Source organism: Rhodococcus sovatensis, from assembly GCF_037327425.1.
Taxonomy (GTDB): domain Bacteria; phylum Actinomycetota; class Actinomycetes; order Mycobacteriales; family Mycobacteriaceae; genus Rhodococcoides; species Rhodococcoides sovatense.
Genome location: NZ_CP147846.1, coordinates 2529884 through 2991256, shown reverse-complemented (window position 1 = coordinate 2991256; position 461373 = coordinate 2529884). Strand labels below are relative to the sequence as shown.

Genomic DNA, 461373 nt, shown 5'->3' with positions numbered 1-461373 from the left:
TTTGACCGAGAGTGTCTCGACAACGAGGGCGTCCTCGCCGAACAGCGACAGGTCCGTCGACAACGCGACGAACTCGGGAACGGCCAATACGACGACCTGCGCTTCCTTGACTGTGTGGGCAAGGTCTTCGTCCAGTGCGCGGATGTCACCCGATACGCGATCGGCAGTATCGCTCTCCGAGGATGGATCGACGGTGAGCACCGAAAGTCCGTCATCGGCGAGGAGGCCGACGAGCAGCGACCCGACCGCGCCGCAGCCGCCGATCACGATGACGTCGTACGGTGTTTTCTTGTTCTGGGCCTTCGGCCCAGTGGCACGGTTGAGTGCACTGGAATGCGCATTTCCGTGCCACTGCCGCGGAGCCGCCTCGGGTGGCTGCGGCGGAGCCGGCTCGGGTGCCTGCTCGGTCATGATTGTTCGCTGTCGTATCGCGCGCGTGCGGCCTCGACGCTGTCCATGTGCTGCTCGGCCCAGATCTTGACCTCGCGGATCACCGGCAGAAGCGATCGTCCGAGTGGGGTGAGTGAGTAGTCGACGCGAACCGGCACTGCGGCGGTGACCGTGCGATCGACGAGTCCGTCGCGTTCGAGGGTTCGGAGTGTCTGGGTCAGCATCTTCTGACTGACGCCGGCCAATCGTCGAGCCAGTTCGGAGTACCGATGCGGACCGTCACCCAGTGCGACGAGGACGAGCGATACCCACTTGTCGCTGACACGGTCCAGCAGTCGACGACTGGGACAGGCAGCCAGATAGGCATCGTATTCGGTTTTCGCGGCGGCTCGGGCCGCGGCGGCGGTCATGGTCGGCATCGGTCCGCTTTCTCCATGGGTTCCTACGCACTTCAAGGTGCCTACTTCCCGATAGAGAGTGACATCGACACAGTGGAAAGGCAACTACCGAGTACGTCGAAAGGCAAGGACATGCAGGCAATCGTCACCACCGGAGACAACGACCTCACGCTCGCGGAACTGGGCGTGCCGGTGCCCGGACCTCAGGAGGTGAGAATTGCAGTGGATGCGGCGGCAGTGAATCCCGTCGATGTCCAGACACGACGGGGTATCTATCACCAACTCGGATGGATCGATCGTTCCCGGGTCGTCGGTCTCGGGTGGGACGTCGCGGGCCGAATCGATGCCGTCGGCGACGGGGTAGGAACGTGGTCGCCCGGGACCTATGTGGTGGCCCTCCACGACGGTCTCGACAGCCCGACTGCTGCCTATGCCGGCTATGTCGTGGTGCCGGAAAGTGCGATTGCCGCTGCGCCGACCTCGACCGATGCCGTCGGCGCTGCCACGTTGCCGCTCAATGCGCTCACCGCGATGCAAGCTCTCGACATGTTGGGCGAGCCGGACGGGCGAACGCTGCTGGTGACCGGTGCGGCTGGGGGAGTGGGAGGGTTCGCACTTCCTCTTGCCGCTCGTCGTGGGTGGGCCGTGTCCGGGTTGGCGCGTGGTGAGGACGAGGAGTTCGTCCGCGCGAGCGGCGCGCTGTTTGTGTCGACCACCCCGCCCGCACGGACGTTCGATGCGGTCTTCGACACTGCAGCGCTCGGAGCACAGGCTCTGGACGCGATTCGTGACGGTGGGCGCTACGTCGGCGTCATCCCTTCCTCCGGGCCGCCAGCGGTTCGAGGCGTCGAGGTGACGGCAGTCGTCGTTCACCACGACGGCGAAGGGCTGGCTGAACTGGTGAGACTTGTCGACGAGGGAATGCTGGCCGTTCGAACAGCTGGAACGTTCCCGCTGGAAAAGGCGCTCGACGCGCACGCGGCGTTCGAGCGGGGCGGCACGCGTGGTCGGTGGGTGCTGACCGTCAGCGAGAACGCGAGATCCATACCGTGATGTCGGCGTGGACTACCTCTGCTCCGTCTCGGTCGGTGATCGAGACCGGAACGACCAGATCGGCTCCGTCGGTGATCGCGTCGAAGTCCGGAAGGTCCGTCAACTGCGCCACTGCGGTGAGGGAGGTGGTCGCCTTGGCGAGGTAGCGAACCGTCATCTCCTTGGGAATCCACCGGTGGGTAGTTGGAACGGTGGCCTCGGCCAGCATTCCCATGGCGACTTCGGCCAGATTGCACGCGGCGATAGCGTGAAACGTGCCGAGGTGGTTGCGGATGCCCCACCATTTCGGGGCAGTAACTTCGCATCGACCCGGCTCGAGCGACCGTACGTACGGCAGCACCGAACCGAAGTACGGGACGCGTAGGCACATTCCGAAGGAGAAGACAGCGGAGCCGACTGCGTTGTCCGGCAGGCGGCGCCAGATCCCGTAGGTCGGGCCGTAGGACTTGACGGTGGTAGACATCGCTCTATCTTACCGCTCGGTAAGATAGAGCGATGTGAGAAGCCCTTCGGCTGGGATTTGTGCTCGGCGGCCGTCTACGGCATACTGGTCGGGTTGCCTGGACACGGGACGCGCTTTCGTGCGGCCTGCGACAGGTAAGAGCAGAACAGAACCAGCACTCCACGTGAGTGCGTTCGGTTCACCAGCTCTGAGATGCATCGAAGCCTCGCGCTCACGGTCATCGAAGAGCAAGCGGTCGAAGTATGAGCAGAAATGCGACACGCCCGACCGCGTGGACCGGAGAACCATGACAGATGAACAGCGGCAACGGATCGGGTCACGCCTGATCGCCAACGTTCGTTTCGTCGTGTGTGCACGAGGGCAGTTCGAGTCCTTTCGGCCTTTGGCCGAGCGGCTCGGGGACTGTGCAGACGAGGTGGAGCAGGCCGAACGGCAGGCTTCACGACAAGCGGCAAGAAAAGGACACTAAGCGTGGCGGGACAAAAGATCCGCATCAGGCTCAAGGCCTACGACCATGAGGCGATCGATGCGTCAGCGCGCAAGATCGTCGAAACGGTCACCCGTACGGGTGCCCGCGTCGTCGGACCGGTGCCGTTGCCGACCGAAAAGAACGTGTACTGCGTCATCCGTTCGCCCCATAAGTACAAGGATTCGCGCGAACACTTCGAGATGCGTACTCACAAGCGGCTCATTGACATCCTCGACCCGACGCCGAAGACGGTCGACGCGCTCATGCGCATCGACCTGCCTGCCAGTGTCGACGTCAACATCCAGTGAGCGCGGAGACAACGATGACTGATAACAAGAATCGGCCTGCTACAGGTAACAAGAATCGGCCTGCTACAGGCATTCTGGGCACGAAGCTCGGAATGACTCAGGTCTTCGACGAGAACAACCGCGTCGTTCCCGTGACCGTGATCAAGGCTGGACCCAACGTGGTCACCCAGATCCGCACGCAGGAGCGCGACGGCTACAGCGCCGTCCAGGTCGCCTTCGGTGCGATCGATCCTCGCAAGGTGAACAAGCCGGCCACCGGTCAGTTCGAGAAGGCAGGCGTCACGCCTCGCCGCCACGTTGTGGAGATCCGCGTCGCCGACGCCTCGCAGTTCGAGGTCGGCCAGGAGCTCACCGCAGCTGTGTTCGAGGACGGCGCCTACGTCGACGTCACCGGAACCAGCAAGGGTAAGGGCTTCGCCGGAACGATGAAGCGTCACGGCTTCAAGGGCCAGGGCGCGAGCCACGGTGCCCAGGCTGTGCACCGTCGTCCGGGATCCATCGGTGGCTGCGCCACTCCGGGCCGCGTCTTCAAGGGAATGCGCATGTCCGGCCGTATGGGTGGCGATCGCGTCACCACGCAGAACCTCTCGGTCCACAAGGTGGACAGCGAGAACGGTCTGCTCTTGATCAAGGGAGCAATCCCGGGCCGTCGCGGCAACGTCGTGATCGTCAAGTCTGCATTGAAGGGTGGTGCACGGGCATGACCAGCCTCGAGAAGAAGACTGATACCAAGTTGACGCTTGACGTCAAGGTTGCCGGTGGCAAGACCAACGGCACCGTCGATCTCCCCGCCGAGATCTTCGACGCGCCGGCCAACATCGCACTCCTGCACCAGGTCGTCGTGGCACAGCTCGCCGCTGCGCGACAGGGAACCCACTCCACGAAGACTCGTGGCGAGGTTCGCGGTGGCGGCAAGAAGCCGTACCGCCAGAAGGGCACCGGCCGCGCTCGTCAGGGCTCGACTCGTGCGCCGCAGTTCGTCGGCGGTGGCACCGTTCACGGACCGCAGCCGCGTGACTACAGCCAGCGGACCCCGAAGAAGATGAAGGCCGCCGCTCTGCGCGGAGCCCTCTCCGACCGGACCCGTAGCGAGCGTCTGCACGTGATCACCGAACTGGTTGCGGGACAGACCCCGTCGACGAAGGTCGCGAAGTCCTTCCTCGCCGAGATCTCCGATCGCAAAAAGGTCCTTCTGGTCGTCGGCCGCGAAGACGTTGCAGCGTGGAAGAGCGTTCAGAACCTGGAAGGCGTGCATCCCATCGCACCCGACCAGCTCAACACGTACGACGTGCTCGAAGCCGATGACGTCATCTTCAGCGTGGAAGCGCTGAACACGTTCATCGCAGGGCCTGCGAAGAACGAGGAGGCAAGCAAGTGACCACCATCGCCGATCCCCGCGACATCCTGCTGGCACCGGTCATCTCCGAGAAGTCCTACGGACTGATCGAAGAAGGCACGTACACCTTCCTGGTGCGCCCGGATTCGAACAAGACGCAGATCAAGATCGCCGTCGAGAAAATCTTCGACGTCACCGTGACCAGCGTCAACACGCAGAACCGTCAGGGCAAGCGTAAGCGGACCCGTGCCGGTTACGGCAAGCGCAAGGACACCAAGCGCGCGCTCGTAACGCTCTCCGCCGACAGCAAGCCCATCGAGATCTTCGGAGGTCCGGTCGCGTAAGCGACTGGGACTCTTCGGATATAGAGGACGAGAAGACTCATGGCAATCCGTAAGTACAAGCCGACCACTCCGGGCCGCCGCGGCTCCAGTGTCTCCGATTTCGCGGAGATCACCCGCAGCACGCCCGAGAAGTCGCTGGTTCGCCCCCTGCACGGTCGCGGTGGACGTAACGCACACGGTCGTATCACCACCCGGCACAAGGGTGGCGGACACAAGCGCGCGTACCGTCTGATCGATTTCCGTCGCAACGACAAGGACGGCGTGCCGGCCAAGGTCGCTCACATCGAGTACGACCCCAACCGCACCGCCAACATCGCCCTGCTGCATTACGCAGACGGTGAGAAGCGCTACATCGTGGCACCCAAGGGCATTGCCCAGGGATCGCCGATCGAACAAGGTGCCAGCGCCGACATCAAGCCGGGCAACAACCTTCCCCTGCGCAACATCCCGACGGGTACGACCATTCACGCGGTCGAGCTTCGTCCGGGCGGCGGCGCCAAGATGGCACGCTCTGCCGGTGCGAGCATCCAGCTCCTCGGCAAGGAAGGCCCCTACGCCACGCTGCGTATGCCCTCCGGTGAAATCCGTCGCGTCGACGTGCGCTGCCGCGCAACCGTCGGCGAGGTCGGTAACGCTGAGCAGTCGAACATCAACTGGGGCAAGGCCGGCCGTATGCGTTGGAAGGGCAAGCGCCCGACCGTTCGTGGTGTCGTGATGAACCCGGTCGACCACCCGCACGGTGGCGGCGAGGGCAAGACCTCGGGTGGACGCCACCCGGTCAGCCCGTGGGGACAGGCCGAGGGCCGTACCCGCAGTAAGAAGAAGGCGAGCGACAAGCTCATTGTCCGTCGTCGTCGTACCGGCAAGAACAAGCGCTAGGAGGGAGTTCAGAATGCCACGCAGCCTGAAGAAAGGCCCGTTCGTAGACGATCACCTCCTCGCGAAGGTTGACGTCCAGAACGACAAGGGAACCAAGCAGGTCATCAAGACTTGGTCCCGTCGATCGACAATTCTCCCCGACTTCATCGGTCACACTTTCGCCGTCCACGACGGTCGCAAGCACGTGCCGGTGTTCGTGTCCGACTCGATGGTCGGCCACAAGCTCGGAGAGTTCGCACCGACCCGTACGTTCAAGGGTCACATCAAGGACGACCGGAAGGCGAAGAGGCGATGAGCAAGACCGAAACCGCCAACCCGACTGCCAAGGCCGTCGCCAAGCACGTCAGCGTCACGCCGATGAAGGCACGTCGCGTCGTCGATCTGGTTCGTGGGCGCTCCGTCGAGGACGCGCTCAACATCCTGAAGTTCGCGCCGCAGGCAGCGAGCGAGCCGGTCGCCAAGGTGATCGCCTCCGCAGCAGCCAACGCCGAGAACAACCTGGATCTCGATCCCAGCACGCTGATCGTGGCGACTGCGTTCGTCGACGAGGGCAAGACCGGCAAGCGTTTTCAGCCGCGAGCTCAGGGTCGTGCATTCCGGATTCGCAAGCGCACCAGCCACATCACGGTGATCGTCGAAAGCCTGCCCAAGACCGGCGGAACGTCTCGTAACCGTCGTAAGGGCCAGGCGTCCAAGGAAGGGGCTCAGTAGTGGGTCAGAAAATCAACCCGCACGGCTTCCGCTTGGGTATCACCACTGACTGGAAGTCGCGCTGGTACGCAGACAAGCAGTACTCGGAGTACGTCAAGGAAGACGTCGCGATCCGTAAGCTCCTCGCCACCGGCATGGAGCGCGCGGGAATCGCGAAGGTCGAGATCGAGCGCACTCGTGACCGTGTTCGCGTGGACATCCACACGGCACGTCCGGGCATCGTCATCGGTCGTCGTGGCGCCGAGGCCGACCGCATTCGCGGAGCTCTCGAGAAGCTGACCGGCAAGCAGGTCCAGCTCAACATCCTCGAGGTCAAGAACGCCGAGTCCGAGGCTCAGCTCGTGGCCCAGGGTGTTGCCGAGCAGCTCAGCAACCGCGTCGCATTCCGTCGCGCAATGCGTAAGGCCATCCAGTCGGCCATGCGTCAGCCGAACGTCAAGGGCATCCGTGTCCAGTGCTCCGGTCGACTCGGCGGCGCCGAGATGTCCCGCTCGGAGTTCTACCGCGAAGGCCGTGTGCCGCTGCACACGCTTCGTGCGGACATCGACTACGGGCTGTACGAGGCCAAGACCACCTTCGGTCGTATCGGCGTGAAGGTCTGGATCTACAAGGGCGACATCGTCGGTGGCAAGCGTGAGCTCGCCGCTGCTGCACCTGCTGCAGGCAACGACCGCCCGCGCCGTGAGCGTCCCTCGCGTCCGCGTCGTTCCGGTGCCTCTGGCACCACCGCGACGAGCACCGAGGCCGGCCGCGCGGCATCCGCAGAGGCTCCGGCCTCGACCGAGCCGAATCAGGAGGGCTGACGATGTTGATCCCACGCCGGGTCAAGCACCGCAAGCAGCACCACCCGAAGCGATCGGGCGCTGCCAAGGGCGGAACCGCTGTGACATTCGGTGACTACGGCATCCAGGCTCTAGAGCCTGCCTACATCACCAACCGTCAGATCGAGGCCGCTCGTATCGCGATCACCCGCCACATCAAGCGTGGCGGCAAGGTCTGGATCAACATCTTCCCAGACCGCCCGCTCACCAAGAAGCCTGCCGAGACCCGCATGGGTTCCGGTAAGGGTTCGCCCGAGTGGTGGATCGCGAACGTCAAGCCGGGACGCGTGCTCTTCGAGCTTTCGTTCCCCGACGAGAACGTCGCGCGTCAGGCACTGACACGCGCTATCCACAAGCTGCCGATGAAGGCACGCATCATCACCAGGGAGGAGCAGTTCTGATGGCTACCGGAACCCCAGCCGCAGAGCTCCGCGAGCTCACCGGTGAAGAGCTGGTCACCAAGCTGCGTGAGTCGAAGGAAGAGCTGTTCAACCTTCGTTTCCAGATGGCTACCGGCCAGTTGGACAACAACCGTCGACTGCGCACCGTTCGTCACGAGATCGCGCGCATCTACACCGTCCTGCGTGAGCGTGAGCTCGGTTTGGCCACCGGTCCTGCCGACGACACTGCAGGTGACGCGGCATGAGCGAGGAAAAGACTGTGACTGAAGAGCGCAACAACCGCAAGGTTCGGATCGGCTACGTCGTATCCGACAAAATGGAGAAGACGATCGTGGTCGAGCTGGAAGACAGGGTCAAGCACCCTCTCTACAGCAAGGTCATCCGTCGGACCACCAAGGTCAAGGCACATGACGAGAAGGGCGACGCCGGCGTAGGCGATCGCGTTCAGCTCATGGAGACCCGTCCGCTGTCCGCCACGAAGCACTGGCGACTGGTCGAGGTTCTCGAAAAGGCCAAGTAAGCACCGAGTGCTCGAATCAGCCCACTCCCGGCAACGGGGGTGGGCTTTTTCGTGTGCTTTGGGTTGTTCGCGGTTCCCGCGAGTACATTGTGTTCCCGCGAGCGGAATCGGGGACGCGGGAACGCAATTCGATCGCGGGAAGGTTCACAGTCCCGCGATTCGCAAGCCGTCGAGCAGGATTCGGTGCAACCGCTCGGGCTGGAGGAGATCAGCCCATGTCCACCGAGCCACGTGCGTCCCTTGTCGACGTATCGCGTCCTCGCGGAGTTTCTCCTTGGTTACAATCTCCGGTGCGTTCGACGTGTATTTCGTCATCCCGTCGAACTCACCGGCGAACTTGGCTTGCCAATCGAAGTCGGTTCGCGCAATGAAAAGGCCTGAACTGTCTCGGAACTCGTATTGCAATCGAGGCTCTGGGATGTCCTTCCAACGGTGCATCAGCACTCGGCTCCACGATTCGCCGATGCTCTCGGTCAGCGGGCTGGCGTAGGAAATCGCTTCGCGGACCTGTGCGATGCCTCGACGTCGCCCCAGTCGATCCAACACATCCTGTGGTTGTGTCGAGGAGATGCGCATCGCGGACTCGATCCCGCACACAGCCTGAGCGAACGTGCCTGCACACCCGACATCGAGGGCGGTACGCATCGGGGAGGTGACTGCCACTCCGCCGATCTCGATTACATCGTCTGCGCTCAGGGGAGCCCGATGAAGAACTCTCGACGACGACTTGTGCCCGCCACCACGTCCGTCGGAAGTGGAATGCAGCATTGCACGGCCGGGGTGCAGGATGGGCATGCCGAGCAGCGCGGCTGCCGAGTCGTGGCTGATCACCCCGTCACCGGTCGCGGCGTAGGCGAGTACCCGCAACCGATACTGCTCGCCTCGGGACATCTCGGCCCATGCCTTGCCGTCGATATCGGCCCCGGGGCGGAGCCGGGTGAGCGTGCCTCGGCGGTGTGCAGTGCGGAGCATTTCATCGGTGAGGCCCTGGTCGTGGGCCTGGCGTCGGTTCATGAACGGTTCCATGGGCAGCATGATGAAGCACGGCGCCGACAGTGCTCGCGTCGTTGAATTGGCTGCCGCCCGCTCCCGCGATAGAAATCCGTTTGCGCGACGGCAATCGGAGTCGCTGGAACGGATTGGGGTCGCGGGAACCGAATCCTGGCCTCGAGCTGGGACGATTTGGATTCCACACACCACGTCCCCTACACTTGACCGGTTGCCTGTGGCAGCGGTGTGCCTTCGTGCGCCCGCGCCGCGACAGCCGACCGCGCGTGTCGGGACGGAAATCCGGCATGTATGCACATCCAGGTCTAGGAGAAGTTTGTGATTCAGCAGGAGTCGCGAGTGCGCGTCGCTGACAACACGGGCGCGAAGGAAATCCTTTGCATCCGCGTTCTCGGTGGCTCGTCACGTCGCTACGCCGGGATCGGCGACGTCATCGTAGCTACGGTGAAGGACGCCATCCCCGGTGGAAACATCAAGAAGGGCGAGGTCGTCAAGGCGGTCATCGTCCGTACCGTCAAGGAGCGTCGTCGTCCCGACGGTTCCTACATCCGTTTCGACGAGAACGCTGCCGTGCTGATCAAGCCGGACAACGATCCCCGCGGAACCCGCATCTTCGGCCCGGTCGGCCGCGAGCTGCGTGAGAAGAAGTTCATGAAGATCGTCTCGCTCGCCCCGGAGGTGCTGTAAATGAAGGTGCACAAGGGCGACACCGTTCTCGTGATCGCCGGCAAGGACAAGGGTGCCAAGGGCAAGGTCATTCAGGCCTACCCCGCTGACTCCAAGATCCTCGTCGAGGGCGTGAACCGCATCAAGAAGCACACCGCTGTTTCCGCGAACCAGCGCGGCGCGTCTTCGGGCGGAATCGTCACGCAGGAAGCCCCGATCCACGTATCGAACGTCGCGGTCATCGACTCGGACGGAAACCCCACTCGCGTGGGCTACCGCACCGACGAAGAGTCCGGCAAGCGCGTTCGTGTTTCCCGGAAGAACGGGAAGGACATCTGAGATGACTACCACTGAGAACACGGCAGGCACGCAGCCTCGCCTCAAGGCGCGCTACCGCGCCGAGATCAAGGACGCCCTCAACACCGAGTTTGCATACGACAACGTCATGCAGATCCCCGGCGTCGTCAAGGTCGTCGTCAACATGGGCGTCGGCGACGCCGCCCGTGACGCGAAGCTGATCAACGGTGCAGTTGCCGACCTCGCCGCGATCACCGGTCAGAAGCCGGAGATCCGCAAGGCTCGCAAGTCCATCGCGCAGTTCAAGCTCCGTGAAGGAATGCCCATCGGCGCACGCGTCACGCTTCGTGGCGACCGCATGTGGGAGTTCCTGGACCGGCTGACCTCCATTGCCCTTCCCCGAATCAGGGACTTCCGTGGCCTCTCGGGCACGCAGTTCGACGGCAACGGCAACTACACGTTCGGCCTCAACGAGCAGTCGATGTTCCACGAGATCGACGTGGACAAGATCGATCGTCCGCGCGGCATGGACATCACTGTGGTGACCACCGCAACCAACAACGAAGAAGGCCGCGCGCTGCTCAAGCACCTCGGCTTCCCGTTCAAGGAGAACTGAGTCCATGGCGAAGAAGGCATTGGTCAACAAGGCCAACAAGAAGCCGAAGTTCGCAGTGCGTGGCTACACGCGTTGCAACCGCTGCGGCCGTCCCCACTCAGTGTTCCGCAAGTTCGGCCTGTGCCGTATTTGCGTTCGCGAGATGGCGCACGCCGGAGAGCTTCCCGGAGTTCGCAAGAGCTCCTGGTGATCTGAGGCCTCCGGGCTTCACCGCACCACGCTGACGGGCGTGGGTTCCTTCACGGAACCCACGCCCGTATTTGTCGTCGGTGGCGCCAGGAGTCCCACGATCTCTCGGGCACGCTCTGTCATCCATCCGTTCGTACCCGCGCCGAATACGAAGCACCGGTTTACGCTTCTCGAACAGTGACGTTTCGGCATGGACGTACGACCGCGGAGGTCCACGGATGGCAGACGTAGCGCACGACCGAAAAGACGCTCAGCCGGACTCGCACGAGCTCAAACGAGTGCTCGGTCCAGGTCTTCTGCTGTTGTTCATCGTCGGCGACATCCTGGGCGCCGGCGTGTACGCGGTCACCGGGGACATGATCGAGAACGTCGGTGGTATCGCGTGGGTGCCGTTCGTTCTCGCGTTCGTCGTGGCGACGCTTACTGCGTTCTCGTACCTAGAGCTCGTGACGAAGTATCCGCAAGCGGCAGGGGCGGCGCTGTACACCCACAAGGCGTTCGGCATCCACTTCGCGACGTTCATCGTGGCGTTCGCCGTGATCTGTTCCGGTATCACCAGCGCCGCGACGTCCTCCAACGTCGTCGCCGGGAATCTGCTAGCTGGACTTCACGAAACCTTCAGTGACGCAGACGGTCTCGGATGGTTCGACGTCCCGACTGGCTCCACTTCCCAACTCGTCGTCGCCGTGCTCTTCATGGGTTTCCTCGCCGCGGTCAACTTGCGAGGTGTCGGAGAGTCGGTGAAGTTCAACGTCGTGCTGACCGCCGTCGAGATGGCGGCCCTGGCGATTGTCATCGTCATCGGGTTCGTTGCGGTCGGGCAGGGGAGCGCAGAGGGGGACATCGCGAATCTTGTCGTTTTCGAGGACCAGAACGACAAGGGACTGTTCATCGCCGTCACGGTCGCGACCACAATCGCGTTCTTTGCCATGGTCGGTTTCGAGGACTCCGTCAACATGGTCGAAGAGACCAAGGAGCCACAGAAGATCTTCCCGAAAATGATGTTGTCCGGTCTCGGCATCGCATGCCTCATCTATGTGTTGGTGGTCGTCGCGGTGATTGCAGTGCTGCCGCTGAACTACGACTCGGGCAGCGAAGGAATTCTGCTGCACGTAGTCCGCACCGGGGCGCCGGGTCTTCCAATCGACGAAATTTTCCCGTATTTGACAGTCTTCGCGGTGGCGAACACCGCGCTCATAAACATGCTCATGGCGAGCAGGTGCATCTACGGGTTAGCCCGACAGAAGGTGCTCCCGATGTCGCTCGGCGCCGTTCTCCCTGGTCGACGGTCGCCGTGGGCTGCGATCATCTTCACCACTGCGATGGCAATCGGGCTCATAGTCGTCGTCAACCGCCTGTCCGGTAACTCGGTGGTCAGCGCACTGTCGGGGACCACTGGTCTTCTACTTCTCGGAGTATTTTCGGTCGTGAACGTCGCGTGTTTGGTCCTCGAGCAACGCCCGGACAAGACCTTCTTCCGTGCGCCGGTGTGGGTTCCGGTCGCAGGCGCAGCACTGTGTTTGTTCCTCGTCGGACCCTGGGCCCGAACCGAGTCACAGATGATCCAATACAAGATTGCCGGCGCGATGCTCTTGATCGGAGTCGTGCTGTGGGCGGTCACCTACATCGTCAACAAATCCAGCGGTCGAGGTTTTCCGCGCACTGATACGGAACGCCTCGAGGCAGAGTGAAGGAACCGGGTGCTCCGTTCGTCGGGGATCAGGCGTCCCGTTAGCACGGACGATTTGGAGTTTGACCACCGGTTGCCTACACTTGTGCGGTTGCCCGGGCTTCGTCGTGCCTGCACGCGAGTCCTTGCAATATCTACGCAATCTCGAGTTCTCCGCACGTCAGCATTGAACATGCGGGAGCTCGAAACACCTGGCAGTGCAGCGATGCACTGCTTGGAGCGCAACCCCTGACCGGCAACAGTCGGTCAGGACATGTTTACTTCGTTGTAGGCCCACGATGTGACGAACCAGGCCTCCCGGGTCTTGAACCACCCAGGGGCACCAGTTCGCGCGTGTTGCATGGGAACCGCTGCGAGAAAGGTGCACAGGTCACACCATGACGATGACCGATCCAATTGCAGACTTCTTGACCCGTCTGCGCAACGCCAACTCGGCGTACCACGACGAGGTGAAGCTTCCCCACTCGAAGCTGAAGGCGAACATCGCCGAGATCCTCAAGCGTGAGGGCTACATCTCCGATTTCCGTACCGAGGACGCCGAGGTGGGCAAGACCCTCATCGTCGATCTCAAGTACGGACCCAGCCGCGAGCGCAGCCTCGCAGGCGTGCGCCGCATTTCGAAGCCTGGCCTTCGCGTGTACGCAAAATCCACCAATCTGCCCAAGGTTCTCGGCGGCCTGGGCGTGGCGATCATCTCCACGTCCACCGGTTTGCTCACAGAGCGTCAGGCGGCCAAGCAGGGTGTGGGCGGAGAAGTCCTCGCCTACGTCTGGTAGGGGAGGCCACCACCATGTCACGTATTGGAAAATTGCCGGTCACGGTCCCCGCGGGCGTCGACATCACGATCGACGGCCAGAATGTTGCAGTCAAGGGACCCAAGGGTGCCTTGAACCTGACAATCGCCGAGCCCATCCAGATCGCACGCGCGGACGACGGCACCATCGCTGTCACCCGTCCGGACGACGAGCGTCGTAGTCGCTCGCTGCATGGACTTTCGCGCACCCTCGTTGCCAATCTCATCACCGGTGTCACCAACGGTTACACCACCAAGATGGAGATCCACGGCGTCGGTTACCGCGTTGTGCTCAAGGGCAAGGACCTCGAGTTCGCCCTCGGGTACAGCCACCCTGTGCTGATCGAAGCACCGGAGGGCATCACGTTCACGGTCGAGTCGCCCACGCGATTCACCATCATCGGTATCGACAAGCAGAAGGTCGGCCAAATCGCGGCCAACATTCGTCGTCTGCGGCGCCCCGACCCGTACAAGGGCAAGGGCATCCGCTACGAGGGTGAAGTTATCCGCCGCAAGGTCGGAAAGACGGGTAAGTGATATGAGCCAGCAAACAGCAGACAAGGCGAAGGTCGACCGCACACCTCGCGGAACCGATGTGTCGACGAAGCGTCGCTTGTCGAAGGCGCGTCGTCACTTCCGCCTTCGCAAGAAGATCTCCGGAACGCCCGAGCGTCCGCGCTTGGTCGTCAACCGCTCCGCACGGCACATCCACGTCCAGTTGGTCGACGATCTCGCGGGCCACACGCTGGCCAGCGCGTCGACGATCGAGGCCGACGTGCGTGCGCTCGACGGAGACAAGAAGGCCCAGAGCGCGAAGGTCGGCGAGCTCATTGCCAGCCGCGCGAAGGCTGCCGGAATCGACGCGGTCGTCTTCGACCGTGGCGGCAACAACTACAGCGGCCGCATCGCGGCACTGGCAGATGCTGCCCGCGAGAGTGGGTTGGCATTCTGATGACTCTTACTGACAACGGAAGGACAGCCTGATGCCGGGACGTCAACGGCGTGACGGTGGAAGCGGCCCCGCCGGACAGAACAGTGGACCGAACAGTGGTGGCGACAACCGCGGTGACAACCGTGGTGGACGCGACCGTCGCGACAACTCGCGTGGCGGAAACGCTGCCGAGAAGTCGAACTTCATCGAGCGCGTAGTCGCGATCAACCGCGTCTCCAAGGTGGTCAAGGGTGGTCGACGCTTCAGCTTCACCGCCCTCGTCATCGTCGGAGACGGCAACGGCTTGGTCGGCGTCGGCTACGGCAAGGCCAAGGAAGTTCCCGCGGCGATCCAGAAGGGCGTCGAGGAAGCTCGCAAGAGCTTCTTCCGTGTCCCGATGATCGGCGGAACCATCACGCACCCCATCCAGGGTGAAGCAGCAGCAGGCATCGTCATGCTCCGTCCGGCCAGTGCCGGTACCGGAGTCATCGCCGGTGGTGCTGTTCGCGCCGTGCTGGAGTGCGCCGGCATCCACGACGTGCTCTCGAAGTCGCTCGGTAGCGACAACGCGATCAACGTCGTGCATGCCACCGTGGCAGCGCTCAAGGGCTTGCAGCGTCCCGAGGAGGTCGCGGCTCGTCGCGGTCTGACCCTCGAAGAGGTTGCACCCGCCGGAATGCTTCGTGCGCGTGCACAGGCAGGAGCGGTGAAGTAATGGCACAGCTGAAGGTCACTCAGATCAAGAGCACCATCGGCCAGAAGTCGAACCAGCGGGACAGCCTGCGGACCCTCGGACTCAAAGGCATTCGCCAGTCCGTCGTCCGTGACGACACCCCGCAGACCCGAGGTCTGGTCAATGTTGTCCGCCACCTCGTAACTGTTGAGGAGGTCTAGCCATGACCATCAAACTGCATCACCTCCGCCCTGCTCCCGGATCCAAGTCGACGAAGATTCGCGTCGGCCGCGGTGAAGGCGGCAAGCGCGGCAAGACCGCAGGTCGCGGTACCAAGGGAACCGGCGCACGCAAGAACGTGCCGGCACGCTTCGAAGGTGGCCAGATGCCCCTTCACATGCGTCTCCCGAAGCTCAAGGGCTTCACCAACCCGAACCGTGTCGAGTTCCAGGTCGTGAACCTTCGCGACATCGAGCGGCTGTTCCCCGAGGGTGGCCAGGTCGGCATCGCCGAGCTGATCGCCAAGGGTGCGGTTCGCAAGAACGAGCCCGTCAAGGTACTCGGCGACGGAAAGCTGACCGTCAAGGTCGACATCTCCGTCAACAAGTTCACCGGCTCTGCCAAGGAAAAGATCGCTGCTGCAGGCGGTAGCGCAACCGAGGTATAGCCACGTCGACTGTTCGTCGAAGTGAGCAATAGTGTGTCGATGGCCGCAGCGGCAAGCCTCGAAAGAGGCTCACGCTGCGGCCATCGTTGCCACTGCAGGACAGTATCGGTGCGGGTAGGTAAGTACCGAGCCCATCGGGCCGGGTGCAGACTGACCGACGGGCGGTCCGCCGCGCACTGTTAGAGTTCTAGAGTTCAGTGACAATGCCTTTCATGCGGACGATCCATGTCGTTCGCAGTCCAAGGTCGAACGCTCCGAGTACCCATCCGGGTTCGAGGGATGTTTCGACACCATCGCAGTCGTGCCAGGAGGATCTTTGCTTTCCGCCTTCGTGTCGGCCCTCAGGACCCCTGACCTGAGACGGAAGATCCTTTTCACACTCGGTCTGGTGGCCCTGTATCGCTTCGGCGCTACTCTTCCGTCTCCCGGTGTGGATTACGCCAACGTCCGAGCCTGCATCGACCAGGTCTCCGGTGGCGACCAAGCGGGTATCTACTCGCTCATCAACTTGTTCTCCGGTGGTGCGCTGCTGCAGCTGTCGGTCTTCGCGATCGGCATCATGCCGTACATCACCGCGAGCATCATCGTCCAGCTTCTGACGGTGGTAATCCCGAAGTTCGAGGAACTGCGCAAGGAAGGTCAGTCCGGCCAAGCCAAGATGACGCAGTACACGCGTTATCTCTCGATCGCCCTCGCGATCCTGCAGGCAACCGGTCTCGTCGCTCTCGCCTCGCGTGGACAGCTCCTTCAGGGATGCCAGCAGGACATCATTGCCGACCAGAGCATCTTCGGCCTGGTGATCATCGTTCTCGTCATGACGGCGGGTGCAGCGGTGGTCATGTGGCTCGGTGAGGTCATCACCGAGCGCGGCGTGGGCAACGGGATGTCGCTTCTCATTTTCGCCGGTATCGCCTCGCGCATTCCGTCGGAAGGCAAGTCCATCCTCGACAGCCGCGGAGGCCTTGTCTTCGCGATGGTCTGCGTCGCCGCGTTCCTGATCATCGCCGGCGTTGTGTTCGTCGAGCAGGGCCAGCGTCGTATTCCGGTCCAATACGCCAAGCGCATGGTCGGACGCAAGATGTACGGCGGATCGTCTACGTACCTACCGCTCAAGGTCAACCAGGCCGGTGTTATCCCGGTGATCTTCGCGTCCTCGCTGTTGTACCTGCCGAACCTGATCGCTCAGCTCACATCTGCGAGCACTGCGACGGACCCGTCCTGGTGGCAGCGAATCATCAACGAGTATCTGGTGAACCCGGCGAACCCGGTGTACATCTCCATCTACTTCGGACTCATCGTCTTCTTCACCTACTTCTACGTCGCCATCACCTTCAATCCGGAGGAACGGGCCGACGAGATGAAGAAGTTCGGTGGGTTCATCCCCGGAATTCGTCCGGGCAGGCCGACCGCCGACTACCTGAACTACGTCCTCAGCCGCATCACCCTGCCGGGCGCGATCTACCTGGGCACCATTGCCGTATTGCCCAACCTGTTCCTCGATATCGGAAGCTCCGGTGGCGGGCAGAACCTGCCGTTCGGTGGCACCGCGGTGCTGATCATGGTCAGTGTCGGTCTCGATACCGTGAAGCAGATCGAAAGTCAGTTGATGCAGCGTAACTACGAAGGGTTCCTCAAGTGAGACTCGTTCTACTTGGTCCTCCCGGTGCAGGCAAAGGCACCCAGGCGGAAGTTCTGTCGCAGAAGTTGGGTGTACCCCACATTTCGACCGGTGACCTGTTCCGCGCGAACATCGGTGAGCAGACACCACTCGGAATCGAAGCGAAGAAGTACCTCGACGCGGGAGACCTCGTACCGAGTGAACTGACCGTGGACATGGTTCGTAGCCGCCTCGCCGAACCTGATGCCGTCAACGGATTCCTTCTCGACGGCTTTCCCCGGTCCGTCGGTCAGGCCGAGTCGCTCGTCGACATTCTCGCGGATCTGGGAGCGAAGCTCGACGCTGTCCTGTCGTTCGTCGTCGACGAGGACATCGTCGTCAAACGCATGCTCTCGCGCGGTCGCGCAGACGACACGGAAGACGTCATCCGGAACCGGCTCAAGGTGTACCGCGACGAGACGGCGCCACTTCTCGACCACTACCGTGACCAGATCCTCGCGGTCGACGCGATGGGCGACGTCGAGGAAGTCAGCGCTCGGGCACTGAAGGCGATCGAGGGTCTCGACAAGTAATGGCGTTCGGTCGTAAGCGCAAGGTAGTGCCCTTTCGCAGCCCCGGTGAGCTCGATGCCATGGCTGCCGCGGGAGCCGTCGTCGGCGCCGCTCTGGTTGCCGTGCGTGACGCGGCCAAGCCCGGCGTATCGACTCTCGATCTCGATCGAGTGGCCGAATCGGTGATCCGAGAAGCAGGGGCCGTTCCCTCGTTTCTCGGATACCACGGCTTCACCGGCAGCATCTGCTCGTCGGTGAACGACCGTGTCGTGCATGGCATTCCGTCGGCCGACGACATCCTCGTCGAAGGCGATTTGATCTCGATCGATTGCGGCGCAATTCTCGACGGCTGGCACGGGGACTCCGCGTGGACATTCGGCGTAGGGCAGATCATCGAGGCCGACGCGCTTCTCAGCGAAGCGACGCGGCTGTCGATGGAAGCAGGCATCGCCGCGATGCTGCCCGGCAACCGACTCACCGACGTCTCGCATGCCATCGAGAACGGAACGTACGCAGCCGAGAAGCTGCACGGCCGCAAGTACGGCATCGTCGACGGTTACGGCGGCCACGGCATCGGTCGTGAGATGCACATGGAACCGTTCCTCGCGAACGAAGGCGCACCCGGTAAGGGACCCGAACTCGTAGTGGGATCGACGCTCGCTATCGAACCGATGCTCACCCTCGGCACGTACGAGACCGAAATTCTGGATGACGACTGGACTGTCGTCACCACCGACGGATCTCGTTCTGCACACTGGGAACACACCGTTGCGGTCACCGAAGACGGTCCTCGAATCCTGACTCTCCGCCCGGAGTAGCAATCAGGTCTGGACCCGGCTGGTAGCGCTGGTTCGAGCGCATTTGGCCTGGTGGTCGTTTACCGGTAACATAGGTCGACGGTGCGCTCTGCGCGCCGGTTGTTCGCATGCCTGCGCAAGCCTGGCCCTCGTTCATCCGGTGAAACCTTCGGCTTCGTGTCGACGGCCAGTGTGCATCACGTTAACGGAAAACAGATGCAATCAACCAGGTATAACGCCAGGGACGCGGAGGATATGGCTAAGAAAGACGGTGCCATCGAGGTCGAGGGCCGGGTAGTCGAACCGTTGCCCAATGCGATGTTTCGCATTGAGCTCGAGAACGGCCACAAGGTACTCGCACACATCAGCGGAAAGATGCGCCAGCACTACATTCGTATCCTCCCAGAGGATCGTGTCGTAGTGGAGCTTTCTCCGTACGACCTCACGCGTGGACGCATCGTTTACCGCTACAAGTAAGAGCTTCTCCGGCCATGTCCGGTCGGAGAGAACCATGCTCGCGGCTTCGGGTCACCGATGCGCGAGCTACACACAGGAGATCAAACGACGTGAAGGTTCAGCCGAGCGTCAAGAAGATCTGCGAGAAGTGCAAGGTGATTCGTCGTAACGGGCGAGTCATGGTGATCTGCGACAACCTGCGTCACAAGCAGCGTCAGGGATAACCACCGAGCATTCGCATTTCGGCTTGGCACATAGCTAGAAGATGACCTCCCAGCACCAACCGCGACATACGCGTTGCGGCATACCCCCGGCACGGAGGCCGGGGCCCCACTGAGTTGGTTGAAAGACGCTTCACACCCCAGCGGTGAGAAGAACACAGGGGACGGACTGGGAGCAGACCTCCGGACAAGAAAAGGATTGCCACATGGCACGTCTCGCAGGTGTGGATCTGCCGCGCGAAAAGCGCATGGAGATCGCACTGACTTACATCTACGGCGTAGGCCGTACCCGCTCCAAGGAAATCCTCGACGCAACCGGGGTCAACCCTGATCTGCGCAGCAAGGATCTGGCCGACGAAGATCTGACGAAGCTCCGCGAGTACATCGAGGAGTCCCTCAAGGTCGAGGGCGACCTGCGCCGCGAGGTTCAGGCCGACATCCGTCGCAAGATCGAAATCGGCTGCTACCAGGGCCTTCGCCACCGTCGTGGTCTGCCCGTCCGTGGACAGCGCACCAAGACCAATGCGCGCACCCGTAAGGGCCCCAAGCGCACCATTGCCGGCAAGAAGAAGGCGAAGTAATGCCCCCTAAAGCACGCGGTACCGGTCCGAAGAAGGCGCAGAAGACGCGTCGCAGGGACAAGAAGAACGTCCCGCACGGATCTGCGCACATCAAGAGCACGTTCAACAACACGATCGTGTCGATCACCGACCCGGCCGGCAACGTCATCTCGTGGGCGTCGTCGGGCCACGTGGGCTTCAAGGGCTCGCGCAAGTCGACGCCGTTCGCCGCCCAGCTCGCAGCCGAAAGTGCTGCACGCAAGGCGCAAGAGCACGGCGTCAAGAAGGTCGACGTTTTCGTCAAGGGTCCCGGCTCCGGCCGTGAGACCGCGATCCGCTCGCTTCAGGCCGCTGGCCTCGAGGTCGGCACCATCTCCGATGTCACCCCTCAGCCCCACAACGGCTGCCGTCCGCCCAAGCGGCGTCGGGTCTAGCGGGAAGGAAAGGTTTAGAAAATGGCACGTTATACCGGTCCTATCACCCGCAAGTCGCGTCGTCTGCGCGTCGACCTCGTCGGAGGCGACCAGGCGTTCGAGCGCCGTCCTTACCCGCCCGGCCAGCATGGCCGCGCGCGGATCAAGGAGAGCGAGTACCTGCTCCAGCTGCAGGAGAAGCAGAAGGCTCGCTTCACCTACGGCGTCATGGAGAAGCAGTTCCGTCTGTACTACAAGGAAGCCAACAGGCGCCCCGGCAAGACCGGTGAGAACCTGCTGACGATCCTCGAGACTCGTCTCGACAACGTGGTTTACCGTGCCGGACTGGCACGCACCCGTCGTCAGGCGCGCCAGCTGGTCACGCACGGCCACTTCCTCGTCAACAACAAGCGAGTGGACATCCCCAGCTACCGCGTCTCGCAGTACGACATCATCGATGTCCGCGAGAAGTCGGCACAGACTCTGCCGATCCAGATTGCACGCGAGAGCTACGGCGATCGTCCCGTGGCTCCGTGGCTGCAGGTCGTTCCGAACCGTCTTCGTATCCTGGTTCACCGGGTACCGGAGCGCGCACAGATCGATGTGCCGCTCCAGGAGCAGCTCATCGTCGAGTACTACTCGAAGTAAGGCGTAGCGCGCCTGCGAGTGCCACACCTGACACTCGCAGGCGTTCTCGCCTCCACACGTGGACGTCAAATAGCGGACGTCCGTACAGGAGGAACACACAATGCTCATTTCACAGCGCCCGACGTTGACCGAAGAGGTCATCGCCGACAACCGCTCGAAATTCGTCATCGAGCCGCTCGAGCCTGGCTTCGGTTACACCCTCGGCAACTCGCTCCGCCGTACCCTTCTGTCGTCGATCCCCGGCGCTGCTGTCACCAGCATCCGTATCGACGGCGTTCTTCACGAATTCACCACGGTCCCCGGAGTCAAGGAAGACGTCACCGACATCATCCTGAACCTCAAGGGTCTCGTCGTAAGTTCCGAAGAGGACGAGCCGGTCACCATGTACGTCCGCAAGCAGGGCCCAGGCGCTGTCACTGCAGGCGACATCGTGCCCCCGGCAGGCGTCACGGTGAACAATCCGGATCTGCACATCGCGACCCTGAACGACAAGGGCAAGTTGGAGGTCGAGCTCGTAGTCGAGCGCGGCCGCGGCTACGTCCCTGCCGTTCAGAACAAGGCCTCCGGCGCAGAGATCGGCCGTATCCCGGTCGACTCGATCTACTCGCCGGTGCTCAAGGTCACCTACAAGGTGGAGGCCACTCGCGTCGAACAGCGCACCGACTTCGATCGGCTCGTTCTCGACGTGGAGACCAAGAACTCCATCACCGCGCGGGACGCGCTCGCTTCGGCGGGCAAGACCCTGGTTGAGCTCTTCGGTCTCGCCCGTGAGCTGAACGTCGAAGCAGAAGGAATCGAGATCGGACCCTCGCCCGCCGAGGCCGATCACATCGCTTCCTTCGGACTCCCCATCGAGGACCTGGACCTGACGGTTCGTTCCTACAACTGCCTCAAGCGCGAGGGTGTTCACACCGTCGGTGAGCTGGTTGGTCGTACCGAGTCCGATCTGCTGGACATTCGTAACTTCGGACAGAAGTCCATCGACGAGGTGAAGGTCAAGCTGCACTCGCTCGGCCTTTCGCTCAAGGACAGCCCCGCGTCCTTCGATCCGACCACCGTCCCCGGATACGACGCCACCACGGGAACGTGGAGCGACACAGACGCTAGTTCCTTCGCAGACAGCGAAGGCGCCGAGCAGGACTACGCCGAGACAGAACAGCTGTAATCAGCTCGCTGGAGCTCTTACTAGGAGATTCATCATGCCCAAGCCCACCAAGGGCCGCCGTCTCGGCGGGTCGGCGTCGCACCAGAAGGCCATCCTGGCCAACCTGGCGACGGCACTCTTCGAGCACGGCCGCATCACCACGACCGAGTCGAAGGCCAAGCGCCTTCGTCCCCACGCCGAAAAGCTTGTCACCCATGCCAAGAAGGGTGACCTGGCTCATCGACGTGAGGTACTCAAGACGATTAACAACAAAGATGTCGTGCACAAGCTCTTCGCCGAGATCGGGCCTTTCTTCGCCGATCGCGACGGTGGCTACACACGCATCATCAAGACCGTCCCCCGCAAGGGTGACAACTCGCCGATGGCCATCATCGAGCTCGTCAACGAGCAGACGGTGTCCAACGAAGCAGATCGCGCGCGTCGCGTGAAGGCTTCGCAGGCGCCTGCCGCTGCACCGGCTGCCGAGGAATCGGAAGAGCTGAACGTCGTCGAGGCTGTCGAAGCCGACGCGACCGATGCCGAGGTCGAGAACGCCGAAGCAGTCGTCGACGGCATCGAAGACAAGGACGCACACGCGTCGGACTCGTCCGACGCAGAAGAAGCCAAGAAGGACTAGTCCTCTTGGTTTCGGAGTACGACCGAAGCGGACCCGCCATTCCTACCGGGAATGGCGGGTCCGCTTTTTCGGTCCCCACCAGATTTCGATTGGACATCGCCTACGACGGCACCGATTTCTCCGGTTGGGCGCGCCAACCAGGAATCCGGACCGTGTGCGGGGTGCTGGAAGACGCGCTCTCGACGGTGTTGCGCCGGTCGATCGAACTGACCGTGGCAGGACGTACCGACGCCGGTGTCCACGCAAGCGGACAAGTCGCCCACTTCGATGCCGTCGGGGGAATCGACGAACCCCAAAGGCTGGTGCGCAGACTGGCTCGGTTTCTGCCGACCGACGTGCGGGTGAAAGCTATCTCAGAAGTCACCGCGGACTTCGACGCGCGATTCTCGGCGTTGCGACGCCACTATGAATACCGTTTCAGTACAGCGCGGTACGGCGTCGACCCACTGGAGGTTCGCAGTGTCGTCTCGTGGCCGCGTGAGATCGAACTCGACGCAGTCCGTGACGCGTCCGCGCGGCTGATCGGACTGCACGACTTCGCGGCATTCTGCAAACGACGAGACGGTGCGACGACGGTACGTGAGTTGCAACGCTTCGATTGGGAGCAGCGGGGCGACCGCATCACCGCGTACGTCAGCGCCGACGCCTTTTGCTGGTCGATGGTTCGGAGCCTCGTCGGGGCGATGCAGGCGGTAGGGGAGGGAAGGCGAACCCCGGAGTGGACCGCAGCGCTACTCGACACCCGTACACGTTCGAGTTCGGTGACCGTCGCTCCGGCACACGGATTGTCGCTTGTTGCGGTGGACTACCCGGCGGCGCACGATCTCGCAGCGCGCAACAGTGCGACGCGTGAGGTGCGGTCGGCCGTCCCGGCGTCCGAGGAATGTTGCTGAAGTTCCACCGATTAGGCTAGCGCTGTGACCACCTCGCCGATCGAACTCGCTGTCGTCGTCGGAAGCGTCAGGCCAGGAAGGCTCGGGCCGACGGTTGCGGAGTGGTTCTTGCGTATCGTCGCCGAACGGCCCGAGTTCGTGGCGAACACGATCGATCTGATCGACCTGAACCTGCCCGCCGATCTGTCGCCCTCGCCCGGTGCGGACACGTTGGCGGCCGGGATCTCCTCCGCTGACGCAGTCGTGCTTGTGACGCCGGAGTACAACCACGGCTACCCAGGTTCGTTGAAGAACGCACTCGACATCGTGAAGTACGAGTGGCGTGGGAAGCCGGTCGGATTCGTCTCGTACGGTGGTCTTTACGGGGGTGCGCGAGCGGTCGAACAGCTGCGACAGGTCGCTGCGGAGTTGCACATGGTCTCGGTTCGCGACAGCGTCGGATTCCCTCGCGCGCGAAAGACGTTCGGGCCGGACCCCGTGGTGGTCGACGGGCCTGCCGCGGATTCGGCTGCTCGAATGCTCGACCAATTGCACTGGTGGGCAACTGCAGCAACGACGCAGCGGGCATTGCGGTCGTACCCGGGTCAGTAGGAACCGATGGCCTGCCGAAGGCTTCGGGGCCGTCCGATGAACGCTGTTTCCTGAGGGATCGTGACGAGCACCAATTCCGTCTCGGAACGCTGGGTGCGGAGACGAATTCGGTCTCCCACAGCGCCTGGCTGAACAATGGACACGTCGGGATCCGACATCGGCGTACGAGGGCTGAGTTCGGTCAACGTGAGCACGGTGACGCGGTCGTGTCGAAACGGAGCCGGCGTGTCGACTTCACTGGAGAAGTCGTGAACGATCAGGTCGGTTCTCGTCCCCGTGCGGTGTCCGCCTCCTTCGATCCGAAGTCGGTCAGGCGTCGCCACCGAGTCGACGAGAGGCCCCCAGGCATGGGGTCGGTCGGTGCGAACGAGTATCCGGGCGCCTGTGGCGATGGCTCTGAACACCAGCTGCTGGGCGAGGTACAGCTCGCCTGCGACATGAACCGACGAGAGATCCGGGCCGTGGATTCGTACGGCGACACCGTGACCTGAGGAGTCTGAACCGAGAAGCTGCCCACATCCGGACGTGGGAATCCGTACCGCGGCGACTTGGGCAGTGGGGATGTCGCGAACCGGATCGCCACGGTTCGGCGCAGTGATCGCCAGTGGCAACGATGTCAGCAGAGCTTCGCGCTGCCTACCCCTCATCGAGACCGAGTCGGCAAGTGCAGGTGACGGCGCGATTGTTCGGGTGACAAAGCCGCACGATCCACTCAGTGCGACGTGATCGGTTGTGGCAGTGGGCGACAGACGCATCACTACGGATGAGGCCAATGCCGGCACCGCCCAGATATCGGCGAGCGCACGGTCGTCCAACGCGCGGCAATCGAATCCGAAGCCGGTACGGATGGCTCCGGGAAGGGGCGCCGAGCGCCAGTTCTCCGTGAGTGCATCGAGCGAGACACCTCGGCACATGTCCGATGCGGCAGATCGGATCTCGTGGCGGGTGAGTATCCGTGACTCGACGCCGTGTGCCTGCAGCGCTCGTGCAACGCGTTGCGTGGCTATCGATACAGTTCGGTGCACTCCGAGGTGCCCGCCGCCGCGTGCCTCCACGGCGTGATGATTGGTGCGAACGTCGAGGGTCACGGTCACCCACACGGTCCTCGACGCCACCGCAGGCAACGGGCCGATCAGATGCTCGTATACATCGGTCGCGGGCGACCCGGATGCCGTACGCGCACCGTACGAGACGACCGTGATGCCGCTCAGTGAGATGTCATGTTGGACAAGGGAGTGCGACAACATCGACAGGTCGAGCGAGCAATCCGAGGTGGCCCCGGAGCGTCCGAGCCGGGTGGTCGCTCCTGGGGAGGGTCGGAGTTCGAGGACGCTCGAGACATGACTGTCGAGTCGGTGCACACCCAGCGTCGTGCCGTCGGGATCGGTGTAATCGGAGGTGACCCCGGTTGGGGGAACAGATCCGGTGGCGTACTCGAATGCGGTGATAGCCCAGTCCAGCAACGTGCGGCCCGAGAATACGACGAACGGGAGTACTGCGAGTGGAATGCCGACCATCAGGGCGGTCTGCACAGGTATGTGTGTCGCAAGCGCGAGGGCGCAGATCAGGACGGCGACGACCTCGACACCGAGCGCACGCCTCAGCGTCGGCAGGCGAAGCCCGAAGTTGTGACGGCTGTGACGGCCGAGCAGCACAGCCATAGCGCGATTCCTCCCCCCGAGAAGTTCGATCGACGAGCCGGGTCCCCACGCGACTCGTCGGGAGGACTCTATCGCAAACCGACCCGGGAGTAGGTACTGTGACGGCCGAGGCCGGCGAAGGGGGAAACGTCGGTCGATTATCGGTAGGGGGGGGACACGTGGCGGCGACGCCGACAACCAAGTGGCAGGTCGGCGGGTACCGATTTCTTGTCCGACGGATGGAACATGCACTGGTCCGTCGTGATGTGCGGATGTTGCACGACCCCATGCGCTCGCAGCTCCGGGCGCTGGCTGTGGGTTTGGTGGTTGCGTGCCTGGGACTCGCAGGTTGTGCGGCCCTGGCGCTACTTCGCCCACAGGACAAGATCGGCGACGCGTCGATCATCGTCGGTAAGGATTCGGGTGCGATGTTCGTCCGGTTGGACGACGTCGTACATCCGGTTCTCAATCTGGCATCAGCGCGGTTGATCGTCGGTCAGGCGGAGAATCCGACCATAGTGAAGGAGTCGGAACTGGCAGGCAAGCGACGTGGGTCGCTGGTCGGAATACCCGGTGCGCCTTCGTCTCTGCCCTACGATGCCGACGGAGCGGCGGTCGGCTGGAGTGTGTGCGACACACTCGGGAGCACAGGGGCGGTGGCAGGCACGTCGGTGATGGCCGGTGAGCCGTACTACGACGACGGCAATGCGCCACTCGGCGACACCGACGCGTTTCTGTGGCGAACGCCCGACGGGGTCTTCTTGGTCTACGGGGGCGTTCGCGCGCGGATCGATCTGACCGATCGTTCGGTGGTTCGTGCTCTGGGGTTGGAGGGGCACACGCCAACAGATGTGAGCTCGGCGCTGGTGAATGCGGTCCCGATGGTTCCGGCGATCGTCCCGCCCGTTGTTCCACTGGCGGGGCAGCTACCTGCCTACGAGATCGCGGGCAAGACGATCGGGTCCGTGGTGAAAGTGTCTGGGGTCGACGTCCGGTACTACGTGGTGTTGGCAGAGGGCATCCAGTCGATCACCGAGGCTACCGCGCAACTGATCAAGTTCGCCGATTCGCAGGGGAGCCCGGAGATCGATTCCCTCAATCCGGATGTTCTGCGTCGGGCACCGACCGTCGACGAGCTTGCCGTCGGTACCTTTCCGGCGACTCGACCGACGATCGTCGACAGTGGCGCCGAGCCGGTTGCATGTGTGTCCTGGCTTCCGCAGGCAGCCCCCGATGGTGGACCCACCGCGCGTGTCGTCACATCGACAGGTCGCACCTTGCCGTTGGAGGAGTCGGCGCATCCGGTCGGACTTGCGCAGGCCGACGGGAGCGGTCCCGCGGCGGACGAGGTCTACCTCGCTCCCGGTAGTGGCGGTTTCGTTCAGACGACGGGAATGTCACCGACGAGTCTGCGGCGCGACGCCTACTTCTATGTGGCGGACACCGGTGTTCGGTTCGGTGTCGCGGACGGTGACGCGGCACAGGCATTGGGCTTCGGAGCTGCGGCTCCGGCTCCATGGCAGATCGTCGAATTACTCGGTGTCGGACCGACGTTGAGTCGCGCAGCAGCGTTGACTGCTCATGATGGCGTCGGACCCGACCCGGATGCGACGACACTTCCCGCGGAGTGAGGTTGCAGCCTGTTTCGAAGGGGAATCGATATGCCGAGACCGAGTACGAGAACCACACCGACGGCGGCGGCACCGACAAGGGCGACGGAGCGCGGTCTCGTGTCCGGTGGGACCGGTTCGGTCGGCATGGGGATGTCGATTGCCTCTGCCGGGGCTGCGCCTCGTATGCCGTCGACTTGACCGGTAACAGCGGCCAATGGATCGACGACTCCGTGACCGACGAACGGGTTCCATCCCTCAGCCGGTGCGTGTGCCGTCGCTTCGATTCGTTCGATGACCTGGGCTGCATCGAGTTCGGGCCGGTGGGCGCGGACGAGCGCTGCAATTGCCGCAACAAGCGGCGCCGAAAAGCTGGTGCCCTGAATGGGGGCGATGTTTCCCTGGTTGTCCATGGTGCCGTTTACGAGTCCTGTGCCGGTCGGTGACAGCGACGTCATCGAAGTGCCGGGAGCCGCAACGTCGACCCATGGTCCGGCCAGCGTGAAAGCTGCTGGGGCGCCGCTGGAATCGACCGACCCGACGGTGAGTACCTGGTCGTCGAACCAGGCCGGAGTGGCGACGGTCGCGATGCGATTCCACTGGTCGGCAAAGGGGTCGGCGGGGTCCGGTGAAGGGTTCTGGCTAGAGCAAGCAGATCCGCCTGCGCCGCCGGTGTTCCCGGCTGCGGCGACGACCACGATATCCTTCACTCGGGCTGCGTAGTCGATCGCAGCGCCGAGCGGTCCGTCCGCGACACCGGTGCCGCCGGGGACACACGCCACCTCGGAAATGTTGATCACCGTAGCGCCGAGGTCGGCCGCAGTTCGAACGGCCATGGCCATCGTCATCACATTGCCGTACCCGGATGCATTCTCGACCGACGAATCGTCTTCCTCCTCGCCTGCTCGTCGCTCACGCTGAAAGGCATTGCTGGACTGTCTTATCGAGACTATCTGGGCTTCGGGGGCGCCGCCGGAGAAGCCGCTGCCCGGCTCACGGGTCGCTGCGATGAGTCCTGCCACCAGGGTGCCGTGCGCGTCGCAGTCCGACAGGCCATCTCCGGTGTGGACGTAGTCGCCGCCCGGGCGCAGTCCGGGCAATCGGGGGTGCGGGGACACACCGGTGTCGATCACGGCGACAAGCTGGCCGGCGCCTCGGGTGATAGGCCATACCGCGCCGAAATCCAAGGTTCCGATCTCGTCGGGGACAGTCGTGCCGTCGGGCACCGCCGACACCGGCACGCAGGCGTTTCGTTGCTCGGTGGGTTCCGGCGGAGCGGCCGGGGCGGGACCGGGCAGCAAAGCTGGGTCGATGACGGGCCGATCCGCGGCGGCGAATCCCGCACCGAGCGTCGACGTTCCGAGAAGTCCTGCGGTACCGACGACGAACAGTGCGCGATACAGGAACCCGAGTAGCGTTCGGCCGATCACAGGGCCCGCATCGCCGAGTACAGGCCGCACACCCAGCAGGCCACCGGGATCACGACCGCAATCGCCGCGTACTCGACGAGCTCTGCTGCCCGTCGCAACACTGGCGAGTACTCCCTGACTGGGATGAACGATCCGAAGAACAGTGCGGCCAGGGCGAGAAAGACGCATGCCGTGAATATTGCGAGCGATTGGTCACGTACGGCGAACACCACAGAGGAGGTCAGGACGAGAACGATCGTCGAACCTCCGGCGACGAGGGGGACGGCGTGGTGAACTTCGGCGAACGTTCGTCCGCGGAGTACGAGTATCAGTGCGGTCGCGAGCGCCAGTGAAACTCCTGGCCAATAGATTCGATCTACAGAACCTGATCCCAGTGCGGCGAGAAGGGCGCCCGTGGCCGCGGCGGCGCACGCTGCGCACACGAGGCCGGTGAGGTAGCTCCGGGCGCGGCGCGCGAGATGCGCCAGATCGGCGGCAGACGGTTGGTCCTCCTCGTCGTTCTCGTCGAGCGGGGCGCCCGCGGTCGGTACAGGAGGCAGCGGGAGCCTCGCCTGCATCATCGAGATACGTGGTGCGATCGCGAGACCTGCCAACGCGATCACCGCTGTTCCTGCGCCCACGGTGGCGAGTGGCAATTCGACGAACAGCGTGAGCGCGGATGCGCCGCAGACCAGTCCAGCGGCGGACGCCGATGCAGTGAACAACGCCGTGCCGTGGTTTCCCAAGCGTAGCGCGAGGATGGCCGACGCACCGACGAGAGCGCCGCCCAGAAGAAGATGGGGTGCGCCGAATTCACCCGGTACGAAACGAATCCCGGAGGTGAACATCAGTGGGAGGGCGCACCCCGACAGGACGACACCGGTGCGGTCGTCCCGGTAGAACCGTCCGACTATCGCACCGGCGACGACGAAGAGCACAGCTGCCACCGCGGCGCCGATGCCCGCTTCGACATCAGCGGGCGATGATGCGTTGCCGGAGCCAGTGTCACCGACGTCCAGAACTGGTCGGAGCAGCGAAAGGCACGCGAGCACGATCGCAATTGCGCCCACTGCGAAGCCGACTCGCTGGGCAGTTCGTGCCGTCCACAATCCCGCAGCCTCGCTGCCGGTGGCAGCAACCGCATACATCAGGTCGTCGAACAACGGCGGTGGCGCCGGTGCGTCGGCCGCACCGAGAACGAGCAGTTCACCATCGCGGATGGACGCCTCGTTCAACGTCAGCGTGCCGGCGATCGGCGGCATACCCACCTTCGACAGCACCCAGGATCGGCCCTGCCGGTCGGTGGCCGCAGACGGGCCACGCGAATCGAGCACGTCCACGATGCCGGGCAACAGCAAGGAAATCGGGACATCGGTGGGCAATGCCATATCGACCTGCACGGACTCGCCGAGAACCGTGAGCCTGCACAGGTCCAGTGGGGCTGTGCCTCGGTGTCCGGCGTCACTACGACTCGGTGCGTCGTCGCCACGAACTGCCGCGCCGTCGTTGCGCGAATGCAGCCCGCGTCGATCCACAGCCTGCGAAAGGTCCCCCGTCATGCATTCCCCCCGGAATCTTTGATCGCCGAAGCATCCCCCTGGCTGCAGGCGACTCTACGATACCCAGCTTCGTGGCGACGACGGGTCGAGACCGGAAATGACTGTCAGGCTGTGGTGCGTGCTCCTTCCAAGCCGGCCAATTCGCTCACATCGGCGAGCAATTCGTAGGACCGCAGCCAGGATTCGCGATCCACGGACCCCGATGCGACGATGAGTTCGTCGGCGTCTGCATGGCCGGTGAACCGGTCCAGGTAGTCCTTGACCATCGAGGGTGTGCCGACAGCCGAGTACTTCGTCATCTGCCGTATCTGATGGCCTTGGGGTGCATCGAGCAGCATGTCGGCCTCGTCGTCGGTGAATGTGCGACCGCGACCGAGCAGGAGACTCACGCGGCTTCGCTTGGTCGCAAGGAACTGCCGTTGTGCCTCGGCTTCGGTATCGGCTGCGATCACGTTGACTCCGGCGATCACATAGGGCGCGTCCAGCTGGGCGGACGGGCGGAAATCGGCGCGGTAGATCGCCACCGCCTGCTCCAGCGCATCAGGCGCGAAGTGCGACGCGAACGCGAACGGTAGTCCGAGCGCGGCCGCCAACTGGGCACCGAACAGCGATGATCCGAGAATGTACAGGGGGACATGGGTGCCGGATCCAGGCGTCGCCACTACGCCCTGCACCAGCGACTCGTCCGAAAGATAGCCCTGTAGCTCCTGAACGTCCTGCGGGAATCGATCGGCCGAGGCCGGGTCACGGCGCATCGCACGCATCGTTTGCTGGTCGCTTCCCGGCGCTCGTCCGAGCCCGAGATCGATGCGCCCCGGGTGGAGGGTCGCAAGAGTTCCGAACTGTTCCGCAATGGTCAACGGGGCGTGGTTGGGCAGCATGACCCCACCGGATCCGAGAGTGATCGTGCTGGTGTTCGCCGCTACGTGGCCGATGAGAACGCTGGTCGCCGACGACGCGATGGTGCGCATGTTGTGATGCTCGGCGTACCAAATGCGCCGGTAGCCCCACTTCTCGGCCCGCTGGGCGAGCGTCACGCTGGCATCGAAGCTGTCCCGAACGCTCTCGCCTTCGCCGATGTGCGCTAGATCGAGAATGGAGAGGGGTACGGACACGGTGGATGCCAGCCTTTCGGTTCGAGAATCGAGCGTAATTTTCGGTTCGACGAGCACAGTGCGCTCGTCTTTTTCCAACCGATGTGGATCCCGGGCTATTCCGTCGCGGGTCGAAGTCGAGGCTGGCCGAGCTCGCCTCGATGCGTTAGCCTTCGCGGCGAAGACACACTCGCCTGGGAATGGGTGTGTCAGCGGTAATGGGGGATACCGATTGGCGGGGGCTGAAGATCGCGTGATTGCAGAAGCAGTGTGAGTACCGTTCGGTTCGTCCGCGGTGCACGTCGAGGAGTCCCTCGAACACCGGGTGGCGAGGTGGCGCTCCAAGCTCCACCGGAAATTCCGCGGATCGTTCCCGGCAACTTGATGATGAAGCTGATGCCGGTCGTCATGGTTGCGGCGATGGTCGGCATGGTTGCGTTGATGTTCACCTCGGGCATGGCTGCGAACCCGATGATGCTGATGTTCCCGGCGATGATGCTGGTGTCGATGCTGGGAATGGTGGCGGGCGGCGGCAAAGGCGGCGGAGCCCGGACAGCGGAGGCCAACGAGGACCGCAAGGACTACCTGCGATACCTGGATCAGTTGCGCAAGGACGTCGGTGTCACCTCGGCGAGCCAGCGAGCAGCCTCGGAATGGTCACACCCGGAACCCGGCGTTCTGTGGTCCTACGCCGGCAGCTACCGAATGTGGGAGCGCCGGGGAGCAGATCCCGACTTCTGCCACGTTCGAATCGCTCGCGGAGCGCAACGCCTCGCGACGCGACTGGTCCCACCCGAGACCGGCCCGGTCGAAGAACTGGAACCGGTATCGGCTGTGTCGCTGAGGCGGTTCGTGCGTGCGCATTCGGTAGTGGGTGATCTGCCGACCGCCGTGTCGTTGCGTGGATTCGCTGCAATTTCGATCGCGGGGGACCGTGATGCGGCCCGCGCGACGGTGCGCGCGATGTTGGCGTCACTGTGCACTTTTCACGACCCGGACCAGGTCAGGCTCGCCGTGGTGTGCGGGCCGGACACGGTGATGCACTGGGACTGGACGAAGTGGCTACCGCACACCCAGCACGATCTGCTCACCGACGGAGTCGGCAGCGCTCGAATGATCTACGGTTCGTTTCTGGAGCTGGAAAGCGCTCTCGGCGAACACCTCTCGCTACGAAACAGATTCACTCGAGGCGCTCCGCCCACCCCCGGAGTGCCGCACCTGGTCATCGTCGTGGACGGAGGCCTGCTCGACAACAGCGGCACCGACGTGATTCGCACCGGGCTCGAATCGGTCACCGTCGTGGACCTGTCCGACTTCGCGACCTCGCTCGCGTCGACTCGCGGTCTACGACTGTTCACCGACAACGGGACGATAGGCGCGCTCAGCGGCCCCAATGTCGAGGTCTTCGGCAACGCCGACTCGATGAGCGTCGCGAACGCCGAGACCGTGGCACGTCGCCTGTCTCCGTTCCGAACTACCTTGCACTCAGGCGTCGACTCGTCGGTGAGCGATGCAGAGTCGATCTCCAGCTGGAACCATCTCCTCGCCATCGCCGATGTCGGAGCGTTCGATCCGATGCAGGTGTGGACGCCGAGGCGCGGACGAGATCGTTTGCGGGTCCCGATCGGAGTCGCGCCGGACGGGAGTGCGGTGGAGATCGATCTCAAGGAATCGGCGGAAAACGGCATGGGGCCCCATGGCCTCTGTATCGGCGCGACCGGATCCGGAAAGTCCGAATTCCTTCGAACGCTCGTGCTCGGGTTGGTGGCGACGCACGGGCCGGACCAGCTCAATCTGGTTCTCGTCGACTTCAAGGGTGGTGCGACGTTCGCTGGCCTGGAAGACGCTCCGCACGTCGCCGCCGTCATCACGAACCTGTCCGACGATCTCGCCCTGGTCGACAGGATGAAGGATGCACTCGCCGGTGAGATGAATCGTCGTCAGGAGGTGCTTCGCGACGCGGGCAACTTTGCGAATGTGACCGACTACGAGAAGGCGCGGGCGGCTGGGGCTGCGCTGGCGCCGATGCCTGCGTTGTTCATCGTCGTCGACGAGTTCTCCGAATTGCTGAGTCAACAACCGGATTTCGCCGACCTGTTCGTAGCGATCGGGCGTCTGGGGCGCTCGCTGCACATGCATCTTCTATTGGCGAGCCAACGACTCGAAGAGGGCAAGCTCCGCGGTCTGGACAGTCATCTGTCCTACCGAATCGGCCTGAAGACATTCTCGGCCAACGAGTCTCGAACAGTCCTCGGAGTTCCAGACGCATACCACCTCCCTGCGCAACCCGGTGCTGGATACCTCAAGTGTGATTCGGCCGAGATCATGAGATTCGCGGCCTCGTACGTGTCGGGTCCATACGTTCGGCCGCGTACGAGGGTGGCCGGCACTCGGCACTCAGTGGTGGACATCCGGCCGCGGGTGTTCGCCGCCTTCCCCGTGCCGACGGTCCCGGACATCCCCGTCCGCGAAGGGAGTGCTCCGGATGAATCGTCCGGTGCGCAACCGCCCGCCGAACGTGACCGGGAGGATCGACAGGACGGCCGCACCGTTCTCGATGTCGTCGTCGAGCGCGTCCGTGGTCACGGAACACCTGCGCACGACGTATGGCTGCCACCACTCGATCGGTCTCCGACACTCGATCGTCTTCTGTCCGACGGCACCGCTTCACCAGGCGAGCCGCGAGCTTCGACGTTACGAGTCCCGATCGGCATCGTCGACCGCCCCTTCGATCAACGACGTGAACTCCTGCAGATCGATTTGTCCGCGGCGCAGGGGCACCTGGCGATCGTGGGGGGACCGCAATCCGGAAAGTCCACGGCGCTGCGGACTTTGATCATGTCGCTGGCCTCGACGCATACGCCGGAGCAGGTTCAGTTCTACTGCCTCGACTTCGGTGGAGGCACTCTGAACGGGCTCACCGACCTGCCGCACGTGGGGTCTGTAGCAAGCCGACTGGACGTCGACACGGTCCGTCGGACAGTCGCGGAAGTGACCGCCGTGATCGGACGGCGGGAGCGACTGTTCCGTCAGCGCGGTATCGACTCGATGGCGGATTTTCGTCGACGGAAAGCCGAGTCTCGGACCGACGACGAGGACAACTTCGGCGACGTCTTTCTCGTCGTGGACGGATGGGGCAGCATCCGAAGCGATTTCGAGTCACTCGAGCCTCAACTTGCAGCGCTGGCTGCACAAGGGCTGTCGTACGGCGTTCATCTACTGGTCACGGCATCCAGATGGGCCGAAATACGCCCCGCCACCAAAGATCTCATCGGCACTCGGGTCGAACTGAAGCTCGGGGACGCGTCGGACTCGGAATTCGGGCGTGCGAAAGCCGCACGGGTGCCCGAGAACCGGCCCGGTCGAGGAATCACCAAGGACGGCCTACACCTGTTGATAGGGCTCCCCAGACTCGACGATGCGCCGTCTACCCCTGATCTCGGAGCTGGTATTCAGGCGGCTGTGTCGCTGATAGTGGCGCGCTATGCCGGCCGATCCGCACCGAAGGTACGGATGCTCCCGGACAGCTTGCCATTGGAAGAACTGTCGCTTGCCAGGTTGATGGGACCACCTGATTGCCAGAGGGTAGGGACCACCGTGGCGCGTTATTGAGGATGCGTGTTGTCGGTGTTTTCGTCAACTGTTCCGGGGCGGGTGCGTTGGCGGTAGGACGGTCCTTCGATGATGAGGGTGTGCGCAGCGGAGGTCAGTCGGTCGATGGCTGACTGGGCGAGGAGGGTGTCGGCGGTCATGGTCAGCCACTCTGATGGCTCGCGGTTCGAGGTGACGATCGTGGTTTTCTTCCGGTGGCGCTCGACGATCAGTTCGTAGAAGTCGCTGGTCTCGGTGGCGTCGAGTGGTCGCAGCGCGAAGTCGTCGATGATCAGGACTTCGATTGCGGTCAGTCGCCGGATTTCGGCGTCGACGGTGTTGTCGAGTCGCGCTGCTCGTAGCCTGGTGAACAGTTTGTCCGATCGAGCGAACAGCACACTGTGTCGTCTTCGGATTGCCATGTGTCCCAATGCTGTTGCCAGATGAGTTTTGCCGACCCCGACCGGCCCGAGGATGATCGCGGACTGGTGGGCATCGAGAAAGCGCAGTGACGTCAGATCGCCGAGCAGTGTCCGGTCGTACCGGAGATCGTCGAGTGCGTTCCAGGAATCGAAGGCCATCGCCGGATCGAGCCCCGCCTTGGTCGCCCGTAGCATCGCCGAACGGGAGTCGCGGCGATTCACTTCGTCGGCAAGGAGTACTTCGAGGAATCCGATGTGACTGAGCTTGTGTTGGCGGGCCAGAGCAGCGCGTTCGGGCAAGGTGTCGGCGAGCGCGCCGAGTTTGAGGGCTTTGAGTAGTCGGACGAGGTCGGTGCCGACCGGTTCGGTCGTGCCTGCGGTGCGAGTGGTGGTCATGGGCGTCCCTCCGAAGGTGCGGTGCTGCCGTCTACGACGGACAGTGAAGTGGTTGCAGTAGAACGAAATTCGGTTGGATCGCGGGAGAACCGCGTTGATGATTGTCCGACTGCTTTCGGTAGATCCGGCGTGGTGGATTCGGTGGCGCGCTCGAGCATCGAGGCGATCTTGGTGACGGAGACGACATCGAGATCGAGCGAAAGCGCGCAGGCCTGTTCCACCCGTTCGGCTCCGTAGCGGCGGACCAGTCCTTGAAGTCGGTAGACACTGCGGATCCTCGTCCACGGCAGTGGGTCATCGAGTATTCGTTCGGCGTAGATGCCGATGTTCGGCCCGTGTGAGGTGCATTTCGCGATGAGTGAGGCGACATCGCGCAAGGCGTAGTCGGTTTTGTGTTCGGGGAGATCGTCGCGGTCGGTACTGCGGCCACCTGGAGGCTGACGGGGGTGAATCTTGACCAGGGTGCCGCGGTGATAGAACTTCACCAGTTCGGTGTCCGCGCGCACCGACAAGGTCGATCCGATCCACTGCTGCGGCAGCGAATACAACGCGCGTGCGACTTCGGCGTGGAAATCGCGGTGGACCTTGACGTCCTTGAAGATCGGCACGTCGTAGACCGCCGGAACCGGCAGCAATACCGGCAGTTCAAAGTCCTCGAACACTTCCAGCGGCCGTGCACAGGTCGTGCCGTGAATGCGCATGCCCGCGGTGCTGGCGCACCAGCGGACCACCGCCTCCTGCGCTTGCGCGAGGCTGGTGAATCGTTCACCGGCCCAGAAGTTACCGCGCACGTATTGCACGGTGCGTTCGACCCTCGGTTTGTCCTTCGGCGACCGGACCCGCGCTGGATCGGTAATGAACCCGACATGATTGCTGTAGTCGAGCCAGCCATCGGTGAATCGCGGAGTGATCGGGTCCGCCTCGTTGACAACGGGTTTGAGGTTGTCCGGGATCAGGACCGCGAAGACTCCGCCGAAGAACTTCCACGCTGCTTCGCAGCCGGCGATCACCGCCACCAACGTCTGCGAGTACGTCAACCACACGAACATGTGCCGGCTGTAGACCGCGGTGAAAATCAGGGCGTGGACCTTGCGAGCGCGACCGTCCTCGGGGTCTGTGAGCATCCCCAGGTAGCCGAAGTCGACCTGGCATTCGATCCCCGGGTCACCGTCGACGACGCGGACCGTCAGGTTCTTGCGGCCGAAACCGCACCGCTCGGTGGCGAAGCGGTGCAACGTCCGATACGGCACCACGCAGCCCTTACGGGCAAGCAGCACTTCGATTTTGGTGATAGTGAGCGGCTTCTGTTCACCATCGCCTGCCACCCACTTGGTGATCTGCTCTTCATGGGGCACGAGCTGCTCCCATGCCGCGCCGTGACCGTGCGGTCGGTCGGGACGGACAGCATCGACGACCGCGGCGATGAGATCATCGTTCACCGCAGCGGCAGTGTCGGTTCTCTTGAGGCCACCTCCTTGGGCTGCCTCGACGTACCGACGGACGGTCTTACGGTCCACCCCGGCATGCTCGGCGATCTTGCGTGAACCGGGAGCCGGCAATGCTGGCGTCCCGAGCCACAACCGCAGTACTTCTCTGATTTCGTTCACACTGATCTCCCGAAAAGCCATGCTCACCGACCTCCGTGACGTGCTTGGTGCTGTCACAGACGATCGAACGAGCAAACGACGAGACCACCGGCAAGGCGCGCCGGTGGTCCCATAACTGGCAATCCAGGTGGTCCCATCACCCTGGCAAAATCAGGTCAAGCTGGTCCCATGCTCATGGCAGACGACAGAAGAACTGCGTCGTACGTTGACCGGGCGTTGGCCACGGCAGCGGGGGACCACGCCAGAACTGTGGGTGCCCGTCGGTATCGACGAAGCGGAATTGAAGCCGATTGCACTCGATTTCGCGGAGCAGGCGCACTTCATCGTGTTCGGGGATACCGAATGTGGAAAGACCGCATTGCTCACGTCGATCTGCTCGTCGTTGACAGCAGCCAACACACCGACTCAGGTGAAGCTGATCCTCGCCGACTATCGGCGGACGATGCTCGGTGTGGTCGAATCGGATCACCTTGCCGGCTACGCCGCGTCGCAACCGGTTCTGTCGACGATGATGAACGAACTGGCGTCGAAGCTTGCAGAACGCATGCCTGGCCCAGACGTCACCGCCCGACAACTTCGCGAACGGTCGTGGTGGAGCGGTCCCGAGATCTTCGTGATCGTCGATGACTACGACCTGGTCGCGACCGCGTCGGGAAATCCCTTGGCCGTCTTGGCCGACTACCTGCCCCACGCCCGAGACATCGGACTGCATCTCGTTCTCGCGCGCCGTTCAGGCGGTGCGTCGCGAACCATGTACGACCAGATCATCTCGCGCATGCGAGATCTGGTGTCTCCAGGGCTGGTGATGAGCGGCAGCCGTGACGAGGGAAATCTGATCGGTACCGTCAAGCCGTCGCCGATGCCACCTGGACGAGGTGTGCTCGTCGACAGGAGAGGGCAGTCCTTGGTTCAGCTCGCCTGGTCGCCCACGTGAGTTCGGCCGCTACATACGCCGCGGTCCACCTCGGCGACGATTCGGTGTCGGTTCTGGTCGAATCGGCTTCGGGTCGGTCGCTTCGATGTTTCGAGACGGCGTTGTCGATGAAGGCCGGAAGCCTGGTCTTTCTCGGGCGCGAGCTCGATCCGAACGATTCGAATTCAGACAGCGAGTCGCACCGGGACGAAGCGGAAGTCGAACGATTTCCGTGGTCGTTCATCGACGACGAGGAAGTGCTGGTCGGTTCCATTCCGGTTCCGGCCGAGCACGTGTTCTGCGGAACGGTCGCCGATTCTCTTGGACGGTCCGGCGTACACGGGCCCGTTGACATGCTGGAGATCGTCTGCCCGTCGTTCTGGGGAGACCGTCGCCAGAGCGTGATGCGCCGAGCGGTGTCCGCCCTTGCACGTGAAGTGGCGGTGGTCGACGCTGCGACTGCAGCGGTCAGGTCAGCTGGCGAACGTGCGCCGTCGTGCGCCGTCGTCGTCGAGCTGAACGAGATGAGTTCGACCGTCAGCGCTCTGACGTCGAGAGCAGCGGCCAACGCGTCGTCCGGGTCCGGGGAACCCTACGAGCGCTCCGGCCGGTGGGTTGCGCTGGGCAGCCGGGACCTTGCGGGCGCTGATTCGTACGCCGACACCGTCGCTTCCATCGACGAGCGGGTTACGACGTGCGCGGCGGCTTTCCTCGGGAACGGTCCGATCGAGGTGTTCGTCGTCGAATCGACCGGACACACAACTGTTCCCGATCTGCTGCGTGACCGGTCCCATCGATTGCATCGTCTGCGAGGGCCCGACCTGGTCCGCTCGATGGGTGGCGGGGTCGAAGAGGTCGGCCGGGACGATCTTTCAGCTGTTCACGACGCTGCGGTGCCGGATGGAACGCCCAGACCTGCTCGTGCCGCTGCCTGGCTCGCCGAAGTCCCGCCCACACCGGACCCGTCCGCCGATCGCCGTGTTCCGATACTCCTGGCAGGAGTGGTGGCGGCCGTCGCGGTGGTGGCGGCCGGAGGATTCGTGGTCTTCGATTCCGTCACGAATTCCTCGACGCCCGTCGCGATGCCCGCACGGTCGACCGATGCCGCATCGGCGATCACATCGGATCCTCCAGCGCCGTCTTCCGATTGGCCGAGTCATCTCGAGACGACGAATGTCGATGAGCCTTACCCGTCCGTGCCGATCGAGTCAGAAACCGACGTAGGCCCGCCTCCGATGGCGCGTTCGTCGTTCGGTAGGGCGAGCGTGGAGATTCCGGCGTCGTGGTCCGAACGTTCCGAAGTCGGACGACTTCTGCTGGTGCCACCCGACTACCCCGACCGCAGAATCGTGCTTGCCACTGTGGATCTCCAGCCGGCGGTCACGTTCGACGACGTCGCCGACGACCTCGAGGAGCAATTGGTGGCTCGGGGCGAAAGGTCCACGATCGGAAATTTCACGCGCGCCACCGATTTCGGCGCGCGTATCGGCATCTCCTACGTCGAGTCACCTGGCGATTCTTCGGTAGTTCAGTGGCGTGTCTTCGTCGACGACGGTCTACAGATCAGTATCGGCTGTCAGAGCTCGATGGGATCGGAACATGTACTCGACGATGATTGTGCGCACGCCGTCGAGAGTCTTTCGGTGGCCGGTTCGTAGGTGCCCGGTGCAGGCATTTCGAGAATGTTTGCTTTGGATGGAACCGAACCGCTACGCGGATGCGTCCAATCAGATGTAGGGGGAGTTCCGCAGGTGCGCCGCGGTGAACCGGCCTCGACCGAGCATTCACCCGAGTGCTCGAAACCGAAGAACATGAAGGAGTCGACATGGCAGAAACAGATATTCAGACCATGCTCGCAGTGTCTGCAAAGGTCGACGGCTTGCGCGAGCAGATCGGCGGCTTGTTGCGGGCGCTGCGCGCGGACGTCGATCTCGCGGCCTCGGGGATCTGGAAGGGAACCGCGTCGACGACGTTCGCCCAGGTCATGACCAGCTGGGATTCGAGTGCTTTCAAGTTGGAGAACGCGCTCGCCGGTATCGGTGAGTCGATCAAAACGAGCGGTGTGCAGTACGACCAGTCCGAGCAGGACAACGTCGCGCAGCTGAACACCGTCGGCAGCAGCCTGAACCTCTGATCGCGTCATCAGAGCACAGAACGTCCCTGAGTCGACACAGGTCGGCCGAACAAACGTGAGGAATCGATGATGAACGGCGAAATCAAGTACAACTTCGGGGCTATCGGCGATCTGGCCGGTGGCATGACGACCAAGTGGTCGTCACTGAACGAAAAGCTCGACGAGGTCAAGACCACTATCCAGCCCCTGGTCGCAACCTGGCAGGGCGCTGACTCCGATGCGTATCAGATCAAGCAGGCCGAGTGGAATGCGGCGCAGGCCGAGCTCAACGGCGTCCTGCAGAGCCTGATAGGCTCCGTCACCTCCGGCAACCAGCGGATGCAGGAGCAGGAAGCGCTCAACAGGTCTCGTTTCTCGTAGAAGGCTCGTCCCACGACGTGCATCACGGCCCCGGTGTCCATCGACATTGGGGCCGAATGCTGCCGCCATCAGACATTCGTTGTTCACTGGAGTCCATGAACCGTGACAACGCGCGAATCGCCGAGTCGAGGGCTCTCGTTGCCGCGCGGCTCGAGTCGCTGCGAGCTCAGTTCCGGGCGATCGTCGAGGGCTCCCGATGGTCGACCGACGACGACGAACACGACCCCGAGGGATCGACCATCGCGTTCGAGAGGGCAGCGGTGCTCTCGCTCGCGCGAGATGCGGAAGACGAGATCAGGGAGCTCGACGCCGCCGCAGCGCGGGTGGCGTCGGGGACATACGGCACGTGCGAGCGGTGTGGTTCACCGATAGCCGACGCTCGACTGGAAGCCCTACCGGCCGCGCGTCGCTGTATAGCGTGTGTGCGGATGCGGTGACCGCCTCGGTTGGCGTTTTGACCTGGGGGACCGGTTCCCGGTATCGTCCCTCTTTGGCGTGTATGGGCTCGCCGCGCACAATGCTGCGCGACGAACTCTTGATCTCGGGTCTCAACTGGCCGCCGAGGTCATTCACTCGTCTTGGCCAGCAGCGACATCATGAAGACAGGAAACCTGTGTCTACATACAGCCCGAAGGCCGGGGATACCACCCGGACTTGGCATGTGATCGACGCCACGGACGTCGTGCTCGGACGCCTCGCCGTCCAAGCCGCGACGCTTCTGCGCGGAAAGCACAAGCCGACCTACGCACCCAACGTCGACGGTGGCGACTTCGTCGTCATCATCAACGCCGAGAAGGTTGCCATCAGTGGCAACAAGCTCGACGGTAAGTTCCACCACCACCACTCCGGCCACCCGGGCGGTCTGAAGTCGCGCTCGACCCGACAGGTGTTGGAGAACAACCCCGATCGTCTCGTGGAGAAGGCCGTCAAGGGCATGATCCCCAAGAACAAGCTCGGCAATGCCATCGCGGGCAAGCTGAAGGTCTACGCGGGACCCAATCACCCGCACGCAGCTCAGCAGCCCGTTCCGTTCGAGATCAAGCAGGTGTCCCAGTGACGGCGCCGGAGGGAAATGACGTGACGTCGCAGGAAAACCTGGAAGATGGCGTGGAGATCGCCGCGGACGAGTTCGTGGCAGTCGAAGACCCCGAGGTCGTAGAAGAGATCGAAGCAGCCGCTGCGGCGCCCGCTCCGATCCTGTTCGATCGCCCGGTCCAGACCGTCGGTCGTCGTAAGGAAGCTGTTGCGCGTGTTCGGTTCACACCGGGCACCGGCGGCTTCAAGCTCAACGGCCGTAGCCTCGAGGACTACTTCCCGAACAAGGTGCATCAGCAGCTGATCAAGGCTCCGATGGTGCTCGTCGATCGGGCAGAATCCTTCGACATCGTCGCGCTGCTGCACGGTGGCGGACCTTCCGGTCAGGCCGGCGCGCTGCGTCTCGCCATCTCGCGCGCCCTCATCGAGGTCACCCCCGAGGATCGCCCGCCGCTCAAGGCTGCCGGCTTCCTCACTCGTGACGCGCGTGCGGTCGAGCGTAAGAAGTACGGCCTGAAGAAGGCCCGCAAGGCGTCGCAGTACTCCAAGCGCTGACGCTTTTCACAGATCTACCCGCGAGGGCAGGCGTCCAGATGTACCGGATGCCTGCCCTCGCGGCGTTTGTCTCAGCTGCTCCACTATTTTTTCCGGCGAAGGGGGACGGGTTCGCATGACTCGACTGTTCGGTACCGACGGCGTACGGGGACTGGCCAATGGTCTGTTGACTCCGGAATTGGCACTGAAGGTGGCCAAGGCTTCCGCTGCGGTACTGGCGCCTGGTTCTGCGGGCGATCGGCCAATGGCAGTCGTGGGCCGGGATCCGCGGGCCAGTGGGGAGATGCTGGCCGCCGCAGTCACTGCAGGGCTCACCGCGTCCGGTGTAGATGTCGTCGACGTCGGCGTGTTACCTACGCCCGCAGTCGCATTCCTCACCGCCGAGTACGGTGCTGCCCTCGGGGTCATGATCTCGGCTTCGCACAACCCCATGCCGGACAACGGAATCAAGATCTTTGCTGCCGGGGGTCACAAGCTCGATGACGATGTCGAGGAACGAATCGAATCGTTCATCGCCGACGGCACGACGGGTGACGCACCGGTCGGTGCCGAGATCGGCAGAGTTCGTACGGCCGTCGACGCAGTCGAACGGTACGTCGCACATGTAGGCGGCGCGCTGTCCACTCGTCTGGATGGACTGACCGTTGTCGTCGACTGTGCGCACGGGGCGGCTTCAGCGGTTGCCCCCGACATCTACACCGCGGCCGGTGCGACGGTTGTCGCGATCAACAGCCAGCCCGACGGCCTCAATATCAACGACGGCTGTGGATCGACCCATATGGGAGACCTGCAGAAAGCTGTGGTCGAGCACGGCGCGGATCTCGGTATCGCACACGACGGCGATGCCGACCGATGCCTTGCGGTCGACGCCGCGGGCGCAATCGTCGACGGCGACGCCATCATGGCTGTTCTCGCCGTCGGGATGAAGGAATCCGGTTCGCTGACCGACAACACGCTGGTAGCAACCGTCATGAGCAATCTCGGCTTGCACATTGCGATGCGCGCCGAGGGTATCGCTATCCGCACAGCAGCGGTCGGGGACAGGTACGTTCTCGAAGAGCTGCGCAGCGGTGGCTACGCTCTCGGCGGCGAGCAGAGTGGCCACGTGGTGGTGCCGAAATACGGAACGACGGGCGACGGTGTGTTGACGGCGCTTCTCGTCATGGGTCGGATGGCGTCGACGGGTCGGTCGCTCGCGGAGCTCGCGTCGGTGATGACGACATTGCCGCAGGTCTTGATCAACGTCAAGGTCTCGGACAAGGGCGCGGTCGCCGCCGCGCCGTCGGTGCTGGACGGTGTTGCCGAGGTCGAACGGGTGCTGGGCGATACCGGCCGAGTGTTGTTGCGTCCCAGCGGTACCGAGCAGCTCGTTCGGGTGATGGTCGAGGCGGCCGAGCCGGACCTGGCCCGCCGGCTCGCCGAGGATCTGGCGAGCCGGGTCGGGCAGGTCTGACGTCTCAGGCGGTCAGGTTGCGTAGCGCGGTCAACTGCGCCACGCGACCTGCGGTGTTCTCGGCCAGTGGTGCGACGTTCAACGTCGTGACACCGGCCTCGGCGAACGCTGCGACACGTTCCTTGACGTAGCTTTCCGGACCGATCAGGTTGACTGCACGCACCAGCTCGTCGGGGACGGCTGCGGCAGCCTCCTCCTTCTTTCCGGCCAGGTACAGGTCCTGGATCTTCTCGGCCTCCGCTTCGTAGCCGTAGCGCTGCGCGAGATCGTTGTAGAAGTTCTTGCCCTTGGCGCCCATGCCGCCGATGTACAGCGCGAGATGCGGCTTGACCCACGGCAGGTACTTTTCGGCGTCGTCTCCGATGGCGAGCGTCGGGCTCGCGAACACCTGCAGGTCGCCGAGCGATGGATCACGCTTGGCCTTGCCCGCCGCGAGGGCGTCACCCCACACCTTGTCGGCCTTCTCGGGGAAGTAGAAGATCGGCTGCCACCCCTCGGCAATTTCCGCGGTGAGCTCGACGTTCTTGGGGCCGAGCGCGGCAATGACGACCGGGATCCGGTCGCGTACAGGGTGGTTGATGAGCTTGAGTGGCTTTCCGAGGCCAGTGCCCTTTTCGGCAGGCAGCGGAATCTGGTAGTACTTGCCCTGGTGTTCGACCTTCTCCCGACGCCACACCTGGCGGCAGATCTCGATCACTTCGCGGGTGCGGGCAATCGGAGCGTCGTACTTGACGCCGTGGAACCCCTCGACGACCTGCGGTCCGGAAGCGCCGAGGCCGAGAACGAATCGGCCGTCGGACACGTAGTCCAAACCGGCCGCGGTCATTGCCGTCAGCGACGGAGTGCGGGTGTAGATCTGGAAGATTCCCGACGCGATCTTGATCGTCGACGTCTTGGCCGCGAGAAATCCGAGTTGGCTCACAGCGTCGAACGAGTACGCCTCGGGGACGAAGATGATGTCGAGGCCTGCCTGTTCGAGCTGCGCGACTTCTGCAACCGTCTCGTTGAATCCGCCTGAATAGTTGAGCATGGTTCCGATGTGCATGGGACTCCTTGCAGGTGAGATCACATTTTCGTGGTCGTTCCGCAGGCGTCGATCCCGCGACCCGAGTTCTTGATCTCGGACGTTACCTGCAGTACCAGGAACCGTTTCCCGCCGGGCTGCGTCGAACATGACAGGAGCGACTTTCGTTCCGCTGGTTCGAGGTAGTTGGGGGAATGGCGGAGATGGAGATCGATGTCGCGGCGGTCGCACAGGTGGCTACTGGGTTCGAGCAGTCGGCCGAGGCGATCGGCAACATTGCCGCACAGGTCGCGACGCTGGCGTTCGGCGCCCAGAAGGCGGGACGGAACTACGGCGACGTCGGCGCTCGAATCGCTGCAGGGTATGACGGGGTCGAGTCGAGTTTTCGTCAGTGGGACGTGGCGAGCAAGGACAACACGGTCCGATTGCGGGCAAGTCTTGCCTCGTATCAGGACACGGACAGGGCTGCGGCCCAGTCGATCGAGTATCAAGGGGGAGCGCGATGAGCCCCACCGACCGCAGCATCGACGCCATCCTCGACTCTGGTGCGGTGGGACTTGTGTACTTCGAGAATTACCTTCCCATTCTGCATCGAATAACCTCCGATTCGTCCTGGACGTACCCAGGTCTGTGTGCGCGCTACGACCAGCAACGTGGTCTCGATCTCGGTATTCTCGAAGAGGACGCGCGGCTGCTCACCGCCAGCGTCGTGGCCGCACGAGCCGAGGTGGACCACCAGGATGGGCTGGCGCGCACGCTTGCGGCGTCGTGGGTAGGCGCCACAGGTGAAGCGGTCCTCGCCGACGTTCGGTCCGACCGTACGATCGGCAGTCAACGCGCCGAAGGAGCCAACCAACTCTCGCTGGCCATGGCTGCGGCAGTGGACGGGATTCGCGGGGCAGTCGAGCGCAAGGCCATCGAGATCGGCCAATTCGCCCCGGCGGGGAAGGGGGTGTCCGGGTGGGGGCTGGTGGACGGAAAGCCCCTCGATGTCGTCGTGACCATCGATCTCCTGGCCACTCTCGATCCGGGCGAGTCCATGGCCTGGGGCTCGGCATCGGCTTGGATCGCACACGTGTCGCCGTTCCTCCCTGCCGTCGTTGCACCGATCCCAGCCGACGTACCGAATGCTCTACCTGCCTCCTTGGCGCCCAACCCCGTCTCACTGTCACCCGAAGCCACGCTGATCCACGCCAAAGGTGTATGCGACGAGTGGCTTCGAACCATATTTGCTCCACTCGTGACGGCGGCCTGTAAGCACCTGGTCGACATATGCGAGTCGATCGACGGGGCCGTACGCGACTACCTGTCCACGGTGGCCGAGGTTGCCGAATCGATCGACACCCGGGCATTCCCGACGGTTGATGGAGGCGGTGGAGCGGGCGGTATGGGTGGCAGTGATGGCGCGCGGGTTCCACCGTTGGTGCCCGACACCCTCGCGGTCGCACCACAATCGACCGCCTCGGGCGAAGGGGTATCGAGCGCGGGGCAGCCCCAACTCGGTAGCTCACTGCCTGCATCAGGCGCACCGATGCCTGCATCGACCGATCTCCCACCGGCTGTGGAGTCGCTGCTACCGGCCATGAAATCGATGTTCGGCGAACTACCCAGCGGTGTGGAGGTCATTGCTGCGATCGAACGGGTCGGACACGACATGACCGAGCAGTTGAAAGCAGTACTCGGGGATGTGATCGGACGTCTGGGCGAGTCCGCCGAACCGCGCATCCAGCAGGAGGGATTACCCGCCGAATCGCAGTCCGGTCCGCACACGTCGGCGCCCCCGCAGGCGACTCCTGCGGATCCACCACCGGCATCCCCACCCGCAGCGCCAGCTTCGCCCGTAGCGCCATCTCCGACGGGTGTACCTGCACCGATCATCGACGGCGATGCCGAACGCGGGCACCTCGAAGCTGCGTTCGATGGACACAGTGCACGACTCTCCTTGGCTCACAACGGGATCGTCGCCCTGGATCTCGGAAGCCCGGACGGCGCCAACCGTCGCTTCGAACTGAGACCAGGACCGTTCGGGCTACCGGTCGTCGAGCAGGTCGACGGGCCGACGCACACCGTGCCCGCCGCCGACGTCGCACAGGTGGCCGAGACACCCGAAGTACCAACTGGGCCCGCTGAGGTCACGTTGCCACCTCCGGATGCCGTGCCCACCGAAGGAGTGGTCCCAGATGACGCTGTGCCTGCTGAGGACGCTGTGCCTGCTGAGGATGCCGGGAACGCTCAACCCGAACCACCACCTGAGCACGAGGCTGTCCTCTCGGGTGCTCAGCTCACCGAGGCGGGCCCGCTGTGAGGGTCGGTGCGGAGGGACCCGATCGGTGGTGGGCCGGCCGTATGGACCGGATCGGCGCTGACTATCGAGACTCGATTGCAGCAGCCGGAAGGCGCTACGAGGAGGCGGTTCGGTCCACGCTCGCTCCGAAACAGGACTCGTCCGCACCCGACGTGCCCACAGACGAGGCCGAGCGTGAACCTCTTTCGTACCTGATTCCGGCCAACCTGGACACGAGAGCGCGTCGAGGATCGGCGGCGGAAGCCCCGCACGACCCCGCGCCGACGACTTGGCTGGTGTGACGCTCGGCCCCGGGTCAGCGACCGATCACGGCGCGGACAGCGGAAATCGGACTCGGCTTCGGCTGATCCTCGATCGGAGCGTGCGGATCGACGACCCGTGTGTTCTTCAACTCCGCCGAGCCGGCCAGACCCTCGTAGTCCTTGTCGCCGGTGAGGTGGAACAGTAGAAAGGCGGTGAGGAGGATCCGGGTCGTGCGGACCGTCGCCCTCTCGGTGCCGCCGACACCCAATGGGCTCAGCAGTCGCCGCCCTTCGACGATCCCGTCGGACGTACCTTTCGCCAGCCGACGGAAGGTCGAGGGTCCCCCCAATGCTCCGGCGAGCGAGAGAGTGTTGTCGTTGAGTGAGTCGGTCAACGCGGGGTCGCCGAGAACGAGGCCGGGTATCGACAGGGTCTGCGCGGCCTCTTCTGCGCTCGGCGACGAGGGCGCTGGATACAGTGCGGCGACTGCCTTCACGTCGGTACGGGCTGCGGCGGCCAACACTGCGACGCTCGCCCCCATCCCGTGCCCAGCTATCGCAAGCTTGTCGGGGTGAACACTGATATCGCCCGTTCCGAGGCGAACGCCGGTGACGATATCGAGCGTTGTGGCCAAATCGGCCGCGAGACCGCGGTGTGAGCTGAGTAGCCCGCGTTCGGTGTCGGGCGCTGCGGCGACTATGCCCCACGACGCCAGATGCTTCAGCGTGTTCTCGTACCGCTCGGCGCCGAGCAGCCAACCGTGGCCGAATGCGACGGCGGGCAGGTTGTAGCCGTTAGCAGGCGTGAACACGATGCCGGGCTGGCCGGCGAGCGCAAGGTTGCCGCGTAGCACCTTGTGCGGTCCACGTTTGCCGAGAAGAGCTGCGAGCTTCTTTGGTGTCGCCACAGTCGCAACGCTATCGGATCGAGTGGGCGCGAGGCAGGTATGGGGGCGCCCGAGGGGCGGGTACCCTCAGTCACCATGTGCGGAATCGTGGGATACGTCGGTCACCGCCCGGCTCTGGGCGTAGTGATCGAGGCGCTTCGGCGAATGGAATACAGGGGCTATGACTCCGCGGGCATCGCGATTCTCGACGGATCCGGTCGTACCGCCGTCGAGCGCAAAGCGGGTCGTCTGGCCAATCTCGAAGCCGAACTCGACGAGGTCGGCGCCGACAAGTTCGTGGGTACCGCGGGCATGGGGCACACCCGCTGGGCGACGCACGGCCGACCGACGGATCGCAATGCCCACCCGCACCGCGACGCGTCGGGTTCGGTGGCGGTGGTCCACAACGGCATCATCGAGAACTTCGGTCCACTGCGGGCAGAACTCGAAGCCGAGGGCATCGAATTCTCCAGCGACACCGACACCGAGGTCGCCGTGCACCTGGTGTCACGCGCCTACGACACCGGCGAGACCAAGGGTGACTTCGTCGCAAGCGCGAAAGCAGTTCTGCGGCGGCTCGAAGGCGCCTTCACCCTGGTGTTCACTCACTCCGATCACGCCGACACCATCGTTGCGGCACGTCGATCCACGCCACTCGTGGTCGGCGTCGGCGACGGCGAGATGTTCCTCGGTTCGGACGTCGCGGCGTTCATCGAGCACACCCGTGAGGCTGTCGAGCTCGGCCAGGATCAGGTGGTCGTCATTACCTCGAGCGGCTACGAGATCACCGACTTCGACGGCAACGAGGCGTCGGGCCGCCCGTTCCACATCGACTGGGACCTCGCGGCCGCCGAAAAGGGCGGTTACGACTACTTCATGCTCAAGGAGATCCAGGAGCAGCCGACGGCCATCGCCGACACGCTCCTCGGGCACTTCGAGAACCGTCGGATCGTGTTGGACGAACAGCGACTCTCGGATCAGGAACTGCGGGACGTCGACAAGATCTTCGTCGTAGCCTGCGGCAGTTCGTACCACTCCGGTCTGCTCGCGAAGTATGCGATCGAGCACTGGACGCGTCTTCCTGTCGAGGTCGAACTGGCCAGCGAATTTCGGTACCGCGATCCGGTTCTCGATCGGTCGACCCTCGTCGTGGCAATCTCGCAATCCGGTGAAACTGCGGACACGCTGGAGGCAGTGCGACACGCAAAAGAGCAGAACGCGAAGGTACTCGCGGTCTGCAACACCAATGGTTCGCAGATTCCTCGCGAGGCCGACGCGGTGTTGTACACGCGGACCGGCCCGGAGATCGGCGTCGCGTCGACCAAGGCTTTTCTTGCGCAGGTGACTGCCAACTACCTGGTCGGTCTGGCGCTGGCGCAGGCCCGTGGCACCAAGTACCCCGACGAGGTCGCACGGGAATTCGCGGATCTGGAAGCGATGCCGAAACTGGTTCAGCGCGTTCTGGATTCGGTCGAGCCGGTGCGCGAACTCGCACGCGAACTCGCGACGTCACCGACGATTCTCTTCCTCGGTCGCCACGTCGGCTATCCCGTAGCTCTCGAAGGTGCGCTCAAGCTCAAGGAACTCGCCTACATGCATGCCGAGGGCTTCGCCGCCGGCGAGCTCAAGCATGGTCCGATCGCGTTGATCGAGGACGGCCTGCCGGTCATCGTTGTGATGCCGTCGCCGAAGGGTCGTGCGGTGCTGCATTCGAAACTGCTCAGCAACATTCGAGAGATCCAGGCGCGCGGGGCACGGACCGTCGTCATCGCTGAAGAAGGCGACGAGACGGTGCGGCCGTTCGCCGACCATCTGATCGAGATCCCGGCGGCCCCGACCCTGCTGCAGCCGCTGCTCTCCACGGTTCCGCTCCAGGTCTTCGCCGCCGAGGTTGCGCAGACCCGGGGCTACGACGTCGACAAGCCGCGAAACCTGGCAAAGTCGGTCACGGTTGAGTAGCGGCTCCGCTGCAGTAACTCTGGGCGGCTCCGCCGCAGTGGCCTTGGTGGCGGCTCCGCCGCAGTGGCACGGTTAAGTGCACTGCAGGACACTCAACCATGCCACTGGAGCGGAGCGACCCGGGTCGGCTGGAGCGGAGCGACCCGGGTCGGCTGGAGCGGAGCGACCCGGTCGGCTGGGCCATAGCGGAGGAGGACAGCGTTGAGGAGTTACTACACCCCCGATCAGGTCCGCGAGGCCGAGCGGCCACTGCTCGAGTCGTTGCCCGCCGGAGTGCTGATGCGCAGGGCTGCACACGGATTGGCCACTGTGGTGGCTGCCGAGTTGCACCATCGAACAGGCGGCGTGTTCGGCCGTGAGGTGTGCGTCCTCGTCGGTTCTGGTGACAACGGCGGCGACGGCCTGTGGGCGGGAGCATTGCTGCGGCGTCGGGGTGCGGCCGTCACCGCCGTGCTCCTGAATCCGGAACGAGCTCATCCTGATGGCCTCGCTGCGTTCCGACGCGCGGGCGGGCGGGTGGTGGCGTCACCGGGAGCCCCGGACGTAGTGATCGATGCGATCGTCGGGATCTCCGGGCAGGGTGCGCTTCGCCCCGACGCAGCGGCCCTCGTCGCGGCGATCAGAGCTCCGATCGTTGCGGCCGACATCCCCAGCGGCGTCGACCCGGTCACCGGCGCGGTGGTCGGGGCGGCTGTGCGTGCACAGGTCACGGTTGCGTTCGGCGCCCGCAAGCCAGCACACGTTTTGGCTGTACCTTACTGCGGCAGAGTCGAACTCGTCGACATCGGCCTGTCGATCGAGGCGCCGTTCTTCGAGTCGCTGTCACCGTTCGACGTCGGCTCGGTGTGGCCGATGCCCACAGCGGAGGACGACAAGTACTCACAGGGTGTGGTGGGTGTGCTCGCAGGCAGCGACCGGTATCCCGGAGCTGCGTTGCTGTGCACCGGTGCGGCGGTAGCGGCGACGTCCGGCATGGTCCGCTACGTCGGTAGCGCCGCCACCGAAGTCGTTCGGCGCTACCCGGAGGTCGTGGCTGCGAGGGATCTCGACGCAGCGGGGCGGGTGCAGGCCTGGGTCATCGGTCCCGGATTCGGTACGGGGGAGGAGTCCAGGGCGCGGCTGATGGACGTACTCGGCTCCGACCTTCCTGTCGTCGTCGACGCCGACGCGCTGACGATCCTCGCTTCCTCGCCGGACTCGGTTCGCGAGCGAACTGCTCCCACGTTGCTGACACCGCACGCGGGCGAGTTCGAACGACTGACCGGCTCTGCTCCGGGTCCGGATCGCGTGCAATCGGTCCGCACTCTCGCGTCGGAGTGGGGTGTGGCCGTGTTGCTCAAGGGACGCGCAACGGTGATCGCGGACCGGGACGGCCGAGTGCTGGTGAGCGACGCCGGTGGCTCGGCTGCGTCTACGGCTGGTTCCGGTGACGTGCTGTCCGGGTTGCTCGGGGCACTCGTCGCCTCGGGGTTGGACCTGCTGACTGCCACTGCGTGCGGAACGCGTGTTCATTCGCTCGCGGCCGCAACGGCCGCCTATGGATCCGGTGGCGAGCTGGCTGCTCCTATCTCCGCAGGCCCTTTGCTTGCGGCGGTCCCGGAGGCGATCAGAATTGTGCGTTCGGGTGCGGTCTGAGCGTTTCCCGCGGTCGTGATGCGTTCCCAAGAATGATGCGTTCCCGAGAGTGTAGTTGGCATCGCGGGGACAACAAACGCGCGAGCAGTGGTCAGGGCAGTTTTTCCAGTGCCGAATGCGCTTTATTCGGCACCGGGTGGCACTATCGATTGTTGTGAAGAACGTAAGGGCTGCTGAGATGAGTGGCCCCGATACCGGTGCCGGCTCGACGGCAACGATCGACCTCGGAGCAATCGCCCACAATGTGCGTGTGCTCCGGGAACATGCTGGAGATGCCGCGACCATGGTCGTGGTGAAAGCGGACGCCTACAACCACGGTGCCCTCGCAGTCGCGCGCACTGCTCTCGCAGCGGGCGCGACCGAGCTGGGAGTGACGACGGTGGGTGAGGCCATTGCGCTTCGACAGGCCGGGATCACGGCTCCGATCCTGTCGTGGCTACATCGATCGGACACCGACTTCGCACCGGCCATCACCGAGGGAATCGAAATCGGTGTGTCTTCGAAGGCGCAGTTGGCTGCGGTGGCAGCAGCCGCCGTGCGTACGCACCGTACTGCCGTCGTCACGCTGAAGATCGATACCGGTCTGAACCGTAACGGTGTCGCGTCCGATGAGTTCGGCGACGTCCTGGCACTTCTCGGTCGCACGATCGCCGACGAGTCGGTGCGGTTGCGCGCAGTGTTCTCGCACTTGGCGTGTGCCGATGTCCCTGACCATCCTGCGAACGACCGTCAAGCCAAGGTTCTGCAGGACAGCGTCGCGTCGGCCGCGTCGGCCGGGGTGCGTCCGGAGATCGTGCACCTCGCGAATTCGGCCGCCGCTCTGACCAGGCATGATCTTCGTTTCGACATGATTCGACCTGGAATCGCCGCATACGGCCTGTCGCCGATCCCCGAACTTGGGCAGTTCGGTCTGAAGCCCGCGATGACAGTGTCTGCGTACGTAGCCCTCGTGAAACGCGTGTCGGCAGGACAGAGCGTGTCGTACGGGCATACGTGGACGACGCCCCGCGACACTGTCCTCGGGTTGATTCCGATGGGGTACGCCGACGGTGTGACTCGGAGCTTGAGCGGTCGCTTCGACGTCGCTATCGGCGGACGCCGATTCCCGTCCGTCGGACGGGTTTGCATGGATCAGTTCGTGGTCGACCTCGGTCCCGACGGCGGCGGTGTCCAGGAAGGTGATACTGCGGTGCTGTTCGGATCGGGTGTGGACGGCGAGCCGCTCGCCCAGGAATGGGCGGATTCACTCGACACGATTCACTACGAGGTCGTCACCGGAATCGGTGGGCGCACGCGCCGCGCATACATTCCTGCTGTCGAGCACCCGGCCGGCACGGTACTGCAGACACCAGAGGAGGCCTCGACGTGAATCTGCTGGGCAGCCTGGGAATCCTGAACAGCGTCGGGATTGCATTGCGCGAGACCGTCCTTCGTTCGAACAAGGATCCGATGGCAACGGAGAATCTGGAGCTCATGGACGCCGATCGCGGGTCCATTGTGGTCGCGGACGACGGGGTGCCGCTCGCGGTTCGGGAAGTTGGGCCGTCGGACGCCCCGGTCACGGCGATCTTCGTCCACGGGTACTGCCTCCGTATGTCCTCCTGGCACTTTCAGCGCCAAGCGCTGGAGCAGGAGTGGGGATCGAAGGTCCGAATGGTGTTCTACGACCAACGTGGACACGGCCGGTCTGGAACGCCTTCTCCAGAGAGTTGCACGATCGAGCAACTCGGCCTTGATCTCGATGCCGTCATCCGAAGCGTCACTCCGCGAGGTCACTTGATCCTGATCGGGCATTCGATGGGCGGGATGACGATTTTGTCGATGACGCGGCAGAAGCCGGACGTTGTGCGTGAGCGGGTTATCGGTGTCGCACTCATTTCCACGACGGCCGCGGGACTCGCAGAAACCGGGCTCGGGCGCAGCCTCGACAACCCAGTCGTCGACGCGTTCAGGTTGGCGGTGCGGACGTCGCCCGGAGTGGTGCAGTTCGGCCGGGGCGCCGCCAAGAAGTTGATCGCTCCGGTGTTGCGGGCAGCGTCGTACGGTACCCGGGTGAGCCCGAGGCTAGTGGACTTCTCACAGCAGATGATCGATGACACCTCGGTCATCACCATCGTGAACTTCCTGAAGACGCTCGAACTGCACGACGAGAGCGACGCATTGGTCGAACTGGCTCGAATTCCGGCCACGGTGGTCTGCGGCGACGACGACTGGATCATTCCCTTCGACAGTTCGGTCGCCCTTGCCGACGCTCTTCCAGCGGCCGAGATGGTCCGCATCCGCCAAGCGGGGCATCTGGTGCAGCTCGAATTCCCGGACAAGGTCAATGCCGCACTCACCCGGCTGGGAACGCGAGCACTCCAGTTGAAGGCGAAGAAGCGATCGGGCCGGAGGGGCGTTGTCTGACGAGTCGGACGTATTCGTCGACGGACGAGAAGTTCTGTTGTCGACGGTGGAGGACACCGAGGACTTCGGTTTCCGGCTGGCGCACACCTTGCAGGCCGGTGATCTGGTAATTCTCGACGGCCCGCTCGGTGCGGGCAAGACGGCGATGACCAGGGGGATTGCTGCAGGTCTGGGTGTTGTCGGGAGGGTGAGCTCGCCGACATTCGTCATCGCTCGCGAACACCGGCCCGGTGTGCGTCCGGGCGGAAAACCTGCGGTGACCCTCGTCCACGTCGACGCATACCGGTTGGGCATGACCGGTCAGTCCGCGCTGGACGAGCTCGATGCCCTCGACCTGGACTCCGATCTCGTCGACGCGGTCGTGGTGGTCGAGTGGGGTGAAGGACTGGTCGAGAAGCTGGTGGACAGTCACGTGTCGGTGCGCATTCGTCGTGACGTGGAGAGTGACGAACGGCGTGTGCTCGTCCGTCGCGTCTCGGGGGCGGCCCGCTGAGCAGGACGTGCCGTGTGGAATGGACACCTCACGCGCGGGTACTCTGAGCTACCGTGCTCGTTCTCGCCGTCGATACCTCCACACCCTCCGTGACCGCAGGAGTGGTTCGTTACGACGATGGTGCGGTGGAGACTCTCGCGGCACGCATCGTCGTCGACGCCCGGTTGCATGCCGAGGTTCTCACTCCCAACATCCTCGAGTGTTTGGCCGAGGTCGAGCTGGCACCGGCCGATCTCGACGCAGTCGTCGTCGGTGTCGGGCCCGGACCCTTCACCGGTTTGCGCGTCGGAATGGCCACCGCGGCTGCCTTCGGTGATGCACTGGGTCTCCCGGTGCATGGGGTGTGCAGCCTCGACGCGATTGCTGCACAGCTGCCATCGGAGTCCGAATTGCTCGTCGTCACCGACGCACGCCGTCGTGAGGTGTACTCGGCGCGATATCGAGACAGCACCCGAATCTCTGGTCCGGATGTGGGTGCAGCGGATCTCGTCGACATCGGTTCGGCGACGGTAGTAGCAGGATCCCCTGCACACACTGCCCTGTTCGAACTCGAAGTCCGAGAGGTGAACTCACCGTCACCGGAGGGCCTCGTCCTGGCGGTCGGAGACGCGCTCACGTCCGGCGCAAAGCCGGAGCCGTTGATCCCACTGTATCTGCGTCGGCCCGACGCCAAGACCATTGCCGAACGCGAAGCCGCGAAGCAGGTCGCGAAGTGACGCTGCAGATCACGTCGATGGTCACCGCGGATGCCGCGAGGTGCGCCGAGTTGGAAAGCGTGTTGTTTCCCGGTGACGGTCCGTGGACCGAGCGCGCATTTCTGTCCGAACTCGCTGCGCCGCACAATCATTACTTCGCCGCAAGGGAAGGCGGCACGCTTCTCGGCTATGCCGGAATTGCATTGCTCGGGCGAGGCGACTCCGCCGAATCCGAGGTGCACACCATCGGTGTCGATCCGGCCGCGCATCGGCGTGGAATCGGTGGCAAGCTGCTCGACGCGCTTCTGCGCGAAGCCGATTGTCACGGTGGATCGGTGTTTCTAGAAGTTCGCACCGACAACACCCCGGCAATCGAGTTGTACGCGCGTGAGGGCTTCGTCGTTGTCGGTACCCGCCGAAACTACTACCAGCCAAGTGGCGCAGACGCTTTCACGATGCAACGACCGAACAGAAGGGCGAGTGCACCGGCATGATCGTCATGGGTATCGAGAGTTCGTGCGACGAGACCGGTGTAGGCATCGTCCGCTGGCGAGATTCGGGTGTGTGCGAGCTGCTCGCCGACGAGGTCGCTTCGAGCGTCGACGAGCATGCCAGATACGGCGGTGTGGTTCCGGAGGTCGCATCTCGTGCACACCTCGAAGCAATGGTTCCGACGATGAGGCGGGCGCTTGCCGCTGCCGACATCGACCGTCCCGACGCGGTCGCCGTCACCATCGGGCCAGGCCTTGCAGGTGCTTTGCTGGTGGGGGTCGCTGCCGCGAAAGCGTACGCAGCGGCTTGGGGAGTGCCGTTCTACGCGGTCAATCATCTCGGTGGGCATGTCGCTGTCGACACCCTCGAGCACGGGCCGATGCCGCCGTGTGTGGCGCTGCTCGTGTCCGGTGGCCATACCCACCTTCTGCATGTGGACGATCTGGGGGCCCCGATCGTCGAACTGGGTACCACCGTCGACGACGCTGCGGGGGAAGCGTTCGACAAGGTAGCCCGGTTGCTCGGCCTCGGCTACCCAGGTGGACCGGCGCTCGATGATGCTGCGCGCGAAGGAGATCCGAATGCGATAGCCTTCCCCCGCGGTATGACGGGCCCTCGTGACGCGCGCTACGATTTTTCGTTCTCGGGCGTCAAGACGGCCGTGGCGCGTTTCGTCGAGGCGCGGAGGCGTGCCGGCGACGCCATTCCGATCGCCGACATCGCCGCGTCGTTCCAGGAGTCGGTGGCCGATGTTCTGACGATGAAGGCCCTTCGGGCTGCCGAGGATATGCAGGTGGACACTGTCGTTCTAGGCGGCGGAGCGACCGCGAATTCCAGAATCCGTTCGATGATCGAATCGCGATGCACCACAGCGGGTGTGACGCTTCGCATTCCGAAGCCAAGGCTGTGTACCGACAATGGAGTCATGATTGCGACTCTCGGGGCGCACTTGATCTCGGCCGGGGCGAGCGCGTCCGATCTACGAGTCGCGACGGACCCGGGATTGCCGGTCTCCACCAGCATTCTCGCGGGGCGCTCGTAGGTTCAGCCCTCGGGCGGCGCTGCGGTATCCGTCGAGTCTGCCCGGGGCGTCTCCTCGGGTTCATCGATGGCCGTCGGTGCGGGCGTCCACACCGTCTCCGGTGGCGACAGGGGCGGTGACGACGGTGTGGCGCCTACCTGGGTTGTGCGCACGCCCTCCGGTGACGTCGGCCGCGCCGATGTTTCCGCCGCTCGGTCCGGGGTCGAATTCGGTGTCTCCGGCGTCGGCTCCGGCGATGTTGCCGATTCAGCTGGGCTACCGGTCGGCGACAGCTCGGTCGACCCGTCCGGGGGAGGGGACACGGGGTTGGTCGTGGATGGAATCGTGGTCGTCGGGATCGGTGTGGTCGTCCCGGCCGCAGGGGACGTCTCTCGCGGCTGGGCAGGCCACGGAATGACCGGCAGGTCGGGTGCTGGGTGCAGCGACGGTGTCACAGAGGGCCTTTCCGTAGTCGACGTGGGTTCTGTCGACCTCGTCGAACTGGCGGTCTGCCCGGACGTTGTGCTGGTGCCGGGAGTCACGTCGGGATCCGGCGCTATACCGTCCGAGTCAGGCTGATCGAGGACCAGCTCGGCTGTCGGGGCGGCGGAACCGGCCGGCGACACCGACGGTCCGTCACTCGGGACCAGTGTTTGCACCGCGTATGCGACAACGATTCCACCGACCACCAACGCGCCGACGAGCGCTCCGGTGAAGCGGCCGATCGATCGAGCACTGCTTCCTGCACCGTGGCCGACTTTGGGGTATCGGCCTGGATGTGTGGTCAGTGCGAGTAGTGCAGCTCCCTTGGCCAGAACTGTGTCGGGTTCGGTCGGAACGACGACGGGCAGGGCAAGTGCGGATCCGAATGCGGTGCGGACGATAGGGATATTGGCGCCGCCGCCGATGAGTACGACTGCCTCCGGCGGCGACGAGCTCAGTTCTGCATTGCGTTCGGTGAAGCGCACTGTATTCATCACATACGGGCGAACCGCCGATTCGAATGCGGCACGGTCCAGGGTCGCCCCATGGCCGGCATCACCGACTTCGGCGGCGTCGTGCGTGGACAGGTGTTCCTTGATCGATCGATAGCGCGCGGACCCGATGCCGCGGTCGTCGCGCAGATCGTCGCGCACCGTGGTGTCGGCTGCTGCGTTGCCGTGGACCAGAGCTTTCACCAGCCGGTTGACGACGTCACCACTGAAGTGCTTGGTGCGCTCCTCGGCGAGGAGCTCGCCTGATCGGGTGTCGACGACAGAGGCGGTCGTTCCTGTTGCCCCGACGTCGACGATCGTGACGGTCCGATAGCGGCCGATCAGCCCGGAATCGTCGAGAAATGCAAACGCTGCCGCAGGCTCGGGAACGAGAATCGCTGTCCACCGGGTATGCGAGAGGGCCGAACGTATCGATGAGGCTTGTGCCTGCGTGCGGTACGACACCGCGATCGCATCGGGCACGAGACGATCGTCTGCGTGCGCCCCTACGCCTGCGGGGGTAGGGGCCAGCGAGGCCATCAGTTCGACAGCAGATGCGACCAGGTCACCTGTGTCGGTGTTCACTTCGCTGTCCGCGGACACCGTCCGATATTCGACCGTCCGCGAACCGTCGGCTTCCTCGACGACGAGGGCAGCGCACACGACCTCGGTTCCGGTGGACACACCGATTGCGATCCTCATGCCACCCTCCCCCCTTGCTGTGCGTCGAGCCCCGTTGTTCGTCGAGCCCCGTTGTGCGTTGTCTTCGCAACGACTCGCCTGTCGCAGCTGACACCGTCCGGGGACGTGTTGCCGCTGACGATCTCGAATTGCCGGCGCTGGTCTCGACCGGCGTGACTGGGCTTTACCCATCACTATTGCTTCTCGTTATCTTAACGTTACAGAACGGATTGCCCGAATGTGAAACGCCGCACTCGATCAGGGCCTATGACTTAGGACGCATCGAGCTCGAACTGCTTTGAGCGAAAGTGGACGAATGGCGACTGATGGGTCCTACGCGAAGCTGGACGACAAGGCCCGGCGCGCACTTCTGATTCGAGCATTGGTTCGGCCTATTGCCACGACCGTAGTGCTGACCGCGTTGTATTTCGTTGCGCCGATGACCGGTGTGGAAGACCTCGGGTCTGTTGTCTTCCTGGTGTCGGTCCTGTCCGTGGTCGTGGTCGTGTGTGCCTGGCAGCTGGTCAAGGTGGTTCGCGCCGACTACCCGGCAGTTCAAGCCGTCGAAGCGCTCGCTGCCGTCCTACCGGTCTATCTGATCGGGTTCTCCAGTGCTTACTACCTGATAGCTGCGTCGTCCGCGCAGAACTTCAACGAGCCGATTTCACGAATGGGAAGTTTGTATTTCACGCTGTCGGTGTTTTCCACCGTCGGATTCGGCGATATCACTGCATCCTCGGATTTCGCGCGAGCCGTCGTGTCGGTGCAAATGGTCGGAAATCTGGTGATCATCGCATTCGGTGGGCGTCTACTTCTCGCAGCCGTGCGGCGGGGGCAGGCGAGGAAGCAGACAGGCGGGGCCCATTAGGAAGAGTTAGCCGAGAAGGTCGTCACGCTGGTCCGGGGCGCAACGGCGTGGTTTTCGCTGCGGGCGTAACGAGTCGACCGGCATCTGGCGCACCCAGCCCTTGAGTGCTGGCACTCGCGTGTATAGAGTGCTAGTCAGCGCTGAGTGAGGTCCCGGAACCCGCGACGACGGGAACGAGCACAGGGCACTGAACATGAAGTATCAACACAGCAGTCCGGGGATCCGACCCCGGACGCGTACCCCATAACAATGGAGGGCTCAACGTGGCGAGCGTGAAAATCAAGCCGCTCGAGGACAAGATCCTCGTCCAGGCCAACGAGGCCGAGACGACGACCGCCTCCGGTCTGGTCATCCCCGACACAGCCAAGGAGAAGCCTCAGGAGGGCACCGTCGTCGCTGTTGGCGAAGGCCGTGTCACCGAAAAGGGCAACCGGATCCCGGTCGACGTCAAAGAAGGCGACACCGTCATCTACAGCAAGTACGGCGGCACCGAGATCAAGTACGCCGGCGAGGAGTACCTGATCCTCTCGGCACGCGACGTGCTGGCAGTCATCGCCAAGTAATCAGTACGCAGGTCCGCCCCGGAGCCCGACACACTCGGTCCCGGGGCGGACTGCGTTTCGATCGAGTCCCGAACTCGAAGGAGTAGCCCCAGAAGATGTCCAAGCAAATCGAATTCAACGAGAACGCACGCCGCGCTCTCGAGCGTGGCGTCGACAAGCTCGCCGACGCCGTCAAGGTGACGCTCGGGCCACGCGGCAGGCACGTCGTGCTGGCCAAGGCATTCGGCGGCCCGACGGTCACCAATGACGGTGTTTCCATCGCGCGTGAGATCGACCTGGAAGACCCGTTCGAGAACCTCGGTGCTCAGCTCGTCAAGAGCGTGGCCACCAAGACGAACGATGTAGCCGGAGACGGCACGACCACCGCGACCGTTCTTGCGCAGGCACTCGTGCGCGGCGGCCTGAAGAACATCGCTGCAGGCGCCAACCCGATCGCACTCGGTTCGGGAATCGCCAAGGCTGCCGACAAGGTCGCCGAAGAGCTTCTGGCTGCGGCAACACCGGTCGAGGGCAAGGACGCAATCGCACAGGTCGCGACGGTGTCCTCGCGCGATCCGGAGATCGGTCAACTGGTCGGCGAGGCACTTACTCGTGTCGGTGCCGACGGAGTCGTCACGGTCGAGGAGTCCTCTGGCCTCAGCACCGAGCTGACGGTCACCGAGGGCGTGCAGTTCGACAAGGGATACTTGTCGCCGTACTTCGTGACCGATCTCGATGCGCAGCAGGCTGTGCTCGAAGACGCGTACATCCTGCTCCATCGCGACAAGATCACCTCGCTGCCCGACTTCTTGCCGTTGCTCGAGAAGGTCGCAGAGAGCGGCAAGCCGCTTCTCATCATCGCCGAGGACACCGAGGGCGAAGTTCTGTCCACTCTCGTCGTGAACTCGATCCGCAAGACCATCAAGGCAGTCGCTGTGAAGGCTCCGTTCTTCGGTGACCGTCGCAAGGCGTTCCTCGACGATCTGGCGGTAGTGACGAACGGTCAGGTCATCACCGCCGACGTCGGTCTGAGCCTCAAGGAGGCTGGGCTCGACCTCCTCGGGCAGGCGCGTCGCGTAGTCGTCACCAAGGACGAGACGACCATCGTCGACGGTGCGGGCACCCAGGTCGACATCGATGCCCGCGTCGGCCAGCTACGCCGCGAGATCGAGAACACCGATTCGGAATGGGATCGCGAGAAGCTCGAAGAGCGTCTGGCGAAGCTGTCCGGCGGAGTTGCGGTCATCAAGGTCGGTGCTGCCACCGAGACCGAGTTGAAGGAACGCAAGTTCCGCGTCGACGATGCGGTCAACGCGGCCAAGGCTGCCGTGGAAGAGGGCATCGTCCCCGGTGGCGGTTCCGCGCTGACGCAGGCAGGGCTGTCACTCGCGGACAACCTGGGCCTGACGGGCGACGAGGCGACCGGTGTCGCCGTTGTACGCGCCGCCCTGAACGCTCCGTTGTTCTGGATTGCCACGAATGCCGGTCTCGACGGATCGGTCGTCGTCAGCAAGGTCGCCGAGCTGGCCAAGGGGCACGGCTTCAACGCCGCAACCCTCACCTACGGTGATCTGCTCGCCGACGGTGTCGTCGATCCGGTCAAGGTCACGCGTTCGGCCGTCGTCAACGCCGCATCTGTTGCGCGCATGATCCTGACGACCGAAAGTGCGATCGTCGAGAAGCCGGTGGAAGCCGAAGAGCCTACGGGCGGACACGGCCACAGCCACTGAGCTTCACGCTCCAACAGAGAAAGACGGGCCCCTTCCGAATTATCGAAGGGGCCCGTCTTTCGTTCGGTCGAGGCTGCGGCCGACGTCAGACCGCGATGCGTCGTCGATTGTGACGCGCGTGCATCTCTCGCTCGGTCTCGGACATGCCACCCCAGATTCCGTACGGCTCAGAGACGCTGAGGGCATGTGTCCTGCACTGTGCCAGCACCGGGCAACTGCGGCACATCTCCTTTGCGCGCATCTCACGCTGGGCACGCGCACGGCCTCGTTCGCCGTCAGGGTGAAAGAACATCGACGAGTCGACGCCACGGCACAGGCCGTGCATCTGCCAGTCCCAGATATCGGCATTGGGCCCAGGGAGGTGGTTCGGCTGTGGCATGAGGACTCCTAGGGTGTGTGCTCGCCGTGAACGGTGCGGCGACGCGTGAAGAAGACGCCTGACAATGTGAAATGTGCTTCGCTCGGCGGTGAGGTCGAACTTGTGGTGAACTCGTTCCGTGAGGACCGGTCAGAACTTCATCCGGCCTTCGGGTACGACGCCAACGTTATTCGTGGCGATGAAATCGCGTCAATAGTTCGCCGCCGTGGGCATTTACATAGGTAGAACTCGAGAAGTTAACGCGGCCGACATTTACAACAGCACATTCTCGTGCAACGCATTCATGGTGAAGAAATTGCCCACCCGTGCCACTATTGCCGCCTCGGGTCCTACGAGCCGAAGCGCGATCGGTCCTTCGCGCATGAACCCGACGCTTGGTGTCATGGCGGTGTGCGCAGCACTGTGGGCGGGGTAGCTACCTTGTTTCTGCTGTTCAGGGAAGTGATGGTAATAGTGTCGGCGTTGCGTACGCTGAAATTGGGAGCGGCAACTTGCTGCCCCGTGCGCCGATTAGGCGGGTGCCTTCGGGTACTAGGTGACGGCCGTGATTCATGTCGTACGTTCACGTCGTACGGTGCCTGCCGAGCTACTCCGATAGGTGGCGCAGTGTTTCCGATTAACCTGTCGGCTACAGAATCGTCAGAAACTACTCACCGAGCGTCCATGAAAACCAATGTTAATTCCATGAAACAAATCGTACGAACGCATGGCACGGAATGGCGAACCAAGACAATCTCCGATTCTTTGCCGGTAGAAAGGGCGAGAATTCAGCGGCCGCCGACCCTGCGAGTGCGGCGCGACCGTACTCACCGGAAGGGCTCGGACCTCTCCGTCGTACCGTTGCTGAGTGCTACTGGATGAGGACAGCGTGATGCCTGCAGGCGACGACGGTTTTCATGCGGCCGCGTGGGGTGACGACCCTGGCCGCTGGCCGCTGCCAGCGGCGTCCGATCCGCTCGACAAGTGGCGTCGTGCGGTCGCGCTCGGGGGACAGGGGAGGTACAGCGCCGCGTGCGCCGAACTCGACGAGGCCGAGCGCACTGTCGCCGTGGCAGCAGGGTTACGGTCGCTCATGGCCTCGACGCGGGCGTCATGGTCGAGGCAGATGGGTGCGCACGTTCGTGCGGCGAGATACGACGGAGCCGCGATCGCCCTCGTCGGACTCGACATGACGCGGGTAGGGCCGTTCATCGCCCAAGCCAGGTGTGACGCGTTGACCGGGCTGGCAGCGGATGCCCTCGGCGTCGGACGTTTCTTCGCCGCGGATGCGCTGTTGACCCGTTGCCAGGAGCTCATGGTGCGCGAGGGAAATTGCGAGTCGCTGTGGCGACAGCGACTGCGGCTGCGGTGGGTGCGAGCGGAACTTGCCATGGTCTCAGGTGATGGCGAGGGGGCGGTACGACACGCTTTCGACGCGCGCGAGCTCGCCACCGAGACCGATTCGTTACGTCACATCACGAAGACCGAGTTGATTGTCGCCGCGGCTGTCAGTTCGCTGGGAGATATCGAACGCAGTCGTCGCATTGCACACAGCGTGCTCGACGCCTGCTCGGAGCACGGGCTCGTGCCGTTGCGCTGGGCTGCGGCCATGCTGACAGCGGGTTTGGGAGACGCCCCGGCGTCGGCGTCGATCATCGCCGAGTGCGTCGCTCTCCTCAGTCGGCGGGGCGGTGAATTCGCTGATGGATAAGACCACGAACCGAGTGGTTCGATTCCGCGGATCCGAGGTGGCTATCCTTACTAGGTTCCACCTGCTGGTGGAAACGCTTGTCGAACTGGGCGGCGTCACTGTAACGCGGGGATCTCTTGAGCGATGAACAACACGGGTGAGGAGTTGGACTCCTTCGTCGTTGCCGCAGCGCAAGGCGAGCGAGCCGCACTTTCCCGAGTATTGGAAATAATCCGTCCACTCGTCGTGCGGTACTGCCGCGCTCGAGTGGGGTCCGCCGAGCGTGGTCAGCTCTCTGCGGACGACGTAGCGCAGGAGGTCTGCTTGGCAGTCATGACCGCCTTGCCGCGCTACCAGGACCAAGGCAGACCATTCATGGCCTTCGTGTACGGCATCGCGGCACACAAGGTCGCAGATGCCCACCGAAGCGCATCACGTAACAAATCGGATCCGGCCGCCGAAGTACCAGATGTCGTGTCGACGGAACACGGACCGGAGCAGAAAGCTCTGGAGTCCGAGTCGAGTAGACAGATGACCGCCCTGCTGGACACCTTGCCGGCGAAGCATCGAGAGATTCTCGTGCTCCGCCTAGTCGTCGGACTATCGGCAGAGGAAACAGCGGCGGCAGTCGGTAGTACTGCAGGCGCCATCCGCGTTGCTCAACACCGAGCCATCGCGAAACTGAAGAACGAAGTTGTGAAAGCGGGTGAAATGTATGGCTAAGAACAACGGCCGCGATGGCATTCCCCGTATCGGTCGACCGGATCGGTCGCCGATCACTCCATCCGGCGGCTCCCTCGGTGATCTATCCGACACGGGCATGGTGGACATCGCGGCGGTACGTCGAGACGACGAGTTCATCGAAGCCATCCGCGGTGACGGTCCCGTCGCAACTGACAACGCCAACGACTACCAGCTGGCTCTGTTGCTCACGAATTGGCGTGCGGAGATATGCACACCCGCACTGCCCGCTGGTCCTGATCTGAACGAGGTAGCCGCTGCGGTCGATCAGGAAATCGCGGCAGCCGGATTGCGGCGCAAGGCATCCGGCCGGACGAGGCGCGGTCTGCTCCGTCCGGTTGCTGGTGCTGCCGCAGCCATCGCGTTGGTGATGGGCGGGCTCGTGGTCTTCTCGTACAATTCGGCCCCTGGCGACCCGCTCTGGAGCGTCAAGTCCGTCGTGTTCTCCGAGCAGGCTGATTCGACTGTCGCACAGATGGATACGACATCGAAGCTCGAAGAGGCAGAGCAGTTGATCGCCTCTGGCGACATTGCAGGAGCCCAGGCGTTGCTCGATGGAGCATCGGCGACGTCGGGTGAAGTCATCGACCAAGCTCAGCGGACCGATCTCGAGATCTGGTTGCAGCGGCTGATGGAGCAACTGCAGACGATCCTCCCGACGATTCCGCCTGTTCTGCTGCCACAGCAACAAGCGATCGTTCCGGATCCGGTGTTGCCCGAGGTTCCCTCTTTCCCTGTGACGTCGGTGCCAGTCATACCCCCGGTCCAAAGCAGCACGGACTTGACGCTGCCTCCGGTGACCAGCGATCCGGTGTCGCCACCGCCGACGGAGGCCCCGGTCACGACGACCTCCGAACCGGCAGCTTCGATCATGCGTGAGCCGAACCCGACGACAGCCACTGCCAGTGGGTCGACCGACGGAGGTACATCGCAGTCCCGGATAGACACACTCGACAACGGCGGCTGACACGCTTGCAAACGAAAAAGTGCCCTACACGGCTCGTGTAGGGCACTTTTTCGTTGTCGTCGTCTCCGAACCCGCGAGTTCTCGAACCCGCTAGTTTTCGAACCCGTCGCCGTGGAGTGCGTCGTTCATCGACGCGTCGGCATAGCCTCGGCAGTAGTCCCAGGTGACGTATGCGTCCGGAACCGGGTCGTATGCGGGCTCATGAGGCCGCACGGTGCCGTCGACCAATAGCTGGAGAAGATTTGCCCTGAGCATGTCCCAGTCGTGGTAGTGGTCCTGTTGGCAGTCCTCGCAGCAGACGACTAGACCACGGATCCCTCGGTGTCCGAGAAGTGCTTCGTACACCGCGAGGTCGGCGAGGTCTTCCTCGACTGCGAGCCGCTCCTGCGGGTCGAGCGGTTGTCCGGGCTCGATCGCGTCGAGAGCGGCCGAAGGGTCGGCGGGGTCACCGGCGAATGGATCCGGCGGTAGACCTGGAGGCAATTGATCGCGCACACCTCCACGGTACGCAGGACTGGTGGGTCTGCGCCAGCCGTTCATAGTCCGACACACCGACCCATCCGTTTTTTCGGGTGGTTCGCGTGGGTTCGTCGACCCTTCGTGGTGCGCGTTCACGCTGGTTGATCTCCAGGCGATACCATGGACAGAAGGCGTGCGGCCGAGCGAGCGCACGCGTCTTTGTTCTCCATCCGTTCTCGAACACACGCCTTTCTTCCGCATCCGTTCGTGCGTCGAAGAGATGCACCCAGGCTCTAGGGAGGGCCAGATCCGCATGAGTAGTTCCGGGGCACATGTCCGTACCGGTGGCGACGACCCGAACAAGGTCGCCATGCTCGGTCTGACCTTCGACGATGTTCTGCTGCTGCCTGCAGCCTCGGATCTCATTCCGAGTGCAGTGGATACATCGAGCCAGATAACACGCGAGATTCGGTTGCGAGTTCCACTCGTCAGCTCCGCGATGGACACCGTGACCGAAGCACGGATGGCGATCGCCATGGCCCGTGCAGGTGGCATGGGTGTTCTACACCGCAATCTGTCGCTGCAGGATCAAGCGTCACAGGTCGAGACGGTGAAGCGATCCGAAGCAGGCATGGTCACCGACCCGGTCACCTGCAAGCCGACGGACACACTCGCCGAGGTGGACGCCATGTGCGCCCGCTTCCGTATCTCCGGCCTTCCGGTCACCGACGAGACCGGCGCGCTGGTCGGCATCATCACCAATCGCGACATGCGTTTCGAGGTCGACCAGAACCGCCGCGTCGCCGACGTGATGACCAAAGCCCCCCTCATCACCGCTCGCGAGGGCGTCACGGCAGAGGCTGCCCTCGGACTGCTGCGTCGCCACAAGATCGAGAAGCTGCCCATCGTCGACGGGCAGGGCGCACTCACCGGACTCATCACCGTCAAAGACTTCGTCAAGACCGAACAACACCCCGACGCCACCAAGGACCGGGACGGTCGTCTGCTGGTCGGTGCTGCTGTCGGTGTCGGTCAGGACGCGTGGTCTCGCTCGATGGCGCTCACCGATGCAGGCGTCGACGTCCTCATCGTCGACACCGCGCACGGACACAACTCGCAGGTCCTCGAGATGGTCAGCAAGCTCAAAGCCGAGGTGGGAGAACGAGTTCAGGTTGTCGGTGGCAACGTGGCAACTCGTGCCGGTGCGCTCGCACTCGTCGAGGCAGGTGCCGACGCCGTCAAGGTCGGCGTCGGGCCCGGCTCTATTTGCACCACTCGCGTCGTTGCCGGCGTCGGAGCACCGCAGATCACCGCGATCCTCGAAGCCGTCGCCGCGTGCAAGCCGCACGGTGTCCCGGTCATCGCCGACGGCGGCCTCCAGTTCTCCGGCGATATCGCCAAGGCACTCGCAGCCGGAGCATCGACCGCGATGCTCGGTTCGCTGCTCGCAGGCACCGCCGAATCTCCCGGCGAATTGATCTTGGTGGGCGGTAAGCAGTTCAAGAGCTACCGAGGAATGGGTTCGCTCGGAGCGATGCAGGGACGCGGCGCAGCCAAGTCGTTCTCCAAGGACCGCTACTTCCAGGACGATGTACTGGCTGAGGACAAGCTCGTGCCCGAAGGAATCGAAGGACGCGTTCCCTACCGCGGACCATTGACACAGGTGATCCATCAACTGACCGGCGGTCTGCGGGCGGCGATGGGCTACACCGGATCCAACTCCATCGAGGAACTCCAGAATGCACAATTCGTGCAGATCACCGCTGCCGGCCTGAAGGAAAGCCATCCGCACGACATCACGATGACGGCTGAGGCGCCCAATTACTCCACGCGCTGACCGCCTTTCGGCCTCGCACTTGAAGATCCACGACACTTCTCGAGAAAGGGGCGCGCGTGCGCGACCTCGTTGAAATCGGCATGGGCAGAGAAGCCCGGCGAACCTACCAGCTCGACGACATCGACATCGTGCCGTCGCGCCGTACTCGTTCGTCGAAGGAAGTCTCCACCGCCTGGCAGCTCGACGCCTACCGATTCGACATCCCGGTTCTTGCCCACCCGACCGACGCACTCGTATCGCCTGAGTTCGCGATCGAACTGGGCAAGCACGGCGGGCTCGGTGTCATCAACGGTGAAGGTCTGTGGGCCCGGCATCCCGACGTCCAAGCGAAGCTCGACGAGCTGGTCGCGATCGCCGAGAACGACTTCGAGGCCGACGCGCCCGTCGCGTTCCTGCAGAAGTTGCACGCTGCACCGTTGCAGCCCGATCTGTTGGCAGCAGCGGTCGCCCAGGTACGGGCATCGGGCGTGACCGTCGCCGTGCGAGTCAGCCCGCAGTCCGCGAAGAGCCTGACTCCGGCTCTCGTTGCCGCCGGAATCGACCTGCTTGTCATCGCGGGCACCATCATCTCCGCCGAGCATGTTGCGCACGGTGACGAAGAGCCGCTGAACCTCAAGACGTTCATCGCCGAACTCGACGTACCTGTCATCGCAGGCGGGGTGAGCGATCACCGCACAGCGCTTCACCTGATGCGGACCGGTGCCGCAGGTGTCATCGTCGGGTACGGGTCGGTCGAGGGCAGCACCACGACCGGTGAGGTCCTCGGCATCGGCGTTCCGATGGCTACCGCCATCGCCGATGCCGCCGCAGCGCGTCGGGACTACCTGGACGAGACCGGTGGACGCTATGTCCACGTCATCGCCGACGGTGACATCACCACTTCCGGCGACCTGGCGAAGGCCATCGCCTGTGGTGCCGATGCCGCGGTACTCGGCGCACCGCTCGCTGCTGCCGCTGAGGCTCCCGGACGCGGTTGGTACTGGCCATCGGCAGCCGCGCACCCGTCCATGCCGCGAGGCGCGCTACTTCCCGTCGCAACCGAAGACCGTCCGAGCCTGGACCAGGTGTTGCACGGACCGTCCAGTGAGCCGTACGGTTCGATCAACTTCGTGGGCGGTCTGCGCCGCTCGATGGCAAAGTCCGGCTACTCGGACCTCAAGGAATTCCAGAAGGTGGGCTTGAACGTCAGGGCCTGATCTCTGCTGAGTTGTCGAAGGCGCGTACCCCGATCGGTCGGGGTACGCGCCTTTTTCGTGTGCTTTCCGGGTGACCGGCCGTCCGGCCGCGCAGGTTGCAGCGAGGGCGCGGGTTGCAACGTGTGCGTGGGCTGGAAGGTGCGCGTGCGGCTCGCGGAGTGACCGAATGGGTCATTCGGTCACTGTGGGGGTTCGAACGGACGGACTGAGCCTTGCCTCAGTTGGTGATACTCCAGGTTACAGCTACACTCGTTGTGTCAGCTGTCACAAGGTTGTAGTCAGTTAACGGTCTGCTGTCATCTATGGTGTGGTTCGAGTCATATCGGATTGGGAGTGTGTACCGAGCTGTCGAAGCCGGCTGCAGTACGTACGAGGCGGAGGTCACCATGAGTTCACAGACCCGGAGTTCACAGACTCGCACAACGGACTACGACGTCCTGATCGTCGGATCTGGATTCGGTGGAAGCGTGACGGCGCTGCGCCTCGTCGAGAAGGGGTACAAGGTTGGAATCCTCGAAGCCGGACGGCGGTACGAGGACAAGGACTTTGCGAAGACCAGCTGGGATCTGAAGCGATTCCTCTGGGCGCCCAAGCTCGGCTGTTTCGGTATTCAGCGCGTTCATCTTCTGCACGACTGCCTCATTCTTGCTGGTGCAGGCGTCGGTGGTGGTTCACTGAATTACGCGAACACCCTCTACCAGCCGCCTGAGCCGTTCTTCAAAGACAAGCAGTGGGCCCACATCACCGACTGGAACAGCGAGCTCACGCCGTTCTACGACCAGGCAACCCGCATGCTCGGTGTTGTACGAAACCCACATATGACGCCTTCCGATGTCGTCATGAAGTCCGTCGCCGAAGATATGGGCGTCGGTGACACCTTCATTCAGACTCCCGTCGGCGTGTTCTTCGGAGACGAACCGGGCAAGAAGGTCAGCGACCCGTACTTCGGCGGTGCCGGACCGGAGCGAACCGGCTGCATCGAGTGCGGCGAGTGCATGACCGGCTGCCGTCACGGCGCAAAGAACACGCTTCTCAAGAACTATCTGGCGCTCGCCGAACGAGCAGGTGCGGACATCATCCCGATGACTACCGTGAGTGGACTCCGCGCATTGCCGGACGGTTCGTGGGACGTCGCGACGGAGCGGACCGGTACATGGGTTCGCAAGCATCCGAAGACGTACTCGGCGGCCAACGTCGTGCTCGCCGCAGGCACCTGGGGCACGCAGAACCTGCTGCACAAGATGAAGGACGAGGGCGCGTTGCCGCGGTTGTCCGACAAGCTCGGCGAGCTCACCCGCACCAACTCCGAGTCGATCGTCGGTGCCGCGAAACTGAAGGTCGATCCAACGATGGATCTGACCCGCGGTGTTGCAATCACCTCGTCGTTCCACCCGTCGCCCACCACTCACATCGAACCGGTTCGCTACGGCAAGGGTTCCAACGCGATGGGCCTGCTGCAGACGCTCATGACCGACGGCGGCGGACGGATTCCACGCTGGCTCAAATTCCTCATCGCCCTCGTCTCCCACCCGCTCGATTTCGTGCGGGTGGTCAACACGAAGAACTGGAGCGAGCGCACGATCATCGCTCTCGTGATGCAGAACCTCGACAATTCGATCACCACCTTCACCAAGCGTGGGTTGTTCGGTCGCAAGGTCTCGAGCAAACAGGGCCACGGCGAACCGAACCCGACGTGGATTCCCGAGGGCAACGACGCCACCCGTCGCATCGCGAAGAAGATCGGCGGCGTCGCGGGCGGTACGTGGGGCGAGCTGTTCAACATTCCGCTGACCGCGCACTTCCTCGGAGGTTGTGCCATCGCGTCCGACGCCGAGCATGGCGTCATCGATCCGTATCACCGCGTCTACGGCTACCCGACGATGTTCGTCGTCGACGGCTCCGCGGTGTCGGCCAACCTCGGTGTCAATCCATCGCTGACCATCAGTGCGCAGGCGGAGCGTTCGGCGGCACTGTGGCCGAACAAGGGTGAGCAGGACCTGCGTCCGAGGCAGGGTTCGACGTACGAGCGGATCGATCCGATCCCACCGAACAATCCCGTCGTGCCGGTCTCTGCGCCTGCTGCGCTGCGACTGCCGATCGTCGAGATCCGCAGCCCCAAGCCCGCGACCACCGGTGCTGCGTGATCGATGTGTGCTGCGTCTTCAGCAGGCATTCGGCCCCACTAGACTGACCCGGTGACCGAATCGCTTCAGCCCGACCCCACCCTGCCCAGGCCAGTTCTCGTCGTCGATTTCGGCGCTCAGTACGCACAGTTGATTGCACGTCGTGTGCGTGAAGCCAACGTGTACTCCGAAGTGATCTCGCATACCGCGACGGTCGAGGAGATTGCTGCGAAGAACCCGATCGCACTGGTGCTTTCCGGCGGGCCGTCGAGCGTGTACGCCGAGGGCGCTCCCGAGCTCGACGCGAGAGTGTTCGACCTCGACCTCCCGGTGTTCGGCATCTGCTACGGGTTCCAAGCGATGGCGCAGGCGCTCGGCGGAACGGTCGCGCACACTGGTACGCGGGAGTACGGCCGCACTCAGCTGTCGGTGGACGGCGGCGTTCTGCACGACGGTCTGCCTGCGACGCAGCCGGTTTGGATGAGCCACGGAGACGCGGTCACCGATGCCCCGGAGGGATTCACCGTTACTGCGACGAGCGCGGGTGCGCCGGTCGCAGCGTTCGAGAACGCGGAGCGTCGACTCGCCGGCGTGCAGTATCACCCCGAGGTGATGCACTCCCCGCATGGGCAGCAGGTGCTGAGCCGGTTCCTACACGAGACTGCAGGCATCAAGGCGGAATGGACCGCGGCGAACATTGCGGATGCCCTGGTCGAGAAGATCCAGGAACAGGTCGGTCCGACCGGACAGGCGATCTGTGGGCTGTCGGGTGGGGTGGATTCCGCGGTCGCGGCAGCACTCGTGCAGCGTGCAATCGGTGATCGCCTGACATGTGTGTTCGTCGATCACGGACTCCTCCGTGAAGGTGAACGCGAGCAGGTCCAGCAGGATTTCGTCGCTGCGACGGGAGCCAAGCTGGTCACCGTCGACGCCGTCGATACGTTTCTCGGTGCTCTCGACGGAGTGTCGGATCCCGAGGAGAAGCGCAAGATCATCGGCCGCGAGTTCATTCGAAGCTTCGAAGGTGCTGTCGCAGAAGTGTTGGGGGAGAACGCTACCCACGGCGCCGACGTCGAATTCCTCGTACAGGGAACGCTCTACCCGGATGTGGTCGAATCCGGCGGCGGCTCCGGCACCGCAAACATCAAGAGCCACCACAACGTCGGCGGGTTGCCCGACGACCTGCAGTTCAAGCTCGTCGAACCGCTGCGGACTCTGTTCAAGGACGAGGTTCGCGCGGTCGGACGTGAACTCGGTCTGCCCGAGGACATCGTCGGCCGGCAACCGTTCCCCGGTCCCGGTCTGGCGATTCGCATCGTCGGCGAGATCACCCGCGACCGTCTCGCGACGCTGCGGCAGGCTGATTCGATCGTGCGTGAGGAGCTCACCGCAGCCGGACTGGACCAGCAGATCTGGCAGTGTCCGGTGGTCCTGCTTGCCGACGTCCGCAGCGTCGGTGTGCAGGGCGACGGTCGTACGTACGGCCATCCCATCGTCCTCCGGCCGGTATCGAGCGAGGACGCGATGACCGCGGACTGGACGCGATTGCCCTACGACGTCCTGGAAACCATTTCGACTCGGGTGACCAACGAGGTGTCGGAGGTCAACCGAGTCGTTCTCGACGTGACGAGCAAGCCGCCGGGCACCATCGAGTGGGAGTGAGCGAGAGCTCTACTTGCCCTTGCGGTTAGGGGCAATCAGTAGTGCCAGTCCGACGACGATTGCCGCGACGACGAACACCCAGCGGAACTGGACGTCGCTGAGAGCCTCGAGCGCGGTCGGCCCTATCAGGGCGCTGACGCTGACGATCAGTGCTGCCAACCCGACCAGGAACAACAGCGCCGATGGGCGGGTCCGCGCGCTGTTCTGCTCGGCCGTGTCCTCGTCACTGTCTCCGTACTGCCATGTTTCAGCCACGAACAACCTCCAGGTTTCCGGCCCGGGCAGATCCATCGATCGTCAGGATCGGTGAATCTTCGGACGAATTTCCTTGTTGGACAATACCGCTGGGTCCGCACGACGCTTCGGCGGCGACGGCCTCGCACTCGGTGATGATGTTCATCGATTCGGGTACCCGGATGGTGGCGTTGCCTGCGGCGACAGATACGGCGATCGTCTTGGCTTCGGTCAGCTCCAGTCCTCGAAGGTCGAGCTGTAGGTCTCCCCACTGCACGGTGTAGCTCGATTGCAGTTCGGCGACGGTGGTCGGCGCATGGACCTTCTGGCCCGCGTATTGACCGTTGAACGAGATCGGGCCGACGATGGATGCGAGGACGACGAAGCCCAGCAGCGGTCCGGTCACGACCAGCAAGCCGTATCCCTTGCGCAGGAACGCACCGAGCAGTAGTCCGATGGCGACGACGGTGAGTCCCACCGCGGCGATGCGTGCCGGCGTCAACCATTCCGAGCCCGTCGCGGCAGCGACGCCGCCGGTGATGGCGGTAGCGAGGATGGCGAGTCCGATGAAGCTCGACGTCCACCGAGATCGCTTCTTCTTCTCTGCCACGTCGGGTACGTGTACCGCGGTCGGCTCGGGGAGGTCCCAGGCAAAGGGCGCGACGCCGAGTGGGTCCCACGACGGTGGTGTCGGTTCTGCGGCAGGTGCCGATTCCGTGTTCGACTTGCTCAGATCCACTTTGGTCGGCTCGGCCTGCGAGTCGGGCACCGTCGGGACGTAGCTCTTGGGCAGCGTCGTGTATGGGGTGTACATGGGCGGGCTGTAGTTCGAACTCCCTGCCTGGTAGTTCTGTTGCTGGTAGTTCGGCGGTCGATAGTTCGCTCCGGCCCACGGATTCGGGGTGTACGGGGTGTTGAACGAGATGGGGAATCCCTGCTGGGCGTACACCTGAGCACCACCTGGGAGGAACTCGGGAGGTTCGGGTTGTCGCTGATGCAGCAGCCACAGACCGGCCAGTAAGGCCAACATGCTGATCACACCCGATCCGCCGAGGCCGACCCCGACTGGGCCGATCGTCGACACGGCGATGATCAGCGCCACCACCAGAACGACCACTTTGGTGTTGGACTCGGAGCTGTGGCCCCTTCCCATCAGGGACTCCGCAGGCGATGCCGAGTCGCCGGCCTTGCTGAACAACAGCCACGCCGCAAGGTAGAGGACTATCCCGGCGCCACCGAAGATGGTTCCGACGACAAGGGCGACCCGGATAAGGACCGGATCGACACCGTAGCGGTATCCGATACCGGCTGCGACTCCCGCGACGTGGCCTCGCTGAGGCAACCGATACGGGCGAGTGCGCCACATCTGCTGTAGTTGTTCGGAGACGGTTGCGTTGCTCATGGATACCATCGTGGCGCTCGGCGCTCGCGAAAACATCAGGGATCGCCCTGATCTTGTTCCTGAGTCGGGACGATTTTCTGTGTGCAGGTCCGAGCCGAGAAGATCAGGGGAGACCCTGATGCACGAGGAGTCCGATTCGTGCCAGGATCGGAGACGTGCACCCTGTCAATCCACTGCCCTCGTCCGCGGGCCCCGAATCGGTCGTGTTCCACCGGCGCGGCGGCGGACGCATCGTGGGCGGTGTGGCCGGTGGGCTGTCCGATCACCTCGGTGTCGACGTGTTCAAGGTGCGAGTTGCGTTCGTGTTGCTCGCTGTCATGGCAGGCGCCGGTATTTTCGCCTACGGACTGTTGTGGATGTTCACGCCCACGGGTTCCGACGTGGACAGACCGAGTGCAACCGAGCGGCAGCGGGCCCTCGGTCTGGCAGCGCTCGGCCTGGGTCTTGCAGCAGGTCTGGCATGGCTCTTGGACGGGACGGCAGCGTCGGCTCTCGTGCCGATCGTCGTCGTCGTGGTCGGTGCGGCGCTGGTATGGCGAGAGTTCGATTCCGACGGTCCGCGTTCGATCCTCGGGATGCCGAAGAAACCGACTGTGCTGAGTTGGGCTCGAGTCGTCGGCGGCGCGACTCTCATCGTGCTCGGCCTCGGCGTCGTGGTGCTGGCGCGTGTCGATATAGCCTCTGTCCGTTCGTCGTTGCTGGCCGTCATCGTCACCCTCGTCGGTGCTGCTCTACTCACTGTTCCGCTATGGTTGCGGATGTGGCGCACCTTGAATTCCGAGCGTTCGGCTCGAATTCGCAACGAAGAGCGAGAAGAGATCGCCTCGCATCTCCACGACTCGGTGTTGCAGACGCTGGCGTTGATACAGAAGCAATCCGATCAACCACAGGAAGTGATGCGACTGGCACGCGGTCAGGAACGCGAACTCCGTAAGTGGTTGTTCGAAGGTGGAGATCCCGACCACTCCTCACTTGCCGAAGCGCTCAAGACCATCGCGGGCGAGGTCGAGGATCAGCACGGAGTCACGGTCAGACCCATCACGGTCGGTGACGTACAGCTGTCGGGAGACGACTCCACTTCGGGGTTGCAGCGTGAGCATTTCACCGCGTTGCTCGGCGCGACCCGTGAAGCGCTCGTCAACGCCGCGAAACATTCCGGTGAGACCAATATCGATTTGTTCGCCGAGACCGAACCGGACAAGGTGACGGTCTTCGTCCGAGACAGAGGAACAGGCTTCGACGAGAACCTCGTTCCGCTGGACAGACAGGGCCTTACCCGTTCGATTCGGGGAAGAATCGAACGCCGCGGAGGGGAGGTGTCGGTACGCTCGCAGGTAGGCAAAGGGACGGAGGTTCGAATTCTGATGCCCCGCACTGTCGTAGAAGATACTCATGCAGCACGCGTGAAGACCACTGAGCAACCGATACCGCAGGAGCAGCCAAGGTGACCGACACCTTCCGTGTCTTTCTCGTCGACGATCATGCAGTGTTCCGTTCCGGTGTACGAGCCGAACTCGGACGTGAGAGCGACATCGAAGTGGTGGGGGAAGCAGGAGGTGTCGCCGATGCCGTAGCCGGAATCGCTGCGACGAAACCTGATGTCGTACTGCTCGACGTGCATATGCCCGACGGAGGTGGCGTCGCAGTGCTCGGTCGGATCGGGGCCGGTCCGGTATGCCTTGCCCTGTCGGTGTCCGACGCCGCCGAGGACGTCATCGCCGTCATCCGCGCAGGCGCGCGTGGGTATGTCACCAAGACCATCTCCGGATCCGAACTGGCCGACGGTGTTCGACGCGTCGCCGGGGGAGACGCGGTGTTCTCGCCGCGCCTGGCAGGGTTCGTACTCGACTCGTTCACCGGGAAGTCGGCAGCACCGGAACCCCCGCTCGATCCGGAACTCGATTCGCTGACTCCTCGTGAGCTCGAGGTCTTGCGGCTGTTGGCACGTGGGTATACCTATCGTGAGATCGCCGAGGACCTGTTCATCTCGGTCAAGACCGTCGAAACCCACGCGTCGAACGTGCTCAGGAAGACACAGCAATCGAACCGGAATGCGCTGACCCGATGGGCTCACAATCGGCGTATCGATTGACAGCAGCGAGCTCCGTAGACTTTCGGAGACTGTTGGGTTGTTGTTCAGCTGGCTAGCGTTGTGAGCATGGCGAACAAGAATGAGTCGGTTCTGTGGCTCTCGACCGGTGACCGTGTGTTTCTCGGCGTAGTTGCACCCCTGGTCGGTGGTACGCTCGGGTTCTTTCTCCCGTCCCTCGCATCATGGGTGACGACGCTGGCATGGATACCGTTTCAGGGCCCGTTCGAACTCGTGGCCACGTGGTCGAGTTGGTGGGCGCAGTACGTTCTTGCGGCTGTCGGCGTGGTTCTCGGTGCTGCGTTCGTGGCATTCGCGTTGTACGAGAGCCTCCGGGTGGTCGTCGCGGAGTCGGGGTTTCGTGTGACTCGAGACGGTGAGACCGCAGAGTTCCACCGGTCCGAGGCCGCGACGGTGTTCGTGGACGGTAAGGAACTCGTGGTGCTCGATTCATCGTCACGACAGGTCGTCCGTGCTCCGATCGAGGAGAAAGCCCAGGCGGTGGAACGGGTGTTCACCTCGCACGGTTACTCGTTCACCGACGGCGACCCGTACGAGAATCTGTATCAGCGCTGGGTGTCGGGGACACCGTTGCTCCCCGCGGAGATCAACGCTGTGATGCGTGCGCGCGAGAAAGCGTTGGAGAAGAAGTCCCGTTCGGATGCGTCGGAACTACGTGTCGAACTGGACAGGCTCGGAATTGTGGTGCGAGACAGAAAGAACAAACAGTACTGGCGACCGTTGGTGCGCGCGTGAGACCGTCGATCAGCCGGCGAGACCGCTTCTTCGACATCGGCGGAATCGTGCTGGCCCTCGCGATCTCAGGGCTGGTCGTTGCGGAGCTACCCGAGTCGCTGTCGGGCCCGAGAATCGCTCTGGTAGTTACACTTTCTATGGCAGCGGCAGCGTCGCTGTGGTGGAGGCGACGTTGGCCGGTGGCAATTGCGTTGGTCATCGCTGTGCCGATGTTGGTCACCGACGCAGTCGGTGGTGCCGGGCTCGTCGCCGTGTACACGGTCGCCTCACGTCGATCGTGGAGGATGGCGGTCGGTGTCGCGGCCGTCCATTTGGTCGTGTCCGCATTCTGGCTGAAGGTCTTCGAGTCCGGACAATCCTTCTACGCGACACTGATTCTGAGTGTTGCCCTGTCGAGTATTCCGATTGCGTGGGGCATGGTCGTCAAAGCGCGTCGAGAGGTGATCGACTCGTTGCGAGATCGTGCGGACAAGGCAGAAGCGGCGGCGCTCGAACGTGCTGATCGAGTGCGAGGACAGGAGCGCGAGCGGATCGCGCGCGAAATGCACGATGCGCTCGCTCATCGCATTTCGATGGTCAGTTTGCACGCGGGGGCGTTGGAGGTCTGCGCAGACGCGGACAGAGCAGAGATCGAGGCCATTGCGGCGACGATCAGAGCCAGCGCTCACGGCGCGCTCGACGACTTGCGTGAAATACTCGGAGTCCTCAGATCGGACGAGGATTCACCGCCGACGAGGCCAGGATCTTCCGTCGCAGACATACCCGGTTTGATCGACGAGATACGAGCAGCGGGGGTTCGGGTGGAATTCGAAGACACCTTGTCCTCCGATCGGATGGTTCCGGCTACATCGAGCCGAAACGTCTTTCGAGTCGTGCAGGAGGGACTCACCAACGCGAGTAAACATGCCCCGGGATCCGATGTCTCGGTACGGATGTGGATCGAGGGCGGTGATGCGAGGGTGTCGGTGACCAACGCGTTCGGGAACCGTCCATCCGACGTGCCTGGTTCTCATTCTGGATTGATAGGCCTGACCGAGCGACTGACGTTGTCGGGTGGTCGACTCGAGCACGGGGTCAGAGTCGGAGAGGATTCGACTGTATATGTTCTGGAGGCATGGTTGCCGTGGCCCGCATGATCGACTTGCTTATCGTCGACGACGATGCACTCGTTCGATCCGGTTTGTCGCTGATTCTGCAGTCGGACAGCGGAATCAGGGTCGTGGGTGAGGCAGCAGATGGCGACGAGGGCCTTCGGGTGGCTCGTTGTCCGTGGCCATGAAAAAGTACCCACTGGTGGCCAGGTCGAGGTCCCCACTGGTGGCCAACTAAAAGTCCCCACCCCGTGTTCGTCGTGTCGATCAGGAACTTTTGGCCCGAGCGGTGACGGTGAAGGTGCCAACCACACACCGCACCACCCGGGGAGTTCCATTGAAGTCTGCGAGGGACCGTATGGACATCATTTCCACCTACAACCAAGTCGGGTCGTACCGCGCAACCGCCGAACTGTGCGGCACCACCCACAAGACCGTCAGACGCACCGTCGAACGATTCGAAGCCGAACACGCAGGCCAGACTCCTGCCGCCCGCGTCGAACGTGAACACAACTACGACGCCGTGACCGAGTTGGTCACCGAACGCGTCGAAAAATCCCAAGGCAGGATCTCCGCGAAACGGATTCTGCCGATCGCCCGCACTGCCGGCTACGACGGCTCGGACCGCAACTTCCGCCGCCTGGTCGCCGAGGAGAAAGCGAAATGGAAGGCCGCGCATCACCGCGGCCGCCGCCCCGCGGTGTGGGCGCCGGGCGATTACCTGGTCATCGACTGGGCCACCATCGGCGGTCTGCACCTGTTCTGCGCTGTCATGGCCTACTCCCGCTGGCGGTTCGTAGCGTTCGCGACCGACGAGAGATTAACCACGACAATGGCATTGATCGCAGAAGCGCTCGCCGCGGTCGGCGGTGTCCCGGCGAAAGTCCTCGCCGACCGCATGGCATGCCTCAAGGGCGGTGTCGTCGCGAACGTCGTCATTCCAACCCCGGACTACGTCCGGTTCGCCACCCATTATGGGTTCGCGCCGGACTTCTGCCACGCCAACGATCCACAATCGAAAGGTGTGGTGGAGAACCTCGTCGGCTACGCCCAACGAGATCTCGCCGTCCCGTTGCTCACCGAAGCGGCCGTTGCCGGCACCACCGTCGATGTCCACGCCGCGAACGCGGCCGCGAAGATCTGGTGCGCAGAAGTCAACGCACGGGTACTTGGCCACCAGTGGGGACTTCATCTTGGCCATTGACACTCGTGCCCTGCAGCCAGATGTGGTGCTGATGGATATTCGCATGCCGGTGATGGACGGGTTGTCTGCGACCGAAATCTTGAAATCGGATGTCGCCTCCCCGGCCGTCCTCGTGCTGACCACGTTCGACACGGACGAGTATCTTCTACGTGCCCTCAGGTTGGGGGCCAACGGGTTTCTGCTCAAGGACACACCACCTCGGGACATCATCGATGCAGTCAAGAAGGTGAGCGACGGAGAGTCGATGCTGTCACCGTCTGCCGTCGGAAGGTTGGTCTCTGCGTGGCGTGAACACGATTCGCGCTCGAATCCGCGCGAGAACTCGCTGGACGTTCTGACTACGCGGGAGCTGGAAGTGGCAATCGCCGTCTCCCAGGGGTTGTCGAACGCAGAGATCAGCGCACATCTCTACATGAGCATCGCCACGGTCAAGACTTACGTCTCTCGAATTCTGTCCAAGCTCGACTGCGCCAATCGAGTCCAGATCGCCATCGCTGTCTTCGAGTCCAGGCCGCTCCGCGGCATGTGAACGAAAATGCAGGACGGGCTATGTATTTTCGTTCACGTACACGAAGCAACTAGATGACAACGATCAGCGCGACGAGGAGCAGAAGCACAAGACCGACGAGCACCGCGAGGACGATCGCGGGCGAGACGTCGACCTTGTCGCCCACGACGTCGTCGATCAGGTCCAGCACCGTGTCGAGTGGGTTCTTCTTCTTCGGCGCATCGAATGGCGGTGGAGAGTAGGCCTTGGGGGTGTGATCCTCGCCCAGCCCACTGGAGCGGACGGCTGGAAGTCCGGCGATTGTGCTGCCGAATTCTCGTGAAGGCCTGCGTTTTTCGGCCACCGGAGTCGACCTGTGAGCCCAGGTCGGCACGCCGCCGTCGGATGCGGTGAGGGGTACCCCACGGAGCTGAGCAATGGTTCCGTGGGGGCTGATTGCCCCTCTGATGATCTCGTCGCGAGCTTGCGACATCGTCGGTCGGCGGGCCGGATCAGGCTCCAGCATGTGCAGCAACGCAGGGGTGAGATCGCCGGATCTGGTGGGGGTGATGATCTGGCCTCGCGCCACCCGGTGAAGCAGTGCGATGGAGTCCTGGTCGATGTCGAACGGAGGCCTACCTTCGATCGCGGTGTACAGCGTCGCGCCGAGCGAGAACACGTCGCTCGCTTCGGTGGGATCCTGGCCGCGCGCGACCTCGGGTGCGAAGTACGCCGGTGTCCCTGTGATGACCGAGGAGTCCGATTCCTCGACATCACCTTTCGCGCGGGAGATGCCGAAGTCACTTATCTTGACGATGCCGAGCGTGCGTCCGCGGTCGGCGATGAGGATATTGCCGGGCTTGATGTCGCGGTGCACTATTCCCGCTTCGTGCGCTTCGGTGAGAGCGTCGGCGACCTGCGCACCGACCTGAGCTACTTCGTAGGGTGGTAGCGAATCGGTGGTGTTGAGCGCTTGCGCAAGGGAGCGCGAGGGCATGTACTCCATGACGAGCCACGGTTCGCCGCCCTCGATGGCGACATCGTGCATTGCGATGGCGTGCGGACTCGACAACCTGGCGGCTATCCGTCCTTCGCGCATGGCCCGATTGCGAACCTCTCGAGCGGCCTTGTCGCTCAGATTCGCCGTCGACGTGACCTGCTTGACTGCCACTTTGCGGCCCATGAGTGTGTCCTGCGCAAGCCAGACCGCGCCCATTCCGCCACCCCCGAGCTTGTAGGCGAGACGGTACCTGCCGGCGAGTAGGTAGTCGGGTCCGACGACCCGTGCGGTGCGCTGCTGCTCTGTCACGACCACAGGTTAGTGGACAGTGAGCGTCACTGCCCACGACGGTGACCCGGCGGTGACTCCGAGGTCTCCACCTGGGGCTTCAGCGCCATCTTGACGATGGCCGGTAGAGCGGCTTTACTGGAGCATGTTCGAAAGTCTGTTCGAAGACGAAACTTCCCGGTCGTCTTGCGAGCGGGCTCGTGTACCGATTTCGTCGATTCACCGGGGAGGAAAAGTATGTCTGTTCCTGCCGATGCTCCACATGTTCCGAACGTCTCTCTCGACGATATGTCACTACCGGAGAGAGTCGCCTATCTTCGGCGACGTATGGCGGGGGTTCCCTCGCGGGGTGAGGTGCGTTCCCTCTCCTGTCCGGCGCCGTCGGCCGAAGAGGAAGAAAGCAGCGAGAGGGAAGAGGACAACGAACGACAAGATCAGTCACCTGCCAAGGCAGTGTTGGCTGTTCCCGACGCACTCGCGACTCTGCTCCCACACCGAGGTCTTGCCAGAGGGTCGGTGACTGGGATCTCGGGTGCAGGGTCACTGATGCTCGGTCTGGTCGCATCGGTCACGGCGTCCGGCGGCTATGTGGCGGTAGTCGGGCAACCGCGGTTCGGGTTGCTGGCTGCAGCCGAGATGGGTGCCGAATTGAATCGGCTGGCCGTCGTACCCGATCCCGGTGAGGATCCGGTAGAGGTGGCGGCCATCCTTCTCGACGGTTTGGATCTCGTCGTATTGGGTCTCGGCGGCCGTTCCGTGCCTCCGTCACGGGCGCGTGCCGTAGTCGCGCGCGCTCGAAGCAAAGGTGCGTCGTTGCTGGTCGCGGATGGACACTGGGACGGTGTCGACCTGCGACTCGACGCCGCTGTGCGCAGTGTCGGTGGAGTAGGGACCGGAGAGCAGGCCGGTCGGGGCAGGTTGCGCACTCTGCGATTGGAAGTGCGCGCGCAGGGTAAAGCGATGCGTCCTCGCCGTACGTGTTTCGATCTTCGATCCGAGCACGGTCGGATCGAATGGTTCGAAGTTCCGCTGGGTGTCGCTGCAGGCATTCGTCCTACCGACAGGATTGCGGTACTGGCATGAGCCGGGTTGTTGCACTCTGGTGCCCGGACTGGCCGGCCGTGGCGGCAGCCGCCGTCGCAGATCTTCCGGCGACGAGTCCGGTGGCGGTCGTATCGGCCAATCGTGTGATCGCCTGTTCCGCTCCGGCGCGTGCGGAGGGTGTGCGACGCGGACTTCGTAAACGTGAGGCCCAAGCGCGCTGCCCCGAAGTTCATGTGGCAACCGCGGATTCAGATCGAGACGGGCGATTGTTCGAACCGGTTGCCGCAGCTGTCGACGCAATTGCACCGGGAGTCGAGGTGCTGCGGCCGGGCTTGTTGATTCTCGGTGCCCGAGGGGTGAGCAGGTATTTCGGATCCGAGCACAAAGCCGCGGAGCGTTTGATAGATCAGGCCGCGAGCGCAGGGGTCGAATGCCAGATCGGAATCGCCGACGAGTTGTCGACAGCAGTCATCGCAGCCAGACATGCGGCGATCGTTCCGAGAGGAGGAGGTGCACACTATCTCGCGCCACTACCGGTCTCGGAACTTGCAGCCGAGCCGAGCCTTGCAGCGGCAGATCGCGAGAACCTGATCGATCTGCTCCGACGACTGGGTCTGCGCACCATCGGGGATTTCGCTGCACTCACTCCAGGTGATGTGGCATCCAGATTCGGAACGGACGCGGTGCTGGCCCATCGGAGTGCGAGGGGTGAGGCTGAACGACCGCCGTCGGCGAGGAATCTGCCACCGGATCTGAACGTGGAGTACGCGTGTGACCCGCCGATCGATCGTGTCGACGCAGCGGCGTTCGCCGGCCGAGGGATGGCGGAAAGGCTACATACCAAGCTTGCGGCGGCGGCGGTGGCCTGCACTCGTCTTCTCGTCCATGCGTCGACAGGAAACGGGGAGAACCTCTCACGCATATGGCGGTGCGCAGAACCGCTGACTCCGGAAGGGACTGCTGATCGGGTTCGGTGGCAGCTCGACGGGTGGCTGACCGGTCGCAGCGAGAGACGTCCGACAGCAGGCATCACGACGCTTCGATTGGAACCGGTGGAAGTCGTTGCTGCGGGGGAGCTTCAGCTGGGCCTGTGGGGAAGCGTCGGGGACGAAGAGGAACGGGCAAAGCGAGCGCTGGTACGGGTGCAGGGTCTTCTCGGTGGTGATGCGGTGAAGATCGGTGTGCTGAGTGGAGGCAGGGGACCGGTCGAACGTGTGACTCTGCGCAGCCTGGGTGACGAGTTGGTCCCGCTGTCCGACCCGTCTGCTCCGTGGCCGGGAAGGCTGCCGCAACCAGCACCTGCCGCTGTGCTCGACGCATCTCCTCGGGTGATGCTGGAAAACAGCAGCGGCAACGGAGTACGAATCGATGAGCGTGGCGGCTTCGACAGCCGACCCACAGTGCTTCGCTGGGGCAGCAAGAACTGGATGCTCAGCGGTTGGGCAGGGCCGTGGCCGCTCGACGAGCGCTGGTGGGACCCGACGATAGGCACACAGGGTGCACGTGTGCAGGTGTTGATCGAGGAAAGCCGCGCACTGCTGTTGATCTACGACGACGACGGTTGGCGGGTCGAAGGTATCTACGAGTGACCCCGGGCGCAGGTCGATCCCCAGGCTTCGCTCTAACCTGGACCCATGACCGTGGAAGTGGCCGAACTCGACGTCGACGGCGTCCGTATTGCATTCCGGGACACCGCCGGCGTCGACAGCCGGCGCGATTCCTGCCCGGTCGTTCTGGTGCACGGCATGGGCGGCGACAGTGGGACGTGGGATCGGTTCGCGGCCGCATTGACGGCGGCTGGTCGTCGTGTCGTCTCCATCGACCTTCGTGGTCATGGCCGAAGCGCGCATACGACCGACTACGCGTTCGACGCCTTCGGACGAGACGTGGCGGCGGTGCTCGACCATCTGAAGCTGACGGCGGTGGATCTCGTCGGGCATTCGCTCGGCGGCTACGCAGTGACAGTAGTTGCACAGGACAGGCCGTCGATAGTTCGCTCTCTCGTGATCGAGGAGATGCCGATACCCATCAAGGATGGTGACGAGACACCGACATTCACAAGGCGGTTGCCGAGTCCCGGTGCATTGTGGCATGCAGCTACGAGCATCATCAGACACCCACGCGCTGTCTTCGCCTACGACCGTTCCATGACGTCACCCGCGATCGCCCAGTTTCGACGGCCGAATGCGGTGTGGTGGGGCAGGCTTTCGGAAATTCGAGCATCGACTCTCGTACTTCGTGGCGGACCTGGTGGGATGGTGGATCCGGTGCGACTCGATTCGATGGTCGCGGCGATCGACGAATGCTCGGTTGTGTCGTTCGAAACCGGTCACAGTATTCATCGTGACAAGTATTCGGACTTCGAAGCCGTGGTGCTGCCGTTCCTGATGCGCGACAGCTGAATCTGTCGATGTCTTACTATCGACGTATGGGACTGACTACTCGGGACATTCCGCTCATTGCCTGGTCGACGGCTTTCGTTGTCTCGCAGGCGACTATCGTCCGACTGCTCGGACCGGCCGCACCTCGTGTTCTCGAAGTGCAGACGGCATGGTCGGCCGACCGCTACAGGCAGATCATCGGCAGTATGGACGAGGTCGACACAGCTCGATTCCGCAGTCACTACTACCCGGACTTCATCCATCCGGCAATCTATGCCGCAGCGCTACGAGCCGGGGCCTCCCGCTTGGGGAAGTCGACCGACCTGTCGCCCGCGGTGACTTGTGCGCTCGAGGTCGCCCCGGTCGTCTCTGCGGCAGGAGATTACGTGGAGAACATCGTCGGCCTACACCTTCTCGATCATCCCGGGCACATCACCGATCGCGTGGTGCGCGCAACAACGGCAGTCAGCATCGCCAAGTGGATACTGGCACTCGGCACGTTCGGCTACCTCGGAATCGGATTCGGTCGAGTCTGGGCGAGGGCGTTGTCGCGCACCATCACCAGTTCGTACCGGGAACCAACCGGCCCAGTCGGCGCGCCAGCTTGGCTGCCCGTGCAGATGGTGTCGAGGAATCGTACTTTCTGGTCGGCATGAAGTCGGTCTCGACCGGCTCGGTGGGTTGTTCGCCCTTGGCTGCCGCGGAATCAGGGAACCGACGGTAGAACTGGTGCATCGTGCGATCCTTGCCCTTGGGCGTGAAGATGCTGCTGAATTGCCCCAGTGTGCCGAGCGGTGTATCGATTCTCTTCGGTCTGTCGATCAGCGCACGCACTACCATCGCCGCAGCTTTTTCTGCTGATACGACCGGGCCGACATTCTTGTCGCCGGACGGCGTGATCATCGGCGTCGCGACGAGCGGCATGTGGATGGTGGTGAAGGTGATTCCATCGGACAGTGTTTCGGCTGCTGCCACGTCGGCAAACGCATCGAGTGCCGCCTTGCTGGCCACGTACGCAGAGAATCGCGGTGTATGTCCCTGTACCGCAGCGCTGCTGACGTTGACGATGTGCCCGAAACGGCGCGCGCGCATGTGTGGAAGCAGTGCGAGAACCAACCGCACGGCACCGAAGTAGTTGACTGCCATGGTGCGTTCGTAATCGTGAAGGCGATCGGTGGACCTGTACAAGGATCGACGTATCGACCGGCCGGCGTTGTTGACGAGCATGTCCACGTGACCATGTTCGCTCACAATGGCTTTCACTGTCTGTTCGACCGATTCGTTGTCGGTCACATCGCACGGATATCCGTGTGCGTCACCACCGTCGGAACGAATTTCCGCCACGACGGTCTCGAGCTGTTCAGCGCCACGAGCGAGCAGGATGACAGTGGCGCCCTTGCGGGCCGCTGACTCGGCGCTGGCCTTGCCGATACCCGACGACCCGCCGGTGATGACGATGTGGCGCCCCACCAGAGGCCCGCGAGGATCACGACGGCGTGCTCGGTTCGGGTCGAGATGCTTCTGCCAATGTCGCCACAGGGTGTCTGCGTACGTTGCGAGTGGGGGTGGAGTTATGCCGCTGCCGCTCAACGCATTCTGGGTTGTAACCGAGTCGAAAGTGGTCGGCAGAGTCAGATGATCGAGCATGACCGGCGGCACCCCGAACCGCGACAGCAGCGCGTTGCGGCCATTGCGAAGAGCTCCCCGACGCGGGGCGACGACCGGTGCAGCGATCGCGCCGGGAATTCCGACAACCTTTGCTTTCGACCCCGCAGCAGCACTGAATGCGCTGTAGACCTCGCGCATCGATTGCGGCTCAGGGTTGACCAGATGAAAAACACGCTGTCCCAGCGGGTTCCGGTGGATCAACTCGACAATGGCGGCCGCGACGTAGTCGACTGGAACCAGGTTGGTGGATCCGATGTCGGGAACTGTGATGGGAAGCGTAGACGGAAGTTTGGCCAGTTCGGCGAAGAACGGGAAGAAGAAATACGGGCCGTCGATCTTGTCGATCGCCCCGGTTTCCGAGTGGCCCAGTATTGCCGACGGCCGGTAGACCCGCCAGTCGGTCGCCGACTCGCGAACGATCTCTTCGGACTCGAACTTGGTCCGGTGATATGCCGTCGGGAAACCTTGCCCATTGTCGAAATCGTTCTCGGTGAACGTTCCGGAGTAGTCCCCGGCGACGGCGATCGAGGAGATGTGGTGGAGCCTCGCGCCAGTGCGAACCGCGAGCTCGACGACGGCTCGGGTGCCATCGACATTGGTTGTCGCTTGTTCGTCTCCGGCGGTCATGTCGTAGATGGCGCCGAGGTGGACGATGTGATCGACAGCGCGAGGTGTTTCCCTCAGCCCGAGGCCGGGTTCGGTGAGATCTCCGACGAGCGGGTGGATCCGATCCTTGCCGGCGAGTGCTGCGGCCTGCTGTTCGAGCTTGGCGATCGACTGTTGCCGAACCAGGACGTGGACCTCTGCATCCGGATCGCGCTCCAGTAGAAGAGGGATCACGTTCTGGCCGAGGAAGCCCGTACCGCCGGTAACGATGTAGTTCGCCATATCCGCCAACTTACTCCAAAGTAAGTTGTGAGGCTAGGCCTCGTGAGGTGACCGAAAGAGACATTCGCTGCGATTCGTGGTGTGGTCGGCCTGAACGCGCAGGTTTCTGCGGGTGCGCAGGTTGCAGCGGCATGCAAGGTGCGCGTTCGCTGGAAGGTGCGCGTTGGGCCCCGGTGTGACCGAAACAGACATTCGCTCACTCCGCGATCGGCTCCCGGGGTGACCGAAACAGACTGTCGGTCACCCCGGGGGCCCAACTAATGCCCGATCCCGACCTTCGCGTGCACCTTTTTCATCCAGGCGGGAGCCCACCAATTCGCCTCGCCCATGAGTTTCACCAGCGACGGAACCAGCAGCATTCTGATGATGGTGGCGTCGATGATCAGTGCGAGGATCATGCCGACACCGAGGAACCGCATGATCGACAGGTTGGAGATAGTGAACGCGCCGGTGACGATGATGAGGATCAGGGCAGCGGCTGTCACGATGCGTCCAGTGCGTTGAGCGCCGATGATCACCGCTTCCTCGGTCGTCGCTCCTGCAGTTCGTGCTTCGACCATTCGCGACATCAGGAAGACTTCGTAGTCGGTGGACAGTCCGAAGACGACCGCAAGGATGAGGACGACGAACGTCGCTTCTAGTGGTGCGGGTGTGACTCCGAGTAGGTCGGCACCGTGACCCTCCTGGAATATCCAGGTCAGGATGCCGAAGGTGGCGCCGAGGCTCAAACCGGCCATGAGTACGGCCTTGATCGGAAGCACGATCGAGCCGAATGCCAGAAACAGCAGGATCAGTGTCGAGATCACCATGATCGCGACCATCGCGGGCAACCACTTGGCGATTGCGGCGTTTCCGTCGTCGACGAGCGCACGGTTTCCGCCGACGAGAATCTCGGTGTCGTCGGGAGGCATCATCTGGCGTAGGCCCGCGACTGCTGCGCTGGTCGACTGCTCTTCGGTTTCGCCTTCACCCGGTTCGCCGTAGGTCGCCTGGAGGACCACGAAATCCTCTGTCGATCCGGAGAATTCGACGCGTGCGATGCCGTCGACCTCTTCGGCCTGCCGGGTGACGTCGGCGATGGGAGAGCCCTGCGGCTTCTGGCCGTTTAGGCCGCGCAGAACGACGGTGGCCCCTTCGCCGGTGGACGGAAATTCGGTGTTCAACGTCTCGACTGCTACGCGAGCAGGATCGTCCTTGGGGAGTGCGGTGTAGTCGACCTGACCCAGAGTCACCGTGAGGATCGGCGACGAGAGAACGAGCAGTGCAGCGACGATGACGGCGACGACTCCCGGTTTGCGCATGACCCCGGTGACGACGCCTCCCCAGAACTTCTGTGCACGTGCTTCGCCGCGGTGGGAGGCAGTCTTGCTCCAGGTCAGGGAGTTGATGCGAGGGCCGAGGATAGCGAGAAGTGCTGGAACGGCCGTCAGTGACAGAATTGCGGCCCCCATGACCGCGGCCATCGCGCCGAATCCGAGTGATTTGACGACCGGTTGCGGGAACACGAGCATGCCTGCGAATGCGCAGATCAGCAGCAGCCCAGAGAAGATGATCGTCCGGCCCGCGGTGAGGACCGTGCGGATCGCTGCATCAGCCGGTTCGGCTCCTCCGCGCATTTCCTCACGGAACCGGCTGACGATGAACAGGCCGTAGTCGATCGCCAAACCGAGTCCGAGGAGCGATGCGACGTTGAGGGAGAACGAATTCACTTCTGTGAACGACGTCAGCACACGCAAGATGGCAAGTGCGCTGAGGATGCTGAGGATTCCGACGAACACCGGTACCGCTGCTGCGACAATGCCACCGAAGATGATGATCAGCAACACGAGAGTGATCGGGATGGCGATGGCTTCGGAACGCACCAGGTCGTTCTGAAGAGTGGTGCTGAACGAGATGCCTACGACCGATCCGCCGGCGAATTGCGATGTGACGTTCGGGACTTCCAATTGCGGTAGAAGCTGGTCGAACGTGGCGAAGGTGACCCCGGAGCCGGCGCCGAGAGTGACGGTCGCGAGCGCCTTGGTGCGGTCTTCGGAGACGAGGTACTGCTGCGCGGCTGCGTTTGCCGTCCAGTAGGACGTCACGTTCTCGACGGTGTAGTTGCGCTGGAATTCGTCGAGCACCGCGGTGACGTCGGGGGCGATGTCGTCGATCGTCTTGCCTTCGGGTGCTGTGTAGATGGCCACGATGTCCGAAGTCTGTTGTCCGAGGTTCGCAACGAGCGTGGATACCTCGGCTGCTTCGCTGCTGGGGTCGATGTAGCCGCCGTCGCTGAGTCTGTCGAACACCCCGAGGCCCCATATGCCGCCGAGCGCAACGACCACGACGACGACGGTGAGTACCCATCGTTTGCGAGAAACGACGAACGAAGCCCAACGTGTCACGTACTTCTCCGGCTCTCTCGATTGCCACTGCCTTGATTGTCACTGCGATCCTGAGCGAGCCTATCGGCTTCGGCGTCGATTGATTTGTGTCGGTGCCGTGCGCTCTAATGGGAACACACGTTCGAATGATGCCTTCCCCGCCATTCGCTCGAGCACACGTTCGCGCATCACACGTTCGCGCACAGCACAGCGCCCTCGTGCGTATCCGCACACTGGCAACGAAGGGGTTCGACAATGGGTTGGAACGACGGTCCGCCGACCTGGTCGGAGATGGAACGGGTCCTGTCGGGGCGTCCCAAGCGGTCCACACCCGACATCGTCGGCGACGGAGGAGACAGTCCGGCGTGGTCGCGTAAACGCGAGGTGTACGAAGGGAACGTGACGCGGTCGGCGGCTGCAACCACGCCGTACGCGGAACTGCACGCACACTCGGCCTTCAGCTTTCTCGACGGTGCCAGCCAACCCGAGGCGATGGTCGAGGAGGCGGTGCGCCTGGGGCTCGAGTCGATAGCGATCACCGATCACGACGGCTTCTACGGTGTCGTGAGATTCGCAGAAGCGGCCAAGGCTCTCGGTATCGGCACTGTCTTCGGTTCCGAATTGTCGTTGGGGACGGCGAAGTCGAGAGCGGGCGAAGTGGATCCGGACGGAGTGCATCTGTTGGTTCTTGCGCGCGGGCAGGAGGGATACCGCAGACTGTCACGCGAAATTGCGACTGCACACCTGGCGGGTGGGGTCAAAGGCAAGCCCCAGTACGACATCGATGCTCTTTCGGCAGCAGCGGGTGGGCATTGGCAGATTCTCACCGGCTGTCGAAAAGGTCATGTTCGACGCGCCTTACAGGACGGTGGACCTGACGCTGTGGATGCTGCTTTGCGAGACCTGGTCGACAGGTTCGGCGCAGGTCGAGTAACCGTCGAACTCACGCGTCATGGTGTGCCGGAGGACGATGAGCGCAACGACGCGCTGTTCGAGGCGGCAGCGCGGTGCTCTCTTCCTGTCGTCGCCACTACCGCGGCGCATTACGCGACGCCGGACAGTCGACGTCTGGCGATGGCGATGGCAGCAGTGCGTGCACGTAGCAGCCTGGATGATGCCTCCGGATGGTTGCCCCCCACCGGGGGGACGCATCTGCGTTCGGGCGAGGAGATGGCCGGATTGTTTCGGCACTACCCCGGTGTCGTGCGTACTGCGGCAGAACTCGGACGGGAGTGCGCGTTCGATCTTCGGTTGATCGCCCCGCAGCTTCCGCCGTTCGATGTGCCTGTCGGTCATACCGAGATCAGCTATCTCCGTATGCTCACGCTCGATGGTGCCTCACGCAGATACGGCACAGCCACCGAGCATCCGTCGGCCTATGCGCAGATCGACTACGAGCTCGACATCATCGAGCGGTTGAACTTTCCTGGGTACTTCCTTGTCGTCCATGACATTGTCGCGTTCTGTAAGAACAGTGACATCCTGTGTCAGGGAAGAGGATCGGCTGCGAACTCGGCGGTGTGCTATGCCATCGGAATTACCAATGTAGATCCCGTGGCGAACAAACTCCTCTTCGAGCGGTTTCTGGCACCCGAGCGCGATGGGCCTCCGGACATCGATGTCGACATCGAATCGGACAGGCGCGAAGAGGCGATTCAGCACGTGTACGAGAAGTATGGCCGTTCGCACGCTGCGCAGGTCGCGAACGTGATCACGTATCGGGGTAAGTCCTCGGTACGTGACATGGCGCGCGCGCTCGGCTTCTCGCAGGGCCAGCAGGATGCCTGGAGTAAACAGGTCACCCGCTGGTCCAACATCGGCGACCAGGAGGGGAGCGACATACCGAAACCCGTTCTCGATCTGGCGCGGCAGATCGAGGGCTTCCCGCGGCACCTCGGGATCCACTCGGGTGGAATGGTGATCTGCGATCGTCCTATTGCCGACGTGTGCCCGGTCGAATGGGCGACGATGGCGGATCGCAGCGTAGTGCAGTGGGACAAGGACGACTGTGCTGCAGTGGGTTTGGTCAAGTTCGACATGCTCGGTCTCGGTATGCTGTCGGCTCTGCATTACATGATCGATCTGGTTGGCGAGCACAAAGGGGTTCGGATCGATTTGGCGGACATAGACCTGGGAGAGAAGGCCGTCTACGACATGTTGCAGCGCGCCGATTCGATCGGCGTGTTCCAAGTCGAGTCGCGTGCACAAATGGCGACATTGCCGCGCCTCAAGCCGACCGAGTTCTACGACTTGGTCGTCGAGGTTGCTCTGATCAGACCGGGACCCATCCAAGGCGGTTCGGTTCATCCGTACATCAAACGCCGCAACGGACTCGAGCCCGTCACGTTCGATCATCCGTCGCTGAAGAAGGCCCTCGATCGCACGCTCGGAGTACCGCTCTTTCAAGAACAACTCATGCAGATGGCGATCGATGTCGCGGGTTTCAGCGCTGCCGATGCGGATCAATTGCGTCGCGCCATGGGGTCGAAGCGTTCCCCGGAGAAGATGAACGAGCTGCGAGGCAGGTTCTACGATGGTATGCGGGAGTTGCACGGAATCATCGGTGCTGCTGCAGATCGCATCTACGAAAAGTTGTCGGCATTCGCGAATTTCGGTTTCCCCGAGAGCCATTCGCAGAGCTTTGCATCTCTCGTGTTCTACTCGTCCTGGTTCAAACTGCATCATCCCGCAGCGTTCTGCGCCGGGCTCCTGCGAGCTCAGCCGATGGGGTTCTATTCTCCGCAGTCCTTGGTGGCCGACGCGCGGCGCCACGGAGTCCAGATCCACGGACCCGATGTCAACGCCAGTTCCTGGTATGCAGACCTCACCGGGGGAGGGCTCGAGATTCGGATGGGGTTGGCAGATGTGCGGAATATCGGCCAGGAGCTCGCCGAACGTATCGTCGAGTCACGTATCCTCGACGGGCCGTACCAGTCGTTCGTGGACCTCACCGGCAGGGTCGAGCTGTCCACGGCGCAGGCCGAATCTCTGGCAACTGCAGGCGCTCTCGGTTGCTTCGGGATCACTCGTCGGGAAGCACTGTGGGCGGCCGGTGCCGCCGCAGGGGAACGTCCACATCTGCTTCCTGGCCTCGGGGCATCGACGCGGGCGCCGGTGTTACCCGGCATGAGTGATCTGGATCTGGCATCGGCCGATGTCTGGGCAACGGGGGTGTCGCCCACGTCGTATCCGACTCAGTTCTTTCGCGAACAACTCGACCGGTTGGGAGTTCTTCCTGCGAATCGTCTGCTGCAGGTTCGAGACGGCGACCGGGTTCTCGTCGGTGGAGCAGTGACTCATCGTCAACGACCTGCGACAGCAGGCGGCGTCACCTTCATCAACCTGGAGGACGAGACGGGAATGGTCAACGTCGTGTGCTCGGTGGGATTGTGGGCGAAGTATCGAAAGTTGGCGCTCACAGCTCCAGCCCTGCTCATTCGCGGCAAGGTGCAGAACGCAGAGGGTGCAGCAACCGTCGTCGCGGACCATCTGCAGCTCATGGATCTGAGGGTGCATTCGAAGTCTCGCGACTTCAGGTGAACACGCACCAGGCACACTGGAGACGTGAACCTTCTCCTGCTCGCCGACACACACGTGCCGAAGCGAGCGCGTGCCCTATCCGAACAGGTCTGGGCCGCTGTCGACGCCGCCGACGTCGTGATTCACGCACGCGACTGGGTGGATGTTGCATTGTTCGAGGAGTTGCAGACCCGCGCGACGCGATTGATCGCATGCTGGGGCAACAACGACGGCGACGAGCTCCGAGCACGTATGCCCGAACGCGCCGACGTCACCCTCGATGGTGTGAAGATTGCCGTTGTCCACGAGACAGGTGCCGCCGTGGGCCGCGAGAAGCGGATGGCTGCACAGTATCCGGACGTCGACGTGCTGGTGTTCGGGCACAGTCATATTCCGTGGGACAGCGTTACCGACAACGGACTGCGACTCCTCAACCCCGGTTCTCCGACGGATCGCCGCAGACAGCCATTTTGCACGTACATGACAGCGGTGATCGAGCGCGGGGAATTGCACGGCGTCGAGATCCACCGGCTTCCGGCGCGGTAAGTCTCGAAGCCCACCCGTGTTCACTGGTCACGTGCGTGCGGTAGGGGAGTTGTCTCGGGCCTGGTCGACGAGATCGTGGACGAGTCGGATGATGACGTCCATGTCCGTCATGACACCGGTCCGCACCGCATCCTGTTCGGCGGGGCTCAGGGGCGGCGGGGAATCGGAGTCGAAGGACATGACCATGTCGATCTTCGCTCGCAATCTCTGCAACGGTTCCATCAGTTCTTCACCAGCATCGGTGATCAACTTGTTCTGACGCGCACCCGACACCGCAAGTGCCGCGAGCATCTCGTTGAAGCTGTTGGCCAGCGAGGCGAGTTCGTCGTCTCCGGTCACGACGATAGGTTCGAGCTGGCCCGTTCGTGCCACTCGCTCGGTGGCATTGCGCAACCTCTTCACAGGTCTCAGGCCGGTACGGGCAACCGCGGATCCGGCGATGCCCGCGAGTGCAACGAGAAAAGCGCCGATCGAGACCAGCGCGAGTGTGAGCTTGGTGAGCAAAGGCTCGTTCGAATGGAGTGACTCGGCAACCATGAGAGTTTCGCCGGAAGCCGTGCGCTTCGCAGTCAACACGTATCCGCGCACTTCACGAAGCGACTCACTGGTAGTTCCGTTCACGACGCTCTGTTCGGGCTCGTCGAGCACACCTGCCGAGTTGGTGAACGGCGTGGAGTCGGTGGTGAACGTGACGAACTCACCATCGGACGTCACGAGCGCCGCCTTTATCGCAGGCCCATCGGGATTGCCTGCACCGAAACCGAACGCGGTGGAGGGCACTCCGGTCGTTGCACCGCTGATCAGAGCATCGGCGTTTCGTGACACCCGGTCACCGAGTTGGTCTCGCAGGGCCTGCTCCGCGACGACATAGATCGCGAGCGCGCTGACGGCTACGGCAAGTGCAGCGAGACTTATCGTCAGGATTCGAATCCGACTGTGCAGTGAAAAACTGTGGTGATACGAAAACAGCGCGGACCGTAACGATCGAAGTGTCCTGGCCGCCCTCGTTCCGGAGTAGGGCGGCGTCGGCATCGCTCCAGTATCCATCGGTGGTACTGAGAGTGGTGTGAGAAGGCCTGCTTGTCAGTCGCCGGAGTGTTCGTGGTCGCTGGTGGACAGTGGTGCGCGGCGTGCCTGTTCGAGGACTTCGGTGGTCTGTCCTCCGTGACTGCCCGGCCCGACGTGTGCTTCGGCGCGGAGCCGTTCGACCATGTGCGGATAGTGCAGTTCGAACGCCGGCCGTTCGGACCGGATCCGCGGCAACTCCGTGAAATTGTGCCGCGGCGGCGGGCACGAGGTCGCCCACTCCAACGAGTTGCCGTAACCCCACGGATCATCGACAGTGACCACTTCCCCGTACCGGTAGGACTTGAACACATTCCACACGAACGGCAACGTCGAGGCACCGAGCACGAACGCACCGATCGTGGAAATGATGTTGAGCGTCGTGAACCCATCCGAAGCCAGATAATCCGCATACCGACGCGGCATACCTTCGTTCCCGAGCCAATGCTGCACCAAGAACGTGCCGTGGAACCCGAAGAACGTCAACCAGAAATGCCACTTACCGAGCGTCTCGTCCATCATCCGGCCCGTCATCTTCGGGAACCAGAAGTAGATACCGGCATACGTCGCGAACACCACCGTCCCGAACACCACATAATGGAAATGCGCGATCACGAAGTACGTATCGGTGACATGAAAATCGATCGGCGGGCTAGCGAGCAACACACCCGACAACCCACCGAAGAGGAACGTGATCAAAAACCCGATCGAGAACAACATCGGCGTCTCGAGCGTCACCTGACCACGCCACATCGTGCCGATCCAGTTGAAGATCTTCACCCCCGTCGGCACCGCGATCAAGAACGTCATGAACGAGAAGAACGGCAACAACACCGCACCAGTGGCATACATATGATGCGCCCACACCGCAATCGACAGCGCCGCGATCGCGATCGTCGCATAGATCAACGTGGTGTACCCGAACATCGGCTTACGCGAGAACACCGGGAAAATCTCCGACACGATCCCGAAGAACGGCAACGCGATGATGTACACCTCGGGATGACCGAAGAACCAGAACAAGTGCTGCCACAACAACACCCCACCAGTGGCCGGATCGAACAAATGCGCACCCAGATGACGATCGGCCGCCAACCCCAACAACGCCGCCGTCAACAACGGAAACGCCAACAAAATCAAAATCGACGTCACCAAAATGTTCCACGTGAAAATCGGCATCCGGAACATCGTCATACCCGGCGCCCGCAAACAAATCACCGTCGTGATCATGTTGACACCACCCAAAATGGTGCCCAAACCAGCCACAGCGAGGCCCATGATCCACAGATCAGCACCCACACCAGGAGAATGCAGAGCCGACGTGAGCGGGGTGTACGCCGTCCACCCGAAATCAGCAGCACCACCAGGAGTGATGAACCCAGCCGTGGTGATCAACGCACCGAACAGATACAACCAATACGAAAACGCATTCAACCGCGGAAACGCCACATCCGGAGCACCGATCTGCAACGGCAAAATGTAGTTCGCGAACCCGAACACGATCGGCGTCGCATACAACAGCAACATGATCGTGCCGTGCATCGTGAACAGCTGGTTGTACTGCTCATTGGACAGAAACTGCATCCCCGGCACAGCCAACTCGGCACGCATCAACAACGCCATCAAGCCACCGACGAGGAAAAACGCAATAGACGTCGCGATGTACATGATCCCCAACACCTTGGGATCAGTCGTCGTCACCGCCTTGTGAAGAAAAGAACCCTTCGGTCCCATCCGCGGCGGAAAAGGCCTCACCGCCGAAACAGCGGGAGTTGGCCTAGGCGCTAGGGCAGTCACTGATCCTCCTGGAGATGCGAGTGGGGACATCGTAAACCGGAGACGGCTCGGGTACTACCTTTGGTCGTAGATTGCGGCGTTTCACCGACTCGACGCCGTTCAGCCCTGCCGCTCGAGAACCGAGGGGCAGGGCTGAAGAGAGTGTGAGGGGGTCAGTTGCCGAATGCGCAGAACTGGCCGGACGAGAGATTCAAAGCGAGCGACCACTGGCCGACGCAGTCGACACCGGCGGCTTCGGCGGTTGCTCCCGATCCCCAGCCCGCGATAGCGATGGTGGTGTCGGTGTTGTCGGCCCACGAGTGTGCAATGCCTCCGCCCAATGCACCGGCGTACGCGGTTCCTCCCGCACGCGATGCGCCGAGCGCAGTTCCGTAACCCGTCGCGAGAGTGAAGGTGTTGCCCGCGTCTTCTGCGACGCTGACGGCGGTGCCGCTGTCGGTGGCGGTGGCACTCGCGCGCGACGCGTCGGCTGCCGTGGCGCCGCAGCTCGCCGTCCCGTCGACCTGGATGTCGTTTGCCGACGGAGGGGACACGCAGGTTACCGGCGCGGCCGAGGCGACGCCTGTACCAAGGGCGCCGGCAGTTGCGATACCGCCGCCGATGACGAAAAGCGCTGCAGTGCGGGTGATTCGACTACTGATGCGGTGGAAGGAGCCATCCTGGGTGGAGCGGAAGAGAGTCGACAACGAAGGCGAAGCGGAGAACAAAAGAGGGGCTCCTTCACGGGAACGAATTGGGTCGGTGCGGCACACCGTACCCCGGTTCCGGCCCGAGGTCATCAGTGAATGTTCCCTATAGATGTAACAATTCGACGTTCGCACGTCACGGCCCCTCCTCGGGCGGCCCAGTTGCTCTAGCATCTCCGAAGATGAAGCGCTCTCTGATTGCCGCACTGGTTGGGATCTTCTTTCTTCTCGCGGGTTGTAGTGGTTCGAACGGTGTCGCCGACGCGCCGGCCGTCGACCCGTCGATGCCGGCCTCGGGTATGGAATTCTCGCCGGAGGCCGGGAGTGTCGTCCGTGATCAGGCGCCGCAGCCTGCGGACCGCAAAGAGGTTGTGACAGGCCAGATCTATGTGACCGCAGCCGATCCAGTTCAGGCCGCACGCGATGCAGTCGACGTCGTGGAGGCGGCAGGCGGGCGCATCGACAATCGCACCGAGAATCCGGAGACCGACAATTCGCCCGCGAGTAGTTCTCTCACCGCCCGCATTCCCGCGTCCGAACTCACTGGAACCGTCGATCGCATCGAAGCGCTCGGTAAGGTCACCAGTGTCAGCATCAGCCGTGACGACGTCACGATGCAATACCAGGACCTCGATGCCCGTATCGCAGCGCTGCAGTCCTCGGTCGACCGGTTGCGTGCGCTCATCGCAGGCGCCACCAACACCGCGGACCTGATCGAGGCGGAGTCAGCTCTGGCCAGCAGGCAGGGAGAGCTCGACAGCCTCACGTCTCAGAAGAACTACTTGGCTGACCAGGTGGATTTGTCCACGATCACAGTGCAATTCAGTACCGACGACGTGACGCCGTCTCCTGGCCCCGACAATTTCCTGGACGGCATCGTGGCGGGGTGGAACTCGTTGCTGGATGCACTCCAAGGTAGCGTCGTCGCACTGGGGCGCGCCATCCCGTGGCTCGGTGCGCTCGCTGTCGGCGCCGGGCTGGTGTACGGCGTTGTTCGCCTCGTACGGGCGAGGACACACGCGGCGACCAGCGAACCGACTCGCGGGCTGGACGACGCTGATGTAGCAGGGAAGCCAAGCGAGACAGGGGACGGATCGTCCTAGAGCGTGTCTCCCAAATTTGAGAGGTGCTGTCAGCGATGATATTTCGATGACGCGCGTGGGAGTGATCAGTGACGAGTTCTGGGAGATCGTCGAGCCAGTGATACCCACCGACGTGGGAAAACGTGGGCGGCGGTTCGCCGAGCACCGGCGAATTCTGGAGGGCATCGCATACCGATTCCGTACCGGGTGTCCGTGGCGAGATCTGCCGGAGGACTTCGGTCCGTGGCAGACGGTGTGGAAACGCCACCACCGATGGTCCTTCGATGGCACCTACGACGAGATGCTTGCCGCGGTGGCCGAGGTGTTCGGTCTCGACCCGGAAGAACTCGACGGCGATATCGGGGCGGTGCTCTCGATCGACTCGACCAGCGTCCGGGCGCATCAGCATGCGGCCGGTGCGCGAGCCGACACTCTCACAGGGGGCCTTGTCGAATTACAAGAAATCCGTCGACGAACCCGCTGACCACGCGTTGGGTCGATCTCGCGGAGGATTCACCACGAAGATCCATGCACTGACCGACCTGACGTGCTCGCCGGTGACGATGCTGCTGACCGGTGGGCAAGCCGGGGACAATCCACAGTTGGTGCCGTTGCTCGATGCCCACCGAGCTGCCGGTGGGGACCAGGACTACCGATTGCTCGCCGACAAGGCGTACACCCATCCCAGTACCCGCACCGAACTGCGTCGCCGCAAGATCAAACACACCATTCCCGAGCGCAGCGACCAGAAGCAGCGACGGGCCGACAAGGGGTCCGCCGGTGGTCGTCCACCGGGTTTCGATCCGACGATGTACAAGCACCGCAACACCGTCGAGCGTGGCTTCGGGCGGCTCAAACAGTGGCGTGGTGTGGCCACTCGATATGACAAGTACGCCATGACATTCCTCGGGGGCGTTGTCCTGTGCGCGGCAGTTCTGCACTCCCGCAACCACAACCACCGCCCGGCGATGAAAACGAAAACGGACCCAATTTAAGAGACACGCTCTAGACGCTGCCCTCGAATCCGTGTTGCCGCCACGCCTCGTACATCACGACGGCTGCTGAGTTGGCGAGGTTGAGGGAACGTCGGCCCGGGATCATCGGGATACGCAATTTGTCGGTGACGCGTGGATCGTCCAATACGCTCTCGGGCAACCCGGTGGGTTCGGGCCCGAAAAGCAGAATGTCGCCGGGGAGGTAGTCCACGTCAGTGTGGAACCGCGTCGAATGGGCCGTGTACGCGAACACTCGATCCGGTTCGAGCGCGTCCCACGCCGCCGACAGATTCTCGTGCACCGTCACCGACGCCAGGTCGTGGTAGTCCAGCCCTGCACGCTTGAGCTTAGGTTCGGACATGTCGAAACCGAGCGGGCCGACCAGGTGGAGCTCGCACCCGGTGCCTGCGACGAGGCGTATGGCGTTGCCGGTGTTCTGCGGAATCCGGGGCTCGAAGAACATGAGTCGAAACACCCGGCTCACTCTGCCATCACCGTCGAAGGAAGGATGGTGCAGGTGGATGACGAACAGATTGTCGGTGAGGATTTTTCCGACGCCCGGCTCGACCAGCAGCAGTGGAACAACCGTAACTACGTGGCGTGCAATTTCCGTGACGCCGACCTCAGTGGGGTGAAGACGACGTCCGTGGTGTTCACCGAGTGCGACTTCACCGGGACGGATCTCACCGAGTCGATCCACGTCGACGCGGCATTCAGGTCGTGCACGTTCACTCGAAGCAATCTCCAGCACAGCGTGTTTCGACGGTCTACGTTTATCGGGTCCACCTTCGTCGACTGCCGTATGAGGCCTGCGACCTACGACGAAGTCGATTTCACGCTCGTCGGAATTGGGGGAGCGGACCTGCGTGGGGTGGATCTGACCGGCGGTCGGTTGGTCGAGGCGAACCTGGTGAACACAGACCTCTCCAAGACCACGTTGGCGTCGGTCGACCTGTCCGGGGCCCGCGCTATCGGGGCGAAACTGGACGGCGCAGATCTGCGAGGCGCGCGGGTCGACGCGAACCTGTGGGTGGCGGCCTCACTCGTCGGAACGAGGATCGAGCTGACTCAGGCCGTTGCCTACGCACAGGCGCACGGACTGTCCGTCGAGGGTTGACGAGACCGTCGCATAGCCGCCTGGAAGAATGGTCGTCGTGACTGCAACGATTCTGGACGGCAAGGCCACCCGTGACGAGATCTTCGTCGACCTGACTCGGCGGGTGGACGCACTGCGCGCCGGCGGAATCGTTCCCGGACTGGGGACCGTTCTGGTCGGCGACGACCCAGGTTCGGCTGCGTACGTACGCGGCAAACACAACGACTGCGCCAAGGTCGGGATCACCTCGATCCGACGCGACCTTCCAGCCGATATCACCCAGGCCGATCTGGAGGCCGTCATCGACGACCTCAACGCGGATCCAGCGTGCACCGGCTACATCGTGCAGCTGCCGTTGCCGAATCACCTCGACGAGAACGCTGCGCTCGAACGCATCGACCCCGACAAAGACGCCGACGGTTTGCACCCCATCAACCTCGGCCGGTTGGTATTGGGCAAAGAGGCTGCGCTCCCGTGCACGCCGCGTGGGATCGTCCACTTGTTGCGGCGGTACGACGTCGCGATCGCAGGCGCCCATGCCGTGGTGATCGGCCGCGGTGTGACCGTGGGGCGTCCGATCGGTCTTCTGCTGACTCGCAAGTCCGAGAATGCGACCGTCACCCTGTGCCACACCGGCACCTCGGACCTGGCTGCCGAGGTGAGACGCGCGGACATCGTCATCGCAGCGGCAGGAGTGCCAGGCATCGTCACCGCCGACATGGTCAAGCCGGGCGCGGCAGTCCTCGACGTCGGAGTCACGAGGACGGACGACGGCTTGCGTGGGGACGTTGCAGCGGATGTCGCCGAAGTCGCAGGGTTCCTCTCACCCAATCCGGGCGGCGTCGGACCATTGACCCGCGCCTTTCTCCTCGCGAACGTCGTGGAGCGAGCGGAACGGGATCTGCTGGCGCGGACTGCGGTCTGATCCGGTGCGAAATCAGATCCGCAAGAACCTGCCGCTGCTGGCAGTACTCGTCGTCATCGTAGGGGCGTTGGTTCTTGTTGTTGCGGATCGGTGGCGCCGTGGATCGTTCGTTCTCGGTATCGCGACGATCCTGGCCGCGGGGTTTCGGTTGTGTCTGCCCGAGAACCGCGTAGGACTGCTTGCGGTGCGTAGTCGCGCTTTCGACGTGTCGGCGCTGGCGCTGGTGGGCGGCGCCATCGTCTTCCTGTCGTCGTCCATCGACCCGCTCGGGACGGACTGAGCGAAGTGTCAGACGGTTCGCTCGACGCGAGCGGACCGGGCATGCGCCATGGTCTCGCCGAGAAGTGCGGCCACCGCACCGGCCTCGGTGAGAAAACCGTCGTGACCATCTCTGGACTGAATGACTTCGAGACCGCGGCATTCAGGTAGGCCCCGAGCAATCTCTTTCTGTTGCCTCAGCGGATACAGCCGATCGGAGTCGACTCCGCCTACGATGGTGGGAACGGTTGCCAGCGCAAGTGCTGCGTCGATACCGCCTCGCCCGCGTCCGATGTCGTGTCTGTTCATCGCCTCGCTCAGCAGGACGTAAGTGCTGGCGTCGAATCGGTCGGCCAGTTTGGTCGCCTGGTGTTGCAGATAGCTTTCGATTGCGTATCTGCCGCCGTCCCAGGGGTTTTCGTCAGCCTGAGCAGAGTTCGAGAACCTCAGATCCAGCTCGCTCTCGGTGCGATACGTCAGGTGTGCGATGCGTCGAGCGATCTTCAATCCCGTCCGGGGAGTTCGGCCGGTTCCGTGGTAATTGCCGCCCTGCCAGTCAGGATCGGAGACGATGGCGTCGATCTGCGTCGTCTGAGTACCGATCTGATCTGCTGTCGCGCGGGCACCGACGGCAAGGACGAGCGCCGCTCCCACTCGGTCGGGATGGCCGACGATCCACTCCAGGGTTCGCATTCCGCCCATCGATCCACCGACCACCGCGGCGAAGCGCTCGATCCCGAGGACGTCGGCGAGCGCAACTTCGGCCGCGACCTGGTCGCGGATGGAGATCTCCGGGAATCTACTCCCGTAGTGCTTGCCGTCGGGAGCAAGTGAGCTGGGGCCAGTTGTGCCGCCGCACCCGCCGAGGACGTTCGACGCGATGACGCACCACTCGTCCGTATCGATCGGTGCGCCGGGGCCGACCATCCCATTCCACCAACCGGGCAGAGCATGGTCGGCATCTGCCGGCCCGCTGACGTGGGAGTCTCCGGTTAGAGCATGCTCGACCAACACCACATTGTCGCGATTCGGCGCAAGCTCGCCCCACCGCTGTACAGCGACAGTCACCTGAGGAAGCGTGGCGCCACTTTCCAAAGCGAGTGGGCCGATGTCGATGTTGCCGAGCCGTCCGTCCGGCGGCGGGAATCCCGCGGCCGGACGGACGTCGTGCACAGAGCCGATGGTCAAGATGCCGCCGCTGCGAATCCGCGTTCGAGATCGGCGAGAATGTCGTCGATCCCCTCGATACCCACAGCGAGCCTGACCAGGCCGGGGGTGACTCCCGAGGCGAGTTGCTCCTCGGGCGTCAGCTGCGAGTGAGTCGTCGATGCGGGGTGGATTACCAGTGAACGCACATCACCGATGTTAGCCACATGACTGTGCAGGCTCAGTGCGTCGACGAACTTCTTGCCTGCGTCGACCCCGCCCGTCAATTCGAAGGCGATGATCGCGCCCTGTCCCTTCGGCGCGAGTTCCTGCCCGCGCTGATACCACGGCGACGACTTCAGACCGGCGTAGTTGATGGATTCGACGTCGGCACGGGCTTCGAGGAACGCGGCGACCTTCTGCGCATTCTCGACGTGTCGTTCCATCCGCAGGCTGAGTGTTTCCAGGCCCTGGCTGATCAGGAACGCGTTGAACGGAGACACTGCTGCGCCGATGTCGCGCAGCAACTGGACCCGTGCCTTGAGTGCGAAAGCCGGCGCGCCCAGGTCGGCGAACACTACACCGTGGTAACTCGGGTCCGGGCTTGTGAAGTTCGAGTGGCGCCCCTGGGTCCAATCGAAGGTGCCCCCGTCGACGATGACGCCGGCAATGGCCGTGCCGTGTCCACCGAGGTACTTCGTCGCCGAGTGAACCACGATGTCGGCGCCGTGAGCGAGCGGCTGGATCAGGTACGGGGTCGCGACCGTGTTGTCGACGATAAGCGGAATTCCCTGCTCGTGCGCGACCGCCGAGATGCCGGGGATATCGAGGACGTCGTTCTTCGGATTCGAGATCGTCTCGCCGTAGAACGCCTTCGTATTCGGCTCGATCGCGGCGCGCCACTGATCGAGATCATCGGGATCCTCGACAAACGTGACCTTGATGCCCAGCTTGGGAAGGGTGTAATGGAAGAGGTTGTAGGTTCCTCCGTACAACCGCGGGCTCGAGACGATGTGATCGCCCGCTTCGGCGAGGTTGAGGATCGCAAAGGTCTCGGCGGCTTGTCCCGAAGCCAACAGAAGTGCCGCGACGCCGCCTTCGAGTGCTGCGATGCGCTGCTCGACGACGTCCTGCGTCGGGTTGATGATTCGGGTGTAGATGTTGCCGGGCTCGGCCAACCCGAACAGAGCTGCTGCGTGATCGGTGTTGTCGAACGTGTACGACGTGGTCTGGTAGATCGGAAGCGCGCGGGCATTGGTTGCGCCGTCTGGAGTCTGCCCGGTGTGAATCTGTTTGGTCTCGAAGCTCCACGATGCGGTGGGATCTTCGATCGGGGTGCCTGCTGCGTCTACGACGTCAGGGGTGCTGTCGGTCATGGTGCTGATAACTCCGTCTTCGAAGGATGTGTCAGGGTTCGAATCGGCTCTCTGCTGGAAAGCCGGGGCGGGGCGTATCGAGACAACAACACATGGTGGACCTCCTCCTCGGGCACGCCGCTTTTCCAGCGTGCTCGGTCAGTGGGTCCGTCGACGAAAAACCAACGAGCGGACCCGCGCTTGTTCTCCGGCCACACGTTCTCGTGTAGCCGACTAACCCGGTCGTTCACCCGGGGCACCCCACCGCGGTTGGAGGGTTGCCGGCCAGCAAGCCGGGGCTCGATGCTGGCACTCATGACCTGGCGTGAATCCTAGCGGGGACGCGTAGATCAGGAAACAACGACACCACCGGTAGTTGCCCCGGCGCTGTGACCTGCGGGGGAGCGGTCGTTCTTCAGCCGCAACGAGTTGGGTGAGGACTATCACCGTCGATCTGTCCGAAATCGACGTGGATCCGGGATGACAATTGATCCGAGGGACGTTCCCTACTGGGTTCGTCCCTTTTCCATGCCCGACATAAGAGCATGCCCGACACAAGACAAGGTTGTTCTGCTGTGACTGTCACCGATTCGGCTTTCGCCAAGAATGTCAGCGCTGTGCGCGACAGGGTGTCGAACGGGCCGAGTGCCAGTCGTAGACCGCTCTCGACCCGCAGGCGGCTAGCCATGTTGGCGCTGTCGATCGGCGGCTTCGGGATCGGCACCACCGAGTTCGCATCGATGGGCCTACTTCCGGACGTCGCGCAGACGATGGGCATATCGGAGCCGTCTGCCGGGCACATGATCTCGGCGTATGCGCTCGGGGTGGTCGTCGGTGCGCCTGCGATCGCCACGCTCGCCGCGCGAGTTCCGCGTCGAGCATTGCTCATCGTGCTGATGATGGCGTTCACGCTCGGCAACCTCGGCACCGTGTTCGCACCGAGCTTCGGCGAGCTGGTGGCATCGCGATTCGTCGCAGGACTTCCGCACGGCGCGTACTTCGGGATCGCAGCTCTCGTAGCGGCGCATCTGGCCGAGCCCGGGAAGCGCGCCAAAGCCGTTGCCCTGGTCATGATGGGTCTGTCGGTCGCCAACGTCGTCGGGGTGCCCATTGCAACGTGGCTCGGTCAGGCGCTCGGATGGCGAAGTGCCTTCGCCGTCGTAGCCGTGATCGGTGCGCTCACCGTGGCTGCACTGATCGTGTGGATGCCTCGTCTCGACGGAATGCCCACGACCAATCCCATCACCGAGCTCGGGGCTCTGCGTCGCGGTCAGGTCTGGATGACGTTGTTCGTCGGCATGGTGGGCTTCGGTGGCATGTTCGCGGTGTACACCTACATCGCCTCGACCCTCACCGACGTGGCAGGTCTAGCTCGTGCGCTCGTACCCGTCGCGTTGATGATCTATGGCCTCGGCATGGTCGCGGGCAACTACTTCGGCGGGTGGCTGGCTGATCGCTATCAGTTGCGGGGAACATTCGTCGGGCTGGCCTCGATGGCCGTGTTCCTCGCGATCTTCGTCGTCGCAGCGCACAATCCGGTCAGCGCGTTGATCCTGGTGTTCCTGATCGGCGCTTCCGGCTCGTCGGTCATACCCGGATTGCAGACCAGATTGATGGACGTCGCCGAAGACGCCCAGACGCTGGCGGCGTCGCTCAACCACGCGGCGTTCAACCTCGCCAACGCCATCGGCGCAGCGCTCGGCGGCGCAGTCATCGCTGCAGGATTCGGCTACACAGCCCCGGCCGCGGTCGGGGCGGTCCTGGCGGTCGCCGGCCTCGCTGTTCTCTCCACCGCGATGTGGATGCAGCGCCGGGCCGAGGTGAACGCGGCCTGACGCTGCTCGATACCCACGGTCGTCCGCCGAGATCGAAGTTGCGACTCGAATGTCGTCCGATTCGATGCACAACCTCGATGTCGGCGGATGTGGCTAACCTGCGGTCGTGGTTGCTGCGCCGTCACCGGCAAGGGTGCTCGCGAAAGCGGGCGTCATCTTGTCGATCACGTAGGGAAGGCTGAGCACGCTGGTGAAATAGATCGCGCCCGCGGTCACCCCATCGGTGAAGACGAGCTTGTTGTTCTTGACCGCGTCCAGGTTCTGGTAGACCGCTTCCTGCTCGAGAGCCGTGCGATCCTCCGGCGATTCCGTGCCCCACAGCAGCACGTCTGCAGAGTTGAGAACCGACAGGTTCTCACGCGGGATGTTCGCCTGCCCGCCGCCCTCGGGCGGTGCGAAAGCGTCGATCTCCGACGGTACGACGAAGCCGAGATCGGTAAGGAAGTCGGTGCTGAGCCCATTTTGATAGGCGATCGCTGCGCCATCGTAGAAGGCGTTCTGCAGGAAGATCGCCTTGGTCCCGACGAACTCGGGATGCTCGGCCTTGGCTGCGGTGAACTTCTCGTCGATGCTCGCGATGAGATCGTCGACCTCGTCCTTCTTACCGAGCGCGGTACCGATGTTCCTGGCTTGGACATCCCACGGCTCGAAGTATCCGGTGTAGTCGCCGGAATGGGCGATGGTCGGCGCGATGTCGCTCAGGGTGGTGTAGCTCGCCTCGTCCATACCTGCGTTGGTTCCGATGATCAGATCGGGGTCGAGGGCCGCGATCCGCTCGTACTGGAATCCGTCGTCGGCGCTGAGTACTTCGGGGGTCGCATCTCCCAGTGCCTCCTGCGCCCACGGCCACGTTGCATACGGCTGTTCGCCGTACCACTCGGTGACTCCGACAGGCTTCACACCGAGCGCGAGCACGGTGTCCTGCTCGGTGTACCCGACCACGACGACACGCGTCGGTTCGGCGTCGATGGTGGTCTCGCCGAACGCGTGCTCGACGGTGGCGGGGAAGGCGCCGCCCGAACCGGTGTCGTTGCCGGAGTCGGCAGCGTCGTCGGACGAGCTGGAGCAGGCAGAGAGAAGCAAAGCCGTCGCAACGGCTGCGGCTGCCAACCGAGACGATCGCGTGGTTCCGACCATGAAGGGCCCTTTCGAGGAGAGTGTGGCGGAGTCTGCAATGAACCTGCAGACCCCCGTCCGTCCGGATTAGGGTAGCCGACCCTCAATTCGGCCCTTTCTCGCTTCCGTTCATTCGGTCGTCGCTCCACTCTCCGATGGACTCTGCTCGGGCTGGGATGTCGCTGTGAGCCGCCCCGAGGATCTTCACCGAACCTCCACAATTCCTGTCCGACTCCTCCATCGGCTGCCTCTAGGGTCAGATACATGAACCGCACCGTTCTTGTCGTCGACGACGAACCGACGATCTCCGACGCCGTCTCCGCGCGCTTACGCGGCGAGGGTTTCGACGTGGTCACCGCATCCGACGGACCCTCGGCCGTCGAGATGTGCCTGCGCGTTCGGCCTGACGTCGTGGTGCTCGACGTCATGCTGCCCGGTTTCGACGGTTTGGAGGTCTGCCGCCGGATTCAAGCCGACCGTGCCGTCCCGGTGCTGATGCTGACGGCCAAGTCCGACGAGACCGACATGCTGGTCGGCCTCGGAGTCGGGGCCGACGACTATCTGTCCAAGCCGTTCAGTATGCGAGAACTCGTTGCACGCGTACACGCTCTGGTGCGGCGATCGGATCGCACTGCCCTGGTCGAATCGTCCTCGACCAATCTCGGCGTCATCACGATCGATCACCACGCCCGGCGAGTATCCGGCATCGATGGTGAAATACATTTGACTCGAACCGAATTCGATATCCTGCTCTACTTGTCGGGTCGTCCTGGGGCGGCCGTCGCCCGCGAGACACTTCTGGCCGAGCTCTGGGGTTGGCAGGATTCGGCAAGCAGTCGAACGGTCGACAGTCACGTGAAAGCGTTGCGACGCAAAATCGGTGGCGACTTGATCCGTACGGTTCATGGGGTCGGCTACGCTCTGGATGTGCCGAGATGAGGCTGTCCGACGCGGTGCGCAGGCTTCCTCGTCCCCTCGATCCGCTCGGGTCGTTCAAGCTCAAGGTGTCGCTGATCGTAGGCATCGTGCTAGTGGTCGCCAGTGTCGTCTTCTGGATCGGCGCAGGCTGGCAGTTTCGCTACTCCCTGCTCGCTGCCCTGGTCATGTCGTTGGCCGCGACGCAGGTGCTCGCTCACGGCATGACCTCACCGCTACGGGAAATGACGTCGGCCGCGAAAGCGATGGCGCGAGGCGACTATTCGACGCGAGTCCGCGCCACCTCCCGTGACGAAGTGGGCCAACTCGCCGAGGCGTTCAATACCATGGCCACCGATCTGGAGGCGGCCGACACATACCGGCGCGAACTGATCGGCAATGTCTCACACGAACTCAAAACTCCTATCGCCGCACTGCGCGCCGTTCTGGAGAACATGGTCGACGGCGTCACCGACCCCGAACCGGACACTCTGGCAGTCGCGCTGAAGCAGACCGAAAAGCTCGGAGATCTGGTGACCGAACTGCTGGACCTGTCACGACTGGAAGGGGGAGTCCTCCCGCTGCGTCCCGAGCGCTTCGGTGTTCGTGGATTCCTCGATGTGGTGACCTCGGAGCACAACTGCGTCCGAATCGACGTGCAGCCACCGCATCTGGAGGTGTCGGCAGACCGATCCAGGCTCACTCAGGTCGTCACCAACCTCATCGACAACGCAGTCCGGCACGCCCCGCGAGGAACCGAGGTAACGATGTCGGCATATTCCGCCGCGGACGGAATACGGCTCGAGGTTGTCGACGAAGGGCCAGGAATTGCTCGTACAGAACACTTCTCGGTGTTCGATCGGTTCACTCGCGGCGGCGCAGTGGACGGGGGTACCGGTCTCGGGCTTGCCATCGCCAGGTGGGCAACCGAGCTCCACGGCGGCACGATAGAAGTGCTGGACCGGACTCCTGGTTGCCATATCAGGGTGCAGATCCCGCACTCCTGAATCTCGACCCATTCTTTCGACGCACGCCTGCGTGCCGTCGGTCCTTGTCCTGTCCGAAAAACGGCCCTGCCCGAAAAACGGCCTTGTCCGAAACACGTTCCTGCCCAAACACGGTCCTGTCCGAACCGCATGTCGGTCCGAGTCCGGCCGAGAGATACCGAAGAAAGGTCCATCGATGAGCGCCACTGAACACTCTGTCACCGACAGTCCCGCACCGCCCGAAGGTCCCACACCGACAGAGAGCCGGAAAGCGCCTGTGCGGCAGCATCGCTGTTCACCCTGGCCGGTCAGAGTCTGGCCCGTCGTGCGTCATGCAGCGGCGCCCCGGCACGTATTGGTCGGAGCGCTGTTGGCGGGGGTTGTCGGCTCGGTCGTGCTGTCCGGCACAGGCATCGGCTATCCGATCACTGCGGTGGCGATCCTGGTGGCGGTAGCGTGCGCTCGACCGGAACGAACGACGACGTGGCACGCTGCCGGGGCACTGACAGTCCTGGCCCTCAGCTCGGTTGCCGTGTTCCGATCGGCCGGGTGGTTGGTAACGATGTCGATGTGGTTGGCGGTGTTCGTCGCCGGCGCGGTGCTGTCGGGGTCGTGGACCTTCAGGGGCACAGCGCTCGGGGCAATGACTCCGGTGTTGGTCATGACCAGGACGGTGCGCTGGACCTCCCGCGGGATGCGACGCCTGGACACAGGGCGAATACATTTCGGTCGAGTCGCAGCCGTGGCGGTCGTCACCATCGTGGTGGTCGGAGTCTTCGCTGCACTGTTCGCCGGCGCAGACCCCGCATTCGAAAGGCTCGTCGACGACGTCGCGCCGGAATGGGATCCAGGTGTGGCTGCGGCACGAGTCATGGTCTTCCTTCTGGTGGCCGGTGGAGTGCTCGCCGCGTCGTACCTGGTGGTCAATCGTCCGCGGTTCGACCGGTTGGCTCGGCCGTCGTCGAGGACGATCCGGCTGTGGGAGTGGATCGTTCCGCTCGCAGCCCTCGTTGCTGTGTTCGCTGGATTCGTCGGCGTGCAGATCGGGTCGTTGTTCGGCGGCCAGAGCCACGTGTTGGTCACCGACGGGCTCACCAACGCCGAGTATGCGCGCCAGGGGTTCTGGCAACTGCTCGCGGTGACGGCCTTGACGTTGCTCGTCATTGCGATCGTCATCAGGAAGGCACCGAGAACCTCGGTGGTCGATCGCGCGGCCCTACGGATCTTGCTGGGCCTGCTGTGCACCTTGTCGCTCGTCGTGGTCGCGTCTGCGCTTCATCGGATGTCCCTGTACGAACAGCAGTACGGATACACGACCCTGCGGTTGTTCGTGACCGCCGTCGAACTGTGGCTCGGTTCGGTGTTCCTGCTCGTGATGGCGACAGGACTGAAAATGTCGGGGCGATGGCTTCCGCGAGCCGTCGGCGCGGGTGCGGTGCTGACAGTTCTGGGTCTGGCGGTCCTCAACCCCGACGCATACATCGCGCGGCACAATGTGGAGCGATTCGAGACCACCGGCAAGATCGACACTCGGTATCTGTCACGATTGTCGAGCGACGCGGCACCCGAACTCGATCGGCTTCCCGAGCCGTACCGTAGCTGCGCACTCGGTGCAGGCGAGCCGTCGGGCAGTTGGCGGGACTGGAACGTTCCCGACGCGCGGGCATCCGAGCTGCTCGACCAGCGTCCGACCGTTACCTGTGCATCGATGCCCTGAGCGGGTGCCTGCACTTCGGATATGGTGAACCGGGAACGTCATCCAGCGTGAGGAGGAATGCCATGAGATATATCCATCTCGTCGCGGCATACCTCCTTGTTCTGACACTGCTCGCCACGCTCCCTGATTCTGCCGCCACTGCAGCCCTGTTCGGCTTCGTTGTCACCGCGCTGGTCGTGACGGTCGTGGCCGTGGGAAGCCGCAAAGACCTGCTGCGTGCGGTATTCGGCGTCGCATACGGTCCCGACGGCGCGCAGCGGCGGCTACGCGGCGCGTTCCGCAGGCAGGAACGTCCAGACGAGGCAGGCCGTCCCATGCCTCGCGCTCCCGGTGCGCCGGTGGGGGCGCTCTGATCAGGTAACCCGAGTTCGCCCCCGGACCGTTCGTTTTCGTCAGTCCGCACCCCGGGAGTTCTCGTGTACCACCCACGTTCGTTCGTAGGAAGCAGTCGCGCCCTGACCGCGTTCGCGGCCCTGTTCGTCGCAACGCTGTTGCTCTTGGTCGTCGTCGACGACCAGCCGACTGTCCAATTGGCTCTGATGGGGCTCGCAGTCTCTGCCCTCGTCGTGCTCGGCGTCCTCGGTTCGTCGGCGATCATCGCCGCGAGCACGCCGAGTACGCACCCACCCGCCGAGGAACGACGCCTCCGCGGGGGATTTCGTCGCCAACACCGTCCCGACGCACCGGGGCGGCCTATGCCGAGAGCACCTGGATCGGTCACCTGACCGGTCCAGCGACCCGTACTCCGGGCGCCGTCGCCGGTCGAGCAGATCCATTTTGGCCGACTACTTCGATGAGGTGCTTTCCATGCTCGATTTCGTCTATTACCCCGTGTCCGGAATTCTGTGGATCTGGCACACGATATTCGGCTCCGTCCTCGGACCGGACAACGGAATCACTTGGGCGCTGGCCGTCGTGTTTCTGGTGTTCACGCTCCGGTTGGCGCTCTACAGACCCTTTGTCCGACAAATTCGTACACAACTCACGATGAAGAAGCTGCAACCCGAGATCAAGGCGTTGCAGAAGAAGTATCAGGGTGACCGGGCCAAGCAGGCCAGCGAGATGCAGAAGCTACAGAAGGAACACGGGTTCAATCCGTTGCTCGGATGCCTTCCACTGCTTGCACAAGCGCCGGTGTTCATCGGTTTGTTGCACGTGTTGAGATCGTTCAACCGTACGGCCACCGGGTTCGGCCAGCTCGGTATGTCCGCGCAGGACAACGCGAACACCCCGAATTACTTCTTCGGTGTGGACGACGTGCAGTCGTTCCTCGACGCTCGTCTGTTCGGCGCGCCCATTTCGGCTGCCATCAGCAGTTCACGGGACACGTTGGATTCGTTTGCTCCGTTCGGCGGAGTACCGACGATAGTGACCATCGCACTTGTTGCGATTCCCTTGATGGTGATGGCAAGTGTCGCGACGCATTTCAATGCACGCGCGTCCATTGCACGTCAGGACGACGTCGCACGAAGCAATCCGCAGACAGCGATGATGAACAGGCTGCTGCTGTGGGTCTTTCCCGTCGGTGTTCTCGTCGGCGGACCGGTCCTGCCGATCGCGGTGCTGCTGTATTGGGTGAGCAACAACATATGGACATACGCTCAACAGCACCTGGTGTACCGACGTATCGATGAAGAAGACGCGCGCGCAGCCGAGGAGGCACGCGCGTCGAAACCTGAAGTGCGGGTGACCGCTCCCAAACCGGGAGCCAAACCGAAGCGCCGCCGGTGAACCCACCTGCGGCGTGCTGTCGGTGCCGTCGACTACCGTGCTGTGCGTGCCTATCACCGTGTCCACAGTCAACGTCAACGGAGTTCGCGCGGCCGCCAGGAAAGGAATGCTGCCGTGGTTGGAGACAACCGACGCAGATGTCGTCTGCCTGCAGGAGACGCGTGCAAACGACGGAGAGCTGACCAAGGCTCTCGCGCCGGCACTCGACTCGGGCTGGCATCTGGCGTCGGCGGAACCTTCGGCCAAGGGGCGAAACGGTGTTGCCATTCTCTCCCGCACGGCGCCCGACGCCGTGCGGGTGGGGATCGGCGCCGCAGAATTCGAGGAGTCTGGCCGCTACATCGAGGCGGACTTCGGTGACGTCACCGCGGCCAGCCTCTACCTGCCGTCGGGTGAGGTAGGCACCGAGCGCCAGGACGAGAAAGAGCGATTCATGGCAGCGTTCGCCACGTACCTCGCCACAATCGCGAAGGCCGCGAAGGCAGCCGATCGAGACGTCGTCGTCAGTGGTGACTGGAACATCGCCCACACCGAGAACGACCTCAAGACACGGAAGACCAACCGCAAGAACTCGGGGTTCCTTCCCGAGGAACGCGCGTGGGTGTCGGCTCTTCTGACAGAGAAGAGCCCATGGACGGATGTAGTTCGTCAACTGCATCCCGATGTCGAAGGTCCGTACAGCTGGTGGTCGTACCGCGGCAAGGCCTTCGACAACGACGCGGGGTGGAGGATCGACTACCAGCTCGCGACGCAATCGCTCGCCGATCGCGCGAAGGACGCCGTCACCGAGCGCGCCGAGGCTTACGACCAACGCTGGTCCGATCACGCGCCGGTGACGGTTCGCTACCGCTAGAGCCTGGAAGAAAAGACCTTGCCGCGTCGTGAAAAGATCATGAGCATGTCTTCTCCTTCACCTACCGACGCACAACAGGGACCGCGCCAGCGCGTCCTGTCCGGCATCCAGCCGACGGCGGACTCGTTCCACCTCGGTAACTACCTGGGTGCCGTGCGTCAGTGGGTGGCATTGCAGGACGACTACGACGCGTTCTACTTCATTCCGGACCTACACGCCATCACGGTGCCGCAGGACCCCAAAGCGTTGCGGCATCGCACCAGAATCGCGGCAGCCCAGCTCCTGGCCGTCGGCATCGACCCGAAGCGCTCGACGCTGTTCGTACAAAGTCAGGTCCCGGAGCACGCTCAGCTCGCGTGGGTTCTCAACTGCATCACCGGTTTCGGCGAAGCCGGACGAATGACCCAGTTCAAGGACAAATCTGCCAAGCAGGGGCGCGATCAGACGTCGGTCGGTCTGTTCACCTATCCGGTTCTGCAGGCCGCCGACATCCTGCTCTATCGGCCCAACCTGGTGCCGGTCGGTGAGGATCAACGCCAGCACCTCGAGCTGACCCGCGATCTTGCGCAGCGATTCAACACCAGGTTCAAGAAGACGTTCGTCGTTCCAGACGCGCACATCATCAAGGGCACCGCCAAGATCTACGACCTACAGGAACCGGCGTCGAAGATGAGCAAGTCCGGCTCAAACCCGGCCGGCATCGTGAACTTGCTCGACGACCCCAAGGTGACGGCGAAAAAACTCCGGTCGGCCGTGACCGACAACGAACGTGACATCGTGTTCGACCCGGCCAACAAGCCGGGCGTCAGCAACCTTCTTGTCATCCAATCTGCACTGTCGGACCGGTCCATCGAGGACCTCGTCGCGGGATACCAAGGCAAGGGCTACGGGGACCTCAAGTCCGACACGGCAGATGTCTTGACGGAGTTCGTGACCCCACTCAAAGCCAGCGTCGACGGGTACATGTCCGATATTCCCGAACTCGACCGCGTTCTCGCCGACGGTGCGGATCGGGCACGGGAGGTGGCGTCACGAACGTTGGCGCAGGTGTACGACCGGGTGGGGTTCTTGGCCCCGCTTCCCTGAGAACAGCTCATACTGATACCCGGGGACCGACAGCAAGGGCCTATCTCGAGGAGTGATTGAAGTTCCTGACTTCGGCGCAATACTGCAGGACCGTCGGCAGAAGTGGCCGTGGTTCGATCACACGGTCCGTGCCGCATCGCGATACCAGGCACAGAAGGGTGACTACTACGCCGCGGGCATGACCTATTTCAGCGTCCTTGCGTTGTTCCCGCTGTTGATGGTTGCTTTCGCGGCCGCTGGGTTCGTGCTGGTAGGTCAGCCTGAATGGCTCGATCAGATCAGAGACCAGATTGCACAGAACGTTCCGGGGAGTCTCGGCGAGACGATCAATTCGCTGATAGACACCGCGGTGGAGTCGAGGACAAGCGTCGGCGTCCTCGGTTTGCTCGGCGCTTTGTATGCAGGTCTCGGATGGATCGCGAATCTTCGCGAGGCGCTCACCGCGATGTGGGAGTCCGTCCACGAGCCTGGCAGCTTCGTAGCGACGAAGCTCAAGGATTTGGCCGCGCTCTTCGGTCTCGGTCTGGCGATGGCGCTGTCCCTCGGACTCTCCGCGTTGAACGGCGGATCCGTCATGCAGTCTCTTCTCCGGCTTCTCAACCTGGACGAAGCGCCCGGTGTCGGTGTGCTGTTGCGTATCGTCTCGGTGTTGCTGGCGCTCGTCGCGACGTGGGCTGTGTTCACCTGGGTCATCTCTCGACTTCCCCGTGAGCCGGTCCCGTTCCGAAGTGCAGTCAAAGGTGGGTTGATAGCAGCTGTCGGCTTCGAGATCTTCAAGCAGATCGCGGCGATCTACCTGAGCTCGGTGACCAACGGCCCGGCCGGTGTCGTGTTCGGTCCGATCATCGGTTTGCTGGTGTTCGTCTTCACGACGTCACGGTTCGTGTTGTTCGCCACCGCTTTCGCCGCGACGACCCGCGAGAGCATGGCATTGGCGTTCGTGCCGCCACCGGAGCCGGCAGTCATCACCACACGCCTCGAAGTCAATGACGGCCCGAGTATCGGCGGAGGAATCGCGCTCGTCGGGGCGGGTGCACTGGCTGCTATCGGGTTGGGCTTCCTGGGACGCAGACGCTGATCGATCAGCGCTTGCGGCTCAGCTGACGCGCCCACAGCAGCAAGCCGAGCACCACGAGCGCGCCGAAGATTCCGATTCCCACGCGGATTGCGGTGTCACCGCCGGATTCGAGTGCGGATTCGCGCTCGCTGGACCCGGACGTCGCACTAGGGGGAGAGGCGAGGGTGGGTGCTGCGGTACGTGTGCTCGTCACCTCGCCCACGGACTCGGGCTGCACCAGAGTGCCCACGCTCGTGCCGGGTGGGAGCTCGAAACCGTAGTCGAGAAGCCGAGCCGCCTGCTCCCACGGTCGGATAGGTAGGACGTCGCCCAGCATGATCGTGACGGCAAGGCGTCGACCATCCTTGGCGGCTCCGCCGACGAACGTCTGCCTGGCGTCGTCGGTGTAGCCGGTCTTACCGCCGAGTGCACCGTCGTAGTTGTAGAGAAGCTGGTTGTCGTTCGACAGAGTGAAGCCAGGACGATCCACATCGTCGGGAATCGTGGGGTCCTTCGGGAATCCGGGGAACTGCACGGTCTCGGTCGAGATGAGCTCCGCAAATGTCGGATTCTGCATGGCTGTGCGGAAGAGCAACGCGAGATCGTAGGCAGAACTGGACATTCCGGGACCGTCCAGTCCGGACGGTGTCGCGGTCCGAGTGTCCAGAGCTCCGAGTGCCTTCGCTTCGGCGTTCATCGTCGCCACTGTCGCGGCGTCGCCGCCGAGCTGAGCTGCCAACGCATGGGCGGCGTCGTTTCCGGACGCCATCACCAGGCCCTGCATCAGCTGAAAGTTGGTGTACACGCCGCCCTTCCCGATCCCGACCGCGCTGCCTTCGGCGTTCGCATCTTCGGCGGTAGCGACGACGGTCGTGTTCAGGTCCAGTTCCTCGAGTGCGACGAGCGCCAGCAGAATCTTGATCGTGCTCGCCGGACGGTACCGACCGTGCGGGTCCTTGGCGGCAATTACGTCTCCGGAGTCGAGGTCCGAGAGAACCCAACCGGTGGCCGAGATGTCTGCCGGTAGCGGCGGTGCACCGTCAGGGGTAACCGTCCCGCATTGACCGAGGCTCTCGCCGCCGACAGCGTCCGCGGGGACCGGCAGCGGAGGGGGCACCGTGTCACCGGGCGCAGGGACCTCGGACAGATCGATCGCAGGAGGCGGCGACGTCGCGAATGGACAGTCGTTGGTGTTCGGCGTCGCAAAGGGTGTCGTCGTGGTTTCGGTGGGTGGATCGATCGGTTGCGCGAACGCGGGACCGGCCGTCGTGAGTAGGACGGCGGTCGTGGCGAGGGCCGCGGTCACCCGGGAAATCGTTCTCATCGCGAATCACCCTAGGTGCTGATCCGCTCGCCGACTGTCCGACCCACCGGTCGTTCCTGCACACTATCGACCCTGAGCGGCGGATTTCGGACACAAACCGGTCATATCGAGCATTCGAGGTCCGGCGCACAGACCTGAAGCGGCGCATCGCTACTAGCGAGTGGAATACTTCGCGATGTAGTCGTTCATCGTCTGCAGTTGGTACCGCGAGACCTCGTGCGCGTTCTCGTTCTCGGCGAACACGCTCGACACCATGACGGTGTCTTTCCTGTCGTAGAATCCGAGTTCACCCAGGCCGCCGAAGAACTCGTCCCAGTTCACGTCGCCGTCGCCGATCTTGAGGTGCTGGTGAACGCGGGCAGCGTTGCCGGGAGGATTGGTGATGTAGCGAAGTCCGTTCGAACGATGATGATCCATCGTGTCGGCGACATGCACGAGCCGGACGAGATCGCCCGCGGTGCGCATGATTCCGGGGAGATCGGCGCCCATGTGGAACTGGTGGCACGCGACGATCACCATGCCGACGTTCTTCGAATTGATTCCGCGGATCACACGGATGGCCGCCTGTCCGTCCTCGACGAAATCGTCCGGGTGGGGGTCGATGCGAACATCGATTCCCTCGCGCTCGATGATCGGTACGAGCTCCTCCATCGAACGGTAGAACGCGCGCTCGGACTCCTCGGCCTTCTCGGGGCGGCCGTTGAACTCGGTGTTCATGACGTTCACACCGAGATCGACCGTGATCTGGATGGCGCGCTTCCAGTACCGCACCGCGGCTTCACGCGCGTCCTCGTCGGGACCGGACCACCGCAGTACCGGAAGCACCGAGGCGATTCCGACACCAGCGTCGGTGCATGCCTTCTTGAACTTGGTGACGAGATCGTCGTCGGCCTTGGGATGATTGAAGAACGGAATCATGTCGACGTGCGGTGTGAGCTGGAGGTACTCGTAGCCGAGTTCGGCAACCGCGCGAGGGAGTTCCAACAACGAGAAGTCATGGTGCAGCGGCGTCGGATCGAGTGCGATCTTCATGGAATCGGTGAGTCCTCTGGTGCTAGTCGCTGGACGGGCGGAGGAATGGGCGCTGGATCTTCTTCCACTTCTCATACGTGGCGTACGCATCTCGAGTGGATTCGAGTGTCGAGGTAGCGCTGACCGGCACATCCCACCAGGACTCGGAATCCGGTGCAGCGACGAGAGGATCGGTCTCGACGTGAATGACCGTTGTGCTCTCGCTTGCTTTGGCGGCCTTGACTGCGTCGGTGAACTCGGAACCGTTGTTCACGCGCACGACGTCGACTCCGAGGCTCGCCGCGTTCGCAGCCAGATCGACGGGCAGAAGGTCGCCATCGAGACGGCCCTTCCGCAGCCCCGTCGCTTCGCTCGCCCCGCCGTCCCCTCGGTAGCGGTAGGCGGTACCGAAGCGTTGGGAGCCAAGGGATTCCGACAGCGATCCGATGGAGGCGAAACCGTGGTTCTGCACCAGGATCATGATGATCTTGACGCCCTCCTGCACGGCGGTGACCAACTCGGTCGCCATCATGAGGTAGGAGCCGTCGCCGACCATGACGAACACGTCACGATCAGGTTCGGCCATCTTGGCGCCGATGCCGCCGGCCACCTCGTAGCCCATGCACGAGAACCCGTATTCGACGTGATAGCCCTTGGGATCGCGTATACGCCAGAGCTTGTGCAGGTCTCCTGGCATCGAACCTGCAGCACAGACCACGACATCGCGAGGCTCGGAGAGCGTGTTGGCAAGCCCGATGACCTGGCTCTGATTCAACAATGCGGTGGGGTCCTCGATCGCGTAGACCGAGGACACTATCTGCTCCCACTCGGAGGCGAGGTCCGCTGTGCGACTGCGGTAGTCAGGATCGACCTCGTAGTCGGCCAGTTCGAGAGCCAGAGCGTCGAGAGCTTCCCTGGCGTCGGCGACCACCGAGATGCCGCCCTGCTTGACCGAGTCGATCGACGCGACGTTGATGTTCACGAAGCGGACGTTCGGGTTGTTGAATGCTGTGCGTGACGCCGACGTGAAATCGCTGTAGCGCGTTCCGATTCCGATGACAAGATCGGCCTCGGTCGCGAGAGCGTTGGCTGCGGTGGTGCCGGTGGAACCGATGGCGCCGACCGATTGCGGGTGGTCGTACCGAAGTGATCCCTTCCCGGCCTGGCTCTGCCCGACCGGAATGCCCGTCTTCTCGCACAGCGACGCGAGCGCCTCGGTGGCGCCGGAGTAGATGACGCCACCGCCTGCGACGATCATCGGTTTCGTGGCGCTTCGGATGACCTCGGCGGCCCGCGTGATCACCGACTTCTCCGGGAGCGGGCGAGCGACGTGCCAGGTGCGCGGCGCGAACAGTGACTCCGGCCAATCGAAGGCCTCGGCCTGAACGTCCTGCGGGATGGCGATGGTTGCAGCTCCGGTCTCGACCGGATCGGTCAACACACGCAGTGCGCCCAGTAGAGCGCTCGGCAGCTGTTCCGGACGCCACACTCGGTCGAAATAACGTGAGAGAGGCTTGAACGCATCGTTGACGGTGACGTCACCGCTCGACGGGAGTTCGAGCTCTTGCAGCACGGGAGCGCTTGCGCGGGTCGCGAATGTATCTGCGGGAAGCAGCAATACGGGCAGACGGTTGATGGTGGCGAGCGCCGCGCCGGTCAACATGTTCGTTGCGCCCGGCCCGACACTTGCCGTGACGGCCCATGCCTGCAGTCGGTCCTTCTGCCGAGCGTAGGCGACGGCGCTGTGCACCATGGCTTGCTCGTTACGTCCGAGGACGTAGGGGAGTTCGGGTTCGGTACCAGCTTCGGCGGCGTCGATCTCGGCCTGCAGCAACGCCTGACCGAGGCCTGCGACGTTGCCGTGTCCGAAGATGCCGAACGCGCCTGCGAAGAACTTGGTGCGCGTGCCGTCGCGCTCGACGTACTGATTGGCCAGGAACTTCACGACCGCCTGAGCGACGGTCAGGTGCACTGTGGGTTCGGTGTTCTCGGTCTTGTTCGCCGAGATCGGCGCGGTGGACACCACGGTCATGCTCCTTCGGGATCGGAGTCGAGGGTTGGGCCGTTCAAGGGAAGACGGGGATCGACTGCCTGGTCCGACCAGGTGCCGCGGATCCATGTGTGCTCGGGATCGTCGACGATGTTCCAGGCGCGTTCGGGGCCCGGTCCGGCCATGACGTTGAGGTAGTACATGTGATAGCCGGGAGCTGCGACGGACGGGCCGTGGTAACCGTGCGGAACGAGGACGACGTCACCGGTGCGGACCTCTTCGAGTACCTCGATCGGGCGCTGCGGGGTGCCGTAGACGCGGTGGTAGCCGAAGCCGTTGCTACCGTCCGGACCTTCGGCAATCTCGAAGTAGTAGATCTCCTCGAGCGCCGATTCGTTCTCGGTGTTCTCGTCGTGCTTGTGACCGGGATAGGACGACCAGTTCCCACCCGGGGTGATGACCTCGCACGCGATGAGCGAGTCGGCCTCGAACGTGTCAGCGGTGCCGAAGTTGTGTACCTGGCGGCTGCAGTTTCCGGCGCCTCGGAGTTCGACCGAGATGTCGGCTGCAGGCACGTAGCGAAACGGGAGCTTCGCCTCGGCGCGTGCGCCGCACAAGGCGAACCGCCCACCTGCGCGGCTTCCGAGGGTGTACGCGGATTCTGCTCCGACATAGACGAAATCGGACGGTCCGTCGAAGACCGAGGCGCGTCCGAGGAGGGTGAACTCGGTGCCGTCGCTGGTGACCGTCGCCGAACCTGACAGTGGGACGACCATGATCTCGTCGCGTCCCGTGTTCAGATCCACGGATTCTCCAGGGGCGAGCGTGATCGTCAACAGGCTGGATTCGCTCCACCCTGCGCTCTCGGGTGTGACGACGATGTCGAAACCGCCACTGCCACCCGAACCTGCCGCAATGTAATACTCGGAGTTCATCTCTCACCTCACCATGTCGACGGCGGTACCGACGGCTGCTTCGACGTTGCCGTCCGGCGGGTAGAGCAGAGTCCGCCCGACGATCAGGCCGCGGACCGCCGGGATTTCGAGGGCCTGGGCCCAGCTTGCGTACGTTTCCTCGGGCGCGGTCTGCGGATCTCCGCCGAGTAGAAGCGTCGGAAGTGTCGTGGCGTCCATGACGCGTTCCATCTCGGCGACGACGGGCAGCTTCATCCAGGTGTAGGCCGAGGTGGACCCGAGACCCTGGGCGATGTGGATGGACTTGATGACGGCGTCGGCACTGAGGTCGTTCGTCACCTTGCCGTCGATTCGGCTGGAGAGAAACGGCTCGACCATGGCGATGAGCTGGTGGGCGGCGAGTTCGTCGATTGCCTGAGCGCAGGCCGTCATGGTCGCCAGCGTGCCGGGATCGTCGAGAGCGATGCGCGTGAGCATCTTCGCGCCGTTCATCCGTGCTTTGGCCGTGGAAGCGGCAGTGGCGCCGGTCATTCTGTCGTCGAACTCGAACGACGCGCCGGCCAACCCACCGCGGTTCATCGAGGAGAAGACGACTTTGTCCTCGAGCGCGCCGAGCAGCACCAGGTCGTCCAAGATCTCGGACGAGGCGAGAACACCGTCGACACCGGGGTTGGCGAGTGCCGTGCGCAGACGATCGAGGAGTTCGGTCCGGCTGTTCATGGCGGTTGCGTTGCCGCCGACCGACAATGCGCCGCGCGCCGGGTGATCGGCTGCGACGATCATGAGCCTGCCGTTACCCCGAATGGTGTCGCGGGTGACTCTCGTGGCCCACGCTCGGTCGATGGCCTGCGGATCGCTGGCGCGCAGTGCGGTCACGTCGGAGTACGTGGCTGCGGCCGCAGAAGTCATGGTGATCTCAGACATTGACGGCCTCGTTGTTGGAATCTTCGGGGGTGGATGCTTCTGCGAGAGTGGCGACCTCGGTCGCGGTGGGCATTGCAGTCGAGCATTCGAGACGAGACGCGACGATAGCGCCCGCAGCATTCCCGTAGCGAAGAATCTTCTCCAGCGGCCAGCCTTCGAGGAGGCCGTGGCAGAGCGATCCACCGAAACTGTCACCTGCGCCGAGACCGTTGACGACGTCGACGAGATTCGGCGGGACGGTGACCGTCTGGGTCCGTGTCTTGCCCATCACTCCTCTGGGGCCCATCTTGACGATCGCGAGTTCGACACCCAGATCCAGGAGCGCGTCCGCGGCCTTGTGCGGTTCGGTCTCGCCGACGGCGATCTCGCACTCTTCCTTGTTGCCGACGGCGACGGTGACGTGCTGGAGGGCTCTGCGGACCTGCTCGGTGGCGGCGGCCGTCGTCTCCCAGAACATCGGGCGGTAGTCGAGATCGAGAACGGTCAGCGGTGCGCGCCCCCGCGCTTCCCACGCGGCGAAGTGTGCACTGCGGCTGGGCTCCTCGGACAGTCCGGTGACGGTCGACCAGTACAGGCGTGCACTATGCACTGCGTCCACGTCGATGTTCTCGGGCCGAATCTGCAGATCAGGTGCGGATGGCTTCCGGTAGAAGTACAGCGGGAAGTCGTCCGGCGGGAAGATCTCGCAGAAAGTGACGGGCGTGGCGAACTGGGCGTCGGTCACGACGAAGCGATTGTCGACGCCGAGGCGGGCCAATTCGGCGGAGACGTAGCGTCCGAACGGGTCGTTTCCGACTCCAGAGATCAGTGCGGACCTGCAGCCCAGCCGAGCTGCGGCCACCGATACGTTCGCTGCGCTCCCACCGAGGAACTTGCCGAAGGACTCGACGTGCTCCAGGCCCACACCGGTCTGCAGTGGGTAGATGTCGACGCCGCTGCGTCCGATGGCAAGGACGTCGAAGGCCTTTGTGTTCGCGTCGGCTGTGGTGGTCAAGATCGACTCCATTGGGTGTTGGGAACGGGGGAGGAGTTGTTCGCACGGGTCGTGGGCCTGTCGGCATCTACTGTGCGCCAGTTCACACATTGATGTCAATAGTTTGTCCTGACATTCTTACTTCAAGTCAAGGTGATGTTAGTGTTCGCCTACACTTCCGATCAAGCTGGGCGTAGACGGACGGCCCCGGATGAGAAACGGAGCAAGCACTGTGACTGCATCGAATGTGTCCACAGGTGAACCGCGGACGCCCAGTGCGGTAGCGACTCCGCTGTCTGTCGAGCTCGACCGAGGCAGCCCTGTTCCGTTGTACTTCCAGCTCGCCCAGGCGATCGAAGCCGCGATACTCAGTGGACACCTCGCGCCGGGCGACCGCTTCGAGAACGAACTCGCGCTCGCGAAGAGACTGAACCTGTCGAGGCCGACCACCCGTCGGGCCATCCAGGAGCTCGTGGACAAGGGCCTGCTCGTGCGCAAACGGGGCGTCGGTACCCAGGTCGTGCAGAGCCCGGTCCACCGTCCGGTCGAACTCACCAGCTTGTTCGACGACCTGGCGCGTGCCGGTCAGAGTCCGTCGACCAAGTTGCTCGACTACCACGTCGGGATCGCGACGGACGAGGTCGCGCGCGAGTTGAACATCCTCGACGACACCGAAGTGGTGACCATCCGCAGGCTTCGCAGTACCAACGGTGAGCCTCTCGCTGTGATGACGAACCACTTGCCATCGGCAATTGCTCCCGATCCGGAGGAGCTCGAGTCTCAGGGCCTGTACCAATCGCTGCGAACGAGGGGCGTTCATATTCGCTTGGCGCGCCAGCGAATCGGCGCAAAGGCGGCCGACCGCGAGGAAGCTCTGTTGTTGGACGAGAAGTACAAGGCTCCGCTGCTCACGATGCACCGGACGGCTTTCGACGATTCGGGCAGTGTTGTGGAGTTCGGTGCCCACGCCTACCGGGCGTCGCGATACTACTTCGACACCACCGTCGTCGATCGCTGATTCGACCGTCTAGCTGTTGCGGGTGGGGGATGTAGTCGACGCTCGGACATGCAGCGCAGGCGGCACCAGTTCGAGAGACCCGGGGGCGGTCGGGTCTGCGATCCGCTGGATCAGCGCGCTCGCTGCACGCCGTCCGACCTCGATCGTCGCGTTGTCCACGCTGGTCAGCTGCACGTGACGTAGTCGGGCGAGGTAGGTGTTGTCGTAGCCGATGATCGAGATGTCGAGTGGAACCGCGAGCCCGCGCTCCTGGCATGCCGTCATCGCTCCGATCGCCACCATATCGTTGACGGCATACACAGCAGAGGGCCTGGAGGGTCCGTCGAGAAGGGTGTCCGCGGCGCGGTGCCCGTCGTCCTCGGTCATTCCGCTCGGTACCACCCGAATGAACCTCGCGAACCCATGGCGGGTCATTGCGTCGCGGTAGCTGTCCGCGCGGATGTCGGCGACGGCTCCGACTCCTGCCAGGTGCGCGATTCGGCGATGGCCGAGGTCGGCGAGGTGGTCGACGGCGAGCCTCGTCCCGAGTTCGTCGTCGTTGGCGACGACATCCACGCCAGCACACTCCAGATCTCTACTTGCTACCACGACGGTGGGCATCGTCGCGGCGGCCTGGATGAGGGCGGGTGTGGGCGCTCGAGTGCCGACGAGGGCGAGTCCGTCCAGTCGTAAGTCCATGAAGCTCTCGAGGTACGACGCGTCGGAACTGCGGTCGAGTCTGCCGTCGGCTAGAAACATTTTCAGATCATGCTGCTGCAGAATCGAATTCATTCCTTCTAGGCAATCCACGAACCATGGATTGCGGAGGTCGTTCAGGAGTACGCCGACGATATGCGTGCGCTTCTGCGTCAGGCTGCGCGCACTCAGGTTGGGGCGATAGCCCAGCTCGCGGATGGCGTTCTCGACGGCGGTCCGCTTCTCCTCGCTCACCGAACTGGAGCCGCGAAGCACAAGGGAGACAAGAGACTTCGATACCCCGGCGTGTGCGGCGACAGTTCGAATGGTCGGCTGGGCCATGGAGTGTCCTCTCGGGTGCGGTGTTCGGTGCCGGTGTTGACACGCCAGCGGTGCATGTCGCACACTCTACTAGGCATTGGACCGGTCCAATTTGACCGGTTCGCGACTGCGCGGAGTAGATCGAGGTGAGTTCGACGAAGAACATACGTGTGGGTGTGGCCGGTTTCGGCTGGATGGGTCGGGTGCATACGCAGGCATACGCTCGACTGCGGCACCACTATCCCGATCTCGCGCTCGCCCCGACCTTGGCGTCGGTGGCAGACGAGGTTCCCGGCCGCGCCGAACAGGCCGCAGCGCAGTTCGGCTTCGAGAACGCCACGACCGACTGGCGGGATATCGAGTCCGATTCGTCGATCGGCGCCGTGTCGATCACGGCCCCGAATTTCCTGCACCGCAGCATCGGAACAGCCATGATCGAGGCCGGAAAGCACATCTGGATCGAGAAGCCGGTCGGACTTTCGGCCGAAGATGCACGCGCCGTTGCACTGGCCGCGGACAAGGCGGGAGTCCAGACTGCCGTCGGCTTCAATTACCGCAACGCCCCGGCCGTCGAACAAGCGAAGGTGATCATCGAGTCCGGCGACATCGGCGCCGTCACGCATGCACGGTTCCGGTTCTTCAGCGACTACGCCGCGCATCCCGACGGCGCACTCAGCTGGCGCTTCGAACGAGCCCGTGGTGGCAACGGAGTACTCGGCGATCTGGCGTCACACGGCGCCGACCTGCTGTGGTATTTGCTGGGCGACATCGACTCGCTCGTCGCCGATACCGCAGTCTTCGTTCCCGAGCGTGCGAAGCCCACCGGCGCCACCAGCGGGCACGCCCTCGCAACCGGTGGCGAGCTCGGGCCGGTGGAAAACGAGGATTTCGTCAGTAGTCAGATTCGTCTCGCGTCCGGCGCACGCGCGACGTTGGAGGCCAGTCGTGTGGCAGTCGGTGAGCAGAACGCGTACGGCTTCGAGATTCACGGCACCAAGGGCGCGGTCTTCTGGGACTTCCGTCGCCTCGGCGAGCTGGTGCTCAGCGTCGGTGATCGCTATCAGGACCAGCCCGTCTCCACCGTCTTCGTCGGACCACAGCAGGGTGAGTACGGGGCATTCCAGCCTGGTTCCGCATCGGCGATGGGCTACGACGACCTCAAGGTCATCGAGGCGAAGCGGTTCCTTCAGTCCATCACCGACGGCAAGCCCGTCGGGGCAACGGTGTGGGACGCCGTCCGTAGTGCCGAGGTGCTCGACGCGATGACCGAGTCGGTGTCCTCGGGTCGCTGGGTCACGCCGGGGGCGTAGCGATTTCGGCATTCGGGCGTCCCGCCCAGTGGCGCGGTTAAGTGCATTGGGGTGCACTCTTTCGTGCCACTGGGCGGAACGCCCGCAGCAGTCACTTCGCCGCCGACTTCTCCACGATCAGCCGCTCGAGCTCCCTCGGGTTCCGGGTCTGGGTCAGAACTCTGCCTGGGCCGGTGAAGTCGAAGACCCAGCCTTCGCCGGACTTGAGCGTCTGCATCGTCTTGCCCCGCACCGCTCGACGAAGTTCGAACGCCATGGCCAAGTGATAGGCGATCACATGCCCCGAGTCGATCGTGATCGATTCTCCCGGTGCGAGATCGACGGTATCGATGGCGCCGTAGACCCCGATCAAGACGTGCCCGTCGCCGCTTGCCTTGAAGCCGAATCCGCCTTGTCCACCGAAGACGTTCTTCATTCCACCCCACTGGGAGTCGACCGATACTCCCCGCGAGTTGGCCAGCCACGACCCCTGACTGAGGTAGAAGTCCTGGCCGGGCGTGATGGGCAATGCGATGGTGTCGCCGGGGAGTCTGCCTGCGACGTCCACCCAGCCGCCCTGGGGAGGTGCCGTATAGGTGGTGACGAAGTAGGAACCCTCGCTGAGCGCGGCTCGCTTGAGGCCGCCGAGGAAGCCCCCTGGAGTGCTCGCCTCGACGTGTATCTGCGCCGAGCACGCGAGCATCGACCCGCCCTCGACGTTGATGGCCTCACCTGGCGCGAGCACGCAACGGGCCACGGTCGACGACGGTGCATGACGTAATTTAATATCCATGCGACAGCAGCGTAGGGCAGCAGACCGAAGTCGCGTTGCAGTCTCGGGACGAACCTGAGGGTGATTTCTCTACCGCGGCGACACGCCCGCTTTTCGGTAGGCATCGTCGATCATCGCCATGTTGGCGACGGCGTCGGCGGCATCGAGCGGAAGGGGCGATCCGTTCGACACGTGGTCGGCGAACGACTCCAGCTGATACGTGTACGACGTACGCGTCCCGAGATGCTCGACGGTCGTCGTCGAACCGACCGTGACAGAGACCCGATCGTCCTCGTTGGGTTTGATGAAGTTGTGCGCGAACGCCTCACCTTTCGATCCGAACACGGCAAGGGTGAACAGGTAGTCCGGATCGATCATGGAGTTCGACGAGGTTGCCGTTGCCCCGCTGGGGTATTGGAGCGCAACGTCGAACGACTCGTCGACGCCGGGGTGACGCTCTACGGCAGTAGCCAGCGCGATCTCAGGAATGCCACCCGCATACTTCCCGAACAGACGTGCAGCATGCAGCCCGTAGCAACCGAGGTCCATCATGACTCCACCTGCAAGATCGAGCGACCATCGAAGATCGTCCGGCTCGGGCGCAGGCATACGCATGACGATCTCGACGTGCCGGAGTTCGCCGAGCGAGCCATCCTCGAGCAGTTGTTGCAACCGCCTGGTCACGGGATGGAACAGGTAGTGAAAGCCTTCCATCACCGTCACTCCCGCGGCAGCCGCGGCGTCGGCGACCTGCGCGGCCTCCGCTCGGTCTCGAGCGAACGGCTTCTCCGTCAGCACAGGTTTCCCCGCTCGAATCGCCGCCAGGTTCCACGGCGCGTGCAGCGAGTTCGCCAGCGGGTTGTAGATCACATCGACTTCAGAATCGGCGACGACGGCATCGTAGGAGTCGAGAATCCGCTCCACACCGCACTTTTCGGCAAAGATCTCGGCCCTGCCTCGATCGCGCGCAGCACATGCGACGAGGCGATGGCCGAGAATGTGTGCTGGTTCGACGAGTGCTACCTCGGCAATTCGGGAGGCGCCGAGCACGCCGATCCGAAGGCCACTCATGCCTTCGACGCTACGCGTGCATCCACGACGCTACGGAGGTACGCGACGCTGGTGATGACATCGGTGACCGGTCCCGCGTCGGACGGCTCGGCGTCGAGGATCGTGTCCTGTTCGAGCACGAACCAGCCGTCGAAGCCAGCGTCGAGCAGCTCGTTCACGACCGTGCCGATCTGTGCGTCACCGGTGCCGAGAGGGGTGTACATGCCCTGGGCAACGGCATCGGTGTAGGTGAGCGCACCGGACCGGACGCGCGCGGCGAGTGCCGCGTCGACGTCCTTGAGATGCGCGTGCGCAATGCGCGAGGGGTGTGCCTGTACCAGTTCGAGCGGGTCGGTGCCGCCGATGAGAAGGTGCCCGGTGTCGAGGCACAGTGGAATGGTCGAGCCGTTCAGAACGCGATAGACCTCGTCGCGCTTCTCGATCATGGTGCCGATGTGCGGGTGCAGCACGGCACGGATACCGCGCTCGGCTGCCGCGGTGCGGAGGCGATCGAGGTTGCGAAGCAGTGTGTCCCACTGAGCATCGTCGAGGTCGGGACGCGAGTCGTAGCCCTCGCTGCCGGTGGCAGCTGCGAGCACGAGCACCTCGGCCCGGGAGGCGATGAAAGCGTCGAGCAAGGGCGCGATGCCGGGGACCGGATCGTGGTCTTCTTCGTGCAGCAGCACCGGTGCGTATCCGCCGACGGATGTCAGGCCGAACGTGTCGAGTGTCGCCGCCAACTCGTTCGGGTCGGAAGGAAGGAAGCCCTCGGGGCCGACTTCGGTTGCGGTCAGTCCTGCGTCGCGCATCTCGGTCAGGACGCGGTCGGGCGCGATCTGGTAGCCCCAGCCTGGGACCTCGCAGACGCCCCAGGAGATGGGAGCTCCCGCAATGCGGATATCGGTGCTCGTTCTAGTGCTGTTCATAGTCGTACCTCATCGATTCGCACCGGGCGGTGCTGGTGGCTGGACAGTGTTGCGGCCTCGGCGATGTAGGCCACCTCGAGGGCGTCGCGCGGCGTGCAGGGCGATGGAATTCGGCCGGCGATCACGTCGACGAACGCGCCCAACTCCACCTGATAGGCGGAGGAGAATCGATCCATGAAGAATGCGTGCGGGGTGCCGTTCGGGAATGTGCTTCCGGCTTCCAGGTTTCGGACCGGTACCTGCTCGTCCCATCCTGCGACGACGGCATCGTGCGAGCCGTGCACCTCGAGGCGGCAGTCGTAGCCACGGGCGTTGTAGCGCGTGTTGGAGACGACTCCGATAGTGCCGTTCTCGAAAGTCAGCGTGGTGGTGGCGGTATCGACGTCGCCGTACTCGGTGAATCTCGGGTCGCCCTGGTTGGATCCTGCGGCGTACACCTCGGTGACCTCGTGCCCGACGATCCAGCGGACGATGTCGAAATCGTGAACGCTGCAATCGCGAAAGATGCCGCCGGACACCGCAACGTACTCCAATGGTGGGGGAGCGGGATCGAGCGTCGTGGAGCGAACGGTGTGCAGCCACCCGAGATCGCCCGATGCGGCGGCGTTCTTGGCAGCAGCGAACGCGGGTGCGAATCGGCGGTTGTACCCGATCTGAACCTCGACGCCACTGGACTCTATGCCCGCGACGACGGCGAGGCTCTCGGCCGGTGTCGCAGCGATCGGCTTCTCACAGAAGACCGGAATCCCGGCGTCGACGCAGGCGAGAACCAATCCGGCGTGCGCAGGGGTCGCAGCTGCGACGACCACGCCGTCCACCCCGGAGGCGAGCATTGCGGCAGCGCTCTCCACTGCTTTTGCTCCGAGCTTCGTTGCGACGGACTCGGTCACCGTCGGCCGTTCGTCCGTCACGACGAGGCCGTCGACGCCGGGGAGCGTACTCAACGTTTCGGAATGGAATGCGCCGATTCGGCCGAGGCCGATGACGCCGACGGTTACGCCCATCAGTGGTGGTCCTTGATTCGGAGTGAGGAAATCTCGAACCTCGAGTCTGACCCGTACCTGCCGTAGTATCAACCGGCAAATGCCATCAAAAACACCTCAGGGGTGACGGTGACTCATCGGTACAAGGTCCGCGAGATAGCTCAGCAGGCAGGCCTGAGCGAGGCGACGGTCGACAGGGTGCTCCACGAGCGCGCTGGTGTGCGCGCAGACACGAGAGCGGAAGTGCAGCAAGCAATTTCCGACCTCGACAAGCAGCGATCCCAGCTGCGGCTCAATGGTCGGAAGTTCCTGTTCGACGTCGTCATGCAGTCGCCCGCCAGATTCTCCGCCGAGTTCAGGACTGCAGTGGAAGCGGAATTGCCGATGCTGTCACCCGCCGTCGTTCGGTGCAGGTTTCACTTCAGAGAAACCGAGTCCGTTGCGGCGATGGTAGAGACGCTCGGAAAGTTCACCAGCCGCGGATCCCAGGGAGTGATAGTCAAAGCGCCGGATGATCCGGACGTGATCGTCGCCCTCGACCGCCTGGTCGACAAAGGAATTCCGGTTGTGACCTACGTGACCGATGTTCCTGCCAGCAGGAGACTGGACTACGTGGGAATCGACAATCGTGCGGCGGGAGCAACCGCGGCATATCTGGTGGACAGCTGGCTCGGCGACGCCGACTCGTCCGTTCTGGTGATCTCGACCAGCAATATCTTCCGCAACGAAGGGGAACGTGAGATCGGATTCCGCACCACGCTGCGCGCGTTGGGTGCCGAGCGCGGTGCCGCGGCGGGCAGGCGCGTCGTGGAGATCACCCACAGTGAGGGACGTGACGAGACCGTGGAACGACTGGTTCACCAGGCGCTCGCCGAGCATCGGGGAATCGAGGCCGTCTACTCCATCGGTGGCGGAAACGCCGGGGCGGTCCGAGCATTCGCACGCGCAGGGCGACGGTGCCGCGTGTTCATCGGTCACGACCTCGACAGCGACAACCGCACGTTGTTGAGATCCGGCGCGTTGTCTGCGGTTCTCCATCACGACCTCCGTGCCGACGCACGGCTGGCCTGTCGGTTGCTCATGCAGGCGGGCGGCGGATTCACAGGCGGCGGCTTCACGGGCGTAGTCAGTGAGCCGTCCCGAATTCAGGTGCTGACGAGGTTCAACACACCGCACCCTCCGGCGCGCGAGAAATGACCGAGGCCCGGGCGGCAGGTATCTCGGCAATATCAATTTTGTCTGGACAATCGGATGTCATACTCAATGCATGACAGTGCGCGTCGGAATCATCGGTGTCGGCATCATGGGAGCCGACCACGCTCGTAAGATCAACGGTTCGATTTCGGGTGCGGAGGTCTCCGCCGTCGCCGACTTCGATGCTGGACGCGCATCGTCGATCGCCGCCGAATTGCGTGGCGCATCAGTTGCCGCAGACGGATTCGCGTTGATCGCCGACGAGGGCGTCGACGCCGTCATCGTCGCCTCGCACGACTCGACGCACGCTGAACTGGTTCATGCCGCACTTGCTGCGAACAAGCCGGTGCTGTGCGAGAAACCCCTCGCGCCTACCGCAGTGGAGTGTCGCGGCATCATTGCTGCCCAGGGTGATCGAGATCTGATCACCGTCGGATTCATGCGGAGATTCGATCCGGCGTACGCCGAGCTCGAGCGCGCGGCAGCCGTGGAGCGAATCGGCGAAAGGCTCGTTGCGCATTGCGTCAGCAGAAACGTGCAGGCCGGCCCCGGTGACTCGTCGGCAACCATCACCAACTCCGCGATACACGAACTCGACATCATGCCGTGGCTTCTGGGATCGCCGATCACCGAGGTCAGCTGGCATGCGGGACGTACCTCGAAGCACTCGGGGATCCGCCAGGATCCACAGATCATGTTGCTGCGCACCGAATCCGACGTCCTGATCACACTCGAACTCTTCGTCAATGCGCGCTACGGTTACGACACCCGGTGCGAGATCGTCGGCGAGGACGGTGTTGCATCATTCGCAGTTCCGGCGCACGTCATCGTCGACAGTGGGCTTCGTCGTTCCATCGACTACCCGCTCGACTGGATACCGCGATACGCCGAGGCGTATCGACTCGAACTGCAGGAGTGGGTCGACTCGATCGAGCAGGGACGGCCGTCGACCCTCGCCGACGCGGAGGCCGGGCTTCGCGCTGGGCTCGTCGCGGACGCTCTGGTGGAATCGATGAACGACGGTGGCCGCAAGGTTACCGTCGAATACTGACACACTTTCTGGAGGAACACATGACACCGACTGTCACTCTGAACGACGGAACCGCTCTTCCCGTCATCGGTCTTGGGACTGTGCAGTCCGAAGGCGAAGACATGGCGGCGACGGTGACGGCAGCGTTGAGCTCGGGCTATCGACTCATCGACACCGCTCTTCGGTACGAAACCGAACCAGGTGTGGGGCGGGCAGTCGCTGCGTCGAGCGTTCCGCGCGAGGACATCCTGATCACGACGAAGATCCCCGGGCGACTTCACGGTTACGACGAGGCCAAGGAATCCGCGCGGACATCGCTCGACAATCTCGGAGTCGACTACATCGATCTTCTGCTGATCCACTGGCCGTTGCCCAAGGTGGACAACTACATCGACACGTGGCGCGCAATGATCGACCTCCAGAAAGAGGGTGTGGTCAGGTCCATCGGCGTATCGAATTTCACTGCCGCGCATCTCGATCGGCTCGTTTCGGAGACATCGGTGGTTCCGTCTGTCAACCAGATCGAACTTCATCCTTATTTTCCGCAGGCAGATCTGCGGGCATACCACGCCGAGCACGGCATCGTCACCGAAAGTTGGAGCCCGCTCGGACGCGGATCTGAACTGCTGACAGCGCCACCGGTGGCCGAGGCGGCGGCAGCGCACGGTGTCTCCGAAGGCCAGGTGGTCCTGCGGTGGCACATCCAGCTGGGTGCGGTACCGCTGCCCAAATCCTCGAATCCGGATCGACAGAAGCAGAACTTGGACATCTTCGGCTTCGAACTGACCGACGACGAGATGGTAGCCATCTCCGGTTTGGAGCGCGGGCGGATCTGGGGTCAGGACCCGGACGTGTACGAGGAGTTCTGACACCTCGGATGCATCAGGGCGAGCGCAATATCAACTCCGCGGCACTGATGTCGTCGATGACAAGATCGGTGATCAAGCCGCCTTTCAGGGCCGCGTTCAGCGCATCGAGTTTGGACTCACCGGCAATGATGCACAGCCGTCGGGGGACCGCCTTGAGTCGATCGAGGCTGGGTCCGCTGGATCGGTCGTTGAGGGCGATTCGGTCGTAGCTGCCATCGGATCGCAGAAACACTGTTGCGATGTCACCGACGACGCCGTCACGTTCGAGTGCGGCGTGATCACGCCGTTCGAGATATCCCGCGCTGTAGACGTGGCTGGGTACCGCGCCGCTGACTACGCCGATGGAGAAGACCGCCAGATGCATTCGGTCCTGTAACTCGAGGACACGCTTGATGCTTCGCTCGCGCCACAGATGAGCTCGCGTTTCGGGGTAGTCGAAGAACGCCGGGACCGGAAAGCCCTGCGCCACAGCGCCGTACGCATCGGCGAAGTTCTTGATGATGTCGCTCGCGTAGGACACTCCTGTTGTGCGGGTATTGGCTGCCCCGTTGAGTTGTACGACGTGCGAATTGTGGGTGCGTTTGGGAGCGAGCTTGCGGCTGACCGCGCTGACGGTGGTTCCCCACGCGACTCCCATCACCATGTCCGACTCGAAATACGACGTCAGCAACCGACCCGCGAACGTGGCGACGCGATCGAGACGCTGCAAGTCGTCGACGATTTCCGATACGGGGACCACGTGTGCACGAATGTCGTAGCGATCGGCGAATGCTTGCTCGATACGGGGTGCCTGACCGAGCGGCGTCGAAACTTTGATTTCCACGAGTCCTGACGCCCGTGCGAACGTGATAAGCCGCGAGACTGTCGAACGAGATACGCCCAGCTCACGACCGATGGCCGCCATCGTCAAGTCCTGGAAGTAGTACAACCGGGCGGCCTGCGTGGCTTGGCCGATTCGTAGATCGGATTCTGGGAGAGGTCGTCCGTCGGGCACACAGTGCAGTGTAGGGCGCGACATTGCACATATGTGCACGGGCTTTGAAACGTAGTGCAAGGCACCTACCGTGGGGATCGCACGCAATGTGGCGTGCATCACTAACGTTTTGGAGGCTCGGAGATGACGCGTAAGGATGCGGAGTGGGGTTTACCGGCGCAGATGGCTGCCGAGTTCGCCGGCACGATGGTCTTGATCCTTTTCGGCACAGGTGTCGTGGCACAGGTTGTCTCGGGCGGCGCCGACGGCAGCCTCGGTGGCCACGATTCCATTGCCTGGGCGTGGGGCCTGGGAGTGATGTTCGGCATCTACGTCGCAGGCCGAATCACCGGCGCGCATCTGAATCCCGCTGTGACATTTGCGTTCGCACTTTTTCGTGGGTTCGAGTGGCGGAGGGTGGCGCCCTACGTTCTGGCGCAGACTGCAGGCGCATTCGTCGGCGCCCTACTCGTGCGGTGGAACTACGACGACATGATCAACGCGATCGATCCCGGCCACACCACCGCCACGCAAACGATCTTCTCGACGTTGCCGGGCAACGGAACGCTGCCGGTCAGTGTGAGCTCAGCGCTGATCGACCAGATCATCGGCACCGCAATTCTGCTGTTCTTGATTGTGGCGGTGACGGATTCGCTCGGTACCGCTCCGATGGCCAACTTGGCGCCGTTCATCGTCGGCCTCATCGTCGTCGGAATCGGTTTCGCGTGGGCGACCAATGCGGGCTACGCGATCAATCCCGCCCGAGATTTCGGACCTCGCCTGGCGTCGTTCTTCACCGGATACGGTGGAGCGTGGCGTGATCAGTACGGAGGCCTGTACTTCTGGGTCCCGATCGTCGGGCCTCTGGTAGGCGGACCTCTAGGAGTGTTCTTGTACGACCTGCTCATCGGCAAGAGCCTGCGCAAGCAAGAAGGTTCGGTGCCCGAGGCGCCATCACGGCTGCCGGAACTATCGACAAACCAGACATCAGGAGAGAAGTCATGACCGACTCGACAGGTCAGTACATCGCTGCGATCGACCAAGGAACGACGTCCTCACGATGCATGATCTTCGATCACGCGGGCACCGTCATCGCTTCCGATCAGAAAGAGCATCGACAGATCTTTCCGCAGGCAGGATGGGTCGAGCACGACGCATCGGAGATCTGGGACAACGTTCGGGCCGTAGCGGCAGGTGCCATGGCCGCAGCCGACCTGACGGGCAAGGATATTGCCGCAGTAGGTATCACGAACCAGCGCGAGACGACGTTGGTATGGGATCGCTCCAGCGGCAAGCCGATCTACAACGCCATCGTCTGGCAGGACACCCGCACCGACCGCATCGTGACGGCGCTCGGGGACGGTGACGCAAACAAATACACCGCTACGACCGGACTGCCGCTGGCAACCTACTTTTCCGGACCGAAGGTGAAGTGGATCCTCGACAACGTCGACGGTGCACGTGCGAAAGCCGACGCGGGCGAGCTGTGCTTCGGCAACATGGACACCTGGGTCCTCTGGAACATGACGGGCGGCACGGACGGGGGTCTGCACTACACCGACCCGACCAATGCCTCCCGTACGCTTCTGATGGATCTGGACACCTTGCAGTGGGACGAAGGCATCTGCGCCGACATGGGTATCCCGGTCTCGATGCTGCCCGAAATCAAGTCCAGCTCCGAGGTATACGGCACCGGTCGTGAACGCGGACCGTTCCGTGGCGTGCCCATCGCAGGCATCCTGGGAGATCAGCAAGCAGCGACCTTCGGTCAGGCGTGCCTGTCTCCGGGTGAAGCCAAGAACACGTACGGCACTGGAAATTTTGTGTTGCTCAACACCGGAACCGAAAAGGTGATGAGTAAGAACGGACTACTGACGACGGTCTGCTACAAGATCGGTGACCAACCGACGATCTACGCCCTCGAAGGGTCCATCGCCGTCACCGGCTCGTTGGTGCAATGGCTTCGCGACAACCTGGGCATGATCTCCGATGCGGCCGACATCGAGACCGATGCACGCTCGGTGGAGGACAACGGCGGCGCGTACTTCGTTCCCGCGTTCTCCGGGCTGTTCGCACCGCATTGGCGGGCCGACGCGCGCGGTGCGATCGTGGGGTTGACGCGGTTCGTCAACAAGGGTCATCTCGCACGGGCGGTCCTCGAGGCCACCGCATATCAGACGCGCGAGGTCATCGAGGCCATGAATGCCGACTCCGGTGTCGATCTGGAGGTGCTCAAGGTCGACGGAGGCATGGTCGTCAACGAGCTGTTGATGCAGTTCCAGGCGGACATTCTGGGCGTCGACGTGGTGCGGCCTGTCGTTGCCGAAACCACCGCTCTGGGAGCGGCATACGCCGCCGGCCTCGCTGTCGGTTACTGGGCGAGCGAAGAGGACATTCGCGAGAACTGGGCCGAGGACAAGACCTGGACACCGTCGATGGACGAGGACCAACGGGCGAAGCTCTACGCCGGATGGAAGAAAGCAGTAACGCGAACTTTGGATTGGGTTGATGAAGAATGAGTTCCACCACGACGGTACTGTCGCCGGCGGCACGTACCGAGTCCCTCGCCCGAATGGAATCCGAGGAGCTCGACATTCTGGTCATCGGCGGCGGGGTCGTCGGCGCGGGCACAGCATTGGATGCTGTGACACGTGGGCTGAAGGTCGGGTTGCTCGAGGCTCGTGACTACGCAGCCGGCACCTCCAGCCGCTCGAGCAAGCTATTCCACGGCGGGTTGCGGTACCTGGAACAGTTCAACTTCTCTCTGGTGTTCGAGGCCTTGAGGGAGCGTTCGCTGGTGTTGAACACCTTGTGTCCGCACCTTGCTCGTCCGGTTCCCTTCATCTACCCGCTCGAGAAGGTCATCGATCGCGGCTACGTCGGACTCGGCATCGGCGTGTACGACGTCATGGGAGCCGGGCGTGGCGTTCCAGGACACCACAAGCATCTCGGCAAGAAGAAGACCCTCGAATCGTTCCCGTCCGGCAAGCGTTCGGCTATCCGTGGAGCAGTGAAGTTCTACGAAGGCCAGGTCGACGACGCCCGTCACACGATGATGCTCGCACGCACAGCCGCTGCCTACGGTGCACTGTGCGCCAACAGTGCTCGCGTCACCGGCTTCATACGGGAAGACGACAAGGTCGTCGGTGTTCTCGCATGTGATCTCGAGACTGGTCGTGCCTTCGAAGTGAGGGCGAAGCAGGTGATCAATGCCGCGGGGGTGTGGACCGACGAGGTTCAGCAGATGGTCGGAGGTCGAGGACAATTCCAGGTGCGAGCGTCGAAGGGCGTGCATCTTGTGGTGCCGCGCAATCGAATCAACAGTGCCACCGGCATCATCACCCGGACCGAGAAGTCTCTGCTGTTCGTCATTCCCTGGGGAAGTCACTGGATCATCGGCACCACCGACACGGACTGGAAGCTCGACCTTGCGCACCCGGCTGCGAGCCGCAGCGACATCGACTACATCCTCGGGCACGTCAACAAACTGTTGGCCGATCCTCTCGATCGCGACGACGTCGTCGGCGTGTACGCGGGATTGCGGCCTTTGCTGTTCGGTGAATCCGACTCCACCAGTACGCTTTCGCGGGAACACGCTGTCTCCAGCCCGGTACGTGGCCTGACTGTCATCGCGGGCGGCAAGTACACCACCTACCGCGTGATGGCCAAGGACGCGGTCGACTCGGCGGTGCACGGCCTGGAGCGGAACGTGCCCAAGTGCGTCACCGAGAGCATTCCGCTCGTCGGAGCCGACGGATACCTCGGTGCCTACAATTCTCGCTCTCTGACGGCCGAACGTACCGGCATGCGAGTCTCACGCATCGAGCATCTGCTGGGCAGGTACGGCACGCTGACCACCGAACTGCTGGACATGATCGAGAGGGATCCGGAGCTCGGCACACCGTTGGAGAGTGCTCCGGAGTACCTGCGTGCCGAGGTGGTCTACGCGGCGAGCCACGAGGGCGCGCAGCATCTGGACGACATCCTCACTCGTCGTACCCGCATTTCGATCGAGGTTCCGGACCGCGGTGACGCCGCAGCGGTCGAAGTCGCGCGCCTCGTGGCACCGGTTCTGGGATGGGACGATCAGCACGTGTCCGAGGAGATCGAACACTATCGGCTACGAGTGCAGGCAGAACGCGATTCGCAGCAGGAACTCGACGACGACACGGCCGATGCTGCGCGGCTTGGAGCCCCGGACGTTCGGTTGGGCGTGAGCTGGCCTTCCCGCGCCTGACCGGGCGTCGGGCGCGGGGAGACACCGAACGCACGAATGGGCCACTGCGGTTGCAGTGGCCCATTCGTGTGGACGAGCAGTGAGGTCTAGCGAGCGAACAACAGCGCGCGCTTGACCTCCTGAATCGCTTTGGTCACCTGGATGCCACGGGGGCATGCGTCGGTGCAGTTGAATGTCGTACGGCAGCGCCACACACCCTCGACATCGTTGAGGATGTCGAGACGCTCGGATGCACCTTCGTCGCGGCTGTCGAAGATGAACCGGTGTGCATTGACGATGGCAGCCGGACCGAAGTAGCTGCCGTCACTCCAGTAGACGGGGCACGAGGTTGTGCAGCATGCGCACAGGATGCACTTGGTCGTGTCGTCGAAGCGAGCGCGGTCGGCTGCGGACTGGATCCGCTCGCGGGTCGGCTCGTTGCCGGTCGTCATCAGGAACGGCTTGACCGCACGGAACGCGTCGAAGAACGGCTCCATGTCGACGATGAGATCCTTCTCGACCGGCAGGCCCCTGATGGGTTCGATCGTGATGGTCAGCGTCTTCGAGGAATCCTTCGGCAGCATGTCGCGCATCAGCACCTTGCAGGCGAGACGGTTGACACCGTTGATGCGCATCGCATCGCTTCCGCAGACGCCGTGCGCGCACGAGCGGCGGAAGGTCAGCGTTCCGTCGAGATACCCCTTGACGTAGTGCAGCAGGTTCAGCAGGCGGTCCGTCGGCAGCGTCGGAACCTGAAAGCTGTCCCAGCGCTGACCGTCACCGCTCTCGGGGTTGAAGCGAGCGATCTTGAGGGTCACCATCACCGAACCGTTGGGCACGGGCAGATCGGGCGACTGGTCGGCTTTGTCGAGAGTGGGGGCGCTCATATCAGTACTTCCGCTCCATCGGCTCGTAGCGGGTCTGGATTACCGGCTTGTACTCCAGACGGATGTCGGTGAGCAGACCAACGCCTTCTTTGTAGGCCATGGTGTGCTTCATGTACTCGGCGTCGTTGCGGTCCGGGTAGTCCTCGCGAGCGTGTCCGCCGCGCGACTCCTTGCGGTTGAGTGCACCGACGACGGTGACTTCCGCCATCTCGAGCAGGAATCCCAGTTCGACGGCTTCGAGGAGATCACTGTTGTAGCGAGCACCCTTGTCCTGCACGGTTATGTGGTTGTACCGCTCCTTGAGAGCGCGGACGTCCTTGAGTGCGGTCTCGAGGCGCTCTTCGGTGCGGAAGACCGACGCGTTGTTGTCCATCGACTGCTGGAGTTCGCTGCGGATGTCGGCGACGCGCTCGTGGCCGTGGTCCGACAATACGAGCTCGAGCCAATCCTGGACCATCTTCGCGGGCTCGTCGGGCAACGGAGTGAAGTCGACCGAGTTGGCGTACTTCGCAGCCGCGATTCCGGCGCGACGTCCGAAGACGTTGATGTCGAGTAGCGAGTTGGTCCCGAGACGGTTGGCTCCGTGCACCGACACGCACGCGCACTCGCCTGCTGCGTACAGGCCGGGAACGTGGTCGTCGTTGGTGCGGAGAACTTCACCGTTGATCTTGGTCGGAATGCCGCCCATGACGTAGTGGCACGTCGGGTAGACCGGCACGGGCTCCTTGACCGGGTCCACGCCGAGGTAGGTGCGTGAGAACTCCATGATGTCGGGGAGCTTCTCGTCGAGAACTTCCTCGGGAATGTGCGTGACGTCGATGTAGACGTAGTCCTTGTTCGGTCCGCCGCCGCGGCCTTCGAGAACCTCGAGAACCATCGATCGCGCGACGATGTCGCGCGGTGCCAGGTCCTTGATGGTGGGGGCGTAGCGCTCCATGAAGCGTTCGCCCGACTCGTTGCGAAGGATTCCACCCTCGCCTCGAACCGCCTCGGAGATCAGGATGCCGAGGCCGGCGAGACCTGTCGGGTGGAACTGGTGGAACTCCATGTCTTCGAGGGGAAGCCCCTTGCGGAAGACGATGCCCATGCCGTCACCGGTCAGGGTGTGCGCGTTGGACGTGGTCTTGTACATGCGACCTGAACCGCCGGTAGCGAACACGATCGACTTGGCGTGGAAGATGTGCAGTTCGCCGGTCGAGAGCTCGTAGGCGATGATGCCGGTCGCAACAGGACCGTTGTCGGTCTCGGTGAGACACAGATCGAGAGCGTAGAACTCGTTGTAGAACTCGACGTCGTGCTTGACGCAGTTCTGGTAGAGCGTCTGGAGGATCATGTGGCCGGTGCGGTCGGCCGCGTAGCACGCACGGCGAACGGGCGCCTTGCCGTGGTCACGCGTGTGGCCGCCGAAGCGACGCTGATCGATCTTGCCCTCGGGTGTCCGGTTGAAGGGAAGACCCATCTTCTCGAGATCGAGAACGGCGTCGATCGCCTCCTTGGCCATGATCTCGACCGCGTCCTGATCGGCGAGGTAGTCGCCGCCCTTGACGGTGTCGAAGGTGTGCCACTCCCAGTTGTCTTCCTCGACGTTGGCCAGGGCGGCGCACATTCCGCCCTGGGCCGCTCCGGTGTGCGAGCGCGTCGGGTAGAGCTTGGTCAGTACCGCGGTGCGGGCCTGCGGGCCGGCTTCGATGGCTGCTCGCATACCTGCGCCGCCGGCGCCGACGATGAGCACGTCATAACGATGTTCCTGCATGAATACTTCAGTTCCCTTAGCTCGCCGAGATGTTCGGATCGAAGGTGAAGATGACGTAGGTGCCCAGTCCCATGATGAGAACCATCGACAGGACGAGCAATGTCGTCAGCCAGAATCGCGTCGAGTCCTTGCGGGAGTAGTCCGCGATGATCGTCCGTAGTCCGTTGCCGCCATGCAGTTGAGCCAGCCACAGCATGGTCAGGTCCCAGAACTGCCAGAACGGGCTGGACCAGCGTCCGGCGACGAACGCGAAGTTGATCCGGTGTACGCCCTCGTCGAGCATCAACATGATGAACATGTGGCCCAGGACGAGCACGACGAGTGCAAGACCCGAGAAGCGCATGAACAGCCATGCGTACATCTCGAAGTTGCCCCGTGACTTCCGCCTCGGCGAACGCGGGTTGTCCAGGCTTGCCGGACGGTCGTAGGTCTTGCCGAGGGACTTGGCCTCGGGTCCGTGTGTCGTTGCCATCAGTGCCCGCTCGCTGTGAACATGTTGTAGAAGATTCGGCCCGCTCCGGGAATCATGACCACGATCCAGATCGCGGCGATGATCCACAGCATCAGCTTCTGGTACTTCGGTCCCTGTGACCAGAAGTCGACCAGCATCACACGGACGCCGTTGAGTGCGTGATAAAGCACAGCTGCGACGAGACCGATCTCCATGAGGCCGACGAGCGGCGTCTTGTAGGTGTCGATGATCGCGTCGTAGGTCTCGGGATTGACACGCACCATGGCGGTGTCCAAGACGTGGACGAACAAGAAGAAGAACGTCAACACGCCAGTGATGCGATGCAGAACCCAGGACCACATGCCCGGATCCCCGCGGTACAGAGACCGCTTGCGCTCCTTCGCCGGAGCGACTTCCGTGGTGCTACTCATCGAGTGCAAAGCCTCCAACGTCATTGGTGGACGCGTCGAGCCTGGTGGCCGGGCAACGGACCTGGCTCGATTTGTCTTACTCCGGCTCCGAACGGTTATCGAAGAGCCGCCGTCTTTGAACTCTAAACCCATTGGAAACGCGGAACTAATTCGACTCGAGATTCGTACTGACCAGGTTTTTCTTGTTAGGTTTGCCTTTCCATCTTTTCGTGATCGGTTCAGTGAACTGGGCTGCGCCCTGGGTGTGCGCGTGATTGTATGTGACGCATGACCGAAATCGACTGGAAATCGTTGCGAGACAATGCCCATGAGGCAATGAGGCAAGCCTATGCGCCCTACTCCGACTATCCGGTGGGTGCCGCCGCACTAGTGGACGACGAACGAATTGTGACCGGATGCAATGTGGAAAATGTCTCATATGGTTTGGGGCTCTGCGCCGAGTGCGGACTCGTGTCGAGCCTCCATTCGACTGGTGGCGGACGGCTGGTTGCATTTTCGTGCTGCGACAGTCGAGGTGCGATTCTGATGCCGTGTGGGCGGTGTAGGCAGCTGCTGTTCGAGTTCGGCGGGCCGGATCTGCTCGTGGACACAGCGGAAGGCCCCACGCCTCTGGGGCAGTTGCTTCCTTCCGCATTCGGTCCCGACGATCTCGCGTCGGGTAAGCAGGAACTCGTCTGACACAGTGACAACCATGTCTGACGCAGTTTCGATCATTGCCGCCAAGCGGGACGGCCACGAACTCACCCCGATGCAGATCGACTGGGTGATCGACGCCTTCACCAAGGGAATCGTCGCGGACGAACAGATGTCGGCGCTCGCGATGGCCATTCTCTGGCGTGGAATGACCAGAGCCGAGCTCGCCCGGTGGACCGCCGCGATGATCGCGTCCGGTAACCGAATGGATTTCACGTCGCTGCCGAGGCCGACCGTCGACAAGCATTCGACCGGCGGTGTGGGAGACAAGATCACGCTCCCGCTCGCTCCGCTCGTCGCTGCATGCGGCGCTGCAGTTCCACAGCTTTCCGGCCGGGGGCTAGGTCATACCGGCGGCACTTTGGACAAACTCGAATCGATTCCGGGGTGGCGAGCGGATCTGTCGAGTGAGGAGATCCACGCGATACTCGCCGACCCTGCGGTCGGTGCGGTGGTGTGCGCGGCAGGCGCCGACCTCGCCCCTGCCGACAAGCGGCTCTACGCACTACGGGACGTGACCGGCACTGTCGAATCGATTCCCCTCATCGCAAGTTCGATCATGAGCAAGAAGATCGCTGAAGGAACGGGCGCCCTCGTCTTGGATGTCAAGGTCGGCGCAGGCGCGTTCATGAAGAACATCGATGACGCGCAGGCACTCGCCGAAGCCATGGTCGGTCTCGGGACCGACGCGGGGGTTCGGACGGTAGCCGTGCTCACTGCCATGGATTGCCCACTCGGACTCACTGCGGGCAACGCTCTCGAGGTCGAGGAGTCGCTCGATGTGCTCGCCGGCGGAGGACCGGCGGACATCGTCGAACTGACGCTGACGCTCGCGCGGACGATGCTGGCGGCTGCCGGAATCGAGGGCGTCGACCCCGCCGACAAGCTTGCCGACGGGACCGCCATGGATCAGTGGCGAGCGATGATCGCTGCGCAGGGCGGAGATCCCGCAGCGCCACTGCCGGTGGCGAAGGAATCCTTGCTCATCACCGCAGAGTCCGACGGTGTGGTCACCGCACTCGACGCGATGGGAGTCGGCGTCGCTGCGTGGAGGCTCGGTGCCGGACGTGAGCGCCAGGGTGAGGCCGTCCAAGCAGCGGCAGGTGTGCGGCTGCACGCGAAACCGGGTGACCGCGTCACCGCCGGTGCTCCGCTCGCGACCCTGTACACCGACACCCCGGAAAAGTTCGAGTACGCGGCCGAGGCGATTGCGGGCGCATGGACGATCGGCGACACTGCGGTGGACGCATCGCCGATCGTCCTCGGGAGGATCGGCGGCTAGAGCAAATTCCCGGCTTCGGTGAGCACGCTGCGGAGTATCTGTTCCATGTCGTCGAACTCCTTCTGACCGCAGATCAGCGGAGGAGCGAGTTGGACGACGGGGTCGCCTCGGTCGTCGGCACGGCAGTACAGACCGGCGTCGAACAGCGCGGTGGAGAGGAAGCCGCGCAGGATGCGTTCGGCCTCGGCGTCGGTGAAGGTTTCCTTCGTAGCCTTGTCCTTGACCAGCTCGATTCCGTAGAAGAACCCCTCACCACGAACATCGCCGACGATGGGAAGATCGTTCAGCTTTTCCAACGTGGCGCGAAACGCCGGTGCTGTCTGGGCAACGTGGGCGTTGATGCCCTCGCGTTCGAAGATGTCGAGGTTTGCCAGTGCGACTGCGGCCGAAACCGGGTGCCCGCCGAACGTGTAGCCGTGCGCGAAGCTGGACGTGCCGTCGTCGAACGGTTCGAAGAGCTTGTCGGAGGCGATCATCGCGCCGATCGGGGAGTATCCGGACGTCATTCCCTTCGCGCACGTGATGATGTCGGGAACGTATCCGAAATCGTTGCACGCGAACATCGACCCGATTCGCCCGAATGCGCAGATGACTTCGTCGGACACCAGAAGTACGTCGTAGCGATCGCAGATCTCGCGGACACGCTCGAAGTAGCCGGGCGGGGGCGGGAAGCATCCGCCTGCGTTCTGGACAGGCTCGAGAAATACTGCGGCGACGGTGTCCGGGCCCTCGAATTCGATAGCCTCGGCTATGCGGTCCGCGGCCCATATGCCGAAGGCCTTCGGGTCTGAGTCCAGAGGAGCGGGCGCACGGTAGATGTTGGTGTTCGGCACCCTGAACGCGCCAGGGGTCAGCGGTTCGAACGGTTCCTTCAGTGCCGGAATGCCGGTGATCGCGAGCGCGCCCTGAGGAGTCCCGTGGTACGCGATCGAGCGTGAGATCACTTTGTGCTTACCGGGTTTGCCGACCTTCTTGAAGTACTGCTTGGCAAGTTTCCATGCACTTTCGACGGCTTCTCCGCCGCCGGTGGTGAAGAAGACGCGGTTGAGATCGCCTGGTGCGTACCCCGCGAGTCGCTCGGCGAGTTCGATGGCAGGAGGGGTGACATACGACCACAGCGGAAAGAACGCGAGGTCTTTGGCTTGCTTCGCCGCAGCCTCGGCGAGTTCTTCGCGTCCGTGTCCGACCTGGACGACGAACAGACCGGACAGCCCGTCGATGTAGCTCTTGCCGTTGGAATCGTAGATGGTCGATCCCTCACCCCGTGTGATGATCGGAGGGGTGATGCCTGCTCCATGACGCGAGAAGTGCCCCCAGAGGTGCCTGGCTGCGGAGGCGTCGAGCTCGGTTGTCGACTTGGTCATCGGGTACCCCAATTGTATTGTTGTTTGACGAGTTTGAGATAGACGAGCGTTTCGGTGCTGGTGACGCCGGGCAACGTTCGGATCTGCTTGTTCAGGATCTGGAGCAGGTGCTCGTCGTCCTCGCAGACGACCTCTACGACGATGTCGAACGAACCTGCGGTGAGAACGACGTAGTCGACGGCGTCCTGCGTTGCGAGTTTGTCGGCGAGTGCATAGCTGTCGCCGGTGCATTTGATTCCGATCATCGCTTGCCGGTTGAAGCCGACCTGAATCGGATCGGTGACAGCGACGATCTGCATGACACCCGTCTCGGTCAGCTTTTGAACACGTTGCCGCACAGCTGCTTCGGAAAGGCCGACGGCCTTTCCGATAGCAGAGTACGAACGTCTGCCGTCCTCCTGTAGTTGCTCGATAATGGCTTTGGAGACGTCGTCGAGTGGAACCGGCGGCTGATCGGGCATATATCGATACTGGACTGTTTCGAGTGATTGTTCAACCCCGAAAGTATGGATTTCGTCTTGAAAATGTCAGTTTTCAGCAGAATCAGTCGAAAATGCCGATCAAAGCTAGAGAATCAGTAGCACGGTCGGTAAGGTTTTCGAAATGGACAACGTATCGATGATCCCCGGCTGTTGGATCGACGGCCGTCCCGTCGGCGGTGCGGGTGATATCCATGCGGTGGTGAACCCGGCGACGGGAGAAACTCTTGCGACGTTCGCCCTGGCCACCGCAGAGGACGTCGACTCGGCCGTCGCTGCGGCGCGCTCGGCGTTCCCGGACTGGTCGGGGGCCACGCCGTCGCATCGCGCATCTGTTCTGCGTGAACTCGCCCGTCTGGTCAGCGCCGAGGCCGACACGTTCGCGCGTGAGGAGGTCGCACAGACCGGCAAGACAATTCGACTCGCGACGGAATTCGACGTGCCGGGAAGTATCGACAATATCGAGTTCTTCGCCGGCGCCGCGCGCACCTTGGACGGCAAGGCCTCCGCCGAGTACTCGGGCGAGCACACGTCGTCGATTCGCCGGGACGCGGTCGGTGTCGTCGGTTCCATCACGCCGTGGAACTATCCGCTGCAGATGGCCGTCTGGAAAGCGATTCCGGCGCTTGCGGCCGGATGCTGCGTCGTCCTCAAGCCGAGCGAACTGACTCCGCTGACCACTCTGCGGTTGGCGAGACTCGCGTCGCAGGCAGGTGTGCCCGACGGCGCCTTCAACGTCGTCACCGGCAATGGGATCGACGCAGGTGCGGCGCTGGCCGGGCATCCGGGAATCGATGTCATGACCTTCACCGGTTCGACGCCGGTCGGTAGGACGGTGATGGCCCAGGCTGCAGCGAACGGCACGCGGGTGCAGTTGGAACTCGGAGGCAAGGCACCGTTCGTCGTGTTCGACGACGCCGACCTCGATGCCGCCGTGCACGGAGCGGTCGCAGGCGCTTTGATCAACTCAGGTCAGGATTGTACGGCTGCGACGAGAGCCATTGTCGCAGAACCGTTGTACGCCTCGTTCGTCGATGGCGTCGCGGAGCTGATGAACGCCGTAGTCGTCGGCGATCCGTCGGATCCCGCCACGGACATGGGGTCGCTCGTCTCGTTCGCACATCGAGATCGTGTCGCGGCGATGGTGAACAGGACGGGCGCCAGAGTCGTGTGCGGGGGTCGGACTCCCGATCTGGCCGGAGCGTTCTATCTCCCGACGCTCGTCGCCGATGTCGGGGAGCAGGACGAGGTGTATCGAGACGAGATCTTCGGTCCGGTGCTGACGGTCTCGAAGCACTTCGGTGACGACGATGCAGTGCGTCGCGCCAATGACACGGCGTTCGGGCTGGCCGCCTCGGCATGGACTCGTGACCTGTACCGGGCAGGACGGGCGTCGCGTGAGATCGATGCCGGGTGCGTGTGGATCAACGACCACATCCCCATCATCAGTGAGATGCCGCATGGGGGAGTGGGGGCCTCGGGATTCGGCAAGGACATGTCCAGTTATTCGTTCGAGGAGTATCTGGCGATCAAGCATGTGATGACCGATATCACCGGGGTTGCTCAGAAGCCCTGGCATCGAACGGTTTTCGCTCGAAAGGATGGCACTCGATGACGTGGGCAGAGAAGCCGACACGCCGAGGATTCGACATGGTGGTCGATGCAGTGCCGGAGTCGTTCTGGCTCGACCGCCCCGAGCGCCCGACGCCTCGGCCGCGGTACCGCCATGATTCGGCGGCGGATCTCGTCGTTGTCGGGGCTGGATTCACCGGTCTGTGGGCTGCGATTCACGCGGCGGAGGAGAATCCCGACCGTTCGATCGTGCTACTCGAAGGCGACCGCATCGCCGAAGGGGCGACGGGACGCAACGGCGGCTTCTGCGCTGCCAGCTTGACGCACGGCCTTGGCAACGGCATCGATCGCTACTCGGACGAGCTTCCCACGCTTCTCCGAATGGGATCACAGACGCTCGACGCTATCGAGAAGTCCGCGAGACAGTACGGCATCGACGCAGACATCGAACGGACCGGTGAGCTCGATATCGCCAACTTCGACTGGCAGACGGGTGATTTGCGCGTACTCGCGGAGGATGCGGCGAGACTCGGCCAACCGATGGAGTATCTGGATCACGACGCTCTCGCGGAGAGAGTCAGTTCTCCGATGGCGCGGGGTGCAGTGTTCGACCCCGATGTGATGATGATCGATCCGGCGAAGCTGGCGTGGGGGTTGGCCGCTGCAGCGGAATCGCTTGGCGTGACGATTCACGAGAACAGCCGTGTCGAGTCGCTGCGCGCGTCGGGTGACGGCGTGCGGGTGGAGACCAGATACGGAACCATCGAGGCCGCGAAGGTTCTGCTTGCGACGGCGGCGACGAAACCGCTGAGGTGGGCACTGCGTCAGCGGATCGTGCCGGTGTGGGATTACGTCATCGTGTCCGAACCGCTGACCTCCGAGCAGCTGGGTAGCATCGGTTGGACGGGTCGAGAAGGATTGGCCGACAGCGGAAATCGATTCCACTACTTCCGTCTCACTGCTGACGATCGAATTCTGTTCGGCGGCTGGGACGCCATCTATCGTTTCGGGGGCGACACCGATCCGCGGCACCGCCAGCATCCCGAGACGTTCGGTCTGCTCGCCGAGCACCTACTGCAGATGTTCCCCACACTCGAGGGTATTCGTGCAACACACACGTGGGGCGGCGCTATCGACACATGCTCACGCTTCAGCGCGTTCTGGGATGTCGGTATGGGTGGGCGGGTCGCGAGTGTGCTCGGCTTCACCGGCCTCGGGGTCGGCGCATCACACTTCGGGGCTCGCACCGCTCTCGATTTGCTCGACGGCCGGGACACCGAGCGCACGCGGCTGAACATGGTGTGCGGGAAGCCGCTGCCGTTCCCGCCTGAGCCGTTCAAGTCATTGGGCATCAACATCACGCGCAACGAATTCGCCAAGGCCGATCGTAACCGCGGCAAGCGTGGGCTGTGGCTCGCAGGGATGGACAAGATCGGGCTCGGCTTCGACTCGTGAGGCTCCGCCTCCAGTGGCCCCGAGGCTCCGCCTCCAGTGGCCCCGAGGCTCCGCCTCCAGTGGCATGGTTAAGTGCACTGGCGTGCGCTCAACCGTGCCACTAGCGCGGAGCGCCTAGAGCGTGTCTCCCAAATTTGAGAGGTGCTGTCAGCGATGATATTTCGATGACGCGCGTGGGAGTGATCAGTGACGAGTTCTGGGAGATCGTCGAGCCAGTGATACCCACCGACGTGGGAAAACGTGGGCGGCGGTTCGCCGAGCACCGGCGAATTCTGGAGGGCATCGCATACCGATTCCGTACCGGGTGTCCGTGGCGAGATCTGCCGGAGGACTTCGGTCCGTGGCAGACGGTGTGGAAACGCCACCACCGATGGTCCTTCGATGGCACCTACGACGAGATGCTTGCCGCGGTGGCCGAGGTGTTCGGTCTCGACCCGGAAGAACTCGACGGCGATATCGGGGCGGTGCTCTCGATCGACTCGACCAGCGTCCGGGCGCATCAGCATGCGGCCGGTGCGCGAGCCGACACTCTCACAGGGGGCCTTGTCGAATTACAAGAAATCCGTCGACGAACCCGCTGACCACGCGTTGGGTCGATCTCGCGGAGGATTCACCACGAAGATCCATGCACTGACCGACCTGACGTGCTCGCCGGTGACGATGCTGCTGACCGGTGGGCAAGCCGGGGACAATCCACAGTTGGTGCCGTTGCTCGATGCCCACCGAGCTGCCGGTGGGGACCAGGACTACCGATTGCTCGCCGACAAGGCGTACACCCATCCCAGTACCCGCACCGAACTGCGTCGCCGCAAGATCAAACACACCATTCCCGAGCGCAGCGACCAGAAGCAGCGACGGGCCGACAAGGGGTCCGCCGGTGGTCGTCCACCGGGTTTCGATCCGACGATGTACAAGCACCGCAACACCGTCGAGCGTGGCTTCGGGCGGCTCAAACAGTGGCGTGGTGTGGCCACTCGATATGACAAGTACGCCATGACATTCCTCGGGGGCGTTGTCCTGTGCGCGGCAGTTCTGCACTCCCGCAACCACAACCACCGCCCGGCGATGAAAACGAAAACGGACCCAATTTAAGAGACACGCTCTAGGCAGTAAACACGAGTCCTACTCGTGCGGAACCACGATGACCGGAGCCGGGGTCGACCGTATGATCTTCGATGCACTGGATCCGAGGAACACACGCTTGGGCGCCGCGAGCCGGCTCGAGCCGAGGAACAGGACGTCGCCATCGGACCACTGCAGGGACGCGACAGCCTCGTCGAGACTGGATCCGTCCGCGACCACGGACTCGAGACCATCCACGTCGGGCAGCTTGCGAGCCGCGTTTTCCAGGTTGGCTTGCGCTGCAGCGACATGGCGTCGTCGAGTTTCGAGACCATCGGCATCGGCTCCGTCGTCCTCCAGCGAGACGAGTGAGACCAACCTCAGAGGAAGATGTGCGGCACTGGCAATCGTGATGGCGAGAGCCGAAGGATCAGCGGTCCCGGCGCGGGTCGGGACTGCCGCAGTCAGACCGGTGAGCGTGCGCTGGGCGCCGTTCCGGTACCCACGCGGGGCGAGCGCGATCGGAACCGGCGAGGCATGGAGGAGTTGACCGGCGACGGAACCGACGGTGTGGCGGTTCAGCAGTCCGTCACCGGCGCCGCCGACGACGATCATGTCGGAGTCGTGTTCGGCGGCGAACTCCATCAGGCCCTGCGCGAAGGACGCGTGCCGAGCAATGTGTGTCGCAACTTCGATGCCGTCGGGGACCTGCGCTCGCGCACCCGACAACCATTGTTCGGCTTTGGCGTCGAGCACTTTTCGGTACGGGCCGCTGCCTTCCATGAGCGGCTCGTCCGAGCGGATGACGATGACGATGTCGATGGACGCGTCGAGAGCGGACGCCAGCACGGTGGCCAACGCGACGCCGTCGTCGCCACTCGGCGTGGCGAGATAGCCGACGGTGAGTTTCATCTCGTGATCCTGTTCTAGTAAGAGTCCGGAACCTTGACTTCGGTGGTCGCGGTCAAGGTCTTGCCCTGGAAAAACTCTCGGTTGCCGACGAAGCACAGAAGCATCAGCGGAATTCCGAGCACGAGCATTCCGATGCCGAGGACGAATACGCCGCCGATCGGACCGTAGGCGGTGAAACCGTAGTCGGGCTTGATCATGTCCACCGCACTCTGCACGAATGCCCAGGTCATCGACAGCCCGCCGAGGAGCGGGAAAATCGCGCGCATGAACAGGTTTCGGACCGAACCGAACAAAGTCCGGCGGAAGTACCACACACACGCGTACGCGGTGATTCCGTAGTAGAAGGCCACCGCGAGACCGAGTGAAGCCACCGAATCCTGCAGTGCGTTCGCGCTGACGAAGGTGAGTACGAGATAGAACGCCAATGCCGAGGCCCCCATGACGAGCGTGCCGAACCCCGGCGTCATGTATTTGGGATGCACGCTTGCGAATCGCTTCGGGATCGCCTTGTAGACAGCCATCGACAGGGTGCCGCGAGCAGTGGGGAGAATGGTGGTCTGGGTCGAGGACAGTGCCGAGATCGACACGGTGAGCAGCAGCAACGACGCGACGACCGAGCCGGCAACGGGGCCGCCGAGGATCGTCAAGACGTCATCGAGGTTGTCCGGGTTGTTCAGGCCGATTCCAGTGTCGCCGAATCCAGCGAACGACTGCACCGCATATCCGACGAGCACGTACGTGGCGACGAGGATCAACGTGGTGATCACGGCTGCGCGGCCCGGTGTCTTCTCCGAGTCTTTCGTCTCCTCGCCGACCGCGAGACATGCATCCCAGCCCCAGTAGATGAAAATGCAGAGGATGATCGCCTGCGCGGCGTCGGACATCGTGACCCCGGTCGGGATGATCCAGCTGAGCTGCGGAGTGATGGCCTGCGGGCCCGCCGTCCCTGCCCCGACCTTCACCAGAGCCGTGATCGAGACGCCGATCAGCACACCGAATTGGACGACCAGCAGCACGTTCTGCATGCGCTCGCTGATGAGGATGCCGCGGAAGCTGACATAGGTCATCGACACGATGAAGAACGAGCCGAGCGCCACTTTGGCTGCCGTGGACTCGGCGGCCCCTTCCAATCCCAGGAACTCGAAGAGGTAGATCGCCGCGACCTCTGCGACGTTGGCGAGCACGATGATGGCAGACACTGCCAATCCCCACCCGGCCATCCACCCCACCCACGGGCCGAAGGCCTTGGTTCCCCAGGTGAACGACGTGCCGCAGTCGGGGGTGTCCCGTCCTAGCTCACGGTAGGCGAATGCTGTGAGCAGCATGGGAACGAAGGCGACAAGGAACATTGCAGGCGCCTTGTCTCCGACGGCGAGGACGACGTATCCCAGGGTCGCCGCCAGGCTGTAGGCGGGAGCAACCGCGGACAGCCCGATGACGATGTTTCCGACGAGACCGAGCGCACCCGTGTTCAGGCCTTTGCCCGCGGGAACGTCCGGAGGTGGAGAAGTCGCAGGCGTATCCGCAACAGACATGATCACTCCAAGCTCGAGACCGGATCGATTGCTGAGAACAATACGATTTCGGTTGCAGTTCCGCTCAGTTTCGACTGATCTGTTTTCAAAAGGGTAACAATGCAACGAAATGGGTTGCTCGGTTCAATTCGCTCCGACGCGCGGGTGCGTCGGCGAACGCACGCGAGTCCGTTCCGATCGCGCTACCGTCGAGTCATGAGTACCGCGAACCCGAACAGCGGCGCGACGCCGCTCGACCTCCCCTCCATCAAGACGGCCCCCAAAGCTCTACTGCACGACCATCTCGACGGCGGACTTCGGCCACAGACTGTGCTGGAACTGGCCGATGAGTGCGGATACGACGGCTTGCCTGCGCAGGACGGTCCTGCTTTGGGCGAATGGTTTCGGAACGCTGCCGACAGTGGTTCGCTCGAGCGGTATCTGGAGACCTTCGCTCACACCGTCGCGGTCATGCAGACGCCGGAGGGACTCTCGCGTGTCGCCCGTGAGTGCGCGGAAGACCTGGCCGAGGACGGCGTTGTGTATGCGGAGGTGCGGTTCGCCCCTGAACAGCACCTGGATCGAGGGCTGACCCTGGACGAGGTCGTCGAGCATGTGCTCGAAGGTTTCCGCGCAGGCGAATCGGCGGCCCGGGTGAACGGCAAACGAATTCGTGTCGGATGTCTGCTGACGGCGATGCGTCACGCTGCACGGTCACGTGAGATTGCAGAGCTTGCCGTGCGCTTCAGGGATCGCGGTGTCGTCGGGTTCGACATCGCCGGAGCGGAAGCAGGATTCCCTCCCAGTCGTCATCTCGATGCTTTCGAGTACATGCGAGAAGCCAACGCGCACTTCACTATTCATGCGGGGGAGGCCTTCGGTCTGCCGTCCATTCAGGAAGCGGTCGCGTTCTGCGGCACGGACCGCCTTGGCCACGGCGTCCGCATCATCGACGACATTGCAATCGCGTCGGACGGGACTCCGTCGCTCGGACTGCTCGCGGCGTACGTCCGCGACACACGCATGCCGCTGGAACTCTGCCCGAGTTCGAACGTGCAGACCGGCGCCGTCGACAGCATCGAAAAGCACCCATTCGATCTTCTTGCGCGACTGCGGTTCCGCGTCACCGTCAACACCGACAACCGATTGATGAGTGGTACGTCGATGTCTCGCGAGATGCACACCCTCGCCCAGACGTTCGGCTACGGCTGGACCGACCTCGAGCGCTTCACGATCAACGCGATGAAATCCGCGTTCATCCCGTTCGACGAACGACTGGAGCTGATCGACAACGTCGTCAAACCTGGATACGCGGTTCTCATCGGCTAGGGCTCACTCCTTGCGGAGGCGGGCCTCGAAATCACGCTCGAGCGCCCGCCACGCTTCGGCCTCCAGCTCGAACGGCGCGCTCGGTGCGAGCCTGTTCGGATCGGGCTCGAGTGTGTAGGAGACGTACCAGCCGAGTGGTGTCGATTGTGCGAGCGCGGTTTCCACGGAGTCGTCTTCGGCGAAGTCCGCTGCGTCGGTGAACAGTTCGACGGCCAGGTCCAGCTGGTCGATGTCGACTGCTTCCGGCCCCTCGGCGAGGTCGTCCGCCAAGCCCGGCAGGACGTAGACGTTGTCATCGGTGATGTCGATGCGCAGTGAACCGTCGATCGCTGCTGTTTGCACTTCGGCGTAGGTACTGACCTTCGCCAGGTCGTGATCGTGATCGTCGGCCAAGTACCGGGCGAGAGCCCGTTCGGAACCGAACACCGTGATGCTTCCGGTGCGCCCCAGAAAGATCGGCTCGTCGTCGATGTAGCACCGCAGTGTGTAGTAGGTGTCCTCGGAGGTGATTATCTGGACGGGGTCGATGCCGACCGATGCCCAGAACCCTTCTTCGGCGGCCGCGTCGGCGATGGGATCCGCGGTGACTTCCTCGTCCGCAGTGTTCCCATCGGCACTGTCTTCGTCGGAGGCATCATCGTCGAGGGTGTCGTCGTCCTCATCGGACACGTCGTCGACGTCGACCTCGTTCTCGGTGGCAGCCAGCAGCTCGGCTTCGGCGACCTCCACGGCGGCGGCGTCGACATCGGGTGAGGTGACCACGGAATCGATTGCGTCGATGACTGCGTCCCAGCTCTTGGAGATGGACGCTCCGATTCGGTTCCAGAGGTTCTGACCGTCTTTGCCGACGTAGGCGTCGACGCCGATTCCTACCGATCCGAGGTGTGGGTTGCCGGCGAAGAACGAAGTGACAGTGGAGAGTTCGCAGACCTCTCCGATGGTCTGAACCATCTCGAACGTTGCGGCGAGTTCGGCGAGAATATCGGAGTCGGGATCCTCCGCGACGAGTTCCGGAACGCCGACAAGGTCGAAGCGGTGAAGGTCGTCGGGCTCGAGCTCGTTGGCAGCGAGAGCCGACACGATCTTCCACGACGGATGATCGACGAGGTCGTTGTCGTCGTTGCTACGGATGAAAGCGGCTAGATGAGCAACCGCCTCGAAACCGTAGAGATCTTCCTCGTGTCCGAGGAAGGCCTCCCATTCGTCGTCGCCTTCGTGCCATTCGGGAGCCCACAGGGTCACGAAGTCGCCGCGGGTGAGACCGAGTTCGATCGGGATGATGTCGCCAGCCATGGCGGGAAGCCTATCTCAGGTGTCTGAGAGCGAACTTTGCATCTGCTCCAAGACGGAAGCTCGACGCCGAAGTGCCTCGCCGGCGGCCTCGGCAGCGGTGGCGACGATGGAGTTTTCGAGTTGGGTCGCCGACTCGCGCGACAGGTCGGACTGCAGGTACAGGTCGACCATTGCCCCCGAACCGTCGACTGTGACGGTGGCCAGACCATCGGGAGATCGGCGAACTATCCGCAGGGTAGACAGCATCTCCGTTGCGTCGTGCATGACGGACAACGCGCGGTCGGCGCGATCGATCAGGTCATCGAGTGGATCGTTCACAGAGATTTCATCCAGCTGACAGGTGCGGGTTCGGTACCCAACAGTTCGTTCTCGGCATCGGCGACGGTCGACTCACGAGGTAGGCCGAGTCGGTCGAGAACGTCGGCTGGCATTCCGTCGCGTTCGAGCCTGGTGCGGTGCCGAGCCATGGCGGACTGGGTTGCCCGGGCATGCACTTCCAGGATCGTTTTCGCCAATTCGGTTCCACCGAAGCGAAGTTCACGCGAGTCGATGTGCACGGACGTCGGAACTCCGCCCGAGGTTGCCTGGACTCGGACGGAATCGGTGCGCGTGGCGGCCCACGCTGTCGACTCGATCATGCGGTCGGCCTGTAGAAGCCCTTGAAGGCCATACCCGAGTTGGTGGTTCGGACGTCACCGACTTGCACGGGATCGCCTGCCTCCACGATCTGACCGTTTCCTATGACCATGGCGACGTGACCGTCCCACACTGCAAGGTCGCCCGGCATGAGCTCGTCCTGGCCGATCTGGGTGCCGACGTTCTGCTCCTGCGCCAGCCTCGGCAACTCCACGCCCTGCTCGCCGTACGCCCACTGGGTCAGGCCGCTGCAGTCGAGGCCGCGTCCCGGCTCGGTTCCACCCCAGACATACGGCGTGCCCTGCTGTGTCAGCGCACTGCGCACCGCGCCTGCTGCTTCCTCGTTGGGCGCCACTGCGACGCTGCCGTCGGGAAGCGCGACCTGGACGCCACCTCCGACGCCGCCCATGTCCGCCGACGTCCGCTGGGGGTTGCCGGTGAACATGGACGCATCGGATGTCTGGGCTGCGGGGACCGTAGCGGTAGCCGGTGAGGTCATCAGGTTCGACGGTGTGTCGGGAAGAATCGAGGACGCGGACGACGACAGCGTCCTGGCGAAGTTCTGCCCGAATTGGCTGCCCGGGTCCGATCCGACTGGTATAGGAGCGGATGCCGGTGCAGTCGTGGGCGCTGCGCCTGCGGGCTGGGGGACCGGCGGAGGCGCTGTGTAGGCGCTGATCTCGGCGGTGTGGACGGCGAGCTCGCCGCGCACGCGGGACACGACCGCCAGGGCGCGCTGCAAGTGTTCGATGGCCGTCGTGATCAGCATCGACTGGCCTGCCGGGGTGAACAGCATCGGCGCGGCGGCGCCCGCGACCGAGATGAAGGACTGCGCAATGCCCTGCAGTTCGACGAGTCCGGCCTGGACCTTCTCGCAGGCGCGGTCGACTACTGCCGCGATCTCGACGCCATGATCGGACAGCCCGAGAGCGCTCGTATGGGCTTGGCCGGCGAGTTCGATAGCGGCGGTGGCAGCAGGCCCACTCCATGCGGTCGCAAGTTCACCGACGGCCGATTGTCCGATGCTCTGTACCGACTCGAGCGCCCGAGACGAGGACCGCAGTACGTCTGTCGGTCCACCGCTGGGAACGATGCCGGACCCGAACGCGCCGAGGAGATCGGTGATGGGCTTGGCGAGCAGTTCGATCACATCAGGCTCGCAGCGGTCTGAGCGTCGGCTAGGTCATAGGCGCCGCTGGATGCCGACGCCGCGACACCGAGACTGGCCACAGTCTCGGCGAGTTTGCCGACTGCGGCCCCGTGCGCGCCGTGAACTCCGGTGAATGCAGCGAGAAACTCGGTGCCGATCAGCCCGAACACCGGCGCGAGAACGGCAGGCCCGCACGCAGTCGTCGCGGCAGCCGCCGTGGCGACCTGAGCGGCGGCTGCTCCCATCGTCGTCGCGTACGCGTGCACTCCCGCAGATACTGCCGATATCTCTGTCACCGATTCCCCCATGGATTCCTCGACGGCGCACGAAAAACTCCTACACATATCTTCGACGCACGTGACGGCCGATCGGTTCCCGCATTTATCCTGTCGGAATGGAAACTCACGTGGTCGACCATCCACTGGCCGCTGCACTGCTGACGACGATGCGCGACGAGCGCAGCGACAACGCAACATTTAGGTCCGCACTCCGCCAGCTCACCCACATGCTGGTGTACGAGGCCACCCGCGACGCCGACATCGACACGTTCGACGTGAAGACTCCGGTGGCTACCACGAAGGGCACGAGGCTGGCGCGTCCGCCGCTGCTCGTGCCGGTTCTCAGGGCGGGCTTGGGAATGGTGGAGAAGGCAAGTGGCCTGATCCCGCAGTCACGCGTCGGCTTCGTCGGGATGGCGCGCGACGAGGAGACACACCAGCCGGTTCCGTACATGGAGTCGCTGCCCGACGATCTGTCGCAGACTCCGGTCTATGTACTGGACCCGATGTTGGCGACGGGAGGTTCCATGGTTCACACCATCGAACTCCTCGTCGAGCGGGGAGCAGCGGACGTCACCGCTATCTGCGTCGTCGCCGCCCCTGAAGGCGTCGCGGCACTCGAGGCGTCGGGACTGCCGGTGCGACTCGTCGCCGCGAGTATCGACGACGGACTCAACGACGACGCCTTCATCGTGCCGGGTCTCGGCGACGCGGGCGATCGTCAGTTCGGTCCGCGCTGAGCATCTCACTCGTTCTCGGCGTCACCTGGCCGGCGCGCGAGGGCGACCCTCGTCTTCGAGTCGTCGACATCGAGACGAAGGAGGTCGGGTACGTAGATCTGCGCGGCGGACGGCTCGGCTTCGCTTCTCTGGGCGCGCAGCGCTGGTGCACCGGCCGAGTCGCGTTCCGCACGGGCGCAGGTTCGGAGTACGTTCCGTGCCCGCGACAGAACCCGGTGGACGTGGGCTCTCAGTGCTCGGCATGCGAATCCAAGGACGGATTTCGGTTCGTGCACACCATCCATCGAGGCGGGTTCGTCTCCCGAGAGCTCGAAGCGCATGTGATGCAACCGCATTGGCTCTACATTGCGACGTTCGCCAACGGAGTGCACAAGGTGGGGACAGCAGCCGACACCAGGAAATGGGGTCGCCTCGCCGAACAAGGTGCGATCTGCGCGCACTACGTGGCACGAGCCGAGGACGGCAAGGTGATCCGGGTACTGGAAGACAGCGTGACCGAGCAGCTCCAGGTTCGCCAAGCTGTTCGGTCCTCCGCCAAAGCCGCAGCGTTGGCCCTGCCGATCGACACCGTCCGGATCGACGCCGCGACGACGGCACTCGCCACCTGCGTCCGCACGATGATCGAACCTGCCGTCGACGAGGCGACCTACCGCGTCGTGGAGGAGCCGTGGCGCACAGCCGGATTTCGTGATCTGGCGTCGGGAAACAGGCTCGCGTATCCCCTCGACATCACCACCGGGACGCACGGTTTCACGGTCGACGCCTGCATCGGCCAGGCGGCGGTGGTGAGGCTGAACGATCGGGGCGCAATGCCGGACCGCACCCACGACGACGCGTCGTTCGTCGTCGACCTGCACGAACTGAAGGGGCGCCGGGTGACGTTCGGGGACTACACCTCCGAGTTGCCTGCCGTGCAATCGGCTCTGTTCTAGAGAGTCCGCGCGAACTTCCGGAGTTCGTCCAACGTAGCGCCGGCCGTGGCTCGTGCCCTCACCAAGTCCTCGCGCGAGCTGGCCGGCTCGACGACCTCCAGATATGCCTTCACCTTGGGCTCGGTTCCCGATGGCCGCACGATGACGCGGATTCCGTTCCCCGCGAGCTCGACGGCATCGGTTCTCAGTGGTCCACGTGCGGTGAGCATGTCGGTCATAGTGACTGCGCGAGAAGCCAATTCGGCTGGAGGGTCTGAGCGCAGCCGAGCCATCATCGAGTCGATGCGGCCGAGATCGTCGACCCGCTTGGACACCTGGGCGCCTGCATGGACTCCGAATTCCATCGCGAGGTCGTCGAGAACGTCGAGAAGTGTCCGGCTGTCGGACTTCAGTTGCGCAACCAGGTCGGCGAGCATCACTGCGGCCGAGATGCCGTCCTTGTCGTTCACCGACGTCGGATCCACGCAGTGACCGATCGCCTCCTCGTAGGCGTAGACGAGGCCGGCCCCTGCGCGTACCAGCCACTTGAATCCGGTCAGTGTCCGCGCGTACCTGGCACCGCGCGCGGGTGCCAACGCCGCGAGGAGTTGAGAGGACACGATGGTGTTGGCGACCAACGAGTTCGGTGGCGCCGATTTCAGGATGTGGTCGGCAAGTAGAGCCCCGGTTTCATCACCGCTGAGCATTCGCCAGCCTCCCGGGCCGGGCACGCCGATCGCGCACCGGTCGGCGTCGGGATCCAGCGCGATCGCGAGGTCGGCATCGACCTCCGCAGCGAGGGCGAGTAGAGCGTCTGCTGCTCCCGGCTCCTCCGGATTGGGAAATGTGACGGTGGGAAACTCGGGGTCCGGGTCGAACTGACTTGTCACGACGTGGACGTCGAGGAAGCCGAGTCCGCGCAGCGCGGTGAGTGCAACCTCGCCGCCGACGCCGTGCAGGGGTGTCAGCGCGATTCGGATGTTCCGACGAGACGCGTGAACGAGCGCGGGCAGAGTATCGAGGTAGCGAGCGGTCACGTCGCCGCCGCCTGGGGCGACGAGACTGCGGGGTACGTCGACGGCGCGGCCCACTGCAGCGATCTCGGCTTCGATCTCCTTGTCGGCAGGCGGAACCAACTGCGCACCGCCGCGGAGATAGACCTTGTAGCCGTTGTCTGCGGCGGGGTTGTGCGAGGCGGTGATCTGAACACCCAGATCGGCGTCCAGAGCGCGAACGGCGAAGGCCAGCACAGGCGTCGGGAGCGGGCGGGGGAGCAGTACGACCGAGAAGCCGGCAGCTGCAAGCGTTTCGGCAGCTGCAGTCGCGAACGCATCGGATCCGTGGCGCGCGTCCCTGCCGACGACTACCGTCGACCCGCCGAGGCATTTCTTCTGCAACCACGCGCAGATTCCGGCCGTGGTCCGAACAACGACGGCGACGTTCATGCCGTTCGGTCCTGCCCGTACCACGCCGCGCAGGCCAGCGGTGCCGAAACTCAGTGGCGCCCGAAAGCGCTCGGCCAGTTCGGATTCGGAGAGCTCTGCCAGTTCGTCGCGGGTGGTCGGATCTGGATCTCCGGCAATCCACTCGGAAAGCTGTTCGGAGAGATGGGATGTCACAGCGTCGAGACCAGTCGATGCAGTAATTCGCCCATGCGCGATGCCGACGCCTTGCCTGCTTGGAGAACTTCCTTGTGGTTGAGGTGTTCGCCCGTCATGCCGGCAGCGAGGTTGGTCACGAGGGAGACTCCGAGAACTCGGGCACCGAGTGCGCGCGCGGCGATGGTCTCGTGCACCGTCGACATGCCGACGAGGTCGGCCCCGATGGTTCGGAGCATGCGGATCTCGGCGGGAGTCTCGTAGTGCGGACCCGGGAGGCCGGCGTAGACACCTTCCTCGAGAGTGGGATCGATGCTGCGCGCGAGGTCGCGAAGTTCGGGGGAGTAGGCGTCGACGAGATCGACGAACTCGGCGCCGATCAACGGTGACCGGGCAGTGAGATTGAGGTGGTCCGAGATCAAGACCGGTTGTCCGACGCTCATGCCCTCGCGAATTCCGCCCGCCGCATTGGTCAGCACGACGGTGCCGGAACCGGCAGCGATGGCGGTGCGCACCGGGTGCACGACGCGTCGAAGCTCGTGCCCTTCGTAGGCGTGGGTACGGCCTTGGAGCAGGAGGGTGTGCGTCCCGCCGACATTCACCGAAGTGATGGTTCCGGAGTGTCCCGACGCCGACGGCGGCGCGAACCCGGGGAGATCGGCCATGCGAAGGGTGGCAGTCGGTTCGCCGAACCTATCGGCGGCGGCTTGCCAGCCCGAACCGAGCACGATCGCTACCGAGTGCGCGGCCACACCGGTTGCTTCGGCGATGGCGGCGGCGGCGGTTGCGGCGGCACCTGCCGGGTCGATGGTCGGGTCGGCACTGTGTGCGTCAGAAGTTCCCACGAGGGACCACCCTAGGAGATAGGTGGGCGATGCGGCGACAGATAGTTGTTGTCATCGACATTCGGCGGCCGCCGCAAGACCCTCGACCACCCAGGATTCGTACTTCTCCGTCGTCCATCCGCGATCGTCGACGAGCACAGTGAAGTTCTCCGGACTCAACAGCGCCAGTCCGACATCTACGCAGGTCTCGACATCCATGCCGGCGACCTTCTGAGCCAGCGATGTCATGAGATGCCGAAGCACAGTGACGCGCTGCTCGACGTTGGTTCGCCACAGTGCTGCCACGTCCGGATCGGCGTGTGCACCCGCGCGGACCGCAAGCAGGATTCCTGCGACGCGTTCGGAGACGAGGCGGGCGGCGTGCACGTGAATCCGCAGATGTTCGATGGGGTCCGAGGCGGCAATGGCGTCGGCGACCCATTGCCTTTCGAGGGTGGCTATGGGGAGTTCGTCGCCCGCGATCGCGCGGTCGAGGAGCGCTTCGAGGATCGCGCGCTTGTTGCCGAACACGAAGTACACGGTCTGCACTGCGACCCCCGCGTCGGTTGCGATCTGCTTGACGGTCGTCGACGCGTACCCATTCCTGACGAACAGCGGGTGGGCCGCGGTGAGGATCTTCGAGCGGGCACTGGTGTCGGAGGAGTTGACCACGGAGGCGAGTTTAGATCTAGAGTAGTGCTCTAGTGCTTCACTCTAGAAAGGTTCCGTGATGACAGTTCTCGTTCTCGGCGGATACGGCGCCGTCGGCCGTCGCATCGTCGACATGCTCCGAGCGGATGGTGTCGCTGCTGTCTCGGTGGGACGTGATCCAGCACGAGCGGACCGCGCTGTGGATCTCCACGACCACAGCGCGTACGAGGAGGCGTTGAACGGCGTCGGCGTGGTAGTCAACGCATCGGGCAGCGAGGACGCCGAGCTCGCGCGGATTTCCGCAGGCCGCGACATCCCCTTCGTCGACATCTCGGCGACCAGTTCGTACACGCAGGCACTGAACGCCGTTCGAGGGCCTGTCCTCCTCGGGGTCGGAATCGCACCGGGGTTGTCGGGGATTCTCGTCCGTGAAGCCATTTCGGAAAATTCGACAGGGGTCGACGTTGCCATCGGGCTCGGTGCAGGGGAACAGCACGGAGCAGCGGCCACGGAGTGGACCTACGGATTGCTCGGTGCGAGATTCGACGACCCGGACGGATCGTCCGTCAAGAACTTCACCGCAGGCAAGAAGTTCGATTTCCCAGCTGAATCGGGATATCGGCGATTCGCCTCGTTGCGAGCGGATTTCGCAGACCAGCACCGATTGACCGAAGAGCTGGCGATACCGGTCAGAACGTATCTACGGCTCGATTCCCGGCTGATGACGGTGGGGCTCGCCGCCCTGACGCGCATGCCCTGGCTCTCCCGCTTCACGCCGTCGGTCATGCCGGGTGGCGATCGCTGGGCCATCCTCGCGCGCGACCACGCCGGAAGACAGGCGTGGGCGACGGGGCGCGAGCAGTCGGTGGCAACAGCTGTGATCGGCGCTTGGTCGGCCCGGGCATTGCTGGAAGGACGGATCGCAATCAGCGCCCCCACCTGGCTGCACAGCGCGGTGTCACTTCGTGACCTGAGCGAAGAACTGCAGGCTGCCGGTATCACGACGTCCCCGGGAGCGTCGGGCATCTGACAGCTGGAGATCGATATTCGTCGCGCCGGTACGCCGTAGAGTCGCTGCCTCGTTGCCGGAAGTTACCGCCGGGTAGTATCCGCCTATGCCTTATCTCGAACGCAGCGGTGACGTGCACATCCTCTTCCTCGGTGACGAGGCAGGCCCCGAGAACAACGAGAACCGATTCCATCCCGACTGGATCGATCGGGTCCACGTCCTCCTCGACGAAGTGGAGGCCACCGAGGGCCCTGCCGCGTTGGTCACCACGGCGACCGGGAAGTTCTTCACCAACGGGCTCGACACCGATTGGCTGTTCGCCAACCTGGACAAAGTCACCTGGTACCTCGACCGCGTCCACACTCTGTACTCGCGGCTCCTCACCTTCCCGATGACAACGGTGGCGGCAGTGCAAGGCCACGCGTTCGGCGCCGGTGCGATGCTTGCGACGGCACACGACTTCCGAACGGTCCGCGTCGATCGTGGCTTCTACTGCCTGCCCGAGGTCAACCTGAACATGCCGTTCACCGCGGGCATGTCCGCATTGGTCACATCCCGACTGCCGATGCAGACCGCGATCGAGGCCATGACGACCGGTCGTCGCTTCGGCGGTGCCGATGCCGTCACTGCAGGCATCGCCGATGTAGCCGTGACCGAGGACGAGGTCCTGTCATCGGCCGTCGAGCGGGCGTCCGCACTGACGAGTACGCGCGGAAAGAACCTCGCGGGTATCAAAGCGGGCATCCACGCCGACGCTCTCGCTGCTCTGAACATCCCGACAGGTGAGAGCAACTTCAGCTTCGGAAACCAGTAGTGACAGACTGGTGCGGTGATCGATGAGACCGATGCAGGTGTGCAGAGCGCCGCACCAGAGCTGATCGAACTGTCGCATTCGATACATTCCGAGCCCGAGTTGGCGTTCGAGGAATATCGCAGCGCCGCAAAAGTGCGCGAGTTGCTCGGTTCCCGTGGCTTCGAGGTGGAGTCCGGCGTCGCAGACATGCCGACTGCGTTCACCGCCACGTTCGGTTCCGGCGACCTGAACATCGGCATCTGCGCGGAATACGACGCCCTGCCGGAAATCGGTCACGCCTGCGGGCACAACATCATCGCCGCATCCGCAGCCGGGGCGGCGATTGCTCTTGCGCCATTCGCCGACGAACTCGGAATCACCGTGACCGTCCTCGGAACTCCAGCCGAGGAGAGCGGCGGCGGCAAAGTGCTGATGCTGGAGCGGGGCGCGTTCGACGGGGTCGCAGCGGCGCTGATGGTTCATCCGGGTCCGTTCGACATCGTGGGCGCCACTTCACTTGCCTTGTCCGACATCGGTATCAAGTTCACCGGGCGTGCAGCCCACGCATCGGCGGCACCCGAATGGGGCATCAATGCGGGCGATGCGGTCACCATCAGCCAGGTCGCGATCGGTCTGCTCCGTCAACACCTGGCCCCCGGCCAGCAACTGCACGGCATCGTCAGTGATGGTGGTCTCGCACCCAACATCGTTCCCGGGCACGCCGAATTGCTGTACTACCTCCGCGCACACACCTCGGAATCGTTGGCTGCCTTGACTGCCAAGACGTACCGCTGCTTCGAGGCCGGGGCGCTGGCGACCGGATGTACTCACGAAATTCGAACGATCTCACCGACATACACGGAACTGACTCCCGATCCCTGGCTCGTGACGCAGTTCCGCCGCGAGGCCGAGGCGATCGGGCGCAGGCCGCTTGCACCAGAACTGGAAGGATTCCGCCCTCTGGGCAGTACCGACATGGGAAATGTGACGAATGTTCTACCGGGAATCCATCCGGTCATCGGGCTGGATTCGGCGGGCGCGGTGACCCATCAACCGGAGTTCGCGGCGGCCTGCATCACAGCGTCCGCAGACACCGCAGTCCTCGATGGTGCTCGGTTGCTGGCCAGGACTGCAGTGCGTGCTGCACAGGACTCCGACGTTCGAGCCCGACTGCTCAGCGGCGTGGAAGCGCGGGCAGCACGATGATCGACAGACATGCACTCGTCGACACGTGGATCTTGAAGCACACGGACGACCTGTCGACGTGGCGTCGACATATTCATGCCAACCCGGAACTGGCGCGTCAGGAATTCGCGACCACGGCGTTCGTAGCCGAGGAGCTCGAGGCCGCAGGGTTGTCGCCGAAATTGTTGCCCGGTGGAACCGGCTTGATCTGCGACATCGGTCCTAGCGGCCCTCGTGTTGCCCTCCGCGCCGACATGGATGCGCTACCGCTGCAGGAGTTCACCGGCGCGACGTACAGCTCCACGGTCCCCGGTGTGTCGCATGCGTGTGGACACGACGCGCACACCACCGTTCTGCTCGGCACCGCGCTGGCGCTGGCATCGCTGCCGGACCTGCCTTTCGGGATTCGGCTCATCTTTCAGCCGGCCGAAGAGGTCATGCCCGGTGGCGCCCTCGACGTCGTCGCTGCGGGAGGGCTGGAGGGTGTGACGAAGATCTTCGCGCTTCACTGCGATCCACGACTCGAAGTCGGCAAGGTCGGCGTCCGCGTCGGCGCGATCACCTCGGCAGCGGACACCGTCGAACTGCGCCTGGACTCACCGGGCGGCCACACCTCGCGCCCCCATCTGACAACAGATCTCGTCTACGCGTTGGGCACCGTGATCACCGGCCTCCCCGGCATGCTCAGTCGACGAATCGATCCCAGGACCAGCACCGTCATGGTGTGGGGTGCAGTCGTTGCAGGCCAGGCGCCCAATGCCATTCCGCAGACCGGGATGCTGACGGGAACAGTCCGAACCGGCGACCACGAAACCTGGGCATTGCTCGAGCCGATGGTCTCCGAGATCGTGACAGGTCTGCTCGCGCCGACCGGGGTCCGCTTCGAACTGCATTACAAGCGAGGCGTCCCGCCGGTGGTCAACGACGCGGCGGTGACGAGAACCTTCGAGAATGCGATCCGGAGGGTGGGACCGGCTGCGCTGGCAGACACTGCGCAGTCAGGCGGCGGGGAAGACTTCTCCTGGTACCTCGAAGACATTCCTGGCGCGATGGCACGGCTCGGTGTCTGGTCCGGTACCGGACCTCAACTCGACATCCACCAGCCGACCTTCGACCTCGACGAACGGGCCCTCGCAGTGGGCGTCAAGGTCATGACGGGTATCGCGCTCGAACCGAACTAGCTGGTGCCGGGACCGACATTGCGGCTGTTACGGGTACGAAGGTCCCGAACGTAATCGGCCGGAGCGCCGGCGATCTCTGCGGCTTCGGCCATGACGCCCAGGTAGCGGGCAGACGGAAGGCCGCCCTCGTAGGCGTCGAGCACGTACAACCAGGCAAGGACCGGTCCGTCTGCGGTCTCGATTCGGAGCCTGACCTTGCGGTGAATGCCCAGTTCCGAGCCCTCCCACCGATCCAAGCTCTGTTCGTCCTCTTCGGATACGTCGTAGAGGACGACGAACACCTTCTCGTCCTGGTCGGGCACCACCGTTGCCAGCGCGCCCTCCCAGCCGATGTCGCCGCCGCCGAACGTCAGACGCCACCCGTGCAACCATCCGGTTCCGGACAGGGGAGAGTGCGGACAACGCTGCAACATCTGCTCCGGATGCATGTTCGATCCGTAGGCGGCATAAATTGGCACGTCGGCCAGCCTAATCCGTCGGCACGTCGGTGGTCGCGGGGCGACCCCCGATTACCGCATCAGCGCTGGTCGAGCCCGGTGTAGCGAACCCTACCGGTGCATGACGGTCGTCACTGCAATAGCCTCGACGGCGGATACGAAGGAATTTCCCCCAATTCGAAAGAGGATCAATGAGCCGGATCGTGATCATCGGTGGCGGCCCCGCTGGGTACGAGGCAGCGCTGGTGGCGGCACAGCACGGGGGAAAGGTGACTCTCGTCGACTCCGAGGGCATCGGTGGTGCGTGCGTCCTGTGGGACTGCGTCCCGTCGAAAACCTTCATCGCGTCGACAGGCATCAGGACCGAGATGCGTCGCGCCAGCGATCTCGGGATTGCCCTCGACCCGTCTCAGGCAGCGGTAGCGCTCCCGCAGATCCACGAGCGGGTCAAGTCGCTCGCCCAAGCACAGTCCGCCGATATCGCTGCGCGAGTACGTTCGGTGGGCGTCGAGCTGATCTCGGGTCGCGCGGAGATGATCGACACGCAAGTGGGTATGGCTGCGCATCAGATTCGCGCGACGCTTGTCGACGGATCCGAACGAATTCTCGACGCCGATGTCGTTCTTGTCGCTACCGGAGCGAGTCCGCGCGTGCTGAAGGGCGCCGAGCCCGACGGCGAACGCATCCTCAACTGGCGTCAGCTCTACGACCTCGATGCACTGCCCGAGCACCTCGTGGTGGTCGGTTCCGGTGTCACGGGTGCGGAGTTCGTCTCCGCGTACACCGAGATGGGCGTCAAGGTGACTGCAGTCTCGAGCCGTGACCGCGTGCTGCCGCACGAGGACGAGGATGCGGCGCTCGTGCTCGAGGATGCGTTCAACGAGCGCGGGGTCACGTTGGTCAAGCATGCGCGCGCCGATTCCGTCGAGCGCACCGAGACCGGGGTGATCGTCAGGCTCGCCGACGGCCGGACCGTCGAGGGAAGCCACGCTCTGATGACCGTCGGCTCGGTACCGAACACGTCGGGCCTCGGCCTGGAAAATGTAGGGATCGAACTCGATCGGGGCGGATACCTGCGGGTGGACCGTGTCTCACGCACCTCGGTCGCCGGCATCTACGCGGCCGGCGACTGCACCGGACTGCTGCCACTGGCTTCGGTCGCCGCGATGCAGGGACGTATCGCGATGTACCACGCACTCGGTGAAGGCGTCACGCCGATCAAGCTCAAGACGGTTGCGTCCGCGGTGTTCACGCGTCCGGAGATCGCGTCGGTAGGCGTCAGCCAGTCCTCCATCGACAACGGTGACGTCCCTGCGCGCACCGTGATGTTGCCGCTCTCCACCAATCCGCGAGCCAAGATGTCCGGGCTCAAGCGCGGTTTCGTCAAGATCTTCTGCCGACCGGCTACCGGTGTGGTCATCGGTGGCGTCGTCGTCGCACCGACTGCATCGGAGTTGATCCTGCCTATTGCGATGGCGGTGCAGAACAACCTGTCGGTGAACGACCTCGCGGCGACATTCTCGGTATACCCGTCGTTGACGGGTTCGATCACCGAGGCCGCGCGTCAGCTGATGCGTCACGACGACCTGGACTGATTCGTTCGGCCTGGAGCCTCCGGCTCCAGTGGCACGGTTGAGTGCATTGGGGTGCACTTATCCGTGCCACTGAGGCGGAGCCTCAAGATCTCATCATGTGAGATTTCGGTTTCATATCGTGATCTCCCGTGCCATAGTGAACGAAGCCGACCACCACCCGGCAAATTCACACCCCAGTCGATCCTCGGGTAGCCAGATCATCCGTGCTTCGACCTCGGGAGAATTCCATGTCCATAGCCTTGCCTCCGATGTCCAGCCGTCTCGGCTCGGTGCAGAGTTCAGCCATTCGCGACCTTCTCGCTCTGACAGCGCGTGAAGATGTCATCAGCCTCGCAGGCGGTTTACCTGCGCTGGAACTCATTCCGTCACACCGGATCAGGGATGCCGCACAGTCGGTTCTCGCCGAGTCGACCTCCGTTCAATACGGCGAAACCTCGGGCTGGCGCGGGCTGCGCGAGATCGTTGCGCATCGTGAATCGGTGATCACCGGACGGTCGGTGCAGTACGCGGAAGTGGTCATCACTCACGGATCTCAACAGGCATTGACGTTGATCGCGCAGGCCTTGCTCGATCCAGGCGCAGCCGTCGTGGTCGACGAACCTGCCTATACCGGTGCACTGCAAGTGTTTTCGATCGCCGGCGCGGACATTCATGCGATTCCGATCGGCGAGGACGGGCTGGATACCGACGAGCTCGAGCGTCGCCTCCGAGGCGGTCTTCGGCCCACGCTCGTTCATACGGTGAGCAATTTCCACAACCCGCGTGGGGTGACAATGTCCCAGTTTCGGCGACGCCACCTCGCGGAGCTGGCGGACCGATACGGCTTCTGGATTCTCGAGGACGACCCGTACGGCGAAATCTGGTTCGGCGCTCCGCCGCCCGCCCCGATCTTTTCCGATCGTGTCGTGCGCCTCTCCAGCGCGTCGAAGATCCTCGCCCCCGCTCTGCGAGTGGGCTGGATGGTCGCACCGAAGCAGGTGTGCGATGCCGTCGAATTGCTCAAGCAGGGCGCCGACCTGTGCGGTTCCTCGATGACCCAGCAGATGGCGGCGCACATGTTGGCGGATACGCCGTGGCTCGACCTCCACCTGGAAACTCTGCGTGGTGAGTACGGCCGACGAGCCGCCGCGCTGCACCGAGCTCTGGGTGCAGCGTTCGGCGACGCTGCATCGGTGAAACCGGCCGATGGCGGAATGTTCCTGTGGCTGACGTTCCACGACGGTACCGACACGACAGCTCTGCTGCCGACGGCTCTCGACCACGGTGTCGCTTTCGTTCCAGGAAAGGCGTTCGCGGACAATGCGACTTACTCGACCTCGGCTCGGTTATGCTTCGCGAGCTCACCTGCACCGGTACTGGACGAGGCGGTCCGACGACTGACACGGGCTCACGTGTAGTCGTAGGTGGTTCGCGCAGGTAGTGCGTCTGCAGAGCTACCGCGAGCGGCAGGTATTCGCCTCGAACGGTAGCCTTGTCCAGGCGCCGACAACTTTCTGTTCGAACCGTCCACGTGGGGAGCGAGCTCTTGAGCAACCGATCGAACACCACATTTCTTGGCCCCGAGGCGCGCGAGCAGGCGTGGGAGCGGCTCGGATCCGAGCAGTTCGACGTGATCGTGGTCGGCGGAGGTGTCGTTGGGGCAGGAGCAGCACTCGACGCGGCGACCCGCGGGCTCAAGGTGGCACTCGTCGAAGCCCGTGACTTCGCCTCGGGCACATCGAGCCGTTCGTCGAAGATGTTTCACGGGGGTCTTCGGTACCTGGAGCAGCTCGAATTCGGCCTGGTTCGGGAGGCGCTGCACGAGCGTGAACTGTCCCTGTCGACGCTGGCCCCGCACCTGGTGAAGCCGCTGAAATTCCTCTTTCCGCTGACCCATCGCGTGTGGGAGCGGCCGTACATCGCTGCGGGGATCTTTCTGTACGACACGATGGGCGGGGCCAAGTCCGTTCCCGCGCAGAAGCACTTGACCCGCTCGGGTGCTCTTCGAATGTCGCCCGGGATCAAACGAAAGTCACTGATCGGCGGGATCCGCTACTACGACACCGTCGTCGACGACGCCCGGCACACGATGAGCGTTGCTCGGACAGCTGCGCATTACGGCGCTGTCGTGCGGACGTCGTCTCAGGTGGTCGGCTTCCTGCGGGAAGCGGATCGGGTGTCCGGTGTGCGCGTGCGTGATTCGGAGAACGGCGCGACGACGGAGGTGCGCGGCCACGTCGTCATCAATGCAACCGGCGTGTGGACCGACGAGATTCAAGCGCTGTCCAGCCAGCGTGGTCGCTTCCGGGTTCGCGCGTCGAAAGGCGTGCACATCGTCGTGCCGCGTGACCGCATCGTGAGCGAGGCAGCGATCATCCTGCGCACTGAGAAGTCGGTGTTGTTCATAATTCCGTGGGGAGCGCACTGGATCATCGGCACCACCGACACCGACTGGAAGCTCGATCTCGCACATCCGGCCGCGACCAAAGCCGACATCGACTACATCCTGGGCGAGGTAAACACTGTCCTCGTGACACCGCTCACTCATCAGGACATCGACGGTGTATACGCGGGATTGCGACCGCTGCTGGCGGGGGAGAGCGACGAGACTTCGAAGCTCTCTCGCGAGCATGCCGTTGCACGCGTCGCGCCCGGGTTGGTGGCGATCGCAGGCGGCAAGTACACCACCTACCGCGTCATGGCCGAGGATGCGGTCGATCTGGCGGCGGAGGACATCCCGGCCAGGGTCGCGTCTTCGATCACCGAGAAAGTGCCACTGGTCGGTGCCGACGGCTACTTCGCCCTCGTCAACCAGACGCACCACCTCGCTGAGATGTACGGGCTGCACCCGTACCGGGTGACACACCTGCTCGACCGGTACGGTTCGCTCATCGACGAGGTCCTCGCGATGGCGAAGGACAAGCCGGAGTTGCTGCAGCCTCTCACCGACGCACCCAGCTACCTGCAGGTCGAGGTCGTGTACGCGGCTGCGGCCGAGGGTGCGTTGCACCTCGAGGACATCCTGTCGCGTCGAACTCGTATCTCCATCGAGTACTCCCATCGCGGCGTGAACTGTGCAGGTCAGGTCGCGGCGCTCGTCGCGCCTGTCCTCGGGTGGGATCCGGAAATGGTCGACCGCGAGGTCGACACCTACAACGCCCGCGTCGAGGCGGAGATCAAATCGCAGATGCAGCCCGACGATGAATCGGCGGATGCTCTACGGGTGGTCGCGCCGGAGGCCCGTCAGGAAATCCTCGAGCCGGTGAGTGTGTCGACGCCGCCCATGCGCGAGCAGTGATCGAGGGGGTCGACAGCGCGCTCACCGGACCGCACGGCGATCGGACCCTGGCTGCCTATCAAGCCGCGGCTCACCTGTATGTCGCGCGGACGGAACGATCCCGCGCAGAGCTACAGGTGTTCATGGAGAAGTTCGCTGCTCATGTAAGAGGTGGCCGTGTCCTGGAACTTGGTAGTGGGCCAGGTTGGGATGCCCAGCATCTGGATGGAATGGGAGTTCACGTCGAACGCACCGACGGGACACCCGGTTTGGTAGACCTCATGCGTGCCGACGGGTTCGATGCACGGTTGTTGAATATCGTGACCGACGACCTCGGGGGTCCGTATGACGGGATCTTCGCCAACGCTGTCCTGCTGCATCTGACGAGGGAAGAGTTCCTTTCCGTGCTCCGTCGAGCAAGGCGGTCATCACGCGTGTTCGCCTTCACTCTCAAGGAAGGCGACGGATCGGGCTGGAGCACAGCGAAGCTCGAACTGCCGCGCTACTTCACCTACTGGCGCGAACCGGCTATTCGCGCAGCATTGAATAGTGCAGGTTGGTCGGTGTCTTCTATCGAGCAGGTCGGCGACTCGAAGACGCAATCTTGGCTCTTCGTGCTGGCGACATGAACTCAGTGCGTCAGAACGATCTTGACAGCAACGATGACCGTGGCCGCGGCAGCGAGCGCTAGGGATCCGAAAAATGTTCCGCGGGTGGGTTTCTCTCCGCGAAGACGACCGATCACATAGTTCGTCGACGCGATTCTGGCGATCACGGTGATCTCGGCGAGGATCTGACCGAGCTCCGGCTCGAAGAGCCCCCACCAGCCGATCCCCAACAAAGCAGCGGGCAGCACTGCCGCGCTGAGGACCGGAACCGAATTGCGTAGCTCGCTCAACCGTTCGGAACGCGAGAGATTTACGCCCGTCCGCACCGTCTGTCCGACTCCTTCTGCGAAGGCGTGCGCGATGAAAGTCGAGATCGCGGTCCCGAGCACGATTGCAACGCCCTGGAACGTGTGCTCCTCGTGGAACGTCAACGGGATCAACGCGGCCAGGACCAGGATGTTTCCGTAGACATATGCGCTGATGCGGCTCGCGGCGTTGTCTGGTTCGAGTGGATGGCTACGCGACAGCAGAGGACGATGCAGTAACTGCCGAATATTCGGTGCCATGCGAAGAAAGCATAGATTGCCCGGCCTCCAGTTTTACCGAACATCTCGACAGAGATCCCGCCTCGCGTCGGGCTGGTGTAGTTCTTCGATGCAGCGCGTCCTGTTGTTCTCGGGTTCGCACCAGAGTCCGAGGCGCTGTGGCGGCCACCGACCCCGACACTGCCATCACTGCCAGAGTGAGTATTGCCAAGAAGATCATGCACTCGATAATCGGCGCCGACCCTGTGAATCAGCTGGGTCGCGGCTGGCAAAACGGGCAGTAATAGATCTGCCGTTCCTCGAGGGGATTGTCGCCCAGCATCCCGAATTCGATTCTTGTCCCGCAGCGCCTGCATGGCTTGTTCTCGCGCCCGTACACCCAGAAGTGTCGGCCCGCTCGTCTGTCGCCAGTGGTGACCCGTTGATTTCGGTCCTTGTTGGCGACGATCGTCCGCGACGACAGGTCGACGATCTTGTCGATGTTGCCGGCGTCTTTCACTGGCGTCCTGGGATCGATGCCGCGAAGGAAGCAGATCTCGTTGCGGTAGACGTTGCCGAGCCCTGCGAGGTTGCGTTGATCGAGCAAGGCAAGGCCGATCGACCGGTCGGGATCGGAGCGAAGATTGGCCGCTGCGGCACTCGCATTCCAGTCCGGACCGAGCAGGTCGGGTCCGAGGTAGCCGACCACGTCCTCTTCGTTCTCGACGATGTCCAGTACGCCCAATTCGAATCCGACGGCGGTCGATCGATCGGTCGAGAGGATCGCCCGTGCCTGGAAGGCCGGCCTTCTCCATTTCCCGCCGCGCGGGTAGACCTGCCAGGTGCCTTCCATTTTCAGGTGGCTGTGGATCGAGTATCCGCCCACCCGAATCAGCAGGTGTTTGCCGCAGGAGCGCACCGCGTCGACTGTGTGCCCGGTGAAGTCGACGGTGGCATACCTCGGGACCCGGATGTCGCAGCCGGTCAGGACATGACCCCCGAGTGCTGCGCGCAGTGCGTTGGCAGCGCGGTACACAGTGTCGCCCTCGGGCATGTCAGCTCCTCAGCCTGAGTCCGCGCGGCGTCACGGAGAACCCGGCCTCGGTCAGCACCTTTGCGAACCGGGTGCCATGAATGTCATTGCCGTCCACCCGTTCCACCAGGAGCTTGTCGACGCCTCCCCGTTTGACTGTCGCAGCGAGCGCGCGTGCAGCCGTTGCCGTTACGGCGTCGTCATCGGAAAATGTGAGGACGGTTTTGCCTCCTCGTTCCACGTACATCGCGAGTTCGCCCTCGTGCAGTACGACCAGTGCGCCCGCCTTTCGGCCGGGCCTGTGTTTGATCTCTTCGTCCGACACTCGTTTGGGCCACGTCAACGCCGCGCCGTAGGGGTTCGCGGGGTCGCAGGCCGCGAGCACGACGGCACCCGTCTTCTCCCGTTCCTCGTAGGTTCGAAGGCGGTCGACCACCTCGGATGTCGAGAACTGTGCGCCGCCGAGCGAGTCGACGAAGTACCCGCGCCTGCTACGACCGGAATCCTCGAACGTGGTGAGCACCTTGTACATCGTTGCGAATCCACCTGGCACACCCTCGTTCATGACAGACCCACGAGTCACCACGCCGTAGCGTTCGAGAAGAACATCGGCGGTGGCGTGGGCACGAACGGTGGCGTCGGGTTCGAGCTCGGGCAAACGAGACCACCGTCCGCCTGCCGTCGGCGGCCCGGTGCGGGTGGGCAGAGTTGGACGCTCGAGCCTGCGGTACGACCTCAACCGAGGCGTTCTACGGGGTGCGCGATGGCTCGGCGCCGATCTCGTCGTCGCGTTGAGCAGAGCGCGCAACGGTGCGAATGTATCGTTGCTGAGTCGGCCTGCCCAGACGAGCTCCCACAGTGCGGCGTGCAAGCTTTCGTCGTCGGTGCTGCCGACGGTATCGGCCAGCTGGCGAAAGAAGTAGGCACCGCCTGTAGAGACAGCGTCGAGCACCCGCAGCTGCAGCTCCGACAGATCGGACTCGGCGGGGGGAGCAAGTGTCAGCGGGGCCGTGTCCGCCATGTGCAGGCACACCCACCCGTCCTTCGAGGTGATAGATCCGTGGCCGGACCACATCACCTCGCCGGTGGACGTGAGCTCGTCGAGCATTGCGGGGGAGTAGTCGCGAACCCTCGACGCGAGCACGAGCGGTTCCCACGCGGAGGCTGGAATCGGCACTCCGGACAGCTGTTCGACGATCGTCGCCACTCCGTCTATTCCGCTGAGCTGTCGACTGTCGACGTGCTGCCACGCGGGCAGAAAACGTCCGAGGGTGGAGGTGGCGACGGGTTCGATTTCCTGCCTGGCCGCAGCAAGTGACCTACGACGAATTCGACGCAAGACTTCCGCGTCGCACCACTCGCTTCCGGTCTTCTCCGGTCGGAACTCGCCCTCGACGACGCGTTTGTCGGCCCCGAGCGCGGCCAACGCACTCTTGGCTACCGCCGTCCCCAACCCGAATCGGGTGGCAAGATCGGTCACCGCGAACGGTCCGTGAGTGCGAGCGAAGCGACTGACCAGATCGGTCAGGGGATCGTCGACCGGTTCGATGAACGCCGCCGGGGTGCCGATCGGCAGCGGGACGCCGAGCGCATCCCGGAGTCGGCTGGCATCCTCGATTGCAGCCCACCAGGTGTGACCGGCGAAACTGACCTCCAAAGCTCTACGAGCAGAAGCCAATTCGGTCAACCACAGCTGAGACTCGTCACCGTTGGTGCGCGCTGCCACTTCGTCCACCGTCAACGGCCCGAGCATGCGGAGCAGATCGGCGACGCCTTCGATGTCTTTCGCGCGTCGGTCGGGCGCAAGCCGTTGTAGCTCCGACTCGGTGATCTCGATGACGGACTGGTCCAGGAGTTCGCGCAGCTCTACTCGTCCGAGCAGCTCGGCCAGCAATGTCGAATCGAGTGAGAGCGCTTGTACGCGGCGTTCGGCGAGAGGGCTGTCGCCCTCGTACATGAATGCTCCGACGTAGCTGAAAACCAACGAGTTGGCGAACGGTGACGGAGATGCGGTCTCGACCTCGACGATTCGAATCTGCCGTCGACCGATCTGCGCCAGGATTTCTTCCAGGGCGGGCAGGTCGTACACGTCCTGCAGGCACTCACGGACGGTCTCGAGGAGGATAGGGAAGGTGGGGTACTTGCGCGCCACGTCGAGCAGTTGGGCAGCCCGTTGCCGTTGCTGCCACAGCGGGGCTCGTTTTCCCGGATTGCGGCGGGGGAGAAGCAGTGCGCGGGCAGCGCACTCGCGGAAGCGCGATGCAAACAAGGCGGATCCGCCGACCTGCTCGGTGACGATGTCGGCTATCTCGTCTTTGTCGAAGACGAACAGATCGGCGCCGGGTGGGTGGTCCTCGGTGTCCGGAAGGCGCACGATGATTCCGTCGTCGGATGCGGTAGGAGCGGCATCGATGCCGTATCTCTCGATCAACCGCGCGCCGATGGCAAGCGCCCACGGAGCATGCACCTGTTGGCCGTAGGTCGAGTGGAGCACCAGACGCCAGTCACCGAGCTCGTCCCGAAACCGTTCGACGATCATGGTGCGATCGGTGGGAAGTTGTCCGGTGGCCGTGTTCTGTTCGTCGAGGAGCGCGATCAGGTTGGCGACGGCATTCGGGTCGAGTCCGTCGCCGGACAACCGCTGCGCCAGCGGTTCGCGCTCGCTTGTGCTGCGCAGAAACTCGCCGAGCGCGCGCCCTAGCTCAGCGGGTCTACCGAGTCCGTCACCGTGCCAGAACGGCAGCCGACCAGGTTGACCGTAGGCCGGGCTCACGAGAACCCGATCGTGGGTGATCTCCTCGATCCGCCAGCTGGTGGCGCCGAGCGCGAACACATCGCCAACTCGGGACTCGTAGACCATCTCCTCGTCCAGTTCGCCTACACGAGAAGCCTTTTCGCCGACCATGTACACGGTGAACAGGCCGCGGTCGGGGATGGAGCCACCGGACGTGACGGCGAGGCGCTGTGCTCCTGGGCGGCCGGTCAGGGTGTTGGCGTCGCGGTCCCAGACCAACCTCGGCCTCAGCTCGGCGAACTCGTCGGATGGATACCTGCCGGCCAAGAGGTCCAGGGTCGACTCGTAGGCCGACCGGGGCAGAGTGGCGAAGCTGCCGGTGCGGCGTACCGCATCGAACCAATCGTGCACATCGATCGGTTCGAGAGCACAGGCGGCGACGGTCTGTTGGGCCAAGATATCGAGCGGGTTCGCCGGCACGAACAGTGATTCGATCTTGCCCGCCGTCATGCGTTCGACGGTGACGGCGCAGTGGATCAGGTCGGTCCGGTGCTTCGGAAACAGCACGCCCTTGGAGATCTCACCGACCTGGTGTCCGGCGCGCCCGACGCGCTGCAATCCACTCGCGACCGAGGGCGGTGCTTCGACCTGGACCACGAGATCGACTGCTCCCATGTCGATTCCGAGTTCCAAGCTACTTGTCGCGACCACGCACCGAAGGCGACCGGTTTTGAGGTCGTCTTCGATGAGTGCGCGTTGGTCCTTGCTGACACTTCCGTGGTGGGCGCGGGCGAGCAACGGATCGGCACCGTGACCGACCTCACTCGAACCGCCGAGTTGGGACGGCGGGCCGTGGACAGTCTCGACTCCCTCGCCGAGTCGCTCGGAGTGCACCTCGTTGAGGCGTGCGGTCAGCCGCTCGGCGAGCCGCCTGGAATTGGCGAACACGATGCACGACTTGTGCTCGAGAATCAGGTCGACCATCTTCTCCTCGACGTGAGGCCAGATGGAACCCTGCTGCGGCGCGGCCGTGGCGTCACCGTCGGGCAATTCCTTGACGCCGAGTTCGGTCATGTCCTCGACCGGTACCTGTACGGACAGGTCGAAAGTCTTGGGCGCCGGGGGCGCCACGATCTCGATGGGAGCCACCCCCGTCAGGAAGCGCCCCACTTCTTCATGGGGGCGAACCGTCGCGGACAGCCCTATCCGTTGCGCGGGCTTCGGCAGCATCAGATCGAGACGTTCCAGCGACAATGCCAGGTGCGAGCCACGCTTGGTTCCGGCGACGGCGTGTACCTCGTCGACGATGACGGTGTCGACAAGGGTGAGTGACTCACGCGCCGCCGAAGTGAGCATCAAGAACAGAGACTCAGGCGTGGTGATCAGAATGTCCGGCGGCGTCTTGATCATCGAGCGGCGGTCGGCGGGACTCGTGTCTCCCGACCGGACGCCTACCGAGATGTCGGGTGGCGCGAGCCCAAGCCGTTTGGCGGTCTGCGTGATGCCGACCAACGGTGCGCGTAGATTTCGCTCGACGTCCACAGCAAGCGCCTTGAGTGGCGAGATGTACAGAACTTTCGTCTTGCGCTCGCGGTCCTCTTGGTCCCGGCTTGCCAACTGATCGATCGACCACAGAAAGGCGGACAGTGTCTTGCCTGAACCAGTCGGTGCGACGACCAGCGTGTGGCGGCCGCTGGAGATCGCATCCCATGCGCCTACCTGGGCGGACGTGGGGCTGTGGAACGCGCCGCCGAACCATTCCTGAGTAGCCGGAGAAAACTTGGACAGGCCAGTACCGTTCTGCTGCTCGGTCACGCGTTTCCTGGCCACCCGACCACTATGCCCCGAGCCACCGACAAAGAACCACGAGCATCTATCACGTGTGAAATCCGTGGCGATCGGGTAGGGGACAGAGATGACCGAAGACCAAGACATCATGCAGAAGATCTCCGCACAGCTCGATGCTCGGCTCGGCAGGGAGACCAACGGTCTCCAGAACGAGGTCCCACCTGGAGCCAGTATCCAAAACGACGATGGCGAACGCGGGCCGATAGGTCGGGACTACCACCTGGCGAGCAAGTACGCGCAGGCCCTGGCCATCGGTGAGCCTCAGCTTGTCGATCGCGCCGAGTTCGATCGTCTCGTTGCCGAGTACGGCGAGTCCGAAAGCTGATCCGAAACGAGGGCCAGTAAATAGTCTGCTGAGCTACCTAGCACCCTTTTTACCGACTAGAGCGTGTCTCTTAAATTGGGTCCGTTTTCGTTTTCATCGCCGGGCGGTGGTTGTGGTTGCGGGAGTGCAGAACTGCCGCGCACAGGACAACGCCCCCGAGGAATGTCATGGCGTACTTGTCATATCGAGTGGCCACACCACGCCACTGTTTGAGCCGCCCGAAGCCACGCTCGACGGTGTTGCGGTGCTTGTACATCGTCGGATCGAAACCCGGTGGACGACCACCGGCGGACCCCTTGTCGGCCCGTCGCTGCTTCTGGTCGCTGCGCTCGGGAATGGTGTGTTTGATCTTGCGGCGACGCAGTTCGGTGCGGGTACTGGGATGGGTGTACGCCTTGTCGGCGAGCAATCGGTAGTCCTGGTCCCCACCGGCAGCTCGGTGGGCATCGAGCAACGGCACCAACTGTGGATTGTCCCCGGCTTGCCCACCGGTCAGCAGCATCGTCACCGGCGAGCACGTCAGGTCGGTCAGTGCATGGATCTTCGTGGTGAATCCTCCGCGAGATCGACCCAGCGCGTGGTCAGCGGGTTCGTCGACGGATTTCTTGTAATTCGACAAGGCCCCCTGTGAGAGTGTCGGCTCGCGCACCGGCCGCATGCTGATGCGCCCGGACGCTGGTCGAGTCGATCGAGAGCACCGCCCCGATATCGCCGTCGAGTTCTTCCGGGTCGAGACCGAACACCTCGGCCACCGCGGCAAGCATCTCGTCGTAGGTGCCATCGAAGGACCATCGGTGGTGGCGTTTCCACACCGTCTGCCACGGACCGAAGTCCTCCGGCAGATCTCGCCACGGACACCCGGTACGGAATCGGTATGCGATGCCCTCCAGAATTCGCCGGTGCTCGGCGAACCGCCGCCCACGTTTTCCCACGTCGGTGGGTATCACTGGCTCGACGATCTCCCAGAACTCGTCACTGATCACTCCCACGCGCGTCATCGAAATATCATCGCTGACAGCACCTCTCAAATTTGGGAGACACGCTCTAGGCACATGCGTTCACGTGGTGATCAGGAGTGCTAGGTCGGCAAAAGTGGCACTAGCTCCCGAGCTTGGTTGCAGGCCTTGGTGTTTCACCCACTCAGGGGACGCGTTCGTAAAGTAGGCGAGCGTCAGTCCTGGATTTCTTCGTCGTCCAGTTTTTCCTGGCCCCGGTTGCGGAAGAATTTGAAGCCCGGGATCCCGATGACCGCTCGTCGGACATCTTTTGTGACGCCGAGCAATTCGTGGATCTCGGGGGCGACAGTATCCAAAGTGGCGAGGATGGGGATAACGGCTTCCAGGTGTGCGACCAGCCCAGGCAACTCATCGACCATCGCGATCGCCGCGTCGACTTCCTTCTCGTCCAGGCTTTCGACGAACTTCTTCGCCATCGGCGCGGATCGTTGCGCAATGGGATCGAACAGTTCGACCAGACCGAGCGCTGTGACCGAAGCTTTGGAGGCCGAATCCACGACGTCCTCCGCGGACCTCGTCGTCGCGGCGGCCTCCGCGACGACCATGTCGGCGGCGTCGACGACAGCGTTGACGCGCGCCAGCAGCGCGGACACATCGTCGAGCAGCGCTTCGAGTCGACCGGGAAGTTCGAGCGCGAAAACAGCAGTGTCGATGGACCAGCGGGCACTCGATCGGACCACGTCCAGTCCCATCCTCGCCACGGTGAAACCGCTGTGAAGATCGGGAAGTCGCACGCCCGCACGCTCGAGAGCCATGACACGAACAATGCCACAGGGACCCCTCGTCGTCGGCGGCACTACGCGGATGCGGTTAGCCTCGAGGCATGAGAGTTCTCGTCACCGGCGCCAGTGGGTACATCGGGTCGCGATTGGTCGCAGCACTGCTCGATGACGGTGACACGGTTGTCGCGGCGTCGAGGAATCCCGCAAGCCTGAGCGTATTCGACTGGTGGGACGACGTGCAGCCGTGCGAACTCGATGCGAGTGACGCCGGTTCGCTGAAAGCCGGGTTCGCCGCCGCTGGGCAGATCGATGTCGCGTACTACTTGGTGCACGCGATCGGGCAGTCGGACTATCGAGCTCAGGACCAAAGTTCGGCGGAGCAGTTCGCTGCCGCTGCAGCCGCAGCGGGTGTGAAGAGAATCGTCTATCTGGGAGGCTTCGTTCCCGACGACGAGCAGCTATCCGAGCATCTTGCGAGCCGAGCGGACGTCGGAACGGCGCTGAGCGTGGACGGCGTCGAGCTCGTCTGGCTGAAGGCGGCGATAGTGCTGGGGGCGGGCTCCACGTCGTACGAAATGCTCCGCTACCTCGCGGACAGGCTTCTCGTGCTGCCGCTACCGGCGTGGCTGAGCCATCCCGTTCAACCCATTGCGGTCGACGATGTCCTGTTCTATCTGCTGGCGTCGCGATCGACTGTGCCTGCGGGTGCGTACGACATCGGCGGACCTGACGTCGTGCCCTACCGGGACCTGCTGTTCGCCTACGTCGAAGCTGCCGGTCTGAGGCGGGTCGGCGTTTCGACTCCGGGGGTCCCCACCTCGCTCGCGGGTCGGGTGATCGGCAAGATCATCCCGCTTCCCGACGCGTTGGCGGAGGACTTGGTCGATTCGCTGCACAACACGATGACCACCGGAGAGGACCGTATCGTCGAGCTGGCGGGCGAACCCGTAGGTGGCCGGACCACCGTCGAGGGCGCGATGAACCGAAGCGTGCAGGGCACTGTGGGCACACCACCCGGGGTGCGTGCGCTCAAGGATCCGTTGCGATTGGCGGTGACCGATGCTGCGTGGAGCGGCGGTGACGAGCTCGGCATCCGCAGGTACGGGGTGGCGGCCTCGTCGGGACAGACTTGGAAGCTGTTGGAATCGCTCGGCGCGACCAAGCTTCTCTATTCCTGGCCGGTGGCTGCCGTGGTCCGCACCAACCTGGACGTCGTCGACGGGGTTTCGGATCGCGCCCGATCGGTGATACGACGGGTGCTGCACGATGACAGAGGCGAGGAACTGTCACCGCGAGATGACACGACAACGGAGGTGTGATGGCGTCCTGGCAGACGAGCGTCAGGGACGTCGTCAGATCCGCTCTCGTGGAGAAGGTGGATCGGAACCACGACGAAAGCGACAGAGCGTTTCTCCGTCGACGCATCGTGGTGGTCGTCACCCTGGTTGTCGGCGCGACGCTGTTGGGGGTATCGCTGTCCGTCAGCCCTGGTGACAGCGCGTTCTACCCCTTGACCATCGGTCTGGCGGCGGCATGGATCATCGGCGGCTTCGCCTCCGGCCCTCTGCACCTGGGCCGAATCACCTTCAACGGATCGATGCGACGGCCGATCGTCACGCCGATCCTGATCGGACTCGCCGCGGGAGCGGTCTTCGTAGCAGGCGCGCTCGTCGTGCGCCAGATTCCGCCGCTCGCCGACTTCACCGAAAACGTCCTGGCACACGCCCGGTTCGGCTCACTCGCCCTGATCGTGTTCATCACACTCCTCAATGGTGTTGCAGAAGAGATCTTCTTCCGAGGAGCGTTGTTCGCGGCCATCGGTCGGAAGAAGCCGGTGCTCATTTCGACGATCATCTACACCGTCGTCACGCTGGCGAGTGGCAATCCGATGCTGGCGTTCGCAGCCATCACCCTCGGATTCGTCCTGGCATTGCAGAGGCGCGCGTCGGGCGGCATCCTGGCGCCGATCTTGACGCACGTCGCCTGGTCGACAGTGATGGTCCTCGTTCTGCCTCCATTGTTCGTGTCATGATCGAAAACAGACTATCCCTCCTGAAAAATGAATTGTCTGCGGTCCGATAGGCCGAAAGTTACCTGTCTGAGCTACATTGCGCAGGTGAGCGAAAACCTCGACCGGATCGACCGGTTGATCATCGACGAACTCGTCGCGGACGGGCGTGCGACCCTGGCGACCCTCGCCGAGAAGGCAAGTCTGTCCGTGTCGGCCGTGCAATCGCGAGTGCGGCGACTCGAGTCCAGACGAGTCATCCGTGGGTACACCGCGCAAGTCGATTCAGAAGCGTTGGGTCGACCGTTGTCGGCGTTCGTCGCCATCACCCCGATCGATCCGGCGCAACCCGATGACGCACCTGCCCGGCTCAGGCACATAAGTGCCATCGAATCGTGCCACTCCGTAGCCGGCGAAGAGAGCTATGTTCTACTCGTTCGGGTGGAATCCCCACGCGGCCTCGAACATCTACTGCAGGAGATCCGCGCCACCGCGAACGTGCGCACTCGTAGCACCATCATTCTGCAGACCTTCTACGACCGATGACCCGGTCAGGAGTCCGGAAGGTACTGTCCGCCGTTCTGTCCTACGGCGTGGTCGGTCTTGTCATGTGGCTCCTCTACCGCACTGTGGGAAGCTCCGACGAGGTGTCGAGTGCTATCGACTCCATCTCGCTCGCTCAGGTACTGATCGTGTCGGGTCTCGGACTCGTGTATCTCGCGTCGATGTTCCGGCCGATGGTCTATACCCTTCCCGGATTGTCCATGCGACAAGCCGGCGTGGCCCGCACGGCATCTCTTGCACTTGCCAATACCGTCCCCGAAGGCGGGACCGTGGCAACAGGTTTGACCTTTGCGATGTACCGGTCCTGGGGATTCGGGTTGTCCGACAGCACGACGTCGATCATCGCGATCGGTATCTGGACCAACCTGTCGCGGTACGTGCTCATGTCCGTCGCGCTGGTACTGCTGGTGACGTTCGGTTCCGTTACCGGCTCCACGGTCCTGATCGCGGTGGGGGCGTGCGTCGTCGTGACGGCCGTATGTCTGATGATCGCATTGATCATCACCAACGACGGATTCGCGCGCGGAATCGGCCGGGTGCTCACGCGGTTCCGCAACGCACTGGCGAGGCGGTTCACCAGGATCGAATCTCGAGACATGGAACAGGTCATCGCCGACTTTCGCGTCGACCTACTCGGTCGAGTACGCACATGTTGGCGTGCGCTGACGGCGACCATGTTGCTCTCTCAGCTGCTCGGAGCGTTGGTGCTCGGCGTTGCAGTTCGGATGTCGGGACTGAGCCACGACGAGATCGGCTGGGATCGTATCGTCATCGCATTCGGTGCGATGTGGCTCGCCGCATTCGTGGCGCCGACTCCGGGTGGACTCGGCGTGGCGGAGGCCGCGCTCATCGCGGTGTTGGGTGCCGGACTGGCGGCGAGCGCGCAGGCGGAACTCGTTGCTGCCGTTCTGCTGTTCCGGTTCGCTACCTGGTTCCTACCGATTCCGCTCGGATTGATTGCGTACCTCTACTGGAGGCTGACGACGAACTGGCGGGTCCCCACCGAACGGGCTCTCACCGAACAGACTCCCGAGACTCAGCCGTCCAACGATCTCCATACCCGTTCCGACGACAAGGGCAGCTCGTAAAGGCGTGAGCCGACCGCGTCCTTGATCGCATTCGCCAGCGCAGGGGCGACCGGGTTGTACGGTGACTCACTCATCGATTTCGCGCCGTATGGACCGAGCTGGTCGTACGTATCGGCGAAATAGACCTCGGTGCGCGGGATGTCTGCGAACTGCGGAACGTGATAGCTCCGTATGGAATCGGTGACGACCGTGCCGGCTCCGTCCGTCTTGATTTCCTCGTACAGCGCAGATCCGATACCTTGGGCGACCCCACCTTCGATCTGCCCGCGGCACTGCTGCGGGTTCATGACAATTCCGGCGTCGGCACTCTGAACGGACTGCAGGATACGCACTGTGCCGGTCGACTCTTCGACGGCGACGCGGAAGGCCTGGACGTTGAAGGCCAGTGACCTCGGAACGCCGCCGTTGTCGCCCGTGGTGACGAGGGTCCCGCCTGAAGCGGCCAAAATCTCCGGCAAGGAAACGAACCGCTCCCCGCACTGGACGCCCTCGGGCCCGAGTTCGCAGGACTGCGCCGCACACCCGGAGACGGCGGCGGCGATGTCTCGAATGTGCCTCGACATCGATTGCGCTGCTGCGTACAACGCCTTGCCCGCCACGACGGTCCCTGCAGACCCGAATGCGCCGGTGTCGTACGTCGTTGCGTCCGTGTCCGATTGACGGACGACTATGCGCTCCGGAGAGGTGTGCAGTTCCGTGGCCGCGATCTGCGTGTGCACCGTCGTCGTCCCGTTCCCGAACTCTGCGGTGCCGACGCGAATCTCGTAGCGGCCGTCGCTCAGCATCGCGATCGACGCCTCCGCGACGTGGCCACGCGGGGGAATCGTCGCGATCATCGCCACCGCCATTCCTTCGCCGACCTTCCATCCGTCGGGTGCGCCGGCACCGTCACCCGATCGCAGAGCACGCTCCGCGAGGTCCAGGCACTGGTCGAGGCCGTAGCTACCGAAGATCAGATCGTCCCCCTCGACGTGCACGGCAACAATCGGGTCGCCCGGTACCACGACGTTGCGTCTGCGGAACTCGAAGGGGTCGATGTCCAGGTCGCGGGCGAGATCGTCCAGGGCGGACTCGACGGCGAATATGACCTGCCCGAGCCCGTACCCGCGGAAGGCCCCGGAGGGAATGTTGTTGGTGTACACGGACTTGGCATCGACCCGCTTGTTCGCGCAGCGGTAGAGCGCGACCGACTCGCTGCACCCGTGGAACATCACCCCGGGACTGTGATTGCCATACGCGCCGGCGTCGGTGACGACGTCGATGGCGAGGGCGGTCAACGTACCGTCGGCGGTCGCTGCGGCAGTCACGTCGATTTGAAACGGGTGCCTGCACGGTGAGACGGTGAATTCGTCCGTGCGGGTGAACTCGAACTGGACCGGGGCTCCTGTCTTCAATACTGCAAGCGCAACGACGTCCTCGGTCAGCAGTTCTTGCTTGCCGCCGAATCCGCCGCCGACGCGAGCGGTGAACACACGGACCTTGTCCAGGCCGAGCCCGAATATTTCGCAGATTTCGTCGCGTACGAGGAATGGAACCTGGGTGCTGGTGCGCAACGTCAATCGACCATCGTCGTCGATCCAACCGATGGTGCCGTGCGTTTCGAGGTGCACGTGCTGTATCCGTTGTGTTCGGTAGCGACCGGTCACCACTGCGTCGGCGGACGCGAGCGCGACGTCGACATCCCCGGTACCTCCGTGCAATTCGGCGACGAGGTTGCGTGACGGGTCGCAGATCCTCGACTCGGCCCCCTTGTCGCCGTGCACCAGCGGCGCCCCGGGTTGCGACGCCTCGGCGGGGTCGAACACGGCGGGCAAGGGTTCGTACTCCACGACGAGCGCGCGGCAACCCGCGTCGGCTGCGGCCAGGGTCTCGCCGACGACGACGGCCACTCGCTGGCCTTTGAAGCGCATCACGGTGTCGATGAGGCAAGTGTCGTCCGGATCGTCTGTGCGTTGATTGTGCCGAGCCGTCGAATACACGCGATCGGGGCTGTCGGCCGAGGTGAGGACACATCTGACGCCGGGCAGGGCCTCGGCGGCAGATGTGTCGACTCGCAGGACACGTGCGTGCGCGTGCGGACTCTTCAGGACGCTTGCGTGGAGTAGCCCGGTGGGGGTGTAGTCCAACGTGTACGGTTCGGTGCCGGTGACGATTCTCGTGGCTGCCGGTGCCGACAGCGACCGGCCCGAGGACGGACCCTCGGTGGGCTTCTCGGTGTTCACCACGCCGCGCAGAGCGTCCTCGATCGACCGGTATCCCGTGCAGCGACACAGGTTTCCCTTCAAACGCTCCGGCAGCTCGTTCATATCGCCTGCGTCCAGTGTCGACGCAGTCACCACCATGCCGGCTGTACAGAATCCACATTGGAATCCGCCGGCCTCGACGAACCGCCGCTGAAGAGGGTGCAGATCCTCGGGCGTGCCGAGGCCCGCTACGGTGACAACCTCTCGACCCGCAGCACGGAACGCCGGAAAGATGCACGAGTGCACCGGTTGTCCATCGACGAGCACCGAGCATGCTCCGCAGTCACCGGCGTCGCACCCCTTTTTGACCTCGAAGTGGGCATGGTCACGCAGCATCGTGCGTAGACACTGTCCCGGTCGTGGGGAGCACTCGGTGGGTGTTCCATTGATGTCGACCTTCACGTCAACTCCTCGAGTATCTCCTGGGCCGACCGCAGAGTGATGTGCCTGCGCCAATCCGGTGCGCCGTGTGGATCGTCGTACCAGGCTGCGTCTGGAATGCCCTCTGCCAGAGTAGAAACCAGCTCGTCCTGCGCGGGAGGCGTCGGGAATCGGAAAACGTGGGGGCGAGTTGTCGATGCCGTGATCGAGAGTACGAATCGACCGTCGAGATCCACGCGCCCGATGACGACCGCCGCCGACCGACCGAGCGGCGACAGGGCAGTCTTTCGAAACGCGGTGCGCGCGGACAGTGCTCGCCCGGGCAACTCGATACTGCGCACGACGTCACCGATGCGCAGAGCGTTCTCGTGCGGGCCGGTCACCAGATCCACGACGGGAATGCGGTAGTCGGCGCCGTCGGAAGACCAGACGAACGCAACGCCATCGAGCGCAGTCGCCAGCGAGATCATCGCGCCCGCAGGCAGTGACAAACAGATGTTGCCGCCGACCGTCGCAACCTTCCAGATCTTGAACGACGCGAGCAGAGCCGTTGCGCATTGCTCGAAGAGAACGGTTGCAGGCCACTCGCGGTCGAAGTGAGCTCGGGACAGTTCTTCGATTGTGCACGTCGCGGCGATTTCGAGCCCCTCGCCCGCGGTGATCGGATCCCATCCGAGAGCAGTGATATCGACCAGGCGTCGTAGATGGTCTTGCTTCTCCGACATCAACCAGGTCCCGCCCGCCATGACGGCTGTATCGACGTGACCGGGAGGGAGCCCGGACCTACCGTCGGGAATTACGACATCCTCGATAGTCCCCAGGTCCACGCGTCACCACCTTCACATCCAAGTCATCTTGAACTCTAGTGAACAACTGTTACGTGGGAGGCGTACTGATGCGATACGACGGAAACGCGCGTGAAACACGTGCTCGTTATTGTCCGTTCGTACAAACAAGGGCAGTCGGAGGGGGATGCGTGCAGGTCAAGGACTTGCTCGACGTGCCGGAGTTCGGCATCAGACTGCTCACGACCGACCGGGACGCGCTCGACCGGACAGTACGGTGGACGTTCACCACGGACCTTCCTGATCCGTCTCGCTACATCGCCGGCGGTGAACTCGTCATCACGGGACTGGTCTGGAGGCGTGAGCCCGGCGATTCGGAGACCTTCGTCGCCGCGGTGTTCGGCTCGGGCGCTGCGGCATTGGCTGCCGGGGAGGGCTTGCTCGGCCACATACCGGACGATCTCGTCGACGCGTGCGAGCGTCATGGACTTCCGCTCCTGGCGGTACCCGAATCGGTGTCCTTCGGTGATCTCACGGAGTTCTTGGTCGGACGTGTCACGGGCGACCGAATCGCCGCACTCAATTCCTCGTTGATGCGTCAGCGGCAGCTGTTGACGGCAGTGGCCGAGGGGCGAGCCCTCGACGAACTGGCACTGCACACCGCCCGCGAAACCGGTATGCAGTGCTTGATCTTCACGGCGACCGGCCGTCGTCTGGTCCTCGAGGCCACACCGTTCTCCGACGCCGATGTCGATGCGCTCACTCATCGGGCACTGTCGGCCGATCGTCTGCCCGCCACCGTCAGCCTCGACGGCGGGCGTGAATACAGCATCTTCGCCGTCGGGGCGTCGCTGTCGTCGCGTGCGATGCGCTGGTTCATTGCAGCCGCGGGCAATTTCGAGGAATTCAGTCCGCCCATCGCCGATGCGTTCGGCCAGCTCGCCTCGATCGCGGCACTCGACCGGGCCCGACGCGAAGAAGGTCGTCTTGTGCGTCGTGAAATCGCTGATCAGGCCGTGCAGTTGCTCGAAGAGGATTGGTCCAAGGCCGAAACTCTCGTCCGCCTTCGCCAAGCCGGGGTGGATCCCGATCGTCCGCTGGTGGTGATCAGCGCGGCGTTCGTCGGTCGAGGCGACATGAACGAACTGCTCAGAACCGTGCTGTCGGACACTCTCACGTCCTTCGGTGGCCGGTGTGTCGGAGGCGGAACCAGGGGAGACGTCGTCGGAATCGTCGCGACGAAGGACCTCGACATCGTGCCTGTTCTGCGCACGCGTTTGCGAAGACTGGCTCCTGGTATCGGCCGCGCCAGATTGGCCGTCGGAGTCAGCTCCGAGGTGACCGGGGCCGCACTCGAAGGAGCGATCCATGCTGCGCGGCACGCGGCTGACGTCGCCCGAGCCAGTGATCGACAAGTGGCGGTCGTCGCTGCAGGTGACTTGGACTCGGCATTGTCGTTGGTGTCGACACTTCCCGACCGGGTCCGACGTGAATACGCGGTGCGAGTGCTGGGTCCGGTGTTGGAGTACGACGGAGATTCCGGGCTGCTCGAGACCCTGCGAGAATTCCTCGCGCAGGGCGGGTCGTGGAACCGGACAGCCGAAGTGTTGCACGTGCACCTGAACACCGTCCGGTACCGGATCAAACGAGTCGAGGAATTGCTCGGGCGCGATCTCGGGTCGACGACCGACCGGCTCGATGTGTTTCTGGCACTGGAGTCTGTGGGTACGCCCGCCACCTAGAATTGCCCGTATGGCTTTCACCGGAATCCCGTTCGCTGCGCTCGACTTCTACGAGGACCTCGAAGCTGACAACAGCAAAGTCTGGTGGAACGCCCACAAGGATGTCTACGACCGATCCGTAAAGGCCCCGATGGCGGCGCTTGCGGCCGTGTTGGAGCCGGAATTCGGCCAGGCCAAGCTGTTTCGGCCGTACCGCGATGTCCGGTTCTCCAAGGACAAGACCCCGTACAAGGCGCATCAGGGTGCCTTCGTCGCGAGGGGGCCGAGCTTGGGGTACTACGTGCAGATCGACCCGGCGGGGCTGTTCGTCGCAGGCGGTTTCTACGGCGCGACCACCGAGGGGATCGCCAGATTCCGCGAAGCAGTCGACACGGAGGTCCGCGGAACCGAGCTCGAAGGCATCGTGGCCGCCATGCAGGAGGCAGGGTTCGACATCGGCGGCGACCAGCTGAAGACGAAACCGCGGGGCTACGAGGCGGACCATCCGCGAATAGATCTGCTGCGCCACAAGACGCTCACGGTCAGCAGGCACTTCGGTTCACCCCCGTGGCTCGAGACTCCCGACGCTGCGGTGCAGGTTCGAGATGCGTGGCGGAACATGGCGCCGCTGGTCGAGTGGGCGGAGCAGGTTCTGCAGTAGGGCCCCGGACCAGTGGCACGGTTGAGTACGTTGGGCTGCACATAACCGTGCCACTAGCGCGGAGCGCCTTCGGGCTACTGGCGCGGAGCGCCTACCCGACTATCGAGTACGTGCGCCAGGCAGATCCGCTCTCGGGTGCGTCCTCGCGTTCCACGGTTGCCTGGATGAGGCCGTACGGACGGTCGTCGGCATTGAAGACTTCGTTGTTGTTCTCGACGCCGAAACGGCCGATGTCGTAGAGGAAGTGGTGCTTGTTCGGCGCGGACATGCGGATCTCGGCGATGAACGGGTACTTTTCGAGCACGGCTTCGCCCATTGCGTACAGCGTCTGCTGCAGGGCGAGCGATTGCAGGTTGGCGAATCGTTCGATCATCGCTGCTTTGACCCCGGCGTACACCCCGTCCCAGTCGACATCGGTATGCGTGTATCGCCATTGCGCGGTCAGCGACGTGGCCATCACTCGGTCGTGGGTCGGTTCGAGAACTGTCAGTTCGTCTTCGAGGAATCCCGCGAATTCGGAGCCAGTGGACTTGAGGATGATCATCTCCTTGAAGCCGCTGATCACCCAGGTGCGCTGGTACTCACCCTTGCCCTCGACAGTCACGGCAGAGGTCCTGATCTCCTCACCCTTCCGCGTCCAGGTGTGGTCGTGCTCGGCACCGTCGATCACGACTCGTTGCCACGCATACTCTTCCAGTTCGATACGCGCACCCTCGACGGGTTCGACGTCGTCGACGTAGTGCCGGGCGAGGTCGAGACCGTAGCTCTCTATGTGCAGCAAGCCCTTGGACTTGGCGTAGGTGTATGCGGTCTGCTTCTGGGTGTCGGTCGGAAGGACGTTCGACTGATCGCCGAGAAGGTGAGCGGGGGAAAAGTCACCTCGCAGAGCGCTGGAGACGTTGATGTCGTGGATCTCGTGTCGAGGTGTATCGCGGTAGATGCGCACGACGCGATTTTCGGCCTTGCCGTACTGGTTGGCCCCGAGGACGATCTTGCCGTTCAGGTCGGTCATGTCAACTCCCGCGATAGGTCGAATAGGCGAACGGGGACAACAGCAATGGGACGTGGTAGTGCGCGAGCGGGTCGGCGACGGTGAACGAGATGGACACCTCCGGATAGAACGTCGGTGTGCCGAGTGACTCGAAGTACTGGCCGGTGTCGAACACGAGTCGGTACGTCCCGGAGTCGATCGGTCCCGGTAGCAATTCGGCAATCCGCCCGTCTGCATCGGTTGCCGCGGTCGAGATCTCACCGTCGCCCTCGCGACAGAGCGCAACTCGTATGCCGACGGCAGGCGCGCCGCTGACCGCGTCGAGAACGTGGGTGCTCAGCCCACTCATTCTTCGGGCCCCAGCATGCGGTTCAGCCGGATTCTGTTGATCTTTGCCAATTCCACTCGCAATACCCGTCGCTCGGTCTCGGGGTCGTTCCCCAGTCTCTCGTCGAGGATAGCGAGCAACTCCGGAGCCGACCGACCTGTAGCGCACACCAGGTACACGTGGCCGAATTGGGCCTCGTACTTGCGGTTTGCTTCGGCCAGCGCGGTCAGCACATCGGCGCCCGCGCTCTGTACCGCTGCCTGTTCGCGCTTGGACGATGCGTTGTCGGCTTTGTCTCCGATCCTCGGATGCCCGTCGAGCGCATTGTCGACTTCCGCCTCCGAGAGCTCCGCGAGAACCCGATCTGCTCTGTCCAGAAGCTGATCTCGGGTGGAGTAGGGACGGGAACAGGCGACGCGACGCGCCCAGATCGACGACGAGCAGCACTCGAACAATGCATGCATCGCCTGTCGATCCGAGAGCCTGTTGAAACCATCCAGGCCTATCCATTCGTGTAACAACGCATCTCGCTATCTGTACTCGGTGAGGCGACCGAATCGGGCGGCGGCGATGGGGTTGGCATCGGCGACGAGGTCATCGAAGCGGTAGTTCGCTATCTTGGCGATCTCGATCATCGCGAACGACCGTTCCGCGGCGGTAGCGTTCTCGATTCTGGACCACCCATTGGCGAGTACTCGATCGTATCGTTCGGTCTCGCGCGCGCAGATCACGAGGGGAAAGCCGAAGTGCTGCCGATACTCGGCCGCGAGTTGAACGATGTTCTCGTGCTCGTCCTCTTCGAGGTTGGACAACCCGATGTGATCGGATGCGTTCAGCGTCCCGGTTGCATCTTCACTGCCCAGGTCGGGGTAGTTGTTGATGAGTTCGAGCTGCTCCTCCGTCGTCCCCGCCAGCAGGGATTCCTGGAATGCCTCACGCAGGCTGTGCGCGTCGGCGAACGGTGCCTGTTGGTACGCACGCTCGACCACCCACGGGGTGCCCTGGACGAGACCGCCGAAGGTGGCTGCGAACTCGTCCGGCGTCATTGCATTCACCTTGTCGAGGGTGATGCCCTTGCCTGGGCCTCCCGCCACTGCCTGACCACGGCTTCCGATGTGGAAGAACAGGACGTTCAGCACGATCGCGGTAACGGCGCCTAGTACGATTCCGCTTCCGAACAGCATTTCCAACCAGGCTGGGACACCTTGGGAGACGCTCGGTTGAATTGTCACCAGCATGGCCAGACCGAGGCTGGTCGCGACGATGATGAGGTTCCGGTGGTCGGTGAAGTCGACCTTCGAGAGCGTCTGGATGCCGACGACGGCAACCGTCGCGAACAGCGCGAGCGCCGCACCACCCAGGACTGGAGGTGGGATCGACGCGACGACCGCCGCGGTTTTCGGTAGGAGCCCGAGCAAGATCATGATGCCGCCTGCTGCCGCGACGACCCACCGGCTCCGAACACCGGTGAGTCGAACCAGACCGACGTTCTCCGAGAAGGCCGTGTACGGGAACGAGTTGAAGGTGCCACCGATGACCGTTGCGACACCGTCCGCGCGGAGAGTCGCCGCGATATCGTCCTTCTTGATGCGTTTGCCGACGATCTCTCCGGTGGCGTAGACACTGCCGGTGGTCTCGACAGCAATGATGAGCATGACCACGATCATCGAGATGATGGCGATGAGGCTGAACTTGGGGGCGCCGAACAGGAACGGCTGGGTGAAACCGACCCACGACGCCTCGCCGGTACCGTCGAAGCTCATGTCTCCCAGTACGAATGCGACGGCGCTGCCGATCACCAAACCGAGGAGAACAGCGATCGTCGCCATGAACCCCTTGAAGAATCGCTGGATCAGCACGATGATCAGCAGAGTGCCGATGGCGTAGGCCATCCATCGACCGTTGGTCGGATCCTGCTCGTGTGTTGCAGGATTGGTGACTGCATCGTTCACCGCGACGGGCAGCAGAGCAACACCGATGATGGTGATGACAGTGCCGGTCACCACGGGCGGGAAGAACCGAAGAAGCTTGCTGAAGTACGGAGCCATGAAGAACGTGACGAGGCCGGCGACTATCACCGCCCCGTAGACGTACAGCAGGCCGTCGGTGCCTCCACCGTTGGCCATTGCGATCGCGATGACCGGCGACACGCCTGCGAACGTGACGCCCTGCAGCAGGGGCAGCCGCACGCCGATCTTCCAGAAGCCGACCGACTGGATGATCGATGCGATTCCGCATGTGAACAGATCTGCGTTGATCAGATGGATGAGCTGTTCGTTGGTCAGACCGATGGCGCTACCGATGATGATCGGCACCAGGACTGCACCTGCATAGAACGCGACGACGTGCTGAAAGCCGTACGCCGCAAGCTTCGGAACGGGTAAGACTTCGTCGACGGGATGAACGCGGCGACGTGTGGTGGGTTGCACGGACATGTGGGCACCTCGCGGTAGCAAGCAGGGCATGAGTTCCTGCGGCGCTGCAGGAGAAGTGCTATCAGAATCCGGCATCTCGTCGGTTGTCGCGAGTCGAGCGGGCACAATAATGACCGTCCACCGGGCCGCTGGCTTTGTGTGAACATCCAAACGGAGGGTGACAGGTGTCGGTAGACGCAGTCGGAGTGTTGCTGGCCGCTGGTGCCGGTAGTCGGTACGGTTCCCCGAAAGTCCTCGCGCAGGGCGGGGACTGGCTCGCCGGCGCCGTGCGCGCGTTGCTGGACGGTGGCTGCGACGAGGTGCTGGTAGTGCTCGGCGCAGCGGATTCGCCGATGCCCGATGGTGCTCGCGCTATTTTTGCGCCGGAATGGGCGTCGGGAATGAGTGCGTCGCTGAAGGCAGGGCTATCGGCAGCGGGTGATGCGGCGTTTGCGGTCGTGCATGTCGTCGACACCCCCGACGTCGGATCCGAGGTGGTGCGGGCAGTGTTGTCTGCGGCCCGTGCCTGCAATTCGGGCATCGCGCGAGCAGTGTTCGACGGTGCCCCTGGGCATCCTGTGGTCTTTGGGCGCCGGCATTGGCGCGACGTTATCGAGGGCTCGACGGGTGACGCAGGCGCGCGGGGGTTTCTCCGAGGTCGCAACGACGTGGTTGTGGTCGAGTGTTCCCAGTGGGCGACGGGTGTGGACCACGACTACCGTTCGTGACTGATGTGCAGGCCGTAGGCGCTCGGCGGGACGCCGATGAGTTCGGTGAACTCGCGAGAGAAGTGTGCCTGGTCGAACCAGCCGTATCGCGCGGCCAGGTCTGCGAGCGATCCGTCATACCCGTCGTCCAGTTCGGTCACAACGTCGTGGATGCGGTACCGCGCGAGGACCCACTTGGGCGGCGCTCCGATGTATTTCGCAAATAGTCGTTGCAATCGACGTGCGGGGATGTTGCAGTGTTCCTCTACCTGTGTGACTCGAATCAGCGTGCGATCGTCCAACATGGCCGCGACGATGCCGAGTAGTTCATCGTATTCGGGATCGGTTGTGCAATTGAGGTTCTCCAACGCCGAGTCTGCACTCTCGCGACAGGCGTCGGCGCTCAGGTGTGGTCCGAGTTGGGCCAACGCGTCGACCGTCGCTGTGGGAATCGAGGATGGCGGAGACACCGGTGTATCACGGAGAGATCTGGCATCGGCACCGGTCAGGCTGGTGAAGCCACCAGGGCGAAATTTGATACCGAGGACCCAACCGGTCGCGGCGAGTGTCACGTCGAAGCGGCGGGTGAGAACACCGGTCACGACGACGGGTCCGCCGAGTGCGGCGACTCCGTCACGCACCCAGCCTTTCTCGACACTGAGCGTGTGAGCGGGATGCGGAAGAGTCGAACTGCAGTACGACGTCCCGGCCGGAAGATCCCAGTGCAGCATCCAGTAGTTCTCCACCCAGGGCGTGAGCGACTGCGCGCACGGCAGCCTGACGAGGTCGACATGCCGGGCCAACTGATGGGGTCGCAAAACACCTGCGCCCGTCGATGTGGAGCCTGTCGGATTTTTCCTAGCCGTCATGGGCCGACTCTAGAAGGCTGGACCGACACGCAACGACTTCTCGAGGAGACCGAACATGACCGATACTTCCGTCGCCAAGCTCGAAATGGTCACGCTGGACTGTGCGGACCCCGAAGTGAGCGCATCGTTCTGGTCGTCCCTGCTTGGGTGGAGCATCGTGCACGCCGAAAGGGACTACGCGATGCTCGCCGGACCTTCTCACGCGCTCGGCTTCGGCCGCGTCGAGGACTACCACGCTCCGGCGTGGCCTAACCCGAACGGCAGCAAACAGTTTCATTTCGATCTGTCGGTGGAAGACCTGGACTCCGCGGCACGCAAGGCCGTCGAACTGGGCGCGACACTGCCCACCGATCAGCCGGGGGAGACCTGGCGTGTACTCCTCGACCCGTCCGGGCATCCGTTCTGCCTGACCAAGGCGGAGAACTGGGGCTGAGGGACACTGGTTCCCGAGGACCGGACCACCGTCATCGCCGGCGCGACGGGGGACAGAGCAGCCCAAGATTCACTCCGCAGTCCCGACGGCGTCCATGGGCGGATGTGGATCACGACTTGTTCGCCCTGCCGGAAGCGGACACTTCATCGAGATGCTGACCCGCTCGTATCTGGACAGGAGTGTTGTCGACCAGTCCAGAACCGCTCAACACCCGAGCAGGTCTGCGAGATCGGTGATCGAATCGACGCAGTAGGTCCAATCCGATTCTGCGGCAAGGTCGGTGGCCTGGGCGTTCCCGTGTTCGAGCGGGCGACGGACGAACACGGTCTCGAAGCCGCAGTCCCTGGCCGCGGCCAGGTCGCTGTTGTGGGCAGCGACCATCGTGCAGTCATGCGGAGCAAGCCCGAGGATGTCGGCGGTACGGAGGTATGCCTCGGGTGTCGGCTTGTACGCGCGAGCGGCTTCGGCGCCGAGGATCGCATCCCACGGCAGCCCAGCGTTCTTTGCCATGTCGAGGAGTAGCGAGATGTTGCCGTTGGACAGGGGTGCGACGATGAACCTGGACTTCAAGCGCCCGATACCGTCGACGGAGTCGGGCCACGGTTCGAGTCGATGCCACGCGAAATTCAAGGCACTTACTTCTTCGTCTGGAAGGGTGATCTCGAACTCCGACAGTACTGTTCGCAGGCTCTCCCTGTGCAGGTCGTCGAGGCGAGTGAAGTCGCGGGCGCCTGAGCGCACCTGCTCCATCGCGGGCTGATACAGACTGCGCCAGCGATCGGCGAAGGCGTAGGAATCGACGTGAGGGGGGAGTGCTACCGCGCACTGGGCAGCGACGCTCGTGCGCCAATCGACGACTGTACCGAAGACGTCGAACAGTAGAGCCTTCGACGCCCCTGATCCTGCGGTCACCGTCAGCGGTCGCGTTTCTTCGAGCGGTCTCCGCCGAAAAGAAGGGCGCCCGCCAACGGGATGAGAAGGAAGAACAGCCAGCTGTTGGACACCGGTACGACGAAGAACAGAATCAACGCGATGATGGGAGCTGCGCCCATCACGGCCTTACGCCAATCCCAGCCGTCGTCGGCGTCAGGCTGGGTCGGGGGCACTGCTGGCTCGTTCGATCTCGAGATATCGAGCGGACGCGAGGCGGTGGGTGCAAGCGAGGGCGTCGGAAGGTCTGTGAACACCGAATCGAGTTGTCCGCGAGTCGTCGCTGCGGCGACGACAGCACTACGTTCGTCGAATTCAGGGAGAGTGAGGCGTCCGTCGCTGAGATGCTGACTCAGGTTCGAAAGCGCCTGTTCACGCTCGGCCGTACCTATGCGAACGTCCGGGTTGTCTGCCATGACAAACAGACTAGCCCGGACGTCGCGTGGTTTCGTACTACTTGATTTCGGCGAGGACGGTGCCCTGGGTGATGGCGGATCCTGGTTGCACGGTCAGGCCGGTGACTGTGCCTGCTTTGTGGGCGTTGACGGGGTTTTCCATCTTCATCGCTTCGAGGACGGCGATCAGATCGCCTTCGGCGACGTCCTGGCCTTCTTCGACAGCAACTTTGACGACGGTGCCCTGCATCGGTGCGGTGACCGCGTCACCGGAAGCAGCTCCCGCGCCAGCGCCGCCGCGCTTGCGGGCCTTGGGCTTACGACGAATCGCACCGCCTGATGCTGCTGCCCCGCCGCCGAAGGAGAACTGACCGGGCAGCGAGACCTCGACGCGGCGGCCACCGACCTCGACGACCACAGCCTGACGCGGCAGTACCTCGTCCTCGTCGAGTGGTTCGCCTGCGGTGAACGGGGGAACCTGGTTGTCCCATTCGGTTTCGATCCACCGAGTGTGCACATCGAAGGACTCACCGTCGCCGATGAACGCGGGGTCGGAGACCACAGCAGCGTGGAACGGGATGACCGTCGCCAGGCCTTCGACGGTGAACTCGGCCAGTGCGCGACGCGAACGGGCGAGGGCTTCCTCGCGGGTGGCGCCGGTGACGATCAGCTTGGCGAGCATGGAGTCGAACTGGCCACCGATCACCGAACCCGATTCGACACCGGAGTCCACGCGGACACCGGGACCGGAGGGGGCGATGAAGGTGGTGACCGGTCCGGGGGCGGGCAGGAATCCGCGGCCGGCGTCTTCACCGTTGATGCGGAACTCGAAGGAATGCCCGCGCGGTTCGGGGTCTTCGGTGATGGTCAGTTCTTCGCCGCCCGCGATGCGGAACTGCTGCAGCACGAGGTCGATGCCGGAGGTCTCTTCGGTGACGGGGTGCTCGACCTGCAGGCGAGTGTTGACCTCGAGGAAGGACACGAGTCCGTCTTGGCCGACGAGGTATTCCACGGTGCCGGCGCCGTAGTAGCCGGCTTCGCGGCAGATGGCTTTGGCGGAGGAGTGGATCTCGGCGCGCTGGGCGTCGGTGAGGAACGGGGCGGGTGCTTCTTCGACGAGTTTCTGGAAGCGGCGCTGCAGCGAGCAGTCGCGGGTACCGGCGACGACGACGTTGCCGTGCTGGTCGGCGATGACCTGAGCTTCGACGTGGCGGGGCTTGTCGAGGTAACGCTCGACGAAGCATTCACCGCGGCCGAACGCGGAGACCGCTTCGCGGGTGGCCGAGTCGAACAGTTCGGGGATTTCTTCGCGGGTGCGGGCGACTTTCATGCCGCGTCCGCCGCCGCCGAAGGCAGCTTTGATGGCGATAGGGAGGCCAAATTCGTCGGCGAAGGCGAGGATCTCGTCGGCATCTTTGACGGGCTCGGAGGTGCCGGGGACCGAGGGTGCTTTGGCGCGGGCGGCGATGTGTCGGGCGGTGACTTTGTCGCCGAGGTCGCGGATGGACTGTGGGGACGGTCCGATCCAGATCAGGTTGGCGTCGATGACGGCCTGGGCGAAGTCGGCGTTTTCGGAGAGGAAGCCGTAGCCGGGGTGGATGGCATCTGCCCCGGACTTGGCGGCGGCGTCCAAGATTTTGTCGATCACCAGGTACGACTCGGCCGAGGTCTGACCGCCGAGGGCGAATGCTTCGTCGGCCAGGCGTACGAACGGTGCATCGGCGTCAGGTTCGGCGTAGACGGCGACACTGGTCAGTCCTGCGTCTGCTGCTGCCCTGATCACCCGGACTGCGATCTCGCCGCGGTTCGCGACAAGAACCTTGGTGATACGCGCACTGGCATGGCTGGGCACTGAGCCTCCTGGGGTGTCGTGTGCTCCGTGCAGGCCGTGTGTGCCGCACTGTTACGAGCGTCTCTTCGGAGTTTAAGCACAGGCGAGATCGCAATCGAAACTGGAGGGTGATTATGGTGGCCCTCTCCCGACCGGCGAGCCAACCCTACTGGTCGGTAGCTAAAGGTCCTGTGGATGCTACATCCGTGGTCCGCGCCCAACCTGTCCAGTTGGGCAGGATGGCAGACCCGGTGTCGGCTACCTCGTCGATAATCCGACGAACTGCTCCGATGTACTGGTGCACGTTCGACGTCGCGGTTTCGGTATTGGGGTACCTAGCCGAGATATTGACTCCGCGGGGCGTGCGGTTGATCCAGATGTACACGTCGTGGTCGTACTGCTTGCTCCGAAGAGCGCGGGCGTTCCAGTCGGCCCAATGATCGGCCATCGGAGCGAATCTCACATCCATGAAGGACACGACGAATCGGGGCTTCGCCGTAGTTCCCAGCGCGCGAAAGACGCGATCGAGCGGAACGCGCGCGACCGGCTTGGTTGCCGTCACCTGCTCGGTAGCCTGCGCTAGGACGGCGCCGAACGACTCAGCGTGCGCGATATCGAACGACAACGGGCACAGTCCGACGAACCAGCCAAGCGAGGAAACCCACTGTGGTTGGTCCCGGGTGTGTACGGGGGTGATCGTCCTGAACTGGGTGTTGCCGGACAATTCCGCACCGGCGATCGCAAGTGCGGCCAACAGTCCCGAGAACAGGCTGTTGCCGGTCTTGCGACATGCTACGGAGAAGGAATCTGCGCGCTCGGTGTCCAGAATCCACGCCGACAGACCGCTCTGAGCCGTGTGTGAACCGCTCGGCTCGCCGATGTCCAGAGGAAACGAGGGGAGCAGTCCCTGGCCCTCGTCCAGAAAGCGCTGCCAAGTGACCACAGCCTCGTGGGTGTGCTCCAGCTCTGCATGAATACGGCGTTCGGAGACACCGAAGTCCAGATAGCTGCCGGCTTCGAACAGCTGCGCCGGTATGCAGTCCTTCGCCTCTGCGTAGAGAGCCGAGATTTCGTGGGCGACGAGCACCGTCGAAAGGCCGTCGATGATGGAATGGTCCGCGGCGAAGAAAACCGTGATTCGGCCCTCGTCCTGATCGGCCACGGCCCTGGGCAACGGCTCCAGAGTGACGAAAGCATAGGCGGGCCAGGCGAGGGGAGAGGTGTACTCGTCGAACAGGTACTGCAGATGCTCGAACACCTCGCTGGACTGCTCGCATTGTTCCTGCTCGACCTGCCAGAGGTCGATCGCACCAGGTGTCGTCGTCACGCGGGACAGCTCACCCGACTCTTCGTCGATCGAGGCATGGGAACGCATCGGCTCGTGGCGGTCGATCCAGGCGAGAACGGCCCGGCGGAATGCAGGCTTGTCCAGTGGCCCGTCGATTTCGAAGGCTGCTCCGAGCCAGCTTTCGCGGCCACGCCTGGGGCTGGCGAGACTGGACCGCAGATGGGCCTCGTGCACGTAGGACGTGGGACGCTCGTCAGGGTGCCACCCTGCCAGCGCCGGAGTGCTGGCGTGTGGGCCAACGCTGGGGATCCACTCGGTCATGGTTCCCGCAGGTAGTGCGTAGTCCGCAAGTTCGGTGAATTCCATGCGGACCCGGACCACCTCTCGCGAACGACTTGAACCAGCAACAACCTGACCGAGTGTACCGAGTGGTAGGTGTATCGATCAAGACGAGCAGTTTCCGCTGGTCGAAGCGTTCGCGGAGGCGGCTACCGCAGATGTCGCTTGATGCGCGCCAGCATCGCCGACATGCCTCGGAGCCGGAGAGGGCTGACTACATCGCCGAGACCGAGGTCCAGGTAGAAGTCGTCCGGGACTGCGAGGATGTCCTGAGCGCTGTGCCCGTCGAGTCCCTGGTGGAGGATCGACGCGAATCCCCGGGTCGTCGGTGCTTCCGGCGGAGCGCTGAAGTACAGCTGCACGCCATCTCTGTCGCCGGAATCGACCGACAGGAACAGTGGAGACTGGCATTCGGGTACCGGCTCCATCGCGGCCTGCTCCAGGTGCGACGGTAATTCAGGCAGTTCGCGGCTGAACTCGAGCAGAAGCTGGAGCTTGTCCTGCCCAGTGACCGCGGCGAAGTCCTCGACGATTTCGGCGAGGGACTCCGGCAACTGCGCCGTGCTCCCAGTGTCCGTCATGGTTCTACTGCGTTTTCGGAGCGTCGCCGGGCTCCTCGCCTCGGACGATCGGAACTCGGACCGCGTTGCCCCACTCGGTCCACGACCCGTCGTAGTTTCGCACCGAGTCGTGGCCGAGGAGGTGTGTCAGCACGAACCAGGTGTGGCTCGAGCGCTCGCCGATACGGCAGTAGGCAATAACCTTCTCGTTCGCGACGACGTCGCCGTAGATGTCGTCGAGTTCGGCGCGAGAGCGGAAACGCCCGTCCGGAGCGGCAGCTTTTGCCCACGGGATGCTCGTGGCGGTTGGGATGTGGCCACCGCGAAGCGCGCCTTCTTCGGGGTAATCGGGCATGTGCGTGCGCTCGCCGGTGTACTCCGCAGGCGATCGCACGTCTACGAGGGGAATTGTGCCGAGGCTGGACAGAACGTCCGCGGCAAATGCACGAATCGGTGCGTCGTCACGTTCGACGACCGGGTAATCGGTGGCCGGGTACTCGGGGACATCGAGCGTCGTGTCTCGGTTCTCGGCGAGCCACGCGTCGCGGCCGCCGTCGAGCAGCCGGACGTCTTCGTGTCCGAAGAGAGTGAACACCCAGAGCGCATATGCTGCCCACCAGTTGCTCTTGTCTCCGTAGATGACAACGGTGTCCGTGCGCGAAATGCCCTTGCGGCTCAGGAGCGCTGCAAACTGCTCGCCGTCGATGTAGTCGCGTGTGACGGGATCATTGAGGTCGAGATGCCAATCGATCTTGACTGCCCCGGGGACGTGACCGACGTCGTACAGGAGCACGTCCTCATCCGACTCGACGACCTTGAGGCCGGGAGTTCCCAGGTGTGCGGACAGCCACTGCGTGGACACCAGGCGATCCGGATGTGCGAAATCGCCGAACGAGGGGGTGGGGTCTGCTGCTATGGGCACTTCTTCTTCGCTCCTACATGGGATCGATTCGAGCTGACTGTAACGATCCTATGCGTTCGGTCCGACGAGCGAAGCCTCACTCGAATACGCCGTAGCTCCGACTTCCTGCCGGATCACCGCGGCAAGCGCCAGCGCGAAGCTCTCGATGATCGCGTGGCCCTGGGGTGTGTCGGGGAAGCGTGAGCGCAGTGCCAAGCCGTCGCATGTTCGCGAGACCCAGAATTGGGCATCGTCGGCGGTGGTGACGTTGCTGATGTGGTGGGCGTTGCGGTCGTCGGCGTCTGCCCCCGGCAAGGTGCGGTAATCGATGTAGGAAATCATGAACACGTCCTGCCGAGGCCGTGAGAACTGCTCGCCCAGTGCTCGAAGTACGTGCGGAATCGGCACAGCAGCCAGGGGCAGTGCCGCTCGAAAGGACGTGTGCGCGGAGGTGAGTGTGTCGGCGAACGTGTCACCGACTACGACGCTCATCGGCGCGTTGGTCGTGAACCATCCCAGTGCGTGCGCATACTCGGCGGCCCGGCGAGTATGCAGTGGAAACAACAGGGAAAAGACCTGAGGGCCGCCCATTTCCGCTGCGGCGGTTGCAGCCGCCGCAACGATCGCCGAGAACACTCCTGCTCCGAGGCCACGACACAGTCGTTCGAACAGGGCGGCGTCCTCCGCCGTCGCGAGCGCGTGAATCGTCGTTGCCTGAGGTGCCTGATCGCCTAGGGCCACACCGAGATCGAATGGAAACGCAGGAGTGCGTCCGCCGCACCCGTCCACGAAGTCGGACCAGGCGAGAATTCGAGGATCGGACGACGCAACTTCGGGCGCCTGCGCTTCGGCTGCGCAGTACTCCACGAAACTCCCGACGCTGTCCAGTTCAGGGACAGTGCCCGCTCGGCGAGCCTGGTAGAGGGTCGTGATCTCCTCGGCAGCGACCGTCATCGACAGTGCGTCGACGTGGGCGTGATCGAAGCCGCACACGACGGTTGCACGATCCGGGCGATCCACCGCGGCAAAGGAATACGACGGTCGTTGCGCGGGATGGCAGAGCTCGTTCAGCCGCGAGCGGAGGTGGGCGCTGACACGGGTGGAGTCGGTGATCGTCGTGGCGCTCGGTCGACCGATCCGCAGCTCGTGCGGCCCGTGGACTCGCCGGTGGATCTCGCCGCCGGAGGCATGGAATGTCGTACGCAACGCGGCGTGGCGCTCGATGAATGTAGTGAAAGACCAGGTGAGCGCATCGACGTCGAGGGGGCCCTCGACGTCGAACGCGGTGGCGATCCACACCGCTCCGGTTGGGACTGCTTCGTTCGACGCGTCGAGTGTGGAGGACAGATGGAAGGTTTGATTGAACGACGGAGGAATCGTCGACGGTTCGCCGGCCCCCAGGTGTACCGGCCACTCGAGGTATGTACCCGGCGCGGTACGGAACTCGGTGATCGAAGTTACGCGCATCTAGTGATGCTCGATCGTCTCGGGCACTCTAATTGCGTAGTCGCCCTCGCGGGCAACTGTTTCCAAAACTGTCTGAAGGTGCGAGTGGTACCGAGCCACCGATTCGTCTGCGACATCGTTGTCGGGCACCTGCGCAACGAGATACAGATGATCGGCATCGCGGTTGATCCACATCGACGCGTTCGACGTCCGTCCTTCGCCGGTGAAGTGCTCACCGCGCGCGTCGGCCGGCCGCCCAACCCCGGGGAACCAACGAAAATCGATGTAGGACAACATGTTGGGACTCACCGCGAGTTCGCTTCCCAGTGTCCCGTCCGCAGCGAGTGCTCCGAGGACGGCGTGCACGGGCGCAGCCGCGATGTGTTTGGCGTCTTCGAAACCGTCGTGTGCCTTGGCTGCGACGGTCGAGAACGAGTCGGTGCCGCCGACCTCGAATGCCACCGGTGCGAAGTTGACGAACCAGCCCTGCGACTGACCGTAGTCACCGAGGTGTCGGGTGCTGAGCACGGTGATTCCGAAGTAGTCCGCTCGTCCGGCCAGTTCGTAGTCGGTGATTCCTACCGCAGCGAACACGCCGCTGCTGATCCGTGCGCCCGCGGCTTTGCACGCCCGATCGAGCGCGGCGGTGGCGTCCGCGTCCAGGAGATGCCGTTCGACAATTCGTACTGGGCCGCGCTCGCCCTCCGCGAGGCCGAGATCGAGCGGGAAGCGTGGCATCTTGCCGTCGTTCTTGTCGAAAATCCGCTTCCACGCCCTGATTTCAGGCGAGTCCGGGCCGTAGGTAGCCGCCCTCGCACGTTCCTCGACGGCGTAGTCGAGGTGGCTTCCAGCGTGCGCCGGTGTCGGCGCGTCCTCACCGATTTCGAGGGCGTACAGGTCCGCCAGTTCACTGATGACCAACGCCTGCGATCCGCCGTCCGTGAACGCATGGTCGGCACCGTAGTACAGGGTGAAGCTCTCGGCGCGTTCGATCGCGCCCACGACGAATCCCGGCCAGTCGAACGCTGTCGCCTCGGCCGAGAAGCGTCCGCGCACATAGGTCTGGAACTCCGCGTCGAGGCTGAACGTGCCCACCTCGCTCGGAGCGAACGATGCTGCCTCTATCGGCACGAGGCGACGAGTCACAAGACCGTCCTCGACCTCGAACCAGCACCGCAGCCCCTCGTGCCGTAGCACGTATGCAGCGATCGCCCGGGACAGCGCGTCACGATCGAGCGACCCGTCTATCTCGGTGGCGACACCGGTGTAGGCATGGTGTTCGTCGCCGCGGGCCGCCGCTGCGGCGGCGGCCACGAGATGGTCCTCCTGCAGAAACGACGGTGGAGCCGGATGCACCGGTGCTTTGAGCGCGGCGTCGAGTGCCGGCTGAACTGGGTGCCACTCCAGCAGTCGGCCCGGCTTCGGCGTCCAGTTGCCGAGTGCAGTAATGATCATCGTTGAACCTCCGGCTCTAGTGTCGACTCGCTCCGGCGGCCGCGACCAACGAATCTACCGATTCGGCGGGCTCGGAGATGACGGTCGTCATCACTGAGACGAACTCGGTGATGAAGCGGTGCACGTTGGTTGTCGAGACATCGGTACTGGGAAAGCGGGCCGAGATGTTGAGCCCTTGCAGCGTGCGGTTGATCCAGAAGTAGACCTCGTTCTCGGCATGGCACTCGCTGCGCAGCGCTCGCCCCTTGCGGGCCTGCCACTCCTCGCCGTCGGGCAGGAACCGTAGATCTATGTAGGAGACGACGAAGCGTGGGATTTCGGTCGAGGACAACAACGATGCGACCCGCGAGTACGGGACGGCTGCGAGGCCTTTGTAGCGATTCGATCCGACCGCGGCGCAGTCGATCGCCTCGGCGAACGTTCGGGCGTTCTCCAGCCGAATCTCCATCGGGAGGATCCCGACGTACCAACCGACGCTCGCGGCCCACTTCTCGGCGTAGCGGGTGTGCATGGGCATGATGGTCCGGAAAGTCCCCTCGCCGGTCAGCCGAGCATTGACGAGTGCAAGTGCGGCAAGTATTCCCGACTGCATGTTCTGGCCGGCGTCGCGGCAGACAGCGTTGAATCGCGTGACCTGCTCGGTGGTGAGCAACCACGACGACACGCTGCTCTGACGCGTTGCGAGATCGGTGGCAGCCGACGAATCCGTCGCGCTGATCGGGAGTGGGAACGCGGGAAAGCGGCCGTCCTCCTCGGCGAGGAAATCCCTCCACGCAACAACTGCCTCGTGGTCGGTGGTCAGGGACTCGCCGAGAGCGCGCTCGGTAGCCGAGAAATCGACGTAGCTACCCACCTCGGGAAGCGCGTGTTCGGTGCCGTCCAGCGCATATGCGTACAGCCGATCGAGCTCGTTGATCGCGTAGATCTGGCTGTAGGCGTCCATTACGGAGTGGTCGGCCGCGAAGATCACCAGGAACTTGTCCTGTTGCGGCGCGCTCGCCGCGATGTGTGGTTCGGGGACCACTGTGGCCATCACGAAGTGGGGCCACAGGGTGGGCGATACGACATCGGCGAACCAGGACTCGAGGTGCTCGAATACCTGAGATTCGCTTCGGGTCTTCTGCTCATGCCGGGTGTCGACGCGCACAGCGTCCGCAGGGACCGTGAACCGTCGCCAGGTCCCTGACGTGGGGTCGGGTTCGACGCGGGTGCGGAACGCTTCATGGCGTTCCACGTAACTGAGAATGGTTCGACGCATGGCCTCTGCGTCGTAGCGGCGGTGAATCTCGAACACGGTGCCGATCCAGGATCCGTCGTTGCCGCGACTGCAATGATCTTCATGCGTGAACGAGACGCCGCGAGGGTCCTCGGCCCAGGCCGAGTCGGCCACGGCAGGTACCCACTCGGTGAGCTTTCCTGCAGGTAGCGGGTAGTCGGCCAGTTCGGTGTATTCCATTGAATGTATCCAATTCCGAGCTCGGCCAGCGGCGACTGGCAACATGGTGGACGATTCGTGCTGCAGCTCTCGATCAGCGACGTGCAGGCGCCGTCTCGAGAGCGTGACTGCGCACTGGTTGACACTGCACTGTGTACCTGTAACGCACAAACGGCTACCGGCGCAGCCATTGCCCCCGGTATTGGTTTCGATAATTACAGTAGGTCGAATCGGCAGGTAATTCGCTATGCAAAAAAGTGTTGTTGATCACCAGGCACCGTCTTGACGGGGGTCGTTGATCATGATTGTCGGAGTCGTCCGGATCGAGGTGTCAATGAATAGCGTTGCAGTGCAATTAGTATCGAGATTTCTGAGTCGAGTTGCGAAACGGGGACCAGGGTGCATCGTCGGCCGACGGGGGGCGGTCGACCTTGCCCCTAGTCGTCATTCTTATGGCCTGTCACACACTTCGTAAACGGACCAATCCGTACGGACTGCAGCTTCGAATAAGACCAATTCGCATGTGACTACTCGAAACCTGGATTTAATCTCCGTGTTAACAAAACCGCGCTATATAGGCTTTTGTAGTACATTTTTCGCATGACCCGAATTGGATTTGCGGATCACTTATTCCTGCGAATGCACCACGGAATCGGCAAGCCCGTCTTCAATCAGTTTCTGTGGCTGCTCGATACTGCCGTTTCGGGCGATGAGCTGGAAGAACTACGAACGAACCTATCGGAAGGGTTGTTGGCGCGCAGGGTCGAATCCCCGACCTTGCCGACCGCCCGGCATCGGTGGGTCACGTCTGCAGTGTCCCTTCCGCTCGAGCTGGCCTCATCGCCGATTCCCTCGGACGCCGTGCTGTGCTGGGCGGAACAGCGGGTCGTCGAGGACCTCGACCCAGAGGCCGGCGTCGGCTGGCAGCTTGCTGCCGCACCGATGTCTGGAGGGGGGATGGTGGTGTCTCTCGCATGCTCGCACATGGTCGCCGACGGTGCCGCCATGGTCGAGGCCATTCGGCGAGCGAATTCCGGCAACAGGGGGGTCGACTCGCGCGATCTGGGCGAGGGCCCATCGCTCTTCGGCGGAATCATCGAAGATCTCGCCGACACCGTGGGTGAGGTGAAGCCGATCATGAAGTGGGTCGCCGACAGGGTGGTCGCTACCGCGACGTCCGCCTTCTCCTCGAGCAAAGACCCCGCGCCCGGATCGGGACGGATCGATCCGCCCAGGCGTCAGGATGCAGATCCGGTCGTGGGCCCGTGGAGGCCGCCGTACGTGGTGGTCGAGTGTTCCGCTACCGAATGGAAGGCTGCGGCGGCAGAGTGGGGTGGAACGTCCAACTCCTTGTTCATAGCCGTGATGACGGCAATATCAGAGGCGCTCGGCCGTGCGATGCCGGGGGACGTGCTGCGGTGGTCGCTCCCATACAGCGACCGCGACCCGCTCGACATCGATTCCAACTCGACCAAGATCATTCCGGTTCGGGTGCCGGTGGCCGAGCGTCAGGACCAAGATCTCACGCGTATCAGGAAAGCGAGCAAAGCCGCATTCACGGACTTCGCTGCACGTCAAAAGGCTGGCGTCTCATCGCAGGCAATACCGCTGTCGCTCGTCCAGATGCTGCCCGACGCGGTGGTCGCGAGGCTTCCGATGCCGTCCGACGGAGCCGAGGGGCTGTGCTCGAACCTCGGAGAGCTACCCGAGGACTTCATCACGATCGGTGGAGTTCGGGCTCGTAGCGTCGCGGCGCGCGCAACATACGCGGGAGCGGACGCGGAGTTCGCGCGAACGCTCGGTGGCGGTTCGACCGCGTGGGCAACTGAAACCGACGAAGCGATCACGATCACAGTGCACGGCATGGATCCCGATCGCATGGTCACGGACAACGCCGTGCGCGATGTCGTCGCGGACGTTCTGCTGCGATGGGAGATCACTCACCGCTTCTGGTGAGTGACCCCCTCGATCAGGTCTGCGGCAGCCTGTAGCGAATCGCTGGCCGGGGTCATCGAATCGGCAAGTTCTGCCGCCCTCGAAGCGGTGTCGGTTCGAAGCAGTGTGGCGATTCCCGAGGCCAGGGTGTCTGTGGTGAGTGTCGTGAACTTGGCGGACGTTCCCGCACCCGTTCTGGTCAGCGCGGCCCCCCAGAAGGGCTGGTCGGCACTGAACCAGCACGTCATCGTCGGCAGTCCGGCTCGAATGCTCGCTGCAGTCGTTCCCGCGCCGCCGTGATGAATTGCCGCTCGGCACAACGGGAACAGAGTGGCGTGGTCCACCGGGCCCACCGTGGCGACGGCGGCGGTCGGGTCCATGAATTCATCGAGAGCGCTCCAGCCGGAACTGACAACGGCCCGGTGCCCGCCGCTGCGGCAGACGTCCTCGATCATGTCCATCAACGCGGGTGGATCCTGCACCGGCATACTGCCGAATCCGAAGTACAGCGGTGGCGGGCCCTCGTCGATCCACCGACGCAGCGGTGAATCGCAGGTTGATTCGGGGGCCGAAGTTGTTGTCGCCGCAGATAGTTCGAGGAATCCAACGAACGGTCTTCGCTTGCCCCACTCCTGGGACAGGCCGGGGAAGAACGAGCTGTCGTAGGCTTGGATTTCGATCCCGCCGTACCGGGCGATCCTCGTCGACAGCGGCTGCGATGCAGCGGGAAGCCCAAGTGCGGTGCGCTGGCTGTTCTCTCGATTCTTCATCGATCGCCAACGCAACGACTCCAGGATGCGCCACGTGCCACGATTGACGATCCCAGGCAACTCCCTGCCCGGGAGGACCGACACAGAGCCGTTCGACCTGAGTGGGCAGTAGTGCAGTGCGAAAAACGGAATCGACAGGGCTTCAGCGCAATTGAAGGTCATTTCTTGGCCGAGGGTGCCAGCAACGGCCGCGTCGGCACCGACCGACATCTGTGACAGCTGCTCGGTCATGTCATCCCAACCGAAGTTGGCGAGCTCGGCGAGGGCGGCCGTCCGAACGCGCGGATTTCGTGACTTGATTCGGGTCCTCACCAGATCCGATTCGAGAAGGGCCTGTGTGTCCGGCCCGAACGAGACGATGGAGATACCGGAGGCGGATGCCGTCGCAGCTGTGGCGAACGTCACCAGGTTCGGGGGTGCTCCGAATACGACTTCGTGTCCGCGCCCGGCGAGTTCGATTCCGAGTGCCAATCCGGGCGCTATGTCCCCCCGGCTACCGGTGAACGGCAGTACAAACTTCATTGGTGAACTCCTCAGCCCGCACTCCGTCGCCCGAATGCAACCTACATCATGACCGGCTGGTGCGCGTAACACGAACGGACACAGTGATGTTTGTCGGAAGACGCCTGCGTAGCAGGCGATATCGAGTAGATCTCCGTTACGCTCGTCCGCGTGAGTAGATTGACGTACGACGACGACCTGTTTCTACGAATGGAGTGCGTCCTCGACGTTCCCGTCGTCAATCAGATCGTGTGGCGGTTCGATGAACCGATCACGCGTGAATCCCTGCGTGCGATGTGGGAGAACCTCCGCGACGGTCCGATCAACCGAACCGTGGAACGGGTGCGCTTCCCCGGTGCTCGTGACACATGGACCAGGGCCGGGGCGTCGCTACCGCTCGAGCTCGACGACAGGGTGCTCGGCGCGAGCGAGCTCGCCGATTGGATGGAGAATCGTGCCGCCGTTCGGCTCGATCCGGAGAACGGGCCGGTGTGGCAGCTCGCCTACGCCGATACCGACGGTGGTGGCTCGGTGGTCTCGCTCGTCGCCTCACATGTCGTAGGCGATGGAGGGGCGCTGACCTCTTCGGCAATTGCCGCCGTGCGTGGACCAGGAGACCCCGAGGACTTTCGGTCGGCGTGGGACGCCCCGAGACCAGGAGACATCTCCGACGCAGCCGGACAGATCGGCGCCGCAGCGCTCGGGACGGTGCGCGCACTCGGAAGGGGCGCCCGCGATGCGCTGAGACGGCCCACGAAGGACAAGACAACAGCGAGCATTCCGGTCGCGCCAGTTCACCCGACTCGGTTCGGAGAATTCGCCCCTAGCACCGTGGTGGTCGACTGCCCCACCGAGCAGTGGACGGCCGCTGCGGCGTCGGCGGGAGGCAGCGCCAACAGCCTGCTGGTAGCAGTGGCGATGGGGGTCCTTACGGCAAGCGGCCGGGTGCACGAATCCGACGCTGTCAAAGTCTCGCTGCCGGTGAGTACCCGCGTCACCGGAGATCTGCGAGCAAACGCGACTTCGGGAGTGTCCATTCAAGTCGAGGGAGGCGGCGGCTATCGACGCGACCTCGGGGACATCAGGCGCGCGAGCAAGGATGCGTTCACGACTCTTGCCGATTCCAGCCTCTCGACGACGTTCGAACTGACAAAGCCGCTCATGCAGATGCTGCCCGACGCAATCGTCGCCAGGGCGGCCAAGTCGGCAACGGCTCCGTTGTGCTTGTGCTCGAACCTCGGCAATCGGGGAAGTGCCCTGCGTTCGTTGGGTGGCGTCGACGCACGCTCGGTCGCCATGCGGTCGATCACTCAGCAGACCACAGCCGAACTGCTGCGTCGCACGAAGGGTGGGGTGAGCGTCTGGTGGAACACCTCGGGCGCCACGGCGACTCTGTGCGTTACCGGACTCGATCCCGATCTATTTCCGAGCAGGGAACACCTGTGCACGCTGATCGCCGACGAATACGACAGGTGGGAGCTGACTCCAACGTTCTGGTGAGGCTATGCTCATTCACCGATTCAGCACCGAGGGTGCGGCACCAAGCGAAAAGGGGAAGTGGACATGGCAGTAGTCGTGTTGTTCGGTTCGGAGACCGGTACCGCCGAGGAAGTTGCGGACAAGATCGCCGACGTGCTGGCGGACCATGACGCCGAGGTTCGCGACATGCTCGAGTACGAGGTTTCCGAGATCGACACCGACGACTTTCACGTCATCATCTGCTCGACCTACGGGGATGGCGAACTCCCCACGGGAGCGGCACCGTTCTACGACGCGCTCGTGGAAGATGCGCCCGATCTGACCGGGCTCAAGTTCGCACTGTTCGGGCTCGGCGACCGCGTGTACGAGGATACGTTCAACCGCGGGGGCGAGATCATTGCCGAGAAGCTGGTGGAACTCGGCGCCGAGCAGATTCACGAGCACGCCCGGCACGACAGCTCGTCGAACATCAAGCCCAAAGCGCAAGCCGAGGAGTGGGCCCGCGAGCTGACCGGATTACTGGTCGGCTGACCACACATCCGACATCGAGATACCGACGTCGGCCAGCAATCGGCGGACGAGGGGGAGACCGATTCCGATGACGCTGGACGGATCGCCCTCGATCCGATCGACGAACCATCCTCCGAGCCCGTCCAGCGTGAACGCGCCCGCGACTTCGAGCGGCTCTCCCGACGCCAGATAGGCCTCGATGTCGGGCTGGGACGGTTCGGCGAAGTGAACGGTGGTGGTGCTGCACTCCGCCGCCGTCGCGACAGTTCGCCCGCCGCTGACTCGGAGCACGGCGTGGCCGGTCAGCAAGTCACCGGAACGGCCTGCCATCGACGCCCAGCGTCGCCGTGCCACGTCGACGCTGTGCGGCTTGCCCTGCAATTCGCCGCCGATCGACAGCATCGAATCGCAGCCTACGACGACGGCGTCGTCGAACTCGTGGGCAACGGCTTCTGCCTTCGCTCGGGCCAGAGACCGGACGACGTCCTCGGGCGACGGCGAGGCCCCGAGAGCCGCTGTCAGAGCATCTTCGTCCACACCGGACACTCGCACCGCGGGTTCGACTCCTGCGGCCCGCAGCACCCCAAGGCGGGCCGGTGACGCAGATGCGAGAACGAAGAGGGGCACGCGTGCGATCAGAAGCGGTTGGTCGCTGCGTACGAGTACGGCGAGAACGGCGTGAACGTGCGGTGCATCGACACAGGCGTTCCCCACAGTTCGGAAGGCCGCGTATCCGTGACTGGACTCGCAGCCGACGCAGCAGCTGTCAGTACGGCTACGAGTGCCGCAATCTCCTCGTCGGAGGGATTGCCCTTCACGACGCGGATCGCATCGCGCAACTGCGCCTGTACGGCCTCGTCTGTCGATGCCGACTCGTCGAATGCATCGAAGTCGGTGTCGGCGAGTTCTGCCGCGATGTCTGTATCCCTCGAAATCGCTTCGGCGCTCATAGTGGGATGTTTCCGTGCTTCTTGGGTGGCAGGGTGACTTGTTTGCGTTCGAGCAGGCGTAGTGCGGAGACGATTTGTCCGCGGGTGTGGGACGGGGGGATGACGGCGTCGAGGTAGCCGCGTTCGGCTGCGACGTAGGGGCCCACGAGGGTGTCTTCGTATTCCTGCTGGAGTTTCAACCGCAGTGCGTCGACGTCTTCACCGTTCTTGGCGGCTTCGAGGAGTTGTTTGCGGTAGACGAACCCGACAGCGCCGGAGGCGCCCATGACGGCGATCTGCGCGGTCGGCCAGGCCAGGTTCACATCGGCGCCCATGTGTTTGGATCCCATGACGTCGTAGGCGCCGCCGTAGGCCTTGCGGGTGATGACGGTGATCTTGCCGACGGTGGCTTCGCCGTAGGCGTAGAGCAGTTTCGCGCCGCGGCGGATGATGCCGCCAAATTCTTGGCCGGTGCCGGGGAGGAATCCGGGGACGTCGACGAGGGTGATGATGGGGACGTTGAAGGCATCGCAGGTGCGGACGAATCGTGCGGCTTTTTCGGAGGCGTCGATGTCGAGGGTGCCGGCGAATTGGGTCGGCTGGTTGGCCACGATCCCGACGGAGCGGCCGTCGATGCGGCCGAAGCCGACGATGATGTTGCGGGCGCGGCCTTCTTGGACTTCGAGGAATTCGTCGTCGTCGAGGATGCGGCGGATGACCTCGTGCATGTCGTAGGGGGTGTTCGGGGAGTCCGGGATCAGGGTGTCGAGTTCGAGGTCCTCGTCGGTGAGGTTGTCGGCGATGGCGCCGTCGATCGGATCCGACGGGATGGTGCGCGGGGCGGCTGCGCGGTTGTTCGAGGGTAGGTAGCTCAGCAGGTCGCGGACGTAGTCGAGGGCGTCTTGTTCGCCGGAGGCGACGTAGTGCGCGACGCCGGATTTCTCCATGTGGGTGTGGGCGCCGCCGAGTTCTTCCATGGTGACGTTTTCGCCGGTGACGGTTTTGATGACGTCGGGGCCGGTGACGAACATCTGGGAGGTGCCATCGACCATGACGACGAAGTCGGTCAAGGCGGGTGAGTAGACGTGTCCACCTGCCGCGGGTCCCATGATCAGGGAGATCTGTGGGATGACGCCGGAGGCTTGGACGTTGCGGTGGAAGATTTCGCCGTACAGCCCGAGGGAGACGACGCCTTCCTGGATGCGGGCGCCGGCGCCTTCGTTGATGCCGACGAGGGGGCGGCCGGTTTTGATGGCCAGGTCCATGACCTTGACGATTTTTTCGCCGTAGATTTCGCCGAGGGAGCCGCCGAAGACGGTGGCGTCCTGGGAGAAGATGCATACATCTCGGCCGTCGATGGTGCCGTAGCCGGTGACGACACCGTCCCCGAAGGGGCGGTTGTCGGCCATCCCGAAGTTCTGGCTGCGGTGGCGGGCCAGGGCGTCCATTTCCACGAAGGACCCGTCGTCGAGCAGTGCCGTGATGCGTTCGCGAGCGGTGAGCTTGCCCTTGGCGTGCACTTTGTCGATCGCGGCTTCGCCGGACGGTGCCATTGCCGCCTCGCGGCGATTACGCAGATCGGCAAGCTTGCCCGCCGTGGTGTGAATATCGGGCTTCTCTGCCGAATTCTGCGCAGTCGGATCCTGAACACTGGTCATGGGCAAACACTTTAACCACGGGTGTGATGCGCGTCCCGACCCAGGGGCGCGTAGGACCAGCCGTTGTCGGCTTCACCAGCCGGTACTGCGCACCTACTAGCCGGTACCGTTCGGCGTCGACTCGGAGCTCCACGCGAGCAGCCCATATGCTCGTTGTTCATGTGGACCAATCTTGATCGTCCCCCGCTCGACCTCGCTGCACTTCGGCGCGCACTCGTCGACGGGCCCCAGGCATCCTGGTCCAGGTTCGACGTCGTCGAGTCGACGGGGTCCACGAACGCAGACCTGATCGCGCAGGCCGACGGGTTGGCCGACCGCACCGCGCTCGTCGCCGAGCATCAGGACAGCGGACGTGGCAGGCACGCCAGACCGTTCTCGGGACCACCGAGGTCACAACTGCTGCTGTCGGTCCTGGTCCGCTTCCCGGGCATCGACCCGGCCGTACTCGGATGGCTGCCCTTGTTGGCGGGGGTGGCCGTCGTCGATGCCCTGCGCACCGTCGCTGCGGTCGACGCGGCATTGAAGTGGCCCAACGACGTCTTGATCGAGGGTCGAAAGGTTGCGGGCATCCTCGCCGAGGTCGCGCAACACGGTTCCGCGCCGACTGTCGTCGTCGGTATCGGGTTGAACGTGTCCTTGTCAGAGTCGGAGCTGCCAGTCCCGACTGCCACGTCGCTGGTGCTCGAGAAGGCTGCGGTCGTCGATCGAGACACGCTTCTACGGGCGATACTGCGTGGAATCGGTGCGGAGATCGACTCGTGGCGAAACTCGAACTGGAACACCGAGCAACTCGCGAATCGATACCGTGAGCGCTGCGACACGATCGGCCGCGGCGTGCGCGTCGAACTGCCGGGCGAGAAGCAGATCCTCGGTGATGCAACCGACGTCGACAATCAGGGGCGCATCGTAGTGCGCGACGGCAACACCGGGGAACTGATCGCGGTCGCGGCCGGCGACGTGACGCACCTTCGTGCGATCGATCCCGGCCATCACTGAGCCCGTGTCGGCTCCCACGTGGCGACCGCCCAGATGACGATGAGATCGATGGCGATGATCAAGATCGACCACAGCGGGTAGTACGGCAGCCACAGAAAATTGGCGACGATCGACAAGGATGCGACGACGATCGCCACGAGACGTGCCCACGTGGCCCCTGACATCAGTCCGATACCCGCCAACAGCAGCAGGACGCCGACGACGAGATGAACCCATCCCCAGGTCTCGACGCTGAACTCGTAGGTGTAGTTGTAGCCGACGACCAGAAGGTCGTCCTTGGCGATCGCAGCGATGCCTTGAAAGATGGACAGAATCCCTGCGGTCAGCAGGATGATCGACGCTGCGATTGCGCCACCGAATGCGAACCCTTGGTGCCCCGAACCGGTCGTACCCGTACGTGTAGTCATCTCTCGTGCCCCTTTCCGAGACGTCCAGTGTCGAACCCGCGCAGTACGCGCACATCATCCGTAGCGGATGATGTGCGCGCCCTCCGCGCGGTGCGAGCGTTGTAGGTCCTAGCAGACTGTGTGAGGGGGCCGCGCGCCGTGCACGAGTCGAACGAAGTGCCCGGAGCTGATCCGGCCCAGATCGAACGACACGACGCCCACACTGTCGCCGAACCGGTTGAGGCAGTGCCTTCCTCGTGGTCGCTTCCGCGTGGAGTGATCGTGTTGATCGGCCTGGCCTGCCTGGTGGTTGCAGTCGCAGGAACTCGGGCATTCGCGTCCGTAATCGGCCCGACATTCCTGGCGCTGATGCTCACTGTCGCTGTGCATCCGCTTCCGGAATGGTTGCGGCGCAAAGGAGTTCCCGCGTGGATCGCGACGCTGATCGCTATTGCCGCGGTGTACGCAATCCTGTTGTCGTTGGTGTTCGCTCTCGTGTTGTCCACGGCGCGACTGGCGACGCTGCTACCGACCTATTCGGACGATTTCGATCGGTTGCTCGCCAGTGTGCAGAGTTTTTTGGCAGACAACGGTGTAGGGCCCGATCAGATCCAGGGGCTGTTGTCCGACCTCGACGCAGGAACGGTGTTCGGTCTGGTCGACGGACTCCTCGTAGGCGTGCTCGGAGTGTTCTCGAATCTGTTGTTCGTGCTTGTGCTGGCTCTGTTCATGGCGGTCGACGGCAGTTCCTACTCTGCGCGATTGACCACTCTCGTCCGGACTCGGAGCGACATCGCGAACGCGTTCACCTCGTTCTCCGCGGGAACGAGGAAGTACCTCGTCGTCTCGACGATCTTCGGTCTCATTGTCGCTGTGATCGACACAGGAGCGTTGTGGGCGTTGGGGATTCCGCTGCCGGTGCTGTGGGGGTTGCTTGCGTTCATCACCAACTACATACCGAACGTCGGCTTCGTACTCGGCCTTGTTCCACCTGCACTACTCGCATTGCTCCAAGGTGGGCCGACACTGATGATCACGGTGATCGTCGTGTACAGCGTCGTCAACGTGGTGATCCAATCGATCATCCAACCCAAGTTCGTCGGCGACGCCGTCGGTCTGTCCGTCACGCTCACGTTCTTGTCCTTGGTCTTCTGGGCCTGGGTGCTCGGACCGCTCGGCGCGGTGCTTGCGATTCCGCTCACTCTGATGGCGAAGGCTCTTCTGGTCGACATCGATCCGGCGACGCGTTGGGCGGACGTCCTGCTCTCCGATGGGTCGCCGTCGAAATTGTCGCCACCACCACCGCAATCATCGCAACCGTCGCCCCAGCCGCCTCCGGGCGACGCCGAGAACCGTGCGGAGGGTGACGGTGACGAAGTCGTGGCAGGATCGCCTGACAAGATGTGAGGTTCCGGTCGAGGAGTGAGACGTATGGGCTATCCGCAGGATGCGCTGGCGGACGAGGAAGAGCTGTTACTGCATCATCACCCACACTGGAAGATGCTGGTGTTGCCCGCGCTGACATTCATCCTCACCACCGCGGTGGCGGGGTTCCTCGTCGGCCTGATCTCGGCCCGGCTCGACGGTTCCAGTGCGACGATCACCACGATCGTCGTTGCTCTTGTGTGGGCAATCGTCGTCGGGTGGCGATGCGTTGCGCCGCTGATCAGTTGGAAATGCACGCACTTCATCGTCACCGATCGCCGGGTGCTCATCCGGCAGGGTGTCATCACCCATTCGGGTATCGACATCCCGATGGGCCGCATCAGCAACGTTCAGTTCCGCCACGGTTTGGTGGACCGCATGCTGCGCACCGGCACCTTGATCATCGCGTCGGCGTCCGACGATCCACTCGAGTTCGACGACATACCGCGTGTCCAACGAGTTCACTCACTGCTCTACCAGCAGGTGTTCGACTCGATGGAGGTCAGGCGCGCAGGTCCCGATGCTTTCGGCAGCACCGAGGTCTCTGATTCCGACGGCGCTCGACCCGGCTGGCGGGCCGGCCGGCGGAGGTAATCTATGTTCCTTCACAGATTCGGACCGTAGGCTCCTCTTCGTGACCGACGTGCTGCTTGCCGAAGACGACGAAGCCATTGCCGCTCCACTCTCTCGTGCCCTGGGCCGTGAGGGCTACACCGTGACGGTCGAGCAGACCGGGCCGGCCGCGCTGCAACGTGCGTTGGACGGCAATTACGACTTGCTGATTCTCGATCTCGGGCTTCCGGGGATGGATGGTCTCGAGGTCTGTCGGCAGGTGCGTGCCAACAGTTCCGAGCTGGCTGTCCTGATGCTCACCGCCCGCACCGATGAAGTCGACTTCGTGGTCGGCCTGGATGCCGGTGCCGACGATTACGTCGGAAAGCCGTTCCGGCTGGCCGAGTTGATGGCGCGTGTTCGCGCGTTGCTTCGGCGGCGCGGGCCAGGGGAGGACGGTCCGATCGAGGTCGGTGGAATCCGCATGGAACCCGCAGCCCGACGCGTGCTCGTCAACGGCAACGAGATCTCGCTGGCCAACAAGGAATACGAGCTCCTGAAAGTGCTGCTCGATCATGCCGGGCAGGTCGTGTCCCGCGACACCATCCTCCGCGAGGTGTGGGGTGACGCAGAGCTGCGAGGATCCAAGACACTCGACATGCACATGTCGTGGCTTCGCCGAAAGATCGGCGACGAAGGGTCGGTGGCCGAGCGTCGGATCGCCACGGTCCGGGGAGTCGGGTTCCGGATCAACAGCGACTGAGGCGACAAGAAAGTGCGCCGACGCATTCTCCAGTCGATTCTTGCCGTGGTGATCCTGACCGCGCTCCTCCTCGGTCTTCCACTGATGTACACCGCGTGGCTGTGGGTCGAGGACTTCACTCGGGACGATCTACAGCGCCGACTCGATCGCATGGCGTCGGAAATCCTCTCTCAAGAGGGCGATATGGGGATGGTCATCGGTGATCTCGATATCGGTTCGCTGAGGCTGGCCATTCCTCAATCGGGCCGGCTCGTCGTCGTTTTTCCGACCCCGCAGGACGCGGCGTCGCGCGTCGATATCGGCGAACCGTTCGTTCCACAACCACTGGTGGAGTCGTTGTCGATGGGGACGTCGGGCTCGCTGCGTCTCGAAGTGCCGTCCGACGACATGCGCTCGCTACAGCGCCAGGCCGTGGGCGCGGTGGGACTCGTGGTGCTCGCTGCCATCCTTGCGGGAACCGCTGTGGCCGTTCTGACCGCCAAACGGCTGGCCGATCCACTCCAAGATGTCGCCCGACGCGCGGCGCGGCTTGCCGAAGGCGATTTCCGGCCCGATCCAACCCGCCACGGAATTGCTGAACTGGATCGGGTGTCGGAGGTTCTCGACTCGGCGACGGTCGAGATCGCAGGCAGGCTGCAACGAGAACACACTCTCGTCGCAGATGTGTCTCATCAGCTTCGCAGTCGACTCACGGCTGTTCGACTTCGATTGGACGAGCTGTCCACGCATCCGGACCCTGATGTAGTCGGAGAAGCCGACGAAGCGATGGCGCAGGTCGATCGGTTGACGCTGGCCATAGACGAGTTGGTTCGCTCGTCCCGCAGCGACGGATCCGCCGGTGCCGAGGAGGTGCCCGTAGTAGCCGAGTTGGCGGGTTTGATCTCCGAGTGGCAGCGCAACTTCGAGGACGTCGATCGAACGCTGGTGCTCACAGGAGATAGCGCTGTCACAGCCTCGGTCACCGGTTCTCGGCTGCGTGAGGCGATATCCGTACTCGTCGACAACGCGTTGATGCACGGAGGTGGCACCTGTACGGTCTCGGTGCGCCTGATACCTGCCCTCGACACTGCGGAGCGGCGGCGCGAGCCATTGGCGTGTGTCGAAGTAGCGGACGAGGGCGCTGGTGTGAGCAACGAACTGGCGCCGCACATCTTCGATCGCGGTTTCTCCGGCGCAGGATCCACTGGCGTTGGTCTGGCGCTCGCCCGCGCTCTCGTCGAGGCGGACGGAGGACGACTGGAATTGCAACGGCGTCGCCCGGCCATGTTCTCGGTGTTTCTACCCGCGCTCCGTCACACGGGCACCTTCTCGCCTCGGGAGAGGGAGCCGCGCTAGCTGTGCCCGAGCTGCTCTTCGGCAGCCTCGGATTCGGTCGGCTCGAAGTCGGTCGAACCTGCCGCGGCGCCGCGCGCGTTCTCGTCGGGAAAAGCGAACTTTCGCAGGGCCCAGAACCGGAATGCCATCTGCATCAGGTTGCCGATGATGTAATTCAGGACGAAGTCCACGATCACCAGCATCGTAAGACTGTTGTGTCCCTCACGGATGTCGAAAATATTGTTCGCGATGAACAGCGGAGCTGCGGCGAGAATCACGCCGATGCCGCTGATGGTGAAGAACAGCAGTGCCTCGTGGTGCCGCTCACGGCCACCACGGTTCTTGAACGCCCATTCACGGTTGAGGATGTAGCTCAAGATCGTGGCCATCACGCCGGAGATGATCTTCGCGACGACGGGCTTGGGCTCGAGAATGGTGAGGCTGAGCGAGTAGAAGATCGCAAGGTCGAAGACCATGGTCGTGCCACCCACGATGGCAAATTTGATCAGTTCGCTATGACGAATCGCCAGCTCACGAATCGGGCCGGGGAGGCGATGGATCACGCTGTCGATCGAGGGCACAACGGAGAAGTCTACGAAACGTTGGTGCAATTCACGAACCGCCACGCAGATCATCAGTTTTCTCTCAGGCCGAGAGGGGCGGTACGGGTACTGGCGGCTGTCGAAGCTGTCGCGCATGACACGATATGAAGCCGTGACTGGTCCACATTCCCCTTCCGGTGCAGACAACCCGCCGCGGCCGAGCACGCCGCGTACCGCGACGAGCGGGATGCCCGTCGTCGCGATGATCGGGGGCGGTCAACTCGCCCGTATGACGCATCAGGCCGCGATCGCTCTCGGCCAGACGCTGCGCGTGCTGTCGGCGGGCTCCGACGAGCCTGCAGCGCAGGTCAGTGCCGACGTCGTGCTCGGGCATCACGACGATCTGAACGCGTTGCGCACGGTGGCAACCGGCTCCAATGCCGTCACGTTCGACCACGAACACGTGCCGACCGAGCATCTGGAGACCCTTGTCGCCGAGGGTGTCAACGTGCAGCCGCCGCCTAGCGCGTTGATCTTCGCGCAGGACAAGCTACGTATGCGCCGAAAGCTAGCCGAGCTCGGTATTCCCATACCGGACTTCGCCGAGGTCACCTGGGTGGGCGACGTCACCAAATTCGGCGATGACCACGGCTGGCCCGTCGTCGTCAAGTCGATCCGTGGTGGTTACGACGGTCGAGGCGTGTGGATGCCGAACGACGCGGACGAGGCGGAAGACATAGTCCGGCGTGAGCTCGATCGCGGAGTTCCGCTGATGGTCGAGGAGAAGGTCGATCTGCGGCGAGAGCTGTCGGCCATGGTCGGGCGCTCACCGTTCGGTCAGGGTGCGGCGTGGCCCGTCGTCGAAACAGTGCAGCGTGACGGCCAGTGCGCTGTCGTCATCGCGCCGGCGCCGGCGCTGGACGAGGACACGGCCATCGACGCCGAACGGATGGCACTCTCGCTTGCGGCCGAGCTGGGCGTCGTCGGCTCCATGGCGGTGGAACTGTTCGAAACGAACGACGGCAGAATTCTCGTCAACGAACTCGCCATGCGCCCACACAATTCAGGCCACTGGACGATGGACGGGTGCCGGACGTCGCAGTTCGAGCAGCATCTGCGAGCGGTGCTGGACTACCCGCTGGGCGATACGACACCACTGGCTCCGGTGACCGTGATGGCCAACATTCTCGGTGCAGCCGAAGCACCGACCATGAGCATGGACGAACGTCTGCACCACCTTTTCGCCCGAATGCCCGATGCCAAGGTGCACCTTTACGGCAAGGGGGAGCGCAAGGACCGCAAGATCGGTCACGTCAACGTGCTCGGTGGGGCCGGCAGCTCTGCTGACGGTGCGTACGTTGCCGCCGTGAGAGAGAAGGCCGAGCGCGCGGCGCATTGGATGTCGCACGCAGAATGGACCGACGGATGGGATCCACACGCATGAGCGAAACAGTGAGCGAAGCGCAGGCAGGGAAGCAGGGACCTCAGGTCGGCCTGATCATGGGGAGCGACTCCGATTGGCCGACGATGGAAGCTGCGGCCGAAGCGCTCGCCGAGTTCGGTGTGCGCTTCGAGGTCGGGGTCGTCTCGGCGCACCGAACGCCGCAGCGGATGCTCGACTATGCGTCCGGAGCGGCCGATCGCGGCCTGAAGGTGATCATCGCGGGGGCCGGGGGAGCAGCCCATCTGCCGGGCATGGTTGCGTCGGCGACGCCATTGCCGGTCATCGGCGTACCGGTTCCGTTGAAGTACCTCGACGGGATGGACTCGCTGCTGTCGATAGTCCAGATGCCTGCAGGCGTACCGGTGGCAACTGTGTCGATCGGCGGTGCCCGCAACGCCGGATTGCTCGCAGTTCGAATCCTCGGCGCATCCGACGCGGTCCTGAGGGAGCAGATGACGAGTTTTCAGGCAAGCTTGGAATCGATGGTGCTGGAGAAGGACGCAGCGCTGCGCGCGAAGCTGCTGGGCTAGTGCAACCACGGTAAGCGCGGTGACAACGGAGACCGACTATGCGCACACGCGTGCGGAGCGCCGCGCGGGGTAGATTTCAGGCGAAACTGGTGACGTACACCGCCCTGCTCTACGCGCGACTCTGGCGAGCCGACATCGCGTTCGATCCCGAGGTCCGGCTGTACGTCGCGTCCGGTATGCGCGGCGGATTCGGTCGCGGTGGGACGACGATCGGCGGCGTCTATCTCACCCGGAAGAACGTGTCCCGCGCCGTCCTGCGCCACGAAGCGGTTCATGCCGATCAGTGGGCGCGCTACGGACTCCTCTTCGCAGTGCGCTATCTCGTCGAGGAAAGCCGTCGGCCCGGCGCACAGAATCGGTACGAGATCGAAGCCGGCCTCGACGATGGCGGATACACGCGCTAGCCGAGAGTCTTCGTGACCTTCTCGGTGGCGATTCGCCGTTCCATTCTGCTCTCGTCGGGATCTGCAACTTGAACGAGCGATCCACCGGCGACCAACACGGACAACAATCCGTCGACGAGCTCCTCGGCGGTGTTCCACGGCAACGAGGACAGCACCCGATCACCGACGACAAGCGAGTGCGCTTCGGCGCGCGTACGTGCCGAGTCCAGGATCTCGTCGACGGATCGCCCTTCCAGCGCCGCCTGATGCCCGGACGGCCTGAACTGGTCGCCGTGTACTCGGACGGAGGTGGCGTAGTCGGTGACACCTACCGGCAGATCCGGTACCGGCTTTCCGAACGCGTCGAGTGACAGCGCGAGAATCTCGGGAACGTCGCCCGCCTCGTCGATGCGGCTTCCGTGCACAAGTGCGAGGTCGGCGGTCTCGTCGGCGCCGAGCACCACCTCTGCCCCGGCCCACCAAGCACCGAGCAGTACCGCGGCCGTCTGCCAATGCGCAGGCAGAAGCACGCTGACGCGGGCGCCAGGCTCGAGCCCGAGTTCGTCTCGTAGCAGGTTGGCGGTCTTGGCAGCCCAATTCGCGAGCGTCACCGTCGACACCTCGACTCGTTCACCGGTGCCGTCGTCGTAGTACGTCACTCGGGGACCGGCGGGATCGGTTGCCAGAATCGGATCGAGCAGTTCTTGCGTCAAAGTGGAGGCCACGACCGAACCCTATCGAACGAGTACGAGGGCGATCAGTTGACGCAGGCGGGACCGGTCGAACCTGCGTCGATCGGTGGAGCCGGCGACTCACCGCCCGATGCCACGAGTTCGGGTGTCGTGGTCGCGGCCGGCGCGCCGCCGACGCCCGGGCCCGAATAGTCGGCGGCGAGTACGACTCGAACAGTATTGTCCGCCAGGGTGTCGTCGGTGCTCACGTCGACGCCACCGAGCGCAGCGGCGACAGCCTTCGCCGCGTCGCTGTCCGGGTCGGCTGCCTGAATCGTCGTCGTGGACACCGACGTTCCCTCGTAGTTGCCGACGGTTCCGCCGGTGTACCCGAGTGCGCCGAGGGAATCGGCCACGCCGCTGGCCAAGCCGTCGATGCCGCTGTCGTTCGCGACGTCGACGGTCACCGAGGACGGGTCGACCTGAGGAGCATCAGTGGTCGGCGCCGCGTCCCTGTCGTCCGCAGAGCTGCTGTCTGCGGAGCCGTCCAACAGTCCTTCGACGTAGCGCTCGACGGCTGCGGGATCGACCTCGACGATGGACTCGCCGTAGTCGGTCACCCCGTTGATGTCTACCGCCGGAATCGTCTCGAACTTGACCTTTCCGCCTGCGAGATCCTGCAGTCTGGTGGCGAATTCCAGTATGTCCCAATCCGAATCGAGGACAACCGAACGTTGAACCGCACCGCTCAACTGATTCAGCGTGCTGGGATTGCTCAATGTCTTTGCGCTCAGAACGCTTCGAACGAGCGAGGCCATGAACACCTGCTGTCGCACGATTCGGTCCAGATCCCCGCGGGGAAGATCGTGTCGCTGCCGCACGAAGCTCAGTGCGTCGGCACCGGACAAGGTTTGTTCTCCCGCAGGGAAATTCGCGCCGGACAGTGGTTCGTCGACGGGGGCGTTGAGGCACACGTCCACGCCTCCGACCGCGTCGGTGAGCAACACGAAGCCGAGTAGGCCGACCTCGGCGTAGTGATCGACGGTGATGCCGGTGAGATCGGCGACGGACTGGATCAGCGCCTCACGCCCTGCTTCGGTGGACTGGCTCTCGGCGTCGGCGTCGGTGACGCCCTGCTCGACCAGCTCGAGTCGCTTGGTCTCCTTCGTGGCGCCGTACGCAGCATTGATCTTCGACATACCGATCCCCGGAACCTTCACGTAGGAATCACGAGGAATGGATATCGCGGTTGCCGAGGAGCCGTCGTTCGGCACCCGAATGAGCACGATCGTGTCGGTGTTCGAGGCGACCTCGTCGCCGGCACGCAGCGAATCGAGTTCTGCCTGAGAAAGGGCGTTGCCGTGCGCGTCGGTGCGGCTGTCGGTGCCGACCATCAAGATGTCGACTGCGCCGTCGGCACCGCCTCCGAGGCCGAGTCCACCGGCCGTGGCGATGTTGGAACGCAGGCTGTCGACACTGCGCCACGCGAACCCGGTGACCACCAGAACGAGCACGGCCAGCGAGGCGACGAGGATCTGAGGACCCCGCAGCGCGGTGACGCGGCGAGGGGTGGACGGTTCGCCGTCCACATTCGATGCCGGACGCGGGGTCCTCGAGGATGCGGGACGGGGGGAGGCGCGTCCGGTGGAAGCGCGTCCGCGACCGTCGTCGTCACGGCGGCGCCGGGCGCGAGTACCCCCATCGACGTTCGCATCACCGCTGCGAGACCTACGACTGGGATTCCGACGATCGGGATCTGCGCGGCGACGATTGTCGCGGTGACGGGAGCGAGAGTCGTCCCGTGGTCCGTCCGACTCTCGTGTCACCGTGGCTTTCCTCTTCGATTCGTAGTGTGCCGTGTTTTCGTCCCGTAACGGCTCCAGGCTACTTGTGAAATCTCACTGCCTCGCTCAAGCTCGGGCGGCGTGCCACACTTTGCGACTGTGGCGAACATCCTTGTGACCGGAGCCGGGGGACAACTCGGACGACAAATACTCGAACGCGCAGGCAACGGAGAGCTGGAGCACACGACGGTCGGCACAACGAGTGCCGAGCTGGACATCACCGACCCGGCCGCGGTTGCCGCCGCCGTGATGCCGGGCATGGTCGTCGTCAACTGTGCCGCGTACACAGCAGTCGACGCTGCGGAAACCGACGAGGCCCGGGCGATGGCCGTGAACGCCGACGGGCCCCGAAATCTTGCAGAGGCGTGCGCGCGCGTCGGTGCTCGATTGATTCACATCTCCACCGACTATGTGTTCGACGGCACATCGACCACACCGTACGAGCCGGATGCTTCGACGGCCCCACAGGGCGCGTACGGGCGAACGAAACTCGCCGGGGAACAGGCGGTGCTTCGGGTGCTACCCACCGCGCACGTCGTTCGGACGGCCTGGGTATACACCGGTTCCGGATCCGACTTCGTGTCCACGATGCGGCGGTTGGAGGGCGAGCGCGACACGGTGAGGGTGGTGGACGACCAGGTCGGTTCCCCGACCTACTCGTGGGATCTCGCCGGTGGTGTGCTCGAACTCGTCACTGCGAACCAGGTCCATGCCCCGATCCTGCATGCGACGAACCGGGGAACAGCAAGCTGGTACGAGCTCGCGCGGGAGGTATTCGCCGGGGTTGGTGCTGATCCGGACCGAGTGAAGCGGTGTTCGAGCTCGGAATACGTGCGTCCGGCACCGAGGCCGGCGTACTCGGTTCTGTCCGCCGAAGCCTGGGCTCGAGCAGGCCTTACCCCGCTACGCGATTGGCGCGACGCGCTCGCCGACGCGCTGGCGGTTTCAGGGCCGGCCACGACCTGACTGCTGCGCACCGTCGGCGCGCAATCGGGGGAACGATAGTGTTGCCCGCGTGAGTTCCAAGCTGGCCGTCGTGACGGTGACCTATTCGCCCGGTGAATATCTGGATCAGTTCTTGAGTTCGCTCTCGACGGCAACGACCGAGACTCCACAGGTCATCATGGCCGACAACGGATCGACCGACGGTTCCCCCGAAGCAGCTGCTGCTGCATACCCGAATGCTCGTCTGTTTCGCACCGGCGCAAACCTCGGGTACGGCGGCGCGGTGAACCGAGCGGTTGCCGAGGTCGACGACAGCATCGAGTTCGTCGTCGTCGCGAATCCCGACGTCCGCTGGCACCCGGGCTCACTGGACGGACTGTTGGCAGCTGCACAGCGTTGGCCGCGTGCAGGCGCGCTCGGCCCGCTGATCCGCGAACCCGACGGCAGTCGCTACCCCTCTGCTCGCTCCGTCCCCGATCTCACCTCGGGCGCCGGCCACGCCCTGCTCGGCAAGATCTGGCCGAACAACCCATGGACAGCGCGGTACCGGCAGGACAACGAGGCTGTGACGGAGCGAACAGTCGGCTGGCTTTCCGGTTCCTGCCTGCTGCTCCGGCGTGCTGCATTCGACTCGGTGAACGGGTTCGACTCCCGCTACTTCATGTATATGGAGGACGTGGACCTTGGAGACCGCCTCGGATCAGCCGGTTGGCTCAATGTCTACGTTCCAGAGGTCGAAGTTACCCATTCCAAAGGGCATGCGGCAGGTAGACATCCGGAACTGATGCTTCCGGCCCACCACACGAGTGCATACCGCTTCCAGGCCGATCGTCACCCACACGTGTGGCAAGCTCCCCTTCGATGGGCACTGCGTGCGGGCCTGGCGGCGCGCTCGAAGGTGGTTGTGGCTTCGGCACTTCGAGCGCGACACATCGACGATCGGGAACAGCGATGACAACAGAGAGGCCGACGATGTCAGCTGACACGAGCAAGACGACCGATGCTGTGATACTTGTGGGCGGCAAGGGAACTCGGCTCCGGCCGCTTACCTTGTCCGCGCCGAAGCCGATGCTTCCCACTGCCGGGCTACCGTTTCTGCACCACTTGTTGGCCCGAATCAAAGCTGCGGGAATCGATCACGTCGTCCTCGGAACATCGTTCAAAGCAGAGGTGTTCGAGGAGCATTTCGGTGACGGTTCCGCACTCGGCATCGAACTCGAATACGTCACCGAGACCGAGCCGATGGGGACTGGCGGAGGCATCCGAAACGTCCTTCCGAAACTCCGGGCGGACAACGTGCTCGTGTTCAACGGCGACGTTCTCGGCGGCACCGATTTGACGGCGGTTCTCGACACTCACCGCAGAACCGACGCAGACGTCACCCTTCATCTCGTCCGGGTGGGGGACCCTCGTGCATTCGGCTGTGTACCGACCGATGAGGAGGGCCGAGTCACCGCCTTCCTCGAAAAGACGCAGGACCCACCGACCGACCAGATCAACGCAGGCTGTTACGTGTTCAAGCGCGAGATCATCGAATCGATCGCGCACGATCGCCCGGTGTCCGTCGAACGCGAAGTGTTCCCTGCGCTCCTTGCAGAGGGCAAGCGCGTCTACGGCCACGTCGACAGCGCATATTGGCGCGACATGGGAACACCTGAGGACTTCGTCAAGGGCTCGGCCGACCTGGTCCGCGGCATCGCCCCGTCCCCGGCCCTGAACGGAACGCGGGGTGAGTCACTGGTCCACCCCAGTGCAGGCATCGCACCGGGTGCACTGCTGATCGGTGGAACGGTCATCGGCCGCGGCGCGGAGGTAGGCGCCGGCGCGCGGCTCGATGGCGCCGTGGTGTTCGACGGAGCCATCATCGAGGCAGGAGCTGTGGTCGAGCGGTCCATCATCGGCTTCGGCGCCCGGATCGGTCCACGTGCCCTCGTTCGCGACGGCATCATCGGCGACGGTGCCGACATCGGAGCGCGGTGCGAGCTTCTGCGTGGCGCTCGGGTGTGGCCCGGCGTGAAGCTTCCCGACGGTGGAGTGCGTTTCTCCACCGACGTCTGATCGTCCTCGATCAGCGGCGTCGATCAGCGTTGTCGGGCCAGTTCGACGAGGTGCGAGATCGTGTCGGCCTCGGCGTTCGGGGGAAGGCCGTCGACCGGCCACCACCGAAGGTCGGTCGACTCCTCGCTCCGCACCGCGGTGGTTCCAGCAGCCGCGCGGACCAGGAATCTCAGATCGAGGTGGCGGGTCGGCTTGCCGAGTGAACAGGTAATCGGATGGGTGTCCGCGGACAGTAGTGTCGGCTCGATCGTGAGTTCGTCGATGCCCGACTCCTCGCGCGCCTCGCGCATCGCCGCGCCCTGGACGGTCTCGTCCTCGGGTTCGCAATGCCCACCGAGCTGAATCCATCGCCCGACACGGGGGTGCAGCGTCAGCAGCACCTGCCCGCCCGACTCGTCGAGTACCAACGAGGATGCCGTGATGTGCCCGGCTTCGTTGCTGCGCAGGCAACCGTCCGGGCTGCCTGCGAGAAACGCGAGCATCGTGTGCCGCAGTGAGTCTTCGTGGTGATCGAGCACGGGCCACTCCTCCAGAGTGGATACCGCAGAGTCGTGCAGCGAGCGAGCGCTCATCTCACATCTCCAGTAGTTCAGCGTCGAGATCGTACGGTGCGCGAGGTGACGAACGTTCCAACGGATGGCCGATTGCGATGGCGCCCATGGCTTTCCAATCCGCACGTAGGCCGAGCTCGGCGCGTACCAGATCGGCGGCGAAGATCGTCGAACCGATCCAGCAACTTCCGAGGTCTCGAACGGCCAGGGCGACGAGAAGTCCCTGCACCGCAGCTCCGACGGCCACGGTGAACATCGTCTCCTCCGCGCGGGCGCGGTGTTCGTCGGGGTAGGTGTGCGCGCCGTCGGGCACGCAGAATGGGACGACGATCTCGGGGGCGTCGAACAGGATCCTGCCGCGCGCGATGCGTGCGTCGATCCGACCCTCGTCCAAGCCGTCGGACTGCAGGTCCGCACGCCACTTCTCCGCCATTCGGTCGAGCAACCGTGTGCGCAGTGCGGGCGTGCGAATCCAGACGAACCTCACCGGTCGAGTGTGGTGTGGCGCGGGCGCAGTGAGGGCATCGGCCACCGCGCCACGGATGTCGTCCGGATCTACGGTCTCGTCGGAGAACGAGCGCACCGACCTTCGTAACAGCAGCGCTTCTCGCCGTCCCCGCGCGATCGACTCCTCGGTGCCGAGCCAGAACAGGTCGTCTTCGCCCGGACGCACCAAATCTCGCGCGCGCGAGCCGTTGTCGACAGGTGTGAGACCGCGCACGACGGCAACCGGTACCGCCCCGAGCTTGCCCTTGACGAGATCTCCCGCGGCGGCGATCTCGTCGGCGACGGCTACTTCGGTCACGACGAGCTCGTTGCCTTGGCTGTCCTCGGCGCCCGCATAGGCATGGACGACGGCGAGACCCGCGCTACCGATGGCCGCGTCCGTCTGTCCGATTCGCCATGCCCGCCCCATCGTGTCGGTGACGATCACGCCGACTGACACGCCGAGCGACTCGGAAAGCGAGTTGCGGAGGGCGGCCGCGCTCGCGTCGGGATCCTCGGGCAGGAGGGCGAGTTCGGCGCCGTCCACATTGGAGCCGTCGATTCCCGATGCTGCCTGAACGATGCCGAGGCGATTCTCCGTGATGAGTGTGCGTCCCTTGCGCGCAACTATCCGGACTGCCTCCTGGTCCACGAGCACTCGTCGCGCAGCGTCGCGTTCCTCCGGATCGACAGGTGCGTCGACGAGCCTGCCTTCGACCTTGGAGATCACCTTGCTCGTGACGACAAGGATGTCGTTCTCGCGGATCCACGGTGCGTGCTCGGCGATCGATGCGGCGAGATCGTCGCCTGGCCGAAACTCGGGAAGACCGAGTACAGGCAGGATTTCGATGCTTCCGCCCGGTGCGTGATCGGTCGGTACCGTACCGGTCACGGTGTCAGACCCGCCGATCGCAACGCCACAGCGGCCATCTCTGCAGTTGTTTTCGGGTCGGTCATGAGGAGCGGAACGCTGATGACGTCGACTCCCGGCACCGTAGCGGTATCGGTCGAGTGAATCATCCACGTATCGAGGATGCCGGTGTCCGACCGTGCGCCGTAGTACTTTCCGACGGCTTCGGCGCTCGTGTCCACGCCGATGACCGAGAGACATTCGTCGGCCATCCCGCGCAACGGTTTTCCGCCGACGACGGGAGACAGGCCGACCACCTTGGCTTCGGTGGTTCGGAGAGCACTGCGTATTCCGGGCACGGCGAGAATGGCGCCGACGCTCACGACCGGATTGGACGGAGCCAGGATCACAGCGTCGGCGCCTTCGATCGCGTCGAGTACACCTGGTGCTGGAGTAGCCTGTTCGGCGCCGATGTTCGCGAAACTGTGCGTCGGTATTTGAGCCCGGTATCGAACCCACCACTCCTGGAAGTGAATTGCACGCCGAGATTCACCCGAGGCGTCGTCGGGGTCCGTCACCACGACGTGTGTCTCGCTGCGATCGTCGGAGACCGGAAGCAGTCGAACGCCTGGCTTCCATCGGTTGCACAGCGCTTCGGTCACGGCGGACAAGGGATACCCGGTGCGTAGCATTCGACTTCGAATGAGGTGGGTCGCTATGTCTCGGTCTCCGAGCCCGAACCAATCGGGGTCGGCGCCGTATGCCGCGAGTTCGTCTCGCGCGTGCCACGTCTCCGCGATTCGGCCCCAACCGCGTTCGGTGTCGATTCCGCCGCCGAGCGTGTACATGCACGTGTCGAGATCGGGGCAGATTCTGAGCCCGTGCATCCACACGTCGTCGCCCACGTTGACGACGGCGGTGATGTCGCCGTCGTCCCCGAGAAGGGTTTTGAGACCTTGGAGAAAACGCGCTCCTCCCACTCCACCGACCAAGACAGTCACTTTCACAGGTCGAAAGCCTATGCCGTGCGGTCGGGCGGTGCGTGGGCGCCCGCCGTTCCAGCGAACTCAGCGCATGTTCGACGGGCATTTTACGGGCGCGACACGCGCAAGACGGCCGCAGATCCTTCGAGGGTGCTGATTCGGGGTTCTAGATGGTATTGCAAAATGCTTCATCAGCTTGACCGCAACGTACTTCGGCGTGTCTAATCACATGTATGTCATTCCAAGGTTGCCGAGCGAGTTCGCTTGGAGCTGGCCTTGATTCGAACATGCGTTCTCATGCGGTGTGAACCTCGGGAGCAACGTGTAGTAGAGGTCGAGGGTTTGCATGTGACTGTGAATGGCTACGAATACCGGCGCGGGGCAAGGTGTTCGGAACCGACCGGAAATTTCTGCGCTAGTAAATGGTGAGGAGGCGGAAGCGATGTATGACCAGCACGTGACACGTGAACAACGGGGAGAGTCCCCTGCTCACCTCAGCGCAGTCGACGACGCGCCGCAGACCGATTCCGAAGCAGGCGCAGCACGAGGCGACTGCACGATCAGTATCGACAACGATGTGTCCGGCGACGTCCGATCGGAGATCGTTCCGGTTGATGCGGCGTCCGCGTACGTCGTGCACACCGACTCCGAGATCGGTGACGGTCCAGTCGGTTCCAGCGAGACTGGTTCCGGTGAGAGCGACATCGATTCGGACGATGACTCGGACGATGGCATCGCAGAAGAGCTTTCGATGCGCGAGCCCGTGAAGCCGGCGCTGAGTCTCATTGCCGGGTTCGATCAGATGTTCGAAGAGATCGAAGATCAGTGGCAGGAACGCGCCCTGTGCGCGCAGACCGACCCCGAAGCATTCTTCCCGGAAAAGGGCGGCTCGACTCGAGAGGCGAAGCGCATCTGCCTTGGCTGCGAAGTCAAGGACGAATGCCTGGAGTATGCACTCGCGAACGACGAGCGCTTCGGCATCTGGGGTGGACTGTCCGAGCGCGAGAGGCGCCGTCTCAAGCGCGGAATCGGCTGAGACCGCGGAATCTGCTGAGGCAGGGTGTCAACCCTCGTCGATACCCGGGTCCACCACGTCGGGCTCGACTCCGAGGTAGGTGGCAACCTGCTCGACCAGCACCTCGTACAACAGATCCTCGAGATCTTCGGGATGCTTGGCCCGCCGTTCCAGAGGCCGCCTGAAGAGGACTATCCGAGCGCGCGTAGCTTCGCCGCGCTTGTCGATACCTGCAGGAACGAGTCGTGACAGCGGCACCGGGCCCTCGGCGACAACCTCAGGTGGCCAGTTGACGGACTCGGGATCCTTCGCGCGGATCTTCGGTACCTCGTCGACAGCGATATCGAGGCGTTCGAGCTTCTCGTGCCACCGATGGTCGATTCGAGCGAAAGCTTCCAGTACGGACCGGTCGAATTTGTCCGCTCGCGAACGGTGTCCAGGCACGTTGTTGGGGAGTACCGGGCCGCGGATTCCCCGTCCCCGCCGTGCGGCAGATCGAGAAGTCGTCCTGCGTCCGGAAGCGCTTCGAGCCATGGCGTGAGGTTATCGGGGTCAGCTCGCGGTGTGTCGATCGGCTCGGCGAAAGGAGCGGGGGTTAGTCTCTCAGGTGTGAGATCTCTGCGTGGATGCTGCCGGCCCGGGTGCAACCGTTCGGCCGTTGCGACACTCACGTATGTCTATTCGGATTCGACGGCTGTCGTCGGCCCCCTCGCCACCGTGGACGAGCCGCACTCCTGGGATCTCTGCGAGATCCACGCGTCGACCACGACGGCGCCGAAGGGGTGGGAACTGGTTCGGTACGAAGGCGGTTTCACCACCTCGACGCCGGACGAGGATGATCTCACCGCTCTGGCGGAGGCTGTTCGCGAAGCCGGTCGTGGAGATCGCGGCAAGGAACTCGGCTCCGTTCGTAATCAGGACGGTCGGCACATGCCGGATTCGTCGGCGGACCGCCGCCCGGGTTCGCCGGTACGTACCGGCCGTCGCGGCCATTTGCGGGTACTTCCGGACCCCACGGCCTGACCGAGATCGTAGCCATCGAAAACCATGTTCCGACGCACCATCGTTCGAGTGAACGATGTGGGCATAAATCAGTCACATCTGCGCTCCGTCGTCGCGCCGACCACACTCATCTATGACACATTCGTAGGTCGACGCACCGGATAGACCCACAACTCGCGCACCACCCACCCGATTAACCCCCACCTGATCAATACGAGGAGTCGTTCGTGGCACGCACTGCCGAAGCCGTCAATGCAGTCATCAAGGCCTACGACGTGCGTGGGGTGGTGGGAGAACAGATCGACGCGGCCTTCGTCCGCGACGTCGGTTCGTCGTTCGCACGTTTGGTGAAGGACTCGTCGGTGACTCAGGTCGCCATCGGGCACGATATGCGGGCGTCGTCGCCAGAGCTGGCGAAAGCCTTCGCCGACGGTGTCACCTCGCAGGGTCTCAACGTCGTGCACATCGGGCTTGCATCCACCGACCAGCTGTACTTCGCGTCCGGGCTGCTCGACTGCCCGGGTGCAATGTTCACCGCCAGTCACAATCCGGCGAAGTACAACGGGATCAAATTGTGTCGTTCCGGTGCCAAACCAGTCGGACAGGACACCGGTCTCGCGACGATCAAGAGCGAATTGGTCGAAGGGGTCCCGTCCTTCGACGGTGAGCCGGGAACGGTGACCGAGCGCGATGTGCTGAGCGACTACGCGAGTTTCGTCAAGAATCTGGTCGACCTGTCGCAGGTCTCCGGTGTGAAGATCGCGGTCGATGCGGGCAACGGCATGGGTGGACATACCGTCCCCGCGGTGTTCGAGGGCTTGCCTGTCACTGTCGAACCGCTGTACTTCGAACTCGATGGGACCTTTCCGAATCACGAAGCAAATCCGCTGGACCCGGAAAATCTGAAGGACCTGCAGAAGTTCGTCCTGGACACAGGCGCTGATATCGGACTTGCGTTCGACGGTGACGCCGATCGGTGCTTCGTCGTCGACGAGAAAGGCGATCCGGTATCGCCCTCGGCGGTGACAGGACTCGTCGCCGAGCGTGAGTTGGCGAAGGAGCCGGGAGCGACGGTGATCCACAACCTGATCACGTCGCGTGCCGTACCCGAGTTGGTGACCGAGCTCGGCGGCACCCCGGTACGGACGCGGGTCGGCCATTCGTTCATCAAGCAGCAGATGGCGGACACCGGCGCGATCTTCGGTGGCGAGCACTCGGCGCACTACTACTTCCGAGACTTCTGGGGTGCGGACTCGGGGATGCTGGCTGCGCTGCACGTGTTGGCCGCGCTCGGGTCTCAGGATCGTCCGCTGTCCGAGCTGATGAGCCACTACGAAACCTACTCGGCGTCCGGGGAAATCAACTCGACTGTTGCCGACGCTGCCGAGAGAACCACAGCTGTGCTCGAGACGTTCGCCGATCGCACCGTGTCGATCGATCGACTCGACGGCGTGACGGTCGACCTGAAGGACGGTGCTTGGTTCAATCTCCGCGCGTCCAATACGGAGCCGCTACTACGTCTGAACGTAGAGGCTCGCAGCTCATCCGAGGTCGACGCATTGACCTCGGAGATTCTCGACGTGGTCAGGGCCTGACTGGAATAGTGGACGTGTCCGTGGGTATACGGGCACCATCGCATGTGAGGCACGCGAGTCGGTATGGAAGGACGGAGGCTCGAACAAGATGACTACTCTGTCGCCACTTCTGGATCTCGACGACGCCGAGGCGCTCGTCGCTGCCGATCGCGACGGTGCTCTCCGTAGCGCGGCACTGGCAGGTGCCCAAACTCGTGCAACCGCTCAGTCGTTCGCCGATATCGTCGGCGAACGACTGAGCGACCTCCGCCCTCGTAGTGTCGTGTTCGTAGCCGGTGGTGGTCGCGCGGAACGGGCGGCAGAAGTCCTGATCGCTGCCGTCGGTGCGCGCATCGGAGTTCCGCTCGTGCATTCCCCCGGCACCCCGCCGTGGGTGGGACCTTTGGATGTCGTCCTCGTGTGCGGCGACGACGCCGGCGATCCGAGGCTGTCCGAGTCCACAGCGGCTGCCGTTCGCCGCGGCGCCGAGACGATCCTGGTGACTCCTGACGAGGGTCCGCTACGCTCTGCCGCGGCCGGACGTGCATTCTTTCTGCCGCCGCGGGTGGCAGTGCGTGAACCCAACACCTTGATGCGCTACGTCGCTGCCGGTGTGAGTGTTCTGGGCTCCGTTGCCGGTGGTGTCCACCGGCCCCTCCTACCCGATCTGGCCCGCCTCGCCGACGCGCTCGACGACGAAGCGTCGCGAAACCACCCATCCCGCGAGGTGTTCCACAACCCGGCGAAGTCCGTCGCAGTGCGAATGGCGAACAGAAGAGTGGTCTTCAGCGGAGTCGGCGCGCTCGCCATGGAGGCGGCCCGCCACGGCAGCGAAGTGATGTTGCGTATTGCCGGCGTCGTGTCGGCGTCGAGCGAGCTCTCCGAGGTCATCGCTGCCGCTGTGCATGCGGCGCACGCGACGTCTGCAGCGCCCACCGACTACGACCCGTTCTTTCACGACGATGAAGTCGACGGTCCGCGCCCTGAGGCGGCCATGCGTGTTCTCGTCGCCGCGTCCCCGGTGCGCGCAACGGAGGCCGAACGCCGGACTGCAGCGGTGAACGACGTCGAGATCCTCGTGGCGGGTACGGACAGGTCGAATCCTGCAGCACGGGGCGAGCAGGGCCCGACGGTCGACGAGCTCGGCGAATTCGAATCGACTGCACTACTTGCGACGCGGTTGGAGATGGCCGCCGCATACCTACATTTGATGGGCGGTACATAGTGCAACCACTGCGCGGGGCAGTTCGGTCGTACGCATGGGGATCTCGAACCTCGCTTGCGCAACTACAGGGTCGATCGGTGCCGTCGGAGCATCCGGAGGCCGAGATTTGGCTCGGCGCACACCCCGCTGACCCGGCATACCTGACAGGCGAAGGGAACGTGCGTTCACTTCTCGATGCAATCAACGAAGATCCGTCTCGTGAGCTCGGTGCCGCGACTTCGCGGAAGTACGGTGGACGCCTACCGTTTCTCCTGAAACTGCTTGCGGCAGAGGAACCTCTGTCCCTGCAAGCGCACCCGAGTGCACGTCAGGCCACCGAGGGGTTCGCGCGGGAAGAGACGAAGCGTGTCCCCATCGACTCTCCGATCAGGAACTACCGGGACGACTCGCACAAGCCCGAACTGATCGTCGCGCTCACCGAGTTCCACGCCTTGGCCGGGTTTCGGTGTCCGAAGCACACAGTCGAGTTCATCGACGCCCTCGGTGTCGACGCACTGTCCGGATACCGATCGTTGCTCGCCGATCAACCCGACGACGCGGGGCTTCGTACGGTGTTCACGTCGTGGATCACGCTGCCTGGACCTGCTCTCGACGCCTTGCTACCGCTGGTAGCCGACGGGTGTGTCCGGTACCTCTCCACAACAGCGCATGAGGACGGTGGCCGGTTCGTGTCCGAAGCCCGAACTCTTCTGGAGCTGGGGGAGTCCTACCCAGGCGATGCGGGCGTTCTCGCCGCTCTGCTGCTCAATCGTGTCACTCTGACGCCGGGGCAGGGTTTGTATCTCGATGCTGGGAACCTGCATGCGTATCTGTCCGGCACCGGCGTCGAGATCATGGCCAATTCGGACAACGTGTTGCGCGGTGGACTGACCCCGAAGCACGTCGATGTGCCAGAGCTGCTCAGAGTTCTGGACTTCGAACCCGCCGACGTATCGATCCTGGAGCCCGACGTCGAAACGGCGGGATCCCCGGTCGTATATCGCACTCCTGCATCGGAGTTCGCGCTCTCGCGGTCGGTACTCGCCGACGGTTCGTCGGTCGCCCTCGACGATGCCGGACCTCAGATCATTCTGTGCACCGGAGGCCGTGTTGCGCTGATCGCCGACACCGACAGTGACGACGGGGGCGGCGAGCTTGTTCTGGAGCGGGGAACCGCTGTATGGGTGTCTGCTTCGGATCCCGCCCTCACAGCGATCGCCCGTGGGGGTGACGCCGAGATCTTCGCCGCCACCGTCGGCGAGACCGCGGTCTGAGTCGCGTTTCGCCAAGTTCCTACGCACCGCATAGTCGCGGCTTACTGTGTTACCAAAGGGGTTCGAGTGAACTGGGCGCGTACTGTGGTGCGGCCCACTCGAGCACGATTGAGTCGAACAGAGGGAACAACAACGATGGAACACGAGCGCTCGTCGAAGGCCGCTCCCAGGACCGGGATCTTCCGAACCAAATCGGTCGAACAGTCGATCCGCGACACCGATGATCCCGATACCAAACTCCGCAAGGAACTCACCTCTTGGGATCTGACAGTGTTCGGTGTTGCTGTGGTCATCGGTGCGGGAATCTTCACTCTGACGGCCAGGACCGCCGGAAACGTCGCCGGACCCTCGGTGTCCCTGGCATTCGTGCTTGCTGCGGTCGCCTGCGGTCTTGCTGCGCTGTGCTACGCGGAGTTCGCATCTACGGTTCCTGTCGCGGGAAGCGCGTACACGTTCTCCTACGCCACGTTCGGCGAGTTCATCGCCTGGATCATCGGCTGGGACCTCGTTCTCGAGTTCGCTCTCGCAGCGTCCGTCGTCGCGAAGGGCTGGTCGCTCTATCTCGGTGAGGTCCTCGGCGCGTCGTCGCCGGTCGTGACGATCGGATCCATCGATGTCGACTGGGGAGCGTTCCTCATCGTCGTGATCATCACCGTGTTGTTGGCCAGCGGCACCAAACTGTCGTCCCGTGTCTCGCTCGTGATCACTGCGATCAAGGTGGCAGTGGTGTTGCTCGTCGTCGTGGTCGGTGCCTTCTACATCAAGGCCGAGAACTACACCCCATATATCCCTTCTGCTCAGGAAGGGTCGACCGGGGAAGGCATCCACCAGTCGCTCTTCTCGTTCTTCACCGGTGCGGGCGGCAGCACATTCGGCTGGTACGGCCTACTGGCAGCCGCGAGCCTGGTGTTCTTCGCGTTCATCGGATTCGACGTCGTCGCGACCACTGCCGAGGAGGCCAAGGAGCCGCAGAAGGCGCTTCCTCGGGGGATTCTGGGTTCACTTGCCATCGTGACGGTTCTGTACGTCGCCGTGACGCTGGTCTTGACCGGAATGGTCAACTACACCGAGCTCGGAGGTGATAGTTCGACGTTGGCGACAGCGTTCGAACTCAATGGTCTCACTTGGGCGAAGAACGTCATTTCCTTCGGCGCGCTCGCGGGTCTGACCACGGTGGTGATGGTCTTGATGCTCGGCCAGACGCGGGTGCTGTTCGCGATGTCCAGGGACGGCCTCATGCCGCGTAGCCTCGCGCACACGGGTAAGCGCGGAACCCCGGTTCGGATCACGCTGATCGTGGGCGTCGTCGTCGCTGCGCTTGCAGCCTTCTTCCCAATCGGACTGCTCGAGGAGATGGTGAACATCGGCACGCTGTTCGCCTTCGTGCTCGTGTCGATCGGGGTGGTCGTGTTGCGAAAGACCAGGCCGGGTCTGCCGCGTGGTTTCAAGGTTCCGTTGATGCCCCTTATTCCTGTCCTCGCCGTCGTGTCCTGCTTGTGGCTGATGGTGAACCTGTCGGTCGAGACGTGGCTTCGGTTCATCGCCTGGATGGCCATCGGCGTGCTCGTGTACTTCGTCTACAGCAAGCGGAATGTCGAAAAGTTGCTGCTCGAGCGGGATAAATCGACTACCCGCGAGTAGCGCCCCGATTCGTAGCGCTGTTGCTCGACGGGGGCCTGTTGTACTCTTCGAGAACAAACCTCGAGTTCTTTTAAGGGGATGGTTTTCGATGAAATGCGCCGGACGCGTGTCCGCAGCGGCGGACAAGCACTCCGGTGGTGGCGTGTCGGGGGACGCGGCCGCCGTGCAACCTACGATCGGTTCGACCCGTGTGCGGGGACGGAAGCGATCCGGCAAGCGGCCGCTGTGGCTTCTCGGTTTGTTGGCGCCGGCATCCGCGCTGCTTCCCTCGCAGCTGGTCATGTGGACGGGAATGCCGATTTTCTGGTGGAGCGGCGTCATGGTCTTCTTCATGGTCATTCCGCTCATCGACCTGCTGGCAGGCGAAGACGGGGACAACCCGTCCGACGCGGACGTCGAAGAAATGCAGGAAGATCGTTTCTACCGGTGGTGCACGTATCTTTTCCTTCCCGTGCAGTTCGTGACCCTGCTGGTTGCATGTTGGATGTGGGCGTTCGGCGGTTTGACCGTGGTCGACAAGATCGGCCTCGCTGTCACGATCGGTCTGGTGGCAGGAACCGGAATCAATGCTGCCCACGAGCTCGGGCATCGAATCGAGGAACACGAGCGCTGGCTGGCGAAGATCGCGTTGACGCAGACCATGTACGGGCACTTCTTCGTCGAGCACAACAGGGGACACCACGTTCGTGTGGCAACGCCGGACGACCCTGCCAGTGCTCGGATAGGCGAAAACCTGTGGATGTTCCTACCTCGGAGTGTGTTCGGCGGACTTCGGTCGGCATGGGGGCTGGAGATTCAACGGCTCGACCGCCGCGGCGTCCGGTGGTGGAGCATCCGCAATAATCTGTTGCATGCCTGGGCGATGAGTGCGCTGCTGTTCGGCAGCTTGGCGCTGGTGTTCGGCCCCGCGATTCTGCCCTACTTGGTCCTGCAAGCAATCGTGGGCGTCCTGTTGCTCGAGACGGTCAACTACATCGAGCACTATGGATTGCTCCGTGAGAAAAACGAGCGCGGGCGCTTCGTGAAATGCTCCCCGCGACACAGCTGGAACAGCGACAGGTTGTGCACCAACATATTTCTCTATCATCTGCAGCGGCACAGCGATCACCATGCCAACCCAGGCAAGCGCTATCAGACGCTCCGCAGCTGCGACGAAGCACCGCAGCTTCCGGCGGGGTACGCGTCGATGGTGTTGGTTGCTGCCGTTCCTCTGCTGTGGCGACGCGTGATGGACCACCGAGTTCTTGCGCACTACGACGGCGACATTTCCCGTGCCAACATCTTGCCTCGGCGGCGTCGACACGTCCTCGCGAAGTACGGTCCTGCACACGGGACCTCTCGGACATCATCCGGGAGCGCGAGACGAGAATTCGAGCGCGCGGACAGGTAGCCCGGAGCTGATCCGTAGCGACCCGATAGCCTGGTGCAGGAATTGGACGCACAACAGGAGAGGCAAGATGACGACCTCAGTATCGCCGGACGATCGTTCGGCAACAGGATCGGCACTCACCGCAGACAATCGGGGTGGAATCGACTTCAAGGTCGCAGATCTGTCGCTCGCAGAGTTCGGTCGTAAGGAGATTCGCCTCGCCGAGCACGAGATGCCGGGGCTGATCGCACTTCGTCGTGAATACGCAGAAGTCCTGCCTCTCAAGGGTGCTCGCGTCTCCGGTTCGCTTCACATGACAGTTCAGACCGCTGTCCTCATCGAGACCCTCGTTGCGCTCGGCGCCGAGGTCCGATGGGCGTCGTGCAACATTTTCTCCACCCAGGATCATGCGGCTGCGGCAGTCGTCGTCGGCCCGCACGGAACCGAGGACGAGCCCAAGGGCGTACCGGTCTTCGCGTGGAAGGGTGAAACCCTCGAGGAGTACTGGTGGGCGGCCGAGCAGATGCTCACGTGGCCAGATCAGCCGACGAACATGATCCTCGACGACGGTGGCGACGCCACGATGCTGGTATTGCGCGGCGCGCAGTTCGAGAAGGCAGGCGTCGTACCGCCGACCGACGACGATCACGACTCGGACGAGTACAAGGTGTTCCTCGGCCTGCTACGTCGCTCGCTGGAGGAGTCGAAGTCCAAGTGGACCGAGATCGCCGCGTCGGTCAAGGGCGTCACCGAGGAGACCACGACCGGTGTCCTGCGTCTGTACCAATTCGCTGCAGCAGGTGAACTCACGTTCCCGGCCATCAACGTCAACGATTCGGTCACCAAGAGCAAGTTCGACAACAAGTACGGCACTCGGCATTCGCTGATCGACGGCATCAACCGCGGCACCGACGTGTTGATCGGCGGCAAGGCTGTTCTCGTCTGTGGATACGGTGACGTCGGCAAGGGGTGCGCCGAGGCACTGAAGGGTCAGGGCGCACGCGTCACGGTCACCGAGGCGGATCCGATCAACGCGCTGCAGGCGCTCATGGACGGCTTCGACGTACGGACCGTCGAGGAGTACATCGACAAGGCCGACATCGTCATCACCTCCACCGGCAACCTCGGAATCATCACCTTCGATCACATGAAGCGGATGAAGCACCAGGCGATCCTCGGCAACATCGGTCACTTCGACAACGAGATCGACATGGCCGGACTGGAGAAGGCCAAGGACGTCACGCGAATCAACATCAAGCCCCAGGTCGACGAATTCCAATTCCCCGACGGTCACTCGATCATCGTGCTGTCGGAAGGCCGTCTCCTCAACCTGGGCAACGCCACCGGGCATCCGTCGTTCGTCATGAGCAACAGCTTCTCCAACCAGGTCATCGCGCAGATCGAACTGTGGACCAAGCCGGACGAGTACGACAACGAGGTGTACCGACTTCCGAAGCACCTCGACGAGAAGGTCGCGCGCATTCACGTCGAGGCCCTCGGTGGAACCATCACCAAGCTCACCAAGCAGCAGGCCGAGTACATCGGTGTCGACGTCGAGGGCCCGTACAAGCCCGAGCACTACCGCTACTGATCCGGCGCAGGCAGCCGCAGTGGGCACTCTGATAGTCATCGAGGGGGTCGACGGCGCGGGCAAGAACACGCTCGCCCGTCGGCTCGTCTCGGCGTGGGAACGCGACGACATCGAGGTGGTACGCGTCGGATTTCCGAGGTACGACCAGTCGGTCCATGCGGACCTGGCCGCCGAGGCGTTGCGCGGGGAGCACGGAGACACCGCGGGCAGTGTGCATGCGATGGCGTTACTGTTCGCGCTCGACCGTAGGGATGCGGCCCGGGATATTCGAAAGATGCTCTCGCGCAACGATATTGTGCTTCTGGATCGCTATGTGGCCTCGAACGCGGCCTACACTGCCGCGCGCCTGGAGCAGTCCGCCGACGGCGAGGCGGTCGAGTGGATCAAGGCTCTCGAATTCGACAGGTTCGGCGTGCCGGTTCCCGATGTGCAGATTCTGCTCGACGTGCCAGTGGAGCTTGCCGCCGAGCGCGCGGCCTCGCGTGAGGTCGCCGATACATCCCGAATACGGGATGTCTACGAACGCGACGGCTCCCTGCAGAGCCGGACCTCGGCTGTGTACGGACAACTCGCGTCAGCGAACTGGGTTTCGCCGTGGCGCATCGTTCAGGCGGACGTGGATCCGGATCGACTCGCCGCCGACGTGTTCAATCAGCCACCTGACGCCGGGAAAGTGACAACATAGAACCATGAAGCCTCGGATTCTTGTAGTCGACGACGATTCGGCTCTAGCCGAAATGTTGACCATCGTCCTTCGCGGCGAGGGTTTCGAACCGTTCGTGGTCGGAGACGGTACGCAGGCTCTGGCCGCAGTCCGCGAGAACCGACCCGATCTCGTTCTGCTCGACCTCATGCTCCCCGGTATGAACGGTATCGATGTGTGTCGCGTACTACGCGCGGATTCCGGCGTACCGATCGTCATGTTGACGGCGAAGACCGACACCGTCGACGTGGTCCTCGGTCTCGAGTCCGGTGCCGACGACTACATCATGAAACCGTTCAAGCCGAAGGAACTCGTCGCCCGCGTGCGCGCCCGTCTGCGTCGTACCGAGGACGAGCCTGCCGAACTGCTGTCGATAGCCGATATCATCATCGATGTGCCGGCTCACAAGGTCAGTCGCGGCGACGAGTTGGTGTCCTTGACGCCCTTGGAATTCGATCTCCTTGTCGCACTTGCGCGCAAGCCTCGTCAGGTGTTCACCCGCGAGGTGTTGCTCGAGCAGGTGTGGGGCTACCGCCATGCCGCCGACACGCGACTGGTGAACGTTCACGTACAGAGGCTTCGCGCGAAGGTGGAGAAAGACCCGGAGAATCCCGAGGTGGTGTTGACCGTGAGGGGGGTCGGCTACAAGGCCGGACCACCGTGATCTGGTTCAACCGATCGCGGCGTCGAATCAATGGAACGTTCACGCCGCTCCTGCGCTGGTTCAGGGCCCTCGGTACTTCCGTAGGCCACGCCTGGCGTAGATCTCTACAGCTCAGAGTCGTCGTGTCGACACTGACGCTTTCGCTGGTCGTCATCATAATTCTCGGAGCCGTGCTGACCGGTCAGATCACCGACCGGTTGCTCGAGGCCAAGATCACCGCGGCCACGGAAGAGCTCGAACGCTCGCGGACCACCGTCGAAGGCGCGCTGGCAGGGGCCGAGGAGACGACCGGCCTCAACGCGAGGCTCGAACGTGCGCGCGCGCAGCTGACCAGCCGCGATGTCGACGCCGGTCAGACTTCTGGTTCGGCAGGTACGTTCGACCCGGTGCTGATCGTGAAGGGAGACAACGTTCGGGCCGACTCGTCGATCGGCCCGGCGGGTCAGATCCCCGACAGTCTTCGAAATTTCGTGCAAGAAGGCTTGATCAGCTGGCAATACGCCACGGTGACCGATGCTGAGCAGGGTGACTACACCGGCCCTGCGATCATTTTCGGAACTCCGACGGCCTCGGATGTCGCCGATCTGGAGTTGTACCTCGTGTTTCCACTCGGCAGCGAGGAACGAACGTTGTCGCTGGTGCGCGGAACCCTGTTGATCGGCGCCGCGGTGTTGCTGGTCCTGTTGGCCGCCATCTCGATGCTCGTGGCACGCCAGGTCGTTCTGCCGATCCGTTCGGCATCGCGCATCGCGGTGCGGTTCGCGGACGGGCGGCTGAAAGAACGGATGCCCGTCCGAGGCGAGGACGACATGGCGAGGTTGGCCATGTCGTTCAACGAGATGGCCGAGAGTCTGTCGAAACAGATCACGCAACTGGAGGAATTCGGCAGTCTGCAGCGCAGGTTCACCTCTGACGTCAGCCACGAGCTTCGAACACCGTTGACGACGGTGCGGATGGCTGCGGACCTCATTCACGACGGCAGTGCTGATCTCGACCCGGCGCTGAAACGGTCCTCCGAGCTGTTGGTCAACGAGCTCGACAGGTTCGAGACGCTTCTGGGCGATCTCCTGGAGATCAGTCGGCACGATGCCGGCGTCGCTGAGCTGGCCGCGGAACAGCTCGACCTGAGAATGTGCGCGCGGGCCGCAGTGTCGACGGTTCGACATCTTGCGCGGGAGAGTGCGACGGAAGTGATCGTCGACATGCCGGATCACGCGGTCGTCGCCGAGGTCGACCCGCGACGGGTCGAGCGGATTCTCCGGAATCTTCTGGCGAATGCCCTCGATCACGGCGAAGGACGACCCGTGCTACTCAGGCTTCGTGCCAACGCGGATGCGGCCGCATTCGTCGTCCGCGACCAGGGCATCGGCCTTCGGCCAGGTGAAGAGAAGCTTGTGTTCAATCGTTTCTGGCGTTCGGACCCGTCGAGGGTGCGCAGATCGGGCGGTACCGGCCTCGGTCTTGCCATCAGCGTCGAAGATGCGCGTCTGCACGACGGTAAATTGGAGGCGTGGGGTGCGGTAGGGGAAGGCGCATGCTTCCGTCTGACGTTGCCTCTGGTGCGCGGCCACAAGGTGATCGGCAGCCCGTTGCCGCTGAAACCGAGCACTAGACGGTATACGCAGGGTCAGCCGCTGCCAGCCTCGTCGGAGCGGAGCGACGGCTCGGCAGCGGTCGTGTCTCCGAGTGCCTCGCCTCACTCCGAGTCGTCTACTGCCGAGGCGATCGATTCCGCCAAGGTTCACGTGCCCGACGGGGGTGACCAGTGATGACTCGGCGCCGTGTCTTCTCGATCGGTGTTCTACTCGTCATTGCGCTGGTGACCGGGTGTGCCAGCCTTCCTGAGTCGTCCAGTCCGCAGGCGATCGGTTCGCTCACTGCAGGGGCGGCATCGACGACTCCACCTCCTCCTGCGGCCGGACGCGAGCCGGACCTGCTTCTCCGTGACTTCGTCACGGCCAGTGCGAGTTCGGCCAATCGTCATCAAGCTGCCCGTCAGTTTCTGACCAGTGCCGCGTCGGGTTCATGGGATGACGGAGCGAAGACTGTCATTGCCGACAAGATCGATTTGCTGACCGGTCCGCGAACCGACACCGAGGCGCAGTTCACGCTGCGCTCGAACACCGTCGGTCTGCTGGCCCCCGGTGGCGACTACCAGGCGGGTGCCGGCACGGTCGACTCCAACATTCGAATGGTCCAGGTCGACGGGGAGTGGAGGATCGACGAATTGCCGCCTGGCGTGGTGGTCGATCGATCTCAGTTCTTCAGCGCCTACCAACGCAAGTCGCTGTTCTTCGTCGATCCGCTCGGTGCTGCGCTGGTTCCCGATGTTCGGTGGGTGAGCGGCGGCGCCGACCAGATGGCCAATCAGCTCGTGCAGCTGCTGATCGACGGCCCCAAGCCGACGCTCGCACCTGCGGTGTCGAACGAACTGTCGAGGGATGTCGGTATCAGAGGGCCGATCACCAAGGCCGACGGGCGAACCACTCAGGTCGGAATCGGAGCCGGTGGCGTGAAGATCGATTTCGGCGGTCTGCAGGCGGTCGACGCCAAGAATCGCGAACTTCTTGCTGCGCAGGTCGTGTGGACGCTCGCCTCGGCGGACATTTCCGGGCCTTACGTGCTGCTTGCGGATGGGCAACCGATCGATACCGACAAACCGGATGGGTGGACTACGGCGGATGTCGGGGCGCTCGATCCGCTGGCGTCGCCGGAAACAGACGTCGGCCTGCACGCCTTGGTCGACGGTCGACTTGTGTCCGTGGAGGAGAGCGGCACGACACCGGTGCCGGGCTACTTCGGGACCGTTCGGAATCTTCGAAGCGCGGCGTTGTCCACCGACGGAACGCTCGTCGCGGGCGTAGCGGACACCGGCCGACCCGCGCCGGAACCGTCGTCGACGCTGATGATCGGCGGATACGACAGCGGGGCATTCCCGGTCGCGGAGGGTCAGTCCATCACGAGACCCACGTGGGGTGTCGACGACAATGCGGCGTGGGCAGTCATCGACGGTACCAACGTAATTCGCGCGTCCCGTGATCCTGCCAACGGTCAGGTCTCGGTGCTGCCCGTGGATGCAGGCGCCGTCACTGCTCTCGGTTCCCGCATCACCGATCTTCGGCTATCTCGCGACGGGGTCCGAGCAGCGATGATCGTCGACGGGCTTGTGTATGTCGCCACAGTGGTACGCCAATCCAACGGTACGTACTCGCTGGTCGCCCCGAAAGCCGTCGCGAACGGATTGGGTAGCGACGCCCTGGCGCTCGACTGGAGCACAGGAGACGCGGTCGTCGTGGTTCGCATCGCCACGGACGTTCCGGTCGTTCAGGTCACCACCGACGGTTCTCGTCTCGACGCACTGCCCAGTCGCAACCTGACGGCGCCAGTGCTGTCGGTCGATGCGTCTACCACCACGGAGTTCGTCGCCGACTCGCGCGCGGTATTCCAACTGAACAACAACGATCCCGCCGGCGATCGCTACTGGCGCGAGGTATCGGGGCTGGCCGGGGTGAAAGCGACGCCGGTGCTGCCGGGCTGAGACGTCCCTGGTGTTCGTGTCGGACCTGTGATCGATACTTCCTGACCATGGCTGGTCTGCTGGCGGGGATATTGGACCTCGCGTTGCCGCGGGAGTGCGGCGGCTGCGACGTTCCGGGCACGTCGTGGTGTGCCCGCTGCGACGACGAACTCGGCCGTGACCCGACGTCGCTGCGTCCGCGGGTGGATCCAGGGGTCCCCTGCTGGGCCCTCGGGCCGTACTCGGGGCCGCGTCGAGGTGCGGTCCTCGCGCTCAAGGAGCGCAATCGCCATGACCTGGCGCGCCCGCTCGGTGTCGCACTTGCCGGCGCGATCCGCACTTTGCGCGTTCTCGGGCACATCGATCCACCGGAACTCGGGCGGCTCGTGCTGGTGCCTGCGCCCACCCGAGACCGTGCGGCTCGAAGCCGCGGGGGCGATCCGGTTCGACGATTCGCGTCGGCCGCCGCCGAGTCGCTGTGGCCGGAAACCGTGTCGGTACCGTCGGTGCTGCGGATGGGTAGGGGAGTGCGTGATTCCGTCGGGCTCGGGGCGGCGGCGCGCGCAGAAAACGTCGCCGGGCACATCGAGTTCCGGGGCCCTTCCCGTCGCCGGTGGCCGCCCCGCGAGAATGTCGGCGCGGTGTCGGCCGTGTCGGATCCCACGGTTCTGCTTGTGGACGACGTGTTGACCACTGGCGCTACTGCAAGCGAATCTGTCTGTGTGCTCGCCGAATTCGGGATTCGAGTGGACGGTGTCGTGGTGATCGCCGCGGTGTGACCGAGGGATCCGCGACGCGCAATGCTGCCAATTCGGTGTGAACAGTGGCAGACGAGCGGATGACAGACTAACGTCGCGAATACGACCGGTGCAGTAAGGATGTGACTGCCGCGGTGCGACTTCTCGTACGTGGAGGTGATGCGGCTGAACGTGATGCCGGTTGGTTCCCCACCTGGCATGAGCACTTGCCACGTCGCACCGGCGGCGTGGCCGATATCTCGGGAGGTACGCGTGACGACCCCTTCACAAGCTTCGGTTTTCTTCGACGACAAACCCTCGGACGAGTCCAGCGAGACCCACGCCGACGTAGTGGTCAAAGGCCGCAATGTCGAGATCCCAGACCATTTCCGGGTATACGTATCCGAGAAACTCGCCAGGCTCGAACGATTCGACCCTTCCATCTACCTGTTCGACGTCGAACTCCAGCATGAACGAAATCGCCGACAAGCCAAGGCATGTCAGCGCGTCGAGATCACGGCCAAAGGCAAAGGCCCGGTGGTTCGCGCCGAGGCCACTGCCGACAGCTTCTACGCGGCGCTCGAGTCCGTGACCTCCAAGTTGGAGAGCAGGCTGCGGCGAACCAAAGACAGGCGCAAAGTCCACTACGGCGAAAAGACGCCGGTGTCCGTCGCTGAGGCAACCGCAGAACTTGCCGAGGACGACAGTCTTGCGCTCGATCCCGACACGAAGCTCGACGCGTTCGAAGACGAACCGAAGGGCCCCGGCCAGATCGTCCGTACCAAGGTCCACTCCGGAGCGCCGATGAGCGTCGACGATGCCTTGTACGAGATGGAGCTCGTCGGCCACGATTTCTTCCTCTTCCACGACGCTGCCAGTGACCGACCGTCGGTCGTGTACCGGCGGCACGCGTTCGACTACGGACTGATCAGACTGACCTGACAGTCGTCGAACGTTCCGTCGGCCACAGACCGGCACCCCACATCGAAGCGGGCCCGACTTGGAAAACACCAGGTCGGGCCCGCCTTCGTGGCAGTGGAGCCTGCGATGCAACCCGCCAGTGACGTGGTGGGCTTACTACGCGTCGGGCAGCAACGCCTACCATGGACGCGTCGGGTCGGCTCCTGGCGCCATCGGCGTCAGGCGTTGCCCGGCGACCTGCTGTGAAAGTCAACTGTGACCTGTTTTCCGTAAACCGAGGATCGAGGACGAAAAAGCCCGTGCCTTCGCTGTCGTTTTCCAAGCTGCTCCGTGTTGGTGAAGGTCGCATGGTCAAGCGACTCAAGAACATCGCTGACCATGTGTCCACCCTGTCTCCGGACGTCGAGGGCTTGTCCGACGACGCGCTCCGAGCCAAGACCACAGAGTTCAAAGAGCGCTTCTCGAAAGGCGAGTCGCTCGACGATCTCCTGCCAGAGGCCTTCGCGGTTGCGCGAGAGGCGTCGTGGCGGGTTCTTTCGCAGCGGCACTTCGACGTGCAGGTCATGGGTGGAGCAGCACTGCACTTCGGCAATATCGCCGAGATGAAGACAGGTGAGGGCAAGACTCTCACCTGTGTGTTGCCCGCCTACCTCAACGCCCTGTCCGGCGGCGGTGTGCACGTGGTCACGGTCAACGACTATCTGGCCAAGCGCGACTCCGAGTGGATGGGACGCGTGCACCGGTTCCTCGGGCTCGAGGTCGATGTGATCCTCGCCGGATTGACGCCCGCCGAGCGACGCACCGCGTACTCGGCCGACATCACATACGGAACCAACAACGAGTTCGGTTTCGACTACCTCCGTGACAACATGACGCACTCGCTGGACGATCTCGTTCAGCGTGGCCACAATTTCGCTGTCGTCGACGAGGTCGACTCGATCCTCATCGACGAAGCCCGTACTCCACTCATCATTTCCGGGCCGGCCGACGCGTCGTCCAAGTGGTACGGAGAGTTCGCCCGCATCGTGCCGATGCTGAAGAACGACGTTCACTACGAGGTGGACATCCGGAAGCGAACCGTCGGCGTCCACGAAGCCGGCGTCGAGTTCGTCGAGGACCAACTGGGCATCGACAACCTGTACGAGGCCGCGAATTCACCGTTGGTCAATTACCTCAACAACGCCATCAAGGCGAAAGAGCTGTACACGAAGGACAAGGACTACATCGTTCGCGACGGTGAGGTCATCATCGTCGATGAGTTCACCGGACGCATCCTCGTCGGTCGTCGCTACAACGAGGGCATGCATCAGGCGATCGAGGCCAAGGAAAAGGTCGAGATCAAAGCCGAGAACCAGACGCTGGCGACGATCACGCTGCAGAACTACTTCCGGCTCTACGACAAGCTGTCCGGGATGACCGGTACGGCTCAGACCGAGGCTGCCGAACTTCACCAGATCTACGGATTGGGTGTCATCCCGATCCCGACCAATCGGCCGATGGTGCGGGTCGACAACGGTGACCTCATCTACAAGACCGAGGAAGCCAAGTTCGATGCCGTCGTCGACGACGTCGTGGAGCGGCACGGCAAGGGCCAGCCGGTCCTGATCGGTACCACCAGCGTCGAGCGTTCGGAGTACCTGTCCAAGCAGTTCACCAAGCGCGGTGTCGTGCACAGCGTGCTGAATGCGAAGTTCCACGAGCAGGAGGCGACGATCGTCGCCGAGGCGGGTCGTCTCGGTGCCGTGACGGTCGCGACCAACATGGCCGGCCGCGGTACCGACGTCGTGCTCGGTGGTAATCCCGATATCCTCACCGACCTCCAGCTTCGGAAGAAGGGCCTCGACCCGGTCGAGGCTCCCGAGGAATATCAGGCCGCCTGGGAGTCGACACTCGAGACAGTGAAGTCGCAAGTCAAGGCCGATGCCGAGACGGTGCGAGACGCGGGCGGGTTGTACGTGCTCGGCACGGAGCGACACGACTCACGGCGTATCGACAACCAGCTCCGAGGTCGTTCCGGTCGTCAGGGTGATCCGGGCGAGTCTCGTTTCTACCTGTCGCTGGGCGACGAGCTGATGCGTCGATTCAACGGTGGCGCGCTGGAGTCGATCATGACGCGGCTCAATCTGCCCGACGACGTGCCCATCGAAGCCAAGATGGTGTCCAAGGCGATCAAGAGCGCGCAGACGCAGGTCGAGCAGCAGAACTTCGAGATTCGTAAGAACGTCCTCAAGTACGACGAGGTGATGAATCAGCAGCGCACGGTCATCTACGAGGAGCGTCGTCGCATCCTCGAAGGGGCCGATATGGAGGGCCAGGTCGAGGGCATGATCACCGATGTGATCACCGCCTATGTCAACGGCGCCACCGCTGAGGGCTACGTCGAGGATTGGGATCTCGAGCAGTTGTGGACCGCGCTGAAGACGCTCTACCCGGTAGGTCTCGACCACAAGGAACTCTCGCACGAGAACGAGTTCGGCGAGAAGAGTGATCTCAGTCGTGAGGAACTCCTCGAAGCACTGCTGTCCGATGCTCGCGCCGCATATGCCAAGCGCGAGAAGGACATCGAGGAAGTAGCGGGTGACAACGGCATGCGCGAGCTCGAACGCCGTGTGTTGCTCTCGGTCCTCGATCGCAAGTGGCGCGAGCACCTGTACGAGATGGACTACCTGAAGGAGGGAATCGGCTTGCGCGCGATGGCGCAGCGCGACCCTCTGGTGGAGTACCAGCGTGAAGGGTACGACATGTTCCAGGGCATGTTGGAGGGACTGAAAGAAGAGTCCGTCGGATTCCTCTTCAACCTGCAGGTAGAGGCAACCCCCGCTCCTACCGGGCCAGCAGCGGGAGCGGGTCTCGCAGTTGCACCCGGGCTCGCTTCCCCCGTGGGGACACGGTCAGCCCAGCCTGCCGCAGCCCAGCCTGCAGCAACCCAGCCTTCCGCACCTCAGCCGGTACAGAAGCCTGTGCCGAAGCAGGAGGCACCGGCCCCTGTGCCGAGTGCACTCCGAGCCAAGGGGTTGGACGAGCGGACCGAGGAGCGTCTGACGTTCTCGGGGCCGGACGAGGACGGCGGCACCGCGGTACGGCGCAGCGGTGGTCGTCCATCGACCGGGAACGACGCGGGCCAGCAAGGGACACGCAGGGAACGCCGTGAAGCTGCTCGCGCCCAGACCAAGACCCCCAAGTCGTCACGGTCGAAGAAAAGGCGCTAGCGCTACTCACACCACCCGCAGGGACGTGACCGTCCAGGTCGTTCGTCTGGCGGCCGTTTGTCGAGCGGCCGTTCGTAGTTCGAGACGGGCGGCCACGGCGAACACCCGTTGGCCACGGTTGTAGGTGGCGAACACCTCGGCCGCGTTGGGTGCTGCTCTGCTCACATGCACTTGCCGAAGCGACGCTGTGCCGAGTCGTAGCCCCGGCGGCCGCGTGCGGACGATGGTCTTGACCGACTCGACGACGCCGGGGGTGAACAGCTTGTCCATGTGCTCGGCCGGTCGACGACGGTCGAGCACTTCCAGTAGAAGTCGGAAGGCCTGTTCCGCGCCTCGTCGAGCGTCGGCCAAGGGGAACTGCTCCGACGAGTCGCCGTTGCCTCCCGTCGGTCGGTGCCGGCTCGTGTCCGGGTGGTTGTGGGGCGTGTGGGAGTCGAGCGTGTGGGTGTCAGAGCCGGGATGAAGTCCGACGCTTCGCGGAAAGGGTCTACTGCGACGGTCGAGTCCTCCGGGCGGTGTGGACCGATTCGCCGGTCCGCACGCACGTGCTCGGTGGGCACAGTCGCTGTCGATCGGCGGTTCGAAGGACGGCGCGCGTGCGAGGAAGGCGTGTCGAACCGGTTCGTTGCCCGTATCCACCCGTTCCTCCTCGATCTCGTGCTTGGGTCTCGGCGCGCAGACCGAGCCTCTTTGGAAATAAGACGGTGCCGAGCGTCGCGCGGTTCCATCGGATCCACCTCGAATGGCTGTAGCGTTTCGGTTCGTCTAGGTTCGAAGGGACGACGGGTGGTCTCGGGCCGAGGCACTTCGAACAGGTGTGGCTAGGAAGAGCGGGGAACCGGTACACGCGATGGCGAACAGGCTGACAACGCAGGATGCGTCGTTCTACTTTCTCGAGGCCAGCAGTACGCCGATGCATCTCGGATCCTTGGCGGTCTTCCGTACTCCCCGCAATGGCTTCAGCTACGAAAGTCTGCTGTCGCTCGTCGAGCAACGACTCGTACTGGTTCCGCGATACCGCCAGAAGGTTCGCGAACTGGCGTTCGGGCTCGCGCGTCCAGTGTGGGTCGACGACTCGGACTTCGACATCACGTACCACATCAGGAGATCTGCCCTCCCGAAGCCAGGCTCGGACGAGCAACTCCACGACCTCGTCGCTCGCCTCACGTCGAGGCCGTTGGATCGAACCCGTCCGCTGTGGGAGATGTATCTCGTCGAGGGCCTGAGCAAGAATCGATTCGCGATCTTCACCAAATCGCATTCTGCACTCGTCGACGGCGAGAAGTCGTTGGAGATCGGTCAGGTGATCCTCGACGCAAGCAAGAGCCCGCCGGCGATGGCCGAGGAACTCTGGATGCCCGCGCGCGAGCCGAAGGAATCGGCTCTCGTGTTCGACGCGATCACGGAATTGATCGCGTCTCCGAGCGAGGGGCTCGAGGTTCTGCGCGGGGCCGCGAAGGGCGCTGCGGGCATAGCCGGGGGCGCACTCGGCGCGGCGGGCAAGGTGCTCTCCGCGGTGCGCACAGCCGCGCAGGTGGCACCGGCGAGCCCATTGAACGCGCCGATTTCGAGAAATCGACGCTTCGCCGTAGCCAAGACCGAACTGGCCGACTACCGCAAGATCCACACCCGATTCGAGTGCTCGATCAACGACGTGGTTCTCGCCGTGGTGACCGGTGCCCTCAGGAACTGGTTGTTGTCGCGAGGCGAGCCGGTGACCGCGTCGTCGACGGTTCGCGCGATGGTGCCCATGTCGGTGTACGTGTCCGACCAGCGGGCCGGGTACGACGAGTACACCGACAGGATCACGGGAGACCACGAGACCGGCGCGGAACAGGACACGGATGGTTCGCAGGCAAGCGAAGTCTCGTCGTTCCTCATCGACTTGCCCGTCGGGGAGCTCAATGCGGTGGTGCGGTTGTCGCACATCGCCCATGCAACCGAGGCGCACGCGAAACAGTCTCCGGGTGTCACCGCACACACTCTGATGCGGATTTCGGGTTTCGCGCCTGCGAGCCTGCATGCGATGGGTGCGCGGGCCGGGAGCAGGCTCTCGCAACGATTGTTCAACCTGATAATCACCAACGCGCCCGGCCCGCAGTTTCCGCTGTATGTCGGCGGCGCACGTATGTTGGAGATGTTTCCCGTGTCGCCGCTCTTCGAGAATCAGGCTCTCAGCATCGGTCTGACGTCCTACGACGGTTTCGTGTGCTTCGGTCTCAACGCCGATCGCGGTGCGATGCCTGATGTCGACGTCATCACTGCCTTGTTGTTCGAGGCACTCGAGGAGCTCGTCGACGCCAGCAATGATTCGAGAGTATGAGGTACCAGTGAGGGTGTATGTTCCGGCGACGGTCGCCATGTTGCGGACGTTGGTTGCCGATGGTGAATTTCACCCGGTCAGCCGAACAGCTTTCGCCGTCACGCCCACTCTGCGCGAGTCCTACTCGTCGGGAGACGACGAGGAACTCGCAGAGGTCGCGATGAACGAGGCGTCCAGAGCCTCGCTGCGGCTGGTGGCCGCGGGGCTGGAGGACGAGCAGGACGGGGTCGTCGACGGAGCTGTCGTGTTCCGCCGTGCGGTGATCGCGGCCGACGTCGAGGATCCGACACTGCGGCCCGATCTCGACGATGCCGTGGTGCGGCTGAAAAATCCGTTGCTCATGAGCGAGGTCGCGTCCGTGCACGTCGATCTCGAGGGTGCGGAATCGGCGGTCGAGAAGGCCGTCGCGGTGGTCGACGCGGCGGATATGGGCGATCCCGACGCAGAGTTCGTGCTGGGGGACGCGGAGGATCACAGTCTTGCGTGGTACGCCACGCAGGAACTACCGTTCCTGCTCGAGTTCTTGTAGTCCGTCGAACCACCCGGTAACCTACGGTAGCGTAACCTTGAGTTCGGGCCTGATTGCAGGAGGTCCGACGAGTCGAATGTCGGTGTGTCTCGAGCGAGGGGTATGAACTTTCCGATGGATCTCAAGAGGTGGTTGGAGGCCCCGGCCGCGAACGTATCCGCGCCCAAGCGTCCCAGGCTGAACATGTTGCGTGGTGCGATCACCAGAATCACCACGCCGCTACTTCCCGACGACTATCTGCATCTAGCCAATCCTCTGTGGTCAGCGCGCGAGTTGCGAGGCCGCGTTGTCGACGTGAAGAAGGAGACCGCGACCGCGGTGACCCTGGTGATACAGCCGGGGTGGGGTTTCAACTTCGACTACCAGCCGGGTCAGTACATCGGAATCGGTCTGCATCTCGGTGGCCGCTGGCACTGGCGTTCCTACTCCCTGACGTCGGCACCGAACTGGGACGAGAAGCTGATCTCCATCACCGTCAAGGCGATGCCGGAGGGTTTCCTGTCCAGCCACCTGGTCGGCGGAGTTCCCCAGGGCACTATCGTCCGGCTTGCTGCGCCGAAGGGTAACTTCGCGCTTCCCACGCCGCCGCCGGAGAAAATTCTCTTCATCACCGCGGGCAGCGGAATCACTCCCATCATCTCGATGTTGCGCACGCTGGATCGGCACGGCGACATGCCCGATACGGTGCACATCCACTCGGCTCCGACCGAGGACGAACTCATGTTCGGCGACGAACTGACCGCCATCGCCGAAGGGCATCCACAGTTCACGTCCCATGTTCAGTTGACTCGATCGGACGGCAAGTTCGCCTTGGCGTCACTCGACAAGTTCTATCCCGATTGGCGAGAGCGAGAGACGTGGGCCTGCGGCCCGTCTGCACTGCTCGAGGAGATCGAACGGGTATGGAAGCACGAGGGCATCGACGACAAATTGCACCTCGAACGATTCGAGATCGCTCGCGCGGATACGTCCGGTAAGGGCGGAAAGGTGACGTTCTCGAAATCGGATCGGTCGGTGGACGTGGACGGCGCCACCAGCCTGCTGGAAGCGGGTGAAAACCTCGGCGTCCAGATGCCCTTCGGATGTCGAATGGGAATTTGCCAGACATGTGTAGTACCGCTGACTGCGGGGCATGTTATCGATCTACGATCCGGCAAGGAACACGGCGAAGGCGATCGTATTCAGACGTGCATATCGGCCGCGGCCGGCGATTGCACTCTGGAGTTGTAGCGGCCCGGGGCGGGTATAACTGCTCGGACTGGAGCGGATCGAACCGCGGTTCGCGCACGGAGTGGACACACACGAACTTCTATGAAAGTTCGGTTACCCTTGGCAATGGCGGATTGTCGCGAATAAGTACGTCGGGCTGGCGCCCATGACTTTCGGAGGACCACGATGGCCATCACGGACATCAAGGAATTCGCTCACTTGACCGAAGAGGACATGGAAGCCTTCGGTCGTGAACTAGATGCGGTCCGCCGCGACATCGAGGACTCGCGCGGCGAGAAGGATGCCGCGTACATCAGGCGGACCATCAGGCTGCAAAGGTGTCTCGAGCTCGGTGGGCGAATCGTGTTGCTGGGCAGCAAGTACCGGCCGGCGTGGCTCGCAGGTACGGCTCTGTTGAGTGTTGCGAAGATCATCGAGAACATGGAGCTCGGGCACAATGTGATGCACGGGCAGTGGGACTGGATGAACGACCCGGAAATCCACTCGGTGTCCTGGGAGTGGGATCAGACCGGGCCGTCCGAACAGTGGAAGCGCGCCCACAACTATTCGCATCACACCTACACAAACATCGTCGGCATGGACGACGACATCGGTTTCGGCATCCTGCGAATGACGCGCGACGAGCCATGGAAGCCGATCAATCTCATTCAGCCGCTCGCCAATGTGTTGCTGGCCGCCACGTTCGAGTGGGGCATCGCACTCCACGACCTCGATTCCCAGAAAGAGTTGGACGGGGAACAGCAGAAGCGTTTTTGGGATTCGCCGTCCAACCGGGCTTTCGTGCGCAAGATCGGCCGTCAGGTCGGCAAGGACTTCGTTCTGTTTCCGGCGCTCACCGGCCCGGCTTGGAAGAGCACGCTGACCGCGAATGCGACCGCCAATCTGGTTCGCAACCTGTGGGCGTACGCCGTCATCTTCTGCGGACACTTCCCGGACGGCGCCGAGAAGTTCACGATGGGCCAGTTCGAAACCGAGACCCGCGCCGAGTGGTACCTGCGGCAGATGCTGGGCAGTGCCAATTTCGAGGCCGGCAAAGTCATGGCGTTCATGAGTGGCAACTTGTGCTACCAGATCGAGCATCACATGTTCCCGGATCTCCCCAGCAACCGCTATCAGGAGATCTCCGAGAAGGTTCACGCTCTGTGCGAGAAGTACGACCTTCCGTACACGACCGGTTCGCTCGGGAAGCAGTATCTGCTTGCGTTGCGGACTATCCACAAGCTGTCGCTTCCGGACAGTTGGCTGCGGGCGACGAGTGACGATGCGCCCGAGACGAGCTCGGAGCGAAAGTTCCGTACAGGGGACGCGCCGGTCGTTCATGCTCTCCGTATCGATCCGTTGACGGGCAAGCGGCGCGGGCTTCGTTCGGCAATCGCGGAGGCGCGGGTGTCGCTGCGTAACGCGAAGAAGGAAGCCAAGCGCCAGGCGAGGGCGCAGAGGGACAGAGTGAAGTCGCTCACAGCCTAGAAGTCGTAACCTACGCGACCGTAGGTTACGGTACAGTAGGGATGGAACGTGCACGACGTGCATCACCGTCGACTGCCAGGAGGGCCGTAACCCGTGGCGATATCGGACATCAAGGAATACGCACATCTGACCGACGCAGACGTCGAGGCGCTCGGCGTAGAGCTGGACGCCATTCGCCGTGACATCGAAGCTTCGCGTGGCGAGCGTGACGCTCGCTACGTCCGCAACACGATCAGGTTGCAGCGATCACTCGAAATCGGCGGGCGCGCAGTACTGTTCGCGAGCCGCAAGCGTCCAGCGTGGCTGCTCGGTACCGGCATGCTCGGTGTTGCGAAGATCATCGAGAACATGGAGCTCGGGCACAATGTGATGCACGGGCAGTGGGACTGGATGAACGATCCGGAGATTCACTCCACGTCGTGGGAGTGGGACAACACCGGTCCGTCGGCGCACTGGAAACAGACGCACAACTACATTCACCACAAGTACACGAACGTGCTCGGCATGGACGACGATGTCGGCTACGGGCTGCTTCGCGTCACACGTGACCAGCGTTGGAAGCCGTTCAACCTCGGCAACCCGGTGTACAACCTGCTGCTTCAGCTGTTCTTCGAATACGGCGTGGCGCTGCAGCACCTCGAGCTGGGCAAGGTGGCCAAGGGCCGAGTGCCGCGCGACGAGTTCGAGCAGAAGCGGCGCGAGGTCCTCGAGAAGGTCGGCAAGCAGATCGCCAAGGACTATGTCCTTCATCCGCTGATCACCGGTCCCGCATGGAAGAGCACGCTGACGGCGAACATCGCGGCCAACATGATCAGGAACGTCTGGACCAACACCGTGATCTTCTGCGGTCACTTCCCGGACGGCGCCGAGAAGTTCACGAAGTCCGACATGGAAGGCGAGACGCAGGGGGAGTGGTACCTGCGGCAGATGCTCGGTAGCGCCAACTTCGAGGCCGGACCGGTCATGGAATTCATGAGCGGCAACCTTTGCTACCAGATCGAGCATCATCTGTTCCCGGACCTGCCGAGTAATCGGTTGCGGGAGATCAAGTTCCGCGTTCTCGAGCTCGCGGAGAAGTACGACTTGCCGTACACCACCGGGTCGATCGGCAAGCAGTACCTGTTGTCGTGGCGGACGATCGCGAAGCTGTCGTTGCCCAACAAGTACCTCAAGGCAACTGCGGACGATGCGCCCGAAACGGCGTCGGAGCGCAAGTTCACCGGCGCAACAGGTGGGCTGCTGACTGTAGATCCGGCCACCGGAAAGCGTCGCGGCCTTCGCACCGCCATTCGCGAGTCGAAGCAGAAGAAGAGGAAGTAGACCGCGCCGACGACGCCTGTGCACCTACCAGGCGTCGTTGGTTCGCACTGCCTCGAGCAGGAGCCGCACCGCAGCAACCCGGCGCGCCGCGTCGCCGGTGAGCTGGTCGAGCGCGCATTCGGGATCGGCGGGAGGCCCGAGGTGCGTGCAGCCTCGCGAGCAGTTCTCGATGGCGTCGGCAAGGTCGGAGAAGGCCGCTACGACGTCTTGCGGTGAAATGTGTGCAAGTCCGAACGAGCGAATTCCCGGCGTATCGACCACCCAACCCCCGCCGGGCAGGGGTAGCGCCACTGATTGCGTCGAGGTGTGGCGTCCCTTGCCCACGCCGGAGACGACGCCCGTGGCTCGGTGCGCGTCGGGCACCAGCCTGTTGACGAGAGTCGACTTTCCGACGCCGGAGTGCCCGATCAGGGCGGTCACGGTGTTGGTCAGTGTCGCGGTCAGCTCGGTGAGATCCTCGCTCTGTCCCGCGAGGACCACAGGGACGTCCAGGTCGGCGAATGCCGCGGTGAATTCCGACGGATCCTTCAGGTCGCTCTTGGTAAGGCAGAGAATAGGTTTCAGGCCACCGACGAACGCTGCGACCAATGCACGCTCGACGAAACCTGTCCTGGGCGGGGGATCCGCCAGGGCCGCGACGATGAGAAGTTGCTCGGCGTTGGCAACGACCACTCGCTCGTACGGATCGGTGTCGTCGGCGGTGCGGCGCAACACCGTACGGCGTTCGGACACGCGGACGATTCTGGCAAGGGTATCGACTTTGCCGGAGAGGTCGCCGACGATGTCGACGTCGTCGCCGACGACTATGGGGGTGCGGCCGAGTTCACGAGCTCTCATGGTGACGACCGGACGCTCGGGGTCACCGCCGAGCACACAGCCCCAGCGTCCACGGTCGACCGACACCACCATGCCGGACTCGGCATCGGCATGATCGGGCCGCGTCTTGGTTCGAGGTCGCGAACTCTTGCCCGGACGGATCCGGACATCCGACTCATCGTAGCGGCGTGTCAGGACGATGACCCTTCGTGGGCCGGCGAACCTGCGAGCATGTCGGCCCACAGGAGCTCGAATCCGGGCAGGGTCTTCGAGGTCGTACCGATGTCGTCGACGTGAACTCCTGGAACCGCGAGTCCGACAATTGCACCGGCAGTAGCCATTCGGTGATCCGCATAGGCGTGCCAGACGCCGCCGTTCAAGGCGGCCGGAGTGATGTCGAGTCCGTCGTCGGTCTCGATGGCGTTCCCCCCGAGACGGCCGATCTCGGTGACCAAGGCTGCCAGGCGATCGGTTTCGTGACCGCGTAGGTGCGCGATTCCGCGCAAGTGCGACGGACTGTCGGCGAGCGCAGCAAGTGCGGCGACGGTGGGGGTCAGTTCACCCACGTCGTGCAGATCGATATCGATTCCGCGCAGGGCCTTCGGTCCACGAACGACGAGTATGCCCCCGTCGAGTTCCACTGTGGCGCCCATCGTCGCCAAGATGTGGCGTATTGCGTCTCCAGGCTGTGTCGTCGACGACGGCCAGTTCGGTACCCGGACTTCTCCACCGGTGACGGCTGCAGCGGCCAGGAACGGCGTTGCATTGGACAGATCGGGTTCGATCACCCAATCGACGGCGTCGACCGGGCCGGGATGCACTCGCCAGGTGTCGGCGTCGCCGCTGTCTGCTGGAGTATCGACGAGGACGCCTGCATGACGCAGCATCTCGACGGTCATTTGGATGTGCGGCATGGAAGGAACGGGCTTGCCGACGTGGTGAATTGTAATGCCCTCGTCGAAGCGTGCGGCCGAGAGCATCAGTCCGGACACGAACTGGGACGAACCCGACGCATCGATGTCGACGGTACCGCCGCGTAGGCGTCCAGTGCCCGTCACCGTGAACGGGAGCGCATCGCCGTCGACGTCGGCGCCGAGAGCGCGCAAGGCGCTCAGGATGGTGTCCAGGGGGCGCGTTCGGGCCTGTTCGTCACCGTCGAAGGACACGGTTCCGGTGGCGAGGGCAGCGAGTGGAGGTAGAAACCGCATTACGGTGCCGGCCAGGCCGCAATCGACGGCACCGCCTCGAACGATGCCGGGGTGCACGGTCAGCGATGTCGGATCATCCGAGTCGATATCGATGCCGGTTCCGATCTCGCGCAGTGCCGAGATCATCAAATCGGTGTCACGGCTGCGTAGCGTCCCCGCCACGGTCGATCGACCGGACGCGAGGGCCGAAATGATCAGGGCTCGGTTCGTGATGGACTTGGATCCAGGCAGGGTGACCGTCGCGTGGACGGGGGACGAGGACGTCGGTGCGGGCCAGGTACTCACAGCACTATCCTTGCGTATCGGCGATCAGCGTGTTGCGACGGGAGCCGTCACGGCACGGGCGAGTCGAACGAGATCACGGGGATCGAGTTCGATTTCCAGTCCGCGCCGTCCGCCGCTGCACAGCACTCGGTCCCACTGCAACGCCGACTCGTCGACCACGGTGGCGAGTGATCGCTTCTGCCCCAGCGGCGAGATCCCACCGAGAACGTACCCGGTCGTTCGCTCGGCCTCGAGGCGGTCGGCCATTGAGATCTTCCTGGTGCCGAGCGCGGACGCTGCCTTCTTGGGTGACAACGTCGTGGTTACGGGCAGGACTGCAACTGCAAGCGAGTTGTCGGCGCACTTGATCACGAGTGTTTTCAGAATTTGGTCGGGCACGACGCCGAGACGGACGGAGAGTGCATCAGCGGCTTCGGTGCCGAACGACTCCGACCGGGGATCGTGATCGTAGGAATGCACACGATGGCCCACTTTGTGCCCGATCAGCAGAGCGATCGCGGGTGTCGATGCTCCGGACATAGAGGCCACAGTAGCGAGGGCGATGCCACGAAATCACTCGAGCCCAGGAACACACGGCGCGCGAACTCGGGAACACCCAGCGCGATTGCGGTGTTCGATACAGGTACATGACATGTGGAAGGAAGGGATCGGCTGTGCCAGTCGCGACGACCGAGCGGACGATGATCGAACGGGTGCGTCCTGTCGAGTCGAGCGCGATCTACGTGAAGGACCTCTCTGTGCCCGCGGTAACCTGGTCGAACAGGGCTACCGAAGGGATCAGCGTGGAGGAAGTCGAGCGCCCAGCTCAGACGTCGGACGAGTCGGCAGCGGAGTCGTCGGCGGATCTGACCGAGCGTTTCGAGCGCGACGCGCTCCCGATGCTCGACCAGCTCTACGGCGCCGCATTGCGGATGACCCGAAATCCGGCAGATGCCGAGGATCTCGTTCAAGAGACCTACATCAAGGCGTATTCAGCGTTCCGATCCTTCCGCGAGGGAACGAACCTGAAGGCGTGGCTCTACCGCATCCTGACGAACACCTACATCAACTCGTACCGGAAGAAGCAGCGCCAACCTGCGCAGTACCCGACGGAAGAGATCACCGACTGGCAGCTCGCTGCTACAGCCGAACACACCTCGACGGGTTTGCGGTCCGCCGAGGTGGAAGCACTCGACTCGCTGCCGGACGACGACATCAAGGCCGCGTTGCAATCGTTGCCGGAAGAATTCCGCATGGCGGTGTATTACGCCGATGTCGAGGGCTTCCCGTACAAGGAGATCGCCGAGATCATGGGCACACCGATCGGTACCGTGATGTCGCGGCTGCACCGCGGGCGCAAGCAGTTGAGGGGCCTGCTGTCGGACGTGGCGCGTGAACGTGGATTCAATCGCAACGGTGCGGTGGATGCGCACGAGCAGGAGGTCTCACAGTGACATCGGATGGATATGAAAATTCGGATGCTGTGAGTCAGCAGTTCGAACGCCTCGACTGCTCGGCGGTCATCGCGGACGTCTGGCTGATGCTGGACAACGAGTGCGACGAAGGAAGCCGAGCTCGGCTACAGCGCCACATAGACGAATGCGGTTCCTGCTTCGCCGCCTACGGTATCGAGGAGAAGGTCAAGAGTCTCATCAGCCGTAAGTGCGGAGGCGATCAGGCACCCGCAGGATTACGTGAGCGGCTCAGTATCGAGATCAGGCGTACGGTGCTCATCAGGCAGACCGAGAACGACTGAGTCGAACGAGGACGCCTAGAGCATCAGGAAGGCCGGGAAGCAGTGCTTCCCGGCCTTCGCTGTGTCCAGCGGCAATCGTCAGCTGTTCGGACGTTTGCCGTGATTGGCCTTGTTGTTCTTGCGACTGCGCTTCTTGCGCCCACGCTTACCCATGATGAGTTCCTCTCTACTTGTTCACTACAGTCTTTCACGTGTGACCGGCTGTGCCCTCACGGGTGTCGGAACCAGCTGTGAAACAGCGAAGTGGACGAGAGGAATTGTCATGGCCGAGGACGTACGCGCGGAGATGGTATCGACCGTGTTCCAGATCGTGGTCACCGAAGGAGACACCGTCGCGGTAGGGGACACCCTTGTCGTTCTGGAGTCCATGAAAATGGAGATCCCGGTCCTGGCCGAGACGGCAGGAACAGTCAGCAAGATCGATGTGAACGTCGGCGACGTCATCCAGCAGGGCGATCTCATCGCCGTCGTGTCGTAGTCGTCGGCTGTCGTGTCGACACTCAGTGACCTTCTCGCCGAACACACCGACCTGTCCGGTGAGGCAGTCGATCACTTGCAGCGAGTGGTCGGGGAGTGGCAACTGTTGGCCGACCTGTCGTTCGCGGACCTTCTGCTGTGGGTCGGAACCGACGACGTCGAGGGCAGCCCTGATGCGAAGGTTCTGTGCGTCGCACAGTGCAGACCGACCACGGCGCCGACGGTATTCACCCAGGACATGGTCGGTGCTGTCGTGTCCGAGGCTCAGCACCCGAACGTCATCGATTCGCTGATCACGCGCCAGATCGTCGGCGGCGACGGTGCCGACACGGAAAGCGTTCCGGTTCGGTGCGGAGAGCACGTCATCGGCGTTCTCACCCGTGACGCCAATCCGACTCGCCAGCGGCCGCCGAGCGCGCTCGAGATCGCCTATCGCGATTGCGCCGACGATCTGTCCCGGATGATCAGCGAGGGCACGTTTCCGACGCCCGACGAACGAACCGACATCAATTCTTCACCTCGCGCGGGCGACGGCTTCATTCGTCTCGATACCGAGGGCAGAGTTGTCTACGCCAGCCCGAACGCTTTGTCGGCCTATCACCGAATGGGATTGGCCACCGAGCTGTCCGGGCGCGATCTGGCCTCGGTGACGCGGTCGCTCATCACCGATCCGTTCGATTCTCAAGAGATTGCAGACCATATTCGTGCCTCGCTGTCCGGCAGTGAAGGACACCGCATGGAGGCCGACGCTCGGGGCGCGACGGTGCTGATCCGAACGCTCTCGCTCCGGCCGGCCGGGCGGTCGGTGGGCGCGATCGTGCTCGTTCGCGACGTCACGGAGGTCAAACGTCGTGATCGCGCCTTGTTGAGCAAGGATGCGACCATTCGTGAGATTCACCATCGTGTGAAGAACAACCTACAAACGGTAGCGGCACTCCTGCGACTGCAGTCGAGGCGGTTGGAGAACGCCGAGGCCCGTGTTGCTCTCTCCGAGTCGGTGCGCCGAGTGACCTCCATCGCGCTCGTTCACGAGATGCTGTCGATGTCCGTCGACGAGGAAATCGATCTCGACGAGATCGTCGATCGCCTGGTCCCGATCATGCTCGATATCGCCACGGTCAATCCGCGCGTGCGAGTGGTACGCGAGGGCAAGCTCGGCGTCTTCTCTGCCGAGCGCGCGACCCCGCTCGTCATGGTGTTGACCGAACTCGTACAGAACGCCATGGAACACGGCTTCGACGCGGGGTCTGCGGGGGTCGTGCGGATCTCCGCGGATCGATCGGCACGGTGGTTGGACGTCGTCATTCACGACGACGGTCGCGGTCTACCGTCCGGGTTCTCGCTGGAGAAGTCGGAGGGGCTGGGACTGCAAATTGTGCGGACGCTCGTCTCCGTCGAATTGAACGGTTCGCTAGGACTTCATCCAGCAGCGGGGGGCGGCACGGATGCATCGCTTCGGGTTCCACTCGGTCGCAAGAACGTCGCGTCTGTGTACTCCGCTGTCACGCCGTCGTCACATCGAAAGGGGTAGGGGCAGCAAAGAACCCGGCCCCCGAGAGGCGGCCGGGCTCTGTTGCTTGTTGGGCTTCGCGTCCGAACCTGCAGGGGTTCGTTTCACGGTCGCCGGATGTGGCTAGACGGAGCTCCGTGCTCGCGTACGTGCATTGCGACGCTTGAGCGCGCGGCGCTCGTCTTCACTCATTCCGCCCCACACGCCGGCATCTTGGCCGGACTCGAGTGCCCACGACAGGCACTCAGCGGTTACAGGGCACCGCGTGCAGACGACCTTGGCATCGGCGATCTGCGCAAGCGCCGGGCCGCTGTTCCCCACTGGGAAGAAAAGCTCCGGGTCTTCGTCGCGACAGATCGCGTTGTGGCGCCAGTCCATCCTCTGCTCCTTACCGGGCGCCATAGGCGCCGTTTCGTTTTCTGTACTTACCTTTGTCAGCTGATGTTCACTCGTGCGTATCCAATGTTTCCGCACTGTTGCTTGTGAATGCTTTCACGAACTTAGGGGAAGTCAAGAGATAGCCGTGTGTCCGTGGTCAAGCTCACTCTGTTAGGCTGGCTTAACCGTCCTGCGCTCCTTTGTACCCGTTCGATCGGGATCTCGCAGAGGTTTTTCCAGCAAACGCGCGGTGAGCAGGTGTGCGGCGTCCATTTCGCCCTGATTTTTTCAGTTGCGGAACTGCTAGTTCGGGCAGCGTCAGTCGGCTTGGGGAGCGATGACTTCCAGCGCGGCCGGAGTGGCGAAGAAGTCCGCCTCGGTTCGCAGTCCGAGATAGTCCCCGTCCATCTGAAGTCCGATCGGCTCGCTGGCTGTGATCCGAATGTGCGGAACGTCATCCACCCGAAAAAGCTTGCGAGACTTAGGTTCCGATCCTTGCGACAACAGCTGACGGGACACCCTCAGGCTCGGAAGGACTCGGGTCGTGGACATGGCGAACAGGCCGAGTCCGGTATCGAACGAGGTCCCTGGATTGGTATGAACCGGACGTTCGTTGAGGTAGGTCCAAGGACTCGAGTTGGAAACGAAAGCGTAATGAATGCCCGTTATCTGATCGTGATCGGGAATCTCGACGGTCAGTTTCGGATCGTGGCGTTTGTTCCGAAAGAACGCGGTTATGGCCGCGCGCACATAGCGGGTCGCAGAAACCGGACCCCCGTCCTTTCGGCCTGCGTCGATCGCCTGGCACACATCCGCATCGAGACCGAGGCCCGCGTTGAACGTGAACCATCGGTTGTCGCAGTGGCCGAGCCCGATCGTTCTTCTCGAACGCGCGGCGAGTAGGTCGATCAATTGGTTGGTCGCCGCCACCGGGTCGGGGTGAATGCCGAGCGATCGGGCGAACACGTTTGCACTGCCTCCGGGTACTACCGCCAGAGCAGGGATGGCGCCGATCGTGACTGCGCGCATCGAGGTCGGTAGTGGCACCCCTAGAAGGCCGTTGATCACCTCGTTGACGGTGCCGTCACCACCGTGGACGATCACCAACCCGACGCCGTCCTCGCGGGCCTGCTGCGCCAACTCGGCGGCGTGATCTCGATGAGTCGTGTGGGCGACCGTGACCCGCACCCGACTGGACAGAGCGTGCGCCAACAGGTCCCGAGCAGCTGGGGTCGTCGACGTCGCATTCGGGTTGACGATCAGGAGCGCGCGCACGGAATACGAGCCTAGTGGGTCGATTCGCGTGCTCCTGTCCTGACCTGCCCTGTGGTGCCGGTGTTCTAGGCTGACCGGGTGTCGACGCCACTTCTGCCCAAGGTGCCACCTCCGACGTTCCGGGCCGCCGGTGTACTCGTGGCGCTCGAAGGTGCTGTTGCGCTGGCCGCGTCCGTCGTCCTCCTGGTGCGCGCCGTCGGGGGTGTCGAGGACGAGGTAGCCAACGGCTACGGAACCGCGGGGTGGTTCGCAGTCGTGGGAGCCGTCGTCGGCGCCGCCGGGGTTGCGCTAGTACTGGGCAAACGCTGGGGGCGGGCGATCGCGCTCGTCGTGCAGCTGCTGCTGTTGCCGGTCGTGTGGTCCTTGCTCACCGATTCGCACCAGCCGCTCTACGGAGTACTGCTCGGAACGGGCGTGATTGCGATTCTCGTCCTTCTCTTCAGTCCACCGTCGTCGAGATGGATGGCCGCCGAATACGCCCACGTCGACGAGGACGAGTCGTCCTAGTCGGTAGGGGCGGTGCGGGCGGCCAAAGCGGCAAGCGCCTCCCCGGTCATCCGGAACGTTGTCCATTCATCCTGAGCCACAGCCCCGAGTGACTCGTAGAAGCCGATAGACGGCGCGTTCCAGTCGAGCACCCACCAACTCAGCCGGGTGTACCCGTTTCTCGTGCACTCCGCGGCCAATGCGGCCAGGAGCTCGGTGCCGAGTCCCGAGCCGCGAAATGCAGGCCGTACGAAGAGATCTTCGAGGTAGATCCCGTTGACTCCGTCCCAGGTGGAGAAGTTCAAGAACCACAGTGCAACGCCGACGACGGCACCGTCGACTTCTGCGACGTGCGCGAATACGGATGGGTGCGTCCCGAACAGAGCCGCGTGCACTTGTTCGGGACGCACGGAGCACTGGTCGAGCGACTTCTCGTAGTCTGCGAGCTCGTAGATCAGTCCGGTGATCGCCGATACGTCATCCGCCGTTGCCCGTCTGATCATCGGGCGGGCTCCCGGTCGCGTCCGGTACGTACCGAAGGGTGGATGTTGTGGACCACGAGCTGTCGATACGAGTGTTCGAAGCCGAGAACCGAGTATGCGGCGGGGGACATCGCGAACCGCTTTCCCTCCGACACCGGTAGTTCCAACCACCGTGTCAGCAATGCTCGCGAGAAGTGTCCGTGGCCGACGAGGACGACATCTCGCTCGCTCAGTGCGGGAAGGACAACGGACAGGACGAGATCGGCGCGCGCGCTGATCTCGTCGATCGACTCGCCGCCTGGGCATGGGTGTGTCCATACCGTCCAGTGCGGCACGGTCTGCTGTATTTCGCGAGACGTCAGACCCTCGTAATCGCCGTAATCCCATTCGGTGAGGGCATCCCATTCGCGGTCGACGTCGAGGCCCGCCAGGTGAGCTGTTCGAGTCGCACGCGATCGGGGACTGCTGATGACGAGTGGCGTCCGCAGTTCCAGCTCGCCGACGAGCAGACCCGCTGCGGCTGCTTGTTTTTCGCCGACCGCGGTCAGCGGCACGTCCGTGGTGCCGGTGTGACGTCCGGTCGTAGCCCATTCGGTCTGTCCGTGACGCAGTAGCACGACACGTCCAGGAGCGCCGGACGACTCGGCGGGTTCTGGGGGAGTTGTGTTCATGTTCGACAATGATGCCGTGTCGGGTCACCGATGCCGTGTCGGGTGTCACAGCGAACAGGACAGATAGGTGCGCTAAATGGATTGAGCAGTGCGGCCTGGGAAGGAATACTGTGTCGAGTCGTCGGCCGCTCGGTGCTGCAGCAATCCTGCTCGCCACAACACCTCGCCACAATACGAAGGACTCTCCATCATGACGCAGGCAGGAACATCCGGACCGGCTCCGGGCGCCCCGGACAAGCTCGATTCAACCGTTCTGAAGGTCGCCGGAGTGGTGGTTCTCGGTGCCATCATGTCCATCCTCGATGTCACCGTCGTCAGCGTTGCTCTGCCGACGTTCATGGAGGTGTTCGACGCGACCTACGCGACCGCCGCGTGGACCATGACCGGATACACGCTGGCACTCGCGACCGTGATTCCGTTGACCGGATGGGCGGCGGACCGATTCGGAACCAAGCGGCTGTACATCACAGCCTTGATCCTGTTCGTGCTCGGCTCGGTGCTATGTAGCTTTGCGTGGGACATCACCACGTTGATTGCGTTCCGCGTCGTTCAAGGGCTCGGTGGTGGCATGCTCATGCCGCTCGGCATGACGATCATGACTCGCGCCGCGGGGCCGGAGCGGATCGGGCGCGTAATGGCGGTGCTCGGTGTGCCGATGCTGCTCGGGCCGATCAGCGGGCCGATCCTCGGCGGATGGTTGCTCGAGGCCGCAAGTTGGCACTGGATCTTCCTCATCAACGTCCCGATCGGCGCAGTTGCACTGGTTGCCGCGATCGTGATCTTCCCGAAGGACAACCCGACTCCATCGGAGGCGTTCGACTTCCGAGGCATGTTGATGTTGTCGCCGGGCCTGGCGTTGTTCTTGTTCGGTGTTTCATCGATTCCCGAAACCGAGACGGTGCTGGCAACACGTGTTCTCGTGCCGGCGATCATCGGGTCGGTCCTCGTGGTCTTGTTCGTCTTCCATGCGCTACGGACCGAGCACCCGTTGATCGACCTGCGGCTGTTCGCCAATCGCGCGCTGACCGTTGCAGTTCTCACAACCGTGCTGTTCACAGTGGCGTTCATGGGTGCCGGCCTGCTGTTTCCAAGCTACTTCCTGCAAATTCGCGGTGAAACGACTCTGGCAGCAGGCTTGCTGCTCGCGCCCCAGGGACTGGGCGCGATGTTGACGATGCCGATCGCAGGCATGCTCGCGGACAGGATGGGACCGGGCAAGATCGTGCTCGCCGGAATGGTCTTCATCACCGCAGGAATGGCTGTGTTCACGCAGGTCGGCTCTGATACGTCGTACTTCGTACTCCTTGGTGCATTGTTCGTGATGGGCATGGGCCTCGGTTCGACGATGATGCCGATCATGACAGCGGCGCTGCAGACACTGACCGATCACAATGTCGCCCGAGGGTCGACGCTGATGAACATCGTCCAGCAGACCGCAGGCTCGATCGGTACCGCCGTCATGTCCGTCGTATTGACCAATCAGTTGAAGAGTGTCAAGAACGCAACCTCGCCCACCGACGCACTCGATATCTCGGCGAGCGCTTTCGGCACGACGTTCATGGTTGCGCTCGTTCTCATCGTGCTGACCTTCGTCCCGGCCTTCTTCCTGCCACGAAAGAAAATCACGCCGGTCGAGGGAACGGACGCTGCCAAGCCGATTCTGCTTCACTGACTTCCTCGACTTCACTGACTTCCTCGACGCGCCCACAACCGGCTCTGTCTGGCTCCCTGCGCCCGAGTAGGCAAGGATCAAGGTTGTGACGACAGTACTGGCGGTTGCCAACCAGAAGGGCGGCGTCGCGAAGACCACCACGGTGGCATCTCTTGCGGCGGCGCTGCACGCGCACGATCAACGAGTTCTCGTGGTGGATCTCGATCCACAGGGGTGCCTCACTTTCTCGCTCGGACACAATCCCGACAAACTCGAGTCCTCGGTGCACGAAGTGCTCACCGGCGACGCCTCGATCGCCGATGTACTGGTCGAGACCGACGAGGGAATCGTGTTGCTGCCCGCAACGATCGATCTTGCGGGCGCCGAGGCGTTGCTGCTCATGCGTGCAGGCCGGGAATACGCGCTGAAGCGGGCGCTTTCTTCGGTTCTCGACGATTTCGATGTCGTGATCATCGACTGTCCGCCGTCGCTCGGCGTTCTGACCCTCAATGGTCTGACTGCCGCGCACTCGGTGTTGGTACCTCTGCAGTGCGAGACGCTCGCGCACCGGGGAGTCGGACAACTCCTGCGCACCGTCTCCGAAGTGCAGCAGATCACGAATCCGGAACTGACGTTGCTGGGTGCACTACCGACGTTGTTCGATGCGCGCACGACGCACAGCCGCGACGTCCTCAGCGATGTCTCGGATCGTTACGCCCTCCCGGTGTTGGCGCCGCCGATCCCACGGACGGTTCGTTTCGCAGAGGCATCGGCGTCGGGTGTGACCGTGCTGTCGGGCCGAAAGAGCAAGGGCGCGCATGCATACCGAGATCTTGCGATCAACCTTCTGGACTACTGGCAGAACGGTTCTGCTCTGCAGACGTATTCACCGGAGGCCGGCAGCTGACCTTTGCATCGAGTTGGCCGATCAGGCCAGCGCGACTATCTCGCTGCCGCGTTGCTCGATGACGACGGCGCCGAGGACGGAAGTTCCGACGGGTCCGGTGTAGTCCCCACGATCGACGGGAATGGTCCGTTCCGGCGTTCCCGTAGCGGGATCGATGACGACGGTTCCATTCGGAACCGGTACGAGCACATGGCCGGCCATCGACACCCCTGGTCCCAGCGCGCCCGGCAGGGACCACTGCGGGGACAGATCGCTCGAACTGAGTGCAATGGTGCCGGTTCCGGTCCACCAGCTGAATACGCTCGCAGCGTCGGTCACTGTCGGCGACAACTCGGTCGTCGGTTCCGCAAGGGTCCCCGGTGGTAGGTCGAACTCGGCCAGTGGCTGCGCATTTCCGTCGAACACTGCGATCTTCGCGGGTAGACCTGAATGGGCAGGAATTGCCAACGCAGTACGGTCGCCCGAGGTGACGAGTATCGAGGCGCCGTCGATGGGTCCGTCCGGTCCGGTCAGTGATGCGACCACGCTCGAACCGAATTCCTCCGGCTTTCCCGCGTCGTCGGGTGCCGGGTCGAGCGTGCTGAGTCGCGCCGCGGACTCCCCAGGGCAGTTCTCGAGAACGGCGACTCTCGAGCTGCTGGACGCAGAGGACAGAAGCGTGCAGCCGGTTCGAGGCTGGCTATTGGGGTTGACCGGGGCATCCACGCGGCCGTACTCGAGGGTGCGGACCAGGTCCGAACGCCACAGTTCCATTCTGGAGTCACCGAGGGACGTCACGTACGTTCCATCTTCGGTGAGTCGCACCGCTGCGTCAGCGTCACTCGTCCGCTGCGCCTTACGTGCTCCGCTCGCACCGTCCAATTCGGTGACCTGTGCACAGCCGCGGTCGTCGGAAAATACTGCGACGGCCGTGTTCCAGGCGCCGATGACTGCGCACAGAGGAACATCGCGGCGATAGCTCCAAGCGACGGCTCCGGTAGTCGGGTCGAACCCGCTCACGGTGGTGTCGTCACCGGTGACGACGGAACTTCCGGTCACGACGGGAGTCGACGTGACCGGACTCTGTGCTCGCCATCGTTCTGTCAGTGATTCCGGGACGAAAGCCGCGGTGTTCGCCTGGGACAGTGGAGTCTGCGCTGTGTCGGACGTCGTTCCACGTGCGTCGCTCTCGACCCAGATCACGGTGAGAGCGAGCACCGCGACAACAGCCAAGACTGCCGCGGCAACGAGATCCGACCGTCGGCGACGTTCGGGAGCAAGCACGGTGAGAGGCTACTCGGCCGTCGGTTGTCCGGACGCAGCCGATGCGGGGGAGCGGCGACGTCGACGACGCTTGCGCGGTGCCGATGCTTCGCCATCCTGATCCGCTCCCGAGTCTGAGCCCGAGGACTCCGAGGATGCGGGCGCAGCGAGATCGCCCGCTGCTTCCGTGTGCCCGCTCGCGGCCTGCCCGGCCCGGGTTCGCCGGCGTGACCGGCTTCGACGCGGTGTGGACGGTGTGTCGGACGACTCTCCCGAGGTGGAGTTGTCAGCGGGTGCGGCTGCCGAAGCGTCGGCGGCATTCGCGGCCTTCGGCTCGACGTCGGTCTTCTTGACCGAACCGGCGACATCGGTGGGGATGTCGAGTTCGTCGAACAGATGAGGCGAGCTCGAGTACGTTTCCACGGGGTCGGGAATGCCGAGGCCGAGCGCCTTGTCGATCAGCTGCCAGCGCGGGATGTCGTCCCAGTCGACGAGTGTGACGGCGATACCTGTGCGGCCTGCGCGTCCGGTGCGCCCGATGCGGTGTACGTAGGTCTTCTCGTCCTCGGGGCACTGGTAGTTGATGACGTGAGTGACGTCGTCGATATCGATTCCGCGTGCGGCGACATCGGTGGCGACCAAGACGTCGATGCCACCGGTACGGAACTTCTTGAGAGCTTTCTCCCGCTGTATCTGCCCGAGGTCGCCGTGCACTGCACCGACCGCGAAACCGCGCTCCAGAAGTTCGTCGGCGACTTTCTGTGCCGTCCTCTTGGTTCGGGTGAAGATCATCGTCGCGCCTCGACCATTGGCCTGAAGCACCTTCGACACCATTTCCACCTTGTCGAGCGCGTGCGCCCGGTAGATGTGCTGAGCGGTGAGGTCGTGAACCGCCGAGGACTCGGCTTCCTCCGCGCGAATGTGGGTCGGTTGGGTCAGGAACGTGCGGGCGAGAGTGATGATCGGGCCCGGCATAGTGGCCGAGAACAGCATCGTCTGACGCTTGTCCGGCACCATTCCGAGAATGCGTTCGATGTCGGGGAGGAAACCGAGATCGAGCATCTCGTCGGCCTCGTCGAGAACGAGAACGCCGATCTTGCCCAGGATCAGATGTCCCTGCTTGGCGAGGTCGAGCAAACGACCAGGGGTGCCGACGACGACGTCCACGCCCTTCTGGAGTGCGCTGATCTGAGCTTCGTAGGGGCGACCACCGTAGATCGAGAGGACTTCTACGTGCTTGCCGTTCGACTTCAGGTGCTTCGACGCGTTCGCGAGATCCGAGCTGACCTGGACGCACAGCTCACGCGTCGGGACGATGATCAGCGCGCGCGGCGTGCCGTCGAGCGCGGTGGTTCCGGAGTCCGTGGTGGAGATCCGATGGAGGAGCGGTACGCCGAAGCCGAAGGTCTTGCCCATACCGGTTCGTGCTTGGCCGATGAGATCGTCGCCGGCAAGCGCCAGTGGGAGCGTCAGCTCCTGGATCGCAAAGGTGCGCTCGATCCCGATTTCCGCAAGAGAACGGACGATGTCCTCGCGCACGCCGAGTTCGGCGAACGTAGGGGGAACGTGGGTGTCGTCGAGCTGGGCGGACAGCGTCGTGTCGCCGGTCTCGGATTCTTGGTCGATAACGATCTTGCTCAGGGGTCTGGCCTTCCTTGTGTTCACACGTGCGCACAAGGAAGGGCATTGGCCTATTGCCGGCCGAAGTCGATGCCCTCGATCCCGGTTGTGATATCGCATCGAGCCTCAGCCGTGTCGGTGGAACGAGTGGTACTCGACAGGCGGCGAAGCAGTCGTAGCGACCCGGATCAGGTGCGCACACATTGTCGGTGTGGACCGCCGCGTTCGTAATTGTTCGGTCCGTGTCATCGGTCCAGGTGGCGATCCGACCACCATGGTAGCTTGCCGACTCCGCAAAGCACGTATCGTGCTCCGGCGCGCTCGAACGCAGGCTCGTCGCGGGGTGAGAATCCTCGCATGTCCTCGGCGGCGAACGGCCGTCAACGCGAGACTACGATCGTCTCTCATGGGAGCCCATTCGCCTGAACCGGTCACCGACGAAGCTCGACAGTCCGAAGCGGAGGGATCCGACACCGTGCGAATCGCCTTCGACCATCCTGGCGTATCCGAGTTGTACGCAGTGCTCGCATACGGCGAGATCTCGGCGTTCTACCGATTGGCCGAAGACGCGCGCACCGCGCCGTCGATGCAGGGCAGAGTTGCACTCGCCAGCATGGCGGCGGCCGAGATGAGTCACTTCGAAACCCTCGTGCAAGCGCTGTCGGACCGAGGTGTCGAGGTGTACTCGGCGATGGACCCCTTCGTGCGCGCACTCGACGACTACCACGCGTCGACGAACCCGTCCACGTGGATGGAGGTGCTCGTCAAGGCATACGTCGGCGACGGGCTGGCGGCCGACTTCTATCGCGAGATCGCACACACGCTCGATCCGGCCGTGGCGTCGACCGTGCGTGAGGTGCTTGCAGAGACCGGTCACTCCGAGTTCGTTGTGCACGAGGTGTCGAAACAGGTGAGCGCCAGTACGCAGGACAAAGCGCGGCTGATGCTGTGGGGTCGTCGGCTACTGGGCGAGGCGATCACCCAGGCTCAGTACGTTCTCGCGCAGCGCGAGAGTCTCACCGATCTGGTCATCACGGCATCCGGCGACCTCAACGGAGTTGCGGCGCTGTTCGACCGCATGCAGGAGCAGCATGCCGAACGTATGCGGGTTCTCGGCTTGGTGTGATGGGGTGTTCGCTGACAGCACACCGATGGGACGAGCTTGTCGGTTGCGTGCTGCACTAGCCTTTAGTCGAAGCAGCTGAAGTTGTCTATTGAGTTCGGAGGTTGGCCGTGGAGGTCAAGATCGGTGTGTCGGAAAGCTCTCGTGAGCTCGTGGTGAACAGTGCCCAGTCTCCCGAGGAGGTCGAGGCGCTCGTAGCCGAGGCGCTCGCGGGCAGTAAGGATGTTCTTCAACTCGTCGACGACAAGGGCCGCAAGTACCTCGTTCAGTCCGCCAAGGTGTCCTACGTCGAGATCGGGCCAGCGGACTCCCGCAAGGTCGGGTTCGCCACCATCTAGTCGGTGGTGGTCGCGCCTTGGCGTGACCGGGCCAAGTGTCCACATATCGACGACGGCCGCGTATCGAATAATCGATACGCGGCCGTCGTCGTGTGGTTTGTGCCAGGCGTCAGGGCGCCTGGAGCGGGACGTGCGAGAGGCCGCCCCACGCCAGCGAGACAGTCGTGTCGACAGCGTCTTCCTTCGAGATCGGCCGATCTGCTTCCAGCCAGTAGCGAGCCGTGAACTGGCTGGCTCCGACGAGCCCCACTGCCAGTACCCGAGCACGATAGGGGTCGAGACCGGAATCGTGCGCGACGAGGTCGAAAACAGCGTCGACGCACGCCTCGGTTGCCTGCTCGACGCGAGCGTTGACCTGTGGATCTCCCATCAGATCCGACTCGAACACAAGGCGAAAGCCCTGCGTGTCGGTGTCGACGAAATCGTAGAAGGCAAGCACTGCCGCGCGGACGCGTTTGCGGTTGTCCGTCGTCGACCGGAGCGCCTGTCGCACTCCGGCGATCAGTGTGTCGACGTAGCTCTGCAGCACGGCGAGGTACAGCTCCAGCTTGCCCGGGAAATGCTGGTACAGGACCGGCTTGCTCACCCCTGCGCATTCGGCGATCTCATCCATTCCCGACGCGTGATATCCGCGGTTCACGAAGATTTCGCTCGCGGCCGCGAGTAGCTGAGCGCGCCGTGCGTCGCGTGGCAACCGTGCGCTGCGACGGCTGGCAGGAGAGGCCGGACGGTCCGAGGACATCCGATCTGCGAGTTCTGTCATTGTGGTAGTTCCCATCCGCATCGTCACTGCGCCTGTAGTGCGGAACCTGTGCGGTAGGCCGCTGCCGAAGTGGCCGCCAGGAAAGCTGTAGCGCAGATCGAAGAGCAACGATACCCGCCGTCGCCCGCCGCGACGGGATGGCGGGGCGCCTGTCGCAGTGAGCGGTCCTAGCAAGAGCTCGCATCGATCCCGGTATCGCGCGTCTATTCGGTCGAGGAGTTTGTTCCACCGCACAAACATCGGCGCGGCGAGCGGAGGATCGCACCGACTGTGAGATTCTGGCGAGGTGACTGACCGAGGCGGGCCGCCGAGCAGCGGAAGGACATGGGGCGACGCTGGGTACGACCGCAGTGCATACGACCGCAGCGAATACGGCGGCAGTGAACACGACCGGAGCGAATATGGCGGGGCCCGAGGTAGCCGTCGCGGTGCGCCGGAGGACCTACCCCGCGAGGTCGGCAGGCGGGGTTCGCATCAGCCGCTTCGTGCGCAGTGGGATCCGACGGCGCGGAGCGAACCGCACCGCAGCCGAACTCCGCGTCCGGAGCGGCAAGCAAAGAAGCAGTCGAAGCTCGGCAAGTTCACTTCGGTGTACGGCTGGCGTGCATACGCGATTCCGATTCTGCTCGTGGTGACGTCGTTGGTGGTGATCGACGCTGTGCGCGCAGGTGACCCGTCGACGACCAATGCCGTCAGCCCGGATCAGGCGCCGGGTTTCGGGACTCTCAGTTCGGACACAACGGACACGACCGGGGTGATCGGCGTGCCGCCCGCCGCCGACGGCAATTTCGCGGACTCCATCCCGTCGGGCGAGCTGCCGGACGGAGGCGCTTTCACAGCTCAGGGTGCGGGGACCTGGCATCTCGTTCCCGGATCTACCGGCCAGGTCGGGCAGGGGACCGAGCGGGTCTTCACGTATACGGTCGAGGTGGAAGACGGCGTGGACACGGTCGGTTTCGGGGGAGACGAATCTTTCGGGCGGTTGGTAGACCAGACGCTCGGGAACCCGAAGAGCTGGACCAACGACCCACGGTTCGCGTTTCGGCGGATCGACCAGGGTGAACCGGACTTCCGCATTTCGCTGACGTCGCAGATGAGCATCAGGCAGGCGTGCGGGTACGACATCCAGCTCGAGGTGTCCTGCTACAACCCCGGAATCAACAGGGTGGTCCTGAACGAGCCACGCTGGGTACGGGGTGCGATCGCGTACCAGGGCGACATCGGTTCGTACCGGCAGTACCAGATCAATCACGAGGTCGGACACGCCATCGGGTATCAACAACATCAACCGTGCGAGACCGACGGTGGGCTCGCACCGGTGATGATGCAACAGACGTTCGGTACTGCGAACGACGACATCGCTCGGCTGGATCCGGCGGGCGTGGTGCCGATGGATGGTAAGACGTGCAGGTTCAACCCGTGGCCGTACCCGCGTACCTGACGCGGAGGTAGTTTGGATCTGCCGATCGTGACACTCGGTCACCGCAATCGGTAGTGCGCAAGGAGCGAAAATCCATGACCGTGTTGCCGCCGCTGGTGGAGCCTGCTGGTGCGCTGTCGTACGACGAGGTTGCTCGCTACAGCAGACACCTGATCATTCCCGACGTCGGGACACTCGGTCAGCGACGGCTGCGTGCCGCGCGAGTGCTGGTGATCGGCGCAGGTGGATTGGGTTCACCCGCGTTGCTCTACCTGGCCGCAGCGGGGATCGGGACACTCGGAATCGTCGAGTTCGACGATGTCGAGCTCTCCAACTTGCAGCGACAGATCATTCACGGCACGTCCGACGTCGGTCGCTCGAAGGCGGCAAGTGCGCGCGACTCGATTCGCGAAGTCAACGACGGTGTCGACGTCGTACTGCACGAGTCGAGGCTCGACCGGACAAACGCGGTCGAGCTGTTCGAACAGTACGACCTGATTCTCGACGGCACCGACAACTTCGCTACTCGGTACCTCGTCAACGACGCGGCGATACTCGCAGGCAAACCGTACGTATGGGGATCGATCTACCGTTTCGAAGGTCAGGTCTCGGTCTTCTGGGAGAACGCGCCAGGGGGAGTCGGGATCAACTATCGGGATCTGTACCCGGAAGCACCGCCGCCTGGAATGGTGCCGTCGTGCGCCGAAGGTGGAGTGCTCGGCGTGCTGTGCGCATCGATCGGTTCGATCATGGTCACGGAGGCGATCAAACTGATCACCGGCATCGGTGACACTCTCCTCGGTCGGCTCATGGTGTACGACGCGCTCGCGATGACCTACCGGACGATCAAGGTGCAGCGCGATCCGGACCGAACGCCGGTGACCGAACTGATCGACTACGACGCTTTCTGTGGCGTGGTCTCCGACGAGGGTGCAGCGGCAGCGGACGGATCGACCATCACCCCTTTCGAGCTCGCCGAGCTGTTGAAGAGTTCGGAAGACATCGCTTTGATCGACGTTCGGGAACCGGTCGAGTGGGACATAGTTCGGATAGACGGTGCGACGCTGATCCCCAAGGGGCGCATTCTGTCCGGCGAGGCTCTGACCGAGTTGCCGCAGGACCGTCGCATCGTTCTGCATTGCAAGACCGGTATTCGCTCCGCTGAGGCCCTCGCCGTGATCAAGCGTGCTGGATTCGGCGATGCCGTCCATCTGCAGGGTGGCATTGTTGCGTGGGCCACACAGGTCGATCCGTCCCTCCCGGTGTACTAGCGCGCCTGCGGGACGCCGAGTGCAAAAGCGGTAGCGTGGCGCTTGTGAGCTCAGTGGAACCTCCTCAACACGTGATCTCCACGTTCGGGCTGCGTGACGTACCTCCGATTCCGCTCGGCGCGGATTGGGACGGTGGGTGGCGGCTCGGCGATGTCGTCCTCTCTCCGGTCACCGATCATGCGCGTGCGGCCTGGTCGGCGAAGGTCCGCGAAACGTTGGCGGTCGACGGTATCCGGTTGGCGCGACCGGTGCGATCGACCGACGGACGGTACGTCGTCAGCAGCTGGCGAGCGGACACGTTCATCGCGGGTTCGCCCGAGCCGCGGCACGACGAGGTCGTCTCGCTGTCGGTGCGACTTCACTCCGCGACGTCACAGCTGGATCGACCCCGATTCCTCGTTCAACCTCCCGTCGCGCCGTGGGCCGACGCCGACGTGTTCGTCGCGGCCGACCGGGCCGCGTGGGAGGCCACCCCGCTGCGCGCGGCGCGCGCAGCGGGAGCGCCCGAGGTGACATCGGTCGACGGCAAGCAAAGCCTGGAGTTGGTCAAGCAACTTGCAAGCCTTCGTAAGCCGGTGCAGTCCGTCGATCAACTCGTGCACGGGGACCTGTTCGGCACGGTTCTGTTCGACGGCAGCGAGGCACCCGGTATCACCGACATCGCGCCGTACTGGCGACCTGCGTCGTGGGCGTCCGCGGTGACCGTCGTCGACGCGATTTCCTGGGGAGGCGCGGACGATGCTCTCATCGGTCGGTGGGAGGACCTGCCGGAGTGGCCGCAGATGTTGTTGCGTGCCTTGATCTTTCGGTTTTCAGTGCACGCTCTGCATCCGCGTTCGACCCCTGAGGCATTTCCGGGGCTGGCGCGTACCGCGGACCTCGTGCGGCTGCTTCTCTAGAGGAGTTGCTCCGAAGAAGCCAGTGCGCCGAAGCGGCTACTGCTCCGACAGTCCGAGTTCGTCGAAGAAGATCGACGACGCTACCCGTGCACCCTCGGCATCTCCGCTGACGATCGCATCCACGAGGGCAGCGTGCTCGTCGTAGTAGTCGTTGCCGTGTGCACTGACCTGGTGGTGCATGGTCTGCCGAATGATCGGTAGAAGCGAGTCGTAGAATTCGAGATAGATGGCGTTGTGGCTGGCCGCGACGATTGCCCGGTGAAACTTGGCGTCGACGGCGATGGCCTCCTCGGCGGAATCCTTCACCCACGATCTGTTGCGACTCTCCAGTGCGTCGGTCAACGCGCGGATGTCTTCGGCGTCCCTGCGTTCGGCGGCGAGGACGGCGGCGGTGACTTCGAGAGTGCGCCGCAATTCGGTGACGTCCCGATCCTGCGCGTCGGCGAAGTACTTGCCGAGTGTGCCGCCGAGGTCGGAGGTGGCCATCACGAAGGTGCCCGATCCCTGCCTACGTTCGACCATTCCCGCGTGTGCCAAGGCTTGGACTGCCTCGCGCACGGTGTTTCGTCCGGTGCCGGTGAGTTCGCACAGTTCGACCTCGGTCGGAATTCGAGTACCGACGGGCCATCGTTCGGTGACGATCTCCTCGCGGAGTTGCGCAGTCACCTGGGTGATCAGGCTGGAACGTTGAACTTGTTGCACTGTGCGGCTCCGGCGTCGTCTGTCCTGGTCTGTCGATCAGTTTAACGCTTTGCACCGGGTGATCCGGTCATCCTATGATTTCAGGTGTGAGTGCCACTGCAGCGACCGAAACCGATGACCGCGCCCCCGTCGAGCATCTCCTTCGTGGTCGGGTACTGGTCCTCGCTGCCATCGTGTTGTCCGCGGCCACCCTGCGCGCGGCGGTCACCTCCATCAGCCCGCTGTTCGGCCGGATCGGCGTAGACCTGCACTTCGGTCCGACGGTGGTCGGGTTGGTCGGGATGCTGCCACCGGCCATGTTCGCCGTTTCCGGGTTGCTCACGCCGTTCATCGCCAAGCGGACGGGTCTCGAACGCGCGGCGTTGATCGCGATGGTGTTGACGACGGTCGGCATGGCGTCACGTGCGTTCGCCCCGGGTACCGGATCGCTGCTTCTGCTGTCCGCCGTCGCCCTCACCGGCATGGGCATCGGCAACGTCGTGATTCCGCCGCTGGTCAAACGGTACTTCTCTGATCGACTCGCGTTGGTCAGCACCATCTACATCTGTGCGATGCAGTTCAGCACGATGGTTCCGCCGCTGCTTGCAGTACCCGTCGCCGAAGCCCACGGATGGCGAATCTCGATCGGTGTCTGGGCGTTCGCCGGGCTGGCGGCCGCGTTGCCGTGGCTCGGCATCGTGCTCATGCGGCGTGATCGTGACAGCGCAGATACGACGGGTGTGAAGGGCTCTGCCGCCGTGCGCACGCAGCCTACGGGCAAAATCTGGCGTTCTCCGTTGGCGTGGGGGATGGTCGGGATGTTCGCGATGACGTCGTTCATCACGTACGCGATGCTGACGTGGCTTCCGATGATCCTCACCGACGCGGGTATCGGTGAAGCACTCGCAGGTGCCTCCGTCGCCGCGTTCGGTGCGATGGGGCTCATCGCCTCCTTCGTGGCTCCGTCGTTGTGTGCCCGGTGGCGTAACCCGTACGGCCTTGTCGTCGCCGCAGCTGTGTTCTACCTGGTCGGGTTCGGTGGTCTGCACTTCTCACCGACCAGCGGTACCGTCGTCTGGGTCTGCCTCATCGGGCTCGGAACGATGACATTCCCGATGTCGTTGACACTGATCAACCTCCGAACACGCACTCCAGCCGGATCTTCTGGGCTGTCGGGCTTCACGCAGGGACTCGGTTACGTGGTCTCGGCCGCGGGCCCGCTGTCCTTCGGCGTTCTGCACACACTGTCCGGCGGTTGGGGAGTTCCGATGCTCCTACTCACCGGATGTGTCGCGGTCCTACTGGTCGGCGGATACGTGTGCTGCAGACCGAGAATGCTCGAAGACACCTGGTGACATCGGCCTGACCATGGTCCGGCCGGTCTCACGTCCGCCCGTGCGGAAACGTGAGACCAAGTTAATCAAGGGGTCACCGCGGGCAGCGCCTGCGCAACATGGCTTTTCTATCTTTGGGTCTCCCACCCGATCAGGAGGCCCATGTGACCAGCAATCCCGAGGCACCGTCCGCCGACACGGCGTCGTCATCGACAACCCGTCCAGGAACGATTCCGGTATCGGTAAATCACCGCATCCACCACTGGAACTCCGAGGACGTCGAGGCGTGGGAGGGTGGCGGTAAGGAGATCGCGAAGCGAAATCTGATCTGGTCCATCATTGCCGAACACGTCGGATTCTCGATTTGGTCCATCTGGTCGGTCATGGTGCTCTTCATGCCGGTCTCCGTATACGGCATCGATGCCGCGGGTAAGTTCTTCCTGGTCGCGGTGCCGACACTCGTCGGCGCGATCCTGCGTATCCCGTACACCTTCGCCACGGCCAAGTTCGGCGGCCGCAACTGGACGATCTTCAGCGCCCTCGTGCTGCTGATCCCGACAGCGCTGACCATGTACTTCATGCTGAATCCGGCCTCGTATACGACCTACATCGTGATTGCCGCATTCGCCGGACTCGGTGGTGGCAACTTCGCATCCTCGATGACCAACATCAACGCGTTCTACCCACAGCGCGAAAAGGGGTGGGCGCTCGGACTCAACGCAGGTGGCGGAAATATCGGAGTACCCGTCATTCAGTTGATCGGCCTCCTTGTCATCGCGACCATCGGCAACACTGCACCGGAGATCGTGTGCGCGGTGTACCTGGTGTTCATCGCGGTCGCAGCTGTCGGCGCATCACTGTTCATGGACAATCTGGACAACCAAAAGACGAACGGCCGTTCGATGATCGATGTCCTGAGGTTCTCCGATTCCTGGTGGATCGCCTTCCTGTACATCGGCACCTTCGGTTCCTTCATCGGCTTCAGCTTCGCGTTCGGTCAGGTACTGCAGATCAACTTCTTGGCCGGCTTGACCGAAGGCGCTCCTGCGACGGCCGCCCAGCAGGCCCAAGCGTCGTTGCACGCCGCTCAGATCGCGTTCATCGGCCCGCTTCTCGGATCGATTTCACGTCCGTTCGGTGGGAAGCTCGCCGACAAGATCGGTGGTGGCAAGATCACGCTCTACACCTTCGTCGCGATGGTCTTCTCGACCGGCATTCTCGTCTCTGCCGGGACATGGGACGACAACACCGCGGGCGCGGCGACCGGAACCATGATGGCGCTGTTCGTCGTCGGGTTCATTCTCCTGTTCCTGCTGTCCGGTATCGGCAATGGTTCGGTCTACAAGATGATCCCCGCAATCTTCGCCGCGAAGTCGGTGGAACTGCCTGGGATGTCTCCCGAGGAACAGCAGCACTGGTCGCGCCGGATGTCCGGAGCCCTCATCGGTATCGCGGGCGCGATCGGCGCCCTCGGCGGCGTCGGCATCAACCTGGTGCTTCGTGCGTCGTACTCGGGTGAAGCCAAGTCCGCAACCACGGCGTTCTGGGTGTTCCTCGCCTTCTATGTCGTGTGCTGCGCCGTCACGTACGTCATCTACCTACGCTCACCGCGCATGATCGCCGACAGCCAGGCGCAGTCCTCTGTGGCCGTCTGAAGCTCGCTCGCACAGTCATCGATTCACAAGCATTGCCCGACAGGGAATTCGGAAGGAACCGTAGATGAAGAACGCGGTGGTCGTAGGTCATGGCATGGTCGGACACCGGTTCGTCGAGGCGCTGCGTGCGCGCGACGAGGCGGCCGAGTGGAAGGTCACCGTTCTGTGTGAGGAGGCGTTGCCGGCGTACGACCGAGTCGGCCTCTCCTCCTACGTAGGCGCCTGGGATCACCGCGAACTCGCGCTGGCGGGCAACGACTACCTCGGTGACGACGCCGTGGACATGCGTATCGGAGTGCGTGCCGACAGTGTGGACCGCGATGCGAAAACGGTGACGACGTCGGGCGGTGACGTCATCGAGTACGACGCCCTCGTGTTCGCCACCGGTTCTTATCCGTTCGTGCCCCCGATCGCAGGGCACGATCGACCGGAGTGTTTCGTTTACCGAACGCTCGACGACCTGGACAAGATCCGCGCCCGCGCGGATCACGCAGGGCCGGGTGCGGTCGGTGTCGTCGTCGGTGGTGGCCTGCTCGGACTCGAAGCAGCCAACGCGTTGAAGAAGATGGGCATGACGCCGCACGTCGTCGAATTCGCTCCGCGGCTCATGCCGCTGCAGGTCGACGAGGGGGGAGGCGCGTTGCTGCAGCGTCTGGTCACCGATCTCGGACTGCACGTTCATGCCGGTGTCGGAACGTCCTCGATCACCGAGAACTCGGACGGGGCCGGCCTGACCGTCGAACTGTCCGATGGCAGTGTCATCGACGCCGCTCTGCTGGTGTTTTCAGCAGGCGTGCGGCCGCAAGATCAGCTCGCTCGGGACTGTGGTCTCGACGTCGGGGACCGCGGTGGAATCTTGGTGGACATCGGTTGCCGTACAGCAGATCCCGCGGTTTTCGCAATCGGTGAGTGTGCTGCGGTCGAGGGGCGCTGCTATGGCCTTGTTGCGCCCGGGTATTCCACCGCAGAAGTGGTTGCCGACCGAGTGCTGGGAGGCGCCGCCGAATTCCCCGGCGCCGATATGTCGACCAAACTGAAGTTGATGGGTGTCGATGTTGCCAGCTTCGGTGACGCAATGGCTGCGACGCCGGGGGCACTCGAGGTCGTCTTCAGCGACGCACCGAAGGGGACGTACTCCAAGCTCGTCGTCTCGGACGACGCGAAGACGCTTCTCGGTGGCATTCTCGTCGGTGACGCTACCGCGTACTCGCTGCTCCGGCCTCTGGTCGGGCGCGAGCTTCCCGGCGACCCCGGTTCGTTGATCTCACCGGCGGCGGAGCAGGTCGGTATCGGTTCACTACCCGACGATGCGGAGATCTGCTCGTGCAACGGCGTCACCAAGGGTGCGATCTGCGGCGCGATCGCCGACGGTGCCTGCGATGTTGCGTCGGTCAAGAGCTGCACCACCGCCGGAACGACGTGTGGTGGCTGCCTGCCGTCGATCAAGCAACTGCTTTCGGCATCAGGAGTGGTGATGTCGAAGGCTCTGTGCGAGCACTTCGGTCAATCTCGGGCAGAATTGTTCGAGATCGTGCGCGCGACGAACACGAGAACGTTCTCCTCGCTGATTGCCAAGTACGGCAAGGGAACCGGCTGCGACATCTGCAAGCCGGTAGTCGCATCGATTCTGGCATCGACGTCGTCGGATCACATTCTCGACGGCGAACAAGCTTCACTGCAGGACACCAACGATCATTTCTTGGCCAACATTCAGAAGAACGGAACGTACTCTGTCGTCCCGCGTATGCCCGGCGGGGAGTGCACACCCGAGCAACTCATCGTCATCGGTGAGGTAGCGCGCGATTTCGGTCTGTACACCAAGGTCACCGGCGGACAACGAATCGACATGTTCGGCGCACGCGTCGACCAGCTCCCCGCCATTTGGAAGAGGCTGGTCGACGCCGGCATGGAGTCCGGTCAGGCGTACGGCAAGTCGCTGAGAACAGTGAAGAGCTGCGTCGGTTCCAGCTGGTGCCGCTACGGCGTGCAGGACTCGGTGGGTATGGCAGTCGATCTGGAGAATCGTTACCGGGGACTGCGATCGCCGCACAAGATCAAGTTCGGAGTCTCAGGCTGTGCCCGCGAATGTGCTGAAGCGCGTGGCAAGGACGTCGGAGTCATCGCGACTGAGGGCGGTTGGAACTTGTACGTCGCAGGCAACGGTGGACAGTCGCCCAAACATGCACAGTTGCTGGCGTCCAACCTCGACGACGCCACTCTCGTCAGCTACATCGACCGATACCTGATGTTCTACGTGCGCACTGCAGACCGCCTACAGCGCACGGCACCGTGGCTCGACTCTCTCGAAGGTGGTCTCGAGCATCTCAAAGCCGTCGTCTGCGAGGACAGCCTCGGCATCGGTGCCGAATTGGAAGCCGACATGGACCGACACGTGGCCGGGTACAAGGACGAATGGGCAGGTGTGCTCGAAGACGAGGAGAAGTTGGGTCGGTTCGTGTCCTTCGTCAATGCTCCGAGCGAACCCGACCCGACGATCGCGTTCGACGACAGCGGCGAGCGCAAGGTTCCGGTCCTGATGGGGATGCCGAGAATCGGCGCCTGAGGCTTTCGAACCGGTTCGGTCACGAAACAGTGCGCATGTGCACACCCGGGTAATGACCACTTAACGACGAAGAAACATCGGCAACGTGCAATAGCACCAGGAGGTCCACGATGACTGTTATCGATAATCGGACAAGCACCACCACCACCCAGTCGCAGACTACGCACACAGCCCGTGAGTGGACGCCCGCCTGCAGCCTGGAATCCTTGGTCCCCGGCCGGGGCGTCGGAGTTCTTCTTCGCGGTGGAACCCAGGCGGCACTGTTCCTGCTTCCCGGGGGAGCTCTGTTCGCAGTCGGAAACATCGATCCGTTCGGTCGTGCCGCGGTAATGTCACGGGGGATCGTCGGCGATCGCGGCGGTGAGCCCACTGTCGCGTCGCCGTTGCTCAAGCAGGTGTTTTCACTCGTCGACGGTCGATGCCTCGACGACGACACCGTCGGTCTTGGATCCTTCGAGACCGAGTTGGTCGACGGAGTCGTCTACGTGCGCGGCGCAACACCATGAATCACACCGCCGAGCCGAAACCGGAGTCCGCACCGTGACCCACACTTCCGGGGAACCTCTGGCGGGTTTCACTGTCGGGATAACAGCGTCGCGGCGAGCCGAAGAGTTCGCGACGCTGCTCGTGCGACGTGGCGCAACGGTGATGCATGCGCCAGCGATTCGCATCATTCCGCTCGCCGACGATGCCGAGTTGGAGCGGGTGACCGGGGCGATCATCGCCGATCCCCCCGAAATCACGGTTGCCACAACAGGTATTGGATTTCGTGGCTGGATCGAAGCGGCCGACGGTTGGGGCCAGGCGGAGGCATTGGGCCGAGCATTGGCGTCGTCGCGGTTGCTTGCCCGTGGCCCGAAGGCGAAGGGCGCGATACGGGCCGCCGATCTACGGGAAGAATGGAGTCCTGCGTCCGAATCCTCGGCCGAGGTACTCGAACATCTGCTCGCCGAAGGCGTGGAAGGAAAGCGTATCGCCGTCCAATTGCACGGTGCTACAACAGAATGGGAGCCCATCCCTGACTTCTGCGAGGTCCTCCGGCATGCGGGCGCCGAGGTGGTACCCGTGCCGGTGTACCGCTGGACGGCACCGGACGACGGTGCCCCGATGGACCGCATGATCGAAGCCGTCGTCGTGGGAGATCTCGACGCCATCAGCTTCACGAGCGCACCGGCCGTTGCCTCGCTTTTGATGCGGGCCGACGAGAACGGCGTCCTCGAGCCTCTGCTGCAGTCGATGCGCACACGAGTGCTTCCCGTGTGCGTCGGACCGGTGACTGCAGCGCCGCTCGAACAGTTGAAGGTCCCGACCACCCAACCTGCGCGCGCACGGCTCGGTGCATTGGCGCGGCACATTGCCGAGGAGCTGCCCCGCAGGTGGAGGCCGATGAATGCGGGCGGACACGCGGTAAGCGTGCGCAGTCGATGCGTTGTCGTCGACGGTGAGGTGCGTGCGGTATCACCCGCCGGAATGGCGCTCATCAAGACTCTGGCCAGTCGACCCGGTCGCGTCGTCTCACGCGAGGACCTTCTCGGCGCGCTGCCGGGTGGAGGGGACGACACGCACGCGGTAGAGACCGCGATGACGAGGCTGCGTTCCTCCCTCGGCGCGCCGAAGGTGGTGCAAACCGTGGTCAAGCGTGGCTATCGACTTGCAGTCGAACCGACGGATGTGGCCGAGGAGTGCGACGAGGCAGATGCCGGTGCCACGGCTTTCGGGCCGGTGGTCAGCGATTGTGATGGGAGCAAGTACTGACATGACGAAGAAGTGGACTGACGTGGAGCCGACTCTAGTTCTCGTCGCGCACGGCACGCGAAACCCGCGAGGTGTAGAGATGATTGCCGCGCTCGCCGAAGCAGTCGGTGCCCGGGTGGGAACGACGCGCGTCGCGTTCGTCGACGTGCTCGGGCCGTCGCCTGCCGAGGTGCTCCGCGAACTGTCCGGGCCGGCGGTTGTGGTTCCCGCGTTCCTCGCCTCGGGATACCACGTGCACACCGATGTGCCGAGAGAAGTTATGGCAAGCGAGCATCCAGCGACGACGGTGACGCGGGCACTCGGCCCCGATCCAGTGTTCGCGCGCGTCATGGTGGAGCGTCTGGTGAGTGCCGGGTGGGCGTCGGGTGACGCCATCGTCTTTGCTGCGGCGGGATCCTCGGACGAACGTGCGTTGCTCGAGCACCGGCGAGCGGCGGCAATGCTCGCCGAACTCACCGGTTCGCGCGTCGGTATCGGATACGTGGCGACAGCTCGTCCCTCGGTTCCGGATGCGGTTGCCGCGCTCCGCCGCGACGGGCACGAGAGGGTGTTCGTCGCGTCGTATCTCCTCGCGCGCGGACTGTTTCACACACGCCTGGCCGACGCGGGCAGCGATGGCGTCGCCGAGCCGATCGGACTGCACCCGGATATCGTGGAGCTGGTGTCTGCACGTTTTCTGGACGGTGCACGCGCGGTCGCCGAGCACGCGCATTCAGCGAGGCAGTAGCAGGAGCTCCACCGGCGTTCCCGGTGTCTTGTCGGCCGGAACCAGCGCCAACGCATCATGACAGACGAGGTCGAGAAGATGCGCGGTATGGAGATCGTGGTGGACGCGCCACCGCGCGCCGTCACGTCCGACCGGCACCAAACGGTCGGTCGGCGCGGCAACCGACTCGTCGGTCAGGTACCCGAGCAGTGGAGGTTTCGTGGTTCGCGCAGTCAAAGCGTCGACCAAGGCCGGCGCAGTCAGCATCACCGTGCCGATCGCGGCCAGAGGGTTTCCCGGGAGACCGAGCACGACGATTCCGTTCGGTAGTACCGCGGTGATCTGCGAACCACCGGGGCGCACGCGCATGCGGGGCACGACGATGTCGGCATCGGCGCGTGTGAGCGCTGTCCGAAGTTGATCGGCTGCGCCGCCGCCCGTCGCGCCGACGACAACTATGACGTGCGCGTCGCTTGGCTGCCGAAGGAGGTCCTCGAATGCAGTCGAGGAATCCTGAAGGTGAATCGTGTCGAGAACGACGATCCCACAGAATGCGAGGTAAGTCGGTAGGACCGAACCGATACTGTCTCTCGTCTGGCCAGGTTCCAGCTTTCCGTCGGAACGAATCTCGTTTCCGCTCAGCACAACTCGCGCAAGAACAGGGCCGCGGACCGTAAGGCTCGCGACCTCAGCGCTGAGTGCTACCGACACCACTGCGGGGCTCACGTGTGTTCCAGGGGCGACTAACTCGGCGCCGGTGGTCCAGTCTTCGCCTGCTCTTCGGGTGTCGTCTCGAACGGGTGAATCGGCGCGTCGGATCAATCGACGCCCGTCGCTGCTGACATGCTCGTCGCGAATCACGGAGGTCGCTCCTGCTGGGACCTGAGCGCCGGTCGCTATTCGGAGCGCATCTCCAGGTGCGAGTGAACCGTGCCCCGAGGTGCCCGCGTAGGCCACCTCCGCACGTATCGTCCACGGAGCTTCGCCACGCACCGCGTAACCGTCCATCGCCGAAATATCTACCGGCGGAAGCGGCGCGGCCGCGACGAGTGGCTCGCTCAGTGTCGAACCGAGTGCGGCGTCCGGGGCGACGGTTCTCGGGGAGAGTGGGTGAATCCGTTCCCGAATCGACTCGCGTGCCTGTCCTGCGGACAGTACGGGCGCGTCGGGGGAGCGAGCCGCGACCAGTTCCCTGGCGAGCTCGAGGTCGGCGAGAGTGTCGCAGTCACCGACCGATTCGATTCTTGTCACCGCATAATCGACGGGGAGGATCGCCTTCATCGCGAGATCGGAAGTATCGGGCACGTCCGCAAGTCTTCGGCGCAGATCGTCCGCACGCCACGCCCCGAACAGATACTGCGTGCGCCCGGTGTCGTCCTGAGCGAACACCGCCGAATGCGACTGCATCTGCATCAGCAGAGATTCCACTGCACTGGCATCGACGAAGGGGAGATCTGCGGCAAGAACAAGCACGATGGTTGCGTCGGAATCGGGTAGAACTGCCAGCCCCGCAGCAATCGCAGCGACGGGCCCGGCTCCTGCAGGCGACTCGCGTGTCTGGACGATGTCGGACGACAACTCCGAACGGTGCGGTCCGACGACGACGATGTGTCGAGAACGCGCAACTGCGGCGATAACCTTTTGCAGGAGACTGATTCGACCAACCGTCAGTGCAGGCTTGTCCATCCCACCCATCCGGCGCGCCGAGCCGCCGGCCAGGATCACCGCATCGACGGTGCAATCCGGCGAGTGCGCGGTCACGTCGGCAGCGGTACGTTCTGCAGGCGGACCTGACCCCTAGCAATCGCCTTCCCGCTGTCGGAGGCGGTTACGGTCACGAGCCACAGTTGCTGAACACGCCCCTGCTGCAACGGCTCCGCAACCACCTCGACTCGTCCGCCCTTGCTCGCTCGTAGAAAGTCCGTCCCGTTGTGGACGCCGACGGCGAATTCACCGCGGTCCTTGACCGCCTCGCTCGCGCCGATGCTTGCCGCTGATTCGATTGCCGTGGTGTAGACGCCGCCGTGCACGACACCCCACGGTGTGAAGTGCTGTTCGGACAGCTCGATGTGGCCCACGAGGCGGGTTCCGGACACCTCGTCGACAACCAAGCCTGCAGCCGCGACGAATGGACTTGCCTTCGACAGCGCGTACTTCGCGGCGGGACGAGGGTCGAACTGTCCGAGGTTCATACCTCACAAGGTTAGTGCGCGAGTTCAGTCCGGTACACGACGGCTGCGTGGAGGGCCGTCGAGCCCACACCGACCACCTCCCCGCACGATGAAAGGTAGCCGTGACAGTGAGGCCACCGCGAGCGCAAGGAGCAGTCCTGTGATCAACATGTATTGATATTGGACTGTAATTTGGCCAATAGTTTCAGTCCTCTGTGGCAAAGTGGTCTGATGGCGATCGATCGAAAGCAAACCACTGTGTTCGATGCGGCTGTGTTCGATGCCGAGACCCTCGCGAAGCTGGTGGGGGTGATCGAGGTCGATGGGCAACCGCTGTACCGCGGAATCGCCGACGGTCTCCGGCGCGTCATCGCTGACGGTTCCATCGGTACCGGAAGTCGACTCCCACCCGAACGCGCCCTGTCGCACGCTCTGGGCGTCAGCCGTGTCACCGTCACGTCTGCGTACCGGGAGTTGCGTGAGAAGGGGTGGGCGGAGGCCGTGCACGGCGCCGGAACGTTCGTCGCGAGTCCGGCAGAGGAAACGTCCTGGGGAACGATGATGCACCCGCCTTCGGCGGGTGTCCTGGACTTCGTCAACGCTGCCCCCGAGGCATCGCCGTTTCTTCCCGACGCGTTTGCTGCGGCTATCGGCGCAGTCGATTCGCTACTTCCCGGGCACGGTTATGCGCCGACAGGAACTCAGGCGCTACGGACGGCGATCGCAGCCCGCTACACAGTCCGCGGCCTGCCGACTTCGCCGGAACAGATCATCGTCACGGCGGGAGCGGGCGATGCGGCTCACCTCGTGTTCGAAACGTTCGCGCGTCCCGGAAATCGTGTTCTCATCGAGCATCCGACCTACCCTGGCGCGGTCGAGGTGCTGGACAGCGTTGGTGCTGTGCCGGTTCCCGTTCCCATCGACGCAGCCGATCCCGATGCCTTCGTCGACGACGCGGATCGTGCCGCACGCCAGAACGCTCCGACACTGGCGTATCTGATGCCCGACTTCTCCAATCCCTCCGGAGCGCGGTTGAGCGAGAGCGGCCGAGGGCGACTGTCCGCGACGATGGCAAGGCACGGGATCGTGACAATCGTCGACGAGGTGGCCGCCGATCTCGTACTCGACGGCTCGCCATCGTACGAGCCCTTCGGCGCACCGACTCCCGGAACGGCGACCATTTCGATCGGATCGTTCAGTAAAACGGTGTGGGGAGGGCTTCGAGTCGGCTGGGTACGCTCCGACGTCGAGCTCGTGTCTCGAATGGCACGCACCTACGCCCGCAGGCAGCTCTCGGTCTCGATATTCGAGCAGGCGACGGCAGTGCACCTACTGGACTCGTTCGACGACATTCTTGCCGCTCGCAGGACATGGTTGCTGGGCCAGCGCGATCTGCTGGTCTCGCATATGCGTGCCGAACTTCCCGACTGGGACTTCAGGATTCCCGACGGGGGACTGTCGCTGTGGTGTTCGCTGCCGGACGGAACGAGTACGCAAGACGTGGTGCGGCGGGCGGCCTCGCGCAATCTACTCCTGGCTGCAGGCACCCGATTCGGCACTGGGTACGCATTCGACGACAAGCTCAGGGTGCCGTTCACGCGCCCTTCCGGTGAACTCGGCAGGGCTGTACGCATACTGGCGGAAACGTCCTCGGGTGCTGCTGGGGAAGGTCACCCCGTCGAACCGGCCGAACTGGTGGTGTGATCGTCGTCGAAGGAAAACCGCACCGAGGCAAGGTCGACGCGTCCGTCGCGGTGGGTGACGCCCTCGCTCTCGAGCCGTTCGAGTTGGCGGGTCGCCAGGTGGGCGGCCGGTTTTCCGCTCGCAGACAGAACCCTATGCCAGGGTAGGTCGGCCGAGTCGGTGCGCATGATCCACCCGACGATGCGCGGACTGGACAACCCACCGGCCGACGCTATGTCACCGTAGGTGCTCACCCGTCCCGCCGGTATCGACGCGACGAGTCGACGGACTCGTTCGACTTGAGCTTCCGTGATCGGCGCCATCTACAGCAGTTCACGCACCAGTTCGGCGACCTCGGCAGGCTTGGCCTGGGCAACCATGTGGTCGCAATCGATTTCGACGACTTTCAGGTCGTCGCCGAGGCGGTCTTGCAGCGCGGTCTTGAATTCCTCGCTGACGTAGGGCGGCTGAACGCGCATGGCCTGCACCAGAACCGTCGGTGTGCCCGCGGGTGGGACGACGAGAGGGTGGGCCATTTCTCCCCACGATGCGACGACTGCCGGGGTCGAGATGCGCCAGGCGACGCGTCCGTTTTCGGCGTCGATCAGGTGCTCGTCGACTTCTCTTTCCAACAGGTCGGTCGGAACGTCCGCCCATGCGCCGTTGAGCTTTTCGGACTTGGCTTCCGCCGCGTCGGTGTAGTCGGGGAACTTCGCCGTCAACCTGGCGACCTCGAGCAAGTCGGCAGCGTCGAGCTCGATCGCGGGATCGAGAAGAACGAGTCCGCGAACCAGTTCGGGATGCTGGAGGGCGAGGTGTACTGCAATTGCACCGCCGTACGAGTGGCCGACGACGAGGACCGGCCCGCGGGCGTTTTTCTCCAGTAGTGACCGGAGTCCGTCCACCTGCGCGGCGATGCCCCAGGGCGGTACCCACGGCGACCGGCCGTGGCCGATCAGGTCGGGGGCGAGGACGCGCGCTTCGGGTAGATGGTCTTCCGCGAGGTGCGCCCAGCGGGCTCCGTGTCCCGTCATCCCGTGAACGGCAAGTATCTCGGGGCCGTCGGCTGGGCCGTACGTGTGAAAGTTCAGTTCTGGCACGGTTCAACTATGCCCTAAGTCGGTGCCAGCGCGATCTGGGACGGGTTCGATGGACGGCGAGCAACCTGGGACCCCTTGTACCGACCCAGCACCCCGGCTACGACGCGAGCGGATGGCCAAGCTTTGCAGAAACGGTGCCAACTCCCACGGTGCCAACTCCACGGGACCTCGACTGCATCAGCGCTGACGACACCGAGACCGACTCTGTCGGTGGGCCGTGATGCAATCGTTCCATGATCTCAGGCGGCTCTGTGGGCAGCACGACGGGCGGAAAGCACGGCAGTGCGGCCACGCTCGTGCGCGCCCCGAAGGTGCCCGCACATCGTCGCACCTGGGACGGGTCGGCGGCCCGCTTGCTTGCCGCCGACCCGGATGCGGTCGCGGCGGCAGCGGAGGGTGCTGCGGCCTGGAGGCCTTGGCAGGTCATCGGCGGCCCGGGGACGGGGAAGTCCTCACTGGTCGCCGACTACGCGGTGTCGAGGATCGTCACGGGCGATCCCGAGTCGGTGCTCGTCCTCACACAGTCCAAACGCGCGGCGACGGCCATGCGCGAGCAGATCACCGGAGGTCTCTTCGCTGGGGAGCATGCGATGCGTGCCACCCGCGAGCCCCTCGTTCGGACCGTGCACTCCTATGCCTTCGCGGTGCTGCGGTTGCAGGCAGCCATCTATGGCAATCCACCACCGCGGCTGCTGACCGGAGCCGAACAGGACGCTGTCGTCCGTGAAATGCTGCGCGGCGATATCGAGGACGGCGCACGCGACTGGCCGGATCGTCTGCGGCACGCTCTCGGAATGACCGGCTTCGCCACGGCGGTGCGAGAGCTGATGTTGCGAGCAGCCGAGCGGGGCATCGGACCAGAGGATCTCGTCAAACTAGGCCGCACGCACTCTCGTCCCGAATGGGTGGCAGTCGGTAAGTTCGCCGGTCGGTACGAGCAGGCGATGCTGTTGCGCGGAACGGTCGGCGTCGAAGCAGCCGGCGCGTCGGCCCCCGGCCTCGACGCTGCCGAATTGATCGGAAGCGCGTTGATGGCGTTCGCCACCGACCCTGATCTTCTGCATGCTGAGCGTGCGCGGATCAGACACCTCGTCGTCGATGATGCCCAGCATCTCGATCCGCAAGCAGCGCAGTTGATTCGTTTGATCGGCAGCAGAACCGAATCCACCGTCGTGGCAGGGGACCCGGATCAGGCAGTGTTCGCCTTCCGTGGTGCCGACCCCACCTTTGTCGCCGATCTGGCCGAACCTGGCGATGAACGCCGGGTGGAACTCGAGCGAAACTTCAGAAGTGCACCTGCTGTCGCGAATCTGACATCGATCATCGCCAGAAGACTGCCGGGCATCGGCCGTAACCGCGGCGCGGAGGCGGTCGCGGATTCTCGCTACGGCGAGCCGCGGGCACTGGTGGAGGTACTGCCGTCTGCCGCCAAAGAAGCAGCGCTCATCGCCGACGCCATGCGTCGTGCGCACCTCGTGGACGGTATGCCATGGTCCGAGATGGCTGTCGTCGTGCGCTCGGTACCGCGGGCCGTGGCCCCTCTACGTCGCGCCCTACAGGCCGCAGGCGTGCCGATCGTGACACCGGCATCGGAACTTCCCCTGCATCGTCAGCACGGCACAGTTGGACTGCTACTGGTTCTTCGGGCTCTCGTCGACCCTGCGTTCGACGGCGAGGACGCTCTGGCGCTGCTGTCCGGACCGATCGGTGGCGCCGACCCGGTGGGACTCCGTCGGCTTCGGCGCGGAGTACGCCGAGCCGAACTGGCAGCGGGTGGTGAACGTGACTCGGCCGAATTGCTACGCGAGGCCATCGCCGCAGTCGGTACGACTTCCGACACCGATGGACCGCCGGCTGGGTCTGCATGGATCGCTGCACTGTCCGACGTCGAATCTGCCCCGCTCCGCAGAGTTCTCGGGGTCGTACGCAAAGCGCACGCCGTAGCTCGCCGCGGTCGAGGCGTGGAGGATGTTCTGTGGGCGGCTTGGCAGGCGTCGGGGCTAGAGAAGCGGTGGTCCTCGATGTCCGCGTGGGGAGGGTCGGCTGGAACGCAGGCAGACCGTGACCTCGATGCGGTCGTGGCCCTGTTCGAGTCCGCTGCGTCGTACGTCGACCGTCTACCGCAGGCACGACTGGCAGGCTTCGTGGATTACATTTCACAACAACAGATCCCGACGTCCAATGCCGGAAGATCTGTGGTGGCGAAAGAAGCGGTGACCCTGCTCAGTGCACACTCCGCCGCCGGGCGTGAATGGGAACTCGTCGCGGTCGCCGGCGTGCAGGAGGGGCTGTGGCCAGGACTTCGAGCACGAGGGAGCCTGCTGGGTACGGAGACACTCGTCGACCTTGCTTCTGGAATCGTGGAAGCTGGAAAACCGCTGGACACAACGTTGTCCAAGACTGCTCCGCTACTTGCGGAGGAGCGCCGGCTATTCCTCGTTGCGTGCAGCCGTGCTCGAGCAACACTGATCGTCACGGCTGTCGATTCGAGTACCGGAGACACCGACCTGGTCCGGTCGAGGTTCCTCGACGAACTCCGCGGCATCAGCAACGGCACAGGCAAGGACGACGACGCGAATCTCCCGCCCCAGATCGCGCCCCAGTTGGGCGGCCGCATCCTTGCACTTCCTATGCTCGTCGCGGAGCTGCGTAGCGTCGTGTGTGATTCCACTGTCGCCGAGAAGGATCCGGCAAAGGCGGCACGCGCCGCTCGGCAGCTGGCCCGGCTCGCGGACGCCGGTGTGAAGGGCGCTCATCCACGGGAGTGGTTCGGCGTCGCCGGAGTCAGCACCGATGCACCGCTATGGGCACCTCACGACGGTCCGGTCCCGTTGTCGCCGTCGACCGTCGAGCAGCTGACCACTTGTCCGCTGCGATGGATGCTCGATCGGCACGGTGGCAACGACGGCTCCAACACGCATGCAATCACCGGGACGCTCGTGCACACGTTGGTTCAGGCAGTGGCCGGCAAGATGCCGCCGGAACAGGTCCGGCGTGCACTCGAAACAGCTTGGGATGCAGTCGATCTCGGATCGCAGTGGTACTCGCGTCACGAGCTGGACCGTACCGGGGCAATGCTCGACACGTTCGAGAAATGGCTCGGTGGGACACGAGGCGAACTCACCGAGGCTGGGGTGGAGGTCAAGGTGGAAGGCATTCTGGAATCGCGCGTCGACGGTGAACCTGCGGTTGCCCTGCGCGGCCGAATCGACCGGCTCGAACACGATTCCGACGGTCGTCCAGTGATCATAGATGTCAAAACCGCGAAGACGGTCATGTCCAAGGAGGACGCGCGCAACCACAATCAACTCGCCACCTATCAGGTTGCAGCCGCAGCAGGAGCCATCGACGGTGAACCGGCGAACCAACCAGGCGGCGCACGACTGGTATTCGTCGCGAAGCCGCACACCAAGGACGGCGCCACCCAGCGAGTACAGGAGGCGCCGACGCCGGAGAAGCTGCAGGAGTGGCGCGACATCGTGCACCAGGCCGCAGCAGCCACCCAGGGGCCGACATTCGCGGCCCACGTCAACGACGGGTGCAGGCATTGTCCGGTGAAATCCAGTTGCCCGGCACACGAGACGGGAAGGCAGGTGACCGAAAGTTGAGTACGGGGGTAGTTGCAGGTCGTCGCCGTAGGAGCACCGAACTGGAACCGCGAATCGATCCAATCGAGCTCTCGCGCGCCCTCGGCCAGAAGCATCCGCCGACCGAGGAGCAGGCCGCAGTCATCGCGGCACCGCTCGGCCCGACTCTCGTCGTGGCGGGCGCAGGCGCAGGCAAGACCGAAACGATGGCAGCGCGCGTCGTGTGGATGGTGGCGAACCAATTCGTCGAACCGGACAGCGTTCTGGGCCTCACCTTCACCCGCAAGGCGGCCCAGCAACTCACATCGCGCATCAGAGTGCGGTTGGCGCGGCTTGCAGGTTCCGATCTTGTGCGTGCCCTCGATCCGAGCCTGGGGCTTCGTGAACGGATCCTGACCGGTGAACCAGAAGTGAGCACCTACCACTCGTACGCAGGCCGGTTGCTCACCGAGCACGGATTGCTACTGCCGATCGAACCATCGGCGACGTTGTTGTCCGAGACCGAGCTGTGGCAGTTGGCGCACCGCGTCGTCAGCACTTGGGACGGCGACCTGGACACCGACCGCAATCCCACATCGATCACCGAAGCGGTCTTGGCGCTCTCCGGCCAGCTCGCCGAGCACCTCGTCGATCCCGACGACCTGCGAGTGGCGCATACCGACCTCGACCAACTTGTACACACGCTGGCCCCAGGGCCTGGCCAACACGGTGGACCGACCAAAACCCTGTTGGACATGCTCGACGCACAGCACAAGCGAGTTGCGCTGCTGCCGTTGGTCGAGCGGCTGGCGCAGACTCTCCGGCGTGAAGGCGCTCTGGATTTCGGGAGTCAGATGTCGTTCGCGGCGAGGGTCGCCGCAGAGCACCGCGAGGTCGGCGTTACCGAGCGGGAGCGGTACAGGCTCGTACTCCTCGACGAGTATCAGGACACCGGGCACGCGCAGCGGGTGCTGCTGTCTTCGCTGTTCGGCGGCGGGGCCGATTCGGCGCTCGCACTCACCGCGGTGGGTGATCCAATGCAGTCCATCTACGGCTGGAGGGGTGCCTCGGCCGCGAATTTGCCGCGCTTCGCGACCGATTTCCCGCAGGCGAACGGGAAACCTGCGCCGCGTCTGGAGTTGCTGACGAGCTGGCGGAATCCTCCGGAGGCGCTCGCGTGTGCCAACCACATCACAGCGCCGTTGCGTCAGAGCGGGGTTCGAGTCCCCACGTTGCGCGCTCGCCCCGATGCAACGCCGGGCGACATACGCTTGTCCATGGCCACAACGGTCGTCGCCGAGAGAGGCTGGATCGCCGACCGAATCGCCGCGGAATACCGCCTCGCACTCGACGGGGACAGGCCGCCTCCCACCGCGGCGGTGCTGGTGCGCCGAAACTCCGACGCGGAACCGATCGCCGACGCGCTCCGCAGTCGAGGGCTGCCCGTAGAGGTCGTGGGGCTCGGTGGATTACTGCACATTCCAGAGGTTGCCGATGTGATCGCGATGCTACGACTGGTCGCCGACCCCATGGCGGGCAGTGCGGCGATGCGCATTCTCACCGGATCGCGATGGCAGATCGGCGCAGCCGACCTGCGGGCGCTCTCGCGGAGGTCACAACAGCTGGGTATCCGCGGCCGTCGTGGAACATCCGGCAGTGTGGACGACGCAGCGGCACTGGACGCTGCGTTGGAGAGCTCGCTACCCGGAGAGCAGTCCGAGGAAGCCGGTCTGGCCGACGCAATCGCCGATCCCGGCCCTGCAGAACACTATTCCGACAGTGGTTTCACACGGATCTGTGCACTTGCGGCCGAAGTGCACTCGCTCAGAGATCGGATCGGTCAACCGTTGACAGAGTTGGTCGCAGACATCGAGCGGTCGATGGGAATCGGAATCGAAGCCGAAGCGCGGACATCGAACACCGCCGACGGATCCGTGGGTCGTGAGCATCTCGACGAGTTCGCAGTAGTGGTTGCGGACTATTCCGACAACCCCACCGCGACGGTCACCGGATTTCTGTCCTTTCTCGCGGCAGCGGAGACCGTCGAAGACGGCTTGGCTCCCGGTGAAGTCGAGGTCGCTCCACATAGAGTCCAGGTGCTCACAGTCCATTCCGCCAAGGGACTCGAGTGGGAAGTCGTTGCAGTCCCGCACGTATCGAAAGGTGTGTTTCCGTCGTCGACTGCATCCTCGACATGGCTCGGGGCAATGGCCGAACTTCCCCCGATACTGCGAGGCGACCGCGCCGTTGTGGACGCTGACGGGCACATGTCCGAGGGCGTTCCCGTCCTCGAACTCGACAACATCTACAACCGAAAAGATCTGCAGAACGCCATCGACGGGCACAAGGACGCGCTGGCTCGGCGCCGATTGGCCGAGGACCGCCGATTGTTCTACGTAGCACTGACCAGGACCGAACGAGTCCTGCTCGTATCAGGGCACCACTGGGACGAAACAAGTAGCAAACCCCGTGGCCCCTCGGATTTTCTGTCCGAGTTGAAAGTGCTCGTCGATAGCGGCGCGTCCGAGAGTAACCCGATCGCCCTTGTGGACGAGTGGGCTCTCGCTCCGGAGGTGGGTGCGCAGAATCCACTCGCCGCACAGCCGCACTCTGCGCAGTGGCCGCGCGATCCGCTCGGCAGCAGGCGCGCGGCCGTCGAGAGGGGTGCCCGAGCGGTGCTCGACGCGATTGGAAGTCCCGACGTTTCGGATGGGCCGCAGTCGAGCGATGGGGACGACGGCGATCCCGAGAACTGGGCAGCCGACGTCGAGGCGTTGCTGGCCGAGCGTGAACAACGGGCCCACACGGGCGTGCGTGTCGCGTTGCCCGAGAACCTTTCGGTGAGTCAGTTGGTCGACCTCGCCGCCGATCCGGACGCTCTCGCGTCGAGGCTTCGTCGGCCGCTGCCATTTCCTCCGAATCCCTTGGCGCGCAGAGGAACTGCCTTCCATGCGTGGATCGAGCGTCGATTCGGCGCTACTCGGCTGCTCGATCTCGACGAGTTGCCGGGCTCTGCCGATACAGGCGCTGCCGCCGACGTCGACCTGGAAACGTTGCAGCAGGCGTTCCTCGATTCGGAGTGGTCACTGCGAAGCCCTATCGAGGTAGAAGTGCCGTTCGAGACCTCAGTGGCCGGAACCGTTCTTCGTGGCCGCATCGACGCTGTCTTCGCCGATTCGGACGGAGGATGGACCGTGATCGACTGGAAGACGGGCAAGGAACCAACCGCCACCGAGGAGAAGTCAGTCGTCATGCAGTTGGCGGCGTACCGAATCGCGTGGGCGGAGCTCATGTCGGCCGCGCGGCCCGAGTTCGGAGAGGTCCCGCTCGATATGGTGCGCGCCGCGTTCCACTACGTCCGAAGCGGACGGACCATCGCACCGGTAGAGCTTCCCGATGCAGATGCACTGGCGGCGCTGATCGAGGGAACCGACAGGGTCGATGATGTCGAGTTCGACGGCGTCGGTTGAGCGCCAAGGCAACCGACGGGTGGGTTTCGTCACGGCGCGTTGCGGCGGGCCTTCAGCGCTTCCGTCACCAACGGGATCTGCAGTGGCAGGCGCGCCAGTACCGCGGCTTTCGCCACCGGAGACGTTTTCGGACTGGTCACGTACCGGCGTGCCATGTCGATGTTTGCGGGAAACACGGCCACGAACAGGGCAGCGGCCAGCGCGCCACCGATGCGCCGGGTTCGTGGAACCGCGAGGCTCGCGGCGACGGCCAATTCCGCCACTCCTGATACCTGCGTGTAGGTGCGTGCATTGCCCGGGAGTGCCCGTGGCACCTGCATGTCGAAGAACTGTGGGGTCGTGAAATGCAGGACGCCGGCGCCGCCCAACAACACGGCCAATCTCACCGCAGCAGCCTGACTTGTGCGCTCTGTCATGGTTACACCGTGCCACACCTGCCGGGGCCGCACGTGGTTGTGTCGGACGACCGCGCTGGGTACCTGCCGATGTCGACTTTCGGGTCGGCGCGGGCGAATCGGCGAAATGGGGTTACGCTGCCTGCCGTGGAGAGTGGACGAGGTGAGTAGAAGACGTGGCAGGTAGATTGCGCGATCGCTTGACGGCCGGCGATACGCTGACCGATAAACCGGACTTCGCGCTGGTAGGTGTTCTGCGAGTTCCCGAGTTCGAATCGAGTCCGTGGCGAGCGATCTACAAGCGGGTCCTCATGGCGCTGGGGATACTCTTCCTTGCGGCGTTCGTGGTGTATCTCGACCGCGACGGCTACAGCGACAGTCAGAACGGCGAGCTGTCCTTCTTGGATTCGTTCTACTACGCGACCGTCTCGCTCTCGACCACCGGCTACGGCGACATCGCTCCGATGAGTCCGTCGGCCAGACTGGTGAACATTCTGGTCATCACACCTCTGCGAGTGCTCTTTCTCATCTTGCTCGTCGGTACGACGCTGTCGGTTCTCACCGAGCGGTCCCGGCAGGCATTCAAAATTCAGCGATGGAGGCGCAGCGTGCGCAATCACACCGTGGTCATCGGTTTCGGAACCAAGGGCCGCACGGCCGTCGATGCGATGATCGGTGACGGTGTTCCCGCATCGGAGATCGTCGTCGTCGACACGGATCAGACGGTCCTCGATTCCGCGTCGAGCATGGGGTTGGTGACTGTGCACGGGTCCGCAACCAAGTCCGACGTATTGAGGTTGACCGGTGCTCAGCACGCGGCGGCGATCATCGTTGCGACCAATCGAGACGACACAGCAGTGCTGGTGACTCTCACCGCGCGTGAGATCGCGCCGAAAGCAAAGATCGTGGCAGCAATCAGGGAAGCGGAGAACACGCACCTGCTCAGACAGTCCGGTGCCGACTCCGTCGTCGTGTCCTCGGAGACTGCTGGTCGGCTGCTCGGTATCGCAACGACGACGCCGAACGTGGTGGAGATGATCGAGGACTTGCTCACCCCCGAAGCAGGATTCGCGATTGCCGAGCGGGAGGTCGAGCGCGACGAGGTGGGCGGATCTCCGCGGCACCTGACCGACATCGTGCTCGGCGTCGTGCGCGGCGGCAAGCTCTTCCGCGTCGGAGCGGCTGAGGTGGACGCAGTCGAAGCAACGGATCGCCTCCTGTACATCCGCCGCGTCGGGGAGTAGCAGGCAGCGCAGTAGGGTCGTATTCGTGCCTCGATTCGAACTCGCCTCACCACCCCTGCTCTCTCGATCTCCGTTGAACCGTGCTGAGGAATTGCGCAAGGATTCCGCGGCGCTGCAAGCCGGTTGGTCCGACGCCGAAGTGCTGCAGGTCGACCACCGCGGTCGGCTCCGAATCGACGAGTCAGGGCTGGTGTACACGCCGGCGATCGAGATCGCGGCGGAGCCGGTTCCCGACGCTGTCTTCCTCGGCATTCACGGCGGTCGTCACCTGTGGGCGCAGCGGGTCGGCGTGTTGACCGGTGCACTCGGCGATCTCCGCACCGCGGGCGAAAATCTGGACGAAACGCAACTGTCGATCTTGACGAGCGCGCTGGCGATCTTGAATTGGCACGCCAGCGCTAGTTTCAGCGCATTGGACGGCGCCGCTACGACGCCGTCATCGGCGGGGTGGTCCCGAACGAGCACCTCGAACGGTCACGAAGAATTCCCCCGAACAGACCCTGCTGTGATCTGTCTCGTTCATGACGGGGCCGACCAAGTCTTGTTGGCTCGCGCTCCCGCTTGGCCGGAGCGTCGGTTCTCGGTTCTCGCAGGCTTCGTCGAGGCAGGTGAGTCGCTCGAGACGTGTGTGCTGCGCGAAATCAAGGAAGAGGTTGGAATCGCCGTGTCCGACATCACCTATCTGGGTAGCCAACCATGGCCGTTCCCTCGATCGGTGATGATCGGATTCTCGGCGACGGCGGATCCCGATGTCCCGCTTCGGTTTCTCGACGGCGAGATCGCCGAGGCACACTGGTTCCATCGCGAGGAGGTTCGCTCGGCCCTCGAATTAGGTGACTGGGCAACCGACTCCGACTCCCGCCTGCTTCTGCCCGGTTCGATCTCCATTGCGCGCGGGATGTTGGAGGCCTGGGCAGCAAGCGGAAGTTGATACTCGTCAGAGTCCGAGAGAGCGCTTCACGGATGCGAGCGTCGGGTTGGTAGCAGTCGTGCCGTCGGCATAGAGAACGGTCGGAACCACGTGGTTGCCGCCGTTGACGCTACCGACGAAGTCGGCCGACTTCGGATCCTCTTCGATGTCGATCTCGGAGTAGGCGATGCCTGCTTCGTCGAGTTGGGTCTTCAGCCGTCGGCAGTAGCCACACCACGTCGTGGAGTAGACGGTCAGTGCTGCGGCGTTCTCGGATGCAGTGTTCTCGGTGGTAGTCACGTGAGGATTCAACACGGCGATAGGAACCGTTGTTCCATCTGGGCTCGATGAAGCTCTTGGCCAGCCGCCCCGAGGGGCGATGAGCGTCGGGAGGGAACGAAGACTTGTCGGGGGTAGCTGACATGATGGACGCCATGTCTGTGGATTCGATGACCGCCGGGTTGGATCCCGAACAGTCGGCTGCCGTGGCTGCGCCACGCGGGCCCGTATGTGTACTCGCCGGTGCCGGGACAGGAAAGACGCGCACCATCACCAGGAGGATCGCGCATCTTGTTTCGGCCGGGCACGTTTCCGCCGGTCAAGTGCTCGCGGTCACGTTCACCGCGCGTGCGGCGGGGGAGATGCGCGGCAGGCTGCGCGAGCTGGGAGTCGGCGGCGAGGGCCCGCCCGTTCAGGCGCGTACGTTCCACGCCGCAGCGTTACGGCAACTGAAGTACTTCTGGCCGCAGGTCGTCGGGGATACGGGCTGGCAGCTGTTGGACCGGAAATTCGCTCTCGTGAGTCAATCCGCGCACCGCGCGGGGGTGTCGACGTCGACCGATTCGGTACGCGATCTCGCCGGCGAAATCGAATGGGCCAAGGGATCGCTGGTCGCCCCCGAGGACTATCCGGCGGTGGCTGCGCGGCTTCGCCGTGAGGTACCTATGGATGCTGCGAAGGTTGCATCGGTGTACGCGGGGTACGAAGACCTCAAATCGCACGGCGGCGACGGAATGCTCCTCGATTTCGACGATCTCCTGTTGCACACTGCCGCAGCTCTCGAGGAGCATTCGGCGGTCGCCGACGAGTTTCGTGAGCGCTACCGCTGTTTCGTGGTCGACGAGTACCAGGATGTGACACCGCTCCAACAGCGGGTACTCGATGCATGGCTCGGTGAGAGGGACGATCTGACGGTCGTCGGGGACGCGAACCAGACGATCTATTCGTTCACCGGCGCAACTCCGCGCTATCTCCTCGACTTCTCTCGGCGGTTTCCGGACGCGACTGTCGTGCGACTCGAGCGGGACTATCGATCCACACCGGAGGTGGTCTCGTTGGCCAACCGGGTGATCGGTGCGGCGCGGGGACGCATTGCGGGAACCCGGTTGCAGCTCATCGGGCAGCGCGCGGCGGGACCCGAGCCGGAGTTCACCGAATACGACGACGAACCGGCAGAAGCAGACGGTGTCGCTCGTGCCATCAAGCGATTGATCTCGAAGGGAATCGCTCCCGCGGAAATTGCTGTCCTCTATCGGATCAACGCCCAGTCGGAGGTGCACGAGCAGGCGTTGACCGAGATGCAGATTCCGTATCAGGTCAGGGGCGGCGAAGGTTTTTTCAACAGACCTGAAGTGCGACAGGGTATTTCGGCCCTCCGTTCCGCATCTGGGCGCGATGACCTCCCGGAAGAATCCAGGCTTGGCGAAGGTCTCCCAGCGCTCGTCCGTGCGGTACTGGCTCCACTCGGACTGACCGCTACGGAGCCGTCGGGTGCACAGGCGCGTGAGAAGTGGGCGTCGCTCGGTGGCCTCGTCCAGGTCACCGAGGAGCTCCTCGTCCAGGATCCCGAGTTGAATCTCGATACCTTGCTGGTCGAACTGGCGGCTCGCGCCGAGGCTCGCCACCCTCCGGTGGTTCAAGGTGTGACGTTGGCGTCGCTACACGCGGCAAAGGGCTTGGAGTGGGACGCGGTATTCCTCGTCGGTCTCGCAGATGGAACCCTGCCGATCTCGCACGCTCTCGGCAACGATCCGAGCGCCAACAACGACGCTGCCATCGAGGAAGAACGCCGGCTGCTCTACGTAGGCGTCACTAGAGCACGCGAGCACCTGCATCTGTCGTGGGCGCTCGCGCGCAACGAAGGCGGACGCAAGTCACGGCGCAGATCGCGATTCCTCAGTGGGCTGATCCCCGAGGACTCACCGGCCTCGCGCATCGCGGCGCCGCCGAGCAAGAAGTCCGGTCCCAAATGCAGGTTGTGCGGAAAACCGTTGCTCGGGACGGCGGCGACCATGCTCGGACGCTGCGAAAGCCATCCGAGCGATGTCGACGAGGCTCTTCTCGACGCATTGAAGTCGTGGCGGTTGGACAAGTCCCGGGAGTTGAAGGTGCCGGCCTATGTCGTCTTCAGCGACACCACACTGACGGCCATCGCGGAACAGCAGCCTCAGGACGATCGAGGGCTCGTGGCGATTCCAGGAATTGGTGCCAAGAAGCTGGAGCGATTCGGCGAGGATGTACTGACTGTCGTTCGAGAATCATCGAGTACGTGACGAAGAAACCGCAGGTAGAAAATAACTTGTGCAGTTCGGACCATCGGGTTTAGTCTGTTTTCATTGCTCACGGGAGACCGCGAGCATCAACTCTGTTGAAAACAATTGTGAGTTCACAGAGTTCAGTTGCCCGCATGTCGAGTTCGGAACAGGAGGTGGAGAGAAATGAAGAATCAACTTTTCGTGTCGGTCGGTCGCTTGACTGCCGACGCTATTGGTGCGTCCGATGCTGTTGCTACGCCTGATGTTCGGGTCATGCCTGTCGTTCGCAGCTCCGCCTACCTCCCTACTGCGAGATACGGCATTGCTGTCGGATTCGGTGATTCCGTCCTCGGCGCGATTGTTCCCGAAGCTGGGAATCCGTCTGCCGCAGCATCGGTAGCGGATGCGCTACAGGCAGCCACGCTGTCCCCAGCACAGTGGTCGGCCTTCCCCGCATGCGCCAACCCAGCATCCGCCAACCCCGCAGCACGTCATCGCCTCGCGCACGCGACGTCCGTGATCGAAGATCTTGCGTCGAGAGAAGTCTCGACAGAGTAATTCGATTCGCCTTCCTCGGCCACGGACCCGCATACGCGGACCGTGGCCTTTTTCGTTCGGTGAGTCCCCTCGGATTCGAACGTTCGGCCTACATGGTTCGCAGAATTTCTTCACAACCGTAAACACGCCGTACGAAAAGTAGAGGAGACCGACGTGTCAACCGTCACGGTCCGGACGACATGCCGATACGAAGCCGAATCCGACATCGACGCAGTGACGTTGTGTTCGATCGATGCGCAGATCGGAGCAGCACAGAATGCCGGCATCGAGGTGCCGTGCCGCGCCGCAGACCCCGATCTGTGGTTCGCCGAAACCCCAGGTGAGCTCGAGCGAGCAAAGGCGCTCTGTGCCGATTGCCCGATCCGTCGCACCTGCCTGAGCGCAGCACTCGACCGCGCTGAGCCGTGGGGAGTGTGGGGCGGCGAGATTCTCGATCAGGGCGTTGTCATCGCAAGAAAGCGTCCACGTGGACGTCCGCGCAAGCACCAGCAGGTCGCCTGAGTGTCCACGACGTTCACACCACCCACACCCGGCCTCTCGGGCGAAGTCGTTCAGGCTTCGTCCGAGAACCCGGGCATCCATTCCGTCAGGATCGACATGTACGGCGCGTAAGCGTCGAGTTGCGCGCAGATGCCGACAAGCCCGCCGAGGACTCGGAAGATCATGATGTACTCGGCCGGCATGTTGAGGGCGCGGACCGTACGAAACTGTGCGCTGTCGAATTCGGTCGCAGTGCCTGCAGCCTTCTGTAGCCACGATCTGGTGAAGTGGAACGAATCGGTCCTGATCGGATCGGTGAAGGGCCGCAGATAGTCCGAGATCTCCTTGGCGGTGACCGTACGACCGGGTATGACGAAACCGTGGGTCGTGCACAGTTCGACCAACTCGTCGAACTGCTCGTCGCGTGCCAGACGAACCATCTGTCCGAGAATCGGCGGTAGTCCGTTCGGCATCGGCGCAGTCGCGCCGTAGTCGATGACGCCGAGCCGGCCGTCGGCCAGCATCATGAAGTTGCCGGGGTGCGGATCGGCGTGCAAGAAACCAGCGCGTGCGGGAGCAGCGAATGCGAACAACACCAGAAGCTCACCGGCAGCGTTGCGCTGCTCGGCTGAGCCGTCGGCGATGATGGACGACAGCGGTCTGCCCGTCATCCATTCCGTGACCAACACTTTGGGTGCGCTTGCCACGACGCGGGGAACTGCGAACTGGGGATCGTCGGCGAAAGCCGACGCGAATGCTCGCTGACTGGCGGCTTCGATGCGATAGTCGAGTTCGTCCTCGGTTCGTGCGATCAGTTCGTCGAGCACGGGCTTGACGTCCGCGCCAGTGAAGATGGTGCTGAACGTGTTCGCGAAGCGGGACATGGTCTTCAGGTCTGCACGCAGCGCGTCGTCGGCGCCTGGATACTGCACCTTCACTGCGACCTCGCGTCCGTCGGACCATACGGCCCGGTGAACCTGGCCGATGCTGGCGGAAGCAACGGGGGTGTCCTCGAACGAAGTGAAGCGTGATCTCCATGCGGTGCCGAGTTGGCGGTCGAGAACCCGGTGGACCTTGGCAGCGGAGAGAGGCGGCGCGTCTGCTTGCAGCTTGGTGAGCGCCTCCCGATACGGTTCGGCGAACTCCTCCGGTACGGCAGCCTCCATGACTGACAGTGCCTGTCCGAACTTCATTGCGCCGCCCTTGAGTTCGCCGAGAACCGAGAACAGCTGCTCCGCAGCCTTGGCGGCGAGGTCGGTATCGATCTCCTCTCGATTGCCGCCGGCCAGCTTCTTCCCGAAACCTACTGCAGCACGGCCGGCGATGCCGATCGGGATACGAGCGAGCTTGGCAGTTCGGGCTGAACTTCGGCGTGGAATGTCTGACACGCCTCCATCATGTCGGACCGCGCCGGATCTTGCCCACACCGCAGGCCAGAGCGGTGGTGATACCCATCGTCACACGGCACAGTCGCATCGGGGGTGGCGCGTCCACCGCCGGCGGTTCATGAGGTGGGCTCGTAGATCGATTTCCATCGTGGTATCGGCCAGTGGAGCGTGGCGGCCGTCGACGAACGCCTCGATCTGGGCGAGCGCGACCGCAGCCGTGGCCAGTACGGTCGGCTTGCTCGCGTGACCGACTCGTCCCAGGAGCTGTGCGGACACATGCGGCCACCGCGGATCGAGACTGCCCCTTGTCAGATCTGCACAGCGCAGGCAACTCGTGGTTCCGGGCAGAACCAGTGGTCCGACGATTCCGACGCCGTCGCGCAGGCGTACCTGAAGGTGCGGCGTTCTGCTGCGAACCAGGCCGGTCACGACCCGCGGATCCGGTGCCATGTCGTCGGTGAGGACGGCGATATCGCACCCTGGTTCGTTTTCGGGAACGATCAGCTGGGCCGGGGCTAGTGCCGACCGCCGAAGAGCGACGTTCGTCGACGGGGTGAGACCTGCAACCACCGCGTCGGCAAGCGGCCCTCGTCCGAGCACGTGCACGGTCATGGTCTCGGTGTTCGAACCGTCTCGATCCGGCGGCGCAGCGGCACCCTCGACGAGGAGTCCCACTTCCGATAGTTCGGCGAGAAGGGTCGACATGGAGTTCGCCGAGAAGCCCACGGTGCCCGCGTACCAGATCGTGTGCGCGCGGGAATGAACTCCATCGAGTCTTCTCAACAGGTCCAGTACCACGTGCGGGGCGACTCGAGGCGGGGGCGTGACGAGATAGGACTGCTCCGGATTCCACCCGATCCGGACGGTCCCGTCGCGCTGCGAAAATACTGGTACTCGTAGTTTCGGTCGGCGGAGCATCGATGTGTGCACAACCTGGACACTGGCACAGCCGAAGCCGGCGACTGGGCACGCACGACCGGTTATCCACAGGGTGGCACTGGCCTCCAACAGGTGGTTCGCACGAAAAACGGGGTGCGGCGAAGAAAATCGCACACACCCCGTCAGAATCGAAAGCTCAGGACTCGGTTCCCTCGGTCTTGCCGTCGCCCTCCTTGTTCGACTGCTCTCGCGCCGAACGTTCTTGTGCCTCGGTTGCTTCGAGTTGCGCGATCGGATCGTCGAAGTTGCTCGAACCGCCGCCGACGACGCCGTCGATGAAGCCCGCCGGCTCGTCGAGGTCGGAGGACACGGGCAGGAGGTCGGGATGTGCCCATACTCCGTCGCGTCCGTCGATTCCTGCGGCCGTCGTGAGCAGGCGCCACAGCGCGCCTGCCTCTCGCACCTTGCGCGGACGCAGCTCGAGACCGACCAACGTCGCGAAGGTCTGCTCGGCCGGACCACCCGATGCACGACGACGCCTGATGGTTTCGCCGAGGGCGACTGCACCAGGAAGCCTGTCACCCAGCGCGTCGGCGACCACGGTCTCGACCCATCCTTCGACCAACGCGAGGAGTGTTTCCAGCCGTTCCAGCGCCTGCTTCTGCTCCGGGGTGGTCTGCGGCTCGAAGGCGCCTTGCTGGAGTATTTCTTCGATCTTCGACGGATCGGTCAGCGACGCGGGGTCGAGCCCGGATGCTGCTTCCTCGATTGCCGAGAAATCCATGCGTATTCCTCGGGCGTACTCCTCGACGGTCGCCAAGACGCGCTGACGGAGCCACGGAACGTGGCTGTACAGCCGTTGGTGGGCAGCTTCACGGGCGGCGAGGAAGACCAGCACCTCACGCTCAGGCTGTTCGAGGCCCTCGGTGAATGCGGCGATGGCCTCGGGCAGGAGCGCCGAGACTCCGCTCGGCCCGAGTGGAATGCCGATGTCGGTAGAGGTCAGTACCTCTTTGGACAGCTGGCCCAGTGCTTGGCCGAGCTGGGATCCGAAGGCCATGCCGCCCATCTGCGTCAGCATGCCCATCATCGGCCCAGCCATCTGCTGGGCTTCCGGGGGCAGTCCGGCGGTCCACATTCCGGAGATCTGCTCGGCGACCGGATCACACAGGCGCTTCCAGGTGTCGATCGTGTTGTCGAGCCAGTCGCCTGGATTCCACGCGGCGGTCTTCGACGCGCCGGCCGGTAGCGTCGTTGACCCGTCGAGCCAGAGTTCCGCGAGGTGCGCTGCCTCGGCGACCGCATCGGCCTTGCCTGCGCCGACGGGGGAGATGTTCCCGATCTGCTGCCGTGCCAGCTGCTTGGCGAGGTCATAGTTGACCGGGCCGGCGGAAGCCCCGCCCGCGCCCGGTGCGCCCATGCCGCTGAGCATCTGTCCGAATTGGGTGAGCATCTGTCCCAGAGCCGCGGGGTCGAACCCCTCGCCGCCGAAGCCGAACCCGCCGGGAGTGCCACCTGACCCGTCGCCGCCTTGATCCTTCTTCTTGTCGGGATCCTCGTCGGAGCCTCCGAAACCAAAATTGCTCATACGTCAACGGTACAAGGCCGGGACGCGAACAGCACCGCTGGTGATCACGCTGACGGCGAACACGACCGCATGGCGATTGCACCGTTCCGGAGGGGTCTCACATGGTTGTCACAGTCGGCGGTTCTAATGTTTGTCGGGTGAATCGTAGGATTGCCACTCTTGTCGCCGCCTTGGTGCCCGTTGTCGTGCTCGGCGTCGTGGGAACGGTCATCACTGTTCCGTTCGCGGCCTTGGGACCAGGACCGACCTACAACACGCTCGGCGATGCGGACGGTGCGCCCGTCGTTCAGATCGACGGCGTCGATGTCGACCCGACGACCGGGCACCTGAACATGACCACCGTGGCAGTTCGCGATCAGCTGAACATCTTCGAAGCGTTCGGCTTCTGGGCGAGTGGTCGGCAAGGGCTTGTCCCGCGCGAAGAGGTGTATCCGCCGGACAAGACGAAGGAAGAGGTCCAGGAGGGTAATCAGGCAGATTTCGAGCAGTCCGAGGACAGTGCGGAGCTGGCCGCACTGCATCATCTCGGCTTGCCGGTCGTCCTGGTCGTCGGTGCCGTGGCTCCCGACGGACCGGCTGCAGGCCTGCTGAACGAAGGCGAGCGGTTGGTGTCGGTGGCGGGCGAGCCGGTGGACTCGGTCACGGCCGTGCGCGAGTCGGTGAGCGCCCGATCGCCAGGAGACAGCATCGACATCGTCGTGGAGAAGGACGGCACAACGCGAACCGAGTCGGTGGTTCTCGGCGCACGGCCGGACGATGCCGAGCAGGGCTATCTGGGAGTGACGCCTGCGGAGGAACCCGACGTACCGTTCACGGTCAAGTTCAACCTCGCGGACGTCGGTGGCCCCTCTGCCGGCCTGATGTTCAGTTTGGCGGTTGTCGACAAACTCAGCCCGGGCGAGCTCAGTAACGGCGACTTCGTTGCAGGGACCGGCACCATCGACTCGAATGGACTTGTGGGTCCGATCGGCGGGATTCCGTACAAGCTCATCGCCGCACGAGAGGCAGGCGCGACGACCTTCCTCGTTCCCGCGAGCAACTGCGACGAAGCGGTGCAGAACGCCCCCGACGGGCTGCAGTTGGTCAAGGTCGACTCGCTCGACGGTGCCATCGATTCGCTCGAAGCAATCGGCGTCGGTGGAGAAGCGCCCAAATGCTGACCCGCTTGTCGTCCAACCAGAGACTCGACTTCGGTCAGTCGTCCTCGACCAGATCGAACGTGGCGTGGAGAGCACTGACGATCCCCGGGGCCAGATCCTCGTAGATCAACAGTTCGACGGGCGCGAACGGATCCGCGTCCTCGTCGGGTTGCATCTGCAGCAATGTCAGCGACGGTCCGTCCTTCAGTACGGCGGCGACGAGTCGACCGTCCTTGCGCTCGGGGTGGGTGTGGGCGGCGTGTCGCGCCGCATCGTCGGCGGCGTCTCTGTCGGCGAGAAGCGGGACGAGGGCGTCGTCGAGGGCAGATTCGGCAGTCGGCGGTAGTACGACGATCTCCTGAACGAGCGCACATCCCACGACGCCTTCCGGCCAGGTCGTGGTGGCGAGGAATTCGTCGAGCGCGCGTGAGCCTCCGCTGATGTCCTCGGGGAGCGAGTGTTGCTGGATCGGAGTCAGAAGATCACCGTCGGCGAGCTCGTCGAGGAGTCCAGGTTCGGCGGCAGCCAGCAAAGAGGTCGGTACGAGTGCGAACAGTTGGGGAGGCTGGTTCCAGCCCTCGCTGTCGACGAAGTCGACCACCTCGCGGGCGCATCGGGCCAGGGCGTCGGAGAGGGCCTCGGTGTTCGGGTCGGGATCCACACCGTCACGGAACAGGTCGTCGCTGAAGTCGCTCACCGCGCAATCATCCCATTGCGTCGGTATCTTCCCGATGGTGCATCCGCGTATCGGGTACCGAAGCTGCGCCGCGCTGTCGAGGTGGAGCCGAAGGGGTGTGAGCGAGTAGGTGATGCGTTCCGTACAGTGGTCCTCAAATCGGACATGCGACGCACGTTGTGCGCCGTACGACCCCATCAGCGATACCTAGGTGTATCGCCCGAAGTTGGAGTGTGGCACGTGGGCATGAGGGCCCCCACCGGTCTCCCGTCGCTATCGCGGCGCGCCCGGATATTACTAGTTCTGGCTTTGGTCCTCGCAGCATTGCTGCTTGTCGGTCCTCGCCTCATCGACACCTACACGAACTGGCTGTGGTTCGGGGAGGTCGGATTCCGTCAGGTGTTCACGACCACTCTGCTGACGCGTCTGGTGCTGTTCCTGATCGTCGGTGTGCTCGTCGGCGGTGTCGTCTTCGTGTCGCTGCTGCTTGCCTACCGCAACCGTCCGGTGTTCGTTCCTGTTGCCGGACCGAACGATCCGATCGCGCGATACCGCACGACGGTCATGAGCCGGCTGCGTCTCTTCGGCGTCGGAATACCGTTGGCCTTCGGTGTGATCTCGGGTCTCATTGCGCAGGCCAACTGGGTGACGGTTCAGCTGTTTTTGAACGGTGACGATTTCGGAGTCACGGATCCGCAATTTGGTTTGGACATCGGCTTCTACTCGTTCGACCTGCCCTTCTACCGGTTCGTTCTGAACTGGCTCTTCGTGGCAACGTTGATTGCGTTCTTCGCGAACCTGTTGACGCAGTACGTATTCGGCGGGATCCGACTCGCAGGCCGCGAGGGTGCGTTGACGCGCGCCGCGCGAGTCCAGCTGGCGGTGTTGGCCGGTGCGTTCGTGCTCTTCAAGGCCATCGCCTACTGGCTGGACCGGTATTCCTTGCTCTCCAGCACTCGCAAGGAACCGACCTTCTCCGGTGCAGGCTTCACCGACATCAATGCAGTGTTGCCCGCAAAATTGATTCTGCTGGCAATCGCCTTGATCTGTGCTGCAGCATTTTTCGCCGCGATCTTCCTTCGTGACCTACGCGTGCCTGCGCTGGCGACAGCGTTGCTCGTGCTGTCCTCGATTCTCGTCGGCGCGGTGTTCCCACTACTGATGGAGCAGTTCTCCGTACGTCCTAACGCTGCGGAGAAGGAGCGCGCGTACATCGAGCGAAACATCACTGCGACCAGGGATGCGTACAAGATCGGCGACGACGTCGTCGAATACCAGGACTATTCCGGCGAGGGATCGCAGAATCCGCGCGAGAGCCAGGCGGATATCACGACCATCGCCAACACCCGGTTGCTCGATCCGAATGTGCTGTCGAGGACGTTCACGCAGCAGCAGCAGCTGAAGAACTTCTTCGGCTTCCCCGACACACTCGACATCGACCGGTACGAGATCAACGGGCAGCTGCAGGACTACATCGTCGCTGCGCGTGAACTGTCTCCGGAAAGCCTGACGGGCAACCAGCTGGACTGGATCAACCGCCACACGGTGTACACACACGGAAACGGATTCGTCGCTGCGCCTGCGAACCGCGTGAACGCTGCGGTGCAGGATCCCACGTCCGAAGGTGCCAACAGCAACAGTGGGTACCCGATCTACACCGTCAGTGATATTGCATCGGAAGGTTCCGAACAGGTCATCCCGGTCGATCAGCCCCGCATCTACTACGGCGAGGTCATCGCCCAGGCCGATCCGGACTACGCAATCGTCGGAGCAGCCGAAACCGGCGACCGCGAGTACGACACCGACGACTCGAACTACACCTACACCGGTGCTGGTGGCGTCGCAGTGGGTAACTGGTTCAACCGACTTGCCTTCGCCGCGAAGTACGGCGAGCGCAACATCCTGTTCTCGAGCGCGATCGGCAGCGATTCCAAGCTTCTGTTCAATCGTGATCCGCGCGATCGAGTGCAGAAGGTCGCACCTTGGCTGACCACCGACACCGACTCGTATCCGGCGGTCGTGGACGGCAAGATCGTGTGGATCGTCGACGGATACACCACATTGGAGAACTACCCCTACGCTCAGCGCGCGTCCCTGGACGGGCTCACCGTCGACAGCGTCGAGCCGACTACCGGTAGACCGCTTCCGCGAGAAGAGGTTTCCTACATCCGGAACTCGGTCAAAGCGACGGTCGACGCGTACGACGGCACAGTGACGCTCTATCAGGTCGACGACAACGATCCGGTTCTGAAGGCCTGGATGGGAGTGTTCCCGGATTCGGTTCAGCCCGAATCAGCCATCTCGGACGAACTCCGTTCGCACTTCCGTTACCCGGAGGACTTGTTCAAGGTCCAGCGCGAGATGTTGGCGAAGTATCACGTGGACAACCCGAACGAGTTCTTCACGAACAACGCGTTCTGGTCCGTTCCGAGCGACCCGACGAGCAACAGCGGCGCGGGTAGTGAATTCAATCAACCTCCGTACTACGTACTCATCGGCGACCCTGACACCGGTAAGCCGTCGTTCCGCCTGACGAGTGCGATGGTCGGGTTCAACCGAGAGTTGTTGGCGTCGTACATCTCGGTGCGATCCGATCCGGAGGACTACGGGAAGTTCACGATTCTGCAGCTGCCGACTCAAACTCAGACTCAGGGTCCGCAGCAGGCACAGAACTCGATGACATCGGATGCGCGTGTGGCGTCGGACAGAACGCTGCTCGAGCAATCGAACGAGCTGCAGTACGGCAATCTACTGACGTTGCCCATTGCCGATGGCGGAATTCTCTATGTCGAGCCGTTGTACACCTCGCGGAAAAATGCGTCGACGTCCACCTTCCCGCAGTTGACGAAGGTGCTCGTGAGCTACCGCGAACCGGGATCCGAAGGTGGAGTTCGCGTCGGTTACGCAGCTCGATTGTCCGAGGCTCTCGATCAGGTCTTCGGATCGGGAACAGGCACTGCTGCCACCGCCCCTGGTGGTGAGGCCGCAGATCCGCAGCCGACTACGGAGACGACACCACCGGAGAGCGGGACTCAGGGCGGTACGGAAGCGCCGCCTGCGGCACCCGCACCAGCACAGCAGGGTCAACCGTCAGCGGCGGAGGTGCAGCGGCTCAATTCGGCTCTCGCCGACGTCAGGTCGGCGCAGCAGAGTGGCGACCTCGGCAGGCTTGGTGACGCGTTCGATGCGCTACAGGAAGCTATCAACGCCTACAACGCCAACTGACGTTCGAACCCGGTACGGCAAAGCGCCCGTCGTCACTTCTCAGAAGTGGCGACGGGCGCTTTCTTGTGTGCGTTAGCCCTCGAGTTATCGGCCGATCGACGCGAGAACTGGTGCGTTCGCGGCGACGAGCTGCTCGAACTGAGCGCTCAGGCCGTACTGGGCGGCGAGCGCAGAGGCGGCGTCGAAGCCCTGCTGCGCCGCTGTGGTTGCCTGCTGAGCCGGCGCCTGGTATTCGGGAGCGACGGGGACGGCCGGTGCGACCGGTGCCTGCTGGACCGGAGCTGCGGGAGCTTCCTCCGGCTCGGGAGCCGAGGTACCGGTGGTCAGGTTCTTGCCACAAGTGGGCCATGCGCCGGGGCCCTGGCTCTGCAGGGTGTTCTCTGCGACGCGGATCTGCTCGGCCTTGGAGGCGGTGTGCGGCGATCCGCTGCCACCGTTCGCAGTCCAGGTGCTCTGCGAGAACTGCAGGCCGCCGTAGTAGCCGTTGCCGGTGTTGATGTTCCAGTTGCCGCCGCTCTCGCACTGTGCAACGCCGTCCCAGTTGTGCTCGGCCGCGCTGGCAGTGCCCACGGACAGGCCGAGGGGGATCGCTACGACCGCGCCAGTGACGACGGCCCATCCGAGTGCACGCTTGGCGAAATGTGTTTCTGTGGTCATACGGGGTGAATCCTCTCCGCGCTTGCCGTCGCAACCAGCCGTAGGACACTCCGGTGTGAGCGTGCGTCCTGTGCACCTTCTCGAGAGGCCGTCCCGAGGAGGTGCGGCGTCGTACGTGTTGCGGCTCTGCCCCCGTGCGTTTCGGGGATCCACTCCCGCGGGGCAGAGCAATGCAGCGGCGGGGGTGGTACTGACCCTGTGTTTTAGGGCCGACCGTGAAGGTAGTCGAGGAATTTGGTGACGTCACACTAAGATTTGGGATCGGAACAATCCACATCGTGGGACTGCCAGTGCCATTTCTGCAGCTCGGCGGGCCTCGCGACGTATTCGTATCCCGTTCGTTACAGGTCCGTTATGTGGTATGAATCACGCAAAATTTGTGATACGGGGCACGGAATTCGAAGGTGGACGACCGGTATTTCATCCACGACAACGTGCGCTGGGGGGTCATGTTCGGTTGCTGTACACGCGATTTGCCATCGGTGGATGCCGTCGGGTAACTTCGTTTCTTGCAGCGCGGGGTGGAGCAGCTCGGTAGCTCGCTGGGCTCATAACCCAGAGGTCGCAGGTTCAAATCCTGTCCCCGCTACCAACAGTTCGAGGTCGGCACTCAATTCGAGTGCCGACCTCGAACTATTTTTTACGACGACATGTTCACGTGTGCGCACTTAAACCTATAACATGGTGGTGTGTCTGTTGCCGAACCGCTCCGCGATCCACGATTCCGACGGCTGTACGCAGCCCAGGTGGTCGCGTTGGTGGGCACCGGCCTCCTGACTGTCGCACTCGGCCTGGTCGCTGTCGATATTGCGCGCGAGCAAGCCGGCGTCGTACTTGGCACAGCGCTGGCGATCAAGATGATCGCGTACGTCGCGGTGGCACCGATGGCTACGGCGCTCACGGTTCGTTTCGACCGCAAAGCGGTGTTGATCACCGCTGACGTCGTGCGCGCTGCGGTAGCTCTTGCCCTGCCATTCGTCGGTGAAGCCTGGCAGATCTATGCACTCGTGTTCGTACTGCAATCGGCGTCAGCGACATTCACTCCTGCTTTTCAATCCGTTGTTCCCGTCATACTCCGAGACGAGTCCTCGTATGCCCGCGGGTTGTCGCTGTCTCGTCTCGCCTACGACCTGGAATCGATTGCCAGCCCGATGATCGCGGCCGCCGCTCTGACAGTCGTGTCGTTCCACTCGCTGTTCATCGGTACGTCCATCGGCTTCCTCGCGTCCATGTGCCTCGTTGCACGGACCGCGATTCCGCGAATCCCGGTCCGAAGGGACTCGTCGTTGCTGGAGCGAACGACGGCAGGGATACGCGAATTCGGAAGACGCGCCGACCTTCGCGGCCTCGCCGCGATGAACCTCGTCGCCGCGACGGCGACCAGCCTGGTCGTGGTCAACTCCGTCGTCTTCGCCACGGTGCTTCTCCGCGGCCCCGCGTGGTCGTTCGCGTTCCTGCTCGGATGCTTCGGGGTTGGTTCCATCGCCGTCGCGCTGTGTGTTCCGCCGCTGTTGGAGCGAACTTCTGCGCGAGCAACGATGACGGTCGGATGCGTCGGTGTGTTGTCCGTGCTGGTGTGCATCGCACTGGTCACGGCTGCAGCTCCGACAGGTTTGCTGGGATGGGGCGTCGTCTCGGTCCTCTGGGTAGCTGCGGGCGCTGCCGTGTCGGCAATCAGCACGCCGTCGCCATCGGTAGTACGTCGTGCGTGCGAAGGGCGCGACTCGGGTCCGTTGTTCACGGCGCAGTTCTCGCTCTCGCACGCCTGCTTCTTGTTTACCTACCCGATTGCAGGCTGGGTGGGGGCGTCGGCGGGACAGGTTGCGTCGACTCTAGTGCTGGCTCTGGTAGCTACACTGGGCACGGTCGCGGCAGTCGGAGTGTGGAAATCATCAGGAGGCGGAAGTGACGGACAAGCTTCCGATTCACGAACCGAGCTTCCAACACTCGGCAGAGCCTGACCGTGCACGCCTGGAATCTGCAGGTGAGATTTTCAGAATGCTGTCCGATCCGACGCGTCTACTGCTGCTGCGAATTCTGAGCGAGGCTCCCGCAGATGTCACCGCCCTGACCGACTCCAGTGGTGCGTCGAGAACCGCCGTCAGTCAGCATCTCGCCAAACTGCGTTTCACAGGGATGGTCGAGACGACGAAGGAGGGGAGACGCGTGGTGTACCGAATCGCCGACGGCCACCTGGCTCGACTCGTCCGCGAGGGGTTCAACTATGCCGATCATCGAGTCACCGGTGAGCCCTCGCACGAATGACTCGATGATCGATTCACGGAGCGAGGACTAGAGCGTGTCTCCCAAATTTGAGAGGTGCTGTCAGCGATGATATTTCGATGACGCGCGTGGGAGTGATCAGTGACGAGTTCTGGGAGATCGTCGAGCCAGTGATACCCACCGACGTGGGAAAACGTGGGCGGCGGTTCGCCGAGCACCGGCGAATTCTGGAGGGCATCGCATACCGATTCCGTACCGGGTGTCCGTGGCGAGATCTGCCGGAGGACTTCGGTCCGTGGCAGACGGTGTGGAAACGCCACCACCGATGGTCCTTCGATGGCACCTACGACGAGATGCTTGCCGCGGTGGCCGAGGTGTTCGGTCTCGACCCGGAAGAACTCGACGGCGATATCGGGGCGGTGCTCTCGATCGACTCGACCAGCGTCCGGGCGCATCAGCATGCGGCCGGTGCGCGAGCCGACACTCTCACAGGGGGCCTTGTCGAATTACAAGAAATCCGTCGACGAACCCGCTGACCACGCGTTGGGTCGATCTCGCGGAGGATTCACCACGAAGATCCATGCACTGACCGACCTGACGTGCTCGCCGGTGACGATGCTGCTGACCGGTGGGCAAGCCGGGGACAATCCACAGTTGGTGCCGTTGCTCGATGCCCACCGAGCTGCCGGTGGGGACCAGGACTACCGATTGCTCGCCGACAAGGCGTACACCCATCCCAGTACCCGCACCGAACTGCGTCGCCGCAAGATCAAACACACCATTCCCGAGCGCAGCGACCAGAAGCAGCGACGGGCCGACAAGGGGTCCGCCGGTGGTCGTCCACCGGGTTTCGATCCGACGATGTACAAGCACCGCAACACCGTCGAGCGTGGCTTCGGGCGGCTCAAACAGTGGCGTGGTGTGGCCACTCGATATGACAAGTACGCCATGACATTCCTCGGGGGCGTTGTCCTGTGCGCGGCAGTTCTGCACTCCCGCAACCACAACCACCGCCCGGCGATGAAAACGAAAACGGACCCAATTTAAGAGACACGCTCTAGGTGCCGCTCACGGTTGTGTCGGGGGTGTCGTCGTCCTCGGGCGCGTCGGCTGTCAGGTCGACGGTATCGCCGCCTTCGAGGACTGTCAGCTCCTGCTCGGCCTCGGCGATCAAACCTCTGGCTTCGTCTTTGATTTTCTTCGCCCAATCGGACATTTTGCTGCTCTCCTCCGCATGAACCGTGTACCTCATTCTCTACCAGGTCGTCCCGGTGAGCGAACGGCTGGTCTACTCGAGCTCGCCGAGGACGCGCCGCAGGACCTTTCCCGTCGCGTTGCGAGGAAGTTCGTCGATGAAGACGATGTCCCTGGGCACCTTGTATCTCGCGAGGTGGTCCTTGACGTACGACCGGATGGCATCCGCATCGCGGGGCGAACTCGGAGTCGGTACGACGAACGCCTTCAACCTCTGTCCGAATTCCGGATCGGAGTCTCCGAGCACGGCTGCCTCGATGATGTCGGGATGCTCGGCAAGCAAGTTCTCGACTTCGAGGGGATAGACATTCTCTCCCCCGGAGACGATCATGTCGTCGTCTCGGCCGTCGACGAACAACAACCCATCGGCATCGAAATGACCTACGTCGCCCGTCGACAGCATCCCGTCGATGCGTTCCTTGTCGCGGCCGTCGGTGTAGCCGGAGAAGCTCAAGCCGCTCGCGACGAAGATGCGACCTACGGCACCTGCTCCGCGGACGGGATTGCCGTCGCTGTCGAACAATTCGACCCGGCAGGTGACAGGCGGCCGGCCTGCAGTGCCTGGCGCTCGTTCGAGGTCCTCGGGTGTGGCGACAGTTGCAACCGCTACCTCGGTCGAGCCGTAGAGATTGTGGAGGACGGGCCCGAATGCTGCGGCTGTTCGACGGCAAAGCTCGGGCGAGATCGCCGAACCGGATGCGAACACGATCCGAAGCGAGGATGTGTCGTAGGACGACAGCGTGTCGGCCGGCAAGTCGACTATTCTCTGCAGCATCGTCGGCACCAACACGAGCGAATCGGCCCGGTACTGCGCGACGAGCTGCATCGTGTTCTCCGGATCGAACTTTCGGTGCATGACGACCGTATTGCGCAGGGCGAGCGCCAACGCGAATTGAGACAGCCCGGTGCCGTGAAAGATCGGCGCCGCCATGATCATCGTCTGGTCCCGTCGTAGCGGGACGCGGTCGAGGAACTGAGCCGAGGCGAGCGGTGAAGTATGTTCGCGTGGTGCGCCTTTCGGCGTTCCGGTGGTTCCGCTGGTCAGTAGGACGAAGCCTCCCTGCGATGCGGGAGCCGGGACGGAGTCCATGGAGTTGCCTGTCCGAACATCCTCCAGCGGGGTAGCGTCCGGGTTGGGCGACTGCGACAAGGCCAGATACCGCGTGACCTCGGGTGCGAGGGCAGCTGCCACCTCCGAAAACTCCTCGTCGTACACGAACGACCCGATCTGCTCCCGAACGGACACATCAGCGAGTTGTGGGGGAGCGAAGCCGGTGTTCATCATCACGAGCCTGACACCGGCTTTGGCTGCAGCGAGCATCGTCAGCACCAGGCCGCGATGATTGCGAGCCATGACTCCCATGACCGACCCAGCGCCTATGCCGTCCTTTGCCCAGCCTCGCACTACCGCGTTCGAGTACCGCTCGAGCTCGACATAGGACAGTGTTCCCAATTCGTCGACGATCGCCGGTGACGTGACCCCAGCTCTGGCGTTCGCATGAACCGGGCCCGCGAACGGCCCATATTTTGCTACCGCGCGCAGCGAGGCGATTCCATGATCCAGCCGCGGGAACGGAACCAACCCCGCTCGGTTCATCACACGAACGGCGGCGACCCCACCGATGATGTGCGACAACGTGTGGTGGCGCGCCACGTTCTGTTTGACCGACACGATCGTCCCCCTACAGATCACTTCGGTACAGCTGCGTACGCTGCGTCCTGCGTACGCAATCCTAGTTGCCCGTCGACGCGGTCGGGCGGCTTCACGAATGAACAACTCGTAGATCGGCTATCCGCCGCTGCGTTCGGCCTCCATCAGCCTCCGTCGAAGGTATCTGCGCTCGGGCTCGGACCCGGCCAGCGCGAGTGCTCGTCGGAAGTCGTCGGCGGCCTCGTCGAATCGGTTGCACCGACACAGCAGGTCCGCCCGCGCCGCATGAAACGGGTGATAGCTCTGCAACTGTGGATCGCGCCTCAGCAACTCGAGTAGTTCGAGACCGACCTGTGGGCCGTCCCGCATGGCCACTGCGGCCGCGCGATTCAGCGACACGATCGGCGACGGTGCGATGGTGGCGAGTACACCGAACAATTCGACGATCTGCGGCCAATCCGTTTCTGCTGCCGTAGGTGCTTCGGCGTGCAGGGAAGCGATCGCGGCTTGCACTCCGTAGGGGCCTGGGCTTCCACCGGTGAGGGCGTGGACGACCAAGGTCGACCCCTCGGCGATCATGTCCCGATCCCACAGTTCGCGATCCTGTTCTTCGAGCATCAGCACCATCCCGTCGCGTGTACGCGCGGCATGCCGCGCGTGGGTCGACAGCATGAGTGCGAGCAGTCCCGACGCCTCTCGCTCGTTCGGCAGCAGTGCACGAAGGATTCGGCCGAGGCGAAGCGCTTCTTCGGCGAGATCGAGGCGAATCAGATTCTCGCCCGACGACGCGGAGTACGCCTCGGTGAAGATGGAGTAGACCACCTGCAGTACGCCGGGCAATCGCTGGGGGAGTTCGTCGGTGTCGGGAACCCGAAACGGAATCCGGGCATCGCGAATCTTCTTCTTGGCACGAGAAATTCGTTGACCGGCGGTCGATTGCGGAATCACGAACGCCCGAGCGACCTCGGCCGTGGTGAGGCCCGCGAGGCAGCGAAGGGTGATCGCCAACCGGTCGTCGGCTTGCAGGGCAGGGTGCGCGCACGTGAAGAACAGTTGGAGTCGCTCATCCGGGAAGTCCTCTGACGGTTCATCTGCTGCGGAGACCGGCGCTGCCCTGTCTTGTTCGACGTGCAGGATCGCCAGCCTGGCTGCGTAGGATTGATCACGCCGAAGTCGGTCGACTGCCCGACGCCTGGCTGTGGTGAGCAGCCAGGCACCGGGCTTGATCGGAACGCCGTCGATCGGCCAGTGCTGAAGTGCGGCTTCGAGGGCCTCCGACGTGACTTCCTCGGCAAGATCGAGATCGCCGTACCGACGAACAAGAGTCGCGAGCAGGCGTCCGTGTTCCTCCCGGAACACCGATTCCAACGACGCGCGCGTGTAGTCGCTCATCGGCTTGGGCAGTCTCTAGAACTCGGCGATGGGCCGGACCACTACGGAACCTCCGCCACGCGAGCCTGGGCAGCGAGCCGCCCAGTCGAGGGCGGCGTCGAGATCGGGCACGTCGATGACCTCGAAGCCGCCCAGCACCTCTCGGGTCTCGGCGAAAGGACCGTCGGTGACGCTTCGCTCGCCTGCGGAATCGACCTGGACAGTCGTGGCGGTCGTGAGGTCTGCCAGCGCGTGCCCGGTGACCCACACTCCAGCGTCTTGCATTTCCTTGCCGAACTGGACCCAGTCCTCCACCGAGCAGCCGTTGTCGAACTCGGCACTCGGTGCGTTGATCAGCAGCATGTACTTCATGATGGTCTCCCGTATCTCGTGTCCTTACGTGGCTTACATGATGACGACGAATGGGGATGCACGTTTTCGACAGGGCAGAGAATTTTTCTTACGCCGCATGCACGAGACCCCGCAACCGGACGGTTGCGGGGTCTCGTGTGTAGGGCGTAAGAACTACTTCAGCTCGGCGGACGTCTTTCCGAGCACTCGACGAGCGACGATCAGCTGCTGGATCTGCTGGGTGCCCTCGAAGATGTCGAGAATCTTCGAATCGCGACTCCACTTCTCGAGTAGCAGACGCTCCGAGTAGCCGTAGCTTCCCGCGAGTTCGACGGCTTTGAGGGTGATGTCGGTGGCGGAGCGGCCGGCCTTCGCCTTGGCCATCGAGGCCTGCAGCGAGTTCGGCTCCTTGTTGTCTGCCATCCATGCTGCGCGCAGCGCGAGTAGGTGCGCCGCTTCCCAGTCCGCTTCGAGTCGAAGGAATTCGGCTGCCGCCGCGTGCTGGTTGTATGCGGGCGTGGTGTAGGAAATCTCGACGTCAGCTTCGACGAGGATCGAACGCAACTCCTCGAGTGCCGCACGTGCCACGCCGATGGCCATGCCGGCGACGAGGGGACGCGTGTTGTCGAACGTCTGCATGACGCCGGCGAATCCCTTTTCGGTGTTCACCTCGGCCGAGCCGAGGAGATTGTCCTTCGGGATCCGGCAGTCTTCGAGCAGCAAGGCAGCGGTGTCCGAGGCCTTGATGCCGAGCTTGTGCTCGAGACGCGCGACACTGAGGCCCGGCGCGTCACGCGGGACGACGAAGGACTTGATCGCGGCCCGGCCCTTGGACTTGTCGACGCTCGCCCACACGACGATGTGAGTCGATCGCTCGCCGGCGGTGACGTAGATCTTTTCACCGTTGAGGACCCACTCGTCGCCGTCGAGAACGGCTGTCGTGGTGACCGCGGCCGAGTCCGAACCGAAACTGGGCTCGGTAATGGCCATCGAAGCCCATACCTTGCCGAAACGCTCGAGCTGTTCGTCGGTGGAGACGGCAGCGATTGCCGAGTTTCCGAGGCCCTGGTAGGGGATCGACAGCGTCAGACCGACGTCGCCCCAGCAGGTTTCGATGACATTGACGAGAGCGGACATGTTGCCGCCGTTCGCGTTTGCCGTCTTGCTGGGCTTCTTGGCGTTCTCGCTGCCCTTCTCACGACCGCCCGCTGCGCCACCGACTACGGTGCCGGCGTCGGACATGCCTTCGACCATCGAGGCCATCGTGTCGAGCTCGACCGGGTATTCGTGCTCAGCCAGGTCGTACTTGCGGGAGATGGGACGAAAGATCTCGGCCGCGACCTGGTGTGCCTGATTCGCTTGCGCCCGAAGCTTCTTGGGTAGTTCGAGATTGATCATGGTTTATCGATTCCTTGGCGGGGTTCTCGAGAAGATGGGGGGGCGAATCAGATGAGGACGATGCCCTCGGTGACACCGACGGCGCGGAGGTCGCGGTACCAGCGTTCCACGGGGTGTTCCTTGGTGAAGCCGTGTCCTCCGAGCAACTGCACGCCGTCGGAACCGATCTGCATGCCCTTCTCGGCTGCGAGGCGTCGCGCAAGCGCGGCTTCGCGGGCGAACGACTTGCCCTGCTCGGCGCGCGATGCGCCGCGCAGAGTTACCAGGCGCATACCGTCCAGTTCGATCGCGATGTTCGCGACCATGAATGCGACGGCCTGACGGTTGCTGATGGGTTCTCCGAACGCCTCACGCTCGTTGACGTACGGGATTACGTAGTCGAGTACGGCTTGTCCGGTACCGACTGCAAGAGCCGACCATCCGAGACGCGCGAGGCTGATGGCGTCGGCGTAGTCGAGTGCGCGCTGGTCTGCGTCGCCGTCGCCTAGAAGCGCGGACTCGGGAACCGCGACGTCGGTGAGCACGAGACGGCCGAGACCTGCCGCGCGAAGCCCCATGCTGGGATCGGCTTCGACGACGAGGCCCTTGGTGTCCGACTCGACGATGAAGAACGCCGGGCGACCCTCCAGCTCAGCGGCAACTATGAACAGTTCGGAACTGCCGGCAGCGGGCACGACGCTCTTGACTCCGTTGAGCTTGAACCCGCTGGGTGACCGCACGGCCTTCGTCTTCAGCGCGAACGGATCGAAAAGCGCGCGAGGCTCGTTGACGACGACTGCTGCGTTCGGGACCTTTTCCCCGACGAACGCCGGCAGGTACGTCTTCTGCTGAGCGTCGGTGCCCCACTGGGTGAGGGCCACGGCGACCCCGCTCGGCGCGAGGATCGGGAGCGCGAGTCCCATGTCGCCATGGGCGAGCGCTTCGGCGACGAGCGCATTGGTGACGGCGCCGCGTTCGCTGGCAGCACCGTCGAGCTCTTCAGGAACGTTGATGAATGTGATGCCGAGCTCGGCCGACCGACGCACCAGATCCTCGGGCGAGGATGCAGACGCATCTGCGTCGAACGCTGCGGGCCGCAGAATTTCTTCGGCGAACTCCTTGACCGTCTCTACGATCATACGCTGTTCGTCGTCGGGCGTCAGATCGAAAAAGTCCAGGTTCTTGACGGCCGCATCTTCCAGACGCTTCGGCTTGCCGCTTCCGGTTGCCTTGGCGAATGTGCGGTTCGCAGCACCCAAGGTCTTGAAGCCGGTTTTGGTGCTCTCGTACGTCACTCGGTCGATCGTCTGACGGAGGTTGTACTTCTCCGCGAGTTCGGATCCGGTGATGGCCGTGAGCACGCGCATAGCGGTGCCGATGGCATCACGCTTGAACGGATTGAGGCCTACTGCGGATGTGTCGCGAGGCGCTGTGCGCTTCGTATCGACCACACTGTCTTGCTTGCTCATGATCACCAGCTGTTTCTCGGTGTCGGGCTCGGACTTGAACTATCTTACTCCCGGGTAAGTTAGCTGTCTACTCCCGAGTAAGAAGTGTGTCGTGACGTGCGCTCCGCGCAGTCGCTACGGAAATCCAGGCAGGTGTGGCAGCATCTCACTTCGTGCCTGTACTAGCCCAGATTTTCGCCGCCCTCGCGGCTATCCTTCACGTCGTCATCTTCGTGTTCGAAAGCGTGGTGTGGAGCAAGCCCACGGTGTGGAAGAGGTTCGGCGTCGCTAGCCAGGCCGACGCCGACGTTGTCCGGCCGATGGCGTTCAACCAGGGTTTCTACAACCTGTTTCTGGCCGTCGGAATCTTTGTCGGACTGATCCTCGGCGGCGAAGCCGGCGATGCGATCGTCGTCTTCGCGTGTTTGAGCATCGTCGGGGCCGCATTCGTTCTCGCGACCGGAGGAAAGAAGTACTTCCGCCCTGCCGTCGTTCAAGGCATCACTCCGGCACTGGCGTTGGTGTTCGCGGCGTTCGCCTGAGCAGCGAGCACCCTAGCTAGCGATCACACCGGTCGTAGGCGGTCCAAGACCTCGTCCTGCAACAAGCCGTTCGTGGCCACCGCACTCCCGCCGTGGGGGCCCGGATCTCCGTCGAGCGAGGTGAAGCGCCCGCCCGCCTCTCGGACGAGAATGTCGAGCGGAGCAAGGTCCCACAGTGAGACCTCGGGTTCGGTCGCAATGTCGAGGGTGCCCTCGGCGAGCAAGCAGTACGAGAAGAAGTCGCCGTAGCCCCGAACTCGCCAGACGGCATCGGTCAGTTCGATGAACCGATCACGGATGTTGCGATCCTGCCAACCGGACAGGCTCGCGAAACTCAGGCTCGCAGACGAGAGCTCGCTGACGGAGGACACCGCGATCGAACGGGACTCGCCACCGTCGTACGACGTCCAGGCGCCGTCGCCCTGCGCTGCCCACCATCGACGGTTCAGGGCCGGTGCGCTGATCACGCCGACGACGGGGACGCCGTCCACGAGAAGCGCGATCAAGGACGCCCAGACCGGAACTCCGCGGACGAAGTTCTTGGTTCCGTCGATCGGATCGACCACCCATTGACGGCCTTCGAATATCGCGTCTCCGCCGAATTCCTCACCGAGTATCGCGTCCTCGGGTCGCTCTGCGGCCAACATCGCCCTGACTTTCTCTTCGACCGCGAGATCGGCGTCGCTGACCGGGCTGAGGTCGGGCTTGTCTGCGACCTTCAAGTCCAGTGCAAGGAAGCGATCGCGGGTGATGTCGTCGGCCTGGTCGGCGATGGACAGGGCGAGCTGCAGGTCGTCGGCGGGGAAAGTCACTGCTCAAGAGTAGGACAGGGCGAAGACGGCGCTCTCACCCCGGCGCGAGGTGAGACGCTCTGGTCTGCCGTCCGTGCAACTGCCGGTAACCTTGACTCTCGTGCATCCTGACGTCTCCGCAGACCTGAACGAACTCGACATCACCCTCACTACGATCGAGTCAGTTCTCGATGTCGAAGAACTCCGTCGCCGCATCGACGAGCTCGAACATCAGGCGGCGTCGCCCGATCTGTGGAACGACCAGGAACATGCCCAGCAAGTGACCAGTCAGCTCTCGCATGCGCAGGCCGAGCTCCGCCGAGTGGAAGAACTACGTTCTCGTCTCGACGACCTTCCGGTCCTGTACGAACTCGCTGAAGGCGAAGAAGGCGAAGCCGAGGCATCGGCCACCGCCGACGCCGATGCAGAACGTGCGTCGCTGCGCGAGGACATTGCCGCGGCCGAGGTGCGCACGCTCCTGTCCGGTGAGTACGACCAGCGTGATGCGCTCGTCAACATTCGTTCCGGCGCCGGCGGCATCGACGCGGCGGACTGGGCCGAGATGCTGATGCGCATGTATATCCGTTGGGCGGAGAAGCACGGTTACAGCGTCGAGGTGTACGACACGTCCTACGCCGAGGAAGCGGGCATCAAGAGCGCGACGTTCGCGGTCAAGGCGCCGTACACCTACGGAACCCTGTCCGTCGAGCAGGGCACCCACCGCCTCGTGCGTATCAGTCCGTTCGACAACCAGGGCCGTCGCCAGACGTCGTTCGCCGAGGTCGAGGTTCTTCCTGTCGTCGAAACGACCGACCACATCGAGATTCCCGAGGGTGACATCCGCGTCGACGTCTACCGATCCAGTGGCCCCGGTGGTCAGTCGGTCAACACGACGGACTCCGCAGTTCGCCTGACGCATATCCCGACGGGCATCGTCGTCACGTGTCAGAACGAGAAGTCGCAGTTGCAGAACAAGGTCTCGGCCATGCGCGTTCTGCAGGCCAAACTTCTCGAGGTCAAGCGCAAGGAAGAACGCGCCGAGATGGACGCCCTCAAAGGCGACGGTGGCAGTTCCTGGGGAAACCAGATGCGCTCGTACGTGCTGCACCCGTACCAGATGGTCAAGGATCTGCGCACCGAATACGAGGTCAACAATCCCTCGTCCGTGCTCGACGGTGACATCGACGGTTTCCTTGAAGCGGGAATTCGTTGGCGCATGCGCGGGGACGAGTAGAACACCATGGTCACAGCACTCTCGCTCGGCCTGCCAGCGGACCTGGAGGGTTGGCTATACGGCAGTGGGCTCGAAATCGTGCTGTACATCCTCGGTGGAATGCTCACGGCGCGTTTCATCAGCTACGTCGGATCGCGTATCACCGCGCGGATCGACTCGAACTATCAGCACAGTGACGCACTGGTGCGAACCGAAGCCGCCAAACATCGTCACGCTCTTGCTCAGGTGATCACCTGGGTCGCTGTCACGTTGGTCTACGTACTCGTGACGATCGAAGTGCTACGCCGATTCGGATTCGCAGCCAGCGGACTGGTGGCTCCGGCCGCGGTACTCGGCGCAGCGCTGGGTTTCGGTGCACAACGCGTCGTGCAGGACATCCTCGCCGGCTTCTTCATCATCACCGAACGTCAGTACGGCTTCGGTGACGTCGTCCAGATCGCGGTGACCGGGTCGGCCGAGGACGCCGAAGGCACCGTCGAGGACGTGACGCTGCGGGTCACCCGCGTCCGCAGCGTCGACGGTGAAGTGATCACCGTTCCCAACGGTCAGATCGTCAAAGTCATCAACCTGTCCAAGGATTGGGCTCGTGCTGTGGTCGATGTTCCGATCCCATCGAGTGCCGACCTGAACCGGGTCAACGAAATCCTCAGGAGTGTCGGTCGCGAAGCCTTCGAGGATCCACAGATTCGCCCACTGCTGCTGGACGAGCCGACCGTGATGGGCGTCGAGAGTATCGAGGTCGATGTGGTGAACGTGCGGCTCGTGGCACGGACCCTGCCGGGCAAGCAATTTCACGTCGGCCGCGATCTGCGTGTTCGGGTCGCCGCGGCTCTGCGGCCCGAAGGAATCAGCGTCAGTCCCGATCTGTCCACAGCAGGTGTCGCGCCGGAAAGCGCGTCGTCCGACCGGGGGGACGAGCGATGACCGAACACGACGGCGGTACGGACGGCACAGATCGGCGGTCGCGCAGCTGGAAGATCCCATCCAGGATCTATGGGCGGGTCCGGACGTCGACGGTGGCTCTCGGTATCTGCTTCGTCCTCACCGCTCTTCTGTACAACCAGGTGCGACCCGAACCAGCCGAGGTGCAGGGTCCCCAGCCGGTCGACACGAGCCAGTACACGGGAGTTCAGCCGAACTATCAGTCCGAGTACACCGAACCTTCGACGACGACTCCGCCGAGCTCTACCGTCGATCCCTCGAACACCGAGGACCCGTCGAACACCGGGGCGACCCCTGGGGAGCCGGGATCCTCAGGCAGCTCCACCTCGAGCGAATCCGGTACACAGGAACCGACGTTCCTACCCGGGGTGCCCGTACCACCGCAGTTGCGATCGTTGTTCCCGTCAGAGCCGAGCGCCACTCCCAGCCCCTAGATTTCCACAGGCAACACACATGTTGCCCCGGTCGGTTACCGGCAAGTAAGGGCTACACTGGCGACCCGTGATCAGCACCTCGAATCTCTCCAAGTCCTACAAGACGTCGACCAGACCAGCTTTGGACGACGTGACGGTCTCGGTGGAAAAAGGGGACTTCGTCTTCCTCATCGGTCCCTCTGGTTCAGGGAAGTCGACGTTCATGCGACTGCTCCTCAAGGAAGAGACGCCTACCTCGGGCGACATCCATGTCGCGGACTTTCACGTCAATCGTCTGTCGTCTCGGCGCGTACCCAAATTGCGACAGTCCATGGGGTGTGTGTTTCAGGATTTCCGATTGCTTCAGCAGAAGACCGTCGTCGAAAACGTCGCGTTTGCTCTCGAAGTGATCGGAAAGCCGCGCTCTATGATCAAGAGAACAGTGCCCGAGGTGCTGGATCTGGTCGGGCTCGGCGGAAAGTCGGATCGGCTCCCGACCGAGCTTTCCGGTGGTGAGCAGCAGCGGGTCGCGATTGCCCGGGCGTTCGTCAACAGGCCTCTGGTCTTGCTCGCGGACGAGCCGACCGGAAACCTCGACCCGGATACGAGCCAGGACATCATGATGCTGCTCGAACGCATCAACCGGACCGGAACGACGGTTCTGATGGCAACGCACGACAACCACATCGTCGACTCGATGCGTCGCCGGGTCATCGAACTCGACAACGGGCGCGTGGTGCGCGACGAAGCCCGTGGGGTCTACGGCGTCGGCAGGTAAGTGCCCCTGCACTCTGTGCCGAGTGCCGAACGATCAGACATTCCAAGACCGTAGACACCGAAGGGCCCGGATCAACCGATGCGCGCAAGTTTCATCTTCAGCGAAGTTCTGACCGGACTACGCCGCAACATCACCATGACCATTGCCATGATCCTGACGACCGCGATATCGCTCGGTCTGTTCGGCGGCGGGCTGCTCGTCGTCCAGATGGCGGGCAAGACGCAGCAGATCTTCCTCGACCGGGTCGAAGTGCAGATCTTCCTTACCGACGACGTTTCGGCGACCGACCCCGACTGCGCGGCGGAGACGTGCGCGACCCTTCGTAGCGAACTCGACCAGACGCCTGCGGTCGTGTCGGTGGAGTATTTGAACCGTGACGACGCGGTGAAGGACGCAACCGAACGAGTTTTCAAGGATCAACCCGAACTTGCCGAACTCGTCAGCCCGGATAGCTTCCCGGCATCGTTCAAGGTGAAACTGAGCGACCCGGAGCGGTTCGGTGTCATCAACGACAACTTCGCCGGTCAACCGGGCGTGCAAAGCGTGCTGAACCAGCGAGATCTCGTCGAGCGACTGTTCAGCGTGCTCAACGGTGTTCGCAACGCAGCCTTCGCAATTGCCATCGTGCAGGCGATCGCGGCTGTGCTGCTGATCGCCAACATGGTGCAGATCGCTGCGTTCACCAGGCGTACCGAGGTCGGGATCATGCGACTGGTCGGTGCAACCCGGTGGTACACGCAGTTGCCGTTCTTGCTCGAAGCCGTGGTCGCTGCACTCATCGGCTCTGCTCTCGCCATCGCCGGATTGTTCACAGCGAAGAACTTGTTCATCGACGACGTGCTCTCGGAGGTGTACGACGCAAACATCCTCGCGCGCATCTCCAACAGCGACGTGTTGCTCGTCTCGCCGTTCCTCGCGCTCGTCGGGATCGGTATGGCTGCGGTCACCGCGTACATCACGCTGCGGCTCTACGTCCGCGAATAGATCCGGAACTGCGGTTTCGTCGCCGGGAAGAAATTCGATTGCGCGGCAGTTCTATGCTGGAGCGGTTGCGCGATGGACGCGTACGCGAAGTAACGGCGCTCGAGAAAGGGCCCTGAAGTGAGAGAAAAGGGCCGCAAGGCCATCGCGACCAACCGCAAAGCGCGGCATCACTACTCGATTCTGGATGTCTACGAGGCAGGTATTGCACTCGTCGGAACCGAAGTGAAGAGTCTCCGCGATGGGCAAGCCTCGCTCGCCGACTCGTTCGCGACGGTCGACGACGGCGAGATCTGGCTTCGTGGTTTGCACATCCCCGAGTACACCCAGGGGAGCTGGACCAACCACGCGCCGCGCCGTACTCGAAAGCTGTTGCTGCACAAGCGTGAGATCGAGCGGCTGGTCGGCAAGACGAAAGAAGGATCGCTCACGCTCGTGCCGTTGTCGATGTACTTCTCCGACGGCAAGGTCAAGGTCGAGCTTGCGCTCGCCAAGGGCAAGCAGGACTACGACAAGCGTCAGGACCTCGCACGTCGCACAGCCGAGCGTGAGGTGACACGCGAGCTCGGGCGTCGTATCAAGGGCATGCGCTGACAGCAATAGTGCTGGCGCTCGTCGCCGCGTTCGGCTACGGCGTCAGTGATTTCGTCGGAGGTGTGGCCTCTCGCCGAGTGGCCGCTCTGAGGGTCGTCATCGTCTCGTATCCTTTCTCACTCCTGCTGGTGCTGCTCATCGCGCCGTTCGTCGGTGGGTCGATATCGCTTGCGCCCATTCTGTGGGGACTCGCGTCCGGTGTCGCCGGTGGTGTCGCGGTGTGGTGGTTCTACGTGGCGCTGGCCTCGGGTCCGATGTCTGTAGTGTCCCCGTTGACGGCAGTGCTCGTGGCAGGGATACCTGTCGTCGCGGGGTTCGGTCTGGGCGAGCGTCCCGGAGTTCTTGCCTTCGCAGGAATTGCGTTGGCGTTGATTGCCGTCGTGCTGGTCAGCAAGGAGTCTCCCGACGAGGCTGCGGGCGAGGTCGCAGGCGGACGCGAGTTGAAGTTCACCAGGACCGTGGCGTGGTTGACCGTCGGATCCGGTGTGACATTCGCGGTCGCCTTCATCTGCCTGCACCAGATCGGCGACGAATCGGGTTTGTGGCCACTCGCAGCCTCACGGGCGTCCGCGACGGCGGTGGTCTGGTGCGTCGCGCTCGCGTCAGGACATTTCTCGGCGCCCCATGGCAGCGTGTTGAAGCTGTGCGCTTTCGTCGGAACTCTCGACGTGATCGCAAATGCAGCCTTGCTGTACGCCTATCAAGGCGGACTACTGTCTTTGGTCAGCGTGATCGCGTCGTTGTATCCCGCTGCGACCGTGATGTTGGCGATGGTCATGCTGGGCGAACGCGTGTCTCGTATCCAGCAGGCAGGAATGGTCCTGGCCCTCGGGGCGGTGGGCCTGATCGCGCTCGGGTGAGGCCTAGCGCTGGATTGAATTGCCCACGGCGGGGTATCGGTACACGATGACCGCCAACAGCAATGCTGACGTCCCTCGCCGCGTGCTCGTCACCGGAGCTACTGGCTATCTCGGTGGCCGACTCGCTCCGAGATTGCTCGACGCCGGCTACACCGTGCGGGTGCTCGCACGTAATCCCGACAAGCTGGACGGCGTTCCCTGGGCTACCGACGTCGAGGTCGCACGCGGCGATCTCGGAGATCGTGATTCGTTGAAGAAGGCGTTCGCCGATGTCGACGTCGTCTACTACCTCGTGCATTCGATGGGCTCGGGCGGGCACGACGATTTCGCGAAGACGGAGCGGGAGAGCGCCCAGAACGTCGCAGCGGTTGCTGCCGAGGCGGGAGTGTCACGCATCGTCTATCTCGGCGGCCTGCACCCCGAATCCGGCGATCTGTCCGAGCACCTCGAGTCGAGGGCCGAGGTGGGGCGCATTCTCATCGAGTCGGATGTCCCGACATTGGTGTTGCAGGCCGGTGTTGTCATCGGCGCAGGCTCGGCGTCGTTCGAGATGATCCGCCATCTGACCAACCGGCTTCCGGTCATGACAACTCCGCGCTGGGTCCACAACAAGATTCAGCCGATCGCTGTGCGCGACATCCTTCACTACCTGATCGGTGCCGCCGAGGCCGATCTGCCGGAAAGTCGGACCTACGACGTCGGCGGTCCGGACGTCATGGAGTACGGCGAGATGATGAACACCTATGCCGAAGTCGCGGGGCTGCGTAAGCGTCGAATGCTCGTTCTACCGGTTCTCACCCCGCGCTTGGCGGGCCATTGGATCGGATTGGTGACGCCCATTCCGCGGGGACTCGCGATGCCACTCATCGAGTCGCTCCAGTACGACGCGGTCGCGCACGAGACCGACATCGACTCGATCGTGGATCGTCCCGACGGAGGATCGACGCCGTATCGTGAGTCGGTTCGCCTGGCCTTGCGGTCCATCGACTTCGGCGAACCCGAATCGAACTGGTCCCAGACGGTGTCCGCTCCGTCCGATCCGCTGCCCTCGGATCCGGACTGGGCCGGCGAGGTCGTTTACACCGACGTACGCAGTGTGTACCTCGGTAGTGGACCCGAAGAGATTTCACGACGGCTGCGCAAGGCCGTCGAGACCAGCGGCTCGAAGAACTGGCGAATCGACAGCGCCGATGCGTCGGACAACGGTGATGCCGAGCCCGACGGTTCGGGCGTGCTGCGGTTGCGCTCCACCGCCGCATTGCCCGGCAACGCGTGGATGCAGTACACGGTCGGCTCGGCGGGCGGAGGGACGCGTCTCGAACAACGAATCGACTTCTTCCCGCGGGGTTTGGCCGGTCGCGCATTCTGGTACGGATCGCTGCCGGCGCGAAAGGTGGTGGCCGGCCGACTACTGCAGGGCGTCGTAGCCGAAGTCGACCGTGCGTAGAACACGCGCCGAATAACGGGATGATTCTGCTCGGTGGACGCGTTACACTTACAAGCCCCGGCAAAGTGCTGGGGAACATACGGGGCTGAACGGTTTCGACTCTGTATGTTGAGTCAGGGGAAGCGTGTCGGTGCAGGCGAGAGACCACCGTAAGCGTCATCGCAAACATATAAGCGCCGATTCCAATCAGCGCGACTACGCACTCGCTGCCTAAGTAGCGACTGCGTGTCTGTCAGTCCGGGCTCGCCCTCGGTCCGGGTACTGGCATCAGCTAGAGGGCTTACCGATTCACTCGGCCACGGAGTGATGAGGAACATCAAACAGTGGCTGGGATCGTCATCCTGGCTTGTCTGCGAGATCAGGAGATCCAAGTAGAGGCATAGCAGACTGCACACGGAGAAGCCCTGGTGATACAGCGGAGGACCCGGGTTCGATTCCCGGCAGCTCCACCGAAAGCCGGGTCGGCACAGCGAATGTGTCGGCTCGGCTTTTTTCATGTCCCAGCGTCTCCCGCGTTCCACAATGCCGGTTGGAGCCCGGGTGCGCACACAGTCCGGCGCCGAGACAACTACGCTTGAACGCGGTGGTATCGGGCAAGGAGAAGGAGTCGCATCGTGGCGCACGATAGAGCTGGAACGGTTGCTTTGCCGGAGGATCTCGTCGATGTGGCGCAGTTGGTCACGGCCTATTACTCGCGCACACCGGACGTGTCCGATCCGAGCCAGCAAGTCGTCTTCGGTACCTCGGGGCACCGCGGTTCCAGCGAAGACTCAGCCTTCAACGAGGGGCACATTCTCGCGACCACGCAGGCGATCGTCGAGTACCGCGCCGAGCAGGGGATCACCGGTCCGCTGTTCATCGGCCGGGACACACACGCGCTGTCCGAGCCCGCGTGGACCACAGCCCTGGAAGTACTGGCTGCCAACGGAGTGACCGCCCTCGTCGATTCCGGTGGCCGGTATACCCCGACGCCCGCAGTGAGCCACGCCATTCTGCGCTACAACGCGTCCGGCAACGCGGCGCGCGCGGACGGAATCGTGGTCACTCCGTCGCACAATCCGCCTCGTGACGGTGGGTTCAAATACAACCCGCCGCACGGCGGGCCTGCGGACAGCGACGCCACGTCCGTCATCGCCGCGCGCGCGAACGAGCTACTCCGCAACGGTCTGTCCGAGGTAAAGCGTGTGTCGCTGGCGCGAGCGCTCGCGAGCACCGTGGACAAGTACGACTACCTCGGTACGTATGTGGACGATCTGCCGAACGTCGTCGATCTCGATGCGATCCGCGCTGCGGGCGTGCGCATCGGAGCTGACCCATTGGGCGGCGCAAGCGTCGACTATTGGGATGCGATCGCCGAACGGCACAACCTGGATCTGACCGTCGTCAACCCGCTCGTCGACGCCACCTTCCGATTCATGACACTCGACACCGACGGCAAGATTCGGATGGATTGCTCCTCGCCGAACGCGATGGCTTCACTCATCGAGGCGCGCACTGCGTACGACATCGCAACCGGGAACGATGCCGACTCGGATCGCCACGGCATCGTCACGCCCGATGGCGGACTGATGAATCCGAACCACTTCTTGGCCGTCGCGATCGACTACCTGTTCACCCACCGATCAGGATGGTCGCCTACTACCAAGGTCGGCAAGACACTGGTGTCCTCCTCGATGATCGACAGGGTCGTCGCCGGCCTCGGCCGTCAACTCCTCGAAGTTCCGGTCGGTTTCAAGTGGTTCGTACCCGGCTTGCTCGACGGCGACCTCGGCTTCGGGGGTGAGGAAAGCGCGGGAGCGTCGTACCTGCGCAACGACGGTCGTGTCTGGACGACGGACAAGGACGGGATCATCATGGCGCTGTTGGCCTCCGAGATCACCGCAGTGACCGGCAAGACGCCGTCGCAGCGCTATGGGGAGTTCGCCGCCGAGTTCGGCAGCCCTGCGTATGCGCGTGTAGATGCACCGGCCTCGCGCGAGCAGAAGGCGATTCTCGCGAAGCTGTCCCCCGAACAGGTCGACGCCACCGACCTTGCCGGTGAAAAGATCACCGCGACACTGACTTCCGCGCCGGGCAACGGTGCAGCGATCGGCGGTCTCAAGGTCACCACGGAGAGTGCCTGGTTCGCGGCTCGCCCATCCGGTACGGAAGACGTGTACAAGATCTACGCCGAGTCCTTCCGCGGGGAGGAGCACCTGGCGAAGGTGCAGGCCGCTGCCAAAGAGCTGGTGTCCCAGGCACTGAAGGAATCGTGACGAAAGCTCCCTCATCCGCCAAGAACACCCCCGCACTGCCGTCGGAGATCTGGGTTCTGATCTCGGCCAGTTTCGTCATTGCTCTCGGCTTCGGCATCGTCTCGCCTGTCTTGCCGCAATTCGCGACCGAGTTCGGAGTAGGGGTCTTTGCGGCATCAGCGGTGATCAGTACGTTCGCAATGATGCGGCTGTTGTTCGCCCCCGCCAGTGGATCCCTTGTGCAGAAACTGGGCGAGCGACCGGTCTACCTATCTGGGTTGCTGATCGTCGCGTTGTCGACGGGAGCCTGTGCATTCGCCCAGACATACTGGCAACTGCTCGTATTCAGAGGTCTCGGCGGTATCGGCTCGACCATGTTCTCGGTATCGGCGTTCGGCCTTCTGATTCGAATGAGTCCGAATCACAGTCGCGGCCGCGTATCGGGCCTGTATGCGACGAGCTTTCTCATGGGGTCGATCGGCGGACCTCTCCTCGGGGGAGCAGTGGTCGGACTGGGGCTTCGTGCGCCATTCATCATCTATGCGGTGGCGCTCGTCATCGCCGCCGCCGTCGTGTTCTTCAGCCTCGGGGACATGAAGGAGCTCGAGACGAGCAAGGATTCGACCGTTCCGTTGTTGACCCTGAGGTCGGCTCTGCGTGTGCCCGCGTACAGGGCGGCACTGGCGTCGAACCTCGCGACGGGATGGGTGGTATTCGGCGTTCGTGTTGCCTTGATCCCTCTGTTCGTGATTGCGATGCTGGAGCGGTCGGCCGCCGTGGCCGCGGTGTCGTTGGCGGTGTTCGCCGTCGGCAACGCACTTGTATTGACGACTTCGGGACGTTTGTCCGACACCCGGGGCAGAAAACCGTTCGTCGTTGCCGGACTCGTCGTCTCCGGTATCTTCACCGCGGCCATCGGCTTGACCGAGGACGTCGCGTTGTTCATGGTGTTCTCGTTCCTGGCAGGGGTCGGATCCGGGCTGATGACTCCCGCGCAGCAAGCGTCGATCGCCGACGTCATCGGGTCGAAAGCGCGGGGCGGCCCCGTGCTCTCCACGTTCCAGATGTCCGCCGACGTCGGCGCGATTCTCGGCCCGGTCATAGCGGGTGCAATCGTCGAGGCCTATTCCTACGGCACTGCATTCGTGACGTCGGGATTGATTCTGTTGCTAGCGGCAGTGTGGTGGATCGTCGTCCCCGACACGATGGACAGGAAACACGAGCACGATCCGCAATCGTGACGTAAGCGGAAGAATATTCCTTTCGTATCATGAGCAGTGTGAGCCAAAACAGAACCTCCGGCGCGAAGTACACACCCCGACCGACGTCCAACACGTTCACCTATGTACTGGCAGGAATCGCCCTCGTTGTTGTCGTCGCCGTCGTCGTCGTAGCCATACTGTGGCAGCGAGGTGGAGACGAACCTCGAAACGACGGCTACGGCTCCGTCAAAAATGCTGCCGTAGGTTTGACTGTGCTGGACGATGGCGTTGTGCAGCTCGGTGTTCCGGGCGCGGCCCATACGGTCGACATATTCGAAGACCCCATGTGCCCGTTCTGCGGCGAGCTCGAGGTGAAACACGGCCAGGAACTCGCCCAGAAGATCGACGAAGGATCGGTCACCGTCCGCTACCACATGGTTGTGTTACCTCAGCTGAACCAGGTTTCCGCCAGTGGGAACTACTCGAGCAGGGCGGTGGCAGCATCGCATTGCGTCGCGGAGTCCGCGGATGCCATCGTCTATTCGGCATTCCACGCGACCTTGTTCTCGGCCGAATTTCAGCCAGAGGAAAACGGCGACGCCGACCATACGGACTCGGAACTTGCGGATATGGCGAAACAAAGTGGTGCCGATGACTCCGTAGCCGAGTGCATCACCTCCGGCGAGCAAGCCGACACCGCTGCCGCCGATGCCGAGACTGCGCGCGCAGCGCTGGCGAGCGCCGGTGCGGCAGGTACTCCGGGCGTCCTCGTCGATGGACAGATCGTCGACGCTCTCAGCGACTCTTCATGGGTCGAATCGATCGGCTGATCAGCGGCCAGTACAGGACCGAGCTCGACCAGCGGATTTGTAGCTGCAAGTGGCGATGGTGTAACTTCGTTCGAGCAACCGCAAGGTAATGCGGAAGTGAAGTACGGGGCTATGGCGCAGCTGGTAGCGCACCACACTGGCAGTGTGGGGGTCAGGGGTTCGAGTCCCCTTAGCTCCACAGAAGGTAAGAAAAAGGGAGTCACCGGATGGTGGCTCCCTTTTTCGTCGATCGATCGTGCATCGAGTCGGTTTCAGTGCGCGGCGTCGAATGCCTGCTCCACGTCTGCTGGAATGCGGCCTCGCGCGGAAATGTTGTATCCGTTCGATTTGGCCCATTCGCGAATGGCTTTCGTCTGGTTCGCGTCCCGCTTTGATCCGGCGGCCGACGGGCCTGCCGACTTCTTGGTTCGCTTGCCGCCGATACGTGCCGAATGTTCGATGTAGTAGTCCAGCTTGCGGTGAAATTCCTTGGCGTTCTTGTCGCTGAGGTCGATTTCATAGCTGGTGCCATTGACTGAAAAGGTTATGTGCTCGCCGCCCGAATCGATCGGCTTGTCGTCGATATCATCGACGAGCTGGACGTAGACTTTCTTGGCCATTCTGCAATTCTCCAATGATCATTTCGGGTGCGTCCGAATCGAACTCTCCGCGACTATACGACTGCTTCTTCGAATTATCCACGTGAGTCGGTTCGAGCGTGCCGATTTCGCCCTTCCCGCCGGTGCATTACCCGCATCCGAAAGAAATGACGGTTTTGCGGTACCGATCAATTGCAGATCAGTCGTGCTCGCTTCGGCGTCGAAGTGCCACTGCGCGCATAGCGTCCTGGTCGACGAACTTTATCCGCGGACGAGACGACCTCGTGCCGGCAGCGATCTCGGCTGCGTCGATCTCCAGCCAGTCCGTGAAATCGAGCGCGTCGGGCACCTTCTCCGACAGCATGGCTTCCAGTTCCTGTCGTCCCCTCGGAGCAGCGTCAATGTTGCCGGCGGCGATGTCTTCCAGCAGATGGTGCACCGTTTCTCGAGCGCATTTCCTGTTGGTGCCGATTACTCCGGTCGGTCCGCGTTTGATCCAACCGGCTACATACACGCCTGGCACTACGCGGCCGGACTCGTCGGTCACGCGGCCATCGGCGTTGGGTATCACGCCAAGTGTCGTATCGAACGGAACACCCGCAATCGCACGTCCGCGATAGCCGACGGAACGAAGCACGAGAGACGTATCCACAATTTCCGTGTCCCCGGTCGCTTCGGCACAGAGCGAACCGTCCTCGCTTTCACGGAGGACATTGCGTACAAGCCGTAGACCGGTGACAGAAGTCGTTCCTTCTATCGAGACCGGAGAAGTGCAGAACCGCAGAACTATCTTCTTCGATTCCAGGTCCGGTTCCGTCGATCCGCTGTAGCGATCCGTGAGCTGCTGCAGCAGTGCAAGCTTGACCGAGAGATCCGCGTACGACGAGCTGGACACGGCTGTGGCGGCGGTCTCGGCGTCGAGCGGGTGAGCCACGAGCTCGACAGCGGTGGAATTCGACAACGCGATCAATTCGGGATTGGTGAACTTCGCTTGCGCCGGCCCGCGCCTGCCGAGCACCAAAACCTCACGAATATTGCTGTGCCGCAGCGCATCGAGCGCGTGATCGGCTATGTCGGTGTGCGCCAACTCTTCCGGATCAGAGGTAAGGACCCGGGCGAGATCGAGTGCGACATTGCCGTTGCCGATCACCACTGCACGCCGCGACGAGAAGTCGAACGTCCTGTCTGCGAAGTCTGGGTGGCCGTTGTACCAGGCAACGAATTCGGTGGCAGCGTGACTGCCGGGTAGCTTCTCGCCCGGAATGTCCAGCGCCCGCTCACCAGAGGCGCCCGTTGCGTAGACGACAGCGTCGTGGTGAGCCATCAAGTCCTCGTGCGTGACGTCGGTTCCTATCTCGACACCGAGGTGTACGTGCACGGACTTCGTCCGGGCAACCGTTCGGAACAGCTCGGTCACGGCTTTCGTTTCAGGATGGTCCGGCGCGACACCCGCCCGCACGAGGCCGTACGGCGTCAGCAGTCGGTCGTAGATGTCGATTTCGATTCCGCGCACGGTTGCGAGTTCGATCGCGGCGTAGAACGCCGCAGGGCCGGAGCCCACGACCGCGATCCGACGCCCTGCGAAGTCGGTGTTCTTCCATGTCGGTGTCGGGCTCGTGTATTCGGTGCTGCGGATGGGGTGTGTGCGGAAGTAGTCGGCGTTGATTTCGAGGTACACGCCCTGTCCTGCGTCGATTTCGTGATCAGCACGAATGGCATCGACCGGGCACTCGTCCACACATGCCCCGCAGTCGATGCACGTGTCCGGATCGATGTGAAGCATTTCTGCGCGCATGAATTCCGGTTCGTCCGGAGTCGGGTGGATGCAGTCGACAGGACAGACTTCGGCGCACGACGCGTCGTTGCAGCAAGGCTGGAGAATCACGAACGTCATAACCTGTTCTACCGCGCGCCGACTTGTTCTGGGCGGGGAACGACCTATAGAAATCAATCGCCGAAGTGAACACCGGCTGACGAACTGCAACGGTCGAGTCACGGCGCGCTCACGATTTGCTTGCAACTGCCGAACTGCTCGACCGAGAGAAAGTTCTCTCTGTTTCACTTGCTACGCAAGTGTCTGCTGTTGCCTGTGTGAGCCATGTGCTCGTTGGGTTGCACAGTGCTCCGTGCCGATGTGGAAGGGGAGTGGCCGCTCGGCCGATTGTGTCGGGTGGGCCCGAATCCGTAGATGAACAAGACCGTATTTCTCGGCGCCGTGTCAGCGGGCATCCTGGCTTTGACCGTCACGACTGCCTCCGTGGCGTCCGCCGCGGAGGAATCGTCGGGAAGTGAGTTGTCGGGAAAGACCGTGTTTCTCGATCCTGGACACCAAGGAACGGGTCACTCTCAGGACCTCGGCAGGCAGGTCGACGACGGCCGGGGCGGCACCAAGGACTGTCAGACGACAGGGATGACCACGGTCGGAGGAGTTCCGGAGCACACGATCACCTGGAACGTGTCGCAGTTGGTGAAGTCCAGTCTCGAAAGCCTCGGTGCCACCGTCGTCACCTCTCGCGCCGACGACTCCGGATGGGGCGGATGCGTCGACGAGCGGGCACGGGCCGCCAGCGAGTCCGGCGCCGACGTCGCTGTCAGCATCCACGCGGACTCGACTGCGTCCGGCGCCGACGACGCCAAGCATGGATTTCATCTCATTGTTCCGACACTTCCCATTCCCGATGCAGCCGCGAACGCGGCACAGTCGGAGGGCGGCAGGGCGGCGTCGAACCTCATGCGCGACTCCTACGAACGCGGTGGATTCACACCAGCGAACTATGCAGGTGTGGTCGACGGGCTGCAGGAGCGCTCCGACGTAGCTGGACCTGCGCTCACCAGCGTGCCACTCGTGTTCCTCGAAATGGGCAACGGCTCCAACCCGGACGACGCCGCTGTGCTGGAAAGCTCGGAGGGGCAACTCGAGCACGCAATTGCCATCGCTACCGGAGTCATCGACTATCTCCTTGGGCCGGACACCAGCGTCGACGGAACAGACGTGGTGAAGGCGACCGAGGACATCGAGACGGCTGCTGACGCGGTTCCGGCGACACCGGCAACGGGAGCGTCGGAGACCACGCGGACCGGCGGGAGTTCGCTGTCGCAGTTGCTGTCCGGCATTTCGCCGTACATCGAGTCCACCGGAGTCGAGGGCCTGTCGAATCTGGTGACCGAGGACAACATGGACGCGGTGTCGAACTTCGCCCAGGGTCTGCTGAAGCTCCTGGCTCCCTAGTTTCAGCTCCCTAGTACCCTCGCTGCGTGGCGCGAGGGCAAGAAGAATCGAAGATCCCGGTCGTACTGGTCTCTGGGTTTCTCGGATCGGGCAAGACCACGTTGCTCAATCATCTGCTCAGAAACAACCGCGGAATCCGAATCGGAGTTGTGGTCAACGACTTCGGATCCATCAACATCGACTCGATGATGGTGGCCGGTCAGGTCGATTCGATGGTGTCACTCGGCAACGGATGTCTGTGCTGCGCAGTCGATGTCAGCGATATGGACTCGATGTTCGACGTGCTCGCAAGCAGTTCTTCCCAGCTCGATGTCATCGTCGTGGAGGCCAGTGGACTCGCCGAACCTCGAAATCTGATTCGCCTGGTCCTGGGAAGCGGCAATCCCAGGATCACCTACGGCGGCTTGGTCGGTCTCGTCGATTCCGTCGAGTTCGATTCGATTCGGTCTAAGCATCCGGAGATCGACAGTCACCTCCGCCTCGCCGACCTGGTGGTTCTCAACAAATCGGATCTGCTCGAACCGGAGGAACTCGGCGCCGTCGAGTCGAGGGTGCGCCGAGTTGTCGACGAGGTTCCGATCCTGATCACCTCACACGGCCAGGTCGATGCGGAGCTTCTCTTCGAGGTGCCCGAACGTGCCGACGATCCGACCGAGGCCAGGCAATTGACGCTGGATGAGCTTCTCTACGAGGACGACGACCACGCGCGACACCTGCACTCCCGCTACACGACGTTCAGCTTCGAGTCCGCGGAGCCGATGGATCCACGCAGACTCGTCGACATGCTCGAGAATCCGGCGGGGGATGTCTATCGGATCAAAGGACTCGTGTACTTCGGGATCGACGGGTACGAGGGAAAATTCGTGTTGAATACCGTCGGAAGACACATTCGGCTCCAGCCGGACATCTGGAAAGACGGTGAGCAACGGGTGACGCGGATCGTGTCGATCGGTACCGAGCTCGACGAGGAGCTGATCGAAATTCGGCTACTCGATTGCGTCAGGCGTCCGGGGGATCCCACCGACGAGTCGGCGATGCTGCCCGTGCATCGCTACTCGACGTAGTCGAACACCGCAGGCGCTACAGGCCTACCCACTCGGACATCCCTGTCGCGAAATTCTGGCGCTTCCAGATCGGAACCTCCGACTTGATGCGTTCGACGAGAGTTGCGCACGTAGCGAACGCCTCGGCGCGGTGCGGCGACGCGACCGCGGCTACGAGGGCGATATCACCGACGGTCAAGTCGCCGACTCGATGAATCGCCGCGACCGGGAGTCCCGATTCCGCTGCGACTTCGGCGCAACACTTGCGCAAGAAGCGTTCGGCGTCGGGGTGTGCTTGATACTCCAGTGTCGAAACCGATTGTCCGCCATCATGATTGCGAACGACCCCGCTGAACAGCACGACGGCTCCATGTTCGGGCCCTGCAACAGCGTTCTCCACCACCGAGGTGTCGAGCGCCTCGCTGGAAATATGGGCGAGCAGGTCCGTCATCGTTCTCTCATTTCTCGTCAGCGGTTTCGTGTAGTCCATTGCCCGCGACCTGGGCAATGAGATGGTCGAGTATTGGATCGAGAACCGACAGGCCGTCCTTCACCCCGCCGGGTGAACCGGGGAGATTGACGACGACGGTACGCCCGGAGACTCCTGTCAATCCTCGGCTCAGGGTTGCGTGCGGTGTGACCTTGGTTCCTTCGAGCCGAATCGCGTCGGCGATTCCAGGTAGTTCACGATCCAGGACTGCTCTGGTGGCTTCGGGTGTCGCATCGGTGGGGGACACCCCGGTTCCTCCGGTACTGATGACGAGGGCGGGCGCACCGATGAGTGCGTCGTCGAGGCCCGCCGAGATCTCGGCGTCGGCATATACGAGGGGACCGCGCACCGAGAAACCTCTGTTTTCCAACCATGTTGCGATCGCCGGACCGGTCGTGTCTTCACGAGTTCCACGTGCACCACCGGTCGAGGCTACGAGAACGACAGCCGATCGGTCGTCGGTTCGGGCATCGACCTGTTCCACTGCGGCGTCGCGAGACCACCGTCCGCGCTTGCCGCCCTCTTTGTGGAGGAGTCGAACACCGTTCATCGTCGCGGCGGGGTCGACGGCCTTGACCATGTCGTGCAGCGTCAGACCCGCGATGGCGACGGCGGTGAGCGCCTCCATTTCGACGCCCGTGGGTCCGGTCGTCTTCGCGGTTGCTTCGACGGTGATCGTGGTGTCGGTGAATCCGAAGACGACATCGACCTTCGACAATGCCAACTGGTGGCAGAGCGGAATGAGTTCGGAGGTCTTCTTCGCGCCCGTGATTCCTGCGATTCTTGCTGTCGCCAGTACGTCGGCTTTGGGCATTCCGTCGGCGCGGACCAGTGCGACCACCTCCGCTGTCGTCGCGAGTTCTCCTGCTGCAACCGCGATTCGTTCGGTGTCGGACTTGTGCGATACATCGACCATGCGGGCGCGTCCCTCGGCGTCGACGTGCGAGAAGCCAGGCTGTGCGCGGTACATCTCGTTCACAGCGGGATCACCTGGATCTCGGTGCCGGCATCGAGTTCGGTTGTGTCCTCGGGAATGTCGATGAGTACATCCGCCCACGCCATAGCAGCGACCAGATGGGAGCCTGGACCTGCGATCGCGGCCACGCCGTCGTCACCGAGTTTTCCGCGCAGGAGTTGTCTTTTGCCTGCAATCGACGTGATCGAATGCGCCAGCGGCACCGAGCGTGATTCGATTGCGTCGAGGCCTGCCGCCTCGCGAACAGCGTTGCGCGCGAACACGATGAACGACACTACCGTGCTGACCGGGTTGCCGGGAAAATCGAGGATGGGAACACCGTCGATCGTCGCCGTACCCTGGGGGCCACCGGGCTGCATGCGAACGGAACCGAAGTGTCCACCCATCGGTGCCAGTACATCTTTGACGACCTCGAAGTCACCCATCGACACCCCGCCCGAGGTGATGACGAGTTCGGCCGCCGCGACCGCGTCGGACAGAATGCGTCGGAATTCGTCCGCGTCGTCGGAGCTGCGGTGAACTGCGACCACATCGGCGCCGTTCGCGCGGAGGTGCGCGGCCAGGGCCACGCCGTTCGAGTCGTAGATCTGGCCGGGGCGCAGCGGCGAACCGGCGGCGACCAGTTCTGCACCGGTCGTGATGACCGCGACTTTCGGTCGGCTCAGAACCTGCACGTGCGAAAGTCCCACTGCCGCAAGAACCGCGATGTGGCGGGGTTCGATGATCTCGCCCGCCTGCACCATGACCGTTCCGGTGGTGATGTCGCTGCCTTGTTCTCTAACGTATTCGCCCGCTCTGCGCGCGACGGTCACGGTGACGACTCCGCCGTCATAGGTGGTGTTCTCGATCGGCGCCACGGCATCGGCGTTCTCGGGCATCGGTGCACCGGTCATGATCTTCACCGCGGTACCGGCCTCGAGATGAATGCGGTCCGAGGGCCCAGCGGCGACGGTCCCGATCACACGCAGACTCGCGGGCACGCGCGCGAGGTCCGATGCCAGCACTGCGTATCCGTCCATCTGGGAGTTTCGGAACAGCGGCAGGTCGACCGGCGCGCAGACATCGGACGCGGCAACTCGACCGAGAGCGTCACCGACGGCGACGGAGTCTGCCGGACGAATCCGCAGCGGTGCCAACAGGCTCGCGACGAGCTCGGTGTGTTCTTCGACCGACACTGCACGACGGTGTTCTCGACCGGAGTCCGCTACTCGATTCGGCCCCGCCGATGGTGTGGTCATGTCACGATCTTATGCGCGCCGCAACGACGAAATGTTCGGCGGATCGCACGAAGTTCCCCAGGACGGCATACTGGATCGTAGTTCGTTGTTGTGGGAAAGACCGATGATTCGAAGGAGAGTTCGTGACAACCAGCAGTGTCGTAGGACTCGGCATCCCTTCGATCAGCCGAACGCCCGGGGTGTCCGTGGACGACCGTCCCGACGTTCCGGTATTGATCGACCGCTTTGGCCGAGTGGCCCGTGACCTGCGGGTTTCCATCACCGAGAAATGCTCGCTCCGGTGTACCTACTGCATGCCGGAAGAAGGTCTACCAGCGATTCCCACTCAGGATCTGCTGACGGCGAGCGAAATTGCGCGCGTCGTCGGAGTTGCTGTCCACCGACTCGGCGTCGAGGAGGTGCGCTTCACCGGCGGTGAGCCATTGATGCGCGCTGATCTGACGGAGATCGTGCGACTGACCTCGCAGGTGGCACCGGGTGTGCCGCTGTCCATGACCACCAACGCAGTTGGGCTGGAGCATCGAGCAGATACGCTGGCGGCCGCAGGCCTGAATCGGGTCAATGTCTCGCTCGACACGATCGATCGCGCGCACTTCGCGGAACTGACCAGGCGCGATCGCCTGCCCTCGGTGCTGGCCGGTGTGCGCGCCGCCATGCGGGCAGGACTGACTCCGGTCAAGATCAACGCGGTGCTGATGCCGGAAACACTGCATGGTGCAGCCGACCTCCTCCAATGGTGCTTGGACGAAGGTGTCGCGCTGCGGTTCATCGAGCAGATGCCTCTCGACGCCGATCAGGAATGGGCTCGGGCGAACATGCTCGACGCCGAACACCTGCTCGATGTGCTGTCGACTCGGTTCGATCTGCGTGAGATCGGTCGGTCCGATCCGTCTGCTCCCGCCGAGGAGTGGGCTGTCGGCGGGACATCGAGCACCGTGGGCATCATCGCGTCGGTCACGCGTTCGTTCTGCTCTGACTGCGACCGCACGCGATTGACGGCCGAGGGCACCGTTCGGTCCTGCTTGTTCAGCGACGAGGAAACCGATCTGCGCGCTGCGTTGCGCGGAGGAGCCACCGACGACGAGTTGGGCAAGCTCTGGCAAGGTGCAATGTGGAACAAGTGGGCAGGACACGGAATCGATGCGGTGGGCTTCGTCCCGCCGGCGAGAAGTATGGGAGCTATCGGTGGTTGAGGTTCGATACTTCGCCGGGGCCAAGGACGCGTCCGGGTGCGCAAGCGAGACTTTCCAACTGCCCGAGGGGAGCGACCTGTCCGCACTCAAGGCCGCCGTCCTCGACAGACACGGCAATGCGCTGGCAGATGTGTTGCGCGTGTCGGCTTTCCTCGTCGGGGACGAGCTCACCCGAGACCTGTCGACGACGTTCGGCGACAGGGTCGACGTCCTGCCGCCGTTCGCCGGGGGATAGTCGTCAGTTCTCGGTGGTCCACCAGTCGTCGAAAGGCGTCACCGGGACCGCGCGCTTGTGCCGTGTGCTCAGATACATCCGTTCCAGCTTCTCGGCGACTTCGTCGGCCACATCCTTGTTTTCGAGATAGTCGTCGATCTCGGTGTACATCACTCCCAAGGCTTCCTCGTCGGGCAGCGCGGGGCGGTCGTCTTCCAGATCGGCCGTAGGAACTTTCTTCCACGTGCTCTCGGGTGCACCCAATTCGCGCAGCAACGCGGCACCCTGCCGCTTGGTAAGGCCGGTGAGTGGGGTGATGTCGACACCACCGTCGCCGAACTTGGTGAAGAAGCCGGTGATTGCCTCGGCGGCATGATCGGTTCCGACGACTACGTATCCGAGCTCTCCCGCCAATGCGTATTGCGCGACCATGCGTTGCCGGGCTTTGATGTTGCCGCGCACGAAGTCTCGAACTTCCGAGGAGCCCAGGGCATCGGCGGCCGCCGATGCGGCCGCGTCGGCGGCTGCCTTGATGTTGACGGTCACCGTCCGGTCGGGTGCGATGAACTCGAGCGACACTGTGGCATCCGCCTCGTCTGCTTGAACGCCGTAGGGGAGTCTGACGGCCAGGAATTGCGCCTCTGCGCCGTCGGCTCTCAGTTCGGCGGCGGCGCGTTGGCACAGGGCACCGGTCAGTGTGCTGTCCTGCCCCCCACTGATACCGAGAACGAACCCTTTGGCGGGCGTGGAACGAAGATAGGCCTTCAGGAACTCGACGCGGCGGGTAATTTCCGTGACTGGGTCGATGGACGACTGCACGGCCAATTCGCGCAGGATGCGCGTCCGCAGTTCCGAACGTTGGAGTGACATTCCGCCATCTTATTGGCTCGCGCGTACTGTGAGTTCCGATGTCTGCAGACACGTTCACCAAGACCGATCCGAGTGCACACCCGGACTTCTTCACGGCCGAAGCAACCGGGTTGGCGTGGCTCCGAGACGGCGGGGGCAACGTCGTCGACGTTCGCGGATTCGGTCCCACCCACATCGATCTCGCCCGGCTCGTACCGTCGTCGCCCACTCAGGACGCCGCGCTCCGTTTCGGCGCTGAACTCGCGGCGATGCACGCTGCGGGCGCACGGCAGTTCGGTTGTCCACCAGATGGTTTCGACGGTCAGATGTTCATCGGATCCAGACCGATGTCGAGCACCGAGCACGCTTCGTGGGGTTCGTTCTACGCCTACGAACGTGTGTTGCCATACCTATCGGTGGCCGTCGCGAACGGCAACATCTCCGAATCCGGTGCGGCGGAGGTCGAACGTGTGTGTGCCGCGATCGCCGACGGGGTGTTCGACGACGACGAACCGCCGAGCCGGATTCACGGTGATCTGTGGACCGGAAACCTTGTGTGGACCGCGTCGGGCGCCGTGATGATCGACCCCGCTGCGCACGGTGGACATCGTGAAACCGATTTGGCGATGCTGGCTCTGTTCGGTTGCCCATTGCTCTCCGACATTCTCGTGGGCTATCGGGATGCGCACGAACTGTCCGAAGATTGGGAACTCCGCATCCCGCTCCATGAGCTGCATCCCCTCGCCGTGCACGCCGCGGGACACGGCCCGTCCTACGGCGTCGAGCTTGTTCGTGCTGCTCGCAGCGTGTCCGGTCTGCTGTCTATCGAGTAGCCCGCCACTATCGAGTTGCCCTACGTACCAAGTCTTCCCAGCCGTCGGCGAGACGTCCCATCGTCATGCCGAGATCGCGGAACTGGTGCAATACCAAGGTGGCTTCCAGGGGAGTCAGCAGGCCGTAGGCGAGAAGTTCGAGATCACCCTCGACCCCGGCGGTCCTGAGGAGGGTGAGGACGTGCGTGTAGTTGACCATATGAGCCGGAGCGGAGTATCGGAGTTCAGGTGAGTTCTCGGCCGCACGCATGACTTCTCCCTGCACTTCGACGAGGTCGAGGCGGGCGCGTCCGAAAGCGACGAGCCTGTCGATGGGGTCCGCGCCTGGACCGAGAGGCGGCGGACCGAAGAGAAACGCTTGCTGCAGTTCTTTTTCAGTGTGATCCAACAGGGCCTGCATCAGTCCGGAGCGGCTGCCGAACCGCCGGAAGACTGTGCCTTTGCCCACACCGGCCCTGGCTGCGAGGCCGTCCATCGTGACAGCGTCGGCGCCTATGGTGGCGACCAGTTCCTTTGCGGCATCGAGCAGGAGACGACGGTTGCGTGCGGCGTCGCAACGCTCGGTCTCCTCGCCTGCGATAGGGAGCACGAAGTCGGTCACATGGAGAGTCTACCTGTTCGGGAATACAAGTGGACCGCGGTCCACTTAGATGGTAGGAATTGATCGAACACAGGCTCTCACTCGAACTCGAAGGATTATCGTCATGACGCACGCACAGGTACTGGTTCTCGTCGGAAGCCTCCGCGCCGACTCGGTCAACAAGCAGATCGCCGAGACCGCGGTGTCGCTCGCTCCAGAAGGCTCGACGGCCGAGGTCTACAACGGTCTCGCCGAGGTCCCGTTCTACAACGAGGACATCGACATTCCCGGTAAGGTCCCCGCTGCTGCGCTCGAACTGCGTGCCGCAGCCGAGCAGGCGACCGCATTTCTCCTCGTCACCCCCGAGTACAACGGAACGATCCCGGCTGTTCTGAAGAATGCCATCGACTGGCTCTCTCGCCCCTACGGCGCGGGCGCTGTGAGCAGCAAGCCTGTCGCAGTGATCAGCGCATCGCCCAGCGGCAACGGAGCGAAATGGGCTCACGACGACGCGCGCAAGGCGGTCGGCGTCGCGGGCGGCTCTGTGCTCGAGGACGTCACGCTCACGATCGGTGGCACCGTCGACAAGTTCGGTTCGGCGCACCCGCGCGAAAATGCCGAGGTTTCCGCGGCAATTGCTGCGGTCGTCGCTGAGCTCGTCAAGGCATCCGCCGAGCTGGCCACCGTCTGACCTTCGTTGCTGCTCGATCCATCATTATCGAAATGGGAATCGTTTTCATGTAGCCTGGGTGCATGAAAGTACGAAACTCACTCAAGTCGTTGAAGGGCAAGCCGGGCGCGCAGGTCGTGCGCCGCCACGGCAAGGTGTTCGTGATCAACAAGAAGGAGCCGCGATTCAAAGCGCGTCAGCGCTGACGGTGTCGTGGACTGGGCCCCCGGATCGATGTGATCCGGGGGCCTATCTGTGTTTCCGTACCGTTGCCGGGCCTTTGGTGCATGTCATCGGTCGGGCGGTGTCGAGCTGTGACGCACGACATAAGGGGGTCTGGCGTCGTGACACGCCGACGCGAGGTGCGTATTCGCTCGGTCGGCGGCACTGTGACCAGCGAATACCAAGGATGTTGTTCGCAACATCTCGTGTTGTAGGCATATGTCGGACACAAGGTGTAGTGTCTGAGCAGTCGAGAGGTCACAACGCGACAAGCTCTGAAAACGGGCTCGAAGACGCGAAATCGCCTCGAAACTGCCCCTGATCCGGGTTCGATCTCGGCTCTGGTGCACCAGCAGATATCACGCAGCGCACATCGGGATCTCGGTGGACACCGTGATCGTCCGACAGGGAGAAGGGAACCCTCATGAGCATCACCGTTTACACCAAGCCCGCCTGCGTTCAGTGCAATGCAACCTACCGCGCTCTCGACAAAGAGGGCATCGAGTACGACATCATCGATATATCGCAGGATGCTGAAGCCCGGGATTACGTCATGGCACTCGGCTACCTGCAGGCACCCGTCGTTGTCGCCGGCGAGGATCACTGGTCGGGCTTCCGCCCGGATCGCATCAAGGCACTCACGGCCAACGTTGCTTGAACAGATGGCGCGGCTGGAACAGTAGACGGAGATGAGCAGGTGTGACTTCCGCTCTCGTTCCGCAGCAGACGCACTCGCTGGTCTACTTCTCGAGTGCGTCCGAGAACACACATCGGTTCGTCGTCAAGCTCGGCCTGAAGGCAAGCCGCATTCCACTCCGCAACCCAGAGAACTTTCTGGTCGATCGGCCATACGTGCTGATCGTTCCGACCTATGGCGGGGGAACCACCTTTGCTGGACGTGACACCAATTACGTCCCCAAGCAGGTGATCAAATTCCTCAACCAGAAGCACAACAGGTCCCTGATCAGAGCAGTCATCGCAGCAGGCAATACCAACTTCGGTGATTCGTTCTGCTTTGCGGGCGATGTCATTTCACAGAAGTGCGCGGTTCCGTATCTCTACAGATTCGAACTCATGGGAACCCCCGAAGACGTCGACCGAGTCCGCGAAGGACTCGAGGACTTCTGGGAACGGGAATCCCGGCGAGCAGCGCACACACACTAGATTTTCAAGCGCGAAACAAGGAACTGGAGCGATCGCCGTGGCACCCACCATCACCGAGGTAGCACCTGTCAATGCCGTTCGAGCGGATGGTGACCTGGACTACCACGCGTTGAACGCGATGCTGAATCTGTACGGCCCCAACGGCGAGATTCAGTTCGAGAAGGACCGCGAGGCGGCCAACCAGTACTTCCTTCAGCATGTCAACCAGAACACGGTGTTCTTCCACGATCTGGACGAGAAACTCGATTACCTCGTAGAGGAGAACTACTACGAGCCAGAGGTTCTGGACCAGTACTCGCGTGAATTCGTGAAGTTCTTGATCAATCACGCCTATTCAAAGAAGTTCCGCTTCCCGACGTTTCTCGGTGCGTTCAAGTACTACACCTCGTACACGCTCAAGACGTTCGACGGCAAGCGATACCTCGAGCGGTTCGAGGATCGTGTCTGCATGGTCGCGCTGACGCTCGCAGCCGGGGACGAGGCGCTCGCGACTGATCTGGTCGACGAGATCATCGCCGGTCGATTCCAGCCGGCCACTCCGACGTTCCTCAACTCCGGCAAGAAGCAGCGCGGCGAGCCCGTATCCTGCTTCCTGTTGCGTATCGAGGACAACATGGAGTCCATCGGTCGTTCCATCAACTCTGCCCTGCAGCTGTCCAAGCGCGGTGGCGGTGTTGCGCTGTTGCTCAGCAACATTCGCGAAGCGGGAGCTCCGATCAAACGGATCGAGAACCAGTCCTCGGGTGTCATTCCGATCATGAAGCTGCTCGAGGATTCGTTCTCGTACGCCAACCAGCTCGGTGCTCGTCAGGGAGCAGGCGCGGTCTACCTCCATGCTCACCACCCCGACGTCTACAAGTTCCTCGACACCAAGCGCGAGAACGCCGATGAGAAGATCCGTATCAAGACGCTCTCTCTCGGAATCGTCATCCCGGACATCACGTTCGAACTGGCCAAGAAGAACGAAGAGATGTATCTCTTCTCGCCCTACGACGTCGAACGGATCTACGGCGTGCCATTCGCCGACATCAATGTCTCGGAGAAGTACTACGAGATGGTCGACGACAAGCGGATTCGCAAGACGAAGATCAAGGCACGTGAGTTCTTCCAGACTCTGGCCGAGTTGCAGTTCGAGTCCGGCTACCCGTACATCATGTTCGAAGACACGGTGAACCGGGCAAACCCGGTGAAGGGCAAGATCACTCACTCGAATCTGTGCTCGGAGATTCTTCAGGTCTCGACGCCGTCGGAGTTCAACGACGACCTCTCCTACAGTCATGTCGGCAAGGACATCTCCTGCAACCTGGGTTCACTCAACATCGCCAAGACGATGGATTCGCCCGACTTCGGCAAGACCATCGCCGTCGCGATCCGTGGGTTGACTGCAGTCTCGGATCAGACACACATCTACTCGGTGCCGTCGATCGAGCAGGGCAACAACGACTCTCATGCCATCGGCCTCGGTCAGATGAACCTGCATGGCTACCTTGCTCGCGAGCGCATCCATTACGGCAGCGTCGAGGGAATCGACTTCACCAACATCTACTTCTACACCGTCCTGTTCCATGCGCTGCAGGCATCCAACCTGCTCGCAAAGGACCGGGCAAGCTACTTCAAGGGGTTCCCGGAGTCCAAGTACGCGTCGGGTGAGTTCTTCGACAAGTACACGGACCAGGTGTGGGAACCGTCCACTGCGCGCGTTGCTTCGTTGTTCCAGGATGCCGATGTGCACATCCCCACGCAGGCCGACTGGGTCGCGCTGAAGGAATCGGTGCAGAAGTACGGCATCTACAACCAGAATCTGCAGGCCGTTCCGCCGACCGGTTCGATCTCGTACATCAACAACTCGACGTCGTCGATCCACCCTGTCGCGTCGAAGATCGAGATCCGCAAGGAAGGCAAGATCGGTCGCGTCTACTACCCGGCGCCGTACCTCGACAACGACAACCTGGACTACTACCAGGATGCCTACGAGATCGGGTACGAAAAGATCATCGATACCTACGCCGCTGCGACGCAACACGTCGACCAGGGCCTTTCTTTGACGCTGTTCTTCAAGGACACGGCCTCGACGCGCGATATCAACAAGGCGCAGATCTACGCGTGGCGCAAGGGCATCAAGACGCTTTACTACATCCGGTTGCGGCAGATGGCACTCGAAGGCACCGAGGTGGAGGGTTGCGTTTCGTGCATGCTGTAAGCAAGATTTTCCTGGCGAACAGTCGTCCGGGAACGCGAAGAGCCGATCCGCTGTAACGGATCGGCTCTTCATACCCCGCAAAGCGAGGTCCCAGTTGATGTCGGGATACCAAGCTTATACGAGTGCTCTTTGCCATGTGCGTGAGGCTCCGAGGGGTTTCGAGAACCCGAAGGAGGTGAAGTCATGACAAAGAAGATCACAAAGGTCGTTCGAAGTTCGATCACGGGTCGGTTCTTGCCGCCGTCGGCTGCAAGGAAGTCGCCGCGGACTACTCAGACCGAGACGATTCGGCGCGGTAAGGGAAGGTGATCTGCGTTTACTCACGGATCACAGCGCACGCTCTGTTTGGGGCTCCATGAGTCACTGTGGGGGTGCGTGGGAAGTGGCGGTGGACATTGTCCGCCGCCACTTTTTTTGTGCGACAACGGTTTTGGGAGTCAGGTTTGGCGTGTCATGTACTCACGAGAATCGCACTCGTGTAACTTGGGCTGAGCGGAATATCGGCCGCTCCGCTAGTTTTTGCGAAATCGGGCCCTAGCTGATGCTCGCTCGGCACACTTGTGATCGACTGGTGGTAACACGAGCACTGAAACTCAAATGGGGATAGATATGACAGTCACAAACAACACCCCGCACTCGCCCGCGGACGGGGCAAAGATCAAGCTGATCGATCGCGTCTCGGCCATCAACTGGAACCGCGTTCAGGACGACAAGGACTCCGAGGTCTGGGAGCGGCTCACCAGTAACTTCTGGCTGCCCGAGAAGGTGCCGGTCTCCAACGACATCCCGTCTTGGGCAACCCTGACTGCCGTCGAGAAGCAGCTGACCATGCGGGTGTTCACCGGTCTGACCTTGCTCGACACCATCCAAGGAACCGTCGGCGCTGTCAGCCTCATTCCCGACGCGATCACCCCGCACGAGGAAGCTGTCTACACGAACATCGCGTTCATGGAGTCGGTGCACGCCAAGAGTTACAGCTCGATTTTCTCTACTTTGAGCTCTACGCGTGACATCGACGACGCGTTCCGCTGGTCGGAGGAGAACGCCAACCTGCAGCGCAAGGCAGAGATCGTCCTCGACTACTACAAGGGCGACGACCCACTCAAGCGCAAGGTGGCGTCGACTCTGCTCGAGTCGTTCCTGTTCTACTCCGGCTTCTATTTGCCGATGTACTGGTCCTCGCGGGCCAAGCTGACCAACACCGCCGACCTCATTCGGCTGATCATCCGCGACGAGGCCGTCCACGGGTACTACATCGGCTACAAGTACCAGAAGGGCCTAGAGAAGGTCAGCGAGGCCGAGCGTGAGGAGCTCAAGAACTACACGTTCGAGTTGCTGTTCGAGTTGTACGACAACGAGGTCGAGTACACGCAGGATCTATACGACGAGATCGGTTTGACCGAGGACGTCAAGAAGTTCCTTCGCTACAACGCCAACAAGGCGCTCAACAATCTCGGCTACGAGGGTCTGTTCCCGAAGGACGAGACCGATGTGAACCCGGCAATCCTGTCGGCGCTCTCACCCAATGCCGACGAGAACCACGACTTCTTCTCGGGCTCGGGATCGTCGTACGTCATCGGCAAGGCAGTCAACACCGAGGACGACGACTGGGACTTTTAGAAGCGCCTCGATATTCACGGGCAGGGACGCCTGCCGAGCACTCAGGAGCTCGGCGGACGTCCCTGTTTGCGCATGTTGTCCGCGTTCTTCGGCATTCGTCCGTGCTCGGCCAACGCGCGGCGAAGCAGGAATTCGATCTGCGCATTGGTGCTGCGGAGATCGTCGGCGGCCCAGCGGGCAAGGGCGTCGTGCACCGCTGGGTCCAGCCGAAGCAGAAGTTTCTTACGATCGGCAGCCATGGGTCACTGGTACAGCGATCCGGCATTCACCACGGGCTGTGTGTCGCGGTCGCTACACAGCACGACGAGTAGGTTCGAGACCATCGTGGCCTTGCGTTCTTCGTCGAGTTCGACGACGTGCTTCTCTTCCAGCTTCGCCAGGGCCATATCCACCATGCCGACGGCGCCCTCGACGATCTGTCGACGAGCGGCAATGACCGCGCCCGCCTGCTGACGACGCAGCATGGCCTGGGCGATCTCGGGTGCGTACGCGAGACGGTTGATTCTGGTCTCGATCACCTCGACACCTGCGGCGCGAACCCTGGCGTGCACCTCCTCGGACATTGCCCCGGTGATCTCGTCGGCGTTCTCGCGCAACGACATTCGATCCTCTGCATCGTAGGGGTAGCTGCCGGTGGACTGGGCGGTCTCGTGATTGCGGATCCGGGTCGAGATCGCCTTGCGGTACGTCAGCGGATTCGTCCACCGCAATCCGGGTGTGCGGAGGGTGCCACTGTACGAACTCCCTAGAAGTTGAAGCACGCGAGCCTGATTCGGCTGCACGAGCGTCAGGCCGGCCAGGACTGGAAGCGACGCGACGAACAGCACGACGCCGACGACCATCGCGACGACAATGGTGAAAATCAGGCCGACCACGAATGCGGCGATACCTCCGAGGAACAGCACGAGGCCTGCGCCGAGCATCGACCATCCGGGCAGATCCCACCCGGGCCGTTCGGCGATTGTGATGGTTGGGGTACCCGTTGGCTTCTCGGCGACGGTTGCGGGTGCGGACATGTGAACCTCCCTCTCGATGGTGATACTAAAGTGATATCACATTTTCGGCTCGCCTGGGTGACCGAATGAGTCGTTCGCTGGCCCACAGGTGACCGAAACAGACATTCGCGCACTCAGAGTGACTGAAGTAGACATTCGGTCCCGCCAGGTGACCGAAACAGACATTCGCGCACTCAGAGTGACTGAAGTAGACATTCGGTCCCGCCAGGTGACCGAAGTAGACAGTCGGTCACCGAAATGGGGGAGTGCAACCGCCTCGGGCTCCCGATCAGCGGCGGAACCACGCCCCGGGTACGCCACTGAGCGCGTGCTCGATACGCAGACGTGAGGTGTCGGCGAGGTTGTCGGGCAGAGCGTCGACGGCGAACCATTCGACCGCCAGATTCTCGTCGTCCGATACGACGGCGGTGCCCGATAGGTGCCGCGCCAGGAACGTGATGTCCAGATATTGAGCGACGTCGCCGTTCGGGTAGGTGATCTTGTCGGTGACGTCGACGCTGGTCAGTCGCACCAGTTCGGCTTCGATGCCGGTCTCTTCGCTGATCTCGCGCAACGCCGCGGGCCCGGGTTCCTCACCGGGTTCGAGGATCCCGGACACTACGGCCCACTTGCCGTTGTCGCGGCGACGGGTCAGGAGTATCCGGCCGTCGTCACCGACGATCACTGCGCTGACCCCGGAGAGCCACAGAGGTGACGTGCCGACCTTGCTGCGAAGTGCCAGAACGAATTCGGGGATCGGCATGTCAGGAAACGTAGGCGTTGAGCGAGTTGGTCACGTCCGCGAGGATTGCTCTCGCTGCCATGACTCCGCTGCCGGACCACACGGTGTCGTTCACGACGAAGATGCGACCGTCCTTCGCCGAGCCCAGGTCCTCCCACGCGTCGCTCGTCATGACACTTCGGCCGTAGCTTTCGCCGTCGTCTCCGTCGAATCGTACGTAGACGATGTCGCCTTCGGCGCCTGCGAGGTCGTCGGCGGGAACCACAGTTGCAGCGTCGCGTTGTGACGGGGGGCGCTGCACGCCGATCTCGTCGAGTACTTCGCCTGCAAAGGACGAGCGGCTGTCGGACACGATCGAGTCCGGAAGGAATCGAACGACGGATGCCTGAGTCTGGTTCGCGTTGACATCCCGGCCGACCTGCTGGGCGTCGGCGCTGAAGCGAGCCAACTCCTCGAAGGCAGTGCCTCCGCGGCCGAGGGCGGCGGCTGATTGCAGGAACGCACCTTTCCAGCCGTCGTCGGCGGAGGTGAACACGGTCGGGGCGATATCGGTCAGGGAGTCGTACAGCTCGGACCCCAGGGAATCCGAGCCGATGATGAGGTCGGGCTCGAGGCCGACGATCGCATCGATGTCGGGCGCACCGACCGTCCCGACGGTGGGGATCTCCGCGATTCCGGTGCCGAGGTACAGCTCCTGGTCGCCGTCGCCTCGGAAGAAGGGGTTCAGCGTGGAGGCGCCCACGACCCGCTCCCACACACCAAGGGCGCATGTCGCATCGAGTGCCGCCGGATCCAGTACGACCACCCGCATCGGATCGGCCGGAACCTCGGTGATGCCTTCACTGTGGCCGACCGGACGGATCGAGCCCTCGACGCCGGTCGGATCCATCGGTGCCATGTCTGGGCACAGTCCGACGGTCTCGCGGTCGTTGCCCACCACGCCGGCACCGGCGATGTTGGTCGTGCTGCGGACGATCGTCGACGCGTTGTCGCTGGCTGTCGAGCCTCCCGAGCACCCGGCAACCAAGACGAGCGCTCCGACGGCCAGCGTGACGGCTGCGGTGCGCACAGAAGACTGTTCGGTCAACAGTGAAGTTCCTAACGGGAGTGGGATGCCGTCACACCTTATCCACTACGGGTTGCGTGCGTGGAATTGCCTGGAGCGGACTGTGAAACAAGTTAGCCCTACCTCATCGGTCGGCGCTCGGCACGTGCCTCATGCTGGTGCGACACCCCAATACGACACACGGTAGGACCGGTTCGGCGCTCAGCATCCGCACGGTCTACGATTCGAGGAGCGCAAGACACCAGGACGTCCCACCTCTTGCAAGAGGGGTGGTACGCATCTTCAGGAGGATCAGTGACTGCCCTAGCGCCTAGGCCAACTCCCGCTGTTTCGGCGGTGAGGCCTTTTCCGCCGCGGATGGGACCGAAGGGTTCTTTTCTTCACAAGGCGGTGACGACGACTGATCCCAAGGTGTTGGGGATCATGTACATCGCGACGTCTATTGCGTTTTTCCTCGTCGGTGGCTTGATGGCGTTGTTGATGCGTGCCGAGTTGGCTGTGCCGGGGATGCAGTTCCTGTCCAATGAGCAGTACAACCAGCTGTTCACGATGCACGGCACGATCATGTTGCTGTTGTATGCGACGCCGATCGTGTTCGGGTTCGCGAACTACATTTTGCCGTTGCAGATCGGTGCTCCGGATGTGGCGTTTCCGCGGTTGAATGCGTTTTCGTATTGGTTGTATCTGTTCGGTGCGTTGATCACCACGGCTGGGTTCATCACTCCTGGTGGTGCTGCTGATTTCGGGTGGACGGCGTACACCCCGCTCACGTCGGCTCTGCATTCGCCTGGTGTGGGTGCTGATCTGTGGATCATGGGCCTCGCTGTGGCTGGTTTGGGCACCATTTTGGGTGGTGTCAACATGATCACGACGGTGATTTGTTTGCGGGCGCCGGGTATGACGATGTTCCGGATGCCGATTTTCACGTGGAACATTTTGGTGACGTCGATTTTGATTTTGTTGGCGTTTCCGTTGTTGACGGCGGCGTTGTTGGGGTTGGCGGCCGATCGTCATCTGGGTGCGCATTTGTTCGATCCGGCCACTGGTGGGGTGTTGTTGTGGCAGCACTTGTTCTGGTTCTTCGGTCATCCCGAGGTGTACATCATCGCGTTGCCGTTCTTCGGGATCGTGTCGGAGATTTTCCCGGTGTTCTCGCGTAAGCCGATGTTCGGGTACACCACGTTGATCTATGCGACGATCGCGATCGCGGCGCTGTCGATTGCGGTGTGGGCGCATCATATGTATGCCACTGGTGCGGTGTTGTTGCCGTTCTTCTCGTTCATGACGTTCTTGATCGCGGTGCCGACGGGGGTGAAGATCTTCAACTGGATCGGCACGATGTGGCGTGGTCAGGTGACGCTCGAGACGCCGATGTTGTTCTCGATCGGGTTTTTGATCACGTTCCTCTTCGGTGGGTTGTCGGGTGTGTTGCTCGCTAGCCCGCCGATCGATTTTCATGTCACCGATACGTACTTCGTGATCGCGCATTTCCATTATGTGGTGTTCGGGACGGTGGTGTTCGCGACGTATGCCGGTATCTACTTCTGGTTCCCGAAGATGACGGGCCGGATGATGGACGAGACGCTCGGTAAGTGGCATTTCTGGTTGACGTTCTTCGGGTTCCACGGCACGTTCTTGGTGCAGCATTGGCTCGGGAACGAAGGTATGCCGCGTCGGTATGCGGATTATCTGGCTTCGGATGGGTTCACGACGCTCAACATCATTTCCACGATCGGTGCGTTCGTGCTCGGTGCCTCGACGTTGCCGTTCGTGTGGAATGTGTTCAAGTCCTACCGGTACGGGGAAGTGGTCACTGTCGATGATCCGTGGGGTTACGGCAACTCGTTGGAGTGGGCGACCTCGTGCCCGCCGCCGCGGCACAATTTCACGGAGTTGCCACGGATCCGGTCCGAACGGCCGGCGTTCGAACTGCACTATCCGCACATGGTCGAACGGCTCCGCGCCGAAGCCCACGTCGGACCGGGCAGTCACGGAGGACAGACCACCGAAGTCCTCGAACAGGCACGCCGCGCACCACTGTCCACCAGCGACCACGAACACTCCGGCGACCCGGATCCGAAGTAAGCTATCGACAAACACGAAGAGCCCCTCCCGGTACCCGGGCGGGGCTCTTCGCTTGCGACAATGTCCGTGAAGCGAACCAGTCACAACTTCGACGGCCCGAATCGGGAACCGTCGTGCAGGAAGGGAGAATCGGTGCCGTCATCGGACACCGCTGTACTCGTCACGGTGACAGGCCCGGACAAGCCGGGTGTCACCTCAGTCCTGTTCGCGGCACTTTCGCGCCACCAGGTGAGCCTTCTCGACGTCGAGCAAGTCGTCATACGTGGTCGGTTGACCCTCGGTGTGTTGCTGACGTGTCCCAACGACCCCGAGGAACTCCAGGAAGAACTGGAGGAAGCGATGGCGACCGTCGGCGTCCACGTCGACGTCGAGATCGGGGCCGACCCGGTCGGCAATCGTGTGTTGGCAACGCACGTGGTGGTCGTGCTCGGACGTCCGGTCACCGCGCGTGCGTTCAGCACAATCTCCCGCGAGCTCGCGAGGCAGGGCGCGAACATCGATTCGATCCGCGGTGTCGCCGACTACCCGGTCACCGGTCTCGAATTGTTGGTCACCGCAACCAACACCTCGCCGGATGCCGATCGCCAACTCCGGACCGGTCTCTCCGAGATTGCAGCCGGCGTCGGCGTCGACGTGGCGGTCGAGCGCGAGGGAATCTCTCGTCGGTCCAAGCGTCTCATCGTGTTCGACGTGGACTCCACTCTTGTCCAGGGGGAGGTCATCGAGATGCTTGCCGCGAAGGCAGGTCGCGAGGAGGAAGTGCGCAAGGTGACCGAGTCGGCGATGCGCGGGGAGATCGACTTCACCGAATCGCTGCACCAGCGGGTACAGGCGTTGGCGGGACTCGACGCGTCGGTCATCGACGAGGTGAGCGAGGAGCTCGAGCTGACGGCTGGCGCGAGGACCACGATTCGTACTTTGCGGAGACTCGGCTATCACTGTGGCGTCGTCTCCGGAGGCTTCCGTCAAGTCATCGACAATCTTGCCCACGAACTCGAATTGGACTTCGTCAAGGCGAACACGCTTGAGATCGTCGACGGCAAGCTCACCGGACGGGTAGTCGGCGAGGTCATCGATCGCGCCGCCAAAGCGACGGCGCTGCGCGAGTTCGCAGCCCAGTCCGGCGTACCGATGGAACAGACGGTCGCAGTGGGCGATGGTGCAAACGACATCGACATGTTGACAGCCGCAGGTCTCGGCGTGGCATTCAATGCGAAGCCTGCGCTCCGGGAAATCGCGGACACGGCGATTTCGCATCCCTATCTCGATGCCGTTCTGTTCATGCTCGGAGTCACCCGCGGTGAGATCGAGGCGGCCGATGCCGTCGACGGTGGTGTCCGCCGCGTCCCGATCCTGTGACGGACGTCCCGGTGGACGAAGGGCCCCTAAGTACCTTGGCGCAGCGCCACTCGGTTCTTGCGCGTGGCTATGGCGGACGTGCGGATCCACCGGATCCCGCGGACGTGCTCGCCATGCCAGTGGTCCTGCACATCCCCAAAGCAGACCCGCCGTCGCGCAGCCGTCTTCTCGAAGCCGCAGCGTCGGCCGCGGTGGCTCTGTGTCTCGACGAACGAGTCGGACCGGGCGGCGAGTGGGAGGAGTGCTTCCTGGCGTGGACGGGTGCTCGCATTCGAAAAGTTGCCCGCCGGGCCCGCGGTGCCCAGTGGGTGGCCGCTCAAGACGTTCCGGGTGTGACCGTCGAGGTCGGCGAAGCCCAGGCGCGCGCGTTCGTACCAGGCAGAGTCGGTGATCTCGATCCACGAATCAAGCGCCTCCAGATCGGCGGCACTGATCTGGAGCACGACGAACCAGGCCCTCCACCTCCGGACAGACCTGTGTTGTGGATCGACCCGACTCTGAAGATGACTGTCGGCAAGGCGGCCGCGCAGGTGGGACATGCGTCGATGTTGCTCGCCGGTTCGATGACCGTCGGGCAGTGTGCGCACTGGTCGAACTCCGACTTTGCTTGTTCGGTTCGCGATGCCGACGAGAATCAGTGGCGACGCGCCCAAGCTCTTGTCGACGAAGGACGAGCAGTTGCTGTGCGGGACGCGGGCTTCACCGAGGTAGCCCCGGGGTCCATGACCGTCATCGCAATGTGGCGCCCTGAACTCTGATCAGGGTCCACTGTCGTCGAACTGGCTGTTTCTGAAGATGCCAGTAAGCGATGACACTGGACGGCATGCGATCGAACCGCCGCGCCCGAGAACTCACTGTCCGTCTGTTTGCGCTCTATGTCGGGCTCTGGCTCTACGGTCTCTCGATGGCGTTGATGGTGACCGCGAGCCTCGGCCTCGACCCGTGGGACGTGTTCCATCAGGGTGTAAGCAGGCACCTGCCACTGAGCTTCGGGATGATCACCGCATTGACCGGACTCGTGGTTCTGCTCGCGTGGATCCCGCTGCGGCAGAAGCCAGGCTTGGGCACCGTGAGCAACGTGGTGGTCATCGCTGTGTCGGTCGACGTCTCACTGAGTTTGCTCCCTGCGGTCGACGGCGTGGCAGCGCGGGTAGCGCTGCTGACGACCGGGATCGTCATGAACGCGTTCGCGACTGCGTTGTACATCGGCGCAGAGATGGGCCCGGGGCCGCGCGACGGCCTGATGACGGGACTCGTCGCGCGTACCGGTCTGTCCATCCGCTTGGTTCGCACGTGCATCGAATTGGTTGTGGTCGCGACAGGTTGGCTGCTCGGTGGCAATGTCGGAGTAGGAACTCTGTTGTACGCGTTAGGAATCGGGCCGCTGGTTCAGCTGTTCATGACCTACTTACCGTCGCTGCGCAGAACGAGCACCGTCGCACCGGACAGTGCGATCGACGAACCTGCTTCGATGGGGGAGGAGTCCGCGGGCACTCCGTCCGCCGACGAGGAATCGAAGACTGGAACGAATCGTGTTGCCGCCCAGCTCGGGCAGGCCAACGAGACTTCCGTCGGACCACCGGAGTGCACGATCAACAACGAACTGGCGTCGTCCACGGGCACGCCGTCAGGAAAGTAGGAGCGGACGTCGCCACCGTCCACCCATGCCTGCATCGTTCGCACGGAGTCGTCGTTCCAGGATTCCGTACTCATCTCGTGCCCGAACGCATCGAACCACACGAGATCCGGCCTGCCGGTCAGGGTGTCGCGACCGATGAAGAATTCCTGTTGGCGGAGTGAAGGCGCGCTGCGTCGGATGCGCAGCAACCGTGTGACGAACGCGACCAGGTCGGTGTCGATGTCCGACCACTCGATCGCCCACGAGTCGGCGGCAGCGGCGTCGGTGGGAACGCAGTAGGCATTGTTGTTGCCGAATTGAGTGTGTCCCAATTCGTCTCCGCCGAGAAGCATCGGCGTGCCGGTCGACAGGGTGAGCGTCGCAAGCAGTGCACGTGCGTGGCGAGCACGCGCAGAGAGGATCGATGGATCGGTGGTCGGGCCCTCGACCCCATGATTGCTGGACAGATTGTTGTCGGTGCCGTCTCGGTTCTCCTCGCCGTTCGCCTCGTTGTGCTTGTGCGAGTACGACACCAGATCGTGGACGGTGAAACCGTCGTGTGCGGTGACGAAATTGACCGATGCCCATGGCTTTCGGACGCCACCGCCGTAGATGTCCTCCGAGCCGGCAAGCCTCGACGCGAGTTCCCTGACGCCGGATTGCCCGGACCAGAACCGACGTACGGTGTCACGGTATCGGTCGTTCCATTCCGACCACATGCTGCCGAATCCACCCACCTCGTAGCCGGCTCCGGTGGCATCCCACGGCTCGGCGATCAACTTTCGACTCGACAGGACCGGATCGGTGGTGATGGCAGTGAGAAGCGGAGCGCGAGAATCGAATCGCCATCCACCTGGTCGGCCAAGGGTGCTGGCGAGGTCGAATCGGAATCCGTCGACGCCCATCTCCTCGGCCCAGTATCGGAGGCTGTCGCACACCATGCGTACGACGGCAGGTGACGCCGAGTCCAGCGTGTTTCCGCAGCCGGTGAGGTCGACGTCGTACCCGCGGCCGTCGAGCAAGTAGTACCCGGGTGCGTCGAGCCCGCGCCAACTGATCGACGGCCCGGCAACGGACGACTCGCACGTGTGGTTGTAGACAACGTCGAGGACGATTTCGATTCCGACCGAATGCAGTGCGTCGACCATCACCTTGAATTCGGAGATCTCGTTGCCCGGAACCGAGGCGAACCGAGGATCCGGCGCGAAGTAGGCACCGGTCGAATAGCCCCAGTGATTGCGCATCCCGCGAGCACGTACGTCCGATTCGGTCAGCATCGCCTGTACCGGCAGGAGTTCCACGGTCGTCACGCCCAGCCGAGTGAGATGTTCCAGCACCGCTGGTGCCGTCAGGCCGAGATAGGTGCCACGATGGCTGATCGGCACACCGGGGTGCCGGGCCGTGTACGCGCCCACGTGCAGCTCGTACAGAACGGTTCGATCCCACGGCACTGCCGGTCGGTGGAGCAGTCGACCGGTAGGCGCCGAGGTGACCACGGACAGCGGCATGTGGCCGAGCGAGTCGACCTTGCTTGCCTGGCCGAATGGCTCGTCGTCGTAGGGCAGGAGCGCGGTGGCGGTCCCGAGACGCCCGGTGATCTGCCGAGCGGCCGGATCCAGCAGAATCTTGTGCGCGTTGAAACGACGTCCGTTCGATGGATCCCACGGGCCGTGCGCTCGGATCCCGTACCGCTCTCCAGGCTCGACGCCGGGGACGAATCCGTGCCAGATTCCGAAGGTTCGACTGCGCAGTTCGACGCGCCGCTCGCTGCCGTCGTCGTCGACGAGGCAGATCTCGACACCTTCGGCGTCGGGGGAGTGGACTGCGAATTGCGTACCACCTTTGGTGGCGGTCGCCCCGAGGGGGAACGCTGATCCCGGGGCAGGGAAGTCCGCGCGGGCAGGGTGGCTGACTGTCTGACGCGCAGTGTGATGAGAATTGGACGACACGCATGGAGATCCTGCCGTGTAAGCGCGCCGGATGTGCGACAAGATGGACAACGTGTCTGAACCGGATCCCGATCTGCTCATCGATTTCAACGACGTTCTCATCAGGCGGGGTGGAGTAACACTCGTCGGCCCGGTGACCTGGCAGGTGGAACTCGACGAACGATGGGTCGTTCTCGGGCCGAACGGCGCGGGCAAGACGTCGTTGATGCGCATCGCCGCGGCCGAAGTTCATCCCACCTCCGGCACAGCGCATGTGCTCGGCGAGGTCATGGGCAAGGCCGACATCGCCGACCTGAAACCTCGGATCGGTCTGTCGTCCTCCGCCCTGGCTCATCGCATTCCTGCCGACGAGATAGTCAGCGATCTGGTCGTCTCGGCGGGGTACAGCGTCCTCGGTCGCTGGCGTGAGCGCTACGACGACATGGACACCGAGCGTGCCGTCGAGATGTTGGAGAGCCTCGGCGCCGAGCACCTGGCCCAGCGGACGTACGGGACTCTGTCCGAAGGTGAGCGAAAGCGCGTACTGATCGCGCGTGCACTCATGACCGATCCCGAGCTGCTCCTCCTCGATGAACCCGCCGCCGGTCTCGACCTCGGTGGACGTGAGGAACTCGTCGCACGTCTGGCCGATCTCGCCGCCGATCCGGATGCGCCGGCAACGGTGCTGATCACGCACCATGTGGAAGAAATCCCACCCGGCTTCAGCCATGCGCTGCTACTGAAGGAAGGCGGCGTGGTCGCCAAGGGTTTCGTCGACGACGTCATCACGGCGGAGAACCTCACCGAGGCGTTCAGTCAGTCCATCACCCTGGACCGTGTCGACGGGCGATTCTTCGCGCGACGCACCAGGGCCTCCGGTCAGCACCGCCGCTGAGGAGTCCGACTTCACGGCGTTGTAGTTTCGAGCAGGTGTCTTCCACCGAGCTCCCGCCCACCGAGGCAGCACCAGTCCGCGATGCCTCGACCGTCATCCTCCTGCAGAACCGCGACGACGGCATCGAGGTCTTTCTGCTGGAGCGGGTCGGTGGCATGGCATTCGCCGGCGGCATGACCGTGTTCCCCGGGGGTGGCGTCGACATCTCCGATGCGGATTCCGATCTTGCCTGGGCCGGCCCCCCGCCGTCCTGGTGGGCGAGCAAATTCGCAGTCGACGAGCGGAAGGCAGCAGCTCTCGTGTGCGCCGCCGCCCGGGAGACGTTCGAGGAGTGCGGAATTCTGCTGGCCGGGCGCACCGCCGATACCGTGGTGACCGATACGGAGGTCTACGATGACGATCGGGGTGCACTCGAGCGGCGTGAGCAGACGTTCGGCGAGTTCCTCACCCGCAATGGACTCGTGCTTCGAGCGGATCTACTGCGTCCGTGGTCGAACTGGATTACACCCGTCGGCGAGAAACGTCGCTACGACACCAGGTTCTTCGTCGCAGTCCAACCGGAGGGCCAGTTCGCCGACGGCGCAACCACGGAGGCTGCATCGGTGGGGTGGCGGTCTCCCGAGTCTGCGCTCACCGACTGGCGTGCGGGCAGCACGGTTCTGCTGCCACCGACGTGGAGTCAGTTGTCCGGGTTGACGGAGTTCTCCTCGGTGGCCGACGTGCTTGCTACATCCCCCGACATCGCCCCGATACAGCCGAATCTCTACCACGTCGACGGCGAAATACGGGTCGAATTTCCCGGCCAGGACAACTACTACGCGGGCAGTGCGCACCCGTGGGCCGGAGACAAGGACCGGCACCGGTAGCGTGTGCGAACATGGCTGAGTTCGTGACTCTCGAGGTATCAGACGGCATCGGCACGATCCGGTTGGACCGTCCTCCGATGAATGCGTTGAACCGTCAGGTCCAGGAGGAGATTCGTGCCGCTGCGCGCGCGGCGACCGTCGATTCCGCCGTCCGAGCGGTCATCGTCTACGGCGGGGAGAAAGTCTTCGCAGCGGGAGCGGACATCAAGGAAATGGTCGAGCTGACGCCGGCTCAGATGACCGACATCATCGGTGATCTCCAGTCCGCGCTCGGTTCGTTGGCAGGCATACCGAAGCCGGTCGTCGCCGCGATCACCGGATACGCACTCGGCGGCGGGCTCGAAGTGGCGTTGGGTGCAGATCGGCGCATCGCCGGGGACAACGCGAAGCTCGGGGTGCCCGAGGTGCTGTTGGGCGTCATTCCGGGCGGAGGTGGTACCCAGCGCCTCGCGCGATTGGTGGGTCCGAGCAAGGCCAAGGACATGGTGTTCACCGGCCGATTCGTCGGTGCCGAGGAGGCCCTGCGCATCGGACTGGTCGACGAGGTGGTCGCTCCCGACGAGGTGTACAACGCGGCACGGAAGTGGGCGTCGCAGTTCACTACGGGCGCCTCGCGGGCGCTCGCCGCCGCGAAGGCGTCGATCGATCAGGGGCTCGACGCCGACCTGGGCACTGGCCTCAAGATCGAAGCTCAGCAGTTCGCCGCGTTGTTCGCCACGAAAGATCGCACCATCGGTATGGAATCGTTCATCGCCAACGGACCGGGCAAGGCCGAGTTCGTCGGGGAATGATCTCGGCTGACAAACTAGAACTTGTTCATTCTCTACTGGATAGTAGGCTGCCCTCATGACTGCAAGCCCGCACGACGGTAACTCCGACGCCACCCTGCACGTGGTTCCGGACGCTCCGAGCGACCCCGCGCCCAATCCGCACGCCACCGCCGAGCAGGTCGAGGCCGCGCGCAGTGACACCAAGCTTGCTCAGGTGCTCTATCACGACTGGGAAGCGGAGACGTACGACGACAAGTGGTCGATCTCGTACGACGAGCGTTGCATCGACTACGCGCGTGGTCGCTTCGACCAGGCAGTCAGCGGACAACCGAGCGCACAGGACGCACTTCCGCATGGGCGCGCACTGGAGTTGGGTTGCGGAACCGGCTTCTTCCTTCTCAATCTCATGCAGGCCGGGGTTGCCGACAAGGGGTCGGTGACGGATTTGTCACCCGGCATGGTCAAGGTCGCGCTTCGCAACGCCGAGCACCTGAATTTGGATGTAGATGGACGGGTCGCGGACGCCGAAACCATCCCGTACGAGGACAACACATTCGACCTGGTTGTCGGGCATGCGGTGCTGCACCACATTCCCGACGTGGAGCAGTCACTGCGTGAAGTGCTCCGAGTGCTCAAGCCCGGCGGACGATTCGTGTTCGCCGGTGAGCCCACCACGGTAGGCAACTTCTATGCGCGGTGGCTCGGGCGACTCACGTGGGAGGCAACGACCAGGGCCACCAAGTTGCCGTTCCTCGCGAGTTGGCGCAAGCCGCAGGAGGAACTCGACGAGTCCTCACGCGCTGCAGCGCTCGAAGCCGTCGTCGACCTGCACACGTTCGATCCGACGGATCTAGAGAACATCGCCCGCAGCGCCGGGGCCGTCCAGGTTCAGGCGCAGACCGAGGAATTTGCAGCTGCGTTGCTCGGCTGGCCGGTACGCACATTCGAGGCGGCGGTTCCGGCCGAGAAGCTCGGCTGGAATTGGGCGCGGTTCGCGTTCGGCGGGTGGAAGACCTTGAGCTGGGTGGACGAGAACGTCCTCGAGCACGTGGTTCCACGCAGCTTCTTCTACAACGTGATGATCACCGGAGTGAAGTCCGACTGATTTCCCCGCTCACAAGATGCCCTACGAGTTCGACGGCACCGACATCGACTACTTGTCCAGCGATGTCGGTGCCGCTGCACTACGCCGGATCGAAGAACTGCCCCTGACGAAGGCCTCGATGCTCGCCGACATTGCGAAGGCGCGAGGGTCGTTCGGAGACCGCGCAGCCTCGTTGGTGGAGACCACAAGCCTCCGGCGAAAGGCACGGAGCAAGCTGTCGGATGTGGGCAGTTGGCTGCTGACCGACGATGCTGTCCAGCAGGCGACGCCGTCGGTCATCGCTGAGCGTCGGGCAGAGCGTCTGGCGGGACGCGACGTGCACGACGTCACGTGCTCCATCGGTACCGAACTCGCGGCTCTGACGAGAACGCCGGGTCTGGTGATCGGCAGCGATCTGGACGCTGTGCGACTGCGGATGGCGGCACTCAACGTTCCCGGCGCAGCCGTGCTGCGCGCCGACGCACTCACACCGACCTCTCACGGGACAGTCGTGCTCGCCGACCCAGGACGACGTTCGGGAGGCAAACGAACCTACGACCCGGCGGCGCTCGAGCCACCGCTGCCCGCGCTGCTCGAGAGTTACGCGCGCAGGGATCTCGTCGTGAAATGTGCTCCAGGCCTCGACTTCGACGCGCTGGAGTGGGACGGCGAGATCGAATTGGTGTCCTTGGACGGCGGCGTCAAGGAAGCGTGCCTGTGGTCGTCGGGTCTCACCGATTCCACAGTCGGTCGGCGTGCATCGGTGTTGACGTCGGACGGATGGAACTACGAGATCACCGACGCAGAGCCCGACGACATCGAAGCCGCGAATCCGGGTTCGTGGATCGTCGATCCCGACGGTGCCGTGGTGCGCGCCGGGCTGGTGCGCCACTACGCGGCCAAGCACGGGTTGTGGCAGTTGGATCCTCGAATCGCCTACCTGACGGGAGACTCCGTGCCCATGGGAGTCAACGGATTCAGGATTCTCGAGAGAATCAAATTTTCGGAGAAGACGCTGCGCCAAGCGTTGACGAGCCACGGGTGTGGATCCGTGGAGATCCTGGTGCGGGGGATCGATGTCGATCCGGCTGTACTCCGACCGCGCCTGAAGTTGAAGGGCGATGTTGCACTGTCGGTGATCATCACCCGCATCGAGAGATCAGGCGTGGCCTTCATCTGTGCGGCACGAGAACCGGGCCGAACGCATCACGGTGCGTAGGTGAAGATTTCACCGAGGTAGGACGCGGTGACCACCTGGCCGTCCGGACCGATCGATGTGCCGATGGTGAATCCTGCCGCGCCTGGAAGCGCTCGGTCCGAGATCGTCTCCCCGGTGCCGGAATCGAGCGAGGTCAGGTACAGCTCATCGCCACGGCCGGTAACGGTCACGAGCGTGTTGTCCGTAGTCTGCACGGGAGTTCCCAACTGCTGCAGGTCATCTCGCGTCCATGCCACGCTAGCGCTGTCTCCGTCGTCACGGACAGCACGCATACCCGTATCGCCGCCGACCGGAACGATGTACCCGTCGGACGACACCGACGGCGTGCCCCCGTTTCCGAATCCAGCTCCGAACGTCCACTTCACCGAACCGTTCGAGGTATCGAACGCGCTCAGCCGACCGTCGACGTCAGCGAGATAGACAGTATCTCCGTCACTGGACAGCACCGGACTCGACGTCACAGCGGCAGGAAGCAAATCCGACGACCACGTCTCGGTGATCGCGGGTGTAGCCGAAGCGTCGTAGTGCAGCGACACCAGTTGCGGTGCAATGGCACCGGGGCGCCACAGAACGAGGAGAATTTCGGACGCATCGAGATCGACGGCGGGTGTTGCGGGCACCGCACACTCCGGCGATCCGGTCGCGCAGTCCTCCAGCCCGGTATCCGGGGGCAAGAAGTCGGTATCCGGCGAGGCGAGGAAGTCCGGAAGCGCGACGAGATCATGGATAGGCACAACAGTCTGACCAGTCTGAGTGTCCAGGACGTTCATCTGCCCGAACTGAGTGACCGCGAGAACGCTTCCATCGCCCAGGAACTGAGCCGACCTGGGAACACCGTAGGTAGGTGTGCGCCACCGCAGCTGGCCGTGATCGTTGTACGAGGAGAACCCACCGTCGTCCGCTACGTAGATATTGGCGACCGAATCCACGAGCGGCGTTGCGGTCGCGACCGACGGACCGATGCGGTTACACCAGCGCTTACGGCCGGAATCGATCTCGAACGAGAAGAGGTTGCAACCGGATTCGGTGTAGGCGCCGACGAACATCTGGCCGGTCGACGCGATCGAGAGCGGTGCGATGACAGCGCCCCCCAACGGACGCGTCCAGTCGAGGGATGCATCGGCCAAGCCGGAGAGGTCGGTGGTGCTGCTGTTGCGAGCGTCACCGTGGGCAACCGGCCAGCCACCGGCGGCGAACGCGTCGATGGTGTCCTCATCGCTCCCACACGCAACGACGCTCAATGCTGCGACAGTCGCCAGCGTGACCACACGCGTGAAACCAGCTCTGCGGCCAAGCACCTTGTGTAACTCCCTCGTCCTCGATCCCCACGTGTCAAGCACAAAGACTATCCCGGCGACCGCGCCTATCAGGAAAGCGGCTCCCCGGCTGCGTGGGTCGTTCCGCAGGCTCCACTCCCGGCTGCGTGGGTCGTTCCGCAGGCTCCACTCCTGTCCCATTAGGGTGTGTCGGTATGACGAGCATGTGGAACGCACCGCTGCGTTCACGGTGGCGCGGATCCAGGCGACGCGACGAAGATCAGGCGCGCTTCCTCACACTCGACTCACTGCGCTGGGTCCTGCACAACAAGGCGTACACCCCGTGGTATTTGGTCCGGTACTACCGTCTCGCCCGGTTCAAGGCAGCGAACCCTCACGTCATTCTTCGCGGAATGGTGTTCCTGGGGAAGAACGTCGAGATTCATTCGACGCCGGAGCTGTCGAGGTTGGAGATCGGCCGTTGGGTTCATATCGGTGACGGGAACGCGATCCGCTGCCACGAAGGCTCGCTGCGCATCGGCGACAAGGTGGTGTTCGGGAAGGACAACGTCGTCAACACCTACCTCGACATCGAGATTGGCGCATCCACGCTCGTCGCGGACTGGTGCTACATCTGCGACTTCGACCATCGGATGGACGACGTGACGACGCCCATCAAGGACCAGGGAATCGTCAAGGGGCCGGTACGGATCGGTCCGGATACCTGGATCGCGGCAAAGGTCACCGTCCTTCGCGAGACAAGCGTCGGGCGCGGTTGTGTTCTGGGTGCCCACGCCGTGGTCAAAGGCACGATTCCGGACTACAGCATCGCAGTCGGTGCTCCGGCGAAAGTCGTTCGCAATCGCAAGGCCGACTGGGAAGCCGGGGCCGCGAAGCGAGCGGAATACATCGCGGCGCTGGAAGACATCGAGCGAAAGAAAGCACTCAAGGCTGCCGAGACAGCCAGGGGAGACTCAGCTTCTTTCGGGTAGAGCACGTTCGACGATGACGGGCCGGGCCAGCGGATATCGAACTTTCCGCTTGGCCGCGAGGTACACCTGCGCCGTTGCGTCGGCGACATGCTTCCAATCGAAATCGACGGTGAGGCGCTTCCTGGCGGCCTCCGCCCGATCCTGAGCTGCATCCACGTTGTCGAGCACCCGTCGGACTGCGGTCGCGAGTCCACCGACGTCGGCCGGTTCGAACGACAACCCGGTGACGCCGTCGACGATCGCCTCGCCGAGGCCACCTGCGGTCGACGCCACGAGCGGGGTTCCGGCCGCCGCAGCTTCCAGAGCAATGATCCCGAACGGCTCGTACCGACTGGGCAGGACGATCGCGTCGGCGCCGTGCAGCCAGCCGAGTAGCTCGGTGTGATCCAGCGAGCCGAGGAACGAGACAGCCCGTGCGACGCGATGTGTCCGGGCCAATTGAGCCAGCCATCCGAACTGGGTGCCTTCACCGGCGATGTGCAGGGTGGTGCCAGGGTGGCTGCGGCGAATGCGGGGCATCGCGGCTATTGCGTCCTGAATGCCCTTCTCGTATTCGAGTCGCCCCACGTACAGCAGCTTCGCCGGCTCCTGTCGCGGCTCGCGACGTCGGAAAGTCCAGGTGCGGATATCGATTCCGTTCCTGATCACTGCGACGGACGAATCCCGGATGCCGAACAGTCGCGTCACTTCGTCCTTCATGGATGCCGAGCACGTGATGACAGCGTCGGAATCGTTGGCGAGCCACCACTCGATCGAGTGCACCTGCCGGTTGACGGGGCCGGAAATCCAGCCGCTGTGCCTGCCTGCCTCGGTCGCGTGGATCGTGGACACAAGCGGCACGTCGAAGTGCTCCGCCAGCGCGATGGAGGGGTGGGCGACGAGCCAGTCGTGTGCGTGAACGACGTCGGGCGTCCATCCCTCACCGAGTCCGGGCTTGCCGAGCGCGATGCCTGCACGCACCATGGCGTGCCCCATCGCCAGCGTCCATGCCAGCATGTCCTCGCCGAAGACGAAGTGAGCGGGGTCCTCGGCAACCGCGACGACCAGCACACCGTCCTCGATGCGGTGATGGGTCGGGTGCGTCGATGCATCGGTCCCGGTTGGACGACGCGCGAGCACGACGACCTCGTGGCCCGACCGGACCAATTCGGTCGCAAGATGATGGACATGCCGGCCGAGGCCGCCGACCACGACCGGTGGGTATTCCCACGACACCATCAAGACCTTCAACTTCAGCGCTCCCCTCCGAACGGTCGATCCGTGCGCAATCGCCGTGCATCGAGCGCTGGGAAGAGGCCATCCGCCCGATTCCACTGCTCAGCGAGTTCGGCCGCGCGGCCGGCGTGGCCGCGTTCGGTCGCATCGGCGATCTCTCGCAGAGCATGCGCGTGAACATGCGCTCGCTGACGTGCATATTCGGCGGCAGAATCCTTGCTGACCATGAACGCCCAGTCGCTTGCGATTGTGTTCAGTGTCTCACGCACCATCTGGTCGTTCACTCGGTTGCGCAATTCGGGCTTGCCGAAGGAATGGTCCCGGCTTTTGTCGATGGCGTCGAGTGCCGTCGCGGTGACCTCTGCATTGAGACCGACGAGGTCCTGGACGGCCTCACCGTTCCAGACTCGCCAGTCCTTGCCGGAGCCCCACGATGACAGGGGCAGATCGACGCGAGCCCCGACGAAGCCCCTGTCGCGTGCGTCCGCGAGTGTTCCGACATCGATACCCGCTTCGGGGAGCGCGCGCAGCACCCGTTCGAGCCACACGGGCCCCTCGAACCACCAGTGGCCGAACAGTTCGGTGTCGAACGCAGCGACGACGAGTGCGGGTCGGCCGATTCGATTCGATTCGCTGCGAAGGCGACGACGGACGGTATCGACGAAATCGGTGACGTGTTTGTCGACGGCAGCCGACGCAGCCTCGGGGTCGTAGGGGGCTTTGTCTGCCGACTCGACTCCCCGGCCGGTCACTCGCGCGTGCTTGAGTCCTGTTGCGTGGTCGTAGGTGTGGAAATCCCGGTAGGCGGAGTGGCCCGGGTAGCCGGACTTCGGTGACCACACGCGGTAACTGACCTCGAGGTCGCGACCGAAGGCGACAACGTCGGAATCGCGCACCCGTCTTCCCAGGCTCGTGTCTCCGCGTAGCGCGGGGCCGTCGACCATGAAATGGGTGACCCCGGCGTCTGCATAACCTCGTTCCATGCCGGGCGCGTAGGCACACTCCGGCGCCCAGATCCCGTCGGGTCGCGTGCCCAGACGCATGCGCGCGTCGGCCAAGCCCTCGGACAGGGAGAATTCCCGGAGGCGCTCGTCCATGAGCGGCTGGAACGGATGTGCCAGAGGCCCACCGAGCATTTCGACGGTTCCTGCATCGACGAGAGGGCGCAGAACCGGCGATCCGCCGTGCCGCCACCGAGTTTCGAAGGTGGCGAGAGCCTGTGCGGCGGAACGGTGCTCGCGACTCGACAGATCACGATCGGTCGCCTCGTGCGCGCGAAGCTGCCAGTTGGCGAGCCAGTGATGCATTCCTGACAAGCAGTGCGGATCGTCAAGCTGAGCGGCCAGCACGGGTGTGATGCCCAAGGTCAGTAGGTGCGTGCGGCCCTCGTCGGCGAGCGCCGTGAGCATGTCTGTCAACGGCAGATAGGAACCTGCCCACGACTGGTACAGCCACTCTTCGCCGACCGGCCACCGGCCGTGGTTGGCGAGCCAGGGGAGATGAGAGTGCAGAACGAGGGCGAACATCCCCGGTTCGGTCACCGTCGGTGAAGGCGTGCTCAACCGCTCAGCGCAGACTGTTGGCCCGGTTTCACCGCGATGGCCACGAGATCGAGGCTGCCGTACATGTCGGACGGGTCGATATCGAAGTCGGCCGTCGAAATCGCGGCGACGTCGGCAGTGAGGTCCGCAGGCCAGTCCTCACCGGCGAGCGCGCGTTCGATCTGAGCATCGATGAACGACCCGCCGTGTTTGGCGTCGAGTTCGCGTAGCACCCTCCCGTGGTGCACACCCGTCATCGTCTGTACGACGAAGTTGCTCTCGACAAGCAGTTCGGTGAGCTCGTCGGCGTTCAGTTCGCGAGTGTGGAAAGGGTTGAGCGGTGTGTCGCGACCCGGCGAGAACGTGATCCGGTTAGGCGTGCTGATCAGCAGCGCTCCTCCTGGCGTCAGGACTCGGAAGCACTCGTCGAGGAACTGGCCCTGATCCCAGAGGTGCTCGATGACCTGGAAGTTGACGACGACATCAACGGAGTTGTCGGCGAACGGAAGCTGTGCCAAGTTTCCTCGCAGCATGCCGACCCTCGGGTAGCGACCACGTACGTGGTCGGCTGCCGAAGCGTCGTAGTCGAGGCAGGTCACCGATGCGGCAACGTCGGCAATCATGTTGGCGCCGTAGCCTTCTCCGGATCCAGCTTCCAGAACTACGCGCCCGGTGCAGTGCGTCAACAACTTCTCGTACACGACCTCGTGCCGGCGGAACCAGTAGTTCTCCTGGGCGATGCCGGGCACAGTGCGCTCCCCGGTGAGGGGAAGTGTCTCGGGCCGCGGTTCCACGGAGGCGTCGGCTGATGATGAATCGCTCACCGACGAGAGGGTAGCGCCTCGCCCGGTCCACAACTATCGGCGGTGGCGTCCGGACAGGAGGGTGCGATGTATGGTCAGATCGGAATTGCGGTAAGTTACCCACCAGTAACTAAACTTGGGGTAATCTACGGCAGGGCCTAGAACAGCAAGAACCCATTAAGTGCTAGACGATTCACCCCGACGAATCAGCGGAACATGACCAGGAGGTCGACGCAGACCCATGACGAACATCGTTGTTTTGATCAAGCAGGTTCCCGACACGTGGTCCGAGCGCAAGCTCACCGACGGCGACTTCACGCTCGACCGTGAGGCGGCAGACGCAGTGCTCGACGAGATCAACGAGCGCGCTGTCGAGGAAGCTCTGCTCATCAAGGAGTCTCAGGGCGGCGAGGTGAAGGTTCTGTCAGCAGGCCCCGACCGCGCAACCGACGCGATCCGCAAGGCGCTCTCGATGGGCGCCGACAGCGCGGTCCACCTGAACGACCCTTCGCTCCACGGTTCGGACGCCATCCAGACTGCATACGCACTCGCCGCTGCTCTCGGCAATGTCGCATTCGAGAACGACGAGCCTGCCGACCTGATCATCGCAGGCAACGAGGCCACCGACGGCCGCACCGGCGCCGTGCCCGCGATCATCGCCGAGTACTTGCAGATCCCCGCCCTCACCCAGCTGCGCAAGCTGACTGTGGATGCGGGCAAGGTCTCGGGCGAACGCGAGACGGACGAAGGCATCTTCGGTCTCGAAGCAGCGCTGCCCGCGATCGTCAGCGTCACCGAGAAGATCAACGAGCCGCGCTTCCCGTCCTTCAAGGGCATCATGGCCGCGAAGAAGAAGACGGTACAGACGATCACGCTCGCCGATATCGGCGTCGAGGACGGCATCGTCGGAGTCGAGAACGCAGGAACGACCGTCACGTCCTCCACCCCCAAGCCTCCCAAGACCGCAGGCGAGCGGGTTACCGACGAGGGCGACGGCGGCGACAAGATCGCTACCTACCTCGTAGGCCAGAAGATCATCTGATCTCGCCCCACCTGCGGGAGCGCACACCGCAGGAGTGACCCGAAACGCCGCGTAGACCACGCAAGGAGAGCAAGTCATGGCAGAAGTACTCGTGCTCGTGGAGCACGTCGAAGGAACACTGAAGAAGGTCAGTACCGAACTGATCACCGCGGCTCGGGCTCTCGGTGAGCCGTCGGCAGTCGTCACCGGTCCGGCAGGAACGACCGACAAGCTGGCCGACGCACTGACCGAAGCAGGCGCTGAGAAGATCTACGCCGCCGAGTCCGACGACATCGACGGATTCGTCATCACCCCGAAGGTCGACGTGCTGTCTGCCCTCGCCGAGTCAGTGAGTCCGGCGGCGATCTTCACAGCCGCCAGCATCGAAGGCAAAGAGGTCGCTGGTCGTCTCGCAGCACGCCTGGGATCCGGTCTGCACAACGACGTCATCGCAGTCAGCGGCGACGGAAGTGCTACCTACTCCATTTTCGGTGGAGCATTCACCGTCGAGGCCAAGGCCAACGGCGACGTCCCCGTCATCTCCCTCCGTCCGGGTGCAGTCGAGGCCGAGCCGAAAGCCGGAGCCGGAACCCGCGAGACCGTCGAGGTCCCGGCCCAGGAAGAGGGCGTCACCAAGGTCACCTCGCGCGACCCGATCGTCGGTGGCGACCGTCCGGAACTCACCGAGGCCACCGTCGTTGTGTCGGGTGGACGAGGCGTCGGTAGCGCTGACAAGTTCAGCGTCGTCGAAGCTCTCGCCGACTCGCTCGGTGCAGCCGTCGGCGCTTCGCGCGCAGCGGTCGACTCCGGTTACTACCCGGGCCAGTTCCAGGTCGGGCAGACAGGCAAGACCGTCTCGCCGCAGCTCTACATCGCACTCGGCATTTCCGGTGCCATCCAGCACCGCGCCGGCATGCAGACCTCCAAGACGATCGTCGCTGTCAACAAGGACGAGGAAGCTCCCATCTTCGAGATCGCCGACTACGGCATCGTGGGCGATCTGTTCAACGTCGCGCCGCAGTTGACCGAAGCGGTCAAGAAGCACAAGGGCTGATCTTTCGCACTTCCCGTAGCCCCCGCATCCACTGGATGCGGGGGCTACGTGCTTTTCGTTCACACAACAGCTTCGGACGCGTTACCCTCCCGACGCGCTGGCGCCGCTCCGAACCGTTAGACACAGCACCATGACCACTTCAGTCATGACCGCTGATACCGCAAGCACCGCAGGCTCCGCTCCCGCCCTCCCGGGTCACTCCGCAGGCTCCGCTCCCGCCCTCCCGGGTCACTCCGCAGGCTCCGCTCCCGCCCTCCAGGGTCACTCCGCAGGCTCCGCTCCCGCCCTCCCGGGTCACTCCGCAGGCTCCGCTCCCGCCCTCCCGGGTCACTCCGCAGGCTCCGCTCCCGCCACCGACAGGTACTCACTCGTCCTGTCCACCGACATCGCCCACCGCGAGGCCGCGCAGCGACTTCGATTCGACGTGTTCTCCTCCGAGCCCGGATTCGCACTGCCCAGCGCCGCCGACGGTCGCGACTCCGATCGCTTCGACTACTTCTGCGACCACCTCCTCGTCCGCGACAACGAAACCGACGACTTCGTCGGGTGCTATCGGATGCTTCCGCCCGACGCCGCCATCGCCGCCGGGGGCTACTACACAGCAACGGAATTCGACCTCTCCGCCCTCGACCCCGCGTCCTCTCGCGTCGTCGAGATGGGACGAGCGGTCGTGCATCCCGACCATCGATCGGGATCTGTCCTCGGTCTTATGTGGGCAGGGATCCTGCACTACCTCGAAGTCACCGGCCTTGAATGGGTCATGGGCTGCGTCTCGGTCCCGATGCAGGCAACCCCTGCAGAATTGCCGGGCGCGAACGTCCGTGGCGTCCGAGACTTCCTCCTCGCGAAGCACGGATCGGCCGAGGACAAGCGCGCAGTTCCGCACAATCCGGTCGTAGTCGACGGGCGATCGCTCGACGACCTTGCGCCGCCGGCCCGTCCGACGATGCCGCCGCTGCTGCGAGGCTACCTACGCCTCAACGCGGTCATCTGCGGAGAACCGGCACACGACCCGGACTTCGGCGTCGCCGACTTCGTTGCACTGCTCGGTCTGCACGAAGCCAACACCCGATACCTCGACCGGCTCCGAAGTGCTGCCCTGACGTACGAGACGAAAGTTGGCGCATGAACGGGTCCACGTCGGCAAAGATCGTCGAACCCGACATCGATCACGCATGGATGCCATCGAGCCCATGTGGGACAGGATGTATTGCACGTGAATCGGAGGCTGTAGCCGGCATGTTCGTCGTACTCCGTGCGCTGGTCGCGATGCTTGCATTCGCTTTGCTCCCGATCTTGATCGTGGTGGGGGTGGTGTCCTCGCGATGCCGCAGGCAGGTCACCAGATTCGGCGCACGTCTCTTGCTGTTCGCAGTGGGAATCGGTCTGGTCGTGAACGATCTTCGGTCGGCGCGAGAACGCTCACGAACCGAGGAGAGCGCGCTGCTGGTAGCCGGTCACGTTTCGTGGACGGACGTACTCGTGCTCACGGCGCTTCGGCCTGCGACATTCGTCGCACGAGGTGATCTGGTCGACTGGCCGGTACTCGGTGTGCTCGCTCGGGCGATGAAAGTCCTGCCGATCCATCGCAGGAACCTTCGGTCTCTTCCCGGCACCGTCGATCAGGTGGCTGATCGACTCCGCGCCGGCGGCACCGTAGTGGTGTTCCCCGAGGCGACCACGTGGTGTGGCAAGGCGTACGGATCGTTCCGGCCGGCCATGTTCCAGGCAGCTGTCGATACCGAGACATGGGTGCAGCCGGTTCGGCTGCGGTACGTCGACGCGGACAACGCACAGACCACGGCGACCTGCTTCGTCGGCGACGAGACGATCGGGCAGTCCATCGGCCGAATCTTCCGGTTGAAGGGTGTCGTCGCCCATGTCGAGCTGGTTGCGCCGGAAGCCCCGGGGAGTGATCGTCGCGATCTGGCCCGTCGATGCGAGAGTGCGGCACGATCCGGCGAGCAGCACAACCCAGACGTGCACGCTGGCATCGAGCTGGGGGTCCTCGGAGAGTCTCGGCTACCGCCAGTTCGCTGACCGCGCGTCTTTCGGTGCGCGGTGCGCCCTCCGTGACCGGCTATCCTGGGAGGCGTTATGCCCTCTGCCCGCAGTTCGGCTGCTTCCCACCCCCCGGGTGCACCGGTGTACCTCGACCACGCTGCGACGACGCCGATCTCGCCCGCCGCTATCGAGGCGATGACCGCCGTCTTCGCCTCGGTCGGGAATGCGTCCTCCCTGCACAGTTCGGGGCGCGCGGCGCGACGACGCGTCGAAGAATCGCGTGAGTCGATCGCGGACGACCTCGGTGCACGCCCGTCCGAGGTGATCTTCACCTCAGGTGGCACAGAAAGTGACAATCTCGCGGTCAAGGGGATATTCGCGGCCCGGCGCGATTCGGATCCGATCCGCAGAAGGATCATCGCAAGTTCGGTCGAGCACCATGCCGTGCTCGACGCGGTCGAGTGGCTCGTCGAGCACGAGGGCGCGGAGGTCACCTGGCTGCCCGTGGACTCGACCGGGCGTGTCCATCCCGACACACTCCGATCCGAACTCGCTGCCCACGGGCACGAGACCGCCCTGATCACCATCATGTGGGCCAACAACGAGGTCGGCACGGTCATGCCGATCGTCGAACTGGCCGCTGTTGCCCGTGCCTACGACATTCCGATACACAGCGACGCGATCCAGGCTGTACCCCACCTGAAAGTGGACTTCGCTGCTAGCGGGCTGTCCGCCATGAGTATCGCGGCGCACAAGTTCGGCGGACCGCAAGGAGTCGGCGCGCTCCTCCTCGGGCGAACGGTGCCGTGCGTGCCGTTGCTGCACGGCGGCGGACACGAGCGCGATATCCGTTCCGGAACCCACGACACGGCGTCAGTCGTGGCCATGGCTGCGGCATTGAAAGAGACCGTCGGTGAGCTGGAATCCCGCCGCAGCGAGTTGGTTCGTCTGCGCGAAAAGATGATCGACGGTATCCGAACGCTCGACCCGGAGGTCGTCGTCAACGGCGCCTCGGGCGATGGCAGACTGCCCGGCATCGCGCACTTCACCTTTCCTGGCTGCGAGGGCGATTCCCTGTTGATGCTGCTCGATGCGGCAGGGATAGAATGCTCGACAGGTTCGGCGTGTACCGCCGGCGTCGCCAGCGCAAGCCATGTCTTGATCGCAATGGGTGCAGATCCCTCGACCGCCCGCGGTTCGCTGCGTTTCTCGATGGGACCGCAGTCCACGGATGCAGATGTGGACGCACTGCTGGCCGCGTTGCCGCAAGTAATCGAACGTGCCCGCGCCGCGGGATTGGCGAGCGTAGGAGCTCGGGGAGGACAACGCTGATGCGTGTACTGGCTGCGATGAGCGGCGGAGTGGATTCGGCCGTTGCGGCGGCTCGGGCTGTCGACGAAGGGCACGACGTCGTCGGTGTTCACCTCGCGTTGTCCGCTGAGCCGGGAACCCTGAGAACCGGATCCCGCGGATGCTGCTCCAAGGAAGATGCGGGTGACGCGCGCCGCGCCGCCGACGTGCTCGGCATCCCGTTTTACGTGTGGGACTTCGCCGACCGATTCAAGGAAGACGTCATCGACGATTTCGTCGAGTCCTACGCAGCCGGGGAGACTCCGAATCCGTGTCTCCGCTGCAACGAGAAGATCAAGTTCTCTGCTCTCGCTGATCGAGCGTTGGCGCTCGGGTTCGACGCTGTGGCAACCGGTCACTACGCGCAGCTGCACGATGGTGTTCTGCGTCGGGCGGTGGATGCAGACAAGGATCAGTCGTACGTACTCGCGGTCCTGACACAGAGTCAGCTTTCACGCGCACTGTTCCCCATCGGCGACACCCCGAAGTCGGAGATCCGCGAGGAAGCGGCCGAGCGTGGACTTGCCGTCGCCGACAAGCCGGACAGTCACGACATCTGCTTCATTCCCTCCGGCGACACCCGAGCTTTTCTCGGTGCCAAGATCGGCATCCGCCCGGGCAAGGTCGTCGACGCCGACACCGGCGCCGAACTCGCAGACCACGAGGGTGTGCACGGCTTCACCATCGGGCAGCGCAAGGGTCTCGGTGTCGGTGGCCCGGCCGTGGACGGCAAGCCGCGCTACGTGACAGCCATCGAAGCCGAGAGCGGCACGGTCATCGTCGGATCGGCGACGCGGCTCGATGTCTGGGGCATCAGCGGGGATCGGGCGGTGTGGACCGAAGGATCCGTGCCGGTCGGGCCGATCGAATGCGTCGTCCAGGTACGTGCGCACGGCGGGATGACGGAAGCCGTCGCCGAGGCAACTGCGGACGGCGGCATGGAGATCACGCTCCGTAGCCCGCTCACCGGCGTCGCCAAGGGTCAGGCTGCAGTTCTGTACCGCCGAGATATGCATGGCGACATCGTCATCGGTAGCTCCACGATCGCCGGCACACGTTCCGAGAACGAGTGAGCGGTAACGTCTTCAGCTCGCTCACAACGGGTCTCGGCTCGTGGCCGGGTACCGATGTCCGGGAGGCTGCGTCGATCGTCCTGGGTGAGTTGCCTGCACTCCCTCATGTGGTCGAACTGCCCGCACGCGGACTCGGCGCCGATACGATCGGCCGCACCGGCGCCCTGATGGTGGATGTCGAACTCGATGTCCGCACATCGGGGTACCGTGTGGCACAACGTAAGTCGCTCGCCGGGCGGCGAGCCGAGGATCTGTTGCACTTCGACCTCGATGTGCTCGAGGAGCTGTGGGAGACCGGCGGGTTCGCGGCGACCCATCGGGTACTCAAGGTGCAAGCCGCCGGGCCGTTCACGATGGCAGCTCAGGTGGAACTTCGCAGTGCACACCGTGTCCTCACCGATCGCGGTGCTGTTCGAGATTTCGCCGGTTCACTCACCGAAGGGCTACGGCAGCACTGTGCCGAGCTGCGTTCGAGGCTGGGTGTCGATATCGTCGTGCAACTCGACGAGCCGAGTTTGCCTGCGGTGCTGGCGGGTTCGCTGTCCGGAGTGACCAGGCTCGATCCGGTACGGGCAATTCCCGAGCCCGAAGCTCTCGAACTGTTGGATTCGGTCCTCGTTGGAGTGGGAGTTCCTACTGTCGTCCACTGCTGCGGCGCAGACGTACCGCTGGAGCTGATCCGCCGGAGCAACGCGGACGCCGCCGCGATCGACGTCGCGCTTCTCACCGCCGGCGATCTCGACGCCGTCGGGGAATTCCTGCAGGCGGGCAAGACCCTGCTGCTCGGCCTCGTGCCCTCGGTCGCTCCCGAGCGGATCCCGACATGGCGTGAGGTCGCAGCGCCTGCGGTAACTCTCATCGATCGTCTCGGATTTCCGAGGTCCGTGCTGGCGACGCAGGTATCGGTCACGCCTGCGTGCGGATTGGCAGGTGCTACGCCGGAGTGGTCCAGGCATGCCCTCGAGCTTGCGGGCAACGTCGCAGACGCTTTTCAGGACGCGCCTGATTCGTTGTAGAGCCGAGGAGAAGTGTCGGTGGTTTCCGTTAATCTTCGAGGTGTGGAAGAACCGACTGTGCCTGTGACGAGCCAGCCCGCTAAGACCGACGATTCCGGTTCCGCTGCGCACGGAACTCCCGCATCGAGCGAGGATCGGGATCGTTGGCAGAAGCTGGCCGAGGATGTCCGTGGGCATCAGTTTCGCTACTACGTCCGCGATTCGCCGATCGTCTCCGACGGGGAGTTCGACGGGTTGCTGCGTGAACTCAACGATCTGGAAGACAGTCACCCCGAACTCCGCACGGCCGACTCACCGACGCAGCTGGTCGGGGGAGGGTTCGCCACCGAATTCACGGCGGTCGATCACCTCGAGCGGATGCTCAGTCTCGACAACGTCTTCGACCACGACGAGCTGCGGGCATGGGCCAAACGAGTGGAAGCCGAAACCGGCCCCGATCTGCACTACCTATGCGAGGTCAAGATCGACGGCGTCGCGCTCAATTTGGTGTACGAGAACGGGAAGCTCGTTCGCGGTGCCACCCGAGGCGACGGCCGGACCGGTGAGGACGTCACACTCAATGCTCGTACCATCTCCGATATTCCGGACACGCTCGCCGACAGCGACGACTACCCGACCCCCGCTCTGCTCGAAGTGCGAGGCGAGGTGTTCTTCCGGCTGGAGGATTTTCAAGCCCTCAATGCTTCACTTGTAGAAGAAGGCAAAGCTCCTTTCGCCAACCCCCGCAACTCTGCCGCGGGCTCGTTGCGGCAGAAGAATCCAGCAGTGACGTCGAAGCGCCGTTTGGGGATGATCTGCCACGGGTTCGGGCGTATGGAGGGATTCGCACCGGATTCTCAGCTGCACGCCTACGAGGCGCTGAAGGCGTGGGGTCTTCCGGTGTCCTCGCACACCGTCAGGGTCCAGGGAATAGAGGCTGTGGTCGAGAACGTCGCGTACTGGGACGACCACCGCCACGACGTGGAACACGAAATCGACGGTCTCGTGGTCAAGATCGACGAGATGTCGTTGCACCGCAGGCTCGGAACCACCTCGCGGGCCCCGCGGTGGGCGATCGCATACAAATACCCGCCCGAGGAGGTGACTACAAAGCTCCTCGATATTCGGGTCAGCGTCGGCAGGACGGGCCGTGTCACACCGTTTGCGTACATGGAACCCGTTTTGGTCGCCGGATCCACAGTGTCGCTGGCTACTCTGCACAACGGTTCCGAGGTCAAACGCAAGGGTGTCCTGATCGGCGACACCGTCACCATTCGTAAAGCGGGTGAAGTTATCCCAGAAGTCCTGGGGCCCGTCGTCGACGTCCGTACCGGCGACGAAACCGAGTTCGTCATGCCCGTCAATTGCCCCGAATGTGGAACAAGACTCGCACCGGCGAAGGAAGGTGATGCCGATCTTCGGTGTCCCAACTCGCAATTCTGCCCCGGCCAGCGACGCGAACGATTGTTCTTCGTGGCCGAGCGAGGTCGATTCGATATCGAGGGCCTCGGCTACGAGGCTGCCACGGACCTCCTCGAGGCCGAGGTCGTTCTGGACGAGGGTGACATCTTCTCGCTCACCGAAGAAGACCTGCTGAAGACCTCGATCTTCCGCACCAAGGCAGGATCCTTGTCCGCGAACGGTCGGAGATTGCTGGACAACCTGCACAAGGCGAAAGACCGGCCTCTATGGCGGGTTCTGGTGAGCTTGTCCATCAGGCACGTCGGTCCGTCGGCGGGCAGGGCCTTGGCCAGCGAGTTCGGCAGTCTCGAGCGCATCGAGAACGCATCCGAGGAGGAGCTCGCTGCGGTCGACGGCGTCGGCGGCACAATCGCGAAAGCGGTCGCCGAGTGGTTCGGCGTTCCCTGGCATCGGACCATCGTCGAGAAGTGGCGCGCAGCAGGGGTGCGTATGGAGGACGAGCGCGACGAGTCCATCGTTCGCAACCTCGAAGGAATGTCGATCGTCGTCACAGGATCGCTCGAAAACTATTCACGCGATCAAGCAAAGGAAGCGATCCTCGTGCGCGGCGGTAAGGCCGCGGGGTCGGTGTCGAAGAAGACCGCGTTCGTCGTCGTCGGAGACTCGCCGGGCAGCAAGCACGACAAGGCAGTCGAACTGGGTGTGCCGGTCCTGGACGAAGACGGGTTCACCCTGTTGCTCACCGAAGGGCCTGGTGCTGTTCGACCCGCTGCTGTTCAGTCCTCCGCCGCCGAAGGATCGGCGCCGGACGGGGACGAGATCTCGTAGATCAGCCGAGGACGGTGGCGACGATTCCGGCGAGGTAACCGAGTCGTGCCACCTCGGATGGCCGGAAATCCGGCCCGCCAGGGCGTCCGAGCATCAGCACAGTGCCGGTGGACCCAAGCGGAGCGGCCGCGATCTTCGTATCCATGTCGCGCCATACCTGCGGAACCCAGTCGGCTTCGCCGTCGAGTGCCGACGGGTGTGCGAGGGGCATCCACGGCATGTTCGTCGCGTGTGTCTCAGGTGCGCCAGAGCTGCCGACAACTCGGTACGCACCGCGACGGCCGGTCGCAACCACCACCGACCACCCAACCCTGAGTACCCGCGGGGCACCGTCGACGAGAACCTGCAGGCGGTCGTCCGACGCAGCCGCAACACGGTCGATCAGTTCGAGTTCGCGATGAGTGTCGAGGACGCCGGTGTAGGGCCGAATGGAGTCGACTCGAACGTCGTGCAGATTCTCCGCGGCAGTGATGAGGGTATCGGGCAGCGCGCCCGGCGCGACGTCGACGACCAGGTCGTCCACCGCGTAGCCGTCGCCGCGCTCGATAACGTCCAGCGACAAGATGTCGGCGCCGACCGAACCGAGAGCAACGGCAAGTGACCCGAGGGAGCCAGGACGATCGGGGAGCTGTACTCGGAGCAGATACGACATGGTGCTCCCTTTCGATGACATGGTTCCGTTCGGCGCTCGTGTGCGCGAGCGCCGCGAGCCATCCTTGCATTGTGAGGGCAGGTATTCGCAGCCGCAGCGCCGCACGTGACCTTTATGACATCTCGTCTCGGAGCTCGAGGGCCGCAGGATGGCTTTGGGGACTGCTGGATGGTGCCTCGCTCGGCGCGGCCATTAGGCTTGCACGGGTCGCGTACCTGTGCGGCTGCATCGATACATGTGTGAAAGGGGTCTACGCGGTGCCTGATATCTCCCGCGACGAGGTGGCTCACCTCGCCCGGCTGTCTCGGCTGGCTCTCAGTGAAGCCGAGCTGGACGAGTTTGCCGGCCAGCTGGATTCGATCCTTCACCACGTGAAGGCGGTCGCGGAAGTCGCTGCTGACGATGTGCCTCCGACGGCGAATCCCAGCGCCATCACCAACGTGACGCGCCCGGACGTAATCGTGCCGGGTCTGACTCCGCAGCAGGCGCTCTCCGGTGCCCCGAACGCCGAGGACGACCGTTTCGCAGTGCCGCAAATTCTGGGAGAGAGCGAATGACCGATCTGACCGCGCTCGACGCATCCGATCTCGCGACACGCATCCATTCCGGCGACGTGTCCGCAGTCGAGGTCACCCAGGCCCACTTGGATCGTATCGACAGTGTCGATACGGATATCCACGCTTTTCTGCACGTGAGTGGCTCGAACGCGTTGGCGGCGGCGCGCGAGGTCGACGCCCGGCGGGCAGCGGGTGACGCGCCCGATTCACCGCTTGCCGGGGTACCGCTCGCGTTGAAGGATGTGTTCACCACCACGGACATGCCGACCACCTGTGGGTCGAAGATGCTTGAGGGGTGGATATCCCCGTACGACGCAGCGGTGACGAACCGGCTGCGGGCAGCCGGAATTCCGTTGCTCGGCAAGACCAACATGGACGAGTTCGCGATGGGTTCGTCGACGGAGAACTCCGCCTACGGACCGACGAAGAACCCGTGGGACACCACCCGGATCCCCGGCGGTTCCGGCGGTGGAAGCGCAGCTGCGCTCGCATCGCACCAGGCTCCGCTGGCCATCGGAACAGACACCGGTGGATCGATCCGCCAGCCCGCCGCGCTGACGGGCACCGTCGGGACGAAGCCGACGTACGGCACGGTGTCGCGCTACGGACTCATCGCGTGTGCGTCCTCGCTGGACCAGGGTGGGCCGTGTGGTCGTACCGTCCTCGACACCGCGTTGCTGCACGAGGTCATCGCAGGCCACGACCCGCGAGACTCCACGTCGGTGGACACCTCGGTTGCGTCGGTGGTCGAGGCAGCGCGCGCAGGCGCGGGCGGAGACTTGAAAGGCGTGCGCGTCGGTGTCGTCAAGGAACTGCACTCCGACAGCTATCAGGCGGGGGTGATCTCGTCGTTCGACGCCGCGGTGTCGACACTCACCTCTCTCGGGGCCGAGGTCGTCGAGGTCTCGTGCCCCAATTTCGTGCACGCACTCGCGGCGTACTACCTCATTCTGCCGTCCGAGGTGTCGTCCAACCTTGCCCGATTCGACGGAATGCGATACGGCGCTCGTGCCGGCGACGACGGCAAGCACAGCGCCGAGCAGGTCATGGCCATCACGCGCGCAGAAGGGTTCGGTGCAGAAGTCAAGCGCCGCATCATGATCGGCACGTACGCGTTGTCCGCCGGATACTACGACGAGTACTACGGCCAGGCACTCAAGGTTCGTACCCTCATCGCGCGTGACTTCGACAAGGCGTACGAGCAGGTGGATGTTCTGGTCTCACCGACGACACCGACAACCGCATTTCCGTTGGGAGACAAGGTCGATGATCCGATCGCCATGTACCTCAACGACCTGTGCACGCTTCCGACCAACCTGGCGGGGCATTGCGCTATCTCGGTACCGTCGGGAATCGCTGTGGAGGACGGGCTTCCGGTCGGGCTTCAGATCATGGCACCTGCGTTCGCCGACGATCGTCTGTACCGCGTCGGCGCAGCCTTCGAGGCAGCTCGCGGCCCACTGAAGTAGACCTTCGTGGTCGACTGGATTCACGGCGCGCTGGTGGACCTGGCGCACGTGCGGATCGACGAATCGGCGCCGCTGGTGCTCACGATCGCAGCTGTTGCCGCGATCGTGAGCTGGATCGTGTGCCATCGGCGTCGAGCTATCGGTGTTGCGGCCGTCGCGGTGACGATTGCCGCGTGTGCGGCTCAGCTGAACGCGAACGTTCTTGGATACCCGACGGCAGCAGCGGCGCTCGGGCATCCACCCGCCACTCTGCCGGCCGCCGGGGCGGTGATCGAAGCCGACATACCGGGTGCCGTGTCCGGTTTTCGTGCGCGCCCGGCGTCGATCTACCTTCCGCCGGCCTACTCGGTCGACCCGCGCGCGCGACTGCCGGTTCTCGTGCTGCTGACCGGTCAGCCGGGGCACGTCGTCGACTGGTTCGAGGGTGGGCATCTGGCCCGGACCATGGATACCTACGCAGCAGCCCACGACGGGCTCGCCCCGGTGGTGGTCGTCGCGGACGGCCTCGGCGATACCGAGGCAAATCCGATGTGTATGGATTCCAACCTCGGGAACGCATTCACGTACTTGTCCGTCGATGTACCAGCGTGGACCAAGGCGCACCTACAGGTATCCGAGGATCCGCACTCGTGGGCGATCGGCGGCTACTCGTACGGCGGTACCTGCGCCCTGCAAGCCGCAGTTCTGGCACCGACGGTGTATCCGACGTTTCTCGATATCTCAGGTGAGGACGAGCCGCGCCGTGGAACGCGTGCAGAGTCCGTCACCGCTGCATTCGGAGACGACTCGGAGGAGTCGAAGAAGCGATTCGACGCAGTCGCTCCACTCGAGGTGATGGCGAAGCGTACGTTTCCGGCGACAGCAGGGGCATTCGTGGCGGGGAGCGAGGACCGTGAATTCCAGCCGCAGGTTCTGCGTGCATACGACAGAGCCGTCTCCTCGGGGATGGACGCACACTACCGAGAACTCCCCGGCGGTCACTCGATGGACGTGTGGGCTCCCGCGTTGGAGGACGAAGTGGGCTGGCTGAGTTCACGAATGGGACTGCTGAACTAGCAGTTCGGCAACAGTGTGCCCTGGTCTGTGCCGTATCTGTGCCCGTGTCCCTCCGGCGCATCCAATGCGGACACCATGTCGACAGTCGTCTGCAGGTAGCTGATAACCGGAATCCATTGCGGCATTGGAGCATCGACGCGAACGCGGTCGAGATTCGGTGGTGAGGTGAGCAGCTCGGTCGACCATCGGACGACAGGATCGGACGAGTTGGCCAGCACGACCGCTGTATCCGAATCGACCTGCCCGGCCGGTGGGCCCGCCCATAGTGTGCCGCAGATCCCGGCCCGTTCACCAGCCAGTGCAGCGCTGCCGCCGATCGAGCCGAGACTTTGGCCGTAGACGTACAGATCGGGTCGGGCGGCAGCCGGGAGTTCGGCGATACGAGTCCGCACCGCATCGAGCACTGCGCTCGTGGCATCGGCGGCCTCGGACTTGGCGAACAGGAATGTCACCCAACTCGGTTGGTGCGAGTACTGGAGTGCCACTGTCGCGACGTCGCCGTCGAATCGATCCTCGATGCCCGTCACCGCGTTCTCGTCCACCCAACCCGATCCTGTCGGAACAGCCACCACAACATGCGATTTAGCGAATCCTCCGGAACGCTGGAGTTCGTCGACGGCAATCCTGGCGCGTGCCGGCAATGTCGGGTCGGCGTCGAGCGAAACATAGGTTCGGACCGCTGAGTCGTCGTCACCTCCAGCTACGAATTTCCGGCCCTCTCGTCCCAGGCTGTTCCAATCGATCAGCGAGTCGCGACTGCCCGACCTGCCGGACGATTGTGGAAGCGACAGCGAAGCATCCATCGACGCAGCGGCCGAAGCCGACTGCGTTGCGAACGAAGACCATGCCGTGGGCAGTACGAAGAAATATCCCGACAGTGCCGAAACCACTACCAGGACAGTAGTTGTGGTCCACCGTAGCCTGCGTATACCCCGCACGATTCCGACACCGATCACCACGAGAATTGCACAGATCGAAATCGAGGCGTACAGCACTTCGATCCAATGCATCGGCGACGTCGGCTCGCTCGCCATGGCTGCGCGGAGGCGGTTCTGCCAGCGGGCGTCGAGCATCGCTGCGGCAAGGATTGCGACCGTACCTCCGGCAAGTGCAATCAGGCGCGTGCGCGGGTGTATGGACGGCGTCGACACTCGGTTCGCCACACGGAAGAGGATCGCCGAGAGTGCAAGGCCGAGCGACGCGGCCACGCCGGTGACGATCGCCTGCGTCAAGGATGACCTCGGCAACAATGACGGCGCGAGCGATGCTATGACTGCGGCTGCAACCAGAACCGTTGTGGTGGTGCGCGGTACAGCGATGCGCCGCGGTAGTGGGCTCTGGTATCGGCGTGCGGCGGGAGAGTCGAGAAGCTGAGCGCTCATGCCATTGCCTCGCGCACTCGGAGCGAAGCGAGCACCGACACGGTAGATGCCGCGACCGCCAGAGTTCCCGCTGTGATGCCGATGAGCAGGAAGGGGAGTGCAGGTTCGGGATCGGGGACGTCGTAGTGCTGGCGCCAGGAATTGAATTCGACTGCACCGGAGGCAATGTCGGCCATCATGGTGCACGACGCACGGGCTTGTCCCTCGGGGCGGCCGGCGCAGCTCGCATGCATTGTCTCGCCGAGTCGGGAGTCAAGATCTCGCCGTGCTGCTTCCGTCGCGCCGGAGCCTCCGGCGAAACGGAGCAGGTCGTAGCCCAGATCGTGTGCTCTGCATGCGACATCGAATTCGGACGGAAGTGGGATCGGTGAGGAACAGTCGCCGGTCGGATTCACCAGAACTCCGTGCTCGAGCGCGGGGGTGTAGAAACGCTCCGTGAACGCGGTGGGGATCGCAGTACGCGCCCGATCTCCACGTTCGGTCGCCACTGCGTCGAGGGCCCGATCGGCCTGGGACGCGCGGGCGAGGGGAATGTCGGCTCCTGCTGACGGCGGCGCGCTCACAGAGCCGATCCCGAGCATGGCACCTGTTCCGAGTAGCCCGATGCAGATCTGCGCAGTGCGTGTTCCTGCTCTGTTTCTCATGGTGGCCGACGCTAAGTAGGAACAGCGAAGCAGGTAATCGGTCTGTGGTGCCCATTTCGGGTGCCTCCGCGGTACCGCTGCCGACGGTGTCTACCACTGGGGGAGTGGTGCGATCTCACCCCGAGGTATGACGACTTTTCGCCCCGAAGTTCCTACAGTTCTTCGTGTGGGTATCAGACGGTCGTCCAAGAGCAAGGCACTCCCGGCCGAGCAGCCGGGAGCTGTACGGCGCGCCCTCGGTGCGCTTCCCCCCGGTCGCGCTGTCGATGTGGCGATCGTCGTTGTGACTGCGATTCTGTACTCGATCGCGTTGCCTACGCTCCACCTCACGCACGACGTGCCCGCCCCGATCATGCCGGTAGTGGCTGCCCTTGCGGTATTCCCGTTCGTACTCGTGCGCGCCAATCCCGCTCTCGGATGGGCGATTTCAGCTGGATCGGCCGTCGTCATCCCAGTGGCGTTCGATCGCGTACCAGGCTACGACTACCCCTGGCAGGTCACCCACATCATCGTATTGCTTGCGCTCCTGCTCGCGGTAAGCATGCGCTGCGCGGTGCAGATCGTCGGGCTCGCATGGATATCGACGGTTCTGCTGTTCCTGGGCTTCACTCCGGGTGACGACGGCATCGGCTGGGCCGTCGCGCTGCCCGCGATCGTGATGTTCGGGCTATTGATTCGCTGGCTCGTGCTCTCTCGTCGGGAACTGGCGAAACAGGAGGAGGTCTCCGAGCTCGAGCGCGCCCGTCGCACGATCCTGGAGGAGAAAGCCAAGATCGCTCGCGATCTACATGATGTCGTGGCGCACCACATGTCTCTCGTCGTGGTGCAGGCGCAGAGTGCGCCCTATCGGATCGCGGACGTATCACCGGCCGCTGCTGCAGAATTCGATTCCATCGGCGCTACAGCACGCGAGGCGCTGAACGAAATTCGAGGAATGCTCGGTGTTCTACGGAGCGACGGAGTCACCGCCGACGACGCACCTCAGCCCAGCGCCGCGGATGTCCCTGCGTTGCTGGAGAACAGTGCGCGCGCAGGTGTGCGCCTGAGTTGGACGGCAGCCGGTAGCGCGGATTTGGTGTCCGCAACGACGGGTCTGGCGCTGTATCGAATATTGCAGGAGTCCTTGTCGAACGCCTCGCGCCATGCCCCGGGCGCCGATGTTCACGTTCGGCTGGACTACGGGGTCGACGTCACCTATCTCGAAGTCGTCAACGGCAGTCCGCAAGAGCGCAGCCTGGCGACGCATCAACCTGGAACCGGTGGACACGGCCTGGCCGGTATGCGAGATCGCGCCGTCGGTGTGTCCGGCTGGCTCGACGCCAGGGCGCGTTCGGACGGGGGATTCGAGGTGGTCGCGCGGCTGCCGTCCACTGCTTCGGCGGCGGTTGTCACCGGACCGTAGACCCAAGCGCATAGGGTGTTCTTCCGTGGCCATCACGGTGTTCATCGCAGACGACCAGGCAATGGTTCGACAAGGATTCGGCGCGCTGCTGGCAGCGCAGAACGACATCAGCGTGGTCGGCGACGCCGACAACGGCGTCGCCGCCGTCACCGAGGTGAAGCGGCTGCGACCCGATGTCGTGCTGATGGATGTTCGCATGCCGCAGATGAACGGTCTCGAGGCGGCGCGTGCACTGATGTCCGCCCATCTCGACCCGCCGGTGCGGATTCTCATGCTCACGACGTTCGACATCGATGACTATGTCTACGAAGCGCTCACCATCGGGGCGAGTGGTTTCATGCTCAAGGATGCACCCGCCGACGAACTGATCCGGGGTGTGCGCGTCGTTGCTGCGGGGGAGGCGCTGCTCGCTCCATCGGTGACTCGAAGACTCATTGCCGACGTCACTTCGCGCCGCGCCGCGCCGCGTACTCACCCGTCGACGTTGGCGGTTCTGACCCCACGCGAACGTGAGGTTCTCGAATTGATTGCCCAAGGGCTCTCGAACACCGAGATCGCCGCGTCGTTGTTCGTTGCCGAACAGACCGTCAAGACTCACGTGGGCAAGGTTCTCGGGAAGCTCGGACTGAGAGACCGCGCACAAGCGGTCGTACTCGCGTACGAGAGCGGCCTCGTCACACCGGGATGAGCGCGCTCGCGCTGCCGACATCGCATCGAGGCGGCAAGATTTAGGGTATCGGGTATGGAGTCGACGAGAGGCGAAAAATTGCGCATCGGAGTTTTGACCGGCGGCGGTGACTGCCCTGGCCTCAATGCAGTGATTCGGGCCGTGGTCCGCACCGCAGATGCGCGCTATGGATCGACCGTCGTCGGGTTCCAGGACGGATGGCGCGGGCTGTTGGAGAATCGACGCGTTCAACTGCGCAACGACGACCGCAACGACCGTCTCCTGACCAAGGGCGGGACGATGCTCGGGACGGCCAGGACCAACCCCGAGGTGCTGCGAGCCGGACTCGACCGGATCAAGGAGACTCTCGAGGACAATGGAATCGACGTCCTCATACCGATCGGCGGCGAAGGAACGCTGACTGCGGCCAACTGGCTCTCGGAAGAAGGCGTCCCCGTCGTCGGAGTCCCGAAGACCATCGACAACGACATCGACTGCACAGACGTCACCTTCGGTTTCGACACTGCCCTGACCATTGCCACGGACGCAATCGATCGCCTGCACAGCACGGCGGAATCGCACCAGCGCGTCATGCTCGTCGAGGTCATGGGTCGGCACGCCGGTTGGATTGCATTGCACGCAGGCCTTGCTTCAGGGTCGCATATGACTCTCATTCCGGAGCAGCCGTTCGACGTCGACGAGGTCTGTGATCTGGTGCGAAAACGATTCCAGCGCGGAGACTCCCATTTCATTTGTGTCGTCGCCGAAGGGGCTAAGCCGAAAGAAGGGTCGATGTCGCTGGTCGACGGCGGTATCGATGAGTTCGGTCACGTCAAATTCACCGGCGTTGCCCATCAGTTGGGGCAGGAGATCGAGCGGCGAATCAACAAGGAAGTGCGAACGACGGTCCTCGGACACGTCCAGCGAGGCGGAACACCCACGCCGTACGACCGGGTGCTCGCCACGCGCTTCGGCGTCAACGCCGCCGATGCGGCGCATGCGGGTGACTTCGGCAAGATGGTCTCGCTGCGCGGCACCGAAATCGGGTTGGTGTCACTGTCGGAGGCCGTCAAGCAGCTCAAGCGGGTGCCCGAAAGTCGCTATGTCGACGCGGCCGCGTTCTTCGGCTGAAACGGCGGTCCTCGGGCCTTCGGCCCAGTGGCACGAAAGAGTGCACTGAGGTGCGCTCAACCGTGCCACTGGGGCGGAGCCCCTGGAACCACTGGGGGCGGAGCCCCTGGAACCACTGGGGGGGATCTAGATGCGGCTGGCTTCCTGCTGGATCTCGGACTCGCGCCGCTCGGTCTCGCGTCGCAGCTCGCGTCGCCGTCGCGCCGCTTCGAATCGCTGTCGGCCGACCGCGTTGTCCGGTGTGAGTGGCGGTAGCTCGAGTGGCTTGCCGTCGTCGCCGACGGCCACCATCGTGAAATAGCAACTATTGGTGTGTCGAGTCTCTCCGCGCTGAATGTTCTCGGTTTCGACGCGGATTCCGACCTCCATCGACGTCCGCCCGGTGTAGTTCACCGAGGCCGAGAACGTGACGAGTTCGCCCACGTGGATCGGTTCACGGAACACGACGCGGTCCACCGACAGTGTCACGACGTATGCCCCGGCGTATCGGCTGGCACAGGCGTATGCGACTTGGTCGAGGAACTTCAGGATCGTCCCGCCGTGTACGTTCCCGGAGAAATTGGCCATGTCCGGAGTCATGAGCACTGTCATGAAGAGCGTCTGTTTCGCTGTGTCCGTCACCGGACGAGCGTAGCCAGCACCCGTGGTTACTCGCGCGTTGTTCGGAGCGCATAAACTCCTCTGCATGACTGCAGCCTTGGTCGATCTGATCGATTACGACGACGTACTGACCCGTTTCGACCCCGTGTTGGGTATGGAGGTCCACGTCGAGCTGGGCACAGCGACCAAGATGTTCTGCGGTTGCCCGACGGCGTTCGGCGCGGAGCCCAACACCCAGGTATGCCCGGTCTGCCTGAGTCTCCCCGGAGCGCTACCGGTGGTGAACTCGGCAGCCGTGGAATCCGCGATCCGCATCGGCCTCGCTCTCAACTGCTCGATCACCCCGTGGGGGCGCTTCGCGCGAAAGAACTACTTCTACCCTGATCAGCCGAAGAACTACCAGATCTCGCAGTACGACGAGCCGATTGCGACCGAGGGATACCTCGATGTGTTGCTCGACGACGGCAGCACGTTCCGCGTCGAAATCGAGCGCGCCCACATGGAAGAAGACACCGGCAAGTCGACGCACGTCGGTGGCGCCACGGGCCGGATCGAGGGCGCGAGTCACTCGCTGCTCGACTACAACCGTGCCGGCGTCCCGCTCGTCGAGATCGTGACCAAGCCGATCACCGGAACCGGTGCGCGGGCACCAGAAGTCGCTCGTGCATACGTGACGGCACTCCGTGATCTTCTGAAGGCGTTGGAGGTGTCCGACGTCCGCATGGACCAGGGTTCGCTGCGTTGCGACGCGAACGTCTCGCTGATGGAGAAGACTGCGACCGAGTTCGGAACCCGTACCGAGACCAAGAACGTCAACTCTCTCAAGAGCGTCGAGGTGGCGGTGCGCTACGAGATGCGACGGCAGGCAGCTGTCCTGCAGAGCGGCGGCGAGGTCATTCAGGAAACACGTCACTTCCAGGAAGTGGACGGCACGACCTCCAAGGGACGAAAGAAGGAGACGGCGGAGGATTACCGGTACTTCCCTGAACCCGATCTGGCCCCGGTTGCTCCCGACGCAGCGTGGATCGAAGAACTACGCGCGACGCTTCCCGAGCTCCCGTGGCTCCGGCGTGCCCGCATTCAGGCGGACTGGGGAGTGTCCGACGAGGAGATGCGAGACCTGGTCAACTCCGGCGCACTCGAACTCGTCGCTGCGACGGTCGATGCCGGTGCGACGGCTCAAGCGGCTCGCTCGTGGTGGGTGTCCTACCTCGCGCAGCAGGCGAACATCGCGGGTGTGGAGCTCACCGAACTTGCGATCACCCCTGCCCAGGTGGCGGAGGTCGCAAACCTGGTCGCCGACGGCAAGGTGAACAACAACGGCGCACGTCAGATCGTCGACGGTGTTCTTGCCGGCGAAGGCGAACCGGCCGCGGTCATGGCTGCACGCGGTCTCGTCGTGGAGAAGGACGACACGAAGTTGCAGGCAGCCGTCGACGAGGCGCTCGCGGCCAATCCCGGTGTGGCCGACAAGATTCGCGCTGGCAAGGTGCAGGCCGCAGGCGCAATCGTAGGTGCTGTCATGAAAGCCACTCGGGGACAGGCTGATGCCGCACGTGTCAAGGAACTCGTACTGGCTGCTTGCAGCTGAGCTGAGGTAGTCCGATGCCCTCGGCTGGAGCGTCGCTGTTCGCGATAGCGCTGATCGCTGTCCTTGCGCCGCTCCTTGCCGGGTTCGTGCCGCGCAGGCTGCTGCCTGAAGTCGTTCTTCTGCTGGTGTTCGGCATGATCGTCGGACCCAACGTTCTCGGTTGGGCCGTCGACGGCAGCGAGGTCGATCTGCTGCGACAGCTCGGTCTCGGAATGCTGTTCCTGCTTGCGGGATTCGAGATCGACGTCTCGGAGATCACTGGACGGGGCGGTCGTCGCGCAGTGGTCACATGGCTGGTCAGTCTCACCGCGGCGTTCGCAGCCGTGTTGTTGCTCGGACGTTCCGGAGCTGTGTCCGCGGAGATCGCTGTCGCGATAGCGTTGACGTCGACAGCTCTCGGCACACTCTTACCGATACTGAAGGACAGCGGTCTCCAGAGCTCCGCACTGGGACGCACCGTGATCAATCACGGCGCGATCGGTGAACTCGGTCCGGTGATCGCGATGGCGATCCTGCTGGGTACGCGTGGAGATATCGAGTCCATCGTGATCCTCGGGTTGTTCGTCCTTGCCGCGATCGCGGTCGGCTTCGTGCCGCTCGCTCTGCGGCGTGAAGGATCGAAGCTGCTCGCGGTGATCCGTCGAGGTTCGGACACCACCGCGCAGACGACCGTGCGCCTGACGGTTCTTCTCCTGATCACGCTGACCGCAATCGCGACGGTCTTCGGTCTCGACATCATCCTCGGCGCGTTCGCAGCGGGCTTCATCTTGCGTCGCGTAGTCCCAGCCGGTGACGAGCAACTGGAGGCAAAGCTCGGGGGTCTGGCGTTCGGCTTTCTGATTCCGGTCTTCTTCGTCACTTCGGGCATGTCTATCGACATCCACGCCGTCGTTGCTGCGCCAGGTGTTCTCGTCGCATTCTTGGCTCTTCTCGTCCTGGTACGAGGATTGCCGGTGTTCTTCGCGACGCGGTGGGACGCGGAGAACAGGTTCAGCACGCGCGAACAAGTGCGCGTCGCGCTCTACGCGACGACGGGCCTTCCGCTCATCGTCGCAGTCACCGGCGTGGCCGTAGATTCAGGCCAGATGTCGACCGCGAACGCGTCGATACTCGTCGCGGCAGGCGCTATCACGGTGCTCGTCCTGCCGATGATTGCGACTCTGCTCGCCGACGACACCGGCGCTAGTCGAAGCTGCCGCCGCCCGCAGGAACCGGGATCTTGACGACCCGGTCGTCGTTGGGCCCCGGCGTCTCGCCGTTCTTGTTGACGGTGCCTGCCCAAATCTGGCCGTCGGGAGCGATTGCGGCTCCGTTCAACTGGCCGTAGCGGTCCTGTACGAGCAGAGACGGTGCAGCTGTGACCGCGCCGGTGTTCTCGTCGGTGACCAACACCGCCATCGCCTTGGCGTTCGTCAGCGCGATGGCGACCGCGCCCGGACCGGCCCCGCACCCGGCGACGCCCGGTCGGTCAGGCCAAGTCCAGACGGGGGAGATGACGGCGCCGAGTGGATCGATGCGTTGGAGTCGATCTTCGACGGCAGTGCGATCGGTGACCCAGATTCCGCCCGACGGGTCGATGCAAACGTCGCCGGCTGTACCGATGCCGCTGAGTGCAACCTGCGGGGCAGGGCCGTTTCGAGCCGGAACCAGGGACTCCACGCGAAGAAGCTTGCCGGCGAGGGACGCCGGGTCGGTTGCGGCGGCAGGATTACCTGCATCCCCGGTCAGAACCAGCAGCTGCCTCGGGTTGTAGAAGTCGAGTGCCCCGCGATTCCCCTGTGCGCTCTTCGGAATTCCGGTGAGGACGTCTTTCGGCGTGTCACCCGCGGCGATGCGAACGACGCGGTTGTCCGACTGCGTCGTGATGTACGCGTACATCAGGCCGTCCTCGGCGTAGCTGGGCGACAGGGCCAGATCGAGCAAGCCACCGTCACCACTGGCGTCGACGTTCAGCCTCGCGATCTCGATCGGAGAGGTGCCCTGCGCCACTTGCATTATTCGACCGGTGCGACGTTCGGCAACCAGCGCAGACGCACCGCCCGGCAGCATGACGAGCCCGCCGGTGGTGTCGAGGCACGTAGCAATGACGTTCGGATCGAGATCGACGCATGGGCCGGGAGGTGTCATCGGACCGTTCGGCGTCGTGGACGTCGGGGGGGCATCTGGATCGGCGGGATCGATCTCGGCGGCGCCGAAGGAGGGCTCGGGGGTGAAGGGAGAAGCGGTCGAGTCGTCGAATCGGGCACAGCCGGCCACGAGGACCGTGGTCATCGCAACGACGGTCGCGAGGGTTGCTGTTCGGGACACCGCGCGCACCAGCTTCATACCCGAAACGTTACTCGAGGGCCCGGCAAGGCCTGCGATGCGACGCACAACTCGGCGCCGCGCCAGGGTGGAATGGAGGGGAATCGACCTTGGTTCGTTCTAGTGTTGACGTGTGACCGACAAGCCTCGCGACCCCGAACGATCCGACACAGGCTACGAGCCCGCGTCGAGTCCGTACGATCAGCCGACCGAAAAATTGCAACCCAAGACCGAGGACGAACTGGACTTCGGAAGAAGTGGGTCGGGGACATACCCGACCGAGCAAATCCCGTCGTTCCGGCCGTCGCAGTTCGACGAACCGATCGCGCCGGACAGTCGCTCGGGATACTCGGAGCAGCCGACCGAAGTGATGCAGTCGACTCCGGCGCCGGCGTACGCCCCCGCAGAACCGGAGCCCGTGGTGCGGACCGAGACGGTGGAGATCCCGGCACGACGCGGGACGACCGACCTCGGATTGCTGTTGCTCAGGCTCGTCGTCGGTGGAATCTTTCTCGTTCACGGTCTGCAGAAGCTCGTCGGTATCTGGAACGGACCGGGACTCGACGGCTTCCGTTCCCTGCTCGAGGACACCGGCTACGAGCAGGCGAACATACTGGCCATCGCCGGCGCGGTCGGCGAAACCGCTGGTGGAGCACTGCTGATCCTCGGTCTCGCAACACCGTTCGCCGGCGCCGCGGTGCTGAGCGTGATCATCAATGCGTGGTGCTTCAAACAGGCTGCGGAGCCCGGCTTGCAGTTCTTCGCACCAGGCGGCGTCGAATACGAAACGGTGCTCGGTATCGCAGCTGCCGCGATCATTCTGACCGGTCCCGGAAAGATCGCTCTCGACGGTCGTCGGGGATGGGCGACGCGTCCGCGATTCGGTTCGTTCCTCGCGCTGGTCCTCGGCGTCGCCGGAGGCGTGTGCATGTGGATCTTCCTCAACGGTGCGAATCCGCTGGTCCAGTAGGACTGCTGCTTCACCCGGGCCTCCGGCCCAGTGGCGTGGTTATGTGCACCGGAGTGCACTCAACCACGCCACTGGGCCGGGACGGCCGGCTACGGAACGTATCGGACTGCACCCTTGTCGGCCGAGGTCGCGAGCGCCGCGTAGGCGCGCAGCGCAGTCGTGACGGTGCGCTGACGGTCCACCGGCTGCCACGGACGCTCGGAAGCCTCCATCTTTGCCCGACGCGAAACCAGGGTCTCCTCGTCGACGAGGATCTCGAGTGTGCGCGATGCAACGTCGATGCGGACCTGGTCACCGTTCTCGACGAGACCGATCACACCACCTGCAGCTGCTTCCGGAGAGATGTGGCCGATGGACAGCCCGGACGTTCCGCCGGAGAAGCGCCCGTCGGTGATGAGAGCACACACCTTGCCGAGCCCCGCGCCCTTCAGAAACGCTGTCGGATGCAACATCTCCTGCATGCCCGGACCGCCCTTGGGACCCTCGTACCGCACGACCAGAACGTCGCCAGCAGTGATCTTCTTCTGCAGGATCGCCGAGACGGCCTCCTCCTGCGACTCGACGACGAGTGCAGGGCCTTGGAACGAGAACAGTTCCTCGTCGATGCCCGCGGTCTTGAGGATGGCGCCGTCGAGCGCAATGTTCCCTCGCAGCACCACCAGACCACCTTCGACGGTGTACGCATGCTCTTTGTCTCGGATGCATCCGCCGGCAGCGTCGGTATCGAGAGAGGACCATCGGTTCTCGGTCGAGAACGGCTCGATCGTGCGCACGCCGCCAGGGGCGGCGTGGAAGAGCTCCATGGCCTCGTCCGACGCCTTGCCCGAGCGAACGTCCCACGTGTCGAGCCACTCGTCGAAGCTCTTCGTATGGACTGTCGACACGTCGGTTTCCAGTAGGTCTGCACGACGGAGTTCACCGAGAAGTGCCGGAATTCCGCCTGCCCGGTGGACGTCTTCCATGTGGTAGTCGGAGTTGGGGGACACCTTCGACAAGCACGGCACCTTGCGACTGATCGCGTCGATGGTGTCGAGATCGAACTCGACCTCGCCTTCCTGCGCTGCCGCCAAGGTGTGCAACACCGTGTTGGTGGAACCGCCCATTGCCACGTCGAGAGCCATCGCGTTGCGGAAGGCGGCAGGAGTTGCGATGTTTCGCGGCAGAACGGACTCGTCCTCGTCGCGGTAGTACTTGAGTGCCGCCTCGACGACGGTTGTGCCCGCACGCTGGAACAGCGCGTATCTGGCCTTGTGGGTGGCGAGCGTGGAGCCGTTGCCGGGCAGCGCCAATCCGAGCGCCTCGGTGAGGCAGTTCATGGAGTTGGCAGTGAACATTCCGGAGCAGGACCCACACGTCGGGCACGCACTGCGCTCGACTTCGTCCAATCCGTCCTCGGACACTGCATCGTTGGCGCTTGCCGAGATCGCGGTGATGAGGTCCGTCGGGGCCTGCGCGACGCCGCCGACGACGACTGCCTTGCCTGCCTCCATCGGCCCGCCCGAGACGAAGACGGACGGAATGTTCAGCCGCATGGCCGCATTGAGCATTCCAGGCGTGATCTTGTCGCAGTTGGAGATGCAGACAAGTGCGTCGGCCGTGTGTGCGTTTGCCATGTATTCGACCGAATCGGCAATGATCTCGCGGCTCGGAAGTGAATAGAGCATGCCGCCGTGGCCCATGGCGATTCCGTCGTCGACGGCGATGGTGTGGAACTCGCGGGGGACACCGCCCGCGGCGCGGACGGCGTCGGCGACGATCTCGCCCACATTCTTCAGATGGACGTGCCCGGGTACGAACTGCGTGTAGGAATTTGCGATCGCCACGATCGGTTTGCCGAAATCTGAATCTGTCATTCCGGTGGCGCGCCACAGCGAGCGCGCGCCCGCAGCGTTGCGTCCGACAGTGGTAACTCGTGACCGTAGCGGCGGCATAAAGTGTTTTCCTCAATCCCGAAAGCGGTTATCGCTTTCTCGAGATTACTCCCGCCCTACAAGCCCTTTTCCTCTGGAGTGACCGTCTCGTCCTCGTCTGCAGCGGCGGCCGCTGCCGCGTACGGGTCGGGGATTCGCCCACCGCTGGCTTCGGCGAGCAGCGGTAGGTGTTCGAATCGAACCAACGGAAGCGACTTCTCGGATTTGTCGTCGAGAACGACCCGTGCCCAACGGCGATCGGGGAAGTGGATCCCGCGGACCTCGTCCCAGCGAACCGAGTCGGATCCGAGGACTCGGCGCATTGCCAGTCCGTCCGGACCGACGACTGTGCGCACACGGAGCACCCAGACGGCAACGGCGATCGGAATGACGAACAGCCATCCGAAAGCGGCGGGCCAACTCATCGCCGGGAAGGCGACACCGAACGCGAGGAGGGCGACGCCGACCAGCGCTAGGCGCGGGAGACGGATGACCTGCTGCGACGGATCGGGCGTATGGGAGGATATGTCCGGTGGTTCGGACTGCTGCGAAGGTGACACCCCTTCATCTTCGCATTGCATCTACGCGATCTCACATAATGGGATTGCGTCGTGACGAGTTTGACTGTTCGCTATGCGCGCGCCTACCGTCGAGCGCGTGAAGCGAACATGGATACTCGTAATCGGCCGGCGCGTCGTCGCCTGAGCCGGTTAACTCCTACTCGCATCGACGCGCCACCCTCGTCCAGCCTCGGCTGACGGGGGTTTTTTCTTGCCCAGAGATCGCCCAGCAATATCTTTCATCCTGAGGAAGCATCAGTGAGCGCACCAATCGCACGCCCAGGGCCCACGACACGCAAGTCGGGGGCAGCCAACAGCTCGTCGGCGCCCGAAATAAACGGCGCCATCGACGGATCCCGACGCCACGTCGCCCCCGAGAAGGTGACCGGCGCACAATCCGTCGTTCGAGCACTCGAGGAACTCGACGTCGACACGGTATTCGGCATTCCGGGTGGCGCCGTGCTTCCGGTATACGACCCGCTGTTCGATTCGAAGAAGGTCCGACACGTCCTCGTTCGCCACGAACAGGGCGCGGGTCACGCTGCCACTGGATACGCGCAGGCCACCGGCCGCGTCGGCGTCTGCATGGCCACGTCCGGGCCTGGTGCCACCAACTTGGTGACACCGCTCGCCGATGCCCAGATGGACTCGGTCCCGGTCGTCGCGATCACCGGACAGGTCGCTCGCAGCCTCATCGGCACCGACGGCTTCCAGGAAGCCGACATCTCCGGCATCACCATGCCGGTGACCAAGCACAACTTCCTGATCACCGATGGGGTCGACATCCCGCGCATCATGGCCGAGGCGTTCTACATCGCGTCATCCGGACGGCCCGGCGCTGTTCTCGTCGACATCCCGAAGGACGTCCTGCAGGCGCAGACCACGTTCTCGTGGCCGCCGGAGATGCGCCTGCCGGGATACCGTCCGGTGACCAAGCCGCACGGCAAGCAGGTGCGCGAAGCAGCCCGGTTCATCGCCGACTCCAAGCAGCCCGTCCTGTACGTCGGGGGCGGCGTCATCAAGGCGAACGCATCGGCTGAGTTGCTCGAACTGGCCGAACTGACCGGCATCCCGGTCGTCACGACATTGATGGCGCGCGGCGCATTCCCGGATACACACCAGCTGAATCTGGGTATGCCGGGAATGCACGGCACCGTTGCAGCTGTGGCGTCTCTCCAGCGGAGCGACCTGCTCATCACGCTGGGTGCACGTTTCGACGACCGCGTCACCGGACAGTTGTCGTCCTTCGCGCCGAATGCCAAGGTCATCCACGCCGATATCGACCCCGCCGAGATCGGCAAGAATCGCTACGCCGACGTCCCGATCGTGGGTGACTGCAAAGAGGTCATCACCGAGCTGATCGAGGCGATCCGCGCCGATCAGGCAACCGGCACCACCCTCGAGCTCGAGGATTGGTGGAAGTACCTCGACGGGATCCGCAAGACCTACCCGCTCAGCTACGACCGTCCGAGCGACGGCAGCATGTCTCCGGAGTTCGTGATCTCCTCGGTCGGCAAGTTCGCCGGACCCGATGCGATCTACTGCGCCGGTGTCGGACAGCACCAGATGTGGGCTGCTCAGTTCATCAACTACGAGAAGCCGCGGACGTGGCTGAACTCAGGCGGTCTCGGCACGATGGGATATGCAGTTCCCGCGGCGATGGGTGCCAAGATGGGCCTTCCCGACGCCGAGGTGTGGGCCATCGACGGCGACGGCTGCTTCCAGATGACCAACCAGGAGCTCGCGACGTGTGCAGTCGAGGGCATCCCGATCAAGGTCGCGGTGATCAACAACGGCAACCTGGGCATGGTGCGTCAGTGGCAGACCTTGTTCTACGAAGAGCGCTACTCGAACACCAACCTGGGTACCCACGGCGCGCAGCGCATCCCTGACTTCGTCAAGCTGGCGGAAGCGCTGGGTTGTGTCGGAATTCGTTGCGAGCGTGAGGAAGACGTCGACGCTGTCATTGCACAGGCGCGTGCGATCAACGACCGCCCTGTCGTCATCGACTTCATCGTCGGTGCCGACGCCCAGGTGTGGCCGATGGTGGCTGCGGGTACCGGCAACGACGAGATCATGGCGGCGCGCGGGATCCGTCCGTTGTTCGACGATGACGAAGCTTCCGTCGCGGAGCCGGCAGTCATCCACGAGGCCATGGCACGCGAACAGGCTCACGGCGACGCCCTGCACGCAGAAGTTCAGTCAACCGACGCGAAAGGCATCGACCAGTGAGCACGAGCCATACCCTCAGCGTTCTCGTCGAGGACAAGCCAGGTGTGCTGGCCCGCGTCGCCGCACTGTTCTCACGGCGCGGCTTCAACATCTCCTCGCTTGCCGTCGGTGGCACGGAGATCCCCGGGATCTCACGCATGACGATCGTCGTGACTGTCGACGAGTTCCCACTCGAGCAGGTGACGAAGCAGCTCAACAAGCTCATCAACGTCATCAAGATCGTCGAGCAGGACGACGACTCGTCGGTTGCGCGTGAGCTCCTGCTCATCAAGGTTCGGGCAGACTCGAGCGTGCGCAGCGAGGTCATCGAGACCGTCAACCTCTTCCGCGCCAAAGTGATCGACGTATCACCCGAGGCCGTGACGGTCGAGGCGACGGGCACACGCTCGAAGCTCGATGCGTTGCTCAAGATGTTGGACCCCTATGGAATTCGAGAAATAGTTCAGTCGGGAGTCGTTGCCGTCGGACGTGGACCGAAATCGATCACCGCGTCGCGCTAGCGACCTTGCGTGATGAACAGCTGAACCCAAGAGGAAAGGTATTAACCAGTGGCAGTCGAGATGTTCTACGACGACGATGCTGATCTGTCGATCATCCAGGGCCGTAAGGTCGCCGTCATCGGATACGGAAGCCAGGGCCACGCGCACTCGCTGAGCCTCCGCGACTCGGGCGTCGAGGTCCGAATCGGTCTGAAAGAGGGATCGAAGTCCCGCGCCAAGGCCGAGGAGCAGGGCCTGACCGTCGGAACACCGGCCGAGGTTTCGGCCTGGGCCGACGTCATCATGGTGCTCGCACCCGACACCGCACAGGCGTCGATCTACAAGGAAGAGATCGAGCCGAACCTGAAGGACGGCGACGCGCTGTTCTTCGGCCACGGACTGAACATCCACTTCGATCTGATCGAGGCACCGGAATTCGTCACCGTCGGCATGGTTGCGCCGAAGGGACCAGGCCACCTGGTACGTCGTCAGTTCGTCGACGGCAAGGGCGTCCCGGCGCTCATCGCCGTCGATCAGGACCCGAAGGGCGAGGGCCAGGCGCTCGCGCTGTCGTGGGCCAAGGGCATCGGCGGAACCCGCGCAGGCGTCATCAAGACCACGTTCAAGGAAGAGACCGAGACCGACCTCTTCGGTGAGCAGGCCGTGCTCTGCGGTGGCACCGAGGAACTAGTCAAGGTCGGCTTCGAGGTCATGGTCGAGGCCGGCTACGCACCCGAGATGGCGTACTTCGAGGTTCTTCACGAACTCAAGCTCATCGTCGACCTGATGTACGAGGGCGGCATTGCTCGCATGAACTACTCGGTGTCCGACACCGCGGAGTTCGGCGGCTACCTCTCCGGCCCTCGCGTCATCGATGCAGGCACCAAGGAACGCATGAAGGCGATCCTGGCCGACATCCAGTCGGGTGAGTTCACCCGTCGCCTCGTCGCCAACGTCGAGAACGGCAACACCGAGCTCGAAGGACTGCGCAAGGCCAACGCTGAGCACCCCATCGAGGTCACCGGCAAGAAGCTGCGCGACCTGATGAGCTGGGTCGATCGGCCGATCACCGAAACCGCCTGACTTTCGGCTGCACGCCGAGGGCACCCGTGGCGCGTGTTCGATACGCGTGCGGGTGCCTCTCGCTCGTCCCCCCCGCGAGGGTGGGAACCTGTTCCATCCGGCCGGACATCTAAACTCGACCCGCACCGCAGACACAAAGCCCAGCTCGACCGACAAAAGTTTCGAACCGACATAGGGGAGTTTTTCACGTGAGCCAGCCAGGCCGTCCTGTCGTACTGATCGCCGACAAACTTGCGCAGTCCACCGTCGAGGCACTCGGCGACGGCGTCGAGGTTCGTTGGGTCGACGGCCCGGACCGCCCGGCACTGCTCGCCGCGGTCCCCGAGGCCGATGCGATCCTCGTTCGATCCGCCACCACCGTCGACACCGAAGTGCTCTCGGCCGGAACGAACCTGAAGATCGTCGCCCGTGCAGGCGTGGGCCTCGACAACGTCGACGTGCTCGCTGCCACCGAGCGCGGCGTCCTCGTCGTCAACGCTCCGACGTCCAACATCCACACCGCAGCCGAGCATGCTGTCACGCTGCTTCTTGCTGCCGCTCGCCAGATTCCGGCGGCGGACGCGACGTTGCGTCAGCACGAGTGGAAGCGCAGCAAGTTCAACGGAGTCGAAATCTTCGGCAAGACAGTCGGCGTCGTCGGACTCGGCCGCATCGGTCAGCTGTTCGCACAACGGCTGGCAGCCTTCGAAACCCACATCATCGCGTACGACCCGTATGTCTCCGCTGCCCGGGCAGCTCAGCTCGGCATCGAACTCGTCACCCTCGACGAATTGCTGACCCGTGCGGACATGTTCTCCGTCCACCTGCCGAAGACACCCGAGACCAAGGGCATCATCGGCAAGGAAGCACTCGCCAAGACCAAGCCTGGCGTCATCGTCGTCAACGCTGCCCGTGGTGGACTCGTCGACGAGCAGGCGCTCGCCGATGCCATCACCAGTGGCCACGTCTTCGCTGCAGGCATCGATGTCTACGCGTCGGAGCCCTGCACCGACAGTCCGTTGTTCGGGCTGCCGCAGGTCGTGGTGACTCCGCACCTCGGCGCCTCGACCACCGAGGCGCAGGATCGCGCAGGCACCGACGTCGCCAAATCGGTACTGCTGGCTCTCGCAGGTGAATTCGTTCCCGACGCCGTCAATGTCAAGGGTGGCGCTGTCGGCGAAGAGGTTTCGCCATGGCTCGAAATCGTCCGCAAGCAGGGCGTGCTGCTCGGTGCGCTGTCCGAGGAGCTACCCGCATCGCTTTCGGTCGATGTCCGCGGCGAACTGGCGGCTGAGGACGTCGAGATCCTGAAGCTTTCGGCGCTGCGCGGGCTGTTCTCCGCTGTCATCGAGGACTCGGTCACGTTCGTCAACGCTCCGTCGCTCGCCGAAGAACGAGGCGTCACAGCCGACGTCACCAAGGCGACCGAGAGCGAGAACCACCGCAGCGTCGTCGACATCCGAGCCGTCTACGGCGACGGAACCGTCCTCAACGTCGCCGGAACGCTCACCGGTACCTCGCAGGTGGAGAAGATCGTCAACATCAACGGTCGCAACTTCGATCTGCGAGCCGAAGGCAAGAACCTCATCGTCAACTACGCCGACCAGCCGGGAAGCCTCGGCCGCATCGGTACGTTGCTCGGCGACGCAGGCATCGACATCCAAGCTGCCGCACTCAGCCAGGATTCGGAAGGCGATGGCGCGACCATCCTGCTTCGCGTCGACAAGGACGTGACCTCGGAGCTCCGAGCGAGTATCGCCAGCGCAGTGGGCGCATCGACGATCGAACTCGTCGACCTCTCCTGAGCTGTTTCTGATCCGACACTTACCCGATTGCCCCGAAAGAACGAGGAGTCAATGAAGCTTGCCGTCATCGCCGGAGATGGAATAGGTCCCGAAGTTGTCGAACAAGCGCTGAAGGTGCTCGACGTCGTAGTATCCGGTACTTCGAAAACCGAGTACGACCTCGGCGCTCGGCGCTACAACGCGACCGGCGAGCTTCTCCCTAATTCAGTGCTCGACGAACTTCGCGGTCACGACGCAATCCTCTTGGGAGCAATCGGCGATCCCTCGGTACCCAGCGGCGTGCTCGAACGTGGTCTGCTCTTGCGGGCCCGTTTCGAGCTCGACCATCACATCAATCTGCGGCCGGCGAAGCTGTATCCGGGCGTGGTCGGTCCGCTCGACGGCAACAAGGCGATCGACGTCGTCGTGGTCCGCGAAGGAACCGAGGGCCCGTACACGGGCAACGGCGGTGCGTTGCGGGTGAATACCCCGCACGAGGTCGCCACCGAGGTCAGTGTCAACACGCGCTACGGCGTCGAACGCGTCGTTCGTGACGGGTTCGCCCGGGCGCTCGGACGTCGGAAGCACCTCACGTTGCTACACAAGACCAACGTGCTGGCCTTCGCCGGAAGCCTGTGGGCACGCACCGTCGAGGCGGTGTCGACCGAATTCCCCGACGTCGAGGTCGCCTACCAGCACATCGACGCTGCGATGATCCACCTCGTCACCGATCCGGGACGCTTCGACGTCATTGTCACCGACAACCTGTTCGGCGACATCGTGACCGACCTATCGGCTGCCGTCAGCGGTGGAATCGGGCTCGCAGCCAGCGGAAACATCGATGCGACGGGGACAAATCCGTCCATGTTCGAGCCCGTCCACGGCAGTGCGCCCGACATCGCGGGTCAGGGCAAGGCCGACCCGACGGCTGCAATCCTGTCGGTCTCGTTGCTCCTCGCTCACCTCGGCGATCATGCGAACGCCGAGCGCGTCGAAGCAGCCGTCGCCGCAGACCTGGCCTCGCGCGGGGCCGCATCCGCGAGCACCTCGGAGGTCGGCGACCGGATCGCCGGTCAGTTGTAGCGAGGGCTCACTTTTTCGCACCGAATGTCTCATTCGGTCTCGCCCAGGTGACCGAATGAGACACTCGTACACTCAGAGTGACTCAGACAGACTTTCGTTCACCTCGGGTGACCGAAACAGACATTCGGTCCCGCCTCGGGTGACCGAAACAGACATTCGGTCACCCGGAGGGGAACGGGACCGCCCAGAACGGCGGCCCTACTCGGTCGGCTCGTGGTCGTCGGGGATCACAGGTACGGACAAGGCAGGAAAGACTGCTGATACCAGGAATGCCAAGGGGAAGCTGACGGCTGCGAGGGCGCCGAAGGCGGGGGGAACAAAGGACGCGGCGATGTACTGCCCCGTGTTCTGCACGCCGAGGGCCCGACCGCTCCAATACGGGCCCGAGTATTCGGCGACAGCTGTGAACGCGAGGCCGTTCGGTGCAACGGTGACGATCGACGCGATTACCAGTAGCGCGACCGAGAGCGGTGAATCGAGCCAGTCCGTCAGAGCGAGGCCGAGCATGCTGACTACCGCGCTGACTGCGACCCATCGCAGAGGCCGCATCCGGCTCGCGACCCGGTCGGACAGTGCCCCGACTCCCATCCGGCCGAGGGCTCCGAGGATCTGCGTGACGGTCACGAGAATGCCTGCCGATGCGGCCGACCATTCACGATCGGACATCAGCCACACCAGAGCGTAGGTCCAGACGACGTACTGGGGAACGACGAGCAGGATCGACGTCGAGTGGATTCGCCACAATTGACTGCTCGCCCGGTAGGGGTTCGCGAGCAGACCCTTCTCTGCAGCTGCTGCACGGTTCGGTCGTGGGGGATCGACGACGCCCAGGCACAGCAGACCACCGGTGAGGCAGATGATCGCCGGGACGAGGAGGGCTGCGGAGACACCGTGATCGCGGGCGATGGAAGGGATCGTCAGGGCGGCAATGGCGACGCCGAGCGGTACCGACATCTGGCGGATACCCATTGCGAGGCCCCGTCGTTCCGGCGGAAACCAGCCGACGACCACTCGACCCGACGCGCTGTTCGCGCTTGCGGCCGCCATGCCGCCCGCGAGGAGACAGAGGCCGAGAAGCACGAACGAGGTCGTGAATACGGCCGCGAGGCTGAAGAGCGCGGTGAGTCCGAGTCCGATGGCCAACACCAGCCGTTCGCCGATGCGATCGACGAGCGCCCCCCATGCGATGAGAGTCAGCATTATTCCGACTGTCGGCATCGCGACGAGTAGGCCTGCGCTGGCGAGGCTGAGTCCACGGTCGTCGTGCAGCGCGGGTATGAGGAATGCTGCGCCGTTGATGAAGACGGCACCTGCCGTCTGCGCGAGCATGCCCAGTGCCAGCATGAACCATTTTCGCGACGTGTGTGTTCGCTGATGATTGTCCGTCGTGGTCACGCTTCATCCTTCGATCTCACTATATGGTCACTACATCCTGCATTGTGAAACAATGACTGGACTGTACACCGGTCGAGGCGGGGCTTTCGGACGGGCGTGCCGACGCGTGAAGGAGTGGTCGATAGACTTTCGACATGCGTCTCGGTCGAATTGCAAGTTCTGATGGTGTGGCGTTCGTGAGTATCGAGGGAGAAGGTGAGCAGCAGACTGCCCGGGAGATCGCCGAACATCCTTTCGGCACACCGACCTTCACCGGTCGATCCTGGCCTCTCGCCGACGTGCGCCTGCTCGCTCCGATTCTCGCCAGCAAGATCATCGCCATCGGAAAGAACTACGCGGCTCACGCCGCGGAGATGGGTGGAGAGGCGCCGAAGGATCCGGTCATCTTCATCAAGCCCAACACCTCCATCGTCGGTCCCGGTGCCCCGATCGTGCTGCCGCCTACCTCCGCCGAAGTGCACTACGAGGGAGAACTCGCAGTCGTCATCGGTCGTCCCTGCAAGGACGTGCCGGCAGCCAAGGCTCTCGACGTGGTACTCGGCTACACGATCGCGAACGACGTCTCCGCGCGTGATCATCAGCGTCAGGATGGTCAGTGGACCAGGGCGAAAGGACACGATACGTTCTGCCCGCTCGGGCCCTGGATCGAAACCAAGCTCGACGCCTCTGACGTCGAGATAAAGACCGCGGTCGACGGTGCGGTCGTGCAGCGCAGCCGAACGTCTCTGCTTCTGCACGACATCCCCGAGATCATCGAGTGGATCTCTACTGTGATGACTTTGCTGCCGGGCGACGTGATCCTCACCGGAACGCCCGAGGGAGTCGGGCCGATCACTGCAGGGCAGACGGTGTCGATCACCGTCGAGGGCATCGGTACCTTGACCAATCCTGTTGCTGCGAAAAGCTAGAGAACAATTCATCCCCTCGAACGTGAGCGAGCTATGACCTCCACCGAAGTACGTGTTCGATTCTGCCCGTCGCCGACCGGGACGCCGCACGTCGGATTGATCCGCACCGCACTGTTCAATTGGGCGTTCGCCCGACACCATGGCGGAGCCTTCGTCTTCCGCATCGAGGACACCGACGCTGCGCGCGATTCGGAGGAGTCGTACGCGGCAATCCTCGACGCGTTGCGGTGGCTCGGATTGTCCTGGGACGAAGGCCCCGAGGTCGGTGGACCCTACGAGCCGTACCGTCAGTCGCTCCGTCGCGATCAGCATCTCGAGGTGGTGCAGAAATTGCTCGACGCGGGGGAGGCGTACGAATCTTTCTCGACTCCGGAGGAGGTCGAGGCCAGGCACCTCGCTGCGGGCCGCGACCCGAAGCTGGGTTACGACAACTACGATCGGGATCTGACCGAGGACCAGAAGTCGGCGTTTCTGGCGGGCGGCCGGAAAGCCGTTGTGCGCCTTCGGATGCCGGACCACGACCTCTCCTGGGACGATCTCGTGCGCGGTGAGACCACCTTCAAAGCCGGGACGGTCCCTGACTTCGCGCTCACGCGCGGAAACGGAATTCCCCTGTATACCTTGGTCAATCCCGTGGACGACGCGCTGATGAAGATCACCCACGTCCTTCGCGGTGAGGACCTGCTGTCGTCGACTCCGCGTCAGCTGGCGTTGTACGCAGCGCTCGAGCGGATCGGTGTCGCACGCTTCACGCCGCAGTTCGGACATCTGCCTTTCGTGATGGGGCAGGGGAACAAGAAGCTCTCCAAGCGGGATCCCAAATCGAATCTGTTCATCCACCGCGACCGTGGTTTCGTTCCCGAGGGTCTTCTCAACTACCTCGCCCTTCTCGGATGGGGTATCTCGGACGATCACGACGTCTTCTCTCTCGACGAGATGGTCGCCGCGTTCGACATCTCGAAGGTCAATTCGAATCCCGCGAGATTCGACCAGAAGAAGGCCGACGCGATCAATGCCGAGCACATCAGACTTCTCGAACCGGCCGACTTCGCTGCTCGACTCCGCGCGTTCCTGACCGGACAAGGCCACTTGCCCGCCGAGATCGACGACGCGCAGTTCGCCGTCGCGGCCGATCTGGTTCAGACGCGCATCGTCGTGCTGTCCGATGCGTGGGCACTGCTGAAATTCCTCTACGTTGCCGATGGCGAATTCGCGATCGATCCGGCTGCAGCTGCAAAGAACCTCGGTACCGATGCGGGTCCGGTGCTCGACGCGACGATCGCTGCGCTCGAGGCGGTACCCGAGTGGCGAACCGCAGCGCTGGAAGAGTCATTGAAAGTGGCCCTGATCGACGGCCTGGAACTCAAACCTCGTAAGGCGTTCGCTCCCGTGCGGGTTGCGGTGACCGGATCGCACATCAGTCCTCCGCTCTACGAGTCGATGGAGTTGCTCGGACGAGATACGACGTTGAGGCGACTCGCCGCTGCGCGTGCCACGGTCGGCCAGGCGTCGTGATCCCTTGAGTGCGGCCGGCCGGTTGGATCGGATGCAACGCAAGCATCCGGCCCTCGGGTTTCCGCTGGCGGTGATCTACAAGTTCGTCGATGACCAAGGTGGATATCTTGCGGCCCTGATCGCGTACTACGCGTTCGTCTCACTCTTTCCCTTGCTGCTGCTCGCGTCGACCATTCTTGGAATCGTGCTTGCCGGCAACCCCGAGTTGCAGGAGCAAATCCTCGACTCTGCACTGAGTCAGATTCCGATCATCGGCGCCGATATGGGTGAGCCGGACAAGATCGGTGGTGGGACAATCGGATTGGTCGTCGGTGTCCTCGGTTCGCTCTACGGTGGACTCGGGGTCGCGGTGGCCGTGCAGAACGCGATGAATACTGCGTGGGCAGTTCCCAAGAATCTTCGTCCCGACCCGATCTTCGCGCGTGTTCGGGGATTGGCTCTGCTCAGTACCGTCGGTGTTGCGGTACTTGCGATCACGGCTGTGAATGTCGCGAGTTCCGCCGGATATTTCGGGGCCGTCAGTGGCGCTGTGGTTCTGGTTGCCGTGGTTGTCTTGAACGTCCTCGTCTTCACTGTCGCGTTCCGCCTCGCCACCGCGCGAGCGCTCTCGATAGCCGACGTGCTCCCCGGTGCGATCGTCGCCGGGGTCATCTGGCAGCTGTTGCAGACATTCGGTGGCGTCTACATCAAGTACGTCGTCTCGCGGGCGTCGATCACCAACGGGGTGTTCGCCGTCGTCCTCGGCCTGCTTGCATTCATGTACATCGCAGCCGTCTTCGTCGTGCTCGCGGTCGAGATCAACGTGGTGCGCGTCGACAAGTTGTATCCGCGTGCCCTCCTGACGCCGTTCACCGACGACGTTCAGCTGACCGAGGGGGACAGGCTGACCTATACAGGGCAGGCCGAAGCGCAGCGGAGCAAAGGATTCGAAGAGATCGACGTGACCTTCGACGGTCCCCGAGGCGACGATCAATCCGGTTCGGCGTAACACTCTCGGATCGCGACATCCATGGGAAATCGAACGTCGGTGTCGCCGAACAACAGTCGAGTCGCGGTCTCGGCCGCCTCGGTGACGAGGCGGGCCGCCGTGTCGGGCTCGCGGCTGTGGACGACGACCTCATCGTGTTGGAAGAACACCAGTTCGCCGGAGCCGGTGTTCTCGGTCAACCGACGGCGCAGGTCCGCCAGCAGACACAGTGCCCATTCGGAGGCAGTTGCCTGGACGACGAAGTTCCGAGTGAAGCGTCCACGGGCATGCGCGTCGCCGTGCGACCACCACTCGTCATCTGGAGGCGGGCAGGCGCGGCCGAGCAGCGATCGAACCACCTCGCCGCGCTCGCCGGCCCGCGCCGCCTTCTCCACGAAGTCGACTGCGTCGGGAAATCGCCGGCGCAGTAGAACCAGCAGCGAACGCGCCTCACCTGCGGTAGCCCCGTACAGCACTCCCAGCACAGCTACCTTTGCCTTCGCTCGGTCCCCATCGAACGCGGCCGCCGCCACGGGTGCATAGAGATCGTCGGATCCCGCAGCTTCCATCATCCTTCGGTCTCGCGACATCGCGGCCAGGATTCGTGGTTCCAGCTGACCGGCGTCGGCAATCACGAGCTGGTGGCCCGGGTCTGCGATGACGCTACTGCGCAACGGTTTCGGAATCTGCAGGGCTCCACCTCCGCGGCTGGCCCACCGGCCGGACACCACACCGCCCGGTACGTACACCGGGCGGAATCTGTTTCCGCTCACCCAGGTGTCGGCCCATGCCCAGCCGTTGGTGCTGAACAGCTTCGACAGGTCTCGGTGGCGGAGGAGGAGTGGAACGGCGGGATGTTCGATATCGCGCAGCATGTGTGCCCGCGTCGATGTCAGTTCGAAGCCTGCTCGGGCGAACGCAGAGACGACTTCCGCCGGTGAGCTCGGATTCACGCGTCGACCGAAAGCGTCGCCGATCGCGGCTTCCAGTGCCGTCAATTCGGAGGGGAGGTGGCCGTCGGTGGGTCGTTTGCCGAGTGCGTTCTCGAGATAGTTCTCGTGCGCGACGGTGGAGAAAGGGAGCCCGTCGAAGCTCATCTCTGCGGCGGCGAGGCCGCCCGCGGACTCGGCGGCTGTCAAAAGTCGCAAGTCGCCGGAATCGCCGATCGTCTGCAGCTGAGTGCGATGCCAGCCGACGACCGAGTCCGAGCTCGGGTGCTGATAGGCGTCGAACAAACCCGGCCGATCGTCGACGGTGGTCTGTCCTGGCACGAACGTTTCACCGCGGCGCATTCGGAGGATGGCCTCGGCCAACGACAGGTCGTGGCATCTGGCGACCCGGACACCCGCGCGTAGGAGCCCTGAATATGTGCGAGCGGTGCTTTCCCACACCCATCTGGGCCGAGCGGTCCGTTCGATCCGAGCGACCGTCTCTGCAAGATCCGAGCACTCGATGGTCGGCCCGGAGGGATCCCCGTCCTCGGTGGTGGGGAAGAGGAATGTCGACGCATCCGTGGGCGCCACCACCATCCTCATCGGGTCGAGCTCGCAGTTCTCATCGCACTCGAGTCTGCGCTGACCGGCTCGGACCGCCACCGGCAGGGTCGATCACTACCCTGCGCTGAAATCGAGGTCGCTGACCTGGCGATTTGGAGAAACACCACTGTCCTTTGATAGTCTCTATCCCGGCTCGAAACGCGGTGCACATCGGCAAGATGTGGATCAGCGCCAAGGTCATTGGGGTATGGTGTAATTGGCAACACAGCGGTTTCTGGTACCGCCATTCTAGGTTCGAGTCCTGGTACCCCAGCAAGCGTTCGGAGACGATTTGGTCGCCGAGCGTCGGCCGGTTAAGCTGGCTGAGCTTTCATCTGGTTCGCCTGATCGTAAGCATGAAGTACCAGAAAGTTCCTGGCCCCGTCGTCTAGCGGCCTAGGACGCCGCCCTCTCAAGGCGGTAGCGCGGGTTCGAATCCCGTCGGGGCTACAAGTCGAAAGAAATACCCTCTCATCGCCTGCGATGAGAGGGTATTTCTTTGCTCGATCCTTGTCGAAGAACGTCAGACGCTCTTGCGGCGGAACATCTTCTGGTGATCCGCAGGACCGTGCGCATTGTTGATCTTGGAACCGCTGTCCTTGTGCTCGGTGGACAGGGTCGACTTGTGGTTCTTCTTCTCGAGTGCCTCGCGGAATTTTTTCTTGAGATCTTCGTTGGTCGATTCGGACATGATCGCTCCTCGCACGTCGGTTGCGAGTGAAACGTACCGCACCTGTGACGTCGTATTCACCCGATTTTTCGACGTGAAGGGGCAGGGGTGCTCACAAGTACGTTGCCGTGGTCCCGCCGAGTGGCATCGCGGGGAGTCCGAGCTTGCGGTGATCCCATGATCGGACGCGATCGACGGAGATGCGGACCGCGATGCGCTTGTTCATCATCTGATCGACGAGTGGTGCTACGTCTTCGGAGTACGGCCCGGTGTAGCGCTCCCACACGCTGATGCCGACTCTTCTGATCGACGCCGGATCGTCGACGATCTCGGCCCGCCCCTCGATCGACACTCCCCGGAGCGTGTCGTAGGTGAGGCCGTCTTCCACGAGCATTGTCACCCTGGGGTCACGGCGAAGGTTGACCGCCTTCTGCGATTTCGACTTCGTCTCGAACCACACCTCCCCGTCGATCAGGCCGTACCACATAGCGACCAGGTGAGGTCTCCCGTCGAGGCCGATGGTGGCGAGGTTGGCGATCCGAGAGCGCTCGAGAAACGTGGCGGTCTCGGATTCTGACATCGTGATCTGTGCGCGCTGGTTGTTTCCCACGCTGTCCTATGTAGCAGACGGCACCTTCCGAGGCATCGTGTTTCCGAGCGAGTTCTCTACAAACGTTTGTGTATCGCTTCAGCGGCAGCGAGGAGGTCGGCGGCCCACCGGGCTCCCGGGCGCCTGCCGATTCGATCGATGGGACCTGAGACGGACACGGCCGCAACCACGTTGCCGACGCCGTCCCTGACCGGTGCAGCGACGCTTGCGACTCCGGGCTCCCGTTCACCCGCGCTCTGGGCCCATCCGCGCCTGCGTACTTCGGCGAGAACCCGCTCGCCGAATTCTGCGTCGGGGAGCACTGTGCGCTGAGTCTGTGCATCGGCCCATGCCAGCAGTACCTTTGCGCCGGACCCCGCGGTCATGGGCAATCGGGCACCGACGAGAACCGTGTCGCGCAGTCCTGTCGGTGGTTCCATCGAGGCCACGCACACACGGACGGTCCCCTCGCAGCGGTAGACCTGCACGCTCTCGCCGGTGATTTCGCGAAGGCGAGGAAGGACGGCTGCTGCGGCATCGATCAGTGTGTCCGCTGCGGTGGCGGCGAGTTCGGCAAGCCCCGGTCCGGGGCGCCACAGTCCGTTCGAATCGCGGGTCAGCAGACGGTGGATTTCGAGGCCGACAGCGAGACGGTGTGCGGTTGCTCTCGGAAGTCCGGTGCGAGTACACAGATCGCTCAGCGTGCAGGGTTCCTCGGCCACCGCGTACAGAACACCCATCGCTTTGTCGAGAACGCCGATGCCGCTATGCTGTCTCATAGGTCGATATTATCGTCTCGCATAGTGGGAAGTGGCCACCGGGTCGAGTTTGTCGATGTCGACCAGGAATACGCGACGTGGGCCAGCCAAGTAGTCCACCGGCGCGACGCACTCGAGGAATGGTTGGTGTTCTTATGGCCGGCACAGCACGCACACTGGCGGAGAAAGTCTGGGATCAGCACGTCGTCGTTCGCGGCGGGGGCGAGGGTGGCTCGCGTGAGCCCGACTTGATCTACATCGACCTGCATCTGGTTCACGAGGTCACCAGTCCGCAAGCCTTCGACGGTCTTCGGTTGGCGAACCGGCCTTTGCGTAGACCCGATCTGACCATCGCGACCGAGGATCACAACGTACCGACGGCGGACATCTTTTCGCCGATCGAGGACTTGGTGTCTCGTACACAGGTGGACACGTTGCGCCGAAACTGTGAGGAGTTCGGGGTTCGGCTCTACCCGATGGGCGATCTCGATCAGGGCATCGTGCACATCATCGGCCCCCAATTGGGGCTGACGCAGCCTGGGATGACCGTAGTGTGCGGAGACAGTCATACCTCGACCCACGGCGCGTTCGGCGCGATCGCGATGGGTATCGGTACGAGCGAGGTCGAACATGTGATGGCTACGCAGACTCTGTCATTGCGACCGTTCAAGACGATGGCCATCACGGTCGACGGTGAGCTGGCTCCCGGGGTCACCAGTAAGGATCTGATCCTCGCGGTGATCGCGAAGATCGGTACCGGCGGCGGTCAGGGATACGTTCTCGAGTATCGCGGTGCAGCCATCAGGAAGCTGTCGATGGAAGCTCGAATGACCATCTGCAACATGTCGATCGAGGCGGGTGCTCGCGCCGGCATGATCGCCCCGGATGAGATCACCTACGAGTACATCAAGGGCCGTCCCCATGCGCCCCAGGGCAGTGACTGGGATGCGGCGGTCGCGGCATGGGAAGAATTGAAGACCGATCCGGATGCAGTCTTCGACAACGAAGTACACATAGACGCTTCCACTCTCACTCCGTTCGTCACTTGGGGAACCAATCCTGGCCAAGGGGCCCCGCTCGGAGATCGAGTGCCCGATCCGGCCGAGATGGTCGACGAAAGCGAGAAGCTGGCCGCCGAGAAGGCCTTGCAGTACATGGGACTGGAGGCGAACACGCCCCTTCGTGAGGTCCACGTCGACACGGTATTCGTCGGATCGTGCACGAACGGTCGAATCGAAGACCTCCGCGCCGTGGCCGAGGTGCTCGACGGCCGTACGGTCGCCGACAGTGTTCGCATGTTGATCGTTCCCGGTTCGATGCGTGTGCGAGCGCAGGCCGAGAAGGAGGGCCTGGGCGAGATTTTCACGGCAGCCGGCGCAGAATGGCGTCAGGCCGGGTGTTCGATGTGCCTGGGGATGAATCCTGATCAGCTCGCCGCGGGGGAGCGGTCGGCGTCGACGTCGAACCGAAACTTCGAGGGGCGGCAGGGCAAGGGCGGCCGGACTCATCTGGTTTCACCGTTGGTGGCAGCCGCTACTGCGGTGCGCGGAACGTTGTCGTCCCCAGCCGATCTTGACTAGAGAAATTTCTGGCAGCTGTACCGATACCCGTCAAACGTAGGAGAACATTTCGATGGAACCCTTTACCCGGCATAAAGGAATCGGCGTCCCGCTGCGGCGGTCCAATGTCGATACCGATCAGATCATTCCCTCTGTCTACCTGAAGAGGGTGACGCGCACGGGATTCGAGGATGGACTCTTCGCCGAGTGGCGCAACGATTCCGATTTCGTCCTCAACGTAGCGCCGTACGACAAGGGTTCGGTACTCGTCGCCGGTCCCGATTTCGGCACCGGGTCCTCCCGGGAGCACGCGGTGTGGGCGCTATCGGACTTCGGTTTTCGCGTTGTCATCGCCTCCCGGTTCGCCGATATTTTTCGCGGGAACGCCGGAAAAGCCGGTCTGCTGGCGGCCGAAGTCGACCAAAGTGACGTCGAATTGATCTGGAAGGCGCTCGAGGAGCAGCCAGGTTTGGAAATTCTCGTGGATCTGGAGACGAAGACCGTGGTGGCTGGAACCTTGGTGGTGCGCTTTGCCATTGACGACTACACCAGGTGGCGCCTGCTGGAGGGCCTTGACGACATCGGATTGACATTACGCCAGGTAGAGGCCATTGCGGAGTATGAAAAGTCAAGGCCGTCATGGAAACCTGCGACCCTCCCCGAGCGTATCGAGGAGCCCTCGGAGGGGTAGCGATTTCGTCCTCCGACACGCATTGTGGCGCTAAAACATTCCGCCACGCCGAATGAGAATTGGCGTGGCTCATAGACTCTTGACGTCTTGGGGTTTACCGTTGTAGTAGTCGGTCCGACGATGGGCCACAATATTGCGGAGGAAATCCATGAACAAGGCAGAGCTGATTGACGCCCTGACCGAGAAGTTGGGGTCTGACAGGAGGAGCGCCACAGAGGCTGTCGAGAACATCGTCGACACCATCGTGCGCGCCGTCCACCGTGGCGAGAGCGTCACCATCACCGGATTCGGTGTCTTCGAGCAGCGTCGTCGTGCAGCTCGCGTCGCTCGTAACCCTCGCACCGGTGAGACCGTGCGCGTGAAGCCGACCAATGTTCCGGCATTCCGTCCCGGTGCTCAGTTCAAGGCAGTCATCGCGGGTGGCCAGAAGCTTCCCGCCACCGGCCCTGCCGTCAAGCGTGGATCTGCCTCGGCTCCGGCCAAGAAGACTGCGGCAGCAAAGAAGACCGCGGCCAAGAAGGCTGCAGTCAAGACCACCGCACGCAAGACCACTGCGGCTGCGAAGAAGGCGGCTCCCGCCAAGACGACGCCGCGCAAGACAGCTCCGGCGAAGACCGTAGCGAAGAAGGCGGCTCCCGCCAAGACGACGGCGCGCAAGACGGTAGCCAAGAAGGCTCCGGCGAAGACCGCAGCCAAGAAGACCACGACAACTGCAGCGGCCAAGAAGGCTCCGGCGAAGACCGCAGCCAAGAAGACCACGACGGCTGCAGCGGCCAAGAAGGCTCCGGCGAAGACCGCAGCCAAGAAGACGGCGGCCAAGAAGGCTCCCGCAAAGCGCACAGCACGCAAGTAGTTTCACAGCACGCAAGTAGTTTCACTGCATACAATTCGCGAACAGGGCCCCGGGAGAGAAATCTCACGGGGCCCTGTTCGTGCTGCGAACTGCTCAGCTAACAGCAGGGGTCGACGGTAGTGGACTGGCCAGATGATCTGCAGCGAGCAGCTTTCCGTCGCGGAGTGACAGTACCCACACACTGCCCTTGCGATTTCGGTTCGGGGGAAGAGTGACTCCATCGCGGTCCGCCCACCATTGCAGCAGATCGGGAATCACCTTCCCTTGACTGCAGATCGTCCGGACGCCTCCGAGACCAGCGATGTCGAGCGCTCGCTGCCGGGCCTCCTGCGGAGCGTCCCAGTAGCCTTCCTCGGACAGCAGTGGTTCCAGCGTGATCTGGACAGACAGGGAATCTGCCAACGGTTGAACCGTCTGCACGCATCGACGTCGGTTGGCGGCGTGCACCGAGTCTGCGCCGAATGCAGACAGTTGAGAAACCAGGGCGGCTGCTTGAGCCTCACCCATGGAATCCAGCGGCCGCAGGGCGTCGTCACCCTTGTATCGCGAGCGCCGACCGGCTTTGGCGTGTCGGACGAGAAGGACGGTCTCGGTGTCGACGGGTTGCTTCAGAAAGCGTCGCAAAATCTTGTGGTCCATGGGGTAGGACAACTGATGGACGGCTTCCTTGGGTGCCACCCAGCGTAGTTCGTCCACTTCCTCGTTGGGCTCGAACTTTCCGTCCTCAGCTTTGGCTGCCCAATAGTCGACCTTCTTCATCTTGCGATGTCCGGGAATCGGGTAGGTCACGGTGGACAGGTAGCGACCGAGGCGAGACTCGAATCCGGTCTCCTCAGCGACTTCTCGTACGGCTGCGTCGACCGACGTTTCGCCTGGATCCACCTTGCCCTTGGGAAATGACCAATCGTCGTACTTCGGGCGGTGGACGATTGCGACGTCTATCTCGTTGTGATCGTCGGGAGAGTTTCGCCACAGGACAGCGCCGGCGGCGAATATGTTTGCACGCAAGGGATTGTCGCCGCCCGACATCAGGACGCCTGGTTCCGCCGGCTGCGCATCAGCTCGCCCTGGTGCTCGCGCACGCTCTCGCCCTGAGCCGGTGACGCCGCCCAGCCACCGTCGGGTTGCAGAATCCAGCATCGGGTTGTCGGGTCGAGCGCCGATTCGAAGATGTCGTGCAACTGGCCGGTCAGACGCGGATCTTTGACCTGCGCCATGACCTCTACGCGTCGATCGAGGTTTCGGTGCATCATGTCGGCGCTGCCGATCCAGAACTCGTCCGCGCCGCGGAAGTTGAGGACTCGTGAGTGCTCGAGGAAACGCCCGAGGATCGAGCGAACTTCGATGTTCTCACTGAGTCCAGGAACACCCGGCTTCAGCGCGCAGATTCCGCGGACCACGACCTCGACCGACACTCCGGCCGCGGAGGCGCGGTACAGCGCGTCGATGACCTGTTCGTCGACGAGCGCGTTGGCCTTCAGCCGAATTCCCGCCTCGCGGCCCGCCTTCTGATGCTCGACCTCCGCCTCGATGCGTTCGATGATGCCGCGACGCACGCCGTACGGAGCGACGAGAAGGTTGCGGTAGCTGGTCTTGCGCGAATAGCCGGTCAACGAATTGAAAAGGTCGGTCAGGTCGGCACCGATCTCTGGCGATGAGGTCAACAGGCCGACGTCCTCGTAGATTCGAGCTGTCTTGGGGTTGTAGTTGCCCGTTCCGATATGGCAGTACCGACGGATGACCGAGCCCTCGCGCCGCACGACCAGGCATGTCTTGCAGTGAGTCTTCAGGCCGACGAGACCGTACACGACATGGACGCCGGCCTTCTCCAGCTTTCGAGCCCACTCGATGTTCGCCTGCTCGTCGAAGCGCGCCTTGATCTCGACGAGTGCGACGACCTGCTTGCCTGCGCCGGCAGCATCGACGAGTGCGTTGACGATCGGTGAATCTCCCGACGTGCGATACAAGGTCTGCTTGATGGCCAGTACTTGCGGATCGGCCGCGGCTTGCTCGATGAACCGCTGCACACTGGTGGAGAAGGAGTCGTACGGGTGATGGACGAGCACGTCGCCGTCCCGCAGAGTGGAGAACACACTCTTGGGTGTCTCACGCTCGCCGAAAGCCGGATGTGTTGCGGGAACGAAAGGCGCGTCCTTGAGCGTCGGCCTGTCGACGCTGTACACCTGCCACAGGCACGACAGATCGAGCAGACCTGGCACCTGAATGACATCGCTCGGATCGACGTCCAACTCACGCAACAACAATTCGAGCATGTGCTCGGTCATGTCATCGGCGATCTCGAGCCGAACGGGAGATCCGAAGCGGCGGCGTGCCAACTCACGCTCGAGTGCTTGCAATAGATCCTCGTCGCGGTCCTCTTCGACCTCGAAGTCGGCGTTCCGGGTGATGCGGAAGGCGTGGCTCTCCACCACATCCATTCCGGGGAAGAGTACGTCGAGGTGCGCGGAGATCACCTCTTCCATGGACAGGAATGCGTCGACTCGATGGCCACCGTCGCCGCGACGCACCCGAACGAATCGGTCGACGTTGTCGGGAACCTTCACGCGTGCGAAGTGTTCGCCGGAGGTGGCGTAATCCTTGACTGTGACAGCGAGATTGAGGCTGAGGCCGCTGATGTAGGGGAACGGGTGCGCTGGGTCGACCGCAAGCGGGGTGAGGACCGGAAACACTTGTTCGTGGAAATACGTCGACAATCGAGCGCGTTCGTCCGAGTCGAGATCGGACCAGCGGATGATCTCGATGCCGACCGCGGTGAGCTCGGGAAGGATGGCGTCGAGCAAGACGCGGGCGTGGCGTCGCGCCAATTCCTGAGTGCGTTCACCGATCAACGCGAGTTGTTCACGCGGGGTCAGCCCATCGGCGGAACGTACGGACAGACCGGTTTCGTCTCGACGTTTGAGGCCGGCGACGCGGACCATGTAGAACTCGTCGAGGTTCGAGGCGAAAATTGCCAGGAACTTCGCACGTTCGAGTAGCGGGAGTGAGGAATCCTCGGCAAGTGCAAGGACTCGTGAATTGAAGTCCAGCCAGCTCAATTCACGGTTGAGATAACGGTTTTCGGGTAGCGCCTCTTTGGCGTCGGGAGCATGCGGCTCGGTTGCCGCAGGCAGCGCAGCCGGACTCGAGGTCGAAGTCGTTGCCGGTGGCGGACTGATCGGACTGCCATCGGTCCGATGTCCCGGGGCTGTCGTTGCAGCGGAGTCGGCTTCTGTTTCGCTGTTGCTCACCGCTCGATCATCCCCTATAGCGGTGACCGGTGAAACTCGGATCGATGAATTGTGTCCGACTCGTTCGACGCAGTGTGTCGACTACCAGCCCAGCGAACGCAGAACCGCAGCGGTTGCCTGGCCGACACCGAGGGCGTGAGCCTCCCGCACATCGTCGATGGTGTCGACGTCGAGCCGGAGGCCCGGCCAGTGTCCGTCGAGATCGTATGCGCCCGACTCGCGGTGCCGCCGCGCCGAGGAGGGTCCGAACAGCGGTGCGAACTCACCGGACGACCCGTCGACGATCAAGGCAGCCGTTCCGGTCCCATGATGATCACTCACGACGGACCTGGCATGCCCGCGAGCCGCGAGGTAGGCCTGCGCCAATTCGGCGGACCGGAGTGCGGGGAGGTCCGCCTGCAACGCGATGATGTCGGCACTGCCCTCGGCGCGCACAATCGAGGCCGCTGCCTCGAAGGCCGAATTGAGTCGCGCAACGGAGTCCTGGGGTGTTCGGTCGCACGGTTCCTCGACCACCCGGGCGCCCAAGTCGACTGCGGCGGCGGCAATGGAAGGATCCGGCGTGACGACGGTGATGGCCGAGACGGCGTCCACCGCGCGCGCGGCGACGACGGTGTCCCGGAACATTGCGGCGACCAGACGGGCACGGTCGGTATCGGCGAAGGCCTCGGCCAAACGTGTCTTGGCTGCGGCGAGATCCTTGACTGCGATCACCACGTGCGCGGTACTCATGTGCTCGATCCTGCCAGCGGCGCTGAAGCCCTCACCGTTCGACCTCGGGGGGTGAGCGCGGGACGTTACTGTGGGGCGGCGGTCCGTGGGCTCTCGAGGTCCGCGCATTCGGACAGTCGGATGAGTCAATGTGTGCACGAATCGATGAAGGTGGCTTTCGATGACCAGAGCAGCGGTACTCGGTTCCGGATCTTGGGGGACGGCGTACGCCAAGGTGTTGGCCGACGCGGGCACCGACGTGACGATGTGGGCTCGGCGCTCCGAGCTGGCCACCTCGATCGCCGAAGGACACGAGAACCCTGATTACCTACCAGGTATCACCCTTCCTGAGAACATCACCGCCACCAGCGATCCCCAACGCGCGCTCGAAGGCGCCGACATCGTGGTTCTCGCGGTTCCGTCGCAGTCGCTCCGCGCCAACCTCGCCGAGTGGACCGAGTCCATTCCAGAGGACGCCACGCTGCTGAGCCTCGCCAAGGGAATAGAGACCGGAACGTTACTGCGGATGAGTCAGGTCATCGCACAGGTGACAGGTGCCGATCCAAGCCGAATCGCATCGTTGTCCGGGCCGAACCTGGCTCGCCCGATCGCCGAGGGCCAGCCGGCCGCGACAGTCATTGCCTGTACCGATTCCAGGCGTGCACTCGAGGTCCAGAAGTCCTGCGCCACAGGCTATTTCCGTCCGTACACCAATACCGACGTGATCGGCTGCGAAATCGGTGGCGCGTGCAAGAACGTCATCGCGCTTGCATGCGGCATGGCCAGCGGGGTGGGGTACGGCGAGAACACTCTCGCCTCGATCATGACGAGAGGACTCGCGGAGATCATTCGTCTCGGCACGGCGCTCGGCGCGAAGCCTGCGACGCTGGCCGGTCTCGCGGGCGTCGGAGATCTCGTCGCGACGTGTTCGTCCACGCTGTCGCGTAATCGAACCTTCGGTGAGCGTCTGGGAGCCGGTGGGTCGATGGAGAGTGCCCAGAAAGCCGCCCACGGACAGGTCGCCGAAGGTGTGAAGTCATGCACCTCGGTGCGTGCACTTGCCGAGAGCTACGACGTCGAGATGCCGTTGACCGAGGCCGTCCACCGAGTGTGTCATGAGGGGCTGTCGGTCCCCGACGCCGTGGGGCACCTCCTCGGACGCAGAATCAAGCCCGAGTAGCACCCGACGAGGGCGACGCGTCGCGCGGAGAATTGCTCGGACGGTACGGTGGGTCACCGTGAGTGGAACCCGTATCAAAGTTGCCGTGATCTTCGGCGGACGAAGCAATGAGCACGCGGTTTCCTGCGTCTCCGCAGGCAGTGTGCTCCGGCACATCGATCCCGAGCGCTACGACGTCGTGCCTGTCGGCATCACGAATGAGGGCGCGTGGGTGCTCGGGGCGCAGGACGTCGGTGAACTCGCCATCCACGGACGAGTGCTGCCGAGTGTGGACAAGAACTCGACGGCTCTGGCGTTGTCCGCCGATCCTGGCAGGAAGGGCGCACTGCTCTCGTTGGACGACGGTGACGCAGGCTCGGTCCTGTCCTCGGTCGACGTCGTCTTTCCGCTGCTGCACGGTGCGTACGGCGAGGACGGCACGGTTCAGGGGCTACTCGAACTTGCAGGGGTTCCCTATGTCGGACCGGGTGTCCTCGCGAGCGCTGCCGGCATGGACAAGGAGTTCACCAAGAAACTTCTTGCCGCCGAAGATCTTCCCGTGGGCAGACAGGTCGTGCTTCGGCGTGGTGTCGACTCTCTGAGCGCCGAGCAGAAGGAGTTTCTGGGTCTACCGGTATTCGTCAAACCCTCCCGCGGGGGATCGTCCATCGGGATCAGTCGGGTCAGCAGTTGGGATCAGCTGGCCGGTGCGATCACGTATGCGCGCGTCCACGATCCGAAAGTGATCATCGAAGGCGCGATCGCGGGTCGTGAGGTCGAATGTGGAGTGCTGGAGTTCCCGGACGGTTCCGTGCGTGCGAGCGTTGTCGCAGAGATCCGCATGCGCGATGCCCCGGTGGACGATCACGCGTTCTACGACTTCGACAGCAAGTACCTCGACGACGTCTGTGAATTCGACGTTCCCGCTGTCCTCTCGGACGACGTCAGCGACGAGATCCGCCGGATCGCCGTGGACGCGTTCCGCGCGCTGGATTGCCAAGGTCTTGCCCGCGTCGACCTGTTCGTCACCGAGGACGGACCGATCATCAACGAAATCAACACCATGCCCGGCTTCACTTCGATCTCGATGTTCCCCAAGATGTGGGATGCCGCGGGAGTCGACTACCGGACTCTGATCGACACGCTCATCGAGACGGCATTGGCGCGCGGCACCGGGCTCAGATAGCCGACGTCACTGCAGAGGTGCAGGGTCGAGCGCAGTCTGCGGCAACGCTGCCGCGATGGAGTCCGACGCGTCCTGCAGCGGTGTCGGTCCGGAACCGCCGGGAATCGTCAGCGCTACGTACACCGGACGATCGACGGTGTACCAGGTACTTGCATCGATTCCTGTGTCGGCTCCCGACACCTCGAACCACTGAACGCCGTTGACAACCTGGAGTGCGGAGGCCACGTCGAACCCGGCAGGACGAGGTAGACCGCATCGAAGAACTATCGCCTCGGACGCGTCGTCGTCGGGGGCGTACGCGCGAGCGCCCGTAGGCGCGGGATCCACGAGTTCGGTTTGGGTGTAGTCGCCGAGGGCTTGGGGGAGCGCATCCAGAAGTGCCGCACAGCCCGAACTCTCGGCGGCGGGGGCGTCGACGGGCCCGAGTGCTTCCGGGGGGCGTGTTGCATTGCCGGACACCGTGACGGCGGCGACGATGACCCCGACGAGCAATGCGATGGGCAGGGCCACGGCCGTCGCGATGACTGCGGGGTGACGCCGCTCGGACGACTGGGGTTCCGGCGACTGGGGTTCGATTGTCATCATGTTCCGCTCGGAAATAGAAGGACCGGCAGTGTCACGCGGGGATGCCCGCGACCTGACACGTCAGCGTCCGGGTGATGGCGTCGGCTTTCTGTACGCGGGCGACGATTGCGGTCAGTTCTGCCTCGTCCTCGGCAACGATACGGACGACGACGTCGTACGGACCGAGTACGGCCTCCGCCGTTTCGACTCCACGAACGTCTTGCAGCGCCGATGCGACCAGAGCGGATCGACCTACCTCTGTCTGTACGAGGATGAATGCTTGCACCATCGTCGGCCCTTTCCGAATGTCCCGGCAGTACCCGAAGGTAGTGTCGCGGTGGTCTCGCATTTCGGGCGTCTTCGCACCCGACAAGCGCGGTTGTCGGTAAAAAGGTACCGCAGCGGTCGGAGTCGTTCCGCGCGAGAGGGGAGCCAGGTGGTCACAGCAGAAAAGAGGAACAACATCGACATCGGCGCTGACCGAGACGAATCCCACAGTCCAACGGTCGCTCAGGTCGGGGAGTTCGGCGTGATCGACCGATCGACGAGAGGTCGGATCCAATCGAGCCACACGATCCTCGGACCGGGCGACGACGCTGCAGTCGTTGCTGCGGCAGACGGTCGAGTGGTCGCGACGACCGATATGTTGGTGGAGGGCAGGCACTTCCGGCTGGACTGGTCGAGTCCGATCGACGTCGGACGGAAGGCCGTCGCGCAGAACGGGGCCGACATTTCGGCCATGGGAGCTCGCTGCACCGGATTCCTGGTTGCTCTCGGGTGCCCTGCCTCGACGTCGGTGGAGGTGACGGACGGTCTGTCCGAGGGGTTCTGGCGCGAAGCGCAACGCGCTGGTGCATCGATCATCGGTGGAGATCTAGTCCAGTCCGAGGAGCTCGTGATTTCCATCACCGCACTCGGTGATCTCGAAGGACGACCGCCGGTGCTGCGCTCGGGCGCCCGCCCAGGTGATGTAGTCGCCGTCTTCGGACACCTCGGTTGGTCGGCGGCGGGTCTCGCAGTCCTCGAAGCGGGTCGGTCGGGGCATGCGGCACTCGTCGACGCTCATCGAGTGCCGGCACCCGAATACGAACAGGGTGTGTCCGCCGCACTGGCGGGAGCGACATCGCTGACGGATGTGTCCGACGGCCTCGTCGCCGATTTGGGTCACATCGCGCAAGCCTCCTCGGTCTCGGTCGACCTGAACAGTGATTTGCTGGACACCGGGAGCGAGATCGTCTCTGCCGCCACCGATCTGGGGGTGTCAGTTCTTTCGTGGGTTCTGGGTGGAGGCGAAGATCACGCCTTCGCTGCGACGTTTCCCCGGACGGCACGGATTCCCGACGGCTGGACGGTGGTGGGCCACGTGTCAGGTCCTTCGGGGGCGCCGATGGTGACAGTGGACGGAGAGCCGTTCTCCGGTCCCGCCGGATGGTCCAGCTTCGACGGGAGCACCGAATGACTGCGCGACCGCTGCACGACATCATCGAAAAGGGTTGGGCCACAGCGCTGCAACCGGTCGAGGAGCAGATAGCGGCGATGGGCGAGATGCTCCGCGCGGAATCGGCCGCCGGACGCGGCTACCTCCCGTCGGGAGAGAATGTGCTGCGGGCCTTCACCAGGCCGTTCGACGATGTCAGGGTACTGATCGTCGGGCAGGATCCCTACCCGACTCCTGGGCACGCCGTCGGGTTGAGCTTCTCGGTCGCACCCGACGTCCGGCCCGTTCCCCGCAGTCTGGCCAATATTTTCAAGGAGTACACCTCCGATCTCGGGTTCCCGACTCCATCGAGCGGAGATCTCTCGCCCTGGGCCGATCAGGGTGTGCTGTTGCTCAACCGCGTGCTGACGGTGCAACCCGGGGTTGCGGGTTCGCATCGCCGGAAGGGGTGGGAAGCGGTGACAGAGCAAGCGATTCGAGCTCTCGTCGCGCGAGGTGACGGAGACGACAAGGCCGGTTTGGTTGCACTTCTGTGGGGCCGCGATGCGGCCACGCTCAAACCGATGCTCGGTTCGACGCAGTGTATCGAGTCGGTGCATCCGTCACCGCTCTCGGCGTCGCGCGGCTTCTTCGGATCCGCCCCGTTCAGCCGTGCCAACGAACTGCTCGTCGCAGGAGGCCACGAACCCATCGACTGGAGGCTGCCGTAGCCGGCGATCTACGAGAAGTCGGGTCGACGCTTTTCCACGAATGCGTCGACTCCTTCGTGGCCGGTCGGACCGTCGGCGGCTGCAGCAATCGACGCGGCCTCGGCATCGAGTTGCTCTGCCAGGGTGTGGGTGTCGGACTTCTGCAGTAGTGCCTTGACGCCCTCGAACGCCGCGGTCGGTCCGGCAGCAAGGGTACGGGCGAGGCGCTGGGCCTCACTGATGATGATGTCGTCACCGACGAGTCGACTCAGGATTCCGAGCCGGACTGCTTCCTCACCGTGCAGGACCGAATCGCTGAGCAGAATATCGCGGGCACGAGCGGGCCCGACGATTCGCGGAAGCGTCCATGTCAGACCCCCGTCCGGGGTCAGACCGATGCCGGAATACGCCGGGCGCAATTTGGTCGAGCGGCCACCGATCGCGATATCGGCGTGGCAAACCAGGCTCATCCCGGCGCCTGCTGCCCATCCCTGAACACCGGCAACGACTGGGACGGTGGTCGCGGCGAGTTCGACCACGAAGCGATGGAACTCGTCGGCTACGCCTCGAACGTAGGCGCCGCGGACGGGGGCGGCCGCGAATGCCCGAACGTTTCCGCCTGCGCAGAAATTGGAACCCGAACCAAGGAGGAGGACGGCGCCTGCGGTCAGTTCTCCTGAATTGAGCGCGTGGAGAGCGTTCGCTCCCTCGACCATGGCGGCGCCGCTCAGTGAAGTGCCGGCCGCGTCGGTGGCCACGGTGATCTGAAGTACGCCGTCTACGAGGTCGACGGTCCCGGTGCTTTCGGAAGTTGTCACGAAATTCACTGTAACGTGCGCCCGTCGGCGACCGTCACAACGGTGTTCCTATCGCTCTGTGGTGTCCGAACATGACTGTGCCCGAACATGACTGTGCCCCGCGGCCAGGTTCGGTCGCGGGGCACAGTCACGTACTCGTTCTCGGGGGCAGTTATCAGCCCCGAACCACCTTGCCTGCCTTGAGGCAGGAAGTGCAGACGTTCATGCGCTTGGAGTTGCCGGGGGCAACCTGAGCGTGAACGGTCTGGATGTTCGGGTTCCAACGACGGTTGGTCCGTCGGTGCGAGTGCGAGACCGACTTACCGAAGCCGGGCCCTTTGGCGCATACGTCGCAGACGGCAGCCATAGTCGCGAACTCCTTGATAGATGATTGAGCATTAACATGAGGGCGGTTGCGCCAAGAAACATGACGCACATCAGCACGCCGCTCCTCTTAGGGCAACCCTGCAAGAATAGCGGCGTACCCGGATTTCACCAAACCGCCACCTGAAGTGGTGGCTGAACGTCCTCCGGGACTGTTCGAGTCTAGGCTTGCTGTGGCCGAATCGAGGGGACGGGGGTCGTGATCGACATGGGTGAGGTGGTCGACCGCGAGGTATCGGCGGCGGTGACGGAACTGGGCGCCGATGAACTCAGACAGTGGGCCTATCGCTGTGTCGACGGTCTCACCGACCGGCGCGAGGAGATCAACGAGCTGAACGTGTTTCCCATACCGGATTCCGATACCGGCACGAATCTGGTGTTCACCGTGCGGTCGGCTGTCGAGTGCATGAGAAGCGCAGGCCCGCACGCCGATCTCGCTGCAGTTGCAGCGAGCCTCGCTCGAGGTGCGGTGGCAGGTGCCCGTGGCAATTCCGGTGTCATCGTGTCCCAGTTGATGCGCGCCCTGGCCGAGGAATGCCGCAGTGGTCGTCTCGATGGTCCAGGTGTGGCGCGAGTCCTCGGGCGGGCATCGAACCTCGTCGGCGAGGTCGTCAGTGTTCCTGTGGAGGGCACGATCGTGACAGTTCTGGCCGTCGCGGCCGATGCCGCCACCGAGTCGGCAGGATCCGATCTCGCCGCGGTCGTGCTTCGTGCGAGTGAGTCCGCTGCCGTTGCACTCGATCGCACTCGATCGCAGTTGTCGGTGCTCGATGCTGCGGGCGTCGTCGATGCCGGTGCTCTGGGGCTCGTCGTCATGCTCGATTGCTTCTCGGCCGTGGTGACGGGGACGCTGCCCACACGTCCGCGCTATCACCGAACCATCGTCGCTTCGAACCCGACGAAGTTTCGATCGGTGACCGAGGGAGAGCATCACCATCGCGGCGCATCGTCGATCGGTGGGTACGAGGTTCTCTACGGACTGACGGACATCGGCGAGGACGACGTAGTTGCACTGCGATCTGCACTCAGCGAATTGGGTGATTCGACGGTGGTCGCCGGAGACGGTGCAGGCAGCTGGTCCGTGCACGTGCACACAGCCAATGCGGGCCTGGCAGTAGAGGTGGGCCTCGCTGTCGGTCGAGTGCACGGCATTCGCATCGACGCACTGAGCACGATGGACTGTGTGGACGGGCCGGCGACGGCGGTAAACGCCGACGGTCACGGGAGAGACATCCTTGCCGTCGTCGCAGGCGACGGCGCCGAGCAACTGTATGTGAGCGAGGGTGCTGCAGTACTTCGGTGCGACACGAGACGAATCGGCACGTCGGAGCTGTGCGATGCCATCCTGCGCGCCGAACACCCGGAGGTGCTCGTCCTTCCCAACGGTGCGCTCTCCGCTCAGGAGCTGGTCTCGGTGTCCATCGCTTCGCGCACCGCGGGCAAGGACGTGCTCATGCTTCCCTCGTCGTCGATGGTTCAGGGCTTGGCAGCGCTCGCTGTGCACGATCCGACGCGAGCAGCGGTGGACGACGCGTTCGCGATGTCCGAGGCCGCGGCGGGCACACGCTGGGCATCACTGCGCATCACTGACGAGAGATCCCTCACGTGGGTAGGAATGTGCGAGCCCGGCAACGGCCTCGGGCTGGCGGGCCGTGAGGTAGTGGTGATCGGCCAGGACGTGCTCGCAGCCGGACGCGCCCTGCTGGATCAATTGTTGTCGGTGGGTGGTGAGATGGTGACGATGCTGCACGGCGAGTCGGTGGCTGGACAACCCGACCCGGCGGACGTCGCGGAAGGACTGTCGGTCTACATCGCGGATCGTCATCCTGGCATCGAAGTGGTCGTTTACACAGGCGGGCAGCCCGGCGACGTGGTGCAACTCGGCGTCGAGTGACCCACGGTAGGAGTGGAAGGGCAGGGCGAGCAACACGATGGTCGGCTTATCTGATCGACTCGACGTCCTCCTGGGCAAGAAGGTCGCGGAACCATTGGCCGAGCTGTTCGGACTCCTGACCGTCGAGGATCTGTTGCGGTACTACCCGCATCGATATATGACGCAGGGCGCGGAACTGACCGAAAAAGAACCGCCCGAAGGCGAGCACATCACCATCGTCGCGACCATCACGGCTTCGAAGTTGCGTGACATGAAGGCCCGTAGAGGACAATTTCTCGCGGTCTCGCTCGAAGCCGACGGACAGCAGATCGACGCGACGTTCTTCAGCCCCCACAAACTCAAGCACGTGCTCGTGCCCGGCCGGAAGGGAATGTTCTCGGGCAAAGTCAAGTACTTCGGTCGACGGTGGAACCTGACGCACCCCGGATACGTCATTCTCGGCGGAGACGACGAGGACGGCGCAGTTGTGCCGCAGGGCCGGATCGTCGGTGGTGGTGCCCTGGCAGGGATGGCGCGCGGGGCGGTGGACGCAACAACGGGCAGCGTCGACATGTCGGTGTTCGATCGTCGGTTCGTTCCGTTGTACCCGGCGTCCAAAGAGGTGGAGAGCTGGACGTTCATGCGTGCAGTTCGGCAGATTCTCGACGGACTCGACACCGTCGAGGACCCGGTGCCCGGTGAGATACTCGCCGAGCGTGAACTGGTCTCCCTGGACACGGCGCTGCACTGGATCCACTTTCCCGACTCCGTCGAAGAGAAGGAGCAAGCGCGAGCGCGTCTGAAATTCGACGAGGCCCTCGCCGTTCAGTTGGTGCTGGCCGCGAGGCGCCGCGACGTGTCCACACGCGCAGCGCCACCGTGCCCACCTGTCGCCGACGGCGTGGCGGCGGAGTTCGAGCAGCGTCTTCCGTTCACGCTCACTGCAGGACAGCAGCGGGTAGCCGAGGAGATCTCGAACGATCTGACACGGGATCACCCGATGTCCCGCCTACTGCAGGGTGAGGTCGGTTCCGGCAAGACCATCGTGGCTCTCCGGGCGATGCTGCAGGTGATCGACGCAGGTCATCAGTGCGCGCTGTTGGCGCCCACAGAGGTCCTCGCGGCACAGCACGCGCGCTCGATCTCGATGATGCTGGGCACGCTCGCGGGGGCTGGCGAACTCGGTGCGGACGAACTGGCGATCAAGGTGACGCTGCTCACCGGTTCGATGGGAACTGCGGCGAAGAAGAAGGCTCTGCTGGATACGGTCACCGGTGACGCAGGCATCGTGATCGGTACCCACGCACTCATCCAGGATCGCGTCGAGTTCATGGACCTCGCGATGGTCGTCGTCGACGAGCAGCACAGGTTCGGTGTCGAGCAACGCGATGCACTGAGGTCGAAGGCCCGGGACGGGTCGAGCCCGCACCTGCTCGTCATGACTGCCACGCCGATCCCTCGAACCATCGCTATGGCGTCGCTCGGCGACCTGGAAACATCCACCCTCGACGAACTGCCTCGCGGACGGGCACCGATCATCAGCAATGTGGTGTCGTCGAAGGACAAACCTGCGTGGGTCGATCGCGCGTGGCAGCGCATCAACGAGGAGGTATCGAGGGGGCGTCAGGCGTACGTCGTGTGCTCGCGGATCGGTGGCGACGAGGCCGAGAAGAAGCCGCGGACCCGCAATGCCATGCACGACGACAATGTCCTTCCCGAGACGAAGTCCGCGGTGGACATGTTCGAGATGCTGAGCTCCGGCCCGCTCGCAGATCTGCGGGTAGGTCTGCTGCACGGGCGCATGCATCCGGACGACAAGGACGCAGCCATGCAGGAATTCAACGCGGGCGAGATCGATGTGCTCGTCTGCACGACGGTCGTCGAGGTCGGCGTCGACGTCCCGAACGCCACGGTGATGGTCATCGTCGATGCGGACCGATTCGGCATCAGCCAACTCCACCAGCTTCGGGGGCGTATCGGCAGAGGCGGGCATCAAGGGCTCTGCATCATGATCAGCCAGCTCGGTTCGATGGGACCGACGTTCGCTCGGCTTCAGTCGGTGGCAGCCACCAACGACGGATTCGAACTGGCGAAGCTCGACCTCCAGACCAGAAGGGAAGGCGACGTACTCGGTGCCGCGCAGTCCGGAACCGTCAGTAGCATGCGGCTCCTGTCGCTCATCGACGACGAAGACGTGATCGCCGACGCGCACGCGTGCGCCAGAAGCCTGTTCGACGCCGATCCGGAGATGACGGACCACCCGGGCATCGTGTCGATGATGAAATCCGCGTGGAGATCGGACCGCGCGGACTACCTCGACAAGTCCTGAATTCCCTCAATATCGGTCCACTGCACCGTTCCAGAAGCGAAAACTGATCATTCTGTCCCACATCTCGAGACAGTGGTCACATTCGACGTATCGGTCAGCGGTAGGTTAAGCGAATGTTCTCCAAAGTGTTGGTTGCCAATCGCGGCGAGATCGCTATCCGAGCCTTCCGCGCGTCGTACGAGTTGGGTGCGGCCACCGTGGCCGTCTTCCCGTTCGAGGATCGAAATTCGGTCCACCGGACGAAGGCCGACGAGGCGTACGAGATAGGTGAGAAGGGTCATCCCGTTCGCGCCTATCTGTCGGTGAAGGAGATCGTTGCGGCCGCCAAGCGCGCGGGCGCCGATGCCGTGTACCCGGGGTACGGATTTCTGTCCGAGAATCCCGATCTCGCCTCGGCGTGCGCCGAGGCCGGGATTACGTTCGTCGGACCTTCGGCAGATGTGCTCGAGCTGACCGGGAACAAGGCTCGCGCGATCGCTGCAGCGAAGCGCGCCGGACTACCCGTTCTTGCGTCCTCGGAGCCGTCGAGTGATGTCGATGAGCTGGTGGCGGCGTCGGAGTCGATGACATTCCCTCTCTTCGTCAAAGCCGTTGCAGGCGGCGGTGGCCGCGGAATGCGCCGGGTGGCCGAGCCCTCGATGCTTCGTGAGTCGATCGAAGCTGCCGCACGTGAGGCAGAATCCGCCTTCGGCGACCCGACGGTATTCCTCGAGCAGGCGGTCATCGATCCGCGCCACATCGAGGTTCAGATTCTGGCCGATGGCCAGGGCAACGTGGTGCACCTGTTCGAGCGTGATTGCTCGTTGCAGCGGCGGCATCAGAAGGTCATCGAACTCGCGCCTGCTCCCAATCTCCCCGAAGAACTTCGGCAGCGCATGTGTGCGGACGCCGTGGCGTTCGCCAAGGAAATCGGGTATTCCTGCGCCGGCACCGTCGAATTCCTGCTCGACACTCGCGGCAACCACGTCTTCATCGAGATGAATCCGCGAATTCAGGTGGAGCACACGGTAACCGAGGAGGTCACCGACGTTGACCTGGTCCAGTCGCAGCTGCGGATCGCGTCGGGGGAGACCCTCGCCGATCTCGGGCTCAGTCAGGACAACATCGTGCTTCGCGGTGCGGCATTGCAGTGCCGCATCACCACCGAGGACCCGGCCAACGGATTCCGGCCGGACACCGGCCGGATCACTGCATATCGCACCCCGGGCGGTGCAGGCGTCCGACTCGATGGTGGCACCACCCTCGGCGCCGAGGTCGGCGCCTACTTCGACTCGATGCTGGTCAAACTGACCTGTCGCGGAAGGGATTTCGATACAGCCATCGCGCGAGCCCGGCGAGCGGTCGCCGAGTTCCGCATCCGCGGAGTGGCGACCAACATCCCGTTCTTGCAGGCCGTTCTCGTCGATCCGGATTTCACCCAGGGACGAGTGACCACCTCGTTCATCGAGGAACGCCCGGAGCTGCTGACTTCGCGTAGCTCGGGGGATCGCGGCACGAAGATCCTGACGTACCTCGCGGATGTGACGGTCAACAAGCCACACGGTGACCGCCCGTCTCCGGTGTACCCGCAGGACAAGCTGCCCGAGGTGGACTTCTCGGCGCCGATTCCCGACGGTAGTCGTCAGCGTCTGCTTGCGCTCGGCCCGGAAGGGTTCGCTCGGGACCTGCGGAACCGTAAGGCTCTCGGGGTCACCGACACGACATTTCGTGACGCCCACCAGTCTCTGCTGGCTACCCGCGTGCGCACCTCGGGTCTGCTGATGGTCGCGCCGTACGTCGCGCGCACGACTCCGGAGCTGCTGTCGATCGAGGCATGGGGAGGTGCGACCTACGATGTGGCGCTGCGCTTCCTGCACGAGGATCCATGGGACCGTCTGGCTGCCCTGCGCGAGGCCGTACCGAACATCGCGCTGCAGATGTTGCTGCGTGGCCGAAACACCGTGGGATACACGCCGTACCCGGAGAAGGTGACCCGCTCGTTCATTGCGGAGGCGACCGATACCGGTATCGATATCTTCCGTATCTTCGACGCGCTGAACAACGTCGATCAGATGCGCCCGGCGATCGACGCGGTTCGCGAAACCGGCACTGCGATAGCCGAAGTCGCGCTCAGCTACACCGGCGACCTGTCCAATCCGAACGAGACGCTGTACACCCTGGACTACTACCTGAAACTTGCCGAGCAGATCGTCGATGCCGGTGCCCACGTACTGGCGATCAAGGACATGGCGGGGCTCCTGCGCGCGCCGGCAGCTCGAACGTTGGTGACCGCGCTACGCAGTAACTTCGACCTGCCGGTGCACGTGCATACTCATGACACCCCCGGCGGGCAGTTGGCGACGTATCTCGCGGCGTGGGAGGCAGGTGCCGACGCAGTCGACGGTGCCAGCGCGTCCATGGCGGGTACGACGAGTCAGCCCGCGCTGTCCGCGATCGTCGCTGCGGCCGCGCACACCGATCGTGACACCGGTCTGGATCTGCAGGCGGTGTGCGATCTGGAGCCGTACTGGGAGGCGCTGCGGAAGGTGTACGCGCCGTTCGAGTCCGGATTGCCGTCGCCGACCGGACGCGTCTACACACATGAGATTCCCGGCGGGCAGTTGTCCAATCTGCGACAGCAGGCGATCGCCCTGGGCCTCGGCGATCGATTCGAGACGGTGGAGGCCAACTATGCCGCTGCCGACCGGATGTTGGGCAGATTGGTCAAGGTGACGCCGAGCTCGAAGGTCGTCGGGGATCTGGCGCTTGCACTCGTCGGTGCGGGGGCCTCTGCGGAGGAGTTCGCCGAGAATCCGAGCAAGTTCGATATCCCGGATTCGGTGATCGGCTTTCTGCGCGGAGAGCTCGGAACACCGGCAGGTGGCTGGCCCGAGCCGTTGCGGACCAAGGCGTTGCAGGGTCGCGGTGAGGCCAAACCGGAAACACCTCTCGCAGCCGAGGACGAGAAGTCGCTCGATGGAACGTCCGCTCAGCGCCGAGACACGTTGAATAGGTTGCTCTTTCCCGGCCCGACCGCAGAACTGGCGGCGCATCGCGAGAAGTACGGCGATACGTCGCGGTTGTCGGCAAATCAATTCTTCTACGGTTTGCGTCAAGGCGACGAGCATCGAGTGCAGCTCGAGAAGGGCGTCGAGTTGTTGATCGGTCTGGAGGCGATCTCCGACGCCGACGAGCGAGGTATGCGGACGGTGATGTGCATTCTGAATGGGCAGCTTCGGCCGGTGTCGGTGCGCGATCGATCCATCTCGAGCGAAGTACCGACTGTCGAGAAGGCCGACCGGTCGAACTCCGGGCACGTGCCTGCTCCGTTCGCCGGTGTGGTGACCCTGTCGGTCGCCGAGGGCGACAAGGTAGCGATCGGTGACGTCGTGGCAACGATCGAAGCGATGAAGATGGAGGCCGCGATCACCGCCCCGAAGAGCGGTACCGTCGGACGTCTCGCCATCGGTGGCGTGCAGCAGGTCGAAGGTGGGGACCTGCTCGTGGTGATCGGAAGTGGATCGTCCGGCGAGGACGCATCTGCCGAATGAGTAGTGTCCTGTAGATGACTCGGATCGTCGCTGGCATCGCAGGGGGTAGGAAGCTGAAGGTGCCGCCTCGCGGTACGCGTCCCACGTCGGAACGCGTCCGTGAGGCGCTGTTCAGCTCGTTGGCGGCCCGCATGGACTTCGAGGGCGTGGCAGTTCTCGACTTGTTCGCAGGTTCCGGAGCGCTTGGCCTGGAAGCTCTTTCGCGTGGTGCGGCATCGGCAGTGTTGGTGGAGTCGGACGCTCGGGCGGCAGCGGTGGTTCGTGAGAACGCTGCCGCCGTCGGCCTCCTCGGCGCGGCAGTTCGGTGCGCTCCTGTCGCGTCGGTGCTCGCAGGGCCAGCAGACGCGACCTACGACCTCGTGCTGGCGGACCCGCCCTACGCCGTCACCGAAGATGCTGTGGCGCATATGCTTTCGGCGTTGCTATCGGGAGGCTGGCTCGCGCCCGATGCAATCGTCGTGCTGGAGCGATCGTCACGCTCGCCGCAGACGTCGTGGCCGGACGGTCTCGAGCCCGACAAGGTCAAGAAGTACGGGGAGACTCGCATCGAGATCGCGGTGAAAAGCTAGCGGCTCGCAGCCGGTGATACCGTGCTGGCATGACTGGAGCGGTGTGCCCTGGATCCTTCGACCCGGTGACCAAGGGTCACCTCGACGTCATCACCAGAGCTGCAGCGCAGTTCGACGAGGTCATCGTCACGGTCATGATCAACAAGAGCAAGCGTGGGCTCTTCACCGTGGACGAGCGCATCGAGATGATCGGTGAGGCAACGGCGCACCTCGAGAACGTTCGCATCTCCTCCTGGCACGGTCTGCTCGTCGACTACGCCAAGCAAGAGGGACACACAGCCATCGTCAAGGGTCTCCGCGGCGCCAACGACTTCGACTACGAACTCCAGATGGCCCAGATGAACCAGAAGTTGTCCGGAGTCGACACTCTCTTCATACCGGCGAACCCGAGATGGAGTTTTCTCTCCAGTTCGCTCGTGAAGGAAGTAGCGACGTTCGGGGGCGACGTCGAGGACATGGTTCCCGACTGCGTGTACTCGCGGCTTCTGACTCGGATCGCCGAGCGTCAGGCCGAATAAGGTTCCAACCTGCGACACACCGAGTCCGTGTCGCACGGACACGGCAATCACCAGGCAAACTGACGAGCACAAGGATCTGGTCCGCAAGATAAGTTCTTCAGCAGCCAACACGATTGGGGTTACCGGTGTACCGCGTATTCGAGGCACTCGACGAGCTCGTCGCCATTGTCGAGGAGGCGCGCGGTGTCCCGATGACGGCGGGCTGCGTCGTCCCCCGTGGTGATGTGCTTGAACTTCTCGACGACGTCCGAGATTCGATTCCGGGCGAACTCGACGACGCCCAGGACGTGCTCGACCATAGGGACAAGTTGGTCGGTGACGCCCGAGCCACCGCCGAGAAGACCGTCACCACTGCCAACAACGAGGCGCAGGACACCGTCGAGAACGCGCGGGATTCCGCCGATCGGATCCTTGCCGATGCCAAGGCCCAGGCCGACCGCATGGTGGCCGAGGCGAAGGCGCACGCGGAGCAACTCGTCGACGACGCCACCGACTCCGCGGAACGCACCGTCGAGCAGGGTCAGCAGGAGTACGACGCGTTGACCACGAGAGCTCGGACCGAGGCCGATCGCATGATCGAGGCAGGTCAGACGTCGTACGACCGAGCGGTCGCCGATGGCGTCGAGGAACAGGCCCGGTTGGTCGCACAAACCGAGGTGGTGCAAGCAGCACACGCCGAGTCGGCGCGAGTCATCGACGAAGCTCATGCCGAGTCGGACCGGATGCGCAGCGAATGCGACGTGTACGTCGACACCAAGCTCGCCGAGTTCGAGGAATTCCTCACCGGAACGATCAGGTCTGTCGGTCGGGGTCGCCAGCAGCTACGTACCGGGTCGGGAGTTCCTGACTACGGCTCGGAGCAGGGTGACGACTTCCGACGGCCCCGTCGCTAGGAGCTCGGCCGCGACAATTTGCTCAACACATGCGCGAATGCGTATCGTTGAGTGGTTGCCCATTGCCTGTCGCGAGTATCGCCGAATCGCACGCAACACCACGAACGCAATCGAGTAGAGAGAACCGCTGTGTCTAGCCGTCGTAGTACCCCCCGCCCCCAACCGGGTACGGGTTTCGTTCTGGACATCGACAGTCTCGGCCGTAGGCCGGGGTCGATGAAGCAGATACAGCGCACGGTCGCCGCGCCCACGCGGATCGGACTCGACGCGATCGCGATCGAGGCGGGTTCTCCCGTGGAACTCGATCTCAGGCTCGAATCCGTGTCCGAGGGCGTGCTGGTGACCGGCACGGTTCGAGCCGACACGGCAGGCGAGTGCACCCGGTGCCTGGAACCGGTGACGGGTTCGGTGGATGTCTACCTGACCGAGCTTTTCGCCTACCCCAACAGTGTCACCGAAGAGACGACCGACGAGGACGAGATCCGTCGCATCCTCGACGATCAGATCGACGTCGAACCAGTCGTCGTGGATTCTGTCGGATTGGAGCTTCCGCTGAATCCGCTGTGCCGCGAAGACTGCGAAGGATTGTGCTCCGAATGTGGCGTTCGCCTGGCGATTGCTGGATCCGAGCACAGTCATGACATACTGGATCCTCGCTGGGCTGGTCTTGCAGCCAAATTTGGCGTGGGAACAGAACCGAGCAACAAACTTGTGAACAACGAAGCCGAGGAGAAGTAGAAGTGGCTGTCCCGAAGCGTAAAATGTCGCGTTCCAACACGAGGTCGCGTCGTGCACAGTGGAAAACCACTGCACCCACCCTCGTGACGTGCCCCAACCGCGGTTGTGGCGAGAAGACGATGCCGCACATCGTGTGCCCGTCGTGTGGCACGTACAAGGGCCGCCAGGTCGCAGCAGCTGTCTGATCTCCCTAGGAGCGGACACACTGTGCCGAGCAAAGGCAGTTCTGCCGTAAAGAAGAGCTCGAACGTCGACAGCGGCGGGGACGACCGAAAGTCGCTCCTCGCCGCTCTTGGCGTTGTATTGGACGAGTCGCTGCTGACGTTGGCGCTGACGCACCGCTCGTACGCGTACGAGCGTGGCGGTCTCCCGACGAACGAACGTCTGGAATTTCTCGGCGATTCGGTTCTCGGCTTGACGATCACCGAGCGCCTCTACTCGGCACATCCGGCCAAGTCGGAGGGTGAGCTTGCCAAGATCCGTGCCAGTGTCGTCAACATGCATGCCTTGGCCGAGGTAGCCCGCAGTCTCGGTGACGGTGGGCTCGGTCGGCATCTCCTGCTCGGTAAAGGCGAGGAGCAAACCGGCGGACGCGACAAGCCGAGCATCCTTGCCGATGGTATGGAGTCCCTTCTGGGGGCAATACACCTCGAGCATGGAATCGATACGGCGCGCCGCGTCGTACTCACGTTGTTCGCCGACTTGCTCGATCGGGCGCCGCGCCTCGGAGCCGGACTCGATTGGAAGACCAGTCTCCAAGAACTGACCGCCGAGAAGTCGCTGGGCGTGCCCGTCTACGAAATCACGTCGACCGGGCCGGATCACGACAAGGAATTCACCGCCACTGTGCTTGTCGGTGGCCGCGCACTCGGCGTCGGGATCGGTCGGAACAAGAAGGAAGCCGAGCAGAAGGCCGCCAGCACGGCGTGGAATTCGTTGTCCCCGGCCGGTCCGCAGGCCTCAGCCTGAAATGCCCGAACTGCCCGAGGTCGAGGTCGTTCGACGCGGACTCGAATCTCACATCGTCGGTTCCACCATCGAGTCGGTCGATGTTCTCCATCCGCGAGCGGTACGGCGTCACTTCGCAGGCGGCCGGGATCTCGTCGGGCAATTGAGTGGTCGCCGAATTTCCTCTGCCGAGCGTCGAGGGAAGTACTTGTGGCTTCCCCTCGATCCTCGCGACGTCGCTATCGTGGTTCACCTCGGGATGAGCGGTCAGATGCTGGTCCAGCCTCCTACAGTGCCGGACGAGAAACACCTACGGATCCGAGCGCGGCTGGACAACGGCGCCGAACTGAGATTCGTCGATCAGCGAACCTTCGGTGGTTGGGCGATAGCCCCACTCGAGGAAGTGGACGGTTCTATCGTTCCGGAACCGGTGGCACACATCGCTCGCGATCCCGTAGATCCTCTGTTCGATGCCGAGGCCGTCGTCACGGTGTTGCGCGGCAAGCACACCGAGATCAAGCGAGCCCTTCTGGATCAGACCGTGCTGTCCGGAGTCGGAAACATCTATGCCGACGAAGCGCTGTGGCGTTCGAAGATCCACGGAAATCGGATCGCCGAGACTCTGACGCGCCCGGCGCTGCGGCGGTTGCTGACAGCGGTACATGCTGTGATGGGTGAGGCGCTGGCTCAGGGTGGAACGTCGTTCGACGCTCTGTATGTCAACGTCAACGGCGAGTCCGGCTACTTCGATCGCTCGCTGGACGCCTACGGTCAGGAAGGACTTCCGTGCTCCCGCTGTGGAAGTCCGATCAGGCGTGAGAAGTTCATGAACAGATCGTCGTTCAGCTGCCCGAAGTGCCAGCCGAGACCGAGAATTACTCGGTCCTGATACCGCGCCCGTGCTCGCGGTCCCTACAATCGGCTCTCATGGCTGACGAAAGCACCCCGACATCGCTGTGGGTAGAACGCACCGGAACCCGCCGCTACACCGGCAAGAGCTCGCGCGGCGCCGAGGTGTTGATCGGATCCGAGTCGGTGGAGGGCGTCTTCACTCCGGGCGAGCTCCTGAAGATCGCACTTGCCGCGTGCACCGGAATGAGTTCCGATCTGCCGCTCTCTCGCCGTTTGGGCGACAGCTACGACGCCACCGTCGAGGTGTCCGGGCATGCGGACCGCGAGAACGAGCTCTATCCGGAACTCAACGAAATCCTCAAAGTGGACCTCAGCGAACTGGATCCGGAAGCGCAGGAACGGCTACTGACTGTGGTCGAGCGGGCCATCGACAAAGTGTGCACCGTCGGTCGCACGCTGAAGGCAGGCACGACCATCACTCTGGACATAGACGTGGACGCCTGACATGAAAATCCGAGCTGCTGCCGCGGTCGGGGCGATGGCTGCAGGACTGCTGGTGTTTTCGCCTACCGCGTCCGCGTCTCCGGTGTGTACGTCGTGGTCCGTGAGCACGGTGGCGTCGGGATACGGGATGCTGGAGAACCTTGCGTTCGGCGGAGACGGCTCGATGTATCTGTCGGAAACCTCGCCCATCGGCCCGGGGAGTATTCAGCGGTTGACCCCGGACACCGTGCGGTCGGTGGCGGTGTCCGACGTGTCTTCGCCGGGAGGCTTGGTCGTACACGACCGCACGCTCTATTTCGCAACGGGAAATAGCACGGCCGCAGGACTTTTCGGCACCCCGGACGGGACCGTGGACGTCGTGGATCTCGAGTCGGGGGTTCGTTCGACCTTCGCACGCGGCCTCGTGATGCCCAACGGACTCGCGAGATCGTCCGACGGGGCCTTCTTCGCCACCCGCAATCTCGGGGCCCCGACGGGTCTCACACTCGTGCCCAGTGCTGCGCCGCATGAGCCGGCGGTGGTACGCACCGACCTCGGTACGGCCAACGGGATCGCGATCGACGGGGACACGCTGTACGTATCGAACACGTTCGAGCCCGAACTCCGGATCACAGTGATGGACGCGCGCGATCCCGGCGGCGCCGTTCGGACGATCCCGGTGGACGGTTTCGGCCCCCTCACTGCCTCGGACGATATGACGGTGGGACCGGACGGTCGGATCTACCTGGCGCAGAATCTCGCCGGTCGCATCCTTCGGATAGATCCGAAGGATGGCTCCTCGTGCGTGATCGCCACCGGTATGCCGCTCACTACCTCCGTCAGCTTCGGCGGCACCGGCTGGGACAGCTCGTCCGTGTACGCCACCAGCTTCGACGGCACGGTTCGACAGGTATCACCCTCGTGACGGATGAGCGGCTGACCGCCTGGGTGCACGGGCAGGTCCAAGGAGTCGGCTTCCGATGGTGGACGCGGTCGCGAGCACTTGAACTCGGACTTGTCGGCTCGGCGACCAACCATGCGGACGGTCGGGTTCTGGTGGTCGCCGAAGGTGCCCGAGATCGACTCGAACAGCTGCTGTCTGCACTTCGAGGACGATCGACTCCAGGGACCGTGACGCTCGTGGTCGAGAGTTGGGATCCGCCACGAGGGGGTCTGTCCGGATTCGTGGAGCGCTAGAACGGTAGGCTCGACCGCCATGCATCTCAAGAGTCTGACGCTGAAGGGCTTCAAGTCCTTTGCTTCGGCGACGACTCTACGTTTCGAGCCGGGAATCACGTGTGTGGTCGGGCCGAACGGGTCGGGAAAGTCCAACGTCGTCGACGCGCTCACCTGGGTCATGGGGGAGCAGGGCGCGAAGGCCCTTCGTGGCGGCAAGATGGAGGACGTCATCTTCGCCGGGACGTCCGGGCGCGCACCGCTCGGCCGCGCGGAGGTCACGCTGACGATCGACAACTCCGACGGCGCCCTTCCCATCGACTACACCGAAGTCTCGATCACTCGGCGGATGTTCCGCGATGGCGCCGGCGAGTACGAGATCAACGGCAACTCGTGCCGGCTGATGGATGTACAAGAGCTTCTGAGCGACTCGGGTATCGGCCGTGAGATGCATGTCATCGTCGGGCAGGGGCGGCTTGCAGCGATTCTCGAATCGCGCCCCGAGGATCGCCGTGCCTTCATCGAGGAGGCCGCAGGTGTCCTCAAGCACCGCAAACGCAAAGAGAAGGCTGTTCGCAAGCTCGACGCGATGCAGGCGAATCTGGCGAGGCTCAGCGACTTGACCGCGGAGCTGCGTCGTCAGCTCAAACCGCTCGGCAGGCAGGCGGAGGTCGCCAGGCGTGCACAAACAGTCCAGGCGGATCTGCGTGACGCTCGATTGCGTCTTGCTGCAGACGATCTCGTCACACGACGCGAGGAGTTCGCGAACCAGACCCAGGACGAGGCTGCCGCGCGTGAGCAGTACGCGGCGGTTGCGGACACACTCCAAGCAGGGACCGTCGCTCTCGGCGAGCTCGAGCAGTCGGTCGCACGCTTGACCCCGAGCGCCGAGGCCGCAGGCCAGACGTGGTTTGCGCTCTCTGCACTCGCCGAACGCGTCAACGCAACCATCCGCATTGCCAAGGAGCGGGCCCGACACCTCGATTCCGCGCCGACCGGGGGCCGCGGCCAGGATCCGGACGAGCTCGAACAGCAGGCCGAGCGTGTCGCCGAAGAGGAGATGGAACTCGTCGAAGCGGTCGAGATCGCGCGGGAGTCCCTCGAAGCCGCACGGGAGCAATTGTTCGAGCGAGAGGCGGCCGCTGCCGAAGCCGAGCGCGCCCACATGGCTGCAGTGCGTGCCGTTGCGGACCGTCGCGAGGGTTTCGCACGGTTGTCCGGGCAGGTGGACACCTATCGAACCAAAGCCGACTCCATCGACGCAGAGGTGTCCAGGCTCTCGGTGGCCATAGAAGAGGCGCGCGAGCGCGGTGACGTTGCACGGGCCGAGTTCGAAAGCGTCCAGGATCAGATTTCTGGACTCGATGCGAGTGAGTTGAGCCTGGACACTCACTACGAACGTGCGGTTGCAGCGTTGCGCAGTGCCGATGCGCGTGTGACCGAGCTGCAGAACGAGGATCGGATCGCGGGGAAGCGGGTTGCGTCGTTCCAGGCGCGTATCGAGGCACTGACGATGGGCCTCGAACGCAAGGACGGCGCGGGATGGCTGATCGAACAAGGCCACGCCGGAGTGTCCGGTTTGCTTGCCGAGCAGATCACCGTGGACGAGGGGTTCGACGTCGCCGTCGCGGTCGCGATGGGACCCGTCGCCGACGCGGTCTACGCCGAGTCCTTCGACAGTGCACGGGACGCCGTGCGAGTGCTGCACGACACCGACAGTGGACGCGCGGCCATCGTGTTCGACAGTGAACACATCCAGCGATCCGGGGGTAGACCTGCTCGCGCGGTCTCTCTTCCGGACGGCGCGCGGTGGGCAATCGACGTCGTTCGATACCCGGACTCGCTGGCGGTCTCGATGGAAGCGTTGCTCGGCGACGTCGTAATCGTCGCCTCGCTCGACGACGCGCAGACCCTCGTGCGCGGGGCCGCGGAAATTCGGGCGGTGACCACTGAGGGGGACTACGTCGATTCCGGTTGGTTGTCGGGCGGTTCGGACAGGCGACCGAGCACGCTGGAAGTTCAGGCTGCGATCGACACTTCAGCTGTGGAACTCGCGGCGGCCGAACGTCGATCGGCAGAATTGGAAGCTGCGCTGTCGGGTGCACTGGCGGAGCAGTCCGATCGCCGAGAATCCGCTGAACAAGCGCTTGCCGCGCTCAACGAGTCCGATGCGGCGATGGCGGCGGTGTACGAGCAGCTAGGCAGGCTCGGACAGCTGGCGCGATCGGCCCAGGCGGAGTCGACTCGACTATCCGAGCAACGAGTGAAGGCAGAGAGCGGACGTGAAGAAGCCCTCGCCGCTCTGGCCGAACTCGAAGAGCGTTTGCGTATGGCCGAAGACGAGCAGTCCGGGGCGGCAGGCGCACCGGAATCCGAGGACTCGACCTTCGTTCGCGAGGCAGCTGCCGCCGCGTTGTCGGAGGTTCGGTCGGTGGAGGTCGAGGCCCGGCTCAATGTCAGAACGGCGGAGGAGCGGGCGCAGTCCGTTCGAGGGAAGGCCGACTCGCTGCGGCGCGCTGCCCGTGCAGAACGTGAGGCACGCGCTCGCGCGGAGCGCGACATGGTCGCTCGTCGCCACGCTGCCGCGGTGGCGGAATCCGTTGCATCGGCTGGAGATCGGGTAGCAGAGCGGTTGGCAGGTGTCGTCGCCGCTGCAGCCGCCCGTCGAGACGAGCTGGCAGAGCAGCGAGCGAATACCACTGCGGAACTGGACCGGGTGAAGGAACAGGTCAGGGCATTGCAGGGTCAGCTGGCATCGATCACCGACGCAGTCCACCGCGACGAAGTGGCACGCGCACAGGCCGCGCTGCGGATCGAGCAGCTGGAGGCGACGATTCTCGAGCAGCATGGCATCGGTCTCGACGATCTGATCGCCGAATACGGCCCGGATACCGTGCTCCCGCCGACCGAACTCGAAGTTGCCGAATACGAAGCTGCGAAAGAGCGCGGTGAGCAGGTAGTCGCGCCCGCGCCGATGCCGTTCGATCGACTCACTCAGGAAAAGCGGGCGAAGCGGGCCGAACGGGATCTGGCGACGTTGGGCAAGGTGAATCCGCTGGCATTGGAGGAGTTCGCCGCCCTGGAGGAGCGGTACAACTTCCTGTCGACGCAGCTCGAAGACGTGAAGTCCGCGCGTAAGGACCTGCTCGATGTCGTCGCCGATGTCGACGAACGGATTCTGCAGGTGTTCACCGACGCCTGGCTGGACGTCGAGCGTGAGTTCACCGGTGTGTTCGCGAAGTTGTTCCCCGGTGGCGAAGGGAGATTGATCCTCACCGATCCGGGGGACATGCTCACCACCGGTATCGAGGTCGAAGCTCGGCCGCCGGGGAAGAAGGTCAAACGCCTTTCGCTGTTGTCGGGTGGCGAGAAGTCCTTGACGGCGGTCGCCATGCTCGTCGCCATCTTCCGTGCAAGGCCGTCGCCGTTCTACGTCATGGACGAGGTCGAGGCGGCGTTGGACGATACGAATCTGCGACGACTGATCGGTTTGTTCGAGCAGTTGCGCGAGAAGTCGCAATTGATCGTCATCACTCACCAGAAGCCGACGATGGAAGTCGCCGACGCCCTGTACGGAGTTTCGATGCGCGGTGACGGAATCACCACGGTCATCTCGCAGCGTCTGAACCGCGACCGAGTCGAGACGATCGCAAGCGCCACCGAGGACGACGACGAGGTCGTGAAGACGCCCTCGAGCTGACGCCGCGACGCGTCCTGACAGGATGTATCCCGTGAGTACCCAAGCGTGGATCATCATTGCCGCTGTTCTGGCCATTCTCGTCGTCGGCCTCGTTGCCGGGTTCGTGCTGTCACGTCGACGCCGGGTGTCTCTGAAGTCGTCGGACTCGCCGACTATCGAAGAGGGACAGAAAGATCGGTCGGGGGGCTACAAAGCCGGTAGCGGGTTCTCGTTCAGTCAGGGCACCGCAACCGTCGAACCTAAGCCGGCCCCGACGCCCAAGCCGACGCCCAAGCCGACGCCTGAGCCTGCGCCGACGCCTGAGCCGGTTCCGACACTGGAACCTGCTCCGACACTGGAACCTGCTCCGACACCGACACCGACACCGACACCGGAGCCTGCGCCGTCACCGGAACCTGTGCCGGCACCTGTTCTCGACGACATCGCACCAACGGACGGCAGGCTCGATCGTCTCCGCGGGCGGCTGTCGCGCTCTCAATCAGCGGTCGGCAAGAGCCTTCTCGGTCTGCTCGGCGGAGGTGACCTCGACGAGGACTCGTGGGAGGAAGTCGAGGACACGTTGCTGATCGCGGACCTCGGTTCGGCGACGACCGAGGAAATCATGTCCTCGTTGCGCCAGCAGATGGCATCGCGGAGCATCAGAACCGAGGCCGATGCACGTGCGTTGCTCAAGGAAATCCTGATCGCGCAGTTGCACCCCGAGTTCGATCGTTCGATCCGAGCGTTGCCGCACGATGGCACTCCTGCTGTTCTGCTTGTCGTAGGCGTCAACGGCACCGGCAAGACGACCACCACTGGCAAGCTCGCACGGGTCCTCGTGGCCGACGGCCGTCGGGTACTGCTCGGTGCCGCCGACACGTTCAGAGCTGCCGCGGCAGACCAGCTACAGACGTGGGCCGAGCGCGTCGGCGCAGAGGTCGTCCGAGGAAAGGAAGGAGCTGATCCTGCTGCGGTGGCGTTCGATTCGGTTACTCGCGGTATCGAGCAAGGGGTCGATGTCGTGGTGGTGGACACCGCCGGTCGGCTGCACACCAAGTCGGGCCTGATGGACGAGCTCGGCAAGGTGAAGAGGGTCATCGAGAAGCGTGCGCATGTCGACGACGTTCTTCTCGTCCTCGATGCGACTGTGGGGCAGAACGGTCTGACTCAAGCCCGGGTGTTCGCAGAAGTGGTCGACATCACCGGAGTGGTCCTCACCAAACTCGACGGGACGGCCAAGGGTGGAATCGTATTCCAGGTGCAACGCGAACTCGGTGTGCCGGTGAAGCTGGTCGGTCTGGGCGAAGGAGCCGACGATTTGGCGCCGTTCGAGCCCGAAGCGTTTGTCGATGCGCTCTTGGGTTGAGATCACGAGAAGGTCTCGAATCGCAACACTGGTTTCTCTGGTAACGCCCGGGATCGGGCTCCGATCTGCCGTACTCGCTTCGGCAAAGCCGACCGGGAAGCCGAGCAGGGGTGCGGAAACGGGCGAACCGGAAATTCCCGAAATCGTGAAATGCCTGCACGAAACTTTCTAGCAACAGTTTCGGGCCATGCGTTCACATGAGCGAAACACCCGAGTGTCATGGATGAAACTTCTTGAAACCACTCTTTGTCCGTAACCGCGCACCAACCGGTGTGCAGGAGAAGGAGGGTGTACGTGAGTCCCGAGGATTTGTTGGCCAATTCCGGCAACGCCGCATGGATGCTGATCGCAGCATCTTTGGTACTGCTGATGACGCCGGGTCTGGCGTTCTTCTACGGCGGTATGTCGCAACAGAAGTCCGTCTTGAACATGATGATGATGTCGTTCGGATCGATGTGCGTCGTAGTGATCATCTACGTCCTGTGGGGATGGTCGATGTCGTACGGCACCGAGGACATCGGCGGACTGTTCGCCAATCCCTTCGAGTTCTTCGGACTCAAGGACTCCATCACCGACGCGGACGGTAATTTCATCGCCGGCGCGTGGGGATACGCCAACGTCATCGACGTCGCTTTCCAGGTCACGTTCGCCATCATCACCGTCGCACTGATCTCCGGCTCGATCGCGGGCCGCGTCAAGTACGGAACCTGGCTCGCATTCGCAGGCATCTGGGTCACGCTCGCGTACTTCCCGCTGGCACACATGGTCTGGGGTGGCGGACTGCTCTCGGGCTCCGAGGACGGCCTCGCTGCCAAGATCTTCGGCACCACCGACGACGGTGAGGGTGGACTCGTCGCCTCCGTTGCTCCGATCGACTTCGCCGGTGGCACTGTCGTTCACATCAACGCCGGTATCGCGGGCCTCGTCCTCGCCATCATCATCGGCAAGCGCATCGGCTTCGGCAAGATCGCCTTCCGCCCGCACAACCTGCCGTTCGTGATGCTCGGTGCGGCACTGCTGTGGTTCGGCTGGTTCGGCTTCAACGCAGGTTCGGCTTTCGCGGCGGACGGCGTCGCCGGTCTAGCCTGGGTCAACACCACCGCGGCCACTGCTGCCGCGATCGCAGGCTGGCTCATCACAGAACGTATTCGTGACGGACACGCCACCAGCCTCGGTGCAGCGTCGGGCATCGTCGCAGGCCTTGTGGCCATCACCCCCGCCGCCGGAGCCCTCACGCCGGTCGGCGCAATGATCCTGGGCGTTATCGCCGGTGTCTTGTCCGCACTCGCTGTCGGTCTGAAGTTCAAGTTCGGCTACGACGACTCGCTCGACGTCGTCGGTGTTCACCTGGTAGCTGGACTCTGGGGAACCATCGCCATCGGCCTTCTCGGCTCCGAGACCGGCCTGTTCTACGGTGGTGACTACAAGCAGCTCGTCGTGCAGATAGTCATCGCAGCGTTCGCGCTGATCTTCACCGGAATCGTCACCGCGGTCATCGCCTTCGCGCTCAAGCCCCTCGGATGGCGCGTCTCGGAAGAGGAAGAGGCCAACGGCATCGACGAGGCCGAACACGCCGAGACTGCGTACGACTTCGCCTGACAGGGTAGAGATAGGAGCGAGAAGTCGCTCAGCATGCAACCGTGCACTGAAATGAGCTTGTGAAGGGAAGCAGAAAATGAAGCTGATCACGGCAATCGTCAAACCGTTCACGTTGGAGGACGTCAAGACGGGCCTCGAACAAGCCGGCGTGCTTGGCATGACGGTCAGTGAAGTACAGGGGTACGGACGGCAGAAAGGCCACACCGAGGTCTACCGCGGTGCGGAGTATTCCGTCGATTTCGTGCCGAAGGTGCGTGTCGAGGTCGTCGTCGACGACGCGGCCGTAGAGAAGGTCGTCGAGGTCATCGTCGAGGCTGCGCGCACCGGCAAGATCGGTGACGGCAAGGTATGGGTCTCCCCGGTCGACTCGGTCATCCGAGTGCGCACCGGAGAACGCGGCGCCGATGCACTCTGACCCACACGGGTCGCGGACTGGCGGCCCCGATTCTCCAGCGAAAGCTGCAGGATCGGGGCCTTCGGTCTCGAAGGGCTCCGCATCGAAGGGCACCAACGACGCCGCAGCAGATTTGGCGCGCGCAAGAAAACAACTGCTCGACGGTGGAAATCGCAATCGCCGGCTCGATGCACCCTCGCTTCGCCAGGCTTTGGTCGATCTACACGAATTCTGGTTGACCACCAAGGGTGCCGAACTCGGAATCAAGCCCGACTCGGGCTTCGCAATCGTGGCTGTCGGGGGTCTCGCGCGCCGCGAACTACTTCCGTACTCGGACCTCGATCTGATTCTTCTGCACGACGACATGAGCCCGGAGATCGTGGCCGAAGTCGCCGACAAACTGTGGTACCCGCTCTGGGACGCCCACATCAAACTCGATCACAGCGTGCGGACCGTTCCGCAGGCGCTGCAGGTGGCGGCTACGGACATGACTGCTGCGCTGGGCATGCTCGAAGCGCGTCACATCGCCGGGGACGTCGAGTTGAGCAATCTGCTCATCGGTGGCGTTCGTCGGGAATGGCGTACCGGCATCAGAACCAGATTCGACGATCTCATTACTCAGACACGGTCGCGCTGGGTTCGTAGCGGCGAAATCGCGCATCGCGCCGAACCGGACCTGAAGAGCGGACGAGGGGGCCTTCGCGACGTACAACTTCTCGACGCGCTGTCGATCGCGCAGCTGACCGATGGAATGCCTGGACTCGGACCCGAGTCCCCAGGTGGAGGCCTTGCCTTTGCGCACGGTCGGTTGCTCGACGTCCGTACCGAGCTGCATCGGGTCGCAGGTCGTGCACGCGACCAGCTGCGCGCACAGGATGCGGACGAGATCGGGGCTGCGTTGCGAATCGGGGATCGGTTCGACCTGGCGCGGGTGCTCAGCGATTCCGCACGAACCATCAGCTACTCGGTCGACGTAGGTTTGCGTACAGCGGGCAACTCGCTGCCGCGGCGTGGTCTGTCGCGGCTCAGGCGCGTTCCCGTCCGTCGGCCCTTGGACGAGGGAGTGGTCGAGCACGCCGGCGAGGTCGTACTCGCTCGCGATGCACGTCCGAACAAGGATCACGGACTGATCATGAGGGTCGCTGCTGCGTCTGCTCAGACCGGCATGCCGATGTCGGCGTCGACACTGAACCGTCTGTCGGACAGCGCGCCGGAGCTGCGCGAACCATGGCCGAAGGAAGCGTTGAACGACTTGCTGGTCCTGCTCGGGTCAGGGCGGCGCGCCATCGCCGCCATCGAAGCGCTCGATCGAACAGGTCTGTGGGGCCGTCTGATCCCGGAGTGGGGCGCGGTGCGGGATCTACCGCCACGCGACGCCGTCCACACGTGGACGGTGGATCGGCATCTCGTCGAGACGGCGGCGTACGCCTCTGCGTTGACCACTCGCGTGGCGCGGCCGGATCTCCTTGTGCTCGGCGCTCTCATTCACGACATCGGTAAGGGCCGAGGGGGCGACCACAGCGTTGTCGGGGCCGAGCTGGCAACACAGATCGGCAACCGGTTGGGCCTGTGGCCCTCCGATGTCGCGCTGCTCAGTGCGATGGTTCGACATCACCTGTTGTTGCCGGATACGGCGACGAGGCGAGATCTCGACGATCCGGTGACCGTGGAGACAGTCGTCGATACCCTCGGCGCCGACTCGGTGCTCCTCGAACTGCTTCACGCGCTGGCGGAAGCCGATTCGTTGGCCACCGGGCCCGGGGTGTGGGGTGATTGGAAGGCGTCGCTGATTCGGGAGCTGGTCAGACGGTGCCGCATGGTGATGGCAGGGGAGACACTGCCGACGCCCGATCCGCTCGATCCTGCCCATGTGGCGCTCGCCGAGAAGGGCGGCGTCCACGTCGATCTCCAACCGACGGACGGTTCGCACACCTACGTGGTGACGGTGGTAGCGCCGGATACCCGTGGGCTGCTCTCCGATGCAGCGGGCGTTCTCGCGCTGCATTCGCTTCGAGTGTTGTCCGCGTCCCTCGGCAGTCACGATGGTTCGGCGGTGAACTCGTTCGCCGTCGCGCCACTGTTCGGGGCTCCGCCGCAGGCAGGCCTGCTGCGACAGGAAATCATCCGTGCTCAGGCTGGAGAGCTCGATCTCGTGGCGATGCTCGACGCCAAGGAACAGGACGCATTGCCGGTGCCGCTGGACGACGAGACCGATTCCTCGGTTCCCGTCGTGTACGCGCAGGCGCCTCCTCGGGTGCTGTGGTTCGACGGAACGGATCCCGGACAGGTCGTGCTCGAACTGCGAGCGGAAGACCGTCTCGGGCTCCTGTGCCGACTAGCAACAGCGTTGGAGTCGCTCGGTGCCGACGTCAGATGGGCTCGTGTCGCAACGCTCGGCACCTCGGTGGTGGATGCGTTCTGTCTCGATCTTCGCGATTCGGACAGTCGCGCGAATCGGGAGGAAATCGAGCGGGCGATCCTTGCGGTCGTTCCGGCCCCCGAACCTCCGAAGCCGCCGGAGAAGCCCGAAGGGACGTAGCGAGGTTCGTCCTTCGACGCGCCGGGCTGGTCTCGTATGTGAGTTTTCATAAAGATTCGGTTACGGTGTTTTCGGGCGAGATCATTTTGTTATGTTGCTCGCCACAGAGACATTGCATGAACGACATTGCATAAACGAGAGCGCAACGGTTCTGGAACGCCCTGTACGCAGGCCGTCACAGAGACCTCGCCGACGACTGATGAGGTACTAACTGTGGGAGCCCACCGCCGGTCGAATATCTACGTTCCGGCCGCACCGGATACCAACGCTCCGCGCGGGCGTCACCGGGCACAGGAGTCCTCGAACGACTCCGGGATCAGGACCGCCGCGATCGTGGCGGCCACCGGAGCAATCGTCGCAGGCGCAGCGCAGATGGGTACCGGCACCGCCACGGCGGCGCCGGTACCGCCTCCGCCTCCGCCCGCCGCAGGGTTGCCGTTCGAGCTTCCCCAGAACTTGCTGCCTGCAGGATTCGAGCTGCCGGCAGGCATCTCGCTTCCCGAGAACTTCGAGCTGCCCCCGGGCGTCGAGATTCCGCAGACCCCCGAACTTGCCGCTTTCGGACTCCCCGACGTCGGCGCCGCAGCCCAGGATCTCCTGCAGGGTCTGAAGCCGCTCGGGGCGAAGGCCGTCCAGCCGGTATCGGGTGTTCTCACCTCCAGTTTCGGTCAGCGCTGGGGTACCCACCACGGTGGCACCGACATCGCTGCACCGATCGGTACTCCAGTCCTTGCCGCAGCCGACGGCCAGGTCACGGCGGCAGGACCTGCGTCCGGCTTCGGTCTCTGGGTGAAGGTTCTGCACGCCGACGGCACCGAGACGGTCTACGGACACATCGATTCGTTCTCGGTGGCGCCAGGGCAGTACGTCACTGCGGGGCAGCAGATCGCAACTGTGGGCAACCGCGGCCAGTCGACTGGTCCGCACCTGCACTTCGAGGTGCATGATGCCTCCGGTGTCAAGGTCGACCCAACGGAGTGGTTGTCGACGCGGGGCGTGGCCGTCACGTGGAGCGACGCAGCGCGCAACGCCTGAGGATGGCCTCGCTGTCCACGCGCGGACAGCTCGGGCGCTAGTCTGGAGCCGAAGTTCCGCTTTACCAACAGGCTCGACTCTCAATCGGCTCAGGAGTGCAATCGGTGTTCGAATCCCTTTCCGACAGGTTGACCGGAACCCTCAAGGACCTGCGGGGCAAGGGCCGTCTCTCCGGTGCCGACATAGACGCCACGGCCCGCGAGATCAGACTTGCGCTGCTCGAGGCGGACGTGGCGCTGCCGGTGGTCCGCGAGTTCATCACGCGTATCAAGACCAGGGCGAAGGGCGCCGAGGTCTCCGGGGCACTCAATCCTGCTCAGCAAGTCGTCAAGATCGTCAACGAAGAGCTCGTAGGAATTCTCGGTGGCGAGACCAGGCGGCTGACGTTCGCCAAAACTCCGCCGACCGTGATCATGCTCGCGGGATTGCAGGGATCGGGTAAGACGACCCTCGCAGGAAAGCTCGCCAAGTGGCTGCGAGATCAAGGGCACACGCCTCTGCTCGTTGCCTGCGACTTGCAGCGCCCAGGGGCGGTCAGTCAGCTGCAGATCGTCGGAGAGCGTGCGGGCGCAACAGTGTTCGCGCCGCATCCAGGCACATCGATCGGCGGTGGCGAGAACGCGCTCGGTGTCTCGGCTGCAGATCCGGTCGAGGTCGCGCGCGTCGGCGTCGCAGAAGCCCGCACCAAGCAGTTCGACATCGTCATCGTCGACACGGCCGGCCGACTCGGTATCGACACAGAGTTGATGAATCAGGCTGCGGGTATCCGCGACGCGGTGGAACCCGACGAAACCCTGTTCGTTCTCGATGCGATGGTCGGCCAGGATGCGGTCAGTACAGCGCAGGCATTCCGTGATGGCGTCGGCTTCACCGGCGTCGTATTGACCAAGCTCGACGGCGACGCGCGTGGCGGCGCCGCATTGAGCGTCCGTGAAGTCACCGGTGCGCCGATCATGTTCGCGTCGACCGGTGAAAAGCTGGAAGACTTCGATGTCTTCCATCCCGACCGTATGGCCAGCCGCATCCTTGGAATGGGCGACGTTCTCAGCCTCATCGAGCAGGCCGAGCAGCACTTCGACGCCGAGCAGGCCGAGGCTACCGCCAACAAGATCGGTTCCGGCCAACTCACCCTCGACGACTTCCTCGAGCAAATGATGGCCGTTCGGAAGATGGGGCCTATCGGCAATCTGTTGGGCATGCTGCCCGGTGCAGGCCAGATGAAGGAACTGGCCAACGTCGACGAGAAGCAACTCGACCGGGTTCAGGCCATCATCCGCGGCATGACGCCGCAGGAGCGTACCGATCCCAAGATCATCAATGCGTCGAGGCGTCTGCGTATCGCCAACGGATCCGGGGTGAAAGTCTCGGATGTCAACCAGCTCGTCGACCGCTTCTTCGAGGCCCGCAAGATGATGTCCGCGATGGCCGGGCGCATGGGAATGCCCGGTGCACGTAAGCAGGTTCGCAGCAAGAAAGGCAAGAAGGGCAAGAAGGGCGGACGTGGGCCGACACAGCCCAAGATCCGCGGAGGCTTCCCGGGCATGCCCGGCGGAATGCCTGCGGGGATGCCTGACCTGTCCGGAATGCCGAAGGGTCTCGATCAAATGCCGCCCGGGCTCGAAGGTATCGACCTGTCTCAGCTGAAGTTGCCGAAGAAGTAGCCAGGTGGCGGCCTCCTACGTGATTCGGGGCAGAATTCTGCCCTCAGGCAGCCCCGTCGAATTGTGGATACGGGATGGAATCATCTCGCTCGAACCCGTAGCCGATGCCGAGATCGTGGCCGAGGACGGTTGGATTCTTCCCGGACTTGTGGACGCGCACTGCCATGTCGGCATCAAATACGGTGGTGGCCACGAGGACCTGCCGGGTGCCATCGCGCAAGCCGAGATCGAACGCGACGTCGGGGCGCTACTCCTGCGTGACGCCGGATCACCGGTCGATACCCGCGAACTCGACCATCACCCGGATCTTCCGCGGATCATCAGAGCAGGCCGACATATCGCCTCACCCAAGCGGTACATCCCTGGGCTTGCCATCGATATCGAGGACGAGTCGCAACTCCCGGAAGCTGTTGCGCAACAGGCTCGTATGGGTGACGGCTGGGTCAAACTCGTCGGTGACTGGATCGATCGCAGCGTGGGCGACCTTCGGCCCCTCTGGGACGAGAAGATCCTGCGAACCGCCATCGACGCGGCCCATGCCGAGGGGGCGCGGGTCACCGCCCACGTGTTCGGCGAGGACGCGCTGCCAGGGTTGATCGAGGCAGGTATCGACTGCATCGAGCACGGCACAGGATTGACCGACGAGACAATCGCATCGATGGTCTCGCACGGTACTGCGCTGGTTCCGACGCTGATCAACATCGAGACTTTCCCCGGTATTGCGGCGTCGGCGACGAAGTATCCGGTGTACGCCCGGCACATGCGCGAATTGCACGGCAGGGTTGCCGAGACCATCGGGCGGGCGCACGACGCCGGAGTGCCCATCTACGCGGGGACCGACGCAGGTGGATCGATCCGTCACGGGCGCATTGCCGACGAGGTCGACGCACTCACCCGGATCGGGATGAACGCGACGGAGGCGCTCGGTGCGGCGTGCTGGAGCGCACGATCCTGGCTGGGATGGCCAGGAATCGAGCACGGTGCCCCGGCAGACCTTCTGGTCTACTCGGACGATCCCCGCACCGGTCCCGACGTTCTGTCTACGCCCGATGTGATCGTGCTGCGCGGTGTCCCGCGGCGTTCGCGATGACGTCGCCGGACTCGTCCGACCGCGAACCTCCGCCGAGTTGGGCCGCGATGGCACCGATGAACGCGGTGCATCACCCGACGTCGGGTCTGTCCGACGGGTACTGGCGCGCCGAGGTCGCCGCGTCCCGGCGTCGTCCCGGGCAGCGGTGGGGGATCCCTGCGGCTGCCACCGTATTGCTGCTCAACCTCGCAGGCTTCCTCGTGTTGCCGTTCGTTGTGGACACCGACATCGCAGGTGTCTACGTGCTGGCGATCATGATGCCGAGCCTGGTCGCGATGCTCGTGTCGCTGCTGTTCAGCTGGTATCGAGGGAACGGCCCGGTCGTCGACTTCGGATTACCGACGTCGTCGACGGAGTTCGGCAGTCAACTCAAATCGGGGTTTGCCTGGGGCACAGTCGCCCTCGGCGGCGGTATCGTCCTCGCACTTGTCGTGCTCGCCCAGACGGATCTCGAAGACCAAGTGCCGCTGGGTGGTCTGATCGGCATCCCGCTGCCGTGGAAGATCGTTCTCGCGCTCTGGATCTGGCTCGGCGCTCCGTTCTGCGAGGAAATCATGTTCCGCGGCATGGTCTGGGGCGCGCTCGAACGCCGAGCGACGCCCGTCGGGCCGACACGGTTCTCATGGCTGGGCAACAAATGGGTCGTGCTGGTCGTAACCGCACTCCTGTTCGCGCTCTGGCATCGCGAAGGATGGCGGTTCGTGGTGCTCCTGTGGGGCGGGCTGGCCATCGGGATCGCCCGGATGAGGTCAGGATCGGTTGCGTCGTCCACCGTTGCGCATTCGGTCAACAACACCTTGCCGGCTCTCGCTGTCCTGCTGGCGTTGTGACATCCGATTAACTGTCGGTGTCGGTCGTCTGGCACAATGGGACGCTGTTCGCCCGTCCACCGGTTACGTACCGAACGGCGGTCACAACACCCATCAACGCAAAACCGGGTGCGCAGTCCACGCGCACCGCAGAATTGCGACGTGACCAACTCGAAAGGCTCTATTTTTCATGGCTGTCAAGATCAAGCTCATGCGCATCGGTAAGATCCGCACCCCGCACTACCGCATCGTCATCGCGGACTCTCGCACCCGCCGCAACGGCCGCGCGATCGAGACCATCGGCAAGTACGAGCCCAAGCAGGACCCCAGCATCATCGACATCGACTCCGAGCGCGCGCAGTACTGGCTGAACGTCGGCGCACAGCCGACCGAGCCGGTCGAGGCACTGCTGAAGATCACCGGTGACTGGCAGAAGTACAAGGGCCTGCCGGGCTCGGAAGGCACCTTGCGTGTCGCCGAGGCGAAGCCCTCCAAGCTCGATCTGTTCAACGCTGCGCTGGCTCAGGCCGACGCCGAGCCGCTCGGTGATGCCACCACGGCCAAGAAGAAGAAGGCTCCCAAGGCCGACGACGCTGCAAAGGCCGACGACGCCGTTGCCACCGAGACGGCAGAGACGCCGGCCGCCGAGGCTGCTGAGAAGTGAGTGCCGTTGTCGCCGACGCCGTCGAACATCTCGTTCGCGGTATCGTCGCCAATCCTGACGACGTTCGCGTCGAACTGATCACCGGACGCCGTGGGCGCACCGTCGAGGTGCACGTGCATCCCGACGACCTCGGTAAGGTGATCGGCCGCGGGGGCCGCACGGCAACCGCGTTGCGCACGCTCGTATCTGGAATCGGCGGACGCGGAATTCGCGTCGACGTCGTCGACACCGATCAGTAGAGAAGTACATGGAGCTCGTTGTCGGCCGTGTGGCGAAGTCACACGGCGTCAAAGGTGAAGTCGTCGTCGATGTTCGCACCGACGACCCCGAACATCGTTTTGCAGTCGGAGCCGTCCTTCGTGGACGGAAGCCTCGGACGCAAACCGACACCGTCGCTTACACGGTAGAAGCCGCCCGGGACCACTCCGGGCGGCTTCTGCTGCGTCTGAAAGGAATCGGCGACAGGGCCGAGGCAGATGCATTGCGCGGCACACTTTTCTTCGTCGAATCGGACGATCTGCCTCCGTCAGAGGATCCGGACGAGTTCTACGATCACGAACTGGAAGGCCTGAAGGTTCGGTTGCTGGACGGCACCGATGTCGGCGTAGTTCGCGAGGTTCTACATTCTGCAGCGGGGGAGTTGCTGTCGATTCGGCCCACCGATGGGTCCGGTGCGGAAATACTCGTACCGTTCGTCGCAGCCATCGTCACCTCGGTGTCCCTGGCCGACGGCGTCGTTCTCATCGATCCGCCCGAAGGTCTGCTGGACCCGGAGTAGACGCACGTGAAACTCGATGTAGTCACGATCTTTCCCGAATATCTCACCCCACTGCGTACTGCCTTGCTGGGCAAGGCGATCGACAAGGGTCTTGTGTCGCTCGGCATCCACGATCTACGTTCCTGGACCCAGGACGTACACAAGGCCGTCGATGATTCTCCGTACGGCGGTGGACCTGGCATGGTGATGAAGCCGACTGTGTGGGGCGAGGCGCTCGACGATGTCCTCACCGCCGACTCGTTACTGGTAGTACCCACCCCGGCAGGCGTCCCGTTCACCCAGCGTGTCGCTGAAAGATGGTCGCGCGAGGAGCATCTGGTGTTCGCCTGCGGTCGGTACGAAGGAATCGACCAGCGTGTGTTCGACGACGCAGCTACCCGTGTCCGGGTCGAAGAAGTCAGCATCGGAGACTACGTTCTGATCGGCGGCGAGGCTGCAGTACTCGTCATGAGCGAGGCCGTCGTCCGGCTACTGCCAGGAGTTCTCGGCAATCAACAGTCTCATCGAGAGGACTCGTTCTCCGACGGGCTGTTGGAAGGTCCTAGCTACACCCGTCCGGCGACGTGGCGTGGCCTCGAGGTCCCCGAGGTCCTCTTGTCGGGGGATCACGCTCGCATCGCAGCGTGGCGCGCGCAACAGTCACTGGAACGCACCGAGCAACGACGACCGGATCTCTTGCAGGACTAGTCGATTCGACCATCCGGGAACAACATGGTCACAAATCCCGTGAGGGTGTCCCGAGCGTGCCGAGCGCTACTGTCGTCCGTCACGTCGACGACCGCTGTGTCCGGGTAGTTGTCCATGTCGTCCTCGTAGTGAATCTCCTCGCGCGAGATCAACGCGACGATGTATCGGTTGTCCACGCCGATCGTTCCGGTGGTCAGATGTATCCAGCGATCGGCGATGCAGCACATCCAGCCCTGCTTGACGGCGCGAACGGGTTCGGCGGGAAGTCCGCCGACGATGCCGAACTGCTGCTGGTACCCGTCCGTTGCAACTGGGGTCGACTCGCGCAGAAAGCCGATCACGGTTGCCGTCGATGCAGGCGACAGGCCACCGGCGCCGTCGAGCAGTCTCGAGTAGTACGCGACGAGGTCGGCCGCCGAGGTCGTGGTGTTCCACCAGAGATCGTCCCACGGGGGCGACGTTGCGGTGAGGCCGTACCGCTCGGTGACGCGGTTGATTATGTCGCTGCCACCGTACTTGTACCAGAGGGCGTTCGCCGCGTTGTCGTCCGAGGATCTCAGCATCGATGCGATCGAGTCCATGTCGTCCGCGGACACCGGCACCCTGGCTATCTCCGCGCCGCGCAGTACATCATCGGCGATGAAAAGCTTCGATACCGACGCGGTCTCTGTCTGTTCGGTGTCACCGCTCGCGAAATAGGCGCCGGTCTGGCGGTCGAGCAGCGCGAAGTCGACTCGAGCTCCGCGGCCGGCGGCAGATCCAACGGCCTCCGGTATGCGTGCGCCGAGGTCGAGATCGGCGACGGTGTCCGTATCGGGAAACGGTGACTCGGTGGTGCTTGCGGTCATGCTGCTCGGGGAATCGTCGGGCACGCTGCATCCCGAGAACAGAATGGCTACCGAAGCGACGAGGGCTGCGCACGAAATTACCAGGACTTGCAGCGGCCTGGACATTTCGAGGTCTCCCAGTCTGGTCCGTCGAACTTCGTGTCACAGCCTAGCTGTAGGGTCGTGCGCCGTGACGAGTGCTCTGAAAACTGTGAACAAGCGCATAGCCGAGGAACTCGATGTTCGCGAGGGCCAGGTGGCTGCTGCCGTGGATCTACTCGACAGCGGTTCGACGGTCCCCTTCATCGCGCGGTACCGCAAAGAAGTGACCGGAATGCTAGATGACGCGCAGTTGCGTCACCTCGAGGAACGTCTGCGTTACCTCCGTGAACTCGACGAACGGCGCGATGCCGTGATCGAATCCATCCGTGCCCAGGGCAAACTCGACGATGCACTCGAGCAGTCGCTCATGCTCGCCGAGACCAAGGCGCGAGTCGAGGACATCTACCTGCCATTCAAGCCCAAGCGGCGAACCAAAGCGCAGATCGCGCGCGAAGCGGGTCATGAGCCTGTCGCCGACGCTCTGATCTCGGATCCGAACACCGACCCCGCCCGCTACGACACCGAACAACTCGATGGTGCGCGCGCCATCCTCGTCGAGCGTTTCGCCGAAGATCCCGACCTGGTCGGGGAGCTGCGCGAGTTGATGTGGACGCGGGGAAAGCTGACGTCGACGGTTCGCAAGGGAAAAGAGGACGAGGGCGCCAAATTCGCCGACTACTTCGAATTCTCGGAACCGTTCACATCGCTGCCGTCGCACCGAATCCTCGCGGCGTTGCGCGGCGAGAAGGAAGAAGTGCTCTCCCTAGGCCTCGAACCTGATCAGGACGAAGCGGTTCCCGGGGTTCCGACGATCTACGAGGGTCGAATCGCAGCCAAATTCGACATCGCGGACCGTGGCCGTCCCGCCGATCGTTGGTTGTTGGACACAGTTCGGTGGGCCTGGCGTACCAAACTCCTGGTCACGATGGCGATCGACGTTCGCATGAGGCTCCGTCAGTCCGCTGAGAAGGATGCCGTCGACGTATTTGCCTCGAACCTCAAGGATCTGCTTCTCGCAGCGCCCGCCGGGAACAGAGCGACGATGGGCCTTGACCCAGGATTCCGTACCGGAACCAAGGTGGCCATCGTCGATTCGACGGGCAAAGTAGTCGACTACGACACGATTTATCCACACAAGCCGCAGGGTAAGTGGGACCAAGCGCTGGCAACATTGGCTGCGCTGGCGGCGAAGCACTCGGTGCAGCTCATCGCCATCGGCAACGGTACGGCCTCGCGC

General features: G+C 63.5%; 433 protein-coding genes, 4 tRNA genes, 1 other RNA gene, 7 pseudogenes and 1 riboswitch (2 of these 446 only partly in view). Of the genes and pseudogenes, 288 read left to right on the top strand and 157 right to left on the bottom strand.

Annotated elements, in window-relative coordinates; all coding sequences use genetic code 11:
- Both WDS16_RS14045 and WDS16_RS14040 read right to left on the bottom strand, forming a co-directional pair.
- A protein-coding gene (locus WDS16_RS14045) for a prephenate dehydrogenase dimerization domain-containing protein (RefSeq protein WP_338893206.1) crosses the window boundary here: on the bottom strand, positions 1–411 show its 5' portion. Its footprint begins 600 nt before the window's first position; the window shows 411 of its 1011 coding nt (coding positions 1–411); it begins with the start codon at positions 409–411; the stop codon falls past the left edge of the window.
- Positions 408–809: a helix-turn-helix domain-containing protein gene (locus WDS16_RS14040; RefSeq protein ID WP_338893205.1), complete on the bottom strand. Its 402-nt coding sequence runs from the start codon at positions 807–809 to the stop codon at positions 408–410. The genes WDS16_RS14045 and WDS16_RS14040 overlap by 4 nt, the downstream gene beginning before the upstream one ends.
- Positions 810–824: 15 nt before the next feature.
- Here WDS16_RS14040 and WDS16_RS14035 point away from each other — a divergent pair, with 15 nt between their 5' ends.
- Entirely contained in the window at positions 825–1841 is a 1017-nt protein-coding gene (locus WDS16_RS14035) for an NADP-dependent oxidoreductase (RefSeq protein ID WP_338893204.1), read from the top strand.
- Here the strand turns inward: WDS16_RS14035 and WDS16_RS14030 are convergent.
- The gene (locus tag WDS16_RS14030; RefSeq protein WP_338893203.1) at positions 1813–2304 is read right to left on the bottom strand and encodes a hotdog fold domain-containing protein; all 492 of its coding nucleotides are present in this window, start codon (positions 2302–2304) and stop codon (positions 1813–1815) included. The genes WDS16_RS14035 and WDS16_RS14030 overlap by 29 nt on opposite strands.
- A gap of 471 nt (positions 2305–2775) precedes the next feature.
- On the opposite strand from WDS16_RS14030, the gene rpsJ reads away from it, so the two are divergent.
- From rpsJ to rpsQ, 11 genes are read left to right on the top strand one after another with little or no spacing between them, the layout of a single operon-like run.
- Positions 2776–3081: a 30S ribosomal protein S10 gene (gene rpsJ, locus WDS16_RS14025; protein WP_003938093.1), complete on the top strand. Its 306-nt coding sequence runs from the start codon at positions 2776–2778 to the stop codon at positions 3079–3081.
- A 14-nt stretch (positions 3082–3095) separates the two neighbouring features.
- Entirely contained in the window at positions 3096–3785 is a 690-nt protein-coding gene (gene rplC, locus WDS16_RS14020) for a 50S ribosomal protein L3 (RefSeq protein ID WP_338893202.1), read from the top strand.
- Positions 3782–4459 (top strand): 50S ribosomal protein L4, encoded by a 678-nt coding sequence (gene rplD, locus WDS16_RS14015; RefSeq protein ID WP_338893201.1) that lies wholly within the window; start codon positions 3782–3784, stop codon positions 4457–4459. Before rplC ends, rplD begins: the two co-directional genes overlap by 4 nt.
- Positions 4456–4761, top strand: coding sequence for a 50S ribosomal protein L23 (gene rplW / locus WDS16_RS14010; protein WP_068380830.1), 306 nt, complete (start codon positions 4456–4458; stop codon positions 4759–4761). The genes rplD and rplW overlap by 4 nt, the downstream gene beginning before the upstream one ends.
- Before the next feature lie 39 nt (positions 4762–4800).
- Positions 4801–5640: a 50S ribosomal protein L2 gene (gene rplB, locus WDS16_RS14005; protein ID WP_068380827.1), complete on the top strand. Its 840-nt coding sequence runs from the start codon at positions 4801–4803 to the stop codon at positions 5638–5640.
- 13 nt (positions 5641–5653) lie between these two features.
- Entirely contained in the window at positions 5654–5935 is a 282-nt protein-coding gene (gene rpsS / locus WDS16_RS14000) for a 30S ribosomal protein S19 (RefSeq protein WP_008718309.1), read from the top strand.
- A complete protein-coding gene (gene rplV / locus WDS16_RS13995) occupies positions 5932–6351 on the top strand; it encodes a 50S ribosomal protein L22 (RefSeq protein ID WP_068380836.1) in 420 nt (139 codons plus the stop codon). The genes rpsS and rplV overlap by 4 nt, the downstream gene beginning before the upstream one ends.
- Positions 6351–7154: a 30S ribosomal protein S3 gene (gene rpsC / locus WDS16_RS13990; protein ID WP_068380839.1), complete on the top strand. Its 804-nt coding sequence runs from the start codon at positions 6351–6353 to the stop codon at positions 7152–7154. The genes rplV and rpsC overlap by 1 nt, the downstream gene beginning before the upstream one ends.
- Before the next feature lie 2 nt (positions 7155–7156).
- Positions 7157–7573 carry a 50S ribosomal protein L16 gene (gene rplP, locus WDS16_RS13985; RefSeq protein ID WP_338893200.1) on the top strand — a complete coding sequence of 139 codons (417 nt, stop codon included), beginning with the start codon at positions 7157–7159 and terminating at the stop codon, positions 7571–7573.
- Complete coding sequence (rpmC, locus tag WDS16_RS13980; protein ID WP_019663551.1) at positions 7573–7818, top strand: 50S ribosomal protein L29; 246 nt, start codon at positions 7573–7575, stop codon at positions 7816–7818. The genes rplP and rpmC overlap by 1 nt, the downstream gene beginning before the upstream one ends.
- Entirely contained in the window at positions 7815–8093 is a 279-nt protein-coding gene (gene rpsQ, locus WDS16_RS13975; RefSeq protein WP_068380845.1) for a 30S ribosomal protein S17, read from the top strand. Before rpmC ends, rpsQ begins: the two co-directional genes overlap by 4 nt.
- Positions 8094–8237: 144 nt before the next feature.
- Here rpsQ and WDS16_RS13970 read toward each other — a convergent pair whose 3' ends face one another.
- Positions 8238–9107 carry a hypothetical protein gene (locus WDS16_RS13970; protein ID WP_338893199.1) on the bottom strand — a complete coding sequence of 290 codons (870 nt, stop codon included), beginning with the start codon at positions 9105–9107 and terminating at the stop codon, positions 8238–8240.
- Positions 9108–9419: 312 nt separating this feature from the next.
- Here WDS16_RS13970 and rplN point away from each other — a divergent pair, with 312 nt between their 5' ends.
- From rplN to WDS16_RS13855, 23 genes are all read left to right on the top strand, one after another.
- Positions 9420–9788 (top strand): 50S ribosomal protein L14, encoded by a 369-nt coding sequence (gene rplN / locus WDS16_RS13965; RefSeq protein ID WP_149431743.1) that lies wholly within the window; start codon positions 9420–9422, stop codon positions 9786–9788.
- Positions 9789–10106 (top strand): 50S ribosomal protein L24, encoded by a 318-nt coding sequence (gene rplX / locus WDS16_RS13960; protein WP_068380847.1) that lies wholly within the window; start codon positions 9789–9791, stop codon positions 10104–10106.
- Between the two features lies 1 nt (position 10107).
- Entirely contained in the window at positions 10108–10680 is a 573-nt protein-coding gene (rplE, locus tag WDS16_RS13955) for a 50S ribosomal protein L5 (protein WP_068380850.1), read from the top strand.
- 4 nt (positions 10681–10684) lie between these two features.
- On the top strand, positions 10685–10870 hold the full coding sequence (locus WDS16_RS13950; RefSeq protein ID WP_068380853.1) for a type Z 30S ribosomal protein S14: 186 nt from the start codon (positions 10685–10687) through the stop codon (positions 10868–10870).
- Positions 10871–11087: 217 nt separating this feature from the next.
- Positions 11088–12560: an APC family permease gene (locus WDS16_RS13945; RefSeq protein ID WP_338893198.1), complete on the top strand. Its 1473-nt coding sequence runs from the start codon at positions 11088–11090 to the stop codon at positions 12558–12560.
- Between the two features lie 376 nt (positions 12561–12936).
- On the top strand, positions 12937–13335 hold the full coding sequence (gene rpsH / locus WDS16_RS13940; protein ID WP_068380855.1) for a 30S ribosomal protein S8: 399 nt from the start codon (positions 12937–12939) through the stop codon (positions 13333–13335).
- A 14-nt stretch (positions 13336–13349) separates the two neighbouring features.
- Positions 13350–13889, top strand: coding sequence for a 50S ribosomal protein L6 (rplF, locus tag WDS16_RS13935; RefSeq protein WP_338893197.1), 540 nt, complete (start codon positions 13350–13352; stop codon positions 13887–13889).
- A 1-nt stretch (position 13890) separates the two neighbouring features.
- The gene (gene rplR / locus WDS16_RS13930) at positions 13891–14304 is read left to right on the top strand and encodes a 50S ribosomal protein L18 (RefSeq protein ID WP_068380861.1); all 414 of its coding nucleotides are present in this window, start codon (positions 13891–13893) and stop codon (positions 14302–14304) included.
- Positions 14305–14335: 31 nt separating this feature from the next.
- Positions 14336–14998 carry a 30S ribosomal protein S5 gene (gene rpsE, locus WDS16_RS13925; RefSeq protein WP_068380871.1) on the top strand — a complete coding sequence of 221 codons (663 nt, stop codon included), beginning with the start codon at positions 14336–14338 and terminating at the stop codon, positions 14996–14998.
- The gene (rpmD, locus tag WDS16_RS13920; protein ID WP_068380873.1) at positions 14998–15177 is read left to right on the top strand and encodes a 50S ribosomal protein L30; all 180 of its coding nucleotides are present in this window, start codon (positions 14998–15000) and stop codon (positions 15175–15177) included. Before rpsE ends, rpmD begins: the two co-directional genes overlap by 1 nt.
- A 2-nt stretch (positions 15178–15179) precedes the next feature.
- Positions 15180–15623 carry a 50S ribosomal protein L15 gene (rplO, locus tag WDS16_RS13915; protein ID WP_068380877.1) on the top strand — a complete coding sequence of 148 codons (444 nt, stop codon included), beginning with the start codon at positions 15180–15182 and terminating at the stop codon, positions 15621–15623.
- 316 nt (positions 15624–15939) lie between these two features.
- The gene (gene secY / locus WDS16_RS13910; RefSeq protein ID WP_338893438.1) at positions 15940–17262 is read left to right on the top strand and encodes a preprotein translocase subunit SecY; all 1323 of its coding nucleotides are present in this window, start codon (positions 15940–15942) and stop codon (positions 17260–17262) included.
- On the top strand, positions 17259–17813 hold the full coding sequence (locus WDS16_RS13905; protein ID WP_338893196.1) for an adenylate kinase: 555 nt from the start codon (positions 17259–17261) through the stop codon (positions 17811–17813). The genes secY and WDS16_RS13905 overlap by 4 nt, the downstream gene beginning before the upstream one ends.
- Positions 17813–18610 (top strand): type I methionyl aminopeptidase, encoded by a 798-nt coding sequence (gene map / locus WDS16_RS13900; RefSeq protein WP_338893195.1) that lies wholly within the window; start codon positions 17813–17815, stop codon positions 18608–18610. The genes WDS16_RS13905 and map overlap by 1 nt, the downstream gene beginning before the upstream one ends.
- A 234-nt stretch (positions 18611–18844) precedes the next feature.
- Positions 18845–19066 (top strand): translation initiation factor IF-1, encoded by a 222-nt coding sequence (infA, locus tag WDS16_RS13895; RefSeq protein ID WP_005140011.1) that lies wholly within the window; start codon positions 18845–18847, stop codon positions 19064–19066.
- An 89-nt stretch (positions 19067–19155) separates the two neighbouring features.
- The gene (gene rpmJ / locus WDS16_RS13890) at positions 19156–19269 is read left to right on the top strand and encodes a 50S ribosomal protein L36 (protein WP_025347279.1); all 114 of its coding nucleotides are present in this window, start codon (positions 19156–19158) and stop codon (positions 19267–19269) included.
- Between the two features lie 203 nt (positions 19270–19472).
- A complete protein-coding gene (gene rpsM, locus WDS16_RS13885) occupies positions 19473–19847 on the top strand; it encodes a 30S ribosomal protein S13 (protein ID WP_068380888.1) in 375 nt (124 codons plus the stop codon).
- Positions 19847–20260, top strand: coding sequence for a 30S ribosomal protein S11 (gene rpsK / locus WDS16_RS13880; protein WP_008718225.1), 414 nt, complete (start codon positions 19847–19849; stop codon positions 20258–20260). Before rpsM ends, rpsK begins: the two co-directional genes overlap by 1 nt.
- Before the next feature lie 21 nt (positions 20261–20281).
- Positions 20282–20887 carry a 30S ribosomal protein S4 gene (gene rpsD / locus WDS16_RS13875; RefSeq protein ID WP_068380891.1) on the top strand — a complete coding sequence of 202 codons (606 nt, stop codon included), beginning with the start codon at positions 20282–20284 and terminating at the stop codon, positions 20885–20887.
- Between the two features lie 100 nt (positions 20888–20987).
- Positions 20988–22052, top strand: coding sequence for a DNA-directed RNA polymerase subunit alpha (locus WDS16_RS13870; RefSeq protein ID WP_068380893.1), 1065 nt, complete (start codon positions 20988–20990; stop codon positions 22050–22052).
- Positions 22053–22086: 34 nt separating this feature from the next.
- Positions 22087–22668, top strand: a complete 582-nt coding sequence (gene rplQ, locus WDS16_RS13865; protein ID WP_338893194.1) for a 50S ribosomal protein L17 — start codon at positions 22087–22089, stop codon at positions 22666–22668.
- Between the two features lie 5 nt (positions 22669–22673).
- The gene (gene truA, locus WDS16_RS13860) at positions 22674–23561 is read left to right on the top strand and encodes a tRNA pseudouridine(38-40) synthase TruA (RefSeq protein ID WP_422395799.1); all 888 of its coding nucleotides are present in this window, start codon (positions 22674–22676) and stop codon (positions 23559–23561) included.
- A gap of 24 nt (positions 23562–23585) precedes the next feature.
- Entirely contained in the window at positions 23586–24152 is a 567-nt protein-coding gene (locus tag WDS16_RS13855; protein WP_338893193.1) for an NAD(P)H-dependent oxidoreductase, read from the top strand.
- Here the strand turns inward: WDS16_RS13855 and eccE are convergent.
- Positions 24146–25813 carry a type VII secretion protein EccE gene (gene eccE / locus WDS16_RS13850; RefSeq protein WP_338893192.1) on the bottom strand — a complete coding sequence of 556 codons (1668 nt, stop codon included), beginning with the start codon at positions 25811–25813 and terminating at the stop codon, positions 24146–24148. The genes WDS16_RS13855 and eccE overlap by 7 nt on opposite strands.
- Positions 25814–25971: 158 nt before the next feature.
- On the opposite strand from eccE, the gene eccB reads away from it, so the two are divergent.
- On the top strand, positions 25972–27423 hold the full coding sequence (gene eccB, locus WDS16_RS13845; protein ID WP_338893191.1) for a type VII secretion protein EccB: 1452 nt from the start codon (positions 25972–25974) through the stop codon (positions 27421–27423).
- On the opposite strand, the gene mycP is transcribed toward eccB, so the two are convergent.
- The 3 genes from mycP to WDS16_RS13830 form a co-directional block, all read right to left on the bottom strand.
- Positions 27372–28805 (bottom strand): type VII secretion-associated serine protease mycosin, encoded by a 1434-nt coding sequence (mycP, locus tag WDS16_RS13840; RefSeq protein ID WP_422395831.1) that lies wholly within the window; start codon positions 28803–28805, stop codon positions 27372–27374. The genes eccB and mycP overlap by 52 nt on opposite strands.
- 23 nt (positions 28806–28828) lie before the next feature.
- Complete coding sequence (gene eccD, locus WDS16_RS13835; protein WP_338893190.1) at positions 28829–30370, bottom strand: type VII secretion integral membrane protein EccD; 1542 nt, start codon at positions 30368–30370, stop codon at positions 28829–28831.
- Between the two features lie 104 nt (positions 30371–30474).
- Positions 30475–31485, bottom strand: a complete 1011-nt coding sequence (locus tag WDS16_RS13830) for an LLM class flavin-dependent oxidoreductase (RefSeq protein ID WP_338893189.1) — start codon at positions 31483–31485, stop codon at positions 30475–30477.
- Positions 31486–31734: 249 nt separating this feature from the next.
- Here WDS16_RS13830 and eccCa point away from each other — a divergent pair.
- Positions 31735–35010: pseudogene (eccCa, locus tag WDS16_RS13825) on the top strand (type VII secretion protein EccCa); the annotation flags it as partial.
- A gap of 59 nt (positions 35011–35069) precedes the next feature.
- Here eccCa and istB read toward each other — a convergent pair.
- The gene (gene istB / locus WDS16_RS13820) at positions 35070–35873 is read right to left on the bottom strand and encodes an IS21-like element helper ATPase IstB (protein ID WP_338887200.1); all 804 of its coding nucleotides are present in this window, start codon (positions 35871–35873) and stop codon (positions 35070–35072) included.
- A complete protein-coding gene (gene istA, locus WDS16_RS13815; protein WP_338887198.1) occupies positions 35870–37501 on the bottom strand; it encodes an IS21 family transposase in 1632 nt (543 codons plus the stop codon). The genes istB and istA (WDS16_RS13815) overlap by 4 nt, the downstream gene beginning before the upstream one ends.
- Positions 37502–37733: 232 nt before the next feature.
- On the opposite strand from istA (WDS16_RS13815), the gene WDS16_RS13810 reads away from it, so the two are divergent.
- From WDS16_RS13810 to glmM, 8 genes are all read left to right on the top strand, one after another.
- Entirely contained in the window at positions 37734–38414 is a 681-nt protein-coding gene (locus WDS16_RS13810) for an FtsK/SpoIIIE domain-containing protein (protein WP_338893188.1), read from the top strand.
- The gene (locus WDS16_RS13805) at positions 38411–40051 is read left to right on the top strand and encodes a type VII secretion-associated protein (RefSeq protein WP_338893187.1); all 1641 of its coding nucleotides are present in this window, start codon (positions 38411–38413) and stop codon (positions 40049–40051) included. The genes WDS16_RS13810 and WDS16_RS13805 overlap by 4 nt, the downstream gene beginning before the upstream one ends.
- A 167-nt stretch (positions 40052–40218) precedes the next feature.
- Positions 40219–40527 carry a WXG100 family type VII secretion target gene (locus WDS16_RS13800; RefSeq protein ID WP_338893186.1) on the top strand — a complete coding sequence of 103 codons (309 nt, stop codon included), beginning with the start codon at positions 40219–40221 and terminating at the stop codon, positions 40525–40527.
- 66 nt (positions 40528–40593) lie between these two features.
- The gene (locus tag WDS16_RS13795; protein ID WP_338893185.1) at positions 40594–40887 is read left to right on the top strand and encodes a WXG100 family type VII secretion target; all 294 of its coding nucleotides are present in this window, start codon (positions 40594–40596) and stop codon (positions 40885–40887) included.
- A gap of 95 nt (positions 40888–40982) precedes the next feature.
- Positions 40983–41324, top strand: a complete 342-nt coding sequence (locus WDS16_RS13790) for a TraR/DksA family transcriptional regulator (protein WP_338893184.1) — start codon at positions 40983–40985, stop codon at positions 41322–41324.
- A 176-nt stretch (positions 41325–41500) separates the two neighbouring features.
- Positions 41501–41944, top strand: a complete 444-nt coding sequence (gene rplM / locus WDS16_RS13785) for a 50S ribosomal protein L13 (protein WP_068380939.1) — start codon at positions 41501–41503, stop codon at positions 41942–41944.
- Positions 41941–42477, top strand: coding sequence for a 30S ribosomal protein S9 (gene rpsI, locus WDS16_RS13780; RefSeq protein WP_082898136.1), 537 nt, complete (start codon positions 41941–41943; stop codon positions 42475–42477). The genes rplM and rpsI overlap by 4 nt, the downstream gene beginning before the upstream one ends.
- A gap of 115 nt (positions 42478–42592) precedes the next feature.
- Positions 42593–43930 carry a phosphoglucosamine mutase gene (gene glmM, locus WDS16_RS13775; protein WP_338893183.1) on the top strand — a complete coding sequence of 446 codons (1338 nt, stop codon included), beginning with the start codon at positions 42593–42595 and terminating at the stop codon, positions 43928–43930.
- A 4-nt stretch (positions 43931–43934) separates the two neighbouring features.
- On the opposite strand, the gene WDS16_RS13770 is transcribed toward glmM, so the two are convergent.
- Positions 43935–44975 (bottom strand): LLM class F420-dependent oxidoreductase, encoded by a 1041-nt coding sequence (locus WDS16_RS13770; protein ID WP_338893182.1) that lies wholly within the window; start codon positions 44973–44975, stop codon positions 43935–43937.
- A 173-nt stretch (positions 44976–45148) separates the two neighbouring features.
- Between WDS16_RS13770 and WDS16_RS13765 the strand changes: the two genes are divergently transcribed.
- The 3 genes from WDS16_RS13765 to WDS16_RS13755 are packed head-to-tail and all read left to right on the top strand — an operon-like array spanning position 45149 to position 47540.
- On the top strand, positions 45149–45460 hold the full coding sequence (locus tag WDS16_RS13765; RefSeq protein ID WP_338893181.1) for a hypothetical protein: 312 nt from the start codon (positions 45149–45151) through the stop codon (positions 45458–45460).
- Positions 45457–47259, top strand: coding sequence for a hypothetical protein (locus WDS16_RS13760; RefSeq protein ID WP_338893180.1), 1803 nt, complete (start codon positions 45457–45459; stop codon positions 47257–47259). The genes WDS16_RS13765 and WDS16_RS13760 overlap by 4 nt, the downstream gene beginning before the upstream one ends.
- The gene (locus tag WDS16_RS13755; RefSeq protein ID WP_338893179.1) at positions 47256–47540 is read left to right on the top strand and encodes a hypothetical protein; all 285 of its coding nucleotides are present in this window, start codon (positions 47256–47258) and stop codon (positions 47538–47540) included. Before WDS16_RS13760 ends, WDS16_RS13755 begins: the two co-directional genes overlap by 4 nt.
- Positions 47541–47554: 14 nt before the next feature.
- Here the strand turns inward: WDS16_RS13755 and WDS16_RS13750 are convergent, their stop codons facing one another.
- Complete coding sequence (locus tag WDS16_RS13750; RefSeq protein WP_338893178.1) at positions 47555–48409, bottom strand: dienelactone hydrolase family protein; 855 nt, start codon at positions 48407–48409, stop codon at positions 47555–47557.
- A gap of 75 nt (positions 48410–48484) precedes the next feature.
- On the opposite strand from WDS16_RS13750, the gene glmS reads away from it, so the two are divergent.
- The 8 genes from glmS to tsaD all read left to right on the top strand — a co-directional run bounded on the left by glmS (position 48485) and on the right by tsaD (position 57110).
- Positions 48485–50347: a glutamine--fructose-6-phosphate transaminase (isomerizing) gene (gene glmS / locus WDS16_RS13745; protein ID WP_338893177.1), complete on the top strand. Its 1863-nt coding sequence runs from the start codon at positions 48485–48487 to the stop codon at positions 50345–50347.
- 201 nt (positions 50348–50548) lie between these two features.
- Positions 50549–51982 (top strand): NAD(P)H-hydrate dehydratase, encoded by a 1434-nt coding sequence (locus WDS16_RS13740; protein WP_338893176.1) that lies wholly within the window; start codon positions 50549–50551, stop codon positions 51980–51982.
- A gap of 178 nt (positions 51983–52160) precedes the next feature.
- Positions 52161–53351, top strand: a complete 1191-nt coding sequence (alr, locus tag WDS16_RS13735; RefSeq protein ID WP_338893175.1) for an alanine racemase — start codon at positions 52161–52163, stop codon at positions 53349–53351.
- The gene (locus tag WDS16_RS13730) at positions 53348–54388 is read left to right on the top strand and encodes an alpha/beta fold hydrolase (RefSeq protein ID WP_422395798.1); all 1041 of its coding nucleotides are present in this window, start codon (positions 53348–53350) and stop codon (positions 54386–54388) included. Before alr ends, WDS16_RS13730 begins: the two co-directional genes overlap by 4 nt.
- Positions 54381–54881 (top strand): tRNA (adenosine(37)-N6)-threonylcarbamoyltransferase complex ATPase subunit type 1 TsaE, encoded by a 501-nt coding sequence (gene tsaE, locus WDS16_RS13725; RefSeq protein ID WP_338893174.1) that lies wholly within the window; start codon positions 54381–54383, stop codon positions 54879–54881. Before WDS16_RS13730 ends, tsaE begins: the two co-directional genes overlap by 8 nt.
- 53 nt (positions 54882–54934) lie before the next feature.
- Positions 54935–55597 (top strand): tRNA (adenosine(37)-N6)-threonylcarbamoyltransferase complex dimerization subunit type 1 TsaB, encoded by a 663-nt coding sequence (gene tsaB / locus WDS16_RS13720; protein ID WP_338893173.1) that lies wholly within the window; start codon positions 54935–54937, stop codon positions 55595–55597.
- A 17-nt stretch (positions 55598–55614) separates the two neighbouring features.
- The gene (gene rimI, locus WDS16_RS13715; protein ID WP_338893429.1) at positions 55615–56070 is read left to right on the top strand and encodes a ribosomal protein S18-alanine N-acetyltransferase; all 456 of its coding nucleotides are present in this window, start codon (positions 55615–55617) and stop codon (positions 56068–56070) included.
- Positions 56067–57110 carry a tRNA (adenosine(37)-N6)-threonylcarbamoyltransferase complex transferase subunit TsaD gene (gene tsaD / locus WDS16_RS13710; protein ID WP_338893172.1) on the top strand — a complete coding sequence of 348 codons (1044 nt, stop codon included), beginning with the start codon at positions 56067–56069 and terminating at the stop codon, positions 57108–57110. Before rimI ends, tsaD begins: the two co-directional genes overlap by 4 nt.
- Before the next feature lie 2 nt (positions 57111–57112).
- On the opposite strand, the gene WDS16_RS13705 is transcribed toward tsaD, so the two are convergent.
- Positions 57113–58765 (bottom strand): Hsp70 family protein, encoded by a 1653-nt coding sequence (locus tag WDS16_RS13705; protein WP_338893171.1) that lies wholly within the window; start codon positions 58763–58765, stop codon positions 57113–57115.
- 295 nt (positions 58766–59060) lie between these two features.
- Between WDS16_RS13705 and WDS16_RS13700 the strand changes: the two genes are divergently transcribed.
- The 3 genes from WDS16_RS13700 to groL all read left to right on the top strand — a co-directional run bounded on the left by WDS16_RS13700 (position 59061) and on the right by groL (position 61884).
- Positions 59061–59612 carry a potassium channel family protein gene (locus tag WDS16_RS13700; protein WP_338893170.1) on the top strand — a complete coding sequence of 184 codons (552 nt, stop codon included), beginning with the start codon at positions 59061–59063 and terminating at the stop codon, positions 59610–59612.
- A 263-nt stretch (positions 59613–59875) separates the two neighbouring features.
- Positions 59876–60175 (top strand): co-chaperone GroES, encoded by a 300-nt coding sequence (groES, locus tag WDS16_RS13695; RefSeq protein ID WP_008718149.1) that lies wholly within the window; start codon positions 59876–59878, stop codon positions 60173–60175.
- Between the two features lie 95 nt (positions 60176–60270).
- Entirely contained in the window at positions 60271–61884 is a 1614-nt protein-coding gene (gene groL, locus WDS16_RS13690; RefSeq protein WP_338893169.1) for a chaperonin GroEL, read from the top strand.
- 85 nt (positions 61885–61969) lie between these two features.
- On the opposite strand, the gene WDS16_RS13685 is transcribed toward groL, so the two are convergent.
- Positions 61970–62263, bottom strand: a complete 294-nt coding sequence (locus WDS16_RS13685) for a WhiB family transcriptional regulator (protein ID WP_082898115.1) — start codon at positions 62261–62263, stop codon at positions 61970–61972.
- A gap of 871 nt (positions 62264–63134) precedes the next feature.
- Here WDS16_RS13685 and WDS16_RS13680 point away from each other — a divergent pair.
- The 3 genes from WDS16_RS13680 (at position 63135) to WDS16_RS13670 (ending at position 65640) form a co-directional block, all read left to right on the top strand.
- Entirely contained in the window at positions 63135–63953 is an 819-nt protein-coding gene (locus tag WDS16_RS13680) for a hypothetical protein (protein WP_338893168.1), read from the top strand.
- 123 nt (positions 63954–64076) lie between these two features.
- Positions 64077–64655: a sigma-70 family RNA polymerase sigma factor gene (locus WDS16_RS13675; protein WP_338893167.1), complete on the top strand. Its 579-nt coding sequence runs from the start codon at positions 64077–64079 to the stop codon at positions 64653–64655.
- Complete coding sequence (locus WDS16_RS13670) at positions 64648–65640, top strand: anti-sigma-D factor RsdA (RefSeq protein WP_338893166.1); 993 nt, start codon at positions 64648–64650, stop codon at positions 65638–65640. The genes WDS16_RS13675 and WDS16_RS13670 overlap by 8 nt, the downstream gene beginning before the upstream one ends.
- A 90-nt stretch (positions 65641–65730) precedes the next feature.
- On the opposite strand, the gene WDS16_RS13665 is transcribed toward WDS16_RS13670, so the two are convergent.
- Positions 65731–66135, bottom strand: a complete 405-nt coding sequence (locus WDS16_RS13665) for a DUF5319 domain-containing protein (protein WP_026347520.1) — start codon at positions 66133–66135, stop codon at positions 65731–65733.
- Positions 66136–66412: 277 nt separating this feature from the next.
- Between WDS16_RS13665 and guaB the strand changes: the two genes are divergently transcribed.
- The 4 genes from guaB to guaA all read left to right on the top strand — a co-directional run bounded on the left by guaB (position 66413) and on the right by guaA (position 72917).
- Positions 66413–67936: an IMP dehydrogenase gene (gene guaB / locus WDS16_RS13660; protein WP_338893165.1), complete on the top strand. Its 1524-nt coding sequence runs from the start codon at positions 66413–66415 to the stop codon at positions 67934–67936.
- A gap of 56 nt (positions 67937–67992) precedes the next feature.
- Positions 67993–69132, top strand: a complete 1140-nt coding sequence (locus WDS16_RS13655) for a GuaB3 family IMP dehydrogenase-related protein (protein WP_338893164.1) — start codon at positions 67993–67995, stop codon at positions 69130–69132.
- A gap of 386 nt (positions 69133–69518) precedes the next feature.
- Positions 69519–71276 (top strand): GMC family oxidoreductase, encoded by a 1758-nt coding sequence (locus WDS16_RS13650; protein ID WP_338893163.1) that lies wholly within the window; start codon positions 69519–69521, stop codon positions 71274–71276.
- Between the two features lie 51 nt (positions 71277–71327).
- Positions 71328–72917 (top strand): glutamine-hydrolyzing GMP synthase, encoded by a 1590-nt coding sequence (gene guaA / locus WDS16_RS13645; RefSeq protein ID WP_338893162.1) that lies wholly within the window; start codon positions 71328–71330, stop codon positions 72915–72917.
- Positions 72918–72926: 9 nt separating this feature from the next.
- On the opposite strand, the gene WDS16_RS13640 is transcribed toward guaA, so the two are convergent.
- Together WDS16_RS13640 and WDS16_RS13635 are read right to left on the bottom strand one after the other, a co-directional pair.
- Positions 72927–73172: a hypothetical protein gene (locus WDS16_RS13640; protein ID WP_338893160.1), complete on the bottom strand. Its 246-nt coding sequence runs from the start codon at positions 73170–73172 to the stop codon at positions 72927–72929.
- On the bottom strand, positions 73165–74553 hold the full coding sequence (locus WDS16_RS13635) for a PspC domain-containing protein (RefSeq protein WP_338893158.1): 1389 nt from the start codon (positions 74551–74553) through the stop codon (positions 73165–73167). The genes WDS16_RS13640 and WDS16_RS13635 overlap by 8 nt, the downstream gene beginning before the upstream one ends.
- A gap of 155 nt (positions 74554–74708) precedes the next feature.
- Between WDS16_RS13635 and WDS16_RS13630 the strand changes: the two genes are divergently transcribed.
- The 7 genes and pseudogenes from WDS16_RS13630 (at position 74709) to WDS16_RS13600 (ending at position 80222) form a co-directional block, all read left to right on the top strand.
- Positions 74709–76001, top strand: coding sequence for a PspC domain-containing protein (locus WDS16_RS13630; protein ID WP_338893157.1), 1293 nt, complete (start codon positions 74709–74711; stop codon positions 75999–76001).
- Complete coding sequence (locus tag WDS16_RS13625; RefSeq protein ID WP_338893156.1) at positions 75998–76645, top strand: response regulator transcription factor; 648 nt, start codon at positions 75998–76000, stop codon at positions 76643–76645. The genes WDS16_RS13630 and WDS16_RS13625 overlap by 4 nt, the downstream gene beginning before the upstream one ends.
- 66 nt (positions 76646–76711) lie before the next feature.
- Positions 76712–77398 carry a YqeB family protein gene (locus tag WDS16_RS13620; RefSeq protein WP_338893155.1) on the top strand — a complete coding sequence of 229 codons (687 nt, stop codon included), beginning with the start codon at positions 76712–76714 and terminating at the stop codon, positions 77396–77398.
- The gene (locus tag WDS16_RS13615; RefSeq protein WP_338893154.1) at positions 77395–78534 is read left to right on the top strand and encodes a sensor histidine kinase; all 1140 of its coding nucleotides are present in this window, start codon (positions 77395–77397) and stop codon (positions 78532–78534) included. Before WDS16_RS13620 ends, WDS16_RS13615 begins: the two co-directional genes overlap by 4 nt.
- The gene (locus WDS16_RS13610) at positions 78531–78677 is read left to right on the top strand and encodes a hypothetical protein (protein WP_338893153.1); all 147 of its coding nucleotides are present in this window, start codon (positions 78531–78533) and stop codon (positions 78675–78677) included. Before WDS16_RS13615 ends, WDS16_RS13610 begins: the two co-directional genes overlap by 4 nt.
- A gap of 149 nt (positions 78678–78826) precedes the next feature.
- Positions 78827–79657 (top strand): annotated as a pseudogene (istA, locus tag WDS16_RS13605) (IS21 family transposase); the annotation flags it as partial.
- 25 nt (positions 79658–79682) lie between these two features.
- Positions 79683–80222, top strand: a complete 540-nt coding sequence (locus tag WDS16_RS13600; protein ID WP_338893152.1) for a response regulator transcription factor — start codon at positions 79683–79685, stop codon at positions 80220–80222.
- 49 nt (positions 80223–80271) lie between these two features.
- Here the strand turns inward: WDS16_RS13600 and WDS16_RS13595 are convergent, their stop codons facing one another.
- Entirely contained in the window at positions 80272–81489 is a 1218-nt protein-coding gene (locus tag WDS16_RS13595) for a serine/threonine-protein kinase (RefSeq protein ID WP_338893151.1), read from the bottom strand.
- Between the two features lie 333 nt (positions 81490–81822).
- Here WDS16_RS13595 and WDS16_RS13590 point away from each other — a divergent pair, with 333 nt between their 5' ends.
- The 4 genes and pseudogenes from WDS16_RS13590 to WDS16_RS13575 all read left to right on the top strand — a co-directional run.
- A complete protein-coding gene (locus tag WDS16_RS13590) occupies positions 81823–82551 on the top strand; it encodes a hypothetical protein (RefSeq protein WP_338893150.1) in 729 nt (242 codons plus the stop codon).
- Positions 82548–84101: a DNA polymerase Y family protein gene (locus WDS16_RS13585; RefSeq protein ID WP_338893149.1), complete on the top strand. Its 1554-nt coding sequence runs from the start codon at positions 82548–82550 to the stop codon at positions 84099–84101. Before WDS16_RS13590 ends, WDS16_RS13585 begins: the two co-directional genes overlap by 4 nt.
- A 45-nt stretch (positions 84102–84146) precedes the next feature.
- On the top strand, positions 84147–84914 hold the full coding sequence (locus WDS16_RS13580; protein ID WP_338893148.1) for an alpha/beta hydrolase: 768 nt from the start codon (positions 84147–84149) through the stop codon (positions 84912–84914).
- A 26-nt stretch (positions 84915–84940) separates the two neighbouring features.
- Positions 84941–85441 (top strand): annotated as a pseudogene (locus WDS16_RS13575) (hypothetical protein); the annotation flags it as partial.
- 10 nt (positions 85442–85451) lie between these two features.
- Here the strand turns inward: WDS16_RS13575 and WDS16_RS13570 are convergent.
- Positions 85452–87449, bottom strand: coding sequence for an SDR family oxidoreductase (locus WDS16_RS13570; RefSeq protein WP_338893147.1), 1998 nt, complete (start codon positions 87447–87449; stop codon positions 85452–85454).
- Between the two features lie 257 nt (positions 87450–87706).
- On the bottom strand, positions 87707–89833 hold the full coding sequence (locus tag WDS16_RS13565; RefSeq protein WP_338893146.1) for an MMPL family transporter: 2127 nt from the start codon (positions 89831–89833) through the stop codon (positions 87707–87709).
- Positions 89834–90067: 234 nt separating this feature from the next.
- Here WDS16_RS13565 and WDS16_RS13560 point away from each other — a divergent pair, with 234 nt between their 5' ends.
- Together WDS16_RS13560 and WDS16_RS13555 are read left to right on the top strand one after the other, a co-directional pair.
- A complete protein-coding gene (locus tag WDS16_RS13560) occupies positions 90068–93352 on the top strand; it encodes an error-prone DNA polymerase (RefSeq protein ID WP_338893145.1) in 3285 nt (1094 codons plus the stop codon).
- A 24-nt stretch (positions 93353–93376) separates the two neighbouring features.
- Entirely contained in the window at positions 93377–93877 is a 501-nt protein-coding gene (locus tag WDS16_RS13555; RefSeq protein WP_338893144.1) for a metallophosphoesterase, read from the top strand.
- Between the two features lie 27 nt (positions 93878–93904).
- On the opposite strand, the gene WDS16_RS13550 is transcribed toward WDS16_RS13555, so the two are convergent.
- The 3 genes from WDS16_RS13550 to WDS16_RS13540 form a co-directional block, all read right to left on the bottom strand.
- Positions 93905–94909, bottom strand: a complete 1005-nt coding sequence (locus tag WDS16_RS13550) for a HAMP domain-containing protein (RefSeq protein ID WP_338893143.1) — start codon at positions 94907–94909, stop codon at positions 93905–93907.
- Positions 94910–94960: 51 nt separating this feature from the next.
- Entirely contained in the window at positions 94961–96739 is a 1779-nt protein-coding gene (ctaD, locus tag WDS16_RS13545; RefSeq protein ID WP_338893142.1) for a cytochrome c oxidase subunit I, read from the bottom strand.
- Positions 96740–96891: 152 nt separating this feature from the next.
- Entirely contained in the window at positions 96892–97368 is a 477-nt protein-coding gene (locus WDS16_RS13540; protein WP_338893428.1) for a DUF6764 family protein, read from the bottom strand.
- 239 nt (positions 97369–97607) lie between these two features.
- On the opposite strand from WDS16_RS13540, the gene WDS16_RS13535 reads away from it, so the two are divergent.
- The gene (locus WDS16_RS13535; protein ID WP_338893141.1) at positions 97608–98528 is read left to right on the top strand and encodes a DUF4349 domain-containing protein; all 921 of its coding nucleotides are present in this window, start codon (positions 97608–97610) and stop codon (positions 98526–98528) included.
- A gap of 46 nt (positions 98529–98574) precedes the next feature.
- Positions 98575–99502 (top strand): annotated as a pseudogene (locus tag WDS16_RS13530) (IS5 family transposase).
- Between the two features lie 10 nt (positions 99503–99512).
- On the opposite strand, the gene WDS16_RS13525 reads toward WDS16_RS13530, so the two are convergent.
- Positions 99513–99977, bottom strand: coding sequence for a tRNA (cytidine(34)-2'-O)-methyltransferase (locus WDS16_RS13525; protein ID WP_338893426.1), 465 nt, complete (start codon positions 99975–99977; stop codon positions 99513–99515).
- Positions 99978–100010: 33 nt separating this feature from the next.
- Here WDS16_RS13525 and WDS16_RS13520 point away from each other — a divergent pair, with 33 nt between their 5' ends.
- From WDS16_RS13520 to WDS16_RS13510, 3 genes are read left to right on the top strand one after another with little or no spacing between them, the layout of a single operon-like run.
- Positions 100011–100619 carry a pentapeptide repeat-containing protein gene (locus WDS16_RS13520; RefSeq protein WP_338893140.1) on the top strand — a complete coding sequence of 203 codons (609 nt, stop codon included), beginning with the start codon at positions 100011–100013 and terminating at the stop codon, positions 100617–100619.
- Positions 100620–100656: 37 nt separating this feature from the next.
- Positions 100657–101523 carry a bifunctional methylenetetrahydrofolate dehydrogenase/methenyltetrahydrofolate cyclohydrolase gene (locus WDS16_RS13515; protein WP_338893139.1) on the top strand — a complete coding sequence of 289 codons (867 nt, stop codon included), beginning with the start codon at positions 100657–100659 and terminating at the stop codon, positions 101521–101523.
- A gap of 4 nt (positions 101524–101527) precedes the next feature.
- Positions 101528–101803, top strand: a complete 276-nt coding sequence (locus WDS16_RS13510) for a DUF3017 domain-containing protein (RefSeq protein WP_338893138.1) — start codon at positions 101528–101530, stop codon at positions 101801–101803.
- An 8-nt stretch (positions 101804–101811) separates the two neighbouring features.
- Here the strand turns inward: WDS16_RS13510 and metX are convergent, their stop codons facing one another.
- Positions 101812–102969, bottom strand: a complete 1158-nt coding sequence (metX, locus tag WDS16_RS13505; RefSeq protein WP_422395797.1) for a homoserine O-acetyltransferase MetX — start codon at positions 102967–102969, stop codon at positions 101812–101814.
- The gene (locus WDS16_RS13500; protein WP_338893136.1) at positions 102966–104303 is read right to left on the bottom strand and encodes a bifunctional o-acetylhomoserine/o-acetylserine sulfhydrylase; all 1338 of its coding nucleotides are present in this window, start codon (positions 104301–104303) and stop codon (positions 102966–102968) included. Before WDS16_RS13500 ends, metX begins: the two co-directional genes overlap by 4 nt.
- Positions 104304–104474: 171 nt before the next feature.
- A riboswitch (SAM riboswitch) is annotated at positions 104475–104603 on the bottom strand.
- Positions 104604–104857: 254 nt separating this feature from the next.
- On the opposite strand from WDS16_RS13500, the gene WDS16_RS13495 reads away from it, so the two are divergent.
- Positions 104858–106117, top strand: coding sequence for an MFS transporter (locus WDS16_RS13495; RefSeq protein ID WP_422395796.1), 1260 nt, complete (start codon positions 104858–104860; stop codon positions 106115–106117).
- A 93-nt stretch (positions 106118–106210) separates the two neighbouring features.
- Here WDS16_RS13495 and WDS16_RS13490 read toward each other — a convergent pair whose 3' ends face one another.
- Positions 106211–107254: an iron-siderophore ABC transporter substrate-binding protein gene (locus tag WDS16_RS13490; protein WP_338893135.1), complete on the bottom strand. Its 1044-nt coding sequence runs from the start codon at positions 107252–107254 to the stop codon at positions 106211–106213.
- 243 nt (positions 107255–107497) lie between these two features.
- Here WDS16_RS13490 and WDS16_RS13485 point away from each other — a divergent pair, with 243 nt between their 5' ends.
- From WDS16_RS13485 to yhjD, 9 genes are all read left to right on the top strand, one after another.
- Entirely contained in the window at positions 107498–108172 is a 675-nt protein-coding gene (locus WDS16_RS13485) for a response regulator transcription factor (RefSeq protein WP_338893134.1), read from the top strand.
- Entirely contained in the window at positions 108169–109155 is a 987-nt protein-coding gene (locus tag WDS16_RS13480) for a HAMP domain-containing sensor histidine kinase (protein WP_338893133.1), read from the top strand. The genes WDS16_RS13485 and WDS16_RS13480 overlap by 4 nt, the downstream gene beginning before the upstream one ends.
- Before the next feature lie 304 nt (positions 109156–109459).
- Positions 109460–110851, top strand: a complete 1392-nt coding sequence (locus WDS16_RS13475) for a DUF4173 domain-containing protein (protein WP_338893132.1) — start codon at positions 109460–109462, stop codon at positions 110849–110851.
- Positions 110852–110913: 62 nt separating this feature from the next.
- Complete coding sequence (locus tag WDS16_RS13470; RefSeq protein WP_338893131.1) at positions 110914–111204, top strand: DUF6412 domain-containing protein; 291 nt, start codon at positions 110914–110916, stop codon at positions 111202–111204.
- 63 nt (positions 111205–111267) lie between these two features.
- Positions 111268–111576 carry a DUF6412 domain-containing protein gene (locus WDS16_RS13465; RefSeq protein WP_338893130.1) on the top strand — a complete coding sequence of 103 codons (309 nt, stop codon included), beginning with the start codon at positions 111268–111270 and terminating at the stop codon, positions 111574–111576.
- 82 nt (positions 111577–111658) lie between these two features.
- Entirely contained in the window at positions 111659–112582 is a 924-nt protein-coding gene (gene yidC, locus WDS16_RS13460; protein WP_338893129.1) for a membrane protein insertase YidC, read from the top strand.
- A 46-nt stretch (positions 112583–112628) separates the two neighbouring features.
- On the top strand, positions 112629–113435 hold the full coding sequence (locus WDS16_RS13455) for an exodeoxyribonuclease III (protein WP_338893128.1): 807 nt from the start codon (positions 112629–112631) through the stop codon (positions 113433–113435).
- A gap of 45 nt (positions 113436–113480) precedes the next feature.
- Positions 113481–114521: a tryptophan--tRNA ligase gene (trpS, locus tag WDS16_RS13450; RefSeq protein ID WP_338893127.1), complete on the top strand. Its 1041-nt coding sequence runs from the start codon at positions 113481–113483 to the stop codon at positions 114519–114521.
- Between the two features lie 52 nt (positions 114522–114573).
- Positions 114574–115599 (top strand): inner membrane protein YhjD, encoded by a 1026-nt coding sequence (gene yhjD / locus WDS16_RS13445; RefSeq protein WP_338893126.1) that lies wholly within the window; start codon positions 114574–114576, stop codon positions 115597–115599.
- Positions 115600–115603: 4 nt separating this feature from the next.
- On the opposite strand, the gene WDS16_RS13440 is transcribed toward yhjD, so the two are convergent.
- The 6 genes from WDS16_RS13440 to iolC form a co-directional block, all read right to left on the bottom strand.
- Positions 115604–116902, bottom strand: coding sequence for a D-alanyl-D-alanine carboxypeptidase family protein (locus WDS16_RS13440; RefSeq protein WP_338893125.1), 1299 nt, complete (start codon positions 116900–116902; stop codon positions 115604–115606).
- Positions 116903–117055: 153 nt separating this feature from the next.
- The gene (locus tag WDS16_RS13435; protein ID WP_338893124.1) at positions 117056–117934 is read right to left on the bottom strand and encodes a sugar phosphate isomerase/epimerase; all 879 of its coding nucleotides are present in this window, start codon (positions 117932–117934) and stop codon (positions 117056–117058) included.
- Positions 117935–117956: 22 nt separating this feature from the next.
- Positions 117957–119945: a 3D-(3,5/4)-trihydroxycyclohexane-1,2-dione acylhydrolase (decyclizing) gene (gene iolD, locus WDS16_RS13430; RefSeq protein WP_338893123.1), complete on the bottom strand. Its 1989-nt coding sequence runs from the start codon at positions 119943–119945 to the stop codon at positions 117957–117959.
- Entirely contained in the window at positions 119942–120838 is an 897-nt protein-coding gene (gene iolB / locus WDS16_RS13425) for a 5-deoxy-glucuronate isomerase (RefSeq protein ID WP_338893122.1), read from the bottom strand. The genes iolD and iolB overlap by 4 nt, the downstream gene beginning before the upstream one ends.
- A gap of 3 nt (positions 120839–120841) precedes the next feature.
- Complete coding sequence (locus WDS16_RS13420; RefSeq protein WP_338893121.1) at positions 120842–121741, bottom strand: Cgl0159 family (beta/alpha)8-fold protein; 900 nt, start codon at positions 121739–121741, stop codon at positions 120842–120844.
- Complete coding sequence (gene iolC, locus WDS16_RS13415) at positions 121734–122747, bottom strand: 5-dehydro-2-deoxygluconokinase (protein WP_338893120.1); 1014 nt, start codon at positions 122745–122747, stop codon at positions 121734–121736. Before iolC ends, WDS16_RS13420 begins: the two co-directional genes overlap by 8 nt.
- Positions 122748–122925: 178 nt before the next feature.
- Between iolC and WDS16_RS13410 the strand changes: the two genes are divergently transcribed.
- Positions 122926–123732: a GntR family transcriptional regulator gene (locus WDS16_RS13410; protein WP_338893119.1), complete on the top strand. Its 807-nt coding sequence runs from the start codon at positions 122926–122928 to the stop codon at positions 123730–123732.
- Positions 123733–123741: 9 nt separating this feature from the next.
- Here WDS16_RS13410 and WDS16_RS13405 read toward each other — a convergent pair whose 3' ends face one another.
- Complete coding sequence (locus tag WDS16_RS13405; RefSeq protein ID WP_338893118.1) at positions 123742–124749, bottom strand: LacI family DNA-binding transcriptional regulator; 1008 nt, start codon at positions 124747–124749, stop codon at positions 123742–123744.
- Positions 124750–124874: 125 nt separating this feature from the next.
- On the opposite strand from WDS16_RS13405, the gene WDS16_RS13400 reads away from it, so the two are divergent.
- Positions 124875–126038, top strand: coding sequence for a Gfo/Idh/MocA family oxidoreductase (locus tag WDS16_RS13400; RefSeq protein WP_338893117.1), 1164 nt, complete (start codon positions 124875–124877; stop codon positions 126036–126038).
- A gap of 91 nt (positions 126039–126129) precedes the next feature.
- On the opposite strand, the gene WDS16_RS13395 is transcribed toward WDS16_RS13400, so the two are convergent.
- The 4 genes from WDS16_RS13395 to WDS16_RS13380 form a co-directional block, all read right to left on the bottom strand.
- Positions 126130–126810: a TIGR00266 family protein gene (locus WDS16_RS13395; RefSeq protein ID WP_338893116.1), complete on the bottom strand. Its 681-nt coding sequence runs from the start codon at positions 126808–126810 to the stop codon at positions 126130–126132.
- Positions 126811–126879: 69 nt separating this feature from the next.
- A complete protein-coding gene (locus tag WDS16_RS13390) occupies positions 126880–127860 on the bottom strand; it encodes a Gfo/Idh/MocA family oxidoreductase (RefSeq protein ID WP_338893115.1) in 981 nt (326 codons plus the stop codon).
- Positions 127857–128765 (bottom strand): sugar phosphate isomerase/epimerase, encoded by a 909-nt coding sequence (locus tag WDS16_RS13385; protein ID WP_338893114.1) that lies wholly within the window; start codon positions 128763–128765, stop codon positions 127857–127859. The genes WDS16_RS13390 and WDS16_RS13385 overlap by 4 nt, the downstream gene beginning before the upstream one ends.
- Positions 128762–129769: a Gfo/Idh/MocA family protein gene (locus tag WDS16_RS13380; protein WP_338893113.1), complete on the bottom strand. Its 1008-nt coding sequence runs from the start codon at positions 129767–129769 to the stop codon at positions 128762–128764. Before WDS16_RS13380 ends, WDS16_RS13385 begins: the two co-directional genes overlap by 4 nt.
- 108 nt (positions 129770–129877) lie before the next feature.
- On the opposite strand from WDS16_RS13380, the gene WDS16_RS13375 reads away from it, so the two are divergent.
- From WDS16_RS13375 to WDS16_RS13365, 3 genes are all read left to right on the top strand, one after another.
- On the top strand, positions 129878–130945 hold the full coding sequence (locus WDS16_RS13375; RefSeq protein ID WP_338893112.1) for a LacI family DNA-binding transcriptional regulator: 1068 nt from the start codon (positions 129878–129880) through the stop codon (positions 130943–130945).
- A gap of 70 nt (positions 130946–131015) precedes the next feature.
- Positions 131016–131993, top strand: a complete 978-nt coding sequence (locus WDS16_RS13370) for a Gfo/Idh/MocA family oxidoreductase (RefSeq protein WP_338893111.1) — start codon at positions 131016–131018, stop codon at positions 131991–131993.
- A 20-nt stretch (positions 131994–132013) separates the two neighbouring features.
- Entirely contained in the window at positions 132014–132841 is an 828-nt protein-coding gene (locus WDS16_RS13365; protein WP_338893110.1) for an aldo/keto reductase, read from the top strand.
- A gap of 13 nt (positions 132842–132854) precedes the next feature.
- Here WDS16_RS13365 and WDS16_RS13360 read toward each other — a convergent pair whose 3' ends face one another.
- Positions 132855–133835 carry a sugar-binding transcriptional regulator gene (locus tag WDS16_RS13360; RefSeq protein WP_338893109.1) on the bottom strand — a complete coding sequence of 327 codons (981 nt, stop codon included), beginning with the start codon at positions 133833–133835 and terminating at the stop codon, positions 132855–132857.
- Between the two features lie 123 nt (positions 133836–133958).
- Between WDS16_RS13360 and WDS16_RS13355 the strand changes: the two genes are divergently transcribed.
- From WDS16_RS13355 to WDS16_RS13345, 3 genes are read left to right on the top strand one after another with little or no spacing between them, the layout of a single operon-like run.
- The gene (locus WDS16_RS13355; RefSeq protein WP_338893108.1) at positions 133959–134819 is read left to right on the top strand and encodes an MIP/aquaporin family protein; all 861 of its coding nucleotides are present in this window, start codon (positions 133959–133961) and stop codon (positions 134817–134819) included.
- A complete protein-coding gene (glpK, locus tag WDS16_RS13350) occupies positions 134816–136333 on the top strand; it encodes a glycerol kinase GlpK (protein ID WP_338893107.1) in 1518 nt (505 codons plus the stop codon). The genes WDS16_RS13355 and glpK overlap by 4 nt, the downstream gene beginning before the upstream one ends.
- Entirely contained in the window at positions 136330–138051 is a 1722-nt protein-coding gene (locus WDS16_RS13345; RefSeq protein WP_338893106.1) for a glycerol-3-phosphate dehydrogenase/oxidase, read from the top strand. The genes glpK and WDS16_RS13345 overlap by 4 nt, the downstream gene beginning before the upstream one ends.
- 86 nt (positions 138052–138137) lie before the next feature.
- Here the strand turns inward: WDS16_RS13345 and WDS16_RS13340 are convergent, their stop codons facing one another.
- The 4 genes from WDS16_RS13340 to sdhC are packed head-to-tail and all read right to left on the bottom strand — an operon-like array spanning position 138138 to position 141552.
- Complete coding sequence (locus WDS16_RS13340) at positions 138138–138917, bottom strand: succinate dehydrogenase iron-sulfur subunit (RefSeq protein ID WP_338893105.1); 780 nt, start codon at positions 138915–138917, stop codon at positions 138138–138140.
- 1 nt (position 138918) lies between these two features.
- Positions 138919–140670 carry a succinate dehydrogenase flavoprotein subunit gene (gene sdhA, locus WDS16_RS13335; RefSeq protein WP_338893104.1) on the bottom strand — a complete coding sequence of 584 codons (1752 nt, stop codon included), beginning with the start codon at positions 140668–140670 and terminating at the stop codon, positions 138919–138921.
- A gap of 16 nt (positions 140671–140686) precedes the next feature.
- Positions 140687–141142 carry a succinate dehydrogenase hydrophobic membrane anchor subunit gene (locus WDS16_RS13330; RefSeq protein WP_338893103.1) on the bottom strand — a complete coding sequence of 152 codons (456 nt, stop codon included), beginning with the start codon at positions 141140–141142 and terminating at the stop codon, positions 140687–140689.
- A complete protein-coding gene (gene sdhC, locus WDS16_RS13325) occupies positions 141142–141552 on the bottom strand; it encodes a succinate dehydrogenase, cytochrome b556 subunit (RefSeq protein WP_197481002.1) in 411 nt (136 codons plus the stop codon). Before sdhC ends, WDS16_RS13330 begins: the two co-directional genes overlap by 1 nt.
- 267 nt (positions 141553–141819) lie before the next feature.
- Between sdhC and WDS16_RS13320 the strand changes: the two genes are divergently transcribed.
- Both WDS16_RS13320 and WDS16_RS13315 read left to right on the top strand, forming a co-directional pair.
- Positions 141820–142230, top strand: a complete 411-nt coding sequence (locus WDS16_RS13320; RefSeq protein ID WP_338893102.1) for a cytidine deaminase — start codon at positions 141820–141822, stop codon at positions 142228–142230.
- 13 nt (positions 142231–142243) lie between these two features.
- Complete coding sequence (locus WDS16_RS13315; RefSeq protein ID WP_338893101.1) at positions 142244–143527, top strand: thymidine phosphorylase; 1284 nt, start codon at positions 142244–142246, stop codon at positions 143525–143527.
- Here the strand turns inward: WDS16_RS13315 and WDS16_RS13310 are convergent.
- Together WDS16_RS13310 and WDS16_RS13305 are read right to left on the bottom strand one after the other, a co-directional pair.
- Positions 143524–144891, bottom strand: a complete 1368-nt coding sequence (locus tag WDS16_RS13310; protein WP_338893100.1) for an aspartate aminotransferase family protein — start codon at positions 144889–144891, stop codon at positions 143524–143526. The genes WDS16_RS13315 and WDS16_RS13310 overlap by 4 nt on opposite strands.
- Positions 144888–145352: an Lrp/AsnC family transcriptional regulator gene (locus tag WDS16_RS13305; RefSeq protein ID WP_338893099.1), complete on the bottom strand. Its 465-nt coding sequence runs from the start codon at positions 145350–145352 to the stop codon at positions 144888–144890. Before WDS16_RS13305 ends, WDS16_RS13310 begins: the two co-directional genes overlap by 4 nt.
- A 142-nt stretch (positions 145353–145494) precedes the next feature.
- Between WDS16_RS13305 and WDS16_RS13300 the strand changes: the two genes are divergently transcribed.
- From WDS16_RS13300 to WDS16_RS13290, 3 genes and pseudogenes are all read left to right on the top strand, one after another.
- Positions 145495–146985 (top strand): gamma-aminobutyraldehyde dehydrogenase, encoded by a 1491-nt coding sequence (locus tag WDS16_RS13300; RefSeq protein ID WP_422395795.1) that lies wholly within the window; start codon positions 145495–145497, stop codon positions 146983–146985.
- Complete coding sequence (locus WDS16_RS13295) at positions 146982–148397, top strand: FAD-dependent oxidoreductase (protein WP_338893098.1); 1416 nt, start codon at positions 146982–146984, stop codon at positions 148395–148397. The genes WDS16_RS13300 and WDS16_RS13295 overlap by 4 nt, the downstream gene beginning before the upstream one ends.
- Positions 148398–148561: 164 nt before the next feature.
- Positions 148562–149489, top strand: a pseudogene (locus tag WDS16_RS13290) (IS5 family transposase).
- Positions 149490–149519: 30 nt separating this feature from the next.
- On the opposite strand, the gene WDS16_RS13285 reads toward WDS16_RS13290, so the two are convergent.
- Together WDS16_RS13285 and WDS16_RS13280 are read right to left on the bottom strand one after the other, a co-directional pair.
- Positions 149520–150371: a universal stress protein gene (locus WDS16_RS13285; RefSeq protein WP_338893097.1), complete on the bottom strand. Its 852-nt coding sequence runs from the start codon at positions 150369–150371 to the stop codon at positions 149520–149522.
- Between the two features lie 14 nt (positions 150372–150385).
- Positions 150386–151906 carry an APC family permease gene (locus WDS16_RS13280; RefSeq protein ID WP_338893096.1) on the bottom strand — a complete coding sequence of 507 codons (1521 nt, stop codon included), beginning with the start codon at positions 151904–151906 and terminating at the stop codon, positions 150386–150388.
- 195 nt (positions 151907–152101) lie between these two features.
- Between WDS16_RS13280 and WDS16_RS13275 the strand changes: the two genes are divergently transcribed.
- On the top strand, positions 152102–153214 hold the full coding sequence (locus tag WDS16_RS13275; RefSeq protein WP_338893095.1) for an adenosine deaminase: 1113 nt from the start codon (positions 152102–152104) through the stop codon (positions 153212–153214).
- Positions 153215–153217: 3 nt separating this feature from the next.
- On the opposite strand, the gene WDS16_RS13270 is transcribed toward WDS16_RS13275, so the two are convergent.
- Genes WDS16_RS13270 through WDS16_RS13250 form a run of 5 tightly spaced genes read right to left on the bottom strand, consistent with a single transcriptional unit; the run spans position 153218 to position 156589 of the window.
- Positions 153218–154507: a primosomal protein gene (locus WDS16_RS13270; protein ID WP_338893094.1), complete on the bottom strand. Its 1290-nt coding sequence runs from the start codon at positions 154505–154507 to the stop codon at positions 153218–153220.
- Positions 154508–154522: 15 nt separating this feature from the next.
- Positions 154523–154825: a YbaB/EbfC family nucleoid-associated protein gene (locus tag WDS16_RS13265; protein ID WP_338893093.1), complete on the bottom strand. Its 303-nt coding sequence runs from the start codon at positions 154823–154825 to the stop codon at positions 154523–154525.
- On the bottom strand, positions 154822–155145 hold the full coding sequence (locus tag WDS16_RS13260; protein ID WP_338893092.1) for a hypothetical protein: 324 nt from the start codon (positions 155143–155145) through the stop codon (positions 154822–154824). Before WDS16_RS13260 ends, WDS16_RS13265 begins: the two co-directional genes overlap by 4 nt.
- Positions 155142–156293 (bottom strand): C40 family peptidase, encoded by a 1152-nt coding sequence (locus WDS16_RS13255; RefSeq protein WP_338893091.1) that lies wholly within the window; start codon positions 156291–156293, stop codon positions 155142–155144. Before WDS16_RS13255 ends, WDS16_RS13260 begins: the two co-directional genes overlap by 4 nt.
- The gene (locus WDS16_RS13250; protein WP_338893090.1) at positions 156290–156589 is read right to left on the bottom strand and encodes a type VII secretion target; all 300 of its coding nucleotides are present in this window, start codon (positions 156587–156589) and stop codon (positions 156290–156292) included. Before WDS16_RS13250 ends, WDS16_RS13255 begins: the two co-directional genes overlap by 4 nt.
- Before the next feature lie 98 nt (positions 156590–156687).
- Between WDS16_RS13250 and upp the strand changes: the two genes are divergently transcribed.
- Positions 156688–157311, top strand: coding sequence for a uracil phosphoribosyltransferase (upp, locus tag WDS16_RS13245; RefSeq protein ID WP_338893089.1), 624 nt, complete (start codon positions 156688–156690; stop codon positions 157309–157311).
- A 5-nt stretch (positions 157312–157316) separates the two neighbouring features.
- Here the strand turns inward: upp and WDS16_RS13240 are convergent, their stop codons facing one another.
- Complete coding sequence (locus WDS16_RS13240; protein WP_338893088.1) at positions 157317–157586, bottom strand: hypothetical protein; 270 nt, start codon at positions 157584–157586, stop codon at positions 157317–157319.
- Between WDS16_RS13240 and WDS16_RS13235 the strand changes: the two genes are divergently transcribed.
- Positions 157581–158243 (top strand): DUF2797 domain-containing protein, encoded by a 663-nt coding sequence (locus WDS16_RS13235; protein ID WP_338893087.1) that lies wholly within the window; start codon positions 157581–157583, stop codon positions 158241–158243. The genes WDS16_RS13240 and WDS16_RS13235 overlap by 6 nt on opposite strands.
- Here WDS16_RS13235 and WDS16_RS13230 read toward each other — a convergent pair.
- From WDS16_RS13230 to WDS16_RS13220, 3 genes are all read right to left on the bottom strand, one after another.
- Positions 158240–159667, bottom strand: a complete 1428-nt coding sequence (locus tag WDS16_RS13230) for a phospho-sugar mutase (protein WP_422395830.1) — start codon at positions 159665–159667, stop codon at positions 158240–158242. The two genes, WDS16_RS13235 and WDS16_RS13230, sit on opposite strands and share 4 nt — an antisense overlap.
- 170 nt (positions 159668–159837) lie before the next feature.
- Positions 159838–160665: a purine-nucleoside phosphorylase gene (locus tag WDS16_RS13225; protein ID WP_422395794.1), complete on the bottom strand. Its 828-nt coding sequence runs from the start codon at positions 160663–160665 to the stop codon at positions 159838–159840.
- 51 nt (positions 160666–160716) lie between these two features.
- On the bottom strand, positions 160717–161316 hold the full coding sequence (locus WDS16_RS13220) for a helix-turn-helix domain-containing protein (protein ID WP_338893085.1): 600 nt from the start codon (positions 161314–161316) through the stop codon (positions 160717–160719).
- 58 nt (positions 161317–161374) lie between these two features.
- Here WDS16_RS13220 and WDS16_RS13215 point away from each other — a divergent pair, with 58 nt between their 5' ends.
- From WDS16_RS13215 to WDS16_RS13200, 4 genes are all read left to right on the top strand, one after another.
- A complete protein-coding gene (locus WDS16_RS13215; RefSeq protein ID WP_338893084.1) occupies positions 161375–162325 on the top strand; it encodes a hypothetical protein in 951 nt (316 codons plus the stop codon).
- A gap of 85 nt (positions 162326–162410) precedes the next feature.
- Positions 162411–163118, top strand: a complete 708-nt coding sequence (locus tag WDS16_RS13210) for an enoyl-CoA hydratase/isomerase family protein (protein WP_338893083.1) — start codon at positions 162411–162413, stop codon at positions 163116–163118.
- 15 nt (positions 163119–163133) lie between these two features.
- Entirely contained in the window at positions 163134–164303 is a 1170-nt protein-coding gene (locus tag WDS16_RS13205; protein WP_338893082.1) for a M20 family metallopeptidase, read from the top strand.
- Entirely contained in the window at positions 164300–165463 is a 1164-nt protein-coding gene (locus WDS16_RS13200; protein WP_338893081.1) for a M20 family metallopeptidase, read from the top strand. The genes WDS16_RS13205 and WDS16_RS13200 overlap by 4 nt, the downstream gene beginning before the upstream one ends.
- On the opposite strand, the gene WDS16_RS13195 is transcribed toward WDS16_RS13200, so the two are convergent.
- Positions 165460–165921: a gamma-glutamylcyclotransferase gene (locus WDS16_RS13195; protein WP_338893080.1), complete on the bottom strand. Its 462-nt coding sequence runs from the start codon at positions 165919–165921 to the stop codon at positions 165460–165462. The genes WDS16_RS13200 and WDS16_RS13195 overlap by 4 nt on opposite strands.
- 170 nt (positions 165922–166091) lie before the next feature.
- Between WDS16_RS13195 and WDS16_RS13190 the strand changes: the two genes are divergently transcribed.
- The 4 genes from WDS16_RS13190 to WDS16_RS13175 all read left to right on the top strand — a co-directional run bounded on the left by WDS16_RS13190 (position 166092) and on the right by WDS16_RS13175 (position 171380).
- A complete protein-coding gene (locus tag WDS16_RS13190; RefSeq protein WP_338893079.1) occupies positions 166092–167495 on the top strand; it encodes an NAD(P)H-quinone dehydrogenase in 1404 nt (467 codons plus the stop codon).
- A gap of 248 nt (positions 167496–167743) precedes the next feature.
- Positions 167744–168892, top strand: a complete 1149-nt coding sequence (locus WDS16_RS13185) for a PLP-dependent aminotransferase family protein (RefSeq protein ID WP_422395793.1) — start codon at positions 167744–167746, stop codon at positions 168890–168892.
- A gap of 128 nt (positions 168893–169020) precedes the next feature.
- Positions 169021–170772, top strand: a complete 1752-nt coding sequence (gene glpD / locus WDS16_RS13180; protein ID WP_338893077.1) for a glycerol-3-phosphate dehydrogenase — start codon at positions 169021–169023, stop codon at positions 170770–170772.
- Positions 170769–171380, top strand: a complete 612-nt coding sequence (locus tag WDS16_RS13175; RefSeq protein WP_338893076.1) for a class I SAM-dependent methyltransferase — start codon at positions 170769–170771, stop codon at positions 171378–171380. Before glpD ends, WDS16_RS13175 begins: the two co-directional genes overlap by 4 nt.
- Before the next feature lie 2 nt (positions 171381–171382).
- Here the strand turns inward: WDS16_RS13175 and WDS16_RS13170 are convergent, their stop codons facing one another.
- From WDS16_RS13170 to WDS16_RS13160, 3 genes are all read right to left on the bottom strand, one after another.
- Positions 171383–171925, bottom strand: a complete 543-nt coding sequence (locus WDS16_RS13170) for a hypothetical protein (protein WP_338893075.1) — start codon at positions 171923–171925, stop codon at positions 171383–171385.
- 229 nt (positions 171926–172154) lie between these two features.
- A complete protein-coding gene (locus tag WDS16_RS13165) occupies positions 172155–172937 on the bottom strand; it encodes a DNA-formamidopyrimidine glycosylase family protein (RefSeq protein WP_338893074.1) in 783 nt (260 codons plus the stop codon).
- Position 172938: 1 nt separating this feature from the next.
- Positions 172939–177480, bottom strand: coding sequence for an ATP-dependent helicase (locus tag WDS16_RS13160; RefSeq protein WP_338893073.1), 4542 nt, complete (start codon positions 177478–177480; stop codon positions 172939–172941).
- 85 nt (positions 177481–177565) lie between these two features.
- On the opposite strand from WDS16_RS13160, the gene WDS16_RS13155 reads away from it, so the two are divergent.
- Entirely contained in the window at positions 177566–177823 is a 258-nt protein-coding gene (locus tag WDS16_RS13155; protein WP_338893072.1) for a modification methylase HgiDII, read from the top strand.
- Positions 177824–177893: 70 nt separating this feature from the next.
- On the opposite strand, the pseudogene WDS16_RS13150 reads toward WDS16_RS13155, so the two are convergent.
- Together WDS16_RS13150 and WDS16_RS13145 are read right to left on the bottom strand one after the other, a co-directional pair.
- A pseudogene (locus WDS16_RS13150) lies at positions 177894–178821 on the bottom strand (IS5 family transposase).
- 173 nt (positions 178822–178994) lie between these two features.
- Positions 178995–179594 carry a ribulose 1,5-bisphosphate carboxylase large subunit gene (locus WDS16_RS13145; protein ID WP_338893071.1) on the bottom strand — a complete coding sequence of 200 codons (600 nt, stop codon included), beginning with the start codon at positions 179592–179594 and terminating at the stop codon, positions 178995–178997.
- A 68-nt stretch (positions 179595–179662) separates the two neighbouring features.
- Here WDS16_RS13145 and WDS16_RS13140 point away from each other — a divergent pair, with 68 nt between their 5' ends.
- From WDS16_RS13140 to WDS16_RS13125, 4 genes are all read left to right on the top strand, one after another.
- The gene (locus tag WDS16_RS13140) at positions 179663–180880 is read left to right on the top strand and encodes an NAD(P)H-binding protein (RefSeq protein WP_338893070.1); all 1218 of its coding nucleotides are present in this window, start codon (positions 179663–179665) and stop codon (positions 180878–180880) included.
- Entirely contained in the window at positions 180880–181593 is a 714-nt protein-coding gene (locus WDS16_RS13135) for a type II CAAX endopeptidase family protein (RefSeq protein WP_338893069.1), read from the top strand. Before WDS16_RS13140 ends, WDS16_RS13135 begins: the two co-directional genes overlap by 1 nt.
- Before the next feature lie 84 nt (positions 181594–181677).
- Entirely contained in the window at positions 181678–182115 is a 438-nt protein-coding gene (locus tag WDS16_RS13130; protein ID WP_068380711.1) for an Lrp/AsnC family transcriptional regulator, read from the top strand.
- Positions 182112–183221, top strand: a complete 1110-nt coding sequence (locus tag WDS16_RS13125; protein ID WP_338893068.1) for a lysylphosphatidylglycerol synthase transmembrane domain-containing protein — start codon at positions 182112–182114, stop codon at positions 183219–183221. Before WDS16_RS13130 ends, WDS16_RS13125 begins: the two co-directional genes overlap by 4 nt.
- Here the strand turns inward: WDS16_RS13125 and WDS16_RS13120 are convergent.
- Together WDS16_RS13120 and WDS16_RS13115 are read right to left on the bottom strand one after the other, a co-directional pair.
- Positions 183170–185866 (bottom strand): molybdopterin-dependent oxidoreductase, encoded by a 2697-nt coding sequence (locus WDS16_RS13120; RefSeq protein WP_338893067.1) that lies wholly within the window; start codon positions 185864–185866, stop codon positions 183170–183172. The genes WDS16_RS13125 and WDS16_RS13120 overlap by 52 nt on opposite strands.
- Entirely contained in the window at positions 185863–186672 is an 810-nt protein-coding gene (locus WDS16_RS13115; RefSeq protein ID WP_338893066.1) for an FAD binding domain-containing protein, read from the bottom strand. Before WDS16_RS13115 ends, WDS16_RS13120 begins: the two co-directional genes overlap by 4 nt.
- Before the next feature lie 149 nt (positions 186673–186821).
- On the opposite strand from WDS16_RS13115, the gene WDS16_RS13110 reads away from it, so the two are divergent.
- Both WDS16_RS13110 and WDS16_RS13105 read left to right on the top strand, forming a co-directional pair.
- Positions 186822–188372 (top strand): PucR family transcriptional regulator, encoded by a 1551-nt coding sequence (locus WDS16_RS13110; protein WP_338893065.1) that lies wholly within the window; start codon positions 186822–186824, stop codon positions 188370–188372.
- 10 nt (positions 188373–188382) lie between these two features.
- Complete coding sequence (locus tag WDS16_RS13105) at positions 188383–189012, top strand: DUF2461 domain-containing protein (RefSeq protein ID WP_338893064.1); 630 nt, start codon at positions 188383–188385, stop codon at positions 189010–189012.
- 91 nt (positions 189013–189103) lie between these two features.
- On the opposite strand, the gene pucL is transcribed toward WDS16_RS13105, so the two are convergent.
- Genes pucL through uraD (WDS16_RS13085) form a run of 4 tightly spaced genes read right to left on the bottom strand, consistent with a single transcriptional unit; the run spans position 189104 to position 192796 of the window.
- Positions 189104–190024, bottom strand: a complete 921-nt coding sequence (gene pucL, locus WDS16_RS13100) for a factor-independent urate hydroxylase (RefSeq protein ID WP_338893063.1) — start codon at positions 190022–190024, stop codon at positions 189104–189106.
- 1 nt (position 190025) lies between these two features.
- A complete protein-coding gene (uraH, locus tag WDS16_RS13095) occupies positions 190026–190352 on the bottom strand; it encodes a hydroxyisourate hydrolase (protein WP_338893062.1) in 327 nt (108 codons plus the stop codon).
- Positions 190349–190852, bottom strand: coding sequence for a 2-oxo-4-hydroxy-4-carboxy-5-ureidoimidazoline decarboxylase (gene uraD, locus WDS16_RS13090; RefSeq protein WP_338893061.1), 504 nt, complete (start codon positions 190850–190852; stop codon positions 190349–190351). The genes uraH and uraD (WDS16_RS13090) overlap by 4 nt, the downstream gene beginning before the upstream one ends.
- A gap of 9 nt (positions 190853–190861) precedes the next feature.
- Positions 190862–192796 carry a 2-oxo-4-hydroxy-4-carboxy-5-ureidoimidazoline decarboxylase gene (gene uraD, locus WDS16_RS13085; RefSeq protein WP_422395829.1) on the bottom strand — a complete coding sequence of 645 codons (1935 nt, stop codon included), beginning with the start codon at positions 192794–192796 and terminating at the stop codon, positions 190862–190864.
- Between the two features lie 134 nt (positions 192797–192930).
- Between uraD (WDS16_RS13085) and WDS16_RS13080 the strand changes: the two genes are divergently transcribed.
- Positions 192931–193473, top strand: coding sequence for a nucleotidyltransferase family protein (locus tag WDS16_RS13080; RefSeq protein ID WP_338893059.1), 543 nt, complete (start codon positions 192931–192933; stop codon positions 193471–193473).
- Here the strand turns inward: WDS16_RS13080 and WDS16_RS13075 are convergent.
- Positions 193461–194321, bottom strand: a complete 861-nt coding sequence (locus tag WDS16_RS13075) for a helix-turn-helix transcriptional regulator (protein WP_338893058.1) — start codon at positions 194319–194321, stop codon at positions 193461–193463. The genes WDS16_RS13080 and WDS16_RS13075 overlap by 13 nt on opposite strands.
- A gap of 55 nt (positions 194322–194376) precedes the next feature.
- On the opposite strand from WDS16_RS13075, the gene WDS16_RS13070 reads away from it, so the two are divergent.
- Positions 194377–194754 carry a VOC family protein gene (locus tag WDS16_RS13070; RefSeq protein ID WP_338893057.1) on the top strand — a complete coding sequence of 126 codons (378 nt, stop codon included), beginning with the start codon at positions 194377–194379 and terminating at the stop codon, positions 194752–194754.
- Between the two features lie 204 nt (positions 194755–194958).
- On the opposite strand, the gene WDS16_RS13065 is transcribed toward WDS16_RS13070, so the two are convergent.
- The 9 genes from WDS16_RS13065 to WDS16_RS13025 all read right to left on the bottom strand — a co-directional run bounded on the left by WDS16_RS13065 (position 194959) and on the right by WDS16_RS13025 (position 205355).
- Positions 194959–195666, bottom strand: a complete 708-nt coding sequence (locus tag WDS16_RS13065) for a haloacid dehalogenase type II (RefSeq protein WP_338893056.1) — start codon at positions 195664–195666, stop codon at positions 194959–194961.
- Positions 195667–195668: 2 nt separating this feature from the next.
- Entirely contained in the window at positions 195669–196100 is a 432-nt protein-coding gene (locus tag WDS16_RS13060; protein ID WP_338893055.1) for a DUF1707 domain-containing protein, read from the bottom strand.
- A 37-nt stretch (positions 196101–196137) separates the two neighbouring features.
- Complete coding sequence (locus WDS16_RS13055) at positions 196138–197931, bottom strand: acetyl/propionyl/methylcrotonyl-CoA carboxylase subunit alpha (RefSeq protein WP_338893054.1); 1794 nt, start codon at positions 197929–197931, stop codon at positions 196138–196140.
- A 145-nt stretch (positions 197932–198076) separates the two neighbouring features.
- The gene (locus tag WDS16_RS13050; protein WP_338893053.1) at positions 198077–199564 is read right to left on the bottom strand and encodes a condensation domain-containing protein; all 1488 of its coding nucleotides are present in this window, start codon (positions 199562–199564) and stop codon (positions 198077–198079) included.
- A 122-nt stretch (positions 199565–199686) separates the two neighbouring features.
- Complete coding sequence (locus WDS16_RS13045; protein WP_338893052.1) at positions 199687–200118, bottom strand: SufE family protein; 432 nt, start codon at positions 200116–200118, stop codon at positions 199687–199689.
- A 4-nt stretch (positions 200119–200122) separates the two neighbouring features.
- Entirely contained in the window at positions 200123–201019 is an 897-nt protein-coding gene (locus WDS16_RS13040) for a sulfurtransferase (protein WP_338893051.1), read from the bottom strand.
- Between the two features lie 48 nt (positions 201020–201067).
- On the bottom strand, positions 201068–202465 hold the full coding sequence (locus WDS16_RS13035) for a condensation domain-containing protein (RefSeq protein WP_338893050.1): 1398 nt from the start codon (positions 202463–202465) through the stop codon (positions 201068–201070).
- Complete coding sequence (locus tag WDS16_RS13030) at positions 202466–203899, bottom strand: condensation domain-containing protein (protein WP_338893049.1); 1434 nt, start codon at positions 203897–203899, stop codon at positions 202466–202468.
- A gap of 16 nt (positions 203900–203915) precedes the next feature.
- On the bottom strand, positions 203916–205355 hold the full coding sequence (locus WDS16_RS13025; protein WP_338893048.1) for a condensation domain-containing protein: 1440 nt from the start codon (positions 205353–205355) through the stop codon (positions 203916–203918).
- A gap of 579 nt (positions 205356–205934) precedes the next feature.
- Between WDS16_RS13025 and WDS16_RS13020 the strand changes: the two genes are divergently transcribed.
- Positions 205935–207290 carry a hypothetical protein gene (locus WDS16_RS13020; protein WP_338893047.1) on the top strand — a complete coding sequence of 452 codons (1356 nt, stop codon included), beginning with the start codon at positions 205935–205937 and terminating at the stop codon, positions 207288–207290.
- On the opposite strand, the gene WDS16_RS13015 is transcribed toward WDS16_RS13020, so the two are convergent.
- Positions 207275–208561, bottom strand: a complete 1287-nt coding sequence (locus tag WDS16_RS13015) for a glycosyltransferase (protein ID WP_338893046.1) — start codon at positions 208559–208561, stop codon at positions 207275–207277. The genes WDS16_RS13020 and WDS16_RS13015 overlap by 16 nt on opposite strands.
- 150 nt (positions 208562–208711) lie before the next feature.
- On the opposite strand from WDS16_RS13015, the gene WDS16_RS13010 reads away from it, so the two are divergent.
- Positions 208712–210040, top strand: coding sequence for a hypothetical protein (locus WDS16_RS13010; RefSeq protein ID WP_338893045.1), 1329 nt, complete (start codon positions 208712–208714; stop codon positions 210038–210040).
- A 63-nt stretch (positions 210041–210103) separates the two neighbouring features.
- On the top strand, positions 210104–210550 hold the full coding sequence (locus tag WDS16_RS13005; protein ID WP_338893044.1) for a flavodoxin domain-containing protein: 447 nt from the start codon (positions 210104–210106) through the stop codon (positions 210548–210550).
- Here WDS16_RS13005 and WDS16_RS13000 read toward each other — a convergent pair.
- Genes WDS16_RS13000 through WDS16_RS12990 form a run of 3 tightly spaced genes read right to left on the bottom strand, consistent with a single transcriptional unit; the run spans position 210536 to position 213116 of the window.
- Entirely contained in the window at positions 210536–211156 is a 621-nt protein-coding gene (locus WDS16_RS13000) for a nucleoside triphosphate pyrophosphatase (RefSeq protein ID WP_338893043.1), read from the bottom strand. The genes WDS16_RS13005 and WDS16_RS13000 overlap by 15 nt on opposite strands.
- Positions 211157–211164: 8 nt before the next feature.
- Positions 211165–211479: an acyl-CoA carboxylase subunit epsilon gene (locus WDS16_RS12995; RefSeq protein ID WP_338893042.1), complete on the bottom strand. Its 315-nt coding sequence runs from the start codon at positions 211477–211479 to the stop codon at positions 211165–211167.
- Positions 211476–213116, bottom strand: coding sequence for an acyl-CoA carboxylase subunit beta (locus tag WDS16_RS12990; RefSeq protein WP_338893041.1), 1641 nt, complete (start codon positions 213114–213116; stop codon positions 211476–211478). The genes WDS16_RS12995 and WDS16_RS12990 overlap by 4 nt, the downstream gene beginning before the upstream one ends.
- 159 nt (positions 213117–213275) lie before the next feature.
- Between WDS16_RS12990 and WDS16_RS12985 the strand changes: the two genes are divergently transcribed.
- Positions 213276–214112, top strand: a complete 837-nt coding sequence (locus WDS16_RS12985) for a biotin--[acetyl-CoA-carboxylase] ligase (protein WP_338893039.1) — start codon at positions 213276–213278, stop codon at positions 214110–214112.
- Here the strand turns inward: WDS16_RS12985 and WDS16_RS12980 are convergent.
- A complete protein-coding gene (locus tag WDS16_RS12980; protein ID WP_338893038.1) occupies positions 214106–214519 on the bottom strand; it encodes a DUF7144 family membrane protein in 414 nt (137 codons plus the stop codon). The two genes, WDS16_RS12985 and WDS16_RS12980, sit on opposite strands and share 7 nt — an antisense overlap.
- A 225-nt stretch (positions 214520–214744) precedes the next feature.
- Between WDS16_RS12980 and WDS16_RS12975 the strand changes: the two genes are divergently transcribed.
- The 4 genes from WDS16_RS12975 to WDS16_RS12960 are packed head-to-tail and all read left to right on the top strand — an operon-like array spanning position 214745 to position 218573.
- The gene (locus WDS16_RS12975; protein WP_338893419.1) at positions 214745–215905 is read left to right on the top strand and encodes an AI-2E family transporter; all 1161 of its coding nucleotides are present in this window, start codon (positions 214745–214747) and stop codon (positions 215903–215905) included.
- Positions 215906–215929: 24 nt separating this feature from the next.
- On the top strand, positions 215930–216517 hold the full coding sequence (locus tag WDS16_RS12970; protein WP_338893037.1) for a PH domain-containing protein: 588 nt from the start codon (positions 215930–215932) through the stop codon (positions 216515–216517).
- A gap of 40 nt (positions 216518–216557) precedes the next feature.
- Entirely contained in the window at positions 216558–217238 is a 681-nt protein-coding gene (locus WDS16_RS12965) for a response regulator transcription factor (protein ID WP_338893036.1), read from the top strand.
- A 12-nt stretch (positions 217239–217250) separates the two neighbouring features.
- Positions 217251–218573: a HAMP domain-containing sensor histidine kinase gene (locus WDS16_RS12960; RefSeq protein WP_338893035.1), complete on the top strand. Its 1323-nt coding sequence runs from the start codon at positions 217251–217253 to the stop codon at positions 218571–218573.
- Here WDS16_RS12960 and WDS16_RS12955 read toward each other — a convergent pair.
- Positions 218570–219133: a GtrA family protein gene (locus tag WDS16_RS12955; RefSeq protein WP_338893034.1), complete on the bottom strand. Its 564-nt coding sequence runs from the start codon at positions 219131–219133 to the stop codon at positions 218570–218572. The two genes, WDS16_RS12960 and WDS16_RS12955, sit on opposite strands and share 4 nt — an antisense overlap.
- 115 nt (positions 219134–219248) lie before the next feature.
- On the opposite strand from WDS16_RS12955, the gene WDS16_RS12950 reads away from it, so the two are divergent.
- From WDS16_RS12950 to WDS16_RS12940, 3 genes are read left to right on the top strand one after another with little or no spacing between them, the layout of a single operon-like run.
- On the top strand, positions 219249–220538 hold the full coding sequence (locus tag WDS16_RS12950) for a 5-(carboxyamino)imidazole ribonucleotide synthase (protein ID WP_338893033.1): 1290 nt from the start codon (positions 219249–219251) through the stop codon (positions 220536–220538).
- Positions 220535–221068, top strand: a complete 534-nt coding sequence (gene purE, locus WDS16_RS12945; RefSeq protein WP_338893032.1) for a 5-(carboxyamino)imidazole ribonucleotide mutase — start codon at positions 220535–220537, stop codon at positions 221066–221068. The genes WDS16_RS12950 and purE overlap by 4 nt, the downstream gene beginning before the upstream one ends.
- A 38-nt stretch (positions 221069–221106) precedes the next feature.
- Positions 221107–221472 carry a hypothetical protein gene (locus WDS16_RS12940; protein ID WP_338893031.1) on the top strand — a complete coding sequence of 122 codons (366 nt, stop codon included), beginning with the start codon at positions 221107–221109 and terminating at the stop codon, positions 221470–221472.
- On the opposite strand, the gene WDS16_RS12935 is transcribed toward WDS16_RS12940, so the two are convergent.
- Both WDS16_RS12935 and WDS16_RS12930 read right to left on the bottom strand, forming a co-directional pair.
- On the bottom strand, positions 221469–222176 hold the full coding sequence (locus WDS16_RS12935; protein WP_338893030.1) for a TIGR03089 family protein: 708 nt from the start codon (positions 222174–222176) through the stop codon (positions 221469–221471). The genes WDS16_RS12940 and WDS16_RS12935 overlap by 4 nt on opposite strands.
- 32 nt (positions 222177–222208) lie before the next feature.
- Positions 222209–223711, bottom strand: coding sequence for an LCP family protein (locus tag WDS16_RS12930; protein WP_422395792.1), 1503 nt, complete (start codon positions 223709–223711; stop codon positions 222209–222211).
- 354 nt (positions 223712–224065) lie between these two features.
- Between WDS16_RS12930 and rfbD the strand changes: the two genes are divergently transcribed.
- Genes rfbD through WDS16_RS12915 form a run of 3 tightly spaced genes read left to right on the top strand, consistent with a single transcriptional unit; the run spans position 224066 to position 226969 of the window.
- Complete coding sequence (rfbD, locus tag WDS16_RS12925) at positions 224066–224932, top strand: dTDP-4-dehydrorhamnose reductase (RefSeq protein WP_338893029.1); 867 nt, start codon at positions 224066–224068, stop codon at positions 224930–224932.
- Positions 224933–224981: 49 nt separating this feature from the next.
- Positions 224982–225866 (top strand): glycosyltransferase family 2 protein, encoded by an 885-nt coding sequence (locus tag WDS16_RS12920; protein ID WP_338893028.1) that lies wholly within the window; start codon positions 224982–224984, stop codon positions 225864–225866.
- A 17-nt stretch (positions 225867–225883) separates the two neighbouring features.
- Positions 225884–226969 carry an NDP-sugar synthase gene (locus WDS16_RS12915; protein ID WP_338893027.1) on the top strand — a complete coding sequence of 362 codons (1086 nt, stop codon included), beginning with the start codon at positions 225884–225886 and terminating at the stop codon, positions 226967–226969.
- 23 nt (positions 226970–226992) lie between these two features.
- Here WDS16_RS12915 and WDS16_RS12910 read toward each other — a convergent pair whose 3' ends face one another.
- From WDS16_RS12910 to cofD, 3 genes are read right to left on the bottom strand one after another with little or no spacing between them, the layout of a single operon-like run.
- Positions 226993–227541 carry an NUDIX hydrolase gene (locus tag WDS16_RS12910; RefSeq protein WP_338893026.1) on the bottom strand — a complete coding sequence of 183 codons (549 nt, stop codon included), beginning with the start codon at positions 227539–227541 and terminating at the stop codon, positions 226993–226995.
- Between the two features lies 1 nt (position 227542).
- Positions 227543–228898: a coenzyme F420-0:L-glutamate ligase gene (locus tag WDS16_RS12905; protein ID WP_338893025.1), complete on the bottom strand. Its 1356-nt coding sequence runs from the start codon at positions 228896–228898 to the stop codon at positions 227543–227545.
- Complete coding sequence (cofD, locus tag WDS16_RS12900) at positions 228895–229863, bottom strand: 2-phospho-L-lactate transferase (RefSeq protein WP_338893024.1); 969 nt, start codon at positions 229861–229863, stop codon at positions 228895–228897. The genes WDS16_RS12905 and cofD overlap by 4 nt, the downstream gene beginning before the upstream one ends.
- Before the next feature lie 778 nt (positions 229864–230641).
- On the opposite strand from cofD, the gene WDS16_RS12895 reads away from it, so the two are divergent.
- Positions 230642–230875 carry a WhiB family transcriptional regulator gene (locus WDS16_RS12895; protein WP_027496498.1) on the top strand — a complete coding sequence of 78 codons (234 nt, stop codon included), beginning with the start codon at positions 230642–230644 and terminating at the stop codon, positions 230873–230875.
- 27 nt (positions 230876–230902) lie between these two features.
- On the opposite strand, the gene WDS16_RS12890 is transcribed toward WDS16_RS12895, so the two are convergent.
- The gene (locus WDS16_RS12890) at positions 230903–231388 is read right to left on the bottom strand and encodes a metallopeptidase family protein (RefSeq protein ID WP_338893023.1); all 486 of its coding nucleotides are present in this window, start codon (positions 231386–231388) and stop codon (positions 230903–230905) included.
- 75 nt (positions 231389–231463) lie between these two features.
- Here WDS16_RS12890 and WDS16_RS12885 point away from each other — a divergent pair, with 75 nt between their 5' ends.
- The 14 genes from WDS16_RS12885 to secA all read left to right on the top strand — a co-directional run bounded on the left by WDS16_RS12885 (position 231464) and on the right by secA (position 250260).
- Positions 231464–231877: a DUF3499 domain-containing protein gene (locus WDS16_RS12885; RefSeq protein ID WP_338893022.1), complete on the top strand. Its 414-nt coding sequence runs from the start codon at positions 231464–231466 to the stop codon at positions 231875–231877.
- A gap of 206 nt (positions 231878–232083) precedes the next feature.
- Positions 232084–233451, top strand: a complete 1368-nt coding sequence (locus WDS16_RS12880) for a phosphomannomutase/phosphoglucomutase (protein WP_338893021.1) — start codon at positions 232084–232086, stop codon at positions 233449–233451.
- Positions 233452–233539: 88 nt separating this feature from the next.
- Entirely contained in the window at positions 233540–234655 is a 1116-nt protein-coding gene (locus WDS16_RS12875; RefSeq protein WP_338893020.1) for a tobH protein, read from the top strand.
- On the top strand, positions 234655–235908 hold the full coding sequence (manA, locus tag WDS16_RS12870; protein WP_338893019.1) for a mannose-6-phosphate isomerase, class I: 1254 nt from the start codon (positions 234655–234657) through the stop codon (positions 235906–235908). The genes WDS16_RS12875 and manA overlap by 1 nt, the downstream gene beginning before the upstream one ends.
- 135 nt (positions 235909–236043) lie before the next feature.
- Positions 236044–237549, top strand: a complete 1506-nt coding sequence (locus WDS16_RS12865) for an amino acid permease (RefSeq protein ID WP_338893018.1) — start codon at positions 236044–236046, stop codon at positions 237547–237549.
- Positions 237550–237637: 88 nt separating this feature from the next.
- The gene (locus WDS16_RS12860) at positions 237638–238939 is read left to right on the top strand and encodes an alkane 1-monooxygenase (RefSeq protein WP_338893017.1); all 1302 of its coding nucleotides are present in this window, start codon (positions 237638–237640) and stop codon (positions 238937–238939) included.
- A 67-nt stretch (positions 238940–239006) separates the two neighbouring features.
- On the top strand, positions 239007–240509 hold the full coding sequence (gene ahcY / locus WDS16_RS12855; protein ID WP_338893016.1) for an adenosylhomocysteinase: 1503 nt from the start codon (positions 239007–239009) through the stop codon (positions 240507–240509).
- 19 nt (positions 240510–240528) lie between these two features.
- Entirely contained in the window at positions 240529–241194 is a 666-nt protein-coding gene (locus tag WDS16_RS12850) for a dTMP kinase (protein ID WP_338893015.1), read from the top strand.
- A gap of 4 nt (positions 241195–241198) precedes the next feature.
- Positions 241199–241876 (top strand): MtrAB system response regulator MtrA, encoded by a 678-nt coding sequence (gene mtrA, locus WDS16_RS12845; protein WP_068369022.1) that lies wholly within the window; start codon positions 241199–241201, stop codon positions 241874–241876.
- Positions 241873–243645: an MtrAB system histidine kinase MtrB gene (gene mtrB / locus WDS16_RS12840; protein ID WP_338893013.1), complete on the top strand. Its 1773-nt coding sequence runs from the start codon at positions 241873–241875 to the stop codon at positions 243643–243645. Before mtrA ends, mtrB begins: the two co-directional genes overlap by 4 nt.
- Positions 243645–245414: an MtrAB system accessory lipoprotein LpqB gene (lpqB, locus tag WDS16_RS12835; protein ID WP_338893011.1), complete on the top strand. Its 1770-nt coding sequence runs from the start codon at positions 243645–243647 to the stop codon at positions 245412–245414. The genes mtrB and lpqB overlap by 1 nt, the downstream gene beginning before the upstream one ends.
- 47 nt (positions 245415–245461) lie before the next feature.
- Positions 245462–246172 carry a ComF family protein gene (locus WDS16_RS12830; protein WP_338893010.1) on the top strand — a complete coding sequence of 237 codons (711 nt, stop codon included), beginning with the start codon at positions 245462–245464 and terminating at the stop codon, positions 246170–246172.
- 231 nt (positions 246173–246403) lie between these two features.
- Positions 246404–247072 (top strand): ribosome hibernation-promoting factor, HPF/YfiA family, encoded by a 669-nt coding sequence (gene hpf / locus WDS16_RS12825; protein ID WP_338893009.1) that lies wholly within the window; start codon positions 246404–246406, stop codon positions 247070–247072.
- Between the two features lie 278 nt (positions 247073–247350).
- On the top strand, positions 247351–250260 hold the full coding sequence (gene secA, locus WDS16_RS12820; protein ID WP_338893007.1) for a preprotein translocase subunit SecA: 2910 nt from the start codon (positions 247351–247353) through the stop codon (positions 250258–250260).
- A gap of 6 nt (positions 250261–250266) precedes the next feature.
- On the opposite strand, the gene WDS16_RS12815 is transcribed toward secA, so the two are convergent.
- Positions 250267–250899 (bottom strand): Rv3235 family protein, encoded by a 633-nt coding sequence (locus WDS16_RS12815; RefSeq protein ID WP_338893005.1) that lies wholly within the window; start codon positions 250897–250899, stop codon positions 250267–250269.
- A gap of 211 nt (positions 250900–251110) precedes the next feature.
- On the opposite strand from WDS16_RS12815, the gene WDS16_RS12810 reads away from it, so the two are divergent.
- The 5 genes from WDS16_RS12810 (at position 251111) to WDS16_RS12790 (ending at position 257129) form a co-directional block, all read left to right on the top strand.
- Complete coding sequence (locus WDS16_RS12810; protein WP_338893004.1) at positions 251111–252583, top strand: wax ester/triacylglycerol synthase family O-acyltransferase; 1473 nt, start codon at positions 251111–251113, stop codon at positions 252581–252583.
- 7 nt (positions 252584–252590) lie between these two features.
- Positions 252591–253112 (top strand): DUF6912 family protein, encoded by a 522-nt coding sequence (locus WDS16_RS12805; protein ID WP_422395791.1) that lies wholly within the window; start codon positions 252591–252593, stop codon positions 253110–253112.
- A 114-nt stretch (positions 253113–253226) separates the two neighbouring features.
- Entirely contained in the window at positions 253227–254342 is a 1116-nt protein-coding gene (locus tag WDS16_RS12800) for a ferredoxin reductase (protein ID WP_338893002.1), read from the top strand.
- Between the two features lie 165 nt (positions 254343–254507).
- Positions 254508–255809, top strand: a complete 1302-nt coding sequence (locus WDS16_RS12795; protein ID WP_338893001.1) for an acyl-CoA desaturase — start codon at positions 254508–254510, stop codon at positions 255807–255809.
- 93 nt (positions 255810–255902) lie between these two features.
- Positions 255903–257129 (top strand): fatty acid desaturase, encoded by a 1227-nt coding sequence (locus WDS16_RS12790; protein WP_338893000.1) that lies wholly within the window; start codon positions 255903–255905, stop codon positions 257127–257129.
- Positions 257130–257153: 24 nt separating this feature from the next.
- On the opposite strand, the gene rsgA is transcribed toward WDS16_RS12790, so the two are convergent.
- The 3 genes from rsgA to ybaK are packed head-to-tail and all read right to left on the bottom strand — an operon-like array spanning position 257154 to position 259957.
- Positions 257154–258188, bottom strand: a complete 1035-nt coding sequence (rsgA, locus tag WDS16_RS12785) for a ribosome small subunit-dependent GTPase A (RefSeq protein WP_422395790.1) — start codon at positions 258186–258188, stop codon at positions 257154–257156.
- The gene (gene aroA / locus WDS16_RS12780) at positions 258137–259438 is read right to left on the bottom strand and encodes a 3-phosphoshikimate 1-carboxyvinyltransferase (RefSeq protein ID WP_338892998.1); all 1302 of its coding nucleotides are present in this window, start codon (positions 259436–259438) and stop codon (positions 258137–258139) included. The genes rsgA and aroA overlap by 52 nt, the downstream gene beginning before the upstream one ends.
- A gap of 24 nt (positions 259439–259462) precedes the next feature.
- Positions 259463–259957: a Cys-tRNA(Pro) deacylase gene (gene ybaK / locus WDS16_RS12775; protein WP_338892997.1), complete on the bottom strand. Its 495-nt coding sequence runs from the start codon at positions 259955–259957 to the stop codon at positions 259463–259465.
- 161 nt (positions 259958–260118) lie between these two features.
- Here ybaK and WDS16_RS12770 point away from each other — a divergent pair, with 161 nt between their 5' ends.
- The gene (locus WDS16_RS12770; RefSeq protein WP_422395828.1) at positions 260119–260871 is read left to right on the top strand and encodes a sigma-70 family RNA polymerase sigma factor; all 753 of its coding nucleotides are present in this window, start codon (positions 260119–260121) and stop codon (positions 260869–260871) included.
- Positions 260872–260900: 29 nt separating this feature from the next.
- Positions 260901–261173 (top strand): mycothiol system anti-sigma-R factor, encoded by a 273-nt coding sequence (rsrA, locus tag WDS16_RS12765; protein ID WP_338893413.1) that lies wholly within the window; start codon positions 260901–260903, stop codon positions 261171–261173.
- Between the two features lie 78 nt (positions 261174–261251).
- Here rsrA and WDS16_RS28235 read toward each other — a convergent pair whose 3' ends face one another.
- Positions 261252–261326 (bottom strand): 50S ribosomal protein bL37, encoded by a 75-nt coding sequence (locus tag WDS16_RS28235; RefSeq protein WP_099052202.1) that lies wholly within the window; start codon positions 261324–261326, stop codon positions 261252–261254.
- 109 nt (positions 261327–261435) lie between these two features.
- On the opposite strand from WDS16_RS28235, the gene WDS16_RS12760 reads away from it, so the two are divergent.
- Both WDS16_RS12760 and WDS16_RS12755 read left to right on the top strand, forming a co-directional pair.
- A complete protein-coding gene (locus WDS16_RS12760) occupies positions 261436–261651 on the top strand; it encodes a biotin/lipoyl-binding carrier protein (protein ID WP_068369052.1) in 216 nt (71 codons plus the stop codon).
- Positions 261652–261663: 12 nt separating this feature from the next.
- On the top strand, positions 261664–263181 hold the full coding sequence (locus WDS16_RS12755) for a sensor histidine kinase (RefSeq protein WP_338892994.1): 1518 nt from the start codon (positions 261664–261666) through the stop codon (positions 263179–263181).
- Between the two features lie 102 nt (positions 263182–263283).
- On the opposite strand, the gene WDS16_RS12750 is transcribed toward WDS16_RS12755, so the two are convergent.
- Both WDS16_RS12750 and WDS16_RS12745 read right to left on the bottom strand, forming a co-directional pair.
- Entirely contained in the window at positions 263284–263538 is a 255-nt protein-coding gene (locus tag WDS16_RS12750) for a WhiB family transcriptional regulator (protein ID WP_084346872.1), read from the bottom strand.
- A gap of 318 nt (positions 263539–263856) precedes the next feature.
- Complete coding sequence (locus tag WDS16_RS12745) at positions 263857–264813, bottom strand: diacylglycerol/lipid kinase family protein (RefSeq protein WP_338892993.1); 957 nt, start codon at positions 264811–264813, stop codon at positions 263857–263859.
- Positions 264814–264891: 78 nt separating this feature from the next.
- On the opposite strand from WDS16_RS12745, the gene WDS16_RS12740 reads away from it, so the two are divergent.
- Positions 264892–265320, top strand: a complete 429-nt coding sequence (locus WDS16_RS12740) for a hypothetical protein (RefSeq protein WP_338892992.1) — start codon at positions 264892–264894, stop codon at positions 265318–265320.
- Here the strand turns inward: WDS16_RS12740 and WDS16_RS12735 are convergent.
- Both WDS16_RS12735 and WDS16_RS12730 read right to left on the bottom strand, forming a co-directional pair.
- On the bottom strand, positions 265317–265802 hold the full coding sequence (locus WDS16_RS12735) for a GNAT family N-acetyltransferase (protein WP_338892991.1): 486 nt from the start codon (positions 265800–265802) through the stop codon (positions 265317–265319). The genes WDS16_RS12740 and WDS16_RS12735 overlap by 4 nt on opposite strands.
- Entirely contained in the window at positions 265799–266452 is a 654-nt protein-coding gene (locus WDS16_RS12730) for an acid phosphatase (protein WP_338892990.1), read from the bottom strand. The genes WDS16_RS12735 and WDS16_RS12730 overlap by 4 nt, the downstream gene beginning before the upstream one ends.
- A 190-nt stretch (positions 266453–266642) precedes the next feature.
- Here WDS16_RS12730 and WDS16_RS12725 point away from each other — a divergent pair, with 190 nt between their 5' ends.
- Entirely contained in the window at positions 266643–268124 is a 1482-nt protein-coding gene (locus WDS16_RS12725) for a DHA2 family efflux MFS transporter permease subunit (RefSeq protein WP_338892989.1), read from the top strand.
- A gap of 85 nt (positions 268125–268209) precedes the next feature.
- Positions 268210–269010: an AAA family ATPase gene (locus WDS16_RS12720; protein ID WP_338892988.1), complete on the top strand. Its 801-nt coding sequence runs from the start codon at positions 268210–268212 to the stop codon at positions 269008–269010.
- Between the two features lie 21 nt (positions 269011–269031).
- Here the strand turns inward: WDS16_RS12720 and WDS16_RS12715 are convergent, their stop codons facing one another.
- Together WDS16_RS12715 and WDS16_RS12710 are read right to left on the bottom strand one after the other, a co-directional pair.
- A complete protein-coding gene (locus tag WDS16_RS12715) occupies positions 269032–270273 on the bottom strand; it encodes a PQQ-binding-like beta-propeller repeat protein (protein ID WP_338892986.1) in 1242 nt (413 codons plus the stop codon).
- Between the two features lie 9 nt (positions 270274–270282).
- On the bottom strand, positions 270283–271917 hold the full coding sequence (locus WDS16_RS12710; RefSeq protein ID WP_338892984.1) for a DEAD/DEAH box helicase: 1635 nt from the start codon (positions 271915–271917) through the stop codon (positions 270283–270285).
- A gap of 361 nt (positions 271918–272278) precedes the next feature.
- Between WDS16_RS12710 and WDS16_RS12705 the strand changes: the two genes are divergently transcribed.
- Both WDS16_RS12705 and WDS16_RS12700 read left to right on the top strand, forming a co-directional pair.
- The gene (locus WDS16_RS12705) at positions 272279–272998 is read left to right on the top strand and encodes a ferritin-like fold-containing protein (RefSeq protein WP_338892982.1); all 720 of its coding nucleotides are present in this window, start codon (positions 272279–272281) and stop codon (positions 272996–272998) included.
- A 107-nt stretch (positions 272999–273105) separates the two neighbouring features.
- Entirely contained in the window at positions 273106–273333 is a 228-nt protein-coding gene (locus WDS16_RS12700; RefSeq protein WP_338892980.1) for a DUF3107 domain-containing protein, read from the top strand.
- Between the two features lie 109 nt (positions 273334–273442).
- Here WDS16_RS12700 and WDS16_RS12695 read toward each other — a convergent pair whose 3' ends face one another.
- A complete protein-coding gene (locus WDS16_RS12695; RefSeq protein WP_068368723.1) occupies positions 273443–274096 on the bottom strand; it encodes a TetR/AcrR family transcriptional regulator in 654 nt (217 codons plus the stop codon).
- A 286-nt stretch (positions 274097–274382) separates the two neighbouring features.
- On the opposite strand from WDS16_RS12695, the gene WDS16_RS12690 reads away from it, so the two are divergent.
- The 3 genes from WDS16_RS12690 (at position 274383) to WDS16_RS12680 (ending at position 277686) form a co-directional block, all read left to right on the top strand.
- Complete coding sequence (locus WDS16_RS12690) at positions 274383–275537, top strand: DUF3152 domain-containing protein (protein WP_338892979.1); 1155 nt, start codon at positions 274383–274385, stop codon at positions 275535–275537.
- 74 nt (positions 275538–275611) lie between these two features.
- Positions 275612–276787 carry an adenylyltransferase/sulfurtransferase MoeZ gene (gene moeZ, locus WDS16_RS12685; RefSeq protein WP_338892978.1) on the top strand — a complete coding sequence of 392 codons (1176 nt, stop codon included), beginning with the start codon at positions 275612–275614 and terminating at the stop codon, positions 276785–276787.
- Positions 276788–276831: 44 nt separating this feature from the next.
- The gene (locus WDS16_RS12680) at positions 276832–277686 is read left to right on the top strand and encodes a TIGR02569 family protein (RefSeq protein WP_338892977.1); all 855 of its coding nucleotides are present in this window, start codon (positions 276832–276834) and stop codon (positions 277684–277686) included.
- 36 nt (positions 277687–277722) lie between these two features.
- Here WDS16_RS12680 and WDS16_RS12675 read toward each other — a convergent pair whose 3' ends face one another.
- Positions 277723–278388, bottom strand: coding sequence for a FadR/GntR family transcriptional regulator (locus WDS16_RS12675; RefSeq protein WP_338892976.1), 666 nt, complete (start codon positions 278386–278388; stop codon positions 277723–277725).
- A gap of 86 nt (positions 278389–278474) precedes the next feature.
- Between WDS16_RS12675 and WDS16_RS12670 the strand changes: the two genes are divergently transcribed.
- The 6 genes from WDS16_RS12670 (at position 278475) to WDS16_RS12645 (ending at position 286401) form a co-directional block, all read left to right on the top strand.
- Positions 278475–279722, top strand: coding sequence for a CynX/NimT family MFS transporter (locus tag WDS16_RS12670; protein WP_338892975.1), 1248 nt, complete (start codon positions 278475–278477; stop codon positions 279720–279722).
- A gap of 209 nt (positions 279723–279931) precedes the next feature.
- Complete coding sequence (locus tag WDS16_RS12665) at positions 279932–281356, top strand: nitrate/nitrite transporter (protein ID WP_338893412.1); 1425 nt, start codon at positions 279932–279934, stop codon at positions 281354–281356.
- Between the two features lie 64 nt (positions 281357–281420).
- Complete coding sequence (gene nirB, locus WDS16_RS12660; protein ID WP_338892974.1) at positions 281421–283919, top strand: nitrite reductase large subunit NirB; 2499 nt, start codon at positions 281421–281423, stop codon at positions 283917–283919.
- Between the two features lie 110 nt (positions 283920–284029).
- Positions 284030–284425, top strand: coding sequence for a nitrite reductase small subunit NirD (nirD, locus tag WDS16_RS12655; RefSeq protein ID WP_338892972.1), 396 nt, complete (start codon positions 284030–284032; stop codon positions 284423–284425).
- A gap of 34 nt (positions 284426–284459) precedes the next feature.
- A complete protein-coding gene (locus WDS16_RS12650; RefSeq protein WP_338892971.1) occupies positions 284460–285674 on the top strand; it encodes a uroporphyrinogen-III synthase in 1215 nt (404 codons plus the stop codon).
- A 1-nt stretch (position 285675) separates the two neighbouring features.
- Positions 285676–286401 (top strand): sirohydrochlorin chelatase, encoded by a 726-nt coding sequence (locus tag WDS16_RS12645; RefSeq protein ID WP_338892970.1) that lies wholly within the window; start codon positions 285676–285678, stop codon positions 286399–286401.
- Here WDS16_RS12645 and WDS16_RS12640 read toward each other — a convergent pair.
- On the bottom strand, positions 286387–288141 hold the full coding sequence (locus tag WDS16_RS12640) for an NTP transferase domain-containing protein (protein WP_338892969.1): 1755 nt from the start codon (positions 288139–288141) through the stop codon (positions 286387–286389). The genes WDS16_RS12645 and WDS16_RS12640 overlap by 15 nt on opposite strands.
- Positions 288138–288572: a PaaI family thioesterase gene (locus tag WDS16_RS12635; protein ID WP_338892968.1), complete on the bottom strand. Its 435-nt coding sequence runs from the start codon at positions 288570–288572 to the stop codon at positions 288138–288140. Before WDS16_RS12635 ends, WDS16_RS12640 begins: the two co-directional genes overlap by 4 nt.
- Positions 288573–288782: 210 nt before the next feature.
- Between WDS16_RS12635 and WDS16_RS12630 the strand changes: the two genes are divergently transcribed.
- Positions 288783–290255, top strand: coding sequence for a PLP-dependent aminotransferase family protein (locus tag WDS16_RS12630; protein ID WP_338892966.1), 1473 nt, complete (start codon positions 288783–288785; stop codon positions 290253–290255).
- On the opposite strand, the gene WDS16_RS12625 is transcribed toward WDS16_RS12630, so the two are convergent.
- Entirely contained in the window at positions 290222–290557 is a 336-nt protein-coding gene (locus WDS16_RS12625; protein WP_338892964.1) for an MGMT family protein, read from the bottom strand. The two genes, WDS16_RS12630 and WDS16_RS12625, sit on opposite strands and share 34 nt — an antisense overlap.
- Complete coding sequence (locus WDS16_RS12620) at positions 290558–291334, bottom strand: alpha/beta hydrolase (RefSeq protein WP_338892963.1); 777 nt, start codon at positions 291332–291334, stop codon at positions 290558–290560.
- Positions 291335–291585: 251 nt separating this feature from the next.
- Here WDS16_RS12620 and WDS16_RS12615 point away from each other — a divergent pair, with 251 nt between their 5' ends.
- Complete coding sequence (locus WDS16_RS12615) at positions 291586–294942, top strand: ATP-dependent helicase (protein ID WP_422395789.1); 3357 nt, start codon at positions 291586–291588, stop codon at positions 294940–294942.
- A gap of 41 nt (positions 294943–294983) precedes the next feature.
- Positions 294984–298370, top strand: coding sequence for an ATP-dependent DNA helicase (locus WDS16_RS12610; RefSeq protein WP_338893409.1), 3387 nt, complete (start codon positions 294984–294986; stop codon positions 298368–298370).
- Positions 298371–298399: 29 nt separating this feature from the next.
- Here the strand turns inward: WDS16_RS12610 and WDS16_RS12605 are convergent, their stop codons facing one another.
- Entirely contained in the window at positions 298400–298786 is a 387-nt protein-coding gene (locus WDS16_RS12605; RefSeq protein ID WP_338892962.1) for a hypothetical protein, read from the bottom strand.
- Positions 298787–298941: 155 nt separating this feature from the next.
- Here WDS16_RS12605 and WDS16_RS12600 point away from each other — a divergent pair, with 155 nt between their 5' ends.
- Positions 298942–300009: a potassium channel family protein gene (locus WDS16_RS12600; RefSeq protein ID WP_338892961.1), complete on the top strand. Its 1068-nt coding sequence runs from the start codon at positions 298942–298944 to the stop codon at positions 300007–300009.
- Positions 300010–300034: 25 nt separating this feature from the next.
- Positions 300035–300940 (top strand): NAD(+) diphosphatase, encoded by a 906-nt coding sequence (nudC, locus tag WDS16_RS12595; protein WP_338892960.1) that lies wholly within the window; start codon positions 300035–300037, stop codon positions 300938–300940.
- Between the two features lie 6 nt (positions 300941–300946).
- On the opposite strand, the gene WDS16_RS12590 is transcribed toward nudC, so the two are convergent.
- Positions 300947–301219, bottom strand: a complete 273-nt coding sequence (locus tag WDS16_RS12590) for a mycoredoxin (RefSeq protein ID WP_338892959.1) — start codon at positions 301217–301219, stop codon at positions 300947–300949.
- A 122-nt stretch (positions 301220–301341) separates the two neighbouring features.
- Between WDS16_RS12590 and WDS16_RS12585 the strand changes: the two genes are divergently transcribed.
- From WDS16_RS12585 to WDS16_RS12575, 3 genes are all read left to right on the top strand, one after another.
- Entirely contained in the window at positions 301342–303471 is a 2130-nt protein-coding gene (locus tag WDS16_RS12585; protein ID WP_338893407.1) for an ATP-dependent DNA helicase UvrD2, read from the top strand.
- Positions 303472–303636: 165 nt separating this feature from the next.
- On the top strand, positions 303637–304011 hold the full coding sequence (locus WDS16_RS12580; protein WP_338892958.1) for a hypothetical protein: 375 nt from the start codon (positions 303637–303639) through the stop codon (positions 304009–304011).
- A gap of 213 nt (positions 304012–304224) precedes the next feature.
- Positions 304225–304512, top strand: a complete 288-nt coding sequence (locus tag WDS16_RS12575) for a WhiB family transcriptional regulator (RefSeq protein WP_338893405.1) — start codon at positions 304225–304227, stop codon at positions 304510–304512.
- Between the two features lie 50 nt (positions 304513–304562).
- Here WDS16_RS12575 and WDS16_RS12570 read toward each other — a convergent pair whose 3' ends face one another.
- The 3 genes from WDS16_RS12570 to WDS16_RS12560 all read right to left on the bottom strand — a co-directional run bounded on the left by WDS16_RS12570 (position 304563) and on the right by WDS16_RS12560 (position 308346).
- Positions 304563–305879 (bottom strand): ABC1 kinase family protein, encoded by a 1317-nt coding sequence (locus WDS16_RS12570; protein ID WP_338892957.1) that lies wholly within the window; start codon positions 305877–305879, stop codon positions 304563–304565.
- Between the two features lie 69 nt (positions 305880–305948).
- The gene (locus tag WDS16_RS12565) at positions 305949–306809 is read right to left on the bottom strand and encodes a hypothetical protein (RefSeq protein ID WP_338892956.1); all 861 of its coding nucleotides are present in this window, start codon (positions 306807–306809) and stop codon (positions 305949–305951) included.
- A 145-nt stretch (positions 306810–306954) separates the two neighbouring features.
- Positions 306955–308346, bottom strand: a complete 1392-nt coding sequence (locus WDS16_RS12560; RefSeq protein ID WP_338892955.1) for a zinc-dependent metalloprotease — start codon at positions 308344–308346, stop codon at positions 306955–306957.
- Between the two features lie 137 nt (positions 308347–308483).
- On the opposite strand from WDS16_RS12560, the gene WDS16_RS12555 reads away from it, so the two are divergent.
- Positions 308484–309506: a PDZ domain-containing protein gene (locus WDS16_RS12555; protein ID WP_338892954.1), complete on the top strand. Its 1023-nt coding sequence runs from the start codon at positions 308484–308486 to the stop codon at positions 309504–309506.
- Positions 309507–309540: 34 nt separating this feature from the next.
- On the opposite strand, the gene WDS16_RS12550 is transcribed toward WDS16_RS12555, so the two are convergent.
- Entirely contained in the window at positions 309541–310146 is a 606-nt protein-coding gene (locus tag WDS16_RS12550) for a PPA1309 family protein (RefSeq protein ID WP_338893403.1), read from the bottom strand.
- 255 nt (positions 310147–310401) lie between these two features.
- On the opposite strand from WDS16_RS12550, the gene WDS16_RS12545 reads away from it, so the two are divergent.
- A complete protein-coding gene (locus tag WDS16_RS12545; RefSeq protein WP_338892953.1) occupies positions 310402–313386 on the top strand; it encodes a UPF0182 family protein in 2985 nt (994 codons plus the stop codon).
- Positions 313387–313470: 84 nt separating this feature from the next.
- Here the strand turns inward: WDS16_RS12545 and WDS16_RS12540 are convergent, their stop codons facing one another.
- The gene (locus tag WDS16_RS12540) at positions 313471–314043 is read right to left on the bottom strand and encodes a transglycosylase family protein (protein WP_338892952.1); all 573 of its coding nucleotides are present in this window, start codon (positions 314041–314043) and stop codon (positions 313471–313473) included.
- Between the two features lie 515 nt (positions 314044–314558).
- Between WDS16_RS12540 and WDS16_RS12535 the strand changes: the two genes are divergently transcribed.
- The 4 genes and pseudogenes from WDS16_RS12535 (at position 314559) to WDS16_RS12520 (ending at position 317313) form a co-directional block, all read left to right on the top strand.
- Positions 314559–314635: transfer RNA gene (locus WDS16_RS12535), tRNA-Met, on the top strand.
- 97 nt (positions 314636–314732) lie between these two features.
- Positions 314733–316004, top strand: coding sequence for an MFS transporter (locus tag WDS16_RS12530; RefSeq protein WP_338892951.1), 1272 nt, complete (start codon positions 314733–314735; stop codon positions 316002–316004).
- Positions 315949–316308: a metalloregulator ArsR/SmtB family transcription factor gene (locus tag WDS16_RS12525; RefSeq protein ID WP_338892950.1), complete on the top strand. Its 360-nt coding sequence runs from the start codon at positions 315949–315951 to the stop codon at positions 316306–316308. Before WDS16_RS12530 ends, WDS16_RS12525 begins: the two co-directional genes overlap by 56 nt.
- Before the next feature lie 77 nt (positions 316309–316385).
- Positions 316386–317313: pseudogene (locus tag WDS16_RS12520) on the top strand (IS5 family transposase).
- Positions 317314–317323: 10 nt separating this feature from the next.
- On the opposite strand, the gene WDS16_RS12515 reads toward WDS16_RS12520, so the two are convergent.
- The 6 genes from WDS16_RS12515 to WDS16_RS12490 all read right to left on the bottom strand — a co-directional run bounded on the left by WDS16_RS12515 (position 317324) and on the right by WDS16_RS12490 (position 323745).
- Positions 317324–317482 (bottom strand): hypothetical protein, encoded by a 159-nt coding sequence (locus WDS16_RS12515; protein WP_338892949.1) that lies wholly within the window; start codon positions 317480–317482, stop codon positions 317324–317326.
- A gap of 72 nt (positions 317483–317554) precedes the next feature.
- On the bottom strand, positions 317555–319117 hold the full coding sequence (locus WDS16_RS12510; protein ID WP_338893401.1) for an acyl-CoA synthetase: 1563 nt from the start codon (positions 319115–319117) through the stop codon (positions 317555–317557).
- 192 nt (positions 319118–319309) lie between these two features.
- On the bottom strand, positions 319310–320563 hold the full coding sequence (locus WDS16_RS12505) for an RNA polymerase sigma factor (RefSeq protein ID WP_338892948.1): 1254 nt from the start codon (positions 320561–320563) through the stop codon (positions 319310–319312).
- Positions 320564–320578: 15 nt separating this feature from the next.
- A complete protein-coding gene (locus WDS16_RS12500) occupies positions 320579–320914 on the bottom strand; it encodes a YciI family protein (RefSeq protein WP_338892947.1) in 336 nt (111 codons plus the stop codon).
- Between the two features lie 153 nt (positions 320915–321067).
- Positions 321068–322291: an acyl-CoA dehydrogenase family protein gene (locus WDS16_RS12495; RefSeq protein ID WP_338892946.1), complete on the bottom strand. Its 1224-nt coding sequence runs from the start codon at positions 322289–322291 to the stop codon at positions 321068–321070.
- Positions 322292–322338: 47 nt separating this feature from the next.
- Positions 322339–323745, bottom strand: coding sequence for an acyl-CoA dehydrogenase family protein (locus WDS16_RS12490; protein WP_338892945.1), 1407 nt, complete (start codon positions 323743–323745; stop codon positions 322339–322341).
- A gap of 146 nt (positions 323746–323891) precedes the next feature.
- Between WDS16_RS12490 and WDS16_RS12485 the strand changes: the two genes are divergently transcribed.
- A complete protein-coding gene (locus WDS16_RS12485) occupies positions 323892–324260 on the top strand; it encodes a DUF1304 domain-containing protein (protein ID WP_338892944.1) in 369 nt (122 codons plus the stop codon).
- Between the two features lie 23 nt (positions 324261–324283).
- Here WDS16_RS12485 and hisN read toward each other — a convergent pair whose 3' ends face one another.
- Positions 324284–325072, bottom strand: a complete 789-nt coding sequence (gene hisN, locus WDS16_RS12480) for a histidinol-phosphatase (protein WP_338892943.1) — start codon at positions 325070–325072, stop codon at positions 324284–324286.
- A 100-nt stretch (positions 325073–325172) separates the two neighbouring features.
- Between hisN and prfB the strand changes: the two genes are divergently transcribed.
- The 13 genes from prfB to WDS16_RS12415 all read left to right on the top strand — a co-directional run bounded on the left by prfB (position 325173) and on the right by WDS16_RS12415 (position 336744).
- The gene (prfB, locus tag WDS16_RS12475; RefSeq protein WP_338892942.1) at positions 325173–326285 is read left to right on the top strand and encodes a peptide chain release factor 2; all 1113 of its coding nucleotides are present in this window, start codon (positions 325173–325175) and stop codon (positions 326283–326285) included.
- Between the two features lie 6 nt (positions 326286–326291).
- Entirely contained in the window at positions 326292–327209 is a 918-nt protein-coding gene (locus WDS16_RS12470; RefSeq protein ID WP_338892941.1) for a mechanosensitive ion channel family protein, read from the top strand.
- The gene (locus tag WDS16_RS12465; protein ID WP_338892940.1) at positions 327206–327661 is read left to right on the top strand and encodes a hypothetical protein; all 456 of its coding nucleotides are present in this window, start codon (positions 327206–327208) and stop codon (positions 327659–327661) included. The genes WDS16_RS12470 and WDS16_RS12465 overlap by 4 nt, the downstream gene beginning before the upstream one ends.
- Positions 327662–327728: 67 nt before the next feature.
- Positions 327729–328418: a cell division ATP-binding protein FtsE gene (gene ftsE / locus WDS16_RS12460; protein WP_338892939.1), complete on the top strand. Its 690-nt coding sequence runs from the start codon at positions 327729–327731 to the stop codon at positions 328416–328418.
- A gap of 78 nt (positions 328419–328496) precedes the next feature.
- Positions 328497–329402, top strand: a complete 906-nt coding sequence (gene ftsX / locus WDS16_RS12455) for a permease-like cell division protein FtsX (RefSeq protein ID WP_338892938.1) — start codon at positions 328497–328499, stop codon at positions 329400–329402.
- Between the two features lie 117 nt (positions 329403–329519).
- On the top strand, positions 329520–329993 hold the full coding sequence (gene smpB / locus WDS16_RS12450) for an SsrA-binding protein SmpB (RefSeq protein ID WP_068368872.1): 474 nt from the start codon (positions 329520–329522) through the stop codon (positions 329991–329993).
- Between the two features lie 8 nt (positions 329994–330001).
- Entirely contained in the window at positions 330002–330853 is an 852-nt protein-coding gene (locus WDS16_RS12445; protein ID WP_338892937.1) for a DMT family transporter, read from the top strand.
- A gap of 46 nt (positions 330854–330899) precedes the next feature.
- Positions 330900–332300 carry an NAD(P)H-binding protein gene (locus tag WDS16_RS12440; RefSeq protein WP_338892936.1) on the top strand — a complete coding sequence of 467 codons (1401 nt, stop codon included), beginning with the start codon at positions 330900–330902 and terminating at the stop codon, positions 332298–332300.
- Between the two features lie 81 nt (positions 332301–332381).
- Positions 332382–332752, top strand: a transfer-messenger RNA (tmRNA) gene (gene ssrA / locus WDS16_RS12435).
- Between the two features lie 162 nt (positions 332753–332914).
- Positions 332915–334555 carry a phosphoglucomutase (alpha-D-glucose-1,6-bisphosphate-dependent) gene (gene pgm / locus WDS16_RS12430; RefSeq protein ID WP_338892935.1) on the top strand — a complete coding sequence of 547 codons (1641 nt, stop codon included), beginning with the start codon at positions 332915–332917 and terminating at the stop codon, positions 334553–334555.
- Complete coding sequence (locus tag WDS16_RS12425; RefSeq protein WP_338892934.1) at positions 334552–335775, top strand: MFS transporter; 1224 nt, start codon at positions 334552–334554, stop codon at positions 335773–335775. The genes pgm and WDS16_RS12425 overlap by 4 nt, the downstream gene beginning before the upstream one ends.
- A 38-nt stretch (positions 335776–335813) precedes the next feature.
- Positions 335814–336566, top strand: a complete 753-nt coding sequence (locus WDS16_RS12420) for a DsbA family protein (RefSeq protein ID WP_338892933.1) — start codon at positions 335814–335816, stop codon at positions 336564–336566.
- Positions 336567–336671: 105 nt separating this feature from the next.
- Positions 336672–336744: transfer RNA gene (locus WDS16_RS12415), tRNA-Ala, on the top strand.
- Positions 336745–336817: 73 nt separating this feature from the next.
- Here WDS16_RS12415 and WDS16_RS12410 read toward each other — a convergent pair.
- Positions 336818–337165: an Lsr2 family protein gene (locus WDS16_RS12410; RefSeq protein WP_338892932.1), complete on the bottom strand. Its 348-nt coding sequence runs from the start codon at positions 337163–337165 to the stop codon at positions 336818–336820.
- Positions 337166–337343: 178 nt separating this feature from the next.
- Complete coding sequence (locus WDS16_RS12405; protein ID WP_338892931.1) at positions 337344–339038, bottom strand: FAD-dependent oxidoreductase; 1695 nt, start codon at positions 339036–339038, stop codon at positions 337344–337346.
- 294 nt (positions 339039–339332) lie between these two features.
- Between WDS16_RS12405 and WDS16_RS12400 the strand changes: the two genes are divergently transcribed.
- Both WDS16_RS12400 and WDS16_RS12395 read left to right on the top strand, forming a co-directional pair.
- Positions 339333–340373, top strand: a complete 1041-nt coding sequence (locus WDS16_RS12400) for an N-acetylmuramoyl-L-alanine amidase (protein ID WP_338892930.1) — start codon at positions 339333–339335, stop codon at positions 340371–340373.
- 26 nt (positions 340374–340399) lie between these two features.
- Positions 340400–341437, top strand: coding sequence for a GTP-binding protein (locus tag WDS16_RS12395; protein WP_338892929.1), 1038 nt, complete (start codon positions 340400–340402; stop codon positions 341435–341437).
- Positions 341438–341453: 16 nt separating this feature from the next.
- Here the strand turns inward: WDS16_RS12395 and WDS16_RS12390 are convergent, their stop codons facing one another.
- Genes WDS16_RS12390 through glp form a run of 3 tightly spaced genes read right to left on the bottom strand, consistent with a single transcriptional unit; the run spans position 341454 to position 344120 of the window.
- Entirely contained in the window at positions 341454–341867 is a 414-nt protein-coding gene (locus WDS16_RS12390; protein ID WP_338892928.1) for a molybdenum cofactor biosynthesis protein MoaE, read from the bottom strand.
- 7 nt (positions 341868–341874) lie between these two features.
- Complete coding sequence (gene moaCB, locus WDS16_RS12385; RefSeq protein WP_338893399.1) at positions 341875–342876, bottom strand: bifunctional molybdenum cofactor biosynthesis protein MoaC/MoaB; 1002 nt, start codon at positions 342874–342876, stop codon at positions 341875–341877.
- A gap of 5 nt (positions 342877–342881) precedes the next feature.
- A complete protein-coding gene (glp, locus tag WDS16_RS12380) occupies positions 342882–344120 on the bottom strand; it encodes a gephyrin-like molybdotransferase Glp (protein WP_338892927.1) in 1239 nt (412 codons plus the stop codon).
- A 122-nt stretch (positions 344121–344242) separates the two neighbouring features.
- Here glp and moaA point away from each other — a divergent pair, with 122 nt between their 5' ends.
- The gene (gene moaA, locus WDS16_RS12375) at positions 344243–345313 is read left to right on the top strand and encodes a GTP 3',8-cyclase MoaA (protein WP_338892926.1); all 1071 of its coding nucleotides are present in this window, start codon (positions 344243–344245) and stop codon (positions 345311–345313) included.
- A complete protein-coding gene (locus WDS16_RS12370) occupies positions 345261–345548 on the top strand; it encodes a MoaD/ThiS family protein (protein ID WP_338892925.1) in 288 nt (95 codons plus the stop codon). Before moaA ends, WDS16_RS12370 begins: the two co-directional genes overlap by 53 nt.
- Before the next feature lie 3 nt (positions 345549–345551).
- Here the strand turns inward: WDS16_RS12370 and nadE are convergent, their stop codons facing one another.
- Positions 345552–346397 (bottom strand): ammonia-dependent NAD(+) synthetase, encoded by an 846-nt coding sequence (gene nadE, locus WDS16_RS12365; protein WP_338892924.1) that lies wholly within the window; start codon positions 346395–346397, stop codon positions 345552–345554.
- Positions 346398–346435: 38 nt separating this feature from the next.
- Between nadE and WDS16_RS12360 the strand changes: the two genes are divergently transcribed.
- Positions 346436–347209: a fructosamine kinase family protein gene (locus WDS16_RS12360; RefSeq protein ID WP_338892923.1), complete on the top strand. Its 774-nt coding sequence runs from the start codon at positions 346436–346438 to the stop codon at positions 347207–347209.
- Positions 347210–347216: 7 nt separating this feature from the next.
- Here WDS16_RS12360 and WDS16_RS12355 read toward each other — a convergent pair whose 3' ends face one another.
- Positions 347217–347810: a TetR/AcrR family transcriptional regulator gene (locus tag WDS16_RS12355; protein ID WP_338892922.1), complete on the bottom strand. Its 594-nt coding sequence runs from the start codon at positions 347808–347810 to the stop codon at positions 347217–347219.
- Positions 347811–347913: 103 nt separating this feature from the next.
- Here WDS16_RS12355 and WDS16_RS12350 point away from each other — a divergent pair, with 103 nt between their 5' ends.
- From WDS16_RS12350 to nrdF, 6 genes are all read left to right on the top strand, one after another.
- On the top strand, positions 347914–348480 hold the full coding sequence (locus tag WDS16_RS12350) for an NAD(P)H-dependent oxidoreductase (RefSeq protein WP_338892921.1): 567 nt from the start codon (positions 347914–347916) through the stop codon (positions 348478–348480).
- Between the two features lie 62 nt (positions 348481–348542).
- The gene (gene ykgO / locus WDS16_RS12345; RefSeq protein WP_115968478.1) at positions 348543–348665 is read left to right on the top strand and encodes a type B 50S ribosomal protein L36; all 123 of its coding nucleotides are present in this window, start codon (positions 348543–348545) and stop codon (positions 348663–348665) included.
- A gap of 440 nt (positions 348666–349105) precedes the next feature.
- Positions 349106–349339 (top strand): glutaredoxin-like protein NrdH, encoded by a 234-nt coding sequence (gene nrdH / locus WDS16_RS12340; protein WP_338892920.1) that lies wholly within the window; start codon positions 349106–349108, stop codon positions 349337–349339.
- A gap of 41 nt (positions 349340–349380) precedes the next feature.
- Positions 349381–349845, top strand: coding sequence for a class Ib ribonucleoside-diphosphate reductase assembly flavoprotein NrdI (gene nrdI, locus WDS16_RS12335; protein ID WP_338892919.1), 465 nt, complete (start codon positions 349381–349383; stop codon positions 349843–349845).
- Between the two features lie 37 nt (positions 349846–349882).
- On the top strand, positions 349883–352045 hold the full coding sequence (gene nrdE, locus WDS16_RS12330) for a class 1b ribonucleoside-diphosphate reductase subunit alpha (RefSeq protein WP_338892918.1): 2163 nt from the start codon (positions 349883–349885) through the stop codon (positions 352043–352045).
- A 609-nt stretch (positions 352046–352654) separates the two neighbouring features.
- Complete coding sequence (gene nrdF / locus WDS16_RS12325) at positions 352655–353665, top strand: class 1b ribonucleoside-diphosphate reductase subunit beta (RefSeq protein WP_338892917.1); 1011 nt, start codon at positions 352655–352657, stop codon at positions 353663–353665.
- Positions 353666–353706: 41 nt separating this feature from the next.
- Here nrdF and WDS16_RS12320 read toward each other — a convergent pair whose 3' ends face one another.
- The 4 genes from WDS16_RS12320 to WDS16_RS12305 all read right to left on the bottom strand — a co-directional run bounded on the left by WDS16_RS12320 (position 353707) and on the right by WDS16_RS12305 (position 356489).
- Entirely contained in the window at positions 353707–353904 is a 198-nt protein-coding gene (locus tag WDS16_RS12320) for a hypothetical protein (protein ID WP_338892916.1), read from the bottom strand.
- 3 nt (positions 353905–353907) lie between these two features.
- Complete coding sequence (locus WDS16_RS12315; RefSeq protein ID WP_338892915.1) at positions 353908–354681, bottom strand: SPFH domain-containing protein; 774 nt, start codon at positions 354679–354681, stop codon at positions 353908–353910.
- A gap of 268 nt (positions 354682–354949) precedes the next feature.
- Positions 354950–355423: an NUDIX domain-containing protein gene (locus WDS16_RS12310; protein ID WP_338892914.1), complete on the bottom strand. Its 474-nt coding sequence runs from the start codon at positions 355421–355423 to the stop codon at positions 354950–354952.
- Position 355424: 1 nt separating this feature from the next.
- Positions 355425–356489, bottom strand: coding sequence for an iron-siderophore ABC transporter substrate-binding protein (locus WDS16_RS12305; protein ID WP_338892913.1), 1065 nt, complete (start codon positions 356487–356489; stop codon positions 355425–355427).
- A 273-nt stretch (positions 356490–356762) separates the two neighbouring features.
- On the opposite strand from WDS16_RS12305, the gene ctaD (WDS16_RS12300) reads away from it, so the two are divergent.
- From ctaD (WDS16_RS12300) to WDS16_RS12290, 3 genes are all read left to right on the top strand, one after another.
- Positions 356763–358553, top strand: a complete 1791-nt coding sequence (gene ctaD, locus WDS16_RS12300) for a cytochrome c oxidase subunit I (protein WP_338892912.1) — start codon at positions 356763–356765, stop codon at positions 358551–358553.
- Between the two features lie 132 nt (positions 358554–358685).
- Positions 358686–359912 carry a phosphoserine phosphatase SerB gene (serB, locus tag WDS16_RS12295; protein ID WP_338892911.1) on the top strand — a complete coding sequence of 409 codons (1227 nt, stop codon included), beginning with the start codon at positions 358686–358688 and terminating at the stop codon, positions 359910–359912.
- Positions 359913–359947: 35 nt separating this feature from the next.
- On the top strand, positions 359948–360670 hold the full coding sequence (locus tag WDS16_RS12290) for a peptidyl-tRNA hydrolase (protein WP_422395788.1): 723 nt from the start codon (positions 359948–359950) through the stop codon (positions 360668–360670).
- A 646-nt stretch (positions 360671–361316) separates the two neighbouring features.
- Here the strand turns inward: WDS16_RS12290 and glgX are convergent.
- Positions 361317–363479, bottom strand: coding sequence for a glycogen debranching protein GlgX (glgX, locus tag WDS16_RS12280; protein WP_338892909.1), 2163 nt, complete (start codon positions 363477–363479; stop codon positions 361317–361319).
- A 43-nt stretch (positions 363480–363522) separates the two neighbouring features.
- Between glgX and WDS16_RS12275 the strand changes: the two genes are divergently transcribed.
- The 5 genes from WDS16_RS12275 to WDS16_RS12255 are packed head-to-tail and all read left to right on the top strand — an operon-like array spanning position 363523 to position 368292.
- Positions 363523–364353, top strand: coding sequence for an ABC transporter ATP-binding protein (locus WDS16_RS12275; RefSeq protein WP_338892908.1), 831 nt, complete (start codon positions 363523–363525; stop codon positions 364351–364353).
- Positions 364354–364388: 35 nt separating this feature from the next.
- Complete coding sequence (locus WDS16_RS12270) at positions 364389–365219, top strand: NUDIX hydrolase (protein ID WP_338892907.1); 831 nt, start codon at positions 364389–364391, stop codon at positions 365217–365219.
- An 11-nt stretch (positions 365220–365230) separates the two neighbouring features.
- A complete protein-coding gene (locus WDS16_RS12265; RefSeq protein WP_338892906.1) occupies positions 365231–366010 on the top strand; it encodes an enoyl-CoA hydratase/isomerase family protein in 780 nt (259 codons plus the stop codon).
- Positions 366011–366065: 55 nt separating this feature from the next.
- Entirely contained in the window at positions 366066–367094 is a 1029-nt protein-coding gene (locus tag WDS16_RS12260) for a methyltransferase domain-containing protein (RefSeq protein ID WP_338892905.1), read from the top strand.
- A gap of 16 nt (positions 367095–367110) precedes the next feature.
- Positions 367111–368292, top strand: a complete 1182-nt coding sequence (locus WDS16_RS12255) for a THUMP-like domain-containing protein (RefSeq protein WP_338892904.1) — start codon at positions 367111–367113, stop codon at positions 368290–368292.
- Here the strand turns inward: WDS16_RS12255 and WDS16_RS12250 are convergent.
- Positions 368280–369590, bottom strand: a complete 1311-nt coding sequence (locus WDS16_RS12250) for a PQQ-binding-like beta-propeller repeat protein (protein ID WP_338892903.1) — start codon at positions 369588–369590, stop codon at positions 368280–368282. The genes WDS16_RS12255 and WDS16_RS12250 overlap by 13 nt on opposite strands.
- 173 nt (positions 369591–369763) lie before the next feature.
- Between WDS16_RS12250 and WDS16_RS12245 the strand changes: the two genes are divergently transcribed.
- Positions 369764–370540: an acyltransferase gene (locus WDS16_RS12245; RefSeq protein WP_338892902.1), complete on the top strand. Its 777-nt coding sequence runs from the start codon at positions 369764–369766 to the stop codon at positions 370538–370540.
- Here WDS16_RS12245 and WDS16_RS12240 read toward each other — a convergent pair.
- The 3 genes from WDS16_RS12240 to WDS16_RS12230 are packed head-to-tail and all read right to left on the bottom strand — an operon-like array spanning position 370523 to position 374120.
- Positions 370523–371770 (bottom strand): glycosyltransferase family 4 protein, encoded by a 1248-nt coding sequence (locus WDS16_RS12240; protein ID WP_338892901.1) that lies wholly within the window; start codon positions 371768–371770, stop codon positions 370523–370525. The genes WDS16_RS12245 and WDS16_RS12240 overlap by 18 nt on opposite strands.
- A 2-nt stretch (positions 371771–371772) precedes the next feature.
- Positions 371773–373281, bottom strand: coding sequence for a glycoside hydrolase family 57 protein (locus WDS16_RS12235; protein ID WP_338893397.1), 1509 nt, complete (start codon positions 373279–373281; stop codon positions 371773–371775).
- Positions 373282–373313: 32 nt separating this feature from the next.
- On the bottom strand, positions 373314–374120 hold the full coding sequence (locus WDS16_RS12230) for a class I SAM-dependent methyltransferase (RefSeq protein WP_338892900.1): 807 nt from the start codon (positions 374118–374120) through the stop codon (positions 373314–373316).
- Positions 374121–374340: 220 nt separating this feature from the next.
- Here WDS16_RS12230 and WDS16_RS12225 point away from each other — a divergent pair, with 220 nt between their 5' ends.
- The 8 genes from WDS16_RS12225 to ligA all read left to right on the top strand — a co-directional run bounded on the left by WDS16_RS12225 (position 374341) and on the right by ligA (position 383846).
- Entirely contained in the window at positions 374341–375141 is an 801-nt protein-coding gene (locus WDS16_RS12225; RefSeq protein WP_338892899.1) for an electron transfer flavoprotein subunit beta/FixA family protein, read from the top strand.
- A 76-nt stretch (positions 375142–375217) separates the two neighbouring features.
- The gene (locus WDS16_RS12220) at positions 375218–376174 is read left to right on the top strand and encodes an electron transfer flavoprotein subunit alpha/FixB family protein (RefSeq protein ID WP_338892898.1); all 957 of its coding nucleotides are present in this window, start codon (positions 375218–375220) and stop codon (positions 376172–376174) included.
- A 130-nt stretch (positions 376175–376304) separates the two neighbouring features.
- Positions 376305–377303 carry a GNAT family N-acetyltransferase gene (locus tag WDS16_RS12215; protein WP_338892897.1) on the top strand — a complete coding sequence of 333 codons (999 nt, stop codon included), beginning with the start codon at positions 376305–376307 and terminating at the stop codon, positions 377301–377303.
- Entirely contained in the window at positions 377300–378214 is a 915-nt protein-coding gene (locus WDS16_RS12210) for a lysophospholipid acyltransferase family protein (RefSeq protein WP_338892896.1), read from the top strand. Before WDS16_RS12215 ends, WDS16_RS12210 begins: the two co-directional genes overlap by 4 nt.
- A 57-nt stretch (positions 378215–378271) precedes the next feature.
- Entirely contained in the window at positions 378272–379510 is a 1239-nt protein-coding gene (locus WDS16_RS12205; protein ID WP_338892895.1) for a cysteine desulfurase family protein, read from the top strand.
- Entirely contained in the window at positions 379510–380601 is a 1092-nt protein-coding gene (mnmA, locus tag WDS16_RS12200; RefSeq protein ID WP_338892894.1) for a tRNA 2-thiouridine(34) synthase MnmA, read from the top strand. Before WDS16_RS12205 ends, mnmA begins: the two co-directional genes overlap by 1 nt.
- On the top strand, positions 380598–381617 hold the full coding sequence (locus WDS16_RS12195; RefSeq protein WP_338892893.1) for a methionine synthase: 1020 nt from the start codon (positions 380598–380600) through the stop codon (positions 381615–381617). Before mnmA ends, WDS16_RS12195 begins: the two co-directional genes overlap by 4 nt.
- A gap of 63 nt (positions 381618–381680) precedes the next feature.
- Positions 381681–383846, top strand: a complete 2166-nt coding sequence (gene ligA / locus WDS16_RS12190) for an NAD-dependent DNA ligase LigA (RefSeq protein WP_338893395.1) — start codon at positions 381681–381683, stop codon at positions 383844–383846.
- Between the two features lies 1 nt (position 383847).
- On the opposite strand, the gene WDS16_RS12185 is transcribed toward ligA, so the two are convergent.
- The gene (locus tag WDS16_RS12185) at positions 383848–384498 is read right to left on the bottom strand and encodes an amino acid-binding protein (protein WP_338892892.1); all 651 of its coding nucleotides are present in this window, start codon (positions 384496–384498) and stop codon (positions 383848–383850) included.
- A 257-nt stretch (positions 384499–384755) separates the two neighbouring features.
- Between WDS16_RS12185 and gatC the strand changes: the two genes are divergently transcribed.
- The 3 genes from gatC to WDS16_RS12170 are packed head-to-tail and all read left to right on the top strand — an operon-like array spanning position 384756 to position 387580.
- Positions 384756–385055 carry an Asp-tRNA(Asn)/Glu-tRNA(Gln) amidotransferase subunit GatC gene (gene gatC, locus WDS16_RS12180; protein WP_338892891.1) on the top strand — a complete coding sequence of 100 codons (300 nt, stop codon included), beginning with the start codon at positions 384756–384758 and terminating at the stop codon, positions 385053–385055.
- On the top strand, positions 385052–386524 hold the full coding sequence (gene gatA, locus WDS16_RS12175) for an Asp-tRNA(Asn)/Glu-tRNA(Gln) amidotransferase subunit GatA (RefSeq protein ID WP_338892890.1): 1473 nt from the start codon (positions 385052–385054) through the stop codon (positions 386522–386524). The genes gatC and gatA overlap by 4 nt, the downstream gene beginning before the upstream one ends.
- A 6-nt stretch (positions 386525–386530) precedes the next feature.
- Complete coding sequence (locus tag WDS16_RS12170; RefSeq protein WP_338892889.1) at positions 386531–387580, top strand: alpha/beta hydrolase; 1050 nt, start codon at positions 386531–386533, stop codon at positions 387578–387580.
- On the opposite strand, the gene WDS16_RS12165 is transcribed toward WDS16_RS12170, so the two are convergent.
- Together WDS16_RS12165 and WDS16_RS12160 are read right to left on the bottom strand one after the other, a co-directional pair.
- Positions 387577–388962, bottom strand: coding sequence for an alpha/beta-hydrolase family protein (locus WDS16_RS12165; RefSeq protein WP_338892888.1), 1386 nt, complete (start codon positions 388960–388962; stop codon positions 387577–387579). The two genes, WDS16_RS12170 and WDS16_RS12165, sit on opposite strands and share 4 nt — an antisense overlap.
- Positions 388959–389606, bottom strand: a complete 648-nt coding sequence (locus WDS16_RS12160) for a hypothetical protein (protein WP_338892887.1) — start codon at positions 389604–389606, stop codon at positions 388959–388961. The genes WDS16_RS12165 and WDS16_RS12160 overlap by 4 nt, the downstream gene beginning before the upstream one ends.
- A 268-nt stretch (positions 389607–389874) precedes the next feature.
- On the opposite strand from WDS16_RS12160, the gene WDS16_RS12155 reads away from it, so the two are divergent.
- From WDS16_RS12155 to WDS16_RS12145, 3 genes are all read left to right on the top strand, one after another.
- A complete protein-coding gene (locus tag WDS16_RS12155; RefSeq protein WP_338893393.1) occupies positions 389875–391008 on the top strand; it encodes a sensor histidine kinase in 1134 nt (377 codons plus the stop codon).
- Between the two features lie 25 nt (positions 391009–391033).
- Positions 391034–391696: a response regulator transcription factor gene (locus tag WDS16_RS12150; RefSeq protein WP_338892886.1), complete on the top strand. Its 663-nt coding sequence runs from the start codon at positions 391034–391036 to the stop codon at positions 391694–391696.
- Positions 391697–391774: 78 nt separating this feature from the next.
- On the top strand, positions 391775–392806 hold the full coding sequence (locus tag WDS16_RS12145; RefSeq protein WP_338893391.1) for an ATP-dependent 6-phosphofructokinase: 1032 nt from the start codon (positions 391775–391777) through the stop codon (positions 392804–392806).
- A 126-nt stretch (positions 392807–392932) separates the two neighbouring features.
- On the opposite strand, the gene WDS16_RS12140 is transcribed toward WDS16_RS12145, so the two are convergent.
- Positions 392933–393397, bottom strand: a complete 465-nt coding sequence (locus WDS16_RS12140; protein ID WP_338893389.1) for an acyl-CoA thioesterase — start codon at positions 393395–393397, stop codon at positions 392933–392935.
- A 94-nt stretch (positions 393398–393491) separates the two neighbouring features.
- On the opposite strand from WDS16_RS12140, the gene gatB reads away from it, so the two are divergent.
- Together gatB and WDS16_RS12130 are read left to right on the top strand one after the other, a co-directional pair.
- The gene (gene gatB / locus WDS16_RS12135; RefSeq protein WP_338892885.1) at positions 393492–394997 is read left to right on the top strand and encodes an Asp-tRNA(Asn)/Glu-tRNA(Gln) amidotransferase subunit GatB; all 1506 of its coding nucleotides are present in this window, start codon (positions 393492–393494) and stop codon (positions 394995–394997) included.
- Positions 394998–395011: 14 nt separating this feature from the next.
- Positions 395012–396220, top strand: coding sequence for a cation:proton antiporter (locus WDS16_RS12130; RefSeq protein ID WP_338892884.1), 1209 nt, complete (start codon positions 395012–395014; stop codon positions 396218–396220).
- Here the strand turns inward: WDS16_RS12130 and WDS16_RS12125 are convergent.
- Entirely contained in the window at positions 396180–397322 is a 1143-nt protein-coding gene (locus WDS16_RS12125) for a PQQ-dependent sugar dehydrogenase (RefSeq protein WP_338892883.1), read from the bottom strand. The two genes, WDS16_RS12130 and WDS16_RS12125, sit on opposite strands and share 41 nt — an antisense overlap.
- A 112-nt stretch (positions 397323–397434) precedes the next feature.
- Here WDS16_RS12125 and WDS16_RS12120 point away from each other — a divergent pair, with 112 nt between their 5' ends.
- On the top strand, positions 397435–398271 hold the full coding sequence (locus WDS16_RS12120) for a DoxX family protein (RefSeq protein WP_338892882.1): 837 nt from the start codon (positions 397435–397437) through the stop codon (positions 398269–398271).
- Between the two features lie 89 nt (positions 398272–398360).
- On the opposite strand, the gene ilvD is transcribed toward WDS16_RS12120, so the two are convergent.
- Both ilvD and WDS16_RS12110 read right to left on the bottom strand, forming a co-directional pair.
- On the bottom strand, positions 398361–400202 hold the full coding sequence (gene ilvD / locus WDS16_RS12115) for a dihydroxy-acid dehydratase (protein WP_338892881.1): 1842 nt from the start codon (positions 400200–400202) through the stop codon (positions 398361–398363).
- A 56-nt stretch (positions 400203–400258) separates the two neighbouring features.
- Positions 400259–400741 (bottom strand): PH domain-containing protein, encoded by a 483-nt coding sequence (locus WDS16_RS12110; protein ID WP_338892880.1) that lies wholly within the window; start codon positions 400739–400741, stop codon positions 400259–400261.
- 258 nt (positions 400742–400999) lie between these two features.
- Here WDS16_RS12110 and WDS16_RS12105 point away from each other — a divergent pair, with 258 nt between their 5' ends.
- From WDS16_RS12105 to WDS16_RS12085, 5 genes are all read left to right on the top strand, one after another.
- A complete protein-coding gene (locus WDS16_RS12105) occupies positions 401000–402973 on the top strand; it encodes an acetolactate synthase large subunit (protein ID WP_338892879.1) in 1974 nt (657 codons plus the stop codon).
- Entirely contained in the window at positions 402970–403473 is a 504-nt protein-coding gene (ilvN, locus tag WDS16_RS12100) for an acetolactate synthase small subunit (RefSeq protein WP_068376145.1), read from the top strand. Before WDS16_RS12105 ends, ilvN begins: the two co-directional genes overlap by 4 nt.
- Positions 403474–403533: 60 nt before the next feature.
- The gene (gene ilvC, locus WDS16_RS12095) at positions 403534–404535 is read left to right on the top strand and encodes a ketol-acid reductoisomerase (protein ID WP_338893387.1); all 1002 of its coding nucleotides are present in this window, start codon (positions 403534–403536) and stop codon (positions 404533–404535) included.
- A gap of 188 nt (positions 404536–404723) precedes the next feature.
- Positions 404724–406319 carry a phosphoglycerate dehydrogenase gene (gene serA / locus WDS16_RS12090; protein ID WP_338892878.1) on the top strand — a complete coding sequence of 532 codons (1596 nt, stop codon included), beginning with the start codon at positions 404724–404726 and terminating at the stop codon, positions 406317–406319.
- Positions 406320–406370: 51 nt separating this feature from the next.
- Positions 406371–407381 (top strand): 3-isopropylmalate dehydrogenase, encoded by a 1011-nt coding sequence (locus WDS16_RS12085; RefSeq protein WP_338892877.1) that lies wholly within the window; start codon positions 406371–406373, stop codon positions 407379–407381.
- A 198-nt stretch (positions 407382–407579) separates the two neighbouring features.
- Here the strand turns inward: WDS16_RS12085 and WDS16_RS12080 are convergent, their stop codons facing one another.
- Positions 407580–408725, bottom strand: a complete 1146-nt coding sequence (locus WDS16_RS12080) for an MFS transporter (RefSeq protein ID WP_338893385.1) — start codon at positions 408723–408725, stop codon at positions 407580–407582.
- Between the two features lie 185 nt (positions 408726–408910).
- Here WDS16_RS12080 and WDS16_RS12075 point away from each other — a divergent pair, with 185 nt between their 5' ends.
- The 3 genes from WDS16_RS12075 to WDS16_RS12065 are packed head-to-tail and all read left to right on the top strand — an operon-like array spanning position 408911 to position 412187.
- Positions 408911–409684, top strand: coding sequence for a fumarylacetoacetate hydrolase family protein (locus WDS16_RS12075; RefSeq protein WP_338892876.1), 774 nt, complete (start codon positions 408911–408913; stop codon positions 409682–409684).
- Between the two features lie 33 nt (positions 409685–409717).
- Entirely contained in the window at positions 409718–411199 is a 1482-nt protein-coding gene (gene gltX / locus WDS16_RS12070; RefSeq protein ID WP_338892874.1) for a glutamate--tRNA ligase, read from the top strand.
- 31 nt (positions 411200–411230) lie between these two features.
- On the top strand, positions 411231–412187 hold the full coding sequence (locus tag WDS16_RS12065) for a YihY/virulence factor BrkB family protein (RefSeq protein WP_338892873.1): 957 nt from the start codon (positions 411231–411233) through the stop codon (positions 412185–412187).
- Here the strand turns inward: WDS16_RS12065 and WDS16_RS12060 are convergent.
- The gene (locus WDS16_RS12060; RefSeq protein WP_422395787.1) at positions 412169–413701 is read right to left on the bottom strand and encodes a bifunctional 3'-5' exonuclease/DNA polymerase; all 1533 of its coding nucleotides are present in this window, start codon (positions 413699–413701) and stop codon (positions 412169–412171) included. The two genes, WDS16_RS12065 and WDS16_RS12060, sit on opposite strands and share 19 nt — an antisense overlap.
- A 202-nt stretch (positions 413702–413903) precedes the next feature.
- Between WDS16_RS12060 and WDS16_RS12055 the strand changes: the two genes are divergently transcribed.
- Positions 413904–413975: transfer RNA gene (locus WDS16_RS12055), tRNA-Gln, on the top strand.
- A gap of 103 nt (positions 413976–414078) precedes the next feature.
- Positions 414079–414151, top strand: a tRNA-Glu gene (locus WDS16_RS12050).
- A gap of 73 nt (positions 414152–414224) precedes the next feature.
- On the opposite strand, the gene WDS16_RS12045 is transcribed toward WDS16_RS12050, so the two are convergent.
- The 3 genes from WDS16_RS12045 to WDS16_RS12035 all read right to left on the bottom strand — a co-directional run bounded on the left by WDS16_RS12045 (position 414225) and on the right by WDS16_RS12035 (position 415739).
- Positions 414225–414392, bottom strand: a complete 168-nt coding sequence (locus WDS16_RS12045; RefSeq protein WP_197480833.1) for a DUF5302 domain-containing protein — start codon at positions 414390–414392, stop codon at positions 414225–414227.
- Between the two features lie 91 nt (positions 414393–414483).
- The gene (locus WDS16_RS12040) at positions 414484–414981 is read right to left on the bottom strand and encodes a PPOX class F420-dependent oxidoreductase (protein ID WP_338892872.1); all 498 of its coding nucleotides are present in this window, start codon (positions 414979–414981) and stop codon (positions 414484–414486) included.
- Positions 414982–415037: 56 nt separating this feature from the next.
- A complete protein-coding gene (locus WDS16_RS12035; protein WP_338892871.1) occupies positions 415038–415739 on the bottom strand; it encodes an IclR family transcriptional regulator in 702 nt (233 codons plus the stop codon).
- Between the two features lie 134 nt (positions 415740–415873).
- Here WDS16_RS12035 and leuC point away from each other — a divergent pair, with 134 nt between their 5' ends.
- The 3 genes from leuC to WDS16_RS12020 all read left to right on the top strand — a co-directional run bounded on the left by leuC (position 415874) and on the right by WDS16_RS12020 (position 418821).
- On the top strand, positions 415874–417298 hold the full coding sequence (gene leuC, locus WDS16_RS12030; RefSeq protein ID WP_338892870.1) for a 3-isopropylmalate dehydratase large subunit: 1425 nt from the start codon (positions 415874–415876) through the stop codon (positions 417296–417298).
- 52 nt (positions 417299–417350) lie between these two features.
- The gene (gene leuD, locus WDS16_RS12025) at positions 417351–417968 is read left to right on the top strand and encodes a 3-isopropylmalate dehydratase small subunit (RefSeq protein ID WP_338892869.1); all 618 of its coding nucleotides are present in this window, start codon (positions 417351–417353) and stop codon (positions 417966–417968) included.
- A gap of 148 nt (positions 417969–418116) precedes the next feature.
- Entirely contained in the window at positions 418117–418821 is a 705-nt protein-coding gene (locus WDS16_RS12020; protein WP_338892868.1) for an HU family DNA-binding protein, read from the top strand.
- Between the two features lie 93 nt (positions 418822–418914).
- On the opposite strand, the gene WDS16_RS12015 is transcribed toward WDS16_RS12020, so the two are convergent.
- From WDS16_RS12015 to cofC, 3 genes are all read right to left on the bottom strand, one after another.
- On the bottom strand, positions 418915–419850 hold the full coding sequence (locus WDS16_RS12015) for an NUDIX hydrolase (RefSeq protein ID WP_338892867.1): 936 nt from the start codon (positions 419848–419850) through the stop codon (positions 418915–418917).
- On the bottom strand, positions 419850–421997 hold the full coding sequence (locus WDS16_RS12010; protein ID WP_422395827.1) for an RNA degradosome polyphosphate kinase: 2148 nt from the start codon (positions 421995–421997) through the stop codon (positions 419850–419852). Before WDS16_RS12010 ends, WDS16_RS12015 begins: the two co-directional genes overlap by 1 nt.
- Positions 421998–422150: 153 nt before the next feature.
- Positions 422151–422801 (bottom strand): 2-phospho-L-lactate guanylyltransferase, encoded by a 651-nt coding sequence (cofC, locus tag WDS16_RS12005; protein WP_338892866.1) that lies wholly within the window; start codon positions 422799–422801, stop codon positions 422151–422153.
- A gap of 160 nt (positions 422802–422961) precedes the next feature.
- Here cofC and WDS16_RS12000 point away from each other — a divergent pair, with 160 nt between their 5' ends.
- Entirely contained in the window at positions 422962–423960 is a 999-nt protein-coding gene (locus WDS16_RS12000) for an NAD(P)H-dependent glycerol-3-phosphate dehydrogenase (protein ID WP_338892865.1), read from the top strand.
- Between the two features lie 58 nt (positions 423961–424018).
- Complete coding sequence (locus tag WDS16_RS11995; RefSeq protein ID WP_338892864.1) at positions 424019–425125, top strand: D-alanine--D-alanine ligase family protein; 1107 nt, start codon at positions 424019–424021, stop codon at positions 425123–425125.
- Positions 425126–425131: 6 nt separating this feature from the next.
- Here WDS16_RS11995 and WDS16_RS11990 read toward each other — a convergent pair whose 3' ends face one another.
- Both WDS16_RS11990 and WDS16_RS11985 read right to left on the bottom strand, forming a co-directional pair.
- Positions 425132–425710, bottom strand: coding sequence for a DUF3515 domain-containing protein (locus WDS16_RS11990; protein ID WP_422395786.1), 579 nt, complete (start codon positions 425708–425710; stop codon positions 425132–425134).
- Positions 425711–425741: 31 nt separating this feature from the next.
- Positions 425742–425978 carry an Lrp/AsnC ligand binding domain-containing protein gene (locus tag WDS16_RS11985; protein ID WP_338892863.1) on the bottom strand — a complete coding sequence of 79 codons (237 nt, stop codon included), beginning with the start codon at positions 425976–425978 and terminating at the stop codon, positions 425742–425744.
- Between the two features lie 147 nt (positions 425979–426125).
- Between WDS16_RS11985 and WDS16_RS11980 the strand changes: the two genes are divergently transcribed.
- Both WDS16_RS11980 and WDS16_RS11975 read left to right on the top strand, forming a co-directional pair.
- Positions 426126–427148: a thiamine-phosphate kinase gene (locus WDS16_RS11980; RefSeq protein WP_422395785.1), complete on the top strand. Its 1023-nt coding sequence runs from the start codon at positions 426126–426128 to the stop codon at positions 427146–427148.
- Positions 427145–427837, top strand: a complete 693-nt coding sequence (locus WDS16_RS11975) for a uracil-DNA glycosylase (RefSeq protein WP_338892862.1) — start codon at positions 427145–427147, stop codon at positions 427835–427837. The genes WDS16_RS11980 and WDS16_RS11975 overlap by 4 nt, the downstream gene beginning before the upstream one ends.
- 8 nt (positions 427838–427845) lie before the next feature.
- Here the strand turns inward: WDS16_RS11975 and WDS16_RS11970 are convergent, their stop codons facing one another.
- Both WDS16_RS11970 and rpmB read right to left on the bottom strand, forming a co-directional pair.
- Complete coding sequence (locus tag WDS16_RS11970; RefSeq protein WP_338892861.1) at positions 427846–428634, bottom strand: enoyl-CoA hydratase-related protein; 789 nt, start codon at positions 428632–428634, stop codon at positions 427846–427848.
- A 154-nt stretch (positions 428635–428788) separates the two neighbouring features.
- Positions 428789–428980, bottom strand: a complete 192-nt coding sequence (gene rpmB, locus WDS16_RS11965) for a 50S ribosomal protein L28 (RefSeq protein WP_008717389.1) — start codon at positions 428978–428980, stop codon at positions 428789–428791.
- 225 nt (positions 428981–429205) lie between these two features.
- Between rpmB and WDS16_RS11960 the strand changes: the two genes are divergently transcribed.
- The 26 genes from WDS16_RS11960 to trmD all read left to right on the top strand — a co-directional run bounded on the left by WDS16_RS11960 (position 429206) and on the right by trmD (position 459207).
- Positions 429206–430891: a DAK2 domain-containing protein gene (locus WDS16_RS11960; protein WP_338893375.1), complete on the top strand. Its 1686-nt coding sequence runs from the start codon at positions 429206–429208 to the stop codon at positions 430889–430891.
- A gap of 37 nt (positions 430892–430928) precedes the next feature.
- Positions 430929–433199, top strand: a complete 2271-nt coding sequence (gene recG, locus WDS16_RS11955) for an ATP-dependent DNA helicase RecG (protein ID WP_338892860.1) — start codon at positions 430929–430931, stop codon at positions 433197–433199.
- Between the two features lie 113 nt (positions 433200–433312).
- Complete coding sequence (locus tag WDS16_RS11950; protein WP_338892859.1) at positions 433313–436729, top strand: pyruvate carboxylase; 3417 nt, start codon at positions 433313–433315, stop codon at positions 436727–436729.
- Positions 436730–436743: 14 nt separating this feature from the next.
- Positions 436744–437298, top strand: coding sequence for a 16S rRNA (guanine(966)-N(2))-methyltransferase RsmD (rsmD, locus tag WDS16_RS11945; protein WP_338892858.1), 555 nt, complete (start codon positions 436744–436746; stop codon positions 437296–437298).
- A 29-nt stretch (positions 437299–437327) separates the two neighbouring features.
- Positions 437328–437816 carry a pantetheine-phosphate adenylyltransferase gene (coaD, locus tag WDS16_RS11940; protein ID WP_338892857.1) on the top strand — a complete coding sequence of 163 codons (489 nt, stop codon included), beginning with the start codon at positions 437328–437330 and terminating at the stop codon, positions 437814–437816.
- A gap of 125 nt (positions 437817–437941) precedes the next feature.
- Positions 437942–438709, top strand: a complete 768-nt coding sequence (locus WDS16_RS11935) for a DivIVA domain-containing protein (RefSeq protein WP_338892856.1) — start codon at positions 437942–437944, stop codon at positions 438707–438709.
- A 216-nt stretch (positions 438710–438925) separates the two neighbouring features.
- Complete coding sequence (locus tag WDS16_RS11930; protein ID WP_338892855.1) at positions 438926–439447, top strand: DUF177 domain-containing protein; 522 nt, start codon at positions 438926–438928, stop codon at positions 439445–439447.
- 2 nt (positions 439448–439449) lie between these two features.
- The gene (rpmF, locus tag WDS16_RS11925; protein WP_082897847.1) at positions 439450–439632 is read left to right on the top strand and encodes a 50S ribosomal protein L32; all 183 of its coding nucleotides are present in this window, start codon (positions 439450–439452) and stop codon (positions 439630–439632) included.
- A 22-nt stretch (positions 439633–439654) separates the two neighbouring features.
- Complete coding sequence (gene rnc, locus WDS16_RS11920; RefSeq protein ID WP_338892854.1) at positions 439655–440416, top strand: ribonuclease III; 762 nt, start codon at positions 439655–439657, stop codon at positions 440414–440416.
- A 1-nt stretch (position 440417) separates the two neighbouring features.
- A complete protein-coding gene (mutM, locus tag WDS16_RS11915) occupies positions 440418–441284 on the top strand; it encodes a bifunctional DNA-formamidopyrimidine glycosylase/DNA-(apurinic or apyrimidinic site) lyase (protein WP_338892853.1) in 867 nt (288 codons plus the stop codon).
- Positions 441285–441322: 38 nt separating this feature from the next.
- Complete coding sequence (locus tag WDS16_RS11910; protein WP_338892852.1) at positions 441323–441751, top strand: OsmC family protein; 429 nt, start codon at positions 441323–441325, stop codon at positions 441749–441751.
- Between the two features lies 1 nt (position 441752).
- Positions 441753–442655 (top strand): SMP-30/gluconolactonase/LRE family protein, encoded by a 903-nt coding sequence (locus WDS16_RS11905; RefSeq protein ID WP_338892851.1) that lies wholly within the window; start codon positions 441753–441755, stop codon positions 442653–442655.
- Positions 442652–442927 (top strand): acylphosphatase, encoded by a 276-nt coding sequence (locus WDS16_RS11900; RefSeq protein ID WP_338892850.1) that lies wholly within the window; start codon positions 442652–442654, stop codon positions 442925–442927. The genes WDS16_RS11905 and WDS16_RS11900 overlap by 4 nt, the downstream gene beginning before the upstream one ends.
- A gap of 19 nt (positions 442928–442946) precedes the next feature.
- Positions 442947–446606: a chromosome segregation protein SMC gene (gene smc / locus WDS16_RS11895; RefSeq protein ID WP_338892849.1), complete on the top strand. Its 3660-nt coding sequence runs from the start codon at positions 442947–442949 to the stop codon at positions 446604–446606.
- 22 nt (positions 446607–446628) lie between these two features.
- Entirely contained in the window at positions 446629–447951 is a 1323-nt protein-coding gene (gene ftsY / locus WDS16_RS11890) for a signal recognition particle-docking protein FtsY (protein ID WP_338892848.1), read from the top strand.
- Positions 447952–448290: 339 nt separating this feature from the next.
- Positions 448291–449550 (top strand): ammonium transporter, encoded by a 1260-nt coding sequence (locus WDS16_RS11885; protein WP_338893374.1) that lies wholly within the window; start codon positions 448291–448293, stop codon positions 449548–449550.
- Positions 449551–449626: 76 nt separating this feature from the next.
- Positions 449627–449965, top strand: a complete 339-nt coding sequence (locus WDS16_RS11880; protein WP_019664269.1) for a P-II family nitrogen regulator — start codon at positions 449627–449629, stop codon at positions 449963–449965.
- Positions 449955–452483 (top strand): [protein-PII] uridylyltransferase, encoded by a 2529-nt coding sequence (locus tag WDS16_RS11875; protein ID WP_338892846.1) that lies wholly within the window; start codon positions 449955–449957, stop codon positions 452481–452483. Before WDS16_RS11880 ends, WDS16_RS11875 begins: the two co-directional genes overlap by 11 nt.
- 213 nt (positions 452484–452696) lie before the next feature.
- The gene (locus tag WDS16_RS11870; protein WP_338892845.1) at positions 452697–453518 is read left to right on the top strand and encodes a M23 family metallopeptidase; all 822 of its coding nucleotides are present in this window, start codon (positions 452697–452699) and stop codon (positions 453516–453518) included.
- Positions 453519–453622: 104 nt separating this feature from the next.
- Positions 453623–455179 carry a signal recognition particle protein gene (gene ffh, locus WDS16_RS11865; RefSeq protein ID WP_338892844.1) on the top strand — a complete coding sequence of 519 codons (1557 nt, stop codon included), beginning with the start codon at positions 453623–453625 and terminating at the stop codon, positions 455177–455179.
- Positions 455180–455183: 4 nt separating this feature from the next.
- Complete coding sequence (locus tag WDS16_RS11860) at positions 455184–456269, top strand: amidohydrolase family protein (protein ID WP_338892843.1); 1086 nt, start codon at positions 455184–455186, stop codon at positions 456267–456269.
- On the top strand, positions 456266–457099 hold the full coding sequence (locus tag WDS16_RS11855) for a type II CAAX endopeptidase family protein (RefSeq protein WP_338892842.1): 834 nt from the start codon (positions 456266–456268) through the stop codon (positions 457097–457099). Before WDS16_RS11860 ends, WDS16_RS11855 begins: the two co-directional genes overlap by 4 nt.
- A 169-nt stretch (positions 457100–457268) precedes the next feature.
- Positions 457269–457742 (top strand): 30S ribosomal protein S16, encoded by a 474-nt coding sequence (rpsP, locus tag WDS16_RS11850; protein WP_338892841.1) that lies wholly within the window; start codon positions 457269–457271, stop codon positions 457740–457742.
- A complete protein-coding gene (locus WDS16_RS11845; RefSeq protein WP_003939023.1) occupies positions 457739–457981 on the top strand; it encodes an RNA-binding protein in 243 nt (80 codons plus the stop codon). Before rpsP ends, WDS16_RS11845 begins: the two co-directional genes overlap by 4 nt.
- Positions 457982–457989: 8 nt before the next feature.
- Positions 457990–458520, top strand: coding sequence for a ribosome maturation factor RimM (gene rimM / locus WDS16_RS11840; RefSeq protein WP_338892840.1), 531 nt, complete (start codon positions 457990–457992; stop codon positions 458518–458520).
- A gap of 6 nt (positions 458521–458526) precedes the next feature.
- Positions 458527–459207 (top strand): tRNA (guanosine(37)-N1)-methyltransferase TrmD, encoded by a 681-nt coding sequence (gene trmD / locus WDS16_RS11835; protein ID WP_338892839.1) that lies wholly within the window; start codon positions 458527–458529, stop codon positions 459205–459207.
- Here trmD and WDS16_RS11830 read toward each other — a convergent pair.
- A complete protein-coding gene (locus tag WDS16_RS11830; RefSeq protein WP_338892838.1) occupies positions 459204–460160 on the bottom strand; it encodes a serine hydrolase in 957 nt (318 codons plus the stop codon). The two genes, trmD and WDS16_RS11830, sit on opposite strands and share 4 nt — an antisense overlap.
- Positions 460161–460224: 64 nt before the next feature.
- Between WDS16_RS11830 and WDS16_RS11825 the strand changes: the two genes are divergently transcribed.
- Positions 460225–461373, top strand: the 5' end (the start) of a protein-coding gene (locus WDS16_RS11825; protein ID WP_338892837.1) for a Tex family protein. 1209 nt of this gene lie beyond the right edge of the window; the window shows 1149 of its 2358 coding nt (coding positions 1–1149); it begins with the start codon at positions 460225–460227; its stop codon lies off the right edge, out of view.

Coding starts and splice junctions, on each gene's coding strand:
- WDS16_RS14040 (WP_338893205.1), bottom strand. CDS start 809: ATGCCGACCATGACCGCCGCCGCGGCCCGAGCCGCCGCGAAAACCGAA.
- WDS16_RS14035 (WP_338893204.1), top strand. CDS start 825: ATGGGTTCCTACGCACTTCAAGGTGCCTACTTCCCGATAGAGAGTGAC.
- WDS16_RS14030 (WP_338893203.1), bottom strand. CDS start 2,304: ATGTCTACCACCGTCAAGTCCTACGGCCCGACCTACGGGATCTGGCGC.
- rplC (WP_338893202.1), top strand. CDS start 3,096: ATGACTGATAACAAGAATCGGCCTGCTACAGGTAACAAGAATCGGCCT.
- rplD (WP_338893201.1), top strand. CDS start 3,782: ATGACCAGCCTCGAGAAGAAGACTGATACCAAGTTGACGCTTGACGTC.
- rplB (WP_068380827.1), top strand. CDS start 4,801: ATGGCAATCCGTAAGTACAAGCCGACCACTCCGGGCCGCCGCGGCTCC.
- rpsS (WP_008718309.1), top strand. CDS start 5,654: ATGCCACGCAGCCTGAAGAAAGGCCCGTTCGTAGACGATCACCTCCTC.
- rplV (WP_068380836.1), top strand. CDS start 5,932: ATGAGCAAGACCGAAACCGCCAACCCGACTGCCAAGGCCGTCGCCAAG.
- rplP (WP_338893200.1), top strand. CDS start 7,157: ATGTTGATCCCACGCCGGGTCAAGCACCGCAAGCAGCACCACCCGAAG.
- rpmC (WP_019663551.1), top strand. CDS start 7,573: ATGGCTACCGGAACCCCAGCCGCAGAGCTCCGCGAGCTCACCGGTGAA.
- rpsQ (WP_068380845.1), top strand. CDS start 7,815: ATGAGCGAGGAAAAGACTGTGACTGAAGAGCGCAACAACCGCAAGGTT.
- WDS16_RS13970 (WP_338893199.1), bottom strand. CDS start 9,107: ATGAACCGACGCCAGGCCCACGACCAGGGCCTCACCGATGAAATGCTC.
- rplX (WP_068380847.1), top strand. CDS start 9,789: ATGAAGGTGCACAAGGGCGACACCGTTCTCGTGATCGCCGGCAAGGAC.
- rplE (WP_068380850.1), top strand. CDS start 10,108: ATGACTACCACTGAGAACACGGCAGGCACGCAGCCTCGCCTCAAGGCG.
- WDS16_RS13950 (WP_068380853.1), top strand. CDS start 10,685: ATGGCGAAGAAGGCATTGGTCAACAAGGCCAACAAGAAGCCGAAGTTC.
- WDS16_RS13945 (WP_338893198.1), top strand. CDS start 11,088: ATGGCAGACGTAGCGCACGACCGAAAAGACGCTCAGCCGGACTCGCAC.
- rpsH (WP_068380855.1), top strand. CDS start 12,937: ATGACGATGACCGATCCAATTGCAGACTTCTTGACCCGTCTGCGCAAC.
- rplF (WP_338893197.1), top strand. CDS start 13,350: ATGTCACGTATTGGAAAATTGCCGGTCACGGTCCCCGCGGGCGTCGAC.
- rplR (WP_068380861.1), top strand. CDS start 13,891: ATGAGCCAGCAAACAGCAGACAAGGCGAAGGTCGACCGCACACCTCGC.
- rpsE (WP_068380871.1), top strand. CDS start 14,336: ATGCCGGGACGTCAACGGCGTGACGGTGGAAGCGGCCCCGCCGGACAG.
- rpmD (WP_068380873.1), top strand. CDS start 14,998: ATGGCACAGCTGAAGGTCACTCAGATCAAGAGCACCATCGGCCAGAAG.
- rplO (WP_068380877.1), top strand. CDS start 15,180: ATGACCATCAAACTGCATCACCTCCGCCCTGCTCCCGGATCCAAGTCG.
- map (WP_338893195.1), top strand. CDS start 17,813: ATGGCGTTCGGTCGTAAGCGCAAGGTAGTGCCCTTTCGCAGCCCCGGT.
- infA (WP_005140011.1), top strand. CDS start 18,845: ATGGCTAAGAAAGACGGTGCCATCGAGGTCGAGGGCCGGGTAGTCGAA.
- rpsM (WP_068380888.1), top strand. CDS start 19,473: ATGGCACGTCTCGCAGGTGTGGATCTGCCGCGCGAAAAGCGCATGGAG.
- rpsK (WP_008718225.1), top strand. CDS start 19,847: ATGCCCCCTAAAGCACGCGGTACCGGTCCGAAGAAGGCGCAGAAGACG.
- rpsD (WP_068380891.1), top strand. CDS start 20,282: ATGGCACGTTATACCGGTCCTATCACCCGCAAGTCGCGTCGTCTGCGC.
- WDS16_RS13870 (WP_068380893.1), top strand. CDS start 20,988: ATGCTCATTTCACAGCGCCCGACGTTGACCGAAGAGGTCATCGCCGAC.
- rplQ (WP_338893194.1), top strand. CDS start 22,087: ATGCCCAAGCCCACCAAGGGCCGCCGTCTCGGCGGGTCGGCGTCGCAC.
- eccE (WP_338893192.1), bottom strand. CDS start 25,813: ATGGCTGTGCTGCTCGGCCGTCACAGCCGTCACAACTTCGGGCTTCGC.
- eccD (WP_338893190.1), bottom strand. CDS start 30,370: ATGACGGGGGACCTTTCGCAGGCTGTGGATCGACGCGGGCTGCATTCG.
- istB (WP_338887200.1), bottom strand. CDS start 35,873: ATGACCACCACTCGCACCGCAGGCACGACCGAACCGGTCGGCACCGAC.
- istA (WP_338887198.1), bottom strand. CDS start 37,501: ATGGCTTTTCGGGAGATCAGTGTGAACGAAATCAGAGAAGTACTGCGG.
- WDS16_RS13800 (WP_338893186.1), top strand. CDS start 40,219: ATGGCAGAAACAGATATTCAGACCATGCTCGCAGTGTCTGCAAAGGTC.
- WDS16_RS13795 (WP_338893185.1), top strand. CDS start 40,594: ATGATGAACGGCGAAATCAAGTACAACTTCGGGGCTATCGGCGATCTG.
- WDS16_RS13790 (WP_338893184.1), top strand. CDS start 40,983: ATGAACCGTGACAACGCGCGAATCGCCGAGTCGAGGGCTCTCGTTGCC.
- glmM (WP_338893183.1), top strand. CDS start 42,593: ATGACTCGACTGTTCGGTACCGACGGCGTACGGGGACTGGCCAATGGT.
- WDS16_RS13770 (WP_338893182.1), bottom strand. CDS start 44,975: ATGCACATCGGAACCATGCTCAACTATTCAGGCGGATTCAACGAGACG.
- WDS16_RS13765 (WP_338893181.1), top strand. CDS start 45,149: ATGGCGGAGATGGAGATCGATGTCGCGGCGGTCGCACAGGTGGCTACT.
- WDS16_RS13760 (WP_338893180.1), top strand. CDS start 45,457: ATGAGCCCCACCGACCGCAGCATCGACGCCATCCTCGACTCTGGTGCG.
- glmS (WP_338893177.1), top strand. CDS start 48,485: ATGTGCGGAATCGTGGGATACGTCGGTCACCGCCCGGCTCTGGGCGTA.
- alr (WP_338893175.1), top strand. CDS start 52,161: ATGAGTGGCCCCGATACCGGTGCCGGCTCGACGGCAACGATCGACCTC.
- rimI (WP_338893429.1), top strand. CDS start 55,615: ATGGTCACCGCGGATGCCGCGAGGTGCGCCGAGTTGGAAAGCGTGTTG.
- tsaD (WP_338893172.1), top strand. CDS start 56,067: ATGATCGTCATGGGTATCGAGAGTTCGTGCGACGAGACCGGTGTAGGC.
- WDS16_RS13705 (WP_338893171.1), bottom strand. CDS start 58,765: ATGAGGATCGCAATCGGTGTGTCCACCGGAACCGAGGTCGTGTGCGCT.
- WDS16_RS13700 (WP_338893170.1), top strand. CDS start 59,061: ATGGCGACTGATGGGTCCTACGCGAAGCTGGACGACAAGGCCCGGCGC.
- groL (WP_338893169.1), top strand. CDS start 60,271: ATGTCCAAGCAAATCGAATTCAACGAGAACGCACGCCGCGCTCTCGAG.
- WDS16_RS13685 (WP_082898115.1), bottom strand. CDS start 62,263: ATGCCACAGCCGAACCACCTCCCTGGGCCCAATGCCGATATCTGGGAC.
- WDS16_RS13680 (WP_338893168.1), top strand. CDS start 63,135: ATGCCTGCAGGCGACGACGGTTTTCATGCGGCCGCGTGGGGTGACGAC.
- WDS16_RS13675 (WP_338893167.1), top strand. CDS start 64,077: ATGAACAACACGGGTGAGGAGTTGGACTCCTTCGTCGTTGCCGCAGCG.
- WDS16_RS13670 (WP_338893166.1), top strand. CDS start 64,648: ATGGCTAAGAACAACGGCCGCGATGGCATTCCCCGTATCGGTCGACCG.
- guaB (WP_338893165.1), top strand. CDS start 66,413: ATGAGTAGTTCCGGGGCACATGTCCGTACCGGTGGCGACGACCCGAAC.
- WDS16_RS13650 (WP_338893163.1), top strand. CDS start 69,519: ATGAGTTCACAGACCCGGAGTTCACAGACTCGCACAACGGACTACGAC.
- WDS16_RS13635 (WP_338893158.1), bottom strand. CDS start 74,553: ATGAGCAACGCAACCGTCTCCGAACAACTACAGCAGATGTGGCGCACT.
- WDS16_RS13620 (WP_338893155.1), top strand. CDS start 76,712: ATGGCGAACAAGAATGAGTCGGTTCTGTGGCTCTCGACCGGTGACCGT.
- WDS16_RS13610 (WP_338893153.1), top strand. CDS start 78,531: ATGATCGACTTGCTTATCGTCGACGACGATGCACTCGTTCGATCCGGT.
- WDS16_RS13585 (WP_338893149.1), top strand. CDS start 82,548: ATGAGCCGGGTTGTTGCACTCTGGTGCCCGGACTGGCCGGCCGTGGCG.
- WDS16_RS13580 (WP_338893148.1), top strand. CDS start 84,147: ATGACCGTGGAAGTGGCCGAACTCGACGTCGACGGCGTCCGTATTGCA.
- WDS16_RS13570 (WP_338893147.1), bottom strand. CDS start 87,449: ATGGCGAACTACATCGTTACCGGCGGTACGGGCTTCCTCGGCCAGAAC.
- WDS16_RS13560 (WP_338893145.1), top strand. CDS start 90,068: ATGGGTTGGAACGACGGTCCGCCGACCTGGTCGGAGATGGAACGGGTC.
- WDS16_RS13550 (WP_338893143.1), bottom strand. CDS start 94,909: ATGCCGACGCCGCCCTACTCCGGAACGAGGGCGGCCAGGACACTTCGA.
- WDS16_RS13535 (WP_338893141.1), top strand. CDS start 97,608: ATGAAGCGCTCTCTGATTGCCGCACTGGTTGGGATCTTCTTTCTTCTC.
- WDS16_RS13520 (WP_338893140.1), top strand. CDS start 100,011: ATGGTGCAGGTGGATGACGAACAGATTGTCGGTGAGGATTTTTCCGAC.
- WDS16_RS13500 (WP_338893136.1), bottom strand. CDS start 104,303: ATGACCGACAGCACCCCTGACGTCGTAGACGCAGCAGGCACCCCGATC.
- WDS16_RS13490 (WP_338893135.1), bottom strand. CDS start 107,254: ATGGTCGGAACCACGCGATCGTCTCGGTTGGCAGCCGCAGCCGTTGCG.
- WDS16_RS13485 (WP_338893134.1), top strand. CDS start 107,498: ATGAACCGCACCGTTCTTGTCGTCGACGACGAACCGACGATCTCCGAC.
- WDS16_RS13480 (WP_338893133.1), top strand. CDS start 108,169: ATGAGGCTGTCCGACGCGGTGCGCAGGCTTCCTCGTCCCCTCGATCCG.
- WDS16_RS13470 (WP_338893131.1), top strand. CDS start 110,914: ATGAGATATATCCATCTCGTCGCGGCATACCTCCTTGTTCTGACACTG.
- yidC (WP_338893129.1), top strand. CDS start 111,659: ATGCTCGATTTCGTCTATTACCCCGTGTCCGGAATTCTGTGGATCTGG.
- trpS (WP_338893127.1), top strand. CDS start 113,481: ATGTCTTCTCCTTCACCTACCGACGCACAACAGGGACCGCGCCAGCGC.
- WDS16_RS13440 (WP_338893125.1), bottom strand. CDS start 116,902: ATGAGAACGATTTCCCGGGTGACCGCGGCCCTCGCCACGACCGCCGTC.
- WDS16_RS13435 (WP_338893124.1), bottom strand. CDS start 117,934: ATGAAGATCGCACTCGATCCGACGCCGCTGCACCATGACTTCTCGTTG.
- iolD (WP_338893123.1), bottom strand. CDS start 119,945: ATGACCGTGGTGTCCACCGCGCCGATCTCGGCGAACAAGACCGAGAAC.
- iolB (WP_338893122.1), bottom strand. CDS start 120,838: ATGAACTCCGAGTATTACATTGCGGCAGGTTCGGGTGGCAGTGGCGGT.
- WDS16_RS13420 (WP_338893121.1), bottom strand. CDS start 121,741: ATGTCTGAGATCACCATGACTTCTGCGGCCGCAGCCACGTACTCCGAC.
- iolC (WP_338893120.1), bottom strand. CDS start 122,747: ATGGAGTCGATCTTGACCACCACAGCCGACGCGAACACAAAGGCCTTC.
- WDS16_RS13410 (WP_338893119.1), top strand. CDS start 122,926: ATGAGAAACGGAGCAAGCACTGTGACTGCATCGAATGTGTCCACAGGT.
- WDS16_RS13405 (WP_338893118.1), bottom strand. CDS start 124,749: ATGGCCCAGCCGACCATTCGAACTGTCGCCGCACACGCCGGGGTATCG.
- WDS16_RS13395 (WP_338893116.1), bottom strand. CDS start 126,810: ATGGATATTAAATTACGTCATGCACCGTCGTCGACCGTGGCCCGTTGC.
- WDS16_RS13390 (WP_338893115.1), bottom strand. CDS start 127,860: ATGAGTGGCCTTCGGATCGGCGTGCTCGGCGCCTCCCGAATTGCCGAG.
- WDS16_RS13385 (WP_338893114.1), bottom strand. CDS start 128,765: ATGAACAGCACTAGAACGAGCACCGATATCCGCATTGCGGGAGCTCCC.
- WDS16_RS13380 (WP_338893113.1), bottom strand. CDS start 129,769: ATGGGCGTAACCGTCGGCGTCATCGGCCTCGGCCGAATCGGCGCATTC.
- WDS16_RS13370 (WP_338893111.1), top strand. CDS start 131,016: ATGACAGTGCGCGTCGGAATCATCGGTGTCGGCATCATGGGAGCCGAC.
- WDS16_RS13365 (WP_338893110.1), top strand. CDS start 132,014: ATGACACCGACTGTCACTCTGAACGACGGAACCGCTCTTCCCGTCATC.
- WDS16_RS13355 (WP_338893108.1), top strand. CDS start 133,959: ATGACGCGTAAGGATGCGGAGTGGGGTTTACCGGCGCAGATGGCTGCC.
- glpK (WP_338893107.1), top strand. CDS start 134,816: ATGACCGACTCGACAGGTCAGTACATCGCTGCGATCGACCAAGGAACG.
- WDS16_RS13345 (WP_338893106.1), top strand. CDS start 136,330: ATGAGTTCCACCACGACGGTACTGTCGCCGGCGGCACGTACCGAGTCC.
- WDS16_RS13340 (WP_338893105.1), bottom strand. CDS start 138,917: ATGAGCGCCCCCACTCTCGACAAAGCCGACCAGTCGCCCGATCTGCCC.
- sdhA (WP_338893104.1), bottom strand. CDS start 140,670: ATGCAGGAACATCGTTATGACGTGCTCATCGTCGGCGCCGGCGGCGCA.
- WDS16_RS13330 (WP_338893103.1), bottom strand. CDS start 141,142: ATGGCAACGACACACGGACCCGAGGCCAAGTCCCTCGGCAAGACCTAC.
- sdhC (WP_197481002.1), bottom strand. CDS start 141,552: ATGAGTAGCACCACGGAAGTCGCTCCGGCGAAGGAGCGCAAGCGGTCT.
- WDS16_RS13320 (WP_338893102.1), top strand. CDS start 141,820: ATGACCGAAATCGACTGGAAATCGTTGCGAGACAATGCCCATGAGGCA.
- WDS16_RS13315 (WP_338893101.1), top strand. CDS start 142,244: ATGTCTGACGCAGTTTCGATCATTGCCGCCAAGCGGGACGGCCACGAA.
- WDS16_RS13310 (WP_338893100.1), bottom strand. CDS start 144,891: ATGACCAAGTCGACAACCGAGCTCGACGCCTCCGCAGCCAGGCACCTC.
- WDS16_RS13305 (WP_338893099.1), bottom strand. CDS start 145,352: ATGCCCGATCAGCCGCCGGTTCCACTCGACGACGTCTCCAAAGCCATT.
- WDS16_RS13300 (WP_422395795.1), top strand. CDS start 145,495: ATGGACAACGTATCGATGATCCCCGGCTGTTGGATCGACGGCCGTCCC.
- WDS16_RS13295 (WP_338893098.1), top strand. CDS start 146,982: ATGACGTGGGCAGAGAAGCCGACACGCCGAGGATTCGACATGGTGGTC.
- WDS16_RS13285 (WP_338893097.1), bottom strand. CDS start 150,371: ATGAAACTCACCGTCGGCTATCTCGCCACGCCGAGTGGCGACGACGGC.
- WDS16_RS13280 (WP_338893096.1), bottom strand. CDS start 151,906: ATGTCTGTTGCGGATACGCCTGCGACTTCTCCACCTCCGGACGTTCCC.
- WDS16_RS13275 (WP_338893095.1), top strand. CDS start 152,102: ATGAGTACCGCGAACCCGAACAGCGGCGCGACGCCGCTCGACCTCCCC.
- WDS16_RS13270 (WP_338893094.1), bottom strand. CDS start 154,507: ATGGCTGGCGACATCATCCCGATCGAACTCGGTCTCACCCGCGGCGAC.
- WDS16_RS13260 (WP_338893092.1), bottom strand. CDS start 155,145: ATGATCGAGTCGACAGCGTGGGCCGCCACGCGCACCGATTCCGTCCGA.
- upp (WP_338893089.1), top strand. CDS start 156,688: ATGGAAACTCACGTGGTCGACCATCCACTGGCCGCTGCACTGCTGACG.
- WDS16_RS13230 (WP_422395830.1), bottom strand. CDS start 159,667: ATGAACGTCGCCGTCGTTGTTCGGACCACGGCCGGAATCTGCGCGTGG.
- WDS16_RS13215 (WP_338893084.1), top strand. CDS start 161,375: ATGACAGTTCTCGTTCTCGGCGGATACGGCGCCGTCGGCCGTCGCATC.
- WDS16_RS13210 (WP_338893083.1), top strand. CDS start 162,411: ATGCCTTATCTCGAACGCAGCGGTGACGTGCACATCCTCTTCCTCGGT.
- WDS16_RS13200 (WP_338893081.1), top strand. CDS start 164,300: ATGATCGACAGACATGCACTCGTCGACACGTGGATCTTGAAGCACACG.
- WDS16_RS13190 (WP_338893079.1), top strand. CDS start 166,092: ATGAGCCGGATCGTGATCATCGGTGGCGGCCCCGCTGGGTACGAGGCA.
- WDS16_RS13185 (WP_422395793.1), top strand. CDS start 167,744: ATGTCCAGCCGTCTCGGCTCGGTGCAGAGTTCAGCCATTCGCGACCTT.
- WDS16_RS13170 (WP_338893075.1), bottom strand. CDS start 171,925: ATGGCACCGAATATTCGGCAGTTACTGCATCGTCCTCTGCTGTCGCGT.
- WDS16_RS13165 (WP_338893074.1), bottom strand. CDS start 172,937: ATGCCCGAGGGCGACACTGTGTACCGCGCTGCCAACGCACTGCGCGCA.
- WDS16_RS13155 (WP_338893072.1), top strand. CDS start 177,566: ATGACCGAAGACCAAGACATCATGCAGAAGATCTCCGCACAGCTCGAT.
- WDS16_RS13145 (WP_338893071.1), bottom strand. CDS start 179,594: ATGGCTCTCGAGCGTGCGGGCGTGCGACTTCCCGATCTTCACAGCGGT.
- WDS16_RS13140 (WP_338893070.1), top strand. CDS start 179,663: ATGAGAGTTCTCGTCACCGGCGCCAGTGGGTACATCGGGTCGCGATTG.
- WDS16_RS13135 (WP_338893069.1), top strand. CDS start 180,880: ATGGCGTCCTGGCAGACGAGCGTCAGGGACGTCGTCAGATCCGCTCTC.
- WDS16_RS13125 (WP_338893068.1), top strand. CDS start 182,112: ATGACCCGGTCAGGAGTCCGGAAGGTACTGTCCGCCGTTCTGTCCTAC.
- WDS16_RS13105 (WP_338893064.1), top strand. CDS start 188,383: ATGGCTTTCACCGGAATCCCGTTCGCTGCGCTCGACTTCTACGAGGAC.
- pucL (WP_338893063.1), bottom strand. CDS start 190,024: ATGACCGACCTGAACGGCAAGATCGTCCTCGGGGCCAACCAGTACGGC.
- uraH (WP_338893062.1), bottom strand. CDS start 190,352: ATGAGTGGGCTGAGCACCCACGTTCTCGACGCGGTCAGCGGCGCGCCT.
- uraD (WP_422395829.1), bottom strand. CDS start 192,796: ATGCCCTGCTTGCTACCGCGAGGTGCCCACATGTCCGTGCAACCCACC.
- WDS16_RS13075 (WP_338893058.1), bottom strand. CDS start 194,321: ATGACGGCTAGGAAAAATCCGACAGGCTCCACATCGACGGGCGCAGGT.
- WDS16_RS13070 (WP_338893057.1), top strand. CDS start 194,377: ATGACCGATACTTCCGTCGCCAAGCTCGAAATGGTCACGCTGGACTGT.
- WDS16_RS13060 (WP_338893055.1), bottom strand. CDS start 196,100: ATGGCAGACAACCCGGACGTTCGCATAGGTACGGCCGAGCGTGAACAG.
- WDS16_RS13050 (WP_338893053.1), bottom strand. CDS start 199,564: ATGGAATTCACCGAACTTGCGGACTACGCACTACCTGCGGGAACCATG.
- WDS16_RS13045 (WP_338893052.1), bottom strand. CDS start 200,118: ATGACGGACACTGGGAGCACGGCGCAGTTGCCGGAGTCCCTCGCCGAA.
- WDS16_RS13035 (WP_338893050.1), bottom strand. CDS start 202,465: ATGCGCGTAACTTCGATCACCGAGTTCCGTACCGCGCCGGGTACATAC.
- WDS16_RS13030 (WP_338893049.1), bottom strand. CDS start 203,899: ATGATCATTACTGCACTCGGCAACTGGACGCCGAAGCCGGGCCGACTG.
- WDS16_RS13025 (WP_338893048.1), bottom strand. CDS start 205,355: ATGGAATACACCGAACTGGCCGACTACCCGCTACCTGCAGGAAAGCTC.
- WDS16_RS13020 (WP_338893047.1), top strand. CDS start 205,935: ATGACCCGAATTGGATTTGCGGATCACTTATTCCTGCGAATGCACCAC.
- WDS16_RS13015 (WP_338893046.1), bottom strand. CDS start 208,561: ATGAAGTTTGTACTGCCGTTCACCGGTAGCCGGGGGGACATAGCGCCC.
- WDS16_RS13005 (WP_338893044.1), top strand. CDS start 210,104: ATGGCAGTAGTCGTGTTGTTCGGTTCGGAGACCGGTACCGCCGAGGAA.
- WDS16_RS12995 (WP_338893042.1), bottom strand. CDS start 211,479: ATGAGCGCCGAAGCGATTTCGAGGGATACAGACATCGCGGCAGAACTC.
- WDS16_RS12990 (WP_338893041.1), bottom strand. CDS start 213,116: ATGACCAGTGTTCAGGATCCGACTGCGCAGAATTCGGCAGAGAAGCCC.
- WDS16_RS12985 (WP_338893039.1), top strand. CDS start 213,276: ATGTGGACCAATCTTGATCGTCCCCCGCTCGACCTCGCTGCACTTCGG.
- WDS16_RS12980 (WP_338893038.1), bottom strand. CDS start 214,519: ATGACTACACGTACGGGTACGACCGGTTCGGGGCACCAAGGGTTCGCA.
- WDS16_RS12970 (WP_338893037.1), top strand. CDS start 215,930: ATGGGCTATCCGCAGGATGCGCTGGCGGACGAGGAAGAGCTGTTACTG.
- WDS16_RS12950 (WP_338893033.1), top strand. CDS start 219,249: ATGACACGATATGAAGCCGTGACTGGTCCACATTCCCCTTCCGGTGCA.
- purE (WP_338893032.1), top strand. CDS start 220,535: ATGAGCGAAACAGTGAGCGAAGCGCAGGCAGGGAAGCAGGGACCTCAG.
- WDS16_RS12940 (WP_338893031.1), top strand. CDS start 221,107: ATGCGCACACGCGTGCGGAGCGCCGCGCGGGGTAGATTTCAGGCGAAA.
- WDS16_RS12915 (WP_338893027.1), top strand. CDS start 225,884: ATGTCAGCTGACACGAGCAAGACGACCGATGCTGTGATACTTGTGGGC.
- WDS16_RS12910 (WP_338893026.1), bottom strand. CDS start 227,541: ATGAGCGCTCGCTCGCTGCACGACTCTGCGGTATCCACTCTGGAGGAG.
- WDS16_RS12895 (WP_027496498.1), top strand. CDS start 230,642: ATGTTCGAAGAGATCGAAGATCAGTGGCAGGAACGCGCCCTGTGCGCG.
- WDS16_RS12890 (WP_338893023.1), bottom strand. CDS start 231,388: ATGGCTCGAAGCGCTTCCGGACGCAGGACGACTTCTCGATCTGCCGCA.
- WDS16_RS12875 (WP_338893020.1), top strand. CDS start 233,540: ATGACTACTCTGTCGCCACTTCTGGATCTCGACGACGCCGAGGCGCTC.
- WDS16_RS12865 (WP_338893018.1), top strand. CDS start 236,044: ATGGAACACGAGCGCTCGTCGAAGGCCGCTCCCAGGACCGGGATCTTC.
- WDS16_RS12860 (WP_338893017.1), top strand. CDS start 237,638: ATGAAATGCGCCGGACGCGTGTCCGCAGCGGCGGACAAGCACTCCGGT.
- ahcY (WP_338893016.1), top strand. CDS start 239,007: ATGACGACCTCAGTATCGCCGGACGATCGTTCGGCAACAGGATCGGCA.
- mtrA (WP_068369022.1), top strand. CDS start 241,199: ATGAAGCCTCGGATTCTTGTAGTCGACGACGATTCGGCTCTAGCCGAA.
- lpqB (WP_338893011.1), top strand. CDS start 243,645: ATGACTCGGCGCCGTGTCTTCTCGATCGGTGTTCTACTCGTCATTGCG.
- WDS16_RS12830 (WP_338893010.1), top strand. CDS start 245,462: ATGGCTGGTCTGCTGGCGGGGATATTGGACCTCGCGTTGCCGCGGGAG.
- WDS16_RS12810 (WP_338893004.1), top strand. CDS start 251,111: ATGGCGAACAGGCTGACAACGCAGGATGCGTCGTTCTACTTTCTCGAG.
- WDS16_RS12800 (WP_338893002.1), top strand. CDS start 253,227: ATGGATCTCAAGAGGTGGTTGGAGGCCCCGGCCGCGAACGTATCCGCG.
- WDS16_RS12795 (WP_338893001.1), top strand. CDS start 254,508: ATGGCCATCACGGACATCAAGGAATTCGCTCACTTGACCGAAGAGGAC.
- ybaK (WP_338892997.1), bottom strand. CDS start 259,957: ATGTCCGGAGCATCGACACCCGCGATCGCTCTGCTGATCGGGCACAAA.
- WDS16_RS12770 (WP_422395828.1), top strand. CDS start 260,119: ATGATCGAACGGGTGCGTCCTGTCGAGTCGAGCGCGATCTACGTGAAG.
- WDS16_RS12760 (WP_068369052.1), top strand. CDS start 261,436: ATGGCCGAGGACGTACGCGCGGAGATGGTATCGACCGTGTTCCAGATC.
- WDS16_RS12750 (WP_084346872.1), bottom strand. CDS start 263,538: ATGGACTGGCGCCACAACGCGATCTGTCGCGACGAAGACCCGGAGCTT.
- WDS16_RS12735 (WP_338892991.1), bottom strand. CDS start 265,802: ATGATCAGACGGGCAACGGCGGATGACGTATCGGCGATCACCGGACTG.
- WDS16_RS12730 (WP_338892990.1), bottom strand. CDS start 266,452: ATGAACACAACTCCCCCAGAACCCGCCGAGTCGTCCGGCGCTCCTGGA.
- WDS16_RS12725 (WP_338892989.1), top strand. CDS start 266,643: ATGACGCAGGCAGGAACATCCGGACCGGCTCCGGGCGCCCCGGACAAG.
- WDS16_RS12705 (WP_338892982.1), top strand. CDS start 272,279: ATGGGAGCCCATTCGCCTGAACCGGTCACCGACGAAGCTCGACAGTCC.
- WDS16_RS12695 (WP_068368723.1), bottom strand. CDS start 274,096: ATGACAGAACTCGCAGATCGGATGTCCTCGGACCGTCCGGCCTCTCCT.
- moeZ (WP_338892978.1), top strand. CDS start 275,612: ATGACCGTGTTGCCGCCGCTGGTGGAGCCTGCTGGTGCGCTGTCGTAC.
- nirB (WP_338892974.1), top strand. CDS start 281,421: ATGAAGAACGCGGTGGTCGTAGGTCATGGCATGGTCGGACACCGGTTC.
- nirD (WP_338892972.1), top strand. CDS start 284,030: ATGACTGTTATCGATAATCGGACAAGCACCACCACCACCCAGTCGCAG.
- WDS16_RS12645 (WP_338892970.1), top strand. CDS start 285,676: ATGACGAAGAAGTGGACTGACGTGGAGCCGACTCTAGTTCTCGTCGCG.
- WDS16_RS12635 (WP_338892968.1), bottom strand. CDS start 288,572: ATGAACCTCGGACAGTTCGACCCTCGTCCCGCCGCGAAGTACGCGCTG.
- WDS16_RS12630 (WP_338892966.1), top strand. CDS start 288,783: ATGGCGATCGATCGAAAGCAAACCACTGTGTTCGATGCGGCTGTGTTC.
- WDS16_RS12625 (WP_338892964.1), bottom strand. CDS start 290,557: ATGGCGCCGATCACGGAAGCTCAAGTCGAACGAGTCCGTCGACTCGTC.
- WDS16_RS12605 (WP_338892962.1), bottom strand. CDS start 298,786: ATGACAGAGCGCACAAGTCAGGCTGCTGCGGTGAGATTGGCCGTGTTG.
- WDS16_RS12585 (WP_338893407.1), top strand. CDS start 301,342: ATGATGGACGCCATGTCTGTGGATTCGATGACCGCCGGGTTGGATCCC.
- WDS16_RS12580 (WP_338892958.1), top strand. CDS start 303,637: ATGAAGAATCAACTTTTCGTGTCGGTCGGTCGCTTGACTGCCGACGCT.
- WDS16_RS12560 (WP_338892955.1), bottom strand. CDS start 308,346: ATGAGCAATTTTGGTTTCGGAGGCTCCGACGAGGATCCCGACAAGAAG.
- WDS16_RS12540 (WP_338892952.1), bottom strand. CDS start 314,043: ATGACCACAGAAACACATTTCGCCAAGCGTGCACTCGGATGGGCCGTC.
- WDS16_RS12515 (WP_338892949.1), bottom strand. CDS start 317,482: ATGTCCGATTGGGCGAAGAAAATCAAAGACGAAGCCAGAGGTTTGATC.
- WDS16_RS12510 (WP_338893401.1), bottom strand. CDS start 319,117: ATGAACCGAGCGGGGTTGGTTCCGTTCCCGCGGCTGGATCATGGAATC.
- WDS16_RS12505 (WP_338892948.1), bottom strand. CDS start 320,563: ATGAGCGACTACACGCGCGCGTCGTTGGAATCGGTGTTCCGGGAGGAA.
- WDS16_RS12500 (WP_338892947.1), bottom strand. CDS start 320,914: ATGAAGTACATGCTGCTGATCAACGCACCGAGTGCCGAGTTCGACAAC.
- WDS16_RS12495 (WP_338892946.1), bottom strand. CDS start 322,291: ATGATCAATCTCGAACTACCCAAGAAGCTTCGGGCGCAAGCGAATCAG.
- WDS16_RS12470 (WP_338892941.1), top strand. CDS start 326,292: ATGGTCACAGCACTCTCGCTCGGCCTGCCAGCGGACCTGGAGGGTTGG.
- WDS16_RS12465 (WP_338892940.1), top strand. CDS start 327,206: ATGACCGAACACGACGGCGGTACGGACGGCACAGATCGGCGGTCGCGC.
- ftsX (WP_338892938.1), top strand. CDS start 328,497: ATGCGCGCAAGTTTCATCTTCAGCGAAGTTCTGACCGGACTACGCCGC.
- WDS16_RS12440 (WP_338892936.1), top strand. CDS start 330,900: ATGACCGCCAACAGCAATGCTGACGTCCCTCGCCGCGTGCTCGTCACC.
- WDS16_RS12410 (WP_338892932.1), bottom strand. CDS start 337,165: ATGGCCAAGAAAGTCTACGTCCAGCTCGTCGATGATATCGACGACAAG.
- WDS16_RS12405 (WP_338892931.1), bottom strand. CDS start 339,038: ATGACGTTCGTGATTCTCCAGCCTTGCTGCAACGACGCGTCGTGCGCC.
- WDS16_RS12400 (WP_338892930.1), top strand. CDS start 339,333: ATGAACAAGACCGTATTTCTCGGCGCCGTGTCAGCGGGCATCCTGGCT.
- WDS16_RS12390 (WP_338892928.1), bottom strand. CDS start 341,867: ATGACGGACCTGCTCGCCCATATTTCCAGCGAGGCGCTCGACACCTCG.
- moaCB (WP_338893399.1), bottom strand. CDS start 342,876: ATGTACCGCGCACAGCCTGGCTTCTCGCACGTCGACGCCGAGGGACGC.
- glp (WP_338892927.1), bottom strand. CDS start 344,120: ATGACCACACCATCGGCGGGGCCGAATCGAGTAGCGGACTCCGGTCGA.
- WDS16_RS12370 (WP_338892925.1), top strand. CDS start 345,261: ATGCGGTGGGCTTCGTCCCGCCGGCGAGAAGTATGGGAGCTATCGGTG.
- nadE (WP_338892924.1), bottom strand. CDS start 346,397: ATGTCACTCCAACGTTCGGAACTGCGGACGCGCATCCTGCGCGAATTG.
- WDS16_RS12360 (WP_338892923.1), top strand. CDS start 346,436: ATGTCTGCAGACACGTTCACCAAGACCGATCCGAGTGCACACCCGGAC.
- WDS16_RS12350 (WP_338892921.1), top strand. CDS start 347,914: ATGACGCACGCACAGGTACTGGTTCTCGTCGGAAGCCTCCGCGCCGAC.
- ykgO (WP_115968478.1), top strand. CDS start 348,543: ATGAAAGTACGAAACTCACTCAAGTCGTTGAAGGGCAAGCCGGGCGCG.
- nrdH (WP_338892920.1), top strand. CDS start 349,106: ATGAGCATCACCGTTTACACCAAGCCCGCCTGCGTTCAGTGCAATGCA.
- nrdF (WP_338892917.1), top strand. CDS start 352,655: ATGACAGTCACAAACAACACCCCGCACTCGCCCGCGGACGGGGCAAAG.
- WDS16_RS12320 (WP_338892916.1), bottom strand. CDS start 353,904: ATGGCTGCCGATCGTAAGAAACTTCTGCTTCGGCTGGACCCAGCGGTG.
- WDS16_RS12315 (WP_338892915.1), bottom strand. CDS start 354,681: ATGTCCGCACCCGCAACCGTCGCCGAGAAGCCAACGGGTACCCCAACC.
- WDS16_RS12310 (WP_338892914.1), bottom strand. CDS start 355,423: ATGCCGATCCCCGAATTCGTTCTGGCACTTCGCAGCAAGGTCGGCACG.
- WDS16_RS12275 (WP_338892908.1), top strand. CDS start 363,523: ATGGACAACGTGTCTGAACCGGATCCCGATCTGCTCATCGATTTCAAC.
- WDS16_RS12265 (WP_338892906.1), top strand. CDS start 365,231: ATGGCTGAGTTCGTGACTCTCGAGGTATCAGACGGCATCGGCACGATC.
- WDS16_RS12260 (WP_338892905.1), top strand. CDS start 366,066: ATGACTGCAAGCCCGCACGACGGTAACTCCGACGCCACCCTGCACGTG.
- WDS16_RS12255 (WP_338892904.1), top strand. CDS start 367,111: ATGCCCTACGAGTTCGACGGCACCGACATCGACTACTTGTCCAGCGAT.
- WDS16_RS12245 (WP_338892902.1), top strand. CDS start 369,764: ATGACGAGCATGTGGAACGCACCGCTGCGTTCACGGTGGCGCGGATCC.
- WDS16_RS12235 (WP_338893397.1), bottom strand. CDS start 373,281: ATGTTCGCCCTCGTTCTGCACTCTCATCTCCCCTGGCTCGCCAACCAC.
- WDS16_RS12225 (WP_338892899.1), top strand. CDS start 374,341: ATGACGAACATCGTTGTTTTGATCAAGCAGGTTCCCGACACGTGGTCC.
- WDS16_RS12220 (WP_338892898.1), top strand. CDS start 375,218: ATGGCAGAAGTACTCGTGCTCGTGGAGCACGTCGAAGGAACACTGAAG.
- WDS16_RS12215 (WP_338892897.1), top strand. CDS start 376,305: ATGACCACTTCAGTCATGACCGCTGATACCGCAAGCACCGCAGGCTCC.
- WDS16_RS12210 (WP_338892896.1), top strand. CDS start 377,300: ATGAACGGGTCCACGTCGGCAAAGATCGTCGAACCCGACATCGATCAC.
- WDS16_RS12205 (WP_338892895.1), top strand. CDS start 378,272: ATGCCCTCTGCCCGCAGTTCGGCTGCTTCCCACCCCCCGGGTGCACCG.
- mnmA (WP_338892894.1), top strand. CDS start 379,510: ATGCGTGTACTGGCTGCGATGAGCGGCGGAGTGGATTCGGCCGTTGCG.
- WDS16_RS12185 (WP_338892892.1), bottom strand. CDS start 384,498: ATGTCGTATCTGCTCCGAGTACAGCTCCCCGATCGTCCTGGCTCCCTC.
- gatA (WP_338892890.1), top strand. CDS start 385,052: ATGACCGATCTGACCGCGCTCGACGCATCCGATCTCGCGACACGCATC.
- WDS16_RS12165 (WP_338892888.1), bottom strand. CDS start 388,962: ATGAGCGCTCAGCTTCTCGACTCTCCCGCCGCACGCCGATACCAGAGC.
- WDS16_RS12160 (WP_338892887.1), bottom strand. CDS start 389,606: ATGAGAAACAGAGCAGGAACACGCACTGCGCAGATCTGCATCGGGCTA.
- WDS16_RS12140 (WP_338893389.1), bottom strand. CDS start 393,397: ATGACAGTGCTCATGACTCCGGACATGGCCAATTTCTCCGGGAACGTA.
- gatB (WP_338892885.1), top strand. CDS start 393,492: ATGACTGCAGCCTTGGTCGATCTGATCGATTACGACGACGTACTGACC.
- WDS16_RS12130 (WP_338892884.1), top strand. CDS start 395,012: ATGCCCTCGGCTGGAGCGTCGCTGTTCGCGATAGCGCTGATCGCTGTC.
- WDS16_RS12125 (WP_338892883.1), bottom strand. CDS start 397,322: ATGAAGCTGGTGCGCGCGGTGTCCCGAACAGCAACCCTCGCGACCGTC.
- ilvD (WP_338892881.1), bottom strand. CDS start 400,202: ATGCCGCCGCTACGGTCACGAGTTACCACTGTCGGACGCAACGCTGCG.
- ilvC (WP_338893387.1), top strand. CDS start 403,534: ATGTTCTACGACGACGATGCTGATCTGTCGATCATCCAGGGCCGTAAG.
- WDS16_RS12085 (WP_338892877.1), top strand. CDS start 406,371: ATGAAGCTTGCCGTCATCGCCGGAGATGGAATAGGTCCCGAAGTTGTC.
- WDS16_RS12080 (WP_338893385.1), bottom strand. CDS start 408,725: ATGCTGGCACTGGGCATGCTCGCGCAGACGGCAGGTGCCGTCTTCATC.
- WDS16_RS12075 (WP_338892876.1), top strand. CDS start 408,911: ATGCGTCTCGGTCGAATTGCAAGTTCTGATGGTGTGGCGTTCGTGAGT.
- gltX (WP_338892874.1), top strand. CDS start 409,718: ATGACCTCCACCGAAGTACGTGTTCGATTCTGCCCGTCGCCGACCGGG.
- WDS16_RS12065 (WP_338892873.1), top strand. CDS start 411,231: ATGCAACGCAAGCATCCGGCCCTCGGGTTTCCGCTGGCGGTGATCTAC.
- WDS16_RS12060 (WP_422395787.1), bottom strand. CDS start 413,701: ATGAGGATGGTGGTGGCGCCCACGGATGCGTCGACATTCCTCTTCCCC.
- WDS16_RS12045 (WP_197480833.1), bottom strand. CDS start 414,392: ATGTCCGAATCGACCAACGAAGATCTCAAGAAAAAATTCCGCGAGGCA.
- WDS16_RS12035 (WP_338892871.1), bottom strand. CDS start 415,739: ATGAGACAGCATAGCGGCATCGGCGTTCTCGACAAAGCGATGGGTGTT.
- leuC (WP_338892870.1), top strand. CDS start 415,874: ATGGCCGGCACAGCACGCACACTGGCGGAGAAAGTCTGGGATCAGCAC.
- leuD (WP_338892869.1), top strand. CDS start 417,351: ATGGAACCCTTTACCCGGCATAAAGGAATCGGCGTCCCGCTGCGGCGG.
- WDS16_RS12020 (WP_338892868.1), top strand. CDS start 418,117: ATGAACAAGGCAGAGCTGATTGACGCCCTGACCGAGAAGTTGGGGTCT.
- WDS16_RS12015 (WP_338892867.1), bottom strand. CDS start 419,850: ATGTCGGGCGGCGACAATCCCTTGCGTGCAAACATATTCGCCGCCGGC.
- cofC (WP_338892866.1), bottom strand. CDS start 422,801: ATGAGTACCGCGCACGTGGTGATCGCAGTCAAGGATCTCGCCGCAGCC.
- WDS16_RS12000 (WP_338892865.1), top strand. CDS start 422,962: ATGACCAGAGCAGCGGTACTCGGTTCCGGATCTTGGGGGACGGCGTAC.
- WDS16_RS11990 (WP_422395786.1), bottom strand. CDS start 425,710: ATGATGACAATCGAACCCCAGTCGCCGGAACCCCAGTCGTCCGAGCGG.
- WDS16_RS11985 (WP_338892863.1), bottom strand. CDS start 425,978: ATGGTGCAAGCATTCATCCTCGTACAGACAGAGGTAGGTCGATCCGCT.
- WDS16_RS11975 (WP_338892862.1), top strand. CDS start 427,145: ATGACTGCGCGACCGCTGCACGACATCATCGAAAAGGGTTGGGCCACA.
- rpmB (WP_008717389.1), bottom strand. CDS start 428,980: ATGGCTGCCGTCTGCGACGTATGCGCCAAAGGGCCCGGCTTCGGTAAG.
- WDS16_RS11960 (WP_338893375.1), top strand. CDS start 429,206: ATGGGTGAGGTGGTCGACCGCGAGGTATCGGCGGCGGTGACGGAACTG.
- recG (WP_338892860.1), top strand. CDS start 430,929: ATGGTCGGCTTATCTGATCGACTCGACGTCCTCCTGGGCAAGAAGGTC.
- WDS16_RS11950 (WP_338892859.1), top strand. CDS start 433,313: ATGTTCTCCAAAGTGTTGGTTGCCAATCGCGGCGAGATCGCTATCCGA.
- rsmD (WP_338892858.1), top strand. CDS start 436,744: ATGACTCGGATCGTCGCTGGCATCGCAGGGGGTAGGAAGCTGAAGGTG.
- coaD (WP_338892857.1), top strand. CDS start 437,328: ATGACTGGAGCGGTGTGCCCTGGATCCTTCGACCCGGTGACCAAGGGT.
- WDS16_RS11930 (WP_338892855.1), top strand. CDS start 438,926: ATGAAGCAGATACAGCGCACGGTCGCCGCGCCCACGCGGATCGGACTC.
- mutM (WP_338892853.1), top strand. CDS start 440,418: ATGCCCGAACTGCCCGAGGTCGAGGTCGTTCGACGCGGACTCGAATCT.
- WDS16_RS11910 (WP_338892852.1), top strand. CDS start 441,323: ATGGCTGACGAAAGCACCCCGACATCGCTGTGGGTAGAACGCACCGGA.
- WDS16_RS11905 (WP_338892851.1), top strand. CDS start 441,753: ATGAAAATCCGAGCTGCTGCCGCGGTCGGGGCGATGGCTGCAGGACTG.
- smc (WP_338892849.1), top strand. CDS start 442,947: ATGCATCTCAAGAGTCTGACGCTGAAGGGCTTCAAGTCCTTTGCTTCG.
- ftsY (WP_338892848.1), top strand. CDS start 446,629: ATGTATCCCGTGAGTACCCAAGCGTGGATCATCATTGCCGCTGTTCTG.
- WDS16_RS11885 (WP_338893374.1), top strand. CDS start 448,291: ATGCTGATCGCAGCATCTTTGGTACTGCTGATGACGCCGGGTCTGGCG.
- WDS16_RS11880 (WP_019664269.1), top strand. CDS start 449,627: ATGAAGCTGATCACGGCAATCGTCAAACCGTTCACGTTGGAGGACGTC.
- WDS16_RS11875 (WP_338892846.1), top strand. CDS start 449,955: ATGCACTCTGACCCACACGGGTCGCGGACTGGCGGCCCCGATTCTCCA.
- WDS16_RS11855 (WP_338892842.1), top strand. CDS start 456,266: ATGACGTCGCCGGACTCGTCCGACCGCGAACCTCCGCCGAGTTGGGCC.
- rpsP (WP_338892841.1), top strand. CDS start 457,269: ATGGCTGTCAAGATCAAGCTCATGCGCATCGGTAAGATCCGCACCCCG.
- rimM (WP_338892840.1), top strand. CDS start 457,990: ATGGAGCTCGTTGTCGGCCGTGTGGCGAAGTCACACGGCGTCAAAGGT.
- WDS16_RS11830 (WP_338892838.1), bottom strand. CDS start 460,160: ATGTCCAGGCCGCTGCAAGTCCTGGTAATTTCGTGCGCAGCCCTCGTC.